Below are 461,373 nucleotides of genomic sequence, written 5' to 3' on the forward strand. Positions count from 1 at the left end.
CCGGATGGTCCCGGTGGATTCATACAGGATTACTCGTGTCCCGCACTACTCAGGATACCACTATCAATAACTTCGCTTACTTTTACGGGACTATCACCCTCTATGGTCTGTCTTTCCAAACAGTTCTAATTCACTTAGCATCAAATATTGTGGTCCTACAACCCCAATACTGCCGTAACAGCATTGGTTTGGGCTAATCCGCGTTCGCTCGCCACTACTAACGGAATCACTATTGTTTTCTCTTCCTCCGGTTACTTAGATGTTTCAGTTCACCGGGTTTACCCCTATTGCTAGGTGACATGTCTTCAACATGCCGGGTTGCCCCATTCGGATATCTACGGATTATAAGGTATGTGCCCCTCCCCGTAGCTTTTCGCAGCTTATCACGTCCTTCGTCGTCTCTGAGAGCCTAGGCATCCGCCATACGCCCTTACTTAACTTATTGTACTTTTTGCCGTGATACATCTCTGCATCACAACGAGCTCTTTTTATTCTTTATAAAAATTGTTCCGTATATCGCTATACAAAACTCTCTATCTTTTTGATTCTTACGATATCATTTTACCATTATGTCAATGAACTATGTGGCGAGTCGCCACTGACAAGTTTTTAAACTCTCAGCAACAATCTGCCTACAATACTCTGGAAATAATTTAACTTATCTCCAGGCATTGCCTGGTGGAGAATATCGGAGTCGAACCGATGACCTCTTGCGTGCAAGGCAAGCGCTCTAGCCAGCTGAGCTAATCCCCCTTTTTCTTCTAGTGGCAGTCAACAGGTTTTAGTCTGCAGTCGTGAGCCGACTAAAATTGGGTGCATAACCACTTCTAGAATTTCCTTATATATTAAAAAATTGTAGTCCCGGGCAGACTCGAACTGCCGACCTCTACATTATCAGTGTAGCGCTCTAACCAGCTGAGCTACGAGACTATAATAGCTTAAATATATTGTTTTTTTAAAATTAACAGCAAAGAGTAAAATTTCCCTTTTGTAACTCACCATATTTCTCTAGAAAGGAGGTGTTCCAGCCGCACCTTCCGGTACGGCTACCTTGTTACGACTTAGCCCTAGTTACCAGTTTTACCCTAGGCGGCTCCTCGCGGTGACCGACTTCAGGCACCCCCAGCTTCCATGGCTTGACGGGCGGTGTGTACAAGGCCCGGGAACGTATTCACCGGATCATGGCTGATATCCGATTACTAGCGATTCCAGCTTCACGGAGTCGAGTTGCAGACTCCGATCCGAACTGTGATATGGTTTATAGATTCGCGCTCTGTTGCCAGATGGCTGCTCATTGTCCATACCATTGTAGCACGTGTGTGGCCCAGGACGTAAGGGCCGTGATGATTTGACGTCATCCCCACCTTCCTCACTACTTGCGTAGGCAGTCTCATTAGAGTCCCCATCTTTACATGCTGGCAACTAACGATAAGGGTTGCGCTCGTTATAGGACTTAACCTGACACCTCACGGCACGAGCTGACGACAACCATGCAGCACCTTGTAATATGTCCGAAGAAAAAACTATCTCTAGTCCTGTCATACTACATTTAAGCCCTGGTAAGGTTCCTCGCGTATCATCGAATTAAACCACATGCTCCACCGCTTGTGCGGGCCCCCGTCAATTCCTTTGAGTTTCAGTCTTGCGACCGTACTCCCCAGGTGGGATACTTATCACTTTCGCTTAGTCACTGAGATAAATCCCAACAACTAGTATCCATCGTTTACGGCGTGGACTACCAGGGTATCTAATCCTGTTCGCTCCCCACGCTTTCGTCCATGAGCGTCAGTACATACGTAGTAGACTGCCTTCGCAATCGGTATTCTGTGTAATATCTATGCATTTCACCGCTACACTACACATTCTATCTACTTCCATATGACTCAAGTCAACCAGTATCAAAGGCAGTTCCATAGTTAAGCTATGGGATTTCACCTCTGACTTAATCGACCGCCTGCGGACCCTTTAAACCCAATGATTCCGGATAACGCTCGGACCCTCCGTATTACCGCGGCTGCTGGCACGGAGTTAGCCGGTCCTTATTCTTACAGTACCGTCAAGCTCGTACACGTACGAGTGTTTCTTCCTGTATAAAAGCAGTTTACAACCCATAGGGCAGTCTTCCTGCACGCGGCATGGCTGGGTCAGAGTTGCCTCCATTGCCCAATATTCCTCACTGCTGCCTCCCGTAGGAGTCTGGTCCGTGTCTCAGTACCAGTGTGGGGGATCTCCCTCTCAGGACCCCTACCTATCGATGTCTTGGTAAGCCGTTACCTTACCAACTAACTAATAGGACGCATAGCCATCTTTTACCGATAAATCTTTAATTACAAAATGATGCCATCTCGCAATACTATGGGATATTAATCTTCATTTCTAAAGGCTATCCCCCTGTAAAAGGTAGGTTCTATACGCGTTACGCACCCGTGCGCCGGTCGTCATCTGTGCAAGCACAATGTTACCCCTCGACTTGCATGTGTTAAGCCTGCCGCTAGCGTTCATCCTGAGCCAGGATCAAACTCTTCATTGTATATTTTTAATATTATAATGAATAAGTTTCAAAAGAATTTGTCTAATTATTTAAACATGGTTATTCTACTCTTTGTTTACGCTGTCAATTTCAATATTTTCAATGAACTCTTAGGGAATCGCATGAATGCTATAAACACTCACTATGAATCCTAATTTGTAGAAACACTAGAATCGAACTAGTTGGCCTCTCTCAAAACCATTCCAAAATTTCTTGATTTTTTTTGATCTTTTTTGCTATCTCTGTTAGCGGGTGCAAATCTAAAACTTATTTTTAATCTGACAAGAAAAAATAAATAAAATTTTAATTATTTTTCTAAACCCTAAACTTGAACTTTTTTACCCCCCCGAAATTTCGGACTGCAAACATACCACAAGTTTATAATATCAACCTAATAAAAATTTCATTATTTTTTAAATATTTGTTAACATCTAAAAAATAAAATAACCTTAATTAAACCAATATAACTAACACAAATCTCAATGAACTTTACCAACCCTGTTTCCGTTAGCGGGTGCAAATATACAACCTGTTTTAACAATAACAACTGTTTTTTTAACTTTTTTCTGATTAATTTTTAAAAGACTGTAAATGTATTCTTTACACTATAAAATTCTAATCTTGTTTTTAGACATATTTAAATTAAAAGTATGTTTTTATCCAAATAGTAGTTATTTATCCTAAAACTTAGCTTTTCTATCTATAGAATTATGAGATCCTATAAATGCTAAGAACTCTTTCTTGCAAGATTTGAATCCATAATCACGACTGTCAATCTTTATAAAAGTGTAATTTATTAAATATTATAATTAACAAACATTGTTGTCCGATAAAAGATAAAAAGACCGCTTTCGCTGTTAGAGTAAAGAACAAAGACTTGAATGTATCTAACTGAAAAACAATATTATTATGATTTTAAATTTTTCGATACATCATAAATTCTAAAGCGGTTTTAAAAGCAAGGTACACTACTTTAAAGGCTCTTCAAAATCAATACTATCAATACTTTAAAACATTTTAGCTAATTTTAATCGGACAACACTAATTAACAAATAATAAACACGCCCTAACTTTTACACTTGATCCGTTCTAATGCAAATGCAACATCAACCATTAGACATAAAAAAATCGTCTAAAAATTTCTCTTTAGACGATTTAGATAGTCACAAATTATAAGTCCCCCAACTTATAAAGTGGTTTAGCATTTAAAATTAAATACACGACAAATATAAATTTATTATCTAATTAAAAAAGTACTTTTCGTTGAATGGTCACTTTTAAAGGTTTGAAATACGTGAAAGTTTCGGCAAATAAAGAATTTCTTGAAACGAACTATCCTCGAGGCAGCCCCGCAGGGTTACCTGCCTGCGGCAGGCAGGTTTCGCTCGTTTCATTTTGACCTAAAAAGGTTAAAAATCAAAATTCTATTATTTAGATTCCCGTTTTCACGGGGATGACAATTTCAACGGAAACCCCGACGCAGAGCATCGAGGAATTCTTTTCGATTAAATACCACCAATAATATCGTGCTTGGTAATAATATGATGGTATCCATTTTCTAAATCAACTAAAACGGCATCATTCTCTTTGGTCATCAACTTAGAAATATCTTCTAATTTAGTAGATTTTATGACCATAGGATATGGTTTTCCCATAATTTCTTTAATCGATTTGTCTGCTATATTTTTATCCGTAATAAAATGATGTAATAAAATAGACTCATCTAAAGAACCCACAAAACCATTCACATCTTTTACAGGCATTTGCGAAATTTTAAAAGATTTCATTCGTTCAATGGCATGAGAAACCAACTCTTCTGTTTGTGCAAAAACCAAAGATCTATCTGAGTTACTTTTTACTAAATCTGCTGCAGTTTTAAAATCTTCTTCCACAAAACCTCTATCTCGCATCCAATCGTTGTTAAACATTTTACCCACATACCTGCTTCCATGATCATGAAACAGTACAACCACAACATCGTCTTTTGTAAAATGTTCTTTTAACTGCAGCAATCCTTTTACCGCAGCTCCAGCAGAATTCCCTAAAAACATGCCTTCTTCTTTTGCCAAACGCTGTGTATAAATTGCAGCATCTTTATCGGTTACTTTTGTAAAACCATCAATAACTCCAAAATTTACGTTTAATGGTAAAATATCTTCTCCAATTCCTTCTGTGATATAAGGATAAATCTCATTTTCATCAAAAACACCCGTTTCGTGATATTTCTTAAAGACAGAGCCATAGGTATCAATTCCCCAAACTTTCACGGTAGTTCCTGCTTCTTTAGCTTTCATTTTTAAATAACTACCAACGCCAGAAATCGTTCCCCCTGTTCCTACTCCAACTACAAAATGAGTTACTTTCCCTTCAGTTTGCTCCCATATTTCTGGACCTGTACTTAAAAAGTGTGCTTTGCAATTACTCGGATTGTCATATTGATTTACATACCAAGAATTTGGTATTTCTTCTCCTAAACGTTTAGAAACTGAATAATAAGATCTCGGGTCTGTTGAATCTACATTTGTTGGGCAAACCACAACTTCTGCACCCACAGCTCTTAAAATATCTATCTTTTCTTGAGACTGTTTATCTGCCATTACAAAAATACATTTATAGCCTTTTACAATTGCAGCTAAAGCCAAGCCCATACCTGTGTTTCCAGAAGTACCTTCTATAATGGTTCCTCCAGGTTTTAATCGTCCGTCTGCTTCTGCATCCTCAATCATTTGCAATGCCATTCTATCTTTTACCGAGTTTCCTGGGTTAAAAGTTTCATATTTAGAAAGCACCAAACAAGGCAATTCTTTCGTTAAAACGTTTAATTTTACTAAAGGAGTATTCCCTATAGTTTCTAATATATTTTCTGCGTAGTTCATTTCTTAATTTTACAAATGCAAAGATAATTTATTTTTATAGAGTTTGCGTTAGCGATTGAAATGACATCCTTTTTTGAGGAACGAAAAAAAGATATAATGAAAAGCGCGACCTTGGGAACGCCCAAAATAAACTATTTTTTATGCAAATTTAATGGCTTTTGATGGCTCTATTTTTGTGATAATATATGACGGAATTACTAGCATTAAAAAACATAGTAATAAAGTTCCTACATTCAGTAAAATAACGGATGTAAAAGAAATGTAAACCGGCATCGTTGTTACATAATACGTTTCTGGATCTAAAGTAATTACCTTAAAGTAATATTGAATAAATATGAGTAACAATCCAATAATATTTCCCCAAAAAAGTCCTTTTAAAATAAGATAAGAAGCGTTGTATAAAAAAATTTTTCTGATGCTAGTATTGCTACTTCCTAAGGCTTTTAAAATACCAATCATTTGCACACGTTCTAAAATTAAAACAAGCAAAGCTGTAATCATGTTGATGCCTGCAATGACAATCATAATACCAATTATGAACCAAATATTATTATCAAATAATTGAATCCAATCAAAAATATTTTGATACAATTCTACAATCGTTATACTTTTTAAAGTGGAACTCGTTTCTCTATAAATCTCTTCTCCTTTTACCTCAATCTCCTCAAAATTATCTAACAAAACTTCAAAACCACCAATCTGATTTTCAGTCCATTTATTTAACTTTTGCACCTCTCTAATATCACCAATCATCATACTTTTATCAAATTGGGCAAAACCAGAATTGTAAATTCCTGAAATAATATACTTTTTGTTTGAAGGCAATTTACTCGTTGCTGTTTTTAGAAAAGTAGCCAAAATTGTATCGTTTAATTTTAATTTCAAACGATTCATAACGGTTTCTGAAAGTAAAACATCTCTTGTTCTTGGTTGCTTAAAATTTGGCACTTTACCTTCTACCAAATATTCTTCAAAAAAAGACCAATCGTAATCTGTAGAAACCCCTTTAAAAATAATGCCTTCGAAGTCGGTTTCTGTTCTTAAAATGCCGCCTTTATTGGCAAATACTTGTATGTTTTTAATGCCCGAAATATTTTTAAATTTCGGATAAAAATCTTGGTTTTTATCAACAGGAGTTGTAGAAACATCAGAATTATTAGCATCGTAATTAACAATTTGTATATGCCCTTTAAAACCTGCCATTTTATCACGGATTTTATTTTGCAAGCCAGCACCTGTTGCTACTGCAATAAGCATAATAATAATTCCTAACGCAATTGCAGTAATGGCAATTTTTATTATTGGCGATGAAACACTATTTTTATACTTTTTGCCAATAATAATGCGTTTTGCAATAAATAACTCGTAATTCAAATTTATGATACATTTAAAACCGTTCAAAAATACATATTTAATCTTATTTCTGTTGATGAATTTTAAGCTGATTTCTTGTACTCAAAAAGTTCAAGAACCAAAATTTGAAATTCCGAATAAAGAAAACGTCACCTTGATTAAAACAGGAGCAGAAAGAACTGAATTATATCTTAATGTATTAAAAGGAAAAAATATTGCCATTGTAGCGAATCAAACCTCTGTTTTATCTGTTTTGCAAAGAACAGAAATTGCCCCAAATGTTATGGGTTCTAAGAAGGTTACTCTTCATTTAGTTGATTATTTACATAATTATAATGATATAACAATTCAAAAAGTTTTTGCTCCTGAACATGGTTTTCGCGGAAAAGCAGATGCAGCAGAATTTATAAAAGATGGAAAAGACGCCAAAACAGGATTACCAATTATTTCTTTGTACGGAAAAAATAAAAAACCTTCTGCTGAACAACTAGAAAAAATTGATGTTGTTGTTTTTGATATTCAAGATGTGGGCGTTCGTTTTTATACCTATATTTCTACTTTGCATTATGTGATGGAAGCTTGTGCAGAAGTTGGAATTCCTGTTTTGATTTTAGATAGACCCAACCCAAATGGGCATTATGTTGATGGTCCTGTTTTAGAATTACAACATGCTAGTTTTGTTGGCAAACATCCTGTTCCGGTTGTATACGGAATGACCATTGGCGAATATGGACAAATGATTAACGGCGAAAAATGGCTCAAAAACGGCATACAATGTGACCTAAAAGTGATTCCTTTAAAAAATTATACACACCATTCTGAGTATAGTTTAGCGATTAGACCTTCACCAAATTTACCAAATGACAAGTCTATAAACCTCTACCCTAGTTTAGGTTTTTTTGAAGGCACCATTATTAATGCAGGAAGAGGCACCGAATTTCAATTTCAAAGATATGGAGCGTCATTTTTTCCAAAAAGTGATTTTCAGTATACTCCAGAACCGAATTTTGGAGCTAAATATCCAAAAGAAAAAGGGAAACTTTGTTATGGTGTAGATCTTAGCAAAAACAAAAAACTAAGTTCTATTAATTTAGATTGGTTGATCGATGCTTTCAACAAAACCCCAAAAACAGCAAAATTCTTTGGAGAGACCTTTACAATCCATGCTGGAAACATAACATTGCAACAGCAAATTGAAGAAGGTATATCAGCAAAAGAAATAAGAGAATCTTGGCAGGAGGATTTGAGAGATTTTAAACAAGTAAGAAGTAAATATTTGATATATAAAGAATAACAAGTTCTTTGAATTTTTGAATTAGCTTCTCGTTTTTTTAACTTTAGAGGCCATCGGTAAACGTTTTTTTAGCGCTTCTACAATATTGTAGGTTGCAGGACATATCGTTGTATTGACAATCGTTAAGTCTGTAATTTGAATAAATTTTCTTCTATCTGTATGCGGGTATTCTGCACAAGCCTTTGGGCGAACATCATAAATAGTGCAACTATTATCAGAAAGGTCTAAAAAAGAACAAGGCGCTGTTTTTAACACCATAAAATCATCGACATCTCTTTCTAAATAGGTGCTCGTAAAATCTGCTACCCTCATTCTTAAATGTTTAGAAATACGCTGAATGTCTTTATCCATAAATATAGGGCTAGATGTTTTACAACAATTAGCACAGTCTAAACAATCTGTTTTTGCAAATTCAGCATCATGCAACTCTTGCATTACATAGTCTAAATTTTTGGGCGTTCTTTTCTTTAAATTTGAAAAATATTTTTTATTTTCTTTGATAGCATCTTCTGCTAATTTAGGCAACATTTCTAAGCGCTTTTCCATCCTCGAAAAATACGACTAATTCTCTTAAAAAGTTGTTTAAAATTGTGTATTTTCGCCAATTAATTAAAGCACCAAAATGAGTATTCAAAATCTTATAGAATCCAAAGTAAAAGAAGGCTTTTTCAATTTATATCAGATAGAAATTCCGACAGTAGAATTCCAAGCAACTCGTAAAGAGTTTGAAGGTGATATTACTGTAGTGGTTTTTCCTTTATTGCGCTATAAGAAAGGGAATCCTGTTCAAATTGGTGAAGATTTAGGGAACTATATTGTTGAAAATGTAACCGAAATAACACGTTTTAATGTTGTAAAAGGATTTTTAAATCTTGTGGTTTCAGATACTTTTTATAATGAATTTTTTAATACAATATATTCAAATGCTCTCTACGGTTTTGTTTCGCCAAAGGCGGATGAAAAAGCGATTATGGTAGAATATTCGTCTCCAAACACCAACAAACCATTACATTTAGGGCATGTTCGTAATAATTTATTGGGCTATGCTGTTTCTGAAATTCTAAAAGCTTCAGGAAAAAAAGTTTACAAAACTCAAATCATAAACGATAGAGGAGTTCATATTTGTAAATCGATGTTGGCTTGGCAGAAGTATGGAAATGGAGAAACACCAGAGTCTACAGGTTTAAAGGGGGATAAATTAGTTGGTAATTATTATGTAAAATTCGAACAAGAATTTCAAAATGAGTATTCAATTTGGTTAAAATCTGATAAGGGTGAAAAAAAATATCTACAATATAAAGAAAATTCAGAATTAGAGAGGATATCACTTTGGAATAAAATTGGAGAAAATTATCAAAATAATAAAGAAGATTTTTTTTCTGACTGTAAAATAAGAAAAGAATTCAGAAAGAATTATAAGGATGCATACTTCAACAACTATAGTAATTTAGGAAATGAAGTAAAATTAATGCTTCAAGAATGGGAAGGAGAAAATAAAGAAGTTGTATCACTTTGGAAAACCATGAACTCTTGGGTATATAGTGGGTTTGAGGTTACTTACAAAAATATGGGTGTTAATTTTGATACTTTATATTATGAAAGTGATACGTATTTATTAGGAAAGGATGTTGTTGCTCAGGGTTTAGAAAAAGGTGTTTTTTATAAAAAAGACGATGGTTCTGTTTGGTGTGATTTAACAGCCGATGGTTTGGATGAAAAAATCGTATTACGTTCAGATGGTACTGCGGTTTATATGACGCAAGATATTGGCACAGCCATTCAGCGTGTAAAAGATTATAGCGACGTAGGCGGAATGGTCTATACGGTTGGTAATGAGCAAGATTATCATTTTCAGGTCTTATTTTTAATCTTAAAAAAATTAGGATTTGATTGGGCAAAACAATTGCATCATTTAAGTTACGGAATGGTTGATTTACCTTCTGGAAAAATGAAATCTAGAGAAGGAACCGTTGTAGATGCAGATGATTTAATGGTAGAAATGACGAATACAGCAAAAGAAATTTCTGAAGAATTAGGCAAATTAGATGGCTATTCAGTTGCCGAAAAAGAAGATTTATATCAAAAAATTGGTTTAGGAGCTTTAAAATATTTTGTTTTAAAAGTAGATCCTAAAAAGAGAATTTTATTCGACCCAAAATCTTCTGTAGATTTCCAAGGAAATACAGGACCTTTTATACAATATACGTATGCTAGAATTCAATCGATCATTAGAAAAGCAGAGTTTGATTACTCAAATCCTGTTTCTATAGCATTACATGAAAAAGAAAAAGAATTATTAAAACAATTGGAGTTATTCCCTGAAACAATTCAGCAAGCGGCAGCCAATTATTCACCTGCTATAATTGCGAATTACACCTACGATTTAGTCAAAGAATTTAATTCTTTTTATCAGAATGTATCTATTTTAGGGGAAGAAGATCCAGATAAAAAAACGTTTAGAGTTCAGCTCGCAAAAAAAGTAGCAGACACTATAAAATTAGCGTTTTCTTTATTAGGAATTGAAGTTCCTGAAAGAATGTAAAAAAGATATTGACATTAATTTGACACATAAAAATGCTGTTAATTACGTGTATCTCGATACTAATATTATAAAATAAATAGCAAATATTATCAATTAAACAAAAATTGGTAAATTTGTGCTTAAAAATAAAATTCAATTTGAAATTTAAAAGAATAACAAGTACTTTTAAATTTTCGGTTGAGAAAAATAAACAAAAACAACATGAAATACGATATCATTATTATTGGAAGTGGACCTGGAGGTTATGTAACTGGAATTAGAGCTTCGCAATTAGGCTTTAAAGTTGCCATTGTAGAAAAAGAATCTTTAGGTGGTATTTGTCTTAACTGGGGCTGTATTCCTACAAAAGCGTTATTAAAATCTGCCCAAGTATATGACTATTTAAAGCATGTTGATCAATATGGTTTAAAGGCTGAATCTATTGATAAAGATTTTGATGCCGTGATAAAAAGAAGTCGTGGTGTTGCTGAAGGAATGAGCAAAGGTGTCGCTTTTTTAATGAAGAAAAACAAAATTGATATTATAAACGGTTTTGGTAAAATAAAAACAGGGAAAAAAGTTGATGTTACTGCAGAAGATGGTACTGTAACAGAATACAGCGCAGACAATATTATTATAGCAACCGGTTCTCGCTCTCGTGAGTTACCAAACTTACCGCAAGATGGTGTAAAAGTTATAGAGTACAGAAAAGCAATGACCTTACCAAGTCAGCCAAAATCTATGATTGTAGTAGGTTCTGGTGCCATTGGTGTTGAATTTGCACACTTTTATAATACCATGGGTACAGAAGTTACGATTGTAGAATATATGCCAAATTTAGTTCCTGTAGAAGATATAGACATCTCAAAACAATTTGAGCGTTCTATTAAAAAAGCAGGAATTAAAGTAATGACAAATTCGTCTGTAGAATCTGTTGATACTTCTGGTGAAGGAGTTGTTGCCACTGTAAAAACAAAAAAAGGTGACATTAAATTAGAAGCAGACATTTTATTATCGGCAGTGGGTATAAAATCGAATATCGAAAACATTGGTTTAGAAGATGTCGGAATTATTGTTGACCGAGATAAAATTCTTGTCAATGATTTTTATCAAACTAACATTCCAGGCTATTATGCTATTGGCGATGTAGTTCCTGGACAAGCTTTGGCACATGTTGCTTCTGCAGAAGGAATTACATGTGTAGAGAAATTAGCAGGTTTGCATACAGAGCCTATAGATTACGGCAATGTTCCTGGTTGCACCTATGCAACTCCAGAAATTGCTTCTGTTGGTTTAACCGAAGCAAAAGCAAAAGAAGCTGGTTACGAATTAAAAATCGGTAAATTTCCTTTCTCTGCTTCAGGTAAAGCAAAAGCTGCTGGTACTCCAGATGGTTTTGTAAAAGTTATTTTTGATGCAAAATATGGCGAATGGTTAGGATGTCATATGATAGGAGCCGGCGTAACAGACATGATTGCGGAAGCTGTTTTAGGTAGAAAATTAGAAACTACTGGTCATGAAGTATTAAAGACAATCCATCCACACCCCACAATGAGCGAGGCCGTAATGGAAGCTGTTGCCGATGCATATGATGAAGTCATTCACCTTTAAAACTAGTTAATTCATAGAATAAAAATATTATAAGTTGTAAATTTTTGTACATTTGATGAAGTTACAAAACACGATAAATCCCTCAGTTTAGCGAAAATATTAAAATAGAAATACAAAGTAAATGAGTTTTGTTGAGTGGTTTCTTTCTTTTATCTACAAGATAAAAACATTTCCTCTTATAATACAAATTACAGTTGTGTTGACTTTAGTGTTCATGGTAGCCACTTTAGCACTTATGATTACAATTTATACCATTAGAAGGAGACATAACAGATTGCAGAAAAAACTTAAAAATAGTGTACCTGAAATTATTAAGTTATTCGATGATATTTTGTTTACCGAAAAAAAATACACGGAGCAAGAGATCTATACTGAATTTGAAGACATTGTAAATGAAGTAAATAGAGAATCTTTAGATATCGGAATTGGAATTCTTGTAGATTATAAGAATGATAATAAAGAATCAGAAAAATACCCTTTGATTATTAGTGCATTGGGAATTGTAGAACATTTGGAAAGAAAATTCGATTCGAGATCTAATAGTGAAAAAATTAATGCTTTTCAAGAAGCCTTTATTTTAGATTTAAATAAATTTGATTCAAAAATTTTAAGCCACGCCTATAGTAAAAATAAATTAATTAGAAATGAAGCGAGAAACTCTTACTTGGCTTTGAGTACAAATGACCCGTATCGATTTTTTGATGAATTCGATAAATCTTTAACGAAGTGGGATGAAGTTGAATTAATGCAATATTTAGAACTTCAAAAAGTTAGAGGTAATTTAGAAGGATTAGGAAAATGGATTAACTATTCTAAAAATGATTCTTTAGTTGTTTTTCTAATCAAAATGGTTGGATACTTTCAACAAAAAGGTATTAATGACATTTTAATAGAAAAGCTGGATGACGACAATGCTGAGATAAGAGGACAGGCTATTGTAACATTAGGAGATTTAAATATAGTAGATATAGAGCAAAGTTTAATTGAAAGATTCTATACAGAACCAGAAAGCTGTCAAGTAGCCATTATAAAAACCATTAAAAAATTTAAAACCGGAAAATCTCTTCAATTTTTAGAAGAAATCTTTTATGAAACTAATAATACCGATTCTAAAAAAATAATTGCAGAAGCTATCCTAAACTATAGCTATGAAGGAAAAATTGCTTTTCAAAATTTAAAAAATTCTTTAAGCGGTTTCGATTTAACAATTTTACAACATGTTGAAAGTCCCTTAATTAAATATAAATAAATGTTAGAAATTTTTGTAAAAATTTACGAGTATTTTATTTTTTTCTATGCAACATCTCTAATATTTAGTTACATTTTATTAGCCATATTTTCTTTTATAGCGATTAATAGATATAAAAGTTATAATACTGATAATGATGATGAAGAGCTCCTAAGCTCTCCGCTAGCACCAGGAATTTCTGTAATTGCACCTGCCTACAACGAAGAAAAAACAATTATTATTAATGTAAAATCATTACTAACCTTAAATTATCCACTATTTGAAGTTATTATTGTAAACGATGGTAGTAAAGATAAAACACTAGATCTATTAATTGAAGAATTTGATTTGGTAGAAGCCCCTTTCGCTTACGTTGAAAAAATTAAAACTCAACCCTACAAAAGAACATTTAAGTCTAAAAATCCGAAATATGAAATATTAACGGTAGTTGACAAAGAAAATGGAGGAACGAAAGCAGATGCCTTTAATGCCGGATTAAATGCATCCATTTTTCCGTATTACTTAAACACAGATGTAGATTGTATTCTTGCTAGAAATACGCTCTCTAAAATGATCAAACCCATCCTAAATTCTAAGGTAACTGTAATTGCAGTCGGAGCAACTTTAAGGATGTCTAATAATTGTGAAATTGAGGAAGGAATTATTACAAGAGTAAGACCTCCAAAAGCCTTAATTCCACGTTTTCAAGAATTAGAATACATTCGTTCTTACTTATTAGGGAAAATGGGTTGGGAATTGATAAATTCTGTTCCTAACGTTTCTGGGGGATTAGGAATGTTTAATAAAGAAATTGCAATTAAAGCAGGAGGATATGGTGCCGATTCTCATGCAGAAGATATGGATATGCTGACACGTATGGCCGTTCATATGATGAACAACAGATTAGATTATAAAATTGGTTATATCCCTTTATCTTGTTGTTGGACAGAAGGACCACCCAATATTCAAATTTTAGGAAGACAACGCACAAGATGGGCCAGTGGATTGTTTCAAATGTTTAGTGACCATAGAAGAATATTATTCAATCCTAAATATAGGAGAATGGGGTTAATTACATTTCCGTATACCTTCATTTATGAATTTTTAGCTCCAATTATAGAAACTTTTGGTCTTTTATTTTCAATATTTTTACTATTCTATGGCTATGTAAACTGGAATTTTGCGCCCTTAATCTTGCTCTATTCATATACATTTGCCATAATGATTTCATCCATAGTTATCATCTGGGATCAAATGACCTTTAAATATTACAATACCACAAGAGAAGTTTTATCACTATTTATAACCGCTTTTATAGAACCTATATTCTACCATCCTTTAATTGTATTCTTTTCTTTAAAAGGATATTTTAGTTTTATTACGTCACAAGAACTTGCATGGGGAACAATGACTAGACAAGGATTTGAAAATGACGATAAAAAGAAAAAATCTGACGGTGGTAATGAAAACAAAAATGATGGAAATAACAATCCTGGTGACAATTCTGGAGATAAAAAATCTGGATTTTTTGAAAAATTAAAAAATAAAAAAAGTTCAAATAATGATTTTGAACCTTTAAAAACATAATTAGTTCGTTTATTCTTATGAAAATAAATAAATCTACTTTAATTTTTATTGCGCTGCTATTATTGCAACTTAATAGCTATTCTCAAGTATTTGAATCTTCCGATTTATATTTTGAGGAAGCAAAAAAAGATGTTGCAGAAGAAAATTTTGCAAAAGCAGCTAAAATGAGCTGGAGAGGGCTACAAATATCACCAGAAGACTTAGATTTAAAAACGCTTTTAGGAAAATCTAATATGCAGATGGGTAGATATGATACGGCCAGATATGTTTTAAAACAAGTATATTATAGAAGGAGAAAAGACATTGATATACTTTCATATCTTGTATCCATAGAAGAAACAACCAAAAGATACTCAGATGCCATTTGTTTTGTAAACGAATTATTAGAAATTACACCCTACAGTAGAGGTTGGTGGATACGAAAAATAAATATTTATAAAAAAATGGGTAATTTTGAAGAAGCAGAAAGAGCTTTAAAAAGGTTATATCAAATATACCCAGAAGACTCCCAAATTAAAGCAGACTACAATTACATTATGCTTGGGGATGGGGTGAATGCAGTTAAAAATAAAAATTTTGATGATGCCAATGAAATCTATACAACCATTATAGATAATGACCCTTCAAATAAATTAGCCTATCAAGGTATTATCACCAATGAACTTTTAAAAGGAAACCCTGAGTATGCCTTACAATATACAAATAGAGCGCTGTTAACATTAAAAAAGGATAGAGAACTCATTGAAAAGAAAATAGGTTTATTAGAAACATTAGGCAGACATGAGGAAGCCATTGTTTATATACAAACGGAATTAAAAGGACCAGAGTTTAAGGAAATTCAAGAAACGACACTGCCCTATTTAATGCAACAATCTGCGGATTTTAACGAATATAATGATCCTTACGAAATCAATAAAAAATTAAGCGAATTAAACGGAAATTCAGAAGCTCTTGATTATGTTATTAACAATGCCTTAGGAAAAGGATATTATATTGATGCTGAATATCAATTGAATAAAGCCATTAAAAGAAGTCCAAATTCAAAAAAGTATTTAATTAAACAAATGGAGCTCTATAAAGCTACAAAAAATAAAGAAGAGTATGATAAAGCTGTTTTAGCATTGCATGAAAAGTTTCCTACAGATACAGATTTGAACTATGCTTACAATAAATTAATGTTTGATAGAGCAAAAGAATATGTTGAAGCTAGACAATTTAGTCTGGCAGATCCTATTTTTAAAGATTTAGTTTCAGATCCTAACTTTACAACAGAAGCCGAGCAACAAATTTTTGGAATCCTTTTGGAGGAAGAAAAATTTGATGAAGCTACAGATCAAATTGATAAACTTATCGGCTTAGAGCCTGACAACCCAGAATATTTGGTAAGAAAATCTACCTTATATCAAAAAATGGAGTTATTTGATGATGCTTTAAACATTACTAGAAGTCTTGAGCAAAGCTATCCTCTAAGTGAAAGATACCCTGCATTGTATGTAGAACAAACCGAAGCGTATGCCAACTATTTAATGAGAGAGCAAAGATTTGGTGCTGCCCTATCTATTGTTGAAGATGGATTAATTAGAGAAAATAATAATAAAAGATTATTAGAAATTGGTATCAATGCATCCTCTGCAATACCTGATTATGAAAAAGGAATAAATTACAGTAAAAGCGCTTTAACATTTTACCCTAATAACAAAAACTTTAAGTTAAAGCTTTCTAATATATATGCACAAAATAAGCAATATGAGGAGTCTATTGCTGTTTTAGATTCGTTAAAAACAATCTACAAATACGACAGAAAAATTAAAAATTCTTTAGCCGAAGTATTGTGGTATAGAGGTAAAAATTTAGAAGAAGAAGGTTTAATCGATGAAGCTTTAGTAAACTACAGTGCCTCAGACAGCTTAAATCCAGATGAAATTTATTCTTTACAAAGAATGATAAATTTGCACATCGAACAAAAACCACATGATGAAGCTCTAGAATTTATAAATAAAAAACTAGAAAAAAATCCAAATGATAATTTCCTAAAATTTAAAAAAGGAGTTGTATTTGAATTAATGAAACAATATGACTCCGCTTATTATTATCAAAAGTTTAGAGAAGTACAAGATCCTTTTGAAAGAAATGAATGGAATTCAGCTTTGAACATACTTACTGCCGCTGGGCTTAAAAATAAATTAGCCGCTACGTATGCGCAAGCTTCTTCAGATTCTCTACCCTTTAGTACTTCTATGGCAAGTTTAGGATATAGTCATAAATATGATGCTGTAAATACTTTTGGTGCAGACGTAAATTATGCTGCTAGAACCTCTGGTGTTGGGGTTCAAGGTGGTGTAAACTACTCAAGAGTTTTTAATCCAACTTTATATGCAGATGTAGGGGTTTTATTAGGTACTCAGTTCTTTCCTAAATTTATAGTATATGGAAACGCTTATAAAGGACTAAACGATGGTTATGAAGCACAGGCAGGAATCCGATATTCAAGGCTACAAAATGATGCTAATTTTTTTACATTAACTCTTGGAGGCTCTAAAACATGGGAAGATATTTGGTTAAATGCAAAATTACAACTAATGACGTCTCCCGCTTATACCGTTACTGAAACGACTATTTTTGGTGTGGATGAACTAACAGAATTTGCAGCCAATAATTACATTAATTTTGCCACCCAAACAAGAATTAATATTAGCCCTAGAAAAGACTATGTAAGTTTTATAGTTTCTTTTGGTAGCGCCCCTTTTAACGAGCAATTACCAGAAGGTGAGGCCGCTTTTTTAAGTTTCTCAAATGTGCTTGTTGGTGCGGGCTATGGTCATAATATTTCTGCAAAAACAGTACTATTATTAAATGGATCTTGGATTAATTTTAAAAGTCCTGTAACAGACAGTACTGCTTTATCGTTTATAAACCAGTATAATTTATCGATATCAATAATAACAAAATTCTAAACATAAATAATTTTCTTATGTTTAAAAAAAGCATTTATTTAATTATATTTTTTTTTAGCTTCTCATCATGTGCTCAAAATAAAGTCGTTTTGTTTTCAAAAAATCAAAAACCATATCCAAAAATTAGCATTCCTTTTTCGGCAGATATTCTAGTAACAAAGGCCGCAGAAGAATTCAATGCAAATTTTAAAATTTTAACAGGTGAAACTTTAAAAATTGAAAGAAGTAATCATTTAAACAACAAGGACACCTATATTCTTTTAAGAATAAATCCTACACAAAAAAACAATTTTTGTATTTCCAAAAAGGATAAAAATATTACGATTCAAGGTACCACAGCACAAAATTTAGTATACGGTATTAGTGACTTTTTTAAACGATTTACCGATCTTAGTTTTCAAGGAAAAAACGCATCAAAAAAAGAAATTACCTTAGCTAGTGAGATTCATATTCCTAAAACATTTCGTATTTGTGATTCTCCTCAGTTTGAATATAGAGAGCCTTATTATTTCGCTAATTTTCAACCAGACTTTAGAGCGTGGAATAAAACCAATTATTTAGAGTTAGAATGGGGAATTTGGGGTCATAATTTACCTAAAATCTTAAAAGAATATAATTTACCTGAAACGGTATACGCTAAAGTGGGTAACAAAAGAAATAAAAGTCAATTTTGTTTTACGAGTGATCACTTGTTTAATTATGTAAATGAAAAAGTAAAAACCATCTACAATAGTGATAATGCTCTTAATAAGTATATGATTTTGCCAAATGACAATGATATTGTTTGTTCATGTGGTACATGTAAAGCCGCAGGAAACTCATCTTCTGATGCTGCACCAGCTGTTTTTACTTTTCTAAATAAATTGGCAAAAGAAAATCGAAAATTAATATTTTTTACAACTGCCTATATTACTGTAAAAAATATTCCTAACTTTAAAGCAGAAGACAACACAGGTATCTTTTATAGCACTAGTGCGATTCAAAAAGGAATTCCTATCGAAGAAACAGACTGTTTTAAAACATTTGAAGACGATATAAAAAGGTGGCACAACTATTTAAAGAATGTTTATATTTGGGATTATACCGTAAACTTTGATAATTATTTTGATATTTACCCCATCATTAAAGTAACCCAAAAAAACTTAAAATTATATCAAAAACTAGGCGTAAATGGAGTTTTCTTTCATGGTAGTGAATACAATTACAGTACATTTCAAGACTTAAAAGCTACCCTATTTGCAAAACTTTTATGGAACCCTAATACTAATGTCGATGAAGAAATTGCCGACTATTTTCATCATAGATTTCCTGAAAGCTTAGCAAATACGTTAACCAATTATTATCTATTTATAGATAACGCTTTCCTTGCAAGCAAAAAAGAGTTAAGTATTTACAGCGGAATTCATGAAACGGTAAAAAAATATTTAGATCCAAAAACATTTTTTGCTTTTTATAAAGAATTTGATTCTTATGATGAAAACAATAGGTTTCATAAAGAGTATTTAAAAATTGCTACAGGTCTTACATTTCTAAAGTTAGAAATCATGAGAGATTATGGTTTTGGTGTTTATGGTTTTGGTGTTTTAAATGAAAACAATGAGATTGTTGTAAAAGATGAAATTGCTGTTTTATTAGATAAATTAGCCTCTTATAGTAGCAAAGCAGATCTTAAAACATATAATGAAGTTCAGTTTAAAATAAATGATTATGTAGCTAGTTGGAGAGAAATAGCTTTTAAATATCATAAGAGAAAGCATTATTTTTATAAAAAACCGTTTGAAGTTATCTCTCAATTAGATGAAGATTATACAAACATCAAAGTATTAAATGATGGTGCTTTTGGTTTAAAAGACTATAACACTAATTGGCACATAAGTTCTACTGATGATTTAGTTTTAAAAATTAAAAAGAAAGATATTTCACCATCAGAAAAAATTATATTGTCTTTTTTACAAGATACCAAACATGCTATCTACTACCCAAGTTCCATAGAACTGCTAGATACACAGAATAATCTCATTAAAAAGATGAACCTTCTTAGTGATCAAACGGAATTAGCAACTAAAGAAGTCTCCATAACCCTATCAACAACGCTTGATTATGCAAAGCTACCCGATATATTTATCCTCAAAATAAATAGAAAGTCTATTTCGGGTAAAAATGCTTTGGCATGTGATGAAATTATATTTAATTAAAATCATTAAATTTACAGTAATGAAAAAAATATTTATATTCATATCGTTGATTCTTCTCATAACATCTTGTTTAAGAAAGCCGGATATAGAGAACGTTCGAAGAACAAAAATGGAGATTATAGATCCTGAGCGTCATTACTATCCTATTTTACGTGGCTCTCAATTATCATCTGTTTATAAATTATATAATAGAGGTAATGAACCTTTAATTATTTATGATGTACAAGCTTCTTGTGGCTGTATCGAATTAGAATTTCCCTCTAGTTCTATTGGTAAAGATGATTTTGGCTTTATCACTTTAGATTATGATAGTGCTAAAAATATTGGGTATGTAGAATTCTATGTAACCATCGTTGCCAACACAGAAAAAGATATTTTTACAACCGTAAAATTCGACTTAAATGTAGTTACCTCAGCTCATTACACACAAGATTACGAAGAGATTTATTTAGAACGAAGAAGGCAAAAATTAGCAGGTGAAGTAGATGGCGATTTAACCCAACAAGGTTATTATATCGATGATACAAGAACAATTAGATAAGAAAAAAAATAATTAATAAAAAAAAAAGATGAAAGCAAAATATCAAAGTGTATTAGATTTAGGACAGGATTTAAACATCCAAAATGGAGATGTTAAAGAAGAAAATGGAATATTATTTGTAAAAGGTACTGCAAAAAATCAATATGAAAAAAATCTTCTTTGGGATGAAATAAAAAAAATTGGTGGCGATAATCCTTCAGACATCATCGCAGACATTAAAGTAGCAGACACTTCTATATATGCAACTCACACCGTTAAAAAAGGAGAAACCTTAGGAAAAATCGCAAAGCATTATTATGGAAAACCAATGAAATATACCGTTATTTTTGATGCTAATAAAGACATCTTAAAAAACCCAGATATCATTCATCCAGGACAAGAATTAGTAATTCCTAATTTGTAAAAATCATTCAATATAATTCTTTAACCGAAGTACATTGCTTCGGTTTTTTTTATTGGGGAATTCTTTTACTTTTCAAAACATAACAAATTTTACATGTTGCATCCATTTAAAACACCTCTATTTGATTTTTTGAATTAAATAAAAATACTATTTTTAGCACTTCATCTATTTTCATATAAAATCTTAAAAAACAAAAAATTCACCTCAAAATTTTGATACATTACAAAAAGCAATTCCTTGTAGAAATAACAAAAGCAATTTTAAAATTGACCCTTGCAGGCATTCTTATTGGAGTCTTGAAAGCATATGATGCCGTTATTGCTGTTCTTTTGATCCTTAAAATTATTCATAATATTTATAAAGAAATTATCAAACCTAAAGCACATAAAAATTGGTTGTTGCTTATAGGAATGTTATTAACGGGCTTTGGAGGAATTGTAGGTGAAACTTGGGGCGTAGTTAATGGTTATTGGGAGTATCATGAAGTTTCTAGACAATTGCCTTTGTGGCTGCCTTTTGCCTGGATGCTAGCGTTTCATTATTTATACAAATTAGAACGGAATTTAATTCCGCTCTTAAAAATTCAAACTCAAAAAAATAAAATTATTTTGGCATTAATTTTAGCGTTAATTCTTCCTGCTTTTGGCGAAGTCATTACGATTTATTTAGGAGTTTGGACCTACTATTGGCCCTATCAACTTTTAGGAGTGCCCTTATATGCTTTTATTTGCTTGGTATTTGTACACATGTTAGTCTACACTATTTTACATTTAATTTGTAAAAAATATAAGATTAATGACATTGTTTTTAACTAGCTATACTAGAAAAAAAGCCACCGATACTTAAAAAAATCTTAGAACTAAATCTCGTCTTTTAATCAAAATTTTGATAGTAGACTTTGTAGACAGAAGATATTTTAAAAATGCCAACAAGCAATTCTCGTTACTTTATTTCCTTGGCTCATCGGAATTATTTTAAAAACTTTTGCGCCTAATTTTTTTGAAGATTTTTCTAAACTTTCTACGTTTTCCTTTTTAGAAACCAAACTCGTAAACCATTTACTTTTTGATTTAAATAGAGAACTTTCATATAAATAGTTGTGCAAAAAAGCCTTCTCTCCTCCTATATACCACAACTCATTATTATTCCCTGAAAAATTCCGAATCGCATTATTTCCTAAATTCCTGGTTTTTCTTCTGTTGGCGCCCTGTGCTTCTTCTGCTGATTTATAAAAAGGCGGATTACACATGACCGCAGAAAATAAATCGTCTTCTTTTATAATTCCTTGTAAAATATGCTGCTCATCAAATTGTTGGCGTAATTCAATTTTAGATTCTAAGTTATTATCATAAATTATATCTTGTGCCGTATCTAAAGAATCTAAATCAATATCCGACGCAACAAAACTCCAGTTATATTCAGCAACTCCTAAAAGCGGATAAATACAAGTTGCTCCAGTGCCAATATCTAAAACTTTTATGTTTTCTTCAGGCAACAATACATCCGATAAATGATGAATATAATCTAACCGTCCAGGAATTGGTGGACACAGGTTTTCATCAGGAAAATCCCAAACGGTAATTTTATCAAAAGTAAAAAGCAATGCTTTATTGAGTTCTTTTACTGCTTTTGGATTTGAAAAATCGATGGTAATGGCATCATATTTATTTTTGATGACAAACTCCTTTAACAAAGGATTTTTGATTATTAATTCGTCAAAATTATAGCCTGTATTAAATTTATTATTGGAGTGTAGTCCTTTTTCTTTCATATATTTTATTGTCTTTGCGAGGTATGAAGCAATCTATCTATTAAAATTCCTATTTATAATAAAATTTAGACGGAAGCGTCTAGATTCCAATCTCATTTATCAGTAAAAAGTCTTGAAATTCGTGTCAAAAAATTACATTTCCAAAATAGTAAACTCCAAAGCTAGTGGTTTTAATGCCTTTTTTAAATTTGGAATAAAACTAGTGCCATACTCCAAATAATATTCAGAGAAATTTCGCTGGCGTTCTTCTAAAGATTCATTCGGTAACAATTCATTTTGGAGTGCCGTAATTCTATTCACTAAGTCTTGTTGTCTTTTCTTTTCGGCTTTTAACAAACGCTTTTCTAACTTTTCTAAACCTTTTATTTGTTTTCTTTCTTGAGCATTTACAGCATTTATAAAAGAAACATCCGTCTTCTTGGCAACCTCTTTTAATTCGGCAAACTGCTCTTGTAAAAATTTCTTTTTAGTATCAAAACTTATTTCTAAAACTGAATTTTCAATTACTTTTTTCGACAATAAATCAAATTGGTTTAAGAAAATTTCTTCTTTTGATATCTCTAATTTAGAAAGTTTTCTACCCTGCTTTTCAGAAATTATTTGCACAGAATTACGCAGTAATAAAATAGGAAACGGAATTTTTACTTTTTCAAAATAATTTTTGAGCTCAAGCCAATACGCCATCTCTCCACCTCCGCCGATATAACAAAGGTTTGGTAAAATAACCTCTTGAAACAAGGGTCTCATAATAACGTTTGGCGAAAAAGCTAACGGGTTTTCATCAACTTCTTTTAAAATTTCAGCTTTCGTAAAAGTAATCTTTGTATTGTTTACTTTATACATAGTATCCTCAAAAATAATACGTTCTCTAAAATCATCACCCAAATAAAACAAATTAATTTCTCTAGGATTTACTTGAATCGGATACTCCTTTTCAAGCTCTAAAATCGTTTCAGAAACCACTTTAAAAGATGTTTCATTTTCTAATTCATCTTTTACAAAAGGTATAAATAATTGCTTTAACTTTTGATCATCACCATCTATAATTATTAAACCATACTCTTTAAATAATTCATTGGCGATAAAACGAGTTGCATCTGCCAAGTTATCGTGTTTCAAATAGCCATCAGAAAAGAGTTTTTTTAAATACTGCGCATTTTTAGAATTCCCCAAATGGTTAGAAAAAACGTCAAAAACATCTTCTAGACCTTCCGTAGAAAAACGCCCAACTGGGCCGCCATCCTTTCTGTTCCAACTTACTTTTTTTCCATCAAAATTAAAATAATTAATTTCATCAAAATCATGATCTTCAGTTGCCATCCAATACACCGGAACAAAATTTTCTTCAGGAAATTTAGCTGATAATTCTTCTGCTAAATTAATCGTAGAAATAATTTTATATAAAAAATATAAAGGCCCAGTAAATAAATTTAATTGATGCCCAGTAGTTACTGTAAACGTATTTTGTTGCTGTAACAACTCAATATTTTCTTTCGTTTTGTCGGATATTTTAAAAGTTTGATATTGCTTTTTTATGGCATCTAACAAAATCAATCTTGATTGTAACCGAAATGATTTTTTCTTTTCTTCAATTTGATTATGAAAACCGTTGATGTCTGAAAAATTATTATAAAAAGGTTGTATTTGTTCGCTTTTCTCTAAATAATCTGCCATTGTTTTAGAGAAAAAACCTGTCTTTTGAAAAGGGATTTGAGTAATTTTCATCCTAGATTTTTCGTTGAAATAATGCATAAATATAAGGTCTTTCTCCTCCTGACGGATTTATAAATGTGTAATTAAAACTATTTATAAGTTCAAAATCATCGCCCAATTCATTTTGTAACATTTGTACATCATATCTTTTCAGCTTTAATCCACAGCATCTTTCAGCGCCGTTTTTAGAAAAAACCGAAATAATAACAAATCCTTCAGGCTTCAAAACCTTTTTTAATAAATTAAAATAGGCTTTAATTTCTTGTTGCTTTAAAAAAAAATGTAGGACGGCTCTATCATTCCATAAATCAATATTTTTTAAGGTATTTAACTTTAATGGATGCAATACATCATCAACCATAAAATTAACTTGATCATTATTACCCAGTCTATTCTTTAAAGATTTTAAAGCCTCTTCAGATATATCATTTGCTATAATATTACCAAAGCCTTCTTTTAAAAGGTTATCAATTAAATTAGAAGACCCCGCACCAACATTTAAAATTGTTGCATCTTTAGGTAATTTTGATTCCTTAATTAAGGTTAAAGTTTGCTCTGATTTTTTTTCATACCAACCCAAATTCTCTGTCTTGTTATGAAGGTAAGCCTCATTCCAATGTTTTTTAACAGCAATAGTTGATGCTGCAATTTTACAATCACTTTCGTTTATTGTCATGCATCAAAAATACTAAATTTTGATGGTACTTTCTTGCGTCAAGTTGAATCTTACCAATTTTTAACGAGTTTAAGAAACATCGGGTGTTAAGAATAAAATTTATTCCTTATTTTTGAAACGAATCAAAACTATTTTATGAAAATTAAATCTCTTTTACTAATTGCCTTTTTATCTTTAGGAAACATTTTTGCACAAGAAATAAAATCTCCTCAAGAATTTTTAGGCTATGAAATTGGCACACGTTTTACAAGGCATCATAAAGTTGTGGACTATTTTGAATATGTAAGTAAGACTTTACCGAACGTTCAATTAGAAAAATATGGTGAAACCAATGAACACAGACCTTTGTATGTTACGTATATTTCATCCGAAGAAAACATCAATAATTTAGAGGAGATAAGAAAGTCGAATCTTTCTCAAGCAGGAATTTTAACAGAAAACACGAATCATAAAAAAGCAATTGTTTGGTTGAGTTATAATGTTCATGGAAACGAAGCATCCAGCACAGAAGCCTCTATGTTAACACTTTACAAACTAGTTACCCATAAAAAAACTTGGTTAGAAAACACCGTGGTAATTATAGATCCTTGTATTAATCCAGACGGAAGAGACCGCTATGTAAATTGGTATAACCAAGTTAAAAGTACGCCTTACGATATTGTGCAAGATGCAAAAGAGCACCACGAACCTTGGCCCGGAGGAAGACCGAATCATTATTTATTCGATTTGAATAGAGATTGGGCTTGGGCAACACAAGTAGAATCGCAACAAAGAATAAAAATATACAATAAATGGATGCCGCATATTCATGTAGACTTTCATGAACAAGGCATCAATAGCCCTTATTATTTTGCGCCAGCTGCAGAACCTTTTCATGAAATTATTTCGGATTGGCAACGCGATTTTCAAACTCAGATTGGTAAAAATCATGCTAAATATTTTGACAAAGAAGGTTGGTTGTATTTTACAAAAGAAAGTTTCGATTTGCTCTACCCAAGTTATGGAGATACCTATCCAACGTTTATGGGTGCCATTGGTATGACTTATGAGCAAGCCGGCCATGGAAGAGCTGGTTTAGGAATTCAGACAGATGAAGGAGAAATTTTAACATTAAAAGACAGGGCTATTCATCATATGACAACGGGTTTATCTACCGTTGAAATTTCATCTAAAAATGCTGAAAAATTAAATACTGAATTTAAAAAATTCTTTAAAAATGAAGATTTACTTTATAAAAGTTTTGTCGTAAAAAATGAAAATGAGGACAAGACAAATCGATTAAAAAAGTTCCTTGATAAACATGAAATAAAATATCAAAACACAAAACAAGGAACTGTAAAAGGGTTTCTATACAATACAGAAAATGAAGGAAAATTAAATGTAACTGCTTCAGATATTGTGATTCATACAGATCAACCAAAAGGTAAAATGGTACATGTTTTGTTTGAGCCTTCTGCAAAATTAGTAGACTCTTTAACGTATGATATAACTGCTTGGTCATTGCCTTATGCGCATGGTTTTAAGGCAGTTGCTTCTACCTCTAAAGTAAGTTCTATTATAAAAAGTGAATATAATTCTTTTAATAATAGAATAGATAAATCTGCTTATGCCTATATTTCTAAATGGAATAGTTTAGAAGATGCAACTTTTTTAGGCGACTTATTAAAAAATAATATGGTTCCAAGGTTTGCTGAAAAACAATTTTCGGCTAATGGAAACTCTTATGAGAGAGGTACTTTAATTGTTTTAAGAAACGATAATAGAACTGATGATTTTGATGCTAATATTGTAAAAATTGCAAACAGAAATTTACGTCAGTTAACACCCGTTGCAACTGGTTTTTCTGATGCTGGCGTAGATTTTGGTTCTTATGCTGTAAAACCAATCAATAAACAAAAAGTAGCTTTACTTTCTGGAGAGGGAACTTCTTCTTTAAGTTTTGGCGAAATTTGGCATTTCTTTGAAACCGAATTAAACTATCCTGTAACTATTTTAAATTCTGATTATTTTAGTAATACAGATTTCTCTAATTATGATGTAATTATCTTACCTAATGGCTATTACAATAGTGTTTTAAATAAAACGACTTTAGATAAATTAACAAAATGGACACGTTCTGGAGGAACCTTAATAGCCATAGGAAGTGCTTTAAATAGTTTTGCTGATAAAAAAGGTTTTGCTCTGACTAAGAAAAAAGCTGATCAAGAAGAAGAAGAAGGATCTAATTTAATTCCTTATGCAGAACGAGAACGTAAAAGTGTTAAAAATTTAATTACAGGTGCAATTTTTAAGAGCAAAGTAGATACAACGCATCCTTTAGGTTTTGGGTATAACGATGAATATTTTTCACTAAAATTAAGCGGAACTTCATATAACTATTTAAAAGAAGGTGTAAATGTTGCTTATTTTAATAAAAACACTAAAAATGTTTCTGGTTATGCCGGGAGCGAAGCCGTGAAAAATATTCCTGAATCTTTATTATTTGGTGAAGAGCAAAAAGGAAGAGGAAGTATTATTTATATGGTTGATAACCCGTTATTCAGATCTTTTTGGGAAAATGGAAAATTGTTTTTAGCAAACGCTGTTTTCTTATTGAATTCTGATAAATTAAAATAAATACTTTTGTCGATAACACATAAAAAAACCGCTCATTTGAGCGGTTTTTTTATCTCCTTAATGAATCATTAATTAACAATGTTTTACCCTTTAGTTCTAACCGTTTATTACCAAGAAGAACATCGATCATAAAAACATCGATACTTGTTTTTTGAATTTGATTTTTAGAAATATTAAGCTCTATATAATATTCTCCTGGCTTCAGGGTATCTCCTGAATTTTTCATCCTACCCTCTGGTAATTGAATAATTCTAAAATCCTTAAACTCCTTATTAATTTTATCAATCTTTACTGAAATTATTTTGAAATCATTCTTAGAAATAATTTTACAGCTATATTTTAATTTAATTTTTTCTGAACTATACCCTGGCATAACCAGCTGCTTTTCAATGTCTTTTACATCAATTGACTTGCAATTTATAAAGCTTAGGAAAACTAAAAAAAAATTAATTCTTAAATTCATATCTTTAAATTATAAGCTTGATAATTGATACATATCAAGCCTTATTTTCTAATCATCAAAACCTCCACCTAAAGGGCTCTGTGCTTGTGCTTTCTGTGGGCTTAAAATCATATAGGTTCCTAAAGCCGTTAAAGCTGCATATTTACTAATTTTTTTTATGGCCTCTTTTCTATTGATATCTTTTGGTTGTTTTTTATTACTCATAATAAAATTATTTATTAAAATTAGTTTATTAAAATTTTCTTAGTTGCTTTCCTAACTTCAGTTGATACTTTTACCATATAAACTCCTTTAGAAAAACTATTTAAATTTATAGGATTTAATTTTTCGGAATTTTGATTTCTATTTAAAATTCTTTTCCCATTCATATCGAAAATTTCAATAGTTATATTGCCAGCATCAATTCCATTAATATGAATAAAATTATTCTGATTTAAGATTTCAATTTCATGGATATCATTATGCGATACATTTAGAACTCCTCGAGAAAAATGTGTAAAAAAACGTCCAAAACCATCAATACTTTCATTTAAGGTTATTTTATAGTTTTTGTGATCACTTAACTCAAAAAACTTGCTCAATTCCTTATCTTCAAGATAAATTTTTATATCATCCGGTAAATTAAATGCACTTGCCGTAAACAAAACTTCAGTTGCTGCTTCTGCTTTTAAACTAATTGGTATGATCTGGTTTTCATAATCACCTTTAGCTATTGATTGAATTGTATATTCTTCAGTACTACTTTTATCTAGTAGTTGAGTGGTAATATCAAATTTTGATTGCCCAAAATTGATGATATCTTGACCAAAATCTAGCCCATCTGTAGCTGTCTCGGAGAATACAATATCAGCACTAACCTTTATAGATTCTTTTTCAATAAACACTTTTATGTATGGCGTAGAATTGTTGTTTTTACTAAAAGTATGAACTCCTGGTAAGGTTTTAGTCCCAACCCTAGAATTATCAAATACGACCGTTTCATCAGTACCAGAAGGTTTCATTTTTATAAAAAACCCTTGTCCGGGAGCTATTACTTTTGGTAAAGAACTACCTGCATCTGAGAAAGCATTAAATTTTTGTGCACTATCATCCCACATATAAATAGCCTGAGCATTTGTAGCAAATTTAGCAACGTTATTATCAACAAAGTTATCTAGTCCATTAGCTGGATAATACGCCGAAAAAGGATTCCCTATCGCAACCCAATTATCATGAGCTGCAGCAATATTTACAGTGTTTTTTTGAATTGTTCCTGTAAAGGATACAGCACCAGCACTAGCTCTAGAGACTGAATAACCAATACCATTATCAAAATTAACACCTGCATCTACAGATGCATCATAGTATTCCCATTTACTTCCAACAGCATTTGCATCATTAAATTTTGCAAGTGCATATCTGTCTGGATCTGGTGTTGTATTTATTCTGATTGCATTATTAGCATCTTCAACAAAGGTCTTTACAGATTGGCCTATAACTGGTGGTGTAATGAAAGTCCAATTATCACTTCCTCCAGACAAACCACCTCTTTCATAGGTAACAATACCTGTTGCATTTGTTCCTTTTACAATTAATACTCCACTATCATTTGCATCAGAATTGATTTTTACAACAGCATCATCCGATAAAGATGTAAAATCGTTCTCTACAGTTAAATCTCTTGTATTGTTAATTGTTAAAAGTGCACCATCACCAATCTCTAAAGATTTTACGTTTGCACCATCTGTGTTTAGAGTTACATTTTCTGTTGATTTTAAGAAAACATCATCTGCTGCTGTTGGTAAACTTCCTCCTTCCCAGTTTGTAGCAGTTGACCAATTGGTATCTGTAACATTATCAAAAAACTTTTGATCATCATAAACCCATAAACCTCTACCAAAAGTACCAATATAAATGTTTCCATTATTTTTACTTACTTCAATATCACTAATTCTTACATTAGGTAAAGCAGTTCCTAATTTTGACCATGTTGTACCAGAATCCGCCGTAAAATACATCCCTAATTCTGTTCCTAAATATAAAGTTTCTATAGTTTTATTAGGGTCTAAAATAATTTTGTACATGATAATATTAGGTAAATTACCACTAATGTTTGTCCAATTCGCACCATTATCAGTACTCTTAAATACTTTACTTCCTGATGTATAACTACTAACTGTTGCATAGACCACATCTGAATTTGGCACAGCATATACACTATTAATGGTCACACCTGCTGGACTTGAAATTGTTGTCCAGCTTGATCCATCATTTATACTTCTTTTTAAGGTTGAACTTCCTCCTGAATCACCAATTGCAAATATTCTAGTATCTGCAGAATCATTATAAAGAGAAACATCTAAAAAAGACGTTTCTGTTAAACCAGAAGTTAAAGTTGTCCAACTTGCACCTCTGTTTGTAGATTTTTTCACATCGTTGTGTCCTGCATAAATTGTAGCTGCAACTGTAGGATGCAAAGCTAAAGGAGAAACAAATGCTGCACTAGCATCACTAGACAGGATTTGTTCTGAAGGTTGCCAACTAGAAGCATACCCATCATCAGACCTAAATAATGTACCTTTTGTACCACCTAAATATCTAATTGCAGGATTATTAATATCGATACCTGTTCCTGTTCCGTCTCCAGCTAAACAAGAAACCCATTTCCTTGCATCAGTTTGAAAGACTTTAGAAAAACCATCATTATCTTGGTTTCCCATCATATAATCGTCTCCATTAATACCTTGTGTTATTGAAATATTATATGATTGTGAAATAACCAAACCATCCGTTAAGTCTGTCCAACCACCAGAAACCGAAGTTGCTGAAAAAGCCCCTTTATGAACACCTCCATCATGACCATTGATTACGGTAACACCGTCTGCTAAAAAAGATAAATGATGATGATCTGGATGAACGTAAAAATTATCAGTCCCTGGAAAATCATTGTAAGCATCTAGCATAGCAGAAAAATTTGCGCCATTATCCGTAGATCTATAACCATTAACACCCCCAACAAGTATATTATTTTTATCAGTAGGCGATACCGCTATACATTGATTGTAACCTCCTTGAGAGTTGAACCCTGTAATAGTCGTTTCACTTATTTTATCGGCGGCATTATTTTGCATTGCATACCTAAATTTATAAACAATACCATTTTGATGTAAAGCGTAAAAATTTTCTGTATCATTTGCAGAACTCGTTAATTTAAGTTTACCACTAAGATTGGAATAAACAGAATGCTCTGTGAAATTTTCTCCAGAATCTGTAGAAAAATAGATCGTATAATAAGCATCAGAAACAATTACTTTTGTTGCATCATTTGGATCAAAAATTATGTTTTGAAATCGATCTCCAGTATAATTTCCTGCTGGCTTGTTAGTCCAAGTTGCTCCGCTGTCCGTAGATTTTTTTACTTCATTATTCGTCAAAGCAAAAATTGTTGTAGAGGAACCAGGAGCGAAGCTTAAATCTCTTACATATTCATTTTGATTTAATGTAAACGTTAAGCCTGTTGCTGCCCAAGTATCACCAGCATCTGTAGACTTAAAAACCCCAATAGAACTAATGTGTTGTGCATCTTCATCACCAGTAGCCATGTAGATGATACTTGAATTATTAGGGTCGATGATAATATCTGTAACCCCTAAACCTGCAAAATTATCTGTTTTTGCAACCCAAGTTGTACCTCCATCTGTAGTTTTCCATACCCCACCAGCACAAGCACCCGCATAAATAGTATTCGTATTATTAGCATCTACTGCAACAACATTTACTCGTCCTAAACCTGGATATTCTGCATAACCATTTTGCTCAACGTTCGTTGTAGGTCCTATTTGCTGCCAAGCCTTTGTAGTAGAAGAAGTTTTAGCTTGGGTGTTAGAATTATTCAAGAGTAATTCTAAATATTCTTCTTTGTTAATTTGATTTTTGGGAAAAGTACCATCTGAATTTACTCTATCTTTCCAGGCATACACCCAACGTTCAAATTGTTTTCTTGCTTTTTTCTGACTTCTTGATTCTTCTCCTTTATATTGGTATTCTTTCTGAAGAAACTGTTTTCTTGTTTCTTTTACAATTTTAAAAAAATTACTGTTCTTTTTGGAAGCTTTTTCTTTGTATTCTATTTTTTGAGCCTTGGTGTTCAGGATACTACCAAAAACAATAAGAACACAAAAAAACTTTACTATTTTTTTCATGATTTAAGTTTGATTTGTTCATCAAACAAGATACATTAAAAAAAATTAAAATTTTCAACTAAAAAGAACTACTTAAACTGAGCGATTTTATTTACTCTTTTTTTGATGCATAGGTATCGGCTTTTCTTGCTTTTTAACTGGAGTTCCGTATAAATCATAATCTCCGGCCTCATGAATTTCAATATCGATAAACTCCCCTATTTTTACATAATGTTCTCTAGCATCTACCAAAACATCGTTATCTACATCTGGTGAATCATATTCTGTTCTTCCATAAAAATATTCGCCATCTTTTCTATCAAACAAACAACGAAACGTTTTTCCTATTTTTGCTTGGTTCAGCTCCCATGAAATTTGAGATTGAATTTCCATAATTTCATTCACACGTTGAAATTTTACGTCAGCAGGAACATCATCTTCTAAAACATACGCGCCTGTATTTTCTTCATGCGAATATTCAAAAGCCCCTAAACGTTCAAAACGCATCTCTTCTAACCAATCTTTTAACTCTTGAAACATAGCTTCGGTTTCTCCTGGATAACCAACAATTAAAGTAGTCCTGATTGCCATTTCTGGAACCACATCTCTAAATTTATGAATTAGCGCAGTTGTTTTTTCATGCGTTGTTCCACGTTTCATCGATTTTAACAACTCTGTGTTAATGTGTTGTAATGGAATGTCTAAATAATTACAAACTTTTGGCTCGTGTTTCATGACCTCTAAAACATCCATCGGAAAACCTGTGGGAAATGCATAATGCATGCGAATCCATTCAATTCCGTCTACTTTTGCTAATGCTTCTAGCAATTGTGCCAATGCCCTTTTTTTATAAATATCTAAGCCATAATAGGTTAAATCTTGCGCAATCAGCATGATTTCTTTAATGCCTTTTGCCGCCAATTTGGTAGCTTCGGTGACGATATCTTCTATGGGTGTTGATTTGTGTTTTCCGCGCATTAAAGGGATTGCACAAAACGAACAAGGCCGATCACAACCTTCTGCTATTTTTAAATATGCATAATGTTTTGGTGTTGTGGTTAAACGCTCACCAATTAATTCGTGCTTATAATCTGCTTCTAAAACCTTTAGCAAATTGGGTAAATCGTGTGTTCCGAAATACTGGTCTACATTCGGAATTTCCTTTTCTAAATCTGGCTTGTACCGTTCACTTAAACATCCGGAAACAAAGACTTTATCAATTTCGCCAGCATCTTTTCTTTTTGCGTAATGTAAAATAGTATCTATAGATTCTTCTTTTGCTTTGCCAATAAACCCGCAAGTATTGATTACGACGATATTTCCATCATCATTTTCATCTTCGTGCACTACATTTTTACCGTTTGCTTTTAATTGCCCCATTAACACTTCACTATCGTAAATGTTTTTTGAGCAACCTAAAGTAACAACGTTAATCTTATTTTTTTTGATGGTTTTTGTACGCATAAGTATCGCTTTTTTGCCATCAACCTACGTTTTTGGCAGTAAATTTAAAAAAATTTATGTTTCGAAATCTTTAAAAATCAAAACGAGTGCAAAAATAGTGCTTTTAAAATGATTTTAATTTCATTCTATTGATAGTTTTTAGGCATCTTTCTAACCTTTGTTAGTTGCTCAAAAGCATACCCAATTTCTAATAAGTTTCTTTCAGAAAAAGGCAGTCCTATAAACGTTAAACTTACCGGTTCTCCAGATTTTTTATAATCCATAGGCACCGTTAATGTAGGATATATGGCAACAGCAGCCATACCAGAATGATAATTGTTAATGGATAAAATAGCATCTAAATTTTCATCTTTTAAAGCTTGTAAAAATTTAATGCCTTCATTATTTAAGTTGCTTTTTACAAGCTCTAATCCGTCTAAACTAGTAGAATCTTTTAAAATCCCTTCAAAGAGTTGCTGACCATATGGTGCTCTAAAAAGCGAATCTTTTTGATTGAATTTGATTATATCTTGTATATTTTTAATAGAGATCATAGAAGTATCCGCATGATTCTTTAAATATGCAGGTAAATCATATTTCATATCTATATTTAAAAGAGTTAAAAAGCCATTAAAAGAAATTTCAGGAGGTGTTATTTCTAAAATTTCAGCTCCTGATTTTTTTAATTGATTAACTGTTGAAGCATAAATAGAGTCTGATAAAAGTGATTTTAATACGCCCAATTTCTTTCCTTCAAAATTATTTCTAAATCCGTTTTGTAAATAATCTGCTTTTATTTCTTTAGACGCTTTGTCATCTTTATCAAAACCCAACATAGCATTCATAAAAATTGCGTTATCAAGTACGTTTTTTGTCATTGGGCCAGGCGTATCTAAAGTTGATGAAATAGGCACAATACCACTTCTACTAAAAACACCAATTGTTGGTTTTAAGCCCACTACTGAATTCTGACTTGATGGCGAGGTAATAGATCCAGATGTTTCTGTTCCTACCGCAGCAACAGCGAAGTTTGCAGCCACCGCAGCCCCACTTCCCGATGAGCTTCCTCCTGTTTCAAACACTGCTCTTCCATAAGGATTTAGCGTTTGTCCGCCAATTGCGGAATAGCCCACAGGGCAACCTGAACAGAAAAAATATGCCCATTCGCTTAAATTGACTTTCCCTAAAATAAGGGCTCCATTTTCCTTTAATTTTTCAACAATAAAAGCATCACTTTTTGTGAAATTATTTTGTAATGCAACCGCTCCAGCAGTTGTAGGCATTTCTTTGGTATTTATATTATCCTTTAATAAAATGGGCATTCCGAACATAGAGACTTCAGAAACGTTCTTTTTCTGCTGATCTTTTTCTCTAGCTTCTCTTAAAACATTAGGATTTAATGCGATAATACTATTTAAAGACAAGGTTGAATCACTTTCAAATTTTCTAATTCGGTACAAATAAAATAGCGTTAATTTCTCGTAAGTTAACGTACCTGCTTTTACACTTTTTTGAAGTGAAGGAATATTTTGTTCTAAAATCAAGGGCTTTAAAGACTGATAATCTTCTTCTGAAAAGTAAGACAGCTCTTTTTGGAAGGGTTCAAAAACCTGATTCATATCTAAAAATTTAGATTGTATCAGTTTAAACTGCATTCTTTTTTTTGGATGACTTTGTTGCTCTTTTAATGCAAAAGTTTCATCGTACTTTTTAAAAATGACCGTGGTTTCTTTTTGCTGACAATTCATTAAAATGAATGCAAAAAAGACTAAGAATATTATTTTTTTCATGAAATGTTATTTGATACTCAAATATAATAGTTTTAAATCTTTTTAGGTCTAATACCTTTTGATATATCATGCCGCCACACATTGTTTCTTTTTCATTACTGCATAAACAAAAATTACCGCAACCAATGCTATGCAAGTTCTTTTTAACCTCAATAAATTAAAAATTAACTGAATTTATTAAACGATATAGTCAATTTAAATTGAACTCATAAAATGTAAACAACCAGAAACTTTAAAGCCAAATGAAATGTTTCTTTTTAACCCTTCACTAGAAAGTAGCATTTATAAATTGGCATAAATCCTCAAAAAATAAAATCAAATAAATTTTAAAGTTCTGTGTTATCCTAGTTATACGCTTCTAAAGACAAAAAAATAATTTATAAAAATTTAGGCAACTCCAACTAATTTATGGTTTCAACCACATAAAAAACTATACTATTGATTGGTCTTTTTAAACAATAGAGCTACTTGTTTTACCTATCCATATGCTTATAATTTCAAGAAATTTTTCTTCATCAAAAGGTTTTGATAAATAATCATTCATACCAAATTCTATACATTTCTCTTTTTCACCCTTCATAACATTCGCGGTTAAAGCTATGATAGGTATATCTAACTTTAATTCTTCTCTAATGACTATGGAGGCATCGTGCCCATTTAAAATTGGCATCTGAATATCCATCAAAACCAAATCACAGGTATCATTTCTTAAATAATCTACAGCTTCTTCACCGTTACTCGCCTCTATAATAGTAACTTCGTAGTCCTTTAATATCACCTTGGCTACCATTCTATTCATTAAATTATCATCAACAACTAGTATTTTCTTTCCTTTTAAATTCGTTGAGGTCATCACTATTGTATTTTTTATCTTTAAATCTACTTTTTTTCCTTTTTCTAAAGCAAAGGTAATGGATATTGTTGTTCCGGTACCTATTTCACTTTCAACTAAAATATCGCCTTGCATATTATCTACTAAAGATTTAGTAATTGCCATACCTAAACCAGTTCCTCCATAGTTTCTAGCTTTGTTTTCATATTCTTGGGTAAATTTTTCAAATAATTTTTTTAAAAATGAGGGATCCATCCCAATTCCTGTATCGGTTACTTTTATTTCTAAATCCTGATAGGTATCATGGTCTTTTAAAACTCGGCAACTAACATCTACACTTCCTACCTCGGTAAATTTGATGGCGTTTGAAATGACATTAAGTAATATCTGGTTGAGTCGATGCGGATCTCCTATTAATATGGGCGATAGTTGAGTGTCATAATAAGTATTTCTCAACTGAATTCCTTTTTCTTCTGCTTTGTATTGCATTACATTCAATGCATTTTCAATAACCTCTTTTAAATTAAAAACTATTTTTTCAAAAGATAATTTATTAGCTTCTAGTTTCGATAAATCAAGAATGTCATTAATAATCACCAATAAATTTTCGGAGGCTGTTGAAATAATATTCAAATAATTATGCTGCTCGTCATTTAATTTTGACTTTTGTAATTGCCTACTCATCCCTATAATTGCATTCATGGGTGTTCTAATTTCATGGCTCATATTTGCCAAAAAATTATGTTTAGAGCGTGCTAATTCCTCAGTAATCTTCTTAGATCTTATGAGCTCTTTCTCCATTAAGATACGTTTTGTTATATCTACCGCAGAGCTAATTACATAAGGCTCTTTACCTTGCTCTTCCATTAAATAATTATTATACAACGTGTAAATAATATTTCCTTCTTTGCCTAGCATTCGTAAAGTTCCGCTTGTTATTTTATTGCTTTTAAAAACGTCTAAATAATTTTCTTTAAAAAGAAGTTTATCCTCTTTAGAGATAAAATCTGAAATATAATGGTCTACATACTCCAACTCAGTATACCCATAAATTTTTGCAACCATAGGATTTGATGATAAAATTTTACCCTCTAAATTGTGTGTTGTTATAATGGCAAGACTATTATCAATTAAATCTCTATATTTTTTTTCACTTTCTTTAATTTGATTTTGATTCGCCTTTACATTCGTGATATCTTCTTCGATGGCGAAAAAATTAGTTAATTTCCCGCTTTTATCAAAAACTGGCTGTCCTTTTATTCGTAACCAATAGCCTTCACCTGTTTTTTTATAATTATATACCTCACAAATAAAAGGTTTAGCAGCTCTAATTTGTTGCCTCATATAAGCTACTGTTTCTAAATCGGTCTCTTTTCCTTGTAAAAAGTTCCCTGGCTTATGCCCTTTTACTTCTTCAAATTTATAGCCAGAAATAGTTTCAAAGGCATTATTTACCCATTCTATATTGGCATGGGCATCTGTAATGATAACAGCATTCATTGTTTCTTGAACAATGAGGGATAGCTTTTCTAATTCTTGTTGGTATGTTTTCTGTTTGGTAATATCTTCTTCTGTAGCAAAGTAATTAGACATTTTTCCGTTTTTATCAAAAATGGGTTGTCCTTTGATGCGCAACCAATAGCCTTCGCCGGTTTTTTTATAATTATAAACTTCGCATGTAAAAGGTTTCAAATCTTTAATTTGTTGCCTCATATAGGCTATTGTTTCCTTATCAGTGCCTTCTCCTTGTGAAAAAGCACCTGGCTTTTTACCTATTACTTCATTAAAAGAATAGCCAGAAATTTCTTCATAAGCTTTATTTACCCATTCTACTTTTCCTTTAGAATCTGTTATAATGACAGCATTCATGGTTTCTTGAACAATGATTGATAACTTTTCTGATTCTAACTGATGCTTTTTTTGTTTGGTAATATCTCTTGCATAAATATTAATATATCCCTTGGATGGGGATGCAATACAGACAAAAGAATAAATTTTTTCATGAGCACTTGCCTCAAAATTCCATCTTTCTGTTTTGTCATCAATTTCAGCTGCTATTACTTTAAAAAAAGCATCAATATCATAAATTTTACCCTCATAATCTATAAAATTAAGATGTGAAGCTGCTGGGTTTTTTAACATTAAATCTCCTTGAAAATTAATCCTGATATTAGGATCGAGACTTTGTCTAGAAAACAAAGAAATATCGTAATATTCTTTATTTTTGGCTTTTACGTCTTTCTTATTCTTTTCTAAAGTTGTTAATTTTTTCTGAAGTTCTGCATTCTTGGCTTCTGAAATTTGTAACTGATTCGCAATCTCTGAAAATGGGTCATTTTTAGCAAAATCATCATCCTTTGGCTTGCCATTAAAATCCTGATTCTTTGCATTACATAAAGTGGAACCTAAGAATAATATTTCTTCGGAATCCTCTATATATTCAAATTGACCTTTTAGTGTTATTTTTTTATCCGAACATAATGCTACTGTAACCGTCTGGTCTTGCAAGTCAATAAAATCATCAAAAGAATTTATAAGTGTTGATGGACTTACCATGGAAAAAAGCTGGTGGATATCTTGTGGTTTTTGAAAATCGCATAATTTATGCAGCGATTTCCCCAAGGCAACCACGTTTAAGTCTTTATTGATAGCAATATAAAAAGGGAAAAGTTTGTTAATTTGAACTTCGTTAAAAGTGTAGGGGATTTTCATAATTTAACAAATTAATTTTATGGTTTTTTACTCTTAAAGATTTATTTATTTGAAGGTTGCATATCTCTATTTTTAATATGCGTACTACCTTTAAAATTACTCATAAATTTTAAACAATTGTTAAGAGTATGTTTTTTTTGTTCATCAAAACACGAGATTTCCTTAGATATTTGATATAATCATTAAAAAATACGCGTATTCGTTATCAAATAGCTATAAATATAAGTAAATTTTATCATAACATAAATTCTCAAAGACAAGAAAAAGATTATTTTTTCATAAACGGACACTTTAAGAAAACAAATGTAACATTTAGGCGTATAAGTGTAGTACCCATAAAAACAAAAAAGAACTCAAAGAAAACTTTACAAATTTTTTCTATTTTTGATAATTCTATTTTCATATATTTTTGTACATTTAGACTATTAAAAAACCCTTAAACTATAATTAAATATGAATGTTACAATTGTTGGAAGTGGCTACGTTGGTCTTGTTACTGGAGCTTGTTTTTCTGAGGTAGGTATTAATGTTACTTGTGTTGATATTGATGAAAAGAAAATTGAGAACCTAAAGAAAGGAATTATTCCAATTTATGAGCCTGGTTTAGAAAACATGATTACCAAAAACATGAAAAAGGGGCGACTAAGTTTTACAACCAATATTGCTGAAGCGCTAGAAGATTCTGAAGTATTATTTATTTCTGTTGGTACACCACCTGATGAAGATGGTAGTGCCGATCTTAAATATGTTCTTGCTGTAGCTAGAGATTGTGGGAAGCATATGAATGATTATATGCTCGTTGTAACCAAAAGCACTGTGCCTGTAGGAACTTCTAGAAAAGTAAAAAAAGCGCTTCAAGAAGAATTAGACAAACGAAATGTTGATATTGAATTTGATGTAGCTTCAAACCCCGAATTTTTAAAAGAAGGAGCTGCAATTAACGACTTCTTAAAGCCCGATAGAATTGTGGTTGGTTTAGATAGCCAAAGAGCGGAAGACTTAATGAAAAGTTTATACAACCCCTTTACACTGAACGGTCATCCTGTTATTTTTATGGATATTGTTTCCGCCGAAATGACTAAATACGCAGCAAATGCTATGCTTGCTACAAAAATTAGTTTTATTAATGACATTGCCAATTTATGCGAAATTGTTGGTGCCGATATTAATAAGGTAAGAAAAGGAATCGGTTCAGACTCAAGAATTGGACCTAAATTTATTTATCCAGGAATTGGTTATGGTGGTTCATGTTTCCCCAAAGATGTGCAAGCACTCATTAGAACAGCTGGTGAACATAATTATGATTTACAAGTACTTAAGGCAGTTGAATCTGTTAATAAATTTCAAAAACTAGTTTTATTTAATAAAATAAACACTTATTTTAACGGAGATTTAAAAGGCAAAACAATTGCTATTTGGGGTCTTTCCTTTAAACCTCAAACAGACGATATGAGAGAAGCGCCATCTTTATACATTATAAAGAGCCTTTTAGAAGCAGGAGCTACTGTTAAAGCATACGACCCCGTAGCGATAGAAGAAGCAAAACATCATTTTGGCGATACTATTACATATTGTGAGGAGCAATATGAAACGCTAATTGATGCAGACTGTTTAGCGATACTTACAGAATGGCCAGAATTTAAATTTCCTAGTTTTAAAATTATCACAAAACTATTAAGTAAACCTGTAATTTTTGATGGTAGAAATATATATGATAGAGCGCAAGTTAAAAGAAATGGTTTTGAATATTTTTGCATCGGTGTAAATACTTTAGAAAACGAAGAATCTTTAAAACTAAACTAAACATATTATGATTAGAAAAAAAATTCTAGTAACTGGCGGCGCTGGTTTTGTGGGCTCACATTTGTGTGAACGCTTATTAAAAGAAGGCAACGAGGTATTTTGTTTAGATAATTTTTTTACAGGTCAGAAACAAAATGTAGTGCATCTTTTAGACAATCCATATTTTGAATTAATCCGACACGATGTTACATCGCCTTTCTTTATTGAAACAGATGAAATTTATAATTTAGCTTGTCCTGCATCTCCTATTCATTATCAATACAACGCCATAAAAACAATGAAAACATCTGTTATGGGCGCTATTAACATGTTAGGTTTAGCAAAACGAGTGGGCGCAAAAATCCTGCAAGCTTCTACAAGTGAAGTCTATGGAGATCCGTTAGTACATCCGCAACCTGAATCTTATTGGGGTCATGTAAATCCTATTGGAGATAGAGCTTGTTACGACGAAGGAAAAAGATCTGCAGAAACGTTGTTTGTAAATTACCACAAACAAAACAATGTGAATATTAAAATTATTAGAATCTTTAATACATATGGTCCTAATATGCATCCGCATGATGGTCGGGTAGTTTCTAACTTTATTATGCAGGCATTGCAAAATCAAGACATAACCATGTATGGAGACGGAAAGCAAACTAGAAGCTTTCAGTATGTGGATGATTTAGTAGAAGGTATGATTAGACTTATGAATTCTAGAGATGGTTTTACGGGGCCTGTAAATGTTGGTAATCCTAATGAATTTACCATTCTTGAATTAGCTCAAAAAGTAATAGAACTTACCGGTTCTTCCTCTAAAATAATCTATCAACCTTTACCATCAGACGACCCAATGCAAAGACAACCCGATATATCGCTGGCTAAAAAAGAATTAGATTGGTCTCCAAATATACAATTAGAGGAAGGTTTAAAAAAGACGATCGCTTTTTTTAAGACAACCCTTTAGGTTCAAGCTTTCAATGTAGTTATTGTCAAAACTTAGGTCACGAATATAGAGTGTAGACGATCACAAGTAATTAAAATTATTCCGATTTTTTATAAGGGCTATTCATAAAGCTTGATAGAAAATCGGAATTGTTTTATCATCTATTTTTAATCAACACTATCTTAACTTAGTCAGTTGATAGACATAATTCGCTAAAAAAATCATTGACTAGCATTCTATTTTTCAGCATAACTCGATGAGCGAAAACAAGATTTTAAAAACATTGAATTCCAATTCTGTTTTAAAATTACTGTAAAATAGAAAAATAAAGCATTGCATTCCTAACAGCTTCTTCTTATATTGAAATAGAAAGGAAAAAAAGGCATTTTATTAAGGTCATTTCTGTGCAGAATTGATATAAGTTATCGCTACTGGTAATTAACTTCATTTGAGATTTTGCATAAAACAACGCTATCTACATTTATTACTCCTTATTAGTTGATTAAAAAAGATACTTGTACGCTTAAGAATCGAAGTTATTAAATCCATAAGTTTTAAAAACATTGTAAAAAAGTAAAACAAAGTGGAAAAAATATATTCTAAAATACTCGCTTCGAAACGACTACATTTTTCTAGTTAAAGTTTTAAATATTTGTTAAAATTAAAATTAAAATTGTACTTTTATACATTGTTCAGTTAAACAAATACTAATATGAATTTACCCCAAAACTCAAATATCCCCGATTCTCAATTATACGATCTTGCTGTAATTAACAAAATGTGTCGCAACAATGAAGACCAAGTTTTAAACATGGTTAAGGTATTTATTGACCAAATTTCGGAATCGATTCAAGGCATTAATACCGCTTATTCTGAAAAAGACTTTATAAAAATTAAAAGTTTAGCCCACAAAATCAAACCCCTTTTTACTTATTTTGGAACCGCTGTCTTAGAGAAAGAATTTCTTTTAGCCGAAGAACTTTTTTCAACAAGAACAGCATCTACTGAATTAGAATTAAAACTCACCAATTTTAACGAAATAGCAAAAGAGGTTATTAATGTAATGAAAAATGATTTTAATCTAATTAATAAATAAAATTATGAAGAAAAAAATACTAGTTGTAGATGATGAAATAAGCATCTGCATGTTATTGCAAAATTTCCTTTCTCAAGACTATGAAGTTGTTACCTTATATAATGCTATGGAAGCAATGGCATGGCTTGAAGAAAACCTACCAGACCTAATTATTTCTGACATACAAATGCCAGAAATGGATGGTTATGATTTTTTGACCAAAGTACGTCAAAAAGGATTTACAAAACACACACCTGTTGTTATGTTGTCTGGACGAGCAGAAAGTAAAGAGCGTATAAAATGCTATAGACTTGGTGCGCAAGATTATCTTACAAAGCCTTTTAATCCTGAAGAACTTGAAGAATTGGTGAAGAAAAACCTGCATCCAATTCACTATGCTATAGAATGGTAAACACTGATAATTCTTGGTAATACCATCGAATTATATAGAAGAAAGTGTATTGATAGTGCAATGAGAACTTTAAGTTGTTAACTTTTCTTCTATATTACCAACAAATGCATTTGATAATTCTAAAGATTAAAGACAATATTATAACTTAATAAGAGTACCCATGAACTCAACTATTAATATTTTATATATTGGTAATAACGCAAATTACCTGCTCCAAAACAATGATAAAAACCGGTTTATCACAACCATAGAAAACAGTGTAAAAGCCACCAAATATCTACAATCTAGTAAAAATACAGACGCTATAATTTGCGATTATAATTTACCAGGAAACAACGGAATATTCCTTTATGACTGGCTGAGAGCGCAGCGCGAATACGATGCTATTCCGTTTGTACTGCTCGCCAATGAATTTAATATTGATATTTATAAAAAAGCGTTTAAAAAGCGAATCGATGATTATTACGTGCAATCCGTTACCAATGCAAATGACATTTTAGAGAGGGTTGATTTTCTTTGCAAACACAGAAAACCAATAAGTAAAAAAGTAATACCTAAGATTAAGATAAAAGATCAAGGTTATAAAATGCCACTATCAAAACGTATTTTTGATATTTTGGTGGCATCTTCCGTTCTGCTTGTAGCTTCACCATTTTTATTACTTATTATTTTAGCCATTCGATTGGAGTCAAAAGGAAAGGTATATTATATTTCAAAACGTGTTGGCAGAAAAACATTCGATTTTTACAAATTAAGATCTATGCGAACAGGGTCTGATGAATTATTAAAAAAATTAGCAGCCGAAAAAAATCAATATAAAAAGGAAGAAGTAAAAGCAGAAGATAGCTCTTTAGATATTCCTTGTCCTAGATGTAGTGCGCTACCAGAGGGGCAGTCATGCTCGCCTATTATGCATATTGATACACATCAAATATGTGATTATTGGTTTAATGTTCAAAAAAAGGAAGCTGCTAAAAACAATTCCACATTTGTAAAAATTGTTGATGATCCACGGATAACAAAAGTTGGAAAATTTATACGAAACACGAGTATTGATGAATTGCCACAATTGATCAATGTATTAAAAGGAGATATGTCTATTGTAGGCAACAGACCTCTACCTGTTTATGAAGCAGAAGTGTTAACTGGAGATGATTTATCAAAAAGATTTTTAGCACCTCCCGGAATTACAGGTTTATGGCAAGTAGAACTAAGAGGTAAAGGCGGACAAATGTCTGAGGAAGAGCGAATGCGATTGGATAATGAATATGCAGATCAGTTTGTGGACGATAATTATTCTTTTTGGTATGATATTAAATTAATTTTAAGAACCATACCCGCTTTATTTCAGTCGGATACTGTGTAATTTTTAAAATGTTAATTAAAATAAAAATGAATAAGCTTTTTCATATAATCTCAATTTTGAGTTTAATGATTATTTCTTTTAATAATATACAAGCGCAAACCTCTGAATTTGAAGAAAGTTCTTTAAATGATCGTAGATATCAATTTCCTCCGCTGCAAGCTATTATAGATTCTGTCATAAAGCGCAGTGCTAAAGTAGCTTTTAGAGCGAATAACGTTAGTTCTAAAGAAGCTACATTAGCAACCGAACGCATACATTGGTCAAGAAATATGGGAGTTTCAGCAGATACCAGATATGGTAATTTAAGTAATTTTGCAAACACTGAGGATGGGCTCACGAATTCTCAGGCTTTAACTACCGCAAGACAGTTTACTTATAGCGTAGGTATTTTTTTAAAGTTTCCTTTATTTGATGCGATCAACAGAAAACATCAAATAAAATTAGCAACCGCTGAAGTTGATGCAGCAAAAAGCATGGCCGAATCACAAAAAGAAGAAATTAGGCAAACTGTGATTGCCATGTATCAAAATTTAATATTAAAAGAAAAATTACTGCAAATAAGGTCGAGGATGCTTGGTGATGGGAGAGTGAATAAACAAATGGTTGAAAAAGAATTTAGAAATGGTGTAGTACCACTATCAGAATATGTCAGAATCAGCGGTATGACAATAAATATGGAAGCAGCTTATGAAACGGCTATGTCCGAATTTATTACAGCCAAACAACTATTAGAAGATATGGCTGGGTTTGTATTTGAACTAAAACTTTCAAATTAAAAAGATGACTATAGTAGACTTTGTAAGATTAATATGGAAGCACATAGTATTATTACTATTAGTGCCCATATTGCTAGGTTCTTTAGTTATTGTGCTTACCATGGATCCTTCCTACACCTACTCTTCTGAGACCATTTTATATACTGGTCTTGCCACAGGTTCATCGATTGATATGGAAAAGAAATTTAGTACCTCGGCTACCAATGCTGCATTCGATAATTTAATTAACATCATAAAATCAAGAGATACAAAGGAAGAGGTTGCGGTAAGGTTATTCGCTCTTCATATTATGCTGCCAGAAGCAAATCCTAAATATATATCAAAGGAGTTATATGATGAACTTAAGCTTAAAGTTCCTGAAAATATATACGAGTATATTGAAACTGGAAACAACAAACCAGTGAATACTGGGGATACTTATGTTGTAAAAAATCCACTTCCTCCAGAAATAAATCGCTACAACTACGAAAAAACAGTTCAAAATTTATTAAAGTTAATGAGAAGTAGCACCGACAACTTTATGTACGAGGTGTTTAATTTTGATGAAAACAAGCATTATTCTCGCAAAGCGGTATCTGATATCAAAGCACAAAGAATAAATAGTAGTGATTTAATTAAATTGAGTTATACGGTCAATGATCCAGGAATTTGTCAACAAACACTTGCCATTTACAATAGTGTTTGTATTGTTAATTATAAAAATATCAAAGAAAATAGGTCCGACGCAGTTGTTAAATATTTTCTAAAAGAATTAGAAAATGCGAAACTAAATTTAAAAGAGGCAGAAAACAGACTTCTTGAGTTTAATAAAAGCTCTAATATTATCAACTATTACGAGCAGAGTAAAGCGGTTGCTGTAGTAAAAGAAGATATGCAAGTTAATTACAAAAGAATTAAAGCAGAATTAGCAGGTCTGCAAGCAGGAAAAAGAAAATTCGAAGAAAAATTAAAAATACAAGAAGTAATTCAGGAAAAGAATAATGTGATTCTTGATAAAAAGAAATTACTCGGAAACCTGAATTTTAAAATTGCACTAGCGCAAGCCGAAATTGAATCTAGCAATAAAGACATAGATTTAAAAAAAATTACTGATTTAAAAAAGCAGTCCATACAATTAACAAATGCTATCAAAGAAGACGTCGATGAATTGTATACGTATCAAAACTCTATAGATGGTTTACCCATTTCTCAAGTACTTCCTGGTTGGATGAATAATGAGGTTGAAGCTGAAAAAATGAAAGCTCAAATTAGAGTCATCGAAGGTCAAAATAATGACTTTCAGGAAGTATATGCGGAGTATGCTCCCGCAGGTGCCAATATGAAAAGACTAGAGCGCGAAATTGATGTCGCCGAGCGAGGATACTTATCAATTCTTCATAGCTTAAGTTTAGCAAAGTTAAAATTACAAGACAGTGAATTATCATCCGATTTAAAAACAGTAGACCCTCCCTTTTTCCCTTTAAAACCAAACCCTACAAAAAGAGCTATATTAATTATTGCCGCCGCATTTTTAGGAGGAATCCTAACTTTAGGACTCATTTTTGTAATGGAATATTTTGATGATAGCTTAAGAAACTCTGTTAAAGGAACTAAAGAAACAGGTTTTGAATCGTTAGGAATGATTCCCAAAATTTTGTTAGATTCCAGAGGTATAAATTTACCTTTTATTCAAAAACGTTTGAGAGAAATCATAACTCAAAAAATTATTCATTATTTCGGAATTCAAAAAATAAATCAAAAACCAAAAACGATTATTGTTTTTAGTACGCAAAAACTAGAAGGTAAAACGGTCGTTGCTGGTAATCTTGCTAAAACGTTGAAACAGGAAGGTAAAAAGGTGCTATATCTTAATTATGATCAAAAACAAAAACCTCTTAAACCAAAGAAAAAATCTCCTATTTTAACTAAAATGTTGGGCTACCCTGATCCTCGTATAGATGTAGATAATGAATTTTTAGCGCCTGCCTCTACCTACCTTGAGGCATCTGAATACGGTGTATATAAAATAAATAGCAAGTTTTATGATGTTGAAAATTACACAGATATTCTGGCACAAAATAATTTAGTTGCAAAAGGTCACCTAGACTTCGTAATTATAGAACTTCCGGCAATTATCTACCATAATTACCCTTCAGAATTAATTACAAATGCTGATTTAAATATTTTAGTATGCCGTTCAAATAGAACCTGGTCAAAAGCAGATAAAGCTGCCATCCATGCTTTAAAAGAGTCTTGTGATTCAAAAATTAAAATAATTATTAATGGAGTTCGACTCAATGAGATTGAATCACTTCTTGGAGATTTACCAAAAAAGCGTAACAAAGCTAGAAAAAAGTTAAAATCAATGTTCAAATTCCAATTTCTAGCAAAAAGTGAAATATAAAAACGCTGAATAATGAAAATGATTAAAAAAATAGTGCGCGAAGATAATTTCTTATCCCTATCCGGTAATATTGTTATTGCTGTTTTAGGTATTGGAGGATTTGCCTTGCTAGCTAGAAGTTTATCTTTAGATGTCTTTGGTGAATGGGTGCTATTCATTACAGGCGGCTCTTTTGTTGAAATGTTTCGGTTTGGAATTACCAATACAGGTTTGATACGTTTTTTATCTGGAGCAGATGAAACCTCTCGATATAAATTGATAGGATCAAATGCGTTAATTGGCCTGGGCTCGACCACGCTAATTGCCATAATTTTAATGGGCTGCTATACTTTTTTCAATGAAACCATTACAAATTCTGGCTACAACCTGTTTTTTAAATGGTATCCTGCATTGGCTTTTTTAAATTTACCATGGAATAACGCCTTAGTAGTACTGCAAGCAGATAGAAAATATGGTAAAATATTAGCCGTTAAATCAATAAAAAGCGGATTGTTTTTTTTGGTGATTCTGGTACACTTCTTTATCATACAAATGTCTTTAAACCATTTAGTTATTGCGTTATTAATTATTAATGCAATTACCTCTCTGATCACCATAACATTAGGTTGGGACGGAACAAAATATATTGTAAAAGCAACTTCAGAAACAAATAAAACCTTATTAAATTTCGGAAAATACACAACGTTTACGTTAATAGGCTCTAATTTATTAAGAAGTGCAGATACGGTTATTATTAGTTTAAGCCCTATGGGTAGCGCTGCTGTAGCGCTATACAGTATTCCTCTAAAATTAATAGAAATACAACAAATACCTTTACGAAGTTTTGTTGCCACTGCTTTTCCGAAAATGTCTAAAGCTAGTGTTCAAGGCAACGTAAAGGAAGTAAAAGAGTTATTCTATTCTTATTCGGGCGCACTGACTTATTTGTTTGTAATTATGAGTTTGTTCACTTTTATTTTTGCTGATTTTTTAGTGTTAATGCTCTCAGGAGAGCAATATCTAAAAGCGGACCCTGTTACCGGATTTAATGTTGCAGATATTTTACGTGTATTTTCTGTCTATGGTCTTTTATTACCTATTGATAGAATGACAGGAATTGGTTTGGATAGTGTTAATAAACCAAACATTAATGCTATAAAAGTGTTTATAATGGTAGCTGCCAATGTTATTGGTGATTTTATAGCCATTTTTATTTTTGAATCTTTAATGCTTGTGGCAGTGGCCTCCATTGTCTTTACCTTAATCGGAATATGGATGGGTATGTATTTTTTAAATAAAGAACTAAAGTTGTCTTACAGAGAAATTTTTTCAAGTGGAATTGAATTTTATAAAACCATTTTTAATAAAATTAAGAACAGTCGTTTTTAAGGTTAGGTAACATTAACGAAAGATATGTAATGAATAATAACAAGGATACAAACCCTTTTGATAAATTATCAGGATCCGCTATTTTAGAGAATCCTAAGGTTATTTTATGGGTGTTCTTATCCGTATCCTTTATTGCAATCATCGTAGCAAAATTAAAAGTAGCTGGAGTTGGTCTCTTTTTAGCACTCCTTTTTGGTGGCGTTTTTATTTATATCGTCTTTAAAAATCCTATTATAGGTTTTTTTACGGCAATTGCTTATAATTTTGTTGTTTTAGGAATTGGACGCTATATTACAGGCCTACCTTTGGGTTTTGGTATTGATGGCCTTATACTATTAACAATATTAGCCATCATTTTTTCTAAATTTAGAGATCGGGTAGATTGGTCTCCCGCTTATAGAGATATAACGATATTAGCTGCAGTTTGGCTTGGTTATTTCATACTACAAATTGGTAACCCAGAAGCAAGAATGATAGAACCTTGGATTGCTGGTCGAGGTATTGGTTTTTACTTTTTCTTCTTTATTGTACTAACTTTTATGTTAATAAACACCAATAAAAGGTTAGATGCCTTTTTATATGTTTGGGGTGCTTTTTCAATACTTGCCACTTTTAAAGGAATTGTTCAAATGGTATTTGGAGTTGATGCTGCAGAACAGGCTTGGTTAGACAGAGGAGGGGCCGTAACCCATGTATTGTTTGGCAAGCTAAGAGTATTTTCGTTTTTTAGTGATGCAGGTCAATTTGGTGGCAATCAAGGATATGCAGGAGTTGTCTTTCTTATATACTCGATGGCTAAAAAAGGAATTCCTAAAATATTTTTTATCACGGTTGGCGTATTAGGTTTATATGGGATGCTTATCTCAGGCACAAGAGGCTCTATCGCAGTACCTTTTGCTGGTTTTATGACCTTTTTTGTTTTAAGAAAAAATATTAAGATAATTAGTGCGGGGTTTATATCTGTTGCACTCATCTTTATCTTTTTTAAGTACACAATGATTGCCAATAGCAATGCTCAAATAAGAAGAATGAGAACAGGGTTTGACCCTAATAATCCGTCTTTATTGGTTAGAAAAGCAAATCAAGAAATACTAAAAGGATATTTGGCCTCTAGACCTATTGGAGGAGGTATTGGTCATGCAGGCGATAAAGCACAACGTTTTTTACCCAATGCATTCTTATCACACGTAGCTACCGACAGTTGGTATGTTATGATTTGGGCAGAAATGGGTATCGTGGGTTTATTCATGCATTTAGGAATCTTATTTTATGTGATAGGAATGGCATCTTTCAAGGTAATGTTTAGAATTCGAGATCCAAATACAAAATTTAAAATGAGCGCTTTAATTTCAGGTATGGCAGGTGTTATGTTAGCTTCTTACGGAAATGCAGTATTGGGTGGTATGCCAACTTCTCTGTTGTTTTATTCATCTATGGCAATCATGTCTAATCCTCAAATTTTTGAAGAACCCATAATAGAAGAGGAAAAAACTGAATTAATTAAAAAACTGAATTAATTATGCTATAAAATTTATAAAAAACTTAAAAATAGTGCTAAAAGTGTCATAACCCATAAATACCCCAAAAATCAATCATCATGAATCACATACAGCTAAAGGAATTAACGAATAGAATACTTCAAAAATTAACGGGTAATACTTGTAATTTTAAATGGAATGAATCTTTTTTGCATACTGCTCAAAACATGAATTACGTCACCTAAATTACATTGAAAACCAAAAAGTTAAATCAAAAAACAGGTAGCTACCTTAACTTGATTTTTAAAGAAACTAAAATTATTCAACTCGTTTTTTAATTATAAAACATTTATTATGTTCGCATTTAATATCATACAAATTATTTTATTGATTCTTTTGGGGTTAGCAACGCTATATATTTTTATATTTTCAATAGCCAGCCTTTTTTACAAACAGAAAACCTATTCAGATAACGGCAATATGAAAACAATGGCTGTTCTTGTGCCAGGTTATAAAGAAGATCAAGTTATTATTGAAGTTGCAAAATTAGCTTTAGAACAAGACTATCCCTCAAATCTTTTTGATGTCATTATTATTGCAGATTCTTTTAAAGAAGAAACTTTGACCACTTTAAAAACTTTACCCATAAAACTCATAGAAGTAAGTTTTGAAAAGAGTACAAAATCCAAAGCTTTAAACAAAGCCATGGCAACTTTAGAGAGGGCCTATGACATCGCTGTAGTTTTAGATGCAGATAATATAATGGCTCCAGATTTTTTACAAAAAATAAATGCCGTATTCGAAAATGATTTTATTGCAGTTCAGGGGCATAGAACCGCTAAAAACACAAATAATTCATGGGCTATATTAGATGCAATTAGTGAGGAAATAAACAACAACATATTTCGAAAAGGTCACAGAGTGTTAGGACTGTCGTCTGCTATTATTGGCTCTGGAATGGCATTTAGATACCCCTATTTTAAATCATTAATGTCAACGGTTACGGCAATAGGCGGCTTCGATAAAGAGATTGAGCTAAAAATGTTAAAAGAGGGTCGTAAAATTGTGTATTTAGATGATGCTTTAGTTTTTGATGAAAAAATTCAAAAATCAGAAGTATTTGGCAACCAACGTAGACGTTGGTTATCGGCTCAATTTCATTACTTTAGAAAAGATTTTTTGAATGCCTTAAAAGATTTAATTTTAAAAGGAAATATCGATTATTTTGACAAAGCCATTCAATTTATACAGCCACCAAGAATTTTATTATTAGGCGCTGTTATACTTTTTAGCATTGGTTTTATTGTTGCCAATTACTTTTTAGAAAACCAAATTATGTACACTCAGTATTGGATTGTTTTAGGGGTAGCTTGCGTCTTATCATTTATTTTTGCTGTACCCAGATCCTATTATACCTTAAAAACATTAAGTGCTTTGGCGAGTTTGCCAAAAGGAATGTTTATGATGCTGCTATCTTTACTTAAAATTAAAGGAGCTAATAAAACATTTATTCACACACAACATACCTCAAGCTCAGAAGAAATAAGTTCTAAATAATTCTCTTATAATCCCCTAACTAGAACTAATGAAGTATAAAAAACTACAAAAACTTGAAGCAATCCGCGGGTTTTCTGCGCTTTATGTGGTGCTTTTTCATATGCTTCCGCAAAAAATATTTCTTTTCGGAATTAACATAGGCTTTTTTTTTCGCTTTGGCTCAGAGGCCGTAATTATGTTTTTAATATTAAGCGGATTTGTCATAAAATATTCTTGGGAAAAATCGGCAGACACCTCTTTTCGAAACTACTTTTTTAAACGATTTATCAGAATTTACATTCCGTTAATTTTTATCTTTATACTAGCCTATGCTCTAAAAAGCTATGCAGAAGGTGGTTTTGCAGATCCTGAATGGAAAACTCTTTTGGGTAATCTCTTTATGTTGCAAGATGTAATTTCATTAAAACCAAATGTCATTTCTCCTACCTATATGAGAAATGGTGTGCTTTGGTCCCTATCTTACGAATGGTGGTTTTATATGCTCTTTTTTGTGCTCGTGAAATATATAGAAACCAAAAAATTAAATACTTGGGTAAATATATTGACGATTATCGCAACGATATCTTATCTTTTTTATCCATTTATACTCAATAGAATTGTCATGTATTTCGCCATTTGGTGGATTGGTGTGCGCTTTGCAGACATTTATCTTAAAGGAGAGGCCGATACGTTTAAATCGATGCAAAAATACAGCTATGTTTTACTCTTTATCATAGCACTACTAGGACTCAATTTTTACATCAACTTTAACGATACAAAAATATATGCCTATCCTCTGGTAGCGTATCCATTTGTTGCATTAAGACATTTTGTTTTTGCATTTTTAGCAATGCTAGCAGGAATTACTTGGAACAAATTAAACTGGATAGGATTTGATAAAATATTCGGAGTTTTTAAACACTTAGCTCCCTTCTCTTATGTCATGTATATTTCGCATCATTACTTAGTGGTAGAAGCATCCTATCTACAATTTATCAATAATAAAATAATTGAATATACATTCTACGTCCTTTTAATGCTTCTCTTTTCGTATCTTGTAGAGGTCGTTATTTATAGCAAAATTAAAAAATGGATTACAAGTTATTACGCAACTAATTTTTAAATTAACACATTATGAAAATAGGTATAGAAGGACAAAGACTTTTTCGAAAAAAGAAACATGGCATGGACATGGTTGCTTTAGAGCTTATTAAAAACCTCCAAATCATCGACAAAAAAAATCAGTATTATATCTTTGTAAAACCTGATGAAGATAACGATGTTCTGCAAGAAACCGCTAATTTTAAGGTGATAACACTAGAGGGTGGCTCCTACCCTACTTGGGAACAAATAGCCTTACCAAAAGCTGCAAAACAATACGGTTGCGATATTTTACATTGCACTAGCAACACAGCACCTTTTTTTACAGACATTCCTTTAATTACCATACTGCACGATATTATTTACATGGAAAGCAGCTATCTACAAATCTTAAAAAGTAGTGCTAGCACCTATCAAAAATTCGGAAATATCTACAGAAAACTAGTGGTTCCTAGAGTTGTAAAGAAAAGTAAAAAAGTAATTACAGTTTCTCATTTTGAGAAAAACAGAATTGGCGAGTTCTTTGGCATGAAAGGGAATGGCAAACTCGATGCCATCTATAACGGTGTAAGCGAACACTTTAAACCAGTTACCGATAAAAAAGAGCTAAAAAGAGTAAAAGACACATATAACTTACCCGATAAATATTTCTTTTTCTTAGGAAATACAGATCCTAAAAAAAACACAAAAGGAACCCTTAAAGCATTTTCAGATTTTTTAAAACAAACGGGGTCAGATCATAAACTCGTAATGCTTGATTATGACAAAGTTGAACTGCATAAACTTTTAGTTGAAATTAATGACACCAATCTAATCCATAAAATTGTATTAACAGGCTACGTAATCAATACCGATTTACCTGCTATTTATGCGCAATGCGATATCTTTTTATATCCTTCGCTTCGAGAAAGTTTTGGTATTCCGATGTTAGAAGCCATGTCTTGTAATGTACCTGTTATTACATCAAACACCTCATCCATGCCAGAGGTTTCTGGCGATGCAGCTCATATTATTGATCCTTTTAAACCAGAAGAAATTACAGCAGCTATTGTTAAAATTTTAAAGGATGATGTGTATAAAAAAGCACTCTGCAACAAAGGTCTTGCTAGGAGCAAACAATTTTCTTGGCACAATATGGCAAAAGAGTATTTAAAACAATATGAACTAATTCATTCAGAAAAATCTACAAAATAATAGACTATGGATATAAAATCTCAATTCCCCATGGTATCCATCGTAAGTGTAAATTACGATCAACCTGAAGTTACTTGCGAAATGCTTGCTTCTTTGCGAAACGTTACCTATCCTAATTTTGAAACATTAATTGTAGACAACGGCTCTCCGACAAAATCTCCTGATAGTATCAAGCAAAAATATCCTGAAGTTCAATTAATCATCAGTAAGAAAAATTTGGGTTTTGCTGGCGGAAATAACATTGCTTTAAAAAAAGCAAAAGGAGATTATATCTTGTTATTAAACAATGATACCGAGGTGCAACCCGACTTTTTAGAAAGTTTAGTAACATTGATGGAATCCGATAAAAAAATAGGAATTGCAAGTTCTAAAATTCTTTATTTTTATGAAGATAACATCATACAATATGCCGGAGCATCGCCTATAAACCAGATTACTTCTAGAGGGAGACATTACGGATATAAAGAAGTAGATACGGGACAACTTGATAAAATAACAGAAACCGCCTATCCTCACGGTGCATGTATGATGATCAGAAAAAGTGTTTTAAAAGAAATAGGCTTGTTATATGAAGGTTATTTTCTTTATTATGAAGAACTTGATTTTGCAGAAAGAGTAAAACGAGCAGGATACACAATTTATTTCCAACCAAACTCTTCCATCCTTCATAAAGAATCTATTTCTACCGGTAAAAATAGTCCTTTAAAAACCTATTATATGAATAGAAATAGGGTGTTGTTTGTAAGAAGAAACACTAAAGGAATTACTTTTTTGCTAGCAATGATCTATTTCTTTCTGATTTCGCTTCCTAAAAATACGCTTAAATACCTGTCTGATAAAAAACATTTATCTGCGCTATATAGAGGAGTGCTATGGAATATTAGAAATTTTGATATTAACAAAAATCAGGAGTTATGATAGCACATTTACATCTTTCTAGTCATACTTTAAGAAACTTCGAAAAAACAATACATCATGATCAAAGGTAAAGACATCATCGTAGTTGGCATACAGGCTTGGGATATTGAAATTGGCAGTAATTGTAAAAATATTGCTGTGGAGATGAGTCGTGAAAATAGAGTTTTGTACGTCAACTCTCCTTTAGACAGAATTTCACAATTTAAAGAACGGAATACTGAAAAAATTAAAAAACGGCTTCGTATTAAATCTGGTAAAGAGCCTGATTTGGTGAGTATTGGATCGAACATGTGGACCTTATACCCTAAAACTACCATCGAATCTATTAACTGGATAGGGTCTAAAGGACTTTTCGACTTTATAAATAGAATGAATGGAAAGAAATTCACCAACGACATTAAAATTGCTATTGAAACCTTAGGCTTTAAAGATTTTATTCTTTTTAATGATAGCTCCATGTTTTTAGGACAATATTTAAAAGAATTTTTGCAGCCTAAAATGTATGTGTATTATATGCGAGACTACCTTACAAAAAACCCGTATTGGAAAAAACATGGCGTAAGGCTTGAACCTAAATTGATAAAAAATGCAGATCTTGTTGTAAATAATTCAACATTATACGCAGAATACGGCTCGCAATTTAACAAGCATAGTTATATGGTTGGTCAAGGCTGCGACACCAGCTTATTCAATGATATTGAACGTAACATCGTTGCTTCAAAAGATTTTGAGGGACTTGCAAAACCCATTATTGGTTATGTGGGATTTTTATCTAGCCGAAGATTAAGTATTGAAATTATAGAACATATGGCAATCACCAAACCAGCATGGTCTATTGTTTTAGTAGGGCCTGAAGACGATAATTTTAAAGCATCCAACTTACACAATCTAAAGAATGTCCATTTTTTAGGAAGTCGTGATTCTTCAGAACTTCCAAACTACATTAAAGGCTTTGATATTGCCATGAATCCGCAGTTAATAAATGATGCCACTATAGGAAACTATCCTCGAAAAATTGATGAATATTTAGCCATGGGTAAACCTACTTTAGCCTCCGCAACAAAGGCAATGGATTATTTTAAAGACTACACTTATTTGGGAGTTACGAAAGATGATTATGTAGCGCTAGCAGAAAAAGCTCTAAAAGAAAACTCCAAAGATTTAGAAATGAAACGCAGAGCCTATGGAACCAGCCATAGTTGGGAAAATAACGTAAAAGAGATTTATAAATATATAAAGTTAGTAGCCCAAGAAAAGGGAATTAAAATTTAATCAGTATGGGAATTGTATCGAAAATAAAATCAAATCCAAAGTTAAAAAAGTTTGTACTCTGGAGTATTGCACCCAATCGAAATCCGCGTCCAAGACTTTGGGTGCGATGGTTCTTAAATCCTTTAAAACACAAAAAAGGAAAAGGAGCAACAGTGCGCAGAAGAAGTAGAATTGATGTTTTTCCTTGGAATCGATTTGAGATTGGTGACTTAACTACCATTGAAGACTTTTGCACCGTAAATAACGGTTCTGGAGATGTTCTCTTAGGCAATCGTGTTCGTGTTGGTATTGGCTCTGTGGTTATTGGTCCCGTAACCATGGGCAGTGGTTCAGGACTTGGCCAACATGTATTTGTGTCTGGGTTTAACCATGGTTTTTCCGACGGAACAAAAAATTCAAGTCAACAGCCACTGCAAGTAAAACCCACTGTAATTGGTGAGGATTCTCATATTGGTGCAAATTCTGTCGTACTCGCGGGCGTTACGATCGGCAAACGTTGTCAAATTGGTGCAGGAAGTGTGGTTACCAAAGATATTCCGCCTTTTTCCGTAGCCGTAGGAAATCCGGCAAGAGTTATTAAACAATTCAACCACGAAACCAAAGCGTGGGAAAAAACAACATAATATGGATACGTTAAAAATTTTATTTTGGATATTGCTCTTTATCATCATTTATACATACGTTGGCTATGGTATTTTATTATTCCTAATCATTAAGATTAGAAGGTTCTTTAAAATTGGTAAGAAGGTTGAAATAGACGCAACCTATGAACCAGAAGTTACCTTATTTATTGCCGCTTATAATGAAAAAGATTATGTAGAAGCTAAAATGAAAAACACTTTAGAACTCGAATATCCTAAGGAAAAAATGCATATTATTTGGGTAACAGATGGCTCTGATGATGGGACACCAGATTTATTGCAAGGCTACCCAAATACAACGGTATATCATTTAGATGCCAGAAATGGTAAAATTGGCGCTATGAATCGAGGTATGGACTTTGTAAAAACTCCGATTGTTATTTTTAGTGATGCAAATACCAATCTCGGAAAAGAATCTATTAGACGTATTGTTAATTTATTTGGCAATCCGAAGGTGGGGTGTGTATCTGGTGAAAAACGAATTATTGATAAAGAAAGTGATGTAGCTTCTGGCGCTGGTGAAGGCATGTATTGGAAATATGAATCTGCGCTAAAAAAATGGGATGCTGAATTGTATTCTGTAGTGGGTGCTGCAGGTGAGTTATTTGCCATTAGAACTAAATTATATAGACATGTTGAAAAAGATACGTTACTCGACGATTTCATGATTTCCTTGCGAGTTGCTCAAGACGGTTATACCATTCAATATGACCCAGAAGCGTATGCAATTGAAACAGCGTCTGCCAATGTAAAAGAGGAATTAAAGCGTAAAATTAGAATTTCTGCAGGTGGTATTCAATCTGTGGTTAGATTGCGATCTTTACTGAATATTTTTAAATACGGAACCCTATCCTTTCAATACATTTCGCATCGTGTTTTACGCTGGACACTAACTCCTTTATGCCTTGTATTGTTAATTCCTATTTTATCTGTGCTTGCTGTACATGAAGGTTTATTCTCTTTTAAATTGTATTCCGTATTATTTTGGTTGCAAGCGCTGTTTTATGCAGCAGCCCTATTGGGTTGGTTTTTGGAAAATAGAGAAACCAGAATTAAAATTTTATTTATACCCTACTATTTCTTTATTATGAATTTATCGGTGGTTTTAGGTTTTTTTAGATATATGAAAAACACACAATCTGTAAACTGGGAACGATCAAAAAGAGCTGTTTAATCAAAAAAAAAAATTATGAATAGAAGAAAAGCTATCGGTGGCATTTTAGCCTTTGCAGGAATTGGAGTTGCATCTGTTACTGGTTTTAACTTTTTTTATGGAACATCCAACAGAGGTAAACTTAAAAATTATTTAAATTTACTTTCAGAAATAGTTGATGTGATCATCCCTCCAACAGATACTCCAGGTGCAAAAGAGGCAAATGTTCATGAATATATTGTTGCTTATATGGAATCTTGCTCATCAAACAAAGAATTCAACAGTTTTTATAATGGATTACATAATTTACAAGACACGTGTTTAAGCAACTATAACACTTCTTTTGAAAACTGCACAAAACAACAAAAAACAACAGTGCTAGAAAGCCTAGATGTCACCTATGATGCTACAAGTTTTTTGGCTAAAGTTGATACAAAAATAAGAGGCCGTTCGTTTTTTAACATCCTAAAATCATTAACCATAGAAGGCTATTGCACATCAGAACTTGGCGCAACAAAATTCTTGGCCTATGCTCCTGTTCCTGCTAGTTATAAAGCAATAACCACTTTACAACCAAATCAAAAAGCTTGGGCTACAAAATAAATCAATTATGAAAAACCAAACAAAAATAAACACTTTTGATGCCATTGTTGTAGGCTCTGGAATTAGTGGTGGTTGGGCTGCCAAAGAACTCACAGAGGGAGGCTTAAAAACATTGGTATTAGAAAGAGGTGGTGATGCAGAATTTACAACTTCATCTAAACATCCTTGGGAGTTTACACATAGAACGCATTTAACAAAAGAAGAATTAGCAGAAAGACCCATACAAAGTAGTCATTGCAATGCTACAGACAAACACTTTTATGTGAAAGACACAGAACATCCTTATATTCAAGAAAAACCATATAAATGGATAAGAGGTTATCAAGTTGGAGGGCGCTCTATAACTTGGGGGCGTCAAAGTTATCGATTTTCAGATTTAGATTTTGAAGCAAATAAAAAAGATGGTTTTGGTGTTGATTGGCCTATTAGATACGCAGATTTAAAAGAATGGTATGATTATGTAGAGGATTATGTAGGTATTAGTGGAAGTTCAGAGTCAATACCACATTTACCTGATGGTGTATTTTTACCGCCAATACCCATGAATGCTGTAGAGAAACATTTAAAAGAAAGTATCCATAAGGAGTATTCAGATCGTACTCTTATAAATGGTAGAGTAGCAAACTTAACAGCATATAAAAAAGGAAGAGGTCAATGTATGTACCGCAATTTATGTAGCAGAGGTTGCCCGTTTTCAGGTTATTTTAGCAGCAATTCGTCAACACTTGTAGATGCCTATAATAGTGGTAAACTAACCTTGAGAGAAAATTCAATTGTTAAAGAAGTTTTGTATGATAAAGAAACTAAAAAAGCTATAGGGGTTACCATAATTGATGCCATTACTAAAAAAGAAATGAATTACTATGCAAAAATCATTTTTTTAAATGCATCAGCGATTGCAACAGCCTCTATTTTATTAAATTCGGTGTCTGAAACATTTCCTAACGGACTAGGGAATTCTAGCTTACAAGTTGGACATAATTTAATGGATCATGCTGTAAACGCAGGTACTTATGGTACATTTAATGGCTTACTAGATAAGTATTATGAAGGGAGATCTCCAGGAACTATTTACATCCCTAGATTTCAAAATTTAAATCCTAAAACAGAAAATAATGATTTTATAAGAGGTTATGGAATTCAAGGAAAAGGATCAAGAGAAAATTGGGAATCTAAGACTACAACTGGAATTGGCGTCTCATTAAAAGCACAATTACAATCACCCGGAAAATGGAAAATATCTTTAGGTGGCCGTGGTGAAGTATTGCCTGATTATAACAATAAAATTTCTTTAGAACATAACAATCTGGATCAATGGGGATTGCCTTTGGTAAAAGTGCATTTTGAATATGGCGCTAACGAAAAGGCAATGATGGAACACATGACAAAAACAAGCGAAGAATTATTAAAAAAAGCGGGATTTGAAAATGTAGGAAGTTATCGAAATAATCCTCCTCCAGGATCTACTGTTCATGAAATGGGAACTGCAAGAATGGGTAATGATCCTAAAACATCTGTTTTAAACAAATACAACCAAATGCACGATGTTAAAAATGTATTTATAACCGATGGTAGTTGTATGACCTCTTCAGCATGTCAAAATCCGTCTTTAACTTATATGGCGATTACGGCAAGAGCTTGTAAGTTTGCCATCGATCAATTTAAAACAAATCAGTTATGAAAAATTTAAAAAAAATAGTCCTCTTTTTTGGTTTGATTTTTTTATCATTAGTGACGTTTTATTTTATAAAACAACCTTCCTACTCAATTCAGACAGAAGGTACGCTATACGTTGTTAATAAAACCAGCCAAAGCATTACTATTTTTGATTTGTTTGAAGGCAATCAAATAAAAGAACTTTCTTTGGATATAGAGCCTCACGAAGCAACAGTAGTAAACAATCCAAATAGAATCGTTGTTACCAATTATGGTTCACCAGATGCAGCTGGTAAAAGTATCACAATTATTAATGCAGAGAATAATACCATCGTAAAAAAAATAGACCTTGGTAAAAGTTTAAGACCGCATGGAATTATTACACTTCCAGAAGCCAACAAGGTAGGTGTTGTTACAGACATAGGGAATCATTTATCGATTGTAAATATAGAAACTGGTGTTTTAGAGAAACAAATAGCAACACAACAAGACTTTAGTCATTTGTTAGTGCATCATCCTAAAAAACCACTGATATACGTTTCAAATATTAATTCGGGCTCTGTAAGTGTTATTGATATTGAATTAGATTCTGTTGTTAAAATTATTCCTTTTAATAATAAAGCTGAAGGTATAGATATAACTCCTGATGGTTCTGAACTTTGGGTAACAAATATTGAAGGAAATTTTATATCGGTTATTGATACAGAAACCAATCAGATTACAGATCGAATACATACAGGAAAAACACCTTTACGATTAAAGTTTTCGGTTGATGGCAGCTATTGTTTAGTTTCTAATGCAAGTGACGGAACTGTTTCTGTTTTTGATCGTAAAACAAAAAAACAACTTACGAGTATCATGATTCCCGGTAAAAAAAATATTCTAGAAAAAGTGTTGTATCGCACTCCTCGTCCCGTTGGTATTTTAATGCATCCCAATGGAAAGTATGCTTTTGTCTCTAATTATACTGCTGGTAGAGTTGAGGTAATTGATATGCGTAATTTTACCATAGTTAGCAGTATTAAAGTAGGAGATATGCCAGATGGGCTGGCTTTCATCAATTAATTTATTTTTAAGATGTTTATAAAGCGCTATAAATATGTATTAATATCATTCGCGGTAATGTACGCAGCACTTCTTCTTTTCGTTTTTATAATTAGGTTACCATCTTACTCCATTCAAACTACTGGGAAATTATACATTATCAATAAAGTAAGCAGAGATATTACCGTCTTTGACTTGTTTACTGGCACCGAAATAGCCGAAATACCCATTAACATAGAAGCGCATGAAGCCATCACTACTCTAGACAATAACCATATTATTTTGACAGATTTTGGAGCAGTCGATAGCGAAGGAAGCCACCTTACTTTTATAAATACAACAACCAACAAAGTTGAAAAGACAATAGATTTAAAAAGAAAAATAAATGTAAATGGTATTGTTACGATTCCTAAAACGAATAAACTTGTGCTTGTTGATTATGTTCGCAACTTTTTATTGGTGCTGAATATAGACACCAAACGTATTGAAAAGGAAATACAAACGAAACAAAAAAACAGTCATCTCGTTGCACTTCACCCACATAAACCCATCGCTTATGTTACCAATATGAAGTCTAACTCGGTAAGTGTTATGGATCTAAAAAAAGACGAAGTCGTTAAAATTATTCCTTGCGGATTAACCACTGAAAGTATTGATATTACGCCCGATGGTTCAGAAATTTGGGTTACTAATAAAAATGAGAATTCGATTACAATTATAAATACCACAACCAATGAAGTGGTCGCCACGATACCCACTGAAAAAGAACCTTTAAAACTAAAGTTTACCATTGACGGCGCTCATTGTTTGGTTGCCAATGCAAGCGGTGGCAGTATTACTGTTTATGACCAAGCTTCTAAAAAGAGAATAAAAACCATTCGTATTCCTGGACGCAATGAAATCGTTGAGAGAATTCTTTACCATACCCCTCGCCCTGTTAATATTTTAATGCATCCTAATGGAATTTACGCATTTGTATCGAATTCTAATGCCAATAAAATTGAAGTAATTGACCTGAAAACGTTCAAAATTGTGAGTCGTATTGGTACCGGTAAAGTTCCGGATGCATTGGCGTTTTTAGAATAAAACATTACGTTAACCTTTAGTTAAATGCCATTCATCTATAGGTAGATTAGAATCATCTAATTTTGGCTTATTTAGAGCTAATTTATCAATAAATTTGTAATAGAAATTTAGTAGTGTACATATTGCATAATTAAACCTTAATAACAAAATTAAACAAAAAAAATCTAATTAATTTAAACCCCATTGCCATGAAAAAGACCATAATCAATTTTTTTAAAATCACTTTTACGATAGCTTTATTGTATAGCTGTAATCCCTCTTCAATAGAAGATATAGAACAGGTAAGTGAAACTTCTGATGTTTTATTAATTCCTGCCGGATTTGATTTTAGCACACACCAAAAAGTAACCATCAATATTGTTGAAAATGCAGCGTATGCAAAATACGATGTGTACGCATATTCTGATGAAACACTTGATGATTCTGAAATTTTAGATAGATTAATTTTTTCAGGTGTTCCAAGCAACGGAGTGTTAAAACAAACAATTAACGTACCTACATACTACAATAAAGTATATATCCGAAGAAATGAAGGGCTAAATGTATCGACAACAGTAAAAGATATTGTGAATCAAGAAGTAAATTTCAATTCATCTGAAGCTCAAAGTAGTGGGAAATCTACATCTAATAAAAATTTAGTGAACACAGATACAGATGGAGATGGTATTTTTGATCAAGATGATGCAGCTCCATTTGACCCACAAATAGCTTTTGAATATTTTACGCCAAGTAAAAACGGAAGAGGTATACTAGCTTTTGAAGATTCATGGCCCGCAACTGGTGACTATGATTTTAATGATATCTCTTTAAGATATAACGTAACTACATTTTTAAATGCTGATAATTTAGCTGTTGGTTTTGATTTTAAATATAAGATTCTCTCAAATAGAGCTGGTAATTATAATGGTTTGGGGTTTGAAATGGAGGGTATAGCTCCTTCTCAAATTGAAAGTGTTACTGAGCCTATTTTAACCTTGGATATTATAAACCTCAATCCAAATGGTACAGAAGCGGGGCAAGATAATGCAGTTATTATTGTAACAGACGCCATCCGTAATACTAGAAACAACGGATTTCATGAGATGACCGTTAAAGTTAAATTTGTAAATCCTATCAGCACATCAGACATAGGTGTTGCCCCTTTTAATCCTTTTTTAATAAAAAATTTAAGTGTACATGATAGCATTGTTGGGCCAGCAGTAAGACACCGTGAAGTTCACTTACCAAACATGAAGCGAACTAGTTTGGGTCTTATCACTACGGATGAAGCAAACCAGAATAGCAACGAGGATCCTTTTGGAACTTACATCTCCGAAAGCGGCTACCCATGGGCACTAAGTATAATTGAAGATCCAATAATTGTTAGAGGTACTAGACCTAGTAGAACTTCTTATTTTAAGGTTCTAAAAGATACAATCAATATATCTGAAGGTTATAAGTTCTTTAAAAACTGGGCTGAATCTGGAGGTTCTGAGTATAAAGATTGGTATTCGAATAATAGACAAGGTTATAGAAACGAAGCGTTATTACAAGAAGAAAAAGAAGAAGAGGACTAGTTTGGGTCTCGTGGAGATTGCGGCAAGCGAGGATCCTTCTAGACGTTATATCACTAGAAGCGGCTAACCATAGGCACTAAGTATAGTTTGAAGATTCAATAATTGTTAGAGGTACTAGAAACGAAGGTTTATTACAATAATATCCTCCGACGTATTTAAGAATAAAGTATTAAAAAATAATTCCCTGAGGTAAAACCTCGGGGAATTATTTTTTCAATACCAGCAGGATTTTATTTTAGTACTCTTTATGATGTAACAATTCATATTAAAGAAAATGAAGCGTATGCTAAATATGATATGCATGCTTCTTCTTATGAATTATACGACACTGAAACAGAAATTTTTGAGAATGAACTTGGGAAAACAGCTGCAGAAAACATTCACAATTGTGAGTCGTATTGGCACAGGTAAAGTTGCGGATGCATGGGCGTTTATCAAGTAGCTTACATCCAACGGCTTACCAAGAAAACCGTTCAAGTATAAAATAGTTGATATGCATCGTGAGACGCCTTCATTCAAATCAACTAGCTTACTTGATAAGGAAATCCATAAAAACTTAAAAATAAGAAAAGACCATATTTGCATCTTAAAATGAAAAGAACTACATTTATACATACAAAGCATTTGTAAAATTAAATGCTTTTCATAAATCTTTTTTTACTAAAACAAGAACCTATTATACACCAACCCAAAACTCTAAAACCAACCCCTTAATTATGAAAGGAATCATATTAGCCGGAGGATCTGGCACTAGATTATACCCTTTAACAAAAGGAACCTCTAAACAGCTTCTTCCGATCAACGATAAACCGATGATTTACTATCCATTATCCGTTTTAATGTTAGCAGGAATTAAAGAAATCTTAATTATTTCAACGCCTATTGATTTACCCAGATTTGAGCGATTATTGGGTGATGGAAGTGATATCGGAATGCAATTTTCATATAAAGAACAACCTTCGCCAGATGGATTAGCACAAGCGTTTATTATCGGAGAAGAATTTATTGGTAATGATGATGTTTGTTTAGTACTTGGTGATAATATTTTTTATGGCTACGGATTTTCTAAAATGTTAGCCAATGCAGTTAAAACAGTTGAAGATGCCAAAAAAGCTACCGTTTTTGGGTATTATGTAAAAGATCCTGAACGCTATGGAGTGGTAGAGTTTGATACCGCTGGAAATGCTTTAAGTATTGAAGAAAAACCTGCAAACCCGAAAAGTAATTTCGCGGTCGTTGGTTTGTATTTTTATCCTAATAGTGTTGTGGAAATTGCCAAAAATGTAAAACCTAGTCATCGTGGTGAATTAGAAATAACAACCGTAAACCAAGAATACCTTCAACAAGAAAACTTAAAAGTAGAACTCATGGGCAGAGGCTATGCTTGGTTAGATACAGGAACGCATGAAAGTTTATTGGAAGCTTCTAATTATATACAAACTATAGAAAATAGACAAGGATTAAAAGTTGCTTGTTTGGAAGAAATAGCTTTTGAAAAAAAGTATATTTCAAGAGAACAGTTACTAAAATTAGCAGAACCTTTAAAAAAGAATGGGTACGGACAATATTTAATAGAAAGAGCAAACGAAAAAGGAACCTATGAACTTTAGCAGAGCATTAATACCCGATGTAATTATTTGTGAACCTACTGTCTTTGGCGATGACCGAGGCTATTTTGTAGAAACGTTCCGACAAGATAAGCTGGAAGAATTTTTAGGATTTAAAATTGATTTTTGTCAGGATAATGAGTCTAAATCTTCTTACGGAGTTTTAAGAGGGCTGCATTACCAATTACCACCTTTTGCGCAAACCAAATTGGTAAGAGTATTGCAAGGCCGTGTTTTAGATGTTGCTGTAGATATTAGAAAGGGTTCTAAAACTTTTGGGCAGCATGTTACCGTTGAATTAACAGGAGAAAACAAAAAGCAAGTATTGGTTCCTAGAGGATTTGCCCATGGATTTGTAGTTTTGAGTGATGAAGCTACCTTTGCGTATAAAGTAGATAATTATTATAGCCCTGAATGTGATCGTGGAATTGCATTTAATGATCCGTCGTTACATATCGATTGGAAGTTACCCGTTGAAAAAATGCAATTATCAGCAAAAGACACCAAACAACCTCTTTTTAAAGATGCAACACATTTTGAAAATTTAATATCACTATATGAATAATCTATTAGTAACCGGTGCCAACGGGCAATTAGGTTCTGAAATTAAAGCATTGGCACACTTGTACCCAGCCTATCATTTTCATTTCACAGATTCTAAAGAATTAGACATTACGAATCATGCAGGTGTTGATGAGTTTATAAAAACAAAGAATATTTCAGTCATTATAAATTGTGCAGCACATACGGCTGTTGATAAAGCTGAAAGTGACCAAGAAATGGCCGCAAAACTAAACCATTTAGCGGTAGAAAATTTCGCAAAAATAGCCAAGGCTCACAACATTCAATGCATCCATATTTCAACAGATTATGTTTTTGATGGTACTAATCATATGCCGTATACGGAAAATGAAAAGACAAATCCACAAAGTGTATACGGTAGCACAAAATTAGCAGGCGAACAAGCCTTACAAGAAATTAACCCTGCCAATTCCATAATTGTGCGCACCTCATGGGTGTACTCAAGTTTTGGTAATAATTTCGTAAAAACAATGCTCCGTTTGGGTCTTGAAAGAGAGGAATTAGGGGTCATTGTAGACCAAATAGGAACACCAACTTATGCAAGAGATTTGGCAAAAGCACTGTTAGATATCATTCCTCAATTAAAGACTGAAACGGTAGAAGTCTATCATTATTCCAATAAAGGGGTGGCTAGTTGGTATGATTTTGCGAAAGCTATTTTCGATATCAAAGAAATTAATGTTACCTTAAATGCCATTGAAACATCACAATACCCAACTGCCGCAAAAAGACCTTTTTACAGTGTATTAAACAAAAACAAAATAGAAAACACCTTTCAAATAGAAATCCCTAATTGGAGAGATTCTTTGAAAGAATGTTTGCAGAAATTATAAAAACATCAACTGAAACCAATCCTAAGATTTATTATACTTAAAATACCCAAAAAACAATGGAGAAAAAAAATATTTTAGTAACCGGAGGAGCAGGATTTATCGGCTCTCATTTAGTACGTTTATTAGTTCATAAATATCCTCATTACCATATTATAAATATGGATTTATTAACCTATGCCGGTAATTTAGCCAATTTAAAGGATATAGAAGACATGCCAAATTACACCTTTGTAAAATGTGATATTTGTGATTTTGAAAAAGTAAAGGAAGTATTTACAACCTACAAAATAGACAATGTAATTCATTTGGCAGCAGAATCTCATGTAGACCGTTCTATTTTAGATCCGTTTTCATTTGCCCAAACCAATATTATGGGTACGTTAAGTTTGTTACAAAATGCAAAGTTTGCTTGGGAAGGTAATTTTGAGGGTAAATTATTTTACCATGTTTCTACCGACGAAGTGTACGGCTCTTTGGGTGAAGAAGGTTTCTTTTTAGAAACAACCGCCTATGATCCGCATTCACCCTATTCAGCATCTAAAGCATCCTCTGACCACTTTGTACGAGCTTTTCATGATACCTACGGCCTGCCAACAGTGATCTCTAACTGCTCTAATAACTATGGCTCGTACCAATTTCCAGAAAAATTAATTCCGCTATTTATCAATAATATCTGCAACAACAAACCCTTACCTGTTTACGGAAAAGGAGAAAATATTCGCGATTGGTTGTTTGTAAATGATCATGCAAGTGCTATTGATGTTATCTTTAGCAAAGGAAAATTAGGAGACACCTACAACATTGGTGGTTTTAACGAATGGAAGAACATTGATTTGATTAAAGTATTAATTGAAACCACAGACCGATTGTTAGGCAGACCAAAAGGTGCTTCAGATCACTTAATTACGTATGTAACCGATCGTGCTGGTCATGATTTACGGTATGCTATTGATGCCACAAAACTAAAAAATGAACTAGGCTGGGAACCTTCTTTACAATTTGAAGAAGGAATTGAAAAAACCGTAAAATGGTATTTAGAAAATAAAGAGTGGATGGATAACATTACTTCTGGCGCTTATGAAAAGTATTATGCAGATATGTATACGCAGTAAATGTGTTACTAATATTCATATCAATCCTCCTTTTTAATGAAATGTACCCTATTACGGTTAGTTCTTTGCTCCTTGTAAGAAGAGAATTCAACTAAACGAAATGGGGTTTTTAGTGCTCTTTCAAATGTACAGACGCGGTCTATTTTAAGATATAATACCTCGAAAAACAGGTTCTTTTTTGGATTACTTTTTATCAAAAAATAATTTTTGAAGTCAATAGATACACACGTACAAATTTTAATCTTTAGACAATTTAAAGTCAGTTCTTTCATCAGATATTAGGTTTCAGTTTGAACGCAGTCAAGAACTATTCGAATGCTTTCAATAGGTTTCTACTGCGCTCAACTAGACAGGCGTTAAACATGTATATTTACTGCTAACCACTATTCATATAGGGATAGCACATAATAAAATTGTAGTGTTTTAAGCAGCACCTTTTTACTTCTGAATAAAAGTATCTTTACTTTTGAATAAAACTATTTTTACTTTTGGGTAAAACTATCTATACTTTTAAGTGCAACTGTATTCTATTAAACGCAGGTATATAGGCGTATTAATGAAAATGGTTCTTCAAAAGGATTACTTATGCACTTGAAATTTATTTTCTTAAAATGCTATTCTAAATAAAAGCATAGCATACGTTAAGGCTTCTTTTTTAATTGAAATAGTAAGGAAAAAGACCTATTTTATAACAAGAATTTCAAGTGATAAATAGTCTCTCTAGCTCTACAAAATTGCAGCGGTTGTGAATCAAGAAGTAATACATTTTAACGGTAGTTTTATTCCTTTAAACGATACTAAAAATCTATTTATCTATGAACCCGTTTTTAAGTTTTAACATTTAACTACATTTACGAGACATTGTGTATTAAATAGAAAAAATAATGGCTACATGCTATTTAGTTCTTTGTTCATACCAAATAAATTCTTATATTATTTCTTTAAAACGTTTAGTCCAATTCAAACCCTCTTTATAATGAAACAAGCGCTCTCTAATTTTTTAATCATTGCCACAATGGCACTTTTTATCGGTGCATGTAATTTTAACGATCCAGAAGAACCCGTTATTACAGACCCTACAGTAAAAACTTTAGCCATTCCTGATGGTTTTGACTTTAGTACACACCACGAAGTAAGCGTAAACATTGTTGATAGTGACAACTACGCCAAATACGATATCTATGCATATTCCGATGAATTAAACGAGGTAGGCACTGAAACTTTTGAAAATGAATCGGGAGAAATTGTTACAGAAACTGTTTACAAATCAGATGTTTTAGATCAATTACTTTTCTCTGGTGTTCCGGTTAATGGTGTTTTAAACCAAACCATCAACCTGCCTAAATTTTACGATAAAGTGTACATCCGTAGAAATGAGAACTTAAATTTTTCTTCATCAACTAAAGCTATTGTAAACAAAGAAGTAAATTATAATCCTGATCAAAATAAAAATGTTACGAAGGCTAAAAGTGTAAAAAATGTCACTGATTATTTATACTGCGTTAACGGAAATGGACAATTATTTCAAGTAGATCCTTTATCTGGCGTACTCACAGACTTGTCGGATATGCCAATGGGAAGCTGGACGTGTGCTATTGATCAGGAAAATAAAGTATTGTATTCTATAGGTAGAAGTCAACCGCATCCTTTAATGAAATATTCGATTGTAAATCAGACCTGGTCTACGGTGGCTAATCTCGGTATAGGAGGTCCTAGATTAGATTTTAATGTGAACGATGGCTTGTTATATTTCTCTAATAAAGATAAGCTGTATGCATTTGACCCCGCTACCGGTGCTGAATTAAATATATGGAATATTATTGGACTTCATGATTTAAACGGAGGTGATTTAGCTTTTGCAGAAGATGGCACTTTATTTATGTGTACATTTTCTGGCTTGTATAAATTAGAGTTAGATGGCAATAACGAATATCAAAGCACTAGAATCAGTGCAGATAACTTGCCTTTCAAACCAACTTCGATGACCTTTGATTCTAACCAAGAATTATGGCTCGCCGATAATCTTAACAGTTCTAATTTAATTATCATGGACACCCAAACAGGAGGCTGGCAATATAATTTTGGGGAAAGTGCCAATAATAATACAAGTTTTGGAAGGGCTATAAATGATTTAACAACATTTAGAGTCTTTGCAGATGCTATCGATGAAACAGATACTGATGGCGATGGTATTTTAGATCAAGATGATGCCTTCCCAGACGATGCAGAAATTGCTTTTGAGTTCTTTACCCCTAGTAAATATGGTAAAGGTACGATTGCCTTTGAAGATTTATGGCCTTCCTCGGGAGATTATGATTTTAATGATGCTGCTTTAAGTTATAAAGCAACTGCATTTTTAAATGCTGATAATTTAGCAGTAAAATTAGATTTTGTTTGTAATATTAAAGCAAATGGCGCTGGTTTTACCAACGGAATGGGATTTGAAATTGAAGGTTTAACGCCCCAGCAGATTGAAAGTGTTTCAGGGCCTATCTACACACAAAACTTTATCAACCTAAATGCAAATGGCACGGAGGCAAATCAAGACCATGCCGTCATTATTTTAACGGATAATGTAAATACAATCTTAAATGAAATTACCGTTTCTATTCGTTTTTCAGAACCCATCACAACTGCAAGTTTAGGGGTAGCTCCTTTCAATCCATTTTTAATTGTAAATAAAGACCGAGAAAAAGAAATACACTTACCCTACATGAATATAACCAGCTTAGGAAAACAAAGTCAAGATTTTGTTGGGGTGAATAAAGATGTTGATGGCAATTTCATTTCAGATACTGGGTTTCCTTGGGCAATCAGTATTATTCATGATTTTAAAGTTCCGAAAGAAAAAATAGACATTACAGAAGCCTATAATTTCTTTAGCAGCTGGGCTGAATCTGGAGGTGTCGATTTTCTAGATTGGTATAAAGACAATCCTGGAAATCGAAATGAAGATTTAATTGATCAATAATCGTTAATTGTCTAAGATATAGCTACTGAATTTAGACACCGTGCATCCTACAAATTAAAAAAATCCTCGAGGCAGCTGTAAAAAGCAAGCATCCTCGAGGATTTTTGTTTCCTGCAATTCATAGGCTACATAGTGCTACTTGGAAGACACCCTAAAGTATTTAAAAGGATAGAGGATCGTAAATACATACCTATAAATTTTAATCTTTAGACAATTTAAAGACCGTTCTTTCATCAGCTATTAGTGATCCATAAAAGCATCGCTGAGAACCATTCGAATGCTTTCAATAGGTTTCGACTGCGCTCAACCTGACCTTCGTTAAATATGTATAATTAGTGAGTTTTTTTATGAGCTATTAGTGATCCGTAAAAGCATCTCCAAAAACTATTAGAATGCTTTCAATAGGTTTCGACTGCGCTCAGCCTGACCTTCGTTAAATATGTTTAAGGTACACTAAGTAACTAACTACAAATCGTTATAAAAGAATCGTGAACAAAAATCCTGAAAACAGATTATATTTTTCAAAAAAATCAGTTAATTCAAAATTTTTGAGTAATTTTAAGGGAATACCCATTTAATTTTAGAATGTTGTTTGCAAGCATGGAATTATCGTGTAATCAATTGGCAATAGTTCCTTTGTTACGTTGTTTTACACACTAAAAAGGACAAAAAAAAGTAACAATTTATTGCAGTAGTATAGGATTCAATGTATTTAAAATCTGTACAAGCTAGCAGTAACAAAAATACAACCTGTAAGATGAAGCATATTAAAAATTTAGTTTTTGATTTAGGAGGCGTTATTATGAATTTAGATGTTCCTAAAACCATTCTTGCTTTTAAAGAATTAGGAATAGACAATATTGTAAACGATACGGGGCATCAGTATCAACATTCTTTTTTCTATAATTTTGAAATTGGTGAAATTTCAGAAGCACAGTTTTTAAAAGCTTTAAAACATTTATCAAATCAATCTCTTCATGATGAACAAATTATACACGCTTGGAATAAAATGATCTTAGAAATGCCTCAAGATCGTATTGCTTTTTTACAAAGTTTACACCCAAACTACAATCTTTTTCTTTTAAGCAACACCAATAGCATTCATCAAAAGAAATATTTAGATGCTTTTAAAAAAGAGCATCAAACCTCTTTTAACCAACTATTTAAAAAAGCATATTATTCGCATGAAATCGGTATTCGAAAACCCGATGAAGCAATTTTTCATTATATTTTAAAAGACAGCAATTTAAAGGCGGAAGAGACGCTGTTTATAGATGATTCTTTCAGCAACCTAGAAGGTGCACAAAAATCGGGCATACACACATTTCATGTACAAAATTATAATACAAAAGATATCGTAGCGCTTTTAGATGCAGAAGCATAAAAACGAACGAAGGTAGTTTTACTTAAAAAAAGAATCTACAAATTCTACTTTATTAAAAACCTGTAAATCGTCAATACCTTCTCCTACTCCAATATATTTTACTGGAATTTTAAATTGATCTGAAATACCAATCACCACACCACCTTTGGCTGTGCCGTCTAATTTGGTAACCGCTAAAGCAGTAACTTCTGTGGCTTTGGTAAATTGTTTTGCTTGTTCAAATGCATTTTGACCCGTAGAACCGTCTAAAACTAACAACACATCATGCGGAGCATTCACCACCACTTTTTGCATTACACGTTTAATTTTAGTCAATTCGTTCATTAAATTCACTTTGTTATGCAAACGGCCAGCGGTATCTATAATCACCACATCTGCCTCTTGATTTACAGCAGATTTTAAAGTGTCAAAAGCTACAGATGCTGGGTCAGAACCCATTTCTTGACTTACAACAGGCACGCCTGTTCTTTGTGCCCAAACTTGTAATTGATCAATGGCTGCGGCTCTAAAAGTATCTGCCGCACCTAAAACTACTTTTAATCCTTGTTTTTTAAACTGACTTGCCAACTTACCAATGGTGGTGGTTTTCCCTACACCATTTACCCCCACAACCATTAAAACATAAGGTGTTTTGTTTCCTTCTTTGGTTTTAGGAATCTCAGGAATTGTAAATTCAGTTTCGTTGCCCTTATTCGTTTCTGACAACAAGCCTGCAATTTCTTCGCGAAGAATTAAATTGAGCTCGTCTGTACCTACATATTTATCTCTAGCAACACGCGTCTCTATACGCGTAATAATTTTAAGTGTGGTATTTACGCCAACATCAGATGCCACTAAAACTTCTTCCAGATTATCTAAAACAGTATCATCTACTTTCGCTTTTCCTGCAACTGCTTTAGAAAGCTTCCCGAAGAAACTCTGTTTAGATTTTTCTAAACCCTTGTCTAGGGTTTCCTTTTTTTCTTTTGAAAATATTTTTTTAAAAAAACTCATATCTTGTTTTTTAATCTAAATGCAATCCTCTAAAAATCATGCCATTGGGTCGAGGTAGGTTGCATTGTTCCTAAATTTGTTACCACCTAACCAAATGCGTTAGCGATTGAGGCTTTGTTGAAGCTCCTTGTAAAGAGCGACTGCCGAAAGCGCGACTTTATCTTGAATGCTTTCAAGAAAAGTAACGCCCAAAAATACGTAATTAAAAGGTATAAAAAAAAGCTACTTTCTAAATTAGAGAGTAGCTTTCATATATTTTGTAAGTAAGTGCTTATTTTTTTGCTAAAAAGGCATCTACTGCTGCAGGATCCATAATAGATTCTACAAATGTATAGGCTCCTGTTTTTGGAGATTTTATCATTTTAATAGCTTTACTTAATCTTTTAGAAGATGTTTGCAATGATGCTACGGTTTTCTTTGCCATTGTGTAAATGTTTTAAATCTATGTGCTCTGTACGGAGTTCTAGATCAATTAATTATTTAATTTCTTTGTGAACAGTCATTTTCTTTAAGATAGGATTGAATTTTTTAATTTCCATTCTATCAGGACTATTTTTCTTGTTCTTTGTTGTAATATATCTAGAAGTACCTCTTTCTCCTGAAGCTTTATGCTCTGTACATTCTAAAATTACCTGAACTCTGTTTCCTTTTTTTGCCATCTCTGTATAATTTTATGAGCTTAAACTTATTTCGTTAAAAAACCGTTAGCTCTAGCTTCTTTTATAACTTCAGAAACTCCTTTTTTATTTATATTTTTCAAAGCAGACGCAGATACTTTTAAAGTAATCCATTTATCTTCTTCTGGAATGTAAAAGCGCTTGGTCATTAAATTAGCGTCAAATTTTCTCTTTGTTCTATTTAATGCTTTAGAAACATTGTTTCCAACCATTGCTTTTTTACCTGTTAATTCACAAACTCTAGACATCTTCTGTACAGTTTTATAGTATTATCTCTAAACGAGGTGCAAATCTACAATTAATTCTAATTGTGAACAAAACAATTTTATTAATTTTTTAATATTTCTTTTTGCAACATTTCTAATGCTTTATGTACCGTTTTATCAATAACCCGTCCTCTTGGTTTTCCAAAATTAAATTCTTCTACAAAAGTTTCGGTATCGGTTGCCAAAGCAATAAACACAACTCCTACACTTTTATCGTTATGATCTGTTGTGGGGCCAGCATTGCCTGTTACCCCAAGCGCATAATTAGTTTGTAATTTTTCTTTCGCTGCTTGTGCCATGGCTATGGCAACCTCTTTGCTAACCACCGTATAGGTTTCAATGGTTTGTAAAGGAACTCCTAATAAATTTACTTTTGTTGCGGCAGTATAGGTAACAAAGCTGCCTTTATAATATGCGGATGCACCCGGAACGGAAACCAATAACGATGCTATTTTTCCGCCTGTTAAACTTTCTGCTGTGCCTAGTGTTTTTCCTTTTAAGGTTAAAAGCGCACCTATTTTATCTTCTATCGAACCACCATCATCAAAACCTGTAATGATATCGGGTATGATCTGAAATAATTCTGCTATTTTTTCTTGAAGCGCCTCTTCTAATATTTTTTTGGCATCGCCCTTGGCGGATAGACGCAAACGAACTTTACCATAATTTGGCAAATAAGCCAATTTTATAAAGGAGGGTAAATTGTTTTCGAAATCTTCAATTCTTTCGGCTATTAAACTTTCTCCTTGCCCATAGGTCATAATTGTTTTATGGACAATACTGGGCAACTTAAATTGTTGTTGAATTTTTGGCAACACCTTATCAGTCATTAAACCTTTCATTTCATTCGGCACGCCTGGTAGGGATACAAATACTGTTTTGTTTTCATAAAACCACATACCTGGTGCCGTACCGTATTCGTTTTTTAAATAAGTTGCCTTGGTAGGTAGCATCCCTTGTAAACGATTCGACTCGCCAAAAGGGATATTATACTTTGCAAACAATGTTTTTATATGCTGCACAACACTTGTATTTAACACTAAGGTGTCCTTAAAATATGCTGCAATGGTGTGCTTTGTTATATCGTCTTTGGTAGGACCAAGACCACCAGTAATCAGAACAATATCAACCCTTTCTTGTGCTTCTTGTAACGCATTTAATATATGTTCTTTATCATCTTGAATGGAAGAAATCTGATACACAGAAACACCAATCTTATTCAATTCCTTTCCAATCCATTGCGAATTGGTATCTACGATTTGACCAATTAAAATCTCATCGCCAATGGTAATAATTTCTGCTTTCATTTATTTTATTAGATTAAGGCAGCGTTACAGCGACACAAACAAACTTTGCCCCTCTATAACTACATGCATTTATAACTTTACAACTCCTCAACACCCCATCAACCAAAAACCATCAACCAAAAACCACGTTCCTACTTCACCCGAATACTAAAAGCTTCTCTGCCCTCAATAACTCCTTTTAAAACATCATTTTCTTGCACGCTACCGACGCCTGCCGGAGTTCCTGTAAAAATAACATCGCCTTTTTTTAGGGTAAAATACTGAGAAACATACGCAATCAATTCATCAATCTTCCATAACATAGCGCTGGTATTGCCGTCTTGTACCAGAGCATCATTTTTATAGAGCTGAAAATTTAGATTTTCTAAATCAAACTCTTTCTTCGGATAAAACGAACCAATAACAGCACTGCCGTCAAACGCTTTGGCTTTTTCCCAAGGCAACCCTTTTTCTTTGCACACTGCTTGCACATCTCTCGCTGTAAAATCGATACCTAAGCCGATTTCGTCATAATATTTGTGTCCAAACTTGGCATCAATATGTTTGCCTACTTTGTTAATTTTCACCAAAACTTCTACTTCATAATGCACATCCTTAGAAAAGGCTGGTATAAAAAACGGATTTTTTCTTGGCAGTATGGCAGAGTCCGGTTTTAAAAACACCACCGGACTTACAGGTCTTTCATTGGCAAGTTCCTCGATATGCTTTGCGTAATTGCGCCCAATACAGATTATTTTCATTCAAAAATTATTATTTTTCTATACAACCGTAACGTGTTTCTATGGTTATAAATAGGATACAAAAGATAACATTATATATTAATGACTACCAACAACACCCATTTCATGATCTACTTTCCTGCAACTGCAAAGGTTTTTCCGTTTGTCATTCCTTAACACAAGCTCCGTACACCAAACTATGGAGTTTATACTTTTGAACAAGAAGAGAACGAATCAATTTAGAAGCCATAAATCACGTTACAGCGAACATAGCTACAAAAATAAGATAAAAAAAGACTCTAATCTTTTTAACACACTACTAATAATACCTACAACCTGAATTTACCTTAATAAATAATCTTTATTCCGTTCTTCATCATTTAAAAATAAACCATAGGTACGGCTAGATATTTTAGATTTGAATAAAGAAAAAAACATCTTTTTATTGAAAGGTAAATTCCAATTATAAATGGTTTCAAACAAATAACCCTGTTATGAAAGATTGGTAATTACATCAAAATAAAAGTTACTACACAAATACCCTTAACAACGGTAGCAAAAAACTACGTATATATAACAATCCGATTTTAACAGAAAAAACAACCCTACAATTTCTCTAATAGAAAATAGCGTCAAAACGCATACAACATCAAATGGCAGCCATGGCAACAATACTTTTTAAAAAACATATAATTTGATAAAATCTAGTTTTGAAAACACAATAAATAAAGATAATTTCGCGTTGAATACATTCATAGACTAAAAATTTATAAAGAAGAAGACAACAACAAGGAGAAACTAAAAATAGCAGAATTAAAATAAGAGCACTTCTGGTAAGAAGAACCATAACCCTATGATATCGATACCCAATGACAGCCATTAAAATGACCCTATAAAAGAACGTTATACACATATAAATGAAAAAAAAATATTGCAAATTTTATCTTAAAGATTATTTAAACAATTAAAAAGACACTAAAAAAGCACACCATTACGGTAAGAAAAGGAGATGCGGTTGCATAAAAAAGAAGTTAATCACTTTATAAATTATAAAAAACCCCAAAAAAAGGCATAATACCAGGACAAAAACCACCACTAACACTCTTACTATCAAGATTAAACAAAAAATAATGATGAAAAAAATAAAAAAGTAACTTAAAAATTTGTAGAAAAAGAAAATAGTAAGTTAATTTGTAATTGATTTAGCTTCAAGATATAATTATGTTTTGAAAACAAATTAATGTATATTTGCAAAATAATAAGAATGCAGTAGAGTAAAAATAGAGTGTTAAACTTAAAACCGATAAAGCTATGTTAAGATAAAACAATACATTAGATGAAAGCGCCAAAAGCAGACAGCACCACATGGTTGATGACACGCTATAAGATAAACGCAACATTTAAGCTATTGTACCAAATGTAAAGTTATATACCAAACAAATACGGCTCATAAAGAAGTATGTGTTTCAATTTTAAGTTTAATAGATAATTATTTAAAAAAAATTATGCGAAAAACAGAAAACAATAACAATAAATTATTAAACCAGAGTTCAATTAAATCGTTAAATACAATAAAAATGAAAAAAATGAAAAAATCATTACTAACCTTACTAACTGCCATTCTTATCGGAAGTTCTTTTACTTCTTGTATTGAGAATACCGTACCGGATGAAGTTACCGCTATCTATGCTGGTCAAGCAAACGTATTAGCAGCAGAAGCTGCTTTGTTAAATGCACAAGCAAATCTTGCGGCTTCAGAAACTGCTAGAGCTGCGGCAGAAGCTGCTTTTTTAGAGGCTCAAGCAAGAGCTGAAGATGCTAGATCTGCTGCATTAACTGCACAAGCTGCAATAGATCAAGCTATGGCAGAAGCACAAATTGCTGCTATGGCTGCACAAACTGCTATTGATCAAGCAGAATCTGCTGCTGCAATTGCTGCTGCTGAAGCTGCTGCTGCACAACAAGCTGCGGAAAGTGATGCTAGAATTGCTGCAATGATTGCTGCAATGGAAAATGCGAATGCTCAGGCTGCTGCAGATTTAGCATTGGCAGAAATTGCACAACAACAAGCTGCTTTTGCCTTACAACAAGCACAAGAATTATTTGCTGCTGAAATGGCTGCAATGGCACGTGAAATAGCTGCTGCTGAACTTGCTGCTACTACTGCTGCTGAAGCTGCTACTGCTGCTGCAATACAAGCTGCATTTAGCAATTATATAACTGAAAAATCGCAATTAGATGGTTTAACATCTACAGAAGCTGCTAATCAATTAGCCATTTTACAACACATGCGAACGATGGCTGAAGACGTATTAACTGACGAAGCTACATTTAATCAATTAGTTGCAAATGTATCTATTGAAGAGGCAGACTTAGTTGTATTACAAGGTATGTTAGCTGATTACCAAGCGTTATTAGCGCCTGGAACAACTCTTGGAGATAGAATTGCTTTAAGAAATACTTACCAAGCTACAATAGACGCTAACCTTAATCTTATTCATGATTTGAATACAGAAGTTGCAATGTTAACCGAAGCTGATGCTGCTGCTTGGGATGTTTTAGATGCTAGTGGATACAACCAAGTTGAACTTGATTTAAATGTCTTAAGAAATCAATATCAAACTGCTAGAGTTGATGCTGAAAATGCAAGAAACAATAGCGCTACAGCAACTGCTCAATCTGAAGTAATCGCAGAAAATATTGCAAGATTACAAGACATCGTAGATAATTATGACACCAAATTAGCAGACTTTGAAGCTGCTGTTGCTAGCGCTGAAGGTGTTACAGCTACTGCCACTGCTGCTGAAGCTGCTGCTGCTGCTGCTCAAACTGCTGCTGAAGAAGCAATTGTTGCTGCTAACGCTGATTTAGCTGATGCACAGGCTGCATTAGTTACTGTACAAGCTGCTGAAGCTGCTGCATTAACTACTTTAAATGATGCTGTAGATGCTTACGTTACCGCCTTACAAGGTGAACAAGACACTACTGGTGCTGAAGCTGTCGTAACTGCTGCAGAAACTGCTCTTACTGCTGCTCAGGCTACTTATAATGCTGCTAAAACTGCATTTGATGCAGATCCTACAGGTTCTATTATTACACCTGGAGAGCCTGGTCCTGATGGCATTCTTGGAGACTTTACTGACACAAGCGCTATTACTTTTAGAGAAATTACAGATATTAATATTTCTGGAGAAGCTACTCTAGCTACAGCTGAATTTGACGCTCTACCTACCGGTGAGGCAGCTACTACTAGCACTTGGGATAATTTCATAATAACAGATATAGGGAAATTCTATGATGTTGAAGCTGATGATACGGCTTCAAGTACTGAAACTAAAGCTGAAAGATTACAAGACGCTGCTACGGCTTTAGATGCTGCTAGATTAGCAGTTGTTAGTGCACAAGCCGCTTTAAAGGTTATTGTAGATTTTAATGCTGCTCTTGATGTTCCTGGTGCATTAGAAACGTATAATGCAGCAACTGCATTCTATGAAACTGCACAAGCACAAGTTACTACTGCTGAAGGTGTTGTAGCTACTGCTGAAGCTGCTATTACTGCTGCTGTTGCTGCTGAAGTTACTGCTGCAGCTGCTCATGATGCTGCTATTGCCGCTTTAGCTGATGCCGTTGCAGATACTGCTGCCGCTAATGCTGCTTTAACTGCATTCGAAAACTCTACTGAAATTGAATATCAAAATGAATTAGAAGCTGCGTTAGTAGAACAAGATGTAAATGCAGCTGAAATTGCAACACAAGATGCACTTTTTATAGAACTTGATGCTCTAGCAAAAGAACTTGCTGCAACAATAGATGCTGGTCCTGATTATACTGCAGAACAAATGGCTGCTAAAGATGCATACGATGCTGCTAGTGCTGCACTTAGTGAAAAGATTTCAGAAAGAGTTATGTTAATCAATGAAAACAATTCATTACAAACATATATTAATTTAATTGATATTACTGAAAGCTTTAATATTGAAGCTATGATTTCTAATTTAGAATTGTCAATATCAAGTAAAGAAGCTAGTATTGTAAATGCACAAGCATTGGTAGATAACTTTAGTAGTAATACTGCAGAGAACAACTTAAGGACTCTTGAGTTTTTAGAAGCTAATTTAGCAAACACTCAATTACGAATTGAAACTCAACAATTAGTTGTAGATCAAATGAAAGCTATCTTAGATAGTTTACTATAATTCTCTTTAAGGATAAAAGGGGCTATTTATTTAGCCCCTATTAAAATAAATTATAACTCTTTAAAGAAAAAAAAATGAAAAAATATATATTTTTAACACTCTTAGTAATTGCCTCTATGAGCTTAAACGCTCAAGATACAATTGAGATGGCCGTTATTAAAGAGAAATCTTACAAGCCAACCAAAAAGGAATTTACGGTTGGTATTAACTTAGGAAGAGGAACATTTTTATCGAGTGGTTCAGTAATGGACGGTGCTAGTGTTTCAGGACAACCTACCTACAATGCTGTTAACTTAAATGGTAACGATGCTTTGAATATGATAGGTGCAGAAGTTAGATATTTTTTATCTACAAAATGGGCACTTAGCTTTTCTGGAGGACTTGCTTTTAGCAACACACCTGCTAGCATAAACATCCCAGCAGTTGGTAGTTTTCCAGCTTATGATGCCGTTGTAGAAGATATCAGATTTGACGTTAGTTACTCTGTAGGTGCTCTTTATTTCTTTGATTATAAAAAGAACAACAGATTAATGCCTTATTTAGGTTTCTTAGTTCCTGTGAATCATTCTAATAGATCTACTTTCGATCCATCAGTTGGAGCGAATGGTGAACTTAGTTTAGGAGCAGCAACTGTAGAAGTTTCAGGTGTTGGTTTACAAGCTGTAGCTGGTATCGATTACTTTTTAACAGAAAATATTTACTTTGGTTTAAGCATTAAGCCTGTATCTTTTATGTATATTAACAATACTAGATACCCGGCTCCTGGTTTATTCTCAAGAAAAGTAAGTAATACTTCTATCTCTTCTTTTGTACAACCATTACTTAGAATAGGTTTCAAATTATAAAATAAGCTATAGTTTATTTTATAAAAAAGTTTAGAAAAGACTGTCTAAAAAGACGGTCTTTTTTTTGCTTAAAACTTTACACAAGGATACACAACCAATCTCAATTCTTCTGAAAATAACCAACACCCAAACCTTTTAAGAAAATAACCGCCTGCTCTACTTTTTTCTTGTACAAACCTATATCAACATAGTACTGTATGTTTGCCTTCGTCATAAAATCATATCTATTCCCTACTTCGTGTTCTATTTCATTTTACGCCCATTACCCACTATTTTCTTTATAGTTTCCTTTTAGGTTTACTTTCTATAAAAGAAATAAAACATGAACCTGATACTACTTATATTTAGTTTAAGAAGATTCGTGCCTAATGAATCAGCACTTAACATAACCATGTAAGGAATGTCTTTTTGCTCCCCATAGAAACCAACTTATGCTTTCTCAATAGTTCTCGACTCCGCTACCATTGACGTTTTTATTAAATAATTGTTTTTCAATGATTTAAAGGACGGTTAAATTTACTTGTATTTTTACAATTATTTTGCAATTCAGTATATTTAAAACCAATTTACGTCATCTTCTACGCTTGTAAAAATTTTTTTCTTGGGTCTAGAACTGACAGGGTGTGTAATCAGTCTTAATAAACCGATTGTCACTTCGAGTGAAATTTCTTCCAATTCGAGTGATTTATTCGATTAAAATAAGAATAAATTATATCGAGAATATAAATTTTGTATCGAGAAGCGTTTAATTTCTATTTACTTCTTTACTTCTAAAATGTTCTCGATACAATTTGAATGAGTTCTCGATACAATTCCGATGAAAAATCGGAATCACTCGAACTGACAGGGTGTGTAATCATTCTTAATAAACCTATTGTCACTTCGAGTGAAATTTCTTTTTCAGAAATTTTGTATCGAGAAGCGTTTAATTTCTATTTATTTCTTTACTTCTAAAATGTTCTCGATACAATTTCAATGAGTTCTCGATACAATTCCGATGAAAAATCGGAATCACTCGAACTGACAGGGTGTGTAATCATTCTTAATAAACCTATTGTCACTTCGAGTGAAATTTCTTCCAATTCGAGTGATTTATTCGATTAAAATAAGAATAAATTATATCGAGAATATAAATTTTGTATCGAGAAGCGTTTAATTTCTATTTACTTCTTTACTTCTAAAATGTTCTCGATACAATTTGAATGAGTTCTCGATACAATTCCGATGAGTTCTCGATACAATTCCGATGAAAAATCGGAATCACTCGAACTGACAGGGTGTGTAATCATTCTTAATAAACCTATTGTCACTTCGAGTGAAATTTCTTTTTCAGAAATTTTGTATCGAGAAGCGTTTAATTTCTATTTACTTCTTTACTTCTAAAATGTTCTCGATACAATTTGAATGAGTTCTCGATACAATTTCAATGAGTTCTCGATACAATTCCGATGAAAAATCGGAATCACTCGAACTGACAGGGTGTGTAATCATTCTTAATAAACCTATTGTCACTTCGAGTGAAATTTCTTCCAATTCGAGTGATTTATTCGATTAAAATAAGAATAAATTATATCGAGAATATAAATTTTGTATCGAGAAGCTTTTAATTTCTATTTACTTCTTTACTTCTAAAATGTTCTCGATACAATTTCAATGAGTTCTCGATACAATTCCGATGAAAAATCGGAATCACTCGAACTGACACCTGGATTTACTTTAAAAATCGAAATCTAAACTCGACCTATTTTATTTTTCGTAGGAATTCAAAAGGGATGCAACGGCTAAGTGTCCAAAGCTTGTCCTCAACTTGATTGGGGAACTCAATAATAAGTCTGGACACGATAGTGAAATCACTTGTAGAATTCAAGTAAAATAAAAGTAAGTCTAGATTTTTGGTGAAGCCTGTGCTGAACTAGATTCAGTATTCATCAATGGAAAAGAAAAGAACAATAAAAGAAAAATATACTTTTAACTAGTTTATGTAAAAACATTATTAGGGTTTTTTAAACTAAAAGATTGCTTCAATCGTGCCTCTTTCGCAATGACGTGCTGCCCCTAAAACCGTCATTGCTAATAACGAAGCAATCTCTTTTTTGGATATGCTAAATCAAAAGATTGTTTTTTGGTATATAGGTTCTCGATACAATTTCAATGAGTTCTCGATACAATTTCAATGAGTTCTCGATACAATTCCGATGAAAAATCGGAATCACTCGAACTGACACCTGGATTTACTTTAAAAATCAGAATCTAAACTCGACCTATTTTATTTTTCGTAGGAATTCAAAAGGGATGCAACGGCTAAGTGTCCAAAGCTTGTCATCAACTTGATTGGGGAACTCAATAATAAGTCTGGACACGATAGTGAAATCACTTGTAGAATTCAAGTAAAATAAAAGTAAGTCTTCACTTTTTGTTACTTTTTGGTCAAGCAAAAAGTAAAAACATAAAAAAAGAACGCTATGTCTTAGTGTATAACAGAGCAATCAATTTAAAGAACCTTTTTGATGAATATGAAATTACTACCCGTATTTCCCTTCAATAAATTAGAAAATTAAACTCCAACTTTCGACCTACCATTGACGTTTTTATTAAATAATTTTTTTTCAGTGATTTAAAGGTCGGTTAAAGTTACTTGTATTTTTACGATTATTTTGCAATTCAGTATATTTAAAACCAATTTACGTCATCTTCTACGCTTGTAAATTTTTTTTTCTTGGGTCTCTAACTGACAACAAGATGCTTACCAAATAAACTATTTTAAAGTATCTAAAAAATACATTTTAGAGAGGTCTATAGACAGCAACACGGCATGAATCAAAAAAGGTATAACAAATGTCCGGTTGACCGCAAATGAAACCTACTTATGGCATCACAATAGTTCTCGACTGCGCTTGAGCTGACAACAAAAACTGCTCAAAAAGTGTAAGCCATGATTTTTTTAAGTTTGTGGTTACAAAAAGTATTTGGTTATTCTCCTGCTTCTGGAAACACAATGGCTCTATTGCCAGCCACAATAATTTGGTTGTTTAAATGGCACTTTACCGCCATTGCCAAAACCAATTTCTCAATATCTGCACCAATTCTTTTTAACGTTGTTGGTGTACTTTCATGCGTTACGGGCTTTACATCTTGCACAATAATAGGGCCTTCATCTAAATCTGCCGTAGCATAATGTGCTGTAGCTCCAATTAATTTAACACCTCGTTCGTAGGCTTTCTTATACGGATTTGCCCCTTGAAAAGCGGGTAAAAAAGAGTGATGAATATTAATAATACGCTCAGGAAACTGCCCAATAAACTCGGAAGATAATATTTGCATATACCTTGCCATGACCACTAAATCAATAGCATTAGCGTTTAACAACTCGATCACTTCAGCTTCTTGTTGCTTCTTAGTTTCTTTTGTTACGGGAAGATAATAAAAAGGAATCCCAAACATGGTTGCGATAGGCCTTAATTTATCATGATTACTGAGAATCATTTTCACATTACCGTCTAAACGCCCTTCTTTAAAACGCTCTAACAAATCGTATAAATTATGACTTGTATGAGAAACCATAATCGCTACGTTCTGCTTTTTATCGCCATAATTAACCGACCAATTAAACTGAAGCGGTGTTGCCAATTCTAAAAAATGAGTTTCTAATTCCTGTTTAGAAATATTAGTTCCAGCCGCATTTAAACGAATTCTCATAAAATAAGTATCTTCAATAGCATTAACATATTGCTGACAACTTACAATATTGAATCCTTTTTTATAAAAGAAATTGGTAATTTTTGCCACCAATCCTTTTTGATCTGGACATTGAATTAAAAAAGTAACAATTTGTGCTTTCATTTTTATCTTACTTTTTCCTGAAGGAAGAAACGGTTCTGTTTGCATTCTATATTAAAAAATCTAACTTTTTAAAGCGTATTTTCCCCTTTGGGGAAATTAAAAAAGGATTATGGAATCCATTTTTTAGGAAAATTAGGTTTTCTTTTTTCAAGAAAGGCGTCTCTACCTTCTTTCGCTTCGTCTGTCATATACGCCAAACGTGTTGCTTCTCCTGCAAAAACTTGCTGACCCACCATACCGTCATCTGTTAAGTTCATGGCAAATTTTAGCATTTTAATAGATGTCGGACTTTTTTCTAGAATTTCTTGCGCCCATTGATAGGCAGTACTTTCTAGGTCTTTATGCGGAATCACAGCATTTACCATCCCCATGTCATAGGCTTCTTGCGCAGAATAATTTCTACCTAAAAAGAAAATTTCTCTCGCCTTTTTTTGTCCGACCATTTTAGCCAAATAGGCAGAACCATAGCCACCATCAAAAGAAGTTACATCGGCATCTGTTTGTTTAAAAATAGCGTTTTCTTTAGATGCCAAGGTTAAATCGCAGACCACATGTAAGCTATGACCGCCGCCAACTGCCCAACCAGGAACTACTGCAATGACTGCCTTTGGCATAAAACGAATTAAACGTTGTACCTCTAAAATGTTTAATCTGTGGTAACCATCATCACCTACATACCCTTGATGCCCGCGTGCTTTTTGATCGCCGCCAGAACAAAAAGAATACACGCCATCTTTGGTACTAGGTCCTTCTGCAGATAGCAACACAACCCCAATAGTAACATCTTCGCCAGCATCATAAAAAGCATCATAGAGTTCTTTGGTGGTTTTAGGACGAAAAGCATTCCGAACATTTGGTCTGTTAAATGCTATTCGAGCAACACCATTGCACTTCATGTAAGTAATATCTTCGTATTCTTTCGCAATTTTCCAATCAGGTTTTGTCATATTTTTGTATTTTGTAAGCTCTAAACTAAGCACATACTACCAGTTATGGTTTAACGTTACTATCAAAGGCTATGCTAATTTTTATAGATATATAAAAGTAAAAATAAAGCCTTGCCTTGTTTACGGTTTCTTTTTTAGTTGAAATAGAAAGGAAACGGTACAGTAAATCACAGTAATTTTAAAAGATATTTGGTAAAACAGTATTTATACAAAAATAAACAATCTGACCTATGAAAAAAACAACACACACATTATTATTCTTACTTTTTTCTTTGGTAAGTTTTTCTCAACAAACCATACCGCACGAAATAGCATCCACAATCTTAGAAACCAACCGGAATATAAAAATTTACCTACCCGAAGGCTATGAAGAAAGCCCGGATAAAAACTATCCGTTAACCCTTGTTTTAGACGAAGCCTATTTGTTTGATCTTTATGTTGCCAATGCTGTCTTATTTGCAAAAAGAGACAAAGCACCTCAGCAAATTGTTGTTGGTATTTCTATGGAAGAAACTAAAGGAAATGACATTTCATTTGATATTCGTTCCGGAAGACTAAGCGCTACAGCCTCTCGATTTTATCAATTTTTAAGAGATGAAGTTTTATTATATATAGAAAGTACCTATAGAACTTCTCCTTTTATTAGTGTATTGGGTCAGAATTATTCTGCCAATTTTATTACCCATTTTTTACAAGAAAGAAAGCCATTTATTAATGCTTTTATTTGTATTAATCCTAGTTTTTCTGATTTTTTTGGTCAACAATTACAATCCTATAACATGCCTAAATATGGTAAAGAAGACAATACCTTTTATTTTTACTCTAACAATTCTACAGCACTCTCTGCTGAAAGACAACTTAAAATTGATCAAATTCAACAAGGTTTAACGGGCATTAAACTTAAAAACTTTAATGTGATTAATGATGTTATTACCACACCGAGCCCTGTATCTGCAGTCAGCGAAGCAATTCCGAGAGCTTTAACCAAGATATTTGAAATATATTCGTCTATTTCTAAAGAAGAATATGATAAAAATATTAAAGATTTAAGTCCGGAAGATGCCATTTACTATTTAGAAAATAAATATTTAGAAATTCAATATCTCTTTGGAAGTAATTTAGGGATGCGACAAACAGATATCTTTGCTATTGAAAACATTATTATAGAGAAAGAGAATGGCGACAAACTACGCGATTTTGGTCAGATGATTTTAAATATTTTACCATCATCTCCTTTAGGAGAATATTATATTGGTAGGTATTACGAATCCGGAAAAATGTATAAAAAAGCTCTAGAATACTACAAAATTGGGTATGGAAAAATGGATCCTTCCGACCCTAATTTTGATGCGTATTACGAAAACATTATTCGCGTTAGTGGCCAGTAAAAAGGAACTATTTTAGTAGGCAAACCTTTGCACCAAAACTAGGGCACCAAGACTATTTTATCTTCTTCGATAGTAATTAGCTTTTGTTTGTATAAATTACCAACGGCTTTTTTAAAAGCTTTCTTACTCATTTTCATATGAAAACGAATAGCATCTGGCGAGCTTTTATCGGTTAATAATAAAAATCCTTCCCTACTTTCTTTTAATTTATGTAAAACTTTCTCTACATCGGCATCAATAACATTTCTAAAACCTTGAGGTCTTAACGAAACATCTATTTTACCATCTTCCCGAATATTTTTAATATAGCCCGTTACTTCCATATTTTCCTCTAATGGCTGAAAAACTTCACTTCTAAAAAGGAGTCCATCAAATTCTTCATTAATTAAAACAGTGTATCCCAACCCTGTTTCCGTTTCAATGACTAAATGCACTTTATCTCCTTCTTTCAAATTCATTGCTCCTGCTTTCAAATCATCTTGTAAATCGTCTTGTAAATCCATTATTGTATATATTTAAAATAATCTTTTAAAATTGTATCATTTTCTAAACTTGGTGTAAAAATCTCTAAAATTTTTGGTTTATCAGACACTTTGTAAAAAGTTTCTAACTCTTTTTTAACGCTTGCTGTTGAGGATGCCTGCTGATACTCAAACGCATACATTTTACATAAATGTTCTGCTGTTAAACAATGCGGCGTTTCAAAATATTTTAAAGCGTTTGTAGTTGCAGGTCCTGGAATAATTTTAAAAATTCCTCCCCCCGAATTGTTCATTAAAATAATTCTAAAATCCGCAGGAATATTGGAGTTCCACAGTGCGTTGCTGTCATAAAAAAAGCTTAAATCTCCTGTAATAAAAATAGTTCTTTTTTTACTAGCATAGGCCGCCCCGATCGCAGTACTTGTACTTCCGTCAATACCACTCGTGCCTCGGTTACAAAAAATATGAACCGCATTTTTCATAGAAAATAATTGCGCATATCTAATAATAGAACTGTTACTAATTTGCAATTGACAACGATTTGGAATACGTTCTAAAACTTGCTCGAAAACTTTAAAATCTGAATGAACCACATCCTTAAAATAAGCAGCGTGTTTTTTTCTTCTTTCGTTTCTAAAAGCAATCCATTTTGGTTGATAATTACTTTTTAAAGGGGTACTAAATTGATTAAAATGCGAGAAAAAATCTATTGGTGACGTTTGTATAAATTCTGATAAACAGAAAAAAGTGTTCGTTGCTTTTCTTGCATCGATATCCCAATGATGCTTTGGCGGATAGTCTCTTAAAAATTTCTTGATTCTTTTAGAAACAATCATGCCTCCGAACGTAATTAAGATATCTGGCTTTAGCGCTTTAAATTCTTCATCTTTTAAAGAAAAAATTAATTGATCTATAGAATCTATCGCTTTATCATGGCGCAAGTTAGAGGTTGTTTCGGTTAATAACAGCACCGACTCGTCTTCGGCATATAAGTCCATAAGTTTGTGCAATGTGTCATCTGGATAACTTACACCCACCAAAATAATTTTCTTTTTGGCTGCATTCCAAATACCCCCTAATTTCTCATAATTAATATGTGAGTTATCCAAAGAATTTAATGAAATATGAGGAAAATTGTACTCGTTTAATTTTGGTACCGTTTCATACAGCGGTTCATCAAACGGAACATTAATGTGTACAGGACCTTGTTGCGAAACAGAAATTTGCAACGCCTCTCCTATTAACTGAGAATTGCGAGTTTTATATTTCTCGTTCTCTATTAAGTTGGCAGAGAACAAAATATGATTTTGAAAAATATTCTCTTGACGAATTGTTTGTCCGTCGCCGATATCTATTAAATGTTTTGGTCTGTCCGCAGAAATAACCACTAACGGAATATTACTGTAAAAGGCCTCTGCAATTGCCGGATAATAATTTAACAAAGCAGAACCCGATGTGCACAAAACTGCCACTGGTTTTCTGGTTTGTTGTGCAATACCCAGTGCAAAAAAAGCAGCACACCGCTCATCTACCACACTTAAAGTTTCTATTTCTGGGTGATTAGAAAACCCAATCGTTAACGGTGCATTTCTAGAACCTGGTGAAATAACAACGGTAGCAATATCAAATTGACAACATGCTGATAGTACAATTTGTGCAAGTTCTTTTTTTGGATACATGATAACGAATAAAAAGTTTAAAAGTGTACTTAAATTTGAGCGTGTAAAGTTTAAAATGTAATCAAGTTTAAAAAGTGATATTATTTAAAAGTATGATACCGTTTAAAAGCACATAAATGTCAGCATACCAAGTTCATTTACAACTTTTAAACCATCCAAATTTATAATTTGCCAATCTTACAACTTGAGAAGTTTAGAACTGCCAAACTTTAGAACCTTACCACTTAAAATCCTTTAAAGCATCAAATTTGAGTACTTGATAACCTTATTACTTTACAACTTAAAATTAATTTCCTTTTTGGTAATCTGCTAAAAACTTTGCCAAACCAATATCTGTTAATGGGTGTTTTAATAAGCCTTCGATAGCGCTTAATGGTCCGGTCATCACATCAGATCCTAACTTTGCACAATCTATAATATGCATGGTATGACGCACAGACGCTGCTAAAATTTGAGTATTAAAACCATAATTATCGTAAATAAGACGAATTTCTGAAATTAAATTTAAACCATCTGTAGAAATATCATCCAAACGCCCAATAAAAGGAGAAACATACGTTGCTCCTGCTTTTGCGGCTAACAGTGCTTGACCCGCAGAAAAAACCAACGTAACATTTGTTTTAATTCCTTTTGATGAAAAGTATTTACAGGCTTTAATTCCGTCTTTGATCATGGGTAATTTCACCACGATTTGCGGATTTAAAGAAGCTAAGGCCTCCCCTTCTTTTACCATGCCATCAAAATCAGTTGCAATTACTTCTGCAGAAACATCACCCTCTACCAATTCACAAATTTCTTTGTAATGATTAATGATATTCGCTTGACCGGTAATTCCTTCCTTCGCCATTAATGAAGGGTTTGTGGTTACACCATCTAAAATACCTAAAGCTTGTGCTTCTTTTATTTGAGATAAATTTGCAGTATCTATAAAAAATTTCATTTTTGAAAGTTTTAAATTATTTTTTGCAAAGATAGCAAGATAGATTCTTAATCTTTACGATATAAACTACAAGTTTTTGATAGATACCTAGCTAAAAACCGTTAAAAAAAAGACCCTAATTTTTAATTTCCATAAAAAAAATCCAAAGGTTTAACAACATCTTTGAACACTCTTATCCATAAATCTTTATTTTTGTATCAAATTACACCTTTAATGCATATTAGATATCTATTAATTTTAGTACTATCCGCTATACTTTTTTCTTGTAGTTCCGCAGAAATCATAGAACCTGAAGAAGATTCTGATCTCATTATCAATTGCTCTAATACTAATGTTAATATTTCTGAAGGAGATAACATTGTGATACCCCATGCCACAAATCCAGTTATTTGGGAAGGCACGTACAATGACAATAGTGTAAAAATAAGCTATACAAAACCTATTGCTACAGAATCGGAAACTTTTACGTTTATCTTTGAGAAGGAAGGTAATTGTTTAAAAATAGCACGTGCTTTTAAGTTTTACGACGGAAAACAAGTAGATGTTTCGGCAATTACAGAAATGAATGTATCAGAATTTTACATAAAAGAGTGGGAAGTTGACAAGAAATTTACAGGTATTTTAATTTACACAGACCCGCATGATAAGCAAGAATATAGTCGTAAGTTTTGGTTAGATTTTACCGAAGAAAATAAGGAAACTGAAAGCACAAATTATACACTTTTTGATGATTGCTTGGGCAGTAAATTACCTATTGATATAGATATCAATACAGACGGTGTTATTGATTTTAAAATGATTTCTGAAAAAGTGAGAGATGTCGGCAATATTCCTCAGTTTAATCGATATGTTATCAAACTAGTTTCTACCAATGAAAATGAGAATCAAATTTTATCACCGAGAAAAAATGAAGGTCCTTATACCGTGCTTTTTGAACCTCCTTTTACTTCAGAAAACACAAGACAATATTTTAACGAAGTTAAAAATGCTCTAGATATTTTCTATGAATTTGATACTCCTTACCAATCCTTTAATTATTTTTTAAATAATAAATTAACTTACAAGGAGTTTTTAGAAAATGAAAAAGAAAATTATTTTCTTATAAAAATGGGATTAGATGATAAAGAATATTATGGATGGATTCAATTTACATTCAATTCAGCAACATGCACCGTTGCAATTTTAGACACCTATTTAAGTCCAAATCCGGATGAGCATATCAGCGTAAACTAAAGTTTATAATGATTCATTAATAATTTTTGATATATCGTATCTGGTAAAATTCTTTTCAATACAATAGAAAACTTCTCCATAAATCCGCCTACTTTATAATGTATTTTAGGGTTTGTAGTATTCATGATTTGATACACGGTTTTTGCCATTTCTATAGGATCTAGACCGCCTTGTACATGTGCATCCATCAAATCTAAATTGGCTTGATACGGTGCTTTATAAGCCGATTTCTCAAAAACGGGTGTATGATATCTACCTGCCGCAATATTGGTGGCAAAATCTCCAGGAGCAACGCTTATCACCCTAATTCCTAAATTTTTAACCTCCATACTTGTAGCCTCTGTAATCAATTCTAACGCTCCTTTTGATGCTGAATACAAACCTCTAAAAGGCAATCCCATATACCCTGCAATAGAAGTTATATTGATAATAATGCCAGATTTCTGTTTTCTCATTTGTGGCAAAACAGCTTTCATTACATCGATGGCGCCAAATAAATTTGTATCAAACACTTTTCGCATTTCATCGGTTGGCGTATCTTCAATTGGACCTGTAATGCCCATCCCTGCGTTATTGATTAGAACATCTAAATTACCTTCTTTTTTAATAATATAAGCAACAGCTTGTTGAATCGTAGCTACTTTTAAAACATCTAAAGCAATCATTTCAAAAGAAAAACTTGCACTATTTTTGGGATTTCTACTTGTTCCGTATACCCGATATCCTTTAGACTGTAAAAAAGTAGCAATTGAATTTCCAATTCCAGAGGAAGCACCGGTAACTAAAACAACTTTAGACATACATAAATTTTAAGGTAAAAGGTGTAAAGTTAAAAAGTTAATAGGAAAGAAACCATTTTTCTGAAAGAAACTTTAAGGCATAAAAAATGGCAAGCTACCTACATCACACTGCTACAACCTAATACCTTTGCTGCGTTCCCGCCCTGGAGGATTCAAAGGGAGCTAGTTGTGTAGGACTTGCCGATGCAAATTTACAATCTATTTTTATTTTGACAAGAAAAAAAAGATGAAAATTTATGTAACATTTTTAACTTGCTGACTACTAATTAGATGTTTTGTTTTAGTAAAATAGCATTAAAACTGCGATCAAAATGAAATCAATATAAAAATGAAATCAATATATTTGTAATACTAACTAAATTTTAAAGAAAATGGAAAATCAAGCAGAAAGTAAAAGTTTTATTGTGAATAATGGTGCTATTCTTGGAGCAGCTTCAATTGTATTTAGCCTAGTGCTATATGCTACAGGAAATCACTTGCCGCCTCATTGGTCTGCTTCTGTAATTAGTATTGTTTTATTTATTGTATTTATTGTTTTGGGAACAAAACAGTTTAAAGAAGCTAATGGCGGATTTTTATCTTGGGGTCAGGGTGTAAAGATTGGAGTGGGTATCGCCGTATTAGCAGGTTTAATGGTTGTGATTTATAATTATATTTTTTCTAATTATATTGAACCCGATTTTATGGCTCAATTGATGGAAATTCAAAATCAAGCCTTTTTAGATCAAGGAATGACAGAAGAGCAAATTGAAGCTGCCAACGAAATGACTAAAACCTTTCAGACACCAGGAATCATGGCCGCTGTAGGAATTATTAGTTACGCCATCGGAGGGTTCATTGTTTCTGCTATTACGGCAGCAATTATGAAAAAATCTGAAGAAGAAACCTATTAAGCTACTGTTTTAAAGCAAAAAGCTTGGAAGTTTTCTTCCAGACTTCTTTAACTTTACAACTTGTAACTTTATAACTAAAAATAGATGGATATTTCGGTAGTTATACCACTTCTAAACGAAGAAGAATCTTTACAAGAATTACACGATTGGATTGCAAAAGTTATGCAATCCAATCGTTATTTATATGAAATACTTTTTATTGATGATGGCAGTACTGATAGTTCTTGGCAGGTTATTGAAAAACTATCCGTTAAAAATAAGGCTGTAAAAGGTATCCGTTTTCAAAAAAACTTTGGTAAAAGTCAAGCTTTAGATGCTGGTTTTGAATTGGCAACGGGCGCCGTAGTCATTACCATGGATGCCGATTTGCAAGATAATCCTGAAGAAATCCCTGAATTATACAATTTAATTATTGATGAAGGTTTCGATCTAATTTCTGGTTGGAAAAAGAAACGCTATGACCATGTTTTATCTAAAAATATACCCTCCAAATTATTCAATGCTGCAGCGAGAAAAACGTCAGGATTAAAATTACACGATTTTAATTGTGGCTTAAAAGCGTATAAAAACGAGGTAATAAAAACGGTAAAACTAAGCGGAGAAATGCACAGGTACATTCCGGTTCTCGCAAAAAATGAAGGATTTTATAAAATTGGTGAGAAAGTAGTACAACACCAAGCCCGCAAATATGGAGAAACCAAATTTGGTATGGATCGTTTTATCAATGGGTTTCTCGATTTAATTACCATTTCATTTTTGTCTAAATTTGGCAAAAGACCCATGCACTTTTTTGGCCTTTGGGGTACTTTTATGTTTTTATTCGGAATCTCATCTGCTTTTTATATTGGCGCTTATAAACTGTACAAAGTGTATCATGGAATTAAAACAATATTAGTAACCGATAACCCTTGGTTTTTTATTGCTTTAACCTCCATGATTTTAGGAACTTTACTTTTTTTAGCAGGTTTTATAGGCGAACTCATCATCAAAAATAAAAGCGACGAAAAACACTATACAATTAAAGAAAAAATAAATTTTTAAACTTTATATTTGTAGCTCAATTAACATAAAACATACCCATGAATGATATTTTAGAAAAAGCAAAAAAATGGTTAACTCCTATTTTTGATACTGAAACTCAAGCAGAAATACAGAATCTTATTGATAATAACCCAAAGGATTTGGCTGATAGATTCTATAAAGATATGGAATTCGGAACCGGCGGAATGCGAGGAGTCATGGGAGCGGGAACTAATAGAATTAATAAATATACCTTAGGAAGAGCCACGCAAGGCCTTTCTAATTATCTGATAGAAAATGTAAAAAAAGCACAATTGAAAGTGGTCATAGCTTTTGATTGCAGACATAATAGTAAAAAGTTCGCAAAAATTGTTGCCGATGTTTTATCCGCAAATAATATTAAAGTTTACTTATTTGAAGATTTAAGAGCAACCCCAGAATTATCTTTTGCAGTGCGTCATTTAGGGTGTGACGCCGGTATTGTATTAACCGCATCTCACAATCCGCCAGAATATAATGGTTACAAAGTATATTGGGCAGATGGAGGACAAATTGTACCTCCGCATGATGCAGGAATTATTGGAGATGTAAATGCCTTAGATTTTTCTCAAATTAAATTTGAAGCCAACGAAGATTTAATTGAAATAATTGGTAAGGATGTTGACGATGTTTTTATTAAAGCTAGTGTAAAAAACGGTTCTTTATCGAAAAAAATTGAAAGAAAAAACTTAAAAATTGTCTTTACTTCTTTGCACGGAACCTCTATTGTTTCTGTGCCAGATGCTTTAGCAAAAGCAGGATATACAGATGTGCATATTGTAGAAGAACAAAGCGTACCCGATGGCGATTTTCCAACTGTAAAATCACCGAATCCGGAAGAACCAGAAGCCTTAAAAATGGCTACGGATTTAGCAGATAAAATTGGTGCAGATATTGTAATTGGTACAGATCCTGATTGTGATCGTTTGGGCGTTGCTGTTAGAGATACAGATGGAAAAATGAAGTTAATGAACGGGAACCAAACCATGGTAGTCATGACTGAATTTCTATTGAAAAAATGGAAAGATGAAGGAAAAATGAACGGAAAACAATTTGTAGGTTCTACGATTGTTTCTACAGAATTAGTGAATGATGTAGCTGCCAATTATAACGTTGAAACCAAAGTTGGTTTAACTGGTTTTAAATGGATTGCCAAAATGGTAAAAGATTTTCCAGAACTAGACTTTATTGGAGGTGGTGAAGAAAGTTTTGGTTATATGGTGGGTGACTTTGTTCGTGATAAAGATGCAGTTACCGCTACTTTATTGGCCTGTGAAGTGGCCGCTTTAGCAAAACAAAATGGCAGCTCATTTTACCAAGAATTGTTAAACATTTATATTGATAATAATTTTTATAAAGAGTATTTAATTTCCATTACTAAAAAAGGAATGGATGGTGCTGCAGAAATTCAGCAAATGTTAAGCGATATGCGCAACAATCCTATTTTAGAAATTGATGGTGAAAAAATTGAAACACTTTGTGACTATGACGCATCAACCAAAAAGAACTTAATTACTGGTGAAGTAACGAAGATTGATTTACCTAAATCGAATGTATTGATCTATCAAACGGCATCAGGAACAAGAATTGCTGCAAGACCAAGTGGAACAGAGCCAAAAATTAAATTTTATTTTAGTGTCAATACTTCTTTAGACACCATAGAAAATGTTGAAAAAGTAGAAAGTGAATTAGATGCTAAAATTCAACGTATTATCAAAGAGATGAAATTGAATTAATGAGCTATTTCAAAGACATTTTAAAATATGAAAAAAAGTATCGAAAATTTACAGTTCTAAATATTCTATTCAATATACTTTACGCAATTTTTAATGTGCTTTCTGTTTTAGCTTTTATTCCTGTTTTAAGAATTTTATTTAGCACGGAAAAAAAAGTAATAAGCAAACCTATTTATCAGGGCATAAATGGTCTTGGAAGCTATCTAGAAAATAGCTTTAACTATTTTATTTCTCAAAAAATAATAAATGATGGTGAAGTTAACGTCTTACTATTCATTTGTTTGCTATCGCTATCCTTATTCTTTTTTAAAAACTTATTTAGATATTTAGCCTCGTATGTAATTACTTTTTTAAGAACAGGCATTGTAAAAGATCTACGGGATAAATTATATGAAAAGATTGTAGCCTTGCCCATCGCGTATTTTTCAGAAAAGAGAAAAGGAGATATTATTGCCCGCATGACTTCTGATGTAAAAGAAGTAGAAACCTCTATTTTAACTTCTATAGAAGTATTAGTTAGAGAACCGCTAACGGTTCTTATCTCTATTTCTATTATGCTATATATAAGTGTAGAATTAACACTCTTTGTTTTTATATTATTACCGGTCTCTGGATTTATAATTTCATCAATCAGTAAAAAATTAAAGGCTAATTCTGTAAAAGCGCAAAAAGAAACTGGTAACTTTTTATCGTTTATAGAGGAAACCTTAACGGGTTTAAGAATTATAAAAGGTTTTAATGCCGAAAGTGTCATTGCCAAAAAATTTAATAATTCTACACAAAATTTCAGAAAATTAATGACCAGTGTTTTTCATAGACAAACATTAGCTTCACCTATGAGTGAATTTTTAGGATCTGCCACAATCATTACCATTCTTTGGTATGGAGGAACCGATGTTTTAAAGGAAACCAGCTCTTTAGATTCAAGCAAATTTTTAGGCTATATTCTTTTATTCTACACGGTATTAAACCCTATAAAATTAATAACAACCACGTATTACAATATTCAAAAGGGAGAAGCTTCTGCAGAAAGGATTATGCAAATTTTAAATACTGAAAACACTATTAAAGATAAGCCGAACGCTCTTGTTAAAGAAGATTTTAAAGATCAAATTGAATTTAAAGATATCTCTTTCAAATATAAAGATGAGTATGTCTTAAAAAACTTTTCATTAACGATCAAAAAAGGGGAAACTGTGGCGCTTGTTGGGCAATCTGGAAGCGGAAAATCTACTTTAGCCAATTTAATTACTCGCTTTTATGATGTAAATAAAGGTGCTATTTTTATAGATGGAATTGATATCAAAGACATCACCAAAAAATCTTTACGCGATTTAATGGGAATTGTTTCCCAAGACTCTATTCTCTTTAACGACACCGTTGCAAATAATATCAATTTAGGAAATCAAAATGCTACAGATACAGCAATTTTAGAGGCTTCCAAAATTGCAAATGCCAATGAATTTATTCAAGATTTACCAGAAAAGTTTCACACAAATATTGGTGATAGCGGTGGTACACTTTCTGGCGGACAAAAACAGCGTTTATCGATTGCTAGAGCTGTTTTAAAGAATCCACCAATTATGATTTTAGATGAAGCAACTTCGGCCCTAGACACAGAATCTGAACAATTAGTACAAATTGCATTAGAAAAAATGATGCAAAATAGAACTTCGCTGGTGATTGCGCACAGATTATCTACCATTCAAAAAGCAAACAAGATTGTTGTAATGAAAAAAGGAAAAATAGCGGAGCAAGGAAAGCATGAAGAACTATTGGCTAAAAAAGGCGAATACTTTAAATTGGTTTCTATGCAAAGTTTAAGCTAACTGCAAGCCTAATTTCTTGCCTTTTTCGATCATAAAAACATAGGAGGCGTCATGTTCATTCGGAATTTCACCCTCTAAAATAGCCTCTTTAATGGCTTCTTTAATTTGACCTATTTCTCTGCAAGGCTTTAAATTAAAAGCTTTCATAATTTCTTCTCCGGTAATTGGCGGCTGAAAGTTTCTAACTTTATCTCTCTCCTCTACCTCTTTAATTTTTGCCCGAACGAGATTAAAATTTTGATGATAGCGCTTAAATTTCTTCGGATTTTTCGTGGTAATATCTGCTTCACACAAAGTCATTAAAGAATTTATATCATTGCCTGCATCAAAAACCAAACGTCTTATAGCCGAGTCTGTTACCTCTGAAGCCAACACAATTGGGCGCGAACTTAACAACACCATTTTCTGAACAAATTTCATTTTATTATTCAATGGCATTTTTAACCTTTTAAAGATTTTATAGACCATTTTAGAACCTACAAATTCATGTCCATGAAAGGTCCAACCAACTTTTTTACTAAATTTCTTTGTGGGTGCTTTTCCGATATCATGCAATAAAGCGGCCCATCTTAACCAAACATCATCGGTGTGTTCCGCAATATTATCTACGACTTCTAAGGTATGATAAAAGTTGTCTTTATGTTTTTGGCCTTCAACCTCCTCTACTCCTTTTAAAGCAATTAATTCAGGTAAAATTTGTTGCAACAATCCTGTTTGTTGTAATAACAAAAAGCCCATAGATGGTTTTGCTGATGCTACTATTTTATGCAACTCAACAACAATTCTTTCTCTTGTAATAATATGAAGTCTCTTAGAATTGCTAGAAATTGCTAATAGCGATTGCGCTTCAATATCGAAATTTAATTGTGTTGCAAAACGAATGGCACGCATCATTCTTAAAGGATCATCTGAATAAGTAATATCTGGATTTAAAGGAGTTTTTATAATTTTATTTTCTAAATCTTCCATCCCGTTAAACGGATCTAATACTTCACCAAAATTCTCTTTATTTAAACTTAAGGCCAATGCATTCATGGTAAAATCCCTTCTATTTTGATCGTCTTTTAAAGTTCCTTGAGTAACTTCAGGGTTTCTACTTTCTTCTGTATAAGATTCTTTTCTAGCACCCACAAACTCTATTTCAGTGTCTTTATAACGCAACATTGCCGTTCCGTATGTTTTAAAAACTTGCACTTTTGGTTTATTTGGCAATAGTTTAGACACTTTTAAAGCTAACTCAATTCCGCTGCCTACAGCCACAATATCTATATCTTTGGCAGTGCCTCTTTTTAAAATAAAATCGCGCACAAAACCACCAATCACATAGCTTTTTACCTGTAATTGTTCTGATGCCTTTGATATTATTGTAAAAATCTCTGAAGAAAGCGCTTCTTTATAATTCATATTTTTAGTAAGAAAGCGCAAATTTATTGTTTTCTACGCTTTTAAACAGCAATTGATAAAAGAAAATTATAATTACATTTGTGCTTTCGTTTTCATCTAATCAAGATCCCTTAAAATGATAACTTTTTTATGATTATTGTCAGAATTCTTGGCGACCTTGGAACTCAAATGTTTCAGTACGCATATGCCAAAGCTTTGCAGCAAAAAGGATATCAAGTAAAGATTGATATTTCCAAATTAAAAAAACAAAAATTGCATAAAGAGTGCCAATTAAATCAATTTAAAATTGATTTAGAAACTACTACACCGCTTGATAACTTTTTAAGTAGCATAAGACTCCAAGCATCTTTAAAAGAAAAAAGTTTGCTATTTGATAAAAAATTTCTTGAACTACCTCCAAAAAAATATGTGATCGGTAATTTTCAAACAGAAAAATACTTTAAAACAATTCGCGCTATTTTACGAAAACAATTTGTGGTAAAAAAAGAATTATCAAACTCAACAATCAATTATTTAAAAGAAATTACAATTCAAAAAAACGCTTGCGCTTTGCACATAGAAAGAACAAGTTCTATGGCTACTGAAAAAGTAAATGAGACTCTGTCAGCTAGTAATTTAAGGTACTACCAAGCCGCCATAAAATTGATTCAACATAAATTTAGTGATCATCATTTCTTTATATTTTCTAATGATATTTCTTGGGCTAAAAAAAACCTTAACATTGAAAATAAAACTTTTATAGAACATGCTGTGATACCTCATGAAAACATGCATCTCATAAGTTTATGTGAACATAATATTACAGCAAATAGTAATTTTTCTTGGTGGGGAGCTTGGTTAAATCAACATAAAAATAAAACTGTCATAACTTCTAAAACATGGATGGATGGGACAGAAAATGAATTTATTTGCCCAAATTGGATACAAGTTTGATACTCAAAATGGACGTTACATTTTAGGTTATATCAATTCTGTATTGAAGCAAGAAACACTTTAAATAGTAGAACTGGTATTATTTTTGTGTTTACCAAAATTTATTTTACATCCTTTGGTTCAATCATATTTTAAACCTCTTCTCAATATTACTTTTGTTGCAAGGATTGTATATTTAAAATAATGCTAAAAATGGTACCTTTGCAAAATATATAAAAACATGATTCAAAAAATCCCAAATTATATAAAATTCATTTTCACAAATGTTTTTTTTCTCTTCATTTTTGTCGTTTTATTTAGAGGTGTTTTCTATCTTTATTTTGCACAATTAGACACTAATTCTTCTTTAGCATCTCCAGAAATACAAAAAGCCATTTTGTTAGGCATTCGTTTTGATTTAAAATTAGCAATTATTACCTTCTTTCCATTAGCAATATTTGTCTTAATTACAAATTATCGTTTTTTTGAACGTGTAATTTTTAAAAGAATCGCAACCATTTATCTAATTATATCCTACCTAATTTTAACGCTTTTTTACCTGTTCGATTTTGGATATTATGAGTATTTAAGCATCCGAATAGATGCCTCATCATTACGATTTTTAGATAATTTTAAAATATCTACACAGGTGTTAATGGAGAGTTACCCCATTTACAAAGGTATTTTGGCATTGGTAATTTTGTGTTTTGTCATTTATAAATATACTGGCTTTGTGTATAACTTCTTTTCTAAAACACACCAAAAAATAACCAACAAATTAAAAGCAGTAGTTTTTATTGTCATGATTTTGCTTTGTTCATTTGGAATTTACAATAGCATTACGCATTACCCTTTGCGCTGGAGTGAAGCTTTTTTCTCTAAAAACAATACGATAAATCAATTCGCTTTAAATCCGGTTTTATATTTCTTTGATAGTTTTGCTTTTAGAAGTGAAGGTGTAGATCTTCAGAAATTTAAAACCTATTACCCTGTAATCGCCAAACATCTAAACTTACCAAAAGACAGCATCAATTTTGAAAAAAAAGTAACCTTTCATACCCCGTACAAAGAAAAACCGAATGTAATTTTTGTGATGTTAGAATCTACAGGAACAGCGACCCTGAGCTACTATGGAAATCCGTTGAATAGTTCGCCTAAAATGGATTCCATTATTAAAGAAAGTTTAAGTTTTTCTAAATTTTATGTACATAAAGCAGGGACAGCAGGCAGCGTTTTTGCAAGTATTACGGGTTTGCCAGATATCGAAGATGTAAAAACAGCTTCAAGAAACCCTATGATAATAGATCAACGAATTATTTTTGATCAATTTAAAGGATATGAAAAACTTTATTTTTTGGGAGGCTCTGCGAATTGGGCAAATATTAGAGGTGTTTTTCAATCGAATATAAAGGATCTAAAAATATATGAGGAAGGAAGTTTTGAAGAAGAAAACAGAGCCGATGTTTGGGGAATTGATGACTACGACTTATTTAAAGAATCTGACAAGGAACTGCAAAAATTGCATAAAAAAGGAAAACCTTTTGTTGCTTACATTCAAACAGCAACCAATCATATGCCTTTTACAGTGCCCGATCATAAGGAAAGTTTTACACCTATTTTAGAAAATAAAATTGATGAAGAAACACTTCTAAAAGGTGGATTTAGATCTTTAGGACAATTAAACGGAATTCGTTATTTAGACTTTAATGTTGCTCGCTTTTTAGAGAGAGCAAAAGAAGCGGGTTATTATGAAAATTCTATTTTTGTTTTTTTTGGAGATCATCGAGGAGGTATGAAGAAACTAGATTTCTTAAAAAACAATGAAGATGATTTAGGCATACAAAGACATCATGTTCCGTTTTTCATTCATGCGCCAAAATATGTAAAACCACAAGAAGTAAATACATACGCTAAATTAGTCGATATTTTTCCTACTGCGACAAGTTTAGCAAAAATAGATTATACAAATTATACGCTAGGAAGAGATTTACTTGACAGTACAACTACGAATACTGCTGCTTTTTTATACATTACAAGAAAAGGGGAAAAAGCTGTTGGCCTCATTAAGGATCAATTTTATTATGAAAAAACAAACATCTCTAAAAAAGCAAGTTTGTTTAGTTTACAAACAAATAACATCAAAGACATAAAGCTAGAGAAACCAATGATTGCCCAACACATGGATAGTCTTTTATCAGCTTATTATCATGCTACAAAATATTTATATTTCAATAATAAGAAAATAGCTACACCTGTTGAAGATTTAAAATAATACGAACTCTATAAACATCATAATTATAGAATCCTGAATTTGATTATAGTGATAGGTTCTATTTTTGATATCCTTCCTAAAAATAAAAAATACTTTTTAGCTTGCAATTATTTTAAACAATCGCTAGAATTAATGAATAGTTTCATTAAAATTTGTGTCTAGCTTTTTATCGATCCAATTTAAAATATAGGACAATGTTTTTTTATTTGCTAAAACTAACATTTGAAAGCACATAAATTTTTTAGATTTATCAATATCGAACCAAAATAATTTAAAAACAATCTTTACATAGTTATAAGATTGATAATAACCTAAATTAAAATTATTCTTTAAAATAAAAGTGTTCTTTTTAATTTCTAAATGATTCGATAATGATGTAATAAGAAACTGTGTATAATTCCTAAATCTAAATTTGATATTATTCTCTAATGATTTAGGATTCGACTTGAAATACGCTTCAATAGTAGATTTTCTCATAGCAACTGGCGTATGATCTATTCTTACATATTTTTTAAAACCCAATAATTTAGCCGTATTTTGCTGCCACAACTTATAACCATTTTTTTTAGGATCTATTTTTTTAAAAAAAGATTTTATTTTTAAAGCGAATTTTCTAATCGTTTTATCCTCATAAAAAGAACTCCATCTTCCTCTAATTATGGGATAATTATCCATAAAAAAATCTTCAATTTCTAGTTCTTTCATCAAAAAAAAATCATCATTCAAATACAAAAAATGTTCATTTAAATTTGGAATCTTATAAATCAGCGTTTCAATGCTCAGTGAATTAAACGTAGGTAAATAATGCTCATATCCTTTAAAAATAATGTTATGATCGATAATCATTAAATTAACCTCAGATTTTTTAGCAACTTTTTGAAGTTTATCAAAGTTTTTTGGTCGTTGATTATCTGTAACTAAATAAATATTTTTTATAAACTTTGCATTTTTAAGGATGGATGTTATTGTAATTTCAATTTCATTTATAGCATGATATGCATTAATGGTTTTGTTATCATTCCAATCTATTTTTTTTTCTAAATAGGTATTTATATTATTTTGCCAAATAACATCTGTACTATCTACCCAGGTAATAACGGCATCAACAGGAAAATTTTCTTTATTGTACATTACTACTATTTTTAAAATTAAACAACCATCGATAAGTATTTCCAAGATTGAAAAATTCAGTGCTCATTATAATATCAATTATCCATTAAAATTACTGTAATTTGAAAAATAGCAGGTATAAAAACCTAAGAACCCGCTATGCTTATTGTTTTGGCCCCTATAAAACGATTTATCTTTAATATCCCTTTAGCAATCGTTTTTATTTGATACTTTAATAATCTATAATATGAGCAAGTTTTATGCATACTATTAAAACACAAATATACATTTAATCTTAATTTTGGAATTAGTGTTGTCCGATTAAAATTAGCTAAAGTGTTTTAAAGTATGGATAGTATTTATTTTGAAGAGCCTTTAAAGTAGTATACCTTGCTTTTAAAACCGTTTTAGAATTTATGATGTATCGAAAAATTTAAAATCATAATACTATTGTTTTTCAGTTAGTTACATTTAAGTCTTTGTTCTTGATTCTAACAACGAAAGCGGTCTTTTTATCTTTTATCGGATAACAATGTTTTAGACTAAAAAAAGAAAAAAAAGAAATCCTATGATAGTAGCTATAATTTTTTTGATTAAATTATGAATAACACCCATTTTTAAGTGTGCGTTTTTTAAAACTAAATTGACATATTTTTTGATTCATTGAAATTAAAAAACAAGCAATATAACTATCATGCTTTCACTTTTTTTTTTGATAAAACGCAACTAAACAAAAACAATTTATTAGAAGATTTAAGGATTAAAAGAATAGAAGGTGGATTCTTTAGAGATCATGGTGTCCAGACATAAAAAAAGGGCGTTATTCCTTGTTGTTTTTTATGCTTTTGTATTTGTCAACGCTATTTAAAAACGACTTACTTTGCTCTCATCTGAAGTTATGTCTACCATTTAACATTTGAAATTACTGTATTCATCTATATTTAAAATCATAGAAATAGCTGAATAAAATACGGGCGTTTGTAGCATCTTCTGCTTCCTAAGCACTTAATTCAAATTTAAAGTAATCACAATTTTAAAAAAGAAAGTCATTTTAATTTAGCAAATCCAAAGCATTTCTTTTTTTATCGTGTTGATTCTAGCTGTGATAGTAATTTTTAAATTGGAAATCTAAAAAGAGTATTAATTTGTTCAAAAAATACTCTTTTATTTCTCTTTCCAGTACATTGCGAATTCAATTCTCTACAGCTGTGCATGCCACTTAATATTTGAAATTATTGATATAATTATATGAATCTCATGCTCAAATAAAATAATAATCATCTAAATATCAGCATAGTAAAATTGGTTCATTCTAAAAACAGCTATTAATATGTAGCTTTACTTTGCAACGGTCTTAATATCTTTAGTTAAAGTAATCGTTGATGGTACAGTACAATCGGCTACTGATAAATTTTGCACTGCAGTTACACGAAGAACATACGTTCCTGGTATGGAAACCTCTATGCTATTTTCTGTTGTATTTTTAGGAGATAATGAAGTATTTGGTCCAAAAATAACCTTGCCTGGCCCAGAAACTTTTGACCATGTAAATACTGCCCCTGTCGTAAAAGGAATATGACCAGATATCGAAGAAACTACCGTATAAGGCTGGTTATTAAAACAAACCGCGTTACTTGACCCAATAGTAGAAGAAATACATTCATTTAAAGAGGGTGTACCTCCATTTGCAATAACCTTACTAAAATCAGAACATACGCCTGTATCATTTGGTGTCTTTGCAGTTGCATACTGCTTTGAACCTATATATAATCCTACGGCTTGATTAAGAGGTCCAGACAAAGCTGCCCCATCATCACCGTGCATCGTAACTGTATTTTCAATATATATTTGAGTTCCTGTTGATATTTTTAAAAAGTAATTCCCTGAAAAATTTATTTTCCCACTAGCAACGCCTTTATCTCCATCGGCATCAAATAGAAATATTTTAAGTAAAGTAGGCGGAAATGTATAGTCTAGTCCTAGTTCAATAGTACCATTGTTTAATACATGAATTTCTGTAAAACTAGCTGGAAATTCCGAAGCAGTATTTAAATGAAGTGTTGCACCACTTGGTATACTCAAGATTCCTGACGGATTATTTGCATCTTTAGAACAAACCGTTGTTAGATCATTAATAGTTGTAATTCCTGCGGGAAGAATGCATTGTGCGGTGGTAGTTGTTATACTCGCTAACAGAAAAATAATAGCAAGTATAGCGTGTTTTATTTGAAGTTTCTTTTTTAATTTGAGATGAATAGCATAAGTTTTCATAAGTTTAAAGTTTAATTGATTAATTTTATATCCATATTATTGAATTGTGTTTCTCATACCTTATATCATTTGAAATTACTTTCAAAAAAATGAGCCTTTCTCTTTCTATTTCATCTAAAAAAGAAACCTTAATGAAGATTATGCTTTATTTTTTTACTTTTAGATAAAGAAAAAAATCATTTTCTTTTACTGCAACTTCAACCAATAACCAGTATTATTTAAATTTGGTTTCATTTGGCAGAATTCTCTGCTTGTATTATTTCGAAGATAAAATTATGGTAATGTAAATTAGTGAGAAATGACCTATATCAGTTTTGGAAGTTTCGCTTATAAAACTCGCTTTAAAACAACATAATTAAATTTTTAAATAACTGAATATCAGTATAAAATTTTATAACTAGTATTTTTGAAACAATGCAAATACCATATATAGGATTTAGTAGATTCTAGAAAAATATCTCTAAAAATGAAGAAGAATTATTCACTTCAATTAAGACTGATTGAACATTTATTTTAAATGAGGAATTTAATTTAAACGCTGTCTAGTTCTTTCTTCGATATCTATTTAGATTTAAATACTATGTAAATAATAAGAAAAAGAATAGGCTATCCGCAACAAATTTCTGTCTTTATTTTAGCTTTTCTATACAGAAATAAAACATTCTAGTTGTAAATGTTTTTAATAGAATTTATACTCAATATTCATCTAGCTTTAAATTTTATTTGGGTAATTTAAGGACCTAGAACTTAACCAAGTTCTGTTTATTAAGGAACTAATGTAGTATTTTATAGTGTTAAAGCACAAGTACACGTTTAATCTTAATTTTGGAATAAAGAAGAAAAGAACTCCAATGGATCCAGCTATAATTTTTCCGATTAAGTTATTGATAATCAGTAAAAAATGTAAAATAAAATGTTTTATTCCTGTATAATTATGGCGAATATATACATGTTTAGAAATTAGTACTTCCGTTTTTGTTATGGAGGCCGTTTTAATATTAATTCTTGAGGATCCTCCATGGTTATGAATAATTTCTGTATTTGTTAATAAAGCGACTATGCCACCTACATCAGAAACCTTTTTAGATAAGTTTACATCCTCGTAATACATCCAAAAATCTTCATCCCAGCCATTTATTTTATCAAACCATTCTCTGCCTATAAAAACAATTGCTCCTGATACCCAATCCGGATAAAGAACATTGTTTTTTTGAAGTACTCTTGCGCTTAATTTCTTTTTATTGAGCGCTCTAAAAAGACCAAAAAGTGTATTTAAATCTAAGAAAAAACGAATGTTTTTCTCATAAAATCCATTTGTATTCAACTGGTTACAAGACACAACACCTATGTTTTTATTTTCTTTTAAAAAAGAATACATTTTTAAAATGGGTTCTTCAGAAATAATGGTGTCTGGATTTAAAAAAAGGAAATAATTCCCTTTTGCGCTTTTTGCTCCTAAATTGCAACCATTTGCAAAACCATTATTTCCTGTATTTTCAATGAAAATAAATTGTGGAAATTTCTTTTTAAAGACTTCAAATAAATGATCATGAGAACAATTATCAACAATTATAACCTCTAAAAAAAACTCATTCGAAATAATTTTATTGATAGAATTTAAACAATTCTCTAGGTGTTTCCAGCTTTTGTAATTAACAATTACGATAGAAATATCGATATTTACTTTACCAATACTCATTCTTTACTATCTTTATTCAACAACCAAAGCTTTATATACCTTGTATAAACTCCATATGCTTGCGTTTTGGCAAAAACATATCCTGGAAATCCGTCTAAAAAGCCCAACCTAATAAAATAATGAATTACAAATCTTGCCGGTGGTTTTATTAAAATATGAAATAAATTTACTTTTTTTCCTTCCTCAAAATATTGTTTACCTCTTAAAGCCCCGTAATGATTCATTTTAGAAATATAATGATCATAGCTTTTATAAGAATAGTGTTCTATTTTATTTTTAAAAAAACCGATTTTACCAGAAGTAACAATTTTTTCATGCACAACTCCTTTATACTTGCACTCTTTTTTTAAAAATAAACGAACTACTTTGTCTCTTTGACATCCGCCATAATTAATGTTTTTACCCGCAAAATAAAAAGATCTTCTTACATTAAAACCAACAAAACCATCTGGATTTTGAACTGCCTCTAAAATTTCTTTCTCTACTTCTGCTGTTACCCTTTCATCGGCATCTAAAATATAAATCCAAGGGTATTTTGCCTCTTGAATAGCAAAGTTTTTCTGCGAAGAAAAATCATCAAACTTACGTTTGATGATTTTTACGTTGCATTTTTCTGCTATTTCTAACGTTTTATCGGTACTTAAAGAATCTATCACAATTATTTCATCCGCAAAACTTACAGATTGAATTGCTGCTGCAATATGAATTTCTTCATTTAGCGTTGGTATAATTGCAGTAATTTTAGTCATAGCTTTTTTAACTCTTAAACAGCAACGTCATACTCACGCAATGCATCATTTAAAGACGTTTTTTTGTTGGTACTTTCTTTTCTTCTTCCAATAATTAAGGCACAAGGAACATTGTATTCGCCAGCTGCAAATTTCTTTGTATAACTGCCAGGAATTACTACAGATCTTGCCGGCACTCTCCCTTTCATTTCTATAGGTTCATCTCCAGTAACATCTATAATCTTCGTACTCATGGTTAACACAACATTTGCGCCCAAAACGGCTTCTTTTTCTACTCTTACACCTTCTACAACTATACATCTAGAACCTATAAAAGCGCCATCTTCTATAATTACTGGAGCAGCTTGTAGTGGTTCTAAAACACCTCCAATACCTACTCCCCCAGATAAATGAACGTTTTTACCAATTTGCGCACAAGATCCCACCGTTGCCCATGTATCCACCATCGTTCCTTCATCTACATACGCCCCAATATTTACATAACTAGGCATTAAAATAGTTCCTGCAGCAATATAAGCTCCATGTCTTGCCACTGCATTTGGCACTACTCTAATGCCTCTTTCTGCATAGTTTCTTTTTAGTGGAATTTTGTCATGATATTCAAAAATCCCAGCTTCTAAAGTTTCCATTTTTTGAATCGGAAAGTACAAAACAACGGCTTTTTTTATCCATTCATTTACTTGCCATCCGCCCGCTATAGGTTCTGCAACTCTTAGCGCTCCTTTGTCTAATAAATCAACTACTTCTCTAATGGTATTTATGGTAGTTTCTTCTTTTAATAAGTCACGATTTTCCCAAGCGGACTCTATAATTTCTCTGATATCTTTCATTTTAAAATTTACTTTTAGCAAATATAAATTTATCTGTAAAACCTATGGCGAATATACATTTTTTAAACAAATTACCCTTCCTTGTTTAAATTACAAAATAGCTTTTTTACCAAAAGCTGATTTTATTCATATTAATACTTATTAGTAACATTTAAACTTTATTTTTGCAAAAAAAGTATACAACTTGGGAAGAATTTTAGCCATCGATTTTGGAAAAAAAAGAACAGGAATTGCAGTTACAGACCCATTACAAATTATTGCTTCTGGCTTAACAACCGTAAATACAGATGACTTAATACCATTTTTAAAAGGCTACATTGCTAAAGAGCGTGTGGAACTTTTTTTAGTAGGCAAGCCGAAACAAATGGATAATTCAGATAGCGAAAGTGAGGCGCTGATTGTTCCTTTTTTAAAAAAATTATCCAAAGAAATACCACAAATTCCCGTGTTAAGAATAGATGAGCGTTTTACTTCTAAAATGGCTTTTCAATCGATGATTGATGGTGGATTGAAAAAAAATCAACGAAGAAATAAAGCTTTGGTTGATGAAATTAGTGCCACCATCATTTTACAGTCGTATTTATACAGCAAATAGTTTTGTTCAAGTTACAAACTTTGTACTTTTGCACTCAATAAAAAAAATAAAATGATTTTACCTATTGTAGCTTATGGAGATCCTGTTTTAAGAAAAGAAAGCAAGGAGATTGATGCAGATTATCCTAATTTAAAAGAGCTCATTGCCAACATGAAAGAAACCATGTACAATGCTTCTGGTGTTGGTTTGGCGGCTCCTCAAATCGGAAAAGCAATACGTTTGTTTATTATTGACGCTTCTCCTTTTGCAGAAGATGAAGATTTAGATGATGATGACAGAGCGATTTTAAAAACATTTAATAAAGTTTTTATCAATGCACAAATTCTAAAAGAAGAAGGTGAAGAATGGGCTTTTAATGAAGGCTGTTTAAGCATTCCTGATGTTCGTCAAGACGTATATCGTCAACCCAAAGTTACTTTTGAATATCAAGATGAAGATTTTAATACACATACAGAAGTTTTAGAGGGTTTAGCAGCGCGAGTTTTTCAGCATGAATACGATCATATTGAAGGAATTTTATTTACGGATAAGCTTTCATCTCTCAAAAAAAGATTGATAAAAAAGAAACTAGAAAACATTTCAAAAGGAAAAATAAATGCAGACTATAGAATGCGTTTTCCGAATTTAAAAAAAGGTAAATAACAAAAAAATAATGTCTGTTTGAATAAGGCTATTACAGGTAGTTTTCGAGACCGTAAAAACGCTACAATGTTCGAGGAGACCAACAATATAGAAACACATATGGAATTTAGTAAAATTATTTCGGTTACCGGTAAACCGGGTTTATTTCAAGTAATATCTCAGTCTAAAAATGCAATTATTGTAGAATCTTTAGCAGATCAAAAAAGAATGGCCATCAACTCTACTCAAAATGTGAGTTTATTAGAAAATATTGCGATTTACACGTACGAAGAAGACATTCCATTATTGAATGTTTTTAAAGCAATTTTCGAAAAAACAGGAGGTAAAGAAGCTATTTCTCATAAAGAAAGCGGAAAAAAACTAGCTTCATTTTTTGCAGAAGTTTTACCTAATTATGATGATGAAAGAGTGTACACTTCTAATATTAAAAAGGTAATTCAGTGGTTTAATATTTTGGTTGATGCCAAAATGGATTTTTCTGCAATACAAGAAGCTAAAGAAGAAAATACTGAAGAAGTTTAACAAACTTGTAGTTTCAAAAATAGAAGAACTATCTTCTTTACTCATCAATTTCAAAAAAAGCATATTTGAACTCAAGAAAAGAACAATTAGCTGCCTTTAATCGTTTGTTAGACATTATGGATGACCTCCGTGAAAAATGTCCTTGGGATCAAAAACAAACGCTAGAAAGCCTGCGACATTTAACTATTGAAGAAACGTATGAGCTTGCAGATGCCATTCTCGACAACGATTTAACTGAAATTAAAAAGGAATTAGGAGACGTTTTATTGCACATCGTTTTCTACGCAAAAATAGGCAGTGAAAAAAAGGCTTTTGATATTGGAGATGTTGCCAATGCTATTGCTGATAAATTAATTCATAGACATCCTCATATTTATGGGGATGTAAAAGTGAAGGATGAAGCAGATGTTAAGCGCAATTGGGAACAATTAAAACTAAAAGAAGGAAAAACTTCTGTTTTAGAAGGAGTTCCTAAAAGTTTACCCGCAGTTGTAAAAGCGAGTAGAATTCAAGAAAAAGTTGTAGGTGTTGGTTTTGATTGGGAAAAACCAGCGCAAGTTTGGGAAAAAGTACAAGAAGAACTTTCTGAACTTAACGAAGAAATTAAAGCAGGAAACAAAGAAAATACCGAAAAAGAGTTTGGTGATGTTTTGTTTTCCATGATTAATTACGCACGATTTATTGGTGTAAATCCTGAAAACGCACTTGAAAAGACCAATAAAAAATTCATCAATCGTTTTCAATATTTAGAAAAAGAAGCTAAAAAAGCAGGTAAAGAACTCGCTGATATGTCTCTGGTAGAAATGGATGAATACTGGGAAAAATCTAAAGAATACTTCTCTTAGATCTCTTCCAAACCATATTCTCCCGATAGCGATTGTATGGCTCTTTTTTTAGACACCAATTTAGAAATTAACAAAACAAAATCCATCAATAAATTATTTTGTGAGTACTTAAAAAATTTCTTTTGAGTATTTTTAGAACGCGTATAATTGGCGAAAAATCTTTTTTTCCAATTTTTCTCATAGGTCGTTAAATAGTTCAAATCATCTTTTTCTAAGGAAATATCAATAGCTTTACTCGCCATTAAAGCCGCTTCAAAAATAAACTTATACCCCTCGCCTACTATCGGGTTTACTTGCGAAACGCTATCACCGACACAAACCAAATTGTTCAGTACAAATTGATCTAAAACGGGTGTTATCGGAATGCTACCACCTTCTACTTTATCATTATCCTTTACCACGAGTTTTTTTATGTAGGGTATCTCTAATATTGTATGCAAACGGTTTTTTAAATCTTTTACTATTCGCACATCAAACGTACCAAAACCGATGATTGCTCTTTGATTTTTTAAAGGAAAAATCCAACCATAACCACCTTGATACATTTTACCCATTAAAAGAAACATCTCATTAGGATTTCCTAAATATTTCACATTGTATTCAACACCTGTTGCCAAATCTACTTTTTTAGCACGAAGTCCTACTTTTTTACTAATAATTCCATTGGTTCCTGAAGCATCAACAAATATTTTCCCAGTATATTTTATTTTATTTTGATCTGTTACCGATATAAAATTACCTACATCATCTTTTTCAATTGTTTTAATATTCACGCTCGTTTTTAGGGTAACATATTTTTCATCTAACGCGTCTAATAACTCAAGGTGTACTTTCTTTTTATCTAAAATATATAAATCGGATGGTATACTGCTTTTAACACGGCTAGAATGAAAGGTAATCTTATTTATTTGTCTAGCAACAACGGCTTCGGTTAGCTTAAAATCTTTTAAATTCATAAAACTTCCGAGTGTATTAAAAGAGAATTCTAGTACGTCTTTTTTTCTGTCTAGAATTAATGTTTTTCTTTTTTGATTGCTTAATTCTCTTGCTAAGATTAAGCCAGCTGTTCCTCCACCAATAATAACAACCTCAAAATTTGAATTCATAAACTAACGATTGGGTTCAAATAAAATTAAATGCAAGAAACAATAAATTCGTCTATAGAAAAAATATAGTTTAAAATTTTGCATAATGCAAAAAGCTTCACAAACTGATATTTTAGAATCAATCTGTGAAGCTTTTAAGATAAAAAAGGTTTTTCTACAACCTACTTAGTAATTCGGCTTTCTTGTTTTCGAACTCTACAACAGAAATAATTTCCTTGTTTTTTAAGTTTGATAACTTTTCAATTTTACTAAAAATATCTTCTTCCATATCATTATTTGTTTGGATGCCTTGAGTATTTTCTGAAACAATTTGCGCAGGTTGATTTTGTACAGGTTGATTTTGTACAGGTTGGTTTTGAACAGGTTGGTTTTGAACAGTATTATTCATACTATTTAAATTAGTATTGGTTTCCTGAACTTTTGGTTGGTCTTCTCCTCCTAAAACAATTGGCAAAGAATTTAAATCAACCGCCCCATATTGACTGGTAAAAGAAACTGAATAACTACCTCCTTGTTGCTGACCTACACCTCCTATTTGATGATCTAGGGTATTGAATACCGTAACTTTTCCGTTTTGCTGAATTGCCAGACGTCCAATATTCGAAAAAATAGCATAACGTGTATTGTTTTGACTTCCTGTAGAATTAGGATATCCTAAATCTCCCCACCAATTGCCACCAAAACTAGATTGTGCGCCTGCTTGCCCTTGATTTTGAATTTTAGGTAAAGGCTTATATTGAATTCCACCTTGCTGAATTAAATTTGAAATTTCGATACACAAACCATCTACCGTATATTTCAATTGATTGTTAAACATATCGCCAACCATGGTCATGCCTCCTTGCATCCATTGACCACCTCCGCCTAATTCAGGAATATTAAACTGTGCCATCGATCCATTGCTTCTCATTAAAGAATGTGTTAAATCTGTTACAGCACCAATACTTATTCCATAGCGATTAGCTATATTATTCATGCTCTGAAAACTAGCATCTGTGAATATTGCATTCATAATCTTTTTCTTATTTAGTTTGAAAATACTGGTATAGCATTTACGTCGCAAAGGTACTCTTTAAGAATACCAAACTCCTTCTTTTTACAACAAGTTTTTAGGTAAAGTAGCTGAATTTTAGTTCTCTAGAAAATTTAAAACAAACTAGAAAAAGCTTTCGTTTCACTGCGAATAACGTTGCTTTTTAACTCCTTAATGCCAATATTTTGTATTGTTTTAAAAGCCTTACTTGTAAAAACAATAAACAATCAAATTATTTTTAAAAAACCAGTAGCTTACTAAAAGAGTAATCCCTTGTTATTTGTATAATTATTGGTTATGCTTTATAGGCAACAGAAAGAAAAGATATCGTGAATATTCACTAGAAGTTTACTATTGTTTTATTTCGTTTTTTTGAAGCTAACTTTTGTACCTTTTTCAAAGGAAAAGAGAATAAAACTCCGGTTGCTATTTTTGGTTATTTATAGTATAATTTGTGATGTTAGCTTCTTCATATGTATTCCATGTAAATTGTGCGTTCTCTCTGTTGATTTTTCAATTGCTTTACTTCAGATGGATTAACCACGAATGATAATAAAGATAAGGATCTTTGAATTCTGGAATTCCTGTTTTTTGCTATTGTTGTTTTTTCTATTCCGATTCCTGATTGCACTTCAACTACAACATAGCCTACAAAATAGACGAATTTTTTGTAGTCATTATATAATGAAAATCCATTGGTTTCTCCAAAAACTATAGTAGTAGTTAAAATCCCCAAACGTTTTATGGTCAGATATTTTGAACTCTCCTAAACACCTTTAAATCAAGTTTTAAAAGGATTCAATTTCCTTATCCAATTCTTTAATTTGTTGCTCAAAAAATCCAAATTCTATTTTAATTAAGATATTATGCTCACTGATGCATCTCATGACTTAAAGTGTGCAATTGAACTTCTAAAAAATGCATATTTTAAATAAAAGTCAGACTTTATTCTTTTGCGCATAAAAAAATCAACTATTGCTAGATAAATTGTGTTATGTTCCTAAAAAACAAGTTCCTATAATTTTTAATCACCGCTCTTTTTTCCTGTTACTTCCTGAAGGGTGATTTTAAAGACAATCGGAATCTCTTCCTTGTTCATTTTAGCTGAAAAATCTTGTATAAAATCTAGGTTTTCTTCCTCTTTTTCTTGAATTAGAGCTTTAATTCCGCTAGTAAATTCGTGCAATTTACTTTTTGCACTGACTCCTGAAAGCTCTTCATAAGTCCCGTTTGATAAAACAGAGGTCCAATTGCTAACATCCCTTATTTCAGAAACCCCTAGCGATACTTTATTATTTTTTCGCATGGCATTCGTTTTATGACCTTCATTTGAATAACCGATAATTGTATTTTTAGAATCAAAAAAATATGTAATCGGAACTATATAAGGTTGATCGTAATGGCAATATGCTAAATAACCAATATAGTTCTTGGCTAATAGTTGATTGCATTCTGCTGGAGTTAAATCTTGTATCATATTTTTTTTTTAAAGTTAAAGAGCGCACCCAAAATACTTAAAATAAAACATAGAAACAATGACATTTGTCAGTTTTAGCATAAAATGAACAATTCAAAAAGCTTTTAGAGCTCAATTTAGAGGGGTTAGAAATATTAATTTCTTCTTATTTAGGATTTGCTGAGAAACTAGGAATTTAAAATTCACTTAAAGATGATTTTATACATACTGTTTGTCATATTTTCTATTTTGAATTTGTAACGGCTCTATGATGTTTTTAAAAGCCAATAGTATTGTATTTATTAATATTTTTATTGAAGTTTGGAGCCAAAAAACATTAATTTTTTGGTATCGTATCAAATTCATAATAAAAAATATTGTAGCAATCCAACTCTCAGAGGTATTTTTTAATCGAGCTCTTATTTTATTTAGATTGTAGCCGTTTTTACCTTGCCCAAACTTCCCTTCTATGTGGTTTCGTTCTGCTGCTTCTTTTCTTCGTTTTTGTTTTTCATAATAGGATTCTTCAAGCTGCTCTTTGCTTTTTCGTCCTAGTGGTGGTGCAGTTATTCGGATATTTCTTTGTTTAAGCCAAGCTCTGTTTTCTCGTGTGGCATAGATTTTATCGACTTGAACGAGTTCGGGGTAATAGCCGTGTAAAGTTTTATAATTTTCTACTTGTGAAATCAGATCTGATGATTCATTATAAGCGTCCCAACTTAGGGTATTGATTCTGGCAAAACCGTTTTCTAAATCTACACCTAATTTTGAGCCAAATTCTACCTTGGCATTTGTTTTACCACGAACTATAGGACGTACATGTGGCTGAAAAATACTGACGATTCTGTCTTTACAACTTTTTGTTTTTAGGTCATACATTTGTTTTTGCTGGTCATAAAGTATTTGAATAACCCAAAACAGTTTTTGTTCTCTGTGGCTTAGAGGAAAAGCTTGGCCTTTGGATTCATAATAATCGAGCTGCTTATGGATATGCTTTAGATTTCTTTTAACACATTCTAAAAGTTTACGGTTCATTTTTCGATGAGCAGCATTCGGTTTTCTCTTTTTCTTGGCGTAGTCTAAAAAAGCGGTATTCATTTTACGTCTATAGGTTCGTGGCTTTGTTCCTTTTTTACCTGATAATGCGTAGAGTTTGTCAATAATTTTTTCTAATTGCTTTCTGCTTGCATTTAAAAGTTTACTATCTGTTGGGTAGGTAATATATTGGTCGGCAACAGTAGCATCCATCTGAAGTTTCCCTTTGTTGGGTGGATGCTCATCTTCATCTTTTTTCTTTGCAATATGCTTGTTGTCTGAACTGGCACTACTTGACTTTATGAGTTCTGTGGTTAACTTATCAAAACTATCTATACCTATGCGTTTACGTATTTCAACAAACAAAGAGGGATCAAAAACAGGATGTGGGTTATACCCTTTTAAACCTATAAAATATTGCATGTAAATATTTTCTTGAATCGTTGCGATAACGCCTCTATCGTCTAAGTTCTCCATGTGTTTTATGATTAATGCACCCAAAACTATGCGTGGCGCAATACCTGGTCGACCTAGTTTTGTATTCATCAAGCTCATGTAAATACTAGCAAAAGTATCCCATGGAACTATTTGAGCTAACTTTACCCAACGATTTTCTGGCAGAAGCGACGTCTCAAATGGTGTTGCAAAACCTTCAATGCTTAACTGGTGTTCTGAAATATAATTTATCATAATGCAGAGATATTTAACGTAAGTTAATAAAATCTTTGCATTTTAACAAGGATTTTAATGAAAAATAAGAACCTATTTAACTGATTTTAAGAATATTAAATAGATGTAAGGTGTTTTTCAGCAAGCCCTATTTAGACTTACTAACATTTTTGCTTAAATTATAAATCCCACAACTTTTTGACTTGATCCCTTGATCCTTGATCCTTGATCAGCTTGAATTTAATTCTTTTGAACACAAAAAAATCCTACTATTTCTAGTAGGATTTACTTTGGTGGGCAATGAGGGATTCGAACCCCCGACCCTCTCGGTGTAAACGAGATGCTCTGAACCAACTGAGCTAATTGCCCTAAGCGGTTGCAAATATAACACAGATTTTAAGTATACCAAAATAAAAATAAACTTTTTTTTAAATTATTTCTGCCACCACAAATGTACTTCCGCCAACATAAATCATATCACCCTGATTTGCATTATTTAAGGCGTTCTGAAGTGCTTTTTGAACCGTTGTATATTTTTTTCCTATTAAATTGAAATGAGCTGCTTTTTCTTGTAAAACAACTTCATTCAAACCTCTTGGAATATTTGGCCTGCAAAAATAATACGTTGCATCTTTAGGGAAAAGTGGTAAAACGTCTTCTAACTTCTTATCTGAAACAAAACCTAAGACCATGTGTAATTTAATATATTTCTCTTGCTTAAGTTGATTTAATACTAGCGTTAAACCTTCTGTATTATGAGCTGTATCACAAATTACGCTCGGATTTTCTTGTAAAATCTGCCATCTTCCTTTTAAATTTGTGTTTTTTACAACATTTAAAAGTCCGGCAATAATATTTTTCTCAAAAACCTCGAATCCTTTTAAGTACTTTATAGCAGTAGCCGCGGTTTTTGAATTTGCCTTTTGATAATCTCCAAGCAAATCTGTTTGGTAAACTTTATCATCATCAGAGGCAAAGATAAGCACCGAATTATTTTCTTTTGCTTTTTTATGAAAGACCTTTTCTACTTCTGGCTGTTTTTCACCGATAATTACAGGAATGTTTTTTTTGATAATCCCTGCTTTTTCAAAGGCTATTTCTGGTAAGGTTTCTCCTAAAAACTGCGTATGATCTAATCCTATATTGGTGATGACAGCTAATTCTGGAATTATAATGTTTGTTGAATCTAAACGACCACCTAAACCGACTTCGATAATGGCAATATCTACTTTTTCACTAGCAAAATAGTCAAAAGCTAATCCGACTGTCATCTCGAAAAAAGACAATTTTTGATGTTCTAAAAATTCTTGATGTTTCGTTATAAAGGCTGAAACTTTGTGCTTCGGAATTTCATCACCATTAATTCTAATTCTCTCTGTAAAACTTTTTAAATGCGGCGATGTATACAAACCAACTTTATAGCCTGCCTCTTGTAAAATGGATGCCAACATATGCGATGTGGAACCTTTTCCATTGGTACCCCCAACATGAATGGATTTAAACTTTTTTTCCGGATAGTTTAACGCTTTAGAAAATGCTATAATATTCGTTAAATCTTTTTTGAATGCCACTTTACCCGCTCTTTGGTACATCGGTAATTGCGCAAACATCCAACTTACTGTTTCTTGGTATGTCATAATTCTGCTATTAGATTCCTGCCTTCGCAGGAATGACAGGAGGAGTAAAAATAAAACAAAAAGTATGTTATTTTACCAAAGAAAACTTATAAATAATGGTTCCTACTTGATTTACAGGCGCCTTATTATCTGCATTCCAAATTGTTTTTAATGCCGCTTCTCTTGCAGGTTTTAACAAACATGGCGATGTATTTGTAGAGCCTTTTATCCCAGGAACAGCACTAATTACTTTTCCGTTTTTATCTACTGTAATCCTAACTACTACAATTCCCTCTTCTTCACAATTAGGTTGTTCTATGGGTTTTGATAAAGCCTTTCTTCCTGCTAAATTGTAATTTCCGCCAGAACCACTGCCCGTATTTCCATAGTATTTATTAGAATCAGGATCTCCCTTTTCATTTCCTTTTACACCTTCTTTTTGATTGTCTCCCTCTCCCTTTGGCGCTCCATCCGAAGCGTTGCCATTTAATAAATTATTTAAGGCTTCTTGGGTTTCTTTTGAGGGTTTTGGTTTTGGTTTTTCTTTGGGAATTTCTTTTTGAACAACTTCCTTTACGGGTTCTTTTTTTGTTTCCTTTGTTTCAACAACAGGAACCTCTTTGGCAGTATCATCGGTAATGATTTCTTCTTTGATGATTTCCTTCGGAATTTCCTGAACCTCTTCCTCGATAATTTGTTGTTTCTCAACTAATGGAGCTGCAACTTTTTTTGTTTTTTCTACGGGCTCCCCACTACCGATATCTGAATCCCCATAATTAATAGCCAAACCATATTCTTCTGGCGGATCTAAATAGGTCATTCCATAATTAAAGATCACAAGCAATAAAAGCAACAATATAACGGCTGTTATAGCTGCTGATTTTCTTTTATGTTTTGTTTCTAGTATTGACATATTTTATTTTCATCAATTGCAATGCATTGAAAAACCATTTTAAAAAGACTTAATTACCTTTTACAGCTAATATCATTTTTAATTTATTCTTGTTTGCAATGTCGATTACCTTCATTACATTTTTATAGGGCACATCTTTATCTCCTCTAATGATAATCGTTTTCTTTTTATCTGTACCCACACTTTTTAAAATTTCACTTTCTAAACTTGCTGAATTTACAGCTGTTTTATCAATATAAAAAATGGATTTACTGGTAATGGTAACGGCTACAGATTTACTGTTTTCAGTTTTTCCGCCAGCTTTTGGCAGTAAAACATCAATAGCACTTACAGTAACTAAAGTAGATGTAAGCATAAAAAATATCAACAATAAAAAAACAATGTCTGTCATCGAAGACATATTGAATGTTGGATCTACTTTATTTCTTCCTCTTAAATTCATACTTTATGTTCAAAATTTAAAATTCAATATTTAAGGTTTAGGATTCTACTTTAAAACTTTGAATCTAAAACTTTAAACCTTGAACTCTTTTAGGCTGGTTCATTTAACAAATCTAAAAACTCAACCGATTTGGCTTCCATTTGATACACTACTTTATCGGTTCTTACCACCAAATGATTATAGGTAATATACGCAATAATCCCTACAATTAGCCCAGCTACCGTAGTTGTCATCGCTGTATACAATCCGTCTGAAAGCAACTTAATATCTATTTGACCACCAGCGTTCGCTATTTCATGGATTGCAACAATCATACCGATTACCGTTCCTAAGAAACCAATCATGGGTGCGACGCCTGCAATCGTTGCCAAAACAGATACATTTTTTTCTAATTGATATACCTCTAGCTTACCCGCAGTTTCTATGGCTTTCGTAATATCATCTAAAGGTTTTCCTATTCTAGAAATTCCTTTACCAATTAAGCGCGCAGTGGGTGTATTTTTACTTTTACATAAAGAGTCTGCCGATTCTAACTTGCCATTAGAAACATAATCTTTAATTTGATTCATAAAATTTACATCAATTTTTGATGCTGCTTTGATCGCAAAAAAACGTTCAAAATAAATATACAAACCAACCGCCAATAGCACAAAAAGAATCGCTATAATGATCTGTCCACCTAAACCGCCATCCATAATCAATTTATAAATGGACAATGTTTTTTCTTCTTGAAGAGCTTCTTCTAACAAATCTTGATTTTCTTGAAAAAATGAGGTCATGCAGCTATTTTTTTAAATTCTATTTTATTAACGACTATTCTTCTCTTAAATTGTTTCATTATTAAAAGAATATTGTTTTTAATTTTAAAAAAAAATGCCATTTCAAAGCGTTGTGAAATGACATTTTCTATTTTATTATCAACCTTTTAAAATAAAGTTCTTGTCACCATAAACGTTGCAGAACCTACTACAAAACCAATTAAAGCTAACCAAGATATTTTCTTTAAATACCAAAAGAAATCAATTTTCTCCATACCCATTGCCACCACTCCTGCAGCAGAACCAATAATTAGCATAGAACCTCCTGTACCTGCAGAGAAAGCAATAAAGTGCCATAATTCATTATCTAAAGGTTCAGAAAACATTCCTAAACTAGCTGCCACTAAAGGTACATTATCTATAATTGCAGAGCCTACTCCTAATAACATTACGACTAAATCAGAAACTCCCGTAACACCTGCTACATGCATTTCTGTACCCATCATTGGTATACTATCTTGTAAAGTTGATGCAAAATTAAAAAGAATTCCTAAGGACTCTAGTGCTGCCACTGCCATTAAAATTCCCAAGAAAAACAAAATACTTGGCATCTCTATTTTAGATAGTGATGCATGCACAGGGCTGTGTTGCGCTCCTGCAGCATGGCCTTCTGCATCCTCTGCGTCTATACTTGAGATAGAGAATTTAGAATTCGTATAAATTTCTGCAAAGGTAGCAACCACTGCTAAAGATAACATCATCCCTACATAAGGTGGTAAATGAGTTACCGTTTTGAACACAGGAACAAATAAAATTGCGCCCAAACCTAAATACAACATTCTTGCACTATGCGGACTTTTTGCTTTTTCTTTTTCCTCATCATCAAAATCAATTTCACCTTTAAAGGCAGGTAAAAAAGAAGCTATAAAAGTAGGAACTACCATACAAAGTAAAGAAGGCAGCAACAAATACTCAATTAATTTTAAGGTGGTTACTTTTTTACCAATCCAGAGCATTGTTGTTGTTACATCTCCAATAGGAGACCAAGCGCCACCTGCATTTGCCGCGATAATAATTAAACCCGCAAACCAAATTCTTTCATCTCTATTTTTTACAATTTTCTGTAAAATTGAAATCAAAACGATGGTTGCCGTTAGGTTATCTATAATTGCAGATAAAATGAATGCTAATACGGAAAACATCCATAATAATTTCTTTTTACCCTTAAAATTTACGTATCCTTTAATCGTAGAAAAACCGTCAAAATAATCAATAATTTCAACAATCGTCATAGCTCCTAAAAGAAAGACTAAAATTTCAGCTGTTTTTCCTAAGTGATGTAATAAGGTTTCTTCTACTAAATGTAATTTATCAGCATGCACCATAGAGGCAAAACCATCTACTAAACTATGATTGGCGGAATCAAACCAGTTCGTAAAATTATCAACTCCCAGAGCCACTAAAGCCCAACAAACTGCCATCATGATTAAGGCGGGAATTAATTTATCTAATTTTAAATTATGTTCTAAAGTAATGGCTAAATACCCCATTACAAATACAATAATAATTACTGACTCCATATATATCCTAGTTTAAATTAGTTGTTTTAATGCGATTTCGAATGCTGTTGAACAAATTTTTGTTTTAGAGGCACTCTTTTTAAAAGTTCTTTGCAATGCTTTTTTAATAACACTAGAGGTATCATTAAATATGGCTTTATCTTGCATTGGTAGATCAATTTTTGATTCCATTAAATAGGCAAAAACTCGTGCGATTCCGCAATTTGAAATAAAATCTGGTAATAAGCTTAAATGGCTGTCTGTATACTCCATAATAGGACCAAAGAAAATTTCTTTATCTGCAAAAGGAACATTGGCTCCAGGAGATATTACTTCTAAACCCGAATCTATCATTTGCTGCACCTGGTCTTGAGAAACTAATCTAGAAGCTGCCGCCGGAACAAATATTTCTGCGGGCAAACTCCAAATTTTATTATTAATTTCCTCAAAAGAAATCATGTTTTTAGACACTAATTTATTTCCATCTTTCGATAAAAATAAAGCCTTCATTTCTTGCATGGTAAAACCTTCTTCATTGATTAAGCCGCCCTCTCTGTCTATAATTCCAACAACTTTTGCTCCTAACTGCGTTAAATAATACGCTGCTGCCGAACCTACATTTCCAAATCCTTGCACAATGGCTCTTTTTCCTTCTATTTCACCACCGTAAATATCATAATAATGTTTTACAGCTTCTGCTACTCCATACCCTGTTAACATATCTGCAACGGTATATTTTCGAGATACATCTGGCGAAAACTCCTTATCTTCAAGTACTTTTATGACACCCAGTCTTAATTGACCAATTCTATTTATTTTATCAGCTTCTGTTGGTTTAAAATGTCCGTTAAAAATTCCTTCTTGTGGATGCCAAACACCACAACTTTCTGTAATGGGAATCACATCTTTATCGGCATCGACATTTAAATCTCCTCCGGTACCATAATAATGTTTTAAAAGCGGAGTAACCGCTTTGTACCAGCGTTCTAAAACACCTCTTTTTCTTGGGTCATTTGGATCAAAATTAATTCCCGATTTTGCGCCTCCAATTGCAGGTCCAGACACGGTAAACTTCACTTCCATTGTTTTTGCTAAGGATAAAACTTCATTCATATTCAATCCTTTACGCATTCTGGTTCCACCACCTGCAGCACCTCCTCTTAAAGAGTTGATCACGGTCCAACCTTCAGCCTCTGTTTCTTGATCTTTCCAATGAAAAACAATCTCTGGCTGTTTATTTTCGTATATTTTTAATAATTCTTTCATTCTAAATTTTGATAATTTTTCAACTTGATAGTACTTATTTTTCTATGCAATTTTCTTCGAAATATTAAATTAAAGAAGCTAAAGTTGATTCATTTTTAAAATTAATTTTAGAATTATTATTTTTATGAAAGTGCCTTGGACAAACTTACTGTAAAAAAATTAAATTTTAAAATTTTAGGTGAAAAAGAATTTTATCAAATTTCAACCCGAATTTCCTGTAAAAATAGCCTATTTACCCTTAGAAAATTGAAAAAACTAGGGATAAAAAATAACTCCCGAAGAATGATTTTCACGAGCTCCTGTAACCGATTTTAAGCAATTAATTTGATTGTTGATTTTTAACAAACCTAAAAAAGCAAAAAGTAAAGCTTCTTTAAAATCAATCAATTCTTTTGCTGGTTTTTCAATTGAATTCTTTGCATACCACTGAATTCTTTGCATTAAAAAAGAATTAAAAGCACCTCCTCCAGTTATTAAAACAGCATCATGCTGATACATAACCTTTCCAATTTGTATGGCAACATGTTCTACAAAGGTTCTTAATATAGATGGTATATCGGCTTCTAAAGCATCAATTAAAGGAAAAATTTCTTTTTGAACCCATTCTAATCCTAAAGATTTTGGAGGTGATTTTTGATAAAAGGGAATCGCATTCAATTGTCCTAAAAGCTTCTGATTTATATTTCCTTTGGAGGATATTTCTCCGGCATCATCAAACTCAAACCCCAATTTATTCACATAAAAATTTAGGACAATATTTACTGGACAAATGTCGTAAGCGATTCTTGTACCCTCTTTATCATAGGAGATATTAGAAAATCCGCCAAGATTTAAACAGAAATCATATTCAGAAAATAATAGCGCATCACCAATTGGCACTAAGGGTGCACCCTGCCCTCCTAATTGAACATCTTGGGTTCTAAAATCGCACACAACTTTTTGATGGGTGATTTTAGTAATTTCTCTGCCAGCACCAATTTGTAAAGTAATTCCTTTTTCTGGTTGATGCAGAATTGTATGTCCGTGAGAAGCAATAAAATCAATTGTTTTAATTTTGTCATTTTCTATAAATTGACGAACTGTTTCACCCAAATAACGTCCATAATCGATATCTAATCGCGCCAGTTCTTCTTCTGAAAAATCAATAGCATTTTGCAAAAGTTGTTTCCATTCTTTAGAATATTTTATCGTTTCTGCATGAATAATTTTAAAATCAGTGTAATTATTCTGATTAAAAGAAACATACACCAAATCTACGCCATCTAAAGATGTGCCAGACATGACTCCTATTGAAAAAGTTTGATTTTTAATCATATCCGTAAAAATAATAAAACTCTCATGAAATTATGTTACGAAATCGATATCTTTGCACTTAAAATTACGAATAATATAAAAATATAATATGGATTTTAGTTTAACAGAAGAACACATCATGATTCGTGATGCCGCCAGAGATTTTGCACAAACAGAATTGTTACCTGGTGTTATTGAAAGAGACAACAAACAAGAATTTCCACAAGAATTGGTCAGAAAAATGGGCGATTTAGGTTTTATGGGAATTATGGTAGATCCAAAATATGGAGGAAGCGGCATGGATGCCATTTCTTATGTATTAATAATGGAAGAATTGTCTAAAATAGATGCATCTGCTTCCGTGATTGTTTCTGTAAACAATTCATTAGTTTGCTATGGTTTAGAAACTTATGGAAACGAAACACAAAAACAAAAATATTTAACAAAATTAGCAACAGGAGAATTTGTTGGCGCATTTTGTTTAAGCGAACCAGAGGCGGGTTCAGACGCAACTTCTCAAGCTACAACAGCCATTGACAAAGGAGATCATTATGTAATCAATGGAACAAAAAACTGGATTACAAGTGGCGGACGTGCTGATGTTTATTTAGTGATTGCACAAACAGATAAAGAAAAAGGACACAAAGGGATTAATGCTTTTATCGTAGAAAAAGGCACCGAAGGTTTTTACGTAGGACCTAAAGAAGATAAATTAGGAATTCGTGGCTCAGACACACACACCTTGCAATTTAATGATGTAAAAGTTCCGAAAGAAAACAGAATTAGCGAAGACGGTTTCGGATTTAAATTTGCAATGAAAACGCTTTCAGGCGGAAGAATTGGTATTGCCGCACAAGCTTTAGGAATTGCTGCTGGTGGGTATGAATTAGCGCTAAAATACTCTAAAGAACGCAAAGCATTCGGCACAGAAATTTGCAACCACCAAGCCATTGCCTTTAAATTAGCGGATATGTATACAGAAATTGAAGCGGCAAGAATGATGGTTATGAAAGCTGCATGGGACAAAGATCAAGGTAATAATTACGATATGTCTTCTGCTATGGCAAAATTATATGCCTCTAAAGTTGCCATGGAACAAACCGTGGAAGCCGTTCAAATTCACGGTGGAAATGGTTTTGTAAAAGAATATCATGTAGAACGTTTAATGCGTGATGCAAAAATTACACAGATTTATGAAGGAACTTCAGAAATTCAGAAAATTGTAATTTCTAGAGGCGTTATCAAAGGATAACATAAAGATAAGAACATTCATATCCCACAAGGTTTTCTAAACTATGTGGGATTTTTTTTGGGCGCAATTTTACAAAAAATAACAACCTCCACAGAGGGTCATTTCGACGTTAAGAGAATTCCCATAAACCAAAGTTCCAAAGTTATGAACCTTTACTCGATCTCTCCCTTTGGTCGAAAAAGTACAACTACACGCTATCATTTATGGTTCAATTCTTTTCTTTTGGGCGCAACCTTTCAGGTCAGGCTTTCAGCACTCGCTTTTTTTTCTAAAAAAGAAAAAAGAGCTCAAACATTAGCCTGTCTTGAGCGTAGTCGAAAGGCTTCAATCCTTTGCGCAGGAGTATTTACAAACTACAGTTGTAACTCAATATCATATAACTGCAATCCAGAAGAGGGCGCAATATTTCGCAGAAATTTCCTATCATTATCTTCTTTTAAGGAAGTTTCAATAAATTGCAAATCAAGATTCCCTTTCCCTAGCTCAAACAATGTTGCCATCATGAATCTAATTTGATATCTCAAAAAACCTTTTCCCCTTACTTTTAGAACATAACTTTTCTCAGGAAAAAAATTAGCCGTTAAAATAGTGTTTTCAACTATCTCGCAAGAGTCTATAGTTCTCTTAAAAATAGTGCCTTCGGATGGTTTTGTACAGTATTTATGAAAATAATGCTCGCCTTCAAATAATTTTGCTCCTTTTACCATTTGTTCTATATCTAAATTCTCTAAAAACCCAATAATAAAGGGAGCAGAAAAAGGATGGTTTTTAGCACCAAAAGAAAAGTAATAGTGATACTCTTTTATCTTAGAAGCCTGAATTATATTAAATTTTATAGCTACTTCTTTGATTGACATTGCCTTAAAATCTCCAGGAAGATTGGAATTAAAAGAGCCTAAAAAGTTACTTTCATCCAAAACCTCCTTTATAAAAAGCTGCATATAAAAGGAATTTGCAGATACTTTTGCATCGGTTCTGCCAATTCCTAAAGTCTTAAAATCAGCATGTTCAAAAACAAAAGACAGCGATTTATCCACCATTTCATGCAAAGTTTTGGCATTTGTTTGTTTTTGCCAACCTGAAAAACGAAAACCAAGAAATTGTAAGTGAATTAGGTAAGATTTTGAATATTTCATAAGTGTAAAAGTACAATAATTACATTTTTTTTTAGAAAACACTCATTTTTATGAATATCTTAAAATTATAGCATCCTTTTTTATGAACCTAATATTTTGCACCCCATAAAAGCATAAAAATAGACTTATCTCAAATTAACCCCTATTTTTTTGAGGGTATACAATCAAACTACATCGTTTTCTAAAAAACACTCCCCTTGCTAGTTTGAATTTAATATATACATTTGGCGAATATTCATTAACAAATAATTAACAACAATTATTAAAGATCATTAATTATGAAGAAAATTATTTTAACTTTATTATTAGCAAGTAGCTTAGTAATGACTGGGCAAGAGAAAGAAGAAAAAACATTTACATTAAGCGGAAGCGTTGATACGTATTTTAGAGGCAATATTAGTGGAGGTACTTTTGACACTGCACCAGGTAGTTCTTTTGCTAACCAACCAGGGTTTGCTTTGGGTATGATTAATTTAATTGCTGCATACGAAGGAGAAAAAGTAGGTTTTGTTGCAGATATGGTATATGGACCAAGAGGTGCAGATGCTGTTTTTGGATCACCCTCTGGAAGTGCTCAAATAGTTAATCAATTATATGCTTATTGGAAAGTAAGTGAAAGTGTAACATTAACCATGGGTAACTTCAATACTTTTTTAGGGTATGAAGTAATTTCTCCAACTGCAAACTTTAACTATAGTACTTCTTATTTATTCTCTTATGGCCCATTTAGCCATACAGGTATAAAGGCAGATTTTGCTTTATCAGAAAATACTTCTTTAATGTTAGCGGTTATGAATCCTACAGACGCAACAGAATTTAATCCAAATGGTAGTTACGCTTTCGGAGCTCAATTAGGTTTTTCTGGTCAATATTTCAATTTCTTGTATGATCAAGGAGCTTACGAAATCGACTTTACTGGTGGTTTTGATTTATCAGAAACTTTCTTTTTAGGTGTAAATGCAGCTTATTTCTCAGGAGATGACGCACCAGGATTCTATGGAGCAGCTTTATATCCACAAATAGCAACATCTGACAGTTTTAAAATTGGTTTAAGAGCTGAACTTTTCCAAGAAACTGATGGTGAATTTGGGGCAATTGGAACGGGTGTAGCTGATTCTAGCGTATTTGCTACTACTTTAACAGGTAATTATACTATTGGTTCTTTAACAATAATCCCTGAATTAAGATTAGATTCTGCATCTGAAGCTGCATTTGTTGGAGACAAATCATTAAGTACTTTCTTATTAGCTGCAGTTTACTCTTTCTAAGAGAAGAAAACTATTATCACTAACTAAAATTATATAACATGAGTTTATTTTTAACATTATTACAAGACACTCCTGCTACTGAAGCTGCAAAAGTTTTAGAGCAAGTAAACGGAGATATGGGAATGCTTTGGATGCTGATTGCAGGTATCTTAGTTTTCCTAATGCAAGCAGGTTTTACATTGGTAGAATCTGGTATGACAAGATCTAAAAATGCGGTAAATATCGCAATGAAAAACTTACTTGATATTTGTGTGGGTTCTATCACATTCTGGTTAGTAGGATATTCTTTAATGTACGGAGACACCTCAAACGGATGGTTCTTCTGGAGTGGCTTATTCCAAGGTGAAGGCGCAGATTTATTCTTTCAAACTATGTTTGCTGCAACCACAGCAACCATTGTATCTGGCGCTATTGCGGGAAGAACAAAATATTCTACGTACATTATTTTCTCTCTTGTAATGACCGCGATTATCTACCCAATTTCTGGTGGATGGGAATGGAATGGCGGATGGTTAAATGATACCGAAGGGATTATGCCTGCTGAATTTATAGATTTTGCTGGTTCTTCTATTGTGCACTCTGTGGGTGGATGGGCTGCTTTAGTCGCTGCCTTTATGGTAGGTCCAAGAATTGGGAAATTTGTAAACGGAAAAGTATTTGAAATTCCAGGGCATAACCAAATTTTAGCAACTTTAGGTGTTTTTATTCTTTGGTTTGGTTGGTTTGGCTTTAACGGTGGATCTCAATTAGCTTGGGGTGGTACTGATGCAACTGCAGCTTCTAACGTTGTTTTAATTACTAATTTAGCAGCAGCAGCTGGTGGACTAGGAGCTTTAATTACAACTTGGATCTGGTACGGAAAGCCAAATTTGGCACAAACTTTAAATGGTACATTAGCTGGTTTGGTAAGTATTACTGCTGGTTGTGGTAATATGACCTCTGGTGGTGCTGTATTAGCTGGTTTAATTGGTGGTATTTTAGTGGTATTCTCAATTGAATTTATAGAAAAGAAATTAAAAATTGATGATGCTATTGGTGCTGCATCTGTACACGGTGTTGCCGGTGCATGGGGTACTTTAGTGATTGGCCTTTGGGGCGTTGATGGTGATACCGCTATTGGATTATTCAACGGTGGTGGAGCTGCACAATTAGGTGCACAAGCTATTGGAGTTTTAGCATACGCTGCTTGGGCTGTTGGTTTGTCTTTTATTGTTCTTGCAATCTTAAAAGCAACTATGGGATTACGTGTAAGCGAACAAGTAGAGTTAGATGGTTTAGATATCTCTGAGCATGGTTCTATTGCTTATCCTGGTAAAAGAGTAAGAGAAATTGATGAAGACAAATAATAGATAACGCATTAGTATTGTATTCATAAAAAATAAATCACGCAACTTTTTAGTTGCGTGATTTTCTTTTTATGCAAAACTTAAAGATTTTCGTCTTTTTAAAATATTTTCTTATAAATTCAGTTTTAATTTTAAAAGAAACCAAGCCAAAAGAAATAAACGCAATCAGATTTTCTTAAACACTATATTAAAATATTTAAATTATAAATTTAAAAAACAACATCAAACTTACTATTTAAAATCAAAAAGACCTTATAAATAAAAATATGTAAGGTTGTTTTTTACATTTTATGAATATCTTAATTAATACCTATATAATTATCATAAATATTTTTATATAGCTATTTATTAATTTCATCGCAAAAATTGCATCAAAAAAGCGTAAACACCAAGATATATTCAACTAAATACATAGCTTTGTAAATATAATTGAATACAACATGGAGAAACAAGGCTTATATTTACCCGAGTTTGAACACGAAAATTGTGGTGCTGGTTTTATTTGTAATTTGAATGGTGACAAGACCAATCAAATTATTCATGACGCACTAGAAATACTCGTAAAATTAGAACATAGAGGAGGCGTTAGCGCAGATGGAAAAACAGGTGATGGCGCTGGTTTACTTATTGATATACCTCATGAATACTTTCAACGAGTTTGTGATTTTATTATTCCTGCTCCAAGAGAATATGCAGTCGGAATGGTCTTTTTACCAAAAGTATCTAACCAATATAATTTTTGTAAAACTACTTTTGAAAGAGAAATTAAAGAACAAGGCCTTACAATATTAGGCTGGAGAAAAGTGCCAGTAGATTCCTCTCAATTAGGAGAAATTGCCTTTTCATCAGAACCTCTAATAGAACAACTATTTGTTGGTAAAGATTCTGAAATTGATGAAGCTACTTTCAAAGCAAAATTATATGCTGCTAGAAAAATCGCAGAGCATGAAATTAGTAATTCTAAAATTTCGGAAAGTAAATACTTTTACGTTCCAAGCTTATCTTTAACAACCATTATCTATAAAGGTATTATTATGCCCGAAGATATTGGTCCTTATTATTTAGACCTACAGGAAATAGATTTAGTAACTCGTTTAGCATTGGTACATCAACGTTTTTCTACAAATACGATGCCTACTTGGGAGCTAGCACAGCCCTTTAGACACATGTGTCAAAACGGAGAAATTAATACCCTAAGAGGAAATGTAAGTAGAATGCGCGTGCGTGAAGAAATCATGAAAAGTGATGTTTTTGGCCCACAAATCGAAAAACTTTTCCCTATTATTTTACCAGGAAAATCGGATTCGGCTTCTATGGATATGGTTGTTGAATTGCTAACACATACAGACAGGTCATTGCCAGAAATTATGATGATGATGATTCCTGAAGCTTGGGAAAAGCATGCAACCATGTCACCAGAGAAAAAGGCATTCTACGAATACAACGGATGTATTATGGAGCCTTGGGACGGCCCTGCATCTGTGCCTTTTACAGATGGAGATTATATTGGTGCCTTACTAGATAGAAATGGCTTAAGACCCTCCAGATATACGGTAACCAAAAGCGGTAAATTAATTATGTCTTCTGAAATTGGTGTGGTTGATATTGCACCAGAAGATGTAAAAAAACACGGAAGATTAGAACCCGGAAGAATGTTCTTGGTAGACATGAATGAAGGAAGAATTATTGAAGATGAGGAAATAAAAAACAAAATTGTTTTAGAAAGACCCTACAAAGAGTGGCTTAATAAAACTCGCCTACATCTAAAAGATGTTCCTTATACAAGCCAAACCTGCCCAATTGAAAACCTAGACATAAAAACACGCCAGCGTTTGTTTAATTATACTTTTGAAGACATTCAAGAAGTAATTACACCAATGGCTCAAGTGGGTAAAGAAGCCTTAGGATCTATGGGAACAGACACTCCGTTAGCTGTTTTATCTGATAGACCTCAATTAATTTCTAACTATTTTAAGCAATTATTTGCACAAGTTACCAATCCGCCTTTAGACGGTATTCGAGAAAATATTGTAACCGATATTAGTCTAAATCTAGGGAAAGATAGAAATATTTTTAGCATTACAGAAAGACATTGTAGAAAATTAAGAATTCAAAATCCTGTCATTTCGAATGCAGATTTAGAAAAAATACGATCCATCGATATCGAAAGCTTTCAGGCAGAAACATTTCAAATTTTATATCCAAAAGCAAAAGGGTTAAACGGACTGGAAGAAGCTTTAGATGATATTGTTGTTCAAATTGAAAAAGCATTAGATAGAAAAACAAACATTATTATTCTATCGGATCGAGGAGTAACTCAAGAATTAGCACCTATTCCCGCTTTACTCGCGTGCTCTTTTGTAAACCACCAATTAAATCGTTTACGGAAACGTTCTTATTTTGATATTATTATTGAATCCGCAGAACCACGTGAACCACATCATTTTGCTACTTTATTTGGTTATGGCGCAAGTGCCGTAAATCCTTATATGGTGAATGAAATTATCAGAATGCAAGTAAAAGAAGGCTTTATTACGAACATGGATGAGCAGCAGGCAGTCGATAATTTTAATACCGCAATTGGTAAAGGAGTGCTAAAGGTGATGAACAAAATCGGAATTTCTACCTTACATTCTTATCGAGGTTCTCAAATTTTTGAAATTGTTGGATTTAATTCACAATTCGTACAAAAATACTTTCCTTATACAGCCTCAAGAATTGAAGGAATTGGTTTATATGAAGTTGAAAAAGAAATAGACCAACGCTACAAACAAGCGTTTCCTGACAATCAAATTGATAAAAATTTAGGACTAAATATTGGGGGAGATTATCGATGGAGAAGAAATGGTGAACGCCACTTATTTAACCCAACAACCATCTCAAAATTACAACAAGCTGTTCGTTTAAGTGATCAAGCGAGTTATGATGTGTATTCAAAAGCAATTAATGAACAAGCAGAAAATTTAATGACCATTCGTGGTTTGTTTGAATTTGATAATTTAGATCCTATTCCTTTAGAGGAAGTAGAAGATTGGACAGAAATTGTAAAACGCTTTAAAACAGGCGCCATGTCTTATGGATCTATTTCGCGCGAAGCTCATGAAAATTTAGCCATTGCCATGAATAGAATTGGAGGTAAATCTAATTCTGGTGAAGGAGGTGAAGATAGAAAACGTTTCCAAAAAGATGTAAATGGTGATAGCAGAAACTCTGCAATTAAACAGGTTGCTTCTGGTAGATTTGGCGTAACTTCTCATTATTTAACCAATGCAAGAGAAATTCAGATTAAAATGGCACAAGGCGCAAAACCGGGTGAAGGCGGACAATTACCGGGTTACAAAGTTTTACCTTGGATTGCTGCAGCAAGAAATTCAACACCATTTGTAGGCTTAATTTCGCCACCACCACACCACGATATTTATTCTATTGAAGATTTAGCACAATTAATTTTTGATTTAAAAAATGCAAATCGCGAAGCTAGAATTAATGTGAAATTAGTTTCAGAAATTGGTGTAGGAACCATTGCTGCTGGTGTTGCAAAAGCAAAAGCAGATGTTGTTTTAATTTCTGGTTATGATGGCGGTACAGGAGCTTCTCCACTAACCTCATTAAAACATGCAGGTTTACCATGGGAACTTGGCTTGGCAGAAGCACAACAAACTTTAGTAATGAATAGCTTGCGAAGTAGAATTGTTGTTGAATGTGACGGTCAACTAAAAACAGGTAGAGATGTTGCCATAGCTGCCTTATTAGGTGCTGAAGAATTCGGTTTTGCCACCGCTCCTTTAGTAGCTTCAGGATGTATTATGATGCGTAAATGCCATTTAAATACCTGTCCGGTGGGTATTGCTACGCAAGATAAAGAATTGCGAAAAAACTTTAAAGGAACTCCAGAACATGTCATTAATTTCTTCTTTTATATTGCTGAAGAATTAAGAAGCATTATGGCGCAACTAGGCTTTAGAACCTTAGCGGAAATGGTAGGTCAAACGCATAAAATAAATGCTAATAAAGCCATTAAACATTACAAAGCAAAAGGGTTAGACTTGTCTAGCATTTTACACCGACCAGACTCTTACAGAAAATTAGTAGTGAGCAATACAGAAAAACAAGAACATAATTTAGATGATGTTTTAGATTTTACAATACTAAAAGATTCTCATAGAGCATTATACAGAAAAGAAAAAATGACACTAGCGTATCCAATTAAAAACGTGAATCGTACCGTTGGAGCAATTGTGAGTAACGAAATTTCAAAAATCTATGGGCATTTAGGCTTACCAGAAGATACGTTAAATATCAATTTCACAGGTTCTGCCGGTCAAAGTTTTGGCGCTTTTGGTGCCTTCGGATTAACATTTACGCTAGAAGGAAATACAAATGATTATTTAGGAAAAGGTTTATCTGGCGCTAAATTAATTGTAAAGAAATCTTCAAAAGCCGATTTTATTGCAGAAGATAATATAATTATTGGTAATGTTTGTTTGTTTGGCGCAGTAGCTGGCCAAGCCTATATTAACGGAATTGCAGGCGAACGTTTTGCAGTTAGAAATTCTGGCGCAGTTACAGTTGTGGAAGGTGTCGGAGATCACTGTTGTGAATATATGACAGGCGGAACCGTAGTTGTTTTAGGCAAAACAGGAAGAAATTTTGCAGCAGGAATGAGTGGAGGAATTGCGTATGTATATGATCCTCAAAACAAATTTGTAAATGGTCTTTGCAATACTGAAACTATTGAGTTTGAAGAGATTTTAGAAGAAGATGCCATCCATTTAAAATCTTTAATTGAAAAACACGTTTTATATACAGACAGTAAAAAAGGAGCCTCATTACTATTAGATTGGGATGTAAGTTTACAAAACTTTATCAAAGTAATGCCAACTGAATATAAAAAAGCTTTGCATCGCATAGCCACTGAAGAACCAATGTTCGAAGAATTAACAATAGCATAATGTCATGGGAAAAGTAACAGGATTTAAAGAGTTTGAAAGACAAGATGAAACCTACATATCAGTAATAGATCGTGTAAAAAATTACAAAGAATTTACAGTTCCACTTTCTGATAAAGAAATTACAAAACAGGGTTCACGTTGTATGGATTGTGGTATTCCTTTTTGTCATAGTGGTTGTCCGTTGGGAAATTTAATTCCAGATTTCAATCATATGGTACATCAAGGGGAATGGCAAAAAGCTTCGTGGATACTACATTCTACCAATAATTTTCCTGAATTTACAGGACGCTTATGCCCTGCTCCTTGCGAACAGGCTTGTGTTTTAGGTATTATTGAAGATCCTGTATCTATAGAAAATATAGAGAAAAACATCGTAGAACGGGCTTTTAAAGAAGGATGGATTAAACCACAACCGCCAAAAGAAAGAACCAATAAAAAAGTGGCAGTTATAGGATCTGGTCCTGCTGGATTAGCCGCCGCGCAGCAATTAAACAGAGCGGGACATCTTGTGACGGTCTTTGAAAGAGATGATGAAGTTGGTGGATTGTTACGCTATGGAATTCCTAATTTTAAAATGGAAAAAGGAATCATCGATAGAAGAATAGCCATTTTAAAAGCAGAAGGGATTCTATTTAAGACGAATATCAATGTAGGCGTAAATTATGATGTAGAAGATTTAAAATCATTTGACAGTATTGTTTTATGTGGTGGATCTACAGAAAGACGAAGCCTACCTACTCCAGGTATTGATGCCGATGGTGTAGTACAAGCGATGGATTTTTTAACACAACAAACAAAAGTATTATTTGGCAAAGAAGTAAAAGATCAAATAATGGCCACCAATAAGAACGTTATTGTTATTGGTGGTGGAGATACAGGTTCAGATTGCATTGGAACTTCGAATCGTCAGGGTGCAAAATCTGTTGTGAATTTTGAAATCATGCCGAAACCTCCTGGTCATCGTTCACCAACTACTCCTTGGCCTTTTTGGCCTTTACAACTCAAAACTTCTTCTTCACATAAAGAAGGCGTTGAGCGAAATTGGTTAATCAATACCAAAGAATTTATAAAAGACGAAAGCGGAAAGCTAATTGCTTTAAAAACAGTAAACGTTGAATGGAAAATGGTCCCTGGACAAAGACCAGAACTCATAGAAATTGCAGGTACAGAAAAAACTTGGCCATGTGATTTAGCGCTACTAGCATTAGGTTTTACAGGCCCAGAAAGTACTTTGGCTGACAAGTTAGGCATCAAAAAAGATGAACGCTCTAACTACAAAGCAACCTATGGAAAATATCAAACGAATGTTCCGCATATATTTGCTGCTGGTGATATGCGTCGTGGACAATCCTTAATCGTGTGGGCTATTTCCGAAGGGAGAGAAGCTGCCCGACAAGTAGATATTTACTTAATGGGTAAATCTGAATTGCCATCTAAAGACATCGCTGGTGATTTAGTAGCGATGTAAAAATAAATTTGAAACAATTAAATACAATAAAAAGGTAGTGATTAATTTCATTACCTTTTTTAGTTTTATATGATCAACGAAAAGCTCTTATTTTTATGTTCAATAATCTATTTCGCATTTATTTTAACTGATTTTTAATTGCAAATAAATAGTTTGTATGTACTAGAGATATTGAAAACACGCTACTTTACTCAATCACACTCCTTTTAAAAACCACACCCAAACGGTCGTTTTCCCCTTCTCTTAGCAATGGATCAGTCAACAAGGCATATAGCGTTGGCCCTATTGGAAGGTCATAGGCTTAGTTATTGTGTGCAGTATTTTTCCTTATTTCAAATATGATGCAATTCTGAATTTCTGCTGTCCGAAAAAGTGATGATTGTTTTCATCGTATTCAATTTCTTTTAATTTTGTTTTGTATTTTCTTTCAAATTCTCGAATACTAATTTTTCGTTTTTCAATTGTTAAGGATTTTTTATTAACACGATTAACTGTGTCAATCACATAGTCCACAAAACATTCTCCTGCATTTAACTGTGGCATTGCACCTTGTCGACCAGCTTTAAGTTCAATTATTAAAGCAAATAGCTGACCATTCAATTCAGAAAAAATAATATAATCACATCTCTTTTTTACTCCTTCGTTATTACTGAAAAATGGAAAAAAACCACCACTAAATGTTTTATCCAATTGAATGTCAAAATCAAAAATTAAAGATTGACAATTTTCAGTTACACAATCAATAGACATATCAACTCCATCATTTTTCTCAACTAAAGTATTGTATTTACATTTGAAATCTGAATTTAAAACATTATCAATTAAAGAAAGGTTACTCATTTTATAAATTCTCTAAAGTATTTTGACTTTCATTTTGAAGGGCGTAAAATAATTCCTCTGAAATATCATTTAATTCATCAATTGTATTGTCTATTGTCTCAACGTCGAATCCAGATTTAGATATTGGAATTGGTGCAACAGTCACATTGCGTGATATAGAATTTTTGAAATTAAAAAGATAAGCCCCTACTGTATTAAAGTCTAAAAAATATTCTTTGGAATATGTAACAGAATTAATTGTAATTGGTTCTTTTCTTTTTAATGAAGATACCATAATTAGATTATTTAATTCTCTAATTATATAATCACTGTGAGTACTAATAATTAATCTAAATCCTTGATTTATGAGTCTTGCAAATACTCTGGCTAAATATACTTGATTATTTGGATGTAAATTTAATTCAGGTTCATCAATAATTATTAATTCATTCTTTGTTGCGATATGTTTTAAATAAAAAATAAGACTTGATAAAGTCTTAACTATTGATGCAGTTAAATGAATTGGTATTTTTTTTCTTTTCGCTTTGTTAGAAGAAAATTGAACTTCTCCATCTTTGGTGATTATGACTTTACCGTTTAATAATTCATTTTCTATTTCTTCTGCAAAAGAAAAAAATTCTGATTTTGTTTTAGAGTAATGATGTAGGTCTTCAGCAACTTCTAAACCGTCTCTAATAGGCATTGGATATCTACTAGATTTTTTCAAAAACCAGTGAAAAGGGTCCCTGCTACTTTTCTTTGAACCCAATTCCTGTGCTCTTTCTAGAAATTCTTGTTTTTGAATAGATAATTCTTTACTAAAAGTATAAATAGAATTTCGTTCAACAGGTAATATATAACTTGATGTAAATGGGTAAAATGCAATAAGTGAAAATAGTTTTGATGTTAAAAACAATTCAAGAATTTCAATACTATTTTTTGAAACAACGGTATCTTTTAATTTTAAATTAATCTCTCTACTGTCTATTTTTTTTAGTATTTCTATACTGATATCATTTATCCTAAGTTCGTTACTAAAGTTCATTTTAAGAATATTAATATCGAATTCCTTTTTTGTTTCAGATATAGAAATCGAGAAATCTGCAAATAGGTTACTGGCAATATCTTCTGAAACACCATAAATACTAGCAAGAGAATTATTGAGATTTTTTATTTCATCTTTTCTGTAATTCCATATTGAATCAGTTTTTAATTCAAAAACAGCTTCTTGATTTTTTATTAAGTCTTGCACAAAAATGCTTTCTTGACTTTTAAAATATTTCATTCCAGATTTCGTCAACGCATATGCCATATAAGCAGCATATGTTTTTCCCGAATTATTAGGACCACAAAAAACGGTAAGTCTTTTACTTAAATCAAAATGAGCACTCTTAATAGCTCCTAGATTTTTTATATCTATTTCCATAATTCAAATATAGTGATATTGATTTTATCTACAGGTTTTTTTTAATGTTTGCCAACGTGTTTTTATAAGATTTGTTCGACGTAAAAATCGGAGATTTTTCCGCCATAGCAATATTTTTATTGAGTGTTTGTAATTTTGTACTAAATCTGATGTGAGCATAAATTTTATGAGGTGTTGGTGGTAGGCATTCGATCTTTATATTTAAATTAAAATTTGTTTATATTCTGTTTTCTATCTGCTTCATCCTTTAGCTGTTCGTATTTTTTGCTTACAAATTGGACTAGAAGTGTAGTCTTGTAATTTTCTCCATACAATGCAACAGTAATGCCTGTTTTGTCATTTGACCAACCTGCATTATATAATAGGTGCCCTAAGCTGACAGCAAACCCATATTGTTCAATATCGTCTTTAAATAAACTATTTTTCCATTCAGTTACATTATAACTAGGTTTTCCATATTTTTCAGAAACTATAGATACAAGCTTTTTGAAATCTTCAATATAGTCATTCTTGTTTGTATGAATTATGTTGAATATGTATTTTGACATTGACAATTTGTTGTTTGAGAATATATATAATACTTTACAATCCAAACTAGCAACATAATCTTCAAACATATATGCCTTGTCTATTCCAGCTTTGTCAGCTTTACCCTCTTTTAACATTATTGATTCTTTGGAGTCTCCCCAATTCGCAATTCTAAAATCTGAATTATTATTATCTAATCCTTTTAAGTTTAGAATATAAAATTGACTATCATTAAAAACCATATGTGAAACATAAACTATGAAATTTTCAGTATACCATTTTCTATCATAATGGCTTATTTTATCTCCTAAATCATCTTCTTTAATATCTGGTTCACCATATTTACTTGTAAAAACAGAGTCCATATGTTTTGATAAATTTTGAGAATCTACTTTTTTTAACTTTTCTTCTGGTAGATAGAATTTAAGATTTGATAGTTTTTTAGTAATAGAATCTACATAAAAATATACTTCAAAACTATACTTTCCTAGTTTAATACTATCGATTTTATAATCTGCAATAGTTTTATCATAATCATTATAAAAGTGTTTTGATTTTCTGATGTTTTGAGAATAATCTTCTAATAGCTCATTTTGTGGACTAAACCATTTTATATTTTTTGTAAATTCAAAAAAATCATTTTGTGAATAAATTGTCGTTATAAATAGTAACGAAAATAGGATTGTTGTTTTAATTTTTCTTTTCATATTTTTCTTTTTTAATCATTTTTAGCTTACCACCAAAAACCGTATACACGTATTGTTTACATATCGCATATAACTATAATCGTTATTATTTTTTCTTTTTTAAATCTTTGTGCACCTATGTATGTCTTTTTGAATGCAACTCTAACAATTCTATTTTTTCAGTTTAATTTAAAACTCCAGAAAAATAGTACTTTAAACTAATGGGTTTTTCTTACTTTCCTATAACACAAATACATCACCCTTATTTTTTCTCAAAATTACCAGCAATATTTTAATATTCTTTACGGGTTTCCTCATTCTAGCTATTTTTTTAACAAACTTTAGAATTTTGTACACACCTGCCTCCTATCATCAGAAAAAGCGCAGTAAAAAGAAGACTTTTCTAAAACTCAAATAGTCGCGTTGAAATGTAAATTTCATGATCCATCTATTTTTATTTTTAGATTTAAACAGGCTATTTAGGGTTCATTTCCTCTTAATTTTGGCAATTGCACCCAATGAATTATTGTTTACTTTATTGAAAATAAAAATAATTGACATCGTATTTATGATGGTACTTTTTTTGATAAAAAATAAGCGAAAAGGTACAGTTTATTGCAGTATTATACGGTTAAAAATCGAATCGATTACAAATAGCACCTGCTTGATGAACTATGAAGAAGGAAGAGTTTTTCAAATTAGCTATCAATTGGACTGCGGAGTTCCCTTTTGTCCAAATTAGTTGTAATTGATTTAAACATTTAAAAAAAGCATCAGAAATAGCTTGTATGGAATAGAAATATTGAAAACACGCTAGTTTACTCAATCACACTCCTTTTAAAAACCACACCCAAACGGTCGTTTTCCCCTTCTCTTAGCAATGGATCAGTCAACAAGGCATAGAGCGTTGGCCTATCGGAAGGTCATAGGCTTAGTTATTGGCAACAGTTTTTATTTTTCTATAATTTTTCATTCAAATCTTGCCTACCAACAATCGCCATAATTTCAATAACATTCTCATTTACTTTGAAGTAAATACTATCAATTCCGCAAACACAGCGTCTATAATCTTTTTTTATATAATCAACGGATTCGAAAGAATAGGGTCTTTGAGCAATAATGTCAAAATATTCAAAAAATGATTCAAAGTATTTATCCGCTTGAGTCATTCCAAATTTTCTTACTCCATAATGATGGATTCTTATCAAGTCATTTTTCGCTTCGTTACTTAATTTGTATTTAGTCATTAAGTAAAGACTTTGATTGAGCTAGAATTTCATTTTTACTATCGCTTGTAAATCCGCTGTTTTCAGCTTTTTCCAATTTAGCACGAACCCAATTAATTTCAACTTGTTGTTTTCGAGCTTGTCTGATTAAGTCATTAACGAGTTCACTCTTGCTAGAATATTCTTTTTTGTCTACTTGAGTTTTTAACCATTCATCGTTTGGTTTTGTGAATGATATGCTTTGTCTTGCCATAATTTAATTATTTGATGTAAATATACACCAAATACGCATCATTTACAAATTGTTGCCAACGGGAGTCTGCGCAGAAACCCGTTTTTAAAACTAAAATAAGTGATATTTACTAGATTTCGTTGCTTCTCTAACTTTATGCATAAATAATCTTGCTGTTTTTTCAGTAACTCCAAAGCGAACTCCCATGTAGTTGGCTGATAAACTTTTTGTGATGGTACTTTTTTTGATAAAAAGTAAGCGAAAAGGTACAGTTTATTGCAGTATGATACGGTTAAAAATCGAATCGATTACAAATAGCACCTGCTTGAAAACTATGAAGAAGGAAGAGTTTTTCAAATTAGCTATCAATTGGACTGCGGAGTTCCCTTTTGTCCAAATTAGTTGTAATTGATTTAAACATTTAAAAAGCGCATCAGAAATAGCTTGTATGCAATAGAAATATTGAAAACACGCTAGTTTACTCAATCACACTCCTTTTAAAAACCACACCCAAACGGTCGTTTTCCCCTTCTCTTAGCAATGGATCAGTCAACAAGGCATAGAGCGTTTGACCTATCGGAAGGTCATATGCTTAGTTATTGGCAACAGTTTTTATTTGTTTTTTAATTCTTCAATCTTGTTTTTAGCTTCTGTGAAATTTGCTTCAATTTTTTCCAAATCTTTTATGTAGAGTGTTTTGTCAGAGCCATATTTTTCAAGTTTTATATACCAAGTTGCTTTACCTTTACTTACATAATAACCTAATTGAAATCCGTCTTCTGTGATAAATTTATTTTCTAAATAATCAGGATTTTTCAAAACATCGTTATCAACTTCTAATTTTAAACTATTCAATGCCTTAATAACTTCTAATAAATCTGAATATTCAATTGACGCAGTTGAACTTCCATATTTTCCTGGTTTTTCAATTTGATAAAAATATCTTTCGCTATTACCACTGTTCAACTTTCTAACTCTTGTTTCTGCAACTGTATATGATGACTTCAAATTATTCAAATTTGTATCAGTAAATTTTGTAATCACACCTGTTTGAGACGCAAATTGTTCCATTTTGGTTTTAGTTTTTTCGGCATCTTTTTTTATGTCTTGAGAAAATACTAGAGTTGTAATCAATAATGTAATAATTGTTAGTGATTTTTTCATAAGAAATTTACTTGTGTTTATAATTTTAGTTTTAAATAATTATTTTTTTTGGGGTTGAAATCTTAAAAATTCAAAAACCAAGGGAAATTCTTTTTTTAAAATTTTATCTATCTCTTTATTTCTGTAACTGTATTTTTCAATGTATTCTTTATTCAGTTCTTCTCTAACAACATCTTCAAAGTATAAATCTTGTAAATATTCTTTTTCGTGATTTTCGTATTTCCAATGATTTTCTATAGATTCAGGTATATTTAAATCATCTCTACTGATATTTTTTCCGTCTTTACGGATTTTGTCAACTTCTATGTGAATATTATAATCTCTTAATAAAGTTTTTAAAGATTTGTATTTTAAAATTTGTTCATCTGAATAACTTGCTTCCCAATATCTCACCACTGGTCTTGAAAATGGACTTGTAGAGCGACACCAAGATTTATCTAATGCTGAATAAATAGATGAATATTCATCATTTTTTTCTTTTTCATTTATTTTTGCTACGATATTGAACCCAAAACGAATTTGTTCTACTTTTCCTTTTAGAGGTGTTAATCTAAAACCTAAATTAACATTTCTAATGTCTCTACTGTAAGTATAATATTCCTTATCAATTTTTACTAATTCAATATTCACATATTGTTCTAATGAATTTTCTTGTTTGATTTTTTTCCAATAATCTGAAACTGAATCTACTTGTTTTTTATAAATTCCATATTTATTGTTCCATTCCTTTTCAATACGTTCATTTATAGGTTTGAAATAAGTAGTATCAGATGAAAATTCAACAAAATCTACGACTTGATTATATGTTAATTCAGTAAATTTAACTTTATCTAAATCATTTTTAATTACTGTATCTCTTAAGTAAACAATATATTCATAAGTATTTTTAAATAAAGAGTCATTATCAATTGTTTTTTTTAGTTCTCTGACTGTCAATGGTTCAATAACTGATTTATTAAGATGAGAATTACAATTAAATAATGCAATTGATATTAATAAAATCAATATGTTTTTCTTATTCATAATTTTTGTTTTTAATTACTGCCAATAACTAAGCATATGGCGTGCCGATAGGCCAACGCTATATGCTTAGTTATTGTGCATAGTGCTTTCTGCGTTTTTTATATTATCTCGAATGTTTTTATAAAGTCCTGAAATTTCTTCTCTACATTATTATCATCGGTAACTTGAAGCATATAACTTTTCATTTTGTGATGAAAGAAAACAGCTTTAGTAGTTCTTCCATTTTGTGTGTTGTCATAAAATACTGCATCAAACTCTTTAAACTTGCCTCGATTATTATTAATTGACATTTCATCAAATTTTGTTTGATAATAATCTAAATCATTTTTGTTATAATCGATTATTTCTTGTTCAGATTGTCCTGTAAGAACGCTATCAAAACTGCTTACATTAATATTATAATCTGTACCATTATCATAAACGTGAAATGGCTTTGAATTATCATCCATTCCATTTTGTTTCATTTGTTGAATTCTCAATCTATCTAGTTTTATTTCTTTATTGCATTTGACCATAAATCCGTATTCTTGAAATACTTGGTAGCCATCTTGTATTGCCTTATTCTTGTCAAACTTCTTGGCAATAGGAATTTTTAAAGTTTGTTGTTTCATTGCAATAGACTTTATGCTTTTAGCAATTTGAATAAAATTATTATCGCTTAATGCCATAGAATTAATTGTAAATTGCTCTGTGTCATTTCGAACTATTGCAAAAACTCCGTATGATGTTAAAGTGACAATTCCAGCTCCTTGTTTTTTCAAGTCTTCTTCATAGAATGAAATAATACCTTTTATTCCGTTTTCTTCAAATTCTTCTGTTCTTATAAATTTGCTGTTATCAAATAAATCACCAGTATTTCGAGAAGCTAAATAATCTTTCAGTTCTGTTTTTAAATCTGAATTTCCAATTTGACCCAAACTAATGTCAAAATGAGAGTGTTCTCCTGCTTGCCAAGTTAGTTCTTTGGTTTTGCTGTATTTTTCTGGCAAATCAATTGAATAGCCATTTCCAAAATCGAACTTCTCATATGATGTATTTCTTTTTTGGTCGCAGGAATTTAGAAATAGGATTAATAAAAAGACAGTAAAATAATTTTTTAGGTTTTTCATATTGGTTAGTTTTTAGTTGCAAGCCTTAAATAAAAGCATAATTATAAATCCTGAAATTGAATAAAAAATAAGCATTTGAAACATTTTCGCTCCAGCTTGTTTAGTTGCTTCTAAACTTAATTCTCCAATTTCTTTTAAAGTCTGTTTTGCTAAATCCACAGCTTGTTTTCGAGCATTTCGCATCCATTTTTCTAAAGTTTCATCTTTTACTTTATATTCATAGGATGTTGATTTTGAATAAGTTTTCTCTTCTTTTTTGTCTTTATTTTCAGCACGATTATATTGTTCTTGTTTTTTAAATTCTTTGAAATTCGTATATTCTATATCGTACCTTCTTCTCGCATCACTATCTTTAAGTATTAGATACGCTTCATTGATTTCTTGCATCTTCGTAGAAGTATCAGTTCCAATGTTTTTATCGGGATGCCACTTTATAGCTTGAGTTTTAAATGCAATTTTTATATCAGCTTGAGTTGCAGATTGTGAAATTTCAAGAATGGAATAGTAATCTTTAAACACAATTAATCTCTTTTGTCAAGTTGATGTTTGTCAGTTTCTGAAATTTCATTTTTTATCGAAGGTTTTTTCCAAACAGCTCGAATACCTGCAATCATTCCAGCAAAAAGGATTAGTCCTAAAAGTCCAGGTGTTCCACTTCCTTTATTCGATGCTACTATAACTCCGAATAAGAAAATGAATCCGATTATAATTCCGATAGTGACAATAACTTTTGACATATTTATAGGTTTGGTTAGTTTACAAACTTCTTAATTCGTTTTATTTTTTCTTTACGGTTTTCCGCAATCAGAGATGTTTATTTTAAGTTCAGGTGTTTCTTCAGCATTATGCACCACGTTTTGCAGCTACATGCAGGTGGGGATTTTTAGCACTAAACTTTAATAGAAGTACATAGTTTGAAATTAGCATTTCACTGTCATAGAGGCACGAAACCCCCACTTGCGTGTAGGTGCTGTTATGCCTTCTCCCTTCTTTTTCCGCGTGTCTATTATGCATATTTCAGTCTGTTGTTTTTAAGGTCAAGAACAACCTTGAAATTATTAAAAAAGTCAAACCCAATAATACCGTCTGTTCCGCCCAACATCAATGTCATTTGCAGTAGTGTCGGTAAGTTTCCATATTTCACAACGAATTCTTTGTCTCCGAAAACTGTCGGAATTTCAAAGCATTCAGTTTGAAATTTACCTACTCCTGGATAAAAGTCTTCATCAGTTCCAACGCTTTCATAGTTACTTGTAAAGCTGTCCGATAAATATGAAAGTTTAGCTCCTGTGTCCAAAAAGAATTTTAGTTCTTGATTATCGACCGTCATTTTAATTATCGGTATTCCCATAAAATTTGAAATGTCCGCCTGAGTTCCGCTAATTTCAATATCTTGTTTACTGAACTCAATTATTTGATTTTGATAGTTTAAAAGGATTTTGTAATCTGATAATATATCGGCTCCAAGCAATGTTGTTATACCTGTTCCAAGCATATCAGAAATTTTTAAAACCGTCAAACCCATATAGTTTGTTGAACAACCGAAACTTTCTGAACAAAAATTTAAACTGTCTGAAGCGTGAATAGTTGAGGGCGCTCCTGTGTCAATTAAAATTCTATTCTCACCTTCATTGATAATCGGGTGTCCTTTGAATAACTGTATTTGAAATTGTTTCATTGTCGTTTGTATAGTTTGTATGTTGAACCTGTTGAATTAAAATGTGAAAACGATTGCAAGGTATCATAGAAACCGTTTTGTTTTAGTAATTTGTCAAGCGTGTCAACTTTCCAATATCTTATTAGGAATTCATCTTCGTAACTAAACTCTTGCCCATTGAAAATACCACTACATTGTTCCCTATATGTGTAAATATCGTTTTCGTTGTTGCTTGTTAATTCAACAAGTCGTCTAAAATTATTTGAGTCAATATTGGTCAAACGTCCCGCATTAAAAAAAACCGTATTGGGTAAATCAAAAAAGAAATATCCGTTTGTGTTAATGTGCTTGCTAATATTCTCTATGTTTTTAGAAAGTTCATCTTCTGTGATTGAATAGCTTAAAACGGTAAAAAGTGCGATTGCTAAATCTGCTTTCCCATTCTTGTATTCTGAAATTGAACAGTTATGAATTTTTATATCAGAATTTTGTCGGTCTAACTTCCTGTTAAAATCTTTTACCATTCCAATGCTTTTCTCAACTGCTATTACATTGTAACCTTGTTCTGTCAAAGGAAACGATAGTCTGCCTGTTCCTGCTCCAAAGTCAAGAATTGTTCCTTTTGGTAAAATTTGCTTTATTACATTCAGGGTTTCTTTTGTCAAGCTGCTGTAAAAACTTCCAAAAGTCTGTTCGTAAACAAAGTCGTAATATGTTCCCCAATTGTCGTGTGGTTGTTTCATGGTTGTCTGTCTTTTAGGGTGAGGCCTAACAACTGTATAAACGTATTGTTGACATATCGCATATAACTATAATCGTTATTATTTTTTCTTTTTTAAATCTTTGTGCACCTATGTATGTCTTTTTGAATGCAACTCTAACAATTCTATTTTTTCAGTTTAATTTAATAATCCAGAAAACAGCACTTTAGACTAATCGGTTTTTCTTACTTACCCATAACACAAATACATCACCCATATTTTTGCTCAAAATTACCAGCAATATTTTAATATTCTTTACGGGTTTCCTCATTCTGGCTATTTTTTTTTAAAATCTTTAGGATTTTGTACAAACCTACCTCCTATCATCAGAAAAAGCGCAGTAAAAAGAAGACTTTTCTAAAACTCAAATAGTCGCGTTGAAATGTAAATTTCATGATCCATCTATTTTTATTTTTAGATTTAAACATGCTATTTAGGGTTCATTTCCTCTTAATTTTGGCAATTGCACCCAATGAATTATTTTTTAATTCATTGAACTTAAAAATAATTGACATCCTATTTATGATGGTACTTTTTTTGATAAAAAGTATGCGAAAAGGTACAGTTTATTGCAGTATGATACGGTTAAATTGGTATACTATCATTTGAAATCAAGAGTATAATACTAAAAATCGAATCGATTACATATAGCTCCTTCTTGATGAACTTTGGAGTAAGAAAAATTTTTCAAATTAGCTATCAATTGGACTGCGGAGTTCCCTTTTGCCCAAATTAGTTGTAATTGATTTAAACATTTAAAAAGCGCATCAGAAATAGCTCGAATGCAATAAAATATTGAAAATGCTCTCCTTTCCTCAATCACACTCCTTTTAAAAACCAAACCAAAACCGTCGTTTTACCCCTTATCCTTAGCAATGGATCAGTCAACAAGGCATAGAGCGTTGGGCCTATCGGCGGGGCATAGGCTTAGTTATTGGCAACAGTTTTTATTTTTCTATAATTTTTCATTCAAATCTTGCCTACCAACAATCGCCATAATTTCAATAACATTCTCATTTACTTTGAAGTAAATACTATCAATCCTGCAAACACAGCGTCTATAATCTTTTTTTATATAATCAACGGATTCGAAAGAATAGGGTCTTTGAGCAATAATGTCAAAATATTCAAAAAATGATTCAAAGTATTTATCCGCTTGAGTCATTCCAAATTTTCTTACTCCATAATGATGGATTCTTATCAAGTCATTTTTCGCTTCGTTACTTAATTTGTATTTAGTCATTAAGTAAAGACTTTGATTGAGCTAGAATTTCATTTTTACTATCGCTTGTAAATCCGCTGTTTTCAGCTTTTTCCAATTTAGCACGAACCCAATTAATTTCAACTTGTTGTTTTCGAGCTTGTCTGATTAAGTCATTAACGAGTTCACTCTTGCTAGAATATTCTTTTTTGTCTACTTGAGTTTTTAACCATTCATCGTTTGGTTTTGTGAATGATATGCTTTGTCTTGCCATAATTTAATTATTTGATGTAAATATACACCAAATATGCATCATTTACAAATTGTTGCCAACGGGAGTCTGCGCAGAAACCCGTTTTTAAAACTAAAATAAGTGATATTTACTAGATTTCATTGCTTCTCTAACTTTATGCATAAATAATCTTGCTGTTTTTTCAGTAACTCCAAAGCGAACTCCCATGTAGTTGGCTGATAAACTTTTTGTGGTGGTACTTTTTTTGATAAAAAATAAGCGAAAAGGTACAGTTTATTGCAGTACTATACAGTTAAAAATCGAATCGATTACAAATAGCACCTGCTTGAAAACTATGAAGAAGGAAGAGTTTTTCAAATTAGCTATCAATTGGACTGCGGAGTTCCCTTTTGTCCAAATTAGTTGTAATTGATTTAACATTTAAAAAGCGCATCAGAAATAGTTCGTATGCAATAGAAATATTGAAAACGCTCTCCTTTCCTCAATCACACTCCTTTTAAAAACCAAACCCAAATCGTCGTTTTACCCCTTATCCTTAGCAATGGATCAGTCAACAAGGCATAGAGCGTTTGACCTATCGGAAGGTCATATGCTTAGTTATTGTAATTAGTATTTTTAAGCAGATATAAGTTCTTTGCTTTTTTCCGATTCTCGTTCAGACCAAAGTATATAGTCAGCATTTTTTGCTTTAAGCGCATCTAAAAATTCAGTTCGAACTTCTTTATCAATATTATTTATTATGGCAATAGCGTTCACATCCTTTTTCGTGATTTTTTCACGAACTGGTTTTATATCATCCCAAGAAAAAAGAAAAGTAGATAAATTTGATTTATTTACTGTGTTGAATGATTTAATTACAATTTCTTTATTCCTTTTTGCGATTTGAAAATCGAAATTAAATTCTAAACCTGTAGCTCCTTTTGAAATGAAATCAGGTGTGTAAATTATGTCGTGAGAGTCTAAATAAGTTCTAACATCTTCTTTAAATATAGAGGCAATATTATGTTTTGATAAAACATATAAATCATTAATCTCAATGATCGCAGATAGAAAATTATGCTTTGTTTGAGAAAAATTTTCAATGTTCGCTTCTATAGTCAATTCGTCACTTTCAGCTCTTACTCCATAGTTTAACAGTATAGTGTCTAAAATTGCTCTACGTCTTTTTGAACCTTGAATATACAGACCTTGAAGTTCTAAATTAGACATAGTTTCTCCGTTATCACTTAATCTTAAGTGATTTCCTTTTTTTTGAGCGTAAATTTCAATAGTATCATTAAAGGCTCCAACAAAAGGTGTGTTTATTAAAAACCAATCAGTATTAGAGTCCTTTTGGATAAAGGTTTTCTCTCTTAACCAATTGTAATAATCGTCCACATATGTATTTACCCAATTCAAAGTATTGCCTGTTGAATGTTAATTAATGATTTTAAATTTATTCTTCGAGCAAAGTTAATTATTAAATCCGACAAGTCTGATGGGTGAGTAATATCTTTAATTGGAAAATCACTATCAGTTAGCGGAATTGCCCATGCTAAAGGTTTATATCCTTCCACATAGATATGAATATGAGATTCTGTTGGATCAAACCACTTGTCAGCATAAGGGATTAGAAAATCAGGTAAAGAAGGAAGTATATTGGCAGGATTGTGATGACCTCCTTTGAAGTCAATTCTCAATAAACCGACAAAAGAATTACTCTCTAAATGATGTATAGAAGTTTTAAGTATAATTTTTTGATTGGTCGTTATTTCTACCCGAAATTCGTAATCAGAATCTTGATGAGAAATTAATTCTAATCTATTTTTCTTTTTCGATAAATCTATTGTATGATTAGGGTTCGTTAAAACCTTTTCTAAACCCAATAAATACTTCGCTTCTTGGTTAGTTAGCATTTTTCTTGAAATTTCTTACTTAAGACTGTATACACGTATTGTTGACATATCGCATATAACTATAATCGTTATTATTTTTTCTTTTTTAAATCTTTGTGCGCCTATGTATGTCTTTGTGAATGCAACTCTAACAATTCTATTTTTTCAGTTTAATTTAAAACTCCAGAAAAATAGTACTTTAAACTAATGGGTTTTTCTTACTTTCCTATAACACAAATACTGGAGTGTCTACCTTTTAAAAAACACTAGAAACACCAATTTAATTTCACAATGTTGTATCTATAAATTGAATAATTTATTTTTAAAAAAATAAACGAAAAGGAAACAATTTATTATAGAATTACGGAATTAAATTGGTGTACTTTCCAAAGATTACACTCTTCTTTAGGTTATTTAACTCCTGTAGAAACGGAACTAATATTAAAAGGAATGATTTAAAAATCGGTCTAAGAAAATTAGTTACAAAATTACTAGGAATTCCATATCACAATTAAACTTAGCTTCGGCTAAATTCCAAATTCGTTAAAACACCCCAAATAAAGTACACTTTTATCTGGTAAACAGCAATTCTCTATACTTTGTTAAGGGCCATAAATTATCATCTATCATGGTTTCTAATTTATCACAGTGATATCTAATCTCCTCAAAATAGGGTCTAACTTTATGACAATAAAATTCAGCTGACTTTAAAACGCTTAATTTATTGGCTTTCTTCCGTTCGTCAATCATTTTTTTTGTAAGCCTATTAATTTCTGTAATATGATTAGAAATAACCATGATAAATTCTATTTGTTCTTTTGCGATATTTTTATATTCATCTCCAAAAATTTCTTTCAAATTCTTTGTATTTTCTAGTAATGTATTTTGATAAATAATAGCAGTTGGCACTATGTGGTTTCTAGCAATATCTCCCAAAACCCGACTTTCTATTTGAATACGTTTTGTATATTCTTCTAAATCAATTTCATAACGAGCTTGCAATTCAACCTTATTCATGACCGCCATTTCTTCAAACAAGTCAACGATCTTTTTAGAGATTTTTACTTTTAATGCTGATGGTGTGGTTTTATGATTGCTTAAACCTCGTTTTGCGGCTTCCTTTTCCCAAGAATTTCCGTAGCCATCGCCCTCAAATCGTATTTTTTTTGAATCTTTGATATATTCTCTTAAAACATTAAAAATAGCTTCATCTTTTTTAAGGTTTTTATCATCGATTAAAGCATCAACTTCCATCTTAAATTCTTTTAATTGCTTGGCAACAATAGTATTTAAAACCGTCATGGGTTTTGCACAATTAGACAAAGATCCTACAGCTCTAAACTCAAATTTATTTCCTGTAAAGGCAAATGCTGAGGTTCTATTTCTATCTGTATTATCTAATAAAATTTCAGGAATTTTACCAATAATATTTAATTTTAAATCCGTTTTTTCTTGCGGTGAAAGCTTGCCTTTAGTCACGTTTTCTAACTCATCTAAAACTGCTGATAATTGACGACCAATAAATACAGATATGATTGCAGGAGGCGCTTCATTTGCTCCTAACCTATGATCATTACTTGCAGAGGCAATAGAAGCTCTCAAAAGTTCTTCATATTCATAAACAGCCTTAATAGTGTTAATGAAAAAAGTTAAAAACTGTAAATTTTTCATAGGGGTTTTTCCCGGACTCAATAAATTAGTTTCATTTGCGGTGGATAAGGACCAGTTGTTATGTTTCCCAGAACCGTTAATTCCGGCAAATGGTTTTTCATGAAATAATACTTTAAAGTGATGACGTCTTGCTACCTTCCCCATAACATCCATGAGCAAAGAATTATGATCTACAGCTAAATTTGCTTCTTCAAAAATGGGCGCTAATTCAAACTGATTGGGTGCCACTTCATTATGTCTTGTTTTAACAGGAATGCCTAACAACATACATTCTTGTTCTAAATCTTGCATAAAACTCATGGCTCTTGCCGGAATACTGCCAAAATAATGATCATCTAATTGCTGACCTTTTGCAGGAGAATGACCTAGTAAAGTTCTACCTGTCATTAAAATATCGGGTCTTGAAAGTGCTAGCGCATCGTCTATTAAAAAATATTCCTGTTCCCACCCCAATGTTGCATTCACTTTCAATGCATTTTTATCAAAATACTTACAAACAGCCGTTGCATGCGTGTCAATTGCCTGTAAAGCTCTTAATAATGGTGTTTTATTATCTAAAGCCTCACCTGTATAGGCTACAAAAATTGTTGGAATACACAGCGTTGTATCATAAATAAACGCAGGGGATGTAGGATCCCAGGCCGTATAACCTCTCGCTTCAAAAGTATTTCTAATTCCTCCGCTAGGAAAACTAGAAGCATCTGGTTCTTGTTGCACCAGTTGTTCTCCATCAAACTTTTCCATAGCTAAACTACCATTGATAGATTCAAAAAAAGCATCATGCTTTTCTGCTGTAGCACCTGTTAATGGCTGAAACCAATGTGTATAATGTGTTGCACCTTTAGAGACGGCCCAATCTTTCATACTTACGGCAACTTGATCTGCTATTTTACGGTCAATTTTAGTTCCTTTATCAATTGCATTCATAACACTTTCGTATGCTGCTCTTGTAAGATACTGCTGCATAGCGTATTTATTAAAAACATTTTGACCAAATAAAACAGATCTTTTTTCAGTCTCAAGAACCTTTAAAGGCCTTCTATTTAAAGTTTCTTGCAATGCCGAAAATCTAATTGTTGACATAATATGATTTTTTAGTAGTAATTTTTATTCTTTAAACAAATATACCCTTTCAAAATTAGGGATAAAATTATTTTTTAATCATTTTAAATATTTAACCCCTCTTTTTTTTGATATCTAGGTATTTTATTTCATTTTTGTAATAATATTATCACATAACAATTATTTATTATGGCAAAAATTAAATTAGAATACATTTGGCTAGATGGTCATTTTCCTACTCAAAACATGAGGAGTAAAACTAAAGTTGAAGAGCATGAAAACTTTCAAGCAACAATTGAAGAATTAGACAATTGGTCTTTTGATGGTAGCTCTACTGAACAGGCTTCTGGTGGTTCATCTGATTGTTTATTAAAACCTGTTGCAATCTATAGCGATCCTACTAGAGTAAATGGTTATTTGGTAATGTCTGAAGTTTTAAGCGCAGATGGCACACCACATCCTACGAATGCAAGAGCTCAAATTGATGATGATGATAATGATTTTTGGTTCGGTTTTGAGCAAGAATATTTCTTGATGGACACAAAAACTGATTTACCTTTAGGTTTTCCACGTGGTGGATTTCCTGGACCTCAAGGTAAATATTACTGCTCTGTAGGTGGTAGATATACATGGGGTAGAGATTTTGTTGAAGAACATGCAGATTTATGTATTGACGCTGGCTTAAATTTTGAAGGAATTAATCAAGAAGTAGCACCAGGACAATGGGAATTTCAATTATTTGCACAAGGCGCAAAAAAAGCAGGTGACGAGATTTGGATTGCACGTTATTTACTAGATAGATTAACTGAGAAGTATGGTTATTACATTGAATATCACCCAAAACCTGTAAAAGGAGACTGGAATGGTTCTGGTATGCATGCAAACTTCTCTAACTCTGTTTTAAGAACTTGTGGTTCTCAAGAAACTTATGAGAAAATTTGTGAGGCATTTAGACCAGTAACAAAAGAACATATGGAGATTTATGGAGAGTTTAATGATGAACGTTTAACAGGTTTACATGAAACTGCTCACGTTTCTGATTTCTCTTATGGAGTATCAGATAGAGGAGCTTCAATCAGAATTCCAATTATTACTGTAGAAAAAGGCTGGAAAGGTTGGCTAGAAGACAGAAGACCAGCTTCTAATGGTGATCCTTACAAGATTGCAGGTAGAATTATAAAAACTGTAAATTCTGCTAATATTAGCTAGATTTATATAATGATGAAAATTAAAAACTCCGAAACTTTTAAGTTTCGGAGTTTTTTTATTGCTAAAAAACAAGTGAAAGAAACAATTTATGAAAGCTTTATATCGCTAAATTGCCATAAATGTTATGTGTAATATTTTAAGGCTTTAACACTTTACTTAAAAAAAATAGACACTTCCTTTAAATAAATTACTTTTTTATCTTTTTCTATCTGGCGGAAATCTAGAAATAATTTCTTTAACAAATAATTTAATCCTTTCTTCTTTCTTATCTCTGTTTTCAATTTTTAAAGCACCTGTTCCTATTCCCTGCCAAACTAATTCTTTCTTTTCCTTATCAATAAAATCGATAAATAAAGTACCTTCTGTATACTCATTTACGTTGATATTATTCATGGAGCCCATCCAAGGATTAAAACCCCAGCCAAAACCATAACCCCAATTACTATTTTGTTGCACATTTACTTTTCTCCTTGATTTTGTAAAAATACTTATAAGCAAATCAGGATCATCCGATTTTACAAATCCTTGAGCCACTAACTCAAACTCTATTGCTCGTAAAACTCGTTTTTTATCTAAATCAGAAATATCTGCCCTATCTATTCCTGGCCTATAAAAAGCAAATGTTTTATATTGACTAAAATCTACCTTACTATCATAATCTGTAGCTACTTTAATCCCACTACAAGACATCATTAAAATTGTACCAAATAAAAATAGTGTTATTTTTTTCATAGTTCTATGTATAAATTATTAATACTACCTATTTTATTACCAATTATTATGCCAAAAACAAACACTATTATACCTCAAAAATTGTCCTAAATTTAACCTCTGATTCATTCTTGAATATGACTCCCTTTTTCATAAAAATAAAATCAAATTTTTTTTCAAAAATATATTTTAAAACTGTTAAAGAATTAAAGTTTTTTTTAAGATTTTCGTAAATTGCCACCCTAAAACCTAATATTCATTACGAATGAAACAAAAACCACCATACAAGCCTACACATAAAGTAAGAATCGTAACTGCTGCAGCCCTTTTTGACGGGCATGATGCTGCCATAAATATTATGCGTAGAATTATACAATCTACAGGGGTTGAAGTGATTCATTTAGGCCATGACAGATCTGTAGAAGAAGTCGTTAATTGTGCCATTCAAGAAGATGTAAATGCAATTGCAATTACCTCTTATCAAGGAGGACATAATGAGTATTTTAAGTATATGTATGATTTGTTGCAAGAAAAAGGAGCAGGTCATATTAAGATTTTTGGCGGTGGTGGTGGTGTAATTCTTCCTGAAGAGATTAAAGAATTGATGGATTATGGAATTACAAGAATTTATGCTCCTGATGACGGAAGAGCCATGGGTTTACAAGGAATGATTAATGATTTAGTAAAAACTTCTGAAATAGCTTATCCTAGCCTTCCCAAAGGGAAGGAACTCCAATCTGGCTCAAAAGAAAATGGAATCGTTTGCAATGAAGACGCTTCTTGGTTGTTGGAATTAGGTGATGAAAAGGTTTTACAAAATTTAAAGAACAAAGAAGTTACTACAATTGCTCGTTTAATTTCTCTAGCAGAAAATAATCACGAGGCTTTCGCAAAGATTTTTTCCCCTTTGGGGAAATTAAAAGGGGCTTCCTGTCCTGTTTTAGGAATTACTGGAACCGGTGGCTCAGGAAAATCTTCTTTAGTGGATGAATTAGTACGTCGTTTTTTAATTGATTTTCCAGAAAAAACAATTGGTTTAATATCTGTAGATCCATCAAAAAGAAAAACGGGTGGTGCACTTTTAGGGGATAGAATTAGAATGAATGCCATTAATAATGAACGCGTTTATATGCGTTCTTTAGCAACCCGTCAATCTAATTTAGCGTTATCAAAATATGTAAATGAGGCCGTACAAGTTTTAAAAGCGGCAGAATTCGATTTAATTATTTTAGAAACTTCTGGAATTGGGCAATCTGATACTGAAATTATTGAGCATTCTGATACCTCTTTATATGTAATGACTCCTGAATTTGGTGCTGCTACGCAATTAGAAAAAATTGATATGCTAGATTTTGCGGATTTAGTAGCCATTAATAAATTTGATAAAAGAGGTGCTTTAGACGCAGTAAGAGATGTGAAAAAACAATACATGCGCAACAATAATTTGTGGCATATTCACATGGATGACATGCCGGTTTATGGTACCATTGCATCACAATTTAATGATCCAGGAATGAATACTTTATATAAAAGTATTATGAATAAATTGGTTGAAAAAACTGGAGTCGATTTAAAATCGACGATAGAAATTACCAGAGAAATGTCTGAAAAGATTTTTGTGATTCCGCCAGCAAGAGTTCGTTATTTATCAGAAATTGCAGAAAGTAATAGAGCATATGACAAAAAGGCAAATAAGCAAGTTGTTGTTGCTCAAAAATTATATGGAATTTATCAAACGATTTTATCAATCACGGAAAACGAAAGTAATTCATCATACAAACAAACTAACAAATCTTATATTACAAAAACAGGACTTGATCAAGATGAAATTCTGAAACAGGTGCCTACCGACGAAATTCCTTTTATCAAACTTTTATTTGCTCAATTCGAAAAAGTAAAAATGAATTTTGACCCTTACAATTGGGAAATCATTCTAACGTGGCAAGAAAAAGTTCAGAAATATAAAGATCCTATTTATACATTTAAAGTTCGTGATAAAGAAATTAAGATAGAAACACATTCTGAATCCCTCTCTCATTCTCAAATACCAAAAATTGCATTACCAAAATACCAAGCTTGGGGAGATTTATTACGTTGGAATCTACAAGAAAATGTTCCAGGAGAATTCCCATTTACAGCGGGCTTATACCCTTTTAAAAGAACTGGCGAAGACCCAACCAGAATGTTTGCTGGTGAAGGGAGACCAGAAAGAACGAATCGTAGATTTCACTATGTGAGTTTAGGAATGGATGCAAAACGTCTGTCAACGGCCTTTGATTCTGTAACCTTGTACGGAAATGACCCTGGACACAGACCCGATATTTATGGTAAAATAGGAAACGCTGGGGTTTCGATTTGTTGTTTAGACGACGCTAAAAAACTGTATTCTGGTTTTGATTTAAGTCACCATATGACCTCTGTTTCTATGACCATCAACGGGCCAGCTCCGATGTTATTAGGCTTCTTTATGAACGCTGCCATCGATCAGAATTGTGAGAAATACATCAAAGAGCATCAATTAGAGGAACATGTTGAAGCTAAATATAAAGAAATTTACGATTCCAAAGGTTTAGAAAGACCCGTTTATCAAGGAAAACTACCTGAAGGAAATAATGGTTTAGGCTTGATGCTTTTAGGGCTCACTGGAGATTTAGTATTGCCTCAAAATGTATATCAACAAATAAAAAAAGACACGTTAGCGCAAGTTAGAGGAACGGTTCAGGCAGATATTTTAAAAGAAGATCAAGCACAAAATACGTGCATTTTCTCAACAGAATTTGCATTAAGATTGATGGGAGATGTGCAAGAATACTTCATTGAAAAACAAGTAAGAAACTTTTATTCAGTTTCTATTTCTGGATATCATATTGCTGAAGCTGGTGCAAATCCTATTACGCAATTGGCATTGACTTTGTCTAACGGATTTACGTATGTTGAGTATTATTTATCCCGCGGAATGGATATTAATAAATTTGGTCCAAACTTATCGTTTTTCTTTTCAAACGGAATTGATCCTGAATATTCTGTAATTGGTCGTGTTGCTCGTAAAATTTGGGCAAAAGCGATGAAAATTAAATATGGCGCAAACCCAAGAGCCCAAATGTTAAAGTATCATATTCAGACTTCTGGCCGTTCTTTGCACGCTCAAGAAATCGATTTTAATGATATCCGAACTACCTTGCAAGCTTTATACGCCATTAATGATAATTGCAATTCTTTACACACCAATGCTTATGATGAAGCAATTACCACTCCAACAGAAGAATCTGTAAGAAGAGCGATGGCAATTCAGTTAATTATCAATAAAGAATTAGGCTTAACGAAAAATGAAAACCCGATTCAAGGTGCTTTTATCATTGAAGAATTAACCGACTTAGTAGAAGAAGCTGTGTTGTTAGAATTCGATCGAATTACAGAACGTGGTGGTGTTTTAGGTGCGATGGAAACGATGTACCAACGCTCTAAAATACAGGAAGAAAGTATGTATTACGAAACGTTAAAACACAATGGAGAATTCCCGATTATTGGTGTAAATACATTTTTAAGTTCCAAAGGATCGCCAACCGTGCAGCCAGAAGAAATAATTCGTGCCACGGAAGAAGAAAAACAATTTCAAATTAAAACAAAAGAATTATTGAATAAGGCAAATCCTAATAAAGTTGTGGAACAAATTGAAATTTTACAGGAAGCTGCTATTCAAAATGAAAATTTATTTGATAAATTAATGGAAGCAACGAAAGTTTGTTCTTTAGGACAAATTACGGAAGCGTTGTTTAAAGTTGGTGGGCAATATCGAAGAAATATGTAAGCAGAGAACAAGAATTTCAAAGAAATTCGTTGTGAATCGCTTATCCCACTTTTTTGCGAGATTTATTGGTTGCCATATTACCAAAATTAAAAAGCCATTATCTTTTTAATTTTGGACCACATAGGAACATAGCGATGCTTTGTGTGATTTTTTTTGCGAGATTTGGTCGTTGAAATTTAATACAAATTAATTGGTGTAATTTTTGACGACATAGAAACATAGAGAACATAGAGAACATAGCGCTGTTTTGCTTGAATTGCTTGCATTTTTTTCCAGATCTAAAAATATTTCAGACCTCACAGATTTTTAAAACCTGTGAGGTCTTTTGTATTTGCAAAAAAAGATTACATAGCAATATTCATTTATAGTTTATGAAGTTTATCTATATAGGTTTGTTTGAACAATTTATAAAGTTTAAGTTTGTTTAATCTCAATTATAATTTTTCATTTGCTATGACAACACCTAATTATATTGCTAATTTAATCAAACGTTTTGCTTCTGGCATTTCTAGAGAACATTCTTATAGAGGCGATTTAGAAACCTTAATAAGAACTTTAGTGACCACTGTAGAAATTACAAACGAACCCGCAAACGTTACAGATTGTGGAAACCCAGATTATGTAATTACCAGAGCTAAAATACCAGTTGGTTATATAGAAGCTAAAGATGTTGGCAAAGATTTGAATAGCAAATCTTACAAAGAACAATTTAATCGATACAAAAATGCGTTAGACAATTTAATTATTACCGATTACATTTGGTTTCAGTTTTTTCAAAACGGAATTTTAGTCCATGAGATAAAAATTGGCGAAGTTGAGAACGGAATTATCAAACCGATTCCAGAAAACTACGCACAATTCGAAAATTTACTCCAGGACTTTTGCACACACATTAGCCAAACCATAAAATCGTCTAAAAAATTAGCAGAAATGATGGCCGGTAAAGCTCGTTTACTGCAAAATATTTTGGAAAATGCGATAACTTCGGATGAAATAAGCAGAGAAAACACGTCTTTAAAAGGCCAATATGACACCTTTAAACAAATACTAATTCACGATTTAAAACCCAAAGGTTTCGCAGATATTTACGCACAAACGTTGGCTTACGGAATGTTTGCAGCTCGTTTGCACGATAAAACATTAGATAATTTTAGCAGACAAGAAGCAGCAGAACTCATCCCAAAATCAAATCCTTTTTTACGAAAACTATTTGGGTATGTTGCTGGGCCAGATATTGATGAGCGTATTGTAACTGTTGTAGATAATTTGGCTGAAGTTTTTAGAGCCACAGATATTGATGGTTTGTTGCATAATTTTGGGAAAAGCACCCAAATGAATGATCCAATTATTCATTTTTACGAAACCTTTTTAGCGGCGTATGATGCAAAATTAAGAAAAGCAAGAGGGGTTTGGTACACACCAGAACCTGTAGTAAATTTTATTGTAAGAGCTGTAGACGAAGTTTTAAAAACCGATTTTAATTTGCCACAAGGTTTAGCAGACACTACCAAAACAACCATAAAAGTAAAAACTGATATACCAAGTAAGAAGTTTAAAAGTGGGTATAAAGAAGTTGATAAAGAAGTACACAAAGTACAAATTTTAGACCCTGCAACTGGCACAGGAACTTTTTTAGCAGAAGTTGTAAAATTTATTTACAACAAAAACTTTAAAAGCATGCAAGGTGCTTGGTCTGGGTATGTAGAAGAACATTTAATACCAAGATTAAATGGTTTTGAGTTGTTAATGGCAAGTTATGCTATGGCACATTTAAAGTTAGATATGTTACTAACAGAAACGGGTTATAAAAGCAAAAAAAACAATCGTTTAAATATTTATTTAACCAATTCTTTAGAGGCAGAAACGGGTACAGTACCCAATTTATTTATGTCTCAATGGCTTACAGAAGAAGCATTAATGGCAGATGTTGTAAAAAGAAATACACCTGTAATGTGTATTATTGGCAATCCTCCTTATAGTGGAGAAAGTGCCAATAAAGGCGATTGGATTATGGATTTAATGCAAGATTATAAAAAAGAACCTGGAGGAAAAGAGAAATTAAAAGAGCAAAATTCTAAATTTATCAATGATGATTATGTAAAGTTTTTAAGATATGGGCAACATTATATCGAAAAAAACGGAAGTGGTGTTTTGGCATTTATCAATCCGCATGGTTTTTTAGACAACCCTACATTTAGAGGAATGCGTTGGAATTTGTTAAAAACGTATGACAAAATTTATACGATTGATTTGCATGGAAACTCTAAAAAGAAAGAAGTATCTCCTGATGGTTCTGTAGACCAAAATGTATTTGACATTATGCAAGGTGTTGCCATTACTATTTTTGTTAAAACTGATAAAAAAAATAAAAATGAATTAGGGGATGTTTTTCATTATGATTTATATGGCAAACGTGATCTAAAATATGATTTTCTTTGGAAAAGCAGTCTAAAGGCTATCAATTTTGAAAAATTACCAAATAAAGCACCAAGTTATTTTATGGTTCAAAAAGATTTTGAACTTGAAGTCAGTTACAATAAAGGATTTTCAATTACTGATTTATTTATGATTAATTCTTTAGGTATTCAAACCCATAGAGATGCTTTGTGCATTGATTCTTCTAAAATATTATTAGAAGAAAGAATTAAAGATTTTTTTAATCAAGATATAGAAGATGATAGTATTAAACTAAAATATTCTCTTAAAGAAAACAAAGAATGGAAGTTGTCCAATCAAAGAAATGGCAAATTTGATTCAGAACATATTATAAAAATTGATTATCGCCCTTTTGATTCACAATATATTTATTTTGATAGAAAAATTGTAGATAGATTAAGAAATAATGTTTCTAAACATATTGTAAATAAAGATAATTATTGTCTTATTGTTCCTAGACAATGTGTGTCTGATTGGAGATATTCATTTATTTCAAAAAACATAATTGAATCTAACTTAACTGGAACCGCAGGAAGATTTGGAAGTGGTAATTTTTTTCCACTATACCTTTATCCAGATAAAAACGAAGAAGGCATTTTTTCCGAAGATAAAAGAAAACCAAATTTAAATGATACAATTATAAAAGAGATTGCTAATAAAATAGGTTTACGTTTTATATCAGAAAGAGAAACTACATTAAATTTAAGTTTGTATTTAGAAGGTTATCCAAAAGAATTTAGTCCAATAGATTTGTTAGATTATATCTATGCAGTTTTGCACTCACCAGCGTATAGAGAAAAATACAAAGAGTTTTTAAAGATTGATTTTCCACGAGTTCCTTATCCAAAAGACAAAAAAACATTTTGGAATTTGGTAAAATCAGGAACAGAAATAAGACAAATACATTTATTAGAAAGTGACCAAACAGAAAATTATATTACAACCTACCCAAAAGAAGGCAATAATGTAATTACCACTAAAATTGCTAAAAAAGATTGGGAGGTATTTGATACAGAAAATCAATTGGGTAGAATATGGATCAATGAAACCCAGTATTTTGATTACATTCCAGTTGTTGTTTGGGAGTTTTATATTGGTGGTTATCAACCAGCTCAAAAATGGTTAAAAGACCGAAAAGAAAGAGCACTAAAATTCGAGGATATTCTACATTATCAAAAAATAATTGTTGCACTTTCAGAAACTGATAAAATTATGCAACAGATTAATTTAATTGAAATTGAATAAATTTTATCACTCTAAAATCCTTTAAAAATAGTCAGTTAAATTACCTTTGTCAAAACACAATTATTCATGAAAAAAATACTTTTACTATTCGTTTTAGCCCTTAGCTTTTCTTGTTCCGATGAAGAAATGGATTATACCGACCAAAACGAAATGGATATTTTAGCGTATTTAGCAGATAACAATTTAAACGCTCAAAAAACAAGTTCAGGATTATACTATATCATAAAATCCTCTGGAGTAGGAAATCTCCCTAGCGCCAACTCTAATGTTACGCTAGGCTACAAAGGATACTTTTTAAATGGAGAAATATTTGATAAATCTACCAATGCAACTTTTAATGTTCGCGGTGTAGTTTCTGGCTTTGGTGAAGCAGCTCGAATGCTTAAACCTGGCGGTTCTGGCACTTTTATTTTACCCTCTAAATTAGGATATGGAAACAGAGGTTCTGGAAACATTTCAGGGGGCGAAGTAATTATTTTTGATATTAATTTAATCAGTATCAATTAAAGATATTTGTTTACCTAATTTTTATGTAAAGACTGCATATAGTATCTTTAATTTAAAAAATACATACAAATGAAATTATTAGGAATTGGCTCTAGAATAGAGCATTCAGATTTTGGCTTAGGAGTTGTAACCAACGTAACTAGCAAACATTATTGGGTAACCTTTATCAAAGACGGTTTAGAAACTATTGAAATTGATAGCGATTTTAAAGTGATAGAAGCAGTTGAAGATGATGTGGATACGGTTAGTTTTTATGAAGTAGAAAAATCACTAAAAACAATTTTACAAAAATGGTCTGATGTTACAGAAATCTCTCCTATTGCTGATAAATGGAAAAAAGGAACCCTTATTTTAAGACCTGAAAATTCTAATTTATCGGAGAAAGAAATTCCGATTGATACTTTTTTTCACAAAATAGTAATGGTTAGAGATCGAATTCGAGTGATGGAACAAAAAATAAATTCAAGTAAAACTTTAGACGATCAAGCTAAAATTGATTTACAACAATACATTACCAGAATTTATGGAAGTTTAACCACTTTTAATGTGCTCTTTAAACTGAAAAGTGATTATTTTATAGGAGACAAATCAAAATAAAAAATAGTGCAACTTTTATTTAAATCTTTCAGAAAGCAACTTTTAATTTTTTTGCAATCTTCATATAAATTAGGGAAAAGATTTTTCGTGCATCTTTTCCCTAATTTTTTTGTGTAAATTTAAGATTTTGATTCAGACAAAAAGACACCTTGCTTTAATAAAGTGACCCCCATTGCTAATAACCACAATACTTTAATATGAAAGATAGGTTTATAAATTTCATAATTATCTGGAATCAATAAAATAATTCCCATCGCCACAAAACCTAGCAACACAGTAAACCAACCTAACCAAGTACTTACTATTTTCCATTTAATAAATGCAAATCCTAATAATACCAATCCTACCCCTGAGAAAATTCGTCCAAAACGAATAAAACAGGTAACATATTGATTGGTAGATAAAATGCTGTCCATAAATACAGTCATTTCTTCTGCAGACATTCCAGCCGTCTTTCCAACACCCCAAGCGCCAAAATTATAAAAGAACGCATTTGCAATCGCTAGTGTAAAAGTACCAACAATCACCATTCCTATTCCGGGAAGTACAACTACTCGATATGGCCTGCCCGTTAACAAAGAAGTCAAAGCAAACATGGAAATCCCCATGGTTACCCAACCAAAAATATGAATTCGATACATCCAAATCCAATACCAAACATTCTCACCTACTTTGCTAAAATCTGAAGCAACTATATACTCTCCTATATGATGAGGTGATAATACCCAACCCAACCAAAGTAAGGCGGCTGCTACAATAAACGCCCAACCTGTAAAACTAGTCTCGAAACTTTTTTCCATTATTCTCATAAATTATATGTATTTTTCAATGATATTGTAATGTTAGGAATATATTTTTTCCTTATATGTAACTTTTGTTACACATAAAGAAAAAAAGACTTCTTAAATTGTATTGATTTTTATAAACTTATAATTCTATCATTTTGAAAAGAAGATCTTTTATAAAGAAAGCCGTATTGAGCTCTTTTGCTACAATCATAGGAACAGAACTTGTTTTTGGCGCTAAATTACCTGTTGGTTATATACCACTTGGGGCGCAAGAACCAGATCCTTTTAAAATGTTCAGCAAGCATAAGGATATGGTAATCTTAAACAACAAACCTTGGAATATTGAGGCGCAAGCTCATTTACTAGATGACAAAATTACACCTAACGCTTCTATGTTCATTAGAAACAATGGAAAAACTCCAGAAGAAATTAATGTAAAGACTTGGACACTTACGATTGATGGAGAATCTGTGCAAAGCAAAAAAACATATACACTAGCTGATTTAAAATCAAAATTTAAAAAGCACACCTATCAATTAACGATAGAATGTGGAGGCAATGGTAGAAGTGAATTTACCCCAGCAGCCAAAGGAAATCAATGGACTATTGGTGCTGTACATTGTGCTTCTTGGACAGGTGTTCGTTTACGAGATGTGTTAGAAGATGCTGGCATTAAAAGTGATGCCGTATATATTGGTTACCATGGTACAGATACACATTTAAGTGGTGACCCAACAAAAGAACCTATCTCTAGAGGATGCCCGATGTCTAAAGCTCTGCAAGATGAAACGCTTTTAGCTTTTGAAATGAACGGTAAAGATATTCCTATCATTCATGGATATCCACTTCGTTTAGTTGCAGGTGGTTGGCCAGCCTCTGTTTCTGGTAAATGGGTAAACAGAATTAGCGTTCGAGACCAAGTACATGATGGCACCAAAATGACAGGTACCGCATATAGAGTGCCTTGTAATGCGGTTGCTCCTGGCGAGAAAGTGAAAGATGAAGATATGTGTATTATTGAATCGATGCCCGTTAAATCGTTAATTACCTATCCAAAAACAGGTGCCACTCTAAAAGAAGGGAAAACGTTAAATATTAGAGGGCATGCATGGGCAGGTGAGCTAGAAGTTGCAAAAATGGAATATTCAATAAATTTTGGATCCACATGGACTTCGTGTTCCATTCAAAAACCAACAAATCGTTTAGCATGGCAACATTTTTCCGCTGCTATAAATTTCCCCAAAAAAGGATATTATGAAGTTTGGGCAAGGGCCACCGATACTAATAATTTTTCGCAACCTATGGTATTACCTGGATGGAATCCAAAAGGATATTTAAACAATGCTTGCCATAGAATTGCCGTTAAAGTTGTGTAATAATGGAAGATAAAGAATTTCAAAAAAAAATTAAAAAGGCAGAAAGAACAGCATATATCGCTCTATTTTTTTCCTTTGTAGCTTCTGTTTTACTACTTATCGTAGTGTACAATCCTACATTATCAATTTTTGAACATAAAAGCACAGCTCCTTTGTATACTGATATTGTTGAAGATGAAGATAAAATTGAAAACGGTATCCATATAAGAACAGGTTTAATAGAAGCAGATGGTTTAATGACCGTTGTAAACAATTGTACCAATTGCCATTCTGCCAAATTAGTCACTCAAAACAGAATGTCTGCTGAGAGCTGGAACAACACGATTAAATGGATGCAAGAAACACAAAACCTATGGGATTTAGGAGCAAATCAAGAAATTATAGTTAATTATTTAGTAACTAATTATCCTCCAATAGCAAAAGGAAGACGGATGACCTTAACAAATATCGATTGGTATGAACTTAAAAATTAGCGCATTGCTTCTCTTTATGTTTATGTTTGCTTGTCAAAAAAATAAGATGGCAGAACTTAATTCTATAAAGCCTAATTATTTAATTGAAGCTCCAGCATTAAAATTAAGACAGACTGATAGCTCCCTTAAAATAATAGATTTTAGAAAAAAGGAATTTTATAACCAAGAGCACATCGAGGGTGCTTTGCAGATGTGGAGAACAGATATTGAAGACACAACATACTCTTATTCAGGTATGATGGCTAGTCCTAAACAAATTGAAAGTTTGTTTGGAAATTTAGGAATAAACAGTACTGATACCATTATCATTTATGATGATAATGGGCTATGTGAAGCTTCTAGATTATGGTGGATTTTACAAAACTATAATTTTAAGAATGTAAAAATGCTTCATGGAGGCATTGAATCATGGAAAAAAATTGATGGAAAAGTAACTAAAAAAACACCTGAAATTAAAAAAAGTATTTTTAAACTTTTTGGCGAACCTAAAATGCAGTACTATATTTCAAAAGAAGAGATGTTAAAAGCTTTAGATAAGAATGTTGTTCTGTTAGATACCAGAACTTTTGATGAATTTTCTGGTAATCAGCAAAAAAAAGGGGCTGCAAAATCAGGCAGAATTCCTAATAGTATTCATGTTGATTGGGCAGAAGCCATTCATTATAATGGAGATTATCGCTTAAAACCGATAAAAATTTTAGAGAATTTTTATCATAAGAAATTAAATATAAGTAAAAATGATTCAATAATTTTGTATTGTCATAGTGGAGTTCGTTCAGCACACACCACTTTTGTACTAACTCAATTATTAGGATATAAAAATGTAAAAAATTATGATGGCTCTTGGACAGAATGGAGCCATTTTAACAATCTCCCTTTTGTAAATAATAGTTTAACAAAATTAAAATAAGTAAAGATGAAAAAATATTTAGACGCATTTATAGATGCATTTATGGGAACAGTAGATTGGACATGGAAGTCCATCATTTTTGAAGTGCCTTGGTACACCAATTATTTTTGGGGGCTTATTGTTATTTCCCTTGTAGTTTGGGGTTTAGAAATTGCTTTTCCTTGGCGAAAACAACAAGCAATTTTTAGAAAAGATTTTTGGTTAGATGCATTTTATATGTTTTTTAATTTCTTTATTTTCTCTATTGTAATTAGTGGTTTTTATAAAGTTTTAGAATTATTCTTTGGAGAGTTTAACATCACTGCCAAAAGTTTGTCGCTTATGGACATTTCACATTGGCCTAATTGGCTACAACTGCTGGTTTTCTTTGTAATTCTTGATTTTGTGCAATGGTTTACGCATGTGCTTTTGCATAAATATCCTTTTTTATGGAAATTCCATAAAGTACATCATAGTGTTAAGGAAATGGGATTTGCTGCTCACCTAAGATATCATTGGATGGAAAATATTTTCTACAAACCACTTAAAACTTTTGGTGTAATGATTCTTGGTGGTTTTGAACCAAGTCAAGCCTATATTGTACACTTTATTACGATTGCTATTGGTCATTTAAATCATGCCAATATTAAACTTACATACGGTATTTTCAAATACATATTAAATAACCCTGTAATGCACTTATATCATCATGCGTATGTTTTACCAAAAGGAAGATATGGTATGAATTATGGAATTAGCTTAAGTCTTTGGGATTATATTTTTAAAACAAATTATGTACCAGAAGATAGCGGAACTATAGAAATAGGTTTTAAAGGTGATGACAAGTTTCCTACAAACTTTATTGATCAAAATTTGTACGGATTTAAAAAAGGACAGGAATAAAAAAATATCTATGGTATCGTTGAATTGAGCACATTGAATGTTCGTAAATTCTTACGAATTTTCTAAAGAAATCCATTTATTCCATAATTAATGGTCTAAAGGATTAATGGTCTAGAGGCTCATACATACTTATGAATTTCATCTTTAAATCATTTAAAATCAATGGTTTTATAAGATATTAATGGTCAAGTAGAGCGCAGTAGAGAGCTATTGAGATGTTTTTCAATAGGTTTTTACTGCGCTCTACCTTTAATCCATTAAATATTTATACTTAAATTCTAGGTATCTAGCTACTCATCTCTTTACCAACTCGGCAACAAAAACTGTTTAATCTTTCTAATTAATTATTTAACATTTTTGCGTCTTATTTTTTTATAAATTTGCAAACTAAATTTAGAACTAGTTCAATTTTATGAAAAATAAACTCTCAAATATGATGTGTTTAGATTTATTTTTATCTTCACAAAATGAAGAGCATTATAAGGCTATAGAACACCATGTAACTGCCTCAGAAGCTATAACATATCCGTTAAAAAGTTTCTGTTTATATGCTGATTATTTTTCTACCAAAATGCACAACCTCAATAGGTTGAATGACATTATTACTGTAAAAAAATTTGCATCCAAATTTAATTGGAATCAAAATTTAGATACTATTTTTAAAAATGAAGACTTTGAAGCCATTGTTTTAACCAATAAAAAACAAGAAATTATTTGGGTAAATGATGGTTTCAAAGAAATGACAGGATTTCATAAAAAATTCGCATTAAATAAAAGACCTTCGTTTTTACAAGGTGAAAAAACTTGTAAAAAAACAAGAGATCGCATTAAAAAAACAATTCAATTAAACGAACCATTTACAGGTACTGTCATCAATTATAGAAAAGATAAAACTCCCTACAAATGTGAGATCAAAATTTTTCCATTATTTAGTGAAAACACCACACATTATATCGCTTTAGAAAAAGCTGTATAAAATTTATTATTTATTTACTGCTATTGTTTTGTTATCTTAGTTGAAAATCTAAAACTATTTAAATTTTAATCAAGATGAAAACAATTAAAAAAGAGGATATTAGTCAAGAAGTATTTGATTTATATGATGACTATGCGCATAATAAAATGGACCGTAAAGAATTTTTACAAAAGCTTTCTTTATATGCTGTTGGTGCAATTACGTTACCCGCTTTATTGAGTTTTATATCTCCCAATTATTTGGATAGCATTGTAGTTCAGCCAAATGACCCACGATTAAAATCTGAAATGATTCATTATGAATCTCCCAAGGGAGGAGAAAAAATATCAGGTTTATTTTCAATCTTAAAAGATACCAAAGAAAAATTACCAGGAATTATTGTAGTTCATGAAAATCGAGGCCTGAATCCGTATATAAAAGATGTGGGAAGAAGAGCTGCTTTAGAGGGTTTCGTAACTTTAGCTCCAGACGCACTTTCACCCTTAGGCGGTTATCCTGGCAATGATGATGAGGGCAGAGCAATGCAAAGAAAAAGAGATAGAAATGAAATGTTAGAAGATTTTATTGCAGCGTATCATTATTTAAAATCACACGAAAATTGTAACGGAAAAGTTGGCGTTGTTGGTTTTTGCTTCGGTGGCTGGATTTCTAATATGATGGCGGTAAAATTACCAGATTTAGGAGCAGCTGTTCCTTATTATGGCAGGCAACCTTCAGACGAAGATGCTGCTAAAATTAAAGCTCCCTTATTGTTACAATATGCTGGTTTAGACAAAAGAGTCAATGAAGGTTGGCCCGCTTATGAAACTATTTTAAAAGCGAATAATATAGAGCATCAAGCGCATTTTTATCCTGATGTAAATCATGGTTTTCATAATAATACCACACCTCGGTATGATGAAGAAGCTGCCAATTTATCTTGGAATAGAACGATTGCTTTTTTTGATAAACATTTAAAATCCTAGAAAATTACTTCAAATAAAGAATAAAGAGCGTTCATGTCTGAGCGCTCTTTATTCTTTATTCTTTATTCTTTATTCTTTATTCTTTATTTAGGAACATTAATCTCACTTCCTAAAAACAACCCATTTAAAAATAATTTATTGGTTCCATACCATGCACCTCGAAAGTTTGGATTGTCTGCAAATAAAACAACTCTCCCTTTGCCAATGCCACTAACTAATAAAGACGCTGATGGCTTGATGAAATTTTCTAAATTGTTTTTAGAAATAAATCCATCGATATGAGGGTTTTGCGTGTATTTTGCTACTGTTGCATAAGCGTTTTTACTAGGCGCTAAAAACACCCTATTATTTTTATAAATAGGTAATTTTGAGGAACGATATCCAAATCCTAAAGGGTGTGTTACATCTAAATCTACTTCAAAAATAGCACCTCCTACCCGCTCTCGTCCTAAGTGCTCTGAAGCTTCGACATACGGCAATCTGTTGGTTACTTTTTTGGCTTTTTCTTCTTTCGATGTTGGCTTTTTTGTCAGACTTTCTTGAACTATTTTTTGATCAATTACCCATTTAGAAGCTCCTGCAATGGTAATAAGTGTATTCCCTTTTGCTGTCCAAGTTTTTAATTTTTGTCTTTGAATTGAATCTAATTGACGATAATTACCTGAAACCATCACCAATGTATTGTAGGTATCTAAATTGGCGCTACCATAATTGGTCATTCTAATTTTTGTGATGGGCATATGAACACGGGTATCTAACAAATGCCAAACCTCTCCGGCCTCATAAGAATTAACTCCTTCTCCAATCAACATGGCAACTTTTGGTGTCTCTAGCACTCTAAAATTATTGCTTCCTAAATCAATACCTTTTATACTATATCCGCTATTAGTTGCAAAAACAGGAATCTCAAATTTCTCTTGTGCATCAACAATAATCTTGTAAACCTCTTCACTTGTTTTTTTCTGTTTGCTCACAGGAATTAATAAGCTTCCGTAATTAAAATCAATTTTTTCATCGACCGTAGCAATTGAAAATGGCTTAAACGCAGATGCTATTTTTAAGCCCTTAGATTGCATATAATATAAGGCGGCAGGTGCATTATAATCGTCCCAATTAACGAGGTATGCATATTCCGATTTCTTAATTTTCTTATTTTGAACAATTCCTTGTGATGTAGTAACCTCCGTTCCTAATTGAACAGACTTTACCCCTTTGTATTTTATGTTGTAAAAATTAGCAACACTCCAAGCTGATGCATCATAAAAGACACTATCCCTATACTTGTCATAGGTTTCAAACATGGTTTGTACCATTCTGTGTTGCGGTTGTTTTAAAGGAACCGTATAAATATCTCCTTTTTTATATACTTTAATTTTATGTGTTAATAATTGTGCTATAAAAGCTTTCTTTCTATTCTGATCATATTTTTCTTCAAACTCATATCCCGAAAAACCTGATGCCGCCTTTTTTGTCAAGGACGATTTAAAAAATTCTTGCTGATATTTTCTTAAATATTCTTTGTTCTCCACAGAAGCTTTTATGGTTGCAAACGTAGAAGTATATTGATTTCTAATGGTAAAAGGAAACGTAATTTTCCCATAATCAGTATCTTGCACGTGTCCTCGAGAACTTGCTTGTTCAAATAACAAAGCTAAACCTCCTTGTAAATCAGGATAGGAAGATCCATACCCTGGATAGGTACCATCAAAGGATTCTTTTGTATAGTATAATGAACCAATTTTATCTAATGCGTTGGTAAAATAAGGCGCAAATAAAGTATTTAAATCCTCATAATTTTCTTTTGGCATAATCGGATCAAAAGAACCTATGGGTTTCATCGGTTCAAAAAAGTGATGACTATTGGTGCCCATTTCATGAAAATCTGTAACAACATTCGGGTACCAAGAATGCATCCATTTTAATTTCCCTTGACTTTCTGGATGCACTGCCAATAACCAATCTCTATTTAAATCAAACCAATAATGATTGGTTCTTCCTCGCGGCCAAGCTTCCGTATGTTCAGCATCTATATTATCTGAAACCAATGTTTTTGCTTGGTATTGATTTGCCCATTGTGTATGTCTGTCTCTTCCATCAGGATTAATGGTTGGATCAATAAAAATGACCGATTTTTCTAAATAATTTAGAACTTCTGCACTATTAGACGCCACCAAAGTGTACGCAGTTAATAAAGCGGCTTCAGAACTAGAAGGTTCATTTCCATGAACATTATACCCTAACTGAATGATTACAGGAACTTCGTCATAATTTTCAGGGCTTTCTGCTGGGTTTACAAATTGTAAATGTTGTGATTTTATCGTTTCTAAATTCTTTAAATTTTTGGGTGATGTTACTGTGAACATTACCAATTTACGTTTTTCATGGGTTTTCCCGTATATTTCGATGCTTGCTCTATCAGAAATTTCTGCCAATTTGGTTAAATATGCAACGATTAAATCGTGTCTTGTGTGATGCTCTCCAATTTCATATCCCAAAAATTCTTCAGGCGTTGGAATATCAGCATTAAAGGGTGCTTGGTCTTTAAAATAATAATCTTGCGCCATAATCGTTTGACATATCATTAAAGCCAAGAAAAAATTGTAAAAGCGATTGTTTAATTTCATTTTAATACTATTGGTTAGTTCCACTAAAATAATAATTATATACCAATGATCGATTTTATTTAACATTCAAATTATTCAATTACTTTTGAACATATTTTTGAACGATGAAAAACAAATCACTGATCAGTAAAAAACTAGAAAATTTTTACAACAAAGCTTCTGAAGAAACCCGACTCGAAAAAGGAATGGGGATTTTTGAGTTTGAGCGAATTAAAGAATTAATTCAGCTCCATATTTCGAATCCAAAGTCTACCATTATTGATGTTGGTGGCGGAACAGGAAAATATGCCGAGTGGTTAGCCAAAAACGGACATCAAGTTCATTTAGTAGAACCCGTTTTAAAACATATAAAACTAGCAGAAAAAAGAGCTCAAAAATTAAAAAATCCGTTTTCTGTGGCTATTGGTGAAGCTAAAAAATTACCTTATAAAAATGATACTGCTGATATTGTAATTCTTCACGGACCTTTGTATCATCTGCAAAAAAGAGAAGATCGCGTTACAGCAATTCTAGAAGCAAAAAGGGTTTTGAAAAAAGGAGGAATTATTTTAGGGTTTGCCATCAATTACACAGCATCTACCCTTGTCGGTTTGATGAACGGAATGATACACGCAAACTCATTTTTTGACATGTGTAAACAAGAGCTCACCACCGGAATTCATAATGCTCCCAAAGATTTCCCTTTTTTATTGGCGGATGCCTATTACCACAAACCACAAGGTTTAAAAGATGAATTCTTAGAACAACATTTAGAATTCATCAACGTATTTGCCGTAGAAAGTTTAATTTGGTTGGATAACGAATATTTTGCGAATATGTTGGATAAAAAGAAATCGAAAACCTTAAAAGCATTGCAACAATTAACTCAAAATGATGAGTATTTATTACCTTTTAGTCCGCATATGATGATTGCAGTTCGGAAATAATAACATAGTTTGCCCCATTAAATCCTGATACATTTACCCAATAGAATCTAAAGCCAATTTTGAAACACTTTCAATATTTTAAAAAAGATATTTCTGGAATTTCACTTCCAAATAAATTTACATTTCCTTTTTATTACGAACCGCATCTTTTAGCTAAAATTGCTACTGAAGAGTTACAAGCGTATTTAGAAAATCAGAAAGATTTTAAGCACAATTTCGGCTTTCATACCGATGAAAAAGAACTAGCCATTGGTAAAATGTTTGGTGTTTTAGTAGTTCAAAATAAACAAGACGAACTGGGATATTTGGCTGCTTTTTCAGGAAAATTAGCAGATAAAAGGAATCCAGAAAAATTTGTTCCTCCTATTTTTAATATGAGAACAGAGGGTAGTTTTTACATCAAAGGAGAAAAAGAAATTGAAAAAATTGGAGAAGAAATCGCAACCTTAAAAAACGATATAGTTTATCGTTCTTTAAAAATAGAAGTTCAAAAAACAAGGAAAAAGATTGAAGAGGATTTAGCGCTTCAAAGAAAAAGAATGAAAATTTCTAAACAAGAGCGAAAGATTCGAAAAAAGAATGCCCAGCAAACATTAGCTCTAGAAGATTTTATAATTTTCGAGAAAAAATTGATTCAAGAAAGTTTTAATCAACAATTTTTCTATAAAGAATTGGTGGAATACTATGACACTAAAATTAAAAAAAGCCATCAAAAACTCCTCAATTTTGAAAATCGAATCACAGCTTTAAAAAAACGCAGAAAAGAAGTTTCTGCCAATCTTCAAAACACGTTGTTTGGAAAATATCAATTTTTAAATCGACATAAAGAGCCAAAAGGATTGATCGATATTTTTAACAATCCAGACATCAAACCGCCTGCTGGTGCAGGAGATTGCTCTGCTCCAAAACTATTACAATATGCGTTTCAGCATGCTTTAAAACCCATTGCTATGGCAGAATTTTGGTGGGGAATTTCTCCAAATTCAGAAATTAGAAAACATCAAAATTTTTATCCCGCTTGCCAAGGTCGATGCAAACCTATTTTAAATCACATGTTACAAGGTATTGAGATGGATGATAATTTATTACTAGAAACGTCATCAGAAAAGCAAGAACTAAAAATAGTTTATGAAGATGAAGCGCTTATTATTGTCAACAAACCAGCAGAGTTTTTATCCGTTCCGGGAAAAGAAATAAAAGATTCTGTGTATACAAGAATCAAAAAACGGTACCCAAATGCCACTGGTCCCCTAATTGTGCATCGATTAGACATGGCAACTTCAGGAATTTTAGTATTGACCAAAACAAAAGAAGCCAATAAAATAGTACAAAATCAGTTTATCAACAGAACTATTAAAAAAAGATATATTGCGCTATTAGACGGAAATTTATCAGAAAAAACGGGCACTGTGCACCTTCCTTTGCGATTGGATTTAGACGATAGACCCAGACAATTAGTAGATTTTGTCCATGGAAAAAATGCCAAAACGGAATGGAAAATTCTCGGACAGAAAAATAACCAAACACGCGTTCACTTTTATCCTATTACCGGCAGAACACACCAATTAAGAGTTCATGCTGCTCATAAAAATGGTTTAAACGCTCCTATTATTGGGGATGATTTGTATGGTAAAAAACAGAATCGACTGCATTTGCATGCCGAATTTATTGAGTTTATACATCCTCTCTCTCATGAAATTGTTAGTTTTACAGTGCATACAGACTTTTAAGAATTTCTTTTCAAACAATTTAAGCAACCCTTTTATCCCATGAAAAAAGAAATTGCAATTATTGGCGGCGGACCTTCAGCTTTTCTATTAGCTGCTTTTTTAAATCCAGAAAAATTTAGGGTGACTATCTATGAAAAAAACAAAACTGCAGGTCGTAAATTTTTAGTTGCCGGTAAAGGTGGATTTAATTTAACCCATTCAGAACCTATGGATCAATTTATAAAACGCTACACGTCAAATACCTTTTTAGACAAATCCTTACATCATTTTACCAATACTGATTTCAGAAATTGGCTAGATCAAATAGGTATTTCAACATACATTGGAAGCAGTAAAAGAGTGTATCCTAAAGAAGGGATTAAACCCATTGAAGTTTTAAATGCAATACTGAAAAACCTACTAGCAAAAGGAGTAACCTTAAAATACGAACATACTTTTGTGGATTGGGACAATAATCATAATCCGATTATCAATCATCAAAGTATAGAAGTAGATTACACCGTTTTTTCTTTAGGAGGATCAAGTTGGAAAAAAACAGGATCTGACGGATTATGGCTCCATATTTTTTCTAACAATGGCATCAAAACAAAAGTTTTTGAAGCATCAAACTGCGCCTATCAAATTGATTGGAAACCTAATTTTATTCAGAAACACGCAGGCACTCCTTTAAAAAACGTTTCGATTTCTTGCCATGAAAAAATTCAGAAAGGAGAAGCTGTTATTACCAATTTTGGTTTGGAAGGAAACGCTATTTATGGATTAAGTCCACAAATTAGAGAACAATTGTTTACACATTCAAAAGCAACTATTTTTATTGATTTGAAACCTTCGCTAACTTTAGAGAATGTTCTATCTAAAATAAAAAACTCGATCTATAAAAACACCACTCAAGTCTTAAAAAAAGAACTCAAACTCACTGTTGCTCAAATCGATTTATTAAAAGCGCATCTTTCTAAAGAAACTTATTTAAATCCTAAATCTTTATCAGAAAACATTAAAAATTTTCCTTTAAGAATCAACAAAGCCGCAACCATTGACGAAGCCATTTCTTCAGTTGGCGGCATTGATTTAAAATCGCTCACCGAAAAATTTGAACTCAAAAACATGCCCAATCAGTATTGTATTGGCGAAATGTTAAATTGGGACGCTCCAACTGGCGGATACCTTTTACAAGGTTGCGCAAGCATGGGTGTATTCTTGGCCAATCACCTGAACAAAAAGTATTAAAAAACTTAACTCCTCTTCTTTTAGGAACTCTATTCACTTTTTAATTTCTTCTATTAAAAAGAATCGCATCAATGAATAGTGAATGTTGCTTATAAAAATGGTTTAAATGTACCTATTATTGGCATTGATTTTTTAAAAAAATAGTGTTGTCTGATTAAAATTAGCTAAAGTGGTTTAAAGTATTGATAGTATTGATTTTCAAGAGCTTTTAAAGTAGTACACCTTGCTTTTAAAACTGCTTTAGAATTTATGATGTATCGAAAAATTTAAAATCATAATAATACTGTTTTTCAGTTAGTTACAGCCAAGTCTTTGTTCTTGATTCTAACAGCGAAAGGGGTCTTTTTATCTTTTATCGGACAACAATGATAAAAAAACAAGATTGTATTTAAGTGAAGAGTTCAAACATCTAAAAACAAATAAAGATGTGCGTTTTAATAGTAAGGCTGATTTTCAGAATAAATAATTTATTTAAATTAAGAAGATTAAAACTCCTTTTTCTTTAATTCATTTTAAAAAAAAGGAGTTTCAAAAAATTGAACCTCCTTAATAATGTAATAGTTACATTGGTAAACATTATTCGGGGGTTGGGGATTATTAATTTACTTATTTAATGCTGTACGAATCAAAGGTAGCTTATAAAATAAAAGTATTTTAACAGTATTGGATAAATAATTAACTCTAAAAAGCAAGTTCTAAAATATTTTTTTTTACTTTTAGCAATGAAGTTATTTTAATAAATTAAATAATTCATGCTAAGTGTAGAAGAAAAACGCGATTCCGATCATGTTAAAGTAATGGCCAAATACTTTAATGCAAAGTTAGATGAAGGAAATAATGCATCAACAATATCCATGGACAATACTATAGCAAATGGATTTATTAGCTCTTACAGATTGTTTAATGGTTTAACAGTTTGGGTTTATAATATTACTTTTAGAGAAGATTTTGATGTAGAACTTCAATTTTCTGAGGACAGGCCTTATTATTTTTCATATAATGTAAAAGGATATTTTCTTCATAAATTTGGAGAAGAAGAAAAGTATGCAAAAATTCTACAAAACCAGAATATGGTTGTAAGAGGTAGTTCTAAATCTTCTGTACGCATTGTTTTTCCTGCAAAAGTTAAACTAGAATTGGCGATTATAATAATAGACACAAAACTTCTAGTACATCAAAAAATAAGAAACGCTCAAAGAATTTATACAAATATTCAAGATATTTTTAAAAATATTCCTGCAAACATTCATTATAGACATTTAGGAAATATAGATCCTGAAACAAACGTTTACGCTTCAATTGTTACTAAAAATAAAGAAACAGATCTTGTAGCAGGTCTTCTTACTGAAGGTGCCGTTATTAACATGTTAGCATCACAAATAAATGCTTACAAAAAGGAAACATCAGGGAAAAACAAAATACCAAAACTAAGTAAAATAGAGCTTTCAAAAATAAGCACTATAGGAGATTATATAATTAATCATATTGAAGAAAAAATATCAATCCAAGAATTAAGTTCAATATTTTTATTGAGTCCCAAAAAGCTTCAAGCTGGAGTAAAACATCTTTATGGAGTTACTATAGGCAATTATATTCTAAACCTAAAAATGGGGCATGCAAAACATTTATACATTTCCACAGATTATAATACCTCAGAAATTTGTAGCCAAATTGGTATTTCCAGTAAAAGTTATTTCTCTAAAGTTTTTAAGGATAGGTATGGAATTTCACCAAGTTTGTTTAGAAAAAATTTAATTGGGTAAAAGTTAAAAAACTACCTATAATTTTTGCTTCCTCTTTCTAGAAACTCTATTCACTTTTTAATTTTTTCTATTTTCTATTTTCTATTTTCTATTTTCTATTTTCTATTTTCTATTAAAAAGAATCACATCTTCAAAAGTATGTTACGCCGTTATAGGAGTCGTTTTGTTCTTTTTCTGATAATTATTTTCTGGCCATAACACTTTTTCTGAATCGTTTTCTATCTAAAAAATTATTTTTTCATTCCTGGTTGAACCAATTTCCAATTACTTTTTGCTTTTTCTTCATCCACCATTTTCTTTACATCAGCAAGTAATATTTTTGCATCGTAAATAACACCATCTTTTATGGTATATTTTACACCACCTGCTCTAATTACTTCATTTTTTTTAGTCAATTTTACTGCGCCAGTTCCGTATAAAACTTTTAAATTTCGAAGTGGGTTTTCATCAACAATTACAAAATCCGCCAATTTACCTACTTGAATTGAACCAATTTTATCATCCCATCCTAAGGCTTCTGCACCATTCAAAGTGGCTGCCCTTATTACTTCTAAAGGATGAAAACCAGCTTCTCTTAATAACTCTAATTCTCTAATGTATGCAAAACCATACAATTGATAAATAAAACCAGAATCTGAACCTGCTGTAACTCTACCTCCTCTATTTTTATATTCGTTGATAAAAGTCATCCATAATTGATAATTTTTACGCCAAGAAACTTCTTGTTCTGTACCCCAATCATGCCAATAAGAGCCATGAGAAATTTTACTAGGTTCGTAAAATTTCCATAAAGAAGGTAAAGTATACTCTTCATGCCATTCAGCTCTTCTTGCCCTGTGCAAATCTCTACTTGCCTCATAAATATTAAAAGTTGGGTCTAAAGTAAAATCTAATTCTAATAATTCATTCATTACATTATTCCAGTGTTCTGAGTATGGTTTTGCAGCTTGCCCCCATAATTTACCAGCTTCTTCAAAACGATGTTGCTCATTTTGGTAATTGTAATCTAATGGATAATTTTGTACGGTTCTATCTTCAAATAGGGCTTCTGGCAAACCATACCAATGCTCCATAGAGGTTAAACCTGCTCTTGCAGAATGCAATACATTCCAGCGTGCAACACTTAATTGTGCATGATGACACGCAGAACCCAATCCTAGTTTTTTATTTTCTTCAAGTGCGGCTTGCATTATTTGAGGTTCAGCTCCAAAAAACTTAATTCCATCTGCCCCATTTTTTGCATTTTCTCTTACCCAGGCTCTAGCTTCTTCTGGTGTATTTATACCATTTTTAGCACCAGAACCAAAACCAACATAATCGAAAATTCTTGGAGCAACAATTTTATTTTTTGCGCTTAATTGTTTTACTTCTTTTGCATCAATTCCACTTGGTTGTCTTACTGTTGTTATGCCGTGTGCCATCCATAATTTAAAAACATATTCAGGACTTGCTCCTTGCGAATCTCCTCCTATATGACCATGCATATCTATAAAACCAGGCAATAGGTACATACCACTTGCATCTAATTCCTTACCTCCGTTTTTAAGTTTTGGGCGTTTGTCTTTGTTGATTTTAACACCTGGATAACCGACCACTTCTATTTTGGTAATTATATTATTTTCTACCACAATATCTACCGGACCTCTTGGAGGTGAACCATCACCATTTATTAAAGTTACGCCTCTAATAATTAATTGATCAAAAGGACCTTCTCCTAAATAATTGTCTTGAGAAAAGACATTAAAAGTGAATAAAAAAATAGCTATTTGTAATACTCTAGAAAAATTCATAAAAGTTGGTTTGTATTTTCTAAAGATACTTAAATTTTGATATTTTAAAAGTTTAAAAACGCAAAATAATATACTTCAAATTTTTATCCAATTATAAGTGATATCTTATAGGCTCCAAATAAACTAAAATGAATAAGAAAACTATAACGCGTTCAATTTTAATACTATTAGTAGCATTAGCAGGTCCAGTAGGAGTTGGGATGGCTATTTTTAAAATTGGAGATGCTGCTTTTTCTGGCAGTAATAATAGCAAAAGCATTACTAGTTATTATTTATTAGATTATATTACTATTAGTGCAACCTATAATCTGTTTTTTATTGTAGCTTTTGCTTTAATTGGATGGATTATTAAAAGTAGAAAAGTTCAGCTATCTACAATTATAAATTTTACCTTAATAGGACACCTCTTTTTTGTACCTTCTTTTTTAGTATCCTTATTTCTAACCATGATTCCTGTTGAAGGAAATATCAAAGGGTTTATCATATTCCCTGCCTTTCTTCTTACTGCGATTGGAGGAATTATTGGCTTCTTGACCTTCTTTATTGTAAAGTTACTCAAAACTAAAAAATCAGAAAACAACCATTCTGAGCTTCGTCTTTTAGCTCCTTATGGCATTGTAATAAGTGTTTTAATGTTATTACAATTGGTCATCAAGAATGAAGGCACAACCACTATTGAAATTGTTTCTTTTAAGCACGATGATTTTAGTTGGGGTATAAAACAAAAGAAAAAAAGTAAAATTGGGATGATTAAGAATGAAAGAAATGATCCGTACTTTGCCTATATCATATACGATAATAAAGAGGCTGATACCATAAATATAAAACTAAGACGAAGTTATCATTCTTTATTTACAGAAATGGATTCTGTATTTTCAGTGCAACCAGAAATACTTGCATATCAAAAAAATAAGAGTACCATTATTAATACTACCGATTTAAACAAAATCGAAATATTTACACCTAAAAATACTTCTGATGTGCTTTACTATCGTATTAGAAAAGCTTTTAGTCCGTTTACCATTTATCTAGAATCTTCCATCGTAAGCGCAAGAGTAGCTTCGATAATTGCAAGTGATATTCTTAGCAATAGCTCTGAGAGAAGATATTTTCATGAAATGCAAACCGATTTAATTCTAGAATCTGTTGCTCTTGGAGAAATCAAAAAAGCGAATCTTCAGGAATTTAAAAACAATAATGAATTTGATTTAAGGATTTCTGTGGATGGAAGACTACAAAAAAAACAAAAATCAACAAATGTAAATGACAAAAGAGCTTCTTTTTATGGCCACGTAATAGGACAGGTTAATGAAGGCGTTTTGCATATCACATCACCCATAAGCAATGTAGAATATTTTAAACTTGAGGAATATAAAAAAATTGATTTTACAAACTATAAAAATAGTAATGGCCAATCTATTTTAGATGTATACACGCTTATAGAAGGTATAGAATGCGCTACAAATATTACTACCGCTGTAAAAGAGTGTCCTGATATTAAAAGCCTTTTCTTAATAAACCCAGCTTATAATGGCATTCAAGAATCTATTGGAAAGCTTACTAAGGTAAATTACTTGGGTGCAAAAAACATAACAATAGATAAAATTCCAAGTAGTATTTGCAAATTAAATAAATTGTATTCCATTAACTTTTTAAACATTAAAGGGAATGTAAGCTTCCCAAGTTGTATTCAAGATCTTAAAGAATTAAGGAACCTTAATTTGATAAATTGTAACCTAAAGAAGTTTCCAGAAAACTTTAAAAACCTAAAATATATTGCCCGCTTAGGTCTGCACGGTAATGCTATCAGAAAAATACCCAATGAAATAGCAAACATGAAAAACTTAGAGCTTTTTAGTATTGATTATCATGCAGACTTAATCATCCCCGAAAATTTAATTCTTAAAAAAGAACTTCGTTTAGATTTAGTGACCTATAATAAAGCTGATACTGAAGCAGCCGAAAAGTTATTGATAAAATTAGGTAAAAGCAGAGATCAAGACAGGAACAATGACGAAATAAGTTTCTGGTATGTTAATGATAAAAGCCAAGGAACAGAATAATATTGAGTTTAAATAAACTTTAAATTTTGAAAATTATTACTATCACAATAGAAATTACTTCAATATTGTTTACTTAACCTTATCGTACATCTCCAATTAATTCGGCAAAAAACCTACCTCCTCTTTTTAGGCGCTCTACTCACTTTTTTCTTTCTTCTATTAAAAGGAATTGCATCATCAAAAGTATGTTGTGCCGTTTTATGACTTGTTTTATTCTTTTTCCAAGAATTATTTTCTGGTAATAAAACTTGTAATAAATCAGATCTGCCAACTTTGTTCAATGTATTTTTAATCCAATCTTTATTTTCTTTTTTGTACCAAAAGAAAAATTTATGTTGATCTTCTTTCTCCTTTTTAGTCTTTGGAGTTTTAGTTGGTTTTAACGTATATGGATGGTACCCGGAATAATAAATAACCGTTGCAACCGTCATTGGCGTTGGTGTAAAACCTTGCACTTGCTCTAACTGAAAGCCCATATCTTTGGTTTCCGCCGCCAAATTTGCCATATCTTCTACTTCACTAGCTGGGTGACTTGATATAAAATACGGAATCAATTGCAAGTTCAATTTCTTCTTGATGTTAATTTTATCAAAACGTTCCTTAAACATATGAAAATACTTAAAAGACGGTTTTCGCATCAACTTTAAAACAGGGTCAGAAGTATGTTCTGGAGCTACTTTTAAACGTCCTGAAACATGCTTGGTCATGACCTCTTCTGTGTAGGCATCTAATTCTTTTGAGTCTGCGTTTTTATTAAATTCAGGCACTAACATATCGTGTCGAATTCCACTTCCAATAAAAGATTTTTTTATCTTGGGATGCTTATCCACCGCTTGATATAAATCCGTTAAAGGTTTATGAGAAGTATCTAAATTAGAACAGATTACAGGCGAAATACAGCTTGGTGCCACACATTTATCACAAATAGATTGCACCTTTCCTTTCATCTGATACATATTTGCAGAAGGCCCACCAATATCAGATAAATACCCTTTAAAATCGGGCATGCTCGCTACTTTATCAACTTCCTTTAAAATAGATTCTTGACTTCTACTCGCAATAAATTTTCCTTGGTGCGCAGAAATCGTACAAAAACTACAACCACCAAAACATCCTCTATGAATGTTAATTGAAAATTTTATCATTTCGAACGCAGGTATTGGACCACGTTTATCGTATTTTGGATGCGGTAAACGCGTAAAAGGCAAATCAAAAGAACCATCAATTTCCTTTTCTGTCATTGTTGGAAAAGGCGGATTGATCACTAAAGTTCTACCTTTTACTTCCTGTAAAATTCTTCTTGCCTTTAATTTATTGGACTCTTGTTCTATCGTCTTAAAATTAGAAGCAAATGTTTTTTTATCCCCTAAACAAGCCTCATGAGAATTGATAGTAACATCATCCCAATCATTGACAACCGGCAATTTTTCATTCTTTTGATCGATTAAAACCGCCGTTTGTTTAATGTTTTTTAAACTAGAAAACGGAACTCCTTTCTGCAATAAAGTTACAATTTCTCGCAAAGGTTGTTCTCCCATTCCGTACACCAACATATCAGCTTTAGAAGTTTCTAAAATTGTTGGCAATAGCTTATCAGACCAATAATCATAATGTGTTACGCGTCTTAAAGAAGCTTCAATTCCGCCAATTAAAATAGGCACATCCGGAAATTTCTCTTTTAAGATATTCGAATACACAGAAGTTGCATAATCAGGCCTAAAACCTTTATCACCATTTGGTGTGTATGCATCTTTATCCCTTCGTTTTTTACTTGCCGTATAATTAGACACCATCGGATCCATGCAGCCTCCCGTACAACCAAAAAACAATCTAGGCTTTCCTAATTTTTCAAAATCTTGCAAATTATCATGCACACTAGGTTGTGGCACAATGGCTACTTTTAAACCATAACTTTCTAAAATACGGCCAATTACTGCGGGCCCAAATGATGGATGATCCACATAGGCATCACCACTAAAAAGTATTACGTCTAATTGTTCCCAACCACGAATTTTTACTTCTTTGTTTGTTGTTGGTAACCAATCTGTTAATTGATGTTTTGTAGTTCCTTGCATAGTTTGCAAAAATACGAACAATTTTATTAGAAAAAAGTTATTTTATAGATGCCTTTTCGCTAATTATTTGAAGCTATTTCCTGCTTTTCGTTGTATCTTTTTTCTGAAAAAGAAAAAAGGATGCCACTTCAATCAGGGCTACGATTATTTGCCAACGATTAGAAAACTGAAAACAAATGCGCTTTTTAAAATTATTTTTTTATCAAACCCATATTATAAATTTCCAGTGGATAAATCCCAAGACTATTGAAAGAATTCTTTTTATATGTCAATAAATCAACAGCTACATGTGGAGCCTATTGCCTTGAAAAAATATTCAAAAATCTCAATATTTGAGAGGAAAATTCACTTTTACAGACCTATTAAATAAAAATTTAAAGTTTTGTTAAATAGTTTAAAACAAGCGAGAAAAACACCTAATATTGCCAAAATTCAAATCAAAAACATGAAAAAAATATTAATTGCATTTATTACAATTGTTTTTTTTGGAAGCTGTGCAACTACCAAAATAAACTCAAACAAACGAAAATTAATTGAAGTAGCCATCAACTTAAACAATGTTGTTGATGACAAAGTTCAAGTTGAAGTAAACCCTCAAAAAATAAAAGAAAATACAATTGTATATCAAATTCCTGCTATTGTTCCTGGAACCTACGCCAAGAGCGATTATGGGAAATTTATTTCAGACTTTAAGGCTTTTGATTATAATGGGAATGAAATAGCAACTACAAAATTAGACACCAATTCTTGGCAAATTAACAATGCCAAAAAAATGGATAAAATTACCTATTGGGTCGATGACACATTTGATTCTGAAAAAGAACATAACATTTACGTAATGGCAGGAACAAATATAGAAGAGGGTAAAAATTTCTTTTTAAACTTACCAGGTTTTGTGGGATATTTTAAAGGCAAAAAAGAATCGCCTTATAATTTGTCTATCAAACATCCTGCAGATTTGTATGAAACTTCTTCTTTAATCAATAAAAATACTACGAAAGAAACCAATACTGAAGATATCTTTTTTGCGAGCAGATACGATGAAATTTCAGACAACCCAATAATGTACGCGCCATTAAATACCGTAAACTTTACGGTTGGCGGAGTTAATGTTTCTTTAGCCGTTTACTCTCCCAACAATGTGCACGCTGCAAGCGACATGGAAGAAGATTTAAAGAAAATGGTCTTAGCGCAAACTAACTTTTTAGAAGGATTCAAAACAACCAACGAATACAATATTTTATTATATCTTTTTGACCCCGAAGTTTATAAATGGCAAAGTTTTGGTGCTTTAGAACACTTATCTTCTACAACAGTAGTATATCCAGAAACGTATTCTAAACAGCAACTTGCAAACGGAATGATTAACGGAACTGTTTCTCATGAGTTTTTTCATATTGTAACGCCACTTTCTGTGCATTCAGAAGAAATTCATTCTTTTAATTTTAACACACCAAATATGTCGAAACATTTATGGATGTATGAGGGAATTACAGAATATTTTGCAAATCTTTTTCAGGTAAATCAAGGCTTGATCACAGAACAGCAATTTATTGATGAAATGAAAGGAAAAATTGCGAGCTCTTTGCGTTATAATGATACGATGTCTTTTACTAAAATGAGTAAAAATATTTTAGAAGATGAATATGCTAAAAATTATGGAAATGTATATCAAAAAGGGGCTTTAATTGGCATGTGCTTAGATATCTTATTAAGAGAAGAGAGCAAAGGTGCATACGGAGTTAGAAATTTAATGAAAGATTTATCTGATAAATATGGTGCTAACAAACCTTTTAAAGATGATGAAATTTTAGCTGAAATTGTAAGTATGACGTATCCTTCAGTAGGCACCTTTTTTGAGAACCACTTAACTGGAAATATAGCCATTAATTATTCAGAATTTTTAAACAAAGTGGGCGTTGTAAAAGAAATAGAAACCGTTGATGCTTCTTACTTTTTAGACAGCCAAAGGCAGTTGTTTATTTCTGCAAACAACCAACAAGAAGTTTTCTTTACCGATAGAAAAAACACAGCTTTAAGTGCTTTGGGCGTAAAACCTGGCGATATTTTAAAATCTGTAAACGGTGAAGCTGTTACGTTACAAAGTGCAAGAATTGTTATTGGAAAATCTATGCAATGGCAAGAAGGAGATGCTTTAGTTTTTGAAGTTATCAGAAATGGTGAAACTTTAAAATTAGAAGGTAATTTTATGAAAAGCTCCACAGAAGTTGAAAAGCTAATTATTGAAGACTTGCCAGATACAAATCCGAAGAAAAAATTACGAGATGCTTGGTTAAAAGCCTTGTAAAATTTACTTAAAAAAGGTTCTCAATGTGAGGACCTTTTTTATTGTATTCAATTTGTGATTTCGAATGAAACAATGTAGAATTGAAAAATCTCAGATTTAGATTTCTCCACAAGGGCGAAATAACAATCAAATTCACCTTAAGTAATTATTTTTTCAAACCTCGTCATCAAATGGATTATTGAATGGCAAGTCATCATCAATATCATAATCATCATATTGCACTCCAGGAGGATTGAATAGACCCCATCTATCAATACTATAATTCCATTCATCAAAAGTTTTCACCCATTCTGCAAACAAAATTCTAAATTCTTCAATTTCATTTCTGATGAGTTCCAAATAATCAAAATCTGTAAAACCAACCATTTTTAAACCAGAAGTTGTGGTTAAAATAGTTCTTGCGCATTTTCTAATAATAGAAGCATTTTCCATTTTAAGATCATATAGCATATCTTCAGGAAAAGCACCAGCAATTTTTGCAGGAATAATCAGTGCATTTTCGTTCATTTGATTTTTATATTCATTCATTACATGATTATCAAAATCATTTTCATCACCATTATTTTCTATAAGCACCGAAACTTTATGAACCAATTCATAAATTTCAATTGCCTTTATATAAAGCGGAAAATTATTTAACTTTTCATCCATAAGTATTATTGATAAAGTTTGTCTGGTTGAGCGCAGTCGAAACCTAATTTAACTTTTTAACATAACCTCTGTACTGCGCTCGATGAGACATACCAATAACTTTTACAAAACTTGGGCTACAATCTTCACAGCCTCAACGGCTTCTTTTACATCATGAACCCTTAAAATATTTGCCCCATTTAACAATGCAATTGTATTTGCAGATGTGGTTGCATTTAAAGCTTCTTGTGCAGAAATACCCAAGGTTTTATACAACATCGATTTTCTTGAAACACCGGCTAATATTGGCGCATCTAAATTTTTAAAAAGTGATAGATTTTTGAGAATCTCAAAATTATGATCTATTGTTTTTCCAAATCCGAAACCAACATCAATAATAATATCATTGAGTTGTAGTTGATGTAATTTAAAAATCTGTTCTGCAAAAAAGGAAATAATATCTTGCAAAACATCATTATAAACAGGGTTTTTCTGCATGTTTTGCGGAGTACCTAACATGTGCATTAAAACATAAGGAACTTGCAAATTAGATACCGTTTTAAACATGTTTGCATCCATTTTACCACCAGAAATATCGTTAATCATGGCAGCTCCTAAATGAATGGTTTCTTGCGCCACTTTACTTCTAAAAGTATCGACTGAAATGATAATTTCAGGGAAATTTTTTATCAACAAGTTCACCACCGGAAGAATTCTTTTCAACTCTATCTCCTCAGAAATATGCTGAGCTCCTGGTCTTGATGAATACGCTCCCACATCAATAAAAGTGGCACCTTCAAAAAGCATTTTCTCTACCTGATTTAAAATTTCTGATTCATTTTTATATTTACCGCCATCATAAAAAGAATCTGGCGTTATATTTAAAATCCCCATCACTTTTGGTGATGATACGTCTATTAAAGTTCCTTTACAGTTTATGGTCATTTTAGCGAACTACTTTGTGAATTACGTGATTTTTTTTTGGTGCTTTGTAAGTATTCATTTTTTCTAACAATTTATCCACTGAATCTTCGATAATTAATAAGTTTTTATTTTCTGGTTTTACATACCCCTCTTCAATCATTTTATCAATTTGTAATAAAATTGCATCAAAAAAACCATTTATATTTAAAAGTCCAACAGGCTTTTGTTCTATATGCAATTGATTTAAAGTCAAAACTTCAAACAATTCATCTAAGGTTCCGAAGCCTCCTGGTAAGGTAATATAACCATCAACCAGTTTGCTCATAATTACTTTACGTTCACTCATTTTTTTGCAAACAATCATTTGTTCTACGCCAGCATGCACTACTTCTTCTTTCTCTAATAATTTAGGAACTACACCAATTACTTCTCCATTTTTTCCTAAAATTGTATCAGAAACAATCCCCATCATTCCTATTTTTCCGCCTCCATAAACCAAACCAATATTGTTTTTAACAAAATAATTTCCAAGGTCTGTAGCTGCTTCTCTGTAAACAGGATTAAAACCTAAACTTGATCCGCAAAAAACAACAACTTTATTCATAATTCTTAATTCAGAAATTCACAGTAAAAATAAATGAAAAGCTTTGAAGATTTACTACATTTGAAAAAATACTTTTTTTTAGAAAAATGCAAGATACATCAAAACAATATGATGCTGTAATTGAAGATTGCAGGAGTTTATTTATCAATAAAATGTCTGATTATGGATCTGCCTGGCGAATTTTACGTCTGCCATCATTAACCGATCAAATATTTATTAAAGCACAAAGAATTAGACAATTACAAGAAAATGAGGTTCAAAAAGTAGATGAAGGAGAGAAATCTGAATTTATTGGTATCATTAATTACTCCATAATGGCTCTAATTCAGCTGGAATTGGGTATCGCTGAAACCTCTGATTTATCCACCGAAAAAGCAACTATTTTATACGATAAACATAGCACAAAAACGAAGGAATTAATGATGAATAAAAATCATGATTACGGCGAAGCTTGGAGAGAAATGCGTGTTTCTAGTTTAACAGATTTAATTTTACAGAAATTATTACGTGTAAAACAGATTGAAGATAACAAAGGAAAAACGTTGGTTTCTGAAGGGATTGATGCGAATTATCAAGACATAATTAATTATGCCGTTTTTGCGATGATTCATTTAGGGTAAATATATCATTGCCAAGAACACAGTAATCTCTTGTAATAATTTATTTTTTTTCTAGTAGAAAGATAAAAATATCCAGAAGTTTAAAAAATGATTTATGAAATTTTTAGTTCAATTAATTAGAATTATAGTAGGGGTCTTATTTATATTTTCGGGCTTTGTAAAATTGGTAGACCCCATTGGTTCTCAATACAAATTTGAAGAATACTTTTCTGAAGGTGTTTTAAATCTAGAATTTTTAATTCCGTATGCATTGCCATTTGCCATCTTTTTAGTTATTTCTGAAATTGTTTTGGGCGTTGCTTTACTCGTTGGTTGGAAAGCAAAATTTACCCTAAGAAGCTTAGTAGTTATGATTTTACTGTTTTTGTTTTTAACAGGCTATTCTGCTTATTATAATAAAGTTACAGACTGCGGTTGCTTTGGTGATGCCATTAAATTAGACCCTTGGGAAACCTTTATAAAAGATGTAGTGTTAACGATCTTTATTCTCTTTTTAAGTTATAAAACACGATTTATAAAACCGATTAAACAAACTTTTTTACCATTTAAGATTGTACTTTTATCTTTAATTATTTCTTCATTTATTGCCTATTATGTATTGGCACATTTACCTATTATAGATTTCAGACCCTATGCAATTGGTAAAAATATTCCTGAAGGAATGGAATATAAAGATGACGGCGAATTACCTCCGGTACATGATTTTATGCTAGAAAATTCTCAAAATGATTTAGCACCACAAATCTTAAAAATGGAAAAAGTAATGTTGGTCATAATATCTAGTTTTGAGAAAGCTGAATACACAGGATTTCCTGAAATTAAAAAAATTGCAGATCAAGCGATCAAAAAAGGTTATAAAGTGTATGGCGTTTCTGCCTCTTTTTCTGAGATTATTCAATTGGCAAAGAAAAAATATCAACTTCCTTTTGAGGTTTTATTTTGTGATGAAACCACTTTAAAAACCATGATTAGAGCAAATCCTGGAGTTATGATTTTAAAGAAAGGAACCGTTGTTGACAAAAAAAACTGGAAGGATCTTGACGGTTTAGAACTATAATGAAAAATTTAATTCTCGTATTTATTGGTGGTGGTTTTGGCAGTGTTTTACGTTTTATCATTGGTAAATGGTTAAACAATGCTGAAAACGGAATTCCTTACGGAACTTTTGTTGCCAACATTGCAGGAAGTCTTTTTATTGGACTCATTTTAGGCTATGCTGCAAAAAATGACACTTTAAGTAATCAACATATTTTATTATTAGCCACTGGCTTTTGTGGAGGATTTACCACATTTTCTACTTTTGCCTATGAAAATCATGTATTTTTAAAATCGGGAGATTTTACTTCCTTTGCTATCTATACCATATTCAGTTTTATAGTAGGTTTCCTTGCTGTTTTTGCAGGAATGTATATTGTTAAATTTATTTAAAAAGATTAAAAATGAACGAGTTTGTAACGTATCAATCAGAAGAAAATTACGCAATCATTACCATCAACAACGGAAAAGCCAATGCTATTTCTCATAAAGTAATTGCGGGTTTAAATGCAAGTTTAGACAAAGCAGAACAAGAGGATAAAATTGTTATTTTAACAGGAACTTCTGGCATTTTTTCTGGAGGGTTTGATTTAAAAGTGATGACAAAATCTCCTGAATCTGCTTTAGAATTGGTTACAAAAGGTTCTCGATTATCTTTAAGAATGCTATCTTTTCCGAAACCTATTATTATAGCGTGTAACGGTCATGCCATTGCAAAAGGAGCATTTTTACTTTTATCTTGTGATTATAGAATTGGCGTAATTGGCGATTTTAAAATTGGCTTGAATGAAGTGATGATCGGAATGACCATGCACCAGGCAGGAATTGCCATCGCCAAAGCTCGTTTATCTGAAGTATACCTTACTAGAAGTGTAAATAATGCTGAAATTTTTAGTTCTAAAGATGCTGTAAAAGCTGGATTTTTAGATGTAACTGTTTCTGAAGAACTTTTATTACCAACGGCCATTAAAGTTGCTAATATGTTTACAAAACTAAACAAAAAAGCGCATGCTGCCACGAAGCTAAAAGTTAGAAAACCTCATTTAGATGCTCTAGAAAATGCTATAAAATTAGATTTGAAAAGTAACATCTCTTTAGATTTATAACTCATGAATTTTTAAAAACACTAATTCTTTATAAACTCTATTTTCCCTTTTATTTTTTGGTTTTAAGCAATGGATTGCTTTTGTTTTTGTTTTTGTTTTTGTTTTTTTAAAAGTAATGTTTTTATTCTTTTTTAATTCAAAGTAAAATTTTTGCTATAAAAAACAAGAAGCCTTACAAGCGTATTCATAAAAATACACCTAAGAATATTGACATCACTCTAAAGTTGTATCAAATATCAAAGGGCATCAAAAAATTTAAAATAGCAATGTAATTTACCTCTTGGCTACGCTTTACGCCAAACAATAAAGCTGAAATTCAATTCAAGCAGCTAAAATACAGTAACTTATTTTAATATATTCAGGATTTTAGAAATGGTATTACATAAAACAAATACTATAAATTCTTTTTAGCATTTTCATTTTAGCATTATATCCAGAAAAAATATCGATTACTGATTAAAGTCATTTCGTGCTGTTACGCTACAACTTAACTTATACGACTTAAACTTACGTTAGTTCCTGAACGATTATCAAAATAAAAATCATGAAAAAGATTGAAACATACCTCTTGATTGTATTGTTGATGCAGCCCGTATTTTTGGTGTACTGCCAAAACAATACTAATAAAATACTCAAAGCCTACGAACTTAGAATGGAAGGCCGTTCTGAAGAGGCTATAAATGTTCTATCTGAAATTATAGAATCCGACTCCACTAATGCTATGGCTCATTTCGAAATGGCTAGATCATTAGATAATGATCAGAAGACCTACCACATCACCAAAGCATTGTTCTATGACCCAGAGAATCTTATGTATAAATTCTATCAAGCTAATTTACAGATGTTAGAAGCTTATAAAGCCATGAAAACCGATCATAAAGAATCGATAACAAAAAACTTAAATCTTTGTAAAGAAACACTTAAAAGTATAATCGCCATAAAACCAGATTGCAAAGAATCTCTATTGTTTCTCATCGATATTTATGGTTCTTTACCTGAAGACATGGGTGGAAATATGGATATGGCAAAAACATACCTCAAAACTTTAAATAGCTTAGATCCGCTTTATGCTGCTCAAGGCGAAGTCATCTTAAAATCCAAAGAACTAGATTTTGATCGTATAAATTATTGGGAAACTTATATAGCTGTTAATGGAGAGAGCAACGAAGCTCTTATAAAGTTGGGTAAAGCTTGCTTAATGACTAATCATCGAGATAAGGCGCAAGCATGTTTTAATAAGGTAATCCAAAGAGATGCGGAGCAAGTTATCTTGCATTTAGATGTTGCTCGTTCACATTTATATGAAGCCATGAGAGGTGGAGAAAATCGTGATGAAGAATTAACTAAATTTAAAGAAAACATTCATCTGTATTTAAATACTGAGATGGAAAAACCTAGATTAATAGAAGCCTGGTGTTATGGTTGGCTTGGAATGGTTGAAGCAAGACAGGGTAATCATAAACTGGCCGATGAATATAATGCCAAAGCAGAAAAGTTGATTCCTAATTACCCGAAATTTACTGCAATACCTACTGTCGATCAACCACCAAACGAAGTTACTTATCAATACAAAACCTATTTTTCACCATTTTAGAGTTTGCGTTTACAAATATTAATTTTTAAAGAAACACCATAGAAATAATAAGATTCTTCTTTTTATCATGAGTATTGAAGGTCTTCTTTGCATGTACAATACTTTTATTTGGCAGGTAAAATTTCTATCTTTAATGGAACGATTTTTTAGAGTCCATCAATATTTATACATTAAATTATAGCAAAAAACAGGATAACGAGGTTAAAGTTATACCTTTAGAACTCTTAAAATCGATAAGTAAACCCAAGTATGATTAGCCACTGGAACAAGAGCTTGCAGCAAGGTCTGAATATTTTTCTAAAAAGGAAGTGCTATTGGTAGAGACTCAAGAATTAAAAGCCTTTAAAAAAGGAATTAAGACATGTAACGATTGAACGTGTCATCTTAAAAAAGACAGCAAGCATCTTTTCCAAGAACTACCCATAAGGTATCAATTTGTTTTAGCATTGACGCAAAAGCATCCTCTTTGCCAAATAAACTCTTACCTGATAATAACTGATTTAAAGCCTTCTTTTCTGATAATTCTTGTCCTTCTTGTGTTATCTTTTCTGTTTGAATAAAATTAATACTTTTTTTTATTCAGACAGCGTTGAGTTTACAGTCTCGTATTAAAAAAACAACACGCTAGTGGTTGATAGTATTTTTCTCAAAAACCTTGATAGTTTAGCCTCATCATTTAAAAAAAAGCTTTCTTTTTGCCTTAAAGAAAAGGTGAAATTTGCATCTTGTTTATTTTTATTATTCAGCCAATTATACACTGTTTTTTCATATTCCTTGTATATAATCATAAGTGCAAACTTTTTCTTTTATTTTAATCAATTTTCATCAATTCATTCGCCCAAAGCGCCAAAACAAAAGTCATTTGAGAATTAAATTTTTTATAAACAAGTTCTAGTATCTATTACATTTACTAGGTATTCAAAGACAGTAAAGTCCTTTAATTTTTCAAAACTTTCCTTGATAAGAGTTTTGAAATTTTCCATAGGTTTTAAATTAGAAAGAAAAATTTATTTTATTACTTTGAGTTTTATAATATTGTCAACTACCCCAGTTTGTTTCGTATTCAAATTTCTGGTGCCCAAAATTTATGCTCTTTTTTGTCTTTTTATCTTCATCCTTGCAACATAAATACAACTTCACAGAATCATCAGAAGACCATAGTTCAAGCCAATACTTTTGCTCTTCAAAATAGAGAGATACATAATAGGAACTAAATCCAGCTGCCTTTTTTACATCACTCATAATCAATTTATCGTTTTTAACAAAATCAGATAAAATAATCTTAAATTTTGTAGCATTCCATTCTCTACTATTTACAATTTTAGAAATCTCAACAAGTTTTTTATAATTCTCTTGATTATCTAGTAGGCTATTTTGAATTTTTAGGGCAGTTTCCATAAAATTATAATTTTGAATCATTATTGTCGATAAAAGATAAAAAGACCGCTTTCGCTGTTAGAATCAAGAACAAAGACTTGATTTTAACTAACTGAAAAACAATATTATTACGATTTTAAATTTTTCGAGACACCATAAATTCTAAAGCGTTTTTAAAAGTAAGGTGTACTACTTTAAAAGCTCCTGAAAATCAATACGATCAATACTTTAAAACACTTTAGCTAATTTTAATCGGACAACACTAATTTTGAATATTATTTTGTAATAAATTGATAGACTCTTTGATATGGGAATGTGGTCTAGCTATATTATTACAGGTATCTAAACTTTTTAAAAGATTAAGAACATTATTACTGGATGATGGTAATCCAAATAATAATACTTATAACACAGAGCATCAATTAAAGCAACTGAATTAAATAAACAGGGCTTTAAAATTACAGTTAGTAATATATTAGAAACAACAGCCTTACAAAATGGTTAGGATTTGATAGATTATTATTTAAATAATTAAATTTATCTAGAATGAAAAACAATCAAAAAATATGAGAGGTGGTAAAAGAGAAAATTCAGGCAGAAAAAGGACTAACAATACAATAATTGTACAAATTATAAACCTAAAAAACCTCAACATATTTAAAATCAATATGATGAGGTTTTTATTGTACAGGCGGAGAGACTCGAACTCTCACACCTCGCGGCACTAGATCCTAAGTCTAGCGTGTCTACCAATTCCACCACGCCTGCATTTTGGTTTGCAAATATAAACAATCATCAGAAACTACAAAGCAGTTCATTATTATTTTTCTATTTTTGATAAAAATATAAATAAGAACACATGAACACCATAAAGTCCTATATAACAGAACATAAACAACGATTTTTAGACGAATTAATAGAACTATTAAAAATTCCGTCGGTAAGTGCCGACAAAGCTTTTAAAAAAGAAGTCTTATTAACGGCAGATTTTGTTTTAGAAAGTCTAAAAAAAGCGGGGTGTGACAACGTTGAAATGTGCGAGACTCCTGGATATCCAATTATTTATGGAGAAAAGATCATCGATAAAAATTTACCAACCATTTTAGTCTATGGCCACTATGATGTGCAACCTGCAGATCCGATAGAACTTTGGACGTCTCCACCGTTTGAGCCCGTTATTAAAAAAACCGATATTCATCCCGAAGGAGCCATTTTTGCCCGCGGATCTTGCGACGATAAAGGACAAATGTACATGCACGTAAAAGCCCTAGAATATATGACATCCGAAGGAAATTTACCTTGTAATGTAAAATTTATGATTGAAGGTGAAGAAGAAGTAGGTTCAGAAAGTTTAGCATGGTTTGTGCCCAGAAATAAAGAAAAACTAGCCAATGATGTTATCTTAATTTCTGATACAGGAATGATTGCAAATGATATTCCGTCAATAACCACTGGTTTACGCGGTTTAAGTTATGTGGAAGTAGAACTTACCGGACCGAACAGAGATTTACATTCTGGTTTATATGGCGGAGCGGTTGCAAACCCTATCAATGTTTTAACCAAAATGATTGCTTCTTTACATGATGAAAATAATCATATAACTATTCCTGGTTTTTATGATGCCGTTCAAGAATTGTCAAAAGAAGAAAGAGCAGAAATGGCAAAAGCACCCTTTAATTTAGACGATTATAAAAAAGCGTTGGATATTGCTGAAGTTAGCGGTGAAAAAGGATATTCTACCAATGAGCGAAATGCCATAAGACCTACTTTAGATGTCAATGGAATTTGGGGAGGGTATACTGGCGAAGGTGCAAAAACAGTCATTGCCAGCAAAGCTTATGCAAAAATTTCGATGCGCTTAGTACCCAATCAAGATTGGAAAGAAATTACAAAATTATTTAAAACTCATTTTGAAAGTATCGCACCAAAATCAGTAAAAATAAAAGTAACGCCACATCATGGAGGTCAGGGGTATGTAACTCCAATTGATACCATTGCATATCAAGCGGCAAGTAAAGCCTATGAAACTACGTTTGGTAAAAGTCCGATTCCGCAAAGAAGTGGAGGAAGCATTCCTATTGTTGCTCTTTTTGAACAAGAATTAAAAAGTAAAACTATTTTAATGGGATTTGGATTAAATTCTGATGCCATACATTCGCCAAACGAACATTTTGGTGTTTGGAATTACCTAAAAGGCATCGAAACAATTCCTTATTTTTATAAATATTTTACTGAATTAAATTTTAAAAAATAGTAGCACCATTATTAATGTATGATTACTGATTCTAAAAGATTATTGAAATAATTTATTTTCATTACTTGTTAAAAAAATCGTTAATTTGCATAGTATGTATGAAAATATTGGATCATGAAAATTATGAAAAATTTATTTTGGGGAGTATTATTAGTGTTTTTGGGTTCTTATCAATTAAATGCGCAAAAAAATGATACAAAAAAACAAAATTTTGACCATTGGTCAATAGATTTAGGAGCAGGTATTCATCAATTAGGTCAAAGTTTAAGCGCTGGCTACGATAATGATCCTTTATTCCAAACTAATTTTGGTGTTCGATACATGTTCAATGAAAAATTTGGTTTGCGCGTAGGCCTTGGGTATAATAGTTTTAAAGAAGCCGGAGACAGCAACCCTTTTCAATCAAATCTTTACAGAGCTACTTTAGAAGGAGTCTTTAATTTAGGAAATGTTTTAAACTTTCAAACTTGGACAAAACGCTTTAACCTATTAGCACATGTTGGTGGTGGTGTTTCTTCTTTAAACGTTACAGAACCTATTGATAATGGTGGTGATTTTATGACTCATATGAGTTTTGGGGCAACACCACAATATAAATTAACCAACAGAATTTCTCTTTTTTTCGATATCTCGACGTTTATAAATTTTCATCAAACAGAAAATTTTGACGGTAGTTCAAATACAGAAAATATGGATAACAACTTGAGTTATTTTAACACATCGCTAGGATTAAATATAGCCCTAGGGAAAAATAAGCAATTAGCAGATTCTTCTCAAGAAAAAGAAATGGCTGTAAATGAGGAGCTAGATGACATTAAAAAACGTTTAAAAAGTGCTGAAAAAGAAATAGCAAATTTAAAAGTTAAAACAGATGCTGAAATCAACAAAAATAATTTAATTTACGAGTTAGATACTCGATATACCAGAAAAGGAGAAGCCAATACGATTGATAATTCGGATTCGGATACTGGAGAAGTAAATAAATATGCGAGCTCAGTTACCGCCTCGAACGTTGGTTTTATTAGAGAATTATTAAATAGAGGTTATGTAAATGTTTATTTTGATACCAATAAAGCAACAATTCAAACAGAATCTTTACCTGCTGTTAATTATTTAAAACAATTTATGAATGACAACCCAACTGTTGTTGCAGGTTTAATTGGGTATACAGACGAAACTGGCGAAGAAGGCTATAATCTAAAACTATCTAAGAGAAGAGCAAAGGCAGTGTATGATATTCTTGTTGCTGCAGGCATAGATCCTACGAGATTAACGTACGGGGGTGTTGGTGAAGACAAAGAGCTGACAAATGAAGCAAAACAATTGGCTAGAAAAGTTGCCTTTAGAATACAATAAGTAGCGCAATTGATCCGCTTAAAAATCACTTACATTTAAAAATGTAGGTGATTTTTATTTTGAATTAAATAAATGACTCCGAGGTAAAAAATTTTGAATATATAACATTCGTACCTTCAATTTTACAAGAAGGTCACCAAACTAATTATTTTATAATATATGCCTTTATAATATAATCTACTTTAGGATATTTTTCTCTTAAAAATGTATTTCCAAACTTGGCAATAGAATCTTGATTTCTACCTAGTTTATCTCCATAGCCATCATAAAATTTTAAAACATTCTCTTTGCCAGCGATAACTTTCGCAACCACAGGAAATCCTGTGACACCAGAATACGCAAGTTTGTCTAATCGATAGTTATCCTTTAAATTGATAAATATCTGATTCGATCTTGTATTTACGCCTCCCCTAGCAAAAGAAATACTCATCGCCTCATTTTTTGCCAAAACAGGTTCATCTGCCACACCATTATCTCTCCAACGATTGTTAATAAGCGTATCATTATGAATGCCAAATTGCGCTACAAATTCTGGAACCACTCTGTAAATAGCTATATCTTGATAATAATTATTCGTAATTAATTGATACAATCTGTCCACACCATTTGGAGACCAGAGTCTTCTGGCAACAATATCAAAATTACCTTTTGTGGTTTCAAACCTAGCCTTAAATGTATTGGGTGCTTCGGTATCTAGCCACTTTTCTTTAAACTTTTGAGAGCCACAAGCCGACAACAAAACAATACTGAATAATAAAAATAATTTTTTCATATGTTGATTTTATTAAGAACATGGCAAATGTAATTATTTATTAACTGTATTTTACCTCTACATTTGTAGAATTCATTTTTTTGTTCTATGTTTGTAGAGTAAAATAAAAAAGTCATGCAATTATCTAAAACTGAAGAACAATTAATGCAGTATTTATGGAAACGTAAAAAAGCATTTTTAAAAGATTTATTAGAGGATTTTCCGGAGCCAAAACCGGCAACAACGACAGTTGCAACACTTTTAAAAAGGATTTCTGACAAAGGTTTTATCAGCTATACATTATTTGGAAAATCGAGAGAATATTACCCCATTATCAAAAAGACAGATTATTTTTCGAATCACGTAAACGGATTAATTAAAAACTTTTTTAATGATTCTGCGAGTCAGTTTGCTTCTTTTTTCACAAAAGAAACTAATTTAACCACACAAGAATTAGAGGAATTAAAAAAAATAATTGATACTCAAATCAAAAATCAACAAAAATGATTCTATACTTTTTAAAATCAGCAAGTTGCTTAGCGCTTTTGTTAATCTTTTATCACTTGATTTTAGAAAAAGAAAAGATGCACAGTTTCAATCGTTTCTATTTATTGATTGGAGTTTTGGCTTCATTTTTAATTCCGCTTGCAACTATAACTTCAGTTACTTATGATGAGCAAATTACAATAAATCCCAAAGAAAATATTGAAAATCCAATTTTAAATAATGCCGTAGTTATTAATGAAACTTCATCTACTTCATCACTTACCCCAGTTTCAAAAGTTGCAACAACTTCAAAAAATTTAGAACCTATTGCAAAATCCATAAATTATAATATCGTTTTTCTATACTCTTATTTTACATTTTCAATACTACTTTTTTTTCGTTTTGGAATAAATTTATTCAAAATCATAAGAAAAACGAAAGTAAACCACAGAATTTCTTATAAAAATGCAATTTTGATTTTGGTTGATGATGAAATTTTACCTCATACTTTTTGGAAATACATCTTCATCAATAAAAAAGAGTATTTTAATGAAAAAATTGAACAAGAGTTATTTACGCATGAGCTAACACACGTTACACAAAAACATACTTTAGATGTTTTATTAATAGAATTCTTACAAATTATTTTTTGGATAAATCCAACATTGATATTTCTGAAAAAAGCTATACAACTCAATCATGAGTTTTTAGCAGACGAAAAGGTAATTAACCAACATAAAAACACATTGAATTACCAACACTTATTATTAAATAAAGCTGCTTGGAACAATGAATATTATTTGACTAGTAATTTAAACTATGCACTCACAAAAAAAAGATTAAAAATGATGACAATGCAAAGTTCACCAACAAAAATATTGCTAAAAAAACTGACAATCATTCCTTTATTAGTAGGCTTTTTATTTCTTTTTGCACAAAGAGTTGAAGGACAAAAAACACAAAAAATTACACAACAAAATTTTGATGAAGAGGTTTTAGATGCTTTTAAAGAATATGGATATAGAAACACATACATATACACTAAAGATGAAGAAGAAAAAACTATTAAAGTACCCTATTCGTTATTATCTGATGATAAAAAGAAAAAACTTCACCCTGTTGTTCCTTTAAAACTAAAAAAGAAAGCAATAACAAATGAAATTCTAAATAATTTAAAAAAGGAAAAAACAAATCGCCACATTTTCATCGACGGATTTTTGGTAAACAAGGAGGCCTTACAAAAATATAAAGCTTCTGACTTCTCATATTATTCTTCAGAATATAAAAACTATAATGAAAAGATAAATAGTTACATGTTACATTGTACTCTAGAAACAAATCAATTTTTTGAACAAAACAATAAACAAAGAGAAAAAGATTTTTTTAAGTATTTAGAAAATAAAAAAAAAATAAATTTTGATGAATCTTCGCTTAAAAAAATAATGAATAATTATTCTAAAAATTATTCATTGCAGAGATATTCTTATTTTTATAATAAATACAACTCGCTACTAAATAAAGAGCCTCATTTTACAAAAAAATCAAAAGAAGAAAGAGATGTAATTAATGATTATTACTACAGGTTAAAAAAGCAATATTCAAAACTTTCAATTGAAAATCAGAATAAAGTTAAAAAAGCAATCAAACCATATCATCCTTATAACAAATTGATTAAAGACGATAAAGTTTTTTACAAGTTAGATAAAGAATTAATTGAGGAGAACATTACCAAAGCAGTCGTAACGCCTAAAAAATCAAAATTAGACAGTTCTAATTTAGCAGATTTTACTATTAAAATTGAGAAAAAAAGAAGTTCTTTTATGCTTAAATGCACAAAAGGTTGTGATTGGAAAGAATTAACTTTTAATCTCAATAAAAATGAATCTATAGCAGTTGATCAATTTGGTGCTGGAAATAGAACAGATTATTCAAGTGATTTTAAAATTCTTGTTAAAAATATTGAAGATGAACTTACAGACCACACGTTTACCGTCGAAAGTTTAAAAGGTACCAATTGGTTAAATAGATCAAAATTGAATACTAAAAATAAAGCTGAAATTAATCAATATAAATACTAAAAAATGATAGCATATTTTTTAAAATCAGCTGGCTGTTTAGCTTTACTTTTATTTTTCTATCACTTGATTTTAGAAAAAGAAAAGATGCACAGTTTCAATCGTTTCTATTTATTAATTGGGGTTATCGTAAGTTTAATAATTCCGTTTGCAACCTTAACTGTTGAAGTTCCTGCAATTTCAACTTCAGAAATTACAACCTTTGAACCTACTTTTACCACCGAAGAAACTCTACCAATACTCGTTGAAGAAACGATTGATTACACCAAATATATTTTTGGTGTATACGTAATCATTTCAATTCTCTTATTCTTCAGATTTGGTAGAAACTTGTTTAAAATCATTCAAAAAATACGGTTGCATACCCACATAAAACTTGAAAATGCTTCATTGGTTTTAGTGGATGACCCAATCTTACCTCATACGTTTTGGAACTTTATTTTCATCAACAAAACCGATTACAAAAACGGAAAAATTGAAGAAGAGCTTTTTACCCACGAGTTAACACATGTTACTCAAAAACACACCATAGATGTTTTACTAATTGAATTTTTACAAGCTATTTTTTGGATAAATCCATTGTTTATTTTCTTAAAAAAAGCGATGCAACTAAATCACGAATTTTTAGCGGATGAAAATGTAATTAATCAACATAAAAACACATTCCATTATCAGCATATATTGGTAAACAAAGCTGCTTGGAACAACGAATATTACTTGGCCAGTAATTTGAATTATTCACTTACTAAAAAAAGATTAAAAATGATGACAACACAAAGTTCAAAAACCAAAATTTGGTTGAAAAAACTGGCGGTAATTCCGCTTTTAGCAGGATTTGTTTTCCTCTTTGCAGAAAGAGTTGAAGCGCAAGAAGTAATAGAAGAAGTAAAACCTAAAAACAGTAATGAACTACTAATTTTCTTAAAAAAAGATAAAAAACTTAAAATAAATAATGACATATTAATTTTGAGTGATTTAAAAGAGGAAATAGATCAAAAAATAACGAATATTAAAAATGCTTATATTGTCTTAGAAGCTGAAGCTAATTCTAATCTCAAAAAACAATTTATTGAAGAAATTAGAATTGAATTAAGTAAATCTGGCATTTATCAAATAAGCTTTAAAAATTTCACTTTATCTCCAAATTCTGATGTTATTAAATTAAAAGGAAAAAGAGAAATTAATGAAATAAGAAAAAGACAAGTAGAAGAAGTTGTTATTTCAAAAGAATATATAGATTCTCCAATTCCCACAAACTCATTTTCTATACAAAGTATTCCCTCTAACAATAATGGAACAATTACTGATATTAGACTAAAACTGCAAGATGTTAACGCTTTAAAAATAAATTATACAAAAGATTCTATAAAATTTAATAAAGATTGGTATATCACAATTGATAATCAAAAATACTACTACACCTTTGATAAAAATGAAAGAATTGCTAGATACTATAAAAACGGAAAATTAGTAAATCTTGATATTATAAAAGAATACAAAAGAAAACAGCAAACTTTTGAAAATTTAAAAAGTACTGGAAAACATTATGTTTTTAAAACTGAAAAGGAACAAAAAGAAATCGATCAAGAATTTTCAGATTTAGGTGGCATGTATTTTAGAATGTCAAGAGCTGATAAAAATAAAGTTTCACGTCCTATAAATCCCAGAAAACCATATATAACCTTAAGAAAAAACAACAAAGTTTTCTACAAATTAAGAAAAGATTTAACAGAAGAAGATAAATTATTGTTACCACCTCCACCTCCAAAACCCAATGCAACAAAAGAGGAGGTTCTGAAATCCAAAAAAGCTTATAAAGATTGGAAAAAGAGAACTGGAAATGATGGTGCTCCACCGCCACCGAAAACAAATAATAAGCAAGAAAATTCTTTTACTTCTCAATTGAAAAAAATAAGTAAGAAAAGTCAAAATAATGACGGATTCTTGAACAACAAGAATAATTCTGATAATGAATTTTACGTAGCTCAAAATCAATATACAGTTTATGACTATTCTAAACCAACAAATAAAGCAATCTATTATGTGGATGGTAAAGAAATAGCATTTAAAAATTTAATTTCTATAATAAAACCCTACGAAATTGAGAGTACACGAGTAGAGAAAAATAAAGACGGCTCAAAGAATGTTTATATCACTTCAAAACCAGGTGCTGACATAAAAAATAGCACAAATAAGGTGAAAAATGGTTTGAAGGATAATGGAAAATTAAATGAAAAAGTGATAGATTTATCAGCCTTAGAAGTAATAGAAAAAAGAACTGAGAAAGGTGGAATATATTTTCATTACACAATTAAAAATACTGGAAATACGATAATTCCTAAAAAAAGTTATCAGGTATATTTAAAAGTAGATGGTAAAACCATTAGTTTTGATAAGGCAACAGCTAACATAAAACCTGGTCAAGTTATTACCTATAAATCTCAAAAAACTTTTTATGAAAGCAATAAAAAACAATTAAATTACACCCTTAACATAAAATTTAAAGATGATCATCTTGATAACAATATTCTAAAAGGTATTTCTATTTTTGATAAAGATTCAAAAGAAGTTCCATCGGGTTTTTTCATGAAGTATAACGAAAAGGAAAATTTATCATTGACGAGTGTTGCTGAGGTTGAAAGAGAAAAAGAATCAAAAGCAAAATTTAGTGATGAAGAGAAAAAACAGTTTGATTATAGGAAATTGCTTCTTAAAACAACTACCATGAACCCAAGCAAATTCAATTTTAAAATTAATGACAAAAATTACCATATAAATGATGCTTATACATTTATTCATAAACATCCATTTAGTAACATTGATACAAGAGAAAGTCCAGAAGGTATTTTAACCATACTTTTAAACAAAAACTTAAAAAACAAAATGAGTTATGATGATTTACAGAATGTTTACACAAACATATTTCAAAAAATAAAATAAAATTAAAACCTCGAAATTTCGAGGTTTTTTGATGTAACAAATTCTGCTTTAAAGCGTTGTATTCTTAATCGATGTTACTTCGAGTGATTTTCGATTTTATGAGAAAAATGTATCGAGAAGTAATTTTTAGTTCTCGATTGAAATGTATTTTTTCTTCATAAATTTACGCTAACTGACTGAAAACTATATGTATGCTTAAAAATTTCTTCCTAATTTGCTCCGGAGTTGATAAAAACCTAATCAACAATTGTTCTAACGGCGAACAAAATAAATATGTAGGCATAGGAGCTACCGTTTTTTTTACAGCTGTTATGGCAACCATTGCAGGGAGTTATGCTTTGTATACTGTTTTTGATAATTTATATGCTGCTATTTTCTTCGGATTGATTTGGGGATTGTTAATCTTTAATTTAGATCGATTTATAGTTTCTACCATCAAAAAAACGGATTCTAAATTCAAAGAATTTCTGCAAGCAACTCCTAGAATTATTTTAGCGGTTATTATTGCTGTGGTTATTTCTAAACCTCTGGAATTAAAATTGTTTGAGAAAGAAATAAATCAGGTTTTATTGACAGAAAAAAACCAAATGACGTTGGATAATAAAACACAAATTGCACAACAATTTACACCTGAAATTGCAAAACTGAATTCAGAAATTGATAATTTAAAAGGCGAAATAATATCCAAAGAAAATGAAACCAATGCTTTATATGAAACTTATATTACAGAAGCTGAGGGCACAAAAGGAACAAAAAAATTAGGAAAAGGACCCGTTTATCAAGAAAAAAGAGAAAAACACGATGCCTCTTTAGCTACTTTAAATCAACTTAAAAAAGAAAATTCAAAAAAAATTCTCGAAAAAGAAACCGCAATTGCTTCTTTAAAACAAAATCAAAAATTACTAGAAACAAAATCACACCCCATCATCTCTAATTTTGATGGCTTAATGGCAAGAATAACTGCACTTGGCAAATTGCCTGCACTCCCCTCTTTATTTATTTTTCTATTATTTTTAGCCATTGAAACATCACCCATTATTGCAAAATTACTAGCTCCTAAAGGCGAATATGATTTTAAATTAGAAGAAAATGAATCTGCAATAAAAACTTGGGTACAGCAACAAATTCATCAAAGAGAACAAATGTTACAAGCAGATATTTCTATTGACAATAAGGTGTATAAAGATATGACAGAAGATGAAGAATTGTATACGTATAAACAAAAAATGGCAAGAAACTTAATGAAGTTACAAGCAGATTATTTCTACAAAAAGCAACAAAAAATGCTGTAAAACAAAAAAAGCGTCCCATTTAAGGGAAGCTTTCCATTGGTTAACAAAACCAAGGCATTTTTTTAAAAATGCCAAAACAACACAACTATGTTGCTTCAACAAAAAGCAACATACAAATATACGTTGTTTTTGTAAATTCTAAAATAATTATTGATTTTTTTATAATTTTCGCAATTGTGCATTTGTAGTTTGATTGTATCTTTGCGCACTTAATAGTATCAGAAAATTTATACACCCAATGCAATTATCAGAACAAGAAGTTGTACGAAGAGAAAAGCTTACAAAACTAAGAGATTTAGGCATCAATCCATATCCGGCAGATTTATTTCCAATAGATGCTAATTCCAAAGATATAAAAGAAAACTTTACCGAAGGGAAACAGGTCGTTATTGCAGGGCGATTAATGGTAAAAAATATACAAGGAAAAGCTTCTTTTGGTCAGTTGCAAGATGGTGAAGGTAGAATACAATTGTATTTTAATAGAGACGAAATTTGTGCTGGTGAAGATAAAACGCTTTACAATACTGTTTTTAAAACCTTATTAGATTTAGGCGATTTTATTGGGGTTACTGGTACCCTTTTTAAAACAAAAGTTGGCGAAAAAACAGTTTTGGTAAAAGAATTTAAGTTGCTTTCTAAAGCTCTAAAACCTTTACCAATTCCTAAGGTAAAAGATGGTAAAACCTACGATGCTTTTACAGACCCAGAAATGCGTTACAGACAACGTTATGCAGATTTAGTCGTAAATCCGCATGTAAAAGAAGTCTTTATAAAACGTACCAAATTGTTTAATGCAATGCGTACCTTTTTTAATGATGCTGGTTATTTTGAAGTAGAAACTCCGGTTTTACAACCCATTCCTGGAGGTGCAGCAGCAAGACCTTTTATTACGCATCATAATTCTTTAGACATTCCTTTGTATATGAGAATTGCTAACGAATTATATCTAAAAAGATTGATTGTTGGTGGGTTTGATGGTGTGTATGAATTCTCTAAAAACTTCAGAAATGAAGGAATGGACAGAACGCACAATCCTGAATTTACAGCCATGGAAATCTACGTTTCTTACAAAGATTACAATTGGATGATGGATTTTTGCGAGCAACTCCTAGAGCATTGTGCACTAGCTGTAAACGGAACTTCTGAAGCTACTTTTGGCGAGCATAAAATAAACTTTAAAGCGCCTTATAAAAGAATTACCATGCGCGATTCTATTTTAGAATTTACAGGTTTTGATATTTATGATAAAACAGAAGATGAAATTAGAGCCGCCGCAAAATCAATGCATATTGAGGTGGATGAAACCATGGGGAAAGGAAAATTAATTGATGAAATTTTTGGTGAAAAATGTGAAGGAAACTACATTCAGCCTACTTTTATTACCGATTACCCAAAAGAAATGTCTCCTCTTTGTAAAGAGCACAGAACCAACCCAGAATTAACGGAACGTTTTGAATTGATGGTTTGTGGTAAAGAAATTGCAAATGCATATTCAGAATTAAACGATCCTATAGACCAACGTGAGCGTTTTGAACATCAACTAAAATTAGCTAAAAAAGGAGATGATGAAGCTACCGAATTTATTGATGAAGATTTCTTAAGAGCTTTAGAATACGGAATGCCACCAACCTCTGGAATGGGAATTGGAATGGACCGTTTAATTATGTTTTTAACCAACAATCAATCCATTCAAGAAGTATTATTCTTTCCACAGATGCGCCCTGAGCAGCGAATCGCTGCAGATGTAGAACTCACTGTTGAAGAGAAAGATTTACTAGCTATCATTACAAAAGCAGAAAAAATAGATTTAAACGAACTCAAATCACAATCTGGTTTATCCAACAAAAAATGGGATAAAACCATTAAAGGGTTAACTAAAAAAGATGTTGCAAAAGTTTCTAAAACCGATGAAGGTTTGTTTGTAGAAGCTTTGTAAAAATTTCGAATTCTGAAATTGTATTCAGAACGTCTTTAAAATTAAAAAAAGGATCTACAGCAATGTAGTTCCTTTTTGTATGCTGATAAAATTGTTTTTCAAAGTTTAAATCAAAAGAAAAATAAATTTTCAAACCCAAGACAAAAGTCGTATATTTGAAGTCAAATGTATTTGTATTATGAATTATAAAGAAAACACTTCCGATTTTACTGCGGTTAATGAAGCCATAAATGGGTATGCAAAAAATTTAAATACAGCGTCTGTATTTAATTTTAATAAAGAAAATAATTCTTTTTCAGATTTTTTTGACAACAAAATGCTTGTTATTCAAGTTATTAAAAAAGGGTTGCCTCATAAAATATTTAATGCTATTAAAAAAATAATTCCTTTTACGGAAGATGAATGGGCAAACTATTTAAATATTTCTAAAAAATCCTTACAAAGATATAGCAATGACAAAAATCATTTATTTAAACCAATTCATACAGAAAAAATTATAGAATTGGCAGAGGTTACCAATTTTGGTAAAGATGTTTTCGATTCTACAGAACAGTTTTATTTGTGGTTACATACACCATCCTTTATATTCAACAATTTAAAACCTTCAGAACTTTTACAAGATTCTTATGGCAAAGAATTGGTCATGGAAGAATTAAACAGAATAGAGCATGGAATTTTTGCCTAATGAAGCTTTTTAGATTATCAAAGAAAAAATATGCAACTGCATTTAATGGAAAAGGCGCAGCAAAATCTAACAATAGATGGAATTCTAAAGGCACAGAAATTATCTACACAGCAGAAAGCAGAGCTTTAGCAATGGCAGAAGTTGCAGTGCATTTAACAATTGCGACTTTACCAAAAGATTTTGTAATGCTTACTATTGATGTTCCTGACGAAATTGCCATTAAAAAAATTGATTTGAAAGATTTAAATGAAAACTGGAATGCTATGCTACCAAATTCTAAAACTAAAAAAATTGGCGATTTATTTATTGACACCTTAGAGTTTTGTGTTTTAAAAGTGCCTTCTGCGGTTGTTAAAGACGATTTTAATTATTTAATAAATCCTTATCACAAGCAGTTTAAAAAGATTAAAATAGTCGATGTTACAGATTTTCCTTTTGATAAAAGAATGTTTCAATAATACATATTATTTGGTGAAATTTTAAATGATATTTGTATGACAACTAATTTTGAAAAATTATCAATGAAACATTATCAAAAAATAATTGAAGACATTTATGTTGAGGTAAAAAACACAGATGATTCGGGTAAAGTAGCCAATTATATTCCTGAACTTGGTACTATTTCACCTGATAATTTTGGGATAAATATCACAACTATAGACAAGCAATCTTATGGAATTGGAGATTATGAGAAGAAGTTTTCAATTCAAAGTATTTCCAAAATTCTAACCCTAACATTGGCGTATCAATTAGAAAGAGAAAAATTATGGGAACGAGTAGATGTAGAGCCTTCCGGCAATCCGTTTAATTCTTTATTGCAATTAGAAGCCGATTTCGGAAAACCAAGAAACCCCTTTATTAATGCTGGTGCTATTGTAATCTGCGATGTTTTAATTAGTCATTTAAAAAATCCAAAAGAAGATTTTATAGATTTTTGTCGAGAAATTTCTAATAATCCAAATTTAAATTATGATGATAAAATAGCAAAATCAGAAAAAAGTACGGGTTTTAGAAATATTGCTTTGTGTAATTTTATAAAATCGTTTGGCAATATTAAAAATGATGTTGATGTAGTTTTAGATTTCTATTTTTATACCTGTTCTATAGCGATGAGTTGTAAAGAACTCTCTACAATCTTTCTCTTTTTAGCAGACGATAATTTTATCACACATAAAAATAATAAAATCCTAACCGAAAGTCAAGCAAAAAGAATCAATGCTATTCTACTTACCTGTGGTTTTTATGATGAATCTGGCGAATTTGCTTTCCGTGTTGGTTTGCCCGGTAAAAGTGGCGTTGGTGGCGGTATTGTAGCAATTCACCCTGATGAATATTGCATCACTGTTTGGAGTCCGAAATTGAACACAAATGGAAATTCTTACAAAGGAATGCTATTTTTAGAAAAATTCACGACAAAAACAGCCTCTTCTATTTTTTAAAACTTCTTTTGGAATTTTAGTTTAAATTGATGAACTTTCTACTTTCTATAAAAATCTTTTGATACTAAAATAACGCAACATATATTATTTCTATTCTTAACTATGCTCATATCTTCCTGCCCCAAAAAACGAACTACTTTTTCTTATATAGATGCTTATCCTACTTCCAAAGAAAGTCTTTGGCTACATTATACTAAAAAGGAATCTACTTTTAAAATATGGTCTCCAATAGCAACTGCTGTAAACTTGAATTTTTATAAAACAGGAAACAATTCTAGCATTTTGGCAACACATGCTCTAGCTGTTGATGATAACGGAGTTTGGTCTAAAACAATTCAAGGCGATTTGCATGGAATTTATTACACTTATGAAACCTATATAGACAATTATTGGCAAGCCGAAACTCCAGGAATTTATGCAAAAGCAGTGGGCGTAAACGGCCAAAGAGCCATGGTGTTAGATTTTGACACAACGAATCCTATAAATTGGGCGAATGATAATTATGTAAAATTAAATTCACCCAATGATGCTATTATTTATGAGCTACACATTAGAGACCTTACCATTCAAAAAGAGGCAAACTCCTCTTTTGCAGGCAAGTATTTGGGCTTGGTTGAAGAAGGAACAAAAAATCTTCAAAATGTTTCAACTGCCATAGATCATATAAAAGAACTCGGCATAACCCATGTTCATTTATTACCCACGTTCAATCATTATTCCATTGATGAAACTAATTTAGAAAAACCGCAATTTAATTGGGGGTATGATCCACAAAACTATCAGGTTCCCGAAGGATCTTTTTCTACAAATCCTTTTGATGCAAAAGTAAGAATTGTAGAATTTAAAACTATGGTAAAAGCATTTCACGATGCAAATATTGGTGTTATTTTAGATGTTGTTTACAATCATACTGGAAGAACAGAAAACTCAAATTTTAATTTAGAAAATCCCTACTATTATTATCGATTTAATAAAAATGGTACGTATTCTGATGCTGCCGCTTGCGGAAATGAAACAGCATCCGAAAGAGAAATGATGCGAAAATTTATGATTGAATCTCTAAAATATTGGACAATCGAATATCATATAGATGGTTTTAGATTCGATTTAATGGGAATTCATGACCTTAAAACCATGAATCTAATTGCAGATGAAATAAAAAAAATGAACCCAAACGCCCTAATTTATGGCGAAGGATGGACTGCCAATGATTCGCCACTTGCAAAACAACATCAAGCTTTAAAAAAACATACAAATCAAATGCCACACATCGCAGCTTTTTCTGATGATGTAAGAGACGGGATTAAAGGTTCCGTTTTTAAACATAAAGACACTGGTTTTGTAAATGGCGCTAAAAACAAAGAGGAATCCATCAAATTCGGAATTGTAGGCTCCATTGAACATGCACAAATTGATTATAAAAAAGTTAATTACTCTAATAAACCATGGGCAAATGAACCTTGGCAAGCTGTTAATTATGTTTCTTGTCATGATAATCTTACCTTATATGATAAATTAAAAATATCGAAACCAAATGCTTCTGAAAATGAAATTAAAGCAATGCACAAATTGGCAACCGCCATTATTTTAACCTCTCAAGGAACTCCTTTTTTACATGCTGGTTCAGAAATGATGCGCACCAAAAATGGTGACGATAATTCTTATAAATCTCCAGATTCCATCAATCAAATAAATTGGAATTTAAAAGTCAAAAATGCAGATGTTGTTCGCTATTTTCAAAATTTAATTACATTAAGAAAAGAGCATCCTGCTTTTAGAATGCCAACAGCAAAAGAGGTGCAAAAAAATTTAGAATTTAGAGAAGTAGATCATGGATTCATTTCCTTTCAAATTAAAAATAATGCAAATAATGATCCTTGGAAAACTATTTTGGTCATTTATAATGCCCAAAATAAACTAGTACGATATACTTTAAACGAAACTTGGAAGGTTGCTGTTTTAGATGATTATTTTTATTCTGAATCAAAAAAAACAGTTGCTAATTATTTAAACATTCCCGCTATTTCTGTGGCAATTTTATTTAAAAAATAATTACCATTTATATTTACTTTTATGAACTCTAAAATCTATCATCATCCTTTAGAAAAAGATGCTATTTTTTAAAATAATTTAAAAAAATGAGAACACAACCTCAAGGTATAATTTCATATTATTTGAGCAGTTTTCGAAAAGAAAATAGAGCATGATCCTTTTAATTCTATAGATAAGTCATCTTATTTGAAAAGGAAATTCCGTTTTTTAAAATCATGGTTTTGCATTAATTATAAGTGAGATGTTTTTAGTTTAGCTTGTTTCCAAAAGAAAAAAAACAGAAATTCGTAATCTTCTGATAGGCTCTAATGACACCAGGTCATATCATTTTTAAAATTGTAAACCAATATGATGAATTTATATCACACTAAGAATCAAATTCAATGTGTCTCGAATTTTCAAGACCTTGTTTCCACGCCTTTTCATGGAGAAGTTAACGCCATTTGTTGGACTCGAAAACTTACAGGTGATTTTTCTGAAATCGTTAAAAAGATAGAATTAAACGAAAATATAGCGGCACTTGATCCAAAAGAACTTATTGAACTTCAGTTGAGTGAACAAGGCCAGCTTGCCCGTGACATTATTTTAAGTGACTTGAAAATATTAAAAGCTCATGGAGCATCTCCAACTCTAAATCTGATTAAGTGCTATGATAGAGATGATAGCTACCCATTTTTTCCAACCGATGTTTATTCTTTCCATGTAGACAAATCTCCGATACCAACCGACACCTTTTTATGCACTTATCATGGCGATACTAGTGAAATATTACCAAATTCACAAGCCACACAAAAAGTACTTGTTCCGAAAATACGTGCTGAACTCAAAAAACTTTATGGCGCATCGGTTGACGGTTTTGAATCATTTTTAACTGAATATTTTTTTGACCTACACTATCAAGCTGCGCCAAATGCAGAACCCATTAGCCTAGGCCTTGGTCATCTATGCAAGTTGGCTATTGATCATCCGGAAAGTCAAGTTGCCCCGTGCCTTCACCGTGCACCAAAGGAAAAAGCTGGGCAATACCGTTTATTATTAATCTGTTAAAGCACTATCAATGAAACACAAAAAAGTTTCAAGTATTTACGTAAAGTTTGAAAATTATAAAACTTACCCTTTAAATTTCATCCCTAAATGCACCACCTTTTTAGTCTCAAAGAAATCTTCCTCAAAATAATCTGGTAAATCATAAATTGTGGCAGAAGTATACAATTTTAATTCTTCGGATAAATCGCCACCCTTTAAATATAGAATTCCGTTTTTTAAAGCATGATTTTGCTTTTTTGCAATTTTACCTTTATTCCATCTTACAAAAGTTTCCATATGAGCCACTGCTCTACTTACTATAAAATCGTACCTATCTTTTACCTCTTCTACTCTACCGTGCGTAGTTTTTACGTTTTCTAAGCCTAAACCTGCCACAACTTCATCAACAACTTTTATCTTTTTACCGATAGAATCTACCAAATGAAAATTAGTCTCGGGAAATAAAATAGCTAACGGAATACCAGGAAAACCACCACCTGTGCCAACATCCATCACTTTTGCCCGTGGTTTAAAATCAACCACTTTTGCTATTCCTAAAGAATGTAAAACGTGCCGTAAATAAAGCTCGTCAATATCTTTTCTAGAAACAACGTTTATTTTTAAGTTCCAATCTTGATATAATTCTTGCAATTTGGTGAATTGATTGATTTGCGTTTCCGATAAGTTTGTAAAATACTTGTGAATAATTTCCATAAAAAAATAAATATTGACAAAAATAATGTAATTCAAATCAAATTAATACGTTTACAAGAATATCATCTTACAAAAAATAGCTTATTTTTGTAGTCCTTACTATCATATATGAAAAAAATAAATTTCTCAAGAGTAGACAAAGCAAAGTTTTTTAGAACTTTAAACAAAAGAGTAAACACCTATTTCAAAGAAAACGATATTAAAAGAACAGGAAACTGGAAATTGTATACCAAAGCAATTATCATGTTTTCCCTGTTTTTAGTACCTTTTATTATTGTTCTTACCGTTTCTATGCCTCAATGGGCTATGTTTTTATTAATGATTCTTACAGGAATCGGAATGGCAGGCGTGGGCATGAATGTAATGCATGATAGCAATCACGATTCCTTTTCTAGCAAAAAATGGGTAAATAAACTCATGGGCAGCAGTATTTATATCCTTGCAGGAAATGTGTATAACTGGAAAGTACAGCACAATGTTTTGCACCACACCTTCACCAACGTTAAAGACCATGACGAAGATATTGATGCAGGTAGAATTATCCGTTTTTCAATGCATTCTAAATGGTTAAAAATTCATAAACTTCAAAAATATTATTCTGTTTTCTTATACGGATTATTAACCATTAATTGGGCAATTACGACCGATGTGAAACAAATGCACCGGTATTTAAAACGTAAATTATCCTATGGTAAATTTCCAAATCCTGCTACAGAATGGACCAAATTAGTAATTTCTAAAATTGTTTATTATGCACTTTGGATCGTTTTACCACTCTTAGTTTTAGATGTTTCTTGGTGGAAAGTTTTAATTGGATTTTTCATCATGCATTATACCGCTGGTATGATTTTAAGTATTGTTTTTCAATTGGCACATATTGTACCAAAAACAACAATGCCAATTCCTGATAAAGATGGAAATTTAGAACATACTTGGGCAGTCCACCAATTGTATACAACCTCTAACTTTGCACCTAGCAATTGGTTGGTAAACTTCTATACAGGAGGTTTAAATCATCAAGTTGAACATCATATTTTTCCGCATATTTCTCATGTTCATTATGACAAATTAGCTAAAATTGTAAAAGAAACAGCTCAAGAATTTAATTTGCCTTACAATGAATATAAAACTATGAGTAAAGCGCTTGTAGAGCATTTTAGACATTTAGGTGTTTTAGGACAAAAACCAGAATTAGCATAACAAATAAGTTTTTAGAAAAAATGTCACATCCATTATCGGACAGAATTAACAGTTTACCAGTTTCTCAAACCTTAGCAATGGCTGCTAAAGCAAGAGAATTAAGAGCAGAAGGAAAAGATATTATTGGCTTAAGTTTGGGAGAGCCAGACTTTAACACACCTGATTTCATCAAAGATGCTGCTATAGAAGCAATTAATCAGAACTATAACTCCTACTCGCCGGTAGATGGGTATGTAGAATTAAAAGAAGCGATTTGTGTTAAATTTAAACGCGATAATAATTTAGTATATCAACCAAATCAAGTTGTTGTTTCTACAGGCGCAAAGCAATCTATTGCCAATGTTGCACAAGTATTACTAAACCCAGGTGATGAGATTTTACTACCTGCACCTTATTGGGTTAGTTATTCTGCCATCGCAATTTTATGTGAAGCAACGTATGTTGAAATTCCTTCTTCCATTGAGAATGATTTTAAAATTACGCCAGAACAATTAGAAGCCGCAATTACCCCAAAAACAAAAATGATTTTCTTTAACTCACCAAACAATCCTAGTGGAACTATTTATAGTGAAGCAGAATACCGAGCGTTGGCAGCAGTTTTAGAAAAACATCCAAGAATATTTGTTTTATCAGATGAAATCTATGAACATGTTAATTACGATTGCAAACCGTTTAGTTTTGCAGCCATAGAAAGCATGTATCATAGAACCATTACCGTAAACGGGTTAGCAAAGGCATTTGCCATGACAGGTTGGAGAGTCGGTTATATTGGTGCTCCAGATTGGATTGCTAAAGCCTGTACAAAAATGCAAGGTCAAATTACGTCTGGCACCAATTGTATTGCACAAAGAGCAGCAATTACGGCTGTTTTGGCTCCAGTTGAAAAAATACAATATATGGTAGATGAGTTTAAAACTCGTAGAGATATCATTATTGAATTATTAAGGGAGATTAACGGATTTAAAGTAAATGTTCCTGCAGGCGCTTTTTACGTGTTTCCTGATGTTTCTGATTTCTTCGGAAAAACGATTAACGGAATTACGATAAATAACGCAAGCGATTTTTCTTTATTTTTATTAGAAAAAGCAAATGTTGCAACAGTAACTGGAGAGGCTTTTGGCGCACCAAATTGTATTCGTATATCATATGCTGCCTCTGAATTAAAAATTCGTGAGGCCATGAGTAGAATCAAGAAAGCGTTAAACTAACCTTAAAAATATATTAGATTTCAAATCCATCTTTTTTTTAGATGGATTTTTTTTGGGAATATTTTTGAAAAATAAAGCACAGACTTCATGCTGAAATTAGATATACGCATGCCCGCTGCTATATGTTATTTTGTTGTGTACAAAAAATATCGAAACGAGTTTCTCCTAAAAAGGATGTTACCGATATCATGGTTAAAAAACTTATTCTTCACAAAACTGGAAGAACAGATTACTTTCTATATAAAACTAGAAAGTAATCATAAGAATTACCGCAAGAAATAAAGCAACTCTTAAAATAGTACCTGTTTGACTTTCTAAATTACTTTGATTTAAAATCATTGATTTGGTTCTAGCTAAAGAAGCTGCCCTAACTTGTTGTGATTGATATTTAATCTCTCTTTTATAACGAGACGTTAAAATTCCTCTTTCTACCTCAGCTGTTGTTTGTAAATATTTCATGGTGTTTGATTTTAATGATTATATAAAGTAGACGACATCAAAAAAGAATTGTTACAGTACAAAAGTTTACAAAAAATACAAAAACCAAGTTTTTGTAGGTTTCATGGTTTACGAAAACCAAAAAAAAATTACAAAAAGTTGAAAATAAAAAAAATCACATCTTTTTAAGATGTGATTTTTTTTATTTTATAAGGGATTTAAGCACCCGTTAATCTACATTATCATGTAAAAAAGAATTGTTAGATTTAAAACCGAAATTATCTGAATCTTTATTAAGCGCAGTTTCTGTGCTACTTCTAGATGTGTTTCTATCTAAATCTATACCTTGTCTTTTATAGGCTGGCTGACGCTCAATCTCATCTATGTTTTTATTTAAATTTTCATTGAAGCTATAATTAAACTTCTTCATATTTTTTCTTCGCTCTTCTGCCCTTCTTTGTAACTCGCTTATCGTTAAATCTAGCGGAGAAACTTCTTCACTCCTTGTGTTGATTTCATCAACTTCAGCTGCAGGTCTTGTTGTTTTTAATTCAAACTGAACCTCTTCTTCAATTACTTTCTTTGCTGCAATATGAGAACTTTTTCCGATGGTAGGTGCGGCAGCAAAATCTTCTAAAACATACCGTGTTTGCTTTTTTGAAACGATTTCTTCAGCACCAAAAACTTGAATATCATTTGCATGTGTTACCGTTTCATTATTTACTGAATTAAACTGAACATCCTTATTCTCTGTATCTTCTTTAGCAGAATTTAAAGGTAAATCAAACAATAAATCATTCTGAATAGCCTGAGGTTGTTCCATTTTTTCTTCAACTTTTGTTTCGGTAATGATAAAATCAGCTTCTGAAGTATAATTAAGAGAAACTTCTTCATAACTCACAGGCATGCTCGCGATAATCGGATTTGTTGCAACTAAATCCATTTTAGGTTTTGTAGGCGTCACATCACCCTCTAAAACATGGACTACTTTTTGCTCTATGACATTAGAAATTGGCAGATCGATAGTTGGAGATTTCGAGATTGTTTTTTCTTCAAAATTATAGGTTGCCTTCTGCTCATCTTCTAACGTATGAACAATTTTTTTAACCTCTGTATTAGAAATTGTACTTTGTTGATCTTTAGTAAACCCGGTAGCAACAATCGTTACAGCAATAGCATCTCCTAACTCTTCATCTTCACCAACACCCATAATAATATTGGCATCAAACCCCGCTTCATCTTGAATGTATTCGTTAATTTCTCCTATTTCATCTAAAGTAACTTCGTTCGTTCCGGAAACAATTAACAACAACACGTTTTTAGCACCTGTAATTTTATTATCGTTTAATAAAGGAGAATCTAAAGCTTTCATGATAGCATTTTTAGCTCTGTCTTGGCCTTCTTCTTTTGCAGATCCCATAATAGCTGTTCCGCTATTAGAAAGTACAGTTTTAGCATCATGTAAATCAATGTTTTGCTTATAATGATGCGTTATAACCTCTGCAATTCCTTTAGAAGCGGTAGATAAAACTTCATCTGCTTTCGAGAAACCAGCTTTAAAACCAAGGTTTCCGTATACTTCTCTTAATTTATTATTATTGATAACAATTAAAGAATCTACATTTTTGCGTAGTTCATCAATTCCTATTTGTGCTTGTTTTGCTCGTCTTTTTCCTTCAAAAGCAAAAGGCATGGTTACGATACCTACGGTAAGAATATCCATATCTTTTGCTATTTTAGCAATGATTGGAGCAGCTCCCGTACCCGTTCCTCCACCCATCCCGGCAGTAATAAATACCATTTTAGTTTGGGTAGTTAACAATTGCTGAATTTCTTGCAGACTTTCTTTAGCCGCTTGTGCACCAATTTCTGGATTTGCACCCGCACCTAAACCAGATGTTAAGTTGGCTCCTAACTGAATTTTATTAGGAATTGAACTATTCTCTAGTGCTTGCGCATCTGTATTACAGATTACAAAATCTACCCCGTTAATGTGTTGCTGAAACATGTGGTTTACAGCATTACTACCTCCACCACCAACACCAATTACTTTTATGGTATTAGACTTTGTTTTTGGCATTTCAAATGTAATGTTATCGAGTCCTGAGTCCATATCACGTTAATTTTTTTTTGTTTTACACTTATTTGTTCTGTTCTACTAATTTTGTATTGCTGATTTTATTCAGCATTATCTAAAAAATCTTTTAAGCCTTCGGTAAATTTTTCGAAAAAAGATTTCTTTTTTGTTTTTTTTGCTACTTCTATTTTTGGTACTATTTCTTTCTCTACCTCTTCAGGTTCATTTTCCTCTACATCTACAACCTCTTCTACAATTTCTTCTATTGCTTCAACTTTTATCTCTTTTTCTAAACCCTCCATTAACAACCCAACTGCAGTTGCATAAGCAGGACTTGATAATACCTCATCAGAATCACCAGCCAAATGCTCGTTAGGAAAACCAATTCTAGCATCCATCCCAGTAATATATTCTACTAATTGGCGTAAATGCTTTAACTGAGAGCCTCCACCTGTTAACACTATTCCTGCAATTAATTTACCTTTTGCAGTTTCATGTCCATAATTTTTTATTTCTAAATATGCATGTTCAATAATTTCTTGAACCCTTGCATGAATGATTTTTGATAAATTTTTAAGCGTAATTTCTTTTGGCTCTCTTCCTCTTAATCCTGGAATAGAAACAATTTCTGTTTCCTTATTTTCTCCTGGCCAAGCAGAACCAAATTTTATTTTGAGTAATTCAGCTTGCTTTTCAATGATAGAACACCCCTCTTTTATATCATCTGTAATTACGTTTCCTCCAAAAGGGATTACCGCTGTGTGTCTTATAATTCCATCTTTAAAAATCGCTAAATCTGTGGTTCCACCACCTATATCAATAAGGGCAACACCTGCTTCTTTTTCTTCTTGACTTAATACGGCTTGTGCAGATGCCAGAGGTTCTAGTGTAATTTCACTTAAATTTAAACGAGCACTTTTTACACAACGCCCAATATTTCTAATTGATGAAACTTGTCCAACTACCACATGAAAATTGGCCTCTAAACGTCCGCCGTACATTCCTATGGGCTCTTTAATATCCCCTTGAGAATCTACTTTAAATTCTTGTGGTAAAACATGAATAATCTCTTCTCCTGGCAGCATTACTAATTTATGTACTTGGTGTACCAAATCATCAATATCAGTATCTTCAATAACCTCGTCTGCATTACTTCTGGTAATATAATCACTATGATGTAAACTTCTAATATGTTGACCAGCAATCCCTACAACTACATTTTCTATTTTAAATCCAGAAACACTTTCTGCCTCATCTACCGCTTGTTCAATAGATTGTATTGTTTGGGTTATATTACTAACAACCCCACGTTTTACGCCTAAACTCTTTGCTTTACCAATGCCAACAACCTCAATTTTACCGTACTCATTTTTACGACCAATCATGGCTACAATTTTGGTTGTACCAATATCTAAACCAACAGCTAATTTATTGTTCTCCATTCTAGTCTATTTAGTGCACACAACTTGGTTGTGATATTTTACATTTATTGTTTTATAATTTTCAATTGTTTTATCTTCAAATGTTTTATTATAAAACGCTTTTAATTTTTTAAATTTTATATCCATTTCAGATAAATTTCCGAAATCGATTTTATAATCTCCACTTCTTGCAGAAAATTGATATTCACCATCATCAAATTTCTCGATACCCACAATCTCTTTTTGCAGAAAATTATCAGCCAAAATAAAAGATACAAGCGGTAAAACTGCGGTAATATCTTGGTCATTGTTTATACCCGAAATTAAGAGTACTCTCGCAGAATAATTATCTGACAAAGGTACTTTTATTCCTTTTTTATCAATGTAATAAGAATCTTTTTTTTCAAAAATTCTTGCTACCGGAGAACGTTGTTTTACAATTGAGTTTAAAGTACCTCCAATCGTTAAAAAAACAGCAGCTTCTTCAACATATGGATTTTTTAAAACCTTATTTTCTAAATCATATAAATCTATTACAGATTTTGCTTGGTTTACCACGTTTTTATTATTTTGTATTAACAATTTATTAACCATTGCATGTGTTAAAAAATTATTATCTCCTTCTTTAAATTCTACAATAGGAATCCCTATTTTTATATGTTGATTTCTGACGGATGTAAAACTATATAAAAACCCCAAACCTATTGTTAACACTAGAAAAAAAAGGTATTTCAAAACTCTCTTAAACTTCATTTTCTTGGGGTTTTAAGAGTTCATGGGTTACTTCATTTATAGTTATACCAATATCACCAGCACCTAACATAACCACAACTTTGGCTGATGAATTTTTAATATCTTTTACTAAATTATTTTTTTGAGTCAGTTTTTTATGCACGCCTTCAATTTTACTAAAAAGCCAATCAGAAGTTACCCCCACAATTGGAAGCTCTCTTGCAGGATAAATATCTAGCAATAAAACTTCATCAAATTTAGACAAAGATCTTGCAAAATCATTGATAAAATCTCGAGTTCTAGAAAATAAATGTGGCTGAAAAACGACTAGCACTTTTTCGTTAGGATACATTTCTCTGACCGAATTTTCTACTGCATTTATTTCTGTTGGATGATGCGCATAATCATCAATCAACACAAAATTAGGTGTTTTAATCTTATAGGTAAACCTGCGTTTTACTCCTTTAAATGTGGATAAACGATTTTTAATATTTTCTAAAGAAACTCCATATACATCTGCCATTGCTAGCGCTGCCAAAGCATTCATAACATTGTGCTTACCTGGCACATGGAATTTAATATTTTTAATAATTTCTGATGGAGTTTGTACATCAAAAATATAGGCTCCGTTTTCAATTTTTAAATGAAACGCCTTGTAATCTGCCTCTTCATCTATCGCAAAAGTCAATCCTTTTAAAGGCAAACCTTTTGCAACAATTAAAGTATCTGTAACCCTCTGAGAAAAAGCAAAAAAAGATTCATGTAACGCTTCGGCTTCGCCGTAAATATCTAAATGATCTGCATCCATAGAAGTTACACAAGCAATATTTGGGCTTAATTGTAAGAAAGATCTATCAAATTCATCTGCTTCTACTACAGAAACTTTATCCCCACCTAAAATTAAATTTGAGTCGTAATTTTCGGCAATTCCACCTAAAAAAGAAGTGGCTTTTTCATTCTTCATAATATGCCCTAAAATAGCAGAAGTTGTCGTTTTTCCATGGGTCCCTGCCACTGCTAAACAAAACGTACTTTCTGTTATTTTACCTAAAATTGCGGCTCTTTTTAAAATGGTGAACTTATTATTGATAAAATAATTTAATTCGGTATGCCCCGCTGGAACCGCAGGCGTATACACCACCAACGTTTTCTCTTTATTTAAAAATGAAATCGGAATATTTTTTACATTATCTTCAAAATGAATTTCTATCCCAACAGCTTCCAAATCTTTTGTAATTTGAGAAGGCATTTTATCATACCCAGCAACTTGTTTTCCATTGGCAGCGAAGTAACGAGCGATTGCGCTCATTCCGATACCACCAATTCCGATAAAATAAATAAAATCCCATCCTAAATCCTTCTCAAAAGGAAGGACTTTTCGAATCTTGCTGGTATATTTATCTTTTTTATTCATTGTTTTATTACCTGAACTATTTTATTTCTTTTCTCTTTTTCTGAACTCTCTAAAAAATCATTTTTCCCTTATGTATATTTTTCTATATTACATTGATCAACGGAAAATCAATTTCTCAACTTCATTTACAATAGCATTTGTTGCCCCTGGCAATGCCAATTCTTTTATATTTTCTGATAAATGTTCTTGTTTTCCTTTGTCTTTAATTAACGTTTCAAAAACGATCGGAAATGTATCTAAATCGGACTCTCGTAATAAGATTGCAGCGTGTTGATCTGCAATCGATTTTGCATTTTTAGTTTGATGATCTTCGGCAACATTTGGTGACGGAATAAAAATTACAGGTTTCCCAACAATACATAATTCTGAAACCGAACTAGCTCCTGATCTTGAAATAATAATAGTAGCGGCTGCATATGCCAAATCCATTTTATTGATAAACTCATGCACTTGAACATGTTCTAACTTATTATATTTCTTATATTCTTCAAAATAAAGTTGACCACATTGCCAAATCACTTGAACTTCTTGGCTTTTAAAAAACTCTAAATTACTTTCAATTAATTGATTTATTTTTCTAGCGCCTAAACTTCCTCCTAAAACTAAAATAGTCTTTTTTTTAGTATCCAATTTAAAAAAGTCTTTTCCTTCTTTTATTTTAGAATGGATTGATAACAAGTCCTGGCGAACAGGATTACCTGTTTTAACAATTTTATCCAAAGGAAAAAAACGTTCTAAATAATCATAAGCAACACAAACTTTATTTGCTTTCTTGCTCAATAATTTATTGGTAATGCCAGGAAAAGAATTCTGTTCTTGAATTAGAGTCGGAATTCCTTTTCTGCCCGCCATAATTAACGTTGGTCCGCTTGCAAATCCCCCTGTGCCAATAGCAATATCTGGTTTAAATTTATTAATTATGGAATTTGCTTTCCATAAACTACTTATAAACTTAAAGGGAAAAGACAAATTATCTAACGTTAATCGTCTTTGAATTCCTGAAATCCATAATCCTTTTATTTCATACCCTAATTGGGGTACTTTTTCCATTTCCATTCTACCTTTTGCGCCTACAAACAAAAAGTTCGCATCGGGATAACGTAACTTTATCTCATTCGCAATGGCTATTGCAGGATAAATATGACCTCCTGTTCCTCCTCCCGATAAAAGTATATTATATGGTTTCATGTAAAATATCTAAAGGGTTATCGTCTAAAATATCTTCTTCTGTTTCTTGCTTTGATGCGCTTACACTTAAAATCATTCCGAGTGCAAAACAAGTCATCCAAATAGAGGTACCTCCGCTACTAATTAAAGGCAGCGTTTGACCCGTTACCGGGAACAAATTAGAAGCTACAGCCATATTTATGCTGGCTTGAAATACTATAGGAAGACCAGCTCCCAGCACTAATAGCATTCCAAAAATAGTAGTTGTTTTTCTAATAACCACAAAAATTCTGAATAGTAAGAGAAAATAAATCGATAGAATTATAAAACCGCCCAACAAACCGTATTCTTCAATAATAATAGCAAAAATAAAATCTGATGAAGATTGTGGTAAAAAATTTTTCTGAACACTTTTTCCCGGACCAACTCCCACAGGACCGCCTGTTGCTATGGCAATTTTTGCTTTTTCTACTTGATAAGCTTCTTTGCCATCGCCATCAGAAAAACTCTCTATTCTATTTTGCCAAGTTTGCACTCTATTGGGCATAGCTTCAGGAAATGCTTTTGCAGCGAGTATAAAAAAAGCGAGTGCTAAAATACCCACTCCTAATACAAAACCTATATATTTTATGGGGTAACCTCCAATGAATACAACCACCAAAATCATAGAAAAAATAATGGCTGTTGTAGAAAAATTTGCAGGTAGTATCAATATTAAAACAGCGGCTACCGGCAACCAAAGTTGCCATAAACTCTCTTTAAACAGAATTACCTTTTCCTTATTTCTTGCTAAATACCGCGCCACGTAAACCATCAAAACCAAACCTGCTAATGTTGAGGTTTGAAAACCTATGCCTACAAACGGAATATTGATCCATCTACTTGCATTTGCCCCGCCAATAGTAGTTCCTTGTGCCAATGTAAAAATCAATAAAACAATAACAAAAGGTAACATTAAAACAGATCCTCCAGAAAAATATCGATATGGTATTTTATGGACACCGTAAATAATTGCAAAGCCCATAATTAACAAAACCATATGTTTTACCAAATACCCTAAAGTTGAACCCGAACCTACAACATATACCAAGTTTGTGCTTGCGCTATACACGGGCATAAATGAGAATATTGCCAAAGTAGCAACAATTGCCCAAATAGCTTTATCTCCTTTTATATGTTGAAAAATGGTTTTCATACGTCTCTTTTAATCTCTCTTAATCTCTCCGAGGGAGAGCAACATTTTTGTGTTTATTTTTATTTCTATTTTTATATAATCCTATTTTTTATAGTAAAATTGCTAGCTCAATTACAACGGTAAAGTTAGATGAACTTTTTTACAGACTTCTGACTGCTTTTTTAAATTGACGCCCTCTATCTTCATAACTATCAAACAAATCAAAACTTGCACAAGCCGGAGAAAGTAAAACTGTTTCTCCTCTTTCCGCCAATTTATGCGATACTTTTACAGCTTCTTCTGCTCCTGCGGTTTCTACTATAATATCAACCACATTGCCAAACATATTTTTAATCTTATCATTATCCAAACCTAAACAAACAATGGCTTTCACTTTTTCTCTTACCAAAGGCAACAAATCATTGTAATCATTTCCTTTATCCACACCACCTACAATCCAAACGGTTGTTTTATCCATACATTCTAAAGCATAGAAAGTTGCATTTACATTGGTCGCTTTCGAGTCATTAATATATTCTATACCATTAATTTTTGCAACCTCTTCCAAACGATGTTCTGCCCCTTCAAAACTTGACAGACTTTCTTTGATAAACTCTTTTCTTATAGTTAATAATTCAGCAGCCATTGTTGCAGCCATTGCGTTTTTAATATTATGTTTTCCTTTAATTGATAAAGTTGATATTGGCATCTTAATTTTGTCTTTATTAATGTTGATAATAATGTGATGATCTTTGATATACGCTCCATATTCTAATTCTTTTTCAATTGAAAACGGAACTAATTTTGCTTGTGTTTTATTTTCTTTTAACCAATTATTAATGGCTTTATCATCCGCGTCATAAATTAAATAATCAGACGCTGTTTGATTCTTTGTAATTCTAAATTTTGAGGCGATATATTTATTAAAATCGTACTCATATCGATCTAAATGATCTGGCGTAATATTCAATAGAATAGCAATATGACTGTTAAAATTCACAATGCCATCCAACTGAAAACTACTTAATTCTAATACATAACTCGTGTAAGACTTTTCAACAACTTGTTGTGCAAAACTATCTCCTATATTTCCTGCCACTCCAACATTTAACCCTGCTCTTTTTAAAATATGATGGGTTAATAATGTTGTGGTTGTTTTTCCATTTGATCCTGTAATCCCTATAATTGTTGCTTTTGTAAATTGTGCTGCAAATTCTATCTCTGAAATAACAGGAATTGATTTTTTTAACAATTTTTGAACTAACGCTATGGTATCTGGAATACCAGGACTTTTCATCACTACATCGGCCGTTAAAATTTTACTTTCTGTATGCTGATTCTCTTCAAAATCTATCTCGTTATGTACAAGAACTTCTTTATACTTTTTTGATATTTTTCCTTTATCAGAAACAAAAACTTTGTATCCTTTTTGCTTTCCAAGAATTGCGGTTCCAACACCACTTTCTCCTCCACCAAGAATAACAAGAAGCCCCCTTTCCCTCAAAGGGGGAAAAACTGGAATCGTTGTGTTTTTTTCTTGGTTGCTCATTTTTTATTTTGTCTCGTTTCTTTTTTCTTTTCTCTTTTTTCTTTTCTCTTTTCTCTTTTCTCTTTTTTCTTTATTCTAATAACAATATTTCTTTACCCACAAACTTGCTAATTCCCCCTTTGGGGGTTAGGGGGCTATCTCAATTTCAGCGTTACAATTGTAAAAACCGCCAACATAATTCCAACAATCCAAAAACGAACTACAATCTTACTTTCATGATAGTTTAATTTCTGATAATGGTGATGTAAAGGCGCCATTCTAAAAACCCTTTTACCTTCTCCAAATTTCTTTCTTGTATATTTAAACCAAGAAACCTGTAAAATCACAGAAAGATTTTCTACCACAAAAATGCCTGCTAAAATTGGTAACAATAATTCTTTACGAATTGAAATTGCAATTACAGCTATAATTCCGCCAATGGTTAAACTTCCAGTATCTCCCATAAAAACTTGTGCCGGAAAAGTATTGTACCATAAAAAACCAATTAACGCTCCTGCAAAAGCCGCAATGAAAACGGTCATTTCTCCAGAATTAGGGATGTACATTACATCTAAATAATCTGCAAAAATAATATTGCCAGAAACCCACGCAAAAACAGCTAGCGTTATGACAATTATTGCTGATGAACCTGCTGCTAAACCATCAATTCCGTCGGTTAAATTTGCTCCGTTAGAAATCCCTGTGACAATAAATACAGTAATAAAAATAAAAACAATCCATCCATATTTTTCATAACCCTCTCCCAGAAAACTCAAAGCTTTTGAATACTCTAATTCATTATTTTTAAAAAATGGAACGGTCGTTTTGGTCGATTTATGTTCTTCCCCAAAAACTTTTTTCCTCCCGTTTTCTTGCACAATCTGTTGCCCAACGGGTAGTTGCTCTTTAATCGTAACATCATCATTAAAATACAACATAGAACCTACAATAACCCCTAAACCAACTTGACCTAAAACTTTAAACTTACCTTTTAACCCTTGCTTATCTTTCTTAAATACTTTAATATAATCATCTAAAAAACCAATTAAACCCATCCAAACAGTTGTTATAAGCAAAATGACAACATAGATGTTATTTAATTTTGCCAATAGAATTGCGGGAATTAACGTGGCTAAAATGATGATGACGCCACCCATTGTTGGTGTACCCGATTTTTGTTTTTGTCCTTCTAAACCTAAATCTCTAACCGTTTCTCCTACTTGTTGTTTTTGAAGAAAATTAATAATTCTTTTACCATAAATCGTAGATATTAGTAAAGACAAAATAAAGGCCGCTGCTGCTCTAAATGTGATGAATTGAAACACACTTGCTCCCGGAAAGCGAAATTGATTTTCTAAATATTCAAATAAATAATACAGCATATTACTTCTTTTTTAGCTGATTAAAACAATGTTTAATTTCCTCTAAATCATCAAAATGAGAACGAACTCCGTCTATTTCTTGATAATTTTCATGTCCTTTGCCTGCAATCAAAATAATATCTCCCGATTTGGATAATTTATAAGCTGTTTTTATTGCCTGTCTTCTATCTAAAATTGAGAGTGTTTTTCTATAATTTTCTGATGAAACCCCTACTTCCATCTCCTCTAAAATAGCTTGTGGATTCTCAGATCTTGGATTATCCGAAGTAAAAATTGCTTGATTGCTTAATTGAGAAGCAATATGCGCCATTTTTGGTCTTTTTGTAGCATCTCTATCGCCACCGCAACCCACAACCGTAATGACTGTTTCGTTGCCTGTTCTAATATCATTAACGGTTTCTAACACTTTTTTTAAGGCGTCTGGCGTGTGTGCATAATCTATAATTGCTGTAATTCCGTCTTCAGAAACAATATATTGAAAACGACCACTAACACTTTCTAACTGACTTACAATTGTTAAAATTTCTAACTTTTCTAAACCTAATAATTCAGCAGTAGCAATAATTGCCGTTAAATTATAAATATTGAAAACACCAATTAATTTGGTCCAAACCTCAATACCATCAAAAGAAATTAAAGTTCCTGAAAGTTGCTTTTCTAAGATGCGAGCTTTGTAATCTGCTATTGTTTTTAAAGCATATGTTTTTTTACTTGCCTTGGTGTTCTGCAACATAAAGTTGCCGTTTTTATCATCTATATTTGTCAATGCAAAAGCTGTTTTTGGCAAAGCGTCAAAAAATGATTTTTTTACATTTCTGTATTCGGCAAACGTATCATGATAATCTAAATGATCATGCGAAAGATTGGTAAAAATTCCGCCAGCAAACGTTAAACCTGCTGTTCTTTTTTGATGAATTCCATGAGAACTCACTTCCATAAAACAATATTCTACGCCCGCCTCTAACATCAAATCTAAAAACTTATTAATGCTTATTGAATCTGGAGTTGTATGTGTTGCTTTGTATTCAGTTTTATCAACCAAAATTTTAACCGTAGACAACAACCCAACTTTATACCCTGCTTTGTAAAATAGCTGATACAATAGTGATGCAATCGTGGTTTTTCCGTTGGTACCGGTAACCCCTACAACCGGGAATTTTGTTGAAGGATTTTCATAAAAATTAGCAGCCATAATTGCCAAAGCTATATTAGCATCTTCAACTTGAACATAGGTAACACCTTCTTTTTTATCTAAAGGAAGATCTTCACAAATAACAGCAATTGCCCCTAGAGAAATTGCTTTATCGATGTATAAATGACCATTGACGGTAACACCCTTTTGAGCTACAAAAATATCTTTATTTCCAACTTTTCTAGAATCGAAAACAAGCTGATGTATCTCCATATTTGTGTTACCAAAAACTTGTTGGATAGAAACCTTATATAATATGTCTTTTAAATTTTTCAGCTTATGATAATTTTAAAATAATAGTTGCCCCTTTTTCTAATTTTTCTCCTCTTTTTATCGATTGATTTTGTACTTTACCAACTCCTGAAACCTCTACTTTTAAACCAATATTTTCTAACAAAGAAACTGCATCCATACCCGCCATACCTTGTACATTGGGCACTTTTGCATATTCATTATTAACGATCTTATTATAATGACTATACTGATTTTCTATCGATGTAAATTCAATTTTATCATCTACCGATTGATTATCAACAGGAGTCGTGGTATATATTTTTTGCGCTATTTCTTTAAAAATTGGCGCCGCAACGGTTGCACCATAATATCCTTTACTTTTATCTGGATCATGTACAACTACAATACAAGAATATTTTGGGGTATCTGCCGGGAAAAAACCAGCAAAAGAAGCTACATAATGCTTATTAGAGTAATAACCGCCTTCCCATTCGCCACTTTTATTTTTTGTTCTAGGAATGTATTTTTTAGCAGTTCCGGTTTTACCTGCCATCGAAAAGTTAGAGGAATAGATATTACTTGCGGTTCCTTTAATCACAACATTTTCCATTATCTTTCTAATCTTTTTTAAAGTTTCTTGCGATGCAATTCTTGGATTTACAACTTCTGTTTCAAAAATTTTCTCAGTTTTATCTTGTCTTCTTAACTCTTTTACAAAATGAGGCTTTACCATAACTCCATTATTCGCAACTGCGTTATAGAACATTAAAGTTTGCATAGGAGTTACAGAAATCCCATATCCCCAAGACATCCATTCTAAAGAAATTTTACTCCAACTTTTATCTGTTGGTTTTGGCACATAAGGTTTTCCTTCTCCTTTAATCTGAAAACCAATAGGTTTTGCAAATCCGTATTTTTCTATTTTACGAATAAATTTTTCTGGTTGATGGTCATAATGTTTTCGAATTAACTTTACAATACCAACATTTGATGAAACTTCAAAAACTCTCGCTGCCGAAATCTTTCCATACCCACCTTTTCGAGAATCTTCTACTTTTCTATTATTTATATATATTTTTCCTTTTTCGGTATCTACCACAGTAGAAGTATCAATTAGTTTATCGTCTAAAATTGCCATTAAACTAGCTAACTTAAAAGTAGAACCTGGTTCATGACTTTCCCAAACGGCATAATTTCTTTTCTCAAAATATTTTCCTGTAGATGTTCTTCCTAAATTAGAAATTGCTTTAATTTCTCCAGTTGCCGTCTCCATCACCACTGCACAGCCATGATCTGCTTCAAAGTATTCTAGCTGACGCAATAAAGCGTGATGTGTAATATCTTGAATATTTACATCGATTGTAGTGATAACATCATGACCATCAATAGGTTCTTTTTCATTGACATCAGAAATTGGTTTCCATTGATTTTTTGCAATTTTCTGTTTCCATCGCAAACCATTTTCGCCTTGCATAAAATCTGCAAAAGCACCTTCTATTCCTGCCTCTCCTCTAAAATCATCATAACCAATAGTACGCTCTGCAATTTTACCAATTGGATGTGCACGCACCGTTTTATGTTCTGCAATAAAACCACCTTGATACACACCTCTATTAAAAATTGGGAATTTTTTCATTTTTAGATAATCATTGTAGCCCACATTTCTGGCAATTAACAAATACCTATTTTTATGTTTTTTAGCAGATCTTAATTTATTTTGATAGTAGCTCGTAGAATTACCAAACATAGCCGATAACTCTTTAGACAAACCTGCTATATTTTTTTCAAAAACAGCACTATTTACTGCAACAGCATCCATTCTTATGGTGTATTTAGACATTGAAGTTGCCAATAAATTACCATCCGCAGCATATACATTTCCTTTATTTGAACGAATTGTATCTTGCTTAATCGTTAATTCTGTAGAAAGTTTCTTATATTTTTCTCCTTGAGCATACTGAATATGGACAACTTTAATAATAATAGCCACCAAAAAACAAGACATAAAAGCCCCTACAATGTAGAATTTGGTCAAAATGCTTTTTTTGTGAGTTGCCAATTTATTAGTTTTTTATAATTACTTTTATTTTTTCTGGAGGGGATTCTGACGGCTGCAAACCTCTTGCTTTTGCCTTTTCCCTGATACTAGATTCCATTTTCATTCGCATTAAAATAGTGCCTGTATCTACATATTCTGCTCTTAATTCTCTTTTCCTTTTATTCAGTTCAGATATTTTAAATACTTTTTTTTCCGCACTGTGCCCGCTAGAAATCATAATCAACAAAAGCACCACAACAAAAATGATAATTCGCCAATTTTTAAAAGCAGATTCATCTGTAAGAAAACTACCTCTTAAAACATCATAAATACCTTTTTTAACTTTTGTCATGTTTGGGCTTAAAATTTAATACGTTTATGAAAATCGCACTTTCGAACATCTTTTCTTAGCTCATGTTTCTTTTGATATGCTTTTTTTTAACTTTAAATAGCAAACCTTAAACCTTAAGAGTTGCTATTCTCAATTTTGCACTTCTGGCTCTATTATTTATTTTAATTTCTTCGGGTTTCGGAATGATTAATTTCCCGACTCTTTTTAAAGGTTCATTAGATCTGCCAAAAACATCCTTTTCTGGCTCACCTTTAAATAAACCTGTGTGAATAAATCTTTTTACCAATCTATCTTCTAAAGAGTGATACGAAATGACACTCAACCTACCTTCAGGATTCAATAAATTCGGTACTTGTAGCAAAAACTCTTTTAAAACTTCTAATTCCTCATTGACTTCAATTCTTATGGCCTGAAAAATTTGCGCTAATATTTTATGTTCTAGCGCATTTGGCAAATACTTTTTTAAAACCCCTTTTAATTGAAAACTAGTTTCAATCTTTTGAACTTCCCTTTCTTGAACAATCGTTTTTGCAATATTCCTAGAATTTCTTATTTCCCCATACATAAATAAGATGTCCGCTAATTTTTCTTCCGTATAGGTGTTGATAATTTCTTTCGCCGAAATTTTAGATTTTTGATTCATTCTCATATCTAAATCTGCTTCAAAACGCGTTGAAAATCCTCTTTCTGCTTCATCAAATTGATGAGACGAAACGCCTAAATCTGCTAAAATTCCGTCTACTTTTTTAATCCTATGAAATCTTAAAAACCTTGAGATATATCTAAAATTCTCAGGAATCAGTACAAAACGCTCATCATCAATCTTATTTTCTAATGCGTCAGGATCCTGATCAAAGGCAAACAACTTTCCGTTTTTACCCAATCTTTTCAAAATTTCTTTTGAGTGGCCTCCTCCTCCAAAAGTAACATCTACATAAACACCATCTTCTTTGATAGCGAGTGCATCGATACTTTCTTTTAATAAAACTGCGTTATGATAACTCATCGAATTCTGTATTTCCCATTACTTCTTCAGCCAAATCTGCAAAATCGTTTGCAGCATCATCAATTGCTTTTTCATATTTCTCTTTATCCCAAATTTCAATAATACTTACAGAAGAAGACATCACTATTTGTTTCTGTATCCCTGCAAAACCGCACAAATCTTTTGGAATTAAAATTCTACCCGTAGCATCTAATTCTACTAATTTTACGCCTGCGGTAAACCTTCTTATAAAATCGTTATTTTTTTTATTAAATTTATTCAGCTTATTAATTTTACCCATCATCACATTCCATTCTTGCATGGGATATAATTCTAAACAAGGCTGAAAAACGGCTCTTTTTAATACAAAACCTTCTTGCAAAATTGGTTGCATTTGCTTTTTTAGAGCCGATGCAACCATCACTCTACCTTTAGCATCTGCCTTACATTCATATGTACCAATTAGGTTAATCATTAAAAAGCCATTATTAAATATCAAAAATATATAAAATATACCACTTTTTACCACTTATTACCACATTGTTAATAAAAACTTAAAATAACCATTGTTTAAAGGGATAAACTATTGTTAATAACCCTAAACAACTGATTATGAAATCGATTTATATGTAAGAAAAAAGAATTACATTTGCGATTGATAGAAATCAAATTAAAATGAATGACTGACAAGTTAAAAACTGAAGGTAATTTTACGTATGCAGAAGCTGGAGAAGGACCTACAATCATTGTTTTACATGGGTTAATGGGAGCTTTGAGTAATTTTGACGCTACTTTTAACCACTTTTCTAACAATGGTTATCAGGTATTAATTCCGGAATTACCATTATATACGCTGCCCCTGATAAAGACGAATGTTAAAAGTTTGGCGAGTTATTTAAAAGATTTTTTAGAATTCAAAAAAATAGATAGCGCTATTCTTTTAGGAAACTCATTAGGAGGGCACATCGCTTTGTATTTTACAAAACATTACCCAAAAAAAGTAAACACGCTTGTGATTACTGGAAGTTCTGGATTGTATGAAAAAGCGATGGGTGATAGTTTTCCGAAAAGAGGAAATTATGAATACATAGAAGAAAAAGCACAACAAGTGTTTTACGACCCCAAAATAGCCACCAAAGAATTGGTAGATGATGTATATGAGACGGTAAACAATAGAATGAAGGCTTTAAAAACCTTATCGATTGCAAAAAGTGCCATTAGACACAACATGAAAGACGACCTGCCTAAAATGAAACAACCTACCTGCATCATTTGGGGAAAACAAGATAGCGTTACACCTCCTGAAGTTGCCATAGATTTTCATAAGTTACTACCCGATTCAGATTTATTTTGGATTGATAAATGTGGCCATGCCGCCATGATGGAAAGACCAGAAGAATTTAACACGATTCTTCATGATTGGTTAAAATCTAGAAATATTTAAATCTTTTTTCTGTGAAAATTAAGTCTGCTGAATTTGTAATGAGTAACAGTAATGTTATCAATGCTCCTAAAGAAAGGATTCCTGAATATGCTTTTATAGGACGCTCTAATGTTGGTAAATCTTCATTGATTAACATGTTGATGGAACGCAAAGATTTAGCTAAAATTTCTGGAAAACCAGGAAAAACCCAGTTAATTAATCATTTTAAAATAAATGAAGATTGGTTTTTAGTAGATTTACCTGGCTACGGTTATGCGCAAATTTCTAAAAAGAAAAGAACCATTTTTCAGTATTTTATAGAAAACTATTTTAAAGAAAGAGAACAATTAGTCTGCACTTTTGTGTTGATTGATAGCAGACACGATCCTCAAAAAATTGATTTAGAATTCATGCGGTTTTTAGGTGAAAATCAAATTCCTTTCTGCCTTGTTTTTACCAAAGCCGATAAATTAGGGAGTTCTAAATTAAACAAACAAATTACTTCTTACAAAAAGAAATTATTAGATACTTGGGAAACTTTGCCCATGACGTTTTTAACCTCTTCTTCGACAGGTTTAGGGCGTAAAGAATTTTTAGATTTTATTGATGGCGTAAATCAAGATGTTGCTAAAGATTTTAAATAATCGGCTATGCACTCTACCAAAGAAAATTTACAAGTATTATTTGAAGATAATCATATCATGATTGTAAACAAACGCTCTGGAGATATTACGCAAGGTGATAAAACCAGAGATAAACCTTTGAGTGATGTTGCCAAGGAATACATCAAAGAAAAATACAACAAAGCAGGCAATGTTTTTTTAGGGGTTGTTCATCGGCTAGATAGACCTACTTCTGGTGTTATCATTTTTGCCAGAACCTCTAAAGCTCTGGAGCGATTGAACAAAATGTTGCGCGATAAAGTAATTTACAAAACCTATTGGGCGGTTGTAAAAGAGCATCCAAAGAAAGAAAAAGACACCCTTATTAATTTTTTAAAAAAGAATCCCAAAAATAATAAATCATCGGTGTATTCAAAAGAAATTGAAGGGTCTAAAAAAGCCATCTTACACTATAAAATCTTAAAAAAACTAAATAATTATTCCCTTTTAGAAATTGATTTAGAAACCGGAAGACATCACCAAATTAGAGCACAATTATCTGCAATTGGTTTTCCTATAAAAGGCGATTTAAAATACGGTTTTAATAGAAGTAATAAAGACGGAAGTATTCATTTACATGCCAGAAAAATTGAATTTACTCATCCGGTTTCTAAAGAAAATATTCTCATCACTGCTCCTACTCCTAATGAAGTAATTTGGAACGCTTGCAACTAATTGCTATCTTTAGAGAATATATTTTTCTTAATGAAGGCGCTTAAATACTTTTCAATTCTAATTCTCCCTTTGGTTGTCTATATTTCTTTTACAAGTAAAGGATGGCTAACATATATACCCGCACTTGTTTTCTTTGGATTAGTGCCTCTTTTAGAATTTTTCATCAAACCGAACAAACAAAATTTCACGAAAGATGAAGAGAAAATTGAAAAAGAAAATAAATTTTACACGTATTTATTATACCTTACATTACCAATTCAACTGCTGTTTTTAGCATTCTTTTTGTTTGCCATTCAAGAACCAAATCTTACCAATTCAGAAATCTTCGGACGCATTTTTGGTATGGGTATTATGTGCGGAGTTCTCGGCATTAATGTTGGTCACGAATTAGGGCATCGAAACAAAAGAATAGATCAATTGATAGGAGAAATTTTACTGCTAACCTAATTAAACACGCACTTTTTACCTTATCACAATGGTGGTCATCATTTTAATGTTGCCACTCCAAAAGATGCCGCCACTGCCCGAAAAAATGAAATTTTATTTAGTTTTTGGATTCGTTCTCATTTTTCAAGCTATCTAGAAGCTTGGAAATTAGAAAACAAAAGAATGAGAAACGAAGGTAGAGGCTGGTTCCATTCTCAAAACAGAATGGTTATTTACACAATTTGTAATGCGTTGGTAGTAAGTAGTATCTATTTGTTTTTTGGCCAATTCGTACTTTTCGCCTTCTTAGGTTCAGCAATTTCTGGCATTATGCTATTAGAAACCGTAAATTATATAGAACATTATGGTTTGCTCAGAAAACAGCATGAATCTGGGCGCTATGAGCGTGTAAAAAGAATTCATTCTTGGAACTCAGATCATCAAGTTGGGCAAGTATTGTTGTTTAATTTATCACGTCATTCAGACCATCATTATAACGGATCTAAACATTATCAACTGCTAAAATCATTGCCAGAAAGTCCGCAAATGCCAACAGGATATCCTGGCATGATGTTACTTTCCTTTTTTCCTCCTATCTGGTTTTTAGTGATGAACAAAAAATTAAAACAATTCTCATAATCCATCTATGTTAAAAGAAAAAACAGTTTCTGAGGCGATACAATATAGACGCTCTGTAAGAGTATATGATGCAAAAAAGCCAATAGACAAAACCATTGTAAAAAAATGTATTGAGCAAGCTGCCTTAGCACCAAACAGCAGTAATATGCAGTTGTGGGAATTTTATCATGTTACCTCCAAAGATATGATTGCTAAAATTGCACCTTTTTGTTTCCATCAAAATGCAGCAAGAACGGCACAGCAACTCGTAATTTTTGTGACTAGAAAAGATCTCTGGAAACAAAGAGCTCAAGCTAATTTAAAATTTATTGATAAGACTTTTGGCGCGAACAATACGAAATCAGCACAAAGTAAAAGAGAAAAAACAGCGAGGGGATATTATGGAAAAATTATTCCTTTTGCCTATGCCGATTTTTTAGGAATTCTTGGCTTTCTTAAATACATCATGGTTTTAATAATAGGTCTTTTTAAACCGATTTACAGACAAGTTAGACAAAGTGATATGCGCATTGTTGCCCATAAAACTTGTGGCTTGGCTGCCGAAAATTTTATGATTTCTATGGCTGCTGAAAATTATGATACTTGCCCAATGGAAGGCACTTATACTTTGCGCGTAAAAAAATTACTAGGGTTGCCTTATGGTGCCGAAATAAACATGATTGTTTCTTGCGGTATCAGAAAACCTGAGGGTATTTATGGTGAGCGTTTTAGAATTCCTTTTGAGCAGGTATATAAAGAAGTTTAAAAAAATCTTATAAATAATTTGGATGCTTATCTTAAACATCTATCTTTATTAATTATATGGATAAGGTAAAATTTTATAAATCAGTTCTTTTACTGATGATCCCCTTCTTATCAACACAACTAATTTTCTCGCAAAATTATACCGTTGAAGTACAAAAAGTCTTGGGTCTTTATGAAAATATAATCACCGATATTGAGCAAGATATTAAGGGTTTTATTTGGGTATCTGGAAGCAAATACCTCACGAAATACAACAACCAAGATTTTGTAAACTACTCAAAAGAAGATCTGCTTTTAAAACCACAACATGTAGCAATTTCTGCAACATCAGATGCGCAAGGAGATATTTGGTTTTTCCCTTCTAATGATATTATAATTCACATATTAAATACCAAAAACAATAAAACGTATACTTTAAAAGAAAAATTTCCAAATTTACCCTTTCTAGAGTCAGACATCATTAACAAACCTTATCGAGATCAGTTATATAATATATATATTTCAGTAAAAAATAAAGGACTTTATAAGTATGATGGAAAAGAACTAAAGCTGTTTAGGAAGATTATCGAAAAAAATGATAGAGCTATTTCATTTATAAGCACCGAAAAATACAATTGGTATGCCTATAACCAAACAATAATTAAACAAAATAAAGACAATTTATTTGAGGAAATCATTAAAACAGATATAGAAGTAACTGAATTAAACGTTTTTAATAATGAACCTGTTTTAGTAATACATGCATTTGCTAACTCTTATGATAAATTTACTGCCAAATATTTAAAAGGAGATAACTCTATAAGCGTTTTTCCTGATTTACAACTACAGAGTGATAATTTTTCTGACCTCACATTTTTCCAAAAAACTAGTACTAATCATTATTGGATTAATGAAAAAGAATCCCTCAAAAAGATCGATAAAAATAAAAATGTAGTGTATACCATCCGAAAATCTGATTACCCTTTCGGAAAAAGATTTAAAAGATTTTTTGTTGATAAAAATGATATTATTTGGATTCTTACAGAGACTAGTCTATATAAAGTAATCCTAAAAAATAAAAAATTTAAAAAGTACCTAGATGGATTTAGCTTAAAATCTATGTTTAAAAGAGATTCTAATTTGTACATCACAACTTTCTACCATGGGGTTAAAAAATTCATTTCAAATGATAAAATAGTACAATTTAAAAATTTACCTGAAAATGATAGTTTTATTGGAACTTTTCAGGAAAAAGATACTTTATGGATTACAAGATATTCGCAAGTTTTAAAATATAACTTTAAAACAAACAAAATTGTAGTCTATAATAAAACCATTAAACCTTCTCCGAAAAGTAGAGATTTAGCGTCTATTATTCGACATCCGAAGACAAAGTCTATATTTATTGGCAATTCATTTTACTTTACCCAACTAGATGAACAAGAAAAAACTGTAGCGATTGCCCATCATTTAGACAAATATATTGATGAAGAAGAACGATCTGAAATTAATGTAAGGTGTTTAAAAGTGTATGGTGATAGTCTTTGGATTGGTACTGCTAAAGGGCTGTTTTTAATGAACCATCAAGAGAAAATAACCAGAGCATATACTCCAAAAAATGGCTTTCCAAAAGACTTAATTATTCAACATATTTATATTGAAAATGACACCACCTTTTGGCTGGGAACACAAGGTCAAGGCTTAGTGAAATGGAATAGGTTAAAAAATACATTTACCAACTACACCACCAAAGAAGGACTTTCTAACAACAATGTTTATGGGGTTTTTAAAGACCCATATGGTTTTTTATGGCTACCAACTGACTATGGTCTTAATAGGTTTGCCCCAAAAACTTTAAAAAATAACGTCTTTTTACCCGATGAGATTAGTCACCAAGAATTTAACCATTTATCAAATTTTATTGACAAAGAAGGTACCATGCATTTAGGTGGATTAAATGGGTTGAATGTATTTCATCCCAAAGATTTCTTATCCATAGAAAACAAAGAGTTTAACTTGTTACTGACCAATGTAAGAACTACGTATGAAGATAATACGATAACCGAAGATAAAACAATTAGTACTACTGATGTTATAGAACTAAATTCGAATATAAAAAACACTGAACTTGAAGTTCTATTACTAGATTTCAAAAACAACTTACCACTTCAATATCAGTACAAAATAACCCCTTTTCATGAAAATTATGTAGTTGCCAATAAGAATCGGATTACATTACCTAGAAAACTTGAAAAAGGAAACTATCAGTTATTAGTAAAAGCACAAAGTTCTAACGGGAGTTGGTCTCAACTAAAAACACCTATTAAAATTAACAATTCCGGTTCTGATCATTATCTATTTAAACTGGCCATCTTATTTTGTATTGTATTGCTTGGAAGTGGCTCTTTATTCATGATTCAGAAAAAACGAAAAAATAACAAAGTAGCATTTAAAACTGAATTTAAACCAACTGAACCTGAACCAACTGAACCTTTAAAAATAGCTACGGTACCTGACACCAAAGAGAATGAATGGCTAGCTCATTTGAATACAACCATTATACATCACCTTGATTCGAATAATTTTAGCGTAGAATTTTTAGCAGAAAAAATGGAGATGAGTGAACGACAATTGCAACGAAGAGTTAAAAAAAATATCAATACAACGCCTAATAGATACATTACTGAGGTACGATTAAAAGAAGCTTTTAGATTGCTCGAAACAAAACAAGTGTCAAGTGTTAAAGAAGTGTCTAAAAAAGTAGGTTATACAACCTCTGAATATTTCTCGAAATTATTTAAAAATAAATACGGAAAAAACCCTTCAGATTACTTGTAAATTTAGAAATGTCGCTTTTTTAAGTGGTTCCGAAGTTTCTTTTATAGGTTAGAACCCAATATTTCTAGTAAAATGTCGGTTTTGTTAGGGTATATCTGTAGTATATTTACCATACAATACAAAAAAATGGTTTACACATTTTATTTATTGCTATACAAGGTCAATTTTGCTAAAGTCGTTGGGGGACGTCTTAAAGTATTGTTTAAAACTAGTTATTAGTTCAAAGACAGAATTTTTATTGACCTTGTTTATTTTTTCTATTTTAAGAGAAACATTCTTTTAAAACTATTCTTCTTTACTTTTAATTAAGATTAATTTTCTGCCACTTTTTTTAAGTTCATCTATATTCAAAATCATTTTCACGTACTTACCCTCTAAATATTTTTGAGCCTGATCTTTATAATGTTCACTAAAAACATTTCCTGATTGTCCTGTAGGAAGAATTGCCAAACTATTTTCTACATCAGAAAAATCGATAATTCTTCTGGTAGAAGGCCCTGATGTAATTTTATAAATACCTGTACTATCGAGCTTAAAAATTTGATTATTTATCACCTCATTTCCCCCTATAGTTTCAAAAGGTCCAACATTAAAAAATGATCGAAGAATACCACCTGCTTTTCCGATTACATGCTCATGCTCTACAGAAATTACTCTTTTCCAAAACCAAAGATCTATAGAAGACCCCAACTGGCTTTCTAAAAATTTGATTGTATTTTTAAACGAACTTAATATAATTTCTTCTCTATTTTCTACTTTTGATGTGGTATGAATATTGTCCCACCAAACCGATGTTTCTCGATTTATTTGAATAGGTAAAGCTTGGTCTTGTAGTTGAGAATTGATAAATAAAGGAAAACTAGTCCCTAATTCATCTTGATAAGTTGCCCTTAAAAATTCATACAAAAATCGATTATAAATAGTTGCTCCTATAGACGTTTTTAAATATTGTCCATCCCAGTTTTCAAGAACATTAATTGCCTTTTTTTCTAAAATTGATAAATTACGACGATCTAAATTTTTCAATACATCTTCTACAATCTCTGAAACCGTAGAAGATTTTACATCATACATCATTTTTGCAACGTCTTCTTTTGTAAAATCATTTCTTTGATCTAATAATTTGGCGATTCTTTTGGCCCTATCTTCAGGTTGATAATAGCCCGGATATAATTTTCCTCTTACAGAATCTGGCTGATTATTCGCAGAATACACATAATTACGACTCGGATTTATTGCTTTCGGATTTTCATTAAAAGGCAAATATGTTACTATCTCATCTTTTCCAGACGCCCCATTTAAATACGTTTTAGACGACAGACTATCTCTTAATTCATATAATTTTGCAGAGGCAAACCAAGCAATATTTCCTTTCGCATCACCATACATTACATTTAATCCAGGTGCATGAATTTTTGCAACAGCTTGTTTAAAATGAATTAATGATTTTGCGTGAGACATTTCATAAGAAACATCTAATTGTTCGTTATTTAGTTGCGTATAAATCCAATTCATGGCAATAGGCCTCTCATCTTCCAAATGCGAAATGATACCATTCATTATTGGGCCATGCTTGCTTACTTTTACCTGAAATGTAGTGTCTGGCGCATCTTTTATGCGAACTGTTTTATGAATAATTTCATAGTTTTCATATCCCTCAGAAGATTTATATTGATTTATATTCTCAGGATTATTTTCTTCAACATAAAAATTTAAATCATCATTTGCCAACATTGTTAAACCATAGGCATATTCCTTATTATGACCTAACAAAGGGAAAGGCATCAATGCAATATTGAATCCGTACATCTCAAAATCTGGTGTTTTAATATGATTTTGATACCAAACAGAAGGCTGTGAAAAACCGATATGAGGATCATTGGCGAAAATTACTTTTCCGTTTTTGGTTTTTTCTCCCCCAATAACCCAAGAATTACTTCCAATAAAAGTGGCAACTGGCAAATGATCCATAATGGTACTTACAGCTTTTGAGAAACTTCCTTTAATTTCAGAAACTTCAGTTGTGTTTATCGTTAAATATTCATTAGCACTAGTTGTTAATTCGGTAAAATAAGAAGCTCCTAACTTCTCTTTTATTTCCGTTAATATAGGATCGGTTTTATGAGCTACTGCAAAGCTAAAAGCCATATAACCAAAAACATTATAAATATCTTTAATGGTATAATTTTCTTTTTGTATACCTAACAAAGAAAATTCTAAAGGTGTTTTTCCTTCATTTATAAATTGATTTACGCCGTCTAAATAAGATTGAGACAATAGGTATGCTTCCGAAGTTTTATCAAGATTTGCAATTGTTTTTTCAGCGGCTTCTTCGATACCCAATCCTGAAAAAAACACATCGGTTTTTAAAAGTTCGCTTCCTAAAATTTCTGACAATCTCCCAGACGCAATTCTTCTAATCAACTCCATTTGCCACAATCTATCTTGCGCATGCACATAGCCTAAAGCTATATAAGCGTCATTTTGATTTTTAGCATTGATATGCGGAACTCCTGTATCATCAAAATAAATAGTTACTTCATCAGATAAGTTTTTAAGTGCTATCTCTCCTAAATAATTTGGATTGTAGGTTTTTGAATAGGACCAAATTCCAATAATTAAAAGAATTACTACTAAAACTACAATTTTTAAAGATTTTTTAAGATTTTTCATTTGAAAAAATTTGATGAATGCAAAGATAAAATATTAAAGTTGTATTTTTGATACATCAATACTTTCACATTTATGAAGAACATTCAAATGGTTGATTTGCAAGGTCAATATCAACAAATAAAAGAAACTGTAGATCATTCAATCCAAGAAGTTTTAAACTCATCTACCTATATAAACGGACCTTTCGTTAAAGATTTTCAGAAAGATTTAGAGGAGTATCTACAAGTAAAACATGTAATTCCGTGTGCAAACGGAACCGATGCTTTGCAAATTGCAATGATGGGTTTAGGTTTAGAGCAAGGTGATGAAGTAATTACTGTTGATTTTACGTTTGCAGCCACAGTAGAAGTAATTGCATTGTTAAAACTAACACCTGTTTTAATAGATGTTGATGCTGCTACTTTTAACATCGATATTGAGGCTCTTAAAAAAGCAATTACTCCAAAAACGAAAGCAATTGTGCCTGTTCATTTATTCGGACAAGTAGCAAATATGGATGCTATTATGGAAATTGCCAAAGAACATAATTTATTTGTCATCGAAGATAATGCGCAAGCAATTGGTGCTAATTATACTTTTAAAGACGGAAGACAGCAAAAAGCAGGAACCATTGGCAATGTTGGGACCACTTCGTTTTTTCCGTCTAAAAATTTAGGCTGCTATGGAGATGGTGGCGCTATTTTTACCAATGATGACGATTTAGCACACACCATTCGAGGAATTGTAAATCATGGCATGTATGAAAGATATTATCATGATGTTGTGGGCGTAAACTCTAGATTAGATTCTATTCAGGCTGGTGTTTTAAAAGCTAAATTACCTCATTTAAATGCGTACTGTGATGCTCGTAGAAATGCTGCTCGTTTTTACAACAAAGCTTTTGCCAACAATCCTAATATTATAACCCCTACTGCAAAGTCAAATAAAACAGCACAATGCCATCAAATTTGTGATGTTTGTGATTGTCATGTTTTTCATCAATATACCTTACAAATTACAAACGGTAAACGAGATGAATTGCATAAACATTTATTAGAAAACGGAATTCCAAATGCAATTTATTATCCGGTTTCCTTGCATGCGCAAAAAGCTTACAAAGATTCGAGATATAAAGAAGAAGATTTTCCTGTTACCAATCAATTAATTAAAACGGTAATTTCTTTACCCATGCATACAGAATTAGATACCGAGCAGTTAAATTTTATAACAAAAACAATTATTAATTTTTTAGACAAATAACCTGAAATAACAACCAAACATGAAAACAATTTTAGTAACAGGAGGCCTTGGCTTTATAGGCTCTCATACCGTAGTTGAATTACAAAACGAAGGCTTTGAAGTAGTTATTATAGATAATTTAGCAAATACTACCATTTCTGTTTTAGACAGTATCACAGAAATAACAGGCATAAAACCAATTTTTCATAAAGCAGATGTTCGCGTTAAAAGTGATGTAAAAGCAGTATTTGATGCGCATAAAATTGATGGAATAATCCATTTTGCTGCCTATAAAGCAGTAGGAGAAAGCATGGGAAAACCGTTAGAATACTATGAAAACAATATAAATTCTTTGGTTTACATTTTACAAGAAATGAGAGATAGAAAATTAGATAATTTTATTTTCTCTTCCTCTTGTACCGTTTATGGCCAAGCAGATGAATTACCAATAACAGAAGAAGCACCTGTAAAAGAAGCAGAATCTGTTTATGGAAACACAAAACAAATTGGAGAAGAAATCATTAGAGATACCAGTAATGCCCATAATTTAAAATGTATTGCTTTACGATATTTTAATCCCATCGGAGCGCATCCTTCTATAAAAATTGGAGAATTACCTTTGGGTGTTCCTCAAAATTTAATTCCTTTTGTGACCCAAACTGCAGCCGGAATTCGTAAAGAATTGTCTGTTTTTGGTGATGATTATGCGACCGAAGACGGAACAGCGGTGCGAGATTATATTCATGTAGTAGATTTAGCAAAAGCTCATATCGCAGCACTACAAAGACTCATCAACAACAACAATAAAAAAGCTTTTGAATGTTTTAATATTGGTACCGGGAAAGGAAGTTCTGTTTTAGAGATTATTAAAACTTTTGAAAAAGTAAATAATTTAAAATTGAATTATAAAATTGTAGGAAGACGCGAGGGTGATGTCGTTGCCGCTTATGCGGATACCACAACCGCTAATAAAGAACTAAACTGGAACACAGCAATGAGTCTCGAAGATTCTTTAGAATCTGCTTGGAAATGGCAACAGAAACAATCTATTTAAAATAAAAATAAGACCATTTATCGATTAGCATACGAATATAAATTCAATAAAAAAGCTTCATAAAATATAATTTATGAAGCTTTTTTAATAGATATTGCTTTGTAAATCTATCCTTTTACAGGAATAGAAACCACAGTATTTGCCCAACCTAAATGCATCGTAGCGTTATCATCTTCACCCTCAAAAACAATAGAGAAAGCTTCGATTAAATCTTTTGACTGCGATACTGTTCCTTGAACTCTAACCACATCTTCTGCCTTATCATAAAAATAAGAACCCCAAACATTTTTTTGATTACTTAAAATAACCGTCCATTCTGAAGCTGTAGGAATCGTAAATAACGTATAAGTCCCAGCTTTTACCTTTTTACCCCCAAAATTTACGTCTTTATAAAACGTAATTTCTGCAGCTTCGTTTGCACCTGTTCTCCAAACTTTATCATTTGGCGCTAACTTTTCTAAAGTTCTTCCTTTTAATTGTGGTCTACTGTATATCACTTTTACAAGTTTATCAGAATTCCGCCAATTAGAAGGATATGAAGCTGCATCCATAGGACTAACGTCTACTTTTGAAAAGGAAGGAACAACATCTACTTTTGAAGATTCCTGTGCAGATATTTCTGTTGACGAAATCAAGGCAATGGCAAACATTACAATTGAGAGAATAGCTTTTTTCATTTTATAAATTAATTTTATTAGTTAAAATTGAAATCAAAATTAAAAATTTTCAGCGTATTAAGCTATTAATATTCTGTTAAGGTTTTAATGACAACCACAATCTGAACTACATTTTTTTTCTTTTTTAGACGGAATAAAATATTTCTTTATCAAAAAAAATACTGCAGATGCTACTAATAAATAAACAATAATTTCTTGCATTAGCTTAAAATTTGATAGGTTAAAAATGAAGCTACATACGCCAATAACCCCATACCGAATAACTGAATTAATGGCCATTTCCATGTTTTTGTTTCACGTTTTACAATGGCCAAAGTTGCCATACATTGCATGGCAAAAGCGTAGAAAATCATTAAAGACATCCCCACAGGAAAATTAAAAAGCTTACCCCCTGTTTCGTTTACTTCAGACGCCATTTTTTGTTTTATGGTTGTTGTATTTTCATCATCTGCTTGTACACTATAGATGGTGGCTAACGTACCCACAAAAACTTCACGCGCTGCAAACGAAGTAATCAATGCAATTCCTATTTTCCAATCATACCCAAGAGGTTTTATGGCAGGCTCAATAGCTTTTCCCATGCTACCAATATAAGAATTCTCTAGTTTAGCCGATGCTATTTTTTGTTGAAGTTCCACATCACTTAAGTGCTGATAATCCACATTTTCAATAATCAATTTTTCTGAATTTTTATAAGCATCTCCCCCATTTGATGCCAAAAACCACAAGACAATAGAGAGTGCTAAAATAATTTTTCCAGCTCCAAAAACAAAAGCTTTTGTTTTTTCTACAACTTCAAAAAAAACATTTTTAAAGGATGGTAATTTATAATTTGGCATTTCAATGACAAAAAATGATTTCGATTTTATATTTAAGGTTTTATGTAAAATATACGCGGCTAATATTGCCGTTGCAAAACCCAACCCATATAAAAAAAGTAAAACCAGTCCTTGTAAATTTAAAAATCCAAAGATTTTATTATCAGGAATTATCAATCCAATTAAAATAGCATATACTGGCAAACGCGCGGAACAAGTTGTAAAAGGTGTCACTAGAATCGTTATCAAACGTTCTTTCCAGCTGCCAATAGTTCTCGTTGCCATAATTGCAGGAATTGCACAAGCGGTTCCAGAAATTAACGGAATGATACTTTTTCCATTCATTCCATAACGTCTCATAATTTTATCCATTAAAAAAACAACTCTACTCATATAGCCAGTTTCTTCTAAAATAGCAATGAATAAAAATAAAATAGCAATTTGTGGAATAAAAATAATGACACCACCGATTCCAGGAATAATTCCTTCTGTTAATAAATCTGTAAGAACTCCGTTTGGTAAATTACTTTTTGCAAAATCTGCTAATTCTGCAAAAGTACTATCTATAAAATCCATAGGTACAGAAGCTAAATCAAAAATAGACTGAAAAATTACGAGTAAAATCAGAAAGAAAAACACATAACCAAATATTTTATGCGTAAATACTTTATCTAATTTACCTCTTAAATCTGTTGCTTTTGATTTATCAATAAGATATGTTTTCTTTAAAATTTTATTAATTTCTTGGTATCTATAAATAGTTTCTTTGTGCTGGTATTTTTTGAGTTTAAAAGCGTCTTTTTTAAAGGCTACTAAATTTTGTTTTTCTTCTTTTGTAATTGTATCTGGAAAATTGTTTTGAGTAACCATTAACCATAATTGGTATAATGAATAATTTGGACTAATTTCTTTTAGTTTCTTAAAGTAATCTGGATCAATTTGATGATTAATTCCGCATAAAGGAGAAGCTTTTGCTGCTACATGACAGCGAATTATAGCCGCTTTTACATCTTCTATTCCTTCATTTTTTCTTGCACTTACTAGAACAACCTCTGTATTTAATTCTTTTTTTAAGATCGATAAATCAATAGAAATACCTTTTCTAGCCATTTGATCTGCCATATTAATGACCAAAACCGTAGGGATTTCTAAATCTTTAATTTGAGAAAACAACAATAAATTTCTCTTTAAATTTTCTACATCAGCAACCACCAGAATTACATCTGGAGATTCTTTAATGTCTTTTTTAAGTAACGTTTTTAGAACAATACTCTCATCTATAGAAGTAGGATTGATGCTATACGTTCCAGGCAAATCTGTAATAATTGCATTTTGTGTAGCAGACAATTTACTGATTCCTGTTTTTTTATCTACCGTAACACCCGGATAATTTCCTACTTTTTGGTTTAACCCTGTAAGTTGATTAAAAAGTGATGTTTTACCTGTATTTGGATTCCCAATTAAAGCAACTTTTATATCGATTTTAGACATCTATTATTCACTTTTTAGAATTTTAATTTTTGAAGCTGTTTCTTTTCTTATAGCTAAATGACTGTCATTTACGCAGATATATAACGGGTCTTTTAAAGGCGCTATTTGAATCAGCTTTACTTCAGCCCCAGGCAAACAACCCATTTCTAATAATTTTAAAGGAATAGAATCTAGAGATTCTTCAGAAATATATCCTATTTCTCCAACACGTAAAGATGCAATTGTACTCAAAAGACTTTATTTTTTGTGCAGCAAAGATAACCATTTAGAATCATTCTAAACAAGTTATTTTTTGGTATATTCCAATTTCAAAAGAACCATATCTTTCTTTAACTTTTCCATGTCTTTTTTTTCCGTTCCATCGTAAAATCCTCGAATACGTCTTTTTTTATCAACTAAAACAAATTGCTCTGTATGAATAAAATCATTTTCACCTCCATCGCCATCTTCAACAACCGCCATATAACTTTTTCTCGCTAATTCGTAAATATGTTGTTTATTACCAGTCGTTACGTTCCATTTTTTATCGATCACACCTTTATTCAATGCATATTCTTTTAAGACTGAAACGCTATCTATATTCGGTGTCACGGAATGTGATAAAAACATAATATCTTCATCATTTTTATAGTATTCCTGCAATTCACTCATATTATACGCCATGGCGATGCATATATTTGTGCAACGTGTAAAAAAGAAATCGGCTACATATATTTTATTTTCATACTCTTTTTGAGTGATGACTTTCCCATTTTGATTTATTAATTTGAAATCTGCAATGGTATGATCTTTTGTAATGTGTTTTATGGAAGCATCTACCAAACTAGGATTTACATCGGCTGGATTATATACTTTTAACTTTTTATCCACTTTTAATAAGTGATAATAAACCGGTATCGCAATTGCCGAAAACACGATTAAAAAAATGATTGTTATTTTACTCTTTTTAAAGAAATTTACATCCATACCGAAAGTGTTTTTGCAAATTTACGGCTTAAAAAAACCATAGAAAAGTAGGACAAGGCTAAATACTTCTAAAATCTTTGTTAAAATAAAAATCAACTTTCAATAGTTCTTTTTAAACTCTCTTTAAAAACGTACCTTTGTCCCTTTTTTAAATCTGATTGAATACTGAATGGAAATATTAATAAAAGCATCACAATTTATTTTAAGTTTATCACTATTAATTGTTTTGCACGAATTAGGTCACTTTATCCCTGCAAAATTATTTAAAATTAAAGTAGAAAAGTTCTACCTATTTTTTGATTATAAATTTTCTATTTTTAAGAAAAAAATTGGAGATACCGTTTATGGTATTGGCTGGATTCCTTTAGGAGGTTATGTAAAAATAGCCGGAATGATTGATGAAAGCATGGATAAAGAACAAATGGCATTACCACCAAAACCATGGGAATTCCGTTCTAAACCTGCTTGGCAACGACTTATTATAATGTTAGGCGGTGTTTTTGTGAATTTCGTTTTAGGTATTTTTATCTACATCATGTTAATGTGGGGGTATGGTGAAAGCTACTTACCTAATGAAAATGTAAAAGATGGTGTTTGGGTAAGAGACTCCTTAGCTATGAATCTAGGCATTCAAAATGGTGATAAAATTCTAACTGTAGATGGCCAAAAAATAAAGAAATTTTCGGGCTTATCTCTAGAATTTATCAACGGAAATAACTTTCAGATAGAAAGAAATGGACACGTAATTGATAAAGAAATTCCAGAAGATTTTATTTCTCAATTAATGGATCGAGGTAAAGACGCAGGCCCAGTTTTATACCCTAGATACCCTTTTGTAATTGGTCAGATTCCAGAAGATTCTCCCAACCTAAAATCAGGCTTAAAACCGAAAGATATTGTTACTGCCATAAATGGTGTTTCTATGAAATATTATGATGAAGCAGAAGCTATATTATTAAAAGTTAAAGGTCAAAAAGTTACTGCCAACGTTTTACGAGACAACAAAACCAAAAAAATTGATCTACAAATTTCAGAAGATGGAAAAATTGGAGTTATTTCTACTACCATCCCTTTCAAAGATTTAGAGAGGTTGGGTTATTATGAATTGGCAGATCTTGAATATTCTTTCGCCGAAGCAATTCCTGCAGGATGGAACAAATCTTGGAAAACATTAACCGATTATATAAAACAATTAAAAAAGATTTTTAACCCAAGTACGGGTGCTTACAAAGGTTTAGGTGGCTTTATATCTATTGGAAGTATTTTTCCTAATGAATGGAGCGCGGAATCGTTTTGGAACATTACAGCGTTCTTATCTATAATGTTAGGGTTTATGAATTTATTACCGATCCCTGCTTTAGATGGAGGCCATGTAGTATTTACGCTTTGGGAAATGATTACAGGTAAAAAACCAGGAGACAAGTTTCTAGAATATGCCCAAGTTGTAGGTTTTGTGCTTTTAATTGCTTTGCTACTTTTTGCAAATGGTAATGATATTTTTAGATTATTCCAATAATAATGCCAATACTGATAACATAAAAAAAGCCTCATTTGAATTCAAATGAGGCTTTTTTTTTAAATTCTTATGCTTCTGTTCACCATTGGAAACCATGTATACTTGGCACTGCAATTACCGCAACTATAAGCTCTAGATCCTGGAAATAATTTTACAATCACCTTTCTTTTGGTGCGATGTCTGGAAGCGGATTTACATTTTGGACAAGCTTTCATAATTCTACTATTTGTTATTTGTGTACACTAACTTTAGAATCCAGATATTAAAAAAATGTTAGATTTTCGTTTAACTCTTTACTATTATAAATGTAATATATTAATTACAATATTTGAGAAAACAATGTTATATTTAGAATCTTTGTTGTCCGATAAAAGATAAAAAGACCGCTTTCGCTGTTAGAATCAAGAACAAAGACTTGACTTTAACTAATTGAAAAACAATATTACTACGATTTTAAATTTCTCGATACATCATAAATTCTAAAGCGGTTTTAAAAGCAAGGTGTACTACTTAAAGGCTCTTGAAAATCAATACTATCAATACTTTAGCTAATTTTAGTCGGACAACACTAATTTAGCATCAGAGAAAGGTGTTTTTTGTGGTGCACCACAAAGGTAACTTTATGGAACAAATTTCCCTTTCTCTTTTTAAACGTTTAGGACGCTATTGATATCTAATATACAAAAAGAGCCTACTAACTATTGGTAAACTCTTTTAAACGTTTCGAAAATGTCGAAAGTGCAATTAGTAAATACTTTTTTCTGCCACAATTTGCACTTCCCTTTCCAAAGCTAGCTTTACATACTCCCATCTATGATTCATTTCAATGAGTTCGCCTGTTTCTTCGATGGTGTATTCATAAGGTTCTGTGTTTACCTTTTTAACAGTACCTTCAAATTCTGCACCAACAAGGGATAATGTTGTTTGTTCATCGAAGGTACCACTGACAAAGACCGTTTTTGCGGTAAAATACACTTTCCCTGATTGTTTACTTTTAACAGCCATTGCTCCTGTCTGTGCAATTAGACCGTAAAAAACTTTTTCTTTTGAATTCTGAGCCTTTTAAATTTCTTTTACTGTTACCATAATAGTATAATTTTTAGTTAAATGTTGTTTTATTCAAGGGGGATTACCCCACCAACACTAGGAATTAGTGGGATTTTAGTTAGAAGTCCTCTGGCGTGTTTAAAACACTAAATAAAAATAAAACGAAAAAAATATTTTGAAATTTAGGAGAAGGGGGGATGAGGTAAAATGCGTAAAATTTTAATGTTTGTCGCACATACTAAAAAAAAAGAAAATAAAATTAAGAGAATACGGAAACACGTAAACTTATATCATTACTTAATTTTATTTTTATCCAAACAAGTGAAGGTTAGAAATTACTAAAAAAAGAGGTATAACCTAAAAATCTTAAGGTTAGAAATTATAACCAATAATAAGGTTACTGAAAAAAACTGTAAATCGTCAGTAAAAAGCGACATGATTTAGACAAAAACTATGAAAAAAATTATCCTTGTTTTTGGGGTGTTATTTATCACATATTTCCTGAATGCACAATCAACCATTGCGTCTTCTGGAGCTGATGCTTCTGGTGATGGAACCTCTTCTTATACTATTGGACACTTATTTTATACTCCCAATAATCAAAACAATAGCTTAATAGTTCAAGGAGTACAGCAATCTTTTGCATTTCAAGTATTAAGTAATTCTGAGTTTTTACTCGAAAATTTAATATTACTAACGTATCCAAATCCTACTTCAGATAAAATAATAGTAAGTAACTCAAATAATCGTTTTCATGGTAATTTAAAGTATCCCCTTTTTAATATTCAAGGAAAACATATGATTAGCGGACTCATTAAGGAACAAAATACCCAAATCAATATACAACACTTATCAAATGGGATCTATTTTCTAAAAGTCACCAAACAAAACGTATGAATAAAAACAATTAAAATCATTAAAAAATAAATAGCAATGAAAAAGATAATTCTAATTTGTGCAGCAATACTTATAACATCAAGTGTGTTTACTCAAGCACCTGAAAAAATGAGCTACCAAGCCGTTGTAAGAGATGGAAACAAGGCATTACTTACTGAACAATCCGTAAGTATGAAAATTTCTATTTTGCAAGGCTCTTCCAATGGAACGCCTCTTTATGTAGAAACCCAAACACCAACTTCTAACACCAACGGTTTGGTAAGTATAGAAATTGGAGAAGGAATAGTTGTTTTAGGAAACTTCTCTACAATTGACTGGTCTGAAGGCCCTTATTACATAAAAACAGAAACCGACCCAACAGGCGGAACGAGTTATACTATTGCAGGAACAAGCCAGTTATTGAGCATGCCATATGCCTTGCATGCAAAAACTGTTGCTATTGAATCCGATCCGGTTTATAGTTCGTCTGTTGCAAGTGGAATAAGTGTAAATGACACGATTAATTGGAACAATAAATTGAATAGTTATATTGAAAAAGATTCAATATTTATTAATTCTATAGCCGCTGGAATAACAGAGGCTGACACAGCATATTGGAACAATAAAGGAACGGCAATTGAAATAAATGATAGTATATTCATTGGAAAAATATTTGCTGGGGGTAGCAGTTTTGCTGGAGATTCACGACAACCCGGACTTGCAACGATGTCAAATATTGCTCAACCGGAAGATAAAATATTAAGTACTATTTCTTTCTATTCGCTAACCGCAGGAGTACAACGTTTTGGAATAGGTTCATTAGATCAGCGTAATTGGGGAATCATAGGTCAAGAATTTGAACTCGATGTAATAAAAGGGATAAATGAAATAAATGTTCTCAAATATGGATATAAAATACCTGCAAATCAGCAATTATTTGCTTATTATCATTATTCAGATAGGACAGAGCTTTTGTCATGGAATGCATATTCTTCTACAGATGACAATACTTCTTATATGCTATATGGTGGTGTCTCGGGAGTACTTAATCCGATAGCAACTCCATATGGAGGGTATATTAATCTAAAGTATGATTTAGTATCAATTGAATCTCCTTTTATAACAAAAAGTGAATTTGAGCAAGTAAAATCAACAGCTGAAAAAGCATTAAGTTTGGCAACCAAAGCCAATAATAACTTAGGTATTGTTTCAGACCGTAGTGGAAATAATTATAAATTAAAAGTAGTAAACTCTCAATTACAAGTCATTCCGATACAATATAAAAATGTATTGGTAATTTCTCATTCTTATGGAATTCACCATAGGATTTATTCCTATGGATTTGGTGGTATTAGAGGTATGGCATCTTCAGTAAAGAAAAATGATTTTGTGCATTTGTTAGAAACAGGTTTAAAACAAAAAGAGACTTCCTCCGTAACAAAGGTTGTAAATGTAGCTGCATGGGAAAGAAATTTCACGATTGATAAGGGCTCATTACTAGATGCTTTTTTGACATCAGACGTTGATTGTATCATATTTAGAGCGGGAGAGAATGTTGTAGATAATACGGGGTTTTCATCTGCTATCATAGACTTAATGAATTATTGCTTTGATAAAATTCCCTCAGCTGATGGTTATATTTCTTCCATGTTGTTTCCTGTCACAGCCAAAGATCAAGCGTTAGAAGCTGCAGCAGATTCATTGAACTTGACCTATATTAATTTTGGTATCACAAATTCATATGGATACACCTCCAGAATGGGTGATTACATTTGGGGAGATTATACTGCTGATGAGGGTGGCTCTTGGGATGAAAACACGCAAGTTTTGTACCCGATTTCATTTAGTGGCGTGGCTGCACATCCAGGAGATTACGGTATGTTGCATATGGCAAATTCAATACTAGAAGCCATGGGGTATTCTTCTTTAGAGCTCGCTCATAGCATTTCGGTGAATGACAATTCAAATATTGGATACACATGTTTTGACAAATGGGTAGAAGGTGGCGTATTTAATATTCACACAAAATCTACTGCCGTATCTGCAGTTGATGCTAGTGGTAATTCTCTTGAAGTATTAAATCATAATGATGGCGTATTTACTTTTATGATGCCAGATTCAGATGTAGAAATAACTATCTCAAATTAATATTTAGATCATAGCAAAAAATAAACGCCAGCCACTAAAAACTGAGCATATGGTGTGCAGTTAAGCTGGCGCTAGTGGTGTAAGAGACGTGATTTCTGAAAAAAATGAAGGATTAAAAATAACCTCAATTTCGCAAGGTTATTACTATTTATCATCTAAAATTACTATTCGAATTTCTCAAATTCTTTCTAATAAATATTATTTCTATTTTACACTTTAAGCGCTTTTGCTTCTTGTTTCTTTATTTCGTTGCGCTCAATTTTATGACTTGGTCTTGTCCATTTTGGCTTTTCTCCTAAAGCTTTGTATGCAGATTCTGATGCCTCTACCGTTTGCGGTTGTACCTTTTTAGTAAATGGTTTTTGCGGATTTAAACCCAACAATTTAAACATTTTCATATCTTCGTTCACATCAGGATTTGGAGTCGTCAGTAATTTATCACCTGCAAAAATAGAATTTGCACCCGCAAAGAAACACATGGCTTGCCCTTCTCTACTCATTTGCGTTCTCCCTGCAGATAATCTTACTTGTGTTTCTGGCAATACAATTCTTGTGGTAGCAACCATGCGAATCATGTCCCAAATATCAACAGGCGTTTCGTTTTCTAAAGGCGTTCCTTCAACAGCAACTAACGCATTAATGGGTGTAGATTCTGGTTGTGGATTTAAGGTAGATAAGGCAACCAACATTCCTGCTCGGTCTTCTGCCGCTTCACCCATTCCAATAATTCCACCAGAACAAACAGTAACATTTGTTTTCCGAACATTATCAATGGTATCTAATCGATCTTGATATCCTCGGGTAGAAATTACTTCTTTATAATATTCTTCGGAGGAATCTAAATTATGATTGTAAGCATACAAACCTGCTTCTGCCAAACGTTGCGCCTGATTTTCAGTAACCATTCCTAATGTACAACAAACCTCCATATCGAGCTTATTAATGGTTCTCACCATATCTAAAACCTGATCAAATTCTGGCCCATCTTTTACATTGCGCCATGCAGCACCCATACAAACTCTAGAGCTTCCGCTTTCTTTGGCTCTTAATGCTTGTGCTTTTACTTGGTTCACTGTCATTAAATCATTGCCTTCTACATTGGTATGATATCTTGCAGCCTGCGGGCAATAACCGCAATCTTCAGAACACCCACCGGTCTTTATAGATAATAATGTTGACACTTGCACAACATTTGGATCGTGTTGTTTTCTATGGATGGTTGCTGCGTCAAACAGCAAGTCCATTAGAGGTTTATTATAAATCTCTAAAACTTCTTCTTTCGTCCAATTGTGTCTTACTTCGCTCATAAAATCTGCTCTTAATTTCTAGCCCAAAAATACAGTATTTCGTTTATTTCTCTAATCCTTTTTTCAAAACTTCTTGAATTCCTTCTAAATGCTCACTAAACTGCATCATTTGTGCTAAAACTTGCGCCATTTCATTGGTATTACCAAAACCTTTTAGCTTGTTATTTTTCACAAACGTAGTTTTAATAGTTTCCCAACGTTGTTTCTCGTCCGTAGTCAACAAACCTCCTAACTCTTTATATTTTAAAAGATTTGATTCTGCTGCACTCGTTAAAGTTTGCGATTCGTTTTCATAATGAGACAACAACAAGATTTCTAACTCTTTGTTATTCATAATTGGCACCACTTTCGCTACCAATTTATTCATATCTCGGTAAGATCCTTGTAATTTAAAATTAGGTTCTGTACGGTTTTGATTGTCCATAGCAGCAGATTTTATATACGCCGCATTTACTTCCATCACCCGGTCTCTGATAATGATTACTTTCTCTAAAACAGACAAATAATCGTTTAATTCTTGTTTGGTATAATTTCCTTTTAACTCAATTCCTTCTCTATTTCCTGTCTCTACAATTTTTACCAATTGATAAATATCATCGAAATTTGTGTTCGAAACTTGACTTAAAATCGGATTAGAAGTCAACGAGTTTTCTATCAAACTCATCTTAAATAAGGATTCCGTATCGCCAATAATATCACCTAAATTATAAATATCGGCTCTATTGGCAAGCATATCCGGAATTTGAAACTTATCGCCGCTTTCTGTATACGGATTTCCCGCCATAATCACACAGAATTTCTTATCTCTAAAATCATAGGTTTTTGGCTGCCCATTATAGACCCCTTCAATTTTTCGTGTTCCGTCTGCCAAAGAAATAAATTTCTGTAAAAACTCTGGATTACAATGCTGAATATCATCTAAATATAACATCACATTATTCCCCATTTCAAAAGCTAAATTTAGTTTTTTTAATTCTTCTCTAGCCGCAATATTTGAGGCCGATATGGGGTCTACAGAAGTAATATCGTGACCAATGGCAGGACCGTTTATTTTCATAAAGATAAAACCCAATCTGTTTGCCAAATATTCCATCAATGTAGTTTTACCATATCCTGGCGGAGAAATAAGCAACAACATTCCCATTCTATCGGTTCGTTTATTACTGCCCACACTCCCTAATTGTTTCGATAAATTATCGCCAAACAAAGGCAAGTATACTTCATCAATTAATTGATTTCTTACAAAAGAGGTTAAAACTCTTGGTAAAAATTCTTCTAATTTTAAGGCTTCTTTTAACTCTTCTGTAACTTGGTGTTTTTCTTTTTTATATTGATTGAATCCTGAAATCTCCACCGTTGAAAAATGCAATAATTGGGCAGAAAAATGGTGATAATCAAAATTAAATTCTTGGTTTTTAATGGTAGGATGATTCCCCGATAAATCTTTGATAATAACCTCTGCCTCGACATTTACACTATTTTGTAAAGAAGTATTTTCATATAAAAATAAGCAAACTACTTCATACAAATAATCCTCACTATTCGGATGCGTTGCTTTTACAAAAGAGGAAACCCATTCTGTTGCCAAATCAATTTTATAGGGTTCATTTTTTATCAACTGAATTTCAGTTCTCAAATTCTTAATATCATTCTGCTCTTTTAAAATCCTCTTAAATTCTTCAAACAAAGTCAATGCTTTCTGGCTTACAGAAAAAGAGGTTTCATCGCTTAATTCTTCGAATAAGTAGGTGGCAATTTCAACTTGGTCTGCCTCTTGATATGCTGTAATATTGATTAATTCCTTAGAAAAAATAGTGTTAATTGACTTCCCTAAAGCACGAATCAATTGAAAATGACTTTCACTTTTGGGAAACACTTTTAAAACCGCTGCGGATGCCTTGATTTTATCACCATAAAATATTCTTTTTTCTTCGGATAAACAGTGCCAAAATAACTGAGAAAACGCTCTAGTTTTAGGCGAAAACCTCAACAAGCCAAGTGATGTTTCTTTTTCGATAAATGTTTTTAAAATTTTAAAAGCATCCAAGTCATGCACTCCCTTTGTATAGCCTTCAGTATAACTTTTTGAGGCAACACTTTTTACCAAAGTAAGCAAGGCTTCATCATTTAAATTGCATAAATATTGCATAGAATTTTCTTGTGAAATTCGATATGCCAAATAAGCAGCGCGATACACTTCTTCATTTTCAGAAACAAAAGACTGATTCCAATATTTTTCTGATTTCAATAAAACTTCATTATCAATTTCTTGATAAAAATCGGTTCCTGTTAAATGATAAGAAAGCGATTTGTTTTTATAAACAATCGTTAAATCTAAGACTTGCCTGTTAACCCCAAATTTGTGTTTCCCTAGTTTAATAACATTTTCTCCGTCTTCATATAAATCTTGCTTATCTTTTAGTTTTCTTGTAGCATCTTCTTTGGCGGTTTTTAAACCCGTTTCAATCATTTCTGCTTTTCCGCCATCTTGTAAATCATATAACTGTTTAATGATGTCTCGCAGTTTATTAATCATTAAATCGGAAGCGAAATACCCATTAATTTCATTTAAAAATTGAAAACTTTCTGCTTTTTTAACAATGCCGTTTAAAATTCTTTTTGCCGCAGTTTCTAAAGAAATCGCTTTTTTATTTCTAGCTTCGGTAATGCTACTTTTTCGAGCCTGAAAAGCGTTGTATACCTCTTCTCTTTTTTCTAAAATATCTCCAATAAATTCGTCATAATCTGCAAATCTTCCCTCTAAATCCTCTAACTGAATGGCTACTTTATTCAGTAATTCATCTGTTTTTTCTGGTGTAGTAGCGATATCTAAATAATTAACAATACTTTGATCTATCAATTTTATTTTAGATGAAAAATCTGCACTTGCTTCCTCTGAGCTTAAGGCTTTTATTTTATTTTTTATGCCTGCTTTTAATTGATTTATCGTTGAAAAAATCAACGAAATAGCATCAATAATTTTTGTAGAATGTGAGGTATCTTCAATCTCTAAATTAGAAACAATATCTATTAGCAATTCTAAATCAGTTACAATTTGATTGACTTCTTTTTCTAATGCTTTCCCTTTGATTACTTTACTGATATTTTCTAACGCTATTTCTTTTTCCGCAACTCTTTGATGATAAGGCAATAATGCTTTTTCATCCAAAAGAAAAGCAACACATCGTTGTGAAATCGTATCCGTTTGTTTCGCAAGCTCCACTTCTAAATTCTCTAAATAAGCAACATCTACATAGCGAACTTCTTTAAAACCAATAATTTCTCCTCGTAACGTTCTTAATTTAGATAATGCTTGCACAAAATCATCAATAACTTTAAAAGAGGTACTTTTTATTTTTGCAAAAAAAGCATTTGTTTTTTGAGATATTTCTTCAATAATCTTTGCAGCATTTTTGCGAAGCTGCACAACTTTATCAAACTCGTCAATCGCTGAATTTGCTGCTAGATTTATTTCTGTTAACGGAATTGATAATTGGAAGGTTTTTGGCTCTTTTATCCAATAATAACTATCAGAAATATCTAAAGATATTTTTGCAATATCTTCGTACAAGCCGTCGTAATTATCTTCTTTGTTTAATAAAGTTATTAAAACTTGGCATTCTGCCATCGCTTTAACAATGTCTTTATTCCCTATTTTATAAAGTAAGGAATCTTTATACTCTGATGGAATTTCGGTGCCTTGAGTAAAAGGTGTTTGCCAAATCTGAATTACATGATGTCTCGTTTGGTCTTCATTATCTTTAAAATAACACAATTCCCCATTCTTTAAGAAAGTAAATCCGCTGCAAATAATGGGCGTTTTCACTTCTTGCTCAATAACATTGTAAGCCATTAACACATACAAACCTGTTTTTTCTTGATAAAAAACATAGAAAAAATCCTCTCCGTTTTGTGAGGATATTTTATCTTGAAACTTTAAATCCGTTAACTGATTGTCAAAAATTTTAAACGCACCCGACTGCAAATAATATCCGTTAGAAAAGATAATTCCCTGATCATTGGGGAGTAACACAGCCGCATCTTGTATCGCGTTTATTTTCTTAACTTCCTGTATTTTATGATTGTAAACAAAATAACGTGTACGTTCTTGAAAGGGCTTAATTTCTAAAATAATGAGGTTCCCTAAATCAGCAAATCTATATTGACCATCATCTAAAGTTTGGTCTGCCTGGGTTACCGTTTCACTATAAATACCTTGTCCGTCTTCAGTATTATTTTCGATTTTTATGGTTAAATCTCCACCAACAGTTTCTACAAAAACTTTATCTAAAATACCAATATGAGGGTATTTTCCATAAAAATGCATATCTCTAGACACTTCTTGCCATTTGTATTCATGCTGATTAGGAAATACAAATTCGTGCTCACTTCTATTATCAACATACGTTAAAGTGCCATCGTTAATCAACCATTTAAACGTTTTAATATCGCTAGTACTTTCACTTAATTGAAAAACCATGTGTAAGTAATTGCCAATCATGGCAAACTTGCTGAAAATGGTATTTCTGTAATATTTATAAAGATTTGTGAAGTCTGTAATAAAGGCATCATTTTGTAAGAAATCTAATTTTTTGTTTACAAATTGAGTACCATCATAAGAATAAATACTAAAAACATCCTCTAATTTTACTTCAGTTCTTAATCCGAAATGGACATTATAACCAAAAATACTGACATCGCCAATGGTCACAATATCTCTGGCAATACAGTTATTTTCTGTATTGATTCTGTTATTCGCAATCAGTTTGGTTTCTACACTGCCAAATACTTTTGCGCGTTCTTGATTTAGTTGCCCAAGTCTATTTTGAAGTGCTTCTTTTTGTTTTTGAAGACGGCCTTGAATAATTTCATACGTGCCATCTTCTAGAATATTTTTTTGATTTTTTTCTTCTTTTTGCATTCGGATTTTAGATAGATTTTATTGCAGAAATTAATTACCTGTAGTTCTATCCTGCAAGGTTTCAAAAACCTTGTAGGTATTTATAATTCTAAATAATCTTTAATTTTACACCCTACAAGGTCAAAAAAAAAGACCTTGCAGGATACATGGTGGGATTTAAATTACCCCAATTTTTTATCAGACAATCCTAAGCCCTTTGCAAGATTCATTAAATTAGAAAACAAGTTACCTTCTTCTTTGTCAATTGCTTTTGATTTTAAATCCATTAATATACTCGCTACAGAAAGGTTCTTTAAATCTTCGGATGAAACATTGTATTTTGTTGCAAAATCTCTAACTTTTTCTAATAAATTTCCTTTTACATCATTACTACCCAAAATTGCGTCTTTAACATCTTGAATGTTTTCAGAATGTTTTGTCAATCTATCAAAACCTTTAGCTTTGGTAATTTGTCCAATAATTTGATCAAAGAACATCGTTTCTCCGCCAACAATATCAATTTTCGCAGCTTTTAAAGCTTCTCCAATTACACTTGCTTGTGCATCCGCAATTTCTTTCTGAATATTAATTTCTGCTAAATCAACTTGTAATTCTTTATCTAAACGCAATTTAAACTCCTCATGTTCTTTACCGACACCATCTAATTTTTTCATGGCATTTGCTTTCTCTGCTATTCCTGCTGCATCTGAGAATGCTTTTTCTTTAATTACGGCTGCTTCTGCCATACCTTGTTTCTGAATTGCCGTTGCTTTTGCTTCAATTCCCGCTGCTTCTGCTTTTGCTTTTTTCTCAATAATTAATGCCTCTACCAAACCTTCTCGCTCATGAGCATCTGCTTTTGCATGCATTACCTGTGCTTCAGACATTCCGATAGTAGCTTCTTCTTTTGCGGTTGCTTCTGCTAAAATTTTTCTTGCTTCCGCCTCTTTTTCGCTTGCTTGCTTCTTCGCCAAAGCTTCAATATTGATTTCTTCTGCTTGCTGAATTGCTGCTTGTTTTTGTGCTTCTGCAGCCTTAGTAGTTCTTATTAAATCTTCTTCTGCATTTGCCTCTGCAATGGTAATTTTTACTTGTTTATCTCTGTCTGCAGTTTTAAAAGCCTGAATGTCTTTCATATTTTCTTGCTCTTGTACCACTCCTTTTTCTAATACTACACGATCGCGAATTACATCTTGAATATTCTTTTTTTCAACCTCTAAAACTCTTTCTTTTTCAATTTGGGCCAACGTTACAATTCGTTCTCTTTCTGTAGCTTCTAACATTCTGTCTTTTTCAACTCTTTCCGTTTCTACGACATCTGTTCTCAATTTATTCTTGGCGGCAACAATTACTTGCCTTTGCATATTTTCTTCGGCAACTTGTAATTTTTCTTCGGTAGAAATTCTGGCAGTTTCAGATTTTAATCGTTCTTCTTCAGAAACTTTTAAAATACTTGCTTCTTCTCTCGATTTAATATTGGCAATTTCTCTTTTTTGTTGTTCTTCTTTTTCAGCCAACTGCTTGTCTAATTCTAAAATTGCTTCACGTGCCTCAACATCTTGTTTTCTGATGGTTTTTTGTTCATCACGCATAATTAAATTCGACTTTACATTTTGTGCTGCCGTTAATTCTGTGATTTTCTTAATTCCTTCTGAATCTAAAATATTATCTGTTTTTAAGAACGAAACTGGGGTTTGCTCTAGATAATCAATAGCACAATCTTCTAATGTATACCCATTTAAATCTGTACCGATAATATCTACAATTTCATCTCTAAATTCTCTTCGAGCTTCATACAATTCGATAAATTGAAATTTCTTTCCTACAGTTTTTAGCGCTTCAGAAAATTTTGCTTCAAATAAATCTTCTAAGGTTTCAATATCTGATGCCCTTGCACAGCCAATGGTTTGTGCCACTTTTTTAATATAATCGATTTCGTTATTTACACGCACAAAAAAGGCAACTTTAATGTCGGCACGCATGTTGTCTTTACAAATAAGACCCTCATTACCAAGTCTTTCAATTTGAATTTTCTTTACAGAAATATCCATAATTTCTACTCTATGAAAAACAGGAACTACATACAAACCTCTATCTGTGGCCACTTTTGTACCTTTAAACCCTGTCCGCACCAAAGCTTGTCCTTGCGGAATTTTTTTGTAGAACATTGCAATAATTGCAAAATAAACAATAACAAGGAATAAGATTAATCCTAAACCGATTCCAATAATTGGTAATAAGCCTTCTAGCATAATTTTTAGTTGTTTTTAGTTAGTTATATAAGATTGTGCGTAATAATAATTTTTATCTGTACTTTGTTTGATGATTAAAATAGGCTCTCTAAAATTAATTTGTTCGCCATTTAAAGATTTTACATAAATTGATAGCGGTGTATTTTCGACTACAACTTCTGCAGAACCCATTTTATTTTCTTTGATAGTTGATAAACAAACCCCTCTTCTTCCGATTACATCAATAGGGAGATCTCCATCTTTATTTAAATTTCTAAAGAAACCTTTGAAGGGTGTTGTAAAAATTTTAGTTAGTATCAATGCTGGAAAAAAACCGAATAGCATAATTATAAATCCAAAAGTATTTTCATAACTTAAAGTCGCGGTGGTAATCATGGTTGTTAAAATCCACCAAATAAAAATCCAACAGGTAAATGTGAACATAAAAGGCAATCCAACAAAGTTGAAATATACCAAAACCACCTGCCACCATTTTAACGGTTTTCTTCTATTCCTTACAATATCTTCTTTATTGACTTCCGTGCTAGAAATATCCTGAAAATCTACATTTCCACCTTCAATATTGGTATCAAAATCTGCATCGATATCTACATCAATATCCACGTCCACATCAAAATCGAGGTCAAAATCTACTCCAGAAACCATAGTTACCAACCAATACAAAACGAGGATCAGCATCAAAATGGTTAGTGTGATGTTCACCGGAGAAAGTACTATGTCTATTAAGTTGTTCAATATTATAAATTTTTATGGTTAGAAAAACATGACTATTCTTTTAATTTTGCCAAACCATTTTTCGGCGATTTCTACTTTAATGGTATTGGATTATTAATTTTATCATGACTATATTTATTGGCATTGATTACTTTCTCTACAAATAACTCAAGTGTAGCTTTTTATTGATTTGCTTACTATTTATTTTTGATTGTAAAACAGACAATTTTCAAAATGACCTTAAATTTATTGATTCTTAGAATCGAATTTTAACACTATTGCTTGCCCTGTGAATCGTTTAAATGAACTTTAGAAAATTCGAAAAAACAATATTAAATTCAAATTGCAACAAGTAATTTTTGATTTTCATGTGATAATTTTCCATTGTCAGCTTTTTTTGTTTCTTCATGTCAATTGTCATCATCACAAGCACTCAATATTACAAAAAGTTAAACAAAATTGCTACAAGTTTTGCCACAAAAGTAAAAACACACTGCACTAATAAAATCATATTTTTAAAGTTTAAGTTGGTTGATAAAATGCTAATTATATTAGTTTTTTATACTGTAAAATGTTCAAATAAAGTTACGAACATTCTCTTAAGTATCAAAATAGCTAATAATACTGGTGTAAATATACAATTAATTTTAAATATTGCAAATATAATTAGCACTATCGCATTGTTTTTGTTAAAAACTAAACAAAACAAGAATCATCAAGAACTCAAACCCAAAAGCATTTGAGGATATATTTGAGTCAAAAAAAGCCTTACCACAAACTCATTAAGACATAGCACACAAATATAACATAGAAATCACTCTTAAAAGTGCTCATTATTTTAGCAAAAAAATAAATGCCGTTTCATTGATGTAAGCCAAATGAATTATTGAATTTTAGAGAAAACCGAATTAATGACACAAAGGAGCATAAAGAACATTTTACAAAATCGCGTGATTGTAAGATTCTAAAAATGACCGCGAAACTAGACTGCATAATTTCATAAAGATTGTATCAATTTGCTGTTAATAAAATTGAAACTGCATTTCCACCAAATCCGACTGCATTTATGATCACGTTTTTAATTTTCTTTGGATGCGTTTGTTTGACTGCAAACGGAACTTCAATTACTTGTTGATGTTGCAACATGAACAAACCCAATTCTAAACTTAACATTCCAGAGGCACCAAATGTGTGTCCTAACTTCCATTTAGTTGTAGTTAAAAAAGGTTTTTTGTTATCAAAAACTTTTTTTATCGCATTCACTTCAGATTGATCTCCTTTGATAGTTCCTGGAGCATGCATGACAATGACATCAATTTCTTCTTTAGAAATTTGCCCTAAAGCCATTTTCATAGATTTCTGAAAACATTTTGCATCGGCAGATATAGACGTATTATGAACCAAAACTTCGGTTGCAAAACCGACTCCAGCAATCATTGCTAAAGCATTTTTTACAATTCCTTTTTCCAAACAAATTGCAGCTGCACCTTCGCCTAAAACCATGGTGTTTTGTTTCTTTTTTAGATCGAAAGACTTACATGGAAATTGGTTTTTAGTATTAACAGATACTAAATCAAGTTCAGCATTATGCTTTGCATAGACTTTTAATGCTTGCATTTGTGCAATGGTAAAATTGGTTAAAGAAGCTTCACTTCCGCCCACTAAAAACTTTTCTGACATTCCAGAATTTATCCAAGCAACTCCGTTTAATAGTGAATGTAAAGCTGTAGAGCAAGTAACTGAATGCGATATCTCTGGACCCGAAGTTTGTAAATCGTGCGCAACCCAAGAAGAAATATTACCTAGTGTTGTGGTTGGAGAACTTAAGGTGGAAGACTTTTGGGTTTCTAAAAACTCTTGATGATATTTTTCAAATAAAGAGGTAGCCCCTCTTGAGGAGCCAAAATTAATTCCGAAATTATTTTCGGACTTCCAATTAGAATTTTTAACCGCTTCTCTAGCAACAAAGATTGCGAATAAAACAGCATCATCTAAATTTCTATATTTTGAATCTGATTTTCTTAAAAGTGTAATTTTTTGCTGATTTTCCTCAGATAATTGCCCTACAAAAACAGTTTTATAATGCACTTTTTTTTCTACTAAAAAGTGTTTATTTACTAAATAATTTTGCCAGATTTCTTTTTGAGTACTGCCCAATGCAGAAATGGAGGCTATGGATGTTATGGAGATTGGCTGGATCATTAATTGTATACATATCGAAGACCTCACAGGTTTTAAACACCTGTGAGGTCTATAATTTATACAAAGATAAGTTTTGTGTTAAGGATTGGAGCATTGTCGGAGCTCATTTTTGTTTTTTCAACAAAAATAGCGACTGCGGAAAGCCTGACGTTTTTTTTTGGCTAAAAATTTTTATTTCAAAACTTTTAGCCAAAAAAAACGGAACGCCCTAAATAATTTCTAAACTTTGTTCAATGGTATCATACACTTTTTGTAGTTGCTTTTTAGAAATGACATATGGAACTTGAATATAAATTGTGTTTCCTAACGGACGTAAAAAAACACCCCGATCCATAAAAAATTTCAATAATTTATCTCGCAAATTGCCATACCGCTCCATTTTTGTATTGAGATCCAAAGCAAAAATAACTCCTTGAGAACGTGCTGTTTTTACTTTTGGATGTTTTAAAATATGGTTCTCAAACACCTTGTGAGCACTTGAAATTTCTATAATATTTTGCTGAATTTCATCAGATTGCAATAATTCTATCGCAGCAATTGCAGCACTGCAGGCAATCGGATTTCCTGAATATGTATGACAATGAAAAAAACCTTTTGCCATCTCGTCGCTTAAAAAAGCCTCGTAAATTTTTTCTGTGCAAGAAGTAATCGCCAACGGAACCAAACCACCCGTTAACGCTTTACTCAAACAGATGATATCAGGTTTTGTTTCCATAAAATCGGATGCAAAATTGCGTCCAGTTTTCCCAAAACCGGTCATTACCTCATCTGCAATTGTTAAAATATTGTTGATTTTAAAGAAATTTAAAATCTCATTTAAACCTGCTGCGTTGTGAATTTTCATTCCTGCAGCACCTTGAATGATGGGTTCATAAATGAAACCTGCAATTTTATAATTTTCTATGTATTCTTTTAATTTTGCTAAAATTTCTTGATGATTTTTTCCATTCGGTGTCGGAATTCGTTTTACATCCATTAAAAAATCTTCAAAAGGACCGTTGTATACCGACAAACCAGAAACAGACATGGCGCCAAACGTATCGCCGTGAAATCCGTTTTCAAAAGCGATGAATGTTGTGCGCTTTTCATCTAAATTAAAATAATATTGGAGCGCCATTTTAATCCCCGCTTCTACCGCCGTGGAACCATTGTCGTTAAAAAAAATGCGATTCTGATTTTGAGGTAATATTTTAATCAATTCTTCGGATAATTTTACAGCCGGTTCATGGGTGAAATCGCTAAACATTACTTGGTCTAATTGTTGCATTTGTTGGTAAACACGACTCGTTATAAAATCGTTGCAATGCCCAAACATGCACGTATACCAAGAAGAAATCGCATCGATATATTCGTTGCCATTTTCATCTGTTAAAATACATCCTTTCGCTTTTACAATCGCCAAACTATTTGGACTTAATTGGTGTTGTTTTAGCGGGTGCCAAAGGTGTTTTTTATCTCTTTCTTGTAGGGTCATTTTAATTATTTATACAACATTTTTTATATTTTTTACCACTTCCACAAGGACAAAGTTCATTTCTACCTATTTTTTTGATGACTGATATAAGGAGCCTTAAAAAAAGTTCTCAATATGGCAACAGATTTTCTTTGTAAATTCAGAATAAGAATCTGCTCACAAGATGTATTAACAGTATTACCATCTAACAATACAAACAAGCAAGCAAAGATATTGAATTTTGTCTATTTTTGCTTCGATGAATTTGCCAAAAAAGTTAACAAATAAATTAAATATTCGTGAAGAAAATAATTCTTTACGGAAATTATCACCGCAAAATAATTTAGTTGATTTTTCTTCAAATGATTATTTAGGTTTTGCAAAATCTGAAGTTATTTTTGATGAAACACATCAGCTTTTAATTACTAAAAACAGCAAACAAAATGGTGCAACAGGAAGCAGATTATTATCTGGAAATCATTTTTTATATGATGAAGTAGAACTATTTTTAAGCGAATTTCATCAAGCAGAAACTGCTACTATTTTTAACTCGGGTTATGATGCCAATATTGGATTGTTTTCTTGTGTTCCTCAGCGCAATGATGTGATTTTATATGATGAATTTTGTCATGCCTCTATTAGAGATGGAATTCAATTAAGCAATGCAAAATCCTTCAAGTTTTTACATAATAACCTTGCAGATTTAGAAAAACGTGTTTTGGCTATGAAAGCTGACGCTATAACTTATGAATTTGAAATCTATGTTGTTACAGAATCGGTTTTTTCTATGGATGGGGATTCTCCCGATCTTATTTCAATAGCCGAAATTTGTAAAAAATACAATATTTATCTTATTGTGGATGAAGCCCATGCTGTTGGTGTTTTTGGCGTTCAAGGTAGCGGACTTGTGCAAAAACTGCAAATTCAAGATGCTGTTTTTGCACGCATTATCACGTTCGGAAAAGCCCTGGGTTGCCATGGAGCTGCTATTTTAGGAAGTAACGACTTACAAAGTTATTTGGTAAATTTTGGACGAAGTTTTATTTATACTACAGGTTTGTCTCCACATTCTTTGGCGACCATTCAAATTGCTTACCATGCACTCCGAAAGAATTCAACCAAAACCGAAAGTCCATATAAAAAACTAAACCGGAACATTCAATTTTTTAAATCTGAAATCACACAATTACAGTTACCTCTTTTTTATTTGGATGCAACATCTAAAATATCATACGGGTTTATTGAAAGTAATTCTGCCATTCATTCTTGCATTATTCCTGGAAATACTCGTGTAAAAAAAATTGCCGAAAAATTACGAAAAATGGGATTTGAAACCAAAGCAATTTTATCGCCCACGGTTCCGAAACAACAAGAGCGATTGCGTTTTTGTTTGCATAGCTATAACTCTAAAAAAGAAATTCGGGAAGTTTTGTATTTGTTAAGTATTTTTGTCAAAAAGGAACTTTAAATCCATACCAACACCTAAAAAAATGAATCCTAATTTTAAAATTTTAGCAGTTTTTGAGTTTTCAACAGAAGCCCATGTCACCAAATCGAAATTAGATTCAGAGGGTTTTACGACTATGCTCATGGACGAAAAAACCATTGACGCAGATCCTTTAGTGAGCAATGCCATTGGTGGCGTAAAATTATTGGTGCACACGAAAGATTTTGAAAACGCAGTGAACATTTATAACGAGATTCGAGTTTATCAAAAAGACACAAATGGAAAAGATATTTCTTGTCCTAAATGCAACTCCAGCAGGATTTTAATTGCACCCATTCAAAGAAAAAATGTGTTTTATATGTTGTTTCCTTTTTTTGAAAAAACAAGACAAATTTGTAACGATTGTAAAACAATTTTTTAATGCCAAATACATATTTTATCACAGGAATATCAACAGAAGTAGGAAAAACCATTGCCGCAGCCATTGTAACGGAGGCGTTGGAAGCTGATTACTGGAAACCCGTTCAAGCTGGAGAACTTGACAATTCTGACACCCATAAAGTACAAAAGCTCATTTCAAATTCTAAATCCGTTTTTCATGCTAATTCGTATGCTTTAGAAACCCCGATGAGTCCGCATGCCGCCGCAGAAATTGACGGGATTACCATCGAATTAAACAAAATAAAAGCACCAGAAACAAAAAATAACTTGGTCATAGAAGGTGCAGGCGGTTTATTGGTTCCGTTCAATGACACGGATACTATTTTCGATTTAATTCAACCTGAATACAAAGTAATTGTAGTTTCCAGACATTATTTAGGAAGTATCAATCACACTTTATTAACCGTAAACTTGTTAACATCTAAAGGTTTTGAAGTCGCTATTCTTTTCTCTGGTGATGCACATCCTACCACAGAGGCAATCATTAAAAAAATGAGCGGTGTGCAAATTATTGGAAGAATTGACGAGGAACCTTATTTTGATCAAAATGTGATTAAAGAATATGCTGAAAAGTTCAAAGAAAAATTGTAATTTGTGGCGCATGAGAGCAACAGACAATCTTACTTTATTTGCACCGAAAGCTTCTTCGGGAAATGGCGCTATTTTAATTGATGTAGGCATTTCTGCAGGTTACCCATCTCCGTCTGGAGATTTTAACGAAACTAGAATTTCTTTAGATGACGAATTAGTTCAAAATAAAGACAGTACTTTTTACGCGAAAGTAAAAGGCCAATCAATGATTAATGCTGGTTTAGATGACAATGATTTATTAGTTATTGATAGAAGTCTAGAGCCTGCCAACAATAAAATTGCAGTTTGCTTTTTAGACGGAGAGTTTACCGTTAAACGCTTACGTGTAGCAAAAAATGAGGTTTGGTTACAGCCAGAAAATCCGAATTACCCAATTATACATATAACGGAAGAAAACGATTTTATGATTTGGGGTATTGTTACAAACGTGATTAAAAAAGTATAATTTCAATCAATAATAATTATATATCTTGCTTGTTATTTATTAAAATAATAATAAAAAATCAGAGAAATGATTCTCTGATTTTTTTGTCTAAAAACTAAAATATTATCATATTTTAATATTTTATTATTGTTTATCAATAATTTTTATATATTTGTTGTATCAAAATATATACAATGAAAACAATAAAAATTTTAACAACACTTATAAATATATTATTTTTTGGGTTAACCATAGTATTTATAGCGCTACTAATATTCGGGTTTGTTATTTACTTTTTTAGCGAACACTTACCTTTTTATCTTCAAAATTTCGGAATGTTATTTAACTCAAACTTTTTTAGCTGGCACCTTTTCTTAGTTCCAGCAACTACCGTTTTAAATTTTATCTTATTTATTATGGCTATTTTCTACCTTAGAAAAAGTATTACACCTTTTATACAGTCCGACTTCTATAGCGAAAGCGTCACCAAAAATTTATGGAAAGCAGGAAATCTTTTTATTTTTATAGGAGTATCTACTATTATTATCCAATTAATTGCAGCAACTTATATGCAAGTTTTTATGACTAAAATTATACAAATTAATGGATTTATTACTTTCTCTAATATAGTTGCAGCAGCATTTGATTTAAGAAGTATTTTCTTAATTATTGTTGGCTTATTTTTTCTACTCTTTAGTAAAAGTTTCATCAACGCAAGAGCATTAAAACAAGAAAACGATTTAACTATTTAATCATGCGAAAAATTAATATTCTAAAAGCAATTGTAGATTTACTTTGGATATTTTCAATGCCAATAGTATTGTTAATTATTGGATTTTCAATTACAATTTTCTTTGTTGTTTTGAGTGAATTAAATATCAAGATAAACTCAGTGGTTTTGAATACCAACAAGCTAACATCAAAAATATTATTGGCTATTGCTGCTTTAAATTACTTACTAATTATTGCTGCTTTGTATTTTTTCAGAAAAGTATTGCATTATTTTTTAAGAGTTAAAATATTTGAAGAAATGGTTATCACTTCCTTTAAAAAAATTGGTAATTTATTAGTGATTTCTAGTATAATTTCACTCATCACTTCTATGCTAAGTAAAGTTTATTTTGAGCAAAAAGTAGCTTTAGAGTTTGGTCTAAACCAACACTTGATAATTATTTGTTTTGGTCTATTCTTTTTAGTTTTAAGTGAAATATTTAAAATTGCAAAACATCAAAAACAAGAAAACGATTTAACAATTTAATTATGAAAACAGTAAAAATTTTAAAAGTAATGCATATCCTCTCTTGGATTGTTTTTGTTGGCTTATGTATAAAAACAGGAATCATCTTAACATCCTATTTTATTAGTATTGCCAGGCCTGAGTATGCTAAAAACTTGTTTGAGGGTTTAGATTTATCACAATACTATACGCATAGTTTTTGGCAATATTCTAGTATTGTTGGCTACAAAGTACTCTTATTTTCATTAGAAGCCCATATTGCATTTTTAGTAACCCGATTGTTAAATACGCTAAATTTAGAAAAACCATTTCATGAGAGTATGCATCAATTAATGACTAAGATAAGCATTAGTATTTTTTATTTATGGATTTTAGCTATTATACATAATGCTCATGTTCAGTTTTTAGCAAAAAGATATAACTTCTCGATGGAGTTATTTTCTGGTGACTTTATCTTTTTAGCGGGTATTATTTTCATTTTTGCTCAAATTATTAAAAGAGGAATTGAAATTCAACAAGAAAACGATTTAACCATATAATATGGCGATTATTGTAAATCTTGACGTAATGTTGGCAAAGCGCAAAATGCGCAGCAAGGAGTTAGCAGAAATTATTGGAATTACCACCGCCAATCTATCTATCTTAAAATCTGGGAAGGCGAAAGCTGTTCGTTTTTCTACTTTAGAAGCTATTTGTGAAGCTTTAGATTGCCAACCCTCAGATATTTTAGAATATAAAAAAGATTAACTTTTATACTTCTAAAATATTTTATAAGACAGTTATAAAACTAAAAAACTCCGAATTTTAATTCGGAGTTTTACTTTTAATTTTAATGAGTTCTCGACTGCGCTATAACTGACATAATAAAATAACAATTATTTATTCTGTGGTTCATTTAAATTCATGAACATAAAATCTACATCCGTATTTTCTTCTCCTAATAAATATTTGCTAAAATGATCGGCTCTTAACCAAAAAGAGTATTCAGTCATGCTACCAAAACCATGTCTTTGCCCTGGCATCACCATAAATTTAAAACGTTTGTGCGCTTTAATCAATTCGTTTGCCATTCTAATAGTTCCTGCGGGATGCACATTGTTATCCATATCACCATGAATCAACATTAAATGTCCCTTTAAATTTTTTGCTAAAGATTGATTGTAATCAATTTCATATTTATGAGAAATTTTACCTTTTTCGTCAATTTCTTCTTTCACTCCGTGATGGGTTTCACTCCACCAAGAATTATACACTCTGTTATCATGATTTCCTGCGGATGAAACTGCAGCTTTAAAGAAATCTGGATATACTAACATCGCAGCTGTAGACATAAAGCCTCCTCCTGAATGACCATAAATCCCCACTTTTTCAATATCAATATATTGATGTTTGTTGGCTAATTGTTGTGCCACATATTTTTTATCTGCCAAACCATAATCACGTAAATTTCCATATCCATAATTATGGTACCATTTAGATCTATCTGGATGACCACCTCTATTTCCCAGCGTAATAACCACAAAACCAACCTGCGCCATTCTGTCTAAACGATCCATTCTGTATGAAAAAGATTTATTGACTGCCTCTGTTTGTGGTCCAGGATATACATATTCTAACAACGGATATACCTTAGTCGTATCCAAGTCAAAAGGCTTGTACATCACCCCATAAATATCAGTAATTCCGTCATCTGCTTTTACTTTAAAAGTTTCTGGAAACTGATATCCTGATGCAAATAATTGTGATAAATCTGCCGTTTCTAGATCCATTACTTTACGTCCATTTGCATCCCTAACTTCAGATTTTGGAATAGTATTTACTCTAGAATAATTACTAACAAAGTACTCATTAGAATCTGCCATAGAAGCACTTGCCGTAAAATTACCAGGATCTAAAGTTTGCATTCCACTACCGTTTAAATTGATTTTATAGGTGTGTAAATAATACGGATCTTGGTCTTTATGTACGCCATTCGCCGTAAAATAAAGCGTTCTACTTTTCTCGTCTAAACCCGCAAAATTATCTACATGATAATCGCCTTCTGTTACTTGGTTTTTCAAATTCCCATTGACATCATACAAATAAAAATGAGCCCAACCATCGCGTTCTGCCCAATGCAATATTTCGGTTTCATTGTTAAATAGAATTAAGGGTCTCGATTCTATATACGTATTAAATCGTTCCTCAATAATGGTTTTATATTCTCCGGTATTGATGTCTGCTACATGAATATCAAATTTTTTACGATCTCTAGAAATCGTACTGAAATATACTTTTCCTTTTTTTGATAATAGCAAAGAAGGTGTAAAATCATCATCTCTTTGAGACTGTTTTCTTGGTGCTCTGTATACAGAAATACTTTGTTGTTTTACTGTATCTAAAGGAACCATTACATGGCTTTTTGAAGGAATATCAAAAATCATCAATTCAGATTTATAAAATTCTTGTTCACCTGGCATGTGGTATTTGTAAGTTTCTAAAGTAGGCCTTTTTTTACCTGTAGCATTAATTACCCATAAATCTTTGATATGCCTTGAATCTGATTTTTGGAACACAAACTTTTTAGAATCATGAGACCAAGTTCCCCAAACCCCTTTTCTTTTGTCTTTATTTTTTTCTACATCCACATTATCTTGCCCTCGGTTTCCGCCACCATAACCATAATTCTCTTCACCATCTTTTGTCCATTGATTTTCTACAACAGTGCTATCTTTTTCATCTTTAATAAACTTTTTAAAGTTCATTTTATCCATCCAATACATATTGTAGTTTTTAGAATATAGAACTATAGAACTATCTGGAGCAACATTTGCCCAACTTTTCCAAGGTGTTTTCTCTTCTTTTTTAGTATCGATAATGGTTAACCCATTTCCACCTAATCTATATTCTAGATGATAGGTTTTTTTCTCCATTTTAGGCTTCTTCTTTTTAGCCTTTTTGGTAGTTGTAGAGTCTTTCTTAACTTCTTCTTTTGATTCTTTTTTATCCTCTTCAACAACCTCTACTTCTTCTGTAGATTTTACTCTAAAGCGGATTGCATTCTCTGCTTTATTAAATTTGAAATTAAAACGAGGCAAATGTTTGGCGTCATAAGGATCTTTGGTGATTTCTGTTAACCACTTTGCCATTTTTACATTATCAAATAATGGTTTTTTCGTTTTTCTATCTAAATCAACAATATAATGATTGGAACCCTCTGAAGTTTTGTAAGCATACCAAAAACGGTTTCCTTTTTTTAACCAATGTGGGCTTACACTTGTTGAATGCACCATTTTAGCTAAATTTTTTGGAGAATATTTAGCCGCTTGTCTGTAATTTGGTTTGGGAGTTTCTTGCGCAAAACTTACTGAAATAGTAAAAATCAACGCAAAAGAGAAGATGATATTTTTCATGTATAGAGATTGGTTTATTTGTGGGTCAAGTTCCTTAAAACAATCTATATTACAAATTTTTTAAGAAAAATTTGTAATAATTTTAACAGTTAATCATCAATTCAGATTCCTTTTTTCAAAAAAAAATCTTTTTAAAAGTAGTGAACATTCATTTTCTAAAACTCCTGCAACAACTTTTGTTTTAGGATGTAAGGTTGTTTTTAAGTTGATAAAACCTCTCGTAGGTTCAGAAGCTCCAAAAACAATTTTATCAATTTGTGTCCAATAACTTGCGCCTGCACACATTTGACAAGGTTCTAAAGTTACATATAAAACACATTCTTTCAGATATTTACCTCCCAAAAAATCTGCAGCCGCCGTAAAAGCCTGCATTTCTGCATGGGCAGTAACATCATTCAACGTTTCCGTTAAATTATGTGCTCTTGCGATAATCTGATTCTTAAAGACTATCACAGCGCCTACTGGGATTTCTCCCTTATCAAAAGCCAATGCTGCTTCTTGATAAGCTTTTTTCATAAAATAAACATCGTCAAAAGGTAGTATCATATTTTGGAAATAAAAAATCAATATTACAAAAATTGAAATTGTATTTTTGTGATGAAATGAAAAACTTATTAAATCATATTTCAAACCCGTCTGATTTAAGAAAATTAAATCCTAATCAATTACCCCATTTAGCGGAAGAATTAAGGGCGTTTATTATTGATGTTGTGGCCACAAAAGAAGGTCATTTAGGAGCGAGTTTAGGTGTTGTGGAATTAACCATTGCGCTTCATTATTTATTTGACACTCCAAATGATTTATTAGTTTGGGATGTTGGACATCAGGCATACGGACATAAAATTTTAACGGGTAGAAAAGAAATTTTTCATACGAATAGGCAGCTAGGCGGAATTTCAGGATTTCCATCAAGAAAAGAAAGTAAATTCGATGCTTTTGGTGTTGGGCACTCCTCTACTTCTATTTCTGCAGCTTTGGGGATGGCTATTGCCTCAAATTTAAAAGGGGAAACTAACAAACATCATATTGCCGTTATTGGTGATGCCTCGATTGCCAGCGGAATGGCTTTTGAAGCGCTGAATCATGCAGGTGTTTCAAAGGCTAATTTATTAATTATTTTAAATGATAATGCCATTGGTATTGACCCCTCTGTAGGTGCTTTAAAAGAATATCTAACAAAAGTAAAAACCGACAGGAAATTAGCCACTCAAAATAATATTATAAAGGCTTTAAATTTTGATTATTATGGTCCCATTGACGGACATGATTTACCAAAACTAATCACCGAATTAGAACGATTAAAATCTGTAAAAGGTCCTAAATTTTTGCATATTATAACTACGAAAGGTAAAGGTTTAAAAAAAGCAGAAGAAGATCAAATAACGTATCACGCTCCAGGAAAATTTGATAAAATTACAGGTGAAAGAGAAAAAAAAGAAAAAAGTTTATTTACTAAATATCAAGATGTTTTTGGAAAAACTATCTTAGAACTTGCGCAAAAAAATGATAAAATTATAGGAATAACACCTGCAATGTTAACGGGTAGTTCTCTTAAATTGATGTTTCAAGAATTTCCTGAAAGAACTTTTGATGTAGGTATTGCAGAACAACATGCCGTTACTTTGGCGGCCGGCATGGCAACACAAGGTTTCATTCCGTTTTGTAATATTTATTCCACATTTTTACAGCGTGCCTATGACCAGGTCATCCATGATGTTGCTTTGCAAAAATTACCCGTTATTTTTTGTTTAGATAGAGCAGGTTTAGTCGGTGAAGATGGCCCAACGCATCATGGTGCTTTTGATATTGCTTTTTTAAGATGTATCCCTAATTTAATTATTTTTGCACCCAGAAACGAAATTGAGCTGCGTAATATTTTATACACGGCACAACTAGGATTAGAAAATCCGATTGCCATAAGATATCCTAGAGGTTTGGGTAAAATAAAAGAATGGCAGCAGCCTTTTACAAAGATAAAAATCGGAAAAGGCATCTGTCTAAAAGAAGGAACTAAAATAGCTGTTTTATCTTTTGGAACGATTGCAGATACCGTCTCTGAAGCGATTGGATCCTCAGAAAAAAAAGATACAATTGCTCATTATGATTTGCGATTTGTAAAACCTTTAGATGAAAAATTATTACATACTATTTTTAAAAAACATAAAACTATAATTACTATTGAAGATGGTGTTGTTAAAGGTGGTTTTGGAAGTGCTATTCTTGAGTTTGGTTCTAATCATAACTATAAAAATGACATAAAAGTATTAGGAATACCTGATGCATTTATTGAACATGGTAACACCTCTGAACTTCTAACCAAAATTGGATTAGATGCTGCATCTTTAAAAGTACTTGTTGATAATATAAACTAAAAAGAGACGCTTTTTTATAAGCATCTCTTTTATTGCCAATGTTTTAAACGCTAATTTATTATTATTTTTTGACTGTAATTTATGACTTCATTATTTATTTTTAATATATAAATTCCAGTACTTAAATTTTCAGTGTTTATGGTTACAGTTCCTTTTAAATCGGATTTTTGAGCATAAACTTGTCTTCCATTAATATCATATATAGCAGTGGTTGCGTTCTTAACCTCATTCGTTAAAGAAATATTAATCGATGTACTTGCTGGGTTAGGGTATATTTTAAATAATTCTAAAACATCGCCCTCCACACTTAGTGCATTATTGCAACTAAAGGTTGATAAAACATTTTCTGGTGGCATATCAAAAGCAATTGTTTGATCTGTAAAAGAGTCGGTATCTCCAGAGTCTGCGCTGTACCCTAATCCTCTTCTCGCAAATACTTCCCAAATAGCACATTGGTTGGCACCATTATAGAGGAGCTCATCTGCTGCCAAAATAGCATCTCTTGCTCCAATAAATCCAGAACTACAAGGGGTAAGCTTTAAACCTTCTATAACTAAAGCCATGGTTTTATTGTTACCTCCAGTTCCGTTATACATATCTGGATCAAAACCATAAATATTAATCATTTTCCAATGCAAATCCCACAGCATAGTTGCCCAAATAGAACCTACACCATGCACAGAAACTTCTCCATCTGGTAATGCTTGATCTTTAACCTCTTTAAAGGTAAAAGGATTCACTGCCATATCGGTTGTATATGGGTATCTTCTTATTCCATTGCCTGTTATTGCTTGTCCTGATGCAAACGTACCAACTCCTCTAACTCTTGTTTCTGTATCATCAGGATTCATAGTAATTGCCATTCCGAAATAATCAGACCAGCCTTCTCCTAGTTGTTCTTGATTATTCATACAATTAGCATTTGCACCTCCACCTATTAGTCTATTAGAGATTCCATGACCGTATTCGTGAGCTATAATGCCATTATCAAAACTGCCGTCTAAATCAATAGCCGCTAAAAACACATTAATAGTTTCAGAATTTGATAATGCCGAAATTATAAAATTACCTAATTCTTGTGTAATAGAAACTGCAGGAATAGTAATGTTTTCAGTTGCACCACCCATCCTTATAGTACCTCCAGTATTATTTACAACAATAACTCCTACTGCACCGTTATCTTGTGCTAATTTTATTTTACTTACAAAAGAACACTCTCCTCTGCTAATAACCACAATTTTACCTTCTAAATCAGCTATTGGAGCACCACTCTCTGAACAACCATTTATTGGTGTAGGCGTGTCATCGTTCATTAATACCAAATCAGCAGTAACTGGGTTTTCATTTAAAGGAGCTCCTGACCTAGCGGTATCTGACGTTCCATCAATAGTAAAATTACTGTCCGTAATCGGATATTTTCCAGCTAATGTACCTGTAGTGATATCCATTATAGCATCATCCCAAAGATACATTTGCATTCTTGGTGTAAAACCATCTGGGGGTGTTGCAAAGTTTGCATTATTTTTACCTCCAGCGTCTTGAGCGTCCGCTATAACCTCATCTCCATCCGTTGGGGGAAAGGTTAGTGGAGCTTCTCTGCCGTAATTATTTGATTGAAAATTACCAGAAACTTCATCAAATCCGTATTGATACCAGATATCATGCATTACATTATTCAGATAAAATAAATTAGTTATAGAAACATCCTTGTATGAATCTGCTGGTTTATTATTCATGTCTAATAAATAATTAAAAACTAATTCATTCCCTCCATCTGGGGCATACCCTTGGGTATCATTATCATTATCATCGTCTAATTGCGCATATACATTATTACCTCTTGTTATCGTATGCTCAGGCCCTATAACTCCATCTGTATCATGCCAGCCAAAAGGAGACGCCAATGTATTGTGAGATGCCGAAATAAGGCTTCTAGACCCATGGTTTGGACTTTCTACTGGAAGGCCAAAAACGTTATATTGTGCTCCTTCATAAAAATTTACGTTTTTTTTTATAGCTATGACTGGGCTTTGAATTGGTTGCTTAACTAGTTTTGATTCGTGATAATGTGTCCCCGTGGCGATATCAAAATTACAACTTACACCCCAATCATTTTTATCTAAAATAACACCTTTAATCGCATCAATTCTTACATTCCACCAATGAATACCATCTAATTGATAGATATTTAACAACCAAGATAATTTTACTGACCCATCTTTTAATGGTTGATACACTAATTCTACAGGAATTTTTTCTTGGGAAATACCACTTTTTGAGAAAACATAGGCACTATTTCCTTTTTCTTCTATTAATTCTAAACCTATTGGTGTTCCGAGATGCAATGCGCTAGCTACTTGAGTAATTGCTGTTTTAGGCTGTAATACTGGCGATACTGTATTAATTTTTGAAGCAAGATTTTTTACAAAAGAGTTTCTTGCAAAAATAACTTTATTATCTTTTAATGTAAAATTAGAAACTGCATTATACACCGGAATTCCTTTAAATGTCTGTTGTATGTATACATGTGTGACATTCGTTTGTTTAGAATACACTTCATTCGTTATCTTCCATTCTGTTGCATCGGCTGGGGTCAAGTTAAACTTTTCCAAATTATTAGAAAGGTATGTTTTTATAATCTTATTATGCTGTCCGAAACCTATGAAGGATAAAAAGAATACAGAAGACAATAAAAGACTCTTGATGTTATTTCTTTTAAGAATATTAAAAGTAAAGTATACTAATTGTTTTTTCATTTTTTTAAAATAAAAGTTTATAAATATTGTCTTGTAACTATTTTTGTCGTTCAATTATATCTAAAGATTCTTTTTGCTTTTTTTAAAATAAAACCTTTCAAAGTTCATACCAATAAAACTTCCTAGTTTTAATATTTTAAAACGAGACTATTTTTAAGTTCTTAAAAACAGTATTATTTTCATTCTTGAACCTCTATTCGATTTGCAAAAAAAAGTCAGTATTAAAAAAGAAAGTGAGCATAAAGCTATCGCCCTTTTTAATTCATATTTTGCTTATTCTGTTTTGTTATTCGTAAAATAAAAATATCATTGTGATTTTTAAGCTATGTTTCGAATTAATTTTTTTAAAAAGAATACAATAGCAATCACTTTTAAAGATTTGACATTATGTCTAATCGTTTTCACGATGCCTTTTATGTTTTATTGCTACATTCTTGTATGCAACGATAGCTATATAATTTTAATAATGTTTAGCGTAATTACAACTATTTCAAACAAAAATAACTAAATTACAACTTGTTTAGACTAAATTTCCTGTTAATTTTTTGTGCATTCTTATCGCGTAACTATCAGACATTCTTGCCACATACGTAGAAACTTGCATGACGCGATTATACAAACTATTGGTTTCTACCTGATATTCTTGAGGTAGTAAATTAAGGATTAGCGTATCAAAATTAGATTCAATACCTTCAAATTTATGATTGATTGCTTTTATAAAAACATCTAATAAATCTGCTATTATTTTATAACCCGCTACTTCTTTTTCTATAACCTCCTTACTTTTATAAATTTTATCAATACTTATTTTGATAATGTCGTTTATTTGTGCTTCATAGGCACATTTCTCTAACAAAGATCTATCAAAAGCACCTTCTAAAATTGATTTTTCATTCGCAAGAAAAATTTTAACGGCTTCGTCAATTAACGAGTTGATTGCAATTGCCCTCAAATAGGCAGTTCTGTCTTTGGTATGTTTTAAGGCGTAATATTTCTCTCTGTTGATACGATAAATTAATTTAGACATATACTCCAAAGCATAATCCTCATCAATTAAACCTAGATTAATGCCATCTTCAAAATCGATGATCGTGTAGCAAATATCATCCGCAGCTTCTACCAAATAAGCCAATGGATGCCTGTAAAAAGAATTGTTTTCTATAGATTTAGGTTTCATTCCTAATTCTTGAACAACATCTAAAAAGGCTTCTTTTTCTGATTGAAAAAATCCATATTTTTTATCTGCAACATGGTTGGTGGGTTTTTGGGGTAAGCTTTCTTTCGGATACTTTAAAAACGCCCCCAGCGTGGCATAACTTAAGCGCAAACCGCCAAAAATACCTTCTCTATTTTCTGTTAAAATTTTGAATCCGTTTGCATTTCCTTCAAATTCAATTAAATCTTGATATTCTTTATCTGATAATTGGTCTTTGTATTTTGCTCCATTTCCAGATTTAAAATACTCGCCAATAGCCTTTTCTCCAGAATGCCCAAAAGGCGGGTTTCCAATGTCATGTGCTACCGATGCGGTTGCAACAATGGCTCCAAAATCGTTAAAAGTATATCCCAATGCTACTAAATCAGGATGACGTTCTAACAATACTTTACCAACTCTTCTACCCAAAGTTCTACCGACCACAGAGACTTCTAAACTGTGTGTTAAACGTGTATGAACAAAATCAGTTTCTGAAAGCGGAATTACTTGTGTTTTATCTTGCAAACTTCTAAAGGCTGTTGAAAATATAATCCGATCAAAATCTACGTCAAAGCCCAAACGTGTTTCATCTTGTGCTATTCTTGGTCGTTTTTCGGTATCGCCAAAACGTTTTAAAGAGAGCAGTTGTTCCCAGTTCATTATGAATCGTTATTTTTAATTTCGTTTTCAAAGATTACATCTTTTTCTGAATATAACAATTCTGCGACCTGAATTAATTTTTTAATTAAATCACTCACATTATAATTATCGTTTACCAAAGAAGATGCCACGGCCGGAGAAATTAAATTTTTACGAATTAAATTGTCTATTGTTTTATTATTTCTATTTTTTGATAATTTTGCTTGGTGTTTTAGTGTTTTTAGCTCATTGAAATACACTTCTTTTTGATCGTGTTTTCTAAACAAGTAAATAACTCTTAAAACTGTCGCCACTTTTTTTCTAAATTTATTGTATTCCTTTTTAACCTCTTTATTTTCAGAATCTAAAAAAGCAGTAATGTTTTTCGACAAATCTCTTGTGTCTCTAATAATCTCTACCATTCTTCTATTTGCCAATTTTAATTCTGTTAAACGAATCTCTTGGGCTTGTGTCAATTTTAAAGTACTCTGCCCCAAAACAATATAATTTATTATGTCTCCGTAAATATGTTTTACTTTGCTATAATATAATTCGTTAATATCTGTTACTATTGCAGTATTTGACAATTTAACTACTTTACTAATTTTTATATTTGACTTAATATCTGTCCGATGAATACTCATACCATGGGCTACAATTTCAAAAATTGAATTTTTATACAGGTATTTTGTTTCTTCTGTTAATGATTCTATTAACGTATCAGGAAATTTTAAAACAGCTTCATTTAAATACTTTGCTTCATGAATATCTTTTATTTGTTTTTCTTTGAACAAAGTCAATAAAAAAGCTTCTAGTTTTTTTATAAAAGGAATCATCAAGAGCACACCCATAAAATTAAAAATAGTGTGAAATATGGCTAATTTTAAAGTATAATTATTTGATAAAATCCCCATTAAATCAGATAAAATATCCACAAAATTTCCTAATGGCACAATAAGAAGTAAGGCAATGATTCCTGTTGAAAAGTTAAAAATTAAATGGGCAATAGACAGTCGTTTGCCAGAGGCATTTGAGTTTATAGAGCCTAATATTGCGGTAATGGTTGTCCCTATATTTGCGCCAATCGCAATAGCTAGTGCATTTTCATATTCAATTTGACCCGCTGCTAAAGCTGTTAGAATTAAAGCCAAAGTTGCACTACTAGATTGTAAGATGGTCGTGATAACAATTCCTAAAAAGGTAAAAATGATAGCCCCTAAAAAACCCGTAACTGCAAACTGAGTTAAATCTATATGGTCTTTAAACACATCAAAACCTTCTTTCATATAATAAATCCCAAGAAAGAAGAACCCAAGACCTGCCAGCACATTTCCGATTCCTTTTAATTGATCATTCTTTTTAAAGGAAAAAACAAAACCAAATATAATCATTGGCATTGCCAAAGCAGAAATCTTTATTTTAAGTCCGAATGCAGCAATTAACCAAGCCGTGGCGGTGGTTCCTAAATTAGCACCAAAAACTAGCCCAATTCCCCCTGATAAAGAAATTAAACCCGCACTTATAAAAGAAATCGTTATAACCGTTACTAAAGAGCTAGATTGTATAAATGCTGTCACAAAAGCACCTGCAGCAATACTTTTGTATAGTTTGTTTGTTGCTTTTTTTAAAATTTTTTGCAGCGGCCCTTTCGTAAAAACTCTAAAGCCATCCTCTAACATAATCATACCAAAAAGCAAAATAGCAATCCCAGCAATTACTGTTTTCATATTCGGATTTATGAATAGAACTATTCCTAAAACGATTAAAAACAATATGAATGCGGCTTTTTTAAACATCTGTTTTGTGCTAGAATTTTAACAACAGGTCAATATATTAATTTAAAATCAAACAAAAGAGAAATCTTTCGACTTCTCTTTTTATTCAACTTTTAATTTAGTTAGGCAACATTCCAAAAATGTTTCACTTCATCACAAATCTTATACATTTTTGAAAGAATCTTTTCTGGTTTTTTTGATGCTGATACAATTGTTTCACCAAAAACATCAATTGAAAAACAAATATCTGTCAATGGCTTTGCATTATACTTTGAAGCTATTTCAGTGATATGCTTATGCAAAATTGTTGCTACCATTTTTGACTCATTTAGATCAAAAATACTTCCTTTAGACAAATGAATTTTAACACCTCCAATATATTTTTCTCCCTTGTAGTCAATTGTAAAAACAATATCTGGAGAAACTAAAACCTCAACACCATTTATAAATGTAGATTTTATAGTTCTCTTTTTAATTAAGGTTAAATCGTGATTCTTGAGAATTTCAGGGATTTCCACATTCAAAAATTTCCTCATTGCTTCCAAAGAAGACAGTTTGTTATTTATTTGTTGTGGCTTACTAACAATTCTATTTTTAAGTTTTTCAAGTCCTTGAATTATTGGCTGGTTATTTCCATTCTCTGACAAGGATTTTTTAATACATGCCCTTGGTGTCTGATACCAGCCTACTCTTAAAACAGGTGGATTTTTCGAGTCCTTAACTATTCTTCTTTTTTTCGCATCTGTTCCCTTAGAAAAATCTACTAAAGGATTAATTGAAATTTTATATTTCATTATCTTCTTTGTTTTTTGAATTATTAACTTTCAGTTTTTATTGTTAACAACTCCGTTAGCAAGTCTGAAATTAGGCAATAAGCCCAATTCTGACTTGTGATAAAATTTAGAAAAATAACTTGGCGAAGAGAATCCTATTTTGTAGTTTTGAAGCACAAAAGGGAGAGTGAGTAATCTCAAAATTCTTTTAACAAACTTTAATTTTAGCCCGGTCAGGAAAAAATTAAAAAAATTACCAAGAAGCGATATGTCCAGTATCGCTTTTTTTTATGCGTATTAGTTTTATCTCAAATAAAATATTTTAATCCATTTATATTAAAGAGAGGCATTTCTACCTCTCTCTTAATTTTTTAATTTAAAATTCTATCCTTCACAATTTAAACAATCTTTCTTTTGCTTAAATTTTTGTGCTGCATTCATACTATGTTGGTAATACATCGATTTTACTCCTAGTTTCCAAGCTGTGATGTATACATCATTTACTTGTTTTATTGGCATATCTGGGTGCACCATGATATTGATAGATTGTCCTTGATCGATATGATTTTGTCTATTTGCTGCTTGATAAACAATTACTTTTTGATCTATTTCTGAATAGGTTTTAAACACCTCTTTTTCTGCTTCTGTTAAGCAATCTAAGTGCAATACGGAACCATCATTATCTCGAATACTTCTCCAAACATCCCCTGTATTAAATCCTTTTTGTTCTAATAACTTTTCTAATATAGGGTTCTTAATCGTAGTTTTTATCTTTGCAATATCCTTCACATAAATATTAGACCAAATTGGCTCAATACCCTGAGAAACTTGACCTAAAATAAATGCTGAAGATGTTGTTGGAGCTATCGCATTTAGCGTTGTATTGCGTCTTCCGTATCCTTTTAATACGGCTGGTTCACCATACATTTTCGCCATTTCTTCGGATGCTTTGTATGATTTTTCTTTGATCAACTTAAAAATCTCCGTGTTTAGTGAATATGCCTCTTGGCTATCGAATGCAAGCATTTTAGACTGTAATAATGAGTGCCAACCCAAAGCTCCTAAACCTAATGCTCTGTTCTCTTTTGCAAAATTATAAGCTTTTTCCATAAAACGAAATGTAAACTGATCGTCTCTGTCTGGTGATTCTTTAAATACTTCTAATTTTGTAATAAATTCCTGCATTACAGCATCTAAAAAGTAAGCAAGGGTTTCTACTGCATCCGTATCTTTCCAAGCATCGTAATGCATCAAATTAATTGAAGATAAACAACAAACAAAAGACCAATCTTCATTAGAAGGCAACATGATTTCAGTACACAAGTTACTTGCGTAAATTTCATGCTTTTTATCTTTGTAAACATCTACTGTTCCGTTATTTGCATTGTCTCTAAAAAGAATATACGGATAGCCTATTTCTCCTCTTCGTTGTAATATTTTTGCCCAAATACTTCTTTTTTCTACATCACCATCAATCATTTCCTGCATCCACTGGTCACCTACCGTAACACCATGTGTTAATTCTTGAATTGGATTCCCCTCTGTTCCTATTTCTAAAAACTCCTTAATATCTGCGTGATCTATTGGCAAATATGGAGAAAAACGGCCTCTTCTTACAGAACCCTGACTCACAACATCCACCATTTTTTCAAACAATTGCATAATATGAACAGACCCAGATGATGAACCATTATTTTTAACATCTGCACCTCTTTGACGTAATTTACCAAAATAACCAGAAGTTCCTCCACCTAGTTTAGACATCATGCCAACTTCTGATTGTGAGAATAAAATATCTCCCATATCATCTGCTACATGTGAACCAAAACAACTAATAGGCAACCCTCTTTTTTTACCAAAATTAGACCATACTGGTGAGGCTAAAGAGTAATAACCCGCGGCCATATATTTATAAAACTTATCAGAAAACCCTTTAATTTTTAAAATATCTTCCGCATTATCCGCTATTTCACGAATTCTTTCTTCTGGAGTTGTTTTCCCTGTTAAATAACCAGATTCTAAAAATTTGCGACTATTTTCTGTTAGCCAGGTCATTTCAGGTTCTTTCTTTTTTTCAAGCATTTCTTTCCTGGCTGCATTGGCTGCTTGAATTAATCTTTCGTGTTCGGTAAGCGCTGTGGTATCTAAAATGTTCTGGTTCATAATTTAAAATAAGTCATCACTAGTTATACTTTTGGTTCTTTTACTGTAATTAATAGATCTTTTTACAAAGAAATCTCCGTGTTTGGTGCCTATAATTTCATCATCAAACCAATCTGTTTGCGATAATAAGGCTTGATCAACCTCGAATATTTTTGCAAGACCGATGCTTGATAAAGAGTTATTAAATCTATTTTTTATAAATTCTTTGATGACGTTTTTTGGTAAGAAATCTAATTCTCCTTTTTCAAATATCCAGTCGATTATTTTACTTTCAGAGAGAAAAGCTTCTTTACAGGTTTCTTGAATCATTAAACCATGATCTTCATCAAACCAATCTGGATTTTCTTCTTTTATAATTTTGATAACATCAATACCAAAATCACCATGAATTTGCTCTTCTTTAGATGTTGCTTCCACAACATTTGAAATTCCTTTTAATACATTTTTATGCTTATTAAAGGCCATGATAATTAAGAACTGAGAAAACAAAGAAACATGTTCTATAAATAAAGAAAATAGAATAATAGATTCCGAAAAATCTTTATTTTCTTCGCTTCGTACGTTTTTTAATGCGCCTTCTAAATAATTAACACGTCGCATCATAACTGGATTCTTCTTCAAGTTTTTAAACTCGTTATTCAATCCCAAAATTTCTAACAAATGAGAATATGCATCGTGATGGCGTACTTCACTTTCAGAAAAGGTAGCACCTACAGCGCCTATTTCTGGTTTTGGCATTCTTTTATGAATATCACCCCAAAAAGTCTTTACAGCTACCTCTATTTGAGAGATTGCTAACATGGTGTTTTTTATAGCACTTCTTTCTACATCACTTAAATGCGCCTTAAAATCTTGAATATCACTAGTATAATTGAATTCTGTATGAATCCAATACGAATGCCTAATTGCATCTACATATTCATGCAAAGCAGGATAATCATAAGGTTTTAAATTTACTCTTTTTTCAAAAATATTCTTTTTTCTATTTCTTGTTTGCTCATTTCTATATAAAATATAAGCTTTCGCCACATCATGAAAAGGGCTGTCCATTAACTTGTACTCTACGATATCTTGAACTTGTTCAACTGTGGGAATATAATCAGGTTCATTCAATTTCCTTTCTAATAAAGTACCATTCACAATGTTCGTAATTGCAATTGCATCTCGCTTTGTGCCATTATTTACAGAAAGCATGGCTTTTTCAATGGCTTTTGTAATTTTGTCTAATTCGAAAGGGCTCGTTTCGGAGTCTCTTTTTATGATTTGAGTAATTTCCACAGTAGTCTAAGGTTATTTAAATGTTAATAATCGGGGTTAACAAAGATTGGTTTTTTTACTAGAAAAAGCAATCCATACTTATTCACAAAACCCTTGAAGTTTTTAACAAAATGGTGATTTACCCGAATTTTACCTTGAAAATAAAAAATTTTAAACACCTAATTGTCAATTACTTAAAATTAAAAAAACGCTACAACCACCATTTTCATTGACATTCCTAAAACACGGATTTACATTTTTTATTCCTCCATTTATTTTTTTTGATATCGCTTCTTTTAATAATAGGAGTTATCATCGATGCGTTAAACAAAACTGAATTTTTAAATAATTTATCAAAAGAAATCACTTTTTATATCCTTCTATACAATTGTAAACTTTGATTATATATCAGCATAAAAAAGTTGATGAGATTATTCAACAAGTCTAAATAATTCAATTTTACATCAAAATAGGATTTAAAAACGTTTTATTTCACAACCAAATCAACTATAATTAACCTTCCTAGAGAGACGAAAAAAAGTTAGAGCGCAGAGATTATTATGATCCTTTAATACTATTTAGATTTTTTTTACATAACAACAAGTCATTTAAAATATTTTAAGCGACTTTTTTTTGCCGTATTTTTGCAAAAAGTTTATTTCGGATGAAAAAAAGGTTTCCAAAAATTGTTCAGTATGCAATTATTTCTCTTTATTTAATTTTTTTAGCAGGTGCAATTGTTAGAATGACGGGTTCTGGAATGGGTTGTCCCGATTGGCCTAAATGTTTCGGCTATTACATTCCGCCAACATCCGAAGATCAAATAACATGGAAACCGAATACTGAATTTAAAAAAGGCTTTATCATTATAAAAGACGAAGTGCTATTTGTTGCTGAAAAAGATGTAAAAACTTCTATTGAATTTAATGCAAAAAATTGGAAAGAATATACCAAACACGATTATAACAAATTTAATAAATTCCATACTTGGACAGAGTACATCAATCGGTTAGTTTCTGTACTAGCTGGATTTGTATTTTTGTTCTTAATCTATGCATCCACGAAATTTTGGAGTGAAAATAAAACGATTCCACTGCTCTCTTTTGGTGCATTTCTCTTAATGCTTTTTGAAGCTTGGTTAGGAAAAACAGTTGTTGACACCAATTTAACCCCAGAAATTATTACCATTCACATGGTGGTTGGTTTAATTATTATTGGAATTTTATTAAAGTTAAAGTTTATCGTTACTGACCACAAAAAAATATTCAGGTACAATTCACTTTTTAATAAATTACTCATTATTTCCGTTATCTTTTCTTTAGTGCAAATTGCAATGGGAACTCAGGTAAGACAATTTATAGATGAACAAGTAAAACAATTTGGTTTTGAAAATAAAAACTATAGCTTGATGAATCCTAGTTTTAAATTCTACTTTCATAGATCTTTTACCATTGCTATAGTGCTGGTAAACTTCGGATTGTTTTACATCAATCAAATTAAGAATTTGGGCTATAAACTAGTAAATTGGATTGTTTTCTTGATATTTTTAGAGACCATTACTGGAATTTTAATGTATTATGCAGAGTTTCCGATAGGAACACAAGCCATCCATTTATTATCTGGAGCTCTTTTATTCGGCCTACAATTTTATTTATGGTTGCAAAATCGTTCTGCCAAATAAGTACACCATTTATCATTTGAAAGTACTCTAATCATTAAAGAGTCGAGAAAATTAAGACACACCTTTAAGTAGCAACGAAAAAGATACTTTTTAAGATAATTTATGTGATTTGATAAAAAGGTGTTTGTTCCTGATTTTTCATCTAAATGACAAAAAATTGAAGTTAAAAAATAAAACTACGGATGTGCATTTACCCAAATTTCACCATCCGAAAAATGTTCTTTTTTCCAGATAGGAACTGTTTTCTTTAAAGTGTCTATTGCGAATTCACAAGCCAAAAAAGCTGCTTTTCTATGTTTTGCAGATGCCGTAATAATCACCGGAATTGCTCCAATTTTCAGCATTCCTTCTGCATGATGAATTGCTATTTTTTTAATATCGAATTGTTCTAAAGCTAGGTGCGCAATTTTTTCCATTTCTTTCATAGCCATCGGTTTGTAAGTAGAGAAATCTAACCGCGTAACTTTTTTTCCTTGGGTATCGTTTCTTACGGTACCTATAAAGGCAGAAATTCCGCCACAAGCATCATCTTCTACAAAATGGTAACACTCTTGCAAGTCGAGTTTTTCTGATGTAATTTTTATAAAAGTTCTTTGCATAACTCAACAAAAATAGTGAAACATATTTGTATTTTTGCAAAAATAAATAAAACGTCTTTACAAGGAGTTTTAGTAGAAATAATCTCTGTTTATAATTAGATTGTTTGGTAAACTAGCAAAGGCAAAAATCAATTTTATGAAAAATATCTTTAGGATTATTAGCTTTTTAGAAGGAATTTCTTATTTACTCTTACTTTTTATTGCAGTGCCAATTAAATACCTTCAAGGAGATGCCTCATATGTAAAAATGTTAGGGATGCCGCACGGAATTTTATTTATGCTCTATATTGTTTTGGCAATTGTTATTCAAAAACAAATGTCATGGAATCTAAAAACTATAGGAATTGTTTTTCTTGCTTCCATTATACCTTTGGGCACTTTTTATGTTGATAAAAAATATTTACAAGATTAGTTGATAAGCCAATCAAATAGATTCGCACACAAAGCCCAAAAATAGTATTCAACCGACATTCTTAGAAAAAGTTTCAATACATTTTTTCATAAAAAGAAGATCACTAATGCTTTTTTCTCAACATGCTTTTTTGAGAATAGTTTGTAAATAAATGATTAAGGTAAACTTTTTAACCACCACTTACAGGCGGAATTATAGCCACTACATCACTTTCTTTTAAAATACTTGCAGCAGTTGCATATTCTTCATTTATAGCAATTGCATAGGAGTTGATCTTTTCTAATTGTGAAAATTTATCTTTTAAAACGGTTTTAAAACTTGCTATTGAGCAGTTTTGCTCAACTTCCATTTGCAATTGAGAAGCCCCTACTAAATCTGTTGTAATTCCGAAAAACAAAACGCTTATTTTCATAGTTCAAAAATAGTTAAAACAAACTTGCTCTAAAGACAAATCCGGTTTCTTTTATATCACCATAATGCGCATTTACATATTCGAAACGTAAAAATCGATATTTACCAAAACCTATGTTTGCCAGACCGATAGAATATTCTGTGTAGGGTTTGTTATCTGCCATAAACAGTACTTTTCCGCCACCAACTAAATGAAAATTCAACTTATTTATGAACGGAATTTTACCCAAAAGTGCACCTCTAAAATTATGTTCGACATGCATTTCTGCATATTTATCATTTGTATAATATTTATAATACTCTAACAAATTAAAGCTATTTAAGTCAATATCTATTGGAAACCATAACTGATTTCCATTCGGTTGAATATTATCCATAAACGCAATATTTTTCTTTTCTAAAAAAGCACCTCCACGAATATGGTATGCGAAATCACCATAATTCCCGGCTTTTAAATTTTGTCGAATATTCACAATGAACAAATCTGAATTTAATTCTGATCTATCGGCACCAAACCTTTTTCTATAATTTACATTTATTGTTGGATATTTATTATTTCCATTAGTAGATTTTCTATCGGGATAAGACAAATATTTTTGACCAAACACAAAAGTAGCTCCTATATTTAAAGTTGCAATGGAATGTTCTGTAAAAGCACTGGTTGTAAAATTTTCTGGATCTAAAGGATTGTTAGACCAATAACCCGTACTACCCTCTTTTATAAAAGCATAGTTTGTAGTATTAAAAAGTGGTGTTCTTTTTGCATATTCTAAAGAACTTGTAAAATATACACCATTTCTAATTTCTTCAGAATACTGAATTTTAGCAAAAGTTCTATCAAAAATTTTCATGTAATTATTTCTATAAAGTAAAGAAGCGATGGTATTATTCAACTTAAAAATCGGTTCTCTCTCATTAAATTGTGTTGTTTCCACTCCTCCTGAAATATATAATCTTGGTCTTGAGAAATTATTCCATTTTTTTGAAAAGAAAAAAGTAGGTCTTAAGCGTTTATCAGAAAACCCATAATTCGCATTAATTCCTGCATTCCACCATTTACCTACTTCATTAATTTGTTTAAAATAACTAAAACCAGCAGAAGTATTTACTCCTTGAACCGTATTAAAACCAGTTTTTAACAAAGGACCATTATAAGAAAAAGATTTTTTTTCATAAGAATTTCTATAAGTATAGCCCTTTATAGGATCTAACCATTTAAATTTATTTCCTTTTGCATCTACAGAATCTAAATATTTTTTAGATTTCCGAATCACTTTAATACTATCTTTTACTTGATAATCTGTAATTTCTTCTTGGGTAAGTGGCACGGGCCTTAATTCATTCCAGAAAACAGAATCTTTTTTTGTTGCATTTTTTTCAAAAGACAGCACTTCATTGGTAAAAGTATCCTCTGTAAAGTTAGGTTTAAAATTATAATCTGAATAGACATAAGAAAACTTTCCATTGGGTTTAAAACCTAAAAACTTCACATCGAAATCTATGGTTTGACTTATTAAAACCCAACCTGCTATTTCTTCAGAATAATTATACCCCTGTTTTAACTTTAAAGAATTTACAACAGGTATATTTACCTGAACACCCGTGGTTGTAACATCCGCCCCGTACAACGCCCAGTCATCTTCTACGATGTAAATAAAACCATCAAAAACTCTATCATTTTTCCGTTTCGGAATTAATTTAATTTTATTAATTAGCTTACCATTCTTCTCATAAAATGTTCCAACTAATTTATACTTGTAATAACTAAATGCATTGGTAGAAATTGGCGAAACCAAATCGTTAAAAACAGGCAAACTATTTTCATACAAATCTAAATTAGAATCTTCTGCTCTATTAAAACTGACACCATTATCTTCACCAGAAACTTTAGAAGCGACTATTTTTTCTTTGAATTTTTTAGGTTTTTTTTGAAAAGAAATATTAGAAAATGTTTCCGATAAATAAATAATACCTGTTCTGGTAGAATCTAAACCTCCACCAAAATCTCCAGTACTTTGTCCCAAAAAACTCTCAGGGGCATCCTTAATTCTTGTTAATCCTCTAGAGTAAAATTTAGCCGTATAATTGGCTAATTTGTCTGTATTTTTATCTTTGTTGGCAATTACATTTCTAATAATATTATTTGCAGGATTATCTTTTGTAGAAATAGAAATCCCATCCAATTTTATATTTTCTTCTTCCAATTCTGCATTTAACTCAAAAGGAAAAGAAGTAATATTTATTTCTTTTTTTAGCGTTTTAAAGCCTAAAAACTGAAAAACAATGGTGTGTAAACCTTTTTTTTTCAATTCTAAAAAATAATCACCATTATCATTAGACGTAGTACCTGTAACCGTTTTATCTAAATAAACACTCACAAACGAAAGTGGATCACCATTTTTATCTGTAATTCTCCCTTTTACTTGTGCTAAAATTGATGTAGATATTAGAATTAATAATAGAAAAATATTTCTTCTCATAATTTGGGTTTCCTTTTTTATACGCAAACATAAAGTTTATGTTACAAGTAAATGTTTAATATTTGTTAAACAGATTACGATACTCTTTGCTTTAAGACGATACAAACTTAAAAACGTTACTTAGATAAAAAAAGTTACACTTACTATTTTAATTTTTAAATAAAAACGAAATACCATTGATAAAAACTAATTCGTATTACTAAATTTACAATTAAAAAAAAACAATACCCATATCCATTTTTGATGAACCAAACACTCCTATCTTCTCCTCTGCAAGGATTTACAGATTATAAATTTAGAAATGCTTTTAATCAATTCTTTGGAGGAATCGACACTTTTTATTCGCCGTATATTCGACTTAATGGAAAATTAATCATTAAAAACTCGTATCAAAAAGATATTCTTCCAGAAAACAATACCGAATTAGAGGTGATTCCTCAAATTATCACCAATGATGTGGATGAATTTTTATTTGTTTCTAAATATGTGCAAGAATTAGGATACAAAGAATTAAATTGGAATTTAGGTTGTCCCTACCCGATGGTTACGAAACGCGGAATGGGTTCTGGATTGATCAGCGATTCCGAAAAAATAAATAGTATTCTTCATAAAATTCATAACGAATCTGATATTCTCGTTTCTATGAAAATGAGGATGGGTTATGATACTCCTGAAGAAATTTTGGATGTATTACCCATTTTAGACACCTATCCTTTAAAAAATATTGCCATTCACGCTAGGATAGGAAAACAATTGTACAAAGGAGGTACAAATTTAGAAGCATTTCAAAAGTGTTTAGACAACACCAAACACAAACTGTATTATAACGGTGATATTACTTCCGTGGCAGCTTTTAAAAAACTACAAGAACAATTTACTACGATAGATCATTGGATGATTGGAAGAGGATTAATTGCAGATCCTTTTTTACCAAGCATGATAAAAAATAACACCACTGAATATCCACAAAACAGATTTGATATTTTTCAAGAATTTCATGAACGAATCTATACGGAATACGATGCAGCGCTTTCTGGACCAACACCAATTAAAATGAAAATGCTTGGTTTTTGGGAATACTTTTCTAAAAGCTTTTCAAATCCTCAAAAAACCTATAAAAAAATAAAAAAAGCACAAAATGCAAAAGTATATGCCATTGCCGTTCAAGAGATTTTTAAAGAAGCAAAGAATGGTTAATTTACTTCAATTTAAACTCCATAAAAACAGGCAAATGATCTGAAGCTTGCTCAAAATCATTCAACACTTTTCCTGAAATATATTCAATAGAATTTTTGGTATAAAAAATATAATCTATCCTTTCATAAGGATCTTTTGTATCGAAGGTATTACTTAGATTACGGATATCAAAAGCCGCATTTCCAATATCTTTCATGGCAAATATTTTTTGAACAACTGCATTTTCGTCCCGAGCTTTTGCATTAAAATCGCCTAATAAAATAGTGGGATACTTGTCTTTATACTGATTAAAAATCTTTAATACTTCTTGAAATTGCCGCACTCTTGTTTCTTTTTCAAAAGCTTCTAAATGAATATTTATCAACACAACATCTTTACCATTTAAAACAACCTTTACAACTTGGGCTAAACGATCTAAATAAAAAGCATCTCTATAAAAAGGAGCATCTGCAACTCTTGGTAAAACAATTCTTTGCTGCTCTTTTAAAGGATATTTGCTAATAATAGATTGGCCAGAAACCACTTTACCAAAATGCATACTTACAGGCCAATAAGGAAAAGGTAAATAACGCTCATCCCAATTAATGGCTTTTGCTCTAAAAGGATAGCCTAAATTAGCAATTTCTTCTTCTTGATTTATATGATAACTTCTAGATGCATCATAATCTATTTCTTGAAAAGAAATAATATCTGGATGTATTTCTTTCGTTTCTTCTAAAACTTTTTGTAGATTTTTATCAAATAATTCTTTTGATTTTGCGACGGGAAGATTATTTGTCATCCCACTTAAATAACCAATATTATACGTTACAATACTAAAGATCGAATCATTTTCTAGCAGTATATCATTTTCAACAATTGTTAGTTTGGTATATTCATTTTCTTTTAAAGTTGATGAGGAAGCCCAAAAAAAGAAAATCAGAAAGGCAACTGCCAATAATAAAAAAAATTGAGAAAGGTATTTTAAGAAGCGTTTCATAAGTTCTTTTTTTTGCTTGTATTTACTAAATTCTACTATTCTATTTTGAACAGAAATATCTATTTTTAAGGATCTGAATGATTCTTTAAATCTAATGATTTTTTTGAGAAATCCAGTATTTCTAGTGCAAATAAATAATTATAAATTGAAGTAAAATCACCCAAGTTTTTACTTTAATTTATAATTCATATCGGCTACCTAATTTTTATTTTAAATTAAAATTCCCTGATAACTTCGGGTGTATTTTATGAATTAAGAAATGTTAAAAAACCGTTAATCAGACATATAATTTAAACCTTTTTCTTTTTTAAATGTCAAAGAAGCGTAAACAATTAACAATAATAATTTATATCATGAAAAAAGTAGCAAGCATTTTAGTATTCATATTCGTATGTACTTTAACCACTCAAGCACAGAAAAAAAGAAGAGATAATAGACCTCAATTATCCGTTAAGCAGCAAACGGAATTGGCTGTAAAACAAATGACTTTAGCTTTAGATTTATCGGAAAAACAACAGGATCAAGTAGCGCCTTTAATTCAGGCACAAGTAGCTGCGAAAAAAGAGGCTATGACTAAAAGGAAAGCGATGCAAGAAAGCAATACGAAACCTTCATCTGACGAAATTTATGAAATGAGAAGCAAAATGTTAGACAATCAAATTGCTTTTAAGAACAAGATGAAAGATATCTTAAATAAAGAACAATTTGAGCAGTTTCAAAAAATGAAAAAAGCAAGAAAAATGAGAGGGATGAGAGGAATTAGAGAAATAAAGAAAAGAAAAATAGCTAAAGAAGAAAAAAAATGGTAACATAAATACTACCTTTTATACTCTTGGTTATTTGAAATAAAAGGCATTTGTTTTGGTTGATTAATTTTTTTAAAAAAATCCGATTTCTTAATTGATATCGGATTTTTGTATAAATGACGAATTTGCGTTAGCGATTGAACGGCATGTTTGAGCTCTTTTTTGTTTTTTAAAAAAAGCGAGTAGTGAAAGCGCGACCTTGTGTAACGCCCAAATTTTACTCTTTAAACCAACTAGAATATTTTACATAATTATTCGCGATTCTGTCTATTTCCCCAGAAATTAATGCTTGTGAAATGTCTTTAACTTTTTTAGCAGGAACTCCTGCATAAATGCTTCCGCTTTCTACTTTGGTATTTTTGGTGACCACGGCTCCGGCTGCAATAATTGAGTTCGATTCAATAATACAATCATCCATAATGATAGACCCCATTCCTACCAAAACATTGTCATGAATTGTGCAACCATGTACAATTGCATTGTGCCCAATAGAAACATTATTACCAATGGTTGTGGGCGATTTTAAGTAGGTTGCGTGAATTACAGCACCATCTTGAATGTTTACTTTATTGCCAATTTTAATATAATGCACATCGCCTCTAATGACCGCATTATACCAAATACTGCATTCTTTACCCAAGGAAACTTCTCCAAGAATAGTTGCGTTTTCTGCCACAAAACAATCTTCTGGAATTTGTGGATGTTTTCCGTTTACCTGCTTAATAATTGGCATCTTTTTTAATTTTTTAAGTGAAATTTATTACTCAGTAAATGTAAAGATTAAATAAAAACATTTTCATAAAATTGGTTTAAAAAATATTCCATTCGAGGTACCATTTTATTTTATTAGAACTCAAAACATCAACTACATTGAATGAATTTACGGGTAATTTCGGTCAAATGTTTCTTTTCTTTTCTTTTCTTTTCTTTTCTTTTCCAAAGGCTCCGTTTGCGACGCTCTAGTTAAAAACACTTATTTTAAAAGTAATTTTTGTCCGATAGAAATAGTATTGTCTTTTAAATTGTTGCGTTTTTTTAAAAGATCTATAGAAATTCCGAATTTTCTACTAATAGCATATAAAGTATCACCTTTTTGAACATTATAATATTTTATGTTCGTAGGCTCTGATATTCCTTCTGTAAAACCTTTATTTTTCACTATATCAAATTCATATAATTTATAATCATTGATAATTTTCAATAATTTTTCTGGATACTTTCTATCGGTTGCATACCCAGCTTTTCGCAGTCCATAAGCCCATTTTCGGTAATCTTTTATATTGTATTCAAATAAAAAAGCATAGCGTTTTCTTTGGGTTAAAAACAAGGAATGATCCTTGTAAGAAGTTTCTGGATATTGATATTTTCTAAAACATTCTCCTTTTTCATCATCATCATGATATACTCTTTCACCTTTCCATTGTGTGTGACATTTTATACCAAAATGATTGTTAGATTTTAATGCCAATTCTCCTCTCCCCGTGCCAGATTCTAAAATTCCTTGCGCCAAAGTAATGCTAGCCGGAATCTTATATTCATGCATTTCAAGCACAGCTATTGGAGCATATTTTCTAATATAAGCAAGTTTATATTTGTCAAGTTTCGGGTTTTTCTTGGCTAATTCTTTTGTAAGTTCTTTTTCATTTACAGAGGGTAATTCTATGGGTGCTGGCTCTGAAATTACCACTTCAGAATTTTTCTTTTGAATCACTCTTTTTTTAGAACCACAAGCCGTTAGAAAAAATATCGCCGATAAAAAAAATAAAACCCTTAATTTCATAGTACATTAATTATTTGTTCTTCTTTACTTTTCAATTTTTTATTAAAACCATCTATTCCTTGAATTCCTCCCGTATGAATTGCCAAAATTTTAGTACCTTCTGGAAATGTATCTTTTTTAATTAAATCAATGATTCCGAAAATCATTTTTCCCGTATAAATAGGATCTAACAAAACATTGGTTTCGGTTTTAAACTCATTGATAAAACGAATTAGTTCTTCATTATATTTAGCATATCCTCCAAAATGATAGGTTTTTTGTAATTTCCAATTTTTTCTATTGATGGTATATTTTTTAATTTCTTCGGATAAAAAATTCCCCTTCAGAGCAGGAAATCCGATAACTTTTTGCTTCTTTCCTATAGAATTTATCAACCCAGAAATTGTGCCACCTGTTCCTAAAGCAGCACAAATATAATGGAACTCTTTGTCTTCTTCTGTTAATATTTCTTCACAGCCTTTAACTGCCAAAATATTTGTACCTCCTTCAGGAATTAAATAAAAATCGCCCCATTTATTTTTTAGCTTTTCTATTAAACCAAAAGAAGTTTTTTGCCTATACTCTTCTCTAGAAACAAAATGTAACTTCATTCCGTTATTATGAGCTTCTCTTAGAGTTGCATTCTCCTCTAAGGTTTTTGTGAGGTTTTTACCTAATTCATCACCTCTAATGATTCCAAAAGTTTTTAATCCGGCTAATTTACCTGCTACGGCAGTTGCTACCACATGATTAGAATATGCACCACCAAAAGTAAGTATCGCCTTCTTTTTTAATTTTTTAGCTTCTTTCAGATTGTATTTTAGTTTTCTAAATTTATTACCCGAAACAAAAGGGTGAATTAAATCTTCTCTTTTAATTGATAGTTGTACTTTTTTTTCTTCCAAAACTGGGAGCGATATTTCTTGATTTTGAGTTGCTAAAATTTCATTAAAATTCATACTATATAATAGATATTGGGGAGTTAAATGCTATTTTAATTTCCGTAATAGAAGCGAACAGCTCTTTTTTAAGAAAATTTAGAAATCTGCTCTTCAACTTTTTCCCAATCTTCCATCAAAGCATCTATTTTTGCTTTTTTAGCTTTGTATTTTTGAAAAAAATTAGGTCTCGCAGAAACCTCTTCATAATTTTTGGCTAGTTCTAAATCTATTCTTTCAATTTCTTTTTCTAAATCAGCAATATCAGTTTCTATACTAGATAATTTATTATTTAATTTCTTCAACTCTTTTTCTTGTTCTCTAGAGAGTTGGTGTGCTTCATTTTTAGAAGTATCTTTTTGCTCTTTTACGATGGTTCTTTTTTCCGCTTCCCGTAAATTTTCCATTTTATGCTGATCCAAGAAATAATCGATATCTCCTAAATACTCTTTAATTTCTTTATCTTTAAATCCGTAAACAGTAGATGTTAACCCTTGTAAAAACTCTCTATCGTGAGAAACCACAATTAACGTTCCTGTAAACTGATTTAAAGCTTCTTTTAAAACAGTTTTAGACGCAATATCTAAATGATTTGTTGGCTCATCCATAATTAAGACATTAAATGGCTGTAATAATAATTTACACAAAGCCAATCTATTTCTTTCACCTCCAGAAAGCACTTTGGCTTTTTTATCTACGGCATCTCCACCAAACAAAAAAGACCCCAACATATCTCTAACCCGCATTCTGTTAGAGTCTGTAGCCGCATCTTCCATAATTTCTAAAACTGTTTTTTCTGGTGGTAAATATTCAGATTGATTTTGAGCAAAATATCCCACTTCTACATTATGACCGAGTTTTAAAAAGCCTTTAAACGGAATTTCACCAACCATCATTTTAGCTAAAGTTGATTTACCTTGTCCGTTTTGACCTACAAAAGCAATTTTACTATTCCGTTCAATTAATAAATCAACACCTTCTAAAACATGTTTATCGCCATAACTTTTACTTAAATTTTCGGCTTCGACAATAATTTTACCAGGTTCTTTAGAAATTGCAAAACGCACATTCATCGATGCATTATCGTCTTGATCTACCTCTATCAATTCAACTTTATCTAATTGTTTCATTAACGATTGCGCCATAGACGCCTTGCTCGCCTTTGCCTTAAATTTGTTAATTAAATGCTGTTTTTGCTTAATTTCTTTCTCTTGATTTTTCTGAGCTTGTAATTGCTTTTCTTTAATTTCTCCTCTTAATAACAAAAATTGAGAATATGGTTTTTTATAATCGTAAATTTGTCCTAAAGAAATTTCAATAGTTCTATTGGTTACATTATCTAAAAACATCTTATCATGAGAAACCAACACAATAGCGCCAGAATATCCCTTTAAAAAGTTTTCTAACCAAATAATCGATTCAATATCTAAGTGGTTTGTTGGCTCATCTAACAGTAAAATATCGTTATTCTGTAATAATAATTTTGCCAATTCTATGCGCATTCTCCATCCTCCAGAAAAGGTGTCTGTAAGTTTGTTAAAATCTTCTCTTTGAAAGCCTAAACCCTGTAATATTTTCTCGGTATCTCCTTGATAGTTATAACCTCCTAACAATTCATAACGCTCTGTTTTTTCTGTTAAGTCGATGATTAATTGACTATAAAAATCACTTTCATAATCTGTTCTTTGGGCAAGTTGCTCGTTAATTTCATCTAACTGCAACTCTATTTCTTTAATTTCCTCAAAAGCTTGGTAAGCCTCTTCTAAAATAGTTCTACCCGCAACAAAATCAATATCTTGTCGTAAAAAACCAATTTGTACATCTTTGTCAAATGCCATGGAACCAGCGCTGCTATCTATATCTTTTGATAAAACTTTTAAAAGTGTAGATTTTCCTGCACCATTTTTACCAATCAAGCCAATTCTATCTCCTTTATTGAGTTTAAAAGTGATTCCCTGAAACAACTCCGTTCCCATAAAGGAAACCGTTAAGTTATGTACGTTTAACATAAATTTTTGCGTAAATTTGTAGGTGCAAAACTACTTAAAAAATACAGTTTATCATGTTTAAAAAGGGCACAAAATTATACAGTATTTTAAATGGAAAATGTCCTAGATGTCATCAAGGCGATTTTTTCACGAACACCTTTACTTTTAATCCTTCAAAAGTTACTAAAATACACAATAATTGCTCAAAATGCAATTTAAAATATATGCTAGAACCTTCCTTTTTTTATGGTGCCATGTATATAAATTACGGCATTACAGTAGCAATTTCTATTATCGTTTTTGTAATTACTAAATTAGGATTTGAATTAAATTTATTAGAATCTTTTTTAAGTGTTTTAGCGGCTCTTCTTGTTTTGGCTCCTGTCAATTTAAGATTGGCAAGAATTATATGGATTAATATGTTTATTTCTTATGATGAAAAAGCATCAACTACAAAAAACGTTTAATATCTGTTTCTGGATCTAAATTTCCATTATTTTCTATATGATGAAACAATTCTTTTGCCAAAGTTGGCGCAATCATAACTCCGCGGGTTCCTAAACCGTTTAAAACTGCTAAATTTTTATGTGTTTTATGAATCCCTACTAAAGGTCTTCGGTCTTTTACGGCAGGTCTTATCCCTGCAGCTTGTGCTATAATTTTATAAGGGACATCAATTACCTTTTTTAACTTTTCTACTAATTCTTGTTTTCCTTCGTCAGAAGGATTTGAGGTTTTATCCTTGTGATTAAAAGTTGCACCCACTTTATACATCTCCCCTCCTAATGGCATCACAAATACCGTTGACTTTAAAAGAAAATCAATTTTTAACTTTGGAGCATAGATCGTTATGGTTTCCCCTTTCACTTCGTCTAATGGTAAATGTTTAAAATAAGGATTCTCTTTGACACCGAATCCTTCCGAAAATACAATTTTATTGGCCTCTAAATCTTGATATTGAATTAAATTATTTTCAAAGGCAATTTCTGAATAGTTAAATTTCTCAAACCGAATTAAATTATGATCTTTTAAATAGTCTCTATACGTTTTTATTAAAAGCAGCGTATCTATTCTCCCCCCTTCCTTTACATTGCCATAGTGATACGCTTCTAAAATACCAGGATACTTCTGTTTATCTAAAGTAGCATCTAAAAATGGTGCTACTTTTGGTTTGTCGAAGGCAGAAAACCAATTATTTTGATCTTCTATTGATTTAAATACTTTTTTAATGACAAATTTTTCATCAAACTTTAATTTCAATTTTTTTTCTAATCTTTCATAAAAAGGAAGTGCTACTGCCAACTGCTCTTTTGCATTCCATACGGGTGAAAATCGCTTTAATATAACAGGATTGTAAACACCTCCTGCCACCAATGAAGAAGTTTGAGAGTTATTTTCAAAAACTACAAAAGTTTTCTTTGCTACTAATAATTCCTCGGCAAATGCCAAACCTGCCAACCCTAAACCAACAATAATATAATCAACTTTCATGGTACAAAAATACTTAAGTTTTCATTAAAATTATGTATTTCATTAAAGTAACAGAAAACCTTTATCCTTTAATTTTATTTTTACTTTCTAAGCTTGAAATAGACCATTCTAATTCTAAACCTATGACTAAAACGATTTTTTCTAAAAACCAAAATCGTCAAATTAGAATTTAAAAGGAAGCTGTTAAAGGCAACAAAACCGTTCCATAAAAAAAACGCTTACTTTCGTAAACGTTTTTCTTTATTCTCTTAACATTAAAATTTAGTTATAAATTAAAACTAACTTAGCGTAGGTTGGAAAAATCTAATACTTAATAGTTCCACATATCAATTTCTCTATTTCTAATATCTTCTTTTATTTTATCGGCTTCTAAAAGCTGAAATAAAGAATTACCACGAACATATTTACTAATTTCTCTGTTACCATAAATGTTTTCTTCTCTGGTAATTACAGAACTAAATCTACGGGCATTTAATAAATGATCGTAAGAAATAGGATTAGAGTTATTCATCGGATTAAACACCTTTGATTCGTGTAAAACATCTCTAGCAGAAGGATAAAAAACCCAAAATATAGGCAAGTATTCATCAGATTCAGCATCTGAACCCAGAGTTTTCACATCTCTTCCTAGAGGTGCTATTCCTAATAATCGATACTTCATCTCTCCTTGGCGCTTATCAAAATACCACATTCCTTTTAACAAATAGGCCTTAATATCAGCAGCTCCAATATTGTATGGAATAGATCCAAACTCATCCTCTCTTACAAATTTTAAACGTTCTTCGATTAACTCGCTAGTAAACTTAGTTATAAAAAAAGTGTCGTCATAAACTTCTGTTATTTTTCCTTGCCTAATACCTTTCACTAAAACATCAAATAAAGATCTTCTATCGGATGACACATTACTAGTATCTGTAGGGAAATAAAATGGTAAATTTATTTTTTGATTTAAATCTATCTTTTCCCACACAACTTTAGACCACATCACATCTCTATCATCTACATAACCGTAAGGTATAGGTCCGTCATTATCTGAATCCAATTGTTGTTCATTTTCTTGACCTATTTGTGCTACTTTTTTTGCATTTAAAATATTAGTTTGGGCATTTATAAAGCCTGAAAACAATAAAAGTAAAAAAAAATTAAAATAGTTTTTAATCATAATCTTATCCTTTAATAATCTAATTAGTTATTTCTATAGTAACTGCCGATACCTTTTTCAGCTGATAGTTGCTACCAACAACAGTGGCCTTGATATCAAAAATAGTGATGTTATCCCCTCTTTTAGCTTTATTTAGTGCCTTTTTGGCTGCTGCGTCTAGTGATGATCCTTTAACTTCAACAGCAAATTGATTAGGCACTTTTATTTTAAAGCCGGTTACTTGTAATTTCAAATCGAACATAAAGTCTTGCATACCTGCTCCTACAGGAGAGTTTGCTAACGCTGCCTTTGGTAATTTTACTACATCGTATTGACCACGAAAGGAACCTTGTGCTGGTGGTATATCTTTTACTCTAAAAGGACTTTTAGAATTCACAATTTTACCACTACTTAATTTTGCACTTACATTAATCTCTGCGATGTCAGCTTTCCCCGGTCTTAACATATAAGATTCGCCAGAACCTGATAAAGCACCTCCAGTTGCACTAACTTTTAAATTATTAGCACTAACTCCTGGCAATGATACTGAAATTGGATTATCTATACCTCGGTATACCACGTTCATTTTTGATGCCGCAACAACAGCAGAGTTTGGTTCTGCAATTACAGAATATTTACTTTCAAATTTAACTGGAATCTCTACTCCCTTTTCAGTAAAAAAGATTGTACCTTTAATATCTTTTTCACCAACACTACCCGCTGGCATGTCTATAATTACCTGACCAGATTTTACGGTATTCGTTACATCCCTTCCGTTTAGAACGACCTTGTTAGGCACTAAAGTTTGATCATATCGTCCAAGAACCACTTGACCTGTTACCTTTTCCCCAGCAAAATAAGCTGATTTATCTAAACGTACAATACCTTGATAGTTGCTTAAAGATAAAGATTCTTCTAATTTACCACCTAACAAGTCTGTTACGATATCTGCTTCTGTATTTTTAATATCAGCCTGCATTTGTGTTAAATTCGTTAATGATGCTATCAAAGGAAAACCCTCATATCTATATTTTAACCAAGGCACAGTTTTACCATCTTTATTTATGGCATCTTCGGTATTAAATCTATCATTTAAAACAGATTCAAACTTATTTCCTGCGCCTAAAGTAGCAGATACATTTGTTCTGTACGAATTAATTTTCGCTAAAAACTCATCACCTTCTGGAGTATATTTATCACCTTTAAAGAAATATGTATCTAAGAAATCTGTTTTATCCATAGATTCATAATCGGTTTTATTTTCAACATCTGTAGTCATCTTTGTTTTTAATTCACCTATATAGGAATAAAACTCAGATGAATATTTCTTTATAACATTCGCTTTTTTATTTAGCTCGCCAAACTTTGCCGCTTGCTCTTTTGCTTTGGTTGCTAAATTGTTATAGGCATTATTATTCTTTTCTGTAGTAGAAACATTATTAGTTTCTATTTTTTCGTTCATGAAGCCAAAAGCTGATAGCACTTCTTTACTCATGTTCATTGCTAACATTGCAATAAAAACAAGGTACATTAAGTTAATCATCTTTTGTCTTGCAGACATTTTTCCTCCTGCCATATCTTAATTAGTTTTTTAAAGTTTATATTTTATTGAACTAATTATTTGCTAGACATTGCAGATAGCATATTACCATACACTCCGTTTAAAGAAGACAAGTTTTTTGCTAATGATTCCATTTGGTCTTTAAGTCTTTCCGTATTTTCTACAACAGAATTGTTTAATTCCGTTTGTTTGTTTGTACTTTCTAATTGCACTTTATACAAACCGTTAAGAGATTCCATCTGCACCGCTGCTAATGAAACTTGTTCATTGTATTTATTCGTTGAAGAAATAGATTCTGATGCAGCAGATAAACCTTCTGCAGCTCCTTGAAAGTTTTTCATACTTGTCCCTAAGCCTTCCATTAAGGCAGAATCAATTTTAGCTTCTTGTAGTAAATTATCTAATTTCTGAGATAACATCCCTTCAGCACCTAATTTTCTTTCTTGTTTAAACTCACCACTATTATCTAATTCTGGATATACTTTAGACCAGTCTAATTCTTCTTCTGGGGCATCGAAAGCAGATATTGCAAAAACCAATGCTTCTACAACCAACCCGATTGTTAGCATTACTCCACCTGTTATAATTCCAATAGAAAAGTGTTGAATTTTGAATAAGGCTCCGACGATTACTACTGCCGCTCCCATTCCGTATACGAAATTCATTGTTTTTTTGTACGCTCTTGATTGTGCCATTTTTTTCTTTTTTTTTAATTATTATTTATTTAGCAATATTTATTTTTCTAATTATTTGCTGTGCCCACATAGTTTTGAACTGTTCTAAAACCAATGTAACTTCTTGCCGTATCTGCATATTCATAATCTCTAGAACCTACTTCTAAAAAATATGCAACATCTTTCCATGATCCTCCTCTAATTATTTTTCTTTTATTCCTTCTATCTTCTACATTCGGATTCATTGTTGATGCCATATAGTATGAAGATAAATTATATGCCGTATTTGTCCATTCAGAAACATTACCCGCCATATTATACAAACCGTAATCATTGGCATTAAAAGACTTGGCTTCCATGGTGTATAAAGCCCCATCTACTGAATAATTACCCCTTACTGGTTTAAAGTTCGCTAAAAAACATCCACGATCGCTTGTTGTACCACCCGATCCCCATGGATATGTTGCAAACTCTAAACCACCTCTAGCAGCATATTCCCATTCAGCTTCTGTAGGTAATCTAAAATCTGGTACGCGCATTACTCCTTTTTTCTTTCTACTTAAAAAAGTATTTTTCTTTTTTGTTCTCCAATTACAAAAAGCAGTTGCTTGTCCCCAAGTAACCCCAACAACTGGATAATCTCCATAAGATTGATGTTGAAAATAATCTTGGTGCATAGGATCGTTATAAGAATAATTAAAATCTCTTACCCATACGGTAGTATCTGGATAGATATTTAAAACTTCTGTTTGCACAAAATCTTTTCTATTCCCACCTTTTCTAGCTGCATTATCTCTATCAAACCAAGAATACGAATAATTTAAAAACTTTGTATTAAATGTTCTGAGTCCATCTACAGCATCTTCCTTACTTATAAATAAAGAGTCCATAACTTCTACATAATCTACGTCCGGGAAATCTTCCTTTTTCCAAATAATCTCTTCATCCCAGTTTAAAGGTTGAATCGTATCGAAACTATAGTAGTTATCATACATATATTTTTGATATGCACTTGCTTTAACTGTATCTGATGCCTTAAATGCGTAATTCTGAATTCCAGAAGTTCGATTTTTTCCATTAGTTTCTGCAGTTCCTTCTCCTAAAGACGAAAATTCTGCCTGCTTCGCTAATCTATTTCTTACCACAGAATCTCTAACCCAAAAAACAAACTCTTTATATTCGTTGTTTGTAATTTCTGTTTCATCCATAAAGTAAGGTCTAACAGTTACTGTTTTGGTTGGTGAATTCATATTACCCAAAATGTCTTGATCCTGTTTACCCATTGTAAAAGAGCCACCTGGAATTAAAGTCATACCATAAGGTTTTTCTGAAAACCATTGTTTTTTAGACTTTACACCTACTAATTCACCTCTATCATTAGAACCACAACTGTAAAATAAGGTCATTAAAAGTGCAAAAATTGCTGCTTTTTTCATATATTTTTTTTGTCTTTACTAAAAGCTGTAAACTTATTATTTTTTTTGCGAAAATACAATGTTAAATTTGTTTTTCACCAAATAAGCATTTTTTTTTAATCAATTACATCATTTTTTGCATCGCTTTAAACCATCTTTCTGGGATAATTTGTCTCGTTGCCTCCAAATAATCTTGGTATGTACATGGTATTAACGCATGCCTTTTATATTTATTATCTGATAAAATATTTATCTCTATCCACCATCTACCTGTTTTGTTGCTCTTATAGAAAATTAAAGGATCATCATGCTCTAATAGAACTGTAAATTTTTGATAATTCTCTTTCCCTGAAAACGGATAGTCTTTTACCCTAAAATTTACACCTTCAATAAAATACCAAAGCATCTGCGCTATTAAGCTAGCTGTTTGATGGTTGTTATCGTACCGGGAATTATACTCGTAAATTCCGAAGGAAGAAACTTTATCGCTAATTCCTGCATATCTTGCAATAGCACAAATCTCTTCGCCATAAAAACCATTTGGAGAAGCATTGTTGTTCGCTGGAGCCTCACTTTGGCGCACTGCACCGATATCTATAGAAACAAGATCTGCATTTCTAAAAGCGGGTTCAATAATTTGTAAATCTTTTGCTTTCCCCAATCGGCAAGTATCAAAAAAAAGCGAATCAAACAATTCTATTTCTTCTTGCGCATTAAAATAAGTTTGATAACCAACATTGCTATAATTAAATAGATTATTGGGTTTTTGCATGATTATTTTACTCAAATAAGACTGCGAAGTTAGTTCATCTTCTAAACCACCCAAATCAAAACGACTATCAACGGCAGTAATATTTATAGTCTGCTCTAACGAATCGTATGCCCTATAATTTACATAGGTAATGTCTTGACCGCCCCCAATAATAATAGGTATAATATTTTGTTTCAATAAATCTGTAATGATTTCAGAAACAGCAAAATATGTATCTGCAACCGTATCTCCTTTCAGAACGTTTCCTAAATCGGCAATTTCTGTTTGCCATTTTCCAGGAAAAAGTTCATATAATTTTCTTCGGATAAAATATAAATTATCTCCACAACCCGCATTATTCTCGGAATTACGATCTTCTTCTACTCCGAAAATTGCTAATTTAACATTCGTTAACTCAGGAAACCCCTCTTCTAGAGAGTGAATTCTTATTGTATTTCCTATACAATGTACAGAATGGAACAATAAATCTGCTAAGGCAGCTTCTTTTACAGGAGATAAAAAATCTTGATTCATCAATTTGACTGGTTTCTTTATGCTACAAAATTTTATTTCTTTTTTACAGTTCTACTAACTGCAGTTTTCTTTTTTGGTATCGTTTTCTTTTTTGTTGCGGTCTTCTTTTTAGCTACTTTTTTCTTAGGAGTTTTGGCTTCAATCATCTTAATAGCTTCCTCCTTTGAAAGTTTTTCAATTTCTGTAGTTTTAGGTAATTCAATTTTAATTTTACCTTTAATTACATTAAACCTACCCCATCTTGCTTTTTCTACACGAATGCCCTCATCTTCCCAATTATGAATAACCTTCTCTATTTCTTTTTGTTTCTTAGCCTCTATTAACTCAATGATATCCTCATCAGAAAGATTCTCAAAATCATACTTTTTGTTTACGTTGATAAACATAGAATTCCATTTGATAAAAGGACCAAAACGACCAACTCCTTTTTGCACAGGCATATCTTCATAATAATAAATAGGTGCGTCCGCTTTTTGTTTGGCAACAATTAATTCTTTTGCTCTTGGCAAATCAACTTCCATTGGGTTTTCTCCTTTATCCAAAGAAACGAACATGGTTCCAAATCGGATGTAAGGACCAAAACGACCGTTGGAAACAATCACTTCTTCTCCTTCATAAGACCCTAAAGTTTTTGGCAGCAAAAACAACTCTAAAGCCTCCTCTAAAGTAATCATTCCTAAATGTTGATCCTTGTTTAAACTTGCAAATATCTTTTCTTCATCTTCTGGAGCCCCTATTTGCGCAATAGGTCCAAACTTCCCTAAACGAACTAAAACTGTTTTTCCTGAATCTGGATGTTTTCCTAAAATTCTTTCTCCCGATTCTCTTTCTGCATTTTCTTTAACATCTTCTACATTATTATGAAAATTAGTATAAAAAGATCTGATCATTTCTATCCAATTTTCATCACCTTCAGAAATATCATCAAAAGAAGATTCTACTTTTGCTGTAAAATTAAAATCTAAAATATTAGAAAAATTAGCCACTAAGAAGTCATTCACAATATTCCCAATATCCGTAGGAATTAATTTATTTTTATCGGAACCCGTTTTCTCTGACAACGTCTGACTTTTAATCAATCCGTTAGACAAAATCATTTGTTCATAAGCTCTTTCAACACCTTCGTTTTGGCCTTTTTCTACATACCCTCTTCTTTGCACCGTAGAAATTGTTGGTGCGTAGGTAGACGGGCGTCCAATTCCTAATTCTTCTAATTGTTTTACCAAAGAGGCTTCTGTAAATCTATATGGCGGACTTGTAAAACGTTGTGTTGCGTTGATAAAAGTATAGTCTAAATTTTCATTTACCTTTAAATTTGGCAACATGCCTGCTTGCTCTTCATCCTCATTGTCATTCCCTTCTAAATAGACTTTTAAAAAACCTTCAAACTTAATCATTTCACCATTCGCAGTAAAAATTTTAGAATTCTCTGAATTCTCAATTTTAATATTGGTTCTTTCTAATTGGGCATCACTCATTTGAGAAGCCAAGGTTCTTTTCCAAATTAAATCATACAATCTATTTTGATCGTATTCCGTATTAATGGAGTGCATTTTCATATTGGTTGGTCTAATTGCTTCGTGTGCCTCTTGTGCCCCTTTTGCTTTCGACTTAAAAATACGTTGTTTGCTATATTCTTTGCCGTAATAATTACTTATTTCTTCTTCTGCTGCATCTCTTGCATCTACGGATAAATTTACACTATCTGTTCTCATATAAGTAATTAAACCTGCCTCATACAATCGTTGTGCAACTTGCATGGTTTTTCCTACTGGGAAGCCTAATTTTCTTGAAGCCTCTTGTTGTAATGTTGACGTTGTAAAAGGCGCAGCTGGTGATTTTTTTGCTGGCTTCTTTGTTAAATCAGCAATTTTAAAATTAGCTTTTGCGCATGATTTTAAGAAATTTTCTGCAGATTTTTTAGATTCAAAATTCTTTGGAATCGTCGCTTTAAAAGTTTTTCCTTCATTATTAGAGAATTCAGCAACTACCTTATAATGTGTATCTGCCTTAAATTCTTGAATACTTCTTTCTTTTTCTACAATTAAGCGCACAGCAACAGATTGCACTCTACCTGCAGACAAGCCTCCTTTTACTTTTCGCCATAAAACAGGCGACAACTCGTACCCAACAAGTCTGTCTAAAACCCTACGTGCTTGTTGTGCATTTACCATATTATAATCGATATCTCTCGGATTTTCGACTGCCTTTAAAATAGCTTTCTTCGTTATTTCATGAAAAACAATACGTTTTGTATTTTCTTCTTTTAACGCTAATTGCTCTTTTAAATGCCATGCAATAGCTTCTCCTTCTCGATCCTCATCACTCGCTAACCAAACCGTTTTTGCTTTCTTTGCTAATGTTTTTAATTTTTTTACGATCGCTTTTTTATCATCAGAAACTATATATTTAGGACTAAAATCTCCCTCTACATCAATACCTAATTCCTTTGAGGGTAAATCTGCAATATGACCATAACTAGATTCTACTTGAAAATCTTTTCCAAGAAACTTCTCGATGGTTTTTGCCTTTGCTGGTGACTCTACAATTACTAAATTCTTTGCCATATCTCTCTTTTTATTACCTAAAACACAACATTAACTGCCTGTGTAAAGATTGCAAAAGTATGTAGTTTTTTTTTATAAAAAATTTTTTGTTTGATTTTCTACTTATATTTAACAGAAATACATTAGATTTTTTCTGCCAATTTGTCATAAAAATTCAAATTTGGTTGTACCTTTGTAGTTCTTGAAATGATACAATATTTGATGGAACACGTAGAAAAAATTATCGACGAAAAAATACAAGGAAAAGCCCTTGTAACCGAAAATAAAAAAGAAAACACTAAAAAATTATTTATAGAAAGCTATGGCTGTCAAATGAATATGAACGATAGTGAAATAGTTGCCGCTATTTTAGACAAAGAAGGTTACAACACTACACAGATACTTGAAGAAGCAGATTTAGTTTTGGTAAACACCTGCTCTATTCGTGAAAAAGCAGAAACTTCGGTTCGTAAAAGATTGCAAAAATACAATGCTGTAAAACAAGTTAATAAAAAAATGAAAGTAGGCGTTTTAGGCTGCATGGCAGAACGTTTAAAAGAAAAATTTTTAGAAGAAGAAAAAATTGTTGATCTGGTTGTAGGACCGGATGCCTATAAAGATTTACCAAATTTATTAGAGGAGGTGTATGAAGGCAGAGATGCGGTTAATGTTATTTTATCTAAAGATGAAACTTATGGTGATATTTCTCCTGTTCGCTTAAATTCTAATGGCGTTACTGCATTTGTTTCGATTACACGTGGCTGTGATAATATGTGTACGTTTTGTGTTGTTCCTTTTACACGTGGGCGAGAAAGAAGCAGAGATCCGAAAAGTATTTTAGAAGAAATTCAATCGATGGTGGATAAAAACTTCAAAGAAATTACATTATTAGGTCAGAATGTAGATAGCTTTTTATGGTATGGTGGCGGTCTAAAAAAAGATTTTAAGAAAGCTTCCGAAATGGCGCAAGCCACTGCTGTTGGTTTTGCAGAGTTGTTAGATATGTGTGCCACAAAGTTCCCAAAAACACGTTTTCGCTTTTCAACATCTAATCCACAAGATATGAGTTTAGAGGTGATTCACGTCATGGCAAAACATAAAAATATTTGTAAATATTTACATCTACCTGTTCAGAGTGGCAGTAATGCCATGCTAAAAGCAATGAATAGACAACATACCCGTGAAGAATACAAAACATTAGTAGATAATATTTTTAAGATTGTTCCAGAAATGTCTTTATCGCAAGATATGATTGTTGGTTTTTGCGGAGAAACAGAAGAAGATCATCAAGATACTTTAGAGTTAATGAAATATGTAAAATATGATTTTGGTTTTATGTTTGCCTATTCTGAAAGACCAGGAACTTTAGCCGGAAAAAAGATGAAAGATGATGTGCCTTTTGCGGTAAAAAAACGCAGACTGCAAGAAGTTATCGATTTACAACAAGAGCACGCATTGTATAGAACACAACAACATTTAGGGAAAATAGAAGAATTTTTAATCGAAGGTACTTCAAAGAAAAATCCGAATGAATGGAAAGGCAGAAACACACAAAATACAGTTGCTGTTTTTGCAAAAGACGAGTATCAATTAGGAGATTTTGTAATGGTAAAAATTGAAGATTGTACTTCTGCTACTTTAAAAGGAACTGTTGTTGGGTATTCAGATAATAATTAAAACCCCATCCTTAATCCTTCCCTAGAAAAGGAAGCGATTATGAAATAAAATAAAAAGGAGGCAAGACGTCTTAGATTTAGGGAAAATTAAAACATAAAGTAGATAACACAAGAGTATTTTCCCCTTTGGGGAAATTAAAAGGGGGAATATGGAAAACATACAAGCAATAAAACAACGTTTCGGAATTATCGGTAACGATATTCATCTTAATAGAGCTTTAGAAAAAGCGGTAAGAGTTGCTCCTACAGATATTTCTGTGTTAGTTACCGGAGAAAGTGGTGTTGGTAAAGAGAGTATTCCTAAAATTATACATTCTTTATCTCACAGAAAACATGCAAAATATATTGCTGTAAACTGTGGAGCCATTCCTGAAGGAACGATTGATAGTGAATTATTTGGCCACGAAAAAGGTGCTTTTACGGGCGCAACCCAAGACCGAAAAGGATATTTTGAAGTTACAGACGGTGGTACCATTTTTTTAGATGAGGTAGGCGAATTACCTTTAACCACCCAAGTACGTTTATTGCGGGTTTTAGAAAACGGAGAATTTATAAAAGTAGGTTCATCAAAAGTCATCAAAACAAATGTTAGAATTGTAGCGGCAACCAATGTTAATATGCAAACTGCCATTGAAAAGGAAAAATTTAGAGAAGATTTATACTATAGATTGAGTACTGTAGAAATTCATTTACCTCCTTTAAGAGAACGAAATGAAGATATTCATTTATTGTTTCGAAAATTCGCATCCGATTTTGCTCAAAAATACAGAATGCCTTCTATTCGATTGGATGAAAACGCTGTGAGCATCTTATTAAATTATCGTTTTCCGGGGAATATTCGTCAATTAAAAAATTTAGCAGAACAAATTTCTGTGATTGAAGAAACGAGAGTAGTTTCTGCATTAAAACTGCAACAATATTTACCAAATAATAAAGGAAATTTTCCGGCAGTAATTGGTGGTAAAAAAGAAAATGATTTTTCTACAGAGCGCGATATCATGTATAAAATTTTATTTGATATGCGAAATGACATTAATGATCTAAAAAAACTGACGTTAGATTTAATGAAAAACGGAAATACCGAAGAAGTGCAAGAAGAAAATCATCAGTTGTTAGAAAAAATTTATAGCAATCAAGAATTAAAAGATAACGATATTGAAGTTTTAAAAATTCCACAAAATTCATCCGCAGAAAAAGAATACGATTTTATAGAAACCATTGAAGAAGATGAATCTTTATCTTTACAAGACAAGGAAATTGAAATGATTAAAAAGTCGCTCGAAAAAAATAATAATAAACGTAAATTAGCGGCAAAAGAGTTAGGGATTTCTGAAAGAACTCTTTACAGAAAAATTAAACAATACGATTTATAAACGAATATAATTGTTAACTCTAGTATCCGTTCAAATGATTTCGATTTTTCATCGAAATTGTAACCAGAACTTTGTAAAAACTATTGAAATACTGAATTACAAATAATTAAAAATGAAAAAAATAATTTTATCACTACTAATTATGACAACTTTAATTGGTTGCGGAGCATATTCCTTTACAGGCGGAAATACAGGTGATGCAAAAACAATTCAAATTGATTTTTTTCCGAACCAAGCACCCTTAGTAGAACCTGTTTTAACGCAACGTTTTACAAATGATTTACAAGATTTATTTACACGTCAAACCAATTTAACCTTAACGCCTTCTAATGGCGATTTATATTTCAGCGGAGAAATAACCGGTTTTAGAGTAACGCCAATGAGCGGAACCTCTGATCAAACTGCGGCGCAAAACAGATTAACCGTTACCGTTAATGTTCGTTTTGTAAATAAACTAGTAGAAAAAGATGATTTTGAAAAAACATTTTCTTTCTATTCTGATTTTGATGCCAATGCTCAATTAACAGGGGGTGTTTTAGACGCTGCTTTAGATGAAATTGTAGAACGACTTACGCAAGATATTTTTAATGCATCGGTTGCAAAGTGGTAAAATAATTCAAAATTTATTATTTAAAAGTACAAGTTGAAAACAGCTAATTTTATCAATCTATTAAAAAACGAATCTAAAATTGAGCACGAAACTACGGCTGAATTGAGATCGATTGTTGAAAATTTTCCATATTTTCAGAGCGCGAGAGCCCTGTATATAAAAGGATTAAACAATCAAGATAGTTTTAAATACAATAAAGAATTAAAAGTAACAGCGGCGTGCACAACAGACAGAGCTGTTTTGTTTGATTTTATTACATCCAAAGAATTTAAGAATTCAGAAGTTATTCAAAAACCCACTGTGCAAACAGTTTCTCAAGAAAAAGTAATTCCTGTTGAAATAGAAACTGAACCAGTTTTAACACCGATTAAAAATACTGAAGAAACTGAACAAGTTTTAGAAGTTGGCAAACCTATTCCTTTTTCAGAATCAGAAAATTATTCTTTTAATCAATGGCTGCAACTTTCTACAAAAAAAACAATCAACAGAAAAGTATCGCACGAAAATAAAAAAGAAAAAGTTAATGATACTATAGAAATTATTGAAAAGTTTATTCAAAATAACCCAAAAATAAAACCCCTTTCTAAAGACAAAAGTATTGCTATTTCAATTACGAAAAACAAACAAGATTCTTCTTTAATGACAGAGACTTTAGCCAAAGTGTATCTAGAGCAAAAGAAGTACGAAAACGCTAAGCAAGCATACCGAATATTAAGTTTGAAATATCCAGAAAAAAGTGGTTTCTTTGCAGACCAAATTAAAAGAATACAAATTTTACAAAAAAATAAATTATGAGTTATACAGCATTTTTAATCCTAATCTTGGTTGTAGCAGTCGCTTTAATATTAATCGTTATGGTACAAAATCCAAAAGGAGGAGGCTTATCCTCTTCATTTGGTGGTGGTGGAGCACAGTCTTTAGGAGGTGTACAAAACACAAACAATTTTTTAGACAGAACAACCTGGACATTGGCTATAGCTATGTTTGCTTTAATTTTATTAGCAAATTTTGCAATTCCTAGAGAAGGTGATAACAATGTTAATTTAGACAACACTTTAGAAGGAACGGCTCCGATAGAAAACACAGTTCCCGCAGGAAACGATAGCATTCAATAATACCATAGTATACAAATTACAAAATGCCAACGTAAATGACACGTTGGCATTTTTTTATGCAGTAATTTTAGCTTAAAAAATCAATGAAAGCAAAATTGTCAGTTTTAAACTATTGGCATAATTACTGTTTATTTGAACTAAAAATTATTAATTAATCAATCTATTATATATAGGTTAAAATTTATAAATAAACATGGGATTAAACATTAAGCCTTTAGCAGACAGAGTTCTTGTAGAACCTGCACCAGCAGAAACAACAACAGCATCTGGATTAATCATACCAGACAACGCAAAAGAGAAACCTCAAAAAGGAACTGTTGTAGCTGTAGGAAGTGGTAAAATAGATGAACCATTAACGGTTAAAGTCGGTGATACCGTACTATATGGTAAATATGCAGGTACAGACTTAAAATTAGAAGGAAAGGATTATTTAATGATGCGTGAATCTGATATTTTAGCGATTATCTAGCCCATCCTAACCTTCCTGAAGGGAAGGAAAACTAACCGAAAAAAAATAAAAACAAATATTTGTTCCGAGCGAAAAACTTTAAACTTTAAACTTGGAACCTTAAACTTAAACTAAAAAGTATGGCAAAAGATATAAAATTTGATATAGAAGCTAGAGATGGCTTAAAAAGAGGAGTTGACGCTCTTGCAAATGCAGTAAAAGTAACATTAGGACCTAAAGGAAGAAATGTAATTATTTCTAAGTCTTTTGGAGCACCAACTGTAACTAAAGACGGAGTTTCTGTTGCTAAAGAGGTTGAGTTAGCCGATGAGCTAGAAAACATGGGCGCTCAAATGGTAAAAGAAGTAGCGTCTAAAACCAACGATTTAGCAGGTGATGGAACAACCACTGCAACTGTTTTAGCACAAGCAATTGTAAAAGAAGGATTAAAAAACGTTGCCGCAGGAGCCAATCCGATGGATTTAAAACGTGGTATTGATAAAGCTGTAGCTGCAATTGTTGCCGATTTAGAAAAACAAGCTCAAGAAGTTGGAAATTCCTCAGAAAAAATAAAACAAGTTGCAGCAATTTCTGCAAATAACGATGACATTATTGGCGACTTAATTGCAACTGCTTTTACCAAAGTAGGTAAAGAAGGTGTTATTACTGTGGAAGAGGCTAAAGGAATGGAAACGTATGTGGACGTTGTGGAAGGTATGCAATTTGACAGAGGTTATTTATCGCCTTATTTTGTTACCGATGCAGATAAAATGATTGCAGATTTAGAAAATCCTTATGTATTGTTATTCGACAAAAAGATTTCTAACTTGCAAGAAATTTTACCAATTTTAGAGCCAGTTTCTCAATCTGGTAGACCTTTATTAATTATTGCAGAAGATGTAGATGGCCAAGCATTAGCCACCTTAGTCGTGAATAAATTAAGAGGTGGTTTAAAAATTGCTGCTGTAAAAGCTCCTGGTTTTGGAGACAGAAGAAAAGCAATGTTAGAAGACATCGCAATTTTAACTGGAGGTACTGTAATTTCTGAAGAAAGAGGATTCTCTTTAGAAAATGCAACCTTAGATTTATTAGGAACTGCAGAAGGAATTACAATTGATAAAGACAACACAACTATCGTAAATGGTTCTGGAGATGCAGAGGCTATTAAAGCAAGAGTAAACCAAATTAAAGCCCAAATAGAAACAACAACTTCTGATTACGATAAAGAAAAACTACAAGAACGTTTGGCTAAATTAGCTGGTGGTGTTGCCGTTTTATATGTAGGTGCTGCTTCTGAAGTAGAAATGAAAGAAAAGAAAGATAGAGTTGATGATGCTTTACATGCAACAAGAGCGGCCGTTGAAGAAGGTATTGTTGCTGGTGGTGGTGTTGCTTTTGTTCGTGCTAAAAAAGTACTAGAAAAATTAGTTACAGATAATTTAGATGAAACAACAGGTGTACAAATCATTAATAAAGCCATTGAAGCACCTTTGCGAATTATCGTTGAAAATGCTGGTGGTGAAGGATCTGTAGTATTAAACAAGGTTCTAGAAGGTGAAAATAATTTTGGTTATAATGCTAAGACAGACGAATATGTAGACATGCTTGAAGCTGGAATTATAGATCCTAAAAAAGTAACTAGAGTTGCTTTAGAAAATGCAGCTTCTGTTGCTGGTATGATTTTAACTACAGAATGCGCTTTAATAGATATTAAAGAAGACGCTTCTGGTGGTGGAATGCCTCCAATGGGTGGTGGAATGCCAGGGATGATGTAGTGGATAATCGCTATAAATAATTAGCTTACTCTTGTTTTTTAAATGTAAGTTGATCTTCTTTTTAGAATTATAAAAGTCCGTTAGAATTAATTTTCTAACGGATTTTTAATTTCTTGAATCTAGCAATTATAAAAATTATTTAATGGTATAATTACAATCAGATATTTTAACTTTGTACTATAATATTTTTAGTCAATTTTTGAGTAAAAAATAAATTAATTCGAGTTTAAAATTATGAATATACCAGTTTTATCAAAAGAAATAGATCAAATTATAGCTAGTTCATCCCATAAAAAAGAAAAACTACAAGCTATTTGCGATTATTTAGAAAGTGAAATATCGTATTATGATTGGGTAGGGTTTTATTTTAAAAATGGTGAGAAAGATGAACTAAAATTAGCACAATATACTGGCGAAGAAACCGAACATACCATCATTCCTTTTGGTAAGGGCATTTGCGGACAAGTTGCCGTTAGTAATAAAAATTTTGTGGTTCAAGATGTTGCTGAACAAGACAATTATATTTCTTGTGGTTGGAAAGTAAAATCTGAAATTGTGATTCCCATTTTTGTGAATGGAGAAAATATTGGGCAAATAGATATTGATTCGCATACTGCCAATACTTTTACAGATAATGACACTGTTTTATTGGAATATGTTTGCAAAAAAGTGGCTACCATTTTACAATAAATTGCAATGAATTATCGAATTAAAAGAGAATAAAACGTAAAGAATACTTTAAATTATAAATGAATACTTATTTTTTTGTTAATTACTCTCTTATTTTGTTACTATCTTTTTATTGTAGTTCTTTTAATGTTTGTTTAGTTTTGCATGCTTAACAAGACAATAACTAATGAGCACTTCCAAAACTATTAAATCTGCCTTAATTTCTGTATTTCACAAAGATGGTTTAGCACCAATTGTACAAAAATTAAATGAACTTAATGTAACAATTTATTCTACAGGTGGAACCGAAAAATTTATCAAAGAACTAGGTATTGATGTTGTTCCTGTAGAAGACGTTACTTCGTATCCTTCTATTTTAGGCGGAAGAGTAAAAACATTACACCCAAAAGTTTTTGGAGGAATTTTAAACAGACAAGATCATCCAGGTGATGTTGCTGAAATGGAAGAATATAATATTCCACAGTTAGATTTGGTAATTGTTGACTTATATCCGTTTGAAAAAACAGTTGCTTCTGGAGCTGCAGAACAAGATATTGTTGAGAAAATTGATATTGGTGGTATTTCTTTAATTAGAGCATCTGCCAAAAATTTTAAAGATACATTTACAGTTTCTTCTATGGAACAATATGATGAGTTTTTAGAAATTTTATCAGAAAACAATGGAGAAACATCTTTAGAACAAAGAAAGAAATTTGCTGCAAAATCTTTTAATGTTTCCTCTCATTACGATACGGCCATTTTTAATTATTTTAATGAAGACGAGGTTGTGTATAAAGCGAGTGAAACTACTTCTAAAGTTTTACGTTACGGAGAAAACCCGCATCAAAAAGGATATTTCTTTGGCGATTTAGAAGCTATGTTCGATAAATTACATGGTAAAGAATTAAGCTACAATAACTTATTAGATGTTGATGCTGCTGTAAACCTAATGAACGAGTTTATTGGTGAAGACCCAACATTTGCCGTTTTAAAGCACAATAATGCTTGCGGATTTGCGCAAAGAGATACCATAAAACAAGCATATCTAGATGCATTAGCCGGAGATCCTGTTTCTGCTTTTGGAGGCGTTTTAATTTCTAATAAAGAGATTAATGCAGAAACTGCTGCTGAAATTCATAAATTATTTTGTGAAGTAGTTATTGCTCCTTCGTATTCTGATGATGCTTTATCAACTTTAAAAGGAAAGAAAAATAGAGTTATTTTAGTTCAGAAATCTACAGAATTACCGGTTCAAAATGTAAGAACTGCATTAAACGGATTGTTGGTACAAGACAAAGATTCTAAAACGGACACTTTAGAAGACTTGACTTACGTTACCGACAGGCAACCATCTGAAAGTGAGATTAAAGATTTACTGTTTGCTTCTAAAATATGTAAGCATACAAAATCTAACACCATTGTTTTTACAAAAAATAATCAGCTTTTAGCTAGTGGAACTGGGCAAACTAGTAGAGTTGATGCTTTAAACCAAGCGATAGAAAAAGCTAATAACTTTGGGTTTGATTTAAACGGCGCTGTAATGGCAAGCGATGCCTTTTTCCCTTTTCCTGACTGTGTAGAAATTGCAGATAAAGCTGGTATAAAAAGTGTTATTCAGCCTGGTGGATCCATCAAAGATCAATTAAGCATAGACTACTGTAATGCCAATAATTTATCGATGGTAATGACAGGAACAAGACATTTTAAACATTAATAAAATAAACAGATTTACAAGATTAATTTTAGTAGCTTTGTAGATATTGAATTGCTTCAAATTAAGATAGATATTTTATGGGTTTTTTTGATTTTATGACAGAAGATATTGCGATCGATTTAGGTACCGCAAATACTTTGATAATTCACAACGGAAAAGTTGTGATCGATGCACCCTCTATTGTTGCTAGAAATAGATTGACTGGTAAAATTATTGCTATTGGACAAGAAGCGAATTTAATGCAGGGGAAAACGCACGAAAACATAAAAACAATTCGTCCTTTAAAAGACGGCGTAATTGCAGATTTTCAAGCGTCAGAAGAAATGATAAAGGAGTTTGTAAAGCAAATTCCATCGATTAAAAAGAAACTATTTCCACCAGCTTTAAGAATGGTTATTTGCATTCCATCAGGAATTACAGAGGTAGAAAAACGTGCTGTAAGAGATTCTGCCAAACACATGAATGCAAAAGAAATATACTTAATTTATGAACCAATGGCTGCTGCTATTGGCGTTGGTATTGATATTATGGAACCAAAAGGAAACATGATTATCGATATAGGTGGTGGTACAACTGAAATCGCTGTTATTGCGCTAGCGGGCATTGTTTGTGATCAATCTGTAAAAGTTGCCGGAGATTTATTTACTAGCGATATTATGTATTATATGCGTACTCAACACAATTTACATGTTGGGGAAACTACTGCAGAGAAAATAAAAATTACCATTGGGGCTGCTACAGAAGATTTAGATTCGCCTCCAGAAGAAATGTTGGTTCAAGGTAGAGATTTATTGAGCGGTAAACCAAAACAAGTGCAGGTTTCTTTTAGAGAAATAGCAAAAGCTTTAGACAAATCTATTTTAAGAATAGAAGACGCTGTAATGGAAACACTCTCTAAAACACCTCCAGAATTGGCTGCCGATATTTACAATACAGGCATTTATTTAGCAGGTGGTGGCTCTATGTTAAGAGGTTTGGATAAACGTTTATCTCGTAAAACAGACTTACCTGTCTACGTAACCGAAGATCCTTTAAGAGCTGTAGTTCGTGGAACAGGAATTGCCTTAAAAGAATTAAAAAAATACAAAAATGTTTTAATGAACTAACATTTTTAATGCGCTAATAATGCAGCAACTCATCTTTTTTTTTCAAAAGTTTAGGTACTTTCTGTTTTTTTTATGCTTACAAGGCATAGCACTCACCTTAACATTTAACAATCTTGCCTTTCAGAAAAGTAAATTTGTAAACTCTGCCAATTTAGTTACTGGAAGAATTTATGATGCATCTTCTTATTTTTCAGAATATCTAAATTTAAAATCTGAAAACATTTTATTATCCCAAGAAAACACTCGGCTAAAAAATATTTTAGAAAAAAATATTGCCACTCATTCTAATATGGACTCTGTGGTTGTTGATTCTTTAAAATATCATCAAAAGTATACTTTTACAGATGCTAAAGTCATCAATAATACGTATACAAAACAATTTAATTTTCTAACAATTAATAAAGGTAAAAACCAAGGAGTTTCTAAAGAAATGGCAGTTATAAACAGTAAAGGAATTATCGGTATTACTGATAATTCTTCGAAAAATTACACTCGAGTGCAATCCATTTTAAATAGAAATAGTAAAATTAATGCGCGCTTAAAAAACAGTAATTATTTTGGTTCTTTAGGCTGGAATGGACTAAATTATAGCATCGCACAGCTTTCTGATTTACCAAGACAAGCCCCTATAAAAGTTGGAGATACAATTGAAACTGGAGGGAAATCGACTATTTTTCCTGAAGGAGTTTTAATCGGTACTATTTCTAAAATTAACAAAGAAAATACTGCAGATAATGAAGTAGATATTACATTATTTAATGATATGAGTAATTTAGGATTTGTATATGTTATTAAGAATTTAGACAAAGAAGAAATAAAATTACTAGAAACTATTGACAATGAATAAACCTACTAACTTATTGTTTTTATTTTTTTTCTTGCTTTTTTTACAAGTATTTGTTTTAAATAATATTTTATTTCTCGGTTATATTAATCCATACTCATATATTGCCTTTGTCTTTATTTACCCATTAAAAGAAAAAAGAATTCCGTTTCTTTTTTTTAGTTTCTTATTAGGTCTCTTTGTCGATTTTTTTTCTGATTCTGGAGGCATCCATGCTTTTTCAATTTTGTCAATAGCTTATATGAGACTCTTTTTTATAAAGTTGTATTTCAGAAAAGAAACTGCAGATTTTCCTTTTTTTAATTTAAAATCAGAATCTTTTGGTAAAGTTTTTAACTATACAGTAACTTTAACAATAATTCATCACCTTATCTACTTTTCTTTTGCTAATTTTAGCCTACAAAATTTTTCTAACGTACTTTTAAATGTACTTTATTCAAGTATTTTTACGTTAACTTTATATTTTTCAGGAACCTATATTTTTACGACAAGCAAATAATGCAAAGAAGTTTTTTACTCTATTTTTTAATCACCCTCGTTGGTCTTATTTTTATCGGGCGATTATATCAACTTCAAATTATTAGAAGCGATAACTACGATCCCATTCATAATTCTGCTGTAAAAATTGAATATGATTACCCAGAGCGCGGCTATATTTACGATAGAAATGGAAAACTATTAGTAGCCAATCAACTTTCGTATGATGTAATGGTACAACCCAATAAAGTAACCCCATTAGATACTTTAGAGTTTTGTAAGCTTTTAAAAATTGAGACCACAGATTTTAAAAAGAGATTTAAAAAAGCGGAAGGATACGCTACCTATTTGCCTTCTGTTTTTTTAAAACAATTAGCAAAAGAGGATTATGCTTATCTTCAAGAAAAACTACATAAATATGCAGGATTCTACATTCAAAAGAGAACTATAAGAAATTACCCAATAAAAGCGGCCGCAAATGTTTTAGGTTATATTGGCGAAGTAAATGAAGAAAGAGCAAGAAAAAGCGACTATTACGAACAAGGAGAATTAGAAGGAAAAGACGGTGTAGAAAAACAGTATGAAAATGTTTTAAGAGGTAAAAAAGGTAAAAAATATTTAAAAAGAAATAATCTTAATAAAGTTACGGGTACTTATAAAAATGGCACTTATGATACACTTCCAGAAGATGGAAAGGACTTAACATTAACATTAGACATCGATTTACAAGTATATGCCCAACTATTAATGAAAGGAAAACGTGGTGGAATCGTTGCTATTGAACCCACTACTGGAGAAATATTAGCATTAGTGACCGCCCCAACGTACGATCCAAATATGTTAGTTGGTAGAAAACGTTCTAAAAATTCGGTTTTACTATTTAATGATACTATTAGTAAACCTTCTTATGACCGCGGGTTATTAGCTGCTTATTCACCTGGTTCTCCTTTTAAGATGATGAATGCTTTAATTGGTTTGCAAGAAAATGTAATTAATCAGCAAACCTCTTTTAAATGTTATAACGGCTTTAGATATGGCGGTAGATCAGGAGCTTTTATGGGATGCCATTGTGGTATTTACGGTAAACCTATTCAATTAAAAACAGCTATTTCTAAATCCTGCAACAGCTACTTTTCCAACACCTATAAGAGAATCATAGAAAAAAATAATAACCCTACAGAGGGCTTAAATACATGGCATGATCACGCAGCTAGCTTTGGTTTAGGTAATTTTTTAGGATATGATTTACCTGCGGGTCAAAAAGGTTTAATTCCTGACGGAGAATACTATAATCAAAGATTAAATTATAGATGGAATGGTTCTTCCACCATCTCTAATGCCATTGGTCAGGGCGAAATATTAACAACACCTATTCAATTAGCAAATTTCACCACCGCAATTTCGAATAGAGGTTATTTTTATACACCACATATTGTAAAGAAAATTGGTCAAAAAAACATTGATAATCCTGAATACACAAACCCCAAAAAAACGACAATAAACCAAGAACATTTTGAACCTGTTATTGAAGCTATGCATGAAGTTTTTAAAACAGGTACAGGAAGATGGAGTCAAGTAAAAGGAATTGAAATTTGCGGAAAAACAGGAACCGCAGAAAATTTTATTATTGTTGATGGTTTTAAAGAACAGCTTGCAGATCATTCTATTTTAGTAGCTTTTGCACCAAAAGATAACCCTAAAATTGCGCTCGCCGTTTTCGTTGAAAATGGAGGATATGGCTCTACAATTGCAGCTCCGATTACAAGTTTATTGATTGAGAAATACATCAATGGTAAAATTTCTAAACAAAGCAAATACAGAGAATCAAGCATGTTAAACATGAGCTTACAAGAAATTTACAACAAACAAATTCAAAAACCATTAGAAGAAATTGCGTCAGGAACAAAATAATATTTTTGCTGGTATCGATTGGATTCTAGTACTTATCTATATAATTTTAATTGGTTTCGGTTGGTTAAACATTTTTGCTGCTTCTAAAACCGAAGATAATGTTGAAATTTTAGACTTTTCCACAAAATATGGTAAACAATTAATCTGGATCGGTTTAAGCATTCCTTTAATCATTATTATTCTATTTTTTAATTCTAAATTTTACGAACAATTTGCTACCATTTTATACCTGATTTCTATTGTTAGCTTAGTATTATTGTTTCCTTTTGGAAAAGAAATTAATGGAGCAAAATCTTGGTTTAATTTCGGACCCATGAGTTTGCAGCCTTCAGAATTTGTAAAAGCTTTTACAGCCTTAGCCGTTGCCAAATTATTAAGTGATAGACAATATAATTTTAAACTTATAAAAAATCAAATAAAAGCATTTATTATAGTCTTTTTTCCTGCTTTTTTAATTTTTTTACAACCCGACGCAGGTTCTGCCGTCATTTATTTATCATTCTTTTTTGTGCTAAATAGAGAAGGTTTAACCTTAAACTATATTATATTAGGTACTACATTTATTGCCCTGTTTATACTAACCATATTTTTTGGTCCTAAATGGATGTTTATTTCAACGTTTCTTTTTATTTCGATGCTAGTTTCTTATCTTCTTTACCGAGGAGGAAAACTTTTTTTACGTTTTAATTGGCATAAGATGTTAGGTATTTATTTAGTTGTAGGGGTATTTATTTTTGGTACGAGTTACACTTATGAGAATATTTTAGCTTCGCATCAAAAAGATCGGTTTGACATTTTATTGGGAATAAAAACAGATAATAGAGGTATCGGATACAATTCCTATCAATCAGAATTAACGATTAGTTCAGGAGGATTTAACGGTAAAGGGTTTCTAAAAGGAGATTTAACGCAAGGAGATTTTGTACCAGAGCAACATACTGATTATATTTTTAGTACTGTAGGAGAAGAATGGGGCTTTTTAGGCAGCAGCTTGGTAATTATTCTATTTATGCTCTTAATGTATAGAATAATTTATTTAGCAGAAACACATACTAATAAATTTGGTAGAATTTATGGCTATGGTTTGGCTTCTATTTTATTCTTTCATGTAATCGTAAACATTGGCATGGTTATAGGCTTATTACCAACCGTAGGAATACCTCTACCTTTTTTTAGTTATGGAGGCTCTTCTTTGTGGGGTTTTACAATCTTACTTTTTATCTTTATTCGACTAGATGCCCATAAGGACTATGATTTATAAAATTCAGTAAAATAGTAAACAATAAAAAACTCTGAATTTTTATTCAGAGTTTTTAAATTTTATAGGTCTTTAAAATATTACAATGCTGCAACGTGCTTTGTTAATTTAGATTTTAAGTTGGCAGCTTTATTTTTATGTATAATATTATTTTTAGCTAACTTATCTAACATTGAGATTACATTACCTAATTTACCTTCTGCATCTTTTTTATCTTCTACTGAACGTAAATCTCTAACAGCATTACGAGTTGTTTTATGCTGATACTTGTTGAGTAACCTTTTAGATTCGTTACTTCTAATTCTCTTTAATGCTGACTTGTGATTTGCCATAACTTTATTTTCTTCGTTTTTTAATTAAAACTTTTGTAGTCCGTACGGGAATCGAACCCGTGTTACATGGATGAAAACCATGCGTCCTAACCCCTAGACGAACGGACCATAACAATTAAATACTTCTTAATTGCGGGTGCAAATATACAACGTTTTTTAAGTTGTGCAATAATTTTTGAAAAAAAATTACTTTTTTTTTCAAATTAATATGCTTTCGCAAAAAGCACTCGTTTAGCAGATGGTTTTCCTGTTAAAACACAAACTCCAAATTCTTCTTTTGCGTCATTCGGTATGCATCGAATTGTGGCTTTTGTATATTCTTTTATTTTGTCTTCTGTTTCTTCTGTTCCATCCCAATGAGCAGATACAAAACCACCTGTATTTTTAATGGCTTTTTTAAATTCTTTAAAATCGTTTACTTCTGTAGTATGTTCCTTTCTAAAATTGATAGCTTTTCGAAATAAATTCTCCTGTATTTGTTCTAAAAGATTTTCAATAAATACAACTACTTCATCTTGATTTACTATTTGTTTTTCTAGGGTATCTCTTCGGGCAATTTCTAATGTTCCATTTTCTAAATCTCGATTTCCAATAGCAATTCTAATCGGAACTCCCTTTAATTCATATTCTGCGAATTTTGCACCAGGTCTATAGGTATCTCTATCATCATACTTCACCGAAATTGCTTTTTTACGTAACTCCTTTACAATTTCATTTACTTTCTGTGATATAGCGTCTAATTGCTCCTCATTTTTATAAATTGGAACAATTACCACTTGAATTGGTGCTAATTTAGGAGGTAAAACCAAACCAAAATCATCAGAGTGGGTCATGATTAACCCTCCTATTAGACGTGTAGAGACTCCCCAAGAAGTTGCCCAAACATATTCTTGCTTTCCTTCTTTAGAAGTAAATTTTACATCAAAAGCTTTGGCAAAATTCTGACCTAAAAAATGACTTGTTCCTGCTTGTAATGCTTTTCCATCTTGCATTAAAGCTTCAATAGTAAAAGTTTCCTCTGCCCCAGCAAAACGCTCGCTATCAGATTTAACACCTCTAATAACCGGCATCGCCATAAAATTTTCTGCAAATTCAGCATATACTTCTTGCATTTGTTTTGCTTCTGCTACTGCTTCTGTTTTTGTAGCATGTGCTGTATGACCTTCTTGCCATAAAAATTCTGCAGTTCTTAAAAATAAACGAGTTCGCATTTCCCAACGTACCACATTTGCCCATTGATTTATTAATAAAGGTAAATCTCTATAAGATTCAATCCATCCTTTATAAGTGCTCCAAATAATAGCTTCAGAAGTTGGTCTTACCACTAATTCCTCTTCTAATTTTGCTTCAGGATCTACTCTTAACTTCCCTGGTTTATCAGGATCATTTTGCAGTCTGTAATGAGTTACAACCGCGCATTCTTTGGCAAATCCTTCCGCATTTTTTTCTTCAGCTTCAAATAAACTTTTAGGAACGAACAATGGAAAATATGCATTTTGATGACCGGTTTCTTTAAACATTCTGTCCAACTCTGCTTGCATTTTTTCCCAAATAGCAAATCCATAAGGCTTTATAACCATACAGCCTCGCACAGCAGAATTTTCTGCTAAATCAGCTTTCACCACCAATTCATTATACCATTTAGAATAATCTTCTGCTCTTTTCGTTAACTTCTTGCTCATAATCTATTAGTTTGGCATAGATGTTGTATTAATTTAGTTGAAAAATTTTGTTAAAAACAACACATCGCTATTAAAATCGACACAAAATTACTATATTTAAGTGTTTTTAAAGCAAAAATTTCTATTAAAAAGTATTCACTTAAAATTATAATATTATGAAACTACATTATAAAAATTCAAAGCTAAAACACGTAATTTTATTTACAGTGGTTAATTTATTTTTGATTTCATGTGGAACTTATCAAAGTGTCTATAATGAAGACGGAATTTACGGTGAAGTTTCTCCTAAACAAGAAGAAAAAAAGGTAATCGTTGTAGATGAAAAGGAATATGATGAATATGAAGATAATTACTTTACAAAATCCTTAGAAAACCTGCAAAGAATTGAAGCGACCCAAATTTTTACGGATGTAAATTCTTATAACACTGATGCCCCTTTCGTAGAAGATGAAATTATTGATGAAAGTCTAAATTATAATGCAAATCAGCCTTGGGGATATGAAGATAATAATGTAGTTGTTCATATTAATTTAATGAACGATCCTTTTATGTTTGGCAATAATTGGGGAATGGGCTTTTACAACGGTTGGGGTTTCAACAATGGCTGGGGTTTCAACAATGGCTGGGGTTTCAATAACGGTTGGGGATTCAATAACGGTTGGGGATTCAATAATGGCTGGGGCTTTAACAGCGGCTGGGGTTTCAATTACGGTTGGGGTTATAATAGATGGGGTTTTAGAGGACGATTCTTCAATAATTCGAGATGGGCCAATCAATGGGGAGGCTTCAACAACCATTACTGGGGTAATAATAACTTTCAAAGAAATATTCGCTATGGTAGAAGAACCTCGAATAATAACTTAACTAGAATTAACACGGTAAATTCAAGAAATAGAACGAATTCAGGCGTAAGAAATAATAGTACAGTTTCAAACAGAAGGTTATCAAATACAACTAGAAGAAATTCTTCAACAAGATATAGTAGTGCAAACATTGCTAGTAGAGAGGGCTCAAGCACGAATCCTACAAGAAGAATTTCTTCAGAAAGACGGAGCTCTTCGACCATAAGAAGAAGCACTACGCCCACTAGGAGAACCTCTTCTGCCAGAAGAAATAACACAAGTTCTAGAAGTAGTAATGCTAACACAAGAAGATCATCATCTAACAACAGTAGAACTAAATCTTCATCTAATAACACTAGAACAAGTTCATCCTCTACGAGAAGTAGTCGTAGTTCCTCATCTTCAAGAAGTTCGGGATCTAAAAGTTCAAGAAGTAGCGGATCTTCTAGAAGAGGTAATTAATATAATATTCTTAAATAAAAATCTCAAAATATGAAACGATTTTTTATTGTAGCGACCTTGCTCGCACTTACACATACGTCTTTTTCTCAATCTTTAGGCTACCAAGATTTAGGGATTTTATTTTCTCAAAATGATAACAATGGTTCGGCACGTTTTACTGCAATGGGTGGTGCTTTTGGAGCATTAGGTGGCGATATCTCATCAATCAATATAAATCCTGCAGGTTTATCTGTTTTTAATAATAGTATATTTACGGGTAGTTTTAATGTTAGAAGTTCAGATATTGCTTCTAATTATTATGGTAACATCCTAAACACGCAAGATCAATTTATAAATTTATCGCAGGCGGGCGCTGTATTAGTTTTTGATAGTGCTTTCAGTTCAGATTGGAATAAATTTGCTATCGGTTTTAATTACAGAATTACAAAAGATTTTAACGATGGCTTTTTAGCAGAAGGTAACAGTGGTTTTGCCACCTTTACAAATTTTCCTTTAGATATTAATGACCCTGCTTTGGTGTATGATTTTGCTGACGGACAAAATTTTAACAATAGATACAATGGTAAATTAAACGAAATAAATATTGGATTTTCTTCTGTGTATCAACAAAAACTTCATCTAGGTTTGAGTCTTAATTTTTACGATTTAAACTTTAATCAAATATCGACGCTAAGTGAATTTAATAGTGATATAGATGGGAATGAATTAGATGCTTTTTTGTACCAAGAAAATTATACAACAGGAACGGGATTCTCTGCAAATCTTGGATTTATTTACAGGGTACATCAAAATTTTAGATTTGGTATGTCTTATCAAACTCCTACTTGGTTTTCAGAAATTGCTGAAGACAGTAATATTACAAATAATGAAGGTTTTTTTGGAGATACAGAAATTATAGTGAGTAATGACAACCTAATATATGATAATACTTCAGGTGGATTTTTCCCATCCCAAGCATTAATTTATCAGTTGAGAACACCTAGCGTATTCACAGCTAGCTCGGCACTCATATTTGGTAAAAATGGTTTGATTAGTTTTGATTATATCAATAAAAATTTTCAAAGAATAAAACTTTCTGGCGATAACTTTTCTAATGAAAATCAATTTTTTCAAAATGAATTAAAAAACACACACAATTTTAATATTGGTACAGAATGGCGTTTTGATCGTTTTAGCATTAGAGGTGGATATAGTTTTGAACAAACGCCGAATACTACAATTGGCTTAAATAATAACAGCATTCTTAATTTTAGTGATGTTGAAGGTTATTCCTTCGGTGGAGGTTATAACTTTGGGAATTTTAAATTAGATTTTGCCTACACCAACAATAATAGAACGGCCGCCTACAATTTTTATTCAGGTTATAACGCCAATCCAACAAATTTAACCATAGATAATAGGGTATTTACAGCCTCATTAAGTTTAAGCTTGTAAATGAAAATCGTTTATAAAAAAGACCTTGTATTTGTAAAACATACAAGGTCTTTTTTATTACAATTCAGTTTTTTTCTCGTAATTTTGCATCTTATTTTAAGATTATGCAAGAGACAAAAATTACAATTCAAGAAACCACAAACGACACCATATTAAAATTTAATAGTTCTACAGTTTTAATAAATGGAGGTAGTTACGAATATACCAATATCGATGAGGCAAAAGAATCACCTTTAGCACAACAATTATTCTATTTACCTTTTGTAAAAAAGATTTTTGTAACCGCTAATTTTATTGCCATTCAGCGTTTTGATATTGTTCAATGGCTCGATGTGCAAGAAGAAGTTGCAGAACAAATTGAAGCCTATTTAAATGATGGAAATGTGGTAGTTACTGAAAAAACTACGTCAGGCAAAAAGGAAGCAATAGAAGTTTATGCTGAAGTTACTCCGAATCCAGCAGTAATGAAATTCGGTTCTAATAAAGCATTAACGCAAACTGATGTTGAGTTTAAAAATATTGATGAAGCCAGTAAATCATCACCATTAGCACAAGCAATTTTTACATTTCCTTTTGTAAAAGAAGTATTTATATCTGATAACTATATTTCTGTGACCAAATATGATATGGTAGAATGGAATGAGGTTTTTGCAGAATTAAGAACTTTTATTCGTGAATATTTAGTAGCAGGAAAAACCATCATTAAAGAATTACCAAGTAAAACAGTAGCAACCGAAACTGAAGATGTAGCACCTGTTGTTGCTTTAGAAGGTATTCCTGGACAAATTGTAGATATTTTAGATGAATATATAAAACCTGCAGTTGCTGGTGATGGAGGTAACATTGCGTTTAGGTCTTATGATGAAGTTAACAAAGTAGTGAGTGTTGTTTTACAAGGCGCTTGCAGTGGTTGCCCATCCTCTACTGCTACTTTAAAAAACGGAATCGAAACTTTGTTAAAAGATATGTTGCCAAATCAAATTAATGAGGTGATTGCAATTAACGGATAAGAAAGCCCGTTGTAAATCAAACATTTTTTTTTGAAAAAGAAAAATAATAATTGATATTAAAAAAAATACCATTTTCGATATATCATGTTTTGTAAATACATTAAAATGGTTCTTAATTCATTAAAATTAAAAAGAAGCACCTTCGTTAAGGTTATCTTTTAAATAGGATTAAAGAAAAACAAAACCATTTACAACAACATGATATCGCTAATTGGTTTAAAAAACAATTAATTTATACAAACCATAAAAAATAGTTACTCACGCTATGCGTTTCTTCCGAAGTTCTTTCATATTGAACTTATTTAAATAAGGAAGATTAAGGTGGGCTCATTTATGTCAGCAGAAAAAATAAATCCATATAAAGATTCTCAATTAGGAAAAAAAGAGCAAGTTGCTCAAATGTTTGATAATATCTCTGGTAATTATGATGGATTAAACCGTGTTATTTCTCTAGGAATTGATGTAAAATGGCGTAAAAAAGTTGTAGCAATTGTGGGTAAAAATAATCCGAAGCAAATTTTAGATATTGCTACAGGTACCGGAGATTTAGCTTTAATGATGGCCGCCTTAAAACCAGATAGAATTGTGGGTTTAGATATTTCTGCAGGAATGTTAGATGTTGGTAAACAAAAAATTGCCAAAGCTAATTTATCAAATAAAATAGAAATGATTGTAGGTGATTCTGAAGATATGCCTTTTGATGATGCTACTTTTGATGCTATTACAGTTTCTTTTGGTGTTAGAAATTTTGCCAATTTAGCAAAAGGTCTTCAAGAAATTGCAAGAGTTTTAAAACCTACAGGAGTTTTAGTAATTTTAGAAACGTCGAATCCTGTAAAATTTCCTTTTAAGCAAGGATATAAACTTTACACAAATTTATTCTTACCGGTTGTGGGTAAATTGTTTTCCAAAGACAAGGTTGCATACTCGTACTTATCAGAATCTGCAAATTCTTTTCCTTTTGGAGAAGCTTTCAACAATATTTTACAAAAAAATGGGTTTAAACATACAACAGACACTCCAGTAACATTTGGAGTTGCCACAATTTATACCGCAAGTAAGTAAAATGAATCAAAAAATTCTTCTTTTTATTTTTTTCGTAATGATTTCTAAAGTGTTTTTAGCACAAAGAGATCGCGTAGAAAACTTACCTAGCTTCGATAAGAGAAAAATACATTATGGTTTTTACTTGGGTTTAAATCAAAATGATTTTAAACTTAATTATAAAAATAGTGTCATAGCTGAACCCGATATTTCTATTGAACCTGCTGTAGGTTTTAACGTAGGTTTAATTGCAGAATTGCGCCTACATAAAAACTTAAGTTTACGCTTCGAACCAGGCTTAATGAGCAATACGAAAGTAATTTCATTCAATCATTTAGACATCTCTAACCCGGCACAAAGTATTAGAGAAGTTAGTTCTACTTTTTTACATGCTCCTTTGGTCTTTAAATTTAGTACCGACCGATACAAAAATATGCGTCCTTATTTGTTAGGTGGCATTTCTTACGACTACAACTTCTCAAGCAATGAAGACAATCAAGATGATAATTCTGCTGGACAATTTAGAATGAAAACGCACAACTTTATGTACGAGTTAGGCGTGGGCGTTGATATCTATTTATATTTCTTCAAATTTTCACCATCAATTCGTGGTGTTTTTGCTATTAATAATGAGACAAAATACGATGATGACCCTAATAGCCAATGGACTGCTCCTATTAATTTTATGGGAACTCGCGGTGTTTTCTTGAATTTTGCTTTTGAATAATATAATCCTTATCATTTAAAATTACGAAAATAAAAGCTGCTTCACAGCCTTTTACAACCCCATTTTGATTAGTTTAACTAGATAAAAACGACATTTTATAGGTTAGTAAATGAACCGAGTAATTTAGCTTTATCTGTGGTAAAATCAGTAAAAATTTAGGCTTCCAAGAAAAATGTAAAATTTCTAAAAAATTAAAAACTTGTTCACTCTTTCATTGAAAAGCATATATTTGTAAGCTTAAACAAGCAAACAACTATTTTATGAGCGATTCTAGAAAAAGACACGAAGCACTACTCTATCACGCAAAACCAAAACCTGGAAAAATAGCAGTTGTTCCTACCAAAAAATATGCAACTCAACACGATTTAGCATTGGCATATTCTCCTGGTGTGGCAGAACCTTGTTTAGAAATAGCAAAAGACAGAAACAATGTTTATAAATATACAGCGAAAGGCAATTTAGTTGCTGTAATTTCTAACGGAACAGCAGTTTTAGGCTTGGGTGATATTGGCCCAGAAGCTTCAAAACCTGTCATGGAAGGAAAAGGTTTACTTTTCAAAATTTTTGCTGATATCGATGTTTTTGACATTGAAGTTGATACAACTGATGTTGAGCAATTTATAGCTACTGTAAAAGCAATTGCACCTACTTTTGGGGGCATCAATTTAGAAGATATAAAAGCTCCGGAAGCTTTCGAAATAGAAAGACGTTTAAAAGAAGAATTAGACATCCCAGTAATGCATGATGATCAGCATGGAACCGCTATTATATCTGCTGCTGCATTAAAAAATGCCATAGAAATTACAAAAAAAGATATTTCTAAAGTGAATATCGTTGTAAATGGTGCGGGTGCTGCGGCAATTTCTTGTACACGTTTGTATTTAGAATTGGGCGCTGTAAGAGAAAATATTGTAATGTGCGATAGCAAAGGGGTTATCAGAAAAGATAGAGAAACTTTAACTTCTCAAAAAGCAGAATTTGCAACCTCAAAAGATATACATACACTTGAAGAAGCCATGCAAAATGCTGATGTTTTTATCGGCTTGTCTACGGGGAATGTTGTAACACCAGAAATGCTGTTAGCAATGGGTAAAGACCCTATTGTTTTTGCCATGGCAAACCCAGTTCCTGAGATAGATTATGATTTAGCAATAGCAACACGAGATGATCTTGTAATGGCAACGGGTAGATCAGACCATCCTAATCAAGTAAATAACGTACTTGGTTTTCCATTTATTTTTAGAGGTGCTTTAGATGTTAGAGCTACTAAAATAAATGAGGAAATGAAAATGGCTGCCGTGCATGCTTTGGCTAATTTGGCAAAAAAATCGGTTCCTGAACAAGTAAATATTGTATATGATGAAGTAAGCTTAACTTTTGGTAGAGAATACATCATTCCGAAACCTTTTGATCCTCGTTTAATTTATGAAATTCCACCAGCAATTGCAAAAGCAGCGATGGAATCTGGTGTGGCTTTAGAACCTATTACCGATTGGAATAAATATAGAGAAGAACTCATGGAACGTTCTGGATCTGGAAGCAAAGAAATTAGACTTATTCATAACCGTGCAAAAAGTAATCTAAAACGAATTGTGTTTGCAGAAGCAGATCATTTAGATGTCTTAAAGGCAGCACAAAGAGTGCATGAAGAAAAATTAGGACACCCTATTTTATTAGGAAGAAAAGAGGTTATTTTAGAATTAAAAGAAGAAATTGGTTTTACTGATGATGTGCCCATCTTTGACCCAAAAACAGATGAAGAAAGAGAAAGAAGAAGTCGTTTTGGGCATGCATACTGGAAAACAAGACAACGAAAAGGAAGAACATTGTCTGAAGCGAAAAAATTAATGCGTGAGCGTAATTATTTTGCAGCCATGATGGTCAATGAAAATGAAGCAGATGCCTTAATTACTGGATACTCGAGACCTTATCCTTCAGTAGTAAAACCTATTTTAGAATTGATTTCAAAGGATAAAGGAATTTCTAAAGTTGCCGCTTGTAATTTAATGCTCACAAAACAAGGTCCTATATTTTTAGCAGACACCACAATTAATATCAACCCTTCTGCAAAAGATTTAGTAAAAATTACTCAAATGACTGCTAGCCTGGCAAAAATGTTTGGTATGAAACCAAATGTTGCGATGCTTTCTTTTTCTAATTTTGGATCGTCTAACACAGAAACTTCTAAAAAAATTAGAGAATCTGTTGCGCACATGCATCGTCATTTTCCTGATTTGGTTGTTGATGGAGAAATTCAAGCAGATTTTGCTTTGAATCCAGAAATGTTAGCAAAAGAATTTCCGTTTTCTAAATTAAACGGAAAAAAAGTAAATGTCTTAATTTTTCCAAATTTAGAATCGGCAAATATCACTTATAAACTATTAAAACAATTAGAAGGCGCTGAATCTATTGGACCTGTAATTTTAGGTTTAAGTAAAGCTGTACATGTTTTACAGTTAGGAGCTAGTGTAGATGAAATGGTAAATATGGCCGCTTTAGCAGCTGTAGATGCACAGCAAAGAGAAAAAAACAGAAATTAGAAAAATAAATTAGTGCCATAAGCTACAAGAAAAATAAAAGATGATTACACAAGTTAGAGGTAGATTAATTGAAAAAAGTCCGACAGAGGTCGTTGTAGATTGCGCCGGTGTTGGCTATTTATTGCATATTTCTTTAAACACTTTTTCTAGTTTGCCTGCAGATGAAAATGTAGTTTTATTCACGCATCTATCTATCAGAGAAGATGCACACACGCTTTTTGGTTTCATTAATAAAACAGAAAGAGAAATTTTTAAATTATTAATTTCTGTTTCTGGCGTTGGCCCAAGTATTGCAAGAACCATGTTATCTTCTATGACTTGGGAAGAAATACAAAATGCCATTGCATCAGAAAATGTATCGTTAATTCAGTCTGTAAAAGGGATTGGTATAAAAACGGCACAAAGAGTTATTGTAGATTTAAAAGATAAAATTTTAAAAACCTACGAGATTGATGAAGTTTCTTTTGCAAAAAGCAATACTAATAAAGATGAAGCGTTATCTGCTTTAGAGGTTTTAGGTTTTAATAGAAGACAATCAGATAAAATTGTAAGTGCTATTTTAAAAGAAAATGCTGATGCCTCAGTAGAAAAAATCATAAAATTAGCTTTAAAAAATTTATAATCAATTGATTAGATTATTAAAAAACACATTTTTAGTACTCCTTTTTACATTTTCGGTAAACTTCTCATTAGATGCTCAAACAAAGACAACCAAAGATTCTACAGAGATTAAAAAAGATACTTTAAACTTAAGATACAATTTTAAAAACACGCAAAAAGGAGGTCTTTTTTTGGATGATTTGGCGCAAAAAGAAGTCATTTTTGATAAAGCATTGAACCAATATATTATTCTAGAGAAAATAGGTGATTATCAGATTAAAACTCCTATTTATTTAACACAAAAAGAATACCAACAATATCGTTTAAAACGAGATATGTTGCAATACTTTAAAGATAAAGTAAGTGCTACAAATAGTAAAAAGAAAGGTTCTGCAGCAGCACAAAAAGATTTATTACCTACCTATTATGTAAATAATAAGTTTTTTGAATCTATTTTTGGAGGCAACACGGTAAAGGTTACGCCTACGGGAAACTTAAATTTAAAGCTTGGTTTTATTTATCAAAACACAGAAAATCCTCAAATTTCTGAAGAGAATAGAAGTAGTCTTGTTTTTGATTTCGATCAGCAAATAAACGCTAGTATTCGTGCAAAAATTGGTGAACGTTTAGAATTTACTGCAAATTACGATACCCAAGCAAGTTTCGATTTTCAAAATTTAGTAAAAATCGATTATACGCCCACAGAAGATGATATCTTGCAAGGTATTGAAGCTGGTAATGTTGCAATGCCCATTAAAAATTCTTTGATCAATGGTGCACAAAGTTTGTTCGGAGTAAAAACGGAACTACAATTCGGAAACACGAATGTTACTGCAGTGTTTTCTCAACAAAATTCTGAAAGTAAAACCGTGGTATCAGAAGCGGGTGCTTCTATTCAAGAATTTGAATTAAGAACAACGGACTATGATAATGACCGTCATTTTTTTTTATCCCAATTTTTTATAGATAATTATGCCAATTCCTTAAAGCAATATCCTTTAATAAGCAGCCAGGTTAGTATTACAAGAATTGAAGTTTGGATTACCAATAGAAATGCCGCTACTGAAGATTTTAGAAGTATTGTAGCGCTGGCAGATCTTGGTGAATCTAACAATGCAAACGCAAATAATTCTTATAAAAATTTAGTTGATGATAATGGTGCCGTACTGCCCGTAAATCCTATTAGTATCAATACCAATGGCCAACAATTAAATTTGCCTCAAAATAACGCAAACAACATCTATGACCCAACTGTTTTAAACGGAATTAGAGATATTTCTACGGTTGACAATACCTTACAAAATCGTTTTCAAATGCAACAAGGAACTGACTATTCTATTCTTGAAAATGCAAGAAAATTGGATGTAAATGAGTATAAATTAAATTCTCAATTAGGTTATATTTCATTAAATAGAAGATTAAATGATGGTGAGGTTTTAGCAGTTGCTTATGAATATACAGTTGCCGGAACGATCAATGGCGGCGGTACTCAAAAATCTTTTAAAGTTGGTGAATTTTCTAATGATGGAGTTCAAGCTCCTCAAAACTTAGCCGTTAAATTATTGCGTTCAGAAATTTTACAAACAAAGCGTACAAATGCTATTACAGGTAACGATGAATCTTTTCCTACATGGCGTTTAATGATGAAAAACATCTATGCTTTAGGCGCTTACCCGTTAACACAAGATGGTTTTCGTTTTGAAATATTGTACAGAGATGATAATACCGGAATTGCATCTAACGTATTACAAAACTCAAATACTGAAAACATACCAAATGTGCCGTTAATTCAGGTTTTTAAACTAGATCAACTAGATCAAAGTCAGTTTAGAACGGCAGACGGTTTCTTTGATTATGTAGAAGGAATTACAGTAAATTCTCAAAATGGTTATGTTATTTTTCCAGAACCAGAACCTTTTGGTAATGATTTAGTTTTAAATCAAAATGATCCTACTGATATTGGTTTAAATGAAACTCTAGATGAACAATTTTTGTTTAAAGAGCTCTACTTAAACACAAAAATTAACATTAAGAATAATTTTCAAAATAAGGATAAATATTTTTTAAAGGGCTATTTTAGATCAGAAAGTGCTAGCGGAATTCCTATTGGAGCATTTAACGTACCTAGAGGTTCGGTGAGAGTTAGTGCAGGCGGAAGACAATTGGCAGAGGGCGTAGATTATGTTGTAGATTACATGGCAGGTAGAGTACAAATTATTGATCCAGGTTTACAAGCTTCTGGAACACCAATAAGCGTTTCTACAGAAAATAATGCCGTTTTTAATCAACAAAGAAAAACTTTTATGGGGGTTGATGTTGAACATACATTTTCCGAAGATTTTGTAGTTGGCGCAACTATTTTAAATATCATGGAAAGGCCTTTAACGCCTAAAGTTAATTTTGGTGCAGACCCTATAAACAATACGATGTTTGGATTAAATGTAGATTATGCCACAGAAGTTCCTTATTTTACAAAACTAGCCAACAAGCTACCTTTTGTAGATACAGATGTTCCTTCTAACTTGTCATTAAGAGCAGATATGGCTTATTTATTACCAGGAACGCCAAGTGGAATTGATGTCGCAGGTGCTGCCACATCTTATATTGATGATTTTGAAGCTTCTCAAATACCAATCAGTTTATTATCTGCTTTAGATTGGTATGAAGCTAGTACCCCAAAATATTATCCTGGTTTTTTTGGAGATCAAAATGATTTATCTTACAATTACAAAAGAGGAAAATTAGCTTGGTATAGCATTGATCAAGTTTTTTACGGAATTGGGCAAACACCCGCTAGTATTAATGCTGATGAACTCTCTAGAGCAGAAACGAGACAAATAAATTTTAACGAAATATTCCCGAATCAACAATTTGATGTTACCCAAAATAGACAAGCAAGAACTTTAGATTTGGCCTATTTTCCAGAAGAAAGAGGTTCTTATAACTTTAACACAACAAATGTTGACGTAAATGATGACGGTACTTTTAGAAATCCTCAAGAAAACTGGGGAGGAATTATGCGTGCCTTGAATACGAATAATTTTGACCAAGCCAATGTTGAATTTATTCAGTTTTGGGTCATGGATCCTTATGAAAACTACTCGATCACCAATGAAGAAGGCTTGCCGCAAGGCATAAACCCCAATGATGTTTCTAATCAAGTAGGAGATTTATACATCAATCTTGGTAATATTTCTGAAGATATTGTAAAGGATAATCGTAAAATGTTCGAAAACGGTTTGCCAGAAGATGGTTTAAAACTAAATGGATCTAATGTAAACACAACAATTTGGGGAGATGTTCCTAGAAATCCTTCTATTATTTATGCCTTTAGTGAAGAGGATGCCGCACGAACAAACCAAGATCTTGGATTTGATGGTTTAAATGATCTTGAAGAACAACAAAATTTACAAAAACTATCAGACTCTTTAAATTTAAATATTAATTTTAGTCGTTTAAATGCAGATGATATCGCCTCGGATAACTTTCAATTTTTTAGAGGCGGCTCTTTAGACGCAATGAATGCTTCTATTATAAAAAGATATAAAGATTTTAATAATACACAAGGCAATTCGCCTACACTAAATCAATCTACTGAAACTTTTCCGACTTCCTCTACAACCTATCCAGATGTAGAAGACATCAACAGAGATCAAACCATGAATACTGTTGAAAGTTATTATGAGTATAGAATTTCTATGAACAAAAATGATTTACAGAAAGGAAGAAATTTTATTGTTGATGAAAAAACTACTTCCGTTACTTTAGAAAACGGAAATACTCAGCAAACTAAATGGTATCAATTTAGAGTGCCTATTAGAAACGGAACCCCGATAAACGGAATTTCTGATTTTAACAGCATTCGTTTTGTAAGAATGTTTTTAACCAATTTTAAAATGCCAGTAGTACTTCGGTTTGGCGAATTAGATTTGGTTCGCGGAGACTGGAGGCGTTATATTAGAACTATAGATCCTGCAATTAACCCTGATAGAGAATTAAATCAGGCAGAATTAGAAAGTTTTGAAGTTGGAGTTGTAAGTATTGAACAAAATAATGGTAGCTACATTCAACCTCCAGGAATTGAACGCGAGCGTTTACAAGGAACTACTTCTGTGCAACTGCAAAATGAACAAGCTGTTACTCTAAAAGTGAACAACCTAGAACCTAATGAGGCAAGAGCTATTTATAAAAATATAAGCATCGATTTAAGACGTTTTAAAACCCTTAAAATGTTTATGCACCTGCAGCCTACTGGAGATGCACCCGTGAGCGATAATGACTTTTCTGCAATTATTAGGTTAGGTACAGATTTAAATGATAATTTTTATCAAATAGAAGTGCCTTTAAAAGTATCTACAAGTGGTGCTACTGCTCTTGACATTTGGCCAGAAGAAAACAATCTAGATGCACTCTTAGAAACATTTGGACGTTTAAAAGTAGAAAGAGATGCCATTGCTAACGTACTGCCTAACGAAATATATCCGGCAGTTGTGCCCGGTGAAGTCCCTGAATTTAAAATTCGAGTAAAAGGAAACCCTACTTTAGCGCAATTAAGAACGGTAACTTTAGGCTTAAAAAACAACGCTCCTTTAAATAAAAGTGCTGAAGTTTGGTTTAATGAATTGCGTTCTGCTGGCTTTGACAATGAAGGTGGTTGGGCAGCAGTGATGAATGCTGATGCTAATTTTGCTGATGTTGCCAATGTATCCCTATCAGGAAGCATGCAAACCATAGGTTTTGGGAATGTAGAAGACCGTGTAAATCAGCGTAGTTTAGATGAAACAAAACAATATGATATTGCCACTAGTGTAAATCTTGGTAAAGTATTAACGCCACAAGAATGGGGAATTCAATTGCCCATGAGTTATAGTGTTGGAGAAAAATTTATTGACCCAAAGTTTGATCCACAATATCAAGATGTTACTTTACAAGATGCTTTAGAACAAAACCCAAATAGTGAGTTTTCTAGAGATTATACGAAACGAACCAGCATTAGTTTTATCAATGTTAAAAAGAATAGAAGTCCAAATACAACTAAAAAACCAAAATTTTATGATGTAGAAAATTTAGCGGTTTCTTATTCTCATAACAAGGAATTTCATAGAGACTATAATATTGAAAAATACATCAACGAAAATGTAATGGCTTCTGCCGCTTATAATTTTAGCTTTGATTCAAAATCTATAGAGCTCTTTAAAAATTCTGAGCGTTTTAAAAGTAAATACTGGAAATTTATCAAGGATTTAAATTTTAATCCGGTTCCAAGCACACTCGCTATCAACTCTCGTATCAATAGAAACTATAATGAACAGCAATCAAGAAACTTAATAGAAGGCTTACTAAATCAACCAGAACTAAAACAACGTAGGTTTTTATTTGATTGGGATTATACAGTTGGTTTTAGTTTAACAAAATCATTAGAATTAAACTTTAATGCCACAAATAATTACATTTATGATGCCTTTGGAAATGGAGAAGAATTACAAATCTTTGATAATTTCTTCAATACAGGTAGACCGAATCAATACCATCAAAAATTAAACACAACGTATGCAATCCCTTTAAGTAAATTTCCTTTTTTAAGTTTTATTCAAGCTGACTACGCATATACCGCAGACTTTGATTGGCAAGTATCATCACAAGACGAAACGATTGCAGAAAAAATTGGGAATGTAATTCAAAATGCCAATACACATAATTTAAACACCACTTTTTCTTTTGATAAAATTTACAAAAAAATTGGTTTTGAAAAATTACTTTTAACAAAATCACAACGTAAAAATGCAAAAGGTAAAAACGTTTCAAGAATACAGCTGAAGAAAAATTTACCTGTAGGAAAGAAAATTTTAAAGGGTGCTTGGGAAGTTCTTACAGCCGTTAAACAAGGTAAAATAAGCTACACAGAAAACAACGGACAATATTTACAAGGGTATGATGAAGGGATTGGTTTTTTAGGAGGATCGCCCACTGCATTTGCTTTTGGTAGTCAAGTAGACATTAGAAATAAAGCACTTACAAATGGTTGGCTAGTAAACCCTAGAGCACTCATTGATAACCCAAATACACCCGATGACGAAAGTGCTTTTTATAACAAAACCTATAGCAGAACACATTATAATAAACTTGATTATACATTTACATTAAAACCATTTAATGATTTAAATATTGATGTAAGAGGTAATAAAATTAAGACTTCAGATTTATCTCAACAATTAGATATTATAGAAGATGGTTCTGAAAACGGAGCAATTGACTTCGGAATAGATGCTTTTGAAACAGGAAACTTTAGCTCAAGTCACTCTATGTTTTCTACGGCATTTACCGATGGAGATGCTTTGTTTCAGAAAATGAAAGATTATAGAAGTATTATTTCCAATAGATTTGCTTCAGAAAACCCATCTGTAGATCCGGCAGGTTTTGGTGCAAATAGCCAACAAGTGCTGCTACCCGCTTTTATGGCTGCTTATTCAGGCAAAAATCCAAATAAAGTAAATACAAGTTTGTTTAGAAATATTCCGATACCAAACTGGACCTTGCGTTACAATGGTTTTATGAAAATGAAGTGGTTTAAAAAGAATTTTTCTTCTTTTGTTGTCTCTCATGGGTACAGATCTTCTTACACCATTTCTAGCTTTACCAATAATTTAGCCTTTCAAGAAGGTGAGAATATTATCAATGCAAATTCTGGCAGTTTTGAGCCACAAAGATTAGTAGCAAGTGCTACTTTAGTTGATGAATTTTCACCGTTGATAAAAGTAGACATGAAAATGAAAAACTCGTTTTCTTTAAGAGGCGAAGTAAAAAGAGACCGAACATTAACGATGAATTTTAATAATAGTACTTTAACCGATATTGCCGGAACCGAATATATTTTTGGACTAGGGTATGTTTTTAAAGATGTAAAAATGAATACCCGTTTTACAGGTAAAAAAACAACCTTAAGAGGCGATGTTAATTTAAGAGCAGACATCTCTTTGAGAGATAATTTAACACAAATTAGATATGTAGAAGAAGATAATAATCAAATTAGTGGTGGCCAAAGATTATTTTCTATTAAATTTGTTGCCGATTATAGATTGAGCGGTAATTTAACAGCATCTTTCTATTATAATCATCAAACATCTAAATACGCTATTTCTACCACATTCCCAAGACAAGCAATTAATGGTGGTATTAACATAGTCTATAATTTAGGAGGAAATTAAATACGAACAATAAATAAATAAATATAAATATCATGAATATTCCATCTGAATTAAAGTACACAAAAGACCACGAGTGGATCAAAATTGAAGGAAATATAGCAACTGTAGGAATTACAGATTTTGCTCAAGGAGAGTTAGGCGATATTGTCTATGTTGATGTGGACACCTTAGATGATACCGTAGAAGAAGGAGAAGTTTTTGGATCTGTTGAAGCCGTAAAAACAGTTTCAGATTTATTTATGCCTTTAACAGGCGAAGTAATTGAATTTAATGAAACCTTAGAAGATGACCCAGAATTGGTAAATACAGATCCCTACCAAAAAGGTTGGATGATAAAAATTGAATTCTCTGATAGCTCACAAATAGAAAACTTATTAGATGCTGAAGCATATCACCAACTTATTAAAGGATAAAATAATTATTATTGCAATCCTAGTTTCAGTTGGTATTCTTTGCTTAAGCCTAATAAAAATGCCTGAAACGGGCATTAAAGTCGCGAATATAGATAAAGGATATCATAGCATTGCTTATTTTATTCTAACAATTACTTGGTTGCTTTCATTTTATAAAAAACCTCAAAAAAAATATATAATAGCAATTAGCTGTATTATATTTGGCATAATAATTGAACTACTTCAAGCAAGTTTAACGGTTTACCGAGAAGGAGATTATTTTGATGTTTTGGCAAATTCGTTAGGAGTTCTTTTAGCATTAAGTACTTTTAGTCTCTTTTTTAAAAAAAATGACATTAATTAATGGTAAGAGTTGTAATTAAAACAATAATTTATTTAAATTAGCAATCTATAAAAACTCTTTATAATGGAAATTAAGAAAAACCCTAAATCAAATTTAGAAAATTTCAGCAAAATTTTTATGCAAATAGGGCTAGTTCTAGCGCTTTTCGTAACATATGCTGCAATAGAACAAAAAACATACGAAAAAACCTATGGAGACCTAGGAGTTGTTAGTATGAATGCAGAAATGGAAGAAGAAATTCCGATTACTGAAAGAGTTGAACCGGTAAAGCCAAAAACTCCACCACCACCAACTCCTGAAAAAATTGAAATTGTTGAGGATGAAAAAGAAATTGAGGAAACAGTTATAGAATCAACGGAAACAGATGAATCTGAAGCTGTAGAAGTTGAAGAAATTGTAGAAGTTGCAGAAGCGGAAGAAGTAATCGAAGATGTTAGTTTCATGATTATTGAGGATGTTCCTGTTTTTCCTGGATGTAAAGGAAACAAAGAAGAATTAAAAGCTTGTTTCAGTGCAATGGTTCAAAAACATTTTTCTAGAAAATTCGATGCCGATTTACCGAACGAATTAGGATTATCTCCTGGAAGAAAAAGAGTATTTATTGGTTTTAAAATTGATAGAACTGGTAAAATTGTGAACATTCAAGCAAGAGCTCCTCACCCTAAAATTAAAAGTGAGGTTTTAAAAGTGATGAGCCAACTACCAACGATGAAACCTGGAAGACAAAGAGGAAAACCAGTTGGAGTAAAATATAGTATTCCATTTACTCTAATTGTAGAGTAACTAAAGTTTCAAAATATGTATATAAAAACCGTTTAGAAAATTTCTAAACGGTTTTTTTTTTGAACACTAAGTGTATGAAATCGATCAATGTCACCTTCTGAATACTTCTATTCTTAAACCAATTCTTTTTTATTCCCTCCAATAGAGTAATATTAAATCAAAAAACATTACTACCTAGGTATGTCTTTGGGTAAATTTCTTATTTCATAATTATTTTAAATGACCGTAACGATCATATGAAATTACTAAAATAAAAGTGCCATTTGCAGTTCTATTTCAACTAAAAAAAGCACAACCTATAGTTCCCTATAGTTCCATCTTTTGTGTAAGAAGAAAAATTATCGTTTTCTTCAACAGTATTTTGAACCGATAACTAGTATAAAATAGCCAAAACATCACCTAAAAGAACGATAGATTTACACTCGAACCCCATAACCAAACTTAATAATTCGGATTTAAAACCAACAAAAAACCCATTAAAAATTTCAAATTTCAATGGGTTTTTAATAAAAATAGAATTCTATTAATCGTTATTTAATGCTACTTTAGATTCTTGTTTCCAAATATTTACCGAAGCCAATGTATTGTCCTCATAATTAATTTCTTTAAGTGCCTCTTTTGTCCAAAGAAACCACTTTCCTACTTTTTTACCACTATTGTAGTATGCTAACTGTACTTTATTGCCAGATTTATCAAATCGCGTCCATTCTCCAGTTAACTTTTTATCCTTAAAGAATCCTTGGGTTTTAATAGCACCATTTTCATAATAATAGGTAGCTTTAACTAAATCGCCTTCAGCCTTATAAGTTGGTTTATTTTCTTGAGAAAATCCTATAGTTGCTATGCTTAGCAACAAGATTGTAATAATTTTTTTCGTGCCCATTTTACTTTATTTTTAACATTACCTTTACAAATATAAAACTAAAATTACAATTACACAACATTTTGGTAACATTAAATTAACATTGGGATTAATCAATACCGTGTTCACAACGCAATGTTTGGCTACTAGGTTATCAAAGATTGTAAATTACCACCACTTAATTTATTATATTGCATTCATCATTTACATGTTAAAACTCTATACAAATTAATAAACCTATCTATTAAAATTATAAAAATGAACTACCTGCAAATTATATTAATCACGCTTGTTTCAATGATACATATTTACATTGTTTATTTAGAGACGGCTCTTTGGACTACGCAAAAAGGAATGAAGATTTTTGGCATTAAAGACAAACAATTTGCCGAACAAACTAAAGTTATGGCCGCAAACCAAGGATTGTATAATGGCTTTTTAGCGGCTGGTTTAATCTGGTCACTTTTTTCAACTAAAATAGATGTTGCGTTATTCTTTTTAATCTGCGTTTCTATTGCAGGTGCTTTTGGCGCTTATTCTACAAAAAAAATTATCATTTTATACATTCAAACGCTACCTGCAACCATTGGTATCCTATCAATCATATTATTTTAACAAACATTTTAGGTTTAAAGTCTAATCCTTTATTTTTGCCAATAAATTTTAACAAAGAATCAAATGGAAGAATACATCGAAACATCAAAAGCCATATTATTTGAATATGTACCAAAAGTTATTACAGCAATACTAATCCTTGTTGTTGGGCTATTTTTAATTAAATTAATTATTAAATCATCAAAAAAAATAATGGAAAAAAGAAGTGTAGATGTTACGCTTCAAAAATTTTTAGAAAATCTTGTAGGCTGGATTTTAAAAATTTTATTATTTATTACAGTGATCTCTCAATTAGGAGTTGCAACTACTTCCTTTGCTGCAATTATAGCTGCTGCAGGTTTAGCAATAGGTCTAGCACTGCAAGGTTCTTTAGGCAATTTTGCAGGTGGAGTTTTAATAATGATTTTTAAACCTTTTAAAATTGGTGATTTAGTTGAGGCTCAGGGTGAAATTGGAGTTGTTAAAGAAATTGAAATATTTACAACGAAACTTACTGGACTTTCTAATAAAGAAATTATTATACCGAATGGTTCACTATCTAATGGTACTATCATTAATTATACCACAGAGGGTACAAGACGTGTAGATTTGGTAATTGGGGTTTCTTATGATGCAGATATTAAAAAGACCAAAGAGGTTTTAATGAATGTTTTAGCCTCCCATCCTAAAGTTTTAAAAAATCCTACACCAGGGGTTACCGTTTTGGAATTAGCCGATAGTTCTGTAAATTTTGCAGTTAGACCTTGGTGTCTGACAGCAGATTATTGGGACGTATATTTTCAAATTACAGAAAATACTAAACTGGCATTAGATGAAGCTGGAATTGAAATACCTTATCCGCACAGAGTAAATATTAATAAGTAAAATTAAAAGGTAGGTTTCTTTTTCTTTTCAGGAATCACAACAAAATCTTTTAAATAAAAGGGTTCAAAGTAAGCGACATTTTCTATGTCGCTTTTTTTGTATTTGCGATAAGACAATACTGCCATTTCTTTTGCTGAAGGTAATTTATCATCTACAAAAACAGCATTTTTATGTCTTATAATTCCTTTGCATTTTTGAGCACCATCTCCTAAAAAATAAACTTTATCTTTTTCTAAATACTCTAAAAAGGAATTTTCATCAATAATCTCTGCCCTAATATCCCTTAATTCTTCATGTTTATGATTGTAAACGGATGCATACACTTCCATTCTCCTAGCATCTATCATAGGCACTATACAACCACTATTTACGGATATCGAATGAGCGAGGGATGTTAACGTATCTATAGAAATTAAGGGCTTTTGCAGTGCAAAACATAATCCTTTTGCAGCAGAAACACCAATTCTGAGTCCTGTATAAGAACCAGGTCCCTTACTTACGGCAATAGCATCTATTTTATGTATTGGTAGGTTTGCTGCTTTTAAAATGTCCGTAATAAAAGAATGTAGTACCTCTGCATGGGAATAATTCCCATTATTTAATTCTTTGATTTTTAAAATCTTCCCATTTTCTGCAATACTAACAGAGCAGTTTTTAGTAGATGTTTCTATATTTAAAATAAAAGCCAAGTCTATAAATTTTACACAAAGATACTTTAAAAAGAAACCCTCACTAAAAATAGTGAGGGCATATACTTGTTAATTTGTTAAATTTTATTCTAAAATTAAGTCTCCGGCATAAAACTGTAACACTTTTGTCTTAAAAACATAATCATATTTTGACCGAATTAAAGAAGCTTGTGCATTTACAAGCCGTGTTCTAACCTGATCAAAATCAAACTGAGTCATTGCTCCAAAATTATAACGTTCTTGCGCATTTTTAAATGCTTCTTCCTGTGCATCCAAAGAAATTTTCGAGGCCTCAAAAGTTTTTAGAGCAGTTTTAACATCTAAAAACGATTGCTCTATAGTTTGTTTTAAGCTTAACTTTTCACTCTCTAATCTTGTTTCAAAAATTTCTTTATTTATAACAGATTGTGCTACTCTATTTCTAGTCTGAAAACGATTAAAAATAGGAATACTAACATTAAATCCTAGACCGTAACCAAAATTATCCTCGAGCTGACTAAATAAATTAGAATTAGAAAAACCAGCAGGTAAATTTAAATTATATCCATAATTGGTGGATAATCCTGCAGACGCTGAAATCGATGGTAATAAAGAAGCTTTGGCTATTTCAATGCTTAGTTCTGAATTTTCTATAGCTAATTGAGCTCTCGCAATTTCTGGCATTCTACTTACAGACTTTTCATATACGCTTGATGAATTATTATAGAATAAATTAACAGAAGGTCTACCCACATCGATACTTGCTACATCAAAATTTTCTGATGGAACTTGTAATAATTGAGACAAATTTAAGAGCGCTAAGTCTAATGCATTCTCTTGCGTAATCACTGTTTGAAGATTTGTTGCTGCAGTAGATTCTGTATTTAATAAATCTCCTTTAGGAATAACCCCAGATTCAAATCTACTTTTGGCTGCGATAATTTGTTTCTTGCTAATTTCATATTGAACTTGTGCGGCACTTAAGTTTTCTTTCGCAAACAAAATATTCAAATACCCATTCACCACAAATAATGAAACATCATTTTCCATTTTTTTTAAGTCTAACAGACTAGATTCCACGCCTAACTGAGCCTGCTTAAAAATATTTGTATTTCTAAAACCGTTAAATACAGTAACACCAGAACTAACACCTACCGAACCTCCAAAGAAACTTGTGTTTACTCGATCTTGTGATACTGGGTCAAACCCCGTACCAAAATTTAGGTTACCTCCGGTATTCGCGTTTAAATTTGGTAAAAAGTTTCCTTTAGATATATCAACATCCTTTTTTGCTACCTCTACACTGAGCCTATTTTGCTGTATAGAAATATTTCTTTTTAAGGCCTCGTCAACACATTCTTTAAGTGTCCATTTTTTTTGTGAAAATGTAGCTATAGAAACAAAGAAAGCTACTAATACTATAAGTTTAGTTTTCAAAACGTATTTATTTTTGGTTGATTTATGTTTATCTATCATAATTAAGAAGCAAAACTTTCTATATTATGTTAGTAAGACGACGGAAAGTAAATAATGTTACATGAATTTACTCCTATAAAAATGTTAATTTTTTATTTGATTTTTTCTATACCGATATAAAGTAAAAAATAAAACTCCAACCAACAAATAAGGAAATACCATTAAATAAGAAATTCCGTTATTAACACCCTCTGCCATATCAACATCGCCATTTTCTACTACTGCCTTACACATGGCACATTGCGCATACGATGATATCGTTGAAAAAATCATCAAAAAGAGAAAATTTAAAAATATTTTTTTACACATAATAAGGAGAAATCATTAAATACACAACAACACCCGTTATTGCGACATACAACCAAATTGGAAAAGTTTTTTTTGCTATTTTTTTATGTGCTTCAAAATCGCCTAATTTAGCTTTCATATAGGTTAAAAGCACTAAAGGAATTACTATGATGGATAAAATTATATGCGTAATCAAAATAAAATAATACATATATTTTATAGCGCCTTCTCCACCAAACTTTGTAGAGTCTGAAGTCATATGATACGCAATGTACATCAATAAAAAAACAAGAGAACAAATAATTGCGAAGGTGTTTAATTGTTCGTGTAACTTTTTATTTCCATTTTTTATGGCAATGACAGCAGCGATTAATACCATAGCGGTTAAACCATTTATAGAAGCATAAATTGGAGGTAAAAAGGTAAGAGGTTCTACATCAAAACCTAACGCTCTTAAATTAACCCCAAATAATATGGCGACCGCAATAGGAATAATAATAGATAACGCAGTAATTATCTTTTTATATTTTTTTTCTTGTGCTAGTTTATTCATTTAATAATAATTTAATATCCTCTTTTAATTCTTTAATCTGATCTGGAAAAGATTGTTCTTCTAAAGCTCTATAATACATAATCGGATTGCCAAACTCATCTTTTCTAGAACGTATATAGCCATTTTTATCAACCAAAGCAAATAAGCCTGAATGCTCAAAACCTCCGTGGTCTTCCTCTCCTTTACCAACATATAGCTTAAACCCTTTATTCGACAGATCGTATACAATGTCTTTGGATTTCCCTGTTAATAAATGCCAATTTTTATGAGTGATTCCCATATTTTTAGCATATTGCCGCAAAACTTCTGGAGTATCAATTTCTGGAGTAATAGAAATAGATGCAATTCCGAATTCTGGATTTCCAAAAAAAGCATCCTGAATAGTCAGCATTTTTTGATTCATGATCGGACAAATGGATGGACAAGTAGAAAAGAAAAATTCTACTACAAATACTTTACCCTCGTACGTTTTATTGGTTATTGTTTTTCCTTCTTGATTTATAAATTCAAAAGCAGGAACTTTATCAAATTTCACTAAGCTCGAGTCTTGAAAATAACTGACTACTTTTGGAACGGTATAAATACCAAACAATAATATAATAAATGAAATGCCTATATAAGAATTCTTTTTTTTCATGAACCTACTTCTTTTCTATCTGCTTTGTTCTTATTTCTTACTTTAAAGGCGGCGTAATATTCGTAGAACAACACCTTTACATCATCTTGTAATTTGCTGTTCAGTTCAGCAACAGAATTCATATTGTACCCGTATAATTTACCATCTTTGGTATCTTCATCATTTAATCTTCCTCTTAAGTTTACAGCTTTATCTACTAAAAATGCTTTTGTCGAGGATAAATTTACAAGAGATTCGTTTACCGAGAAAGCCTTGTAAAAGGCTTCAATCTCCTCCGGAGAACTAGCAACAAACACCCATTTCTGCATATCTGTAAAAGTTCCTATTTCTTCTTTCAGTTGTTCTACTTGTCGTTGAGATCCTGTGGGGTAGATTGCTAAAATTTGAAACTTTTTATAATCTAAAAATTTTTTATAAATTTTTTCATTCAAATTTAAAAGTCCTGTTTTATTGGTATTTACATCTTCCCCTAGAAAACAAACAATAGAGACATGATCTTTTAATTCTGCTGAATTACTTGCATCAATTTCAGAAATATCAATAATATTTTCTGTAACAATAGGCAATTTTTTAAAGTTGTTCTCTCCGGTAGATAAAATTAGAAAACAAATTAAAGGAAATATAAAAAGTAAAAATAATACGACTCTTTTTTTTGTAAATATATTCATGAATCTAAAATTAATTTAGTGTACAAATAAAATTTAAGTATATAAAAAAAGGTGGTTAAAACCACCTTTTTATTTTTTAATTACCATTTTACGAGTGGCGATAATGTTTCATATAAATAGCCTCCTTCTATTAAAAGTAAGGTTACAAGATAACAGATCAAAAAGACCGACGTCCAAACAACAGCTCGTCGAAACCATTTCTTTTCCTCATCCATGTGCATGAATGCCCATGTTATTCCGTATGCTTTTGCTAACGTTAAGATGATAAATATCCAGTTTAACGGACTTGTTCCTAAAAAATTAGTAAGATGCAATACATCAGGCTTTATAATACCTAGAGCTACTTCTACAATTGTTATTGCTGATAAAATCCAAAATACATTCCAGATTTTCTTTGTATGCGATTGTGCGTGTGCCATTTTTTTAAAACAATTTTACAAATTAAACTAAATAGAAGAAAGTAAATACAAATACCCAAACTAAATCTACAAAGTGCCAATATAAACCTACTTTTTCTACCATTTCATAATGACCTCTTTTTTCATAAGTTCCAAGAAGTACATTAAAGAAAATAATAATATTGATAGCAATACCTGATACAACGTGAAAACCGTGAAAACCTGTAATAAAGAAAAAGAAATCTGCAAAAATAGTATTTCCGTATTCGTTAACTTTTAAATTAGCACCTTCCACAACCATTTTACCCTTCGATAATTCAGCTAGACCTTTTTCTCTAGAGAGTATAATTTTCTGTTTTTCTTCTAAATTAATCTGTTCGCTTCTAATTTTAATGGATGGATCTGCTTTATAAGAAGCTAACACTTGAGCCACAGAATATTCTGGTACCGTTTCCGAACCGCTTTCAAACCAAAGACCATTTTTTCTAGTATGTTGCACTTTAGCATCCATTCTATCGCCGACTACAAAGTCTGATAACGCTATTTGTTCACCATCTTTTACAAATTGCAACACTTTACCTTCTGTAGTTTTCACTGCTCCATAAGAGCCATTGATAAACGTGTTCCATTCCCAAGCTTGAGAACCCACAAAGATTAAACCTCCAATAATAGTGGCAAACATATACCAAGCTACTTTATTTTTTTTCATTTGATGACCTGCATCTACTGCCAAAACCATAGTTACGGAAGAAAATATAAGTACAAACGTCATAAAAGCAACATAATACATAGGATAAACTCCATGTATAAAAGGGATATGTGTAAAAACCTCATCTGCAATTGGCCATGAATCGATAAACTTAAAACGAGTTAAACCATAGGCAGCTAAAAAAGCCGAGAAAGTTAATGCATCCGATAGGATGAAAAACCACATCATCATTTTACCATAACTGGCATTAAACGGTCTTACCCCTCCACCATTCCAAGTGTTCTTTCCGTCTGAAGGTATAGCAATATTTGCTTCCATAAATAATTTTTAATTAAGTCTTATAAGTTTGTCAAAATTAAACATTTTTCATCATCTAATAAAATAGAAAAAGAAAAATAGATAAATCCATAATAAATCTACGAAATGCCAAAATATTGCACCTAGTTCAAAACCAAGCATATCATCTGATTTATACTTGTATTTAAAATGATTATAAATAACAATAAGAAGTACAATAATACCCGCAATCAAGTGAATAACATGCATAAAAGTAATGCCTATTATAAATGATGTAGATACTGTACTCTCTGGTCCTGTAAAAAATAACCCTACACTTTTAAGTTGATTGAACCCAACATATTGTTGCCAGACGAAACCAATTCCTAAAAGAAATGTAATAATTAATAAAAATAATGATGCGTTTCTATTCTCTTTTTTTAAAAATCGTTGAGATAAAAGTAATGTAATACTACTTGCAACAATCAAAAATGTACTTACGGTAAATGCTGATGGTAAATCAAAAGCTACCCAATCGTCACGCTTCATACTAATAACATACGCACTTGTTAAGCCTGCAAAAAACATGACCATGCTAATCATCGAAATCCATAACATGGGTTTTGCTGATTTCTTTTTAGCTATTTTGTACTCCTCTTCTAAAGTTTGTTCTATTATCATTTTTAATGTAAAAATTTATCAACTACATATACAATTTGTACCACGGTAATATACAAAACACTCGATAACATTAGCTTTCTTGCATCTATATTCTCTTCAGATTTATGCAACTGAATGGCATAATACAACATCACAAAACCCAACAGCGCAATAATAACTGCCGTTAACGGATAAATATAAAATGCTCCAGACACTTTTAAAACAGGTGCTATCGAAACTAAAATCATGATAACCGTGTAAAATATAATTTGCTTTACCGCTCCTTTATCCTTTTTATTCATTGGCAACATACTAAACCCTGCCTTGTTGTATTCTTCGAATTGTAACCAACCAATTGCCCAAAAATGCGGGAATTGCCAAAAAAACTGAATCATAAATAAAAAACCTGCTTCGATACCAAAATGATCTGTTGCCGCGACCCAACCTAACATAAACGGAATTGCTCCAGGAATTGCCCCAACAAAAACCGTTAAAGGTGTGACTGCTTTTAACGGTGTATACACCGATGTATATAAAAATATGGAAATTGCTCCAAATAAAGCTGTTTTAGGATTGATGCTGTACAATATAGAAAGCCCTGAAATTGTAAAGAATATCGCAATAAACATCGCCAAATTAACAGACATCCTTCCTGTTGGTAAAGGTCTATTTTTTGTGCGTTTCATTAATGCATCTGTATCTTTTTCTATAATTTGATTAAATGCGTTCGAGGCACCAACCATTAAAAAACCGCCAATTGCTAATAAGATAAGTGTTGTATAATTAACAAAATCGATGGCTAATAAATAACCAGCAACGGAAGAAAAAACGACACTTAAAGACAGGCCAACTTTAGTAAGTTGTTTTAAGTCGGATAAAAGTGTATTCATTGATGTTTTGTTCTCTAAAATTACTGTTGAATTCATATCTCCACTAATGATGCGCAAAGATATTTGATAATTATCAATTTACCATATATTTATAGCCTTTTGTTCGTTAAAATACTCAAAAAACCAATTATAACAAGCGTATAGAAATTATCATGAAAAAGAAAAAATATGGCCTATTTAAAAACCAGAACTAAAGATGAGCATTGATTTTAAATACAACATAGACATACAAATTATTTTTTAGAATAAAAGTTTAAAAATATCATTTATTTTGAATTCTGAATTTAGTTAACAAATTATTCTTTGGATTTAAGAAATTAGTAGTTCGGTTCAAAATATAGACACTATCTAAATGATTTTCCTTTTCACTTTTATGGGTTCTATTTAAGAAAAGAGAATCTTTCTTATAAAAATAAGTCCCTTTTTTTACACAATTGTAATTGGAAAATGCTGTTATAAATTCGAACGTAGTATCTTCAAATAATTTAATTTCATAAAACTTACCATCTTTTTTTTCAGATTTAAAAACCTGAACTTCATTTTTAAACAAACTCTTTTCATGAAATTTTAACCCGAACAATAAGCAAAAAGTAAAAACTCCTGCTATAATTATAGGCCTAAAATTAAACAATTCTTTTCTTAGAGAAATTCCGTATAAATTATTAAAAACCACAACTATAAAAGCAATTACAAATATAATGGTAAGCCCAGCAATCAATAGTAAATCTTTATCACCAAAACAATAATCATCAAAATGAAATAATCTATAAAAAGGTATTATTGCTAGTGCTATAAGTAAAAAATATCTTTTTCTTAACTTCTTCATAACAACCCTTTTTCTTTTTTTCTACGGACTAATAAATTTGCAATTGTTGGATTTTCAGGACAACTTTTAATTTGATTAAACTCATCGCCTACCTTTACAAGACCTGTTTTTATCACTTTAAAATAAACTCCACACATCGTTGTGTTCCAAAATTGTTTTACGATGTTCATATTTTTAAAACGAATTCCTAATTTATGACAAGGACTTCTTTGCAATGTTGCTTCTAAAATAGTTTCTCCAACTTTAAAAGTATCACCTACATGAATATTTGTTTCATCGATATCATCAACCGTAAGATTTTCTCCAAACATCCCCAACTGCCAATCTAAATTAGGGTATAAAGGTTTCCAAAAATCATAATATTTTAAAGAATAAGCATATACTGCCTGCTGAATTCCTCCGTGATATTTTCTATCCGAAATCTCATCGCCTTTTACCTCTTCGAGATCTAAAAAAATAGGTTTATCTGTTGGATACTTATAAATACCTGTAATTATTTTTTCACCGTTCCAAACAACTTCTTTGCGTTCGCCAATATTTGTAGAAACAATTTTCATTGCATTATTTTTTAGAAAATTTAGCTAATGCTTTTTTTGTAAACTCTGATAAAACTAATTCTCCCGAAATTTTAGCTCTTTCTAATAATAATTGATCCCAATGCTCGGTGTTTTCCCATAATACTTTTTTCATTTCTGTTAAAGCGGACGGATTATAAGAGGCTAATTTTGATGCTAAAATTGCTACTTCTTCATCTAATTCTTTTATGGTTTCAAAAACTCTTGCGTACAACCCTTTTTCTTTAGCCCAATATCCATTTTTCCATGCGGTTGCCTCTAAAGTTAACTCAGATAAAGCAGCTAGTCCAATTTTACGCTTTACAGCAGGCTCTATGACAAAAGGACCAATACCAATGGTAAATTCTGATAATTTTATAGCCGCCTGTTCGGTTGCCAACACATAATCGCATGCCGCAGCCAAACCAACACCACCTCCAACTGCTTTTCCTTGAACACGCCCTACTATAATTTTTCCACAAGTTCTCATGGCATTAATTACATTTGCAAAACCCGCAAAAAATTGTTTTCCTTCCTCCAGATTTGAAACGGCCACTAATTCATCAAAAGAAGCGCCTGCACAAAATGCTTTTTCTCCCTCAGATTTTAGAACGATTACCGATACGGTATCTTTTTTTGAAATTAAATTAAATTCTTTTGTAAGTCTTCCTAGCAATTCACTCGGAAAGGAATTACTTGCAGGATGACCAAATTCTATAGTTGCAATATTGCTTTGAATATTGGTATATAAACTTCCATTTAATCTTGAAGTAGTCATAAAATATAAGTTTTATCAAAAATAGGTTTTTCTATGAAGAATATCAATAGAATGAATCTAATATATATCTAAAAGGATTACTTATGCTTCATCTTCATAAAAAGTATATAAACAGTCAAAATTAAAGTTATCGCATTTGCAATAATCATTGGCAGGCTTTTTAAATGAATCCCATAAATTAGCCACATTAAAATCCCCAATGAAAATACCACATACATGGTCAAAGAAATAGATTTTGTTTCTTTTGATTTGTATATTTTAATTACTTGAGGTAAAAAGGATATTGTAGTTAAAATAGCTGCTAAAAAACCTATAATTTCATATACATCCATTTTGTTATTCAGCTTTACCCTACAATATTTACGATTTTACCTGGCACAACAATTACTTTTTTAGGAGTTCTACCTTCTAATTGCGCTACTGTTTTTTCGTTTTCTAAAACTGCCTTTTCAATTTCCTCTTTTGATAAATCCAAAGAAAGTTCTAAAGTAAAACGCATTTTACCATTGAAAGAAATCGGATAGTTCTTTGAACTTTCTACTAAATGTTTCTCATCAAAAACTGGAAAAGGTGCTGTTGAAATGCTTTCTGTATGCCCCAATTTACGCCATAATTCTTCAGAAATATGCGGTGCATAAGGTGATAATAAAACTAATAAAGGTTCTAAAATTTCACGTTTGTTACATTTTAAAGCCGTTAACTCGTTTACAGCAATCATAAAGGTAGAAACCGATGTATTAAAAGAGAAATTCTCAATATCTTCTTCTACTTTTTTAATTGTTTTATGCAACGTTTTTAATTCCTCTTTTGATGGTTTCTCTTCTGAAACTTCAAAAGTTTCTCCGTTGAAATATAATTTCCATAATTTCTTTAAGAAAGAATACACTCCAGAAATTCCAGACGTTTTCCAAGGTTTTGTTTGTTCTAAAGGCCCTAAAAACATTTCGAACATACGCAAAGCATCTGCCCCATATTCTTCTACAATATCATCAGGATTTACGACATTGTATTTGGATTTAGACATTTTTTCTACTTCGCGTCCTACTTTATAAGAATCCTCTCCAAAGGAGAGAACTTTGCCACTCTCTCCTATAAAAACAGCATTTTTATATTCTGTATTTAATGCGTGATTTTTAAAACCTTCAACATCCAACTCATCAGAATTGTTTACCAAAGAAACATCTGCGTGCAAAGGTGTTTTGGTGATTATTACTAAGTCTACGTTAATTGGATTCAGTAATTTATTATCTAACAAGTAATTCTTAACAACGGTTTCAAATTCATCATCCGAAGAAAATAAATTTTTAGAAACAAAAAGAGTTGGAATCTTTTCTATTACATCATCATTAGATTTATCAATTGCACAGCCATTTTTAACAAATGGTGTTGCCTTGTAAACAAAAGCACTCGTGCCCAAAATCATTCCTTGGTTGATCAGTTTTTTTGCAAACTCATCCACAGGAACAATTCCTTTGTCAAACAAGAATTTTTGCCAAAAACGAGCATATAATAAATGACCAGTTGCATGTTCTGATCCTCCAATATACAAATCTACTTCTTTCCAATAATCTAGATTTTCTTTCGAAGCAATTTCGCTATCATTATGCGGATCCATATAACGATTAAAGTAATATGAACTTCCTGCCCAACCTGGCATGGTATTTAATTCTAAAGGAAAAACGGTTTTATTTTTTAACTTTTCATTGCTAACTACTTTCTTTCCACGAGAATCCCAAGCCCATTCCGTCGCATTCCCTAAAGGTGGTTTTCCATCTTCGGTTGGTAAGTATTTTTCAACTTCGGGTAACACAATTGGCAAATACTGCTCGTCAATCATTTGTGGCATTCCGTCTTTATAATACACCGGAAAAGGTTCTCCCCAGTAACGTTGTCTGCTAAAAACGGCGTCTCTTAATCTGTAATTTATTTTACCATAACCAAAACCTCTTTTTTCTAATTCGAAAATGGCAAGTTTTAGTGCTTTTTTATATTCTAATCCATTAAGAAAATCTGAATTTTTTAATATAAATCCAGTTTTTTCTGTGTATGCTTGGTTTTCTATTAAATTTTCAGAACTTTCTGTTCCCCCTTTGGGGGTTAGGGGGCTAAAAATATTCGGAATCGGAATTCCAAACTTTTTAGCGAAGTCATAATCACGTTGATCTCCACAAGGAACTGCCATTACGGCTCCAGTTCCATATCCTGCTAATACATAATCTCCAATCCAAATTTGAACTTTTTCGCCAGAAAAAGGATGAATTGCATATGCCCCAGTAAACACGCCCGAAATGGTTTTTACATCTGCCATTCTATCACGTTCAGAACGTTTTGCCGTTGCAGCTATGTAAGCATTTACTTCATCTTTTTGTTTATCTGTAACGATTCGTGACACTAATTCGTGTTCTGGAGCTAAAGTCATAAACGAAACTCCGAAAATTGTATCAGGTCTTGTTGTAAAAACACTAATCCTATCCCTGACTTCCTTTCCTAAGGAAAGAGACACTGTTGTGTTATCAACTGTGTTTGAAATCTTTTGTGTTTGCTGTTCCTTCTCTAGCTTTTGTAATTTATAAAATTGATTGTTTAATTCTATTTCAATTTTTGAAATTACATTATCAAGATCTCCAATTACCTCTTCGTTTGTAAAACGAATCACTTTAAAACCACTTTTTTGCTCTAATTCTAAAGTTCTTGCCTCGTCTTTTTCTAATTGATAATCGTGAATTTTACCATCAATCTCAACAATTAACTTACGTGTTAAACACACAAAATCAACAATAAAATCATTAATTAAATGTTGTTGTCTAAATTTAGATTTTAATTTTTTTCCTTTTAAAAATTTCCATAAAACAGCTTCTGCAGGAGTTGGATTCGCTCTCATTTCTTTTGCATATTCCAAAAGTAAATAAGAATTTTTTCCGCCAGTCATATACCCAGGTAGTTTTTTTGAGTCAGCTTTCTCTTCCCCTTTGGGGAAGGATAGGATGGGGAAACTAACCATTGCTCCTTGACTTCTTCCAATCCAATTGGTTTGAGAATCTTTAAGCGGTTGAGGCCAATCAATGGTTTCTAAACCATCTAGTAGCCTTTGCGCATAGGCAGAAATTCGCATAGACCATTGTGTCATTTTTTTTCTAACAACAGGATGCCCTCCACGTTCTGAAACGCCATTTACAATTTCATCATTTGCCAAAACTGTTCCTAAAGCCGGACACCAGTTTACTTCTGTATCAGACAAAAACGTTAAACGATAGTTTAGTAAAATTTCTTGTTTTTTTGTTGATGAAAAATTATTCCATTCCTCTGCAGAAAAAACATTTTCTTGCTTCCCTTTCCCTTGGAAAGGGATTGAGGGATAGGATTCATCACAAACGGCATTTACAGTTGTATTTCCATCTTTTTGAAAGATTTTTTCTAATTCAGAAATATCTTCTGCTTTGTCTGCATCTTTATTATACCAAGAATTGAATAATTGGATAAAAATCCACTGTGTCCATTTGTAATATTCTGGATTTGAAGTTCTTACTTCACGAGACCAATCAAAAGAAAAACCAATTTGATCCAATTGTCTTCTGTAGGTTTTTATATTTTCTTCAGTGGTTTTTGCAGGGTGCTGTCCTGTTTGAATAGCATATTGTTCTGCCGGTAAACCAAAAGAATCATACCCTTGTGGGTGCAACACATTAAAGCCTTTATGTCTTTTGTATCTTGCATAAATATCACTTGCAATATACCCTAAAGGATGCCCAACATGCAATCCTGCCCCACTTGGATAAGGAAACATATCTAACACATAATATTTAGGCTTTTCACTTTCATTACTAGCTTTAAAAGTTTGGTTGTCAGCCCAAAATTTTTGCCAGTTCTTTTCTATTTCTTGATGGTTATATTGCATTATTTCTGCTTTTAAGGGTGCAAATTTACGTTTATTATCGCAAAGTGCGAATTGGAATTTTGAATAAAAAAAACAAGCACATCGTTTCAACTATTTTTAATGTATATTTAACAAAATACCTTTTAATACTAATCATCATTTTAGTACTTTTCAACATTAAATTCAACTCACATGAAAAAACTATTTATTCTTTTTTTAATCTCAACTTTTTTAGCCAGTTGTCACAATTCATCCGAAGAAAAAACCCCAGAACTAAGTATCAATTACAAAAAAATTGAACTTGAAAATGGTTTAGATGTAGTTTTTCATGTAGATACATCAGACCCTGTTGTTGCCGTAGAATTGATGGTTCACGTGGGTTCTGCAAGAGAAGTTGAGGGTAGAACAGGTTTTGCCCATTTGTTTGAACACTTACTCTTTTTAGAATCTGAAAATTTAGGAAAAGGTGGTTTAGATAAAATGAGTGCAAGAATCGGTGGTTCTGGTGCCAATGGTTCAACCTCAAGAGATCGAACAAACTACTTACAAACAGTGCCCAAAGACGGTTTAGAAAAAATGATTTGGGCAGAAGCCGATAAATTAGGTTGGTTTATAAATACTGTTACAGAGCCCGTATTAGCGAAAGAAAAACAAGTGGTAAAAAACGAAAAAAGACAGAGTTATGACAATAGACCTTATGGTCATAATCAATATGTGATTGACAAAAACTTGTATCCAAAAGACCATCCGTATAATTGGCAAGTCATTGGTTCTTTAGAAGATTTACAAAATGCTACCTTAGAGGATGTGAAAACATTTTTCAGAAAATGGTATGTCCCTAATAATTCTACCTTAGTGTTATCTGGAGATATTGATATTGCACAAGCTACGGCATGGGTTCATAAATATTTTGATGAAATCCCTAAAGGGGATGAAATTCCTGTGCAAGAAAAAAGACCAGGAATCGTTTCAGAAACCAAGTCTTTCTATTACGAAGATAATTTTGCAAGAGTGCCGCAATTAACCATGGCTTGGCCAACGGTTGCCTCTTATCACCAAGACGCTTATCCCTTAGAAGTTTTAACAGAATACCTATCTAGCGGAAAATCTGCTCCATTGAATGAAGTTTTAGTAGATGAATTAAAATTGACATCAAATACAAATATGGGAGGTTATGTTTCTGAATTAGCCGGACAAATACAACTCTCTGTAAGAGCTTTTAATGGTATTCCTTTGGATAAAGTAAAAGAAGGAATTGCTCAAGCATTTGCAAAATTCGAAGCGGAAGGAATTTCTGAAAAAGATTTAAACAGAATAAAAGCAGGACAAGAAACGAGGTTTTATGGAAGTTTATCGAGTGTTTTAGGAAAAGGAACTGGTTTAGCCTCTTATAATACGTATACTGGAGATCCTGGTTTTGTAACCGAAGATATTAAAAGAACATTAGCGGTTACTGCCGAAGATGTAATGCGTGTTTATAACCAATACATTAAAAATAAAAATTATATTGCTACTAGCTTTGTGCCTAAAAACTTTGCTGATTTAGCTTTAAAAGGTGCAGTTTTAGCAGATGTTGTCGAAGAAAAAATTGTGATTGGCGCTGAAGAAAAGTTCGATCCTAAAATTGCAGCAACGTATCAAAAAACACCTTCTACTTTTGATAGAAGTTTAGAACCTCCTTATGGAGAAACTCCTTCTTTAGCGGTTCCGGAAGTATATGAAAGTAGTTTAGAAAATGGTTTAAAAATATACGGAATTGAAAATGACGAAGTTCCTCTTGTACGTTTTAATCTTACAATAGATGGCGGACAATTACTAGAATCCATGGATAAATTAGGGGTTGCTAATTTAACTGCAGGATTGCTCAATAAAGGGACTAAAAACAAAACCGTACAAGAATTGCAAGAAGCTATTCAAGAATTAGGGGCTAGAATTAGCATCTACGCGGATACAGAAAACATCACTTTAAGCGGAACTACTTTGGCAAAAAATTACGATAAAACACTCGCTTTAGCACAAGAAATGTTATTAGAACCAAAGTTTGATGCTCAAGAATTCGAATTGTTAAAAAAAGCAACGATGGCAAGTTTGCGCCAGCAAGAAGCAAGTCCGAATGCCGTAGCCAGAAATACCTACAATGAACTGATTTATGGAAAAGACAATATTCGTTCAAAAAATATTTTAGGAACTTTAGCTTCTTTAGAAAATAGTACCCTCGAAGATATTAAGACATATTATACGAATTACTTTTCGCCTTCTGTATCAAAAATTTTAGTTGTTGGAGATATTTCAGAAGAAAAAGTAACTTCTTCTTTAAAGAGTTTAAATGAAAACTGGACTGCTAAAAAAGTAACCATTCCTGAATATAAAACTCCAGAAGCTCCCACAAAACCTGTTGTTTATTTTTACGACATTCCAAATGCAAAACAGTCTGTTTTACAATTTGGTACACCGGCTTTAGCTGCCAACGATAAAGATTTTTACGCAGCTTCTGTCATGAATTATATTTTAGGTGGCGGCGGTTTTGCCTCTAGATTAACCCAAGAATTAAGAGAAGGAAAAGGATATACTTATGGTATTCGTTCTGGTTTTTCTGGCACAAAAGCAAAAGGAGCTTTTACCATTTCTAGCGGCGTAAGAAGTAACGTTACCTTAGAATCTGCACAAGCTGTCAAGAAAATTTTAGAAGATTATCCGAATACTTTTTCTGATAAAGATCTGGAAACCACAAAAAGTTTCTTGATTAAGAGTAACGCTAGAGCTTTTGAAACTTCGAGAGCAAAATTAAATATGCTATCGAATATGAGTGCTTATGGTTGGAAATCTGATTATGTAAAGGACAGAGAAAATATAGTAAATACTATGACTAAAGAGCGTATTGCTGAACTAGCCAATCAATATATAAACCCTAATAAAATGATTTGGTTGGTTGTGGGTGATGCCGAAACACAATTAGAAAGAATGAAAGAATTGGGATATGGAGAACCAATATTATTAAACAAAAGACAAAAACAAATTAAAAATTAAAAAAGGATATTTTTTAAAAGATCCTTTGCTATAAAAAATCGGCTTCCAAAATAATTTGGAAGCCGGTTTTTTATTTTTATGAAGCTTCAATACCAATTATGATTTGAAATTACTGGACCAAAAAATAAAGCATAACATACGCTACGATTTCTCATCTAGTTGAAACATAAGGATAAAAGGCGCATTTATTACGATAATTTCAATTGATAAATAGCATAAAACTCCTATAAACATTGCTCATAATTAGAGTCTTTTTTATACATCGTAGTATGTAATGCGCCATCTTCATAAAATTCTGCAATGTTGTGATCACAAGAAAATTGTAATTCATAGGTTTTAATATTACCAAAATTCAGATCCAAAATTAAAAAATCTCCTGAAATACTGTAATCTTCTGTTCCTGGAATCGCTTTATCTGCAAAAACACTATCGGCACCGTAAAATGTAAAACGTTGTCCGTTTTTAAAAGTATACATTACCCGATTTTCAAAACCTTTTAAAAGCCATTCCCCATTTTCTAATAGTGATACCTTATCATGAATGGTTAGTTCTCCTGTAAATTCTTCATTTGAGTCTTCACAACTTATAAATCCGATTGCAATGATTAAAGTGATAAAAAATGTTACCTTTTTAGAATTAGTTTTCATAATAAATAATTTTTTCGTTTATATTTTAGATTCCTTAAATAAACTACTATTCAACTTTTTTTGACTACAAAACCTTATTGAACAAGAAAATTCACCCTTAAAAAGGAAAAAAACCTTTAAAAGATTCTTTAATATTACACTGTTGCTCCACTAGCGGTAACACCTCTATCAATTTTACGCATTAAGCCACGTAAAACTTTTCCTGGACCAACTTCAATAAATTCTGTTCCACCATCCGCAATCATTTGTTGTATAGATTGCGTCCATTTTACAGGCGCGGTTAATTGACTCATTAAGTTTTTCTTAATTTCAGCAGGATCTATAACAGCACTTGCCGTTACGTTTTGATATACTGGGCAACTAGGCGCTTTAAATTCAGTTGCCGCAATTGCAGCTGCTAATTCTTCTCTTGCGGGCTCCATCATCGGGGAATGAAATGCTCCACCAACAGGCAATATTACCGCCATTTTAGCACCTTTTTCTTTTAAAATTTCACAAGCTTTTTCGACCGCTTCAATCTCTCCAGAAATTACCAATTGTCCTGGACAGTTATAATTTGCAGCAACAACAATTCCATCAATCTCAGCACAAACATCTTCTACAACTGCATCTTCTAAACCAATAATTGCTGCCATGGTAGAAGGTGCAATTTCACATGCTTTTTGCATGGCTAAAGCACGTTTAGAAACTAATTTTAATCCATCTTGAAAAGATAAAACTCCATTGGCAACCAAAGCCGAAAGCTCTCCTAGAGAATGTCCTGCCACCATTTCTGGTTGAAAAGAATCCCCTAAAACTTTGGCTAAAATTACCGAATGTAAGAAAATTGCAGGCTGGGTAACTTTCGTTTCTTTTAATTGCTCTGCGGTTCCTTCAAACATAATATCTGTAATATGAAACCCTAAAATAGTATTTGCTTTTTCAAAATATTCTTGAGCTAACGGATACTTTTCGTATAAATCCAATCCCATTCCTGGAAATTGCGCTCCTTGTCCTGGAAAAATATATGCCTTCATTGTCTAGTATTTAAATATTAATTTGTTTAATTCTATAAAATTGTAAGCAAAAATAATCATTTTTTATTTGAAGCTATTTCCTGCTTTCCACTATATCTTTTTGTGAAAAAACAAAAAGGATGCCGTTTCAATCAGGGCTAAAATTGTTTAATAACTCAGATCATTTGTGAAACAAAAATAATATTTATTAACTTCGTACCATGAATCAAAAAGACAAACTTGTTGCCAATAGAATTTATCTTATTCTGGCAGCCCTTTTTATCGCTTCGTTGGTTACCTCCAACTTAATTTTTCAAAAATTCTTTTATTGGTATCCTTTTGAAATTGAAATTTTTGAGGTAAAACTTTTTGAAGTTTCGGTAGGATTGTTACCTTATCCATTAACCTTTTTAATCACAGATATTTTATCCGAAATTTACGGAAAAAGAAAAGCGAACGAAGTTGTGATTGCAGGAATTTTTGCCTCATTTTTCTCACTATTAATAATTTACATCTCCAAAGTTGTTCCTGCTACTTCTTGGTCTCAGGTACAAGATGATACTTTTTTAAACGTTTTTGGCGCAGCTCCTTTAGCTGTATTTGCCTCTATGGCAGCCTATTTATTTGCACAATTTATAGACATTAGAGTCTATCATTTTTGGAAAAAACTCACCAAAGGAAAACATTTATGGTTGCGGAACAACTTCTCTACATTTTCTTCTCAATTTATTGACACGTTAACAGTTTTGATTTTGCTTTGTTCTTTTGAAATTATCAATTGGGATAAATTTTGGGGATTATTACTTAGTGGCGTCATTTTTAAAATATTAATTGCGCTTATAGATACTCCTTTTTTATATATCGTTGTCTATGCTTTTAGAAAACGATTCCGCTTAAAAGTGCAAGATGAAATTACAGACGATATATTACTAAACACAAAAGATGATGTTGCTCATATAAAATTATAAAAAAAATTTTGGTCTCTGTAATTTAAAAGAAAAATTATCGTCTAAAGAAAAAATAATTGATTCATTCATGAAAAACAAAAGCTGTCTTCTCCTTATTTTTTTAGTTTTTTATCAAACAAATGCTCAAACTTCTATTTTTAATGATTTATTACAAAAACATGTTACTAAAAACGGAATTGTAGATTACGCATCATTGAAAACTGACGAACGTAAATTAGATTCTTATATTTCTTATTTAGAAAAAATAGCTCCTGAAAAATCTTGGTCAAAAAACAAGCAAAAAGCTTTTTGGATTAATGTATACAATGCGTATACCATCAAAATAATTTTAAAAAATTATCCTCTTAAAAGTATTCTAGACATTCAAGAAAACGGCAAAAGTGCTTGGAAAATTCCTTTTGTAAAAGTGGGTGGTAAACTTTACACATTAGACCATATAGAACATCAAATTTTACGAAAAACTTTATTTGACCCAAGAATTCATGTGGGTGTAAATTGTGCCTCTAGTTCTTGTCCTAAATTAGGAAACAAGGCTTTTACCGAAGAAAATATAGAAAGAAACTTAGAAAAATTAATGAGAGAATTTGTAAACGATTCTTCCAGAAATAAATTCTTAGAAAATGAGATTCAAATTTCTTCTATTTTCGATTGGTTTCAAGAAGATTTCACAAAAAATGGTTCTTTAATTGAGTATGTAAACACGTATTCCGAAACTAAAATAAACGCAAATGCTAAAATCTCTTTTTTGAAATACGATTGGAGTTTGAACAGTAAATAAATTATTACCTTTCGCTTTTAAAATAAAAAAACACATGTCTAAAACATATTATGATGCTTCCGATTTAAGAAAATTCGGAAAAATAACAGAATGGAGTGAAGAACTTGGCAACAAGTTTTTTGATTATTACGGTAAAGTATTCGAAGAAGGTGCTTTAACAGCGCGCGAAAAAAGCTTGATTGCATTGGCAGTTGCTCACACCGAGCAATGTCCATATTGTATTGATGCGTATACAAAAGACGGATTGCAACGAGGGATTACCAAACCAGAAATGATGGAAGCAATTCATGTGGGTGCAGCCATTAAAAGTGGAGCAACTTTGGTACATGGAGTTCAAATGATGAACAAGGTTAATAAATTAGAAATGTAAGCAGAGAACCAATTTTGTTTTTACAAAATTGTGTGAATCGCTTATCCTGAGTTTTTACGAAGGATCTTTTGAATCAAAATTGTGTGAATCGCTTATCCTGAGTTTTTGCGAAGGATCTCATAAAACAAAATTGTGTGAATCGCTTATCCTGAGTTTTTGCGAAGAATCTTTTGAATCAAAATTGTGTGAATCGCTTATCCTGAGTTTTTACGAAGGATCTTTTGAATCAAAATTGTGTGAAGCGCTTATCCTGAGGAACCAAGAATTTCAAGAAAATAGGGTAAATTCCTTTGAGTTTTTATTGGCTTTTTAATCAAAAGTAAAAACCCAATCTAGAAAATTTATGTATATAAAGTAAAAAACCAAAATAGATACTGAAAAATTCAGCAGAATATATGGCTACAAAATCACTAAAAGCAAGAAATAACGACATTGCAAATACATCTCGGCAAATGGAAATTCTCTCAAACGGGATTTTCGCAAATGGAGAATTACCAACCTTTGCTGAAAAAATTAAAGAAACCAATCAGTTTCCTTTAAGACCTAAAAAATTAGAGATTCTACAGATTAATTTAGGATACATGTGCAACCAAGTTTGTGAGCATTGTCATGTAGATGCTGGTCCAGACAGAAAAGAAATCATGACCATAGAAACGATGAAACAATGTTTAGAGGTCATTAAAAAAACGGAAGCGCATACCTTAGATTTAACAGGAGGTGCACCAGAGATGAACCCTAATTTTAGGTGGTTTGTAGAAGAAGCATCCAAAGCCGGAATTCAAGATTTTATCGTTCGGTCTAATCTAACCATCATTAGAGCCAATAAAAAATACTATCATTTACCAGACTTTTTTAAAAAACATGGGGTTCATGTAGTTTCTTCGATGCCGCATTGGACGCGTGGAAAAACAGATAAGCAACGTGGTGATGGTGTTTTTGATAAATCTATCAAAGCCTTGCAAGAATTAAATGCCATTGGTTATGGTAAAGAAGGTTCTGATTTAAAATTAGATTTAGTGTACAATCCTTCGGGAGCATTTTTACCTGGCGATCAAAAAGCTTTAGAAAACGATTTTAAAAAAGCCTTAAAAAATGATTTCGACATTGATTTTCATAGCCTTTTTGCCATTACTAATTTACCCATTAGTCGATTTTTAGATTATTTAATTGCGTCCGATAATTATGAAGACTATATGTATTCTTTGCTAGACGCCTACAATCCATCTGCAGTTGCGAATGTAATGTGCACCAATACACTTTCTATCAGTTGGGATGGTTGGTTGTATGATTGCGATTTTAACCAGATGTTAAATTTAAAAGTTGCCAGCAAAGTAAAACACGTTTCAGATTATAATGAGGAACTTTTACAAGATCGAAATATCATTATCAATCAACACTGCTATGGTTGCACTGCAGGTGCAGGAAGCAGTTGTCAAGGAGTAGTTGCATAGGCCCCATTGTCCTTTGGACATTTCCCCAAAGGGGAAAATTGAGCTTGTTTGACAAAAAAATTAATAAAATTAGAATTACAAGGGGTTTAAACCCTTTGCAAAAAAAAATGAAAAAAAATACTGCCATATTAATTTTTGCGAATTCTGCTGAAAAAGATGCTGAAAGAAAACCGTTTCTTTCTTCGGATATTTTTTCGGTATTGAATTCCCAAACTTTAAAAACGGTGGAAAGATCAGGAACTGAATATTTTCATTTCTCTGAGAAAAATCAAATTGGTAGTTCGTTTGGTGAACGTTTTTCGAATGCTATTGAAGCTATTTTTAACAAGGGTTTTGAAAACGTTATTACTATTGGTAATGATACTCCACATTTAAAAACACATCATTTACTAGATACGTTACAGCAACTCAAAAAAAATGATTTGGTTTTAGGACCTTCAAAAGATGGTGGTTTTTATTTAATGGGGATTAAAAAAGCGCATTTTAACAAAGAAACTTTTTTAAAATTACCTTGGCAAACCCATCATTTACAAAAATGTATTATTTCAATTTCATCTACCAAAAAGTTACAAATTTCTTTTTTAGAGCCTTTAAGTGATTTGGATTCTAAAGAAGATATTCAACATATTGTGCATAGTTTTAAAGCGATTTCAAAATCAATTTTAAAACTACTTGTTGCGTTTTATATAATTGATAAAAAAGGTTTTATCAATCAAAAAATAGGATTTTACTCGGCACCATTTTCTCAATACTTCAACAAAGGTTCTCCATTAATTTTTGCGTAATTAATTTTCGAAAACTAAGTTTAAAATAACAAATATCTCCTGACGCAGTAAAAAGGTTTTAATGTTATAAAACATAGTTCTCGACTGCGCTCGAACAGCTTCGAGTTATAGAAAATCAATTCATTTTACACAAAAATCATTTTTTAATGAAACACATTTCAATGTGGCTTTTACTGTTGGTAACGAGCATCAGTTTTTCACAAATTAAAATTTCGGGAACAATTTCCGATAAGAACACAGGCATAGGAATTCCTGCTGTCTCCATTTCATCATCCACAGAAAATGGAACTACTTCTAATATGGATGGCAATTATTCCATTGAAGTTTTAGACCAAAATCAAATTTTAACCTTCTCCTATTTGGGGTATAAAACTCAAAAAATAAAAGTAGGAAATCAAACTTCCATCAACATTCAATTAGAAGAAATTGAAACGAATTTAGATGAAATTGTCGTCACTGCTTTAGGACTCAATAGAAAAACAAAAGAATTAGGGTATGTGGTTCAAGAACTCAAAGCAAAAGATGTTACGGAAGTAAAAACTGTCAATTTTTTAGATAATCTCTCTGGTAAATTAGCGGGTGTTACCATTTCTCAAGGAGCCACAGGCGTGGGTTCTTCTTCAAAAATAACCATTCGTGGAGAAGCTTCTTTTTCGAATAACAATCCGCTTTTTGTGGTCGATGGAACTCCAATTAGCAACAACACAATTTTTAATTTCACCAATGAAGCAGCCGCTGGTTTTCAAGAAATAGATTTTGGAAACGGCGCAATGGAAGTAAATCCAGATGATATACAATCTATTACTGTTTTAAAAGGTCCTAGTGCGGCGGCATTATACGGAACTCGCGCTTCTAACGGAGTTATTGTGATTAAAACCAAAGACGGTTCTAAGAAAAAAGGATTAGGAATTAGTATAAATTCATCCATAACGTTTGATAGCGCTTTTCGTTTGCCTGATTTTCAAAATGAATTCGGACAAGGAAATTCAGGGGATTTTGAATATGTTGATGGCTTAGGTGCTGGTGTAAATGATGTGATTACCTATTCTTGGGGACCCAGATTAGATGCTGGAAATTTCATTCCGCAATTTGATTCTCCTGTTACCTTACCCAACGGCACAGTCTTTCGTGGTGGAGACACTTCTTTGTATTCTGGTTTTCCCATTACCCCAACTTTATTCAAATCGAATCCAGATAATTTAAAAGATTTTTATCAAACAGGAATTACAACCATCAATAATATTGCGATCAATGATGCTTTTGAACGCGGTTCTTACCGATTGTCTTTTACGAATTTAGATAGCGAATCTATCATTCCAGGAGTAAATTTAGAGCGAAAAACAGTTGCTTTAAAATTGAATTTTAACCCCACAGAAAAAACAAAAATCATCTCTAATATCAATTATATAAATTCTAGTAGCGATAACCGACCATCGAATGGATATGGAAGCGAAAACGTAAATTATTCTTTAGTAGCCTGGGGGCCAAGATCTTTAAACATCGATAGTTTGCGAGATTACTGGCAACCGGGTTTAGAAGGTGTGCAACAATATTCTTTTAACTATACCTATTTCGATAATCCTTTTTTCATTTTGCATGAAAACACCAACTCTTTTAACAGAGATCGTCTTTTTGGTAACATCACATTCAACCATCAATTTACAGAAAAATTAAGCCTTTCTTTGCGCTCAGGAATGGATTATTCTTCAGAAAAAAGGAGGTTTAAACGAAATTATAGTAGCAATCGTTTTCAAAACGGAGCCTATGCAGAACATGATGTTTTTTACAGAGAAGTGAACACTGATTTTTTACTCAATTACAAAGATACTTTTGGTAATTTTTCTTTGGATGCTTCTTTTGGCGGAAATCGTTTGGATCAAACAGCGTCTACAAAACAATCTCAAACCACCAATTTAGCACAACCTAGAATTTTCAGTTTAAATAATGCAGCATCACCCATAGAAGTTTTTCAATTCGATACTGAAAAACGAATTAACTCTTTATACGGAATTGTAAAATTTGGCTATCAGGACTTTTTATATGTTGATATTACAGGAAGAAATGATTGGTCTAGCGCCTTGGCAACGCCGTTTTCCGTAGAAGGAACCTCCTTCTTTTATCCTTCTATTTCCACTAGTTTTCTACTTTCCAATTATACAGAATTACCCGAAAATATTTCATTTGCTCAGTTAAGAGCCAGTGTGGCACAAGTTGGGAACGACACAAATCCATATCAAACGTCAGGCGCCTTTGTGGCACAAACGAACTTTAACGGGCAACCTACCTTTAGCAATCAAGATTTTATTCCGAATGCAAATTTAAAACCAGAAGTTACTACTTCTTATGAGTTGGGTGCAGATGTCCGATTTTTTAAAGACCGATTGAGCATTGATTTCACGTACTACAATGCCACAACCAAAGATCAAATTATTTCGTTACCCATTGCTATTTCATCGGGCTATAATCAGCAAGTTGTCAATGGTGGGGCAGTAAATACTTCGGGGGTAGAAATTATTTTAGGTGGTACTCCAATCAAAAATAACAATTTTACCTGGAATACCACTTTTAACTTTGCTACCAATAAATCCATCATTAAAAATTTACCGCAAGAAAATGGAAGATTAACTTTAGCGTATAGCAGAATTTATGATAGCGCAAACCAAACGGTTTGGTTTCAAGTGGAAGAAGGCGGGCAAGTTGGTGACATGTATGGAACAGGATATCAAAAAAACGCAGAAGGCCAATTTCTATTGGATGATAACGGGCGTTATATTGCTGATAATAATTTGATTAAAATCGGGAATTACAATCCTGATTTCACCTTGGGATGGAACAACACTTTCCAATATAAAAACTGGAATGCTAGCTTTTTATTCGATTGGCGGCAAGGCGGCGAAATTGTTTCTAGAACCCGAGCTTTGGGAAATGTTGGTGGCCAATTGGCAGAAACAGCTTATAGACCGGATGCAGGAATTATAGCGCAAGGTCTTAACGTAAATACGGGTCAACCCAATACGGTTGCCGTTTCATCGGAAAGTTATTACCGCCAATTTTACGACAGAAATCACGAAGAAAACAATGTTTATGATGCCTCCTTTTTAAAATTACGTCAGTTTTCAATCGGTTATACTTTGCTTTTAACCGAGGGTTTTTTAGGATTGAAAGATGATGCGAACATCAACTTTTCGTTTGTTGGCAATAACTTGTTTGTGCTTACTGAAAATCCGCATTTCGATCCAGAACAATTAGCCGTGCAAGGAAACGGATTTGTAAGTGGCGTTGAAGATATGAGTTATGCAACGAGCAGAAGTTTAGGTTTTAAAGTGGGGTTTAATTTTTAACCTGCAAAATAAATCCGAGGAACAAGGATTCCTTATAGATTTAGATAGCATGAACCGATTATAATAAAATTAAATATCCACAAGGTTTTTGAAACCCTGCAAAAAATAATAAAAATGAAAAAATTTATATATATCATCGTAATTTCTACAATAATAATGACCAGTTGTACCAAAGACTTTGAGGACATCAATACCAATCCGAATGCACCTGTTTCTGTGCAACCTAGCTTGTTACTGCGCCAAGTTATGTATGATTTTGGCGAGCAAATGAGCTACGAAGGTTTTGTTGCTGGAGATTTATTAGCACAACACAGAACAGCCTTAGATTTTAATTTATTTGATCGGCACGATTTAAAAAGTCCGCAGTTAGGTGGCAATCCTTGGCCTATATTTTACACCAATTTACGGGATAATGAAATCCTTTTAAAACAAAGTAGAACAACAACTGCATTTGCAGTGTATGAAGGACCTGCCTTAATTTTAAAAGCCTATATGGCCGCTGGTTTAACAGATTTATTTGGTGATGTACCGTATTTTGATGCCTTTAATGGTGTCGATGGAACGGTAACGCCCAAATACAATCTACAAGAAGATATTTACCAAAATGAAAACGGAATTTTAGATAATTTAGACAAAGGCATTGCTGCTATTCAGAAGTATACAGGTTCTATTCCTTTAGATGGTGATATTTTATACAACGGAAATTTAGAGGCTTGGGTAAAATTTGCCAACTCTTTAAAAATAAAATACCTCATTAGAATTTCTGCTAAAGTTGATGTTGCTAATGCACTACAAACTTTATTTAATGAAGGAAACTACATCCAAAATAATGCTGAAAACGCTGTTTTTGATTTCACAAATTCAGAACCAAATAGTTTTAGATTGGCACAATTAAGAGTCGGAGATTTCAATAATTTTGTGCTATCAGAAACTATGGAAGAAATTTTAATTGATTTAAACGACACTAGAATTTATAAATTATTTAGACCTTTTGCCAATTCTAATTCCAACGAATTTAAAGGTTTAATCAACGGAATTAATTCTTCTACAACCTCCATTGCCATATCCGATTATTCTTTGGCAGGAACCGCTTTTAGAGAAGACACCTCAACCCTAGACGCCAATTTTATGACGGCTTGGGAAACAAGTTTTTTATTGGCAGAAGCCGCCGAAAAGGGGTTTATCAACACAAATTCTGAAACCTTATACACAACTGGAGTTACACAAGCTTTTGCATATTGGAACACTAATTTACCAGCAACCTATTTAACTGGAAATGCTAATTTTAACGCTGTTGGAAAAACTCCTTTAGAACAAATTATTACACAAAAATGGATTGCTTCCATTATCAATGGATATGAAGGTTGGGTTGAGTTTAGAAGAACCGGTTTTCCTGCTTTGAAGAATGTTTCAGCAAGTTTAAATAACGAATTAATTCCTGTTAGAATGCCATATCCTGCGGAAGCTGCTTCTTTAAATCAAGACAACTATAAAATTGCAGAAGCTGCAACCAATGGAAATAGTTTAGACGTAAAAGTTTGGTGGAATGAGTAAAATTAGACCTCACAGGTTTTTAAAACCTGTGAGGTCTTCTATATAAATTTATGGAAGTAATAAATTATCAATGGGGATTAATTTTAGTGTCAAGTTTGATATTATTTTTCTTGTCTCCTTTAGCAAAAACTACAGATCAGTTTTTTAAAGCTGTGAATAAGAAAAAAGCACCAAATACTTTGGTCTTAACAGGAAGCTTAATCATTTCTTGGATTTTTGCCAAAAGTATTACCAATGCCGCCAATTTAGGACTGGATTTTGGTTTAGTCGGTGGCGTTGCTTACGCGGGTTATTATGTGTCTTTTGCCGTTGCCGGAATCATTATTTACCAGTTAAGAACCCAAGGAAATTATAAAAGCATCCATGAGTTTTTAATTTCAAAATTCGGAAAAAATGCAATGGCAATCTTCTCGATTCTGATTGCTTTTCGATTATTTAATGAAGTTTGGAGCAATACCATGGTAATTGGTAGTTATTTTGGCGCACAAGGAAGCAACTCTTATTATTGGGCTATTATTGTGTTTACCCTATTGACTTTAGCTTATGCCATTAAAGGTGGTTTGAGTAGTTCTATTTTTACAGATATCATTCAAATGGTTTTATTTTCTGTATTATTGAGCATCATTTTAGGAACTATTTTTTCGACGGATGATTTTTCTACACAGCAAATAATTTCGTCTGGAACTTGGAGTTTTGAGCTTGGTTTAAATTTATTTTTCGCCGCAATTCTGCAATCTTTTAGTTATCCTTTTCACGATCCTGTTTTAACCGATAGAGGTTTTATTTCATCACCCAAAGTAACACGAAAAAGTTTTTTATGGGCAAGTGTTTTGGGAGCCATTTGTATTGTTTTATTTAGTTTAATTGGAGTCTATGCCCAAACAAAAGGCATGCAAGGGCAAGCGGCGGTTGAAGTGGGTAAAGCTTTCGGCGTTGTTCTATTATTGATTATCAATTTTATTATGATTACTTCCGCAGCCTCTACCTTAGATTCCACTTTTTCATCTTTTTCAAAACTACTAGCCGTAGATTTAAATTTAGGAAAATCAGTTTCCTTTGGAAGAATTGTTATGGTTTTAATTGCTGTTTTAGGTACTTTACCCGTGTTTTTTGGAGCAGAAATTTTATCCGCCACTACTATTTCTGGCACGATGGTGATTGGTTTAACACCAGTCTTTATTTTTTGGAAGATTTCAGTACCAAAAATTAGCTTTTACCTAAGTGTCATTTGCGGATTGTTCTTTGGATTTTTACTAGTTTTAGATGTAGTTCCAGAGATATTCATTTTTACCAAAGGAAAGTATGCCTCTTTATTATGGGTCAATATATGGGGATTATTAAGTTGTATCATTTTATATTTTATTCCGAAATGGATCAGAAAATAACAGATTTAGGAAAAGTAACAGATTTAGGAAAAGTAACAGGAAAAATACTGCTTTTTGGCGGAGTTTACAGCAATTTACAAGCTTTAGAAGCTTTGAAAAAAATTGCTGAAAAAGAAAATATTGCGCCCGAAAATTGTATTTGCACAGGAGATATCGTTGGGTATTGCGCACAACCCGAAGAAACGGTGCAATTATTTAAATTGTGGGGAGCAAAAAGTATTGTTGGCAATGTAGAAATTCAGTTACGAGAACATGCAAATGATTGCGGTTGCGATTTTAAAGAAGGCTCTCGCTGCGATAATTTCTCTCAAATTTGGTATCCGTATGCGCAAAGTAAATTGTCAGAAAATTCATTAAATTTCTTAAAAAAATTGCCAAATCAAATCACTTTTACATACACCGATAAAAAAGTAACTTTTGTACATGGGTCCTATTTTCATATCTCAGAATTTATTTTTAAATCTACAAACTGGTCTAAAAAACAACCTAACTTTGAAGCTACAAAAAGTGATGTAATTATTGCAGGCCATTGTGGTTTGCCTTTTTTTCATCAAAAAGAAGATAAACTATGGCTTAATCCCGGTGTGATTGGAATGCCTGCAAACGATGGAAATCCGGATGTTTGGTATGCTGTACTAGAAGATTCAGATAATAATTTTAACTTTACTCACAAAACCTTACGATACAATTATAAATTAACGAGTAAATTAATGCAAAACGGATTACTTCCTGAAGAATATTCTAGAACGATTGTAACCGGAATTTGGGATAACACAGAAATTTTACCCCCTTTAGAAAGTAGTTTGCAAGGATTTGAAATTCAACTATAAAATCAATTTAAATGAAGAAAATTTTACTACTTTTTTTACTGATCTCATCCACAGTTGCTGCACAAAAAACATTAGACAAATTGCTTGATAAATGGAACACAAGAAACGTACCTTATATGTCTGTAGAAACCTTAGCATTACCCAAAACAAAAGCAATTTTACTGGATGCAAGACAAGAAAAAGAGTATAATGTGAGTCATTTGCAAAACGCCATTCGTGTGGGTTATGATGATTTTAAAATTAAAGAAACTTTAAAAAAATTACCAAAAAACAAGGATACTAAAATTGTAGTGTATTGTTCTTTGGGGATTCGCTCAGAAACGGTAGCGTATAAATTAATTCAAAAAGGATATACCAACGTTTATAATTTATATGGTGGTATTTTTGAATGGAAAAACGCTAATTTTCAAGTAAAAGATACCTTGGGAAATACCACAGAAAAAGTACATACCTTTAATAAAAATTGGAGTAAATGGCTAAAAAAAGGAGAGAAAGTTTATTAGTGTTTAATGGGTTGTGGGTTGTGGAAAAAATAAAAACAACTCTGTATTCAATTTAAAATTTAGTAATTTTTATGAGTAAAAACGTATTGTTAATTTTTACCAGAAACCCTGAATTGGGTAAGACAAAAACACGTTTGGCAAAAACGGTGGGCGATGAAATTGCTTTAGAAATTTATAAATTCTTATTAGAAAGAACTCGTGATGTTTCCTCTAAAGTGAGTGCTGACAAAGCTGTTTATTACTCTGTTAAAATTAGAAAAAATGATATTTGGGATGAAAATATATATCAAAAACATCAACAAATTGGTGAAGATTTAGGAGTCAGAATGCTCAATGCTTTTAAACATGGGTTTGATGCTGGTTATGAAAAAGTAATGATTATTGGTAGCGATTTATATGATTTATCAGCAGAGATTATTGAAAACGCATTTGTTGCCTTAGATAAAAATGACGCAGTTTTGGGTCCGGCGAAAGATGGCGGTTACTACCTATTAGGGATGAATGCTTTGCAAGAAAAAGTATTTAAAGGAAAAGAATGGGGCACAGAAACCGTTCAAAAAGAGACCTTAAAAGATTTAAAAGATAAAAAAGTATTTTTACTCAAAGAATTAAACGATGTTGATGTTTTTGAAGATATTCATGGGCATCCGGCATTTCAAAAATTTTTAAAATGAAACAACAACAATTACAAGAAACCATTGATTTTTTAAAATCCAAAGGAATTACCAAGCCCAGTATTGGTATTGTTTTAGGAACTGGTTTAGGGAAATTAGTCGAAGAAATTTCGATTGAAAAAGAGATTTCATATGCAGATATTCCTAATTTCCCAATAGCAACCGTAGAGTTCCATTCTGGTAAATTAATTTACGGGGATTTATCAGGAAAAAAAGTACTGGTAATGGCAGGTCGTTTTCATTTATATGAAGGATATAACGCTTGGGAAGTTACCTATGGCATCAGAACCATGCACGGTTTAGGAATTGAAAACTTATTGATTTCGAATGCTGCCGGAGCGATCAATTTATCCTATAAAAAAGGTGATTTAATGCTTATTGAAGACCACATAAATTTGCAAGGAACCTCTCCTTTAGCGTTTCAAGGTGCCAATGCTTTTGGGAATATTTTTGCAGATATGCTAGCGCCTTACTCTGAAAGTATGAATACTAAAATTACAGAAATAGCGAAAAGCAAAAACATACAATTGCATCTCGGAGTTTATGCTAGCGTTTTAGGACCGCAATTAGAAACCAGAGCAGAATACAGAATGTTGCAAATTATAGAAGCAGACGCTGTAGGTATGAGTACCGTGCCAGAAGTAATTGTAGCCAAACAACTAAACTTGCCTTGTGCGGCTATTTCTGTACTCACGGATGAATGTGATCCTAAAAACCTACAACCTGTAAACATTGCAGAAATTATAGCTACTGCTGGTGAAGCCGAGCCAAAAATGATTACTTTGTTTAAAAAGGTTATTGAGAAATTATAAGGCAAGAAAATGAGTACCACAGACCTTTCAGGTTTATAAAATCTGAAAGGTCTAAAAATTTACAAAAACTTAATTTTTATGTATCCATCAAGAAAATGCTTTATGTTTTAAAGTGAGGATGCGATAATTATTCCCTTTTGTAAAAACCTTTCTCTTTCAATTGATGAGCTTCCTTTAAAATAGAAATTAAAATTTCTTGGTTAATATCTTCTAAACTATAATAGCGAAGCGACTTTATAACTTTCCTGTTTTCAGAAATTAAATGCTCATTATATGCTGTTAAATGTGCGGAAAGCCAAAAAGCAACATCTACATAGCTTTTTTTTTAGACGCATTTAAATAACAAAAAGGTTTATCTTTTAAATAGTAAAAGGGAATTTTCCATTAAAATTTGTAAATGCATCAACATAGACTTCAAAGGTTCTGGTTGATTTAAAATATACGCCTCTGCTGGTTTCATTTTTTTGTATATTAGCGAAAGTTATAAATTTTTATGAATACACAGAATCATTTTAAAGTAAATTTTTCATTGCAAGGATTTGCAAGCGTTCAAATAGGCATTTATTTTATGCTTGCTGGATATTTAATTAAGAATATTTTAGACGGTTTTTTAATTGATGACAATACAATGGGTATGTTATCCGCAGAAATTATTGAAGTACTTCTAATTGTTATCGCAGTTTTAACCTTTATGTTTTCATCTTTGGCAATTTACTTTAAAAGTAGAAGGCGCTCCAAAAAACTTAATGATACCCTATGGAACCCTAAAACAAAAACCACTTTTTGGATTTATATATTGAGTTCGTTACTGATATTCCTAATTTTAATATTTTTAATGAATCAAGGTTTTATTGATTATATCGCGCCCGTATTTTTAATCCTTTATGCCATTTTAGTATTCGTTCTAAGAAATAAAGACAATAAAAGTATCTTAATTATTTCTAGTATTTGTTTGTTGCTTGCTACGCTTTGCTTTCTAATCCCTTCTTATTGGTACTCTTCATTGATAATTCTTGGTCTAACGCACATTACATTTGGAATTGTAAAAAAAACTGATTCTATTGCTTAACTCCAAACTTTACAAAATATTTTAGCGTATTTACTGAAATTACTTTGCATTTTTGCGTTGTATGCACGTAAAGACAACCGCAAAAATAAATATTGATTACTTGCTACAAATTATAAATTGATCAACTTTTAAAAACGAATTGAATATAATTCATCAACCTATGCTTTTCAGCTTTTAAGAAAACTCTTTTTGTATTTTTCTAACAATATCCTCTAAACCATTTAGTTGCAACTCATAAACAAGACTCATTTGTTGCCCAAGCTTCCCTTTCGGGAAACCTTTATTGTGGTACCAAACGATGTAATGTTCAGGTAAATCAATTAAAAATCTACCTTTAAACTTACCAAAAGGCATTTTCATTTTTGATACTTCTATCAAAAATTGTCGATTTAATACATTATTATTTTCCATCGACATAATCTTGCAAGTAAGAAAAACGTTCTGTCAGTTTTCCGTTTTCAGTCATTTTGGCACGTTCAAGAACCCCATCTTTATCATCATTAAAAAAAGCTGGAATTACATGTTTTAGAAACAATTCTCCAAAACCTTCGCTAGCATCCTTTGGCAACTCGCAAGGTAAATTATCAACAGCCATCACTACGATTGCTTTTTCATCCTTAAAATCAACTTCAGATTCAGTTTCTGGGTTATAACCGTAAATAGGATCTTCAATTGTTGATGCTCTTAACGTAGAAGCAACGGGACCATCTACATCACAAGAAATATCTGCGACAAATTTTATCTTAAAATCTTTTAATTTTGCATCTTCTCGAGTAAATAAATAGGGAGCACCATTTCCGTAAAAATGCCCTGCGATAAAGAAATCTGTAACCATTGCAAAACGCATAAAATCAGACTCATACTTTTCTGGATGGTTGTAAAAATCGATATTATTAAGTATTTGTGAGTCTTTGCGTTTGTTGTAATCTAAAACATCTACCAAGCAATACACAGGTTCCTTATAATTTTTAGTCAAATAATCATCAACAGAAACTTTCTGAATCTCCATGGCATCTAGCATTTCTTTAGCACCATAAGCAACTTTTCCGTTTCCGGTTAAGAGTATTTTAAGATTCCCTAATTTAATTTTTTTCAATTCTGAAATTAGTTCTTTTTGGCTGTCTAAAGTTTCTGCTTTTGGTAAATTGAAAGATTCGTTCGTCAATCCGATAGCTCTAAAACCATTATAAGCACCCACAATACCTGCATAACGTCCAAAACCAATGAGTCTTGCTCCGTTTTTTTTAACAATCGTTTCGTGATCGTAAAGTTCTATATTCTTATCTAAAATAGCCTTTAGTAACGCTCTGTTATACGGTTGCTTTTTGATGGTATGACTAAAGAAAAAATATTTCTTATTCGGTATTAAAGCATCGATAGGCACTTCTTTTACCCCCAATAAAACATCACAACTTGCCATATCATTGGTAACTTCGAATCCTGCTTTTCGATAGGCTTCATCTGAAAAAACTCGAATAGCAGAACTTTCAATCAACAAGGATGCCTTTGGAAACCTCTCTTGAAGTTCTTGCAACTTTTCTGGTGAAAAAACAACTCTTCTGTCTGGTGGATTTTTGCGCTCTTTTATAATTCCGAATTTCATTTTTTTTGTTTTTAAGTGACACTGAAATACTGAAAGAAATTCAGTTTTTAAAAGTTTTATAAAGATTGGTATAAAATTTGCTCGAAGATATTAGAATTTAAAGAGATTACCAACTGTATTTTTTATACTTTTGCAATCCATATTTTTATTTTTAGAAATATTTCTTGTACAAAATTAAATGAAAGATTGAGATGCTGATATATATATGTAGCATAAATTCAATTACGCAAATTAAAAATTTGCTATTTCATTGAGGGGACGACTGGTTTTGACAGCAAGGACAGTGAATTTGTAAGCATATCGAGTTATGAAATAACACTCGTAAAACCTAATTTCAACTTTTTAAACGGCGAAGATAACTACGCTTTAGCTGCATAATCCGAATTACAGTAGGATTTGCCTAGGCACACAAGGTGTGCAAGCTTTATGTCCACGAACAGCCTTGGTTTACGGCGTTTCACTTTTGGATATCGTAAAAGTAAACATAGAAAACTTGGTACTTTGACGAGTTTTTGAAACTAAAGAAGTTAAGTTAAAAGTGGATTGTTCTTAATCAGCTTTTGATCGAAAATTAAGAAAGAACTATATATGTAGAAAGCATTTTGGCTGCTTGTTTGGACCCGAGTTCGATTCTCGGCGTCTCCACAACTTAAAACCTCAACTAATTGATTTTAATTTAGTTGAGGTTTTATTATTATATTTTTAGTCAGCATTTAGTCATCTTTTGGATTTAAACACTACTTTAATTTTTTAGGAACAGTTGACAATTCACTCCGTTTATAATAAACCCTACCACCAATAGCATGCTTTATTAAATCTCCGTTATCTGTCCAGTTTCTAACAGAACCTCTTGATATATTTAAAATTTCCATGGTTTGTTTTACTGTAACTAAATCCGTATCAATTTCTGAGTTGTCAACTTTCTTGAACGGAAAATCAATTTTATCTTGTTTTTCGATTTTAATTCTTTTTTTCAAAAGCTTAAGAGCATGTGTTTTGACCCCTATAAAACAAGAGTAATCTTTTAAATTTCGATTATTAATTAAGCGGTTAATTTTTTCATCATAATTAGGTGTTTATCTGCATTCCATTTTTCCATTGGTGTTATGCGTCCCAATAAGCCATGAAGCCTTCTATTGTTATAAAATTTCACGTAACGTTTTAATATTTGTTCTATTTCTCCAAAGTATTGATAGTCGAACCTTTTTAATACTTCTGACTTTAGTAACCAAAACAAAAAATCGTTATAAGACGTTTTTAAACCTAAAGCTAAATCAAAACCATTACCAATTAAGATTAGTTTATTGTAGACTTTTGCTACATTCTTCATTATTTTTTGTTTTTAAGCAATTTTTCTATTTCTTCTAACTCTATTGCATCTTCTCTTTTGGCTTCCTCAATTTTTCTATTGGTGTCGTATTCTACGTATATTTCTCTTACTTTTTCTTCCATTTGCTTGTTAGAAATAGACCCCAATCCTTTTAAAACTTTTTGATCGTTAAACTCTAAAACGCTGTCTACATTTTCTTTCCAGAAATTCATTGTAATATCGATGCGATTTTTCACTCTTAATTCTGCTGTTTCTAAAAAGATGACTACTAATCTGTTTAAGGAATCTAGTTCATCTTCATTTAGATAGTTTTTTGCAATAAAAATATCTTGTTTTCTTACTGTATTGCCTTTCCATGTTGTTAGTGCCATAGTAGGGTCTGATGCATTGGCTCTTGCTACTACTAATTCTGCAGCTGTTTTATGTGTAACTGCAAATAGTAATTTGTTTTGTGTTTCGGCAAAAAACATTTGTGTGGCTTTGTCTGTTGGGTCGTAATCGCTGCATAATGCAAATAGGTCTCTTACTTTTTGATAGAATCTTTTTTCTGATGCTCTAACGTTTCTAATACGTGCGAGTAATTCATCAAAATAATCTGGTCTGCCATCTGGGTTTTTCAGACGTTCATCATCCATAACAAACCCTTTAATCATGTATTGTTTTAGGTTTTGGTTTGCCCAAATTCTAAATTGTGTACCTCTTTTGCTACGCACTCTAAAGCCGATTGCCAAAATCATATCTAAGGCATAAAAAGTAACGTTGTATTCTTTACCATCTTGGGCAGTTGTTAAGTAATCCTTAATAACTGAATTTGACGATAACTCTTTTTCTTTCAGTATATTAGATATATGTATACTGATGTTTGGTATAGAGGTGTCAAAAAGTTCTGCTAGCTGACTTTGGTTCATCCAAATAGTACCTTCTTTGGTATATAAACTTACAGATGCTTTGCCATCTGCAGTGTTATAAATAATGATGTTCTGTTGGTTGTTTTGCATTTTAATTCTTTTTAACTTTATTTCTTAATTGGTAAGTTGCGGCATTATATCTTTAGGATTAAAGTTTACAATTTTTTTTCTCATTGAGTTATTATCTTTAAAATGCCTTGAAATTTCCATTGTCTTATTGTTAAAATCATTTTCATCTTTATAGAAGTAGATTTTAATCGATTTACAATTTTCATTTTCAAAGATTTCATTAAGCATAACTCTATCAGATAAGCCACAACTATGACCATAAATACAGACCTGATATTCATTTGAGCTTACAAAACGTAATAAACTCCTGTAATTTGGACTTCTGAAATATTGAAACGACTTTATGTTTTCCAAATATAAATTATCATTCAAATCTTGTATTTCCTTGTATTTATCATCCATTTCATCACCATAACCAAAAATCATTTTTTCTTCTGTTGAATTTAATTTACCGTGAATATGATTGATTGTATAATTTATTTTTGGCTGATACTTATCTTCTACATTCTTTAATAATTGAGACAATGAATTTGTATAATTAAAATTTAATAAAAGTATATCTTTTCTGCCTATGGAATCTTCTGGACTTGCATCAATCATTTCTTCGTGAGTTACACCACCAAAAAATTGTTCAGAAAATAAAGTGCTTTTTCCACTATCTGCAAAAGCTGGTATCTCTAATGAAATTAAATAAATTTCTAATTGGTTTTTTAAGAAACTAAAATTATTATTTAATTTTTCGACTTCCTTTTTTTCTTTAAGATTTGATTTTAAAATATCATAATATGTTCTTTCAATATCTACCCAAGAATTTAAAGATGAATCATATATCGACTTAAACAATAAAGAATTACACGCAATATTTACAGGAGAATTTTCATTTAATAACTTTTGAAGCTTTTCAAGAGTGTCATGTCTATCTATAAATTCTAATAATTTATCTTGGTGATTAAAAGATTTCCAATAAGTAGTTGTTAGTTCATCTTTGTAATAGAAATATTTTGTACTCATATTTCTATCATCAAAACGCTGGTTTTTCTTAACTGATGTAATCAATAGATTTTTTAAATACCAAAACAAAAAGTCATTATAAGAAGTTTTCATACCTAAAGCTAAATCAAAACCATTACCTACTAATATTAGGCGATTATAAATTCTTTCTTTTTTACTCATTCTTTTCTTTTTCAATTAAGAGATTGCTTCGTGCTTTGCAATGACCTGTGTGATGGCAATATTTAACTATTCTCAACAATCTTAATTTCATCCTCAGTTAAACCATACAACTCATACACCATAGCATCTATTTCTTTGTCTGTTTGGGTTATTTGGGTTTGTAATGTTTGTGCTTTTTGTTTGTTTTCTTCAAAGAGGTCTAACCACTCAAACTCGTCTTTTTTGGTTAGTGCTGGTAATTCTTGTAAACCATCTTTTACAAGTAGTTTATTATTTGTTTTTACAGCTTTATTTAGTTCTTTTATAAAATCTCCAAATGCTAAATCGTGCAAATTTTGTAGTTTTTTTGATAGTTTTTCTAATTGGAATTTTTGTTTAAGATAGTTTTGGAATTTATTAGAAAGTTTTATAAAATCATCATTAAATTTTAGTATACTTTCTGCTTTTTCTATAAATGGTATTTGTTCTTTTTCAGCTATTTCTTTGATTGGAAATTTTCTTAAATCATTTAAAATAATTTTAGGAAACATCTTTCTAACTGACTTTGCAGTATTTTTTACAAAATAATAAGCTATTAATTTGCTGTTCAAAATAGGCAAAACATACTTCAAGGATAATGTACTTTCTGTTTTGGGGGTAATCGCTATATTACTCATATTAAACAGATAATCAACATCTGTAAAAGTGGCATTTATACTTTTAGGATAAGGACTAGTAATTTCTCTTACGATAATTTTTTTTCCTAAAAACTGTCTTGGCTCTGCTAAAAAAGAACCAAATTTTAAGTATGAGCCAGACCAATTGATATAATTCCGACCTAAATCTCTTCCTTCGAGATATGGAAAAGTATCAACATCAAATTTATAGTTATAATCATAAGGTCTATCTTTAACATCTTGTGCAGTTTGCTTTGGTTTTCCTTTACCTTTTTGATATGCTTTTAAACCAGATTTTATATAAACTAAATCATTTAAAATTTTTGAGCCATTTTTTAACTTTTTTATAAGGTTAACACTAATTTCATTTGAAAAAACCCTAAATTCAAATCCATCATTATTGGCAAAATCAATTTGTTTTCTTTTATGAGCAAACTTAAATTCTTTACCAGAACTTAATAAAACATCAACATTATTATCAATTTTAATTTCTTTTGATTTTGTAGCTATGATTATAATAGTTTCAACATTAACCCCTTCAAATGAATAACCCGCTAAATTAATGATTTGATTAACCTCACAATTCTGTAAAATATAATTCCTCAAACCTTTTGCAGACTCAACCATTAGCCAAGCATTGGGTATAATCAAGCCATAATTTGCTTTATCACAAATAATGTTTATGGTTCTTTCTATAAAAAGTAAGTATAAATTTATTTGATATTCAGCAGAAACATATTTGTCAGAATAATAGTCTTTAATTTCTTTTGAAAAATTATCTCTAGCGAACACGTAAGGAGGATTTCCAATAATCACATCAAAACCACCTTTTTCAAAAACTTTAGGAAACTGTGTTTCCCAAGTAAAAGCTTTATCACCAGCAACTGCTTTGCTATCTATTAAAGAATTACCACATTTAATATTACTGCTTAAATCGTTTAATTTACGTCTTGGTAGTGCAGTTCTCAACCACAAAGAAAGTTTGGCAATTTCCACAGATTCCTCGTTTAAATCTACCCCAAAAATATTGTTTTCTAAAATGGTATTTTCAATATCAGAAAACTGTAAACCACCACCTAATACTTTTGTTTTTAGCTCATCAATATAGGTGTGTTCTGCTATTAAAAAGTTTAAGGCTTGGTTTAAAAATGCGCCAGAACCACAAGCAGGGTCGCAAATTGTTAGTTGTAACAACCAATCTCTATACGTATCTAATAAACCTACTAAATTGGTAATGGTTGTTTTATTTCGGTTTTTACGTCCTTTAAAATACTCTTCTTCTTTAATGCCTAAGTCTGCCTTCTTTTCTGTACATAGTTTGCCTACTGTATTTTCTACAATGTACTTGGTAATGTATTTTGGAGTGTAAAAAACTCCGTCTTTTTTTCGTTTGCTGGTTTGTTTATCAAAATCTGCCCCTTCTATTTCTGCATTTACACTTTCAATTTCATTTAAAGAGTTTTCGAAAATGTGCCCTAAAATATTAACATCAACCTGACTTTCAAAATCGTAGCCTGCTAACTTTTTTGTGTGTTTGTAAAGTAAATCATTGTCTATTAACAAACCATCTAATAAAGTATCTTCTTTAAAAAGCCCTCCATTATACGCATAAATTTCGCCTCTACTTTTTGTACCTTGTCTTCCTTGGTCTAAAAAATGAAAGTATTGTTTAAAGAGATTGTAGAGTGGTCTTTCATCTCCAAAATCGTTATCTGCTTTCCATTTTTTTAAAATGAGTTCTGTGCTGTTGGCAGGCAATAAACTGCGGTCTTCTGCAAAAAATATAAATAAGAAACGATCTATTAATTTTTGAGATTTTTTAAATAAAGCGAGTTTTGTTGTTTTTTCATTTCCCAACAAGGGAGCATGCTCCCTTGCCATATTCTGTTTTACTAAATCTCTATATAATTCTCTTTTAAAAAGTGAATAATCTTTGTAAAATTCTTTGGTAATTTTTTCTTCTACAACAATAGAGGCTTCTTTAATTTTTAAAGGAGTGTTATTTAAAATATTGTCTTTTTGTAGACATAAATAAAAGAGTTGAAAACGTTCTTTTGTGAGTTCGAATAAATTAAATTCTTCAAACTCTGTAGCATCATTTATGTAGAAACGCAACTTCTCGAAATTAGAGGTTATTACATATACGCATCCTTTTTGGTTGGCTTTGTAATCAAAAGCTTGTTTTCTGATACTTTCTAAATCTTTAGTATTTGTGCCTTTTAATTCTATGACACCAACTGCAATATCTTGATGTAAAATTGCTCCATCTGCTTTACGTGCGTTTTTTTGGTTTTTATATTCTGCTACTAAATTAAAAGCTACATTAGGTTTTAATGTGTAGTCTAAAATATTGACAAACAATTCTGTTAAAAAAATACCCTGATACTCTTCTTCTTTAGAACTTCTAATGTTTTCTTGAATGGTGGGATTTAAAAAATACTTTACGTACTTTTTGTATGCTTTTTCTATAACAGCGCTATCTAGTAAATTGATGTAATTTTTTAATACCGAGGTTTGATATAATGACATAAATAGCTTGCAATTTTTTTGAACCTTAAAAATAGAATATTAATTGAAAACTAACTTATTATTTCTTCGCTAAATATTGAAAGTTTTAATTTAGCGTTTCATTTTTGTTGATTTTCTGGATATAAACTTGTTGCAATTTTGCAATGTTGTTGTAAATTATTTACTACATAATATATGAGATTAATTAAATACAATAAAAGCCCAATAATTGGGCTTTTATCAGTTAGATATATTTTTATCTTTTTTATATCGTTTTGTAAAAAAATAATTTTATAACACATACTCGTTATACTTATTTAGTACCTTTTGGGCGCCTAACCCTTATATGCTATCCAAACGCAGGTTCTACGAAACAGTATAAAACTTATCTTATTACAAATTACCAAGAAGATTTATACAGCTCTTAAAATGTTATGAGAGTCTAAATTTTTTAAATGCACCCAACAAATAGACTGCGTTTACACTTTTAACCCTTTAAAATATTGTTTTAAAGGGTTTTATATCTTAATATATCAGTTAAAAATAGTAGCTTACCATCTATTTTAGACTTCAAAACGTCTATAAAATGGCAAACCCTTTCGAAATTATAAATCAAAGATTAGATTGTATTGAAACTTTACTTGAAAATCTAAATTGAATTATTGGCAATAAAAGTAGTATTGGTGCATATCCAGATGTAGTTTTAATCAATGCAAAAAAGATTAGAAGAAAAATAAAAGTGAATTTCGGATTTAGAAAGTTTATAGATTAAGCTTGTCGAAAAATCTTCTTTAGGATAATTTAAAAATGAGGGGGAAATTTAAAAATAAATAATTAAACGTATATTATTTTATACATAATAGATATATTTGTATAATTATATATACATTATGGTATTATGGCAAAGAAAAAACAAATACTATTTCCAAAGCACTTAGTCATTCTAGAGCAGTTAGGTGAAAACATCAAATTAGCAAGAAAGCGACGTAAATTAACAGCAGTTCAAGTTTCTGAAAGAGCTAATATTGTCAGAATGACTTTATATCAAATAGAAAAAGGCAACCCAAGCGTTGCTATAGGAGCCTATTTCAATGTATTAAGGGTATTAGGCTTGCAAGACGATTTCTTAAAACTAGCAGCTGACGATGAATTTGGAAGAAAATTACAAGACTTAGATTTATTATAATATGGCTACTAAAAAACGGGACATTTACGTATTTGCACATTGGAAACCAATGGAAGCACCTAAATTAATAGGTATACTTTCAGCATTGTATGCGAAAGGTAAAAAGGCCTTTAGTTTTGAGTATGATAAAAACTGGATCAAATCTAAAAACCAAATGATATTAGATCCAGATATTCAGTTTTATGGTGGCCCACAATATCCAAATAACAAAGAAAACTTTGGTGTCTTTTTAGATAGTATGCCAGATACTTGGGGGCGTACTTTAATGAAAAGGAGAGCTTCACATGAAGCGGCTAAAACAGGAGAAAAAGCAAAAACACTATATGATATCGATTATTTGTTAGGGGTCTATGACGAAAGCAGAATGGGAGCATTAAGATTTAAAACAGATCCAAATGGTCCGTTTTTAGATAATAACAATCTGTCTCCAACACCACCATGGTCCTCAATACGAGAACTTCAAAATGCTGCTCAAAACTTTGAAAATGACACCAATAATGAGGAAGCAAGACAATGGTTAGCCATTTTAATGGCACCGGGTTCCTCTCTTGGAGGTGCCAGACCCAAAGCCAACATTCTTGATCATGATAAAAATTTATGGATCGCAAAATTCCCTGCAAAAAATGATACTATAGACAAAGCTGCTTGTGAATACCTTGCCTATCAATTAGCATTAAAAGCGGGCATAACCATGTCTGAATGTAAAATCCAAAAGGTTAACGGGATCTACAATACCTTTTTTACAAAACGTTTCGATAGAGAAAATGGAGAAAGAATTCATTTTGTGTCGGCGATGACCATGACAGGTAATAACGAAGAAACCATCAGAGATAATACATCTAGCTATTTGGAGTTAGCAGAGTTTATTCAAAATCAAGGTTGTAACATAGAGGAGAATTTAGAACAATTATGGAGAAGAATTGTTTTTAACATTGCCATTTCAAATACCGACGACCATTTACGTAATCATGGGTTTATACTAACAAAAGAAGGTTGGATATTATCTCCTGCTTACGACCTCAATCCATCTATAGATAAGGATGGTTTGGCGTTAAACATAGATATGGATGATAATGCATTAAACTTCAATTTAGCAAAAAGTGTAGGCATCTATTTTCGTCTTCGTGAGAATCAAATGGATGCAATTTTAGAGGAGGTGATTACAGCGGTTACTTCCTGGAAAGAAATCGCAACTAAAATCGGTATTCCTAATAAAGAAATTCAACTCATGGAAAAAGCATTTAATATATAATCTAAGAATTGCAAAGCCAGCTTCTTTATATTACATGGCTGTAAAAATTAACCCAAAAGTTGGTGTTAAATGAAAGCTTAACAAATAAAACAATATATACCAAAAGCCTGATGCATGATACATTGTCTTTATAAATTAAATTATTCCAAAGGAATAAATTGTCTGTAATGGTCATAGCGCTCAAAAATTTGCTCAATATAATTAGCGGGCTCTTCACCTCTTACATATCCATATTTTATAAAAGGTTTATTGTAATTTTTAGGCAAACTTAACGCTAAGATCATCTTTTCTACATTATCCGACCAAACAGTTGAATCTAAATTATTTTCTTTAGCCAATCGTTGTGCATCTCTAACATGACTATACCCGCAATTGTAAGATGCTAAAGAAAATTTAATTCTATTGATAGAGTCATTAATATCTGTAAATCGGTTGTATAGTTTATCTAAATAATCGGTTCCTCCTCGAATACTTTCATGAGGATCAGAAACATCTTTTATCCCTAAAGATACCGCTGTAGCTGGCATTACTTGCATTAAACCGCTTGCACCTGCCCACGATTTTGCAACAGGATCAAAGCGAGATTCTTGATATACTTGTGAAGCTAGCAATCTCCAATCCCAACCAATTTTAGTGGCATGTTGCTTTATCAAATCATCATATTTACTAATTTGATTATTTTTTAAACTGTAATAATCACTTCTTATTCGTTGTCTAAAAGTGCGTTTATTTTTAAAGTATTTGTTATAAATAACATTAAAATTCATTTTCCGTCTTTGAGACACAATCCAATCATCAACAACAGCTCTAAATTTTGATGACTTTTTTCTGGTTACCCAACCTATTTTTTGAGAAAAAGAAATAGGAATATCAATCTTAAGATTAGGATTGAAAGAAGCATTTATTTGCGCCAGGTTTTCATCGGCTATAGTGTATTTTATTTCTCCAGAAGCGACCATATCGATAATTTCATCTGTAGACAATTTACTGTCTAAGGTATCAATAACAATATTTCCTCCCATTTCATTTGATAAACTTAACAAACGCTCTATGTATGCTGAATTTTTTCTAATGGACACAGTTTTACCAATTAGTTCAATAGGATCATGAATAAGCTCCTTCTGAGTAGCGCTCCAGGTCATATTTAAATAATTATCTGGCATCTTCTGCACAAGTACTTGCCTTGTTAAATATAAATGTTCTGTAAAATCAACTTCCCACTTTCGTTGATTTGTAATCGTCATACCGTGTGCTATTAAATCAACATCTCCCCTATTTAATACTTCAAATTGTGTATCGAGATCTTTAGAGACTACAATCTCTAATTTTAAATCAAGATGCTTTGCCAATTGTTTTAAAAGTTCATATTCAAAACCCATAGCTTGACCTCTGTATAAAAAATAACTCGTACTGCTGTACACAACCAAAGCTCTTAAAACACCATCTTTCTTAATATCTTCTAAATCTCTATCTACAGAATTGGCAACAAAAGGATTTATTATTTTTTCCTGCTGACTAAGCGTATCTTCTTTTTTCTGCTTACAGGAAGCTAAGTTCAAGAAAAGGGTTGCAATGATTAAAATTATGAATGTGTATAGCCTATTTATTTTCTTGTTTTTCATTTTGTTGTATTTAATTAGAACTTCTTTCTGGCAAAAAGTCAAATTGAATTCCCCTAAATTAATAAAAAAATAATAAATCTAAAATTTTACAGATTTTGTAAGTGAATATTCGTTCGAAAAATAGCATTCCAATGAAACTAGTTTAAAGCCACAACCCCGTGTAAATACCTGTAATTAAACATGTTAGTTATTAAGTGGACTTAAATTACAATCTTTAAATGCCTTAAAGCATGTTGTTTTGTAAGATATTGTTTGTCAGTTACAGAGTAGTTGAGAACTATACGAATGCTTTTAATAGGTTTCGATAGTGCACAACTTGACATTCGTTAAACTTATATATTTCATGCGAAGGAACTAGCGACTAACCTCTATGGAATTATTTTTTCTCAATTCAAAATAACTAGAATTGCCTTAATTGTGGTACTTAGTTTTCAGAAAAACTAAGTAAAAAGGAAACGAGTTACTCCTGAATTATCAAGCAATATAGATGTAAACTATTAATAATTGTTTTCAATACTATAACCAAAGCCATTTAAACAAATCTTTAGAAATAGTATCGGCGTATCTACTTCTAGTTTTTTAAAAGCAATTTCTAACTTCTCATGAAGGAGTCGTTTTTTATTTTTTATATTGCGATAAAGAAATCGACTTGAAAAAAATAATAGTTTCTGTAACGAATGATATATCTACAGACCAAAGAGTAGAAAAAGTTTGTAATACCTTATATAATGCTGGCTATGAAATTCTTTTAATTGGCAAAAAAGAGACAAACAGCAAACCCATTCAAAGAACTTATAGCACAAAAAGAATTGCTGTGTTTTTTAAAAAAGGTTTTTTGTTTTATGCGGAATTCAATTTAAAACTATTTCTTTTGATTCTTTTTACGAAAAAGGATCTACTTTTAGCCAACGATTTAGATACACTTTTACCAAATTACATGGTTAGTTTACTGCAAAAAAAGAACCTAATTTATGACAGTCATGAATTATTTCCAGAAATTCCAGAACTCGTAAACCGTCCTTTTGCTAAAAATTTTTGGACTCGTATGGAGTCAACAATACTCCCAAATTTAGAAAACACCTATACAGTTTGTGGCAGTATAGCAAACTTTTATAACTCAAAATACCATACAAATTTTAAGACTATCCTTAATTTACCTACTAAAAAACAACTTATTACTAGCAAATTTCCATTTAATCATACTGATAAAAAAATAATTTTATATCAAGGAGCCGTTAATATGGGTAGGGGTTTAGAATTGATGCTTAACGTGCTTCCATTTCTTGAAAACTGTATTTTTGTTATTATTGGTCATGGTGATATTTTTGATTTTTTAAAAGAAGAAGTTGCTCAAAAAAATCTAGCACATAAAATTTATTTTTTAGGAAAAATTAGTCCGAATGAACTACATCAATTAACGCCGTTAGCAGATTTAGGAATTAGTATTGAAGAAGATTTAGGCTTAAATTACAGATATGCACTTCCCAATAAAATTTTCGATTACATACAAGCAGAAGTACCCATTCTGGTTTCTAACTTACCTGAAATGAAAAAAATTGTAATCGACTATCAAGTTGGAGAAATTGTTGAGGATAGAGCACCTAAAAAATTGGCAAATCAAATTAAGCTAGCTTTAGCAAAAGATTTTTCGGATGCACTCAAAAATGCAAAAGAACGATTAATTTGGGAACATCAAGAAGCACAATTATTAACCATTTTTAAGGATTACAAATAGCTATTTTTTATATTGATGAGGATTTTCTCGAACTCCTTTTTTAAATATTTTTCGCAAACCCGAGCGTAAGCTATTATCAATCTGCAATAAAACATCTTTTACTTTTTCTGAAGATCGACCTCTAAAAGTAGTAATATGAAATTCATCCGATTTTAAAAGAGGCTCCTCAGAAAAATAATAATTAGACACACAGCACCGAATCGCATCCTTTTGCACTTTACTAACAGAGTGCCAAGATTTCTGATGCGTCGTCATGACCACTAATCTATTAAATTTACTTTCTATGATAGTTTGCGGTTGTTTTAATCCCCTTGGCCAAATTTCTAAATTACCACCATGCTCTAAACTCCAATTTGGTGTTACATAATACAACAAATTTAGCACTCGCCATCTGCTCCTTTCTTTATCGTGAGAATTATCTAAATGCGGATTCAAAAAATTATCTTTTTTCATCAGTGATAATCCACCTGCATATAAAAACTCATCACCAAAAACTTGCTTTAAACCACAAATTTCAGCAACTAATTCAATTACATTTTTATCTTGAAAGGCATAAATTACTTCTTCTAAAAGGGCATCATAAGCATCCATTTGATAAGCTGTAAACTTATATTCCCTCAAGCTTTTTCTTTTAACCGTTTTCTCTAGCTCTGGAAATTTACTATGAATTTCTAGCGCCAACGCTTCTGGTAAAAGATCATCCAAATAAAAAAAACCAATACTTTCTTTTGATTTTAAAAATTGATCTTTTAAAATTTCTTTATTTTTTTCTAATTGATGGCAGATAAATTTCGCGATTTCTACGCTATTCATTTTTTAATTTTAAGTGACATAAATAGGAAACTTTTAGAACATTTAAAAAGAAAACAGAGGCTTTTTTGATGACTAATTTTTCTAAAAAAGGATAAAAACTAGCCGCTATTTTAGTCATTTTAATTTTTTCTATTTTTTTTGTAAAATTTAATAAGGTAATCCCTTTTTCATCAATCAAATTCTGATTGCATAAAAATATAAGATTTTCCATGGCTTTTTTTGTTTTAGACACAAAAGCAGCATTTTCTTCGATACCTAAATGATATACTTCATTGGCAATATGCTCAATTTTATATCCTGCTTTATGCACATCTAAAGAGAATAAAAAATCTTCTCTTCCATATTTTTTTAATTTTTCTTCAAAACGAACAGTCTTAAAAATTTCCTTTTTAATTAAAAAATTAGAACTAAAAAAGTATTTTTTCGGACTTTTCTTCCTGATTTCCAAGGGAATTTCTTCATGCTTTTTGCCATATTTATAGCGCAACAGCTTTAAATTTTCTTTTTTATTTTGATACAATAAGCCACCACAAAAAACAGTTTTCGTTTGGTAGAAACAAGCGCTATACTTTGTAATGAAATTAGCATGCACAGGCGCAACATCTGCATCTAAAAAAAGTAGCCATTGATATTGGGCGCTTTCAGCAAGTAAATTTCTAATAGCACTTCTTCCAATATTCTTGGGTAAACTTTTAAAAAGAGCACAATGCAGCAAATTAATTTTTTCGTTTTCAGTGTTTAAGGTCGATTTAGAACCATCATCAAAACAAATAATTTCAAAAATAAAATTTTCTAACAGTAATTGCCTATGCAATTCTTGCACCAATAAAAGCGCATTATAGTGATATGTTGGTATTAAAACAGAAAGCATTAAACCGTAGTTTGTTGCGCTACTTCAAACAGCTCGCCTCCTTCACATTTTAAAGTTTTTTGCTTAAACTTTACAATTAATTGATAATCGTGTGTTGCCATTAAAATAGTTTTACCACTTTTATGAATGTCGTTTAAAAGCTCCATTACCTCTAAAGATGTTTTTGGATCTAAATTCCCCGTAGGCTCATCTGCTAAAATCAATTCCGGATCATTGAGCAAAGCTCTTGCTATGGCGATTCTTTGTTGCTCACCGCCAGACAATTCAAAAGTTTTTTTATAGTGTTGTGCTTGTAAACCAACTTTCTCTAAAACTTCATTTATTTTTTGCTTTATTTCCTCCTTGTTTTTCCAACCTGTAGCTTTTAAAACAAATTCTAAATTACCAAACACAGTTCGATCATTTAATAATTTAAAATCTTGAAAAACGATACCAATTTTTCTTCTTAAAAACGGAATTTCTTTTTCCTTCAATTTTTTCAAATCAAAATCTACAATGTTTCCGATACCTCGTTGCAATGGTAAATCGCCGTAAAGTGTTTTCATCAAACTACTTTTACCGCTCCCTGTTTTACCAATTAAATAATAAAAGTCACCTTTATTGATTGTTAAATTTACCTTGGTTAACACCAAATTTTCTCTTTGATAGATATCTGCATTTTCTAAATACAAAACTGGTTTCTCCATAAAATACTAGTTTTTACAAACTTATTAGTTTCTAATGATTCTATGGCATGAAAATTAAATAATTCTTAATTTTCATCCAAATTATTTTTAAAAATTCCCTTCTTTTTATCCAACAAATTGAAAAATTCTTCGTTAATTGAAACATAATATAAAACTATGGTATGAAATTTCGTTTTAACTTAAAACACTTTTTGTTATGCACACTTTTTGTTTCTTCTTTTGCGATGTTTTCGCAGGAATCTATCGTGGATACAAGTGTGCTTTCAGACTTTAATAATGGTATAGAATTATACAATAACAAAGCATATGCAGCGGCTCAAAAGACTTTTGAAAAAGTACGAATAAATTCGCAAAAAAACTCGACTCTAAAAGCAGATGCCTCTTATTACGATGCCATGTGTGCTGTAAAATTAAATCAGACAGATGCCGATAAAAAGGTTTTAAGCTTTGTAGAAAACAACCCGATTAGTAACAAAAAAAACAAGGCCTTTTTTAATGTGGGTAATTACTATTTTGCCAATAAAAAAGCGGCATATGCTCTAAAATGGTTTCAGAAAGTAAATGCAGATGTACTTTCTGAAGAAGATACAAAAGAGCTTAATTTTAAAATGGGGTATAGTTTTTTGGTTTCTAAAAATTTAACACTCGCTAAAGATAAATTTTTACCTTTAATGAATGATGCTAAATACGGAAACGATTCTAGATATTATTATGGCTATATCGCCTATAAACAAGAAGATTATGGCATCGCAGAATCTACCTTAAAAGAAATTGCAGATAACAAATCTTACAAATCAGAAATTTCTTATTATTTATTAGACATCAGTTTTAAAGCCGGTCAATTTGAACGTTGTGTAAAAGTTGGTCAAGAACTTTTAAAAACTGCTCGAAAAAGAGATATTTCTGAAATCTCTAAAATTGTTGGTGAAAGTTATTTCAATTTAAAACAATATGAGGAATCCATACCTTTTTTAAAAGCCTATAAAGGTAAAAATGGCAAATGGAATAATACGGATTATTATCAATTAGGCTATGCCTATTATCAACAAAATACTTTTGAAAATGCCATTAGTTATTTTAATAAAATTATTGATCAAAAAAATACAGTTTCACAAAATGCTTATTACCATTTAGCAGAATGTTACCTAAATATTGATAAAAAAAATGAAGCTTTAAATGCTTTTAAAGCCGCTAGTGAAATGCCTTTTAATCCAGAAATTCAGGAAGATGCCGCTTTAAATTATGCAAAATTGAGTTATGAAGAAGGAAATCCTTTTGAAAACATTTCTGATGTGTTGCAGAATTACTTAAAAAAGTATCCAAACTCGGCATCCTACAGCGAAATTAATGAATTGGTGGTGTCTTCATTTATACATCAACAAGATTATGAAGGCGCATTAGCGTTTTTAAGAAAGAAGAAAAGTGCAGAAAATATAACCTTATCTTTTGAGGTTTCTTTATATCGCGGCATTCAGTTATTTAACGAGCAAAAATTAGAAAAATCCCTACCTTTTTTTACCGAAGCAAAAAAAGCTAGCAATGAAAATATAAAACAAAAAGCGCATTACTGGGAAGCAGAAACCTTGTATCGATTAGAAAAATATGTAGATGCCCTTGCTAAATTTAATCAAGTAAAAAGAATAATCGATTCAAGAAATCAACAAGAATTTTCTTTAATTGATTATAATATTGGTTACACCCATTTTAAGTTGAAAGCATATGATAAAGCAATCACTTTCTTTCATCAATTTTTAAAATTGAACATAGAAGAGGATGCTATAAAAAATGATGCTTCGATTCGTTTAGGAGACAGCTATTTTGCTACTAAGGAGTATGATAATGCCATAAAAATATACAAAAATGTAATTAACGAATTTGGTTCTGAAGCAGATTATGCACAATACCAAATAGGAATGAGCTATGGATTTAGAGATAACGATGATGCTAAAATTAGCGCATTAATTAAGGTCATTAATGAGTATGAAACATCTAGCCTAAAAGATGATGCTTGGTATCAATTAGCAAGCACGTATACGCAAATAAAAAACAATAGAAAAGCACACGAAGCTTATGATCAATTGCTAAGTAAGCATACAAAAAGTGTATTTATACCCAAAGCTTTAGTTAGACAAGGTTTGCTGTATTATAATGAAAATGAGAATAAAAAAGCTTTAGAAAAATTTAAATTAACCGTGAGCAAATTCCCGAATTCTGCAGACGCCTTAGAAGCTGTAAGAAATGCAAAAAACATTTATGTAGATGAAGATAATTTAGATGGTTATGTGGCTTGGACCAAAACCTTAAAATTTGTGAATGTTTCTGACACAGAATTAGAAAACTCGAGTTTTGCTATTGCTGAAAGAAAATACTTTGAAGGTAAAAACAATAAAAGCCTTTTAAGTTTAAGAAAATATTTAACAAGTTTTCCAAATGGTAAAAATAAATTAAAAGCAACCTACTATTTAGCAGACATTTTATTTAACGATCAATTGTATGCAGAGGCGGCCGAAAACTATAAGATTGTTTTAGATGCCGGTCAGAGCGAATTAAGCGAGGATGTTTTAGCAAAGCTATCTCAAATATATTTGCAACAGGAAAATTTCTCTAGCGCTTTACCTTTACTCGAAAGATTAGAGCAAGAAGCCTATAGCACCGAAAATATTTTATTTGCACAAAGTAACTTAATGAAAGGTTATTCTGAAACCAAAGCATACGATTTAGCCTTAGAATATGCTAAAAAATTATTGGCAAAAGACAAAATTGATACCAATTTAAGATTAGATGCCATTACCATCATTGCTAAAACTTCTTTTATAAATGATGATTTTGCTACAGCAGAAGAATATTATAAACAAATAGAAAACGAGGCAACAGGAGTATTAAAAGCAGAATCTTTGTATTATAATGCTTATTTTAAAAATCGTAATAAAGAGTATGAATCTTCTAATAAAGTAGTTCAAGAATTAATTGCAGATTATTCTGCTTACAAATATTGGGGTGTAAAAAGCTATGTAATCATGGCTAAAAATTATTACAGCTTAAAAGACGCCTATCAAGCAACCTTCATTTTAGAAAATGTTATTAAAAATTTTAAGCAATTTGATGATATTGTAAAAGAAGCGCAAACTGAACTGAATAAGATAAAAGAAAACGAAGCCAAAACGAATAATTCTATAACTCCACAAAATAAAAACTAATGAAAAAAGGCTTTCTCCTATTTTTAATTTTCTTTAGTTATTTGAGCACTTTCGCCCAAGTAAAGCCCAAAGAAAAAGTGACACCTGTAAAATTAAAAGACACAGTAAAAACGGAAGTTGTAGAAGTTATAACGACCTACAATCCTAAAATTGCAGATGCGAGTAAAATTAAAAAAAACCCAACCCTACAGCTGTTAGAAAAAAGCAAGAGAAAAAAGTTATCTTACAACATTTTTTCAGCGCCCGTTGCCTCTACTTTTATTCCAAAAAGTGGCGTTGTAAAAGGAATTGATGTGGGTGTAAAAGAACGAATTTACGACAACTATATTGCTGCTGGTTTTGGTAATTATACATCTCCATACGGTGAAGCTTTTATTCATAAACAAACCCGTTTTCGAAGTGAATTTGGCTTGTCTGCAAAATATAACGCCTCTTTAGAGAATATAGAAAACACACCTTTAGATAGTGATTTTTCTAATTTATCAGCAAGCCTTTTTTACAAAATGGAAGCCCGTTATTTCGATTGGAAGGTTGTTTTAAACGCTGAAAATAATAATTATAATTGGTATGGCTTAAAAGAAGATACTTTCACTGATTTTGCTATCGGTAATATTCAAGAAAATCAAACTTACAATCTTTTGAATATAAATGGCGAAATTGATTTTTTAGACGCATACATCGATAAAAGTAACCTATCGCTTTCTTACTTTACAGATGATTATAATAGTAGCGAATTACTCATTAATTTTAATACTAATTTAGATATACCCTTATACTTTACAGAAAATAATCTACAAGTAAAAACTTCTTTAGAATTTTTAACTGGAAATTTTGAAACTGATTATGCTACTCAAAATGAATTAAATTATTCCATTTTTACAGCAAAAATAAATCCAGAATACAAAACGAATCTTGGAGGGTTCTCTCTAAAAATAGGAACAAAATTATTTGCTTCTATGGATACTGAAAATAGCGTAAATTATTTTTTAGCCTATCCAGACATTAAAGTTCAAAAAGCGATTATTCAAGAACAATTAAATATTTACGGAGGAGTTTTTGGTGATTTTCATACCAATACTTACAAAAACCTTGTAGACGAAAACCCTTTTGTTTCTCCCACGCAATTTATCACACAAACTGCAGAAAAATATAACGCTTTTATAGGCTTCAATGGCGTTATTAACAATAATTTTAGCTTTAATATTTCTGCAAGCATTAAAGAGGAACAAGACAAAGCTTTATTTATTAGAAACAACTCAAAATCTGATGGGGTTAGCAATTTTGCAAATGACATTGAACTAAAAGGATTTGAATACGGGAACTCTTTTAGCATCCTTTATGATGACGCTAAAACTACTTCTATTTTTGCCGAATTAGAATATGATCTTACAAAAAGAATTACACTTTCTACCAATATTCAAGTTGATGATTTTAAGATGGCAACGCAAGCCGAAGCTTGGAATTTACCAACTTTTCAAACCGCTATTGTTGGTACTTACGAGAGTGCTAAATGGTATGCCATTACAAATGTTTTTTATGTCGGTGAAAGAAAAGATATTTTATATACTACTACATTTCCATCGGGCACAAACGGCATTCAAGCGTTAGATGCCTATATCGACATCAACCTAAATGGAGGATATCACTTAAATGATAAATTTTCGGCATTTTTAAAACTAAATAACATTTTAAACACTAATTATCAGCGTTTTGCGAATTTCAACGTACAAGGTTTTCAGGTTTTAGGTGGTATTACTTACAAGTTCGATTTATAAAACAACTACCATTCAGCGATTACAATAGTAAACTAGACGAAAAAACAGCAGTAAAAATCATTTTGTATTACCTTTACACTCTATGCTTTACTATGTATTAATCGTTTTTCAGGCTTTTTGCCTTTTCCATGTTTACAAAAGCAGAAATGAGTATTTTTGGTATATCATTGTATTTTTTATTCCTGTAATTGGTGGTTTGTTTTACATTTTTACACAAGTAATTACCAAACGTAATTTAACACAGCTACAGAACCAAATAACCGCCGTTTTAGATCCTACTAAAAAAATTAGAGATTTAGAAAAAAAATTATCTTTTTCAGATACATTTCAGAATAAAATAAATTTAGCAGATGCTCACTTCGAAAATAAAAATTTCAAAAAAGCCATTATATATTACGAAAAAGCTTTAACCGGAAAATTTAAAAATGATCCTAGCACTTTAAATAAAGCGTTAAAATGTTATTTTAAAGAAGAACAATATGAGAAAGTTTTAGTGTGCGCTAGCAAAATAAACATAGATAAAAATTTTAGAAATTCTATTTGTATTTATGCCATTGCCCTAGATAAATGTAATTTTTTTGATGAAGCTGAAATTCAATTTAGAAAAACAGACAAACGATATTGTAATTATGCAGAACGTTTAGAGTTTTCACATTTTTTTATGAGAAGAGGAAAAAATGATTGCGCTGAAATAATTTTGAAAGAAATCATTTCTGAAATAGAAAATATGACTGAAATAAACAAAAGAAAATATACATTCATTTATAAAGAATCAACTAAATTAATGAATAAAATGTAAATTAAACAAACCCTCTAATTCTTACTTTTATTAGCCGTGTATATTTTATTTCGATTGATTAAAGCCAAAAAAAATCTCTTAAAAATCGTTATCAATTATCCTAAAATAAGATATTCCATTTTCAAAACACTCCGTTTTAAAGGCAACATTCATTTATAAATATCATAATTTCTCATTTCGTTTTTGTAGTTTTATAAAATTAAATAATAAACGACAACCATGAGAAAATTACGCTTTCTATTTTTAATTTCTTTCAGTATTTTTGCCTGTAATCAGCAACAAGAAACCAAAACGACGTCCAATGAATTATCTGCAGAAGAAAAAACAGATTCTACAAACATTAAAACATTATTCAATGCTGCTCTAACCCAAGGTAAATCTTATGAATGGCTTAAAGATTTAACGCAAAATATTGGAGGTAGATTATCAGGTTCTCCAGAAGCTGCAAAAGCAGTTATTTGGGGAGAGCAATTGATGAAAGAAGTAGGTTTAGATTCCGTTTGGCTACAACCCGTTATGGTACCTCATTGGGTTCGTGGCGAAAAAGAAATTGCAAACTATACAACTAATGGTACTCAAAAAAATGTTCCAATTTGTGCTTTAGGCTTCTCTGTTGCAACACCAGCATCTGGAGTTTTGGCTGAAGTTATCGAAGTAAAAAGTTTGGAGGAAGCAAAAGCTTTAGGAACCAAAATGAAAGGTAAAATTATGTTTTTTAACCGCCCTTTTGATGACACCTTAATCAATACTTTTAGTGCTTATGGTGGTTGTGTAGATCAACGAGTTGCAGGAGCCATTATTTGTGGAGAATTCGGAGCTAAAGGAGTAATTGTGCGTTCTATGACAAATTCTGTGGATGATTATCCGCATACAGGAACCATGAGTTATGGAGATTTACCCGAAGAAAAATACATTCCTGCTGCCGCAATTAGCGCAAAAGCTGCCAATATTTTAAGCGATGATTTAAAACAAAATCCGAATTTAAAATTCTACTTTAAACAAAGCTGTGAAACCTTACCAGATGCTCCTTCTTTTAACGTGGTTGGCGAAATAAAAGGATCAGAAACTCCAGAAAATATTTTTGTTGTGGGTGGTCATTTAGATTCTTGGGATTTAGGTGAAGGTGCTCATGATGATGGTTCAGGAATTGTGCAATCTTTAGAAGTTGCCTATCTATTTAAAAAAAATAACATCCAACCTAAAAACACCATCAGAATTGTGTTTTTTATGAATGAAGAAAATGGCACAAGAGGTGCAAAGAAATATGCTGAATTAGCAAAACTAAATAAAGAAAACCATATTGGTGGGTTAGAATCTGATTCTGGCGGACATACACCAAGAGGTTTTTCTATAGATGCCAATACTGCCAATAGCACCTTATTACAAAGCTGGAAAAAACTACTAGCTCCTTATGGATTGCATGATCTTAAAAAAGGTGGTTCTGGTGCAGATATCTCACCCTTAAAAGCAGAAAACGTTACATTAGTTGGCTATAAACCAGATTCTCAGCGTTATTTTGATTATCATCATACTAGTAGAGATACTTTTGACAAAGTAAATAAACGTGAGTTAGCCTTAGGAAGTGCATCGATGGCTAGTATGGTTTATTTAATGGATAAGTATTTATATGCAGATGCCCCAGTAAAGCCTTAATTTGTGAATATTTTAGTACTTATTTTAACAATAGTTTATGGTGCTTTTTTCTGCTTTGCAGGAATCATGCACTTTATAAAACCACAGTTTTTTAAGGATTTTATTCCTAATTTTTTCCCTAAGAAACTAGTGAATTATGGAGTGGGTTTTGTAGAATTTACATTAGGACTTGGACTTTTTTTTAATCCAACAACTAAATATGCATCCTTAGGTATTTTTATTTTACTCATCATTCTATTGCCCATTCATTTATGGGATTTTACAAAGAAAAAACCAGCGATTGGTTCCAAAAAATTAGCTATGATTAGAATCCCAATTCAATTTTTATTCATGTACGGTATTTATATTGTATATCAAAACCACTCTTAAATATGAAAAATTACCTTTTTATTGTTTTACTCTTTTTATTTTCTTGCGATAAAGAAAAAGCAGATCTAATTATTATCAATTCAAACACCTATACGGTAAACGAAAAATTTGACACTGCGGAAGCATTCGCCATTAAAGATGGAAAGTTTATTGGCGTTGGTACCAATGAAGAAATTCAGGAAGCTTATGCAGCTACCTCTGTAATGGATGCTAAAAACCAAACAATTGTTCCCGGTTTTATTGATGCGCATTGCCATTTCTATAGAATGGGCTTACAACAACAAAAAGTTTCTTTAGAAGGCACTAAAAGTTATGAGGAAGTTCTTGAAAAGATTGTTGCCTTTCAAAAGGAAAAAAATGTAGATTTTATCTCAGGACGTGGTTGGGACCAAAATGATTGGGAAGTAAAAGAATTTCCTACAAAAGAAAAACTAGACCTCTTATTTCCGACAACTCCGGTTGCTGTAGGCCGAGTAGATGGGCATGCTTTATTAGTAAATCAGGCTGCCATCGATATGGCAGGAATTACAAAAGACACGAAAGTTTCTGGTGGAGAAATTATTCTAAAAAATGGAGAAATGACGGGAGTTTTAATTGATGCCGCTATGGGTTTCATTAAATTCCCTAAAGCCTCAAAACAAGAATCAATTCAAGGTTTATTAGATGCACAAAAAATTTGTTTTTCTTATGGTTTAACCACTGTAGATGATGCGGGTTTAGATAGAAATACCATCGAATTAATTAACGATTTACAGCAGTCAAATAAATTAAAAATGCGCATCTATGCGATGGTTTCTGGTGATAATCAAGAACAAATTGATTACTACATCAACAAAGGAATTACGAAAACCGATCGATTAAATGTACGTTCTTTTAAAGTATATGGAGACGGTGCTTTAGGCTCTAGAGGTGCTGCCATGCGCACGCCTTATTCAGATAGAGAAAATCATTTTGGCGCACTCATTTATCCTCCAGAAAGATACCAAGAAATTGCGCAACAAATTGCTGCGTCAGAATTTCAAATGAATACACATGCCATCGGCGATTCTACAAACACCTGGTTATTAAAAACGTATAAAGAAGTTTTAAAAAACAAAAAAGATAGACGTTGGAGAATTGAACATGCACAAATAATATCTGCAACAGACTTTCAGAATTTTGATAATATTTTACCCTCTGTGCAACCTACACACGCTACCTCCGATATGTATTGGGCAGAAGATAGAATCGGAAAAGAAAGAATGCAAGGTGCTTATGCCTTTAAAAATTTACTAAACAGGTACGGAAAAATTGCTTTGGGTACAGATTTTCCTGTAGAACAAGTAAATCCGTTTTTAACTTTTTATGCTGCAACTTCCAGAAGAGATTTAGAAAATTTCCCTGAAGGCGGTTTCCAAATGGAGCATGCTTTAACAAGAGAGCAAACTTTAAGAGGAATGACTATTTGGGGAGCTTATTCTAATTTTGAAGAGGATGAAAAGGGTTCTATTGAAGTTGGTAAATTTGCAGATTTCATCATTTTAGATCAAAACATTATGCAAGCACATGATACTATTATACCAAAAACCAACGTAGTTTCTACGTATTTAAATGGAGAAAAGGTATATTAAAAATTAACAAAATCTTACATAGTTTATTTCGGAAATAACTCAGATTTTTATTAATTTTAAAAAAGTAAAAAATGGCATTAATTTTGCTGCTGATTTGATAAATATACCTAATATGAAATCCATAAAAACACTATTTTTTTTACTCGCAGTTGTATTTTCTGTGAATATTTTTTCTCAAAAAAAATCGACAAAAAACGAAACTACTAAATTAACGATATTAGTAAAAGACGGTAATAACAAACCTATTCCTGGTGCGGTTATTTTATTCGATAATGTAAAACAAAAAAGAGTTGCTAACGCATCGGGTTATTTTAAGATTAAATTAAAAAAAGCGCCAAAAGAAATTAGTGCGTTCTCCTCCTTAATAGGTGTTAAAACAATTACTTACAAAGGCGAAGACTCTATTGTTATTAAAATCAGAAGAAACAATGACGATTATTTCGAGGATACGAGCGATGAGAAAATAGCTAGTGCAATACAATTTAGAGACATTTATGATTATTTAAGAGGTAAAGTTTCTGGTGTGAATATCTCAACATCTAACAGCATAACAATAAGGGGGAATTCAACTTTTAGTGGTGGTAGAGGTCCTTTATTAATTTTGAACGGGGTTCAAATCGACGAAAGTAGTTTTGCACAAATTGTACCCACAACAATCAGAAGTGTAAAAATTTTAAAAGGACCAGAGGCTGCTATCTATGGCGTACGCGGAGCAAATGGCGTTATTGAAGTAGTTACTGCAATCAATTAGGATTAAAGCTAAAATATTTAAGACCTGTTATTGTTTGAAATTTATTGTGAAATAAAGCATAGATTTTAAGATTTCTTTTTGAACTGAAATAGAAACTGAAAAAGGTGCATTTCATCAAAGTAATTTCCGATTAAAAATGATATGTGAAGCTTTTTAAAGTTATAAATCAAAAAAACCAGTGAACATAAAATCACTGGTTTTTTTTTTAATTTCATGCAGCGCTATCGCAACCTAAAGAAGTATAAAGTTGAAACAAGACCGAATACCTTTTATCACTTGTAATTACTGGTTATAAACACTTTTATTGAACAGCCAAGCAAGTTTTAGCTCTTTAAGTGTGCATATAAGGTATACTAATTTTTTTAGGTTTATACGCTACGAACACGATATCTAAGGATTGATAACCATAATATTTTCTTTAAAAAACATATAAGATTTGTTAGCTTATAATTGGTGTTATAAAGTTATTGATGTTTTCGACGCCATTCTCCCCTAAATCTTTAATAAAAGCAGAACCAATAATGGCGCCATTTGCATATTGACAAGCGGTATTAAAAGTCGATTTATCTGAAATACCAAAACCAATAATCAATTTATTTTTTAAATTCATCGCTTTAATTCTTTCAAAATAAGCAACTTGATGATTTGAGATTTCCCCTTTTGCACCTGTAATTGAAGAAGACGCTACTACATAAATAAATGCTTTTGTATACGAATCTATCTTTCTAATTCTTTCTTCGGATGTGTGCGGGGTAATTAAAAACACATTGTTAAGACCATACTTATCAAACAATTCTTGATAATGATTTTCAAACTCTACCATTGGCAAATCAGGAATAATAAGCGTGTCTATGCCGCAATCTACTACTTTTTGGCAAAACTTATCTTCGCCATATTTTAGCATTTGGTTTAAATACCCCATTAAAACTAAAGGTGTGTGATTCGTTTCTTTAATGGTCATTAATTGATCAAAAACAATATCTAAATTGATCCCGTTTTCCAAGGCTTTTTGACTACTTTCTTGTATCGTTGGTCCATCTGCTAAAGGATCTGAATACGGCAACCCGACTTCAATAAAATCAACACCACTTTTCTCTAAGGATGCAATTACTTTTGTGGTATCCTCTAATTTTGGATATCCACAAGTAAAATATATTGATAAAAGATTATTTTCTTTTTTTTGAAATAATTGTTTGATTGAATTCATAATTATATGATGATGTCATTGCGAGGAACGAAGCAATCTCTTAATGAATTGACAGATTACTTCACTGCGTTCGTAATGACGATTGTAAATTTACTCTTCTAAATATTTAATAAAAATCTCTAAATCTTTATCGCCTCTGCCCGATAAATTAATGACCACTACTTGCCCTTTTTTAAACTTCATTTTTGGCAAAACTGCCAAGGCATGTGCGGTTTCAAGAGCCGGAATTATTCCTTCCATTTTTGTAAGTTCATAAGCTGCCGTTAATGCCTCTTTATCGGTTGCATTCATAAATTTAGCTCTTCCACTTTCATATAAAAACGCATGTAACGGACCAACACCAGGATAATCTAAACCCGCAGAAATAGAATATGGCTCTACAATTTGTCCGTATTCATCTTGCATTAAAATAGTTTTACTACCGTGAATTACACCTACTTGGCCTAATTGGGAAGTTGCGGCACTTTCACCAGAATTAACACCCAAACCTGCAGCTTCCACAGCAATTAATTCTACCTCTTCATCATCTAAATAATGATAAAAAGCACCTGCTGCGTTAGAGCCTCCGCCAACACATGCAATAATCGTATCAGGGTTTTCTTTTCCTGTTTTTTCTTTTAATTGCCACTTCATTTCTTCAGAAATAATAGCTTGTAAACGTGCCACCATATCTGGATGTGGTGCCGGGCCTACAACAGAACCTATCAAGTAAAAAGTATCTGGATTCTGAATCCAATACCGAATTGCTTCATTCGTGGCATCCTTTAAAGTCTTACTTCCGCTGGTTGCAGGTACTACTTTTGCACCTAACATTTTCATTCTAGCCACGTTTGGTGACTGACGAACAATATCTTTTTCGCCCATAAAAACAGTACAATCCAATCCCATTAAAGCACAAACCGTTGCCGTTGCAACGCCATGTTGTCCTGCGCCTGTTTCTGCAATAATTTTTGTCTTTCCTAATTTCTTGGCTATTAGAATTTGACCCACCGTATTGTTTACTTTGTGCGCACCTGTATGGTTTAAATCTTCTCGTTTTAAATAAATTGTTGCGCCATATTTTTCTGATAATCTTTTTGCTAAATACAAAGGTGTTGGTCTGCCAACAAAATCTTTTAATAAAGATTTGTATTCTGTTTGAAATTCTTCAGACTCTATAATTTGAATATAGTTATCTGCCAATTCCTTTACATTTGGGTACAACAATTCTGGAATAAATGCGCCTCCAAATTGTCCGAAATATCCATTTTTATCTGGGTGAAATTTTGATTTCATATTTTCTGTTATGATGTCACTGCGAAGAACGAAGCAATCTATTTTTAAATAAGCAGATTACTTCACTGGGTTCATAATGACGTTATTTTTAAATTCCTTTAATTCTTCAATTTTCTTAACTCCTGGATTGCTTTCAAATTTACTATTTACATCTAATGCATAAATTGGTAAATTAGAGTTTAACACTATTTGTATTCGTTCTATATCTTCTAACCCAATTCCTCCGCTTAAAAAGAATGGTTTTTCAAAAGGGTATTTTTCTAAAACCTTCCAATCGAATTGTATGCCATTTCCACCTCTATCTTTTCCTTTGGTATCGAATAAAAAATAGTCTACAACTTCCAAATAAGGCTTTAAAACATTGAAATCAAATGCGTCTTTAATTCCAAATACTTTTATGATTTCTACTTTTTTAAAAGGTTGCCAATGTTTACTTTTCTTTTTTTGAGAAGCTGCATCCAATGCAGCTTGTTGAATGTATGCTTTTAATTTAAGAATATATTCCACAGATTCATCTCCATGCAATTGAACGGCATCCAATCGATATTCTTCAATTAAAGAGATTACAATTTCTAAAATTTCATTGACAAAAACGCCAGTTTTTTTGATTGATTTTGGCAATTCTGGAATGATCCCTTCAAAATTTCTTTTCGATTTTTCATAAAAAATAAAGCCCAAATAATCCGGCTGCAATGCAGCAACTTCTTGGATATTTTCTACGTATTTCATTCCGCAAACCTTTAGAAGCCCCCTTTCCCCCAAAGGGGGTAAAATTGAAATCGGTTCCTTATTTTCTTTATTTTTATTCAAAACTTACTAGTTCTTTTATTAATTCTTCTTTCCTCAAGAGTAAAAATTCCTTCCCTTTGGGAAGGTTAGGATGGGCTTATCTTATCTGACTGATAAACTCTTTACAAGCCTCTCCAGGATTATCTTCTTTCATAAAATTTTCTCCGATTAAAAAACCTTGAAAACCATATTCTTTTAAGCCAGTGATGATCCTTGGATCAGAAATTCCGCTTTCTGAAACTTTTAAAGAAGTATCTGGAATTTGATTTGCTAATTTGATAGAATGCTCCAAATCAACTTTAAAAGTTTTTAAATTTCTATTATTAATTCCAATTATTTTATGGTCCAAGTCATTTATCTTATCCAAATCTTCTTGCGTGTGCACTTCATATAAAACTTCCAAACCTAAATCGGTAGCTAATTGTCCGAAATTTTTAATTTCTTGGGATGTTAAGCACGAAGCGATTAACAAAATAACATCTGCCCCTATGGCTTTTGCTTCTACAATCTGAAACCCGTCAACAATAAAATCCTTTCTTAAAATTGGTTTTTGTTGATTGATGACTCTTGCCTCCATTAAATCTGCCATAGAACCTCCAAAAAAAGAAGTATCTGTTAAAATGGATTGTGCAGCGACATTGGCATCCAAATATCCGTTGGTAACATCCGCAATCGTTGCCGTGTCATTAATAATTCCTTTGGATGGCGATTGACGCTTAAATTCTGCAATAATTCCTGTAGAACCTACTTCTAATAAAGATTTTTTTAAGGAAAAAACTTTTCTATCAAAATTTGGACTTTCTACCAATTTCTTCACTGAAACTTCTGCCTTTATTTTAGCGATTTCAGTCTTTTTAAATGCGATGATTTTATCTAAAATTGTCATTTTTTATACTAATTTGTCTGTTCGAGTGCAGTCGAGATCTCAATACAACCTCTCGACTGCGCTCGAGGAGACATTATTTATTAATTTGTTTATTTCTATAAGTAAGAACAAAATATACGATAATTCCGACAATTAAACCAACAGCAGAATTTTTTAAAATAGCTCCTGCCTGCACTCCAACCGCTGTTCCCATTAAAAGAAATGCTGGTAAGATTAGCGCTAAATTGTTCTTTTTTTTTGTCATTACTCTCTATAATTTCAGACCTCACAGGTTTTAAAAACCTGTGAGGTCTTTAACGTTTATAAATTTACCAACTTTGCTAATATTTGTTTTGCCTCCATTTTAAAAAGTGATTTTATACTAATTTGTCCGATCGAGCGCAGTCGAGATCTCAATACAACCTCTCGACTGCGATCGAGGAGACATTATTTATTAATTTGTTTATTTCTATAAGTAAGAACAAAATATACGATAATTCCGACAATTAAACCAACAGCAGAATTTTTTAAAATAGCTCCTGCCTGCACTCCAACCGCTGTTCCCATTAAAAGAAATGCAGGTAAGATTAGCGCTAAATTGTTCTTTTTTTTTGTCATTACTCTCTATAATTTCAGACCTCACAGGTTTTAAAAACCTGTGAGGTCTTTTACGGTTATAAATTCACCAACTTTGCTAATGTTTGTTTTGCCTCCATTTTAAAAAGTGATTTTACACTAATTTGTCCGATCGAGCGCAGTCGAGATCTCAATACAACCTCTCTACTGCGCTCGAGGAGACATTATTTATTAACTCATGTTACGCAAACAAATCCCCAAAAATGGAATTATGCAGCTTTAGTTGTTGATAAGTTTTTGAGTTCATTATAAGCAGCCTGTTGTGCTGCTAAATAGATTTGTGTTTTCATTGCAAAGTGATTTTTTCCTGTTCTTTGTTTCAGCCACTCCAACTTTATATACGCTATTATTGACAGGACAAAATGATTCGTTTGTGTTGCTGTTTTTTTAGTTGGAGATTTAGCAAAACCTGTGTTGCTTTTAATTGATTTATGATATTCTTCTACTGCCCACCGTTTTTTGTAGATTGTAGTTATTTGGTCATACGATACACTTAAATCACTACAAGCCAAGTACAACTCGCCGACTGTATCATTCTCGTTTTTGAAAACTTGCTTTGTAAGCAACAGCGGAAAGTCTAGTTTTTCAAACCAAACTTCCACGGTCTGCTGTCCTGGCTGTAATGTTTTAATATTTATGTATGTCTCATTTTGCTTATCTTCTAATGATAAGGCTACTTTTCGATTGCTTTTTAAGGCAATAATAAAATCGTTTTTCAATGTTTTTTTACAACAAATCATATTTTCTACCGAAGAAAACCAGCTATCAGCCAAAACATAATCAAAGTGTATTTTACTACTACATTCTTCCAGCATTTCTCTAAAAAGTTCATTTTTAGTTTTACTACTTTTACGCTTTTTCTTCCCTGTTTTTTTGTCGGTAACCCAAAGATCTTTCTTTATAAACTCTACGCCACATGGTATACGCATACCCCCAACCTCCACTAAAGCAGTTAGGAAATTAATCCCTTTTACAGACCTTCCAAACACATGGTCAAAATGCCAAGTGTTAAGCTCACTTTCAGCTGTATATTGTTTTTCTTGTATAGAATCATCAAAACTTAAAATGATAGTTTCTTTAGATTGAGTCAATTCTTCAACATAAGGTTTTGCTTTTTTCCATAGAAATTTACTGTCGTAAACACCTGTCCCTAATGCTCGTGTTATTTTGTCGTGTTTTATTGAAAGTAATGATGCCATTCCTGTTGCTGTCGTGTAAGAACTTGAACTTATCAAGTAATCTGTATATAAATCAACAAAATTATCCATCTTTTTTAGTATCTGAGTTATTAACAATATAATCTATAAATATCTTAAAAGCAAATTATTCTTGCGTAAGGTCAGTTATTAATTTGTTTATTTCTATAAGTAAGAACAAAATATACGATAATTCCGACAATTAAACCAACAGCAGAATTTTTTAAAATAGCTCCTGCCTGCACTCCAACCGCCGTTCCCATTAAAAGAAATGCAGGTAAGATTAGCGCTAAATTGTTCTTTTTTTTTGTCATTACTGTCTATAATTTCAGACCTCACAGGTTTTTAAAACCTGTGAGGTCTTTTACGGTTATAAATTCACCAACTTTGCTAATGTTTGTTTTGCCTCCATTTTAAAAAGTGATTTTACACTAATTTGTCCGATCGAGCGCAGTCGAGATCTCAATACAACCTCTCGACTGCGATCGAGGAGACATTATTTATTAATTTGTTTATTTCTATAAGTAAGAACAAAATATACGATAATTCCGACAATTAAACCAACAGCAGAATTTTTTAAAATAGCTCCTGCCTGCACTCCAACCGCCGTTCCCATTAAAAGAAATGCTGGTATGATTAGCGCTAAATTGTTCCTTTTTTTTGTCATTACTGTCTATAATTTCAGACCTCACAGGTTTTAAAAACCTGTGAGGTCTTTTACGGTTATAAATTCACCAACTTTGCTAATGTTTGTTTTGCCTCCATTTTAAAAAGTGATTCTTTAGCTTCCTCAAAAGCTGTTTCAAAAGACTTTTTATCATCTACAATTGTTAACGCAAAAGCGGCATTTGTTAACACCACATTATTTTGCGCTTCTGTTCCGTTACCGTCTAAAATTGATTTAAAAATCTTGGCAGCATCTGCAACAGAATTTCCACCAAAAATTTCTGATTGCTGAATTCTTTTATGACCTAAATCTTCCGGATTTATAAGTTCTTCTCCATTTTTAGTAAACAATTTAAATCCGCTTGTTAAAGATATTTCATCATACCCATCTAAAGCATGAACAATACCATAATTGATATCTTCTTCTTGTAAAATATAATTATACAAACGTGCAATTTCTAAATTAAAAGTTCCTAGCAAGTGGTTTTTTGGTGAACTCGGATTTACCAAAGGTCCCAAAATATTAAAAAAAGTTTTTAACGCCAAAGCTTTTCTGGTTGGCCCAACAGCCTTCATTGCCGGATGAAATTTTGGAGCATGTAAAAAGCAAATATTTGCTTTTTCTAATTGCCCTTTTAAAATACTTTCATTGTTCGTAAAGGTATATCCAAAACTCTCTAACATATCGGAAGAACCAGATTTCGAAGACACTGAATAATTACCATGCTTTGCTACTTTCTGACCCGTTCCGGCTACAATAAAAGAGGTTAATGTAGAGATGTTAAAAGTATCCTTTCCGTCGCCCCCGGTTCCCACAATATCAATCGTATTAAAATCCGACAAATCTACTTTTAGAGATAGCTCTTTTAACGCATCTCTAAAACCTGAAAGTTCATCAGTAGTTATTGGTCGCATCATAAAAACGGTCATAAATGAGGCTAAATGTGCATCATTATATTTCTCTGCAGCAATCTCCATTAAGATTTGTTTTGCTTCAAATTTCGATAATCTTTCGTGATGATATAATTTATTTAGAATCTCCTTCATAATACCTACTTTTAATTTAATCCCCTTTTAATTTCCCTATTTCGACTTCGCTCAATACAAGCTTCGAGGAAAAACACTCTTATGTCAGTTTTATTCTCCCTTTATCTCTAAAATTTCGCCTTTTGCAAAAATATAATGTTTTCATTTTATCGCAAACTTGCTACTACTTCCCTTTGGGAAGATTAGGATGCGCTGTTGTTTTCTATAAAATTCCTTACCAACTGCTCACCAACATCTGTTAAAATAGATTCTGGATGAAACTGAACTGCAGAAATTGGAAAAAATTTATGTTCTATTGCCTGAATCAATCCATCTTCATCTCTTGCGGTTACCTGTATTTCTTCAGGAAACCCTTTATCTGTTGCTGCCCAAGAATGATAACGTGCTGCTAAAAATGTTTCTGGAATGTCTTTAAAAATTATAGCTGAAGGGTCTGTGACCCTCATTTCTGTAGCAACTCCATGAAAAACATTTTCTAAATTGATGATGGTTCCACCAAAAACTTCTGTGATTGCCTGTAATCCTAAACAGACTCCGAAAATTGGCTTTACGCCCGCATAGGTTTTAATGACTTCTTTTAAAATTCCTGCTTCATCTGGAATTCCAGGTCCTGGAGATAACATGATGATATCGAAATTACCCACATCTTCAATAGAAATTTCATCGTTTCTAAAAACGGCAGGAAAGTTTCCTGTAATTTTTTCTACCATGTGCACCAAATTGTAAGTGAACGAATCGTAATTGTCTAAAATTAATATTTTCATGTTTTTTTCTAATTGTTATTACGAAGCAAATTTTTCATTTGCTGTACCAATCTGTTTATGAATTAAGAAATTACTTTGTCGGAAAAACTCCTAATAATGACTTAATTCTAAATTTGCGTTAGGGATTGAAACGGCATCCTTTTTATTTTCTTTTAAAATAAAAAGATATAGTGGAAAGCCTGTTAAAACGCCCTAAATATTTTCTGCTAAAATCAACGCTTTGTTTAATGCTGCTAATTTATTATTTACTTCCTGTAATTCTTTAGCTTCATCAGAATGAATTACGATTCCTGCTCCCGCTTGAGAGTACAACACATTATTTTTGCTTACAAAAGAACGAATGGCAATCGCTAAATTTACAGAACCATCCAACCCAAGAATACCAACTGCGCCTCCATAAAAACCACGTGTTTGATTTTCGTATTTGTTAATCAATTCCATTGCCTTGTACTTTGGCGCTCCACTCAAAGTTCCTGCAGGGAATGTATCCCCTACAATTTCAATAGGATTTCCTTTAATTTGACCTCTAACGGTAGAAACTAAATGAATAACATGGCTAAAATACTGTACTTCTTTAAACACCTCAACCGTAACATTATCCGCATGTTTGCTTAAGTCGTTTCTCGCCAAATCTACCAACATAACATGCTCTGCAGTTTCCTTTTTATCTTCGGATAATTTTTTACCTAATTTTCTGTCTTCTAAAATATCACCCGTTCTTCGAAATGTTCCTGCAATAGGGTTTATCGTTGCTTTTCCTGCGGAAATTTTAATTTGTGCTTCTGGTGAAGATCCCATTAATTTAAAAGAACCATAATCGAAATAAAACAAATAAGGAGAAGGATTGATAGAACGCAATGCTCGGTACACATTAAACTCGTCGCCTTTAAATTTTTGCTGAAACTGGCGGGATAAAACTAATTGAAAAACATCGCCTCGTTTACAATGCGATTTTGCTTTGCGTACATATTCTTTAAACTCATCTCCTGTTACATTTGATGTTTCCTTGCCAACAATTTCAAATTTCTGAGTATTAAATGCTTGCGCATCTATAATCGTTTGCACCTCTTTAATACGCGATTCGGTGCCCTCTTCAATATTTTCTATCAATGTCATTTCATCATTAAAATGATTGATTGCAATAATAAATCTGTAAAAACTGTATTGCATTTCAGGAATCGCAGAAGATGCTTTTGGGTTTGTAAACTTTATGTTTTCAAAATATTGAACAGCATCAAACGTGGTGTAACCGTATAAACCATTGAACGATTTTAATTCTGACGGACACTCTAAATCTATCGAATTGGTAAATTTATCAAACAATTGATAAAAATTTTTATCCATGGTTTGATTCTCTATTTCTATTCCTTTATGTGTTATAGAAAATTGAGAATCATCAACTTTCATGGTGATAATCGGTTCAACAGCAATAAATGAAAAGCTTTCCTCTTTACTATGATAATCTGAACTTTCTAACAAAAGTGTATTTGCAAATTGATCTCTAAAGCGCAAATATAAGCCCACCGGAGTGACTGTGTCTGAAATTTTTGTTTTATGAATTGTTTTAAAACTCAAGCCTTTTTTACTTTCCCCAAAAGGGAAAAACTCTTGTGTTTCGGTATTGTTATTCTCTTTTGTTTTACTCATAATAATGTATCGGTTCTAATGCCTGACGCTGTCTACTTTGCACGCCGACAAAATAAAAGGTTCAGATGGGATAAAAAAAAGGCTTATCGTGAGATAAGCCTTTTTTTTTATTTTAAATTAAAATATAGGTTTTGTTCTCACTTATGAATTAAGAGAGTTCCACCACCAGATATTTGTTTGTTTCTTCATTTAGTTACAAATGTAAAGAGGGTTTTTAATTTGAGCAAATTTTATCTTGCTTTTTTTCTTAACAAATAAAAAGCATCAATTTTAGCCTGTACTTTACCTAAATAATAGTCACTAAAACTTAAAACAAAATCACTGCGAAATATTTTCAATAAAAATAAATATTTTTTTTAAAAACCCTAAATGTAACATTTTGATACTAAAACAAACAAAAAACAACAAAAATATAACTAATTATAAATAATATATTTCGAATTTATACAATAAGTTGTTTTTTTGTAGCTCAAACTTGTGTTTGATTTGAATTTACTGAATTAATAAATGCACCAATGATTTAGAACCTAAATGGTTGGTGTATTTTTTATTAAATTAATAATGAAAGTTTCATATTTTAGGAATACAACAAGTTTTTATAAAATGCCAAAAAAGAAATTTGTGTAACATTTTTTCTACATATATTTGCCCAATTAACAATTAACATGATACATAATAACTGCAATCGTAATTTTAATAATTCTAATTTTTAGGATAAGAAGGTTGTTGTTTAAAAATATATAAATAAAGCCTTCCGAATTCGGAAGGTTTTTTTTTGAATCAAAAAAAAGAGAGAAATGAGTAAAATGATGACCGTAGACATTTTGTCTAGTATTAAAGGAGCGCAGCCATCAGAGTCTGTGAATAAATTATTTGATGTTATTAAAAATGCGAACACCACAAATAATAATTCTTTTAATAATCAAAATAATGCTGTGTCTTTAAATGATTTAAGAGAAGATATTGTTTTTAATAGCTCTTCGATTGAAAAACAAATTATTATCGAAAACTTTCCGCAAGAAAAAAACGGCTATTTAGTAGTTGCCAAAGTAATAGAAGAATAGTTATGGAATCTCAAATACATAAAATTCATCATCAATTGATGAATCAAGAAATTACTTGTAAACAATTAATCCAAGAGAAATTAGATGTATTAAAACTAAATACACATAACACCGTTAATTCTTTATTAGATTCAATGGCTTTAGAATTAGCTTCTAAAGTTGATGAAAAAATTAATAACGGAGAAAAAATAGGCTTGCTAGAAGGTATTCCTTTCGGAATTAAAGATGTTTACATGGTACAAGGAACCTATACAACGGCTAGTTCTTATTTACTAAAAAACTACAAATCGCCCTATACGGCAACTGCCATTCAGAAATTGTTAGATGCCGGAGCAATTCCTTTAGCAAAAGAAAATTGCGATAGCTTTGGGCATGGTTCCTCTTCAGAAAATACCATTTTTGGAGCTGTAAAAAATGCGCATAACCCAGAACTAGTTGGAGGTGGTTCAAGTGGCGGTTCTGCGGTAAATGTTGCCAAAGGTCATACTGTTTTTTCTATTGGTGGAGATACGGGTGGCTCTATTCGTCAACCAGCAGGCTATAATCATGTCTTCGGATTTAAACCTACGTATGGAAGAATTTCACGTTTTGGTTTAATGGCATATGCCTCCTCAACAGATTGTGTTGGCCCCATCGCAAAATCTATTGAAGATATTAGAATCGTTCTAAATATAATGAGTGGTAAAGATGTAAAAGATCAAACCACGTATTCATCTGAAACAATTTTACAAGAAAATATTTTAAATGCTGATGACATAAAAACGATTGGTTATTTTAAAAATTTTATAGAAAGTGATGCGATTGTTCCCGAAATAAAATCAGCTTTTTTAGCATCGATTGAAAAAATTAAGGCAAAAGGAATTGTGGTAAAAGCATTAGATTTCTTTGAAGCAGACACCTTGGTTTCTACCTATTATACACTGGCAATGGCAGAAACAGCATCAAATTTATCAAGATTAGATGGCACCAATTATGGCAATAGAATTGAAGGTGATACTTTAAAAGACACGTATGCTATTACACGTTCAGAAAATTTATCAGAAGAAACAAAACGGAGAATTGTTGGTGGGAATCAAGTTTTATCACAAGGTTTTTCTGACGAAATTTATTTAAAAGGATTAAATTTAAGAGATCAGATTTCTGAAAATTTTGAAAAAGATTTTCAGGATGTAGAGATCATAGTATCGCCTGTTACACCAGGTTTGCCTCCAAAAATCGGCGATAGCCTTAAAGACCCTTTAGCCATGTATTTATCTGATGCGTATACAGTAGGTTTCAGTTTAGGGCAATTACCTACTTTAACCATACCGCAAGGCACGGCAACGGGACTACAAATTACAGCAGCAAAAAATAATGACGAACTCGTTTTGAAGTTTGCAAACTTCTTAAAAGACACGATATAATGGAGTTAGAGCAATTAAATGAGCTATTAAAAGCACACGATTTAGAATTAGTCATCGGTTTAGAAACCCATGTTAGATTAAATACAAAATCAAAATTATTCTGTTCTTGCGCAAATCAAGAAATAGCGCAACCCAATCAAAATATATGTTCAGTTTGTACCGGGCAAATGGGCGTTTTACCTTCATTAAATAAAGAAGCCATTACAAAAGCTATTTTATTCGGTAAGGCGGTTCGTTCCTCTTTTTCAAACGAGATCATCTCCTGGGATCGTAAACATTATGAATACCCTGATAATCCAAAAAATATTCAAATTACACAGTTTCATAATCCTGTAATTCCTGACGGAGAAGTTTCTTGTTTTAGAAATGATGGCTCTCAATTTACCGTGAATTTAACGCAAGTTCATATTGAAGAAGATGCTGCCAAATTGATGCACGAAAAGAAAATTTCTTTAGTCGATTTTAACAAAGCTGGAGTTCCGTTAATTGAAATTGTCACAGAACCATGTATTAGAAATATTGAGGATGCATCTACCTACGCACAATACATTCAGCGAATTGTTCAGAATTTAAAAATATCGGAAGCAAATCTTGAAAAAGGAGAGTTTAAATCGGATGTTTCTGTATCGCTTCGTAAAAAGCATACCTATAATTTAAATCCAAGAACAGAAATCAAAAACTTAAATTCTTTTAAGTTTATGGTAGAAGCTTTAAAGGAAGAAATAGAAAAACAACTTCATTATTATATAGACCACAAAAAGTTTAGACCAGACCAAACGACCGTTTTATGGAATGCTGATTTAAAGCAGACCAAAACCATGCGTAAAAAGGAGTTTGAAGCGGATTACCGTTTTATTTCTGAACCAGATTTACCTTTTGTAAATATCAAAAAAGTTATTAAAAGCACTCATATTGATATAAGCTCTTTACCTTTTGCTGTAGAATCTATTTTAATAAAAGGCGGAGTTTTGCCACAAGATGCCAAGTTTTTTACTGCAGATTCTTTACGATCTGAAACTTTTGTTGCTATTAATAATGTCATGAAAGACCCGTCTTTTGTTGCAAAAACATTGGTGAATAATATTGGTGCAGATCAATATAAAGACATTCATAATGTTGCTCAATTAACAGAGATTTTTCAGCTTTTTAAAGCGGATAAAATTACAGCAGTTTTAGTTCAAAATGCAATTATTAGCTATTTAAAAGACAGAAAATTTAACTACAATGCGTATTTTGAAGAAAACACGATTTCCGAAGAAAAAATTAAAGTTGCTGTTCTAAAAGTAATTGCTCAAAATGAAGCAATTGCAAATGATATTAAAGCTGGAAATCAAGGAAAAGCGGGTATTCTTGTTGGTAAAGTTATTGGGGTTATTGGCAAAGGCGCTTCGGGTAAAGTGATTCGTGAAGAGATTATAGCTTCTCTTTCCGATGCCCAAAAAAGCAATAAGAAACAAGCACTCAAAAACCAAGAAGAAGCAACCAAAAAACAAGAACAAAAAAACAAGAATCAAGAAGAGGATGTTCTTCCTGAAATTCCGATTGTAATAAAAGAAGAATATAGGACTCATAAAATTTCTCAACTCTCAGAAAATTCGATTCAAGATGAAGTTACTTTATCGGGTTGGGTTTCTAGTGTGCGTGATCATGGTGAATTAATTTTTATTGATTTAAGAGATTCAAGTAACCAAATTTTTCAAGTGCGTTTAAGTCGAGAATCATTTCCTAATTTAGATGAATTGGTCAAGCTAAAACCAGAAACTGTTGTTATGGTCACTGGGCTCGTGGTTCAAAGAAAAGAAGACGATTATAATGCTGGTTTAAGAACTGGTAAAATAGAGTTAGAAACATCGATTTTAGAAATACTAAATTTATCAAAAACACTTCCTTTTGAAATAAAAAGAGCCATGAAAACGAATGAAACTACTCGTTTTCAATATAAATTTTTAGATCATAGAAATGATGAAGTTCGCAAGGCTATTGTAAATCGTCATAAAGTAATTAAATTACTTAGAGATATTTTAGATGAAGAAGAGTTTTTAGAAATTGAAACTCCAATTTTAACTGCGGGTACAGATGAAGGAGCGAGAGAATTTATTGTTCCAACAAGAAAACAAGCCGGCTCTTTTTACACATTACCACAAGCACCTCAGCAATTTAAGCAAATGTTAATGGTGGGCGGATTTGAGAAATATTTTCAAATAGCACGTTGTTTTAGAGATGAAGATTCTCGTGGAGACAGACAACCAGAATTTACCCAATTAGATATTGAAATGGCATATGCTAGTATGCAACAGATTATCGATTTAAACACAAAAATGTTTAATGAAATTGTAAATAAAATTTATGGCAAAAAATGGATTTTACATCCTTTCGAAATAATCACTTACAAAAATGCAATGGACAAATATGGTTGTGATAGACCAGATTTACGTTTTGGTTTGCAAATGCAAGACATTACAGAAATTGTAAAAGAGACTACTTTCCAAGTATTTAGTAAACCCATTGATGAAGGTGGTATTGTAAAATGCATTAAAGTTTCAGCAAAAGAGCAAGGAAATAAACGAATGTCTAAAGGTCAAATTGAAAACCTGACAGCAATAGCTCAACAAAATGGTTTAGGGGGTTTAGCATATATTTTTGTTAATGAGGATGATTTACAATCACCAATTATTAAGTTTTTAGGTGAAGAAATTGCCGCTAATATTATAAAAGCTACCGATGCACAAGTTGGAGATGTTGTGTTTTTCTCTGCAGCAGACTACGCAACTGCTAACAAAGCCTTAGATGCTGTACGTCAAGAAATGGGAAAAATACTAAAACTCATCAACCCAAAAGAATTAAGACCTGCTTGGGTAGTAGATTTCCCTATGTTTGAAAAAACAGAGGAAGGAAGATGGACGTTTACACACAACCCTTTCTCCATGCCCGCTATCTATGACTTAGAAAAGCACATGAATGGAGAAGGTGAAGAAATAGGAACAATTATTGCTCAACAATACGACTTCATATTAAATGGTTATGAAATTGGCGGTGGTTCTGTTCGTGCCCACAAGGCAGAAATTTTAGAAGCAACCTATAAAAACATGGGGTACAATAAGGAAGAAATGATGAAAAGTGTTGGCACCATGCACAAAGCGTTTCAATATGGCGCACCTCCGCATGGAGGAATTGCTTGGGGTGTAGACCGTTTAATGATGATTTTAGAAAATAAAGCTTCTATTAGAGAAGTAATGGCGTTTCCAAAAACAGGATCCTCCGAAGATTTATTATTTAATGCACCTTCTATTTTATCTGACAAAAAAGTAGAAGAAATGAATGTAAAGATTATGAGAAAATAGTCAACTTTTTAAGCCTTAAAAAAGCAAAAAGCCTTTCGAATCTGGAAGGCTTTTTTTTTAAATTACTAAGGCATTTTCTGAAACTCTTTAAAATAAAAATTATTCAAGTTAAAAAATACCATTTATACCAATTTTTATTCATCATGCCGTGTAAAAAAATTGAATTATTTTTTGATTCATTGAAATTAAAAAACAAGTAACATAGCCTTCGTCACAGTCATTTTTTTTAATAAAAAGTAAGCGAAAAAGAAACGATTCATTAAGGCATTATATATCTATAATAGTATTCCCCTTATTTTAAAGACACTTGGTATTGCACCACTAACATTCCTTTATAGTCTTTCTGCGTTTTCGTAGTGGCATCAAAAATAGGTCTGTGTTGATACCCCAAACTTATTTTTCTACCATGTTGACCGTTCATTAAAAAATTTACGGTCAGGTCATATACTGTCATTTGTTCATGTAAAGCATCCCAGTTAGAAGTTTGAATGGCAATATTCGGTTGAATTACCATAGGCACATTTAAAAATTTAGATTTCTTAAAAGCATACCCAAACTGCATATACCAAGTAGTTCCTGTACCAATCATTGGGTAAGCCACTCCTGCTCCATTAAAATCTGAACCACCTCCAGTGGATGGATTGTCTGCGCCAACATTTCTAATATAATCTTTCCCAAAATCATAATCATAATACCCTAAATATGCTGTAATTGCAGCATCATTAGTTAAAGGTAGATTTAAAAATGAATCTACAGCCCAATGTTTCATATCATACAAATTTGTTGAAGCTAACTGTGTATCACCATCACTCATCGCTTTTTCCTGATACTGAAACCCAGCACCAATGTTAAAAACTTTTTTAGCTTGTAAATAAGTACCTGTTTGATATGCTGACTTGTTAGATTCGTGCTCAAAAAATTGGTATTTTACATAGGATGAGGTTTTAGTTCGTGGTCTATTATTTGCGAAATTTACTTCACCCGTTGGAATACTAGTGACCACAATAGGTGTGTTAAATGCTAGTCTATAATCTATTTTACCAACTTGTCCTTTAAACCAAATTCCTAAAAGACGTCCAATATCATCATTTTTTTCAACTGTATTTAAGGTGAAAAGAGGAGAATCCAGCCCCATTAAAGTTTTATTAGAACGGATTGTCCATCTGCTTAAGCCTTGCCAACCAGATTTACCAATTCCAATTTCAAAACTTTTATGAAAAGTATATTCTCCATATAAATCTAAAACTTCTAACGGAAATGATTTCGTTTTAAAGTTATAATTATTGCCACCTAAAATAGAATAGACATAAATTTTTGGGGTTACTTGAGAACTAATTGGTATTCTTAAACGTCTAATAGAAACGTCTGTAAATTGTTTTGTTAGTTCTCCATTGATCAATGAACCTTCATTTAAATCTGAATAACGGAGCCATATTTGAGCTCTAACATTCCAATTAATCGTAGGCTTAAATTCTTTTTTCTCCTGACCTATCAAAAATAGTGGGGATAGCAATAGCAATGATAATAAAAATTTATTCATGATATTATTAACTAATTTCATTCTGAAGTTATTCTTAAATTGAACACAAAATTAAGAGGTTCTTATTTTTTATTAAGTGACAAACATCATATTTCTTTATTTAATTTTAAGATGTCTTAAAAAGTTCCTGTTTTTTTCTTTACACTATCAACTTTGACGTTTTAAACTATTTATTAAAAAAATTAAAACACGAAAAACTAGACGAATAAGAAACTTTCTCAATACTTAATTATCTTTCAAATAATAAAAATACCTAAATCTATTTTAAGGCACTTATTAAGCGATTTAAAGCACTTTTATATCTTTATAAAAATATACAATATCATAAGTTAATCGCTAAAAAAGCTTGAAATCAATTGATAAAATTGTAAATTTGTGACGAACGAGTTCGATTTGAAGACGAATCTTATCAATCTAAAAACTAATAATTTACTTTAATAATGAGCGAAGATAAAAAAAAGGAATATGATGCTTCCAGTATTCAGGCATTAGAAGGCATGGAGCATGTAAGAATGCGTCCGTCGATGTATATTGGGGATGTTGGCATCCGTGGTTTACATCATTTAGTTTATGAAGTTGTAGATAATTCTATTGATGAAGCAATGGGTGGTTATTGTGATGCCATTGACGTAGTTATTAATGAAGACAATTCTATTACAACCAAAGATAATGGTCGTGGAATTCCTGTTGGCATTCATAAAAAAGAAGGGGTTTCTGCATTACAAGTAGTCATGACAAAAATTGGAGCTGGTGGTAAATTTGATAAAGACTCCTATAAAGTTTCTGGAGGTTTACACGGTGTAGGTGTAAGTTGTGTAAATGCACTATCAGAGCACTTAACAGCTACGGTGCATAAAGAAGGCAAAGTTTGGCAACAAGAATATTCTAAAGGAAAATCGCTTTACCCCGTAAAAACAATTGGAGAGACAGATTTTACTGGTACAATTGTTACTTTTTTGCCAGACAAATCTATTTTTAAACAAACCACTGAATTTAACTATGATACATTAGCAACACGTATGCGTGAATTATCATATTTGAATAAAGGAATTACAATAACGTTAACAGATAAAAGGACTACCGATGATGAAGGTAATTTTATTTCTGAAGTTTTTCATAGTGATGAAGGACTACCTGAATTTATTAAATATTTAGATTCTACAAGAGAGCAATTAATCGGGTCTGTAATTTCTATGGAAGGCGAGAAAAACGGAATTCCTGTAGAGGTTGCGATGGTGTATAATACTTCGTATGCTGAAAATTTACATTCTTATGTAAACAATATCAACACGCATGAAGGAGGAACACACCTATCCGGTTTTAGACGTGGTTTAACAAGTACGTTAAAAAAATATGCAGATGAATCTGGATTATTAAAAAATGTAAAGTTTGAAATTGCCGGTGATGACTTCCGTGAAGGATTAACAGCAATTGTTTCTGTAAAAGTACAAGAGCCTCAATTTGAAGGGCAAACAAAAACAAAATTAGGAAACAGAGAAGTTACTTCTGCAGTGTCTCAATCTGTTTCAGAAATGTTAACAAATTATTTAGAAGAAAATCCTAATGATGCAAAAATAATTGTTCAGAAAGTAATTTTAGCAGCAACCGCAAGACATGCAGCACGAAAAGCCAGGGAAATGGTGCAACGTAAAACGGTAATGTCTATCGGTGGTTTACCTGGTAAATTATCTGACTGCTCTGAAACAGATCCTGCTCAATGTGAAATATTCTTAGTTGAGGGAGATTCTGCAGGCGGAACAGCCAAACAAGGAAGAGATAGAAACTTTCAAGCCATTCTACCACTTCGAGGAAAGATTTTGAACGTGGAAAAAGCCATGCAACATAAGGTTTTTGAAAATGAAGAAATTAAAAATATGTTTACTGCTTTAGGAGTTTCTATAGGTACAGAAGAAGACCCAAGAGCCTTAAACTTATCAAAAGTTCGTTATCACAAAGTTGTTATTATGTGTGATGCCGATGTAGATGGATCACATATTGCTACCTTAATATTAACATTTTTCTTTAGATATATGCGAGAAATGGTTGAGCAAGGCTATATTTATATTGCCACTCCTCCTTTATATTTAGTCAAAAAAGGCCAAAAAAGAGAATATGCTTGGGACGACAATCAGCGTGATATTATCGCTCAAAAGTATGGTGGCGGGGTCAGCATCCAAAGATATAAAGGTTTAGGAGAAATGAATGCTGAACAACTTTGGGATACCACCATGAATCCTGAATTTAGAACTTTGCGTAAGGTAGTTATTGATAGCCCTACAGAAGCTGATAGAGTATTTTCTATGTTAATGGGAGATGAAGTACCACCAAGAAGAGATTTCATTGAAAGAAATGCCAAGTATGCGAATATTGATGTATAATACCATTTTAGACATATAATGGCGTAATAAATCGTTTCTTTTTTACTTATCTTTTTTAATAGAATAAATCAATTTATTGAAATGAAATTATAAAATAAGATTAGGATAATTTAAAATGAAAAAAAAGGTAAAAGAATTTAAATTCTTTTACCTTTTTTTAATATGTTCTTTTTAAATTAGTGTTGTCCGATTAAAATTAACTAAAGTGTTTTAAAGTATTGATAATATTGATTTTGAAGAGCCCTTAAAATAGAATACCTTTCTTTTAAAACCGCTTTAGAATTTATGATGTATCGAAAAATTTAAAATCATAATAATACTGTTTTTCAGCTAGTTACATTCAAGTCTTTGTTCTTGATTCTAACAGCGAAAGCGGTCTTTTTATCTTTTATCGGACAACAATGTTTTTGAATCTTATCTAATACTAAAACCTGCACTTACGGTAAAAGTATCATACTCTTGCAAGGCATAATCAGCGCTTAAATTAAGGAAAAATAATTTAATTGATAAGCCTAAATTTGCTCTCATAGAATTTCCTTTGCTGTTTAAACTTACAGGATTTACATATACATTTTCACTTGTTGTATAAGTTCCTAAAATATCCACATCAGTATTGTAAGAAGCAGTACCAATACCCCCATACAATGTTAAAATAGAAAGTTTCTTTGAGGCTAATAACTGAAATAAAAATGTTTGTGTATTAAACTCTAACACCTGATTTGATTGGAAGTTTTCTGAATCTACGATAAATTTTGACCTCACATCATTCCAAGCAACTAAAGCAGAAAAATCAAACGGAAGTCTTTTCACAAAAGGAATCCATTGCTTTAAATCATGCATAACACCGATACCAAATGTAGAAAACTCGTAGTCATCTGCAGTTTGTTTAGGTATAAATCTAATTTTTAAATCGGTGTTTTTAAAAAGTCCCACACCCAATTGCACCATCGCGGAAGGCACGACATTAAAACCAATAGCCTCTTTTAGTCCAGATCCTGGTAAAGTAGAAGCTGAAGTAATAACAGTTCCATCAGTATCATAAAACGTTAATAGAGGCCTATCATTCAATGCTTGAGAACCAAATATTGTCGGTAACTCTGCAGATGAGCTACCATCATATAATTTAATGTTCGTATAATCCGCATTATTGAACGTAAATGTTTCATCACTTGCAGGTACAAAGGCAGCATTTGCAATAACAGCAATATCTATTCCTAAAAATTTGTGCGTTTTAGCTGTTGTATACCAACCCCCATTTATTCCATTTCCAAAACCCGCAATAAATGGTTTAAGATACCCTTGCATAAAAGTCTCAGTATCTGCTGAACCACCATCAAAAATTGTTCCTAAATCTATTTGCCCAAAGGAAACAGCGCTCCAAAGCAAAAAACATAAAATTGTTATATTTTTTTTCATACTATTAAAAGTTTATTGATCTAGTCGTTTTAGTTAAGACCTTTATTTTCTAAAGGCCAACTGTACTTTTAATAGTAGGAGTTACGACGATTACAAAAGCATCACTTTCTATAGGCGCAGTAGCTGTTCCTTCTATAATTACAGAAATTGTACCTGCATTAATATCATCGAGGATATTACTGGCACTCGCGGGAATTTCTACAATTGTTTCGGTTGATGACAATGTTAGTTGCTGCTCAAATAAAATGGTTTCGCCCGTTGTTACTTTTAAAGTACCCTCTATAGAGGTTCCTGAATACCCTTTTAAAGCCATAGCAACAGTCTCTACATCAGCCTCTATAAAAGTTGTTGCATTATTTAAAAGGTCAGATATATCTGCGGTGTCTTCTATTCTATAGGATGTTAAACCTTTTAAACCTATAACATCTATTTCAGTTGGAAATGAGTCTATAACAACAAACTCTACAGATTCATTAGTTTCACAATTACTGAGCAAAAATACTGTAAAAAGTAAAACTGCAGTTTTCATTAATTTCAATTTTTTCATGATTATGTATTTGGGTTATTAATCAGTAGTCAAAGATAAGTAATATGTTTTTTGAAATAAACTTTTAAAGACCAATATTTTAATAAAAATATTGGTCTTTAAAAACTAAACATCTTATGTAAGATCATAATAAATAGAATCTTTCTCTTTTTTTATCTCAAAATAACACTTCAAAAAACCTTCAACTTATTAGAATTTTGAAAACAATTTAAACTGAATTTTGAATAATATTTCGTACTTTTACGTCTATTATTTTAACAGAATTAAAAGTAGATTTATATGAAAATTACAGTAGTTGGTGCGGGTGCCGTAGGTGCAAGTTGTGCAGAATACATAGCAATTAAAGATTTTGCTTCAGAGGTTGTTTTGTTAGACATTAAAGAAGGGTATGCAGAAGGAAAAGCAATGGACTTAATGCAAACGGCGTCTTTAAATAGTTTTGATACAAAAATTACAGGAAGTACAAATGATTATGCTAAAACTGCAAACTCTGATATTTGTGTAATTACTTCTGGCATCCCTAGAAAACCAGGAATGACGCGTGAAGAATTAATTGGAATTAATGCAGGAATTGTAAAAACTGTTTCTTCAAATTTAATTGAGCATTCTCCAAACACCATTATTATTGTAGTTTCTAATCCTATGGATACAATGACGTATTTAGTTCATAAAACTACAGGTTTGCCTAAAAATAAAATTATTGGAATGGGCGGAGCATTAGATTCTGCTCGTTTTAAATATAGATTAGCAGAGGCTTTAGGAGCGCCTATTTCTGATGTTGATGGTATGGTAATTGGTGGTCATTCCGATAAAGGAATGGTGCCTTTAACAAGATTAGCAACTCGAAACTCTGTACCTGTTTCTGAATTTATTTCAGAAGAAAGATTAGATCAAGTAATGCAAGACACCAAAGTAGGTGGTGCAACTTTAACGGGTTTATTAGGTACTTCTGCTTGGTATGCTCCTGGAGCAGCAGTTAGCGGATTAGTGCAAGCAATTGCCTGTGACCAAAAGAAAATTTATCCTTGTTCTACTTTATTAGAAGGTGAATACGGTTTAAATGATCTTTGTATTGGAGTTCCTGTGGTTTTAGGTAAAAACGGAATTGAAAGCATTGTTGAAATTAATTTAAGTGATGCTGAAAAAGCTCATTTAGCAGCATCTGCTGAAGGAGTTAAAGCAACTAACGGATTGTTAGAGTTATAAAAAACGTAGCATCTTTTTTTAATCTTACAAATAGCATACAAATTAAAAGCCTTAAAGATCTTCTTTGAGGCTTTTTAACCTCTATAAAAAAGGAAAAAAGGGGGTTTTATTCAGGTAAATTCAAGTTGTAAATGGTATAATACTTATGTTTGTACTTAAATTGCTACCAAAGTGGAAAATCAAACACAAACTCTTTTAAAAAAAGTATTCGGCTTCGAGAAATTTCGTCCGTTACAGGAAGAAATCATCAACCGAACCATCAACGGTAAAGATAGTTTTGTATTAATGCCAACCGGCGGCGGAAAATCGATGTGTTTCCAAATTCCCGCATTGGTTTTCGATGGAATTACCATTGTAGTTTCGCCACTTATTTCCCTCATGAAAGACCAAGTACAAGCTTTAAAATCGAACGGAATAAAAGCCGATTTTTTTAACAGTTCTATCTCTTCGCAAGAAGAAAATGAAGTAATTAACAAGGCTATTAATGGCGATTTACAATTATTATATCTATCCCCAGAAAAGCTAATATCGGTTCGTAATACTTGGTTACAACAACTAAATATAAAATTAGTAGCTATTGATGAAGCGCATTGTGTGAGTATGTGGGGGCATGATTTTAGGCCTGAATATACACAATTAAAAGTATTTAGAAAGACATTACCAGAGGTGCCTTTTATGGCATTAACCGCCACTGCAGACAAATCTGCTCGGAAAGATATTGAGGAGCAATTAGGCTTAACAAACTCCAAATTATTCATATCTTCTTTTGATCGAAAAAATTTAAGTATCGAAGTACGAGGACAAGTCCCAAAAAAGAAAAAGCTACAAGAAATTGTAAATTTTATAAAACGACGAAAAGACGAAAGTGGTATTATTTATTGTTTGAGTAGAAAAAACACAGAAGAAGTAGCAAGTTACCTGAAACAAGAGGGTCATTCCGTAGCGTTCTATCATGCAGGAATGAATCATGAAGAAAGAGAAAAAACACAAACTGATTTTATAAATGATGACACAAAAATAATTGTTGCCACCATTGCTTTCGGAATGGGGATTGACAAATCGAATGTTCGCTTCGTAATTCATTATAATTTACCAAAAAACCTCGAAGGTTATTACCAAGAAATAGGAAGGGCAGGAAGAGATGGGTTACCCTCAGAAACTATGCTATACTATAATATGAGAGATTTTGTGCTGTATAGCCAATTTGCAGATGAGGGTGCAAATACTGCTATGCAAAAAGAAAAATTAAATAGAATGCTTCAATTTGCAGAAGCTAAATCATGCAGAAGAAAAATATTATTGTCTTATTTTGGAGAACATCTTACTGAAAACTGCGGCAATTGCGATGTTTGTGAAAATCCGCCGAAAGATTTTGAAGGCACTATTCTATCACAAAAGGCATTGTCAGGAATCGCAAGAATGAAAGAAAAAGATGGAATCACGATGTTAATTAATGTATTAAGAGGAAGCAATAATGCAGATATTCACGCAAAACAATATTTTAATTTAAAAACATATGGAATAGGAAAAGATGTTAGTTTTTTTGATTGGCGAGATTATATCATTCAAATGGCAAATCAAGGATTGATAGAAATAATGTACGCCGAAAGTTCTGCCTTAAAAATAACACCTATTGGGTGGAAAGTTTTAAAAGGAGAAAAAACGATACGATTAACAACTCCTGTAAGTGCAGAGGATAAAAATAAATTACAAAAACCAGCAAAAAGTACGACCATAGGCGAAACGAATCATGACTTATTTGCAGAACTTAAAAAAATAAGATATACAATCGCAAAAGAAGAAAAGATGCCAGCTTACATAATTTTTAATGACAAATCATTAAAACTAATGGCAAGTGAACTTCCCACAACCGAAAATGAATTTTTAGCGATTTCAGGAGTTGGAATGAACAAAATGGAAAAATATGGTGAGGAATTTATGAGTATCATTCGTAAATTTAAAAACGTAGCTCGGCCCCGTAAAATTCCTACAACACAAAAAACCTTTAACTTGTTTAAAGAAGGTTTACATCCCGCAGAAATTGCAGAGAGAAGAAATCTTTCAATAACCACTATTTTCTCGCATCTATCTCAATTATTTACGGAAGGAAAAGAAATTGAATTAGAAAAATATGTAACGAAACAAACTGTTGATCAAGTTCGGGTTCTTTTTAATGAATTAGGTCGAAAAATGGAGCTGAAACCAATTTACGACAAACTAAACGAGCAAGTTTCTTACAGTGAAATACGGTTAAGTATTGCGCTCATTCAAAAAAACGAGTGAGCCATTAAACGTAAAGACCTCACAAATTTAAAAAATCTGTGAGGTCTGGTATTTCTATCCAATTGAATTTTCTACTTTGGGGAAATGTCTGAAAGACAATGGGGATTAAGATAATCCAGAAATAACACCATCATCATCAATCCTCATATTTTCTGATGCTGGTTTTGATGGCAAACCTGGCATTCGCATCATTTTTCCTAAAATAGGAATTAAAAATTGTGCCCCTGCCGCAATTTCAATTTCTCGCACTGTTATTGAAAAATTTTCAGGACGACCAATGAGTTGATCATCATCAGAAAAAGACTTTTGAGTTTTCGCCATACAAATTGCAAAATCATCAAATCCTAATCTACTAATTCTTCTCAAATTCAATTGCGCTAATTTGCTATACTCAACATTTTTTGCACCATAAATTTCCTTAGCAATTTTATCTATTTTGTCTTTCACAGGACTTTTCCAATTATATAAGGGTTGGTATTGAGTTGCAGAATTTTCAACAACATTTACAACAGCATTTGCTAAATCTTTGGCGCCCTCTCCTCCTTTTGCCCATCCTTCAGACAAAACAGCTTCTACATTTAAACTTGCACATTTTTCAATCACAAAATTTACTTCATCATCAGAATCTGAGAGAAACGAATTAATTGCGACAACCGGTTCTATGTTAAATTTTCTAATATTCTCTATATGCTTTTCAAGATTCTTGAAACCTTCTTTCACTTTTTTGATACTTGGCGTATTATATTCATCTTGTTTTGCGCCTCCATGATGGCGCAAAGCTCTAATTGTTGCGACTAAAACCACACATTTCGGATTTAGTTTTGCAAACTGACATTTGATATTTAAAAATTTTTCTGCCCCTAAATCGGCACCAAAACCTGCTTCTGTAACGACATAATCAGATACCGATAAGCCCATTTTTGTAGCAATAATAGTATTGGTTCCTTGGGCGATATTGGCAAAGGGGCCTCCGTGAATTATTGCTGGATTCCCCTCTAGCGTTTGCACTAAATTTGGTTTAATCGCGTCTTTTAGTAAAATTGTCATCGCATTCTCTGCCTTTAAGTCGCGCGCAAAAACAGGTTTATTCTCAAAAGTAAATCCGACTAAAATATTCCCCAAACGTTCTTTTAAGTTTGCAAGATTAGATGCCATACACAGAATTGCCATCACCTCAGAGGCGGGTGTAATATTGAATCCGTCTTGTCTAGGAACCCCATTTGCCCTACCACCCAAACCAATCGTAATATCTCTTAAAGCACGATCATTCATATCAATAACGCGTTTCCAAAGAACAGTTCTCGCATCAATATTTAAAGTATTTGTTTTATTTTGTATCGCATTATCAATTAAAGCTGATAATAAATTATTTGCTTTTTCAACAGCATTAAAATCTCCAGTGAAATGAAGGTTAATATCTTCCATAGGTACAACTTGAGAAAATCCACCACCTGCTGCCCCGCCTTTCATCCCAAAAACAGGTCCTAATGATGGCTCTCTTAAAACCACCGTGGCTTGCTTTCCTATTTTATTTAATCCTTCGGTTAAACCAATAGAAACTGTTGTTTTTCCTTCCCCTGCTGGAGTGGGCGTTAATGCAGTCACTAAAACCAAATTACCTTTTTCTATTTTTTTATCATCAATTAACGAGAGCGGCAATTTTGCTTTGTATTTACCATACATTTCTAAATCGTCTTCTTCTATATTAATTTTGGTTGCAATTTCTTTTATATGTTGTAATTTTATAGCCTGTGCTATTTCTATATCCGACAGATGTGACATATTCTTAATAATTAGAGGTTTTTTTTTATCAATTCATAAATTTAAGACAAACATTTTTAATAATAGATACTATTTCTAAAGTTTTATAGCAATCCTAACATAAAAATTTAGACACAACAAATGAAACGATTTTACTCGTTAAATTACCTTAATGGTTTCTTATTTTTTTTTCATCCCATAAAACCAATTTTCATAGATTTTAGGCTGCTTTTATCTAATTTTGTTCCCAATAAAATCGATAAAATTACCTTTTAAAGAAAGTTGCGTATGTTTTCGGGTAATTTTCTTCCTTTTGGAATTTTAAATTTAATGTAATCTTGAAATCTAATTACCAATAAACGATGCCATAAGATTACTTTTTACTGTTATTGAGAGTAATCTTTTTTATATATTTGACCCATGAATGTGAAGTGGTACATTAGCACACTATTTTTAATACTTATCTACTGGGGAGGGTTCCAAGAGCCAATTTCTGTGCGGAACCAAGAAATTGTTTTAGAATTTTTTGACACTAAAATCAACCAAAAAAATATTGAAAGCATCAGTACTGATATTCAAGAAAAGCTTTTAAAAATTGGTGTTTCTAATATTAAAATTCAAGAAACCGCAAATGGTACTTTAAAAATTTCATATTTTAGTATCGTTCCTACAGAAACAATTAAAGCTGCTCTGGCTGAGGATATAGACCTTGTTTCCGATCAGAAATCAAAAAATAATCAAAATAACACTCCTTCTTCTCATTATAATATTGATATATATCAGTTAACCGACGAAGCAGATTTATCAAATTTAGATGATAAATTTATATTTGAAATTAAGTATAACTCTGACAGATTTACGAATAATTACAAGTACGCTCACACAAGAAGTTTACAAATACACCATACAAATCAACTTTTTAAAATCGCTTATAAAGCGAACAAAAAAAGTCCTTTTACAAAAGATCGCACTTCACATAAAGAGCCAGAAGTTAGAGCTGGACCCTGCATTTACGATATCTAAAGATATATTAGTTTACATATTTCTTAAACTACTTTAACCTCATGAGTATGAAACTCATAAATAAAAAACATTCCATAAGAATAATTGTCAAATTTTAAGAGAAGTTATATATTTGCCCGCTTTTAATTTTTTGAACAAAAAACATATCAAATGCAAAACAAGGGACTTATTAAATTATTCGCAATCCTTTTCGGATTGGTGAGTTTATACCAATTATCATTTACATTTCTAGCGAATAAAGTAGAAGATGATGCTGTAATTTATGCTGATAGCAAAGCAGATGAAAATGACGCTAGACAAAAAGCAACCTTCGAAAGAAAATTTTTGGATAGCGTTGCGAACAAAGACATTATCGATTTAGGGATTGTGCAATACACTTATAATGACGTAAAAGACAAAGAAATGAATCTTGGTCTTGACTTAAAAGGTGGTATTAATGCAATTTTACAGGTTTCTGTAAAAGAAGTTTTAAAAAGCTTGTCTAACGACTCTAAAAACGAAGCCTTTAATAAGGCTTTAGATGCCGCAGATGTTAGACAGAAAAATAGTAATTTAAATTATTTAGATTTATTTTTTGAGGAATTTCAAAAAATTGCTGGAACTACAAAATTAAGTGATCCTTCTATATTCGGAACAAAAGCTTTAAGCGAAAAGATTTCTTTTGACGAAGAAAACATTACCGTTAGAGAAACTTTACAAGAAGAAATTAACAGTTCTATTGGTACTGCTTTTGAAGTATTAAGAAGTAGAATTGATAAATTTGGAGTTACGCAACCAAACATCCAAAGAATCGGAAACTCTGGTAGAATTCAGATTGAGTTACCAGGTGCAAAAGATGTTGAACGTGTTACAAAATTAATTACAAGTAAAGCTGAATTACAGTTTTGGGAAGTACACACCAACGCAGAAGTTCAGAACTTTTTCTTTGCAGCCAATGCAAAAGTTGCCGAATTATTAAAAGATGATTCAGCAGTAAAACAAGTAAAAGACTCTATCAAAGAAGATGATATCGACGCTCTTTTAGGAGAAGAAAATGATTCTACACAAGTACAAAAGAATTTATTTACGTATTTATTTCCTAATGTAGCACAATCTCAACAACAATTAAGTTCTTTAGTAGGACAAGCTAGAGTTTTAGATACCGCAACTGTAAACGATTTATTAAGCAACAAAGAAGTAAGAGCTTTACTTCCTAGAGAATTAAAGTATGTTAAATTTTTATGGTATTACAAGTCCTCAAAAGGAAATGACGGTTCTGAATTAATAGGTTTATATGCTATTAAATCTAATAGAAATGATAAACCAACGATAGAAGGTGATGTTATTTTAGATGCGAGACAAGATTTTGATCAGTTAAGCAAACCTGTTGTGAGTATGACGATGAATAGTTCAGGCACAAAACAATGGGCCAAAATGACTGCTGACAATGTAGGGAATTTTGTTGCAGTTGTTTTAGATGATTATGTGTATACCGCACCTTCTGTAAACCAAGCAATTACTGGTGGAAATACACAGATTTCTGGTGGTACCATGACGATTGAAGAAGCGGAAGATATTGCGACAGTTTTAAAAGCTGGTAAATTGCCTGCTGCTGCAAGTATTATTCAAGCAGAGGTTGTTGGACCCTCTTTAGGACAAGAATCTATTGATGCTTCTATAAGCTCTTTCGGATTAGCAATTCTGTTAGTTTTACTTTGGATGATTTTATATTATGGAAAAGCAGGTTTGTATGCAGACGTTGCTTTAGCGGTAAACATCTTATTTATTTTCGGTATTTTATCATCATTCAGCGCTGTGTTAACATTACCTGGAATTGCAGGTATTATCTTAACAATCGGTATGTCTGTAGATGCAAACGTGATCATCTTTGAAAGAATAAAAGAAGGCTTGTTTAAAAAGAAAGGATTAAAACAATCTGTAGAAGAAGGTTTCTCTGTAAAAGGAGCTTTATCTGCCATTATAGATGCGAATATTACAACCTTATTAACAGGTATTATTTTATATGTTTTTGGAACAGGCCCTATTAAAGGTTTTGCTTTAACATTAATGATTGGTATTGCAACCTCTTTATTTACAGCGGTTTTTATTACACGTTTGTTAATTGATGGTGCAGTGAATAAAGGTGCCAACCTAACCTTTAATACAAACTTTTCTAAAGGATGGTTTCAAAACATCAATGTTGAGTTCTTAAAGAAACGTAAAATTGCATATGTGATTTCAGGAGCCATCATTATTGGTGGTCTTATTTCCATTTTTACATTAGGATTAAAACAAGGTGTTGACTTTAAGGGAGGTAGATCTTATGTTGTTCGTTTCGATCAAGATATGAATGCCACAGAAGTTGCAGGAAGTTTAAAAGATGCCTTTGGTTCTGCACCAGAAGTAAAAACTTATGGTACCAATAATCAGTTAAAAATAACAACCGCCTACAGAATTGATGATGAAGGATCTGAGGTTGATGAAAATGTACAAAACACTTTATTTACCGGATTAAAATCTTATTTAGGAGATACTACTTACGACAACTTTAAACCAGGTTTTGAAAAGCAAGGTGCAGGTGTTATGAGTTATATGAAAGTTTCGCCAACCATTGCAGATGACATTAAAACTTCGGCTTTGTATGCCGTTTTTGGTTCGTTGCTAATCGTTTTCTTATATATTTTATTACGATTTAGAAAAATTGCTTTCTCTATCGGTGCTGTAATTGCTGTTTTTCATGATGTATTAATTGTGTTAGGCGTATTTTCTATCACCTATAGTTTTATGCCATTTGATATGGAAATTGGGCAATCTTTTATTGCAGCCATTTTAACAGTAGTGGGGTATTCATTAAATGATACCGTGGTCATATTCGATAGAATTAGAGAGTTTGCAGGCATTCATACAAAATGGAAATATAGCGAAGTTGTTGATAAAGCCTTAAGTTCTACTTTAGGAAGAACCATCAATACTTCTTTAACCACATTATTGGTAATGTTAGCTATCTTCTTATTTGGAGGGGACTCTATTAAAGGATTTATGTTTGCCTTAATTATTGGTGTAGCAGTAGGTACCTATTCTTCATTATTCGTGGCAACACCAATTATGTATGACGCTTCTAAAAAAGAAGAAAAGAACAAGGAATAATTCTACTTTAAGATACATTAAAACCGTTTTCTTTATGCTGAATTTGTTTTCAGTATCTAAAAGAAAACGGTTTTTTTTATCTTGTAGGTTTTTAAAAATAAGACCTTTATATTTGCATACTTATGAGCATTATAAAACTTCACGATTTACACTTTAAACCTTATATTGATAAGGAAGAAATTGCGGCAACCGTTAAATTTCTTGCACAAAGAGTTAAAGAAGATTTATCTAAAAATGAAATACCAATTTTTGTTGGTATTTTAAATGGATGTTTTCTTTTTGCTGCAGATTTTATTAGAGAATTTAAAGGAAATTGCGAAGTTTCGTTTGTTAGATTAGCTTCTTATGAAGGAACCTCTTCTACTGAAAAAATTAAACATTTAGTTGGTTTAAATGAAGACTTAACAGGCAGAACTGTTATTATTTTAGAAGATATTATAGATACAGGCGGAACGCTCCAAGAAATTTATAATATCTTTAGACATAAAAACGTAAAGCAATTAAAAGTTGTTACTTTATTTTTTAAACCAGATGTTTTTAGAAAAGAACTCCCAATAGATTATATCGGAAAAAATATTGAAGATAAATTTATTGTTGGTTACGGTCTAGATTACGATGGTTTAGGAAGAAATTACCCAGAAATATATCAATTAACACCCATACCAAAAATGAAAAATATTGTATTATTTGGCCCTCCTGGAGCCGGAAAAGGAACACAGGCAAACTTCTTAAAAGAGATGTATAATTTAGTACATATTTCTACAGGAGATGTATTTCGTTTCAACATTAAAAACCAAACAGAACTCGGTTTGCTTGCTAAAAAATATATGGATGAAGGAGATTTAGTGCCAGATGAAGTAACCATTAATATGCTAAAAGCAGAAGTAGATAAAAATGCAGATGCCAATGGTTTTATCTTTGATGGTTTTCCGAGAACAGAATCTCAAGCGACTGCATTAGATGCATTTTTAGCGGAAAAAGGAGAGCAAATTAACGCAATGATTGCTTTAGAAGTACCGGAAGATTTATTGGTCGAACGTTTATTAGAACGCGGAAAAACAAGCGGTAGATCTGATGATACTGATGAAGTTAAAATTCGAAATCGTTTTAATGAATACAATACAAAAACAGCTGTCTTAAAAGATTATTTTAATACTCAAGAAAAATACTACGGTGTAAATGGTGTAGGTTCTATAGAAGAAATTACCCAAAGAATCGCCAACGTATTTAATACACTATAAATTCAAAGTTCAAAATTTAGGATTCAAGGTTCACAAGCCTAAACTTTAAATTTAAAACTTTAAACTTTAAACTTCTTATGACTGAAGGAAATTTTGTTGACTACATAAAAATATACGCTACTTCTGGAAAAGGTGGACAAGGTTCTGTGCATCTTCACAGAGAAAAGTTTATTACCAAAGGAGGTCCTGATGGTGGTGATGGTGGCCGTGGCGGACACATTATTTTACGTGGCGATAAAAATATGTGGACGTTATTTCACCTAAAATTTAAACGTCACTTTAGAGCAGAACCTGGCGGATCAGGAAGCGCAAGCAGAAGTTCTGGAGCAGATGGAGGAGATGTTTATATCGATGTCCCTTTAGGAACCATCATTAAAGATGCAGACACGGACGAGGTTATTCTAGAGATTACAGAAGATAAAAAAGAAGTTATTCTATTACGAGGCGGAAAAGGTGGTTTAGGAAATTGGAATTTTAAAACCTCTACCAATCAAACACCTAGATATGCGCAACCTGGTATGGATGCCGTTGAAGGTTGGTTTCGAATGGAATTAAAATTATTAGCGGATGTTGGTTTGGTCGGTTTCCCAAATGCTGGTAAATCTACTTTATTATCCGTTTTAACGTCAGCAAAACCTAAAATTGCTGATTATGCTTTTACAACGCTAAAACCTAATTTAGGTATTGTGGAGCATAGAAATCATCAAACATTTGTGATGGCAGATATTCCCGGAATTATAGAAGGTGCTGCAGAAGGCAAAGGTTTAGGCCATCGATTTTTACGTCATATAGAACGTAATTCTGCTTTATTATTCATGGTTCCTGCAGATAGTGATGACATCAATAAAGAATACGAGATTCTTTTAAATGAGCTTAAAAAACACAATCCTGAATTGTTAGATAAAGATAGATTATTAGCCATCACTAAAACAGATATGTTAGATGATGAATTGCAAGCTGAAATAAAAGCGGATTTACCAAAAGGCGTAGAAGCGTTGTTTATTTCCTCTGTTGCTCAAATTGGTTTGCAAGAATTAAAAGACAAACTCTGGAAGATGTTAAACTAGCATTGTGCTTTTTTTTGTAAAACTAATTTTCAATTCAAAAAATAGTCTTAAAATCTAAAACAGCTTAGGATTTTAAGATAGATATCTTTTCTTAGAGACCAAGGTTTTAAAGCAAGATAAAAAACAGGCAGCCTTCAAATATTACTCTTGTAATCGAATTTGAATAGGCAACTGATACTTGGTAGTAACAGGCATTCCTCTTTTTATGGCGGCATGAACAATAGGCAATTGATCTACAGCAAGTTGAATGATACTATCCAATGCTAAAAGTTGATTTTTAATGTTTTCTGAAGATTGAATTTCTTTTAAAACAATTTCTCCATTCGAATTGATAATCAAATCAACAAAAATAGTTTCATTGATCGTATCTTTACTCGTAAATATATGCTTTTTGAGCTCCTCTCCTATTTTTTGATGAATAGTATTTCGAAAACAATTTTCTTTTGCTGTTTTATCAATCAAAGAATCACAAACTTTAAAAGACGGGGAAAAATCTACAGAGGTAAAATCTACAAGAGTATCTAACTTCTGTAGTGTATTCTCTTTTTTAAGTGAAAATTGATCACACGAAGTGATAAAAATCAACAAAACGAAAAAATAAAAAACCCGAGAAAACATTGCTTATTTTAAGACGTAAAATTACTAAATTTTAACGACTTTTATTTTAAACTTTCTCCTCTTAAAAAATACTCTTTTTTAATCTCTTTTATTCTACTTCTTACAAAAGCAGACATGCCTTCATCCGTTTCATAAAAGGTTTCAATATATTTTATATAATGTTTGTACGCTATTTTTTTCTCTTTATAATAATCATCAGAGAGTTTTGCTAATTGATATAAGGCTCTATAATTTCTGGTATTTTCTTTATACGCATTTTCAAATGCTCTAATGGCTTGTTGGGGTTTTTTCATCTCATAATAAACGGTTGCCATGCCATAGAACTCCTCATCTCTACTCCTTTTACCCTTAAAACTAGCCATTACATAATGCATTCGAGCTACTTTATAGTCTTTTTGTTGCAAAGCAATATGGCCTAAATAGGTATTGGCTTTGAATTCTTCTGGATCTAAATAAGACAACTTCGTAAAATACTTTTTAGCCTTTTCTAAACTGTCTAAATTATAATATACTTTTCCTAAGGCATTGATACTATAGGTGTCTTTTGTATACAACGTATCAATATTTAGTAGAAATGGTAAGGTTTCTTTGTACTTTTTCTCTTTAAAAAGCTGGTTTATTTTTAATTGATTAAGATCAAAATCATCGGGTGAAATCACCAAGCCCTTATTGACAAATAATTGTGTAGAATCTACATCTTTTAACTTATGAAAACTTTTTGCCAGCCGAGTAATAGACTTTATGTGCAAGGTGTCTTTTTCAAACGTATCAATAAAACTATTAATCATCGGGTCTCTTTCCCCATTTAAAGCGTAAGCGAGCCCTAAATAATAAGAATAGTTAGCATTTTCAAGATCATTCTTAATCAGATACTGAAAAGTAGTAATCGCTTTTTTAGGTTTTCTGTTGATAATGTATAATTTACCCAATTGATATTTTAAAACTAGATTCAAGGAATCTTTTGCTAGAATATCTTCGTAAATTGGAATTGCTTTTTGAGACAATTTTAAAGAACGGTAATTTTTTGCCAACTTTAGTTTTGTTTTTTCATCATCTTTAAAAGTGAGGGCTTTTTCTAGAAAATTTGCTGCTTTTTTATAATTATCTATAGATTCATAAATAACGGCTGTTTTATAGTTTGATAAAAATGAAGGCGCACTTTTATCCAACTCCTTTAAAGCAAGTTGATACCTGCCTTTGGCAAACAAACTATCTGAAACAGCAAAAGTCGAAGTTTGCGCTTCAACTTTTACCATTACAAATAATACTACAATTAAAATTTTCTTTTTCATCGGTTCTCTTTATTCTACAATAATAGTAAACGGAATTGCATATTTTACAGCAACTACTTTCCCATCATTTTCTCCTGGAATCACTTTTGGTAAAGAACTCATCACAGATAATACTTCTGCCTTTATATCTTCATGTGGCGCTCTCACTTGCAAATCAACAATAGCTCCTTGTTTATCAATTTTAAATCCAATAAAAACCCTTTTTCTTCCAGATTCTAAACCTAAAGTTTTTGGCAAGTTTGCGTCAAAATTTGTAGCAAAATGTTTTTGAATCATTTTAGAGAAACAGTCTTTATCTCCTGTTTCACAACCTGGAAAAGTTGGTGCTTTTTCAATTGACATGAATGAAATTTCTTCTGTTTCTGTTACTTCTTTTATAACTGCACTTTTTAACTTTTCCAAATTAATAATGTTAGCAACAACTTTTCTTCCATTTTTTTGTTGATATAATTTAAGGGTTGTTAGTTTTGCAAGTGTATTGTCTGAATTATTTATTTTATCTACTTGTAATTCATACTCTTCTGCTTCTTCAAAAGTTAAATTATCAAAAGTAATTTCATCCCAGTCAGGAGCTGTTGTACCTATATATATATCAAGATAGCTTGTTTCTTCAGTTTCTCTAATTTTAATTGGCTTGTCTCCAAACTTTGTATATCTGATCTGTTGCTGTTTTACAGAAATTTTATTCGCATTCATATTTGTACTCTCATCTGAACAAGAAGTATAAAAAAGCATACTTGCTAATACAGGTAACAAGACTAAATACTTTAACTGATTCATTTTTTTTGATTTGTTTTTCGTCATCATAATAATTCGTTTTTTAATAAATGTTGGTTTATAAAATTGATTGATAAACGTTATGTTTTCAACCTGAAAAAAGCTGGATAGTAAATTGTTGATATAGGTTTCTCTATTTTCTAATTTTACAACAACTGCATCAGAAATATATTCGTGCACTAAGGTGATTCTCTTTTGATAGAAATAAATCATAGGATTAAACCACATGGCTATTTTTAAAATTTCAAAAAACATTAAATCTAAAGAATGCCTATGCTGGCTGTGCACCAATTCGTGCTGAATCACTTTTTCTTGTTGCGAAATAGGAATTTCTTTTCCCAAAAAGATGTAATTGAAAAATGAAAAGGCTTTGGTTTCATTGGGTAATAATATCAACGTAAAATTAGCTTGTTTTGCAACTTTATATTTTCTGATGATATTGATAATCTTCACTAACTTTATCAAAAATAGCAATAAAAAAAGTACAACTCCAAGCCAAAATAAAATGTTGATATAGTTTACAGATTCATAAAAACCAGATTCAGTTATTTTTTGCTGAATTACTTTTTCTGGCGATAAAACAATTTCTGGTAAATGCACAATAAACTCTCGTGGAACCGCCTTTTGAAAGTTTGGTATTTTTATCAAAGGAATTAAAAAAGACAAAATAGGCGTCGTTAATAAATACCATCTGTTTTTAGTAAAAAACGTTTCTTTGCTTAAAAAGAAGTCATAAATCGCCAAGAATAATACTTGAAATAAGATAACTTGAAGGATATAATTGATCATAGGTATATTTTAAAGTGTCACTTCGAGTGATTTTATAGAGATAAAAATCGAAATAAAATTGTATCGAGAAGTGCGTTGTTCTCGATACTATTTTGACGAAAAGTCAAAATCACTCGAACCGACAAATTCTCTAAACTTTTAACTGAAAACTGCATCTGCTTACTTACTGCATACTACTTATTTTTATTCACTTCTTTTAGAATGGACTCCAGTTCAGCAACATCCATTTTATTTTCTTTCACAAAAAAAGAAACCATACTTTTAAAAGAACCATCAAAATAACCATTCATAATTTTGTGTAAACTTTGGTTGCTGTAGGTTTCTTTATCGATTAAAGGAAAATACACATACCCTCTACCCTTGGCTTTATGCCCAACAAATTCTTTGGTTTCTAAAATTCTAATAATGGTAGAAACCGTATTGTAAGCAGGTTTCGGTATTGGTAATTTTTCAATAACATCTTTTACAGAAGTTTCTTGCAAATCCCATAAAACTTGCATAATTTGTTCTTCAGCTTTTGTTAATTGTTTTTTCATAATTTTAACTAATATTTTAGTTTGATATGACAAATATAACTAAATAATTAGTTTAAACTAATTATTTAGTTAGAATTAATCTAACAAATGTGTGGTCATTTCGTCCTATCATAAAATTCAGCAGTGCGAAAAGATGCATACGAAACTTGATGCTTTAGGAAAGATTGAAGCTGGCTATTCAAAGAAAAAATTGGATTATCAATCTCAAATACAGCTATTTATATTTAAAAATTAACGATGGATATTTTTTTATTGATTCTAGGATTTTGCTTTGCTTGCCTCGGAATTATTGGTTCATTTTTACCAATTTTACCTGGCCCCATAACAAGTTGGTTTGGGCTACTGCTTTTATATCTTACAAAAATTATTCCGATTGATTATACTTTTCTCGGAATCACTTTAGCAATTGCAGTACTCATTTGGGTATTAGATTATTTTATTCCGGCAATGGGAACAAAACGTTTTGGAGGTACAAAATATGGCGTTTATGGCACCACTATCGGCTTACTCATCGGCTTGTTTTCTCCGATTCCTTTCGGCATGTTATTGGGCGCTTTTTTTGGAGCCTTTATAGGGGAATTACTCTATGACAACAAAGACACCAAAAGAGCGCTCAAAGCTTCTTTTGGTGCCTTTATCGGTTTTTTAGCCTCTGCTACTATTAAGTTCTCAATAGCAACCGTTTACGTCATTTTATTCGTACTAAAGTTTTGGGAATATAAAAGTGAATTCTTTTAGGGTTATAGAGGTCAGTAGATCCTTACTTTTATAAATTGTTGATTTTTAACAATTTACGTTAATGCAATTCGAAACCTATATTTAGTTTCTCAATAGTTCTCGACTGCGCTACCATTGACGTTATTATTAAATAATTGTTTTTCAGTGATTTAAAGGTCGATTAAAGTTACTTGGTAACTATTCAGCCCAAACAGTAATAAAAGGATTTTTCAGAAAAGCATTTCGAATATTTTCAAGCACATTTTCCTTATTTTTCTTGAGTGTGGTTATGTATCCTCTAATGCAGGCAAAGTAACTTGCATGCGTTTGAGCTCTAAAACAACCAGACACTTTTTGCTTGACTTTAATCATCCTGAGATCTCTTTCGGCTTGATTATTATCAAAAGGAATTTCAGCTTTCTCGATAAATTTAAGAATTAGATATTTGTGTTTTTCTAAAGCAAAAGCTAATCGCTCTTCATCAGTTTTTGTATACTTTTTATCGTATTTTTTTATCACAGGTCTAATGATGTTGACATACTTTTTAAATATTTTGGAATAATAGGATACTTTTAGATTTGGATTTTTCTCTTTCATTTTTTTAGCATCAAGAAGTAATTCTTTAATTTGTTTTGCCCAAGTGGCATTAAAGGCTTCTTCTACATAAATAAGATCTCTTAAAATATGGGCATTGCAAAGACTGTGTTCACAGCCATACCCAAAATAGCTACTAAATCGATCATGAATTAGGGTGCCATTATAAAGTGCCAATAACCCAATTTCATCCATCGCCTGTCTGCCTCTGTTTAAATGATGTGCAAAATAACTGATACTTTTATTACTGATTACATGCATCCAAGATATTTTTCCGTTTAGACGAATACCTGTTTCATCGGCATTTAATATGGGGCTCTGTAATAATTGCTTTTTTATCTCTTGCTCATATCCCTCTAACCGAGTAACACAGACCTCTTGAAAATTAGACAAACTACCTGTAGACATGCTGTGACCTGTTAAATCTGCAATGAATTCTTTACAGCGTGCATACGGTAACATTTGATAATTTTGGAGATAGACACAGAGCGATTTTAGGTTGTTTCCATATTGAGTTTTTTGGGTAACTCCTTCTGGAAACTTTGCTGTATTTTGAGTACCACAAACCCTACAGGTTTTCTGTATTGCTCTATGTTCTGTGACTTGTATTTTTATAGGCGGCAAATCAAAAACTTGTCGGGCATCATAAATCTCGCTGCTCTTTGGTAAGTTATTTCCGCAGCAATTGCATTGGCTAATATCGTGAATTACGGTAGTATCTGGTGTAGCAACCATTTCTAATTTACTTCCCTGATGTCCTTTTTGACCGCCTTGAAGCTTATTGGATTTGGCTCGCAAACTTTTTGTTTTCCGATAAGGATCTTGCGAAGGAGCAACACTACTATTACCACTATTTTTAGGGTTTTCGTATTTTGAGAGTTTGTTTTCTAATTCTACAATACGCAAACGTAGTGCAATATTCTCTTTTTTTAGAATCTCAAAATCTCTTAATAGTTGTTTTATAATCGCTTTATCGGTCAAAAATAGTTGTTTTATCTAAGGTCGGCAACTAAATAATAATGACCAAAAGTTAGCCAAAAATACAATCATTGACTTATGAACCAATGTGAATAAAACAGTGCTTTTTTACTAAACCTTAAGAATCTATTGAAAATCTAACTAAAATTGTTAATAACTAACAAACTTCCGCTGAATAGTTACGTTACTTGTATTTTTACAATTATTTTGCAATTCAGTATATTTAAAACCAATTTACGTCATCTTCTACGCTTGTAAAAATTTTTTTCTTGGGTCTCGAACAGACAGTATATATAAATTCAATTTTTTAACAATCAAATAACTAAAATTACTCTTTTTCAGCCATTTTCTTCACATAATCAGTAATAATTACAATCTGTGTGGGCCCTACTTTACCCTCAATATATTTTGCATTTTCATGATCTAAGGAAATTCTTCTTACCGTAGTACCTTGTTTTGCAACCAAACTAGAACCTTTTACTTTTAAATCTTTTACTAAAACAACAGCATCTCCAGCTTGTAAAATAACACCATTGGCATCTCTGTGAATTATCTTTTCACTTTCATCTAAATGATCTCCAGATTCTTTTGCAAAACGCAAATCATCGTCTTCCAAATACATCATGTCCAACAAATCTTTTGGCCAGCCTTCATTTCTTAAACGCGATAGCATTCTCCAAGCCACAACTTTTACAGCTCTGTGCTCACTCCACATCGAGTCGTTTAAACAACGCCAATGATTTGCATCCATTTCTTCCGGGTTATCCATTTGAGAACTACAAGTTTGGCAAGTTAACAAACTTCCATCAACGCCACCTCCGCCTGTAATCGTTGGTTTTACATCGTAAATTGATAAACTATCTTTTGATGCACACAATTCGCATTGATTGCCACTTCTATTTTCTAAATCTTGTTGTAAACTCATATTATTTTTGTTTGATCTGGGCAAATGTAGCGATTTATTTGAAGCAATTTCCTGCTTTTCGCACTCGCTTTGTGCCCAAAAGCGTAAGAGCTCAAACAGGTCGTTCAATCAGGGCTAGACTTGTTTGCTAGCTGTTTGATAATATTCGTATGAAGTCAGTTTTGTCATTCCCTTGAAAAAGGGAATCCATACTAATCTATTAAAAGATTATCATACCAATCTTTAGCTAAATCCCTCCAACCGATATTCTCTTTTTCTATCAACTCAATTTTCCAACTTCTGTTCCATTTTTTTAGTCTTTTTTCTCTTTCAATTGCCTCTTCAATATTTTGAAAAGTTTCAAAATAGACCAGTCTATTTACTCCGTATTTAAAGGTAAAACCTTTTTTAATTCCCATTTTATGCTCATAAACTCTTCTTTGCAAATCATTTGTTACACCAATGTATAGAGTACCTCTTATTTTACTTGCCAATAAATAAACATAATATTGATGAATGGTTTTCATTTTTATTTTTTAAGTATGGATTCCCACTTTCGTGGGAATGACAGACGACTATATTTCCAAAGAAGTAAACTGAAACGTATTCCCATCAAACAAACCTTTATCAGATAATTTTAAAGACGGAATCACCAACAACGCCATAAACGACAAACTCATATAAGGTGCTCGTAATTTACTTCCCATTTCTTTTGCCATTTTATCCAGTTTTGCATAAGATTTTCCAATTTCTTGAGCCGATTTATCAGACATAATACCAGCAACGGGCAAAGGAAGAATTTTTTCTTCGGATGCATTTACCGCACAAACTCCGCCTCTATTTTCAATGACTAGATTTACCGCCTTACAAATCATTTTATCAGAAACCCCAACAGCAATAATATTATGAGAATCGTGCCCCACAGAACTTGCAATAGCGCCTTCTTTCAATCCGATATTTTTGATAAATGCGATTGCGGGCTTATCATTCTTATAACGATTTACAACTGTCATTTTTAAAATATCAGTTTTTGTGTTTGAAACTAAATTTCCATCTTCAATTAATGCATCAGCTTCAATTTGGTTTGTGACTAATTCGCCGTCTAAAGCTTCAATTACACTTATTTTTTTAGAAGAAGACTCGAATTTAAAATCAGACACTTTCTTTGTATCCGTATTAAAATTATTGAGCACTTCAAAATTGACGTCCTGTATAAAACTTTTTCCGTTTTTGGCAACCAATTCGCCGTTTATATAAGTTTCTAAAACAGTAAAATTCTTTAAATTATCCACCATAATAAAATCAGCAAAATCTCCTTTTTGCAGCAAACCAACCTCTAAATTATAATGTTTTACAGGATTTACGCAAGCTGCTTGTAGTACTTTAAAAACATCAATTCCTTTGGCAACTGCTCTTTCACATAATCGATTGATATGACCTAACAACAAATCATCAGGATGTTTATCGTCTGAACAAAACATCATATTTTCGAAATGCTCTGGCAACAAATCAATCAAGGCTTCAAAGTTTTTGGCAGCAGAACCCTCTCTAATAATCACTTTCATTCGTTTTACCAATTTCTCTTTGGCTTCTTCAAAAGAAAAACATTCGTGATCTGTAGAAATTCCCGCTGCAATATATTTTGTAGCATCTTCTCCTCTTAATCCTGGAGCATGGCCATCTATAGGCTTGTTATTGTTTTTGGCGTGTTGAATTTTTTGAAGCACCTCTTCATCATCAAACAAAACACCAGGATAATTCATCATTTCTGCCAAATATTTAATATCCGGATTTTCCATCATCAATTTAATATCATCAGCATCAATAATAGCGCCAGCACTTTCAAAAGAAGTTGCAGGAACACAAGAGGGTGCTCCAAAATTGAATTTTAACGGAACTTTCTTTCCGTTTTCAATCATAAAATCAACTCCTTTTACACCTAAAACATTGGCAATTTCGTGCGGATCAGAAACCGTAGCAACTGTTCCGTGTATTACTGCAATTTTTGCAAACTCAGAAGGCACTAACATCGAACTTTCTATATGAATATGTGCATCAACAAAACCAGGAAGAATATAATTTTCTATAGTGTGATTGCACTTTCTAATCGCCACAATTCGTTTCTTTTCAACTTCAATTTCTCCCTTAAAAATGATGTTATTTACTACATCTACAATGTTCCCTTGTACAATCATTTTAAAACTATTTTACACAAAACTACAAATAATAAAAGTTGTTGTGAGGTACATCCTAAACTTTATCTTATTTTTAGTTCATGAAAACCGACCAGAGAAAACCAACCAAAAAAGAAGCAGAGGAAATTCTTTTTAGGGTATACAACATCAGAGGAACTGCATCAGCATTACCCGGTGAAATTGATGCTAATTTCAGCATAAAAATTGAGGGTAAAAATGAATATATTTTAAAAATAAGTCCTAAAAACACAGCTAAAAGCGAATTAGATTTTCAGCAAAAAATCCTTCAACATCTTAATGAGAAGGATATTTCTTTAAAGAGTCCGAAGGTAATTTTGGATACCAATAAAAACTCTATTTCTGAAATTAGTATCGACTCCAACACCACGCTAAAAGTTCGGTTATTAACTTGGATTGATGCCAGAGTTTGGTCTTCTGTAAATCCGCAATTAACTGATTTACGTTTTAGTTTAGGAGAAAAAGCAGGAGAAATTACCAACAACTTACAAGATTTTCATCATCCGAAAGCAAAGAGAACCTTTGCTTGGGATATCGCTCAAGGTGTATGGATAAAAGAGTATTTACACCTTTTTAAAAATGAAGAAAAAGCAACAATTTCTTACTTTTTAAACAAGTTTGAAGCTTTCCAAAAGGAATATCAAAACTTAAGAAAAAGCGTTGTGCATAATGATGCTAACGACAACAATGTTTTGGTATCCGGAGATTTAATACACCCAAAAGTAACAGCCATTATCGATTTTGGTGATGCTATAAAAACCCAAATCATAAACGACGTTGCTATTACTTGTTGTTATGCAATGATGCATCATACAGATCCTTTAGAAGCAAGTTTACCAATCATAAAAGGATATCATTCTAAATTTCCATTAGCAGAAAAAGAGTTGGAATTTTTGTACGTTTTAATTGCCATGCGATTGGTAATTTCAGTAACCAAATCAGCGATTAACAAAATAGAACATCCAGAAAATGAATATTTATTAATCTCTGAAAAAACTGCTTGGGATTTACTGAATAATTGGCAAAATGTTTCTGAAGATTTTGCACACTATAGTTTCAGAAATGCATGCGGATTTTTAGCACATCCAAATCAACAAGAATTTGAAAATTGGGCAAAGGGAGCATCATTTTCATTGTCAGAATTGTTTCCAACGATCAACCGAAATGAAATTCATCATTTAGATTTGAGCGTTTCCAGCACTTTTCCTGGACATCAAAAAGAGTTTAATAATTTAGATGTATTTCAATTTAAAATAGAGCAACTTCAAAAAGAGGTTCCGAATAAAATTTTAGCTGGAGGCTATCTAGAACCTAGAAATCTATATACTTCAACGGAATATGATACTGTTGGAAATTATGGCAAGCAAAGCAGAACCATTCATTTAGGAATTGATTTTTGGCTGCCCGAAAACACCCCTGTTCACGCACTTTTTGATGGCGAAGTTGTGATTGTAGAAAATGATCAGGGCGATAAAGAATATGGCGGATTAATCGTTTTAAAACATCAACAAAAAGATTTTTGTTTCTATACTTTATATGGCCATAATACGGCTGCAAGTGTTTTGAGCTACAAGCTTGGAGATACCATCAAAAAAGGAGAACAAATTGCTGTTTTGGCAAATTATCCTGAAAACGGAAATTGGGCGCCACATTTACATTTTCAAGTAATGCTTTCTTTATTAGATTACAAAACTGATTTTCCTGGCGTGGCGTATTTTAATCAAATTGATGTTTGGAAAAGCCTATGTCCAAACCCCAATTTACTATTTAAACTGGATGGTTTTAAAGAGAATTTAATTGACGATGTTGATGAAATTCTTACACAAAGAAAACAGCATTTGGGCAAAGGAATGAGTTTGCAATACCAGAAACCATTGCACATTGTAAAAGGTGCTAACCAATATCTAATCGATGCTTTTGGGCGAAAATATTTAGATACTGTAAATAATGTCGCCCATGTAGGTCATGAAAATTTTAAGGCTGTAAAAGCGGGTCAAAATCAAATGGCATTGCTAAACACCAACACTCGTTATTTACATGAGAACATCACTATTTTGGCAGAAGAATTGTTAGCTACGTTACCCAAAGAAATCTCAGTGTTACATTTTGTAAATTCAGGCAGCGAGGCGAATGAGCTCGCCATTAGAATGGTAAAAACCTGCACAAATTCTGATGAAATTATTGCTAGTGAACATGGGTATCATGGAAATACAAATGAAACCATCAATATTTCTTCCTATAAATTTGATGGAAAAGGCGGAAAAGGAAAACCTAAAAACACGCATATTTTCCCAATTCCTGATGTATTTAAAGGAAAATATCGTGGAGAAAATACAGCCGATAATTATGCTGAAGAAATTCAAGTTTTAATTGATGAAATTCATCAACAACATAAAAAAGTTGGCGGCTTTATTATAGAACCCATTATTTCTTGTGGCGGACAAGTGGAATTACCCGAAGGATTTTTAAAACAAGCTTATCAAATCGTAAAAAAAGCGGGCGGATTGTGTATTTCTGATGAAGTACAAACCGGTATTGGACGCATGGGCAAAACCTTTTGGGGTTTTCAATTGCATGATGTGATTCCTGATATCGTTACCATCGGTAAACCCTTAGGAAACGGACATCCCATTGCCGCAGTTGCGTGTACCGAAGAAGTAGCCCAAAAATTTGCAAACGGAATGGAGTTCTTTAACACTTTTGGTGGAAATCCTGTTTCCTGTGCAATTGCCACAGAAGTTTTACGCGAAGTAAAAAGAGAAAAATTGCAAGAAAATGCCTTAGAAGTTGGTGGTTTTTTAAAGTCTAAATTCATAAAATTATCTCATAAATTTCCGATTATTGGCGATGTTCGAGGACAAGGTTTGTTTTTAGGTATTGAGCTGGTTGATAAACATTTAAATCCGCTTGCAGAAAAAACTGATTATGTCATAAATAGAATGAAAGAATTCGGAATTTTAATGAGTTCAGATGGTCCTGATCATAACGTAATCAAGATAAAACCACCGATTACTTTTACAAAAGAAAATGCCCAAGAAGTTATTTTCTACTTACAAAAAATCCTTGGTGAAGATTTTATGAAACAAAACTAAAATATAAATCATATCTTTATAAACCATACTATTTAATCAACCCTTATGACGTATAAAAAATTAATTCTACTGTTTGTTTTATTCACTACAATGCTAACAAACGCTCAAAAAAAGGAAGAGAAACCCAAAGATTGGGATGTAAACAATCCTCATAAAGATTGGAAATACAACACCTTTAATCTTAAAACAGATGAAGGAACCTGGATGAATTTAGATGTTTCCCCAGACGGAAAAACCATCGTTTTTGATTTATTAGGAGATATTTATACGATGCCTATTTCTGGAGGAGAAGCAACTATTTTACGTTCTGGTTTGGCATACGAAGTACAACCAAGATTCAGCCCGAACGGGAACTATATTTCTTTTACAAGTGATGCAGAAGGCGGAAATAATATTTGGGTGATGACGGCAGATGGCAAGAATGCCAAATCTATTACCAAAGAAAAGTTTAGATTGTTAAACAATGCTGTTTGGACACCCGACGGGACGTCTTTAGTAGCCCGAAAACATTACACCTCACAACGTTCTGTAGGCGCAGGCGAAATGTGGCAATATCCGCTTTCGGGAGCTGCCGGATTGCAACTAACCAAAAGAAAAAATGATCAACAAGACGTCAATGATCCCTCAATTTCCTCTGATGGAAAGCACTTATATTATGCAGAAGACATGTATCCAGGAGGCGCTTTTCAATATAATAAAGATCCGAATAAACAGATTTATGTCATCAACCAGTATAATTTTGAAACTGGTAAAACCGAACGCATTACGGGAGGACCTGGAGGAGCTGCACGTCCTGTTATTTCTAATAACGGAAAATTTTTAGCCTTTGTAAAACGGGTAAGAACAAAGTCTGTTTTATACATTCATGAACTGGAATCTGGAAAAGAATGGCCTATTTATGAGAACTTAAGCAAGGATCAAAGTGAAGCTTGGGCTGTTTTTGGCGTGTATCCTCATTTTTCTTGGATGCCCAATGACAAAGACATTATTATTTGGGCTCAAGGAAAAATTAATAAAATTAATATTGAGAGTAAACAGATAGAAAACATCCCTTTTCAAGTAAACACAAAAATTAAATTGGCAAAAACACATCGGGTTCAAAGAAAAGTTTTTGAAGAGGAGTTTACGTCAAAAATGATTAAAAATGTACAAACTTCACCTGACGGAAAAACCATCGTTTTTACCTCTTTAGGTCATATTTATAAAAAAACAGTACCCGAAGGGATCCCAACAAGAATAACCACTTTATCTGATTTTGAAGCAGAACCTAGTTTTTCTTCGGATGGAAAATCAATTTTGTTTGTTACCTGGAATGATGAAAATTTAGGCGCTATTTATAAAGTTAATGTAGATGGTTCTGGTTTAGAGAAAATTACACAAGAAAAAGGAATTTATAGAACTCCAACGTATAATAGCTCAGATTCTAAAATTGTATATCGCAAAGAAGCTGGAAATGGAGACCAAGGTTTTGATTATACTAAAAAGACAGGAATTTATTTGGCAAATGCCGATGGAAAAGCTGCTAAAAGAGTTTCTAAAACAGGAGAATTTCCAAGTTTTTCTGCCGATAATCAACGTATTTTCTTTCAAACTGGAGGTTCCTTTTTTGGAGGTTTAACTAAAAATTTAAAAAGTGTTGATTTAAATGGAAAAGACGAAAGAAGTCATTTTTCTTCAAAATTAGCAAACAGATTAGCACCAAGTCCTGATAATCAATGGATTGCTTTTATACACTTACACAAACTTTTTGTGGCTCCTTTTGTCATGAATGGGAGTGAAATAAACTTAGATCAAAATACGAAATCTTTTCATGTAGAAAGCTTGTCTAAAAATGCAGGCATCAACTTACATTGGTCTACGAACAATGAAAAAGTTCATTGGACTTTAGGGGATTCCTATTTTACAAAATCTGTGGTCAACAATACACAAAATCCGTTTGCAAAAACTAATTTAGTGTCAGCAGAAGAGGAAGAAATTAAAATTAATCTAAAAGAAAAATCGGACGTTCCTGAAGGGCGCATTGCATTTAAAAATGCTCGAATTATTACCATGGACGGTGATAAAATTATTGAAGAAGGTACCATCATCATCCGAAATAATAAAATAGAAAAAGTTGGTAAAACAAGCTCTATTACCATTCCGTCAGATGCGAAAGTATACGATATGAATGGCAAAACCATTATGCCAGGAATGGTAGATGTTCATGCTCATGTGGGTGCTTTCAGAAACGGATTAAGCACACAAAAGCATTGGCAATTTTATGCAAATTTAGCTTTTGGAGTAACCACTTCTCATGATCCTTCTGTACATACAGCAGCTGCTTTTACTTTAGAAGAATTGCAAAGAAGCGGCCAATTAGTAGGTCCGCGACTATTTTCTACAGGATTTATTTTATACGGTGCAGAAGGCGATTTTAAAGCCGTTGTAAATAATTTAGACGATGCGCGTTTTGCCATTGCAAGAACCAAAGCTTTTGGTGCAAAATCAATAAAAAGTTACAATCAACCCAGAAGAGAACAGCGTCAGCAAATTATGCAAGCAGCCAGAGAATTAGGTGTAAATGTAGTTCCTGAAGGAGGTTCAAATTTCTATTCGAACATGTCTATGATTTTTGATGGTCATACAGGAATTGAACACAATATTCCTGTAAATCCAGTATATAAAGATGTTTTATCACTGTGGAAAAATAGTAAAACTGGCTATACGCCAACCTTAATTGTAAATTATGGAGGGATGAATGGCGAGTTTGAATGGTATCAAAAAACAAATGTTTGGGAAAACAAAACCTTACTAAACTATACGCCAAGATATGTAGTGGATTCAAGATCAAGACACAGAACAATGGTGCCTGAAGAAGAGTATAAAAACGGACATGTTTTAACTTCTGAAACCGTAACTGCTCTGGCTAACGAAGGTGTAAAAGTAAATTTAGGTGCGCATGGACAGTTGCAAGGTTTAGGTGCTCACTGGGAATTATGGATGCTGCAACAAGGTGGTTTATCGAATCATGAAGCCTTAAAAGCAGCTACCATAAATGGTGCAGATTATATTGGGGTTGCTGATGAATTAGGTTCTTTAGAAAAAGGAAAATTAGCAGACTTAATTATTTTAAGTAAGAATCCATTAGAGGATATTAAAAACTCAAATTCGGTGATGTATACCATGGTTAATGGTCGTTTATACGATGTAAGTAGCATGAACGAAATTGGAAATTACGATAACAAAAGAACCAAGTTTTACTTTGAAATGGATGGTTACAATCAAGGTGTGCCTGTAAATATGAATACGAATAGTTTTACGACGCCTACTTGTAGTTGTCATTAGAAAAAATCAATGTGAATTGGAATGGGCTTTAGCCCATTTTTATAATAGCCATAAAATTGATAGGCTTTAGCCAAAACATTACAAAACTGTGAGGTTAATATTTGGCTAAAGCCTTTTTATTCTTTTATCTCATTACAACAAGTTGAAACTTGTTGTAATTGAAGCGTAAAAAAAAACATTCTATAAACAAATTATATTATTTTGGATACATCACATCATCCAAAGGAACATCAAACGCATTAATATCATCAATTTTAGCAATAGGTTTAAAGAAATTTAAGCCTATTTTTTTTACATCTTTTTTACATTTTGATAAAAACCGATCGTAAAAACCTTTACCATAACCAATTCTATAATTATCGTTATTAGAAATTAAAAGTCATTAGAAAAAATCAATGTGAATTGGAATGGACTTTAGCCCATTTTTATAATGACCATAAAATTGATATGCTTTAGCCAAAACATTACAAAACTGTGAGGTTAATATTTGGCTAAAGCCTTTTTATTCTTTTATCTAATTACAACAAGTTGAAACTTGTTGTAATTGAAGCGTAAAAAACAACCTTCTATAAACAAATCAAATTATATTATTTTGGATACATCACATCATCCAAAGGAACATCAAACGCATTAATATCATCAATTTTAGCAATAGGTTTAAAGAAATTTAAGCCTATTTTTTTTACATCTTTTTTGCATTTTGATAAAAACCGATCGTAAAAACCTTTACCATAACCAATTCTATAATTATCGTTATTAGAAATTAAAAGCGGCACAAATACCAAATCTATTTCAGTTTCTAAAACGGACTCAGCGTTTTTAGGCTCTGGGATTCCGTGTTTGCTGATTACTATTTCAGTATTTTCTTCTAAATAAAAATGCGTTAATGTGTTATCGGTGAAATCGCTTTTGCTTACTATTATTCTTTTCTGATGCTTTCTAAAATAGTCGATGATTGGTGTTGTACTTATCTCTTTAAATTTGTCTAAAGTGAGAAAAATATGAATATTATTTATCTCAGAAATATCTAAATCATAAATTTGATTGTAGATATTTTCTTGCATTTTTTGAATTTGTTCAAAAATTAATGCATTGCGCTTTAGCTTGTATATTTTTCTTAATTCAGATTTTATCATCAACTCAAAAATAACGTATTTTTAAATATGAAAACCAGTAGTTTTACGACTCCTATTTTTGGTTGTCATTAATTTTCAAATAAAAACTTCACCTCATCAGATTTAAAACTTTCTACTAGGATTGTAAAAACTTACATCTAAGGATGTTTTTTTATCAGAAATAATTTCAGAAACTAATTTTCCTGTTGCAGGCCCTAAACTCCACCCCATCATTGCATGGCCCGTTGCAATTGTTAAATTAATACAATGTAGAGATTTTCCTATGTAAGGCAATCCATCTGGAGAACAAGGTCTTAAACCACATTTCGCAGCGTCTTTTTCTGGTTGATTTATATGCAGTCCTGAATAGTAACTTTCACCTGCTTTTGCAATTGCATGTACTCTTTTTGTATTAATTTTATGATTAATACCACCAATTTCCATCGTGCCCGCAAAACGGGTAAATCCATTCATGGGTGTAACTGCCACTTTCGCTTCTACCAAAATTGCCGGAATTGTAATTTTAGTATCTCTAGCTGTATTGATGCTATACCCTTTTCCTGCTTGAATTGGTATATTGATCTTAAATTTTTTAGCAAATTTTTGCGACCAAGAACCCGTTGCTAAAACAAACTCATCACCAGTAATAGTCTTACTTTTTGTTTTTATAGATTTAATTTCACCTAACACAATTTCAGCATCTAAAACTTCTTCATCACCTAAAATAGTTACACCATTTCGTTCCAAATACGCTTTTAGTTGTTGCATAAAATTATTAGGAGTCATGTGAGCATCCGAATGATAATAAACAGCTCCTTTAATATTTAAATCAATACCGGGCTCTAGCTTTTGAGTTTCTTCTTTTGTTAAATTTTCAACTTTTAAGCCTTCTTTTATGGCTCTTTCTCCAACATTCCATTCTTCTTCTCCAGCTTTATCCGTTTTATAAAACATCAATAAACCTTTATGGTCAAACGAAAAATTAAAAGTTTGTGATGCTTTTAAATCTTTATATAGCTCTCGACTAAAAACATTAATGTCTTTTAGTGCCGGAATTGCTTTTTCTACTTTCGCTTTGGTTGCCGATTTTTTAAAAGCCAAAGACCATTTTAAGAACTCTTTATCTAGTCTTGGTTTTACATAAAAAGGACTTGACGAATTGAACATCCATTTTATTCCTTTTGAAATCATTCCGGGAGCAGCTAATGGTATAAAATGACTTGGAGTTATGTAACCTGCATTCACATAAGAAGCTCCTTTTGAAAAATCAGACTTATCCACTACTGTAACCTTATGACCTTCTTTTTGTAAATAATATGCAGAACAAAGTCCAATTATTCCACCTCCAATAACTACTACTTCCTTGCTCATTATTCCAACTTAAAATCCCTAATTAGTGCTCTATCTTGCCAGTATTCAATAAAATAAATCTAATTTTTTTTTAAAATACTTTCTTGCTTTTCCTTGATATCCATGCCGTTGACTTCAGAAAATTAATAAATCAAATTTTTTATCTGCATTACCAAAGTTTCTGAAAATTTAAAAGTTGTAAAAGTATATACATGATCATCCATTCTTTTATAAACTGATACCAATGCTGCATTAAAAATTTTTGAATTTACACTAATCATTCTGTTTGACGAAATATTGGTAGCATAAAAATTCTTTGCAATTTCTTGTAAAACGCTAAAGTGCTTCTAATAAAACTTTCTTTATAGCTGTTCATGTTCTTTAGTTATACAATTAGCACCTAATTTTTATTGATTCTTTGACGTGAAAGTTCGCTGCAACAATGCTTTTTAAAAATTAAGTTCTTTTCTTTTTTCATGATTTTAGATCACACTAAATCCATAAGCATAAGGATCATCTTCTGTATTAATAGTAATGGTATTTTGCCCGTAAATCTTTGCCCAACCTTTTATACTAGGAATAATCGCTAATTTTCCATTTAATGTGGTTTCTTCCTCTATAACTCCTGTAAAAGTACTACCAATAAAACTTTCGTGAATAAAATTTTCGCCAACTTTTAGTTTTCCTTTAGCATATAATTGTGCTAATCTTGCTGAAGTGCCCGTTCCACAAGGACTTCTATCGATGGCTTTATCACCATAAAAAACAGCATTTCTTCCATTAGAAGTAGGGTCAATAGGAGTTCCAGTCCATAGCATGTGCGTTACATCTTTGATACTTTCGTTTTCTGGATGCACAAATAGATTGGGATATTTTTGATTAATTCGCTCCCTTAAAACTTGAGAATATTGAATGATTTTTGTTGCTGTAAAATCTTGAATTCCGCTAAAATTTTTCTGAGGATCTACAATTGCATAAAAGTTTCCTCCATAAGCAACATCAAAAGTAAGTTCTCCTAATTCATCACAATCTATGGTTAAATTTTCGGCAGCTAGATAACTTTTTACATTGGTTAACTTTACCCATTCAACTTTTTCATTTTTCAACGAATATGCTATTTCAACCAAACCCGCAGGGGCTTCCATTTTTATTTTCCCTGGGATTTTAGGCGTAATTAAACCTTCTTCAATGGCGATGGTAATAGTACCGATAGTTCCATGACCGCACATGGGCAAACAACCCGAAGTTTCTATAAATAAAACAGCAAAATCGTTTTCCGGATTATGAGGTGGATATAATATAGATCCACTCATCATGTCATGACCCCTAGGCTCAAACATTAACCCTTTTCTTATCCAATCATATTCTTTTAGAAAATGCAACCGCTTTTCATTCATGGTTTTTCCAACCAAATCAGGGCCACCTTTTTTTATGACTCTAACAGGGTTTCCACAAGTATGAGCATCTATGCAAACAAACGTATGTTTACTCATTTTTTGTATTATTGATGTAGTTGTTGATACGTTCTTCTAAAATAGATAAAGTAACCGTACCCTGTTCTAAAACAACTTCGTGAAAGTTTCTAATATCAAATTTATCACCTAATTCATTTTCTGCTTTTTTACGCATTTCACGAATTTTGAGTTCTCCTATTTTATAGGACAATGCTTGACCTGGCCAAGAAATATAACGATCTGTTTCCGTGGTTACCTCATGTATAGAGAGTGCTGTATTTTGTGACAAATAATTAATCATTTGTTGTCTTGTCCAACCTTTTGCATGCACCCCTGTATCTACCACCAACCTACAAGCTCGCCACATTTCATAGGTCAGCTGCCCAAATTTTTCATAAGGTGTGGTGTAAATACCCATTTCAGCAACCAAATATTCAGTATACAATCCCCACCCTTCACCAAAAGCAGATAAGTATAAATTTCTTCTAAATTGGGGAATTGTTTCTGGTAATTCGTTGTTTAATGACATTTGTAAATGATGCCCAGGAACAGCTTCATGAGCGGTAAGTGCTGGAATTGTATACAACGTTCTACTTGGTAAATTATAGGTGTTTACCCAGTAAAACCCTGCAGTCGTCTCGCTTCTAGAACCTGAATATCTACCTCCTGTATAATTTGGGGCTAAATCTGCAGGAACAGGAACAACACCATAAGGTTTTCTAGGTAAAGTTTTAAAATATTTTGGCAATTCTGCATCAATTCTTTTGGCAATATCCCTTGCAAACATCAACAATTCTTTGGCCGTTTTTGGATAAAATTGTTCGTCCGTTCTCAAAAATTCTATAAATTCTGCAAAACTTCCTTTAAAACCTAAATCGTCAATAATTTTTTGCATTTCTGCTTTAATTCTTGCAACTTCCTTTAAACCAATTTGATGTATATCTTCTGCCGTATATTGATTACTTGTTGTGAAATAATCAATTCTATTTTGATA

364 protein-coding genes, 5 tRNA genes, 2 rRNA genes, 2 other RNA genes and 3 pseudogenes (2 of these 376 cut by a window edge) are annotated in these 461,373 nt (G+C 31.9%); 185 read left to right on the top strand and 191 right to left on the bottom strand.

Annotated elements, in window-relative coordinates:
* The 6 genes from K8354_RS10350 to K8354_RS10375 form a co-directional block, all read right to left on the bottom strand.
* Positions 1-445: ribosomal RNA gene (locus K8354_RS10350) — 23S ribosomal RNA — on the bottom strand; it reaches 2,475 nt to the left of the window's first position.
* A gap of 231 nt (positions 446-676) precedes the next feature.
* A tRNA-Ala gene (locus K8354_RS10355) sits at positions 677-753 on the bottom strand.
* A gap of 103 nt (positions 754-856) precedes the next feature.
* Positions 857-930 (bottom strand) — tRNA-Ile (locus K8354_RS10360).
* 82 nt (positions 931-1,012) lie between these two features.
* Positions 1,013-2,530: ribosomal RNA gene (locus tag K8354_RS10365) — 16S ribosomal RNA — on the bottom strand.
* The 16S and 23S rRNA genes sit together here with 2 tRNA genes alongside, the layout of an rRNA operon.
* A gap of 1,505 nt (positions 2,531-4,035) precedes the next feature.
* The gene (locus K8354_RS10370; RefSeq protein ID WP_223439373.1) at positions 4,036-5,406 is read right to left on the bottom strand and encodes a pyridoxal-phosphate dependent enzyme; all 1,371 of its coding nucleotides are present in this window, start codon (positions 5,404-5,406) and stop codon (positions 4,036-4,038) included.
* Between the two features lie 138 nt (positions 5,407-5,544).
* Complete coding sequence (locus K8354_RS10375; protein ID WP_223439374.1) at positions 5,545-6,780, bottom strand: ABC transporter permease; 1,236 nt, start codon at positions 6,778-6,780, stop codon at positions 5,545-5,547.
* A 55-nt stretch (positions 6,781-6,835) separates the two neighbouring features.
* On the opposite strand from K8354_RS10375, the gene K8354_RS10380 reads away from it, so the two are divergent.
* Positions 6,836-8,053: an exo-beta-N-acetylmuramidase NamZ family protein gene (locus tag K8354_RS10380; RefSeq protein ID WP_223439375.1), complete on the top strand. Its 1,218-nt coding sequence runs from the start codon at positions 6,836-6,838 to the stop codon at positions 8,051-8,053.
* 21 nt (positions 8,054-8,074) lie between these two features.
* Here the strand turns inward: K8354_RS10380 and K8354_RS10385 are convergent, their stop codons facing one another.
* Positions 8,075-8,599, bottom strand: coding sequence for a YkgJ family cysteine cluster protein (locus K8354_RS10385; protein WP_223439376.1), 525 nt, complete (start codon positions 8,597-8,599; stop codon positions 8,075-8,077).
* A gap of 76 nt (positions 8,600-8,675) precedes the next feature.
* On the opposite strand from K8354_RS10385, the gene argS reads away from it, so the two are divergent.
* The 9 genes from argS to K8354_RS10430 all read left to right on the top strand — a co-directional run bounded on the left by argS (position 8,676) and on the right by K8354_RS10430 (position 21,908).
* Positions 8,676-10,595 (top strand): arginine--tRNA ligase, encoded by a 1,920-nt coding sequence (gene argS / locus K8354_RS10390; protein WP_223439377.1) that lies wholly within the window; start codon positions 8,676-8,678, stop codon positions 10,593-10,595.
* Between the two features lie 201 nt (positions 10,596-10,796).
* Entirely contained in the window at positions 10,797-12,185 is a 1,389-nt protein-coding gene (lpdA, locus tag K8354_RS10395; protein WP_223439378.1) for a dihydrolipoyl dehydrogenase, read from the top strand.
* A gap of 121 nt (positions 12,186-12,306) precedes the next feature.
* Positions 12,307-13,434: a HEAT repeat domain-containing protein gene (locus K8354_RS10400; RefSeq protein ID WP_223439379.1), complete on the top strand. Its 1,128-nt coding sequence runs from the start codon at positions 12,307-12,309 to the stop codon at positions 13,432-13,434.
* Positions 13,435-15,000, top strand: coding sequence for a glycosyltransferase family 2 protein (locus tag K8354_RS10405; RefSeq protein ID WP_223439380.1), 1,566 nt, complete (start codon positions 13,435-13,437; stop codon positions 14,998-15,000). It abuts the gene before it with no gap.
* Between the two features lie 17 nt (positions 15,001-15,017).
* The gene (locus tag K8354_RS10410; RefSeq protein ID WP_223439381.1) at positions 15,018-17,954 is read left to right on the top strand and encodes a tetratricopeptide repeat protein; all 2,937 of its coding nucleotides are present in this window, start codon (positions 15,018-15,020) and stop codon (positions 17,952-17,954) included.
* Between the two features lie 89 nt (positions 17,955-18,043).
* On the top strand, positions 18,044-20,149 hold the full coding sequence (locus K8354_RS10415; protein WP_223439382.1) for a glycoside hydrolase family 20 protein: 2,106 nt from the start codon (positions 18,044-18,046) through the stop codon (positions 20,147-20,149).
* A gap of 109 nt (positions 20,150-20,258) precedes the next feature.
* A complete protein-coding gene (locus tag K8354_RS10420) occupies positions 20,259-20,690 on the top strand; it encodes a DUF1573 domain-containing protein (RefSeq protein ID WP_223439383.1) in 432 nt (143 codons plus the stop codon).
* A 28-nt stretch (positions 20,691-20,718) separates the two neighbouring features.
* Complete coding sequence (locus tag K8354_RS10425) at positions 20,719-21,093, top strand: LysM peptidoglycan-binding domain-containing protein (RefSeq protein ID WP_223439384.1); 375 nt, start codon at positions 20,719-20,721, stop codon at positions 21,091-21,093.
* A 212-nt stretch (positions 21,094-21,305) separates the two neighbouring features.
* Positions 21,306-21,908 carry a hypothetical protein gene (locus K8354_RS10430; RefSeq protein WP_223439385.1) on the top strand — a complete coding sequence of 201 codons (603 nt, stop codon included), beginning with the start codon at positions 21,306-21,308 and terminating at the stop codon, positions 21,906-21,908.
* A gap of 101 nt (positions 21,909-22,009) precedes the next feature.
* On the opposite strand, the gene rlmF is transcribed toward K8354_RS10430, so the two are convergent.
* From rlmF to K8354_RS10445, 3 genes are all read right to left on the bottom strand, one after another.
* Positions 22,010-22,864 (bottom strand): 23S rRNA (adenine(1618)-N(6))-methyltransferase RlmF, encoded by an 855-nt coding sequence (gene rlmF / locus K8354_RS10435; RefSeq protein ID WP_223439386.1) that lies wholly within the window; start codon positions 22,862-22,864, stop codon positions 22,010-22,012.
* Between the two features lie 132 nt (positions 22,865-22,996).
* Positions 22,997-24,589: a bacillithiol biosynthesis cysteine-adding enzyme BshC gene (gene bshC, locus K8354_RS10440; RefSeq protein WP_223439388.1), complete on the bottom strand. Its 1,593-nt coding sequence runs from the start codon at positions 24,587-24,589 to the stop codon at positions 22,997-22,999.
* Between the two features lies 1 nt (position 24,590).
* Positions 24,591-25,253, bottom strand: a complete 663-nt coding sequence (locus K8354_RS10445; RefSeq protein ID WP_223439390.1) for a class I SAM-dependent methyltransferase — start codon at positions 25,251-25,253, stop codon at positions 24,591-24,593.
* Between the two features lie 135 nt (positions 25,254-25,388).
* Between K8354_RS10445 and K8354_RS10450 the strand changes: the two genes are divergently transcribed.
* Positions 25,389-27,869, top strand: coding sequence for a M14 family zinc carboxypeptidase (locus tag K8354_RS10450; protein ID WP_223439392.1), 2,481 nt, complete (start codon positions 25,389-25,391; stop codon positions 27,867-27,869).
* Positions 27,870-27,918: 49 nt separating this feature from the next.
* Here the strand turns inward: K8354_RS10450 and K8354_RS10455 are convergent, their stop codons facing one another.
* From K8354_RS10455 to K8354_RS10480, 6 genes are all read right to left on the bottom strand, one after another.
* A complete protein-coding gene (locus K8354_RS10455) occupies positions 27,919-28,332 on the bottom strand; it encodes a hypothetical protein (protein WP_223439394.1) in 414 nt (137 codons plus the stop codon).
* A 48-nt stretch (positions 28,333-28,380) separates the two neighbouring features.
* On the bottom strand, positions 28,381-28,536 hold the full coding sequence (locus K8354_RS10460; protein ID WP_223439397.1) for a hypothetical protein: 156 nt from the start codon (positions 28,534-28,536) through the stop codon (positions 28,381-28,383).
* 20 nt (positions 28,537-28,556) lie between these two features.
* Positions 28,557-32,513 carry a DUF8693 domain-containing protein gene (locus tag K8354_RS10465; RefSeq protein ID WP_223439399.1) on the bottom strand — a complete coding sequence of 1,319 codons (3,957 nt, stop codon included), beginning with the start codon at positions 32,511-32,513 and terminating at the stop codon, positions 28,557-28,559.
* 87 nt (positions 32,514-32,600) lie between these two features.
* Entirely contained in the window at positions 32,601-33,956 is a 1,356-nt protein-coding gene (gene rimO / locus K8354_RS10470) for a 30S ribosomal protein S12 methylthiotransferase RimO (protein ID WP_223439401.1), read from the bottom strand.
* Between the two features lie 125 nt (positions 33,957-34,081).
* A complete protein-coding gene (locus K8354_RS10475; protein ID WP_223439403.1) occupies positions 34,082-35,725 on the bottom strand; it encodes an amidase family protein in 1,644 nt (547 codons plus the stop codon).
* Between the two features lie 451 nt (positions 35,726-36,176).
* On the bottom strand, positions 36,177-39,269 hold the full coding sequence (locus tag K8354_RS10480; protein ID WP_223439405.1) for a PAS domain S-box protein: 3,093 nt from the start codon (positions 39,267-39,269) through the stop codon (positions 36,177-36,179).
* A gap of 453 nt (positions 39,270-39,722) precedes the next feature.
* Between K8354_RS10480 and K8354_RS10485 the strand changes: the two genes are divergently transcribed.
* The 28 genes from K8354_RS10485 to K8354_RS10615 all read left to right on the top strand — a co-directional run bounded on the left by K8354_RS10485 (position 39,723) and on the right by K8354_RS10615 (position 73,104).
* On the top strand, positions 39,723-41,072 hold the full coding sequence (locus K8354_RS10485; RefSeq protein WP_223439407.1) for a UDP-glucose dehydrogenase family protein: 1,350 nt from the start codon (positions 39,723-39,725) through the stop codon (positions 41,070-41,072).
* 7 nt (positions 41,073-41,079) lie between these two features.
* Positions 41,080-42,018 carry a UDP-glucuronic acid decarboxylase family protein gene (locus tag K8354_RS10490; RefSeq protein ID WP_223439409.1) on the top strand — a complete coding sequence of 313 codons (939 nt, stop codon included), beginning with the start codon at positions 41,080-41,082 and terminating at the stop codon, positions 42,016-42,018.
* A 691-nt stretch (positions 42,019-42,709) separates the two neighbouring features.
* Positions 42,710-43,093 (top strand): Hpt domain-containing protein, encoded by a 384-nt coding sequence (locus tag K8354_RS10495; protein WP_223439411.1) that lies wholly within the window; start codon positions 42,710-42,712, stop codon positions 43,091-43,093.
* 4 nt (positions 43,094-43,097) lie between these two features.
* Positions 43,098-43,484, top strand: coding sequence for a response regulator (locus K8354_RS10500; RefSeq protein ID WP_223439413.1), 387 nt, complete (start codon positions 43,098-43,100; stop codon positions 43,482-43,484).
* A gap of 160 nt (positions 43,485-43,644) precedes the next feature.
* On the top strand, positions 43,645-44,850 hold the full coding sequence (locus tag K8354_RS18685; RefSeq protein ID WP_302850505.1) for a sugar transferase: 1,206 nt from the start codon (positions 43,645-43,647) through the stop codon (positions 44,848-44,850).
* Between the two features lie 26 nt (positions 44,851-44,876).
* Positions 44,877-45,626, top strand: a complete 750-nt coding sequence (locus tag K8354_RS10510; RefSeq protein ID WP_223439415.1) for a TolC family protein — start codon at positions 44,877-44,879, stop codon at positions 45,624-45,626.
* Positions 45,627-45,630: 4 nt separating this feature from the next.
* Positions 45,631-48,009 carry an exopolysaccharide transport family protein gene (locus K8354_RS10515; protein WP_223439417.1) on the top strand — a complete coding sequence of 793 codons (2,379 nt, stop codon included), beginning with the start codon at positions 45,631-45,633 and terminating at the stop codon, positions 48,007-48,009.
* 18 nt (positions 48,010-48,027) lie between these two features.
* Positions 48,028-49,377, top strand: a complete 1,350-nt coding sequence (locus K8354_RS10520; protein WP_223439418.1) for a lipopolysaccharide biosynthesis protein — start codon at positions 48,028-48,030, stop codon at positions 49,375-49,377.
* A 29-nt stretch (positions 49,378-49,406) separates the two neighbouring features.
* A complete protein-coding gene (locus K8354_RS10525) occupies positions 49,407-50,894 on the top strand; it encodes an O-antigen ligase family protein (RefSeq protein ID WP_223439420.1) in 1,488 nt (495 codons plus the stop codon).
* An 80-nt stretch (positions 50,895-50,974) separates the two neighbouring features.
* On the top strand, positions 50,975-51,100 hold the full coding sequence (locus tag K8354_RS18690; RefSeq protein ID WP_302850506.1) for a hypothetical protein: 126 nt from the start codon (positions 50,975-50,977) through the stop codon (positions 51,098-51,100).
* Between the two features lie 109 nt (positions 51,101-51,209).
* A complete protein-coding gene (locus tag K8354_RS10530) occupies positions 51,210-52,412 on the top strand; it encodes a glycosyltransferase family 2 protein (RefSeq protein ID WP_223439422.1) in 1,203 nt (400 codons plus the stop codon).
* A 28-nt stretch (positions 52,413-52,440) separates the two neighbouring features.
* A complete protein-coding gene (locus tag K8354_RS10535) occupies positions 52,441-53,514 on the top strand; it encodes an acyltransferase family protein (protein ID WP_223439424.1) in 1,074 nt (357 codons plus the stop codon).
* Between the two features lie 11 nt (positions 53,515-53,525).
* The gene (locus K8354_RS10540) at positions 53,526-54,686 is read left to right on the top strand and encodes a glycosyltransferase family 4 protein (RefSeq protein ID WP_223439427.1); all 1,161 of its coding nucleotides are present in this window, start codon (positions 53,526-53,528) and stop codon (positions 54,684-54,686) included.
* Positions 54,687-54,692: 6 nt separating this feature from the next.
* The gene (locus K8354_RS10545) at positions 54,693-55,604 is read left to right on the top strand and encodes a glycosyltransferase family 2 protein (RefSeq protein ID WP_223439429.1); all 912 of its coding nucleotides are present in this window, start codon (positions 54,693-54,695) and stop codon (positions 55,602-55,604) included.
* 57 nt (positions 55,605-55,661) lie between these two features.
* The gene (locus K8354_RS10550; protein WP_223439432.1) at positions 55,662-56,876 is read left to right on the top strand and encodes a glycosyltransferase; all 1,215 of its coding nucleotides are present in this window, start codon (positions 55,662-55,664) and stop codon (positions 56,874-56,876) included.
* A gap of 5 nt (positions 56,877-56,881) precedes the next feature.
* A complete protein-coding gene (locus K8354_RS18695; protein ID WP_302850507.1) occupies positions 56,882-57,499 on the top strand; it encodes an acyltransferase in 618 nt (205 codons plus the stop codon).
* Between the two features lies 1 nt (position 57,500).
* Entirely contained in the window at positions 57,501-58,691 is a 1,191-nt protein-coding gene (locus K8354_RS10560) for a glycosyltransferase family 2 protein (RefSeq protein WP_223439434.1), read from the top strand.
* Positions 58,692-58,706: 15 nt separating this feature from the next.
* Positions 58,707-59,273 (top strand): gluconate 2-dehydrogenase subunit 3 family protein, encoded by a 567-nt coding sequence (locus K8354_RS10565; protein WP_223439437.1) that lies wholly within the window; start codon positions 58,707-58,709, stop codon positions 59,271-59,273.
* A gap of 7 nt (positions 59,274-59,280) precedes the next feature.
* Complete coding sequence (locus K8354_RS10570) at positions 59,281-60,954, top strand: GMC oxidoreductase (protein ID WP_223439439.1); 1,674 nt, start codon at positions 59,281-59,283, stop codon at positions 60,952-60,954.
* Complete coding sequence (locus K8354_RS10575; RefSeq protein WP_223439441.1) at positions 60,951-61,994, top strand: beta-propeller fold lactonase family protein; 1,044 nt, start codon at positions 60,951-60,953, stop codon at positions 61,992-61,994. Before K8354_RS10570 ends, K8354_RS10575 begins: the two co-directional genes overlap by 4 nt.
* Before the next feature lie 57 nt (positions 61,995-62,051).
* Entirely contained in the window at positions 62,052-63,059 is a 1,008-nt protein-coding gene (locus K8354_RS10580; protein ID WP_223439443.1) for a YncE family protein, read from the top strand.
* 188 nt (positions 63,060-63,247) lie between these two features.
* Positions 63,248-64,615 (top strand): LruC domain-containing protein, encoded by a 1,368-nt coding sequence (locus tag K8354_RS10585; RefSeq protein ID WP_223439445.1) that lies wholly within the window; start codon positions 63,248-63,250, stop codon positions 64,613-64,615.
* Positions 64,616-65,331: 716 nt separating this feature from the next.
* On the top strand, positions 65,332-66,225 hold the full coding sequence (gene rfbA, locus K8354_RS10590; protein WP_223439447.1) for a glucose-1-phosphate thymidylyltransferase RfbA: 894 nt from the start codon (positions 65,332-65,334) through the stop codon (positions 66,223-66,225).
* Positions 66,215-66,787 carry a dTDP-4-dehydrorhamnose 3,5-epimerase gene (gene rfbC, locus K8354_RS10595; protein ID WP_223439449.1) on the top strand — a complete coding sequence of 191 codons (573 nt, stop codon included), beginning with the start codon at positions 66,215-66,217 and terminating at the stop codon, positions 66,785-66,787. The genes rfbA and rfbC overlap by 11 nt, the downstream gene beginning before the upstream one ends.
* Positions 66,780-67,637, top strand: a complete 858-nt coding sequence (gene rfbD, locus K8354_RS10600; protein ID WP_223439451.1) for a dTDP-4-dehydrorhamnose reductase — start codon at positions 66,780-66,782, stop codon at positions 67,635-67,637. The genes rfbC and rfbD overlap by 8 nt, the downstream gene beginning before the upstream one ends.
* 56 nt (positions 67,638-67,693) lie before the next feature.
* Entirely contained in the window at positions 67,694-68,749 is a 1,056-nt protein-coding gene (rfbB, locus tag K8354_RS10605) for a dTDP-glucose 4,6-dehydratase (RefSeq protein ID WP_223439453.1), read from the top strand.
* A 976-nt stretch (positions 68,750-69,725) separates the two neighbouring features.
* A complete protein-coding gene (locus K8354_RS10610) occupies positions 69,726-71,720 on the top strand; it encodes an LruC domain-containing protein (protein ID WP_223439456.1) in 1,995 nt (664 codons plus the stop codon).
* Between the two features lie 757 nt (positions 71,721-72,477).
* Positions 72,478-73,104 (top strand): HAD family hydrolase, encoded by a 627-nt coding sequence (locus tag K8354_RS10615; RefSeq protein ID WP_223439458.1) that lies wholly within the window; start codon positions 72,478-72,480, stop codon positions 73,102-73,104.
* 18 nt (positions 73,105-73,122) lie between these two features.
* Here the strand turns inward: K8354_RS10615 and ftsY are convergent, their stop codons facing one another.
* The 6 genes from ftsY to K8354_RS10645 form a co-directional block, all read right to left on the bottom strand.
* A complete protein-coding gene (ftsY, locus tag K8354_RS10620) occupies positions 73,123-74,097 on the bottom strand; it encodes a signal recognition particle-docking protein FtsY (RefSeq protein ID WP_223439460.1) in 975 nt (324 codons plus the stop codon).
* Positions 74,098-74,368: 271 nt separating this feature from the next.
* Positions 74,369-74,521: a DUF4295 domain-containing protein gene (locus K8354_RS10625; protein WP_223439462.1), complete on the bottom strand. Its 153-nt coding sequence runs from the start codon at positions 74,519-74,521 to the stop codon at positions 74,369-74,371.
* A gap of 52 nt (positions 74,522-74,573) precedes the next feature.
* Positions 74,574-74,756 (bottom strand): 50S ribosomal protein L33, encoded by a 183-nt coding sequence (gene rpmG, locus K8354_RS10630; RefSeq protein ID WP_223439464.1) that lies wholly within the window; start codon positions 74,754-74,756, stop codon positions 74,574-74,576.
* A gap of 26 nt (positions 74,757-74,782) precedes the next feature.
* Positions 74,783-75,022, bottom strand: coding sequence for a 50S ribosomal protein L28 (rpmB, locus tag K8354_RS10635; protein ID WP_223439465.1), 240 nt, complete (start codon positions 75,020-75,022; stop codon positions 74,783-74,785).
* A gap of 80 nt (positions 75,023-75,102) precedes the next feature.
* A complete protein-coding gene (locus K8354_RS10640; RefSeq protein WP_223439467.1) occupies positions 75,103-76,347 on the bottom strand; it encodes a competence/damage-inducible protein A in 1,245 nt (414 codons plus the stop codon).
* A 131-nt stretch (positions 76,348-76,478) separates the two neighbouring features.
* Complete coding sequence (locus tag K8354_RS10645; RefSeq protein WP_223439469.1) at positions 76,479-77,087, bottom strand: fumarylacetoacetate hydrolase family protein; 609 nt, start codon at positions 77,085-77,087, stop codon at positions 76,479-76,481.
* A 1,565-nt stretch (positions 77,088-78,652) separates the two neighbouring features.
* Between K8354_RS10645 and K8354_RS10650 the strand changes: the two genes are divergently transcribed.
* Complete coding sequence (locus K8354_RS10650; RefSeq protein WP_223439471.1) at positions 78,653-81,262, top strand: hypothetical protein; 2,610 nt, start codon at positions 78,653-78,655, stop codon at positions 81,260-81,262.
* A 74-nt stretch (positions 81,263-81,336) separates the two neighbouring features.
* On the top strand, positions 81,337-82,107 hold the full coding sequence (locus K8354_RS10655; protein ID WP_223439473.1) for a BT1926 family outer membrane beta-barrel protein: 771 nt from the start codon (positions 81,337-81,339) through the stop codon (positions 82,105-82,107).
* A gap of 2,970 nt (positions 82,108-85,077) precedes the next feature.
* Here K8354_RS10655 and purU read toward each other — a convergent pair.
* Both purU and K8354_RS10665 read right to left on the bottom strand, forming a co-directional pair.
* Complete coding sequence (gene purU, locus K8354_RS10660) at positions 85,078-85,947, bottom strand: formyltetrahydrofolate deformylase (protein ID WP_223439474.1); 870 nt, start codon at positions 85,945-85,947, stop codon at positions 85,078-85,080.
* 107 nt (positions 85,948-86,054) lie between these two features.
* Positions 86,055-86,894 (bottom strand): 1,4-dihydroxy-2-naphthoyl-CoA synthase, encoded by an 840-nt coding sequence (locus K8354_RS10665; protein WP_223439476.1) that lies wholly within the window; start codon positions 86,892-86,894, stop codon positions 86,055-86,057.
* A 230-nt stretch (positions 86,895-87,124) separates the two neighbouring features.
* Here K8354_RS10665 and K8354_RS10670 point away from each other — a divergent pair, with 230 nt between their 5' ends.
* A complete protein-coding gene (locus K8354_RS10670) occupies positions 87,125-88,282 on the top strand; it encodes an alpha/beta hydrolase-fold protein (protein WP_223439478.1) in 1,158 nt (385 codons plus the stop codon).
* A gap of 38 nt (positions 88,283-88,320) precedes the next feature.
* Here K8354_RS10670 and K8354_RS18700 read toward each other — a convergent pair whose 3' ends face one another.
* From K8354_RS18700 to fsa, 3 genes are all read right to left on the bottom strand, one after another.
* On the bottom strand, positions 88,321-88,785 hold the full coding sequence (locus K8354_RS18700) for a S1 RNA-binding domain-containing protein (RefSeq protein WP_302850508.1): 465 nt from the start codon (positions 88,783-88,785) through the stop codon (positions 88,321-88,323).
* Positions 88,785-90,443 carry a 2-succinyl-5-enolpyruvyl-6-hydroxy-3-cyclohexene-1-carboxylic-acid synthase gene (gene menD / locus K8354_RS10680; protein WP_223439480.1) on the bottom strand — a complete coding sequence of 553 codons (1,659 nt, stop codon included), beginning with the start codon at positions 90,441-90,443 and terminating at the stop codon, positions 88,785-88,787. The genes K8354_RS18700 and menD overlap by 1 nt, the downstream gene beginning before the upstream one ends.
* 286 nt (positions 90,444-90,729) lie before the next feature.
* Positions 90,730-91,383, bottom strand: coding sequence for a fructose-6-phosphate aldolase (fsa, locus tag K8354_RS10685; RefSeq protein ID WP_223439482.1), 654 nt, complete (start codon positions 91,381-91,383; stop codon positions 90,730-90,732).
* Positions 91,384-91,545: 162 nt separating this feature from the next.
* Between fsa and K8354_RS10690 the strand changes: the two genes are divergently transcribed.
* Entirely contained in the window at positions 91,546-92,616 is a 1,071-nt protein-coding gene (locus K8354_RS10690) for a hypothetical protein (protein ID WP_223439484.1), read from the top strand.
* Here the strand turns inward: K8354_RS10690 and K8354_RS10695 are convergent.
* Positions 92,613-93,416 (bottom strand): SDR family oxidoreductase, encoded by an 804-nt coding sequence (locus tag K8354_RS10695; protein ID WP_223439486.1) that lies wholly within the window; start codon positions 93,414-93,416, stop codon positions 92,613-92,615. The genes K8354_RS10690 and K8354_RS10695 overlap by 4 nt on opposite strands.
* Before the next feature lie 84 nt (positions 93,417-93,500).
* Positions 93,501-93,599, bottom strand: an RNA gene (gene ffs, locus K8354_RS10700) — signal recognition particle sRNA small type.
* A 188-nt stretch (positions 93,600-93,787) separates the two neighbouring features.
* On the opposite strand from ffs, the gene K8354_RS10705 reads away from it, so the two are divergent.
* The 4 genes from K8354_RS10705 (at position 93,788) to K8354_RS10720 (ending at position 98,933) form a co-directional block, all read left to right on the top strand.
* Complete coding sequence (locus K8354_RS10705; protein ID WP_223439488.1) at positions 93,788-94,309, top strand: DUF4199 domain-containing protein; 522 nt, start codon at positions 93,788-93,790, stop codon at positions 94,307-94,309.
* 84 nt (positions 94,310-94,393) lie between these two features.
* A complete protein-coding gene (locus tag K8354_RS10710) occupies positions 94,394-95,350 on the top strand; it encodes a glycosyltransferase family 2 protein (protein WP_223439490.1) in 957 nt (318 codons plus the stop codon).
* Positions 95,351-95,388: 38 nt separating this feature from the next.
* On the top strand, positions 95,389-97,104 hold the full coding sequence (locus K8354_RS10715; RefSeq protein WP_223439492.1) for a phospho-sugar mutase: 1,716 nt from the start codon (positions 95,389-95,391) through the stop codon (positions 97,102-97,104).
* Positions 97,104-98,933 carry an ABC transporter ATP-binding protein gene (locus tag K8354_RS10720; protein ID WP_223439493.1) on the top strand — a complete coding sequence of 610 codons (1,830 nt, stop codon included), beginning with the start codon at positions 97,104-97,106 and terminating at the stop codon, positions 98,931-98,933. The genes K8354_RS10715 and K8354_RS10720 overlap by 1 nt, the downstream gene beginning before the upstream one ends.
* Here the strand turns inward: K8354_RS10720 and K8354_RS10725 are convergent.
* Positions 98,925-100,337, bottom strand: a complete 1,413-nt coding sequence (locus K8354_RS10725) for a CCA tRNA nucleotidyltransferase (RefSeq protein WP_223439495.1) — start codon at positions 100,335-100,337, stop codon at positions 98,925-98,927. The genes K8354_RS10720 and K8354_RS10725 overlap by 9 nt on opposite strands.
* A 129-nt stretch (positions 100,338-100,466) precedes the next feature.
* On the opposite strand from K8354_RS10725, the gene K8354_RS10730 reads away from it, so the two are divergent.
* Positions 100,467-101,270, top strand: coding sequence for an alpha-1,2-fucosyltransferase (locus K8354_RS10730; protein WP_223439497.1), 804 nt, complete (start codon positions 100,467-100,469; stop codon positions 101,268-101,270).
* A 220-nt stretch (positions 101,271-101,490) separates the two neighbouring features.
* Complete coding sequence (locus tag K8354_RS10735; RefSeq protein ID WP_223439499.1) at positions 101,491-103,521, top strand: LTA synthase family protein; 2,031 nt, start codon at positions 101,491-101,493, stop codon at positions 103,519-103,521.
* Between the two features lie 129 nt (positions 103,522-103,650).
* Here K8354_RS10735 and K8354_RS10740 read toward each other — a convergent pair whose 3' ends face one another.
* The 5 genes from K8354_RS10740 to K8354_RS10760 form a co-directional block, all read right to left on the bottom strand.
* Positions 103,651-104,652: a Stealth CR1 domain-containing protein gene (locus K8354_RS10740; protein WP_223439500.1), complete on the bottom strand. Its 1,002-nt coding sequence runs from the start codon at positions 104,650-104,652 to the stop codon at positions 103,651-103,653.
* A 1,317-nt stretch (positions 104,653-105,969) separates the two neighbouring features.
* Positions 105,970-106,902, bottom strand: a complete 933-nt coding sequence (locus K8354_RS10745) for a hypothetical protein (RefSeq protein ID WP_223439502.1) — start codon at positions 106,900-106,902, stop codon at positions 105,970-105,972.
* Between the two features lie 712 nt (positions 106,903-107,614).
* Complete coding sequence (locus tag K8354_RS10750; RefSeq protein ID WP_223439504.1) at positions 107,615-108,601, bottom strand: glycosyltransferase family 2 protein; 987 nt, start codon at positions 108,599-108,601, stop codon at positions 107,615-107,617.
* Complete coding sequence (locus K8354_RS10755; RefSeq protein WP_223439506.1) at positions 108,598-109,350, bottom strand: glycosyltransferase family 2 protein; 753 nt, start codon at positions 109,348-109,350, stop codon at positions 108,598-108,600. Before K8354_RS10755 ends, K8354_RS10750 begins: the two co-directional genes overlap by 4 nt.
* Before the next feature lie 14 nt (positions 109,351-109,364).
* A complete protein-coding gene (locus K8354_RS10760; protein WP_223439508.1) occupies positions 109,365-110,180 on the bottom strand; it encodes a 2,3,4,5-tetrahydropyridine-2,6-dicarboxylate N-succinyltransferase in 816 nt (271 codons plus the stop codon).
* A 184-nt stretch (positions 110,181-110,364) separates the two neighbouring features.
* On the opposite strand from K8354_RS10760, the gene ruvX reads away from it, so the two are divergent.
* The 4 genes from ruvX to mazG all read left to right on the top strand — a co-directional run bounded on the left by ruvX (position 110,365) and on the right by mazG (position 112,784).
* Positions 110,365-110,775, top strand: coding sequence for a Holliday junction resolvase RuvX (ruvX, locus tag K8354_RS10765; protein WP_223439510.1), 411 nt, complete (start codon positions 110,365-110,367; stop codon positions 110,773-110,775).
* Positions 110,776-110,826: 51 nt separating this feature from the next.
* Positions 110,827-111,417 (top strand): peptide deformylase, encoded by a 591-nt coding sequence (gene def, locus K8354_RS10770; protein WP_223439512.1) that lies wholly within the window; start codon positions 110,827-110,829, stop codon positions 111,415-111,417.
* Positions 111,418-111,516: 99 nt separating this feature from the next.
* Entirely contained in the window at positions 111,517-111,939 is a 423-nt protein-coding gene (locus K8354_RS10775) for a DUF5606 family protein (protein WP_223447665.1), read from the top strand.
* Between the two features lie 65 nt (positions 111,940-112,004).
* The gene (gene mazG / locus K8354_RS10780) at positions 112,005-112,784 is read left to right on the top strand and encodes a nucleoside triphosphate pyrophosphohydrolase (protein WP_223439514.1); all 780 of its coding nucleotides are present in this window, start codon (positions 112,005-112,007) and stop codon (positions 112,782-112,784) included.
* Here mazG and K8354_RS10785 read toward each other — a convergent pair.
* From K8354_RS10785 to K8354_RS10845, 13 genes are all read right to left on the bottom strand, one after another.
* On the bottom strand, positions 112,781-113,890 hold the full coding sequence (locus K8354_RS10785; RefSeq protein WP_223439516.1) for a lycopene cyclase family protein: 1,110 nt from the start codon (positions 113,888-113,890) through the stop codon (positions 112,781-112,783). The two genes, mazG and K8354_RS10785, sit on opposite strands and share 4 nt — an antisense overlap.
* A 154-nt stretch (positions 113,891-114,044) precedes the next feature.
* Positions 114,045-114,902 (bottom strand): SHOCT domain-containing protein, encoded by an 858-nt coding sequence (locus K8354_RS10790; RefSeq protein ID WP_223439518.1) that lies wholly within the window; start codon positions 114,900-114,902, stop codon positions 114,045-114,047.
* Between the two features lie 490 nt (positions 114,903-115,392).
* Entirely contained in the window at positions 115,393-115,674 is a 282-nt protein-coding gene (locus K8354_RS10795; RefSeq protein ID WP_367890430.1) for a transposase, read from the bottom strand.
* Positions 115,675-115,947: 273 nt separating this feature from the next.
* The gene (locus tag K8354_RS10800) at positions 115,948-116,400 is read right to left on the bottom strand and encodes a pyridoxamine 5'-phosphate oxidase family protein (protein WP_223439522.1); all 453 of its coding nucleotides are present in this window, start codon (positions 116,398-116,400) and stop codon (positions 115,948-115,950) included.
* A 198-nt stretch (positions 116,401-116,598) separates the two neighbouring features.
* Complete coding sequence (locus K8354_RS10805; protein WP_223439524.1) at positions 116,599-118,104, bottom strand: IS5 family transposase; 1,506 nt, start codon at positions 118,102-118,104, stop codon at positions 116,599-116,601.
* Positions 118,105-118,374: 270 nt separating this feature from the next.
* Positions 118,375-118,452: transfer RNA gene (locus K8354_RS10810), tRNA-Val, on the bottom strand.
* Positions 118,453-118,511: 59 nt separating this feature from the next.
* Positions 118,512-119,720, bottom strand: coding sequence for a bifunctional folylpolyglutamate synthase/dihydrofolate synthase (locus K8354_RS10815; protein ID WP_223439526.1), 1,209 nt, complete (start codon positions 119,718-119,720; stop codon positions 118,512-118,514).
* A 67-nt stretch (positions 119,721-119,787) separates the two neighbouring features.
* Positions 119,788-120,612 (bottom strand): energy transducer TonB family protein, encoded by an 825-nt coding sequence (locus K8354_RS10820; protein WP_223439528.1) that lies wholly within the window; start codon positions 120,610-120,612, stop codon positions 119,788-119,790.
* A 49-nt stretch (positions 120,613-120,661) separates the two neighbouring features.
* Entirely contained in the window at positions 120,662-121,054 is a 393-nt protein-coding gene (locus K8354_RS10825; RefSeq protein WP_223439530.1) for an ExbD/TolR family protein, read from the bottom strand.
* An 89-nt stretch (positions 121,055-121,143) separates the two neighbouring features.
* A complete protein-coding gene (locus tag K8354_RS10830; RefSeq protein ID WP_223439532.1) occupies positions 121,144-121,833 on the bottom strand; it encodes a MotA/TolQ/ExbB proton channel family protein in 690 nt (229 codons plus the stop codon).
* 146 nt (positions 121,834-121,979) lie between these two features.
* Complete coding sequence (gene nhaD / locus K8354_RS10835; protein WP_223439534.1) at positions 121,980-123,392, bottom strand: sodium:proton antiporter NhaD; 1,413 nt, start codon at positions 123,390-123,392, stop codon at positions 121,980-121,982.
* A gap of 12 nt (positions 123,393-123,404) precedes the next feature.
* Positions 123,405-124,637: a Glu/Leu/Phe/Val dehydrogenase dimerization domain-containing protein gene (locus tag K8354_RS10840; RefSeq protein WP_223439536.1), complete on the bottom strand. Its 1,233-nt coding sequence runs from the start codon at positions 124,635-124,637 to the stop codon at positions 123,405-123,407.
* Positions 124,638-124,892: 255 nt separating this feature from the next.
* The gene (locus K8354_RS10845; protein WP_223439538.1) at positions 124,893-125,951 is read right to left on the bottom strand and encodes an anhydro-N-acetylmuramic acid kinase; all 1,059 of its coding nucleotides are present in this window, start codon (positions 125,949-125,951) and stop codon (positions 124,893-124,895) included.
* An 88-nt stretch (positions 125,952-126,039) separates the two neighbouring features.
* Here K8354_RS10845 and K8354_RS10850 point away from each other — a divergent pair, with 88 nt between their 5' ends.
* On the top strand, positions 126,040-127,182 hold the full coding sequence (locus K8354_RS10850; protein WP_223439540.1) for an acyl-CoA dehydrogenase: 1,143 nt from the start codon (positions 126,040-126,042) through the stop codon (positions 127,180-127,182).
* A gap of 353 nt (positions 127,183-127,535) precedes the next feature.
* Here the strand turns inward: K8354_RS10850 and K8354_RS10855 are convergent, their stop codons facing one another.
* Positions 127,536-128,318 (bottom strand): tRNA pseudouridine synthase A, encoded by a 783-nt coding sequence (locus tag K8354_RS10855; protein ID WP_223439541.1) that lies wholly within the window; start codon positions 128,316-128,318, stop codon positions 127,536-127,538.
* A gap of 278 nt (positions 128,319-128,596) precedes the next feature.
* On the opposite strand from K8354_RS10855, the gene K8354_RS10860 reads away from it, so the two are divergent.
* The 4 genes from K8354_RS10860 (at position 128,597) to K8354_RS10875 (ending at position 137,352) form a co-directional block, all read left to right on the top strand.
* On the top strand, positions 128,597-129,586 hold the full coding sequence (locus K8354_RS10860) for a porin (protein WP_223439543.1): 990 nt from the start codon (positions 128,597-128,599) through the stop codon (positions 129,584-129,586).
* A gap of 38 nt (positions 129,587-129,624) precedes the next feature.
* The gene (locus tag K8354_RS10865) at positions 129,625-130,932 is read left to right on the top strand and encodes an ammonium transporter (protein ID WP_223439545.1); all 1,308 of its coding nucleotides are present in this window, start codon (positions 129,625-129,627) and stop codon (positions 130,930-130,932) included.
* A gap of 440 nt (positions 130,933-131,372) precedes the next feature.
* Positions 131,373-135,884, top strand: coding sequence for a glutamate synthase large subunit (gene gltB / locus K8354_RS10870; protein WP_223439547.1), 4,512 nt, complete (start codon positions 131,373-131,375; stop codon positions 135,882-135,884).
* 4 nt (positions 135,885-135,888) lie between these two features.
* A complete protein-coding gene (locus K8354_RS10875) occupies positions 135,889-137,352 on the top strand; it encodes a glutamate synthase subunit beta (RefSeq protein WP_223439549.1) in 1,464 nt (487 codons plus the stop codon).
* Between the two features lie 327 nt (positions 137,353-137,679).
* Here K8354_RS10875 and K8354_RS10880 read toward each other — a convergent pair whose 3' ends face one another.
* The 19 genes and pseudogenes from K8354_RS10880 to K8354_RS10970 all read right to left on the bottom strand — a co-directional run bounded on the left by K8354_RS10880 (position 137,680) and on the right by K8354_RS10970 (position 154,065).
* On the bottom strand, positions 137,680-138,192 hold the full coding sequence (locus tag K8354_RS10880) for a hypothetical protein (protein WP_223439551.1): 513 nt from the start codon (positions 138,190-138,192) through the stop codon (positions 137,680-137,682).
* 1 nt (position 138,193) lies between these two features.
* Positions 138,194-139,597 carry an AAA family ATPase gene (locus K8354_RS10885; protein WP_223439553.1) on the bottom strand — a complete coding sequence of 468 codons (1,404 nt, stop codon included), beginning with the start codon at positions 139,595-139,597 and terminating at the stop codon, positions 138,194-138,196.
* Positions 139,598-139,803: 206 nt separating this feature from the next.
* Positions 139,804-140,832, bottom strand: coding sequence for a hypothetical protein (locus K8354_RS10890; RefSeq protein WP_223439555.1), 1,029 nt, complete (start codon positions 140,830-140,832; stop codon positions 139,804-139,806).
* 938 nt (positions 140,833-141,770) lie between these two features.
* The gene (locus K8354_RS10895) at positions 141,771-142,058 is read right to left on the bottom strand and encodes a type II toxin-antitoxin system RelE/ParE family toxin (protein ID WP_223439556.1); all 288 of its coding nucleotides are present in this window, start codon (positions 142,056-142,058) and stop codon (positions 141,771-141,773) included.
* On the bottom strand, positions 142,051-142,290 hold the full coding sequence (locus tag K8354_RS10900) for a ribbon-helix-helix domain-containing protein (RefSeq protein ID WP_223439558.1): 240 nt from the start codon (positions 142,288-142,290) through the stop codon (positions 142,051-142,053). Before K8354_RS10900 ends, K8354_RS10895 begins: the two co-directional genes overlap by 8 nt.
* Before the next feature lie 108 nt (positions 142,291-142,398).
* Positions 142,399-142,509 (bottom strand): annotated as a pseudogene (locus K8354_RS10905) (IS1595 family transposase); the annotation flags it as partial.
* Positions 142,510-142,881: 372 nt separating this feature from the next.
* On the bottom strand, positions 142,882-143,433 hold the full coding sequence (locus tag K8354_RS10910; protein WP_223439560.1) for a hypothetical protein: 552 nt from the start codon (positions 143,431-143,433) through the stop codon (positions 142,882-142,884).
* A 39-nt stretch (positions 143,434-143,472) separates the two neighbouring features.
* Positions 143,473-144,456, bottom strand: coding sequence for a hypothetical protein (locus K8354_RS10915; RefSeq protein ID WP_223439562.1), 984 nt, complete (start codon positions 144,454-144,456; stop codon positions 143,473-143,475).
* Positions 144,457-144,554: 98 nt separating this feature from the next.
* A complete protein-coding gene (locus K8354_RS10920) occupies positions 144,555-145,565 on the bottom strand; it encodes a hypothetical protein (protein ID WP_223439564.1) in 1,011 nt (336 codons plus the stop codon).
* Between the two features lie 12 nt (positions 145,566-145,577).
* Positions 145,578-146,084, bottom strand: coding sequence for a J domain-containing protein (locus tag K8354_RS10925; RefSeq protein ID WP_223439565.1), 507 nt, complete (start codon positions 146,082-146,084; stop codon positions 145,578-145,580).
* A 2-nt stretch (positions 146,085-146,086) separates the two neighbouring features.
* Positions 146,087-146,302 (bottom strand): hypothetical protein, encoded by a 216-nt coding sequence (locus K8354_RS10930; protein WP_223439567.1) that lies wholly within the window; start codon positions 146,300-146,302, stop codon positions 146,087-146,089.
* Positions 146,303-146,571: 269 nt separating this feature from the next.
* Positions 146,572-147,243, bottom strand: coding sequence for a hypothetical protein (locus K8354_RS10935; RefSeq protein WP_223439569.1), 672 nt, complete (start codon positions 147,241-147,243; stop codon positions 146,572-146,574).
* Entirely contained in the window at positions 147,240-147,965 is a 726-nt protein-coding gene (locus tag K8354_RS10940; protein ID WP_223439570.1) for a class I SAM-dependent methyltransferase, read from the bottom strand. The genes K8354_RS10935 and K8354_RS10940 overlap by 4 nt, the downstream gene beginning before the upstream one ends.
* 973 nt (positions 147,966-148,938) lie before the next feature.
* Positions 148,939-149,226 carry a type II toxin-antitoxin system RelE/ParE family toxin gene (locus tag K8354_RS10945; RefSeq protein WP_223439572.1) on the bottom strand — a complete coding sequence of 96 codons (288 nt, stop codon included), beginning with the start codon at positions 149,224-149,226 and terminating at the stop codon, positions 148,939-148,941.
* A complete protein-coding gene (locus K8354_RS10950; RefSeq protein ID WP_223439558.1) occupies positions 149,219-149,458 on the bottom strand; it encodes a ribbon-helix-helix domain-containing protein in 240 nt (79 codons plus the stop codon). Before K8354_RS10950 ends, K8354_RS10945 begins: the two co-directional genes overlap by 8 nt.
* 108 nt (positions 149,459-149,566) lie before the next feature.
* A pseudogene (locus K8354_RS10955) lies at positions 149,567-149,677 on the bottom strand (IS1595 family transposase); the annotation flags it as partial.
* Positions 149,678-150,052: 375 nt separating this feature from the next.
* Positions 150,053-150,835: a DUF1828 domain-containing protein gene (locus tag K8354_RS10960; protein ID WP_223439574.1), complete on the bottom strand. Its 783-nt coding sequence runs from the start codon at positions 150,833-150,835 to the stop codon at positions 150,053-150,055.
* Positions 150,832-151,332 carry a DUF6978 family protein gene (locus tag K8354_RS10965; RefSeq protein WP_223439576.1) on the bottom strand — a complete coding sequence of 167 codons (501 nt, stop codon included), beginning with the start codon at positions 151,330-151,332 and terminating at the stop codon, positions 150,832-150,834. The genes K8354_RS10960 and K8354_RS10965 overlap by 4 nt, the downstream gene beginning before the upstream one ends.
* 549 nt (positions 151,333-151,881) lie before the next feature.
* The gene (locus K8354_RS10970; protein WP_223439578.1) at positions 151,882-154,065 is read right to left on the bottom strand and encodes a glutamine synthetase III family protein; all 2,184 of its coding nucleotides are present in this window, start codon (positions 154,063-154,065) and stop codon (positions 151,882-151,884) included.
* A gap of 168 nt (positions 154,066-154,233) precedes the next feature.
* Between K8354_RS10970 and K8354_RS10975 the strand changes: the two genes are divergently transcribed.
* Positions 154,234-155,253 (top strand): glutamine synthetase beta-grasp domain-containing protein, encoded by a 1,020-nt coding sequence (locus K8354_RS10975; RefSeq protein WP_223439580.1) that lies wholly within the window; start codon positions 154,234-154,236, stop codon positions 155,251-155,253.
* 195 nt (positions 155,254-155,448) lie between these two features.
* Here K8354_RS10975 and K8354_RS10980 read toward each other — a convergent pair whose 3' ends face one another.
* The gene (locus K8354_RS10980; RefSeq protein ID WP_223439582.1) at positions 155,449-155,985 is read right to left on the bottom strand and encodes a DUF4136 domain-containing protein; all 537 of its coding nucleotides are present in this window, start codon (positions 155,983-155,985) and stop codon (positions 155,449-155,451) included.
* A 244-nt stretch (positions 155,986-156,229) separates the two neighbouring features.
* On the opposite strand from K8354_RS10980, the gene K8354_RS10985 reads away from it, so the two are divergent.
* The 4 genes from K8354_RS10985 to K8354_RS11000 all read left to right on the top strand — a co-directional run bounded on the left by K8354_RS10985 (position 156,230) and on the right by K8354_RS11000 (position 164,557).
* Entirely contained in the window at positions 156,230-159,772 is a 3,543-nt protein-coding gene (locus K8354_RS10985) for a methylmalonyl-CoA mutase family protein (protein WP_223439584.1), read from the top strand.
* Positions 159,773-160,225: 453 nt separating this feature from the next.
* The gene (locus K8354_RS10990) at positions 160,226-163,453 is read left to right on the top strand and encodes a type ISP restriction/modification enzyme (protein WP_223439586.1); all 3,228 of its coding nucleotides are present in this window, start codon (positions 160,226-160,228) and stop codon (positions 163,451-163,453) included.
* A gap of 66 nt (positions 163,454-163,519) precedes the next feature.
* Positions 163,520-163,960 (top strand): FKBP-type peptidyl-prolyl cis-trans isomerase, encoded by a 441-nt coding sequence (locus K8354_RS10995; RefSeq protein WP_223439588.1) that lies wholly within the window; start codon positions 163,520-163,522, stop codon positions 163,958-163,960.
* Between the two features lie 69 nt (positions 163,961-164,029).
* Positions 164,030-164,557, top strand: coding sequence for a DUF8685 domain-containing protein (locus K8354_RS11000; RefSeq protein WP_223439590.1), 528 nt, complete (start codon positions 164,030-164,032; stop codon positions 164,555-164,557).
* Between the two features lie 119 nt (positions 164,558-164,676).
* On the opposite strand, the gene K8354_RS11005 is transcribed toward K8354_RS11000, so the two are convergent.
* The gene (locus K8354_RS11005) at positions 164,677-165,357 is read right to left on the bottom strand and encodes a hypothetical protein (RefSeq protein WP_223439592.1); all 681 of its coding nucleotides are present in this window, start codon (positions 165,355-165,357) and stop codon (positions 164,677-164,679) included.
* 143 nt (positions 165,358-165,500) lie between these two features.
* On the opposite strand from K8354_RS11005, the gene K8354_RS11010 reads away from it, so the two are divergent.
* From K8354_RS11010 to K8354_RS11035, 6 genes are all read left to right on the top strand, one after another.
* A complete protein-coding gene (locus tag K8354_RS11010; RefSeq protein ID WP_223439594.1) occupies positions 165,501-166,721 on the top strand; it encodes a sulfite oxidase in 1,221 nt (406 codons plus the stop codon).
* Positions 166,722-166,723: 2 nt separating this feature from the next.
* Complete coding sequence (locus tag K8354_RS11015) at positions 166,724-167,194, top strand: monoheme cytochrome C (protein ID WP_223439596.1); 471 nt, start codon at positions 166,724-166,726, stop codon at positions 167,192-167,194.
* Between the two features lie 46 nt (positions 167,195-167,240).
* Entirely contained in the window at positions 167,241-168,104 is an 864-nt protein-coding gene (locus tag K8354_RS11020) for a sulfurtransferase (protein WP_223439598.1), read from the top strand.
* A 6-nt stretch (positions 168,105-168,110) separates the two neighbouring features.
* Positions 168,111-168,986, top strand: a complete 876-nt coding sequence (locus tag K8354_RS11025) for a sterol desaturase family protein (RefSeq protein ID WP_223439600.1) — start codon at positions 168,111-168,113, stop codon at positions 168,984-168,986.
* A gap of 412 nt (positions 168,987-169,398) precedes the next feature.
* Complete coding sequence (locus K8354_RS11030; protein ID WP_223439602.1) at positions 169,399-169,962, top strand: PAS domain-containing protein; 564 nt, start codon at positions 169,399-169,401, stop codon at positions 169,960-169,962.
* Positions 169,963-170,036: 74 nt separating this feature from the next.
* Positions 170,037-170,927: a dienelactone hydrolase family protein gene (locus K8354_RS11035; protein ID WP_223439604.1), complete on the top strand. Its 891-nt coding sequence runs from the start codon at positions 170,037-170,039 to the stop codon at positions 170,925-170,927.
* An 83-nt stretch (positions 170,928-171,010) separates the two neighbouring features.
* Here the strand turns inward: K8354_RS11035 and K8354_RS11040 are convergent, their stop codons facing one another.
* Entirely contained in the window at positions 171,011-173,509 is a 2,499-nt protein-coding gene (locus tag K8354_RS11040) for a M14 family zinc carboxypeptidase (protein ID WP_223447667.1), read from the bottom strand.
* Between the two features lie 146 nt (positions 173,510-173,655).
* On the opposite strand from K8354_RS11040, the gene K8354_RS11045 reads away from it, so the two are divergent.
* From K8354_RS11045 to K8354_RS11060, 4 genes are all read left to right on the top strand, one after another.
* Complete coding sequence (locus tag K8354_RS11045; protein WP_223439606.1) at positions 173,656-174,477, top strand: class I SAM-dependent methyltransferase; 822 nt, start codon at positions 173,656-173,658, stop codon at positions 174,475-174,477.
* 59 nt (positions 174,478-174,536) lie between these two features.
* Positions 174,537-176,207 carry an RluA family pseudouridine synthase gene (locus tag K8354_RS11050; protein WP_223439608.1) on the top strand — a complete coding sequence of 557 codons (1,671 nt, stop codon included), beginning with the start codon at positions 174,537-174,539 and terminating at the stop codon, positions 176,205-176,207.
* A 39-nt stretch (positions 176,208-176,246) separates the two neighbouring features.
* A complete protein-coding gene (locus K8354_RS11055) occupies positions 176,247-177,434 on the top strand; it encodes a BaiN/RdsA family NAD(P)/FAD-dependent oxidoreductase (protein ID WP_223439610.1) in 1,188 nt (395 codons plus the stop codon).
* 752 nt (positions 177,435-178,186) lie between these two features.
* On the top strand, positions 178,187-179,197 hold the full coding sequence (locus K8354_RS11060) for a helix-turn-helix domain-containing protein (protein ID WP_223439612.1): 1,011 nt from the start codon (positions 178,187-178,189) through the stop codon (positions 179,195-179,197).
* A gap of 230 nt (positions 179,198-179,427) precedes the next feature.
* Here the strand turns inward: K8354_RS11060 and K8354_RS11065 are convergent, their stop codons facing one another.
* A complete protein-coding gene (locus K8354_RS11065; RefSeq protein WP_223439613.1) occupies positions 179,428-180,987 on the bottom strand; it encodes an amidohydrolase family protein in 1,560 nt (519 codons plus the stop codon).
* A 128-nt stretch (positions 180,988-181,115) separates the two neighbouring features.
* On the opposite strand from K8354_RS11065, the gene K8354_RS11070 reads away from it, so the two are divergent.
* Positions 181,116-183,050: a hypothetical protein gene (locus K8354_RS11070; RefSeq protein ID WP_223439615.1), complete on the top strand. Its 1,935-nt coding sequence runs from the start codon at positions 181,116-181,118 to the stop codon at positions 183,048-183,050.
* 113 nt (positions 183,051-183,163) lie between these two features.
* On the opposite strand, the gene K8354_RS11075 is transcribed toward K8354_RS11070, so the two are convergent.
* Entirely contained in the window at positions 183,164-185,125 is a 1,962-nt protein-coding gene (locus tag K8354_RS11075; protein ID WP_223439616.1) for a YgiQ family radical SAM protein, read from the bottom strand.
* 445 nt (positions 185,126-185,570) lie between these two features.
* On the opposite strand from K8354_RS11075, the gene K8354_RS11080 reads away from it, so the two are divergent.
* A complete protein-coding gene (locus K8354_RS11080; RefSeq protein ID WP_223439618.1) occupies positions 185,571-187,433 on the top strand; it encodes a M61 family metallopeptidase in 1,863 nt (620 codons plus the stop codon).
* 153 nt (positions 187,434-187,586) lie between these two features.
* Here K8354_RS11080 and K8354_RS11085 read toward each other — a convergent pair whose 3' ends face one another.
* The 3 genes from K8354_RS11085 to K8354_RS11095 form a co-directional block, all read right to left on the bottom strand.
* Positions 187,587-188,084: a hypothetical protein gene (locus K8354_RS11085; protein WP_223439620.1), complete on the bottom strand. Its 498-nt coding sequence runs from the start codon at positions 188,082-188,084 to the stop codon at positions 187,587-187,589.
* A 102-nt stretch (positions 188,085-188,186) separates the two neighbouring features.
* Positions 188,187-189,008, bottom strand: a complete 822-nt coding sequence (gene folP, locus K8354_RS11090; protein ID WP_223439622.1) for a dihydropteroate synthase — start codon at positions 189,006-189,008, stop codon at positions 188,187-188,189.
* A gap of 1 nt (position 189,009) precedes the next feature.
* Positions 189,010-189,591, bottom strand: coding sequence for an LOG family protein (locus K8354_RS11095; protein ID WP_223439623.1), 582 nt, complete (start codon positions 189,589-189,591; stop codon positions 189,010-189,012).
* A gap of 86 nt (positions 189,592-189,677) precedes the next feature.
* Between K8354_RS11095 and K8354_RS11100 the strand changes: the two genes are divergently transcribed.
* From K8354_RS11100 to K8354_RS11120, 5 genes are all read left to right on the top strand, one after another.
* On the top strand, positions 189,678-190,211 hold the full coding sequence (locus K8354_RS11100) for a DUF1599 domain-containing protein (protein WP_223439625.1): 534 nt from the start codon (positions 189,678-189,680) through the stop codon (positions 190,209-190,211).
* A gap of 94 nt (positions 190,212-190,305) precedes the next feature.
* Complete coding sequence (locus K8354_RS11105) at positions 190,306-191,268, top strand: DoxX family protein (RefSeq protein WP_223439627.1); 963 nt, start codon at positions 190,306-190,308, stop codon at positions 191,266-191,268.
* Positions 191,268-191,639 (top strand): fluoride efflux transporter CrcB, encoded by a 372-nt coding sequence (gene crcB / locus K8354_RS11110; RefSeq protein WP_223439629.1) that lies wholly within the window; start codon positions 191,268-191,270, stop codon positions 191,637-191,639. Before K8354_RS11105 ends, crcB begins: the two co-directional genes overlap by 1 nt.
* An 11-nt stretch (positions 191,640-191,650) precedes the next feature.
* Positions 191,651-192,352 carry a crotonase/enoyl-CoA hydratase family protein gene (locus K8354_RS11115; RefSeq protein ID WP_223439631.1) on the top strand — a complete coding sequence of 234 codons (702 nt, stop codon included), beginning with the start codon at positions 191,651-191,653 and terminating at the stop codon, positions 192,350-192,352.
* A 544-nt stretch (positions 192,353-192,896) separates the two neighbouring features.
* Positions 192,897-193,946: a tetratricopeptide repeat protein gene (locus K8354_RS11120; protein WP_223439633.1), complete on the top strand. Its 1,050-nt coding sequence runs from the start codon at positions 192,897-192,899 to the stop codon at positions 193,944-193,946.
* Between the two features lie 1,038 nt (positions 193,947-194,984).
* Here K8354_RS11120 and K8354_RS11125 read toward each other — a convergent pair.
* Both K8354_RS11125 and K8354_RS11130 read right to left on the bottom strand, forming a co-directional pair.
* Positions 194,985-195,344, bottom strand: coding sequence for a hypothetical protein (locus K8354_RS11125; protein ID WP_223439635.1), 360 nt, complete (start codon positions 195,342-195,344; stop codon positions 194,985-194,987).
* A 665-nt stretch (positions 195,345-196,009) separates the two neighbouring features.
* Positions 196,010-196,091: transfer RNA gene (locus K8354_RS11130), tRNA-Leu, on the bottom strand.
* A 91-nt stretch (positions 196,092-196,182) separates the two neighbouring features.
* On the opposite strand from K8354_RS11130, the gene K8354_RS11135 reads away from it, so the two are divergent.
* Together K8354_RS11135 and K8354_RS11140 are read left to right on the top strand one after the other, a co-directional pair.
* Positions 196,183-197,577, top strand: a complete 1,395-nt coding sequence (locus K8354_RS11135; protein WP_223439637.1) for a dipeptidase — start codon at positions 196,183-196,185, stop codon at positions 197,575-197,577.
* 114 nt (positions 197,578-197,691) lie between these two features.
* Positions 197,692-198,933 carry an OmpA family protein gene (locus tag K8354_RS11140; protein ID WP_223439639.1) on the top strand — a complete coding sequence of 414 codons (1,242 nt, stop codon included), beginning with the start codon at positions 197,692-197,694 and terminating at the stop codon, positions 198,931-198,933.
* 145 nt (positions 198,934-199,078) lie between these two features.
* On the opposite strand, the gene K8354_RS11145 is transcribed toward K8354_RS11140, so the two are convergent.
* Positions 199,079-199,705: a peptidylprolyl isomerase gene (locus tag K8354_RS11145; RefSeq protein ID WP_223439640.1), complete on the bottom strand. Its 627-nt coding sequence runs from the start codon at positions 199,703-199,705 to the stop codon at positions 199,079-199,081.
* A gap of 114 nt (positions 199,706-199,819) precedes the next feature.
* Here K8354_RS11145 and K8354_RS11150 point away from each other — a divergent pair, with 114 nt between their 5' ends.
* The 10 genes from K8354_RS11150 (at position 199,820) to K8354_RS11195 (ending at position 213,636) form a co-directional block, all read left to right on the top strand.
* On the top strand, positions 199,820-200,191 hold the full coding sequence (locus K8354_RS11150) for a BlaI/MecI/CopY family transcriptional regulator (RefSeq protein ID WP_223439642.1): 372 nt from the start codon (positions 199,820-199,822) through the stop codon (positions 200,189-200,191).
* Entirely contained in the window at positions 200,188-202,248 is a 2,061-nt protein-coding gene (locus K8354_RS11155) for a M56 family metallopeptidase (protein WP_223439644.1), read from the top strand. The genes K8354_RS11150 and K8354_RS11155 overlap by 4 nt, the downstream gene beginning before the upstream one ends.
* A gap of 3 nt (positions 202,249-202,251) precedes the next feature.
* Positions 202,252-205,185 (top strand): M56 family metallopeptidase, encoded by a 2,934-nt coding sequence (locus K8354_RS11160; protein ID WP_223439646.1) that lies wholly within the window; start codon positions 202,252-202,254, stop codon positions 205,183-205,185.
* A 191-nt stretch (positions 205,186-205,376) separates the two neighbouring features.
* Positions 205,377-206,477: a DUF4407 domain-containing protein gene (locus K8354_RS11165; RefSeq protein ID WP_223439648.1), complete on the top strand. Its 1,101-nt coding sequence runs from the start codon at positions 205,377-205,379 to the stop codon at positions 206,475-206,477.
* Positions 206,478-206,715: 238 nt separating this feature from the next.
* Positions 206,716-208,413, top strand: a complete 1,698-nt coding sequence (gene lysS, locus K8354_RS11170; protein WP_223439650.1) for a lysine--tRNA ligase — start codon at positions 206,716-206,718, stop codon at positions 208,411-208,413.
* Positions 208,414-208,591: 178 nt separating this feature from the next.
* Positions 208,592-209,098, top strand: a complete 507-nt coding sequence (locus K8354_RS11175; protein WP_223439652.1) for an Xre family toxin-antitoxin system antitoxin — start codon at positions 208,592-208,594, stop codon at positions 209,096-209,098.
* Entirely contained in the window at positions 209,098-209,556 is a 459-nt protein-coding gene (locus tag K8354_RS11180) for an RES family NAD+ phosphorylase (RefSeq protein ID WP_223439654.1), read from the top strand. The genes K8354_RS11175 and K8354_RS11180 overlap by 1 nt, the downstream gene beginning before the upstream one ends.
* 63 nt (positions 209,557-209,619) lie before the next feature.
* Positions 209,620-210,537 carry a glutaminase gene (locus K8354_RS11185; protein WP_223447669.1) on the top strand — a complete coding sequence of 306 codons (918 nt, stop codon included), beginning with the start codon at positions 209,620-209,622 and terminating at the stop codon, positions 210,535-210,537.
* Between the two features lie 102 nt (positions 210,538-210,639).
* Positions 210,640-212,589 (top strand): type I pullulanase, encoded by a 1,950-nt coding sequence (gene pulA / locus K8354_RS11190; RefSeq protein ID WP_223439656.1) that lies wholly within the window; start codon positions 210,640-210,642, stop codon positions 212,587-212,589.
* 348 nt (positions 212,590-212,937) lie between these two features.
* Positions 212,938-213,636, top strand: a complete 699-nt coding sequence (locus tag K8354_RS11195) for a DUF1826 domain-containing protein (protein ID WP_223439658.1) — start codon at positions 212,938-212,940, stop codon at positions 213,634-213,636.
* 63 nt (positions 213,637-213,699) lie between these two features.
* Here K8354_RS11195 and rsmG read toward each other — a convergent pair whose 3' ends face one another.
* Entirely contained in the window at positions 213,700-214,329 is a 630-nt protein-coding gene (gene rsmG, locus K8354_RS11200) for a 16S rRNA (guanine(527)-N(7))-methyltransferase RsmG (RefSeq protein ID WP_223439660.1), read from the bottom strand.
* Between the two features lie 108 nt (positions 214,330-214,437).
* On the opposite strand from rsmG, the gene K8354_RS11205 reads away from it, so the two are divergent.
* Both K8354_RS11205 and K8354_RS11210 read left to right on the top strand, forming a co-directional pair.
* The gene (locus K8354_RS11205; RefSeq protein WP_223439663.1) at positions 214,438-215,529 is read left to right on the top strand and encodes a fatty acid desaturase family protein; all 1,092 of its coding nucleotides are present in this window, start codon (positions 214,438-214,440) and stop codon (positions 215,527-215,529) included.
* A 20-nt stretch (positions 215,530-215,549) separates the two neighbouring features.
* Entirely contained in the window at positions 215,550-216,737 is a 1,188-nt protein-coding gene (locus tag K8354_RS11210) for a pyridoxal phosphate-dependent aminotransferase (RefSeq protein WP_223439664.1), read from the top strand.
* A 246-nt stretch (positions 216,738-216,983) separates the two neighbouring features.
* On the opposite strand, the gene K8354_RS11215 is transcribed toward K8354_RS11210, so the two are convergent.
* From K8354_RS11215 to mraZ, 14 genes are all read right to left on the bottom strand, one after another.
* Positions 216,984-217,196, bottom strand: a complete 213-nt coding sequence (locus tag K8354_RS11215) for a hypothetical protein (RefSeq protein ID WP_223439666.1) — start codon at positions 217,194-217,196, stop codon at positions 216,984-216,986.
* Between the two features lie 208 nt (positions 217,197-217,404).
* Positions 217,405-219,288 carry a cell division protein FtsZ gene (gene ftsZ, locus K8354_RS11220; RefSeq protein ID WP_223439667.1) on the bottom strand — a complete coding sequence of 628 codons (1,884 nt, stop codon included), beginning with the start codon at positions 219,286-219,288 and terminating at the stop codon, positions 217,405-217,407.
* Between the two features lie 65 nt (positions 219,289-219,353).
* Entirely contained in the window at positions 219,354-220,694 is a 1,341-nt protein-coding gene (gene ftsA / locus K8354_RS11225) for a cell division protein FtsA (protein WP_223439669.1), read from the bottom strand.
* Between the two features lie 6 nt (positions 220,695-220,700).
* Positions 220,701-221,426, bottom strand: coding sequence for a cell division protein FtsQ/DivIB (locus tag K8354_RS11230; RefSeq protein ID WP_223439671.1), 726 nt, complete (start codon positions 221,424-221,426; stop codon positions 220,701-220,703).
* Positions 221,416-222,819, bottom strand: a complete 1,404-nt coding sequence (murC, locus tag K8354_RS11235) for a UDP-N-acetylmuramate--L-alanine ligase (protein WP_223439672.1) — start codon at positions 222,817-222,819, stop codon at positions 221,416-221,418. Before murC ends, K8354_RS11230 begins: the two co-directional genes overlap by 11 nt.
* Before the next feature lie 96 nt (positions 222,820-222,915).
* A complete protein-coding gene (gene murG, locus K8354_RS11240) occupies positions 222,916-224,007 on the bottom strand; it encodes an undecaprenyldiphospho-muramoylpentapeptide beta-N-acetylglucosaminyltransferase (protein ID WP_223439674.1) in 1,092 nt (363 codons plus the stop codon).
* On the bottom strand, positions 223,994-225,181 hold the full coding sequence (locus K8354_RS11245) for an FtsW/RodA/SpoVE family cell cycle protein (protein ID WP_223439677.1): 1,188 nt from the start codon (positions 225,179-225,181) through the stop codon (positions 223,994-223,996). Before K8354_RS11245 ends, murG begins: the two co-directional genes overlap by 14 nt.
* 139 nt (positions 225,182-225,320) lie before the next feature.
* Positions 225,321-226,709, bottom strand: coding sequence for a UDP-N-acetylmuramoyl-L-alanine--D-glutamate ligase (murD, locus tag K8354_RS11250; RefSeq protein WP_223439678.1), 1,389 nt, complete (start codon positions 226,707-226,709; stop codon positions 225,321-225,323).
* A 134-nt stretch (positions 226,710-226,843) separates the two neighbouring features.
* Positions 226,844-228,070, bottom strand: a complete 1,227-nt coding sequence (mraY, locus tag K8354_RS11255; protein ID WP_223439680.1) for a phospho-N-acetylmuramoyl-pentapeptide-transferase — start codon at positions 228,068-228,070, stop codon at positions 226,844-226,846.
* Position 228,071: 1 nt separating this feature from the next.
* Positions 228,072-229,538: a UDP-N-acetylmuramoyl-L-alanyl-D-glutamate--2,6-diaminopimelate ligase gene (locus K8354_RS11260; RefSeq protein ID WP_223447671.1), complete on the bottom strand. Its 1,467-nt coding sequence runs from the start codon at positions 229,536-229,538 to the stop codon at positions 228,072-228,074.
* A gap of 1 nt (position 229,539) precedes the next feature.
* Complete coding sequence (locus K8354_RS11265; protein WP_223447673.1) at positions 229,540-231,501, bottom strand: penicillin-binding protein; 1,962 nt, start codon at positions 231,499-231,501, stop codon at positions 229,540-229,542.
* 58 nt (positions 231,502-231,559) lie between these two features.
* Positions 231,560-231,886, bottom strand: coding sequence for an FtsL-like putative cell division protein (locus K8354_RS11270; RefSeq protein ID WP_223439682.1), 327 nt, complete (start codon positions 231,884-231,886; stop codon positions 231,560-231,562).
* Between the two features lie 106 nt (positions 231,887-231,992).
* Positions 231,993-232,892, bottom strand: a complete 900-nt coding sequence (gene rsmH / locus K8354_RS11275) for a 16S rRNA (cytosine(1402)-N(4))-methyltransferase RsmH (RefSeq protein WP_223439684.1) — start codon at positions 232,890-232,892, stop codon at positions 231,993-231,995.
* On the bottom strand, positions 232,879-233,346 hold the full coding sequence (gene mraZ / locus K8354_RS11280; protein ID WP_223439685.1) for a division/cell wall cluster transcriptional repressor MraZ: 468 nt from the start codon (positions 233,344-233,346) through the stop codon (positions 232,879-232,881). Before mraZ ends, rsmH begins: the two co-directional genes overlap by 14 nt.
* Before the next feature lie 204 nt (positions 233,347-233,550).
* Between mraZ and K8354_RS11285 the strand changes: the two genes are divergently transcribed.
* The 7 genes and pseudogenes from K8354_RS11285 to K8354_RS11315 all read left to right on the top strand — a co-directional run bounded on the left by K8354_RS11285 (position 233,551) and on the right by K8354_RS11315 (position 240,257).
* Positions 233,551-234,315 (top strand): alpha/beta fold hydrolase, encoded by a 765-nt coding sequence (locus K8354_RS11285; RefSeq protein ID WP_223439687.1) that lies wholly within the window; start codon positions 233,551-233,553, stop codon positions 234,313-234,315.
* A gap of 11 nt (positions 234,316-234,326) precedes the next feature.
* A complete protein-coding gene (yihA, locus tag K8354_RS11290; RefSeq protein WP_223439689.1) occupies positions 234,327-234,938 on the top strand; it encodes a ribosome biogenesis GTP-binding protein YihA/YsxC in 612 nt (203 codons plus the stop codon).
* A gap of 6 nt (positions 234,939-234,944) precedes the next feature.
* Entirely contained in the window at positions 234,945-235,631 is a 687-nt protein-coding gene (locus K8354_RS11295; RefSeq protein ID WP_223439691.1) for an RluA family pseudouridine synthase, read from the top strand.
* Positions 235,632-235,661: 30 nt separating this feature from the next.
* Positions 235,662-236,078 carry a fatty acid desaturase family protein gene (locus K8354_RS11300; RefSeq protein ID WP_223439693.1) on the top strand — a complete coding sequence of 139 codons (417 nt, stop codon included), beginning with the start codon at positions 235,662-235,664 and terminating at the stop codon, positions 236,076-236,078.
* Positions 236,079-236,111: 33 nt separating this feature from the next.
* Positions 236,112-236,696, top strand: a pseudogene (locus K8354_RS11305) (alkane 1-monooxygenase); the annotation flags it as partial.
* Between the two features lie 7 nt (positions 236,697-236,703).
* Positions 236,704-237,441, top strand: coding sequence for a nitroreductase family protein (locus K8354_RS11310; RefSeq protein ID WP_223439694.1), 738 nt, complete (start codon positions 236,704-236,706; stop codon positions 237,439-237,441).
* Between the two features lie 95 nt (positions 237,442-237,536).
* Positions 237,537-240,257 carry a ligand-binding sensor domain-containing protein gene (locus K8354_RS11315; RefSeq protein ID WP_223439696.1) on the top strand — a complete coding sequence of 907 codons (2,721 nt, stop codon included), beginning with the start codon at positions 237,537-237,539 and terminating at the stop codon, positions 240,255-240,257.
* A 285-nt stretch (positions 240,258-240,542) separates the two neighbouring features.
* Here K8354_RS11315 and K8354_RS11320 read toward each other — a convergent pair whose 3' ends face one another.
* Positions 240,543-242,930: a penicillin acylase family protein gene (locus K8354_RS11320; RefSeq protein WP_223439698.1), complete on the bottom strand. Its 2,388-nt coding sequence runs from the start codon at positions 242,928-242,930 to the stop codon at positions 240,543-240,545.
* 72 nt (positions 242,931-243,002) lie between these two features.
* Between K8354_RS11320 and K8354_RS11325 the strand changes: the two genes are divergently transcribed.
* Both K8354_RS11325 and galE read left to right on the top strand, forming a co-directional pair.
* Positions 243,003-244,169: a DegT/DnrJ/EryC1/StrS family aminotransferase gene (locus K8354_RS11325; protein WP_223439700.1), complete on the top strand. Its 1,167-nt coding sequence runs from the start codon at positions 243,003-243,005 to the stop codon at positions 244,167-244,169.
* Positions 244,170-244,188: 19 nt separating this feature from the next.
* Entirely contained in the window at positions 244,189-245,202 is a 1,014-nt protein-coding gene (gene galE, locus K8354_RS11330; RefSeq protein WP_223439701.1) for a UDP-glucose 4-epimerase GalE, read from the top strand.
* Between the two features lie 107 nt (positions 245,203-245,309).
* On the opposite strand, the gene K8354_RS11335 is transcribed toward galE, so the two are convergent.
* From K8354_RS11335 to K8354_RS11355, 5 genes are all read right to left on the bottom strand, one after another.
* Positions 245,310-245,879 carry a DUF2911 domain-containing protein gene (locus K8354_RS11335; RefSeq protein WP_223439703.1) on the bottom strand — a complete coding sequence of 190 codons (570 nt, stop codon included), beginning with the start codon at positions 245,877-245,879 and terminating at the stop codon, positions 245,310-245,312.
* 84 nt (positions 245,880-245,963) lie between these two features.
* The gene (locus K8354_RS18910; RefSeq protein ID WP_437440112.1) at positions 245,964-246,164 is read right to left on the bottom strand and encodes a FeoB-associated Cys-rich membrane protein; all 201 of its coding nucleotides are present in this window, start codon (positions 246,162-246,164) and stop codon (positions 245,964-245,966) included.
* Entirely contained in the window at positions 246,080-248,188 is a 2,109-nt protein-coding gene (feoB, locus tag K8354_RS11345; RefSeq protein WP_223439707.1) for a ferrous iron transport protein B, read from the bottom strand. The genes K8354_RS18910 and feoB overlap by 85 nt, the downstream gene beginning before the upstream one ends.
* Positions 248,189-248,191: 3 nt before the next feature.
* Entirely contained in the window at positions 248,192-248,419 is a 228-nt protein-coding gene (locus K8354_RS11350; RefSeq protein ID WP_223439709.1) for a FeoA family protein, read from the bottom strand.
* Positions 248,420-248,473: 54 nt separating this feature from the next.
* A complete protein-coding gene (locus K8354_RS11355) occupies positions 248,474-249,154 on the bottom strand; it encodes an SCO family protein (RefSeq protein ID WP_223439711.1) in 681 nt (226 codons plus the stop codon).
* Positions 249,155-249,323: 169 nt separating this feature from the next.
* On the opposite strand from K8354_RS11355, the gene rseP reads away from it, so the two are divergent.
* Positions 249,324-250,670 (top strand): RIP metalloprotease RseP, encoded by a 1,347-nt coding sequence (rseP, locus tag K8354_RS11360; protein ID WP_223439714.1) that lies wholly within the window; start codon positions 249,324-249,326, stop codon positions 250,668-250,670.
* A gap of 744 nt (positions 250,671-251,414) precedes the next feature.
* On the opposite strand, the gene K8354_RS11365 is transcribed toward rseP, so the two are convergent.
* Complete coding sequence (locus tag K8354_RS11365; RefSeq protein ID WP_223439716.1) at positions 251,415-251,675, bottom strand: hypothetical protein; 261 nt, start codon at positions 251,673-251,675, stop codon at positions 251,415-251,417.
* Positions 251,676-252,170: 495 nt separating this feature from the next.
* Here K8354_RS11365 and K8354_RS11370 point away from each other — a divergent pair, with 495 nt between their 5' ends.
* A complete protein-coding gene (locus K8354_RS11370) occupies positions 252,171-252,614 on the top strand; it encodes a T9SS type A sorting domain-containing protein (RefSeq protein WP_223439718.1) in 444 nt (147 codons plus the stop codon).
* Positions 252,615-252,650: 36 nt separating this feature from the next.
* Positions 252,651-254,741 (top strand): DUF8740 domain-containing protein, encoded by a 2,091-nt coding sequence (locus K8354_RS11375; RefSeq protein ID WP_223439720.1) that lies wholly within the window; start codon positions 252,651-252,653, stop codon positions 254,739-254,741.
* Positions 254,742-254,950: 209 nt separating this feature from the next.
* On the opposite strand, the gene bioB is transcribed toward K8354_RS11375, so the two are convergent.
* From bioB to K8354_RS18855, 7 genes are all read right to left on the bottom strand, one after another.
* Entirely contained in the window at positions 254,951-256,048 is a 1,098-nt protein-coding gene (gene bioB / locus K8354_RS11380; RefSeq protein ID WP_223439722.1) for a biotin synthase BioB, read from the bottom strand.
* A 43-nt stretch (positions 256,049-256,091) separates the two neighbouring features.
* Complete coding sequence (locus tag K8354_RS11385) at positions 256,092-260,969, bottom strand: DNA repair ATPase (protein WP_223439724.1); 4,878 nt, start codon at positions 260,967-260,969, stop codon at positions 256,092-256,094.
* A 161-nt stretch (positions 260,970-261,130) separates the two neighbouring features.
* Positions 261,131-263,200, bottom strand: coding sequence for a flotillin family protein (locus tag K8354_RS11390; RefSeq protein WP_223439726.1), 2,070 nt, complete (start codon positions 263,198-263,200; stop codon positions 261,131-261,133).
* A gap of 15 nt (positions 263,201-263,215) precedes the next feature.
* Positions 263,216-263,935: a hypothetical protein gene (locus K8354_RS11395; protein ID WP_223439728.1), complete on the bottom strand. Its 720-nt coding sequence runs from the start codon at positions 263,933-263,935 to the stop codon at positions 263,216-263,218.
* Between the two features lie 990 nt (positions 263,936-264,925).
* The gene (locus tag K8354_RS11400) at positions 264,926-266,116 is read right to left on the bottom strand and encodes a beta-ketoacyl synthase N-terminal-like domain-containing protein (RefSeq protein ID WP_223439730.1); all 1,191 of its coding nucleotides are present in this window, start codon (positions 266,114-266,116) and stop codon (positions 264,926-264,928) included.
* Positions 266,117-266,324: 208 nt separating this feature from the next.
* Entirely contained in the window at positions 266,325-267,590 is a 1,266-nt protein-coding gene (bioA, locus tag K8354_RS11405; RefSeq protein WP_223439732.1) for an adenosylmethionine--8-amino-7-oxononanoate transaminase, read from the bottom strand.
* Between the two features lies 1 nt (position 267,591).
* Positions 267,592-267,678 (bottom strand): SEC-C metal-binding domain-containing protein, encoded by an 87-nt coding sequence (locus K8354_RS18855; protein WP_367890431.1) that lies wholly within the window; start codon positions 267,676-267,678, stop codon positions 267,592-267,594.
* A gap of 150 nt (positions 267,679-267,828) precedes the next feature.
* On the opposite strand from K8354_RS18855, the gene K8354_RS11415 reads away from it, so the two are divergent.
* The 8 genes from K8354_RS11415 (at position 267,829) to K8354_RS11450 (ending at position 272,456) form a co-directional block, all read left to right on the top strand.
* Positions 267,829-269,037: an aminotransferase class I/II-fold pyridoxal phosphate-dependent enzyme gene (locus K8354_RS11415; RefSeq protein WP_223439734.1), complete on the top strand. Its 1,209-nt coding sequence runs from the start codon at positions 267,829-267,831 to the stop codon at positions 269,035-269,037.
* A gap of 22 nt (positions 269,038-269,059) precedes the next feature.
* Positions 269,060-269,437, top strand: a complete 378-nt coding sequence (locus K8354_RS11420) for a DUF2007 domain-containing protein (protein WP_223439736.1) — start codon at positions 269,060-269,062, stop codon at positions 269,435-269,437.
* Positions 269,437-270,048, top strand: a complete 612-nt coding sequence (gene bioD / locus K8354_RS11425) for a dethiobiotin synthase (RefSeq protein WP_223439738.1) — start codon at positions 269,437-269,439, stop codon at positions 270,046-270,048. Before K8354_RS11420 ends, bioD begins: the two co-directional genes overlap by 1 nt.
* Before the next feature lie 10 nt (positions 270,049-270,058).
* Positions 270,059-270,493: a LexA family protein gene (locus K8354_RS11430; protein ID WP_223439740.1), complete on the top strand. Its 435-nt coding sequence runs from the start codon at positions 270,059-270,061 to the stop codon at positions 270,491-270,493.
* Positions 270,494-270,666: 173 nt separating this feature from the next.
* Entirely contained in the window at positions 270,667-271,224 is a 558-nt protein-coding gene (locus tag K8354_RS11435) for a DUF2975 domain-containing protein (RefSeq protein ID WP_223439742.1), read from the top strand.
* 2 nt (positions 271,225-271,226) lie between these two features.
* The gene (locus K8354_RS11440; protein WP_223439743.1) at positions 271,227-271,730 is read left to right on the top strand and encodes a DUF2975 domain-containing protein; all 504 of its coding nucleotides are present in this window, start codon (positions 271,227-271,229) and stop codon (positions 271,728-271,730) included.
* Between the two features lie 2 nt (positions 271,731-271,732).
* Entirely contained in the window at positions 271,733-272,248 is a 516-nt protein-coding gene (locus tag K8354_RS11445) for a DUF2975 domain-containing protein (RefSeq protein ID WP_223439745.1), read from the top strand.
* Between the two features lies 1 nt (position 272,249).
* Complete coding sequence (locus K8354_RS11450) at positions 272,250-272,456, top strand: helix-turn-helix domain-containing protein (RefSeq protein WP_223439747.1); 207 nt, start codon at positions 272,250-272,252, stop codon at positions 272,454-272,456.
* 128 nt (positions 272,457-272,584) lie between these two features.
* On the opposite strand, the gene K8354_RS11455 is transcribed toward K8354_RS11450, so the two are convergent.
* The gene (locus K8354_RS11455) at positions 272,585-275,101 is read right to left on the bottom strand and encodes a S9 family peptidase (protein WP_223439749.1); all 2,517 of its coding nucleotides are present in this window, start codon (positions 275,099-275,101) and stop codon (positions 272,585-272,587) included.
* Positions 275,102-275,197: 96 nt separating this feature from the next.
* Positions 275,198-275,647 carry a nucleoside deaminase gene (locus tag K8354_RS11460; protein WP_223439750.1) on the bottom strand — a complete coding sequence of 150 codons (450 nt, stop codon included), beginning with the start codon at positions 275,645-275,647 and terminating at the stop codon, positions 275,198-275,200.
* Positions 275,648-275,703: 56 nt separating this feature from the next.
* Here K8354_RS11460 and dxs point away from each other — a divergent pair, with 56 nt between their 5' ends.
* A complete protein-coding gene (dxs, locus tag K8354_RS11465) occupies positions 275,704-277,473 on the top strand; it encodes a 1-deoxy-D-xylulose-5-phosphate synthase (protein WP_223439752.1) in 1,770 nt (589 codons plus the stop codon).
* Positions 277,474-277,523: 50 nt separating this feature from the next.
* Here dxs and K8354_RS11470 read toward each other — a convergent pair whose 3' ends face one another.
* From K8354_RS11470 to K8354_RS11495, 6 genes are all read right to left on the bottom strand, one after another.
* On the bottom strand, positions 277,524-280,229 hold the full coding sequence (locus K8354_RS11470) for a T9SS-dependent M36 family metallopeptidase (RefSeq protein WP_223439754.1): 2,706 nt from the start codon (positions 280,227-280,229) through the stop codon (positions 277,524-277,526).
* Positions 280,230-280,749: 520 nt separating this feature from the next.
* Positions 280,750-282,084, bottom strand: coding sequence for a deoxyguanosinetriphosphate triphosphohydrolase (locus K8354_RS11475; RefSeq protein ID WP_223439756.1), 1,335 nt, complete (start codon positions 282,082-282,084; stop codon positions 280,750-280,752).
* Positions 282,084-283,790, bottom strand: a complete 1,707-nt coding sequence (locus tag K8354_RS11480; RefSeq protein ID WP_223439758.1) for a Na/Pi cotransporter family protein — start codon at positions 283,788-283,790, stop codon at positions 282,084-282,086. Before K8354_RS11480 ends, K8354_RS11475 begins: the two co-directional genes overlap by 1 nt.
* Positions 283,791-283,960: 170 nt before the next feature.
* Positions 283,961-284,632, bottom strand: coding sequence for a hypothetical protein (locus tag K8354_RS11485; RefSeq protein ID WP_223439760.1), 672 nt, complete (start codon positions 284,630-284,632; stop codon positions 283,961-283,963).
* A gap of 363 nt (positions 284,633-284,995) precedes the next feature.
* On the bottom strand, positions 284,996-286,774 hold the full coding sequence (locus tag K8354_RS11490) for a ribonucleoside-diphosphate reductase subunit alpha (protein ID WP_223439762.1): 1,779 nt from the start codon (positions 286,772-286,774) through the stop codon (positions 284,996-284,998).
* A 3-nt stretch (positions 286,775-286,777) separates the two neighbouring features.
* Positions 286,778-288,052: a ribonucleotide-diphosphate reductase subunit beta gene (locus tag K8354_RS11495; RefSeq protein ID WP_223439764.1), complete on the bottom strand. Its 1,275-nt coding sequence runs from the start codon at positions 288,050-288,052 to the stop codon at positions 286,778-286,780.
* A gap of 643 nt (positions 288,053-288,695) precedes the next feature.
* On the opposite strand from K8354_RS11495, the gene K8354_RS11500 reads away from it, so the two are divergent.
* Positions 288,696-289,712 (top strand): COX15/CtaA family protein, encoded by a 1,017-nt coding sequence (locus K8354_RS11500; RefSeq protein WP_223439766.1) that lies wholly within the window; start codon positions 288,696-288,698, stop codon positions 289,710-289,712.
* A 176-nt stretch (positions 289,713-289,888) separates the two neighbouring features.
* Here K8354_RS11500 and K8354_RS11505 read toward each other — a convergent pair whose 3' ends face one another.
* A complete protein-coding gene (locus K8354_RS11505; RefSeq protein ID WP_223439768.1) occupies positions 289,889-290,311 on the bottom strand; it encodes a molybdenum cofactor biosynthesis protein MoaE in 423 nt (140 codons plus the stop codon).
* 136 nt (positions 290,312-290,447) lie between these two features.
* Between K8354_RS11505 and K8354_RS11510 the strand changes: the two genes are divergently transcribed.
* Positions 290,448-290,723 carry a DUF3817 domain-containing protein gene (locus tag K8354_RS11510; RefSeq protein ID WP_223439770.1) on the top strand — a complete coding sequence of 92 codons (276 nt, stop codon included), beginning with the start codon at positions 290,448-290,450 and terminating at the stop codon, positions 290,721-290,723.
* Between the two features lie 169 nt (positions 290,724-290,892).
* On the opposite strand, the gene K8354_RS11515 is transcribed toward K8354_RS11510, so the two are convergent.
* Positions 290,893-291,135: a MoaD/ThiS family protein gene (locus K8354_RS11515; protein WP_223439772.1), complete on the bottom strand. Its 243-nt coding sequence runs from the start codon at positions 291,133-291,135 to the stop codon at positions 290,893-290,895.
* A 13-nt stretch (positions 291,136-291,148) separates the two neighbouring features.
* Complete coding sequence (locus K8354_RS11520) at positions 291,149-293,614, bottom strand: DUF5686 and carboxypeptidase regulatory-like domain-containing protein (RefSeq protein WP_223439774.1); 2,466 nt, start codon at positions 293,612-293,614, stop codon at positions 291,149-291,151.
* A gap of 243 nt (positions 293,615-293,857) precedes the next feature.
* Between K8354_RS11520 and K8354_RS11525 the strand changes: the two genes are divergently transcribed.
* Positions 293,858-294,811: a tRNA dihydrouridine synthase gene (locus K8354_RS11525; RefSeq protein WP_223439776.1), complete on the top strand. Its 954-nt coding sequence runs from the start codon at positions 293,858-293,860 to the stop codon at positions 294,809-294,811.
* Between the two features lies 1 nt (position 294,812).
* Here the strand turns inward: K8354_RS11525 and K8354_RS11530 are convergent, their stop codons facing one another.
* A complete protein-coding gene (locus tag K8354_RS11530) occupies positions 294,813-295,790 on the bottom strand; it encodes an endonuclease/exonuclease/phosphatase family protein (protein ID WP_223439778.1) in 978 nt (325 codons plus the stop codon).
* 353 nt (positions 295,791-296,143) lie between these two features.
* On the opposite strand from K8354_RS11530, the gene K8354_RS11535 reads away from it, so the two are divergent.
* A complete protein-coding gene (locus K8354_RS11535; RefSeq protein WP_223439780.1) occupies positions 296,144-296,599 on the top strand; it encodes a DUF4890 domain-containing protein in 456 nt (151 codons plus the stop codon).
* Positions 296,600-296,813: 214 nt separating this feature from the next.
* Here K8354_RS11535 and K8354_RS11540 read toward each other — a convergent pair whose 3' ends face one another.
* The 4 genes from K8354_RS11540 to K8354_RS11555 form a co-directional block, all read right to left on the bottom strand.
* Positions 296,814-297,329, bottom strand: coding sequence for a gamma carbonic anhydrase family protein (locus K8354_RS11540; RefSeq protein WP_223439782.1), 516 nt, complete (start codon positions 297,327-297,329; stop codon positions 296,814-296,816).
* 240 nt (positions 297,330-297,569) lie between these two features.
* Positions 297,570-298,376, bottom strand: a complete 807-nt coding sequence (locus K8354_RS11545; RefSeq protein WP_223439784.1) for a glucosaminidase domain-containing protein — start codon at positions 298,374-298,376, stop codon at positions 297,570-297,572.
* Positions 298,373-299,314, bottom strand: coding sequence for a 1-aminocyclopropane-1-carboxylate deaminase/D-cysteine desulfhydrase (locus K8354_RS11550; RefSeq protein ID WP_223439786.1), 942 nt, complete (start codon positions 299,312-299,314; stop codon positions 298,373-298,375). Before K8354_RS11550 ends, K8354_RS11545 begins: the two co-directional genes overlap by 4 nt.
* A gap of 68 nt (positions 299,315-299,382) precedes the next feature.
* Positions 299,383-301,302: an ABC-F family ATP-binding cassette domain-containing protein gene (locus K8354_RS11555; protein ID WP_223439788.1), complete on the bottom strand. Its 1,920-nt coding sequence runs from the start codon at positions 301,300-301,302 to the stop codon at positions 299,383-299,385.
* Between the two features lie 53 nt (positions 301,303-301,355).
* Between K8354_RS11555 and K8354_RS18705 the strand changes: the two genes are divergently transcribed.
* The gene (locus K8354_RS18705; RefSeq protein WP_223439790.1) at positions 301,356-301,748 is read left to right on the top strand and encodes a DUF983 domain-containing protein; all 393 of its coding nucleotides are present in this window, start codon (positions 301,356-301,358) and stop codon (positions 301,746-301,748) included.
* Here K8354_RS18705 and K8354_RS11565 read toward each other — a convergent pair.
* From K8354_RS11565 to topA, 7 genes are all read right to left on the bottom strand, one after another.
* Complete coding sequence (locus K8354_RS11565; protein WP_223439792.1) at positions 301,732-302,772, bottom strand: NAD(P)/FAD-dependent oxidoreductase; 1,041 nt, start codon at positions 302,770-302,772, stop codon at positions 301,732-301,734. The genes K8354_RS18705 and K8354_RS11565 overlap by 17 nt on opposite strands.
* A 310-nt stretch (positions 302,773-303,082) precedes the next feature.
* Positions 303,083-303,934, bottom strand: a complete 852-nt coding sequence (gene porN, locus K8354_RS11570; protein ID WP_223439793.1) for a type IX secretion system ring subunit PorN/GldN — start codon at positions 303,932-303,934, stop codon at positions 303,083-303,085.
* Between the two features lie 19 nt (positions 303,935-303,953).
* Positions 303,954-305,489, bottom strand: a complete 1,536-nt coding sequence (porM, locus tag K8354_RS11575) for a type IX secretion system motor protein PorM/GldM (RefSeq protein WP_223439795.1) — start codon at positions 305,487-305,489, stop codon at positions 303,954-303,956.
* Between the two features lie 41 nt (positions 305,490-305,530).
* Complete coding sequence (gene porL, locus K8354_RS11580; protein WP_223439797.1) at positions 305,531-306,169, bottom strand: type IX secretion system motor protein PorL/GldL; 639 nt, start codon at positions 306,167-306,169, stop codon at positions 305,531-305,533.
* A gap of 47 nt (positions 306,170-306,216) precedes the next feature.
* Positions 306,217-307,584, bottom strand: a complete 1,368-nt coding sequence (gene porK / locus K8354_RS11585; protein ID WP_223439798.1) for a T9SS ring complex lipoprotein PorK/GldK — start codon at positions 307,582-307,584, stop codon at positions 306,217-306,219.
* Between the two features lie 103 nt (positions 307,585-307,687).
* Positions 307,688-308,848 (bottom strand): formimidoylglutamase, encoded by a 1,161-nt coding sequence (locus K8354_RS11590; protein ID WP_223439800.1) that lies wholly within the window; start codon positions 308,846-308,848, stop codon positions 307,688-307,690.
* A 32-nt stretch (positions 308,849-308,880) separates the two neighbouring features.
* Complete coding sequence (gene topA, locus K8354_RS11595; protein ID WP_223439802.1) at positions 308,881-311,415, bottom strand: type I DNA topoisomerase; 2,535 nt, start codon at positions 311,413-311,415, stop codon at positions 308,881-308,883.
* A gap of 201 nt (positions 311,416-311,616) precedes the next feature.
* Between topA and miaB the strand changes: the two genes are divergently transcribed.
* The 14 genes from miaB to rodA all read left to right on the top strand — a co-directional run bounded on the left by miaB (position 311,617) and on the right by rodA (position 326,373).
* Positions 311,617-313,071: a tRNA (N6-isopentenyl adenosine(37)-C2)-methylthiotransferase MiaB gene (gene miaB, locus K8354_RS11600; RefSeq protein ID WP_223439803.1), complete on the top strand. Its 1,455-nt coding sequence runs from the start codon at positions 311,617-311,619 to the stop codon at positions 313,069-313,071.
* Between the two features lie 148 nt (positions 313,072-313,219).
* A complete protein-coding gene (locus K8354_RS11605; RefSeq protein WP_223439805.1) occupies positions 313,220-314,443 on the top strand; it encodes a sigma 54-interacting transcriptional regulator in 1,224 nt (407 codons plus the stop codon).
* 112 nt (positions 314,444-314,555) lie between these two features.
* Positions 314,556-315,053, top strand: a complete 498-nt coding sequence (locus K8354_RS11610) for an LptE family protein (RefSeq protein ID WP_223439807.1) — start codon at positions 314,556-314,558, stop codon at positions 315,051-315,053.
* A 33-nt stretch (positions 315,054-315,086) separates the two neighbouring features.
* A complete protein-coding gene (locus tag K8354_RS11615) occupies positions 315,087-315,848 on the top strand; it encodes a DUF8458 domain-containing protein (protein ID WP_223439809.1) in 762 nt (253 codons plus the stop codon).
* Positions 315,845-316,168 (top strand): preprotein translocase subunit SecG, encoded by a 324-nt coding sequence (secG, locus tag K8354_RS11620; protein ID WP_223439811.1) that lies wholly within the window; start codon positions 315,845-315,847, stop codon positions 316,166-316,168. The genes K8354_RS11615 and secG overlap by 4 nt, the downstream gene beginning before the upstream one ends.
* Positions 316,169-316,361: 193 nt before the next feature.
* Positions 316,362-316,637, top strand: coding sequence for a co-chaperone GroES (locus tag K8354_RS11625; RefSeq protein ID WP_223439813.1), 276 nt, complete (start codon positions 316,362-316,364; stop codon positions 316,635-316,637).
* A gap of 119 nt (positions 316,638-316,756) precedes the next feature.
* Positions 316,757-318,391: a chaperonin GroEL gene (groL, locus tag K8354_RS11630; protein ID WP_223439815.1), complete on the top strand. Its 1,635-nt coding sequence runs from the start codon at positions 316,757-316,759 to the stop codon at positions 318,389-318,391.
* A gap of 234 nt (positions 318,392-318,625) precedes the next feature.
* Positions 318,626-319,081 carry a GAF domain-containing protein gene (locus K8354_RS11635; RefSeq protein WP_223439816.1) on the top strand — a complete coding sequence of 152 codons (456 nt, stop codon included), beginning with the start codon at positions 318,626-318,628 and terminating at the stop codon, positions 319,079-319,081.
* Positions 319,082-319,247: 166 nt separating this feature from the next.
* Positions 319,248-320,774, top strand: coding sequence for a bifunctional phosphoribosylaminoimidazolecarboxamide formyltransferase/IMP cyclohydrolase (gene purH / locus K8354_RS11640; RefSeq protein WP_223439818.1), 1,527 nt, complete (start codon positions 319,248-319,250; stop codon positions 320,772-320,774).
* Between the two features lie 77 nt (positions 320,775-320,851).
* Positions 320,852-321,880 carry a rod shape-determining protein gene (locus tag K8354_RS11645; RefSeq protein WP_223439820.1) on the top strand — a complete coding sequence of 343 codons (1,029 nt, stop codon included), beginning with the start codon at positions 320,852-320,854 and terminating at the stop codon, positions 321,878-321,880.
* A gap of 19 nt (positions 321,881-321,899) precedes the next feature.
* The gene (gene mreC, locus K8354_RS11650; protein ID WP_223439822.1) at positions 321,900-322,727 is read left to right on the top strand and encodes a rod shape-determining protein MreC; all 828 of its coding nucleotides are present in this window, start codon (positions 321,900-321,902) and stop codon (positions 322,725-322,727) included.
* Positions 322,720-323,223 carry a rod shape-determining protein MreD gene (gene mreD / locus K8354_RS11655; RefSeq protein ID WP_223439823.1) on the top strand — a complete coding sequence of 168 codons (504 nt, stop codon included), beginning with the start codon at positions 322,720-322,722 and terminating at the stop codon, positions 323,221-323,223. Before mreC ends, mreD begins: the two co-directional genes overlap by 8 nt.
* A complete protein-coding gene (gene mrdA / locus K8354_RS11660) occupies positions 323,223-325,112 on the top strand; it encodes a penicillin-binding protein 2 (RefSeq protein ID WP_223439825.1) in 1,890 nt (629 codons plus the stop codon). The genes mreD and mrdA overlap by 1 nt, the downstream gene beginning before the upstream one ends.
* Positions 325,093-326,373 (top strand): rod shape-determining protein RodA, encoded by a 1,281-nt coding sequence (gene rodA / locus K8354_RS11665; RefSeq protein WP_223439827.1) that lies wholly within the window; start codon positions 325,093-325,095, stop codon positions 326,371-326,373. Before mrdA ends, rodA begins: the two co-directional genes overlap by 20 nt.
* A 77-nt stretch (positions 326,374-326,450) precedes the next feature.
* Here rodA and rpsT read toward each other — a convergent pair whose 3' ends face one another.
* From rpsT to proS, 3 genes are all read right to left on the bottom strand, one after another.
* Positions 326,451-326,702, bottom strand: a complete 252-nt coding sequence (gene rpsT, locus K8354_RS11670; RefSeq protein ID WP_223439829.1) for a 30S ribosomal protein S20 — start codon at positions 326,700-326,702, stop codon at positions 326,451-326,453.
* A gap of 36 nt (positions 326,703-326,738) precedes the next feature.
* Positions 326,739-326,810: transfer RNA gene (locus tag K8354_RS11675), tRNA-Glu, on the bottom strand.
* A gap of 95 nt (positions 326,811-326,905) precedes the next feature.
* Positions 326,906-328,384: a proline--tRNA ligase gene (gene proS, locus K8354_RS11680; RefSeq protein ID WP_223439831.1), complete on the bottom strand. Its 1,479-nt coding sequence runs from the start codon at positions 328,382-328,384 to the stop codon at positions 326,906-326,908.
* A 155-nt stretch (positions 328,385-328,539) separates the two neighbouring features.
* Here proS and K8354_RS11685 point away from each other — a divergent pair, with 155 nt between their 5' ends.
* The 11 genes from K8354_RS11685 to K8354_RS11735 all read left to right on the top strand — a co-directional run bounded on the left by K8354_RS11685 (position 328,540) and on the right by K8354_RS11735 (position 345,787).
* Complete coding sequence (locus K8354_RS11685) at positions 328,540-329,688, top strand: sulfur globule family protein (RefSeq protein ID WP_223439833.1); 1,149 nt, start codon at positions 328,540-328,542, stop codon at positions 329,686-329,688.
* A 30-nt stretch (positions 329,689-329,718) separates the two neighbouring features.
* Positions 329,719-331,122: an OmpP1/FadL family transporter gene (locus K8354_RS11690; protein ID WP_223439835.1), complete on the top strand. Its 1,404-nt coding sequence runs from the start codon at positions 329,719-329,721 to the stop codon at positions 331,120-331,122.
* A gap of 104 nt (positions 331,123-331,226) precedes the next feature.
* The gene (locus K8354_RS11695; RefSeq protein ID WP_223439837.1) at positions 331,227-332,132 is read left to right on the top strand and encodes a NifU family protein; all 906 of its coding nucleotides are present in this window, start codon (positions 331,227-331,229) and stop codon (positions 332,130-332,132) included.
* Positions 332,133-332,465: 333 nt separating this feature from the next.
* Positions 332,466-333,197 carry a bifunctional demethylmenaquinone methyltransferase/2-methoxy-6-polyprenyl-1,4-benzoquinol methylase UbiE gene (gene ubiE, locus K8354_RS11700; RefSeq protein ID WP_223439839.1) on the top strand — a complete coding sequence of 244 codons (732 nt, stop codon included), beginning with the start codon at positions 332,466-332,468 and terminating at the stop codon, positions 333,195-333,197.
* Position 333,198: 1 nt separating this feature from the next.
* The gene (gene porT, locus K8354_RS11705; RefSeq protein WP_223439841.1) at positions 333,199-333,903 is read left to right on the top strand and encodes a type IX secretion/gliding motility protein PorT/SprT; all 705 of its coding nucleotides are present in this window, start codon (positions 333,199-333,201) and stop codon (positions 333,901-333,903) included.
* 260 nt (positions 333,904-334,163) lie between these two features.
* Positions 334,164-336,443: an NADP-dependent malic enzyme gene (locus K8354_RS11710; protein ID WP_223439843.1), complete on the top strand. Its 2,280-nt coding sequence runs from the start codon at positions 334,164-334,166 to the stop codon at positions 336,441-336,443.
* A 40-nt stretch (positions 336,444-336,483) separates the two neighbouring features.
* On the top strand, positions 336,484-337,065 hold the full coding sequence (gene ruvA / locus K8354_RS11715) for a Holliday junction branch migration protein RuvA (RefSeq protein WP_223439845.1): 582 nt from the start codon (positions 336,484-336,486) through the stop codon (positions 337,063-337,065).
* A 4-nt stretch (positions 337,066-337,069) separates the two neighbouring features.
* Positions 337,070-344,248, top strand: a complete 7,179-nt coding sequence (sov, locus tag K8354_RS11720) for a T9SS outer membrane translocon Sov/SprA (RefSeq protein ID WP_223439847.1) — start codon at positions 337,070-337,072, stop codon at positions 344,246-344,248.
* Between the two features lie 32 nt (positions 344,249-344,280).
* Entirely contained in the window at positions 344,281-344,661 is a 381-nt protein-coding gene (gene gcvH / locus K8354_RS11725; protein ID WP_223439848.1) for a glycine cleavage system protein GcvH, read from the top strand.
* On the top strand, positions 344,627-345,004 hold the full coding sequence (locus K8354_RS11730; protein WP_223439850.1) for a VanZ family protein: 378 nt from the start codon (positions 344,627-344,629) through the stop codon (positions 345,002-345,004). Before gcvH ends, K8354_RS11730 begins: the two co-directional genes overlap by 35 nt.
* A 63-nt stretch (positions 345,005-345,067) precedes the next feature.
* Positions 345,068-345,787 (top strand): energy transducer TonB, encoded by a 720-nt coding sequence (locus tag K8354_RS11735; protein WP_223439852.1) that lies wholly within the window; start codon positions 345,068-345,070, stop codon positions 345,785-345,787.
* Positions 345,788-346,310: 523 nt separating this feature from the next.
* Here the strand turns inward: K8354_RS11735 and K8354_RS11740 are convergent.
* Positions 346,311-346,670 carry a toxin-antitoxin system YwqK family antitoxin gene (locus K8354_RS11740; RefSeq protein WP_223439854.1) on the bottom strand — a complete coding sequence of 120 codons (360 nt, stop codon included), beginning with the start codon at positions 346,668-346,670 and terminating at the stop codon, positions 346,311-346,313.
* A 237-nt stretch (positions 346,671-346,907) separates the two neighbouring features.
* Here K8354_RS11740 and K8354_RS11745 point away from each other — a divergent pair, with 237 nt between their 5' ends.
* Positions 346,908-347,264, top strand: a complete 357-nt coding sequence (locus tag K8354_RS11745) for a DUF1304 domain-containing protein (protein WP_223439856.1) — start codon at positions 346,908-346,910, stop codon at positions 347,262-347,264.
* Positions 347,265-347,327: 63 nt separating this feature from the next.
* Complete coding sequence (locus K8354_RS11750; RefSeq protein WP_223439858.1) at positions 347,328-348,128, top strand: mechanosensitive ion channel family protein; 801 nt, start codon at positions 347,328-347,330, stop codon at positions 348,126-348,128.
* Positions 348,129-348,130: 2 nt separating this feature from the next.
* On the opposite strand, the gene tsaB is transcribed toward K8354_RS11750, so the two are convergent.
* The 15 genes from tsaB to K8354_RS11825 all read right to left on the bottom strand — a co-directional run bounded on the left by tsaB (position 348,131) and on the right by K8354_RS11825 (position 361,404).
* Entirely contained in the window at positions 348,131-348,817 is a 687-nt protein-coding gene (tsaB, locus tag K8354_RS11755) for a tRNA (adenosine(37)-N6)-threonylcarbamoyltransferase complex dimerization subunit type 1 TsaB (protein ID WP_223439860.1), read from the bottom strand.
* 84 nt (positions 348,818-348,901) lie between these two features.
* Entirely contained in the window at positions 348,902-350,233 is a 1,332-nt protein-coding gene (locus K8354_RS11760; protein ID WP_223439862.1) for a TolC family protein, read from the bottom strand.
* Between the two features lie 123 nt (positions 350,234-350,356).
* A complete protein-coding gene (locus K8354_RS11765) occupies positions 350,357-350,545 on the bottom strand; it encodes a hypothetical protein (protein WP_223439864.1) in 189 nt (62 codons plus the stop codon).
* A gap of 28 nt (positions 350,546-350,573) precedes the next feature.
* On the bottom strand, positions 350,574-351,113 hold the full coding sequence (locus K8354_RS11770) for a DUF420 domain-containing protein (protein WP_223439866.1): 540 nt from the start codon (positions 351,111-351,113) through the stop codon (positions 350,574-350,576).
* Positions 351,106-351,750 (bottom strand): SCO family protein, encoded by a 645-nt coding sequence (locus K8354_RS11775; RefSeq protein ID WP_223439868.1) that lies wholly within the window; start codon positions 351,748-351,750, stop codon positions 351,106-351,108. Before K8354_RS11775 ends, K8354_RS11770 begins: the two co-directional genes overlap by 8 nt.
* Positions 351,747-352,418, bottom strand: a complete 672-nt coding sequence (locus K8354_RS11780) for a hypothetical protein (RefSeq protein ID WP_223439870.1) — start codon at positions 352,416-352,418, stop codon at positions 351,747-351,749. The genes K8354_RS11775 and K8354_RS11780 overlap by 4 nt, the downstream gene beginning before the upstream one ends.
* Positions 352,419-352,498: 80 nt before the next feature.
* Positions 352,499-352,837 (bottom strand): cytochrome C oxidase subunit IV family protein, encoded by a 339-nt coding sequence (locus tag K8354_RS11785; RefSeq protein ID WP_223439872.1) that lies wholly within the window; start codon positions 352,835-352,837, stop codon positions 352,499-352,501.
* A gap of 22 nt (positions 352,838-352,859) precedes the next feature.
* Positions 352,860-353,843, bottom strand: a complete 984-nt coding sequence (locus tag K8354_RS11790) for a cytochrome c oxidase subunit 3 (RefSeq protein ID WP_223439874.1) — start codon at positions 353,841-353,843, stop codon at positions 352,860-352,862.
* Between the two features lie 51 nt (positions 353,844-353,894).
* Positions 353,895-354,482 carry a cytochrome c oxidase subunit 3 gene (locus K8354_RS11795; protein WP_223439876.1) on the bottom strand — a complete coding sequence of 196 codons (588 nt, stop codon included), beginning with the start codon at positions 354,480-354,482 and terminating at the stop codon, positions 353,895-353,897.
* 2 nt (positions 354,483-354,484) lie between these two features.
* Positions 354,485-355,387, bottom strand: a complete 903-nt coding sequence (gene cyoE, locus K8354_RS11800) for a heme o synthase (protein ID WP_223439878.1) — start codon at positions 355,385-355,387, stop codon at positions 354,485-354,487.
* A 226-nt stretch (positions 355,388-355,613) separates the two neighbouring features.
* Positions 355,614-356,177, bottom strand: coding sequence for a hypothetical protein (locus K8354_RS11805; RefSeq protein WP_223439880.1), 564 nt, complete (start codon positions 356,175-356,177; stop codon positions 355,614-355,616).
* The gene (locus tag K8354_RS11810) at positions 356,174-356,734 is read right to left on the bottom strand and encodes an MOSC domain-containing protein (protein ID WP_223439882.1); all 561 of its coding nucleotides are present in this window, start codon (positions 356,732-356,734) and stop codon (positions 356,174-356,176) included. The genes K8354_RS11805 and K8354_RS11810 overlap by 4 nt, the downstream gene beginning before the upstream one ends.
* Before the next feature lie 4 nt (positions 356,735-356,738).
* Complete coding sequence (locus K8354_RS11815; protein ID WP_223439884.1) at positions 356,739-357,509, bottom strand: enoyl-CoA hydratase/isomerase family protein; 771 nt, start codon at positions 357,507-357,509, stop codon at positions 356,739-356,741.
* Positions 357,510-357,586: 77 nt separating this feature from the next.
* A complete protein-coding gene (locus K8354_RS11820) occupies positions 357,587-357,841 on the bottom strand; it encodes a SemiSWEET transporter (protein WP_223439886.1) in 255 nt (84 codons plus the stop codon).
* 14 nt (positions 357,842-357,855) lie between these two features.
* Positions 357,856-361,404 (bottom strand): leucine--tRNA ligase, encoded by a 3,549-nt coding sequence (locus K8354_RS11825; RefSeq protein WP_223439888.1) that lies wholly within the window; start codon positions 361,402-361,404, stop codon positions 357,856-357,858.
* A 171-nt stretch (positions 361,405-361,575) separates the two neighbouring features.
* On the opposite strand from K8354_RS11825, the gene K8354_RS11830 reads away from it, so the two are divergent.
* Positions 361,576-364,410 (top strand): M16 family metallopeptidase, encoded by a 2,835-nt coding sequence (locus tag K8354_RS11830; protein WP_223439890.1) that lies wholly within the window; start codon positions 361,576-361,578, stop codon positions 364,408-364,410.
* Positions 364,411-364,634: 224 nt separating this feature from the next.
* Here the strand turns inward: K8354_RS11830 and K8354_RS11835 are convergent, their stop codons facing one another.
* Positions 364,635-365,057 (bottom strand): hypothetical protein, encoded by a 423-nt coding sequence (locus tag K8354_RS11835; protein WP_223439892.1) that lies wholly within the window; start codon positions 365,055-365,057, stop codon positions 364,635-364,637.
* Positions 365,058-365,191: 134 nt separating this feature from the next.
* Positions 365,192-366,073 (bottom strand): ACP S-malonyltransferase, encoded by an 882-nt coding sequence (fabD, locus tag K8354_RS11840; protein WP_223439894.1) that lies wholly within the window; start codon positions 366,071-366,073, stop codon positions 365,192-365,194.
* A 200-nt stretch (positions 366,074-366,273) separates the two neighbouring features.
* Here fabD and K8354_RS11845 point away from each other — a divergent pair, with 200 nt between their 5' ends.
* From K8354_RS11845 to K8354_RS11910, 13 genes are all read left to right on the top strand, one after another.
* Positions 366,274-367,020 carry a queuosine precursor transporter gene (locus K8354_RS11845; RefSeq protein ID WP_223439896.1) on the top strand — a complete coding sequence of 249 codons (747 nt, stop codon included), beginning with the start codon at positions 366,274-366,276 and terminating at the stop codon, positions 367,018-367,020.
* A gap of 67 nt (positions 367,021-367,087) precedes the next feature.
* Positions 367,088-367,798 carry a DUF547 domain-containing protein gene (locus tag K8354_RS11850; RefSeq protein WP_223439898.1) on the top strand — a complete coding sequence of 237 codons (711 nt, stop codon included), beginning with the start codon at positions 367,088-367,090 and terminating at the stop codon, positions 367,796-367,798.
* 34 nt (positions 367,799-367,832) lie between these two features.
* A complete protein-coding gene (locus K8354_RS11855) occupies positions 367,833-368,168 on the top strand; it encodes an arsenosugar biosynthesis-associated peroxidase-like protein (RefSeq protein ID WP_077809920.1) in 336 nt (111 codons plus the stop codon).
* A 395-nt stretch (positions 368,169-368,563) separates the two neighbouring features.
* Positions 368,564-369,619 carry an arsenosugar biosynthesis radical SAM (seleno)protein ArsS gene (gene arsS / locus K8354_RS11860; RefSeq protein ID WP_223439900.1) on the top strand — a complete coding sequence of 352 codons (1,056 nt, stop codon included), beginning with the start codon at positions 368,564-368,566 and terminating at the stop codon, positions 369,617-369,619.
* A gap of 107 nt (positions 369,620-369,726) precedes the next feature.
* Positions 369,727-370,404, top strand: a complete 678-nt coding sequence (locus tag K8354_RS11865; RefSeq protein ID WP_223439902.1) for a TIGR04282 family arsenosugar biosynthesis glycosyltransferase — start codon at positions 369,727-369,729, stop codon at positions 370,402-370,404.
* Between the two features lie 146 nt (positions 370,405-370,550).
* Entirely contained in the window at positions 370,551-373,745 is a 3,195-nt protein-coding gene (locus K8354_RS11870) for a SusC/RagA family TonB-linked outer membrane protein (protein ID WP_223439904.1), read from the top strand.
* 114 nt (positions 373,746-373,859) lie between these two features.
* Complete coding sequence (locus tag K8354_RS11875; RefSeq protein ID WP_223439906.1) at positions 373,860-375,299, top strand: SusD/RagB family nutrient-binding outer membrane lipoprotein; 1,440 nt, start codon at positions 373,860-373,862, stop codon at positions 375,297-375,299.
* A gap of 50 nt (positions 375,300-375,349) precedes the next feature.
* A complete protein-coding gene (locus K8354_RS11880; protein ID WP_223439908.1) occupies positions 375,350-376,684 on the top strand; it encodes a sodium:solute symporter family transporter in 1,335 nt (444 codons plus the stop codon).
* Entirely contained in the window at positions 376,669-377,514 is an 846-nt protein-coding gene (locus K8354_RS11885; RefSeq protein ID WP_223439910.1) for a metallophosphoesterase family protein, read from the top strand. The genes K8354_RS11880 and K8354_RS11885 overlap by 16 nt, the downstream gene beginning before the upstream one ends.
* Before the next feature lie 11 nt (positions 377,515-377,525).
* Positions 377,526-378,017 carry a rhodanese-like domain-containing protein gene (locus tag K8354_RS11890; RefSeq protein ID WP_223439912.1) on the top strand — a complete coding sequence of 164 codons (492 nt, stop codon included), beginning with the start codon at positions 377,526-377,528 and terminating at the stop codon, positions 378,015-378,017.
* A gap of 71 nt (positions 378,018-378,088) precedes the next feature.
* Complete coding sequence (locus tag K8354_RS11895; RefSeq protein WP_223439914.1) at positions 378,089-378,691, top strand: TIGR04282 family arsenosugar biosynthesis glycosyltransferase; 603 nt, start codon at positions 378,089-378,091, stop codon at positions 378,689-378,691.
* Positions 378,688-379,503, top strand: coding sequence for a purine-nucleoside phosphorylase (locus K8354_RS11900; protein WP_223439916.1), 816 nt, complete (start codon positions 378,688-378,690; stop codon positions 379,501-379,503). Before K8354_RS11895 ends, K8354_RS11900 begins: the two co-directional genes overlap by 4 nt.
* A 493-nt stretch (positions 379,504-379,996) precedes the next feature.
* Positions 379,997-380,572 carry a hypothetical protein gene (locus K8354_RS11910; protein WP_223439918.1) on the top strand — a complete coding sequence of 192 codons (576 nt, stop codon included), beginning with the start codon at positions 379,997-379,999 and terminating at the stop codon, positions 380,570-380,572.
* 174 nt (positions 380,573-380,746) lie between these two features.
* Here K8354_RS11910 and K8354_RS11915 read toward each other — a convergent pair whose 3' ends face one another.
* Together K8354_RS11915 and K8354_RS11920 are read right to left on the bottom strand one after the other, a co-directional pair.
* Positions 380,747-380,983 (bottom strand): DUF3820 family protein, encoded by a 237-nt coding sequence (locus K8354_RS11915; RefSeq protein ID WP_223439920.1) that lies wholly within the window; start codon positions 380,981-380,983, stop codon positions 380,747-380,749.
* Positions 380,973-382,175: an NAD(P)-dependent oxidoreductase gene (locus K8354_RS11920; RefSeq protein WP_223439922.1), complete on the bottom strand. Its 1,203-nt coding sequence runs from the start codon at positions 382,173-382,175 to the stop codon at positions 380,973-380,975. Before K8354_RS11920 ends, K8354_RS11915 begins: the two co-directional genes overlap by 11 nt.
* Before the next feature lie 254 nt (positions 382,176-382,429).
* On the opposite strand from K8354_RS11920, the gene ssrA reads away from it, so the two are divergent.
* Positions 382,430-382,823: a transfer-messenger RNA gene (gene ssrA, locus K8354_RS11925) on the top strand.
* A gap of 89 nt (positions 382,824-382,912) precedes the next feature.
* Here ssrA and K8354_RS11930 read toward each other — a convergent pair.
* The 5 genes from K8354_RS11930 to K8354_RS11950 form a co-directional block, all read right to left on the bottom strand.
* On the bottom strand, positions 382,913-383,152 hold the full coding sequence (locus tag K8354_RS11930) for a helix-turn-helix domain-containing protein (RefSeq protein WP_223439923.1): 240 nt from the start codon (positions 383,150-383,152) through the stop codon (positions 382,913-382,915).
* Positions 383,153-383,217: 65 nt separating this feature from the next.
* Positions 383,218-383,505: an AbiH family protein gene (locus tag K8354_RS11935; protein WP_223439925.1), complete on the bottom strand. Its 288-nt coding sequence runs from the start codon at positions 383,503-383,505 to the stop codon at positions 383,218-383,220.
* The gene (locus K8354_RS11940) at positions 383,505-384,503 is read right to left on the bottom strand and encodes a virulence RhuM family protein (RefSeq protein ID WP_223439927.1); all 999 of its coding nucleotides are present in this window, start codon (positions 384,501-384,503) and stop codon (positions 383,505-383,507) included. Before K8354_RS11940 ends, K8354_RS11935 begins: the two co-directional genes overlap by 1 nt.
* A 24-nt stretch (positions 384,504-384,527) precedes the next feature.
* The gene (locus K8354_RS11945) at positions 384,528-385,655 is read right to left on the bottom strand and encodes an AbiH family protein (RefSeq protein ID WP_223439929.1); all 1,128 of its coding nucleotides are present in this window, start codon (positions 385,653-385,655) and stop codon (positions 384,528-384,530) included.
* Positions 385,656-385,717: 62 nt separating this feature from the next.
* Positions 385,718-388,840: an Eco57I restriction-modification methylase domain-containing protein gene (locus K8354_RS11950; protein ID WP_223439930.1), complete on the bottom strand. Its 3,123-nt coding sequence runs from the start codon at positions 388,838-388,840 to the stop codon at positions 385,718-385,720.
* Positions 388,841-389,717: 877 nt separating this feature from the next.
* Here K8354_RS11950 and K8354_RS11955 point away from each other — a divergent pair.
* Complete coding sequence (locus tag K8354_RS11955) at positions 389,718-390,005, top strand: helix-turn-helix domain-containing protein (RefSeq protein ID WP_223439932.1); 288 nt, start codon at positions 389,718-389,720, stop codon at positions 390,003-390,005.
* 1 nt (position 390,006) lies between these two features.
* Positions 390,007-391,257 (top strand): type II toxin-antitoxin system HipA family toxin, encoded by a 1,251-nt coding sequence (locus K8354_RS11960; RefSeq protein WP_223439934.1) that lies wholly within the window; start codon positions 390,007-390,009, stop codon positions 391,255-391,257.
* Between the two features lie 140 nt (positions 391,258-391,397).
* Here K8354_RS11960 and K8354_RS11965 read toward each other — a convergent pair whose 3' ends face one another.
* Entirely contained in the window at positions 391,398-392,879 is a 1,482-nt protein-coding gene (locus tag K8354_RS11965; RefSeq protein WP_223439936.1) for an MltF family protein, read from the bottom strand.
* 649 nt (positions 392,880-393,528) lie between these two features.
* On the opposite strand from K8354_RS11965, the gene K8354_RS11970 reads away from it, so the two are divergent.
* Positions 393,529-394,614 (top strand): glycosyltransferase, encoded by a 1,086-nt coding sequence (locus K8354_RS11970; RefSeq protein ID WP_223439938.1) that lies wholly within the window; start codon positions 393,529-393,531, stop codon positions 394,612-394,614.
* Here the strand turns inward: K8354_RS11970 and K8354_RS11975 are convergent, their stop codons facing one another.
* Genes K8354_RS11975 through K8354_RS11985 form a run of 3 tightly spaced genes read right to left on the bottom strand, consistent with a single transcriptional unit; the run spans position 394,615 to position 396,984 of the window.
* Entirely contained in the window at positions 394,615-395,427 is an 813-nt protein-coding gene (locus K8354_RS11975; RefSeq protein WP_223439939.1) for a 2OG-Fe(II) oxygenase, read from the bottom strand.
* Positions 395,420-396,298 (bottom strand): glycosyltransferase family 2 protein, encoded by an 879-nt coding sequence (locus K8354_RS11980; protein WP_223439941.1) that lies wholly within the window; start codon positions 396,296-396,298, stop codon positions 395,420-395,422. The genes K8354_RS11975 and K8354_RS11980 overlap by 8 nt, the downstream gene beginning before the upstream one ends.
* Complete coding sequence (locus K8354_RS11985; protein WP_223439943.1) at positions 396,298-396,984, bottom strand: cell division ATP-binding protein FtsE; 687 nt, start codon at positions 396,982-396,984, stop codon at positions 396,298-396,300. The genes K8354_RS11980 and K8354_RS11985 overlap by 1 nt, the downstream gene beginning before the upstream one ends.
* A gap of 161 nt (positions 396,985-397,145) precedes the next feature.
* On the opposite strand from K8354_RS11985, the gene K8354_RS11990 reads away from it, so the two are divergent.
* The 7 genes from K8354_RS11990 to K8354_RS12020 all read left to right on the top strand — a co-directional run bounded on the left by K8354_RS11990 (position 397,146) and on the right by K8354_RS12020 (position 407,138).
* The gene (locus tag K8354_RS11990) at positions 397,146-400,181 is read left to right on the top strand and encodes a tetratricopeptide repeat protein (RefSeq protein ID WP_223439946.1); all 3,036 of its coding nucleotides are present in this window, start codon (positions 397,146-397,148) and stop codon (positions 400,179-400,181) included.
* Positions 400,181-401,956, top strand: a complete 1,776-nt coding sequence (locus tag K8354_RS11995) for a TonB-dependent receptor (RefSeq protein WP_223439948.1) — start codon at positions 400,181-400,183, stop codon at positions 401,954-401,956. The genes K8354_RS11990 and K8354_RS11995 overlap by 1 nt, the downstream gene beginning before the upstream one ends.
* An 82-nt stretch (positions 401,957-402,038) precedes the next feature.
* Complete coding sequence (locus K8354_RS12000) at positions 402,039-402,755, top strand: hypothetical protein (protein ID WP_223439950.1); 717 nt, start codon at positions 402,039-402,041, stop codon at positions 402,753-402,755.
* Positions 402,756-402,974: 219 nt separating this feature from the next.
* Positions 402,975-404,408, top strand: a complete 1,434-nt coding sequence (locus tag K8354_RS12005) for a M20/M25/M40 family metallo-hydrolase (protein WP_223439951.1) — start codon at positions 402,975-402,977, stop codon at positions 404,406-404,408.
* Positions 404,409-404,411: 3 nt separating this feature from the next.
* Positions 404,412-404,777 (top strand): DoxX family protein, encoded by a 366-nt coding sequence (locus K8354_RS12010; RefSeq protein WP_223439953.1) that lies wholly within the window; start codon positions 404,412-404,414, stop codon positions 404,775-404,777.
* Positions 404,778-404,779: 2 nt separating this feature from the next.
* A complete protein-coding gene (locus K8354_RS12015) occupies positions 404,780-406,387 on the top strand; it encodes an amidohydrolase (protein ID WP_223439955.1) in 1,608 nt (535 codons plus the stop codon).
* A 112-nt stretch (positions 406,388-406,499) separates the two neighbouring features.
* Entirely contained in the window at positions 406,500-407,138 is a 639-nt protein-coding gene (locus K8354_RS12020) for a TonB-dependent receptor plug domain-containing protein (RefSeq protein WP_223439957.1), read from the top strand.
* Between the two features lie 439 nt (positions 407,139-407,577).
* On the opposite strand, the gene trpA is transcribed toward K8354_RS12020, so the two are convergent.
* The 12 genes from trpA to K8354_RS12080 form a co-directional block, all read right to left on the bottom strand.
* Positions 407,578-408,345, bottom strand: coding sequence for a tryptophan synthase subunit alpha (gene trpA / locus K8354_RS12025; RefSeq protein ID WP_223439959.1), 768 nt, complete (start codon positions 408,343-408,345; stop codon positions 407,578-407,580).
* Positions 408,346-408,435: 90 nt separating this feature from the next.
* A complete protein-coding gene (gene trpB, locus K8354_RS12030) occupies positions 408,436-409,620 on the bottom strand; it encodes a tryptophan synthase subunit beta (protein ID WP_223439961.1) in 1,185 nt (394 codons plus the stop codon).
* A 57-nt stretch (positions 409,621-409,677) separates the two neighbouring features.
* On the bottom strand, positions 409,678-410,349 hold the full coding sequence (locus tag K8354_RS12035; RefSeq protein ID WP_223439963.1) for a phosphoribosylanthranilate isomerase: 672 nt from the start codon (positions 410,347-410,349) through the stop codon (positions 409,678-409,680).
* Between the two features lie 157 nt (positions 410,350-410,506).
* Complete coding sequence (gene trpC / locus K8354_RS12040; protein WP_223439965.1) at positions 410,507-411,295, bottom strand: indole-3-glycerol phosphate synthase TrpC; 789 nt, start codon at positions 411,293-411,295, stop codon at positions 410,507-410,509.
* Between the two features lie 73 nt (positions 411,296-411,368).
* Positions 411,369-411,539, bottom strand: coding sequence for a hypothetical protein (locus K8354_RS12045; protein WP_223439967.1), 171 nt, complete (start codon positions 411,537-411,539; stop codon positions 411,369-411,371).
* Positions 411,540-411,721: 182 nt separating this feature from the next.
* Positions 411,722-411,892, bottom strand: a complete 171-nt coding sequence (locus K8354_RS12050) for a hypothetical protein (RefSeq protein WP_223439967.1) — start codon at positions 411,890-411,892, stop codon at positions 411,722-411,724.
* 227 nt (positions 411,893-412,119) lie between these two features.
* Complete coding sequence (locus K8354_RS12055; protein WP_223439969.1) at positions 412,120-413,178, bottom strand: IS701 family transposase; 1,059 nt, start codon at positions 413,176-413,178, stop codon at positions 412,120-412,122.
* 71 nt (positions 413,179-413,249) lie between these two features.
* Complete coding sequence (locus K8354_RS12060) at positions 413,250-413,420, bottom strand: hypothetical protein (protein WP_223439971.1); 171 nt, start codon at positions 413,418-413,420, stop codon at positions 413,250-413,252.
* Positions 413,421-413,602: 182 nt separating this feature from the next.
* Entirely contained in the window at positions 413,603-413,773 is a 171-nt protein-coding gene (locus K8354_RS12065; RefSeq protein WP_223439973.1) for a hypothetical protein, read from the bottom strand.
* Positions 413,774-413,829: 56 nt separating this feature from the next.
* The gene (gene trpD, locus K8354_RS12070; protein WP_223439975.1) at positions 413,830-414,819 is read right to left on the bottom strand and encodes an anthranilate phosphoribosyltransferase; all 990 of its coding nucleotides are present in this window, start codon (positions 414,817-414,819) and stop codon (positions 413,830-413,832) included.
* 182 nt (positions 414,820-415,001) lie between these two features.
* Positions 415,002-415,583, bottom strand: coding sequence for an anthranilate synthase component II (locus tag K8354_RS12075; protein WP_223439977.1), 582 nt, complete (start codon positions 415,581-415,583; stop codon positions 415,002-415,004).
* A gap of 192 nt (positions 415,584-415,775) precedes the next feature.
* Positions 415,776-417,230, bottom strand: a complete 1,455-nt coding sequence (locus K8354_RS12080) for an anthranilate synthase component I family protein (RefSeq protein WP_223439979.1) — start codon at positions 417,228-417,230, stop codon at positions 415,776-415,778.
* Between the two features lie 797 nt (positions 417,231-418,027).
* Here K8354_RS12080 and K8354_RS12085 point away from each other — a divergent pair.
* Genes K8354_RS12085 through gatB/aspS form a run of 3 tightly spaced genes read left to right on the top strand, consistent with a single transcriptional unit; the run spans position 418,028 to position 423,038 of the window.
* Complete coding sequence (locus tag K8354_RS12085) at positions 418,028-418,294, top strand: Asp-tRNA(Asn)/Glu-tRNA(Gln) amidotransferase subunit GatC (RefSeq protein ID WP_223439981.1); 267 nt, start codon at positions 418,028-418,030, stop codon at positions 418,292-418,294.
* Positions 418,295-418,296: 2 nt separating this feature from the next.
* Positions 418,297-419,697, top strand: a complete 1,401-nt coding sequence (locus K8354_RS12090) for an amidase family protein (protein ID WP_223439983.1) — start codon at positions 418,297-418,299, stop codon at positions 419,695-419,697.
* Positions 419,697-423,038: a bifunctional amidotransferase subunit GatB/aspartate--tRNA ligase AspS gene (gatB/aspS, locus tag K8354_RS12095; RefSeq protein WP_223439992.1), complete on the top strand. Its 3,342-nt coding sequence runs from the start codon at positions 419,697-419,699 to the stop codon at positions 423,036-423,038. The genes K8354_RS12090 and gatB/aspS overlap by 1 nt, the downstream gene beginning before the upstream one ends.
* 292 nt (positions 423,039-423,330) lie before the next feature.
* Here the strand turns inward: gatB/aspS and K8354_RS12100 are convergent, their stop codons facing one another.
* Positions 423,331-424,599: a porin gene (locus K8354_RS12100; protein ID WP_223439994.1), complete on the bottom strand. Its 1,269-nt coding sequence runs from the start codon at positions 424,597-424,599 to the stop codon at positions 423,331-423,333.
* A gap of 419 nt (positions 424,600-425,018) precedes the next feature.
* Between K8354_RS12100 and gyrB the strand changes: the two genes are divergently transcribed.
* Positions 425,019-426,956: a DNA topoisomerase (ATP-hydrolyzing) subunit B gene (gyrB, locus tag K8354_RS12105; RefSeq protein WP_223440002.1), complete on the top strand. Its 1,938-nt coding sequence runs from the start codon at positions 425,019-425,021 to the stop codon at positions 426,954-426,956.
* Between the two features lie 414 nt (positions 426,957-427,370).
* On the opposite strand, the gene K8354_RS12110 is transcribed toward gyrB, so the two are convergent.
* Positions 427,371-428,372 carry a DUF6588 family protein gene (locus tag K8354_RS12110; RefSeq protein WP_223440004.1) on the bottom strand — a complete coding sequence of 334 codons (1,002 nt, stop codon included), beginning with the start codon at positions 428,370-428,372 and terminating at the stop codon, positions 427,371-427,373.
* 49 nt (positions 428,373-428,421) lie between these two features.
* Positions 428,422-428,919 (bottom strand): hypothetical protein, encoded by a 498-nt coding sequence (locus K8354_RS12115; protein ID WP_223440006.1) that lies wholly within the window; start codon positions 428,917-428,919, stop codon positions 428,422-428,424.
* A gap of 279 nt (positions 428,920-429,198) precedes the next feature.
* Between K8354_RS12115 and mdh the strand changes: the two genes are divergently transcribed.
* Both mdh and recQ read left to right on the top strand, forming a co-directional pair.
* Complete coding sequence (mdh, locus tag K8354_RS12120) at positions 429,199-430,125, top strand: malate dehydrogenase (protein ID WP_223440013.1); 927 nt, start codon at positions 429,199-429,201, stop codon at positions 430,123-430,125.
* A gap of 171 nt (positions 430,126-430,296) precedes the next feature.
* Positions 430,297-432,408 carry a DNA helicase RecQ gene (recQ, locus tag K8354_RS12125; protein WP_223440017.1) on the top strand — a complete coding sequence of 704 codons (2,112 nt, stop codon included), beginning with the start codon at positions 430,297-430,299 and terminating at the stop codon, positions 432,406-432,408.
* A gap of 105 nt (positions 432,409-432,513) precedes the next feature.
* Here recQ and K8354_RS12130 read toward each other — a convergent pair whose 3' ends face one another.
* On the bottom strand, positions 432,514-434,190 hold the full coding sequence (locus K8354_RS12130) for a formate--tetrahydrofolate ligase (RefSeq protein ID WP_223440024.1): 1,677 nt from the start codon (positions 434,188-434,190) through the stop codon (positions 432,514-432,516).
* A 405-nt stretch (positions 434,191-434,595) separates the two neighbouring features.
* On the opposite strand from K8354_RS12130, the gene K8354_RS12135 reads away from it, so the two are divergent.
* The 4 genes from K8354_RS12135 (at position 434,596) to obgE (ending at position 440,626) form a co-directional block, all read left to right on the top strand.
* Positions 434,596-435,192, top strand: a complete 597-nt coding sequence (locus K8354_RS12135; RefSeq protein ID WP_223440026.1) for a hypothetical protein — start codon at positions 434,596-434,598, stop codon at positions 435,190-435,192.
* 150 nt (positions 435,193-435,342) lie between these two features.
* A complete protein-coding gene (gene secDF, locus K8354_RS12140; RefSeq protein WP_223440034.1) occupies positions 435,343-438,318 on the top strand; it encodes a protein translocase subunit SecDF in 2,976 nt (991 codons plus the stop codon).
* 122 nt (positions 438,319-438,440) lie between these two features.
* A complete protein-coding gene (locus K8354_RS12145) occupies positions 438,441-439,559 on the top strand; it encodes an adenylate kinase (RefSeq protein ID WP_223440049.1) in 1,119 nt (372 codons plus the stop codon).
* Between the two features lie 77 nt (positions 439,560-439,636).
* Positions 439,637-440,626, top strand: a complete 990-nt coding sequence (obgE, locus tag K8354_RS12150) for a GTPase ObgE (RefSeq protein WP_223440051.1) — start codon at positions 439,637-439,639, stop codon at positions 440,624-440,626.
* Positions 440,627-440,767: 141 nt separating this feature from the next.
* Here the strand turns inward: obgE and K8354_RS12155 are convergent, their stop codons facing one another.
* The 4 genes from K8354_RS12155 to K8354_RS12170 form a co-directional block, all read right to left on the bottom strand.
* On the bottom strand, positions 440,768-441,244 hold the full coding sequence (locus tag K8354_RS12155; RefSeq protein WP_223440053.1) for a hypothetical protein: 477 nt from the start codon (positions 441,242-441,244) through the stop codon (positions 440,768-440,770).
* A gap of 41 nt (positions 441,245-441,285) precedes the next feature.
* Positions 441,286-442,536 (bottom strand): tetratricopeptide repeat protein, encoded by a 1,251-nt coding sequence (locus K8354_RS12160; protein WP_223440061.1) that lies wholly within the window; start codon positions 442,534-442,536, stop codon positions 441,286-441,288.
* Positions 442,537-442,545: 9 nt separating this feature from the next.
* Positions 442,546-444,102, bottom strand: coding sequence for a M56 family metallopeptidase (locus K8354_RS12165; protein WP_223440069.1), 1,557 nt, complete (start codon positions 444,100-444,102; stop codon positions 442,546-442,548).
* A gap of 173 nt (positions 444,103-444,275) precedes the next feature.
* Positions 444,276-444,638 carry a BlaI/MecI/CopY family transcriptional regulator gene (locus K8354_RS12170; RefSeq protein ID WP_223440070.1) on the bottom strand — a complete coding sequence of 121 codons (363 nt, stop codon included), beginning with the start codon at positions 444,636-444,638 and terminating at the stop codon, positions 444,276-444,278.
* A 237-nt stretch (positions 444,639-444,875) separates the two neighbouring features.
* Between K8354_RS12170 and K8354_RS12175 the strand changes: the two genes are divergently transcribed.
* A complete protein-coding gene (locus tag K8354_RS12175; protein WP_223440078.1) occupies positions 444,876-445,376 on the top strand; it encodes a DUF456 domain-containing protein in 501 nt (166 codons plus the stop codon).
* A 177-nt stretch (positions 445,377-445,553) separates the two neighbouring features.
* On the opposite strand, the gene tnpC is transcribed toward K8354_RS12175, so the two are convergent.
* The 4 genes from tnpC to ade all read right to left on the bottom strand — a co-directional run bounded on the left by tnpC (position 445,554) and on the right by ade (position 450,026).
* Positions 445,554-446,930 (bottom strand): IS66 family transposase, encoded by a 1,377-nt coding sequence (tnpC, locus tag K8354_RS12180; protein ID WP_223440086.1) that lies wholly within the window; start codon positions 446,928-446,930, stop codon positions 445,554-445,556.
* Between the two features lie 325 nt (positions 446,931-447,255).
* Complete coding sequence (locus K8354_RS12185; RefSeq protein WP_223440093.1) at positions 447,256-447,852, bottom strand: PhnA domain-containing protein; 597 nt, start codon at positions 447,850-447,852, stop codon at positions 447,256-447,258.
* Positions 447,853-448,043: 191 nt separating this feature from the next.
* Positions 448,044-448,358, bottom strand: coding sequence for a GIY-YIG nuclease family protein (locus K8354_RS12190; RefSeq protein ID WP_223440095.1), 315 nt, complete (start codon positions 448,356-448,358; stop codon positions 448,044-448,046).
* A 48-nt stretch (positions 448,359-448,406) separates the two neighbouring features.
* Complete coding sequence (gene ade / locus K8354_RS12195; protein ID WP_223440100.1) at positions 448,407-450,026, bottom strand: adenine deaminase; 1,620 nt, start codon at positions 450,024-450,026, stop codon at positions 448,407-448,409.
* Between the two features lie 80 nt (positions 450,027-450,106).
* Here ade and K8354_RS12200 point away from each other — a divergent pair, with 80 nt between their 5' ends.
* Both K8354_RS12200 and K8354_RS12205 read left to right on the top strand, forming a co-directional pair.
* Positions 450,107-453,136 (top strand): aminotransferase class III-fold pyridoxal phosphate-dependent enzyme, encoded by a 3,030-nt coding sequence (locus K8354_RS12200; protein WP_223440108.1) that lies wholly within the window; start codon positions 450,107-450,109, stop codon positions 453,134-453,136.
* Positions 453,137-453,181: 45 nt separating this feature from the next.
* Entirely contained in the window at positions 453,182-456,460 is a 3,279-nt protein-coding gene (locus K8354_RS12205; protein ID WP_223440117.1) for an amidohydrolase family protein, read from the top strand.
* Positions 456,461-457,047: 587 nt separating this feature from the next.
* On the opposite strand, the gene K8354_RS12215 is transcribed toward K8354_RS12205, so the two are convergent.
* From K8354_RS12215 to K8354_RS12230, 4 genes are all read right to left on the bottom strand, one after another.
* Positions 457,048-457,596 carry a 5-formyltetrahydrofolate cyclo-ligase gene (locus K8354_RS12215; protein WP_223440124.1) on the bottom strand — a complete coding sequence of 183 codons (549 nt, stop codon included), beginning with the start codon at positions 457,594-457,596 and terminating at the stop codon, positions 457,048-457,050.
* A 102-nt stretch (positions 457,597-457,698) separates the two neighbouring features.
* Positions 457,699-458,946 carry an NAD(P)/FAD-dependent oxidoreductase gene (locus K8354_RS12220; RefSeq protein WP_223440132.1) on the bottom strand — a complete coding sequence of 416 codons (1,248 nt, stop codon included), beginning with the start codon at positions 458,944-458,946 and terminating at the stop codon, positions 457,699-457,701.
* A gap of 461 nt (positions 458,947-459,407) precedes the next feature.
* Positions 459,408-460,418: a 4-hydroxyproline epimerase gene (locus K8354_RS12225; RefSeq protein WP_223440134.1), complete on the bottom strand. Its 1,011-nt coding sequence runs from the start codon at positions 460,416-460,418 to the stop codon at positions 459,408-459,410.
* Positions 460,411-461,373, bottom strand: the 3' portion of a protein-coding gene (locus K8354_RS12230) for a DUF885 domain-containing protein (RefSeq protein ID WP_223440136.1). Its footprint extends 759 nt past the window's final position; the window shows 963 of its 1,722 coding nt (coding positions 760-1,722); its start codon lies beyond the right edge, outside the window; its stop codon occupies positions 460,411-460,413. The genes K8354_RS12225 and K8354_RS12230 overlap by 8 nt, the downstream gene beginning before the upstream one ends.

It is taken from the genome of Polaribacter litorisediminis, from assembly GCF_019968605.1.
Lineage (GTDB): Bacteria > Bacteroidota > Bacteroidia > Flavobacteriales > Flavobacteriaceae > Polaribacter > Polaribacter litorisediminis.

Coding starts and splice junctions, on each gene's coding strand:
- K8354_RS10370 (WP_223439373.1), bottom strand. CDS start 5,406: ATGAACTACGCAGAAAATATATTAGAAACTATAGGGAATACTCCTTTA.
- K8354_RS10380 (WP_223439375.1), top strand. CDS start 6,836: ATGAATTTTAAGCTGATTTCTTGTACTCAAAAAGTTCAAGAACCAAAA.
- K8354_RS10385 (WP_223439376.1), bottom strand. CDS start 8,599: ATGGAAAAGCGCTTAGAAATGTTGCCTAAATTAGCAGAAGATGCTATC.
- argS (WP_223439377.1), top strand. CDS start 8,676: ATGAGTATTCAAAATCTTATAGAATCCAAAGTAAAAGAAGGCTTTTTC.
- lpdA (WP_223439378.1), top strand. CDS start 10,797: ATGAAATACGATATCATTATTATTGGAAGTGGACCTGGAGGTTATGTA.
- K8354_RS10400 (WP_223439379.1), top strand. CDS start 12,307: ATGAGTTTTGTTGAGTGGTTTCTTTCTTTTATCTACAAGATAAAAACA.
- K8354_RS10405 (WP_223439380.1), top strand. CDS start 13,435: ATGTTAGAAATTTTTGTAAAAATTTACGAGTATTTTATTTTTTTCTAT.
- K8354_RS10410 (WP_223439381.1), top strand. CDS start 15,018: ATGAAAATAAATAAATCTACTTTAATTTTTATTGCGCTGCTATTATTG.
- K8354_RS10420 (WP_223439383.1), top strand. CDS start 20,259: ATGGAGATTATAGATCCTGAGCGTCATTACTATCCTATTTTACGTGGC.
- K8354_RS10425 (WP_223439384.1), top strand. CDS start 20,719: ATGAAAGCAAAATATCAAAGTGTATTAGATTTAGGACAGGATTTAAAC.
- rlmF (WP_223439386.1), bottom strand. CDS start 22,864: ATGAAAGAAAAAGGACTACACTCCAATAATAAATTTAATACAGGCTAT.
- bshC (WP_223439388.1), bottom strand. CDS start 24,589: ATGAAAATTACTCAAATCCCTTTTCAAAAGACAGGTTTTTTCTCTAAA.
- K8354_RS10445 (WP_223439390.1), bottom strand. CDS start 25,253: ATGACAATAAACGAAAGTGATTGTAAAATTGCAGCATCAACTATTGCT.
- K8354_RS10450 (WP_223439392.1), top strand. CDS start 25,389: ATGAAAATTAAATCTCTTTTACTAATTGCCTTTTTATCTTTAGGAAAC.
- K8354_RS10455 (WP_223439394.1), bottom strand. CDS start 28,332: ATGAATTTAAGAATTAATTTTTTTTTAGTTTTCCTAAGCTTTATAAAT.
- K8354_RS10460 (WP_223439397.1), bottom strand. CDS start 28,536: ATGAGTAATAAAAAACAACCAAAAGATATCAATAGAAAAGAGGCCATA.
- K8354_RS10465 (WP_223439399.1), bottom strand. CDS start 32,513: ATGAAAAAAATAGTAAAGTTTTTTTGTGTTCTTATTGTTTTTGGTAGT.
- rimO (WP_223439401.1), bottom strand. CDS start 33,956: ATGCGTACAAAAACCATCAAAAAAAATAAGATTAACGTTGTTACTTTA.
- K8354_RS10475 (WP_223439403.1), bottom strand. CDS start 35,725: ATGAAAAAAATAATATTCTTAGTCTTTTTTGCATTCATTTTAATGAAT.
- K8354_RS10480 (WP_223439405.1), bottom strand. CDS start 39,269: ATGAAAATCCCCTACACTTTTAACGAAGTTCAAATTAACAAACTTTTC.
- K8354_RS10485 (WP_223439407.1), top strand. CDS start 39,723: ATGAATGTTACAATTGTTGGAAGTGGCTACGTTGGTCTTGTTACTGGA.
- K8354_RS10490 (WP_223439409.1), top strand. CDS start 41,080: ATGATTAGAAAAAAAATTCTAGTAACTGGCGGCGCTGGTTTTGTGGGC.
- K8354_RS10495 (WP_223439411.1), top strand. CDS start 42,710: ATGAATTTACCCCAAAACTCAAATATCCCCGATTCTCAATTATACGAT.
- K8354_RS10500 (WP_223439413.1), top strand. CDS start 43,098: ATGAAGAAAAAAATACTAGTTGTAGATGATGAAATAAGCATCTGCATG.
- K8354_RS18685 (WP_302850505.1), top strand. CDS start 43,645: ATGAACTCAACTATTAATATTTTATATATTGGTAATAACGCAAATTAC.
- K8354_RS10510 (WP_223439415.1), top strand. CDS start 44,877: ATGAATAAGCTTTTTCATATAATCTCAATTTTGAGTTTAATGATTATT.
- K8354_RS10515 (WP_223439417.1), top strand. CDS start 45,631: ATGACTATAGTAGACTTTGTAAGATTAATATGGAAGCACATAGTATTA.
- K8354_RS10520 (WP_223439418.1), top strand. CDS start 48,028: ATGATTAAAAAAATAGTGCGCGAAGATAATTTCTTATCCCTATCCGGT.
- K8354_RS10525 (WP_223439420.1), top strand. CDS start 49,407: ATGAATAATAACAAGGATACAAACCCTTTTGATAAATTATCAGGATCC.
- K8354_RS18690 (WP_302850506.1), top strand. CDS start 50,975: ATGAATCACATACAGCTAAAGGAATTAACGAATAGAATACTTCAAAAA.
- K8354_RS10530 (WP_223439422.1), top strand. CDS start 51,210: ATGTTCGCATTTAATATCATACAAATTATTTTATTGATTCTTTTGGGG.
- K8354_RS10535 (WP_223439424.1), top strand. CDS start 52,441: ATGAAGTATAAAAAACTACAAAAACTTGAAGCAATCCGCGGGTTTTCT.
- K8354_RS10540 (WP_223439427.1), top strand. CDS start 53,526: ATGAAAATAGGTATAGAAGGACAAAGACTTTTTCGAAAAAAGAAACAT.
- K8354_RS10545 (WP_223439429.1), top strand. CDS start 54,693: ATGGATATAAAATCTCAATTCCCCATGGTATCCATCGTAAGTGTAAAT.
- K8354_RS10550 (WP_223439432.1), top strand. CDS start 55,662: ATGATCAAAGGTAAAGACATCATCGTAGTTGGCATACAGGCTTGGGAT.
- K8354_RS18695 (WP_302850507.1), top strand. CDS start 56,882: ATGGGAATTGTATCGAAAATAAAATCAAATCCAAAGTTAAAAAAGTTT.
- K8354_RS10560 (WP_223439434.1), top strand. CDS start 57,501: ATGGATACGTTAAAAATTTTATTTTGGATATTGCTCTTTATCATCATT.
- K8354_RS10565 (WP_223439437.1), top strand. CDS start 58,707: ATGAATAGAAGAAAAGCTATCGGTGGCATTTTAGCCTTTGCAGGAATT.
- K8354_RS10570 (WP_223439439.1), top strand. CDS start 59,281: ATGAAAAACCAAACAAAAATAAACACTTTTGATGCCATTGTTGTAGGC.
- K8354_RS10575 (WP_223439441.1), top strand. CDS start 60,951: ATGAAAAATTTAAAAAAAATAGTCCTCTTTTTTGGTTTGATTTTTTTA.
- K8354_RS10580 (WP_223439443.1), top strand. CDS start 62,052: ATGTACGCAGCACTTCTTCTTTTCGTTTTTATAATTAGGTTACCATCT.
- K8354_RS10585 (WP_223439445.1), top strand. CDS start 63,248: ATGAAAAAGACCATAATCAATTTTTTTAAAATCACTTTTACGATAGCT.
- rfbA (WP_223439447.1), top strand. CDS start 65,332: ATGAAAGGAATCATATTAGCCGGAGGATCTGGCACTAGATTATACCCT.
- rfbC (WP_223439449.1), top strand. CDS start 66,215: ATGAACTTTAGCAGAGCATTAATACCCGATGTAATTATTTGTGAACCT.
- rfbD (WP_223439451.1), top strand. CDS start 66,780: ATGAATAATCTATTAGTAACCGGTGCCAACGGGCAATTAGGTTCTGAA.
- rfbB (WP_223439453.1), top strand. CDS start 67,694: ATGGAGAAAAAAAATATTTTAGTAACCGGAGGAGCAGGATTTATCGGC.
- K8354_RS10610 (WP_223439456.1), top strand. CDS start 69,726: ATGAAACAAGCGCTCTCTAATTTTTTAATCATTGCCACAATGGCACTT.
- K8354_RS10615 (WP_223439458.1), top strand. CDS start 72,478: ATGAAGCATATTAAAAATTTAGTTTTTGATTTAGGAGGCGTTATTATG.
- ftsY (WP_223439460.1), bottom strand. CDS start 74,097: ATGAGTTTTTTTAAAAAAATATTTTCAAAAGAAAAAAAGGAAACCCTA.
- K8354_RS10625 (WP_223439462.1), bottom strand. CDS start 74,521: ATGGCAAAGAAAACCGTAGCATCATTGCAAACATCTTCTAAAAGATTA.
- rpmG (WP_223439464.1), bottom strand. CDS start 74,756: ATGGCAAAAAAAGGAAACAGAGTTCAGGTAATTTTAGAATGTACAGAG.
- rpmB (WP_223439465.1), bottom strand. CDS start 75,022: ATGTCTAGAGTTTGTGAATTAACAGGTAAAAAAGCAATGGTTGGAAAC.
- K8354_RS10640 (WP_223439467.1), bottom strand. CDS start 76,347: ATGAAAGCAGAAATTATTACCATTGGCGATGAGATTTTAATTGGTCAA.
- K8354_RS10645 (WP_223439469.1), bottom strand. CDS start 77,087: ATGAAAATAATCTGTATTGGGCGCAATTACGCAAAGCATATCGAGGAA.
- K8354_RS10650 (WP_223439471.1), top strand. CDS start 78,653: ATGAAAAAATCATTACTAACCTTACTAACTGCCATTCTTATCGGAAGT.
- K8354_RS10655 (WP_223439473.1), top strand. CDS start 81,337: ATGAAAAAATATATATTTTTAACACTCTTAGTAATTGCCTCTATGAGC.
- purU (WP_223439474.1), bottom strand. CDS start 85,947: ATGAAAGCACAAATTGTTACTTTTTTAATTCAATGTCCAGATCAAAAA.
- K8354_RS10665 (WP_223439476.1), bottom strand. CDS start 86,894: ATGACAAAACCTGATTGGAAAATTGCGAAAGAATACGAAGATATTACT.
- K8354_RS10670 (WP_223439478.1), top strand. CDS start 87,125: ATGAAAAAAACAACACACACATTATTATTCTTACTTTTTTCTTTGGTA.
- K8354_RS18700 (WP_302850508.1), bottom strand. CDS start 88,785: ATGGATTTACAAGACGATTTACAAGATGATTTGAAAGCAGGAGCAATG.
- menD (WP_223439480.1), bottom strand. CDS start 90,443: ATGTATCCAAAAAAAGAACTTGCACAAATTGTACTATCAGCATGTTGT.
- fsa (WP_223439482.1), bottom strand. CDS start 91,383: ATGAAATTTTTTATAGATACTGCAAATTTATCTCAAATAAAAGAAGCA.
- K8354_RS10695 (WP_223439486.1), bottom strand. CDS start 93,416: ATGTCTAAAGTTGTTTTAGTTACCGGTGCTTCCTCTGGAATTGGAAAT.
- K8354_RS10705 (WP_223439488.1), top strand. CDS start 93,788: ATGGAAAATCAAGCAGAAAGTAAAAGTTTTATTGTGAATAATGGTGCT.
- K8354_RS10710 (WP_223439490.1), top strand. CDS start 94,394: ATGGATATTTCGGTAGTTATACCACTTCTAAACGAAGAAGAATCTTTA.
- K8354_RS10715 (WP_223439492.1), top strand. CDS start 95,389: ATGAATGATATTTTAGAAAAAGCAAAAAAATGGTTAACTCCTATTTTT.
- K8354_RS10720 (WP_223439493.1), top strand. CDS start 97,104: ATGAGCTATTTCAAAGACATTTTAAAATATGAAAAAAAGTATCGAAAA.
- K8354_RS10725 (WP_223439495.1), bottom strand. CDS start 100,337: ATGAATTATAAAGAAGCGCTTTCTTCAGAGATTTTTACAATAATATCA.
- K8354_RS10730 (WP_223439497.1), top strand. CDS start 100,467: ATGATTATTGTCAGAATTCTTGGCGACCTTGGAACTCAAATGTTTCAG.
- K8354_RS10735 (WP_223439499.1), top strand. CDS start 101,491: ATGATTCAAAAAATCCCAAATTATATAAAATTCATTTTCACAAATGTT.
- K8354_RS10740 (WP_223439500.1), bottom strand. CDS start 104,652: ATGTACAATAAAGAAAATTTTCCTGTTGATGCCGTTATTACCTGGGTA.
- K8354_RS10745 (WP_223439502.1), bottom strand. CDS start 106,902: ATGAAAACTTATGCTATTCATCTCAAATTAAAAAAGAAACTTCAAATA.
- K8354_RS10750 (WP_223439504.1), bottom strand. CDS start 108,601: ATGAGTATTGGTAAAGTAAATATCGATATTTCTATCGTAATTGTTAAT.
- K8354_RS10755 (WP_223439506.1), bottom strand. CDS start 109,350: ATGACTAAAATTACTGCAATTATACCAACGCTAAATGAAGAAATTCAT.
- K8354_RS10760 (WP_223439508.1), bottom strand. CDS start 110,180: ATGAAAGATATCAGAGAAATTATAGAGTCCGCTTGGGAAAATCGTGAC.
- def (WP_223439512.1), top strand. CDS start 110,827: ATGATTTTACCTATTGTAGCTTATGGAGATCCTGTTTTAAGAAAAGAA.
- K8354_RS10775 (WP_223447665.1), top strand. CDS start 111,517: ATGGAATTTAGTAAAATTATTTCGGTTACCGGTAAACCGGGTTTATTT.
- K8354_RS10785 (WP_223439516.1), bottom strand. CDS start 113,890: ATGAATTCAAATTTTGAGGTTGTTATTATTGGTGGAGGAACAGCTGGC.
- K8354_RS10790 (WP_223439518.1), bottom strand. CDS start 114,902: ATGAATGCAATATTCACAGATGCTAGTTTTCAGAGCATGAATAATATA.
- K8354_RS10800 (WP_223439522.1), bottom strand. CDS start 116,400: ATGATACAAGATTTAACTCCAGCAGAATGCAATCAACTATTAGCCAAG.
- K8354_RS10805 (WP_223439524.1), bottom strand. CDS start 118,104: ATGATAAATTATATTTCAGAACACCAGTTAAGCATTGAAGGTTTTGCA.
- K8354_RS10815 (WP_223439526.1), bottom strand. CDS start 119,720: ATGACATACCAAGAAACAGTAAGTTGGATGTTTGCGCAATTACCGATG.
- K8354_RS10820 (WP_223439528.1), bottom strand. CDS start 120,612: ATGTCAATACTAGAAACAAAACATAAAAGAAAATCAGCAGCTATAACA.
- K8354_RS10825 (WP_223439530.1), bottom strand. CDS start 121,054: ATGAATTTAAGAGGAAGAAATAAAGTAGATCCAACATTCAATATGTCT.
- K8354_RS10830 (WP_223439532.1), bottom strand. CDS start 121,833: ATGACCTCATTTTTTCAAGAAAATCAAGATTTGTTAGAAGAAGCTCTT.
- nhaD (WP_223439534.1), bottom strand. CDS start 123,392: ATGGAGTCAGTAATTATTATTGTATTTGTAATGGGGTATTTAGCCATT.
- K8354_RS10840 (WP_223439536.1), bottom strand. CDS start 124,637: ATGAAAGAATTATTAAAAATATACGAAAATAAACAGCCAGAGATTGTT.
- K8354_RS10845 (WP_223439538.1), bottom strand. CDS start 125,951: ATGATTAAAAATCAAACTTTTTCAATAGGAGTCATGTCTGGCACATCT.
- K8354_RS10850 (WP_223439540.1), top strand. CDS start 126,040: ATGGATTTTAGTTTAACAGAAGAACACATCATGATTCGTGATGCCGCC.
- K8354_RS10855 (WP_223439541.1), bottom strand. CDS start 128,318: ATGAAATATTCAAAATCTTACCTAATTCACTTACAATTTCTTGGTTTT.
- K8354_RS10860 (WP_223439543.1), top strand. CDS start 128,597: ATGAAGAAAATTATTTTAACTTTATTATTAGCAAGTAGCTTAGTAATG.
- K8354_RS10865 (WP_223439545.1), top strand. CDS start 129,625: ATGAGTTTATTTTTAACATTATTACAAGACACTCCTGCTACTGAAGCT.
- gltB (WP_223439547.1), top strand. CDS start 131,373: ATGGAGAAACAAGGCTTATATTTACCCGAGTTTGAACACGAAAATTGT.
- K8354_RS10875 (WP_223439549.1), top strand. CDS start 135,889: ATGGGAAAAGTAACAGGATTTAAAGAGTTTGAAAGACAAGATGAAACC.
- K8354_RS10880 (WP_223439551.1), bottom strand. CDS start 138,192: ATGAGTAACCTTTCTTTAATTGATAATGTTTTAAATTCAGATTTCAAA.
- K8354_RS10885 (WP_223439553.1), bottom strand. CDS start 139,597: ATGGAAATAGATATAAAAAATCTAGGAGCTATTAAGAGTGCTCATTTT.
- K8354_RS10890 (WP_223439555.1), bottom strand. CDS start 140,832: ATGAAAAGAAAAATTAAAACAACAATCCTATTTTCGTTACTATTTATA.
- K8354_RS10895 (WP_223439556.1), bottom strand. CDS start 142,058: ATGACTAAATACAAATTAAGTAACGAAGCGAAAAATGACTTGATAAGA.
- K8354_RS10900 (WP_223439558.1), bottom strand. CDS start 142,290: ATGGCAAGACAAAGCATATCATTCACAAAACCAAACGATGAATGGTTA.
- K8354_RS10910 (WP_223439560.1), bottom strand. CDS start 143,433: ATGAAAAAATCACTAACAATTATTACATTATTGATTACAACTCTAGTA.
- K8354_RS10915 (WP_223439562.1), bottom strand. CDS start 144,456: ATGAATAAGAAAAACATATTGATTTTATTAATATCAATTGCATTATTT.
- K8354_RS10920 (WP_223439564.1), bottom strand. CDS start 145,565: ATGAAAAACCTAAAAAATTATTTTACTGTCTTTTTATTAATCCTATTT.
- K8354_RS10930 (WP_223439567.1), bottom strand. CDS start 146,302: ATGTCAAAAGTTATTGTCACTATCGGAATTATAATCGGATTCATTTTC.
- K8354_RS10935 (WP_223439569.1), bottom strand. CDS start 147,243: ATGAAACAATTTCAAATACAGTTATTCAAAGGACACCCGATTATCAAT.
- K8354_RS10940 (WP_223439570.1), bottom strand. CDS start 147,965: ATGAAACAACCACACGACAATTGGGGAACATATTACGACTTTGTTTAC.
- K8354_RS10945 (WP_223439572.1), bottom strand. CDS start 149,226: ATGACTAAATACAAATTAAGTAACGAAGCGAAAAATGACTTGATAAGA.
- K8354_RS10950 (WP_223439558.1), bottom strand. CDS start 149,458: ATGGCAAGACAAAGCATATCATTCACAAAACCAAACGATGAATGGTTA.
- K8354_RS10965 (WP_223439576.1), bottom strand. CDS start 151,332: ATGCTAACTAACCAAGAAGCGAAGTATTTATTGGGTTTAGAAAAGGTT.
- K8354_RS10970 (WP_223439578.1), bottom strand. CDS start 154,065: ATGTCAACAATTAGATTTTCGGCATTGCAAGAAACTTTAAATAGAAGG.
- K8354_RS10975 (WP_223439580.1), top strand. CDS start 154,234: ATGGCAAAAATTAAATTAGAATACATTTGGCTAGATGGTCATTTTCCT.
- K8354_RS10980 (WP_223439582.1), bottom strand. CDS start 155,985: ATGAAAAAAATAACACTATTTTTATTTGGTACAATTTTAATGATGTCT.
- K8354_RS10985 (WP_223439584.1), top strand. CDS start 156,230: ATGAAACAAAAACCACCATACAAGCCTACACATAAAGTAAGAATCGTA.
- K8354_RS10990 (WP_223439586.1), top strand. CDS start 160,226: ATGACAACACCTAATTATATTGCTAATTTAATCAAACGTTTTGCTTCT.
- K8354_RS10995 (WP_223439588.1), top strand. CDS start 163,520: ATGAAAAAAATACTTTTACTATTCGTTTTAGCCCTTAGCTTTTCTTGT.
- K8354_RS11000 (WP_223439590.1), top strand. CDS start 164,030: ATGAAATTATTAGGAATTGGCTCTAGAATAGAGCATTCAGATTTTGGC.
- K8354_RS11005 (WP_223439592.1), bottom strand. CDS start 165,357: ATGGAAAAAAGTTTCGAGACTAGTTTTACAGGTTGGGCGTTTATTGTA.
- K8354_RS11015 (WP_223439596.1), top strand. CDS start 166,724: ATGGAAGATAAAGAATTTCAAAAAAAAATTAAAAAGGCAGAAAGAACA.
- K8354_RS11020 (WP_223439598.1), top strand. CDS start 167,241: ATGGCAGAACTTAATTCTATAAAGCCTAATTATTTAATTGAAGCTCCA.
- K8354_RS11025 (WP_223439600.1), top strand. CDS start 168,111: ATGAAAAAATATTTAGACGCATTTATAGATGCATTTATGGGAACAGTA.
- K8354_RS11030 (WP_223439602.1), top strand. CDS start 169,399: ATGAAAAATAAACTCTCAAATATGATGTGTTTAGATTTATTTTTATCT.
- K8354_RS11035 (WP_223439604.1), top strand. CDS start 170,037: ATGAAAACAATTAAAAAAGAGGATATTAGTCAAGAAGTATTTGATTTA.
- K8354_RS11040 (WP_223447667.1), bottom strand. CDS start 173,509: ATGATATGTCAAACGATTATGGCGCAAGATTATTATTTTAAAGACCAA.
- K8354_RS11045 (WP_223439606.1), top strand. CDS start 173,656: ATGAAAAACAAATCACTGATCAGTAAAAAACTAGAAAATTTTTACAAC.
- K8354_RS11055 (WP_223439610.1), top strand. CDS start 176,247: ATGAAAAAAGAAATTGCAATTATTGGCGGCGGACCTTCAGCTTTTCTA.
- K8354_RS11060 (WP_223439612.1), top strand. CDS start 178,187: ATGCTAAGTGTAGAAGAAAAACGCGATTCCGATCATGTTAAAGTAATG.
- K8354_RS11065 (WP_223439613.1), bottom strand. CDS start 180,987: ATGAATTTTTCTAGAGTATTACAAATAGCTATTTTTTTATTCACTTTT.
- K8354_RS11070 (WP_223439615.1), top strand. CDS start 181,116: ATGAATAAGAAAACTATAACGCGTTCAATTTTAATACTATTAGTAGCA.
- K8354_RS11075 (WP_223439616.1), bottom strand. CDS start 185,125: ATGCAAGGAACTACAAAACATCAATTAACAGATTGGTTACCAACAACA.
- K8354_RS11080 (WP_223439618.1), top strand. CDS start 185,571: ATGAAAAAAATATTAATTGCATTTATTACAATTGTTTTTTTTGGAAGC.
- K8354_RS11085 (WP_223439620.1), bottom strand. CDS start 188,084: ATGGATGAAAAGTTAAATAATTTTCCGCTTTATATAAAGGCAATTGAA.
- folP (WP_223439622.1), bottom strand. CDS start 189,008: ATGACCATAAACTGTAAAGGAACTTTAATAGACGTATCATCACCAAAA.
- K8354_RS11095 (WP_223439623.1), bottom strand. CDS start 189,591: ATGAATAAAGTTGTTGTTTTTTGCGGATCAAGTTTAGGTTTTAATCCT.
- K8354_RS11100 (WP_223439625.1), top strand. CDS start 189,678: ATGCAAGATACATCAAAACAATATGATGCTGTAATTGAAGATTGCAGG.
- K8354_RS11105 (WP_223439627.1), top strand. CDS start 190,306: ATGAAATTTTTAGTTCAATTAATTAGAATTATAGTAGGGGTCTTATTT.
- crcB (WP_223439629.1), top strand. CDS start 191,268: ATGAAAAATTTAATTCTCGTATTTATTGGTGGTGGTTTTGGCAGTGTT.
- K8354_RS11115 (WP_223439631.1), top strand. CDS start 191,651: ATGAACGAGTTTGTAACGTATCAATCAGAAGAAAATTACGCAATCATT.
- K8354_RS11120 (WP_223439633.1), top strand. CDS start 192,897: ATGAAAAAGATTGAAACATACCTCTTGATTGTATTGTTGATGCAGCCC.
- K8354_RS11125 (WP_223439635.1), bottom strand. CDS start 195,344: ATGGAAACTGCCCTAAAAATTCAAAATAGCCTACTAGATAATCAAGAG.
- K8354_RS11135 (WP_223439637.1), top strand. CDS start 196,183: ATGAACACCATAAAGTCCTATATAACAGAACATAAACAACGATTTTTA.
- K8354_RS11140 (WP_223439639.1), top strand. CDS start 197,692: ATGAAAATTATGAAAAATTTATTTTGGGGAGTATTATTAGTGTTTTTG.
- K8354_RS11145 (WP_223439640.1), bottom strand. CDS start 199,705: ATGAAAAAATTATTTTTATTATTCAGTATTGTTTTGTTGTCGGCTTGT.
- K8354_RS11150 (WP_223439642.1), top strand. CDS start 199,820: ATGCAATTATCTAAAACTGAAGAACAATTAATGCAGTATTTATGGAAA.
- K8354_RS11155 (WP_223439644.1), top strand. CDS start 200,188: ATGATTCTATACTTTTTAAAATCAGCAAGTTGCTTAGCGCTTTTGTTA.
- K8354_RS11160 (WP_223439646.1), top strand. CDS start 202,252: ATGATAGCATATTTTTTAAAATCAGCTGGCTGTTTAGCTTTACTTTTA.
- K8354_RS11165 (WP_223439648.1), top strand. CDS start 205,377: ATGCTTAAAAATTTCTTCCTAATTTGCTCCGGAGTTGATAAAAACCTA.
- lysS (WP_223439650.1), top strand. CDS start 206,716: ATGCAATTATCAGAACAAGAAGTTGTACGAAGAGAAAAGCTTACAAAA.
- K8354_RS11175 (WP_223439652.1), top strand. CDS start 208,592: ATGAATTATAAAGAAAACACTTCCGATTTTACTGCGGTTAATGAAGCC.
- K8354_RS11180 (WP_223439654.1), top strand. CDS start 209,098: ATGAAGCTTTTTAGATTATCAAAGAAAAAATATGCAACTGCATTTAAT.
- K8354_RS11185 (WP_223447669.1), top strand. CDS start 209,620: ATGAAACATTATCAAAAAATAATTGAAGACATTTATGTTGAGGTAAAA.
- pulA (WP_223439656.1), top strand. CDS start 210,640: ATGCTCATATCTTCCTGCCCCAAAAAACGAACTACTTTTTCTTATATA.
- K8354_RS11195 (WP_223439658.1), top strand. CDS start 212,938: ATGATGAATTTATATCACACTAAGAATCAAATTCAATGTGTCTCGAAT.
- rsmG (WP_223439660.1), bottom strand. CDS start 214,329: ATGGAAATTATTCACAAGTATTTTACAAACTTATCGGAAACGCAAATC.
- K8354_RS11205 (WP_223439663.1), top strand. CDS start 214,438: ATGAAAAAAATAAATTTCTCAAGAGTAGACAAAGCAAAGTTTTTTAGA.
- K8354_RS11210 (WP_223439664.1), top strand. CDS start 215,550: ATGTCACATCCATTATCGGACAGAATTAACAGTTTACCAGTTTCTCAA.
- K8354_RS11215 (WP_223439666.1), bottom strand. CDS start 217,196: ATGAAATATTTACAAACAACAGCTGAGGTAGAAAGAGGAATTTTAACG.
- ftsZ (WP_223439667.1), bottom strand. CDS start 219,288: ATGGACTCAGGACTCGATAACATTACATTTGAAATGCCAAAAACAAAG.
- ftsA (WP_223439669.1), bottom strand. CDS start 220,694: ATGGAGAACAATAAATTAGCTGTTGGTTTAGATATTGGTACAACCAAA.
- K8354_RS11230 (WP_223439671.1), bottom strand. CDS start 221,426: ATGAAGTTTAAGAGAGTTTTGAAATACCTTTTTTTTCTAGTGTTAACA.
- murC (WP_223439672.1), bottom strand. CDS start 222,819: ATGAATAAAAAAGATAAATATACCAGCAAGATTCGAAAAGTCCTTCCT.
- murG (WP_223439674.1), bottom strand. CDS start 224,007: ATGAAACCATATAATATACTTTTATCGGGAGGAGGAACAGGAGGTCAT.
- K8354_RS11245 (WP_223439677.1), bottom strand. CDS start 225,181: ATGAAAACCATTTTTCAACATATAAAAGGAGATAAAGCTATTTGGGCA.
- murD (WP_223439678.1), bottom strand. CDS start 226,709: ATGAGCAACCAAGAAAAAAACACAACGATTCCAGTTTTTCCCCCTTTG.
- mraY (WP_223439680.1), bottom strand. CDS start 228,070: ATGCTGTATTATTTATTTGAATATTTAGAAAATCAATTTCGCTTTCCG.
- K8354_RS11265 (WP_223447673.1), bottom strand. CDS start 231,501: ATGTCTTGTTTTTTGGTGGCTATTATTATTAAAGTTGTCCATATTCAG.
- K8354_RS11270 (WP_223439682.1), bottom strand. CDS start 231,886: ATGACAAAAGTTAAAAAAGGTATTTATGATGTTTTAAGAGGTAGTTTT.
- rsmH (WP_223439684.1), bottom strand. CDS start 232,892: ATGAGTTATCATAACGCAGTTTTATTAAAAGAAAGTATCGATGCACTC.
- mraZ (WP_223439685.1), bottom strand. CDS start 233,346: ATGATTAACCTAATTGGTACATATGAATGTAAGGCAGATGCTAAAGGT.
- K8354_RS11285 (WP_223439687.1), top strand. CDS start 233,551: ATGACTGACAAGTTAAAAACTGAAGGTAATTTTACGTATGCAGAAGCT.
- K8354_RS11295 (WP_223439691.1), top strand. CDS start 234,945: ATGCACTCTACCAAAGAAAATTTACAAGTATTATTTGAAGATAATCAT.
- K8354_RS11300 (WP_223439693.1), top strand. CDS start 235,662: ATGAAGGCGCTTAAATACTTTTCAATTCTAATTCTCCCTTTGGTTGTC.
- K8354_RS11310 (WP_223439694.1), top strand. CDS start 236,704: ATGTTAAAAGAAAAAACAGTTTCTGAGGCGATACAATATAGACGCTCT.
- K8354_RS11315 (WP_223439696.1), top strand. CDS start 237,537: ATGATCCCCTTCTTATCAACACAACTAATTTTCTCGCAAAATTATACC.
- K8354_RS11320 (WP_223439698.1), bottom strand. CDS start 242,930: ATGAAAAATCTTAAAAAATCTTTAAAAATTGTAGTTTTAGTAGTAATT.
- K8354_RS11325 (WP_223439700.1), top strand. CDS start 243,003: ATGAAGAACATTCAAATGGTTGATTTGCAAGGTCAATATCAACAAATA.
- galE (WP_223439701.1), top strand. CDS start 244,189: ATGAAAACAATTTTAGTAACAGGAGGCCTTGGCTTTATAGGCTCTCAT.
- K8354_RS11335 (WP_223439703.1), bottom strand. CDS start 245,879: ATGAAAAAAGCTATTCTCTCAATTGTAATGTTTGCCATTGCCTTGATT.
- K8354_RS18910 (WP_437440112.1), bottom strand. CDS start 246,164: ATGGAAATGGCCATTAATTCAGTTATTCGGTATGGGGTTATTGGCGTA.
- feoB (WP_223439707.1), bottom strand. CDS start 248,188: ATGTCTAAAATCGATATAAAAGTTGCTTTAATTGGGAATCCAAATACA.
- K8354_RS11355 (WP_223439711.1), bottom strand. CDS start 249,154: ATGGATGTAAATTTCTTTAAAAAGAGTAAAATAACAATCATTTTTTTA.
- rseP (WP_223439714.1), top strand. CDS start 249,324: ATGGAAATATTAATAAAAGCATCACAATTTATTTTAAGTTTATCACTA.
- K8354_RS11365 (WP_223439716.1), bottom strand. CDS start 251,675: ATGGCTGTTAAAAGTAAACAATCAGGGAAAGTGTATTTTACCGCAAAA.
- K8354_RS11370 (WP_223439718.1), top strand. CDS start 252,171: ATGAAAAAAATTATCCTTGTTTTTGGGGTGTTATTTATCACATATTTC.
- K8354_RS11375 (WP_223439720.1), top strand. CDS start 252,651: ATGAAAAAGATAATTCTAATTTGTGCAGCAATACTTATAACATCAAGT.
- bioB (WP_223439722.1), bottom strand. CDS start 256,048: ATGAGCGAAGTAAGACACAATTGGACGAAAGAAGAAGTTTTAGAGATT.
- K8354_RS11385 (WP_223439724.1), bottom strand. CDS start 260,969: ATGCAAAAAGAAGAAAAAAATCAAAAAAATATTCTAGAAGATGGCACG.
- K8354_RS11390 (WP_223439726.1), bottom strand. CDS start 263,200: ATGCTAGAAGGCTTATTACCAATTATTGGAATCGGTTTAGGATTAATC.
- K8354_RS11400 (WP_223439730.1), bottom strand. CDS start 266,116: ATGATCCAGCCAATCTCCATAACATCCATAGCCTCCATTTCTGCATTG.
- bioA (WP_223439732.1), bottom strand. CDS start 267,590: ATGACCCTACAAGAAAGAGATAAAAAACACCTTTGGCACCCGCTAAAA.
- K8354_RS11415 (WP_223439734.1), top strand. CDS start 267,829: ATGAATTTGCCAAAAAAGTTAACAAATAAATTAAATATTCGTGAAGAA.
- K8354_RS11420 (WP_223439736.1), top strand. CDS start 269,060: ATGAATCCTAATTTTAAAATTTTAGCAGTTTTTGAGTTTTCAACAGAA.
- bioD (WP_223439738.1), top strand. CDS start 269,437: ATGCCAAATACATATTTTATCACAGGAATATCAACAGAAGTAGGAAAA.
- K8354_RS11430 (WP_223439740.1), top strand. CDS start 270,059: ATGAGAGCAACAGACAATCTTACTTTATTTGCACCGAAAGCTTCTTCG.
- K8354_RS11435 (WP_223439742.1), top strand. CDS start 270,667: ATGAAAACAATAAAAATTTTAACAACACTTATAAATATATTATTTTTT.
- K8354_RS11440 (WP_223439743.1), top strand. CDS start 271,227: ATGCGAAAAATTAATATTCTAAAAGCAATTGTAGATTTACTTTGGATA.
- K8354_RS11445 (WP_223439745.1), top strand. CDS start 271,733: ATGAAAACAGTAAAAATTTTAAAAGTAATGCATATCCTCTCTTGGATT.
- K8354_RS11450 (WP_223439747.1), top strand. CDS start 272,250: ATGGCGATTATTGTAAATCTTGACGTAATGTTGGCAAAGCGCAAAATG.
- K8354_RS11455 (WP_223439749.1), bottom strand. CDS start 275,101: ATGAAAAATATCATCTTCTCTTTTGCGTTGATTTTTACTATTTCAGTA.
- K8354_RS11460 (WP_223439750.1), bottom strand. CDS start 275,647: ATGATACTACCTTTTGACGATGTTTATTTTATGAAAAAAGCTTATCAA.
- dxs (WP_223439752.1), top strand. CDS start 275,704: ATGAAAAACTTATTAAATCATATTTCAAACCCGTCTGATTTAAGAAAA.
- K8354_RS11470 (WP_223439754.1), bottom strand. CDS start 280,229: ATGAAAAAACAATTAGTATACTTTACTTTTAATATTCTTAAAAGAAAT.
- K8354_RS11475 (WP_223439756.1), bottom strand. CDS start 282,084: ATGAACTGGGAACAACTGCTCTCTTTAAAACGTTTTGGCGATACCGAA.
- K8354_RS11480 (WP_223439758.1), bottom strand. CDS start 283,790: ATGAAAACAGTAATTGCTGGGATTGCTATTTTGCTTTTTGGTATGATT.
- K8354_RS11485 (WP_223439760.1), bottom strand. CDS start 284,632: ATGAAATATAAAATTTCAATTAATCCTTTAGTAGATTTTTCTAAGGGA.
- K8354_RS11490 (WP_223439762.1), bottom strand. CDS start 286,774: ATGAACCAGAACATTTTAGATACCACAGCGCTTACCGAACACGAAAGA.
- K8354_RS11500 (WP_223439766.1), top strand. CDS start 288,696: ATGAAAAAAAGGTTTCCAAAAATTGTTCAGTATGCAATTATTTCTCTT.
- K8354_RS11505 (WP_223439768.1), bottom strand. CDS start 290,311: ATGCAAAGAACTTTTATAAAAATTACATCAGAAAAACTCGACTTGCAA.
- K8354_RS11510 (WP_223439770.1), top strand. CDS start 290,448: ATGAAAAATATCTTTAGGATTATTAGCTTTTTAGAAGGAATTTCTTAT.
- K8354_RS11515 (WP_223439772.1), bottom strand. CDS start 291,135: ATGAAAATAAGCGTTTTGTTTTTCGGAATTACAACAGATTTAGTAGGG.
- K8354_RS11520 (WP_223439774.1), bottom strand. CDS start 293,614: ATGAGAAGAAATATTTTTCTATTATTAATTCTAATATCTACATCAATT.
- K8354_RS11525 (WP_223439776.1), top strand. CDS start 293,858: ATGAACCAAACACTCCTATCTTCTCCTCTGCAAGGATTTACAGATTAT.
- K8354_RS11530 (WP_223439778.1), bottom strand. CDS start 295,790: ATGAAACGCTTCTTAAAATACCTTTCTCAATTTTTTTTATTATTGGCA.
- K8354_RS11535 (WP_223439780.1), top strand. CDS start 296,144: ATGAAAAAAGTAGCAAGCATTTTAGTATTCATATTCGTATGTACTTTA.
- K8354_RS11540 (WP_223439782.1), bottom strand. CDS start 297,329: ATGCCAATTATTAAGCAGGTAAACGGAAAACATCCACAAATTCCAGAA.
- K8354_RS11545 (WP_223439784.1), bottom strand. CDS start 298,376: ATGAAATTAAGGGTTTTATTTTTTTTATCGGCGATATTTTTTCTAACG.
- K8354_RS11550 (WP_223439786.1), bottom strand. CDS start 299,314: ATGAATTTTAATGAAATTTTAGCAACTCAAAATCAAGAAATATCGCTC.
- K8354_RS11555 (WP_223439788.1), bottom strand. CDS start 301,302: ATGTTAAACGTACATAACTTAACGGTTTCCTTTATGGGAACGGAGTTG.
- K8354_RS18705 (WP_223439790.1), top strand. CDS start 301,356: ATGTTTAAAAAGGGCACAAAATTATACAGTATTTTAAATGGAAAATGT.
- K8354_RS11565 (WP_223439792.1), bottom strand. CDS start 302,772: ATGAAAGTTGATTATATTATTGTTGGTTTAGGGTTGGCAGGTTTGGCA.
- porN (WP_223439793.1), bottom strand. CDS start 303,934: ATGATTAAAAACTATTTTAATTTTTTTTTACTTTTATTGTTTTCAGGC.
- porM (WP_223439795.1), bottom strand. CDS start 305,489: ATGGCAGGAGGAAAAATGTCTGCAAGACAAAAGATGATTAACTTAATG.
- porL (WP_223439797.1), bottom strand. CDS start 306,169: ATGGCACAATCAAGAGCGTACAAAAAAACAATGAATTTCGTATACGGA.
- porK (WP_223439798.1), bottom strand. CDS start 307,584: ATGAAAAAAGCAGCAATTTTTGCACTTTTAATGACCTTATTTTACAGT.
- K8354_RS11590 (WP_223439800.1), bottom strand. CDS start 308,848: ATGAATCAAGATTTTTTATCTCCTGTAAAAGAAGCTGCCTTAGCAGAT.
- topA (WP_223439802.1), bottom strand. CDS start 311,415: ATGGCAAAGAATTTAGTAATTGTAGAGTCACCAGCAAAGGCAAAAACC.
- miaB (WP_223439803.1), top strand. CDS start 311,617: ATGGAACACGTAGAAAAAATTATCGACGAAAAAATACAAGGAAAAGCC.
- K8354_RS11605 (WP_223439805.1), top strand. CDS start 313,220: ATGGAAAACATACAAGCAATAAAACAACGTTTCGGAATTATCGGTAAC.
- K8354_RS11610 (WP_223439807.1), top strand. CDS start 314,556: ATGAAAAAAATAATTTTATCACTACTAATTATGACAACTTTAATTGGT.
- secG (WP_223439811.1), top strand. CDS start 315,845: ATGAGTTATACAGCATTTTTAATCCTAATCTTGGTTGTAGCAGTCGCT.
- K8354_RS11625 (WP_223439813.1), top strand. CDS start 316,362: ATGGGATTAAACATTAAGCCTTTAGCAGACAGAGTTCTTGTAGAACCT.
- groL (WP_223439815.1), top strand. CDS start 316,757: ATGGCAAAAGATATAAAATTTGATATAGAAGCTAGAGATGGCTTAAAA.
- K8354_RS11635 (WP_223439816.1), top strand. CDS start 318,626: ATGAATATACCAGTTTTATCAAAAGAAATAGATCAAATTATAGCTAGT.
- purH (WP_223439818.1), top strand. CDS start 319,248: ATGAGCACTTCCAAAACTATTAAATCTGCCTTAATTTCTGTATTTCAC.
- K8354_RS11645 (WP_223439820.1), top strand. CDS start 320,852: ATGGGTTTTTTTGATTTTATGACAGAAGATATTGCGATCGATTTAGGT.
- mreC (WP_223439822.1), top strand. CDS start 321,900: ATGCAGCAACTCATCTTTTTTTTTCAAAAGTTTAGGTACTTTCTGTTT.
- mreD (WP_223439823.1), top strand. CDS start 322,720: ATGAATAAACCTACTAACTTATTGTTTTTATTTTTTTTCTTGCTTTTT.
- mrdA (WP_223439825.1), top strand. CDS start 323,223: ATGCAAAGAAGTTTTTTACTCTATTTTTTAATCACCCTCGTTGGTCTT.
- rpsT (WP_223439829.1), bottom strand. CDS start 326,702: ATGGCAAATCACAAGTCAGCATTAAAGAGAATTAGAAGTAACGAATCT.
- proS (WP_223439831.1), bottom strand. CDS start 328,384: ATGAGCAAGAAGTTAACGAAAAGAGCAGAAGATTATTCTAAATGGTAT.
- K8354_RS11685 (WP_223439833.1), top strand. CDS start 328,540: ATGAAACTACATTATAAAAATTCAAAGCTAAAACACGTAATTTTATTT.
- K8354_RS11690 (WP_223439835.1), top strand. CDS start 329,719: ATGAAACGATTTTTTATTGTAGCGACCTTGCTCGCACTTACACATACG.
- K8354_RS11695 (WP_223439837.1), top strand. CDS start 331,227: ATGCAAGAGACAAAAATTACAATTCAAGAAACCACAAACGACACCATA.
- ubiE (WP_223439839.1), top strand. CDS start 332,466: ATGTCAGCAGAAAAAATAAATCCATATAAAGATTCTCAATTAGGAAAA.
- porT (WP_223439841.1), top strand. CDS start 333,199: ATGAATCAAAAAATTCTTCTTTTTATTTTTTTCGTAATGATTTCTAAA.
- K8354_RS11710 (WP_223439843.1), top strand. CDS start 334,164: ATGAGCGATTCTAGAAAAAGACACGAAGCACTACTCTATCACGCAAAA.
- ruvA (WP_223439845.1), top strand. CDS start 336,484: ATGATTACACAAGTTAGAGGTAGATTAATTGAAAAAAGTCCGACAGAG.
- gcvH (WP_223439848.1), top strand. CDS start 344,281: ATGAATATTCCATCTGAATTAAAGTACACAAAAGACCACGAGTGGATC.
- K8354_RS11730 (WP_223439850.1), top strand. CDS start 344,627: ATGCTGAAGCATATCACCAACTTATTAAAGGATAAAATAATTATTATT.
- K8354_RS11735 (WP_223439852.1), top strand. CDS start 345,068: ATGGAAATTAAGAAAAACCCTAAATCAAATTTAGAAAATTTCAGCAAA.
- K8354_RS11740 (WP_223439854.1), bottom strand. CDS start 346,670: ATGGGCACGAAAAAAATTATTACAATCTTGTTGCTAAGCATAGCAACT.
- K8354_RS11745 (WP_223439856.1), top strand. CDS start 346,908: ATGAACTACCTGCAAATTATATTAATCACGCTTGTTTCAATGATACAT.
- K8354_RS11750 (WP_223439858.1), top strand. CDS start 347,328: ATGGAAGAATACATCGAAACATCAAAAGCCATATTATTTGAATATGTA.
- K8354_RS11765 (WP_223439864.1), bottom strand. CDS start 350,545: ATGATTTTTTCAACGATATCATCGTATGCGCAATGTGCCATGTGTAAG.
- K8354_RS11770 (WP_223439866.1), bottom strand. CDS start 351,113: ATGAATAAACTAGCACAAGAAAAAAAATATAAAAAGATAATTACTGCG.
- K8354_RS11775 (WP_223439868.1), bottom strand. CDS start 351,750: ATGAAAAAAAAGAATTCTTATATAGGCATTTCATTTATTATATTATTG.
- K8354_RS11780 (WP_223439870.1), bottom strand. CDS start 352,418: ATGAATATATTTACAAAAAAAAGAGTCGTATTATTTTTACTTTTTATA.
- K8354_RS11785 (WP_223439872.1), bottom strand. CDS start 352,837: ATGGCACACGCACAATCGCATACAAAGAAAATCTGGAATGTATTTTGG.
- K8354_RS11790 (WP_223439874.1), bottom strand. CDS start 353,843: ATGGAAGCAAATATTGCTATACCTTCAGACGGAAAGAACACTTGGAAT.
- K8354_RS11795 (WP_223439876.1), bottom strand. CDS start 354,482: ATGATAATAGAACAAACTTTAGAAGAGGAGTACAAAATAGCTAAAAAG.
- cyoE (WP_223439878.1), bottom strand. CDS start 355,387: ATGAATTCAACAGTAATTTTAGAGAACAAAACATCAATGAATACACTT.
- K8354_RS11805 (WP_223439880.1), bottom strand. CDS start 356,177: ATGAAGAAGTTAAGAAAAAGATATTTTTTACTTATAGCACTAGCAATA.
- K8354_RS11810 (WP_223439882.1), bottom strand. CDS start 356,734: ATGAAAATTGTTTCTACAAATATTGGCGAACGCAAAGAAGTTGTTTGG.
- K8354_RS11815 (WP_223439884.1), bottom strand. CDS start 357,509: ATGACTACTTCAAGATTAAATGGAAGTTTATATACCAATATTCAAAGC.
- K8354_RS11820 (WP_223439886.1), bottom strand. CDS start 357,841: ATGGATGTATATGAAATTATAGGTTTTTTAGCAGCTATTTTAACTACA.
- K8354_RS11825 (WP_223439888.1), bottom strand. CDS start 361,404: ATGCAATATAACCATCAAGAAATAGAAAAGAACTGGCAAAAATTTTGG.
- K8354_RS11830 (WP_223439890.1), top strand. CDS start 361,576: ATGAAAAAACTATTTATTCTTTTTTTAATCTCAACTTTTTTAGCCAGT.
- K8354_RS11835 (WP_223439892.1), bottom strand. CDS start 365,057: ATGAAAACTAATTCTAAAAAGGTAACATTTTTTATCACTTTAATCATT.
- fabD (WP_223439894.1), bottom strand. CDS start 366,073: ATGAAGGCATATATTTTTCCAGGACAAGGAGCGCAATTTCCAGGAATG.
- K8354_RS11845 (WP_223439896.1), top strand. CDS start 366,274: ATGAATCAAAAAGACAAACTTGTTGCCAATAGAATTTATCTTATTCTG.
- K8354_RS11850 (WP_223439898.1), top strand. CDS start 367,088: ATGAAAAACAAAAGCTGTCTTCTCCTTATTTTTTTAGTTTTTTATCAA.
- K8354_RS11855 (WP_077809920.1), top strand. CDS start 367,833: ATGTCTAAAACATATTATGATGCTTCCGATTTAAGAAAATTCGGAAAA.
- arsS (WP_223439900.1), top strand. CDS start 368,564: ATGGCTACAAAATCACTAAAAGCAAGAAATAACGACATTGCAAATACA.
- K8354_RS11865 (WP_223439902.1), top strand. CDS start 369,727: ATGAAAAAAAATACTGCCATATTAATTTTTGCGAATTCTGCTGAAAAA.
- K8354_RS11870 (WP_223439904.1), top strand. CDS start 370,551: ATGAAACACATTTCAATGTGGCTTTTACTGTTGGTAACGAGCATCAGT.
- K8354_RS11875 (WP_223439906.1), top strand. CDS start 373,860: ATGAAAAAATTTATATATATCATCGTAATTTCTACAATAATAATGACC.
- K8354_RS11880 (WP_223439908.1), top strand. CDS start 375,350: ATGGAAGTAATAAATTATCAATGGGGATTAATTTTAGTGTCAAGTTTG.
- K8354_RS11885 (WP_223439910.1), top strand. CDS start 376,669: ATGGATCAGAAAATAACAGATTTAGGAAAAGTAACAGATTTAGGAAAA.
- K8354_RS11890 (WP_223439912.1), top strand. CDS start 377,526: ATGAAGAAAATTTTACTACTTTTTTTACTGATCTCATCCACAGTTGCT.
- K8354_RS11895 (WP_223439914.1), top strand. CDS start 378,089: ATGAGTAAAAACGTATTGTTAATTTTTACCAGAAACCCTGAATTGGGT.
- K8354_RS11900 (WP_223439916.1), top strand. CDS start 378,688: ATGAAACAACAACAATTACAAGAAACCATTGATTTTTTAAAATCCAAA.
- K8354_RS11910 (WP_223439918.1), top strand. CDS start 379,997: ATGAATACACAGAATCATTTTAAAGTAAATTTTTCATTGCAAGGATTT.
- K8354_RS11915 (WP_223439920.1), bottom strand. CDS start 380,983: ATGGAAAATAATAATGTATTAAATCGACAATTTTTGATAGAAGTATCA.
- K8354_RS11920 (WP_223439922.1), bottom strand. CDS start 382,175: ATGAAATTCGGAATTATAAAAGAGCGCAAAAATCCACCAGACAGAAGA.
- K8354_RS11935 (WP_223439925.1), bottom strand. CDS start 383,505: ATGAAGAATGTAGCAAAAGTCTACAATAAACTAATCTTAATTGGTAAT.
- K8354_RS11940 (WP_223439927.1), bottom strand. CDS start 384,503: ATGCAAAACAACCAACAGAACATCATTATTTATAACACTGCAGATGGC.
- K8354_RS11945 (WP_223439929.1), bottom strand. CDS start 385,655: ATGAGTAAAAAAGAAAGAATTTATAATCGCCTAATATTAGTAGGTAAT.
- K8354_RS11950 (WP_223439930.1), bottom strand. CDS start 388,840: ATGTCATTATATCAAACCTCGGTATTAAAAAATTACATCAATTTACTA.
- K8354_RS11955 (WP_223439932.1), top strand. CDS start 389,718: ATGGCAAAGAAAAAACAAATACTATTTCCAAAGCACTTAGTCATTCTA.
- K8354_RS11960 (WP_223439934.1), top strand. CDS start 390,007: ATGGCTACTAAAAAACGGGACATTTACGTATTTGCACATTGGAAACCA.
- K8354_RS11965 (WP_223439936.1), bottom strand. CDS start 392,879: ATGAAAAACAAGAAAATAAATAGGCTATACACATTCATAATTTTAATC.
- K8354_RS11975 (WP_223439939.1), bottom strand. CDS start 395,427: ATGAATAGCGTAGAAATCGCGAAATTTATCTGCCATCAATTAGAAAAA.
- K8354_RS11980 (WP_223439941.1), bottom strand. CDS start 396,298: ATGCTTTCTGTTTTAATACCAACATATCACTATAATGCGCTTTTATTG.
- K8354_RS11985 (WP_223439943.1), bottom strand. CDS start 396,984: ATGGAGAAACCAGTTTTGTATTTAGAAAATGCAGATATCTATCAAAGA.
- K8354_RS11990 (WP_223439946.1), top strand. CDS start 397,146: ATGAAATTTCGTTTTAACTTAAAACACTTTTTGTTATGCACACTTTTT.
- K8354_RS11995 (WP_223439948.1), top strand. CDS start 400,181: ATGAAAAAAGGCTTTCTCCTATTTTTAATTTTCTTTAGTTATTTGAGC.
- K8354_RS12000 (WP_223439950.1), top strand. CDS start 402,039: ATGCTTTACTATGTATTAATCGTTTTTCAGGCTTTTTGCCTTTTCCAT.
- K8354_RS12005 (WP_223439951.1), top strand. CDS start 402,975: ATGAGAAAATTACGCTTTCTATTTTTAATTTCTTTCAGTATTTTTGCC.
- K8354_RS12015 (WP_223439955.1), top strand. CDS start 404,780: ATGAAAAATTACCTTTTTATTGTTTTACTCTTTTTATTTTCTTGCGAT.
- K8354_RS12020 (WP_223439957.1), top strand. CDS start 406,500: ATGAAATCCATAAAAACACTATTTTTTTTACTCGCAGTTGTATTTTCT.
- trpA (WP_223439959.1), bottom strand. CDS start 408,345: ATGAATTCAATCAAACAATTATTTCAAAAAAAAGAAAATAATCTTTTA.
- trpB (WP_223439961.1), bottom strand. CDS start 409,620: ATGAAATCAAAATTTCACCCAGATAAAAATGGATATTTCGGACAATTT.
- K8354_RS12035 (WP_223439963.1), bottom strand. CDS start 410,349: ATGAAATACGTAGAAAATATCCAAGAAGTTGCTGCATTGCAGCCGGAT.
- trpC (WP_223439965.1), bottom strand. CDS start 411,295: ATGACAATTTTAGATAAAATCATCGCATTTAAAAAGACTGAAATCGCT.
- K8354_RS12045 (WP_223439967.1), bottom strand. CDS start 411,539: ATGACAAAAAAAAAGAACAATTTAGCGCTAATCTTACCAGCATTTCTT.
- K8354_RS12050 (WP_223439967.1), bottom strand. CDS start 411,892: ATGACAAAAAAAAAGAACAATTTAGCGCTAATCTTACCTGCATTTCTT.
- K8354_RS12055 (WP_223439969.1), bottom strand. CDS start 413,178: ATGGATAATTTTGTTGATTTATATACAGATTACTTGATAAGTTCAAGT.
- K8354_RS12060 (WP_223439971.1), bottom strand. CDS start 413,420: ATGACAAAAAAAAAGAACAATTTAGCGCTAATCTTACCTGCATTTCTT.
- K8354_RS12065 (WP_223439973.1), bottom strand. CDS start 413,773: ATGACAAAAAAAAGGAACAATTTAGCGCTAATCATACCAGCATTTCTT.
- trpD (WP_223439975.1), bottom strand. CDS start 414,819: ATGAAGGAGATTCTAAATAAATTATATCATCACGAAAGATTATCGAAA.
- K8354_RS12075 (WP_223439977.1), bottom strand. CDS start 415,583: ATGAAAATATTAATTTTAGACAATTACGATTCGTTCACTTACAATTTG.
- K8354_RS12080 (WP_223439979.1), bottom strand. CDS start 417,230: ATGAGTAAAACAAAAGAGAATAACAATACCGAAACACAAGAGTTTTTC.
- K8354_RS12085 (WP_223439981.1), top strand. CDS start 418,028: ATGAGTAAAATGATGACCGTAGACATTTTGTCTAGTATTAAAGGAGCG.
- K8354_RS12090 (WP_223439983.1), top strand. CDS start 418,297: ATGGAATCTCAAATACATAAAATTCATCATCAATTGATGAATCAAGAA.
- gatB/aspS (WP_223439992.1), top strand. CDS start 419,697: ATGGAGTTAGAGCAATTAAATGAGCTATTAAAAGCACACGATTTAGAA.
- K8354_RS12100 (WP_223439994.1), bottom strand. CDS start 424,599: ATGAAATTAGTTAATAATATCATGAATAAATTTTTATTATCATTGCTA.
- gyrB (WP_223440002.1), top strand. CDS start 425,019: ATGAGCGAAGATAAAAAAAAGGAATATGATGCTTCCAGTATTCAGGCA.
- K8354_RS12110 (WP_223440004.1), bottom strand. CDS start 428,372: ATGAAAAAAAATATAACAATTTTATGTTTTTTGCTTTGGAGCGCTGTT.
- K8354_RS12115 (WP_223440006.1), bottom strand. CDS start 428,919: ATGAAAAAATTGAAATTAATGAAAACTGCAGTTTTACTTTTTACAGTA.
- mdh (WP_223440013.1), top strand. CDS start 429,199: ATGAAAATTACAGTAGTTGGTGCGGGTGCCGTAGGTGCAAGTTGTGCA.
- K8354_RS12130 (WP_223440024.1), bottom strand. CDS start 434,190: ATGTCACATCTGTCGGATATAGAAATAGCACAGGCTATAAAATTACAA.
- secDF (WP_223440034.1), top strand. CDS start 435,343: ATGCAAAACAAGGGACTTATTAAATTATTCGCAATCCTTTTCGGATTG.
- K8354_RS12145 (WP_223440049.1), top strand. CDS start 438,441: ATGAGCATTATAAAACTTCACGATTTACACTTTAAACCTTATATTGAT.
- obgE (WP_223440051.1), top strand. CDS start 439,637: ATGACTGAAGGAAATTTTGTTGACTACATAAAAATATACGCTACTTCT.
- K8354_RS12155 (WP_223440053.1), bottom strand. CDS start 441,244: ATGTTTTCTCGGGTTTTTTATTTTTTCGTTTTGTTGATTTTTATCACT.
- K8354_RS12160 (WP_223440061.1), bottom strand. CDS start 442,536: ATGAAAAAGAAAATTTTAATTGTAGTATTATTTGTAATGGTAAAAGTT.
- K8354_RS12165 (WP_223440069.1), bottom strand. CDS start 444,102: ATGATCAATTATATCCTTCAAGTTATCTTATTTCAAGTATTATTCTTG.
- K8354_RS12170 (WP_223440070.1), bottom strand. CDS start 444,638: ATGAAAAAACAATTAACAAAAGCTGAAGAACAAATTATGCAAGTTTTA.
- K8354_RS12175 (WP_223440078.1), top strand. CDS start 444,876: ATGGATATTTTTTTATTGATTCTAGGATTTTGCTTTGCTTGCCTCGGA.
- K8354_RS12185 (WP_223440093.1), bottom strand. CDS start 447,852: ATGAGTTTACAACAAGATTTAGAAAATAGAAGTGGCAATCAATGCGAA.
- K8354_RS12190 (WP_223440095.1), bottom strand. CDS start 448,358: ATGAAAACCATTCATCAATATTATGTTTATTTATTGGCAAGTAAAATA.
- ade (WP_223440100.1), bottom strand. CDS start 450,026: ATGATTGTACAAGGGAACATTGTAGATGTAGTAAATAACATCATTTTT.
- K8354_RS12200 (WP_223440108.1), top strand. CDS start 450,107: ATGAAAACCGACCAGAGAAAACCAACCAAAAAAGAAGCAGAGGAAATT.
- K8354_RS12205 (WP_223440117.1), top strand. CDS start 453,182: ATGACGTATAAAAAATTAATTCTACTGTTTGTTTTATTCACTACAATG.
- K8354_RS12215 (WP_223440124.1), bottom strand. CDS start 457,596: ATGATAAAATCTGAATTAAGAAAAATATACAAGCTAAAGCGCAATGCA.
- K8354_RS12220 (WP_223440132.1), bottom strand. CDS start 458,946: ATGAGCAAGGAAGTAGTAGTTATTGGAGGTGGAATAATTGGACTTTGT.
- K8354_RS12225 (WP_223440134.1), bottom strand. CDS start 460,418: ATGAGTAAACATACGTTTGTTTGCATAGATGCTCATACTTGTGGAAAC.